The 406,421-nt window shown below is 63.9% G+C and carries 377 protein-coding genes and 14 pseudogenes; 238 read left to right on the top strand and 153 right to left on the bottom strand.

The annotated features are described in order from the left end of the window. The 3 genes from AB3X86_RS17840 to AB3X86_RS17830 all read left to right on the top strand — a co-directional run. The coding region (locus AB3X86_RS17840) for an ATP-grasp domain-containing protein (RefSeq protein ID WP_368596982.1) at positions 1-277 on the top strand (277 nt) is incomplete at its 5' end. Continuing rightward, positions 274-1,383: a hydantoinase/oxoprolinase family protein gene (locus AB3X86_RS17835; protein ID WP_368596981.1), complete on the top strand. Its 1,110-nt coding sequence runs from the start codon at positions 274-276 to the stop codon at positions 1,381-1,383. The genes AB3X86_RS17840 and AB3X86_RS17835, both read left to right, overlap by 4 nt. 162 nt (positions 1,384-1,545) lie before the next feature. Continuing rightward, on the top strand, positions 1,546-2,136 hold the full coding sequence (locus AB3X86_RS17830) for an aspartate kinase (RefSeq protein WP_368596980.1): 591 nt from the start codon (positions 1,546-1,548) through the stop codon (positions 2,134-2,136). A 7-nt stretch (positions 2,137-2,143) separates the two neighbouring features. On the opposite strand, the gene AB3X86_RS17825 is transcribed toward AB3X86_RS17830, so the two are convergent. The 3 genes from AB3X86_RS17825 to pqqA all read right to left on the bottom strand — a co-directional run bounded on the left by AB3X86_RS17825 (position 2,144) and on the right by pqqA (position 3,789). After that, entirely contained in the window at positions 2,144-2,887 is a 744-nt protein-coding gene (locus AB3X86_RS17825) for a (5-formylfuran-3-yl)methyl phosphate synthase (protein ID WP_368596979.1), read from the bottom strand. Positions 2,888-2,928: 41 nt separating this feature from the next. Beyond that, positions 2,929-3,528: a DUF447 domain-containing protein gene (locus AB3X86_RS17820; protein WP_368596978.1), complete on the bottom strand. Its 600-nt coding sequence runs from the start codon at positions 3,526-3,528 to the stop codon at positions 2,929-2,931. Positions 3,529-3,633: 105 nt separating this feature from the next. Then, positions 3,634-3,789 (bottom strand): pyrroloquinoline quinone precursor peptide PqqA, encoded by a 156-nt coding sequence (gene pqqA, locus AB3X86_RS17815; RefSeq protein WP_368596977.1) that lies wholly within the window; start codon positions 3,787-3,789, stop codon positions 3,634-3,636. Between pqqA and AB3X86_RS17810 the strand changes: the two genes are divergently transcribed. From AB3X86_RS17810 to rpe, 9 genes and pseudogenes are all read left to right on the top strand, one after another. After that, entirely contained in the window at positions 3,788-4,060 is a 273-nt protein-coding gene (locus AB3X86_RS17810) for a hypothetical protein (RefSeq protein WP_368596976.1), read from the top strand. The two genes, pqqA and AB3X86_RS17810, sit on opposite strands and share 2 nt — an antisense overlap. Before the next feature lie 148 nt (positions 4,061-4,208). Further along, a complete protein-coding gene (locus AB3X86_RS17805; protein WP_368596975.1) occupies positions 4,209-5,708 on the top strand; it encodes a form I ribulose bisphosphate carboxylase large subunit in 1,500 nt (499 codons plus the stop codon). Positions 5,709-5,825: 117 nt separating this feature from the next. Continuing rightward, positions 5,826-6,254 (top strand): ribulose bisphosphate carboxylase small subunit, encoded by a 429-nt coding sequence (locus AB3X86_RS17800; protein WP_368596974.1) that lies wholly within the window; start codon positions 5,826-5,828, stop codon positions 6,252-6,254. A 59-nt stretch (positions 6,255-6,313) separates the two neighbouring features. After that, positions 6,314-7,309 (top strand): CbbX protein, encoded by a 996-nt coding sequence (gene cbbX, locus AB3X86_RS17795; RefSeq protein ID WP_368596973.1) that lies wholly within the window; start codon positions 6,314-6,316, stop codon positions 7,307-7,309. A 27-nt stretch (positions 7,310-7,336) separates the two neighbouring features. After that, the gene (locus AB3X86_RS17790; RefSeq protein WP_368596972.1) at positions 7,337-8,440 is read left to right on the top strand and encodes a class 1 fructose-bisphosphatase; all 1,104 of its coding nucleotides are present in this window, start codon (positions 7,337-7,339) and stop codon (positions 8,438-8,440) included. Between the two features lie 41 nt (positions 8,441-8,481). Next, the gene (locus AB3X86_RS17785) at positions 8,482-9,354 is read left to right on the top strand and encodes a phosphoribulokinase (protein ID WP_368596971.1); all 873 of its coding nucleotides are present in this window, start codon (positions 8,482-8,484) and stop codon (positions 9,352-9,354) included. 57 nt (positions 9,355-9,411) lie between these two features. Then, positions 9,412-9,610 (top strand): annotated as a pseudogene (locus tag AB3X86_RS17780) (hypothetical protein); the annotation flags it as partial. Between the two features lie 79 nt (positions 9,611-9,689). Next, positions 9,690-10,727, top strand: a complete 1,038-nt coding sequence (fba, locus tag AB3X86_RS17775; RefSeq protein ID WP_368596970.1) for a class II fructose-bisphosphate aldolase — start codon at positions 9,690-9,692, stop codon at positions 10,725-10,727. A 22-nt stretch (positions 10,728-10,749) separates the two neighbouring features. Then, positions 10,750-11,457, top strand: coding sequence for a ribulose-phosphate 3-epimerase (rpe, locus tag AB3X86_RS17770; protein ID WP_368596969.1), 708 nt, complete (start codon positions 10,750-10,752; stop codon positions 11,455-11,457). Between the two features lie 13 nt (positions 11,458-11,470). Here rpe and AB3X86_RS17765 read toward each other — a convergent pair whose 3' ends face one another. Genes AB3X86_RS17765 through AB3X86_RS17755 form a run of 3 tightly spaced genes read right to left on the bottom strand, consistent with a single transcriptional unit; the run spans position 11,471 to position 15,512 of the window. Continuing rightward, positions 11,471-12,853 (bottom strand): DUF6513 domain-containing protein, encoded by a 1,383-nt coding sequence (locus tag AB3X86_RS17765; protein ID WP_368596968.1) that lies wholly within the window; start codon positions 12,851-12,853, stop codon positions 11,471-11,473. After that, positions 12,832-13,452 (bottom strand): flavoprotein, encoded by a 621-nt coding sequence (locus AB3X86_RS17760; RefSeq protein WP_176367497.1) that lies wholly within the window; start codon positions 13,450-13,452, stop codon positions 12,832-12,834. Before AB3X86_RS17760 ends, AB3X86_RS17765 begins: the two co-directional genes overlap by 22 nt. Continuing rightward, a complete protein-coding gene (locus AB3X86_RS17755; RefSeq protein WP_368596967.1) occupies positions 13,449-15,512 on the bottom strand; it encodes a sigma-54-dependent Fis family transcriptional regulator in 2,064 nt (687 codons plus the stop codon). Before AB3X86_RS17755 ends, AB3X86_RS17760 begins: the two co-directional genes overlap by 4 nt. 385 nt (positions 15,513-15,897) lie before the next feature. Between AB3X86_RS17755 and AB3X86_RS17750 the strand changes: the two genes are divergently transcribed. Beyond that, positions 15,898-16,404, top strand: coding sequence for a dihydroneopterin aldolase (locus AB3X86_RS17750; protein WP_368596966.1), 507 nt, complete (start codon positions 15,898-15,900; stop codon positions 16,402-16,404). Between the two features lie 47 nt (positions 16,405-16,451). Here the strand turns inward: AB3X86_RS17750 and AB3X86_RS17745 are convergent, their stop codons facing one another. The 9 genes from AB3X86_RS17745 to AB3X86_RS17705 form a co-directional block, all read right to left on the bottom strand. Then, positions 16,452-16,829 carry a hypothetical protein gene (locus AB3X86_RS17745; protein WP_176107507.1) on the bottom strand — a complete coding sequence of 126 codons (378 nt, stop codon included), beginning with the start codon at positions 16,827-16,829 and terminating at the stop codon, positions 16,452-16,454. Between the two features lie 137 nt (positions 16,830-16,966). Then, positions 16,967-17,476 (bottom strand): formaldehyde-activating enzyme, encoded by a 510-nt coding sequence (gene fae, locus AB3X86_RS17740; protein ID WP_176107508.1) that lies wholly within the window; start codon positions 17,474-17,476, stop codon positions 16,967-16,969. Positions 17,477-17,662: 186 nt separating this feature from the next. After that, on the bottom strand, positions 17,663-18,565 hold the full coding sequence (locus AB3X86_RS17735) for a triphosphoribosyl-dephospho-CoA synthase (protein ID WP_368596965.1): 903 nt from the start codon (positions 18,563-18,565) through the stop codon (positions 17,663-17,665). A gap of 5 nt (positions 18,566-18,570) precedes the next feature. Then, positions 18,571-19,569 carry a RimK family alpha-L-glutamate ligase gene (locus AB3X86_RS17730; RefSeq protein ID WP_368596964.1) on the bottom strand — a complete coding sequence of 333 codons (999 nt, stop codon included), beginning with the start codon at positions 19,567-19,569 and terminating at the stop codon, positions 18,571-18,573. After that, complete coding sequence (mch, locus tag AB3X86_RS17725; RefSeq protein WP_368596963.1) at positions 19,566-20,591, bottom strand: methenyltetrahydromethanopterin cyclohydrolase; 1,026 nt, start codon at positions 20,589-20,591, stop codon at positions 19,566-19,568. The genes AB3X86_RS17730 and mch overlap by 4 nt, the downstream gene beginning before the upstream one ends. Beyond that, the gene (locus tag AB3X86_RS17720) at positions 20,569-21,789 is read right to left on the bottom strand and encodes an ATP-grasp domain-containing protein (protein WP_368596962.1); all 1,221 of its coding nucleotides are present in this window, start codon (positions 21,787-21,789) and stop codon (positions 20,569-20,571) included. Before AB3X86_RS17720 ends, mch begins: the two co-directional genes overlap by 23 nt. An 11-nt stretch (positions 21,790-21,800) precedes the next feature. Then, entirely contained in the window at positions 21,801-22,727 is a 927-nt protein-coding gene (locus AB3X86_RS17715) for an NAD(P)-dependent methylenetetrahydromethanopterin dehydrogenase (protein ID WP_368596961.1), read from the bottom strand. A gap of 82 nt (positions 22,728-22,809) precedes the next feature. After that, on the bottom strand, positions 22,810-23,835 hold the full coding sequence (locus AB3X86_RS17710; RefSeq protein ID WP_368596960.1) for a beta-ribofuranosylaminobenzene 5'-phosphate synthase family protein: 1,026 nt from the start codon (positions 23,833-23,835) through the stop codon (positions 22,810-22,812). Between the two features lie 283 nt (positions 23,836-24,118). Then, complete coding sequence (locus AB3X86_RS17705; RefSeq protein WP_176107517.1) at positions 24,119-24,517, bottom strand: 4a-hydroxytetrahydrobiopterin dehydratase; 399 nt, start codon at positions 24,515-24,517, stop codon at positions 24,119-24,121. Between the two features lie 417 nt (positions 24,518-24,934). Between AB3X86_RS17705 and AB3X86_RS17700 the strand changes: the two genes are divergently transcribed. The 12 genes from AB3X86_RS17700 (at position 24,935) to AB3X86_RS17645 (ending at position 36,567) form a co-directional block, all read left to right on the top strand. Continuing rightward, a complete protein-coding gene (locus tag AB3X86_RS17700; protein WP_176107519.1) occupies positions 24,935-26,752 on the top strand; it encodes a methanol/ethanol family PQQ-dependent dehydrogenase in 1,818 nt (605 codons plus the stop codon). Positions 26,753-26,919: 167 nt separating this feature from the next. Continuing rightward, positions 26,920-27,339, top strand: coding sequence for a c-type cytochrome (locus AB3X86_RS17695; RefSeq protein ID WP_013091077.1), 420 nt, complete (start codon positions 26,920-26,922; stop codon positions 27,337-27,339). A gap of 31 nt (positions 27,340-27,370) precedes the next feature. Then, the gene (locus AB3X86_RS17690; protein ID WP_368596959.1) at positions 27,371-28,282 is read left to right on the top strand and encodes a substrate-binding domain-containing protein; all 912 of its coding nucleotides are present in this window, start codon (positions 27,371-27,373) and stop codon (positions 28,280-28,282) included. Continuing rightward, positions 28,279-29,055, top strand: coding sequence for a hypothetical protein (locus AB3X86_RS17685; RefSeq protein WP_368596958.1), 777 nt, complete (start codon positions 28,279-28,281; stop codon positions 29,053-29,055). The genes AB3X86_RS17690 and AB3X86_RS17685 overlap by 4 nt, the downstream gene beginning before the upstream one ends. A 7-nt stretch (positions 29,056-29,062) precedes the next feature. Beyond that, positions 29,063-30,067, top strand: coding sequence for a LysR family transcriptional regulator (locus tag AB3X86_RS17680; protein ID WP_368596957.1), 1,005 nt, complete (start codon positions 29,063-29,065; stop codon positions 30,065-30,067). A gap of 265 nt (positions 30,068-30,332) precedes the next feature. Then, positions 30,333-31,355, top strand: a complete 1,023-nt coding sequence (locus AB3X86_RS17675; RefSeq protein WP_368596956.1) for an AAA family ATPase — start codon at positions 30,333-30,335, stop codon at positions 31,353-31,355. 19 nt (positions 31,356-31,374) lie between these two features. Next, positions 31,375-32,274 (top strand): DUF58 domain-containing protein, encoded by a 900-nt coding sequence (locus tag AB3X86_RS17670; RefSeq protein ID WP_368596955.1) that lies wholly within the window; start codon positions 31,375-31,377, stop codon positions 32,272-32,274. Continuing rightward, complete coding sequence (locus tag AB3X86_RS17665; protein WP_368596954.1) at positions 32,271-33,197, top strand: calcium incorporation protein MxaA; 927 nt, start codon at positions 32,271-32,273, stop codon at positions 33,195-33,197. Before AB3X86_RS17670 ends, AB3X86_RS17665 begins: the two co-directional genes overlap by 4 nt. Continuing rightward, on the top strand, positions 33,194-34,180 hold the full coding sequence (locus tag AB3X86_RS17660; protein ID WP_176379688.1) for a vWA domain-containing protein: 987 nt from the start codon (positions 33,194-33,196) through the stop codon (positions 34,178-34,180). Before AB3X86_RS17665 ends, AB3X86_RS17660 begins: the two co-directional genes overlap by 4 nt. After that, positions 34,177-34,722, top strand: a complete 546-nt coding sequence (locus AB3X86_RS17655; protein ID WP_368596953.1) for a tetratricopeptide repeat protein — start codon at positions 34,177-34,179, stop codon at positions 34,720-34,722. The genes AB3X86_RS17660 and AB3X86_RS17655 overlap by 4 nt, the downstream gene beginning before the upstream one ends. Then, positions 34,719-35,714, top strand: a complete 996-nt coding sequence (locus AB3X86_RS17650) for an MxaL protein (protein WP_368596952.1) — start codon at positions 34,719-34,721, stop codon at positions 35,712-35,714. The genes AB3X86_RS17655 and AB3X86_RS17650 overlap by 4 nt, the downstream gene beginning before the upstream one ends. Positions 35,715-36,036: 322 nt before the next feature. Beyond that, positions 36,037-36,567, top strand: a complete 531-nt coding sequence (locus tag AB3X86_RS17645; RefSeq protein ID WP_368596951.1) for a hypothetical protein — start codon at positions 36,037-36,039, stop codon at positions 36,565-36,567. Positions 36,568-36,599: 32 nt separating this feature from the next. Here AB3X86_RS17645 and AB3X86_RS17640 read toward each other — a convergent pair whose 3' ends face one another. After that, positions 36,600-37,574: a GlxA family transcriptional regulator gene (locus AB3X86_RS17640; protein ID WP_368596950.1), complete on the bottom strand. Its 975-nt coding sequence runs from the start codon at positions 37,572-37,574 to the stop codon at positions 36,600-36,602. A 645-nt stretch (positions 37,575-38,219) separates the two neighbouring features. On the opposite strand from AB3X86_RS17640, the gene AB3X86_RS17635 reads away from it, so the two are divergent. The 9 genes and pseudogenes from AB3X86_RS17635 to AB3X86_RS17595 all read left to right on the top strand — a co-directional run bounded on the left by AB3X86_RS17635 (position 38,220) and on the right by AB3X86_RS17595 (position 43,705). Further along, positions 38,220-38,657: a hypothetical protein gene (locus tag AB3X86_RS17635; protein WP_368596949.1), complete on the top strand. Its 438-nt coding sequence runs from the start codon at positions 38,220-38,222 to the stop codon at positions 38,655-38,657. Next, the gene (locus AB3X86_RS17630; RefSeq protein WP_368596948.1) at positions 38,644-39,045 is read left to right on the top strand and encodes a hypothetical protein; all 402 of its coding nucleotides are present in this window, start codon (positions 38,644-38,646) and stop codon (positions 39,043-39,045) included. The genes AB3X86_RS17635 and AB3X86_RS17630 overlap by 14 nt, the downstream gene beginning before the upstream one ends. Then, complete coding sequence (locus AB3X86_RS17625) at positions 38,985-39,407, top strand: M35 family metallo-endopeptidase (RefSeq protein WP_368596994.1); 423 nt, start codon at positions 38,985-38,987, stop codon at positions 39,405-39,407. Before AB3X86_RS17630 ends, AB3X86_RS17625 begins: the two co-directional genes overlap by 61 nt. Before the next feature lie 4 nt (positions 39,408-39,411). Further along, a complete protein-coding gene (locus AB3X86_RS17620; RefSeq protein WP_368596947.1) occupies positions 39,412-39,882 on the top strand; it encodes a hypothetical protein in 471 nt (156 codons plus the stop codon). Positions 39,883-40,712: 830 nt separating this feature from the next. Then, entirely contained in the window at positions 40,713-40,964 is a 252-nt protein-coding gene (locus tag AB3X86_RS17615; protein WP_368596946.1) for a hypothetical protein, read from the top strand. 74 nt (positions 40,965-41,038) lie between these two features. Then, positions 41,039-41,271 (top strand): annotated as a pseudogene (locus AB3X86_RS17610) (hypothetical protein); the annotation flags it as partial. A gap of 190 nt (positions 41,272-41,461) precedes the next feature. Next, entirely contained in the window at positions 41,462-42,049 is a 588-nt protein-coding gene (locus tag AB3X86_RS17605; RefSeq protein WP_368596945.1) for a hypothetical protein, read from the top strand. A 429-nt stretch (positions 42,050-42,478) separates the two neighbouring features. Then, positions 42,479-43,156 carry a DJ-1/PfpI family protein gene (locus AB3X86_RS17600; protein WP_368596944.1) on the top strand — a complete coding sequence of 226 codons (678 nt, stop codon included), beginning with the start codon at positions 42,479-42,481 and terminating at the stop codon, positions 43,154-43,156. A 108-nt stretch (positions 43,157-43,264) separates the two neighbouring features. Then, positions 43,265-43,705, top strand: a complete 441-nt coding sequence (locus AB3X86_RS17595) for a zinc-finger-containing protein (RefSeq protein WP_176107534.1) — start codon at positions 43,265-43,267, stop codon at positions 43,703-43,705. A 20-nt stretch (positions 43,706-43,725) separates the two neighbouring features. On the opposite strand, the gene AB3X86_RS17590 is transcribed toward AB3X86_RS17595, so the two are convergent. Genes AB3X86_RS17590 through AB3X86_RS17580 form a run of 3 tightly spaced genes read right to left on the bottom strand, consistent with a single transcriptional unit; the run spans position 43,726 to position 46,425 of the window. Next, positions 43,726-44,463 (bottom strand): ABC transporter ATP-binding protein, encoded by a 738-nt coding sequence (locus AB3X86_RS17590; protein ID WP_368596943.1) that lies wholly within the window; start codon positions 44,461-44,463, stop codon positions 43,726-43,728. Beyond that, a complete protein-coding gene (locus tag AB3X86_RS17585) occupies positions 44,460-45,326 on the bottom strand; it encodes an ABC transporter permease (protein WP_368596942.1) in 867 nt (288 codons plus the stop codon). Before AB3X86_RS17585 ends, AB3X86_RS17590 begins: the two co-directional genes overlap by 4 nt. Before the next feature lie 28 nt (positions 45,327-45,354). Then, positions 45,355-46,425, bottom strand: a complete 1,071-nt coding sequence (locus AB3X86_RS17580) for an aliphatic sulfonate ABC transporter substrate-binding protein (RefSeq protein ID WP_368596941.1) — start codon at positions 46,423-46,425, stop codon at positions 45,355-45,357. A 234-nt stretch (positions 46,426-46,659) separates the two neighbouring features. On the opposite strand from AB3X86_RS17580, the gene tauA reads away from it, so the two are divergent. The 24 genes and pseudogenes from tauA (at position 46,660) to AB3X86_RS17460 (ending at position 69,562) form a co-directional block, all read left to right on the top strand. Further along, a complete protein-coding gene (gene tauA / locus AB3X86_RS17575) occupies positions 46,660-47,709 on the top strand; it encodes a taurine ABC transporter substrate-binding protein (protein WP_368596940.1) in 1,050 nt (349 codons plus the stop codon). Then, entirely contained in the window at positions 47,706-48,485 is a 780-nt protein-coding gene (locus AB3X86_RS17570; protein ID WP_368596939.1) for a taurine ABC transporter ATP-binding protein, read from the top strand. Before tauA ends, AB3X86_RS17570 begins: the two co-directional genes overlap by 4 nt. Beyond that, entirely contained in the window at positions 48,485-49,369 is an 885-nt protein-coding gene (locus AB3X86_RS17565; RefSeq protein WP_368596938.1) for an ABC transporter permease subunit, read from the top strand. Before AB3X86_RS17570 ends, AB3X86_RS17565 begins: the two co-directional genes overlap by 1 nt. A 148-nt stretch (positions 49,370-49,517) precedes the next feature. Beyond that, positions 49,518-50,336, top strand: coding sequence for an ABC transporter substrate-binding protein (locus AB3X86_RS17560; RefSeq protein ID WP_184226865.1), 819 nt, complete (start codon positions 49,518-49,520; stop codon positions 50,334-50,336). A gap of 89 nt (positions 50,337-50,425) precedes the next feature. Continuing rightward, positions 50,426-51,154: an amino acid ABC transporter permease gene (locus AB3X86_RS17555; RefSeq protein ID WP_368596937.1), complete on the top strand. Its 729-nt coding sequence runs from the start codon at positions 50,426-50,428 to the stop codon at positions 51,152-51,154. Then, the gene (locus AB3X86_RS17550) at positions 51,154-51,891 is read left to right on the top strand and encodes an amino acid ABC transporter permease (RefSeq protein WP_368596936.1); all 738 of its coding nucleotides are present in this window, start codon (positions 51,154-51,156) and stop codon (positions 51,889-51,891) included. Before AB3X86_RS17555 ends, AB3X86_RS17550 begins: the two co-directional genes overlap by 1 nt. A gap of 40 nt (positions 51,892-51,931) precedes the next feature. After that, a complete protein-coding gene (locus tag AB3X86_RS17545) occupies positions 51,932-52,951 on the top strand; it encodes a succinylglutamate desuccinylase/aspartoacylase family protein (protein ID WP_368596935.1) in 1,020 nt (339 codons plus the stop codon). A 289-nt stretch (positions 52,952-53,240) separates the two neighbouring features. Then, a complete protein-coding gene (locus tag AB3X86_RS17540) occupies positions 53,241-53,555 on the top strand; it encodes a DUF4148 domain-containing protein (protein ID WP_368596934.1) in 315 nt (104 codons plus the stop codon). Positions 53,556-54,193: 638 nt separating this feature from the next. After that, positions 54,194-54,712 carry a DUF2778 domain-containing protein gene (locus tag AB3X86_RS17535; protein ID WP_368596993.1) on the top strand — a complete coding sequence of 173 codons (519 nt, stop codon included), beginning with the start codon at positions 54,194-54,196 and terminating at the stop codon, positions 54,710-54,712. Next, positions 54,693-54,947: a hypothetical protein gene (locus AB3X86_RS17530; RefSeq protein ID WP_368596933.1), complete on the top strand. Its 255-nt coding sequence runs from the start codon at positions 54,693-54,695 to the stop codon at positions 54,945-54,947. Before AB3X86_RS17535 ends, AB3X86_RS17530 begins: the two co-directional genes overlap by 20 nt. A 661-nt stretch (positions 54,948-55,608) precedes the next feature. Then, entirely contained in the window at positions 55,609-56,160 is a 552-nt protein-coding gene (locus AB3X86_RS17525; RefSeq protein ID WP_368596932.1) for a GNAT family N-acetyltransferase, read from the top strand. Positions 56,161-56,242: 82 nt separating this feature from the next. Further along, positions 56,243-57,130: an ABC transporter substrate-binding protein gene (locus AB3X86_RS17520; RefSeq protein ID WP_368596992.1), complete on the top strand. Its 888-nt coding sequence runs from the start codon at positions 56,243-56,245 to the stop codon at positions 57,128-57,130. 43 nt (positions 57,131-57,173) lie between these two features. Then, positions 57,174-58,175, top strand: a complete 1,002-nt coding sequence (locus tag AB3X86_RS17515) for an MsnO8 family LLM class oxidoreductase (protein ID WP_368596931.1) — start codon at positions 57,174-57,176, stop codon at positions 58,173-58,175. Positions 58,176-58,213: 38 nt separating this feature from the next. Next, positions 58,214-59,575: an LLM class flavin-dependent oxidoreductase gene (locus AB3X86_RS17510; RefSeq protein ID WP_368596930.1), complete on the top strand. Its 1,362-nt coding sequence runs from the start codon at positions 58,214-58,216 to the stop codon at positions 59,573-59,575. 19 nt (positions 59,576-59,594) lie between these two features. After that, a pseudogene (locus AB3X86_RS17505) lies at positions 59,595-61,396 on the top strand (amino acid ABC transporter permease/ATP-binding protein). A 20-nt stretch (positions 61,397-61,416) separates the two neighbouring features. Further along, entirely contained in the window at positions 61,417-62,370 is a 954-nt protein-coding gene (locus tag AB3X86_RS17500) for an ABC transporter substrate-binding protein (protein WP_368596929.1), read from the top strand. 152 nt (positions 62,371-62,522) lie between these two features. Further along, complete coding sequence (locus AB3X86_RS17495) at positions 62,523-63,419, top strand: TauD/TfdA dioxygenase family protein (protein WP_368596928.1); 897 nt, start codon at positions 62,523-62,525, stop codon at positions 63,417-63,419. A 54-nt stretch (positions 63,420-63,473) separates the two neighbouring features. After that, positions 63,474-64,517: an ABC transporter substrate-binding protein gene (locus tag AB3X86_RS17490; protein ID WP_368596927.1), complete on the top strand. Its 1,044-nt coding sequence runs from the start codon at positions 63,474-63,476 to the stop codon at positions 64,515-64,517. Between the two features lie 85 nt (positions 64,518-64,602). Beyond that, positions 64,603-65,433 (top strand): ABC transporter ATP-binding protein, encoded by an 831-nt coding sequence (locus AB3X86_RS17485; RefSeq protein ID WP_368596926.1) that lies wholly within the window; start codon positions 64,603-64,605, stop codon positions 65,431-65,433. Next, positions 65,430-66,308 carry an ABC transporter permease gene (locus AB3X86_RS17480; protein ID WP_368596925.1) on the top strand — a complete coding sequence of 293 codons (879 nt, stop codon included), beginning with the start codon at positions 65,430-65,432 and terminating at the stop codon, positions 66,306-66,308. Before AB3X86_RS17485 ends, AB3X86_RS17480 begins: the two co-directional genes overlap by 4 nt. Before the next feature lie 216 nt (positions 66,309-66,524). Further along, complete coding sequence (locus AB3X86_RS17475; protein WP_368596924.1) at positions 66,525-67,931, top strand: selenium-binding protein SBP56-related protein; 1,407 nt, start codon at positions 66,525-66,527, stop codon at positions 67,929-67,931. After that, positions 67,928-68,611 (top strand): hypothetical protein, encoded by a 684-nt coding sequence (locus AB3X86_RS17470; RefSeq protein ID WP_368596923.1) that lies wholly within the window; start codon positions 67,928-67,930, stop codon positions 68,609-68,611. Before AB3X86_RS17475 ends, AB3X86_RS17470 begins: the two co-directional genes overlap by 4 nt. 108 nt (positions 68,612-68,719) lie before the next feature. Then, a complete protein-coding gene (locus AB3X86_RS17465) occupies positions 68,720-68,872 on the top strand; it encodes a DUF6496 domain-containing protein (protein ID WP_018437257.1) in 153 nt (50 codons plus the stop codon). 27 nt (positions 68,873-68,899) lie between these two features. Further along, the gene (locus AB3X86_RS17460; protein ID WP_176107561.1) at positions 68,900-69,562 is read left to right on the top strand and encodes a UdgX family uracil-DNA binding protein; all 663 of its coding nucleotides are present in this window, start codon (positions 68,900-68,902) and stop codon (positions 69,560-69,562) included. Here the strand turns inward: AB3X86_RS17460 and AB3X86_RS17455 are convergent. Further along, positions 69,554-70,492 (bottom strand): DUF72 domain-containing protein, encoded by a 939-nt coding sequence (locus tag AB3X86_RS17455; RefSeq protein WP_368596922.1) that lies wholly within the window; start codon positions 70,490-70,492, stop codon positions 69,554-69,556. The genes AB3X86_RS17460 and AB3X86_RS17455 overlap by 9 nt on opposite strands. Then, positions 70,489-70,722 carry a DUF2795 domain-containing protein gene (locus AB3X86_RS17450; protein ID WP_176107563.1) on the bottom strand — a complete coding sequence of 78 codons (234 nt, stop codon included), beginning with the start codon at positions 70,720-70,722 and terminating at the stop codon, positions 70,489-70,491. The genes AB3X86_RS17455 and AB3X86_RS17450 overlap by 4 nt, the downstream gene beginning before the upstream one ends. A 156-nt stretch (positions 70,723-70,878) precedes the next feature. On the opposite strand from AB3X86_RS17450, the gene AB3X86_RS17445 reads away from it, so the two are divergent. Further along, complete coding sequence (locus AB3X86_RS17445; RefSeq protein WP_368596921.1) at positions 70,879-71,817, top strand: NADP-dependent oxidoreductase; 939 nt, start codon at positions 70,879-70,881, stop codon at positions 71,815-71,817. Between the two features lie 28 nt (positions 71,818-71,845). On the opposite strand, the gene AB3X86_RS17440 is transcribed toward AB3X86_RS17445, so the two are convergent. Beyond that, on the bottom strand, positions 71,846-72,346 hold the full coding sequence (locus tag AB3X86_RS17440) for a MarR family winged helix-turn-helix transcriptional regulator (protein WP_176107565.1): 501 nt from the start codon (positions 72,344-72,346) through the stop codon (positions 71,846-71,848). A gap of 187 nt (positions 72,347-72,533) precedes the next feature. On the opposite strand from AB3X86_RS17440, the gene AB3X86_RS17435 reads away from it, so the two are divergent. Both AB3X86_RS17435 and AB3X86_RS17430 read left to right on the top strand, forming a co-directional pair. Beyond that, the gene (locus tag AB3X86_RS17435; protein WP_368596920.1) at positions 72,534-73,634 is read left to right on the top strand and encodes a Rieske 2Fe-2S domain-containing protein; all 1,101 of its coding nucleotides are present in this window, start codon (positions 72,534-72,536) and stop codon (positions 73,632-73,634) included. Continuing rightward, entirely contained in the window at positions 73,631-74,596 is a 966-nt protein-coding gene (locus AB3X86_RS17430; protein WP_368596919.1) for a 2Fe-2S iron-sulfur cluster-binding protein, read from the top strand. Before AB3X86_RS17435 ends, AB3X86_RS17430 begins: the two co-directional genes overlap by 4 nt. Before the next feature lie 38 nt (positions 74,597-74,634). On the opposite strand, the gene AB3X86_RS17425 is transcribed toward AB3X86_RS17430, so the two are convergent. The 3 genes from AB3X86_RS17425 to AB3X86_RS17415 all read right to left on the bottom strand — a co-directional run bounded on the left by AB3X86_RS17425 (position 74,635) and on the right by AB3X86_RS17415 (position 77,872). Continuing rightward, positions 74,635-77,091 (bottom strand): penicillin acylase family protein, encoded by a 2,457-nt coding sequence (locus AB3X86_RS17425; RefSeq protein ID WP_368596918.1) that lies wholly within the window; start codon positions 77,089-77,091, stop codon positions 74,635-74,637. A 176-nt stretch (positions 77,092-77,267) separates the two neighbouring features. After that, positions 77,268-77,543 (bottom strand): hypothetical protein, encoded by a 276-nt coding sequence (locus tag AB3X86_RS17420; protein WP_368596917.1) that lies wholly within the window; start codon positions 77,541-77,543, stop codon positions 77,268-77,270. Then, the gene (locus AB3X86_RS17415) at positions 77,540-77,872 is read right to left on the bottom strand and encodes a tlde1 domain-containing protein (protein WP_368596916.1); all 333 of its coding nucleotides are present in this window, start codon (positions 77,870-77,872) and stop codon (positions 77,540-77,542) included. The genes AB3X86_RS17420 and AB3X86_RS17415 overlap by 4 nt, the downstream gene beginning before the upstream one ends. A gap of 298 nt (positions 77,873-78,170) precedes the next feature. On the opposite strand from AB3X86_RS17415, the gene coxB reads away from it, so the two are divergent. The 5 genes from coxB to AB3X86_RS17390 are packed head-to-tail and all read left to right on the top strand — an operon-like array spanning position 78,171 to position 83,600. Next, a complete protein-coding gene (gene coxB, locus AB3X86_RS17410) occupies positions 78,171-79,160 on the top strand; it encodes a cytochrome c oxidase subunit II (RefSeq protein ID WP_368596991.1) in 990 nt (329 codons plus the stop codon). A gap of 28 nt (positions 79,161-79,188) precedes the next feature. Further along, positions 79,189-81,186 (top strand): cytochrome c oxidase subunit I, encoded by a 1,998-nt coding sequence (gene ctaD, locus AB3X86_RS17405; protein WP_368596915.1) that lies wholly within the window; start codon positions 79,189-79,191, stop codon positions 81,184-81,186. A 1-nt stretch (position 81,187) separates the two neighbouring features. Next, positions 81,188-81,829 carry a heme-copper oxidase subunit III gene (locus tag AB3X86_RS17400; protein ID WP_368596914.1) on the top strand — a complete coding sequence of 214 codons (642 nt, stop codon included), beginning with the start codon at positions 81,188-81,190 and terminating at the stop codon, positions 81,827-81,829. After that, entirely contained in the window at positions 81,826-82,242 is a 417-nt protein-coding gene (locus tag AB3X86_RS17395) for a hypothetical protein (RefSeq protein WP_368596913.1), read from the top strand. Before AB3X86_RS17400 ends, AB3X86_RS17395 begins: the two co-directional genes overlap by 4 nt. Continuing rightward, a complete protein-coding gene (locus tag AB3X86_RS17390) occupies positions 82,242-83,600 on the top strand; it encodes a cytochrome c (RefSeq protein WP_368596912.1) in 1,359 nt (452 codons plus the stop codon). The genes AB3X86_RS17395 and AB3X86_RS17390 overlap by 1 nt, the downstream gene beginning before the upstream one ends. 16 nt (positions 83,601-83,616) lie before the next feature. On the opposite strand, the gene AB3X86_RS17385 is transcribed toward AB3X86_RS17390, so the two are convergent. Together AB3X86_RS17385 and AB3X86_RS17380 are read right to left on the bottom strand one after the other, a co-directional pair. Next, positions 83,617-84,090: a Fis family transcriptional regulator gene (locus AB3X86_RS17385; protein ID WP_368596911.1), complete on the bottom strand. Its 474-nt coding sequence runs from the start codon at positions 84,088-84,090 to the stop codon at positions 83,617-83,619. Positions 84,091-84,198: 108 nt separating this feature from the next. Further along, complete coding sequence (locus tag AB3X86_RS17380; RefSeq protein WP_176107575.1) at positions 84,199-84,939, bottom strand: 3-ketoacyl-ACP reductase; 741 nt, start codon at positions 84,937-84,939, stop codon at positions 84,199-84,201. A 379-nt stretch (positions 84,940-85,318) separates the two neighbouring features. Between AB3X86_RS17380 and AB3X86_RS17375 the strand changes: the two genes are divergently transcribed. After that, positions 85,319-87,010, top strand: coding sequence for a Na/Pi cotransporter family protein (locus AB3X86_RS17375; RefSeq protein ID WP_368596910.1), 1,692 nt, complete (start codon positions 85,319-85,321; stop codon positions 87,008-87,010). Between the two features lie 300 nt (positions 87,011-87,310). Here the strand turns inward: AB3X86_RS17375 and AB3X86_RS17370 are convergent, their stop codons facing one another. From AB3X86_RS17370 to AB3X86_RS17355, 4 genes are all read right to left on the bottom strand, one after another. Next, positions 87,311-87,730, bottom strand: coding sequence for a hypothetical protein (locus AB3X86_RS17370; RefSeq protein WP_368596909.1), 420 nt, complete (start codon positions 87,728-87,730; stop codon positions 87,311-87,313). 82 nt (positions 87,731-87,812) lie between these two features. Beyond that, positions 87,813-88,214 carry a DUF3597 domain-containing protein gene (locus tag AB3X86_RS17365; protein WP_176379642.1) on the bottom strand — a complete coding sequence of 134 codons (402 nt, stop codon included), beginning with the start codon at positions 88,212-88,214 and terminating at the stop codon, positions 87,813-87,815. A 114-nt stretch (positions 88,215-88,328) separates the two neighbouring features. Then, a complete protein-coding gene (locus AB3X86_RS17360) occupies positions 88,329-88,619 on the bottom strand; it encodes a hypothetical protein (protein ID WP_368596908.1) in 291 nt (96 codons plus the stop codon). A gap of 20 nt (positions 88,620-88,639) precedes the next feature. Then, the gene (locus AB3X86_RS17355) at positions 88,640-89,734 is read right to left on the bottom strand and encodes a porin (RefSeq protein ID WP_368596907.1); all 1,095 of its coding nucleotides are present in this window, start codon (positions 89,732-89,734) and stop codon (positions 88,640-88,642) included. Between the two features lie 1,014 nt (positions 89,735-90,748). On the opposite strand from AB3X86_RS17355, the gene AB3X86_RS17350 reads away from it, so the two are divergent. From AB3X86_RS17350 to AB3X86_RS17330, 5 genes are all read left to right on the top strand, one after another. Continuing rightward, positions 90,749-92,515 carry a tannase/feruloyl esterase family alpha/beta hydrolase gene (locus AB3X86_RS17350; RefSeq protein WP_368596906.1) on the top strand — a complete coding sequence of 589 codons (1,767 nt, stop codon included), beginning with the start codon at positions 90,749-90,751 and terminating at the stop codon, positions 92,513-92,515. Positions 92,516-93,051: 536 nt separating this feature from the next. Next, positions 93,052-94,407, top strand: coding sequence for an MFS transporter (locus tag AB3X86_RS17345; RefSeq protein ID WP_368596905.1), 1,356 nt, complete (start codon positions 93,052-93,054; stop codon positions 94,405-94,407). A 71-nt stretch (positions 94,408-94,478) separates the two neighbouring features. Beyond that, the gene (locus tag AB3X86_RS17340; protein WP_368596904.1) at positions 94,479-95,504 is read left to right on the top strand and encodes an amidohydrolase family protein; all 1,026 of its coding nucleotides are present in this window, start codon (positions 94,479-94,481) and stop codon (positions 95,502-95,504) included. Positions 95,505-95,506: 2 nt separating this feature from the next. Continuing rightward, entirely contained in the window at positions 95,507-96,190 is a 684-nt protein-coding gene (gene ligK, locus AB3X86_RS17335; RefSeq protein ID WP_176120638.1) for a 4-carboxy-4-hydroxy-2-oxoadipate aldolase/oxaloacetate decarboxylase, read from the top strand. A 5-nt stretch (positions 96,191-96,195) separates the two neighbouring features. Then, positions 96,196-96,912 carry a substrate-binding domain-containing protein gene (locus AB3X86_RS17330; RefSeq protein ID WP_368596903.1) on the top strand — a complete coding sequence of 239 codons (717 nt, stop codon included), beginning with the start codon at positions 96,196-96,198 and terminating at the stop codon, positions 96,910-96,912. A 65-nt stretch (positions 96,913-96,977) separates the two neighbouring features. Here AB3X86_RS17330 and AB3X86_RS17325 read toward each other — a convergent pair whose 3' ends face one another. Together AB3X86_RS17325 and AB3X86_RS17320 are read right to left on the bottom strand one after the other, a co-directional pair. Further along, a complete protein-coding gene (locus tag AB3X86_RS17325) occupies positions 96,978-97,994 on the bottom strand; it encodes an ATP-grasp fold amidoligase family protein (RefSeq protein ID WP_368596902.1) in 1,017 nt (338 codons plus the stop codon). Between the two features lie 60 nt (positions 97,995-98,054). After that, positions 98,055-98,987, bottom strand: a complete 933-nt coding sequence (locus AB3X86_RS17320) for a GlxA family transcriptional regulator (protein ID WP_368596901.1) — start codon at positions 98,985-98,987, stop codon at positions 98,055-98,057. Positions 98,988-99,796: 809 nt separating this feature from the next. Between AB3X86_RS17320 and AB3X86_RS17315 the strand changes: the two genes are divergently transcribed. The 6 genes from AB3X86_RS17315 to AB3X86_RS17290 all read left to right on the top strand — a co-directional run bounded on the left by AB3X86_RS17315 (position 99,797) and on the right by AB3X86_RS17290 (position 108,424). Further along, positions 99,797-102,118 carry a polysaccharide biosynthesis tyrosine autokinase gene (locus AB3X86_RS17315; RefSeq protein WP_176379634.1) on the top strand — a complete coding sequence of 774 codons (2,322 nt, stop codon included), beginning with the start codon at positions 99,797-99,799 and terminating at the stop codon, positions 102,116-102,118. Positions 102,119-102,177: 59 nt separating this feature from the next. After that, on the top strand, positions 102,178-103,293 hold the full coding sequence (locus AB3X86_RS17310; RefSeq protein ID WP_368596900.1) for a glycosyltransferase family 4 protein: 1,116 nt from the start codon (positions 102,178-102,180) through the stop codon (positions 103,291-103,293). Between the two features lie 7 nt (positions 103,294-103,300). Beyond that, complete coding sequence (locus tag AB3X86_RS17305; RefSeq protein ID WP_368596899.1) at positions 103,301-104,770, top strand: hypothetical protein; 1,470 nt, start codon at positions 103,301-103,303, stop codon at positions 104,768-104,770. A 69-nt stretch (positions 104,771-104,839) separates the two neighbouring features. Continuing rightward, entirely contained in the window at positions 104,840-105,850 is a 1,011-nt protein-coding gene (locus AB3X86_RS17300; protein WP_368596898.1) for a glycosyltransferase family 2 protein, read from the top strand. A 15-nt stretch (positions 105,851-105,865) separates the two neighbouring features. After that, entirely contained in the window at positions 105,866-107,182 is a 1,317-nt protein-coding gene (locus AB3X86_RS17295) for a lipopolysaccharide biosynthesis protein (protein WP_368596897.1), read from the top strand. 51 nt (positions 107,183-107,233) lie between these two features. Further along, complete coding sequence (locus AB3X86_RS17290; protein ID WP_368596896.1) at positions 107,234-108,424, top strand: glycosyltransferase family 4 protein; 1,191 nt, start codon at positions 107,234-107,236, stop codon at positions 108,422-108,424. Here the strand turns inward: AB3X86_RS17290 and AB3X86_RS17285 are convergent. Further along, on the bottom strand, positions 108,400-109,707 hold the full coding sequence (locus tag AB3X86_RS17285; RefSeq protein ID WP_368596895.1) for an O-antigen ligase family protein: 1,308 nt from the start codon (positions 109,705-109,707) through the stop codon (positions 108,400-108,402). The two genes, AB3X86_RS17290 and AB3X86_RS17285, sit on opposite strands and share 25 nt — an antisense overlap. Before the next feature lie 680 nt (positions 109,708-110,387). Between AB3X86_RS17285 and AB3X86_RS17280 the strand changes: the two genes are divergently transcribed. From AB3X86_RS17280 to AB3X86_RS17265, 4 genes are read left to right on the top strand one after another with little or no spacing between them, the layout of a single operon-like run. Next, positions 110,388-111,863 carry a mannose-1-phosphate guanylyltransferase/mannose-6-phosphate isomerase gene (locus AB3X86_RS17280; RefSeq protein WP_368596990.1) on the top strand — a complete coding sequence of 492 codons (1,476 nt, stop codon included), beginning with the start codon at positions 110,388-110,390 and terminating at the stop codon, positions 111,861-111,863. Between the two features lie 41 nt (positions 111,864-111,904). Further along, positions 111,905-113,287 (top strand): undecaprenyl-phosphate glucose phosphotransferase, encoded by a 1,383-nt coding sequence (locus AB3X86_RS17275; protein WP_368596894.1) that lies wholly within the window; start codon positions 111,905-111,907, stop codon positions 113,285-113,287. Between the two features lie 2 nt (positions 113,288-113,289). Beyond that, the gene (locus AB3X86_RS17270; RefSeq protein ID WP_368596893.1) at positions 113,290-114,375 is read left to right on the top strand and encodes a sugar-transfer associated ATP-grasp domain-containing protein; all 1,086 of its coding nucleotides are present in this window, start codon (positions 113,290-113,292) and stop codon (positions 114,373-114,375) included. A gap of 35 nt (positions 114,376-114,410) precedes the next feature. Further along, complete coding sequence (locus AB3X86_RS17265) at positions 114,411-114,746, top strand: hypothetical protein (RefSeq protein WP_368596892.1); 336 nt, start codon at positions 114,411-114,413, stop codon at positions 114,744-114,746. A 22-nt stretch (positions 114,747-114,768) separates the two neighbouring features. On the opposite strand, the gene AB3X86_RS17260 is transcribed toward AB3X86_RS17265, so the two are convergent. The 5 genes and pseudogenes from AB3X86_RS17260 to AB3X86_RS17240 all read right to left on the bottom strand — a co-directional run bounded on the left by AB3X86_RS17260 (position 114,769) and on the right by AB3X86_RS17240 (position 117,603). Beyond that, positions 114,769-115,182: a hypothetical protein gene (locus tag AB3X86_RS17260; RefSeq protein ID WP_368596891.1), complete on the bottom strand. Its 414-nt coding sequence runs from the start codon at positions 115,180-115,182 to the stop codon at positions 114,769-114,771. Between the two features lie 59 nt (positions 115,183-115,241). After that, positions 115,242-115,500: pseudogene (locus AB3X86_RS17255) on the bottom strand (RraA family protein); the annotation flags it as partial. A gap of 150 nt (positions 115,501-115,650) precedes the next feature. Continuing rightward, the gene (locus AB3X86_RS17250) at positions 115,651-115,971 is read right to left on the bottom strand and encodes a hypothetical protein (protein WP_368596890.1); all 321 of its coding nucleotides are present in this window, start codon (positions 115,969-115,971) and stop codon (positions 115,651-115,653) included. 34 nt (positions 115,972-116,005) lie between these two features. Beyond that, positions 116,006-116,491, bottom strand: coding sequence for a glycoside hydrolase family 73 protein (locus AB3X86_RS17245; protein WP_368596889.1), 486 nt, complete (start codon positions 116,489-116,491; stop codon positions 116,006-116,008). 176 nt (positions 116,492-116,667) lie between these two features. After that, positions 116,668-117,603: a LysR family transcriptional regulator gene (locus AB3X86_RS17240; RefSeq protein WP_368596888.1), complete on the bottom strand. Its 936-nt coding sequence runs from the start codon at positions 117,601-117,603 to the stop codon at positions 116,668-116,670. Positions 117,604-117,738: 135 nt separating this feature from the next. Between AB3X86_RS17240 and AB3X86_RS17235 the strand changes: the two genes are divergently transcribed. Both AB3X86_RS17235 and AB3X86_RS17230 read left to right on the top strand, forming a co-directional pair. Then, positions 117,739-119,082 carry an MFS transporter gene (locus tag AB3X86_RS17235; protein ID WP_368596887.1) on the top strand — a complete coding sequence of 448 codons (1,344 nt, stop codon included), beginning with the start codon at positions 117,739-117,741 and terminating at the stop codon, positions 119,080-119,082. A gap of 31 nt (positions 119,083-119,113) precedes the next feature. Next, complete coding sequence (locus AB3X86_RS17230) at positions 119,114-120,289, top strand: L-rhamnonate dehydratase (protein WP_368596886.1); 1,176 nt, start codon at positions 119,114-119,116, stop codon at positions 120,287-120,289. A gap of 63 nt (positions 120,290-120,352) precedes the next feature. Here AB3X86_RS17230 and AB3X86_RS17225 read toward each other — a convergent pair whose 3' ends face one another. Next, positions 120,353-121,369 (bottom strand): LacI family DNA-binding transcriptional regulator, encoded by a 1,017-nt coding sequence (locus AB3X86_RS17225; protein ID WP_368596885.1) that lies wholly within the window; start codon positions 121,367-121,369, stop codon positions 120,353-120,355. A gap of 204 nt (positions 121,370-121,573) precedes the next feature. Between AB3X86_RS17225 and AB3X86_RS17220 the strand changes: the two genes are divergently transcribed. The 6 genes and pseudogenes from AB3X86_RS17220 to AB3X86_RS17195 all read left to right on the top strand — a co-directional run. Then, positions 121,574-122,713 (top strand): ABC transporter ATP-binding protein, encoded by a 1,140-nt coding sequence (locus AB3X86_RS17220; RefSeq protein WP_368596884.1) that lies wholly within the window; start codon positions 121,574-121,576, stop codon positions 122,711-122,713. A gap of 77 nt (positions 122,714-122,790) precedes the next feature. Next, entirely contained in the window at positions 122,791-124,044 is a 1,254-nt protein-coding gene (locus tag AB3X86_RS17215; protein WP_368596883.1) for an ABC transporter substrate-binding protein, read from the top strand. A 102-nt stretch (positions 124,045-124,146) separates the two neighbouring features. Beyond that, entirely contained in the window at positions 124,147-125,052 is a 906-nt protein-coding gene (locus AB3X86_RS17210; protein ID WP_368596882.1) for a carbohydrate ABC transporter permease, read from the top strand. Positions 125,053-125,079: 27 nt separating this feature from the next. Next, on the top strand, positions 125,080-125,931 hold the full coding sequence (locus AB3X86_RS17205) for a carbohydrate ABC transporter permease (RefSeq protein ID WP_368596881.1): 852 nt from the start codon (positions 125,080-125,082) through the stop codon (positions 125,929-125,931). Positions 125,932-125,991: 60 nt separating this feature from the next. Next, entirely contained in the window at positions 125,992-127,956 is a 1,965-nt protein-coding gene (locus AB3X86_RS17200) for a beta-galactosidase (protein WP_368596880.1), read from the top strand. A gap of 40 nt (positions 127,957-127,996) precedes the next feature. Next, positions 127,997-128,229, top strand: a pseudogene (locus tag AB3X86_RS17195) (glycosyl hydrolase 53 family protein); the annotation flags it as partial. A gap of 24 nt (positions 128,230-128,253) precedes the next feature. On the opposite strand, the gene AB3X86_RS17190 reads toward AB3X86_RS17195, so the two are convergent. The 3 genes from AB3X86_RS17190 to AB3X86_RS17180 all read right to left on the bottom strand — a co-directional run bounded on the left by AB3X86_RS17190 (position 128,254) and on the right by AB3X86_RS17180 (position 130,042). Then, positions 128,254-128,586, bottom strand: a complete 333-nt coding sequence (locus AB3X86_RS17190; protein ID WP_368596879.1) for a hypothetical protein — start codon at positions 128,584-128,586, stop codon at positions 128,254-128,256. A gap of 164 nt (positions 128,587-128,750) precedes the next feature. Further along, entirely contained in the window at positions 128,751-128,885 is a 135-nt protein-coding gene (locus AB3X86_RS17185) for a hypothetical protein (protein WP_368596878.1), read from the bottom strand. An 809-nt stretch (positions 128,886-129,694) separates the two neighbouring features. Beyond that, positions 129,695-130,042, bottom strand: coding sequence for a hypothetical protein (locus tag AB3X86_RS17180; RefSeq protein WP_368596995.1), 348 nt, complete (start codon positions 130,040-130,042; stop codon positions 129,695-129,697). Between the two features lie 40 nt (positions 130,043-130,082). Here AB3X86_RS17180 and AB3X86_RS17175 point away from each other — a divergent pair. Both AB3X86_RS17175 and AB3X86_RS17170 read left to right on the top strand, forming a co-directional pair. Further along, positions 130,083-130,219 (top strand): annotated as a pseudogene (locus AB3X86_RS17175) (integrase); the annotation flags it as partial. A 180-nt stretch (positions 130,220-130,399) separates the two neighbouring features. Further along, a complete protein-coding gene (locus AB3X86_RS17170) occupies positions 130,400-130,855 on the top strand; it encodes a RidA family protein (RefSeq protein WP_368596877.1) in 456 nt (151 codons plus the stop codon). 502 nt (positions 130,856-131,357) lie between these two features. On the opposite strand, the gene AB3X86_RS17165 is transcribed toward AB3X86_RS17170, so the two are convergent. Beyond that, positions 131,358-131,735 (bottom strand): Lrp/AsnC family transcriptional regulator, encoded by a 378-nt coding sequence (locus AB3X86_RS17165; protein ID WP_368596876.1) that lies wholly within the window; start codon positions 131,733-131,735, stop codon positions 131,358-131,360. A 90-nt stretch (positions 131,736-131,825) separates the two neighbouring features. Between AB3X86_RS17165 and AB3X86_RS17160 the strand changes: the two are divergent. Both AB3X86_RS17160 and AB3X86_RS17155 read left to right on the top strand, forming a co-directional pair. Beyond that, positions 131,826-132,056, top strand: a pseudogene (locus AB3X86_RS17160) (LysE family translocator); the annotation flags it as partial. 58 nt (positions 132,057-132,114) lie between these two features. Continuing rightward, positions 132,115-132,474, top strand: a complete 360-nt coding sequence (locus AB3X86_RS17155) for a LysE family transporter (protein WP_368596875.1) — start codon at positions 132,115-132,117, stop codon at positions 132,472-132,474. 120 nt (positions 132,475-132,594) lie between these two features. On the opposite strand, the gene AB3X86_RS17150 is transcribed toward AB3X86_RS17155, so the two are convergent. The 3 genes from AB3X86_RS17150 to AB3X86_RS17140 form a co-directional block, all read right to left on the bottom strand. Next, positions 132,595-133,953: an MFS transporter gene (locus AB3X86_RS17150; protein WP_368596874.1), complete on the bottom strand. Its 1,359-nt coding sequence runs from the start codon at positions 133,951-133,953 to the stop codon at positions 132,595-132,597. A 371-nt stretch (positions 133,954-134,324) separates the two neighbouring features. Then, on the bottom strand, positions 134,325-135,311 hold the full coding sequence (locus tag AB3X86_RS17145) for a succinylglutamate desuccinylase/aspartoacylase family protein (protein WP_368596873.1): 987 nt from the start codon (positions 135,309-135,311) through the stop codon (positions 134,325-134,327). A 168-nt stretch (positions 135,312-135,479) separates the two neighbouring features. Beyond that, positions 135,480-135,602: a hypothetical protein gene (locus AB3X86_RS17140; protein WP_368596872.1), complete on the bottom strand. Its 123-nt coding sequence runs from the start codon at positions 135,600-135,602 to the stop codon at positions 135,480-135,482. A gap of 6 nt (positions 135,603-135,608) precedes the next feature. Here AB3X86_RS17140 and AB3X86_RS17135 point away from each other — a divergent pair, with 6 nt between their 5' ends. Then, positions 135,609-135,875 carry a hypothetical protein gene (locus tag AB3X86_RS17135; protein WP_368596871.1) on the top strand — a complete coding sequence of 89 codons (267 nt, stop codon included), beginning with the start codon at positions 135,609-135,611 and terminating at the stop codon, positions 135,873-135,875. Between the two features lie 36 nt (positions 135,876-135,911). Here AB3X86_RS17135 and AB3X86_RS17130 read toward each other — a convergent pair whose 3' ends face one another. Further along, positions 135,912-136,994 carry a tartrate dehydrogenase gene (locus AB3X86_RS17130; protein WP_368596870.1) on the bottom strand — a complete coding sequence of 361 codons (1,083 nt, stop codon included), beginning with the start codon at positions 136,992-136,994 and terminating at the stop codon, positions 135,912-135,914. Positions 136,995-137,237: 243 nt separating this feature from the next. Here AB3X86_RS17130 and AB3X86_RS17125 point away from each other — a divergent pair, with 243 nt between their 5' ends. The 6 genes from AB3X86_RS17125 (at position 137,238) to AB3X86_RS17100 (ending at position 140,667) form a co-directional block, all read left to right on the top strand. Then, positions 137,238-138,008, top strand: a complete 771-nt coding sequence (locus AB3X86_RS17125; RefSeq protein WP_368596869.1) for a hypothetical protein — start codon at positions 137,238-137,240, stop codon at positions 138,006-138,008. Next, positions 138,005-138,487 carry a hypothetical protein gene (locus tag AB3X86_RS17120; protein WP_368596868.1) on the top strand — a complete coding sequence of 161 codons (483 nt, stop codon included), beginning with the start codon at positions 138,005-138,007 and terminating at the stop codon, positions 138,485-138,487. The genes AB3X86_RS17125 and AB3X86_RS17120 overlap by 4 nt, the downstream gene beginning before the upstream one ends. Positions 138,488-138,630: 143 nt before the next feature. Next, positions 138,631-138,906, top strand: coding sequence for a hypothetical protein (locus AB3X86_RS17115; RefSeq protein WP_368596867.1), 276 nt, complete (start codon positions 138,631-138,633; stop codon positions 138,904-138,906). A 221-nt stretch (positions 138,907-139,127) separates the two neighbouring features. After that, positions 139,128-139,481 (top strand): hypothetical protein, encoded by a 354-nt coding sequence (locus tag AB3X86_RS17110; RefSeq protein WP_368596866.1) that lies wholly within the window; start codon positions 139,128-139,130, stop codon positions 139,479-139,481. Positions 139,482-139,675: 194 nt separating this feature from the next. After that, positions 139,676-140,242, top strand: coding sequence for a lysozyme (locus AB3X86_RS17105; RefSeq protein ID WP_368596865.1), 567 nt, complete (start codon positions 139,676-139,678; stop codon positions 140,240-140,242). Beyond that, on the top strand, positions 140,239-140,667 hold the full coding sequence (locus AB3X86_RS17100) for a hypothetical protein (protein WP_368596864.1): 429 nt from the start codon (positions 140,239-140,241) through the stop codon (positions 140,665-140,667). Before AB3X86_RS17105 ends, AB3X86_RS17100 begins: the two co-directional genes overlap by 4 nt. A 33-nt stretch (positions 140,668-140,700) precedes the next feature. Here the strand turns inward: AB3X86_RS17100 and prpR are convergent, their stop codons facing one another. Then, positions 140,701-142,659, bottom strand: a complete 1,959-nt coding sequence (prpR, locus tag AB3X86_RS17095; protein ID WP_368596863.1) for a propionate catabolism operon regulatory protein PrpR — start codon at positions 142,657-142,659, stop codon at positions 140,701-140,703. A 244-nt stretch (positions 142,660-142,903) separates the two neighbouring features. On the opposite strand from prpR, the gene prpC reads away from it, so the two are divergent. The 4 genes from prpC (at position 142,904) to AB3X86_RS17075 (ending at position 149,492) form a co-directional block, all read left to right on the top strand. Continuing rightward, positions 142,904-144,073, top strand: coding sequence for a 2-methylcitrate synthase (gene prpC, locus AB3X86_RS17090; protein WP_368596862.1), 1,170 nt, complete (start codon positions 142,904-142,906; stop codon positions 144,071-144,073). Between the two features lie 183 nt (positions 144,074-144,256). Beyond that, positions 144,257-146,854, top strand: coding sequence for a Fe/S-dependent 2-methylisocitrate dehydratase AcnD (gene acnD / locus AB3X86_RS17085; protein ID WP_368596861.1), 2,598 nt, complete (start codon positions 144,257-144,259; stop codon positions 146,852-146,854). Between the two features lie 109 nt (positions 146,855-146,963). Beyond that, the gene (gene prpF / locus AB3X86_RS17080; protein ID WP_368596860.1) at positions 146,964-148,160 is read left to right on the top strand and encodes a 2-methylaconitate cis-trans isomerase PrpF; all 1,197 of its coding nucleotides are present in this window, start codon (positions 146,964-146,966) and stop codon (positions 148,158-148,160) included. 90 nt (positions 148,161-148,250) lie between these two features. Beyond that, positions 148,251-149,492, top strand: a complete 1,242-nt coding sequence (locus tag AB3X86_RS17075; protein WP_368596859.1) for an MFS transporter — start codon at positions 148,251-148,253, stop codon at positions 149,490-149,492. A 13-nt stretch (positions 149,493-149,505) separates the two neighbouring features. Here the strand turns inward: AB3X86_RS17075 and AB3X86_RS17070 are convergent, their stop codons facing one another. Beyond that, a complete protein-coding gene (locus AB3X86_RS17070) occupies positions 149,506-149,901 on the bottom strand; it encodes a DUF305 domain-containing protein (protein WP_368596858.1) in 396 nt (131 codons plus the stop codon). 190 nt (positions 149,902-150,091) lie between these two features. On the opposite strand from AB3X86_RS17070, the gene AB3X86_RS17065 reads away from it, so the two are divergent. After that, positions 150,092-150,406 (top strand): antibiotic biosynthesis monooxygenase, encoded by a 315-nt coding sequence (locus AB3X86_RS17065; protein ID WP_368596857.1) that lies wholly within the window; start codon positions 150,092-150,094, stop codon positions 150,404-150,406. Positions 150,407-150,478: 72 nt separating this feature from the next. Further along, positions 150,479-151,486 (top strand): NAD(P)-dependent alcohol dehydrogenase, encoded by a 1,008-nt coding sequence (locus AB3X86_RS17060; RefSeq protein WP_368596856.1) that lies wholly within the window; start codon positions 150,479-150,481, stop codon positions 151,484-151,486. Positions 151,487-151,536: 50 nt separating this feature from the next. Here the strand turns inward: AB3X86_RS17060 and AB3X86_RS17055 are convergent, their stop codons facing one another. Together AB3X86_RS17055 and AB3X86_RS17050 are read right to left on the bottom strand one after the other, a co-directional pair. After that, positions 151,537-152,160, bottom strand: a complete 624-nt coding sequence (locus AB3X86_RS17055) for an ATP-binding cassette domain-containing protein (RefSeq protein WP_368596855.1) — start codon at positions 152,158-152,160, stop codon at positions 151,537-151,539. A gap of 106 nt (positions 152,161-152,266) precedes the next feature. Beyond that, on the bottom strand, positions 152,267-153,115 hold the full coding sequence (locus tag AB3X86_RS17050; protein ID WP_368596854.1) for a shikimate dehydrogenase: 849 nt from the start codon (positions 153,113-153,115) through the stop codon (positions 152,267-152,269). A 102-nt stretch (positions 153,116-153,217) separates the two neighbouring features. Between AB3X86_RS17050 and AB3X86_RS17045 the strand changes: the two are divergent. The 6 genes and pseudogenes from AB3X86_RS17045 to AB3X86_RS17020 all read left to right on the top strand — a co-directional run. Further along, positions 153,218-155,450 (top strand): annotated as a pseudogene (locus AB3X86_RS17045) (FAD-dependent oxidoreductase); the annotation flags it as partial. Continuing rightward, on the top strand, positions 155,450-156,061 hold the full coding sequence (locus tag AB3X86_RS17040) for an NIPSNAP family protein (RefSeq protein WP_368596853.1): 612 nt from the start codon (positions 155,450-155,452) through the stop codon (positions 156,059-156,061). The pseudogene AB3X86_RS17045 and the gene AB3X86_RS17040, both read left to right, overlap by 1 nt. 15 nt (positions 156,062-156,076) lie before the next feature. Next, positions 156,077-156,928, top strand: a complete 852-nt coding sequence (locus AB3X86_RS17035) for a sugar phosphate isomerase/epimerase family protein (protein WP_368596852.1) — start codon at positions 156,077-156,079, stop codon at positions 156,926-156,928. A 130-nt stretch (positions 156,929-157,058) separates the two neighbouring features. Beyond that, positions 157,059-157,913 (top strand): IclR family transcriptional regulator, encoded by an 855-nt coding sequence (locus tag AB3X86_RS17030; protein WP_368596851.1) that lies wholly within the window; start codon positions 157,059-157,061, stop codon positions 157,911-157,913. 296 nt (positions 157,914-158,209) lie between these two features. Then, positions 158,210-158,452, top strand: coding sequence for a hypothetical protein (locus tag AB3X86_RS17025; RefSeq protein ID WP_368596850.1), 243 nt, complete (start codon positions 158,210-158,212; stop codon positions 158,450-158,452). 681 nt (positions 158,453-159,133) lie between these two features. Beyond that, positions 159,134-161,032 carry an ATP-dependent metallopeptidase FtsH/Yme1/Tma family protein gene (locus tag AB3X86_RS17020; RefSeq protein WP_368596849.1) on the top strand — a complete coding sequence of 633 codons (1,899 nt, stop codon included), beginning with the start codon at positions 159,134-159,136 and terminating at the stop codon, positions 161,030-161,032. A 16-nt stretch (positions 161,033-161,048) separates the two neighbouring features. Here AB3X86_RS17020 and AB3X86_RS17015 read toward each other — a convergent pair whose 3' ends face one another. Together AB3X86_RS17015 and AB3X86_RS17010 are read right to left on the bottom strand one after the other, a co-directional pair. Further along, entirely contained in the window at positions 161,049-161,309 is a 261-nt protein-coding gene (locus AB3X86_RS17015; RefSeq protein WP_368596848.1) for a hypothetical protein, read from the bottom strand. An 85-nt stretch (positions 161,310-161,394) separates the two neighbouring features. Further along, positions 161,395-162,543 carry an acyltransferase family protein gene (locus AB3X86_RS17010; protein WP_368596847.1) on the bottom strand — a complete coding sequence of 383 codons (1,149 nt, stop codon included), beginning with the start codon at positions 162,541-162,543 and terminating at the stop codon, positions 161,395-161,397. A gap of 327 nt (positions 162,544-162,870) precedes the next feature. Between AB3X86_RS17010 and AB3X86_RS17005 the strand changes: the two genes are divergently transcribed. Together AB3X86_RS17005 and AB3X86_RS17000 are read left to right on the top strand one after the other, a co-directional pair. Then, entirely contained in the window at positions 162,871-163,986 is a 1,116-nt protein-coding gene (locus AB3X86_RS17005) for an OpgC domain-containing protein (RefSeq protein ID WP_368596846.1), read from the top strand. Then, positions 163,983-165,677 (top strand): tannase/feruloyl esterase family alpha/beta hydrolase, encoded by a 1,695-nt coding sequence (locus tag AB3X86_RS17000; RefSeq protein ID WP_368596845.1) that lies wholly within the window; start codon positions 163,983-163,985, stop codon positions 165,675-165,677. The genes AB3X86_RS17005 and AB3X86_RS17000 overlap by 4 nt, the downstream gene beginning before the upstream one ends. Before the next feature lie 101 nt (positions 165,678-165,778). On the opposite strand, the gene AB3X86_RS16995 is transcribed toward AB3X86_RS17000, so the two are convergent. After that, entirely contained in the window at positions 165,779-166,195 is a 417-nt protein-coding gene (locus AB3X86_RS16995) for a hypothetical protein (protein ID WP_368596844.1), read from the bottom strand. A gap of 71 nt (positions 166,196-166,266) precedes the next feature. On the opposite strand from AB3X86_RS16995, the gene AB3X86_RS16990 reads away from it, so the two are divergent. The 4 genes from AB3X86_RS16990 (at position 166,267) to AB3X86_RS16975 (ending at position 170,381) form a co-directional block, all read left to right on the top strand. Next, positions 166,267-166,551 (top strand): hypothetical protein, encoded by a 285-nt coding sequence (locus AB3X86_RS16990; protein WP_368596843.1) that lies wholly within the window; start codon positions 166,267-166,269, stop codon positions 166,549-166,551. Beyond that, complete coding sequence (locus tag AB3X86_RS16985; RefSeq protein ID WP_368596842.1) at positions 166,548-168,476, top strand: response regulator; 1,929 nt, start codon at positions 166,548-166,550, stop codon at positions 168,474-168,476. The genes AB3X86_RS16990 and AB3X86_RS16985 overlap by 4 nt, the downstream gene beginning before the upstream one ends. A gap of 220 nt (positions 168,477-168,696) precedes the next feature. Beyond that, complete coding sequence (locus AB3X86_RS16980) at positions 168,697-169,623, top strand: ABC transporter ATP-binding protein (protein WP_018437181.1); 927 nt, start codon at positions 168,697-168,699, stop codon at positions 169,621-169,623. Beyond that, the gene (locus AB3X86_RS16975) at positions 169,620-170,381 is read left to right on the top strand and encodes an ABC transporter permease (RefSeq protein WP_176107643.1); all 762 of its coding nucleotides are present in this window, start codon (positions 169,620-169,622) and stop codon (positions 170,379-170,381) included. Before AB3X86_RS16980 ends, AB3X86_RS16975 begins: the two co-directional genes overlap by 4 nt. A 64-nt stretch (positions 170,382-170,445) precedes the next feature. Here AB3X86_RS16975 and AB3X86_RS16970 read toward each other — a convergent pair whose 3' ends face one another. Next, positions 170,446-171,447, bottom strand: coding sequence for a LuxR family transcriptional regulator (locus AB3X86_RS16970; protein ID WP_176120697.1), 1,002 nt, complete (start codon positions 171,445-171,447; stop codon positions 170,446-170,448). Positions 171,448-171,629: 182 nt separating this feature from the next. Here AB3X86_RS16970 and AB3X86_RS16965 point away from each other — a divergent pair, with 182 nt between their 5' ends. From AB3X86_RS16965 to AB3X86_RS16955, 3 genes are all read left to right on the top strand, one after another. Then, positions 171,630-172,541, top strand: a complete 912-nt coding sequence (locus tag AB3X86_RS16965; protein WP_368596841.1) for a helix-turn-helix domain-containing protein — start codon at positions 171,630-171,632, stop codon at positions 172,539-172,541. Positions 172,542-172,821: 280 nt separating this feature from the next. Then, positions 172,822-173,247, top strand: coding sequence for a DUF3830 family protein (locus tag AB3X86_RS16960; protein ID WP_368596840.1), 426 nt, complete (start codon positions 172,822-172,824; stop codon positions 173,245-173,247). 121 nt (positions 173,248-173,368) lie between these two features. Then, entirely contained in the window at positions 173,369-174,403 is a 1,035-nt protein-coding gene (locus AB3X86_RS16955) for an SGNH/GDSL hydrolase family protein (protein WP_368596839.1), read from the top strand. Between the two features lie 75 nt (positions 174,404-174,478). Here AB3X86_RS16955 and AB3X86_RS16950 read toward each other — a convergent pair whose 3' ends face one another. From AB3X86_RS16950 to AB3X86_RS16940, 3 genes and pseudogenes are all read right to left on the bottom strand, one after another. Next, positions 174,479-174,607 (bottom strand): hypothetical protein, encoded by a 129-nt coding sequence (locus AB3X86_RS16950; RefSeq protein WP_018437177.1) that lies wholly within the window; start codon positions 174,605-174,607, stop codon positions 174,479-174,481. 10 nt (positions 174,608-174,617) lie between these two features. Then, entirely contained in the window at positions 174,618-176,021 is a 1,404-nt protein-coding gene (locus AB3X86_RS16945; RefSeq protein WP_368596838.1) for an OFA family MFS transporter, read from the bottom strand. Between the two features lie 413 nt (positions 176,022-176,434). Continuing rightward, positions 176,435-177,303 (bottom strand): annotated as a pseudogene (locus AB3X86_RS16940) (MFS transporter); the annotation flags it as partial. Between the two features lie 167 nt (positions 177,304-177,470). Here AB3X86_RS16940 and AB3X86_RS16935 point away from each other — a divergent pair. The 6 genes from AB3X86_RS16935 to AB3X86_RS16910 all read left to right on the top strand — a co-directional run bounded on the left by AB3X86_RS16935 (position 177,471) and on the right by AB3X86_RS16910 (position 183,530). Continuing rightward, positions 177,471-177,689 carry a hypothetical protein gene (locus tag AB3X86_RS16935; RefSeq protein WP_368596837.1) on the top strand — a complete coding sequence of 73 codons (219 nt, stop codon included), beginning with the start codon at positions 177,471-177,473 and terminating at the stop codon, positions 177,687-177,689. Then, the gene (locus AB3X86_RS16930) at positions 177,667-178,386 is read left to right on the top strand and encodes a GntR family transcriptional regulator (RefSeq protein WP_368596836.1); all 720 of its coding nucleotides are present in this window, start codon (positions 177,667-177,669) and stop codon (positions 178,384-178,386) included. The genes AB3X86_RS16935 and AB3X86_RS16930 overlap by 23 nt, the downstream gene beginning before the upstream one ends. Positions 178,387-178,772: 386 nt before the next feature. Continuing rightward, positions 178,773-180,536, top strand: a complete 1,764-nt coding sequence (locus AB3X86_RS16925) for a thiamine pyrophosphate-binding protein (protein WP_368596835.1) — start codon at positions 178,773-178,775, stop codon at positions 180,534-180,536. Between the two features lie 24 nt (positions 180,537-180,560). Continuing rightward, complete coding sequence (gene frc, locus AB3X86_RS16920; protein ID WP_176368373.1) at positions 180,561-181,808, top strand: formyl-CoA transferase; 1,248 nt, start codon at positions 180,561-180,563, stop codon at positions 181,806-181,808. Between the two features lie 9 nt (positions 181,809-181,817). Continuing rightward, complete coding sequence (locus tag AB3X86_RS16915) at positions 181,818-182,633, top strand: fumarylacetoacetate hydrolase family protein (RefSeq protein ID WP_368596834.1); 816 nt, start codon at positions 181,818-181,820, stop codon at positions 182,631-182,633. A 54-nt stretch (positions 182,634-182,687) separates the two neighbouring features. Next, positions 182,688-183,530, top strand: coding sequence for an NAD(P)(+) transhydrogenase (Re/Si-specific) subunit beta (locus tag AB3X86_RS16910; RefSeq protein ID WP_368596833.1), 843 nt, complete (start codon positions 182,688-182,690; stop codon positions 183,528-183,530). 90 nt (positions 183,531-183,620) lie between these two features. On the opposite strand, the gene AB3X86_RS16905 is transcribed toward AB3X86_RS16910, so the two are convergent. Next, positions 183,621-183,941, bottom strand: a complete 321-nt coding sequence (locus AB3X86_RS16905; RefSeq protein WP_368596832.1) for a hypothetical protein — start codon at positions 183,939-183,941, stop codon at positions 183,621-183,623. 96 nt (positions 183,942-184,037) lie between these two features. Beyond that, entirely contained in the window at positions 184,038-184,985 is a 948-nt protein-coding gene (locus AB3X86_RS16900) for a LysR family transcriptional regulator (RefSeq protein ID WP_368596831.1), read from the bottom strand. A gap of 376 nt (positions 184,986-185,361) precedes the next feature. On the opposite strand from AB3X86_RS16900, the gene oxlT reads away from it, so the two are divergent. Genes oxlT through AB3X86_RS16885 form a run of 3 tightly spaced genes read left to right on the top strand, consistent with a single transcriptional unit; the run spans position 185,362 to position 189,166 of the window. After that, a complete protein-coding gene (gene oxlT / locus AB3X86_RS16895) occupies positions 185,362-186,711 on the top strand; it encodes an oxalate/formate MFS antiporter (RefSeq protein ID WP_368596830.1) in 1,350 nt (449 codons plus the stop codon). Positions 186,712-186,741: 30 nt separating this feature from the next. Continuing rightward, on the top strand, positions 186,742-187,746 hold the full coding sequence (locus AB3X86_RS16890; protein ID WP_368596829.1) for a LysR family transcriptional regulator: 1,005 nt from the start codon (positions 186,742-186,744) through the stop codon (positions 187,744-187,746). Then, the gene (locus AB3X86_RS16885) at positions 187,715-189,166 is read left to right on the top strand and encodes an aldehyde dehydrogenase family protein (protein WP_368596989.1); all 1,452 of its coding nucleotides are present in this window, start codon (positions 187,715-187,717) and stop codon (positions 189,164-189,166) included. The genes AB3X86_RS16890 and AB3X86_RS16885 overlap by 32 nt, the downstream gene beginning before the upstream one ends. Before the next feature lie 77 nt (positions 189,167-189,243). Here AB3X86_RS16885 and AB3X86_RS16880 read toward each other — a convergent pair whose 3' ends face one another. From AB3X86_RS16880 to AB3X86_RS16865, 4 genes are all read right to left on the bottom strand, one after another. Continuing rightward, positions 189,244-190,221 (bottom strand): 2-dehydropantoate 2-reductase, encoded by a 978-nt coding sequence (locus AB3X86_RS16880; RefSeq protein WP_176107661.1) that lies wholly within the window; start codon positions 190,219-190,221, stop codon positions 189,244-189,246. 156 nt (positions 190,222-190,377) lie between these two features. Next, positions 190,378-190,998: a LysE family translocator gene (locus tag AB3X86_RS16875; RefSeq protein ID WP_368596828.1), complete on the bottom strand. Its 621-nt coding sequence runs from the start codon at positions 190,996-190,998 to the stop codon at positions 190,378-190,380. A 108-nt stretch (positions 190,999-191,106) separates the two neighbouring features. Continuing rightward, positions 191,107-191,688 (bottom strand): hypothetical protein, encoded by a 582-nt coding sequence (locus AB3X86_RS16870; RefSeq protein ID WP_368596827.1) that lies wholly within the window; start codon positions 191,686-191,688, stop codon positions 191,107-191,109. A gap of 177 nt (positions 191,689-191,865) precedes the next feature. Then, the gene (locus tag AB3X86_RS16865; protein ID WP_368596826.1) at positions 191,866-192,507 is read right to left on the bottom strand and encodes a YigZ family protein; all 642 of its coding nucleotides are present in this window, start codon (positions 192,505-192,507) and stop codon (positions 191,866-191,868) included. A 114-nt stretch (positions 192,508-192,621) separates the two neighbouring features. On the opposite strand from AB3X86_RS16865, the gene AB3X86_RS16860 reads away from it, so the two are divergent. Continuing rightward, a complete protein-coding gene (locus tag AB3X86_RS16860) occupies positions 192,622-193,248 on the top strand; it encodes a LysE family translocator (protein ID WP_368596825.1) in 627 nt (208 codons plus the stop codon). Between the two features lie 41 nt (positions 193,249-193,289). After that, the gene (locus AB3X86_RS16855; protein WP_368596824.1) at positions 193,290-193,919 is read left to right on the top strand and encodes a 2-hydroxychromene-2-carboxylate isomerase; all 630 of its coding nucleotides are present in this window, start codon (positions 193,290-193,292) and stop codon (positions 193,917-193,919) included. Positions 193,920-193,935: 16 nt separating this feature from the next. Here the strand turns inward: AB3X86_RS16855 and AB3X86_RS16850 are convergent, their stop codons facing one another. Then, positions 193,936-194,190: a DUF2866 domain-containing protein gene (locus tag AB3X86_RS16850; protein ID WP_368596823.1), complete on the bottom strand. Its 255-nt coding sequence runs from the start codon at positions 194,188-194,190 to the stop codon at positions 193,936-193,938. A 345-nt stretch (positions 194,191-194,535) separates the two neighbouring features. Between AB3X86_RS16850 and AB3X86_RS16845 the strand changes: the two genes are divergently transcribed. Beyond that, positions 194,536-195,651: a diguanylate cyclase gene (locus AB3X86_RS16845; protein ID WP_368596822.1), complete on the top strand. Its 1,116-nt coding sequence runs from the start codon at positions 194,536-194,538 to the stop codon at positions 195,649-195,651. Between the two features lie 33 nt (positions 195,652-195,684). Here the strand turns inward: AB3X86_RS16845 and AB3X86_RS16840 are convergent, their stop codons facing one another. Next, on the bottom strand, positions 195,685-197,424 hold the full coding sequence (locus tag AB3X86_RS16840) for a peptidoglycan D,D-transpeptidase FtsI family protein (RefSeq protein ID WP_368596821.1): 1,740 nt from the start codon (positions 197,422-197,424) through the stop codon (positions 195,685-195,687). Between the two features lie 323 nt (positions 197,425-197,747). Beyond that, complete coding sequence (locus AB3X86_RS16835) at positions 197,748-199,289, bottom strand: methyl-accepting chemotaxis protein (protein ID WP_368596820.1); 1,542 nt, start codon at positions 199,287-199,289, stop codon at positions 197,748-197,750. Positions 199,290-199,842: 553 nt separating this feature from the next. Here AB3X86_RS16835 and aepX point away from each other — a divergent pair. From aepX to AB3X86_RS16820, 3 genes are read left to right on the top strand one after another with little or no spacing between them, the layout of a single operon-like run. Beyond that, the gene (gene aepX, locus AB3X86_RS16830) at positions 199,843-201,570 is read left to right on the top strand and encodes a phosphoenolpyruvate mutase (protein ID WP_368596819.1); all 1,728 of its coding nucleotides are present in this window, start codon (positions 199,843-199,845) and stop codon (positions 201,568-201,570) included. Next, on the top strand, positions 201,567-202,742 hold the full coding sequence (gene aepY / locus AB3X86_RS16825; RefSeq protein WP_368596818.1) for a phosphonopyruvate decarboxylase: 1,176 nt from the start codon (positions 201,567-201,569) through the stop codon (positions 202,740-202,742). Before aepX ends, aepY begins: the two co-directional genes overlap by 4 nt. A gap of 23 nt (positions 202,743-202,765) precedes the next feature. Next, positions 202,766-203,833 carry a 2-aminoethylphosphonate aminotransferase gene (locus AB3X86_RS16820; RefSeq protein WP_368596817.1) on the top strand — a complete coding sequence of 356 codons (1,068 nt, stop codon included), beginning with the start codon at positions 202,766-202,768 and terminating at the stop codon, positions 203,831-203,833. Positions 203,834-203,856: 23 nt separating this feature from the next. Here AB3X86_RS16820 and AB3X86_RS16815 read toward each other — a convergent pair whose 3' ends face one another. The 7 genes and pseudogenes from AB3X86_RS16815 to AB3X86_RS16785 form a co-directional block, all read right to left on the bottom strand. Beyond that, the gene (locus tag AB3X86_RS16815) at positions 203,857-204,009 is read right to left on the bottom strand and encodes a hypothetical protein (RefSeq protein ID WP_008921009.1); all 153 of its coding nucleotides are present in this window, start codon (positions 204,007-204,009) and stop codon (positions 203,857-203,859) included. 128 nt (positions 204,010-204,137) lie between these two features. Continuing rightward, entirely contained in the window at positions 204,138-204,845 is a 708-nt protein-coding gene (locus AB3X86_RS16810) for a PIG-L family deacetylase (RefSeq protein ID WP_176120719.1), read from the bottom strand. Between the two features lie 367 nt (positions 204,846-205,212). Continuing rightward, on the bottom strand, positions 205,213-205,800 hold the full coding sequence (locus tag AB3X86_RS16805) for an NTP transferase domain-containing protein (RefSeq protein WP_176120720.1): 588 nt from the start codon (positions 205,798-205,800) through the stop codon (positions 205,213-205,215). Positions 205,801-205,938: 138 nt separating this feature from the next. Then, complete coding sequence (locus tag AB3X86_RS16800; protein WP_368596816.1) at positions 205,939-208,152, bottom strand: xanthine dehydrogenase family protein molybdopterin-binding subunit; 2,214 nt, start codon at positions 208,150-208,152, stop codon at positions 205,939-205,941. Continuing rightward, positions 208,149-209,150, bottom strand: coding sequence for a xanthine dehydrogenase family protein subunit M (locus tag AB3X86_RS16795; RefSeq protein WP_368596815.1), 1,002 nt, complete (start codon positions 209,148-209,150; stop codon positions 208,149-208,151). The genes AB3X86_RS16800 and AB3X86_RS16795 overlap by 4 nt, the downstream gene beginning before the upstream one ends. Before the next feature lie 11 nt (positions 209,151-209,161). Beyond that, positions 209,162-209,878, bottom strand: a complete 717-nt coding sequence (locus AB3X86_RS16790; protein ID WP_368596814.1) for a (2Fe-2S)-binding protein — start codon at positions 209,876-209,878, stop codon at positions 209,162-209,164. Positions 209,879-210,144: 266 nt separating this feature from the next. Then, a pseudogene (locus tag AB3X86_RS16785) lies at positions 210,145-210,438 on the bottom strand (NADH-quinone oxidoreductase subunit B family protein); the annotation flags it as partial. Here AB3X86_RS16785 and AB3X86_RS16780 point away from each other — a divergent pair. Then, positions 210,439-210,756: pseudogene (locus AB3X86_RS16780) on the top strand (YoaK family protein); the annotation flags it as partial. 108 nt (positions 210,757-210,864) lie between these two features. After that, entirely contained in the window at positions 210,865-211,050 is a 186-nt protein-coding gene (locus AB3X86_RS16775; protein ID WP_013091246.1) for a CopG family transcriptional regulator, read from the top strand. Between the two features lie 25 nt (positions 211,051-211,075). Here the strand turns inward: AB3X86_RS16775 and AB3X86_RS16770 are convergent, their stop codons facing one another. Together AB3X86_RS16770 and AB3X86_RS16765 are read right to left on the bottom strand one after the other, a co-directional pair. Continuing rightward, positions 211,076-211,912 (bottom strand): spermidine synthase, encoded by an 837-nt coding sequence (locus AB3X86_RS16770; protein ID WP_368596813.1) that lies wholly within the window; start codon positions 211,910-211,912, stop codon positions 211,076-211,078. 89 nt (positions 211,913-212,001) lie between these two features. Beyond that, positions 212,002-212,346 (bottom strand): zinc ribbon domain-containing protein YjdM, encoded by a 345-nt coding sequence (locus AB3X86_RS16765; RefSeq protein ID WP_368596812.1) that lies wholly within the window; start codon positions 212,344-212,346, stop codon positions 212,002-212,004. A 301-nt stretch (positions 212,347-212,647) separates the two neighbouring features. Between AB3X86_RS16765 and xth the strand changes: the two genes are divergently transcribed. Next, on the top strand, positions 212,648-213,457 hold the full coding sequence (gene xth, locus AB3X86_RS16760; protein WP_176107688.1) for an exodeoxyribonuclease III: 810 nt from the start codon (positions 212,648-212,650) through the stop codon (positions 213,455-213,457). A 96-nt stretch (positions 213,458-213,553) separates the two neighbouring features. Here the strand turns inward: xth and AB3X86_RS16755 are convergent, their stop codons facing one another. Together AB3X86_RS16755 and AB3X86_RS16750 are read right to left on the bottom strand one after the other, a co-directional pair. Next, positions 213,554-213,820 (bottom strand): CsbD family protein, encoded by a 267-nt coding sequence (locus AB3X86_RS16755; protein WP_176107689.1) that lies wholly within the window; start codon positions 213,818-213,820, stop codon positions 213,554-213,556. A gap of 181 nt (positions 213,821-214,001) precedes the next feature. Then, positions 214,002-214,685, bottom strand: coding sequence for a Pr6Pr family membrane protein (locus AB3X86_RS16750; protein ID WP_368596811.1), 684 nt, complete (start codon positions 214,683-214,685; stop codon positions 214,002-214,004). Positions 214,686-214,927: 242 nt separating this feature from the next. On the opposite strand from AB3X86_RS16750, the pseudogene AB3X86_RS16745 reads away from it, so the two are divergent. Next, positions 214,928-215,748: pseudogene (locus AB3X86_RS16745) on the top strand (DUF2252 family protein). Between the two features lie 35 nt (positions 215,749-215,783). Here the strand turns inward: AB3X86_RS16745 and AB3X86_RS16740 are convergent. After that, on the bottom strand, positions 215,784-216,617 hold the full coding sequence (locus AB3X86_RS16740) for a polysaccharide deacetylase family protein (protein ID WP_368596810.1): 834 nt from the start codon (positions 216,615-216,617) through the stop codon (positions 215,784-215,786). A gap of 275 nt (positions 216,618-216,892) precedes the next feature. Here AB3X86_RS16740 and AB3X86_RS16735 point away from each other — a divergent pair, with 275 nt between their 5' ends. The 7 genes from AB3X86_RS16735 to AB3X86_RS16705 all read left to right on the top strand — a co-directional run bounded on the left by AB3X86_RS16735 (position 216,893) and on the right by AB3X86_RS16705 (position 222,535). After that, positions 216,893-217,657, top strand: a complete 765-nt coding sequence (locus AB3X86_RS16735; RefSeq protein ID WP_368596809.1) for an SDR family oxidoreductase — start codon at positions 216,893-216,895, stop codon at positions 217,655-217,657. Between the two features lie 93 nt (positions 217,658-217,750). Further along, positions 217,751-218,026: an oxidoreductase-like domain-containing protein gene (locus AB3X86_RS16730; RefSeq protein ID WP_368596808.1), complete on the top strand. Its 276-nt coding sequence runs from the start codon at positions 217,751-217,753 to the stop codon at positions 218,024-218,026. A gap of 29 nt (positions 218,027-218,055) precedes the next feature. Further along, positions 218,056-218,925, top strand: a complete 870-nt coding sequence (locus tag AB3X86_RS16725) for an NAD-dependent protein deacetylase (RefSeq protein ID WP_368596807.1) — start codon at positions 218,056-218,058, stop codon at positions 218,923-218,925. A gap of 46 nt (positions 218,926-218,971) precedes the next feature. Next, a complete protein-coding gene (locus AB3X86_RS16720; protein ID WP_368596806.1) occupies positions 218,972-219,589 on the top strand; it encodes a pyridoxamine 5'-phosphate oxidase family protein in 618 nt (205 codons plus the stop codon). Between the two features lie 33 nt (positions 219,590-219,622). Further along, complete coding sequence (locus AB3X86_RS16715) at positions 219,623-220,231, top strand: DUF938 domain-containing protein (protein ID WP_368596805.1); 609 nt, start codon at positions 219,623-219,625, stop codon at positions 220,229-220,231. A 285-nt stretch (positions 220,232-220,516) separates the two neighbouring features. Continuing rightward, complete coding sequence (gene gndA, locus AB3X86_RS16710; protein WP_368596804.1) at positions 220,517-221,926, top strand: NADP-dependent phosphogluconate dehydrogenase; 1,410 nt, start codon at positions 220,517-220,519, stop codon at positions 221,924-221,926. A gap of 273 nt (positions 221,927-222,199) precedes the next feature. After that, positions 222,200-222,535, top strand: coding sequence for a DUF4148 domain-containing protein (locus AB3X86_RS16705; RefSeq protein WP_368596803.1), 336 nt, complete (start codon positions 222,200-222,202; stop codon positions 222,533-222,535). Between the two features lie 155 nt (positions 222,536-222,690). Here AB3X86_RS16705 and AB3X86_RS16700 read toward each other — a convergent pair whose 3' ends face one another. After that, positions 222,691-223,011 (bottom strand): hypothetical protein, encoded by a 321-nt coding sequence (locus AB3X86_RS16700; RefSeq protein WP_013091261.1) that lies wholly within the window; start codon positions 223,009-223,011, stop codon positions 222,691-222,693. Between the two features lie 229 nt (positions 223,012-223,240). Between AB3X86_RS16700 and AB3X86_RS16695 the strand changes: the two genes are divergently transcribed. The 3 genes from AB3X86_RS16695 (at position 223,241) to ltaE (ending at position 225,722) form a co-directional block, all read left to right on the top strand. Then, positions 223,241-223,552, top strand: a complete 312-nt coding sequence (locus tag AB3X86_RS16695; protein ID WP_176120746.1) for a cupin domain-containing protein — start codon at positions 223,241-223,243, stop codon at positions 223,550-223,552. A 164-nt stretch (positions 223,553-223,716) separates the two neighbouring features. Continuing rightward, positions 223,717-224,511 carry a peptidoglycan DD-metalloendopeptidase family protein gene (locus AB3X86_RS16690; protein ID WP_368596802.1) on the top strand — a complete coding sequence of 265 codons (795 nt, stop codon included), beginning with the start codon at positions 223,717-223,719 and terminating at the stop codon, positions 224,509-224,511. Between the two features lie 203 nt (positions 224,512-224,714). Next, positions 224,715-225,722 (top strand): low-specificity L-threonine aldolase, encoded by a 1,008-nt coding sequence (gene ltaE, locus AB3X86_RS16685; protein ID WP_368596801.1) that lies wholly within the window; start codon positions 224,715-224,717, stop codon positions 225,720-225,722. A gap of 142 nt (positions 225,723-225,864) precedes the next feature. Here the strand turns inward: ltaE and AB3X86_RS16680 are convergent, their stop codons facing one another. Then, positions 225,865-227,235, bottom strand: coding sequence for an MFS transporter (locus tag AB3X86_RS16680; protein WP_368596988.1), 1,371 nt, complete (start codon positions 227,233-227,235; stop codon positions 225,865-225,867). A 674-nt stretch (positions 227,236-227,909) separates the two neighbouring features. On the opposite strand from AB3X86_RS16680, the gene AB3X86_RS16675 reads away from it, so the two are divergent. Next, the gene (locus AB3X86_RS16675) at positions 227,910-230,363 is read left to right on the top strand and encodes a glycogen/starch/alpha-glucan phosphorylase (RefSeq protein WP_368596800.1); all 2,454 of its coding nucleotides are present in this window, start codon (positions 227,910-227,912) and stop codon (positions 230,361-230,363) included. 72 nt (positions 230,364-230,435) lie between these two features. Here AB3X86_RS16675 and AB3X86_RS16670 read toward each other — a convergent pair whose 3' ends face one another. The 7 genes from AB3X86_RS16670 to AB3X86_RS16640 form a co-directional block, all read right to left on the bottom strand. Further along, a complete protein-coding gene (locus tag AB3X86_RS16670) occupies positions 230,436-230,825 on the bottom strand; it encodes a DUF6232 family protein (RefSeq protein ID WP_176384238.1) in 390 nt (129 codons plus the stop codon). A gap of 603 nt (positions 230,826-231,428) precedes the next feature. Beyond that, the gene (locus tag AB3X86_RS16665; RefSeq protein ID WP_176120751.1) at positions 231,429-231,650 is read right to left on the bottom strand and encodes a dodecin family protein; all 222 of its coding nucleotides are present in this window, start codon (positions 231,648-231,650) and stop codon (positions 231,429-231,431) included. 136 nt (positions 231,651-231,786) lie between these two features. Then, positions 231,787-232,554, bottom strand: coding sequence for an inositol monophosphatase family protein (locus AB3X86_RS16660; protein ID WP_368596799.1), 768 nt, complete (start codon positions 232,552-232,554; stop codon positions 231,787-231,789). A gap of 172 nt (positions 232,555-232,726) precedes the next feature. After that, positions 232,727-232,987: a hypothetical protein gene (locus tag AB3X86_RS16655; RefSeq protein ID WP_368596798.1), complete on the bottom strand. Its 261-nt coding sequence runs from the start codon at positions 232,985-232,987 to the stop codon at positions 232,727-232,729. Between the two features lie 134 nt (positions 232,988-233,121). Then, entirely contained in the window at positions 233,122-233,994 is an 873-nt protein-coding gene (locus AB3X86_RS16650) for a formate/nitrite transporter family protein (protein WP_368596797.1), read from the bottom strand. 143 nt (positions 233,995-234,137) lie between these two features. Then, positions 234,138-234,647 carry a ferritin-like domain-containing protein gene (locus tag AB3X86_RS16645; protein ID WP_368596796.1) on the bottom strand — a complete coding sequence of 170 codons (510 nt, stop codon included), beginning with the start codon at positions 234,645-234,647 and terminating at the stop codon, positions 234,138-234,140. Positions 234,648-234,679: 32 nt separating this feature from the next. After that, positions 234,680-235,564, bottom strand: a complete 885-nt coding sequence (locus AB3X86_RS16640; protein ID WP_152854153.1) for a manganese catalase family protein — start codon at positions 235,562-235,564, stop codon at positions 234,680-234,682. Between the two features lie 557 nt (positions 235,565-236,121). Between AB3X86_RS16640 and gltS the strand changes: the two genes are divergently transcribed. The 9 genes from gltS (at position 236,122) to phaC (ending at position 245,932) form a co-directional block, all read left to right on the top strand. Further along, a complete protein-coding gene (gltS, locus tag AB3X86_RS16635; protein WP_176120754.1) occupies positions 236,122-237,324 on the top strand; it encodes a sodium/glutamate symporter in 1,203 nt (400 codons plus the stop codon). Positions 237,325-237,339: 15 nt separating this feature from the next. Beyond that, positions 237,340-238,200: a class I SAM-dependent methyltransferase gene (locus AB3X86_RS16630; RefSeq protein ID WP_368596795.1), complete on the top strand. Its 861-nt coding sequence runs from the start codon at positions 237,340-237,342 to the stop codon at positions 238,198-238,200. 83 nt (positions 238,201-238,283) lie between these two features. Then, the gene (locus AB3X86_RS16625; RefSeq protein WP_176107707.1) at positions 238,284-238,748 is read left to right on the top strand and encodes a hypothetical protein; all 465 of its coding nucleotides are present in this window, start codon (positions 238,284-238,286) and stop codon (positions 238,746-238,748) included. A gap of 123 nt (positions 238,749-238,871) precedes the next feature. After that, positions 238,872-239,876 carry an AraC family transcriptional regulator gene (locus tag AB3X86_RS16620; RefSeq protein ID WP_368596794.1) on the top strand — a complete coding sequence of 335 codons (1,005 nt, stop codon included), beginning with the start codon at positions 238,872-238,874 and terminating at the stop codon, positions 239,874-239,876. 212 nt (positions 239,877-240,088) lie between these two features. Further along, positions 240,089-241,891, top strand: a complete 1,803-nt coding sequence (locus AB3X86_RS16615) for an acyl-CoA dehydrogenase (RefSeq protein ID WP_368596793.1) — start codon at positions 240,089-240,091, stop codon at positions 241,889-241,891. 69 nt (positions 241,892-241,960) lie between these two features. Continuing rightward, positions 241,961-242,710 carry an electron transfer flavoprotein subunit beta/FixA family protein gene (locus AB3X86_RS16610; protein ID WP_176120758.1) on the top strand — a complete coding sequence of 250 codons (750 nt, stop codon included), beginning with the start codon at positions 241,961-241,963 and terminating at the stop codon, positions 242,708-242,710. 22 nt (positions 242,711-242,732) lie between these two features. Continuing rightward, positions 242,733-243,680: an electron transfer flavoprotein subunit alpha/FixB family protein gene (locus AB3X86_RS16605; RefSeq protein WP_368596987.1), complete on the top strand. Its 948-nt coding sequence runs from the start codon at positions 242,733-242,735 to the stop codon at positions 243,678-243,680. A gap of 24 nt (positions 243,681-243,704) precedes the next feature. Continuing rightward, complete coding sequence (locus AB3X86_RS16600) at positions 243,705-244,175, top strand: MaoC family dehydratase (protein WP_176120759.1); 471 nt, start codon at positions 243,705-243,707, stop codon at positions 244,173-244,175. A 14-nt stretch (positions 244,176-244,189) separates the two neighbouring features. Further along, the gene (gene phaC / locus AB3X86_RS16595) at positions 244,190-245,932 is read left to right on the top strand and encodes a class I poly(R)-hydroxyalkanoic acid synthase (protein ID WP_368596792.1); all 1,743 of its coding nucleotides are present in this window, start codon (positions 244,190-244,192) and stop codon (positions 245,930-245,932) included. A gap of 73 nt (positions 245,933-246,005) precedes the next feature. Here the strand turns inward: phaC and AB3X86_RS16590 are convergent, their stop codons facing one another. Beyond that, entirely contained in the window at positions 246,006-247,007 is a 1,002-nt protein-coding gene (locus AB3X86_RS16590) for an AraC family transcriptional regulator (protein WP_368589330.1), read from the bottom strand. A gap of 241 nt (positions 247,008-247,248) precedes the next feature. Here AB3X86_RS16590 and AB3X86_RS16585 point away from each other — a divergent pair, with 241 nt between their 5' ends. The 9 genes from AB3X86_RS16585 (at position 247,249) to AB3X86_RS16545 (ending at position 256,028) form a co-directional block, all read left to right on the top strand. Continuing rightward, positions 247,249-248,304, top strand: a complete 1,056-nt coding sequence (locus AB3X86_RS16585) for a 3-keto-5-aminohexanoate cleavage protein (RefSeq protein ID WP_368596791.1) — start codon at positions 247,249-247,251, stop codon at positions 248,302-248,304. Positions 248,305-248,459: 155 nt separating this feature from the next. Next, entirely contained in the window at positions 248,460-249,782 is a 1,323-nt protein-coding gene (locus AB3X86_RS16580; RefSeq protein WP_368596790.1) for an MFS transporter, read from the top strand. A gap of 106 nt (positions 249,783-249,888) precedes the next feature. Beyond that, the gene (locus AB3X86_RS16575; RefSeq protein ID WP_368596789.1) at positions 249,889-250,869 is read left to right on the top strand and encodes a quinone oxidoreductase; all 981 of its coding nucleotides are present in this window, start codon (positions 249,889-249,891) and stop codon (positions 250,867-250,869) included. A gap of 10 nt (positions 250,870-250,879) precedes the next feature. Next, the gene (locus AB3X86_RS16570) at positions 250,880-251,728 is read left to right on the top strand and encodes a TauD/TfdA family dioxygenase (RefSeq protein ID WP_176366635.1); all 849 of its coding nucleotides are present in this window, start codon (positions 250,880-250,882) and stop codon (positions 251,726-251,728) included. Between the two features lie 18 nt (positions 251,729-251,746). Further along, positions 251,747-252,313, top strand: a complete 567-nt coding sequence (locus AB3X86_RS16565; RefSeq protein WP_368596788.1) for an RBBP9/YdeN family alpha/beta hydrolase — start codon at positions 251,747-251,749, stop codon at positions 252,311-252,313. A 32-nt stretch (positions 252,314-252,345) separates the two neighbouring features. Then, positions 252,346-252,723: a Rieske (2Fe-2S) protein gene (locus tag AB3X86_RS16560; protein ID WP_368596787.1), complete on the top strand. Its 378-nt coding sequence runs from the start codon at positions 252,346-252,348 to the stop codon at positions 252,721-252,723. Beyond that, positions 252,711-254,336 carry a 3-(methylthio)propionyl-CoA ligase gene (locus AB3X86_RS16555; RefSeq protein WP_368596786.1) on the top strand — a complete coding sequence of 542 codons (1,626 nt, stop codon included), beginning with the start codon at positions 252,711-252,713 and terminating at the stop codon, positions 254,334-254,336. Before AB3X86_RS16560 ends, AB3X86_RS16555 begins: the two co-directional genes overlap by 13 nt. A gap of 138 nt (positions 254,337-254,474) precedes the next feature. Further along, positions 254,475-255,620, top strand: coding sequence for a porin (locus AB3X86_RS16550; RefSeq protein WP_176120767.1), 1,146 nt, complete (start codon positions 254,475-254,477; stop codon positions 255,618-255,620). 30 nt (positions 255,621-255,650) lie between these two features. After that, positions 255,651-256,028 carry a BON domain-containing protein gene (locus AB3X86_RS16545; protein ID WP_368596785.1) on the top strand — a complete coding sequence of 126 codons (378 nt, stop codon included), beginning with the start codon at positions 255,651-255,653 and terminating at the stop codon, positions 256,026-256,028. A 55-nt stretch (positions 256,029-256,083) separates the two neighbouring features. Here the strand turns inward: AB3X86_RS16545 and AB3X86_RS16540 are convergent, their stop codons facing one another. After that, positions 256,084-256,527, bottom strand: coding sequence for a VOC family protein (locus tag AB3X86_RS16540; RefSeq protein WP_368596784.1), 444 nt, complete (start codon positions 256,525-256,527; stop codon positions 256,084-256,086). A 241-nt stretch (positions 256,528-256,768) separates the two neighbouring features. Here AB3X86_RS16540 and AB3X86_RS16535 point away from each other — a divergent pair, with 241 nt between their 5' ends. From AB3X86_RS16535 to AB3X86_RS16520, 4 genes are all read left to right on the top strand, one after another. After that, positions 256,769-257,560 carry a DUF899 domain-containing protein gene (locus tag AB3X86_RS16535; RefSeq protein WP_176120770.1) on the top strand — a complete coding sequence of 264 codons (792 nt, stop codon included), beginning with the start codon at positions 256,769-256,771 and terminating at the stop codon, positions 257,558-257,560. Between the two features lie 142 nt (positions 257,561-257,702). Then, entirely contained in the window at positions 257,703-258,557 is an 855-nt protein-coding gene (locus AB3X86_RS16530) for a lysostaphin resistance A-like protein (RefSeq protein ID WP_368596783.1), read from the top strand. Between the two features lie 121 nt (positions 258,558-258,678). Beyond that, entirely contained in the window at positions 258,679-259,104 is a 426-nt protein-coding gene (locus AB3X86_RS16525; protein WP_368596782.1) for a DUF1801 domain-containing protein, read from the top strand. A 226-nt stretch (positions 259,105-259,330) separates the two neighbouring features. Beyond that, positions 259,331-261,064: an IlvD/Edd family dehydratase gene (locus AB3X86_RS16520; RefSeq protein WP_368596781.1), complete on the top strand. Its 1,734-nt coding sequence runs from the start codon at positions 259,331-259,333 to the stop codon at positions 261,062-261,064. 87 nt (positions 261,065-261,151) lie between these two features. Here the strand turns inward: AB3X86_RS16520 and AB3X86_RS16515 are convergent, their stop codons facing one another. The 5 genes from AB3X86_RS16515 to AB3X86_RS16495 form a co-directional block, all read right to left on the bottom strand. Next, the gene (locus AB3X86_RS16515; protein WP_368596780.1) at positions 261,152-262,204 is read right to left on the bottom strand and encodes a serine hydrolase domain-containing protein; all 1,053 of its coding nucleotides are present in this window, start codon (positions 262,202-262,204) and stop codon (positions 261,152-261,154) included. Positions 262,205-262,246: 42 nt separating this feature from the next. Then, the gene (locus tag AB3X86_RS16510) at positions 262,247-263,539 is read right to left on the bottom strand and encodes an MFS transporter (RefSeq protein ID WP_368596779.1); all 1,293 of its coding nucleotides are present in this window, start codon (positions 263,537-263,539) and stop codon (positions 262,247-262,249) included. A gap of 271 nt (positions 263,540-263,810) precedes the next feature. Further along, positions 263,811-264,992, bottom strand: coding sequence for a porin (locus tag AB3X86_RS16505; protein ID WP_368596986.1), 1,182 nt, complete (start codon positions 264,990-264,992; stop codon positions 263,811-263,813). A 331-nt stretch (positions 264,993-265,323) separates the two neighbouring features. After that, complete coding sequence (locus AB3X86_RS16500; protein ID WP_368596778.1) at positions 265,324-266,439, bottom strand: succinylglutamate desuccinylase/aspartoacylase family protein; 1,116 nt, start codon at positions 266,437-266,439, stop codon at positions 265,324-265,326. Positions 266,440-266,705: 266 nt separating this feature from the next. Further along, a complete protein-coding gene (locus tag AB3X86_RS16495) occupies positions 266,706-267,488 on the bottom strand; it encodes an ABC transporter substrate-binding protein (RefSeq protein WP_176381064.1) in 783 nt (260 codons plus the stop codon). Between the two features lie 652 nt (positions 267,489-268,140). Between AB3X86_RS16495 and AB3X86_RS16490 the strand changes: the two genes are divergently transcribed. Beyond that, positions 268,141-269,370 carry an extracellular solute-binding protein gene (locus AB3X86_RS16490; RefSeq protein WP_368596777.1) on the top strand — a complete coding sequence of 410 codons (1,230 nt, stop codon included), beginning with the start codon at positions 268,141-268,143 and terminating at the stop codon, positions 269,368-269,370. Further along, positions 269,370-271,208, top strand: coding sequence for a diguanylate cyclase (locus AB3X86_RS16485; RefSeq protein ID WP_368596776.1), 1,839 nt, complete (start codon positions 269,370-269,372; stop codon positions 271,206-271,208). Before AB3X86_RS16490 ends, AB3X86_RS16485 begins: the two co-directional genes overlap by 1 nt. Before the next feature lie 63 nt (positions 271,209-271,271). Here AB3X86_RS16485 and AB3X86_RS16480 read toward each other — a convergent pair whose 3' ends face one another. Genes AB3X86_RS16480 through phnG form a run of 7 tightly spaced genes read right to left on the bottom strand, consistent with a single transcriptional unit; the run spans position 271,272 to position 277,176 of the window. Beyond that, complete coding sequence (locus AB3X86_RS16480) at positions 271,272-272,405, bottom strand: alpha-D-ribose 1-methylphosphonate 5-triphosphate diphosphatase (protein ID WP_368596775.1); 1,134 nt, start codon at positions 272,403-272,405, stop codon at positions 271,272-271,274. Between the two features lie 36 nt (positions 272,406-272,441). Continuing rightward, the gene (gene phnL / locus AB3X86_RS16475; RefSeq protein ID WP_368596774.1) at positions 272,442-273,218 is read right to left on the bottom strand and encodes a phosphonate C-P lyase system protein PhnL; all 777 of its coding nucleotides are present in this window, start codon (positions 273,216-273,218) and stop codon (positions 272,442-272,444) included. A gap of 8 nt (positions 273,219-273,226) precedes the next feature. Further along, positions 273,227-273,997, bottom strand: coding sequence for a phosphonate C-P lyase system protein PhnK (gene phnK, locus AB3X86_RS16470; protein WP_368596773.1), 771 nt, complete (start codon positions 273,995-273,997; stop codon positions 273,227-273,229). Beyond that, the gene (locus tag AB3X86_RS16465) at positions 273,994-274,926 is read right to left on the bottom strand and encodes an alpha-D-ribose 1-methylphosphonate 5-phosphate C-P-lyase PhnJ (protein WP_368596772.1); all 933 of its coding nucleotides are present in this window, start codon (positions 274,924-274,926) and stop codon (positions 273,994-273,996) included. Before AB3X86_RS16465 ends, phnK begins: the two co-directional genes overlap by 4 nt. Beyond that, entirely contained in the window at positions 274,923-276,059 is a 1,137-nt protein-coding gene (locus AB3X86_RS16460; RefSeq protein WP_368596771.1) for a carbon-phosphorus lyase complex subunit PhnI, read from the bottom strand. The genes AB3X86_RS16465 and AB3X86_RS16460 overlap by 4 nt, the downstream gene beginning before the upstream one ends. Continuing rightward, positions 276,059-276,670, bottom strand: coding sequence for a phosphonate C-P lyase system protein PhnH (gene phnH, locus AB3X86_RS16455; RefSeq protein ID WP_368596770.1), 612 nt, complete (start codon positions 276,668-276,670; stop codon positions 276,059-276,061). Before phnH ends, AB3X86_RS16460 begins: the two co-directional genes overlap by 1 nt. Continuing rightward, a complete protein-coding gene (phnG, locus tag AB3X86_RS16450; protein ID WP_368596769.1) occupies positions 276,670-277,176 on the bottom strand; it encodes a phosphonate C-P lyase system protein PhnG in 507 nt (168 codons plus the stop codon). Before phnG ends, phnH begins: the two co-directional genes overlap by 1 nt. Positions 277,177-277,356: 180 nt before the next feature. On the opposite strand from phnG, the gene phnF reads away from it, so the two are divergent. Genes phnF through phnN form a run of 3 tightly spaced genes read left to right on the top strand, consistent with a single transcriptional unit; the run spans position 277,357 to position 279,424 of the window. Next, a complete protein-coding gene (gene phnF, locus AB3X86_RS16445) occupies positions 277,357-278,115 on the top strand; it encodes a phosphonate metabolism transcriptional regulator PhnF (protein ID WP_176107743.1) in 759 nt (252 codons plus the stop codon). Further along, positions 278,112-278,876: a DUF1045 domain-containing protein gene (locus AB3X86_RS16440; protein WP_368596768.1), complete on the top strand. Its 765-nt coding sequence runs from the start codon at positions 278,112-278,114 to the stop codon at positions 278,874-278,876. Before phnF ends, AB3X86_RS16440 begins: the two co-directional genes overlap by 4 nt. Further along, positions 278,873-279,424 carry a phosphonate metabolism protein/1,5-bisphosphokinase (PRPP-forming) PhnN gene (gene phnN / locus AB3X86_RS16435; RefSeq protein ID WP_368596767.1) on the top strand — a complete coding sequence of 184 codons (552 nt, stop codon included), beginning with the start codon at positions 278,873-278,875 and terminating at the stop codon, positions 279,422-279,424. The genes AB3X86_RS16440 and phnN overlap by 4 nt, the downstream gene beginning before the upstream one ends. Before the next feature lie 15 nt (positions 279,425-279,439). On the opposite strand, the gene AB3X86_RS16430 is transcribed toward phnN, so the two are convergent. Next, complete coding sequence (locus tag AB3X86_RS16430; RefSeq protein ID WP_368596766.1) at positions 279,440-280,348, bottom strand: LysR family transcriptional regulator; 909 nt, start codon at positions 280,346-280,348, stop codon at positions 279,440-279,442. Positions 280,349-280,459: 111 nt separating this feature from the next. Between AB3X86_RS16430 and AB3X86_RS16425 the strand changes: the two genes are divergently transcribed. Beyond that, positions 280,460-281,650 carry a M20 aminoacylase family protein gene (locus AB3X86_RS16425; RefSeq protein WP_368596765.1) on the top strand — a complete coding sequence of 397 codons (1,191 nt, stop codon included), beginning with the start codon at positions 280,460-280,462 and terminating at the stop codon, positions 281,648-281,650. 61 nt (positions 281,651-281,711) lie between these two features. Here the strand turns inward: AB3X86_RS16425 and AB3X86_RS16420 are convergent, their stop codons facing one another. Then, positions 281,712-282,536 carry an IclR family transcriptional regulator gene (locus AB3X86_RS16420; protein WP_368596764.1) on the bottom strand — a complete coding sequence of 275 codons (825 nt, stop codon included), beginning with the start codon at positions 282,534-282,536 and terminating at the stop codon, positions 281,712-281,714. Between the two features lie 254 nt (positions 282,537-282,790). Here AB3X86_RS16420 and AB3X86_RS16415 point away from each other — a divergent pair, with 254 nt between their 5' ends. From AB3X86_RS16415 to AB3X86_RS16370, 10 genes are all read left to right on the top strand, one after another. After that, the gene (locus AB3X86_RS16415) at positions 282,791-283,495 is read left to right on the top strand and encodes a FadR/GntR family transcriptional regulator (RefSeq protein WP_368596763.1); all 705 of its coding nucleotides are present in this window, start codon (positions 282,791-282,793) and stop codon (positions 283,493-283,495) included. A 72-nt stretch (positions 283,496-283,567) separates the two neighbouring features. Next, entirely contained in the window at positions 283,568-284,458 is an 891-nt protein-coding gene (gene ltnD / locus AB3X86_RS16410) for an L-threonate dehydrogenase (RefSeq protein ID WP_176124675.1), read from the top strand. 15 nt (positions 284,459-284,473) lie between these two features. After that, positions 284,474-285,787, top strand: coding sequence for a 3-oxo-tetronate kinase (gene otnK, locus AB3X86_RS16405; protein ID WP_368596762.1), 1,314 nt, complete (start codon positions 284,474-284,476; stop codon positions 285,785-285,787). After that, positions 285,784-286,446, top strand: coding sequence for an aldolase (locus AB3X86_RS16400; RefSeq protein WP_176124678.1), 663 nt, complete (start codon positions 285,784-285,786; stop codon positions 286,444-286,446). The genes otnK and AB3X86_RS16400 overlap by 4 nt, the downstream gene beginning before the upstream one ends. Positions 286,447-286,507: 61 nt before the next feature. Beyond that, the gene (otnI, locus tag AB3X86_RS16395; RefSeq protein WP_368596761.1) at positions 286,508-287,305 is read left to right on the top strand and encodes a 2-oxo-tetronate isomerase; all 798 of its coding nucleotides are present in this window, start codon (positions 286,508-286,510) and stop codon (positions 287,303-287,305) included. 33 nt (positions 287,306-287,338) lie between these two features. Then, positions 287,339-288,319, top strand: a complete 981-nt coding sequence (denD, locus tag AB3X86_RS16390; RefSeq protein ID WP_368596760.1) for a D-erythronate dehydrogenase — start codon at positions 287,339-287,341, stop codon at positions 288,317-288,319. Between the two features lie 368 nt (positions 288,320-288,687). Then, positions 288,688-289,890, top strand: coding sequence for a 3-oxoadipyl-CoA thiolase (pcaF, locus tag AB3X86_RS16385; RefSeq protein ID WP_368596759.1), 1,203 nt, complete (start codon positions 288,688-288,690; stop codon positions 289,888-289,890). 255 nt (positions 289,891-290,145) lie between these two features. Then, entirely contained in the window at positions 290,146-290,724 is a 579-nt protein-coding gene (locus AB3X86_RS16380; protein WP_368596758.1) for a hypothetical protein, read from the top strand. Between the two features lie 272 nt (positions 290,725-290,996). Next, positions 290,997-291,947, top strand: a complete 951-nt coding sequence (locus AB3X86_RS16375) for a hypothetical protein (RefSeq protein WP_368596985.1) — start codon at positions 290,997-290,999, stop codon at positions 291,945-291,947. Between the two features lie 2 nt (positions 291,948-291,949). Continuing rightward, positions 291,950-292,243 carry a hypothetical protein gene (locus AB3X86_RS16370; protein ID WP_368596984.1) on the top strand — a complete coding sequence of 98 codons (294 nt, stop codon included), beginning with the start codon at positions 291,950-291,952 and terminating at the stop codon, positions 292,241-292,243. On the opposite strand, the gene AB3X86_RS16365 is transcribed toward AB3X86_RS16370, so the two are convergent. Beyond that, the gene (locus tag AB3X86_RS16365) at positions 292,235-292,732 is read right to left on the bottom strand and encodes a GNAT family N-acetyltransferase (protein ID WP_368596757.1); all 498 of its coding nucleotides are present in this window, start codon (positions 292,730-292,732) and stop codon (positions 292,235-292,237) included. The two genes, AB3X86_RS16370 and AB3X86_RS16365, sit on opposite strands and share 9 nt — an antisense overlap. A 13-nt stretch (positions 292,733-292,745) precedes the next feature. After that, on the bottom strand, positions 292,746-293,954 hold the full coding sequence (locus AB3X86_RS16360) for a sensor histidine kinase (RefSeq protein ID WP_368596756.1): 1,209 nt from the start codon (positions 293,952-293,954) through the stop codon (positions 292,746-292,748). A gap of 217 nt (positions 293,955-294,171) precedes the next feature. On the opposite strand from AB3X86_RS16360, the gene AB3X86_RS16355 reads away from it, so the two are divergent. Then, positions 294,172-294,534 (top strand): PleD family two-component system response regulator, encoded by a 363-nt coding sequence (locus AB3X86_RS16355; RefSeq protein WP_368596755.1) that lies wholly within the window; start codon positions 294,172-294,174, stop codon positions 294,532-294,534. Between the two features lie 39 nt (positions 294,535-294,573). Here AB3X86_RS16355 and AB3X86_RS16350 read toward each other — a convergent pair whose 3' ends face one another. After that, positions 294,574-295,500, bottom strand: coding sequence for a LysR family transcriptional regulator (locus tag AB3X86_RS16350; RefSeq protein ID WP_368596754.1), 927 nt, complete (start codon positions 295,498-295,500; stop codon positions 294,574-294,576). Positions 295,501-295,607: 107 nt separating this feature from the next. On the opposite strand from AB3X86_RS16350, the gene AB3X86_RS16345 reads away from it, so the two are divergent. Next, positions 295,608-296,483, top strand: coding sequence for an aldo/keto reductase family oxidoreductase (locus AB3X86_RS16345; protein ID WP_368596753.1), 876 nt, complete (start codon positions 295,608-295,610; stop codon positions 296,481-296,483). Positions 296,484-296,577: 94 nt separating this feature from the next. On the opposite strand, the pseudogene AB3X86_RS16340 reads toward AB3X86_RS16345, so the two are convergent. Together AB3X86_RS16340 and AB3X86_RS16335 are read right to left on the bottom strand one after the other, a co-directional pair. Beyond that, positions 296,578-297,282 (bottom strand): annotated as a pseudogene (locus AB3X86_RS16340) (LysR substrate-binding domain-containing protein); the annotation flags it as partial. Between the two features lie 60 nt (positions 297,283-297,342). Next, positions 297,343-298,251, bottom strand: coding sequence for a LysR family transcriptional regulator (locus tag AB3X86_RS16335; RefSeq protein ID WP_368596752.1), 909 nt, complete (start codon positions 298,249-298,251; stop codon positions 297,343-297,345). A gap of 70 nt (positions 298,252-298,321) precedes the next feature. Between AB3X86_RS16335 and AB3X86_RS16330 the strand changes: the two genes are divergently transcribed. Next, positions 298,322-299,146 (top strand): NAD(P)H-dependent oxidoreductase, encoded by an 825-nt coding sequence (locus AB3X86_RS16330; RefSeq protein WP_368596751.1) that lies wholly within the window; start codon positions 298,322-298,324, stop codon positions 299,144-299,146. Between the two features lie 155 nt (positions 299,147-299,301). Then, the gene (locus AB3X86_RS16325; RefSeq protein WP_368596750.1) at positions 299,302-300,162 is read left to right on the top strand and encodes an alpha/beta hydrolase; all 861 of its coding nucleotides are present in this window, start codon (positions 299,302-299,304) and stop codon (positions 300,160-300,162) included. Between the two features lie 22 nt (positions 300,163-300,184). Here the strand turns inward: AB3X86_RS16325 and AB3X86_RS16320 are convergent, their stop codons facing one another. After that, complete coding sequence (locus tag AB3X86_RS16320) at positions 300,185-301,477, bottom strand: aspartate carbamoyltransferase (RefSeq protein ID WP_368596749.1); 1,293 nt, start codon at positions 301,475-301,477, stop codon at positions 300,185-300,187. Between the two features lie 436 nt (positions 301,478-301,913). Here AB3X86_RS16320 and dapA point away from each other — a divergent pair, with 436 nt between their 5' ends. Then, positions 301,914-302,822 carry a 4-hydroxy-tetrahydrodipicolinate synthase gene (gene dapA / locus AB3X86_RS16315; protein WP_368596748.1) on the top strand — a complete coding sequence of 303 codons (909 nt, stop codon included), beginning with the start codon at positions 301,914-301,916 and terminating at the stop codon, positions 302,820-302,822. Here the strand turns inward: dapA and AB3X86_RS16310 are convergent. Both AB3X86_RS16310 and AB3X86_RS16305 read right to left on the bottom strand, forming a co-directional pair. Further along, positions 302,815-304,899 carry a putative bifunctional diguanylate cyclase/phosphodiesterase gene (locus tag AB3X86_RS16310; protein WP_368596747.1) on the bottom strand — a complete coding sequence of 695 codons (2,085 nt, stop codon included), beginning with the start codon at positions 304,897-304,899 and terminating at the stop codon, positions 302,815-302,817. The genes dapA and AB3X86_RS16310 overlap by 8 nt on opposite strands. Before the next feature lie 152 nt (positions 304,900-305,051). After that, complete coding sequence (locus AB3X86_RS16305) at positions 305,052-305,507, bottom strand: rhodanese-like domain-containing protein (protein ID WP_368596746.1); 456 nt, start codon at positions 305,505-305,507, stop codon at positions 305,052-305,054. A gap of 108 nt (positions 305,508-305,615) precedes the next feature. Between AB3X86_RS16305 and ftrA the strand changes: the two genes are divergently transcribed. Further along, entirely contained in the window at positions 305,616-306,575 is a 960-nt protein-coding gene (ftrA, locus tag AB3X86_RS16300; RefSeq protein ID WP_368596745.1) for a transcriptional regulator FtrA, read from the top strand. A gap of 158 nt (positions 306,576-306,733) precedes the next feature. Next, the gene (locus AB3X86_RS16295) at positions 306,734-307,951 is read left to right on the top strand and encodes a DUF2252 domain-containing protein (RefSeq protein WP_368596744.1); all 1,218 of its coding nucleotides are present in this window, start codon (positions 306,734-306,736) and stop codon (positions 307,949-307,951) included. Between the two features lie 186 nt (positions 307,952-308,137). Here AB3X86_RS16295 and AB3X86_RS16290 read toward each other — a convergent pair whose 3' ends face one another. Genes AB3X86_RS16290 through AB3X86_RS16280 form a run of 3 tightly spaced genes read right to left on the bottom strand, consistent with a single transcriptional unit; the run spans position 308,138 to position 311,645 of the window. Next, positions 308,138-309,616 carry a DASS family sodium-coupled anion symporter gene (locus AB3X86_RS16290; RefSeq protein ID WP_368596743.1) on the bottom strand — a complete coding sequence of 493 codons (1,479 nt, stop codon included), beginning with the start codon at positions 309,614-309,616 and terminating at the stop codon, positions 308,138-308,140. A 52-nt stretch (positions 309,617-309,668) separates the two neighbouring features. Then, complete coding sequence (locus AB3X86_RS16285; RefSeq protein WP_176107777.1) at positions 309,669-310,616, bottom strand: lactate dehydrogenase; 948 nt, start codon at positions 310,614-310,616, stop codon at positions 309,669-309,671. Positions 310,617-310,676: 60 nt separating this feature from the next. Further along, positions 310,677-311,645, bottom strand: coding sequence for a helix-turn-helix domain-containing protein (locus AB3X86_RS16280; RefSeq protein ID WP_368596742.1), 969 nt, complete (start codon positions 311,643-311,645; stop codon positions 310,677-310,679). Positions 311,646-311,740: 95 nt separating this feature from the next. Between AB3X86_RS16280 and AB3X86_RS16275 the strand changes: the two genes are divergently transcribed. Both AB3X86_RS16275 and AB3X86_RS16270 read left to right on the top strand, forming a co-directional pair. Continuing rightward, complete coding sequence (locus tag AB3X86_RS16275; RefSeq protein WP_368596741.1) at positions 311,741-312,985, top strand: DUF1479 domain-containing protein; 1,245 nt, start codon at positions 311,741-311,743, stop codon at positions 312,983-312,985. An 82-nt stretch (positions 312,986-313,067) separates the two neighbouring features. Next, complete coding sequence (locus AB3X86_RS16270; RefSeq protein ID WP_368596740.1) at positions 313,068-313,223, top strand: hypothetical protein; 156 nt, start codon at positions 313,068-313,070, stop codon at positions 313,221-313,223. Between the two features lie 120 nt (positions 313,224-313,343). Here the strand turns inward: AB3X86_RS16270 and AB3X86_RS16265 are convergent, their stop codons facing one another. After that, positions 313,344-313,730: an ester cyclase gene (locus AB3X86_RS16265; RefSeq protein WP_368596739.1), complete on the bottom strand. Its 387-nt coding sequence runs from the start codon at positions 313,728-313,730 to the stop codon at positions 313,344-313,346. Between the two features lie 276 nt (positions 313,731-314,006). Between AB3X86_RS16265 and AB3X86_RS16260 the strand changes: the two genes are divergently transcribed. The 20 genes and pseudogenes from AB3X86_RS16260 to AB3X86_RS16165 all read left to right on the top strand — a co-directional run bounded on the left by AB3X86_RS16260 (position 314,007) and on the right by AB3X86_RS16165 (position 336,868). Further along, the gene (locus AB3X86_RS16260; protein ID WP_368596738.1) at positions 314,007-315,425 is read left to right on the top strand and encodes a GH1 family beta-glucosidase; all 1,419 of its coding nucleotides are present in this window, start codon (positions 314,007-314,009) and stop codon (positions 315,423-315,425) included. 94 nt (positions 315,426-315,519) lie between these two features. Further along, positions 315,520-316,758 carry an ABC transporter substrate-binding protein gene (locus tag AB3X86_RS16255; RefSeq protein ID WP_176124735.1) on the top strand — a complete coding sequence of 413 codons (1,239 nt, stop codon included), beginning with the start codon at positions 315,520-315,522 and terminating at the stop codon, positions 316,756-316,758. Positions 316,759-316,766: 8 nt separating this feature from the next. Continuing rightward, the gene (locus AB3X86_RS16250; RefSeq protein WP_368596737.1) at positions 316,767-317,723 is read left to right on the top strand and encodes a carbohydrate ABC transporter permease; all 957 of its coding nucleotides are present in this window, start codon (positions 316,767-316,769) and stop codon (positions 317,721-317,723) included. After that, positions 317,720-318,637 (top strand): carbohydrate ABC transporter permease, encoded by a 918-nt coding sequence (locus AB3X86_RS16245; RefSeq protein ID WP_176107785.1) that lies wholly within the window; start codon positions 317,720-317,722, stop codon positions 318,635-318,637. The genes AB3X86_RS16250 and AB3X86_RS16245 overlap by 4 nt, the downstream gene beginning before the upstream one ends. A gap of 3 nt (positions 318,638-318,640) precedes the next feature. Beyond that, positions 318,641-319,801: an ABC transporter ATP-binding protein gene (locus AB3X86_RS16240; protein WP_368596736.1), complete on the top strand. Its 1,161-nt coding sequence runs from the start codon at positions 318,641-318,643 to the stop codon at positions 319,799-319,801. Between the two features lie 45 nt (positions 319,802-319,846). Continuing rightward, on the top strand, positions 319,847-320,899 hold the full coding sequence (locus AB3X86_RS16235) for a substrate-binding domain-containing protein (RefSeq protein WP_368596735.1): 1,053 nt from the start codon (positions 319,847-319,849) through the stop codon (positions 320,897-320,899). 658 nt (positions 320,900-321,557) lie between these two features. Next, complete coding sequence (locus AB3X86_RS16230) at positions 321,558-323,270, top strand: SulP family inorganic anion transporter (protein ID WP_368596734.1); 1,713 nt, start codon at positions 321,558-321,560, stop codon at positions 323,268-323,270. A gap of 131 nt (positions 323,271-323,401) precedes the next feature. Beyond that, positions 323,402-324,094: pseudogene (locus tag AB3X86_RS16225) on the top strand (phosphatase PAP2 family protein). A gap of 141 nt (positions 324,095-324,235) precedes the next feature. Beyond that, entirely contained in the window at positions 324,236-325,834 is a 1,599-nt protein-coding gene (locus AB3X86_RS16220; protein WP_368596733.1) for a methyl-accepting chemotaxis protein, read from the top strand. 118 nt (positions 325,835-325,952) lie between these two features. After that, entirely contained in the window at positions 325,953-326,117 is a 165-nt protein-coding gene (locus tag AB3X86_RS16215) for an FmdB family zinc ribbon protein (protein WP_018433560.1), read from the top strand. A 665-nt stretch (positions 326,118-326,782) separates the two neighbouring features. Continuing rightward, positions 326,783-327,220, top strand: coding sequence for a hypothetical protein (locus tag AB3X86_RS16210; RefSeq protein ID WP_176381016.1), 438 nt, complete (start codon positions 326,783-326,785; stop codon positions 327,218-327,220). A 240-nt stretch (positions 327,221-327,460) separates the two neighbouring features. Further along, positions 327,461-328,732: an MFS transporter gene (locus tag AB3X86_RS16205; protein WP_368596732.1), complete on the top strand. Its 1,272-nt coding sequence runs from the start codon at positions 327,461-327,463 to the stop codon at positions 328,730-328,732. Positions 328,733-328,784: 52 nt separating this feature from the next. Continuing rightward, on the top strand, positions 328,785-329,951 hold the full coding sequence (locus AB3X86_RS16200) for a radical SAM protein (protein ID WP_368596731.1): 1,167 nt from the start codon (positions 328,785-328,787) through the stop codon (positions 329,949-329,951). Next, positions 329,842-330,183 carry an alpha/beta fold hydrolase gene (locus AB3X86_RS16195; protein WP_368596730.1) on the top strand — a complete coding sequence of 114 codons (342 nt, stop codon included), beginning with the start codon at positions 329,842-329,844 and terminating at the stop codon, positions 330,181-330,183. Before AB3X86_RS16200 ends, AB3X86_RS16195 begins: the two co-directional genes overlap by 110 nt. A 24-nt stretch (positions 330,184-330,207) precedes the next feature. Beyond that, positions 330,208-331,119: an alpha/beta fold hydrolase gene (locus AB3X86_RS16190; protein WP_368596729.1), complete on the top strand. Its 912-nt coding sequence runs from the start codon at positions 330,208-330,210 to the stop codon at positions 331,117-331,119. A 196-nt stretch (positions 331,120-331,315) separates the two neighbouring features. Beyond that, the gene (locus AB3X86_RS16185) at positions 331,316-331,519 is read left to right on the top strand and encodes a hypothetical protein (protein WP_013091358.1); all 204 of its coding nucleotides are present in this window, start codon (positions 331,316-331,318) and stop codon (positions 331,517-331,519) included. A 94-nt stretch (positions 331,520-331,613) separates the two neighbouring features. Then, on the top strand, positions 331,614-333,119 hold the full coding sequence (glnA, locus tag AB3X86_RS16180) for a type I glutamate--ammonia ligase (protein ID WP_368596728.1): 1,506 nt from the start codon (positions 331,614-331,616) through the stop codon (positions 333,117-333,119). Between the two features lie 180 nt (positions 333,120-333,299). Continuing rightward, entirely contained in the window at positions 333,300-333,938 is a 639-nt protein-coding gene (locus AB3X86_RS16175; RefSeq protein ID WP_368596727.1) for a 2Fe-2S iron-sulfur cluster-binding protein, read from the top strand. 15 nt (positions 333,939-333,953) lie between these two features. Continuing rightward, positions 333,954-335,603: an FAD-binding protein gene (locus AB3X86_RS16170; RefSeq protein ID WP_368596726.1), complete on the top strand. Its 1,650-nt coding sequence runs from the start codon at positions 333,954-333,956 to the stop codon at positions 335,601-335,603. Between the two features lie 20 nt (positions 335,604-335,623). After that, positions 335,624-336,868, top strand: coding sequence for an NADH-quinone oxidoreductase subunit F (locus AB3X86_RS16165; protein ID WP_368596725.1), 1,245 nt, complete (start codon positions 335,624-335,626; stop codon positions 336,866-336,868). Positions 336,869-336,955: 87 nt separating this feature from the next. Here the strand turns inward: AB3X86_RS16165 and AB3X86_RS16160 are convergent, their stop codons facing one another. Continuing rightward, entirely contained in the window at positions 336,956-337,594 is a 639-nt protein-coding gene (locus AB3X86_RS16160; RefSeq protein WP_368596724.1) for a LysE family translocator, read from the bottom strand. Between the two features lie 187 nt (positions 337,595-337,781). After that, on the bottom strand, positions 337,782-338,657 hold the full coding sequence (locus AB3X86_RS16155) for a LysR family transcriptional regulator (protein WP_368596723.1): 876 nt from the start codon (positions 338,655-338,657) through the stop codon (positions 337,782-337,784). A gap of 159 nt (positions 338,658-338,816) precedes the next feature. Between AB3X86_RS16155 and AB3X86_RS16150 the strand changes: the two genes are divergently transcribed. From AB3X86_RS16150 to AB3X86_RS16125, 6 genes are all read left to right on the top strand, one after another. Next, positions 338,817-339,251, top strand: coding sequence for a VOC family protein (locus tag AB3X86_RS16150; RefSeq protein WP_176107805.1), 435 nt, complete (start codon positions 338,817-338,819; stop codon positions 339,249-339,251). A gap of 418 nt (positions 339,252-339,669) precedes the next feature. Beyond that, a complete protein-coding gene (locus AB3X86_RS16145; RefSeq protein WP_368596722.1) occupies positions 339,670-342,948 on the top strand; it encodes an efflux RND transporter permease subunit in 3,279 nt (1,092 codons plus the stop codon). Positions 342,949-342,971: 23 nt separating this feature from the next. Beyond that, positions 342,972-344,198, top strand: a complete 1,227-nt coding sequence (locus AB3X86_RS16140) for an efflux RND transporter periplasmic adaptor subunit (RefSeq protein WP_368596721.1) — start codon at positions 342,972-342,974, stop codon at positions 344,196-344,198. Then, entirely contained in the window at positions 344,198-345,763 is a 1,566-nt protein-coding gene (locus AB3X86_RS16135) for an efflux transporter outer membrane subunit (protein ID WP_368596720.1), read from the top strand. Before AB3X86_RS16140 ends, AB3X86_RS16135 begins: the two co-directional genes overlap by 1 nt. A gap of 168 nt (positions 345,764-345,931) precedes the next feature. Continuing rightward, on the top strand, positions 345,932-346,618 hold the full coding sequence (locus tag AB3X86_RS16130; protein WP_013091374.1) for a heavy metal response regulator transcription factor: 687 nt from the start codon (positions 345,932-345,934) through the stop codon (positions 346,616-346,618). Beyond that, complete coding sequence (locus AB3X86_RS16125) at positions 346,615-348,105, top strand: heavy metal sensor histidine kinase (protein ID WP_368596719.1); 1,491 nt, start codon at positions 346,615-346,617, stop codon at positions 348,103-348,105. The genes AB3X86_RS16130 and AB3X86_RS16125 overlap by 4 nt, the downstream gene beginning before the upstream one ends. Here AB3X86_RS16125 and dinB read toward each other — a convergent pair. Continuing rightward, positions 348,072-349,238, bottom strand: a complete 1,167-nt coding sequence (gene dinB / locus AB3X86_RS16120) for a DNA polymerase IV (protein WP_368596718.1) — start codon at positions 349,236-349,238, stop codon at positions 348,072-348,074. The genes AB3X86_RS16125 and dinB overlap by 34 nt on opposite strands. A 278-nt stretch (positions 349,239-349,516) precedes the next feature. On the opposite strand from dinB, the gene AB3X86_RS16115 reads away from it, so the two are divergent. Beyond that, positions 349,517-351,097, top strand: a complete 1,581-nt coding sequence (locus AB3X86_RS16115) for an EAL domain-containing protein (protein ID WP_368596717.1) — start codon at positions 349,517-349,519, stop codon at positions 351,095-351,097. Between the two features lie 31 nt (positions 351,098-351,128). Here AB3X86_RS16115 and AB3X86_RS16110 read toward each other — a convergent pair whose 3' ends face one another. From AB3X86_RS16110 to AB3X86_RS16100, 3 genes are all read right to left on the bottom strand, one after another. Further along, the gene (locus AB3X86_RS16110; RefSeq protein WP_176107812.1) at positions 351,129-351,710 is read right to left on the bottom strand and encodes a YceI family protein; all 582 of its coding nucleotides are present in this window, start codon (positions 351,708-351,710) and stop codon (positions 351,129-351,131) included. 48 nt (positions 351,711-351,758) lie between these two features. Then, positions 351,759-352,334, bottom strand: a complete 576-nt coding sequence (locus tag AB3X86_RS16105; RefSeq protein WP_176124806.1) for a YceI family protein — start codon at positions 352,332-352,334, stop codon at positions 351,759-351,761. Positions 352,335-352,449: 115 nt separating this feature from the next. Continuing rightward, the gene (locus AB3X86_RS16100) at positions 352,450-353,013 is read right to left on the bottom strand and encodes a cytochrome b (RefSeq protein ID WP_176124808.1); all 564 of its coding nucleotides are present in this window, start codon (positions 353,011-353,013) and stop codon (positions 352,450-352,452) included. Between the two features lie 262 nt (positions 353,014-353,275). Here AB3X86_RS16100 and AB3X86_RS16095 point away from each other — a divergent pair, with 262 nt between their 5' ends. Further along, positions 353,276-354,526, top strand: coding sequence for an arsenic transporter (locus tag AB3X86_RS16095; protein WP_368596716.1), 1,251 nt, complete (start codon positions 353,276-353,278; stop codon positions 354,524-354,526). On the opposite strand, the gene AB3X86_RS16090 is transcribed toward AB3X86_RS16095, so the two are convergent. Beyond that, on the bottom strand, positions 354,515-354,958 hold the full coding sequence (locus AB3X86_RS16090) for a hypothetical protein (protein WP_368596715.1): 444 nt from the start codon (positions 354,956-354,958) through the stop codon (positions 354,515-354,517). The genes AB3X86_RS16095 and AB3X86_RS16090 overlap by 12 nt on opposite strands. 149 nt (positions 354,959-355,107) lie before the next feature. Next, positions 355,108-355,446: a hypothetical protein gene (locus AB3X86_RS16085; RefSeq protein ID WP_368596714.1), complete on the bottom strand. Its 339-nt coding sequence runs from the start codon at positions 355,444-355,446 to the stop codon at positions 355,108-355,110. A 247-nt stretch (positions 355,447-355,693) separates the two neighbouring features. On the opposite strand from AB3X86_RS16085, the gene AB3X86_RS16080 reads away from it, so the two are divergent. The 3 genes from AB3X86_RS16080 to AB3X86_RS16070 are packed head-to-tail and all read left to right on the top strand — an operon-like array spanning position 355,694 to position 358,095. Then, positions 355,694-355,987, top strand: a complete 294-nt coding sequence (locus tag AB3X86_RS16080) for an EF-hand domain-containing protein (RefSeq protein WP_176107818.1) — start codon at positions 355,694-355,696, stop codon at positions 355,985-355,987. Between the two features lie 27 nt (positions 355,988-356,014). Beyond that, a complete protein-coding gene (locus AB3X86_RS16075) occupies positions 356,015-356,728 on the top strand; it encodes a response regulator (RefSeq protein WP_368596713.1) in 714 nt (237 codons plus the stop codon). Then, the gene (locus AB3X86_RS16070; RefSeq protein ID WP_368596712.1) at positions 356,725-358,095 is read left to right on the top strand and encodes an ATP-binding protein; all 1,371 of its coding nucleotides are present in this window, start codon (positions 356,725-356,727) and stop codon (positions 358,093-358,095) included. Before AB3X86_RS16075 ends, AB3X86_RS16070 begins: the two co-directional genes overlap by 4 nt. A 36-nt stretch (positions 358,096-358,131) precedes the next feature. Here AB3X86_RS16070 and AB3X86_RS16065 read toward each other — a convergent pair whose 3' ends face one another. The 9 genes from AB3X86_RS16065 to bcsD all read right to left on the bottom strand — a co-directional run bounded on the left by AB3X86_RS16065 (position 358,132) and on the right by bcsD (position 374,529). After that, positions 358,132-358,398: a hypothetical protein gene (locus AB3X86_RS16065; protein ID WP_176107821.1), complete on the bottom strand. Its 267-nt coding sequence runs from the start codon at positions 358,396-358,398 to the stop codon at positions 358,132-358,134. A gap of 264 nt (positions 358,399-358,662) precedes the next feature. After that, entirely contained in the window at positions 358,663-361,323 is a 2,661-nt protein-coding gene (locus AB3X86_RS16060) for a response regulator (RefSeq protein WP_368596711.1), read from the bottom strand. A gap of 320 nt (positions 361,324-361,643) precedes the next feature. Beyond that, positions 361,644-366,299 (bottom strand): cellulose synthase subunit BcsC-related outer membrane protein, encoded by a 4,656-nt coding sequence (locus AB3X86_RS16055; protein ID WP_368596710.1) that lies wholly within the window; start codon positions 366,297-366,299, stop codon positions 361,644-361,646. Then, positions 366,290-367,477, bottom strand: a complete 1,188-nt coding sequence (gene bcsZ, locus AB3X86_RS16050; RefSeq protein ID WP_368596983.1) for a cellulose synthase complex periplasmic endoglucanase BcsZ — start codon at positions 367,475-367,477, stop codon at positions 366,290-366,292. The genes AB3X86_RS16055 and bcsZ overlap by 10 nt, the downstream gene beginning before the upstream one ends. A gap of 19 nt (positions 367,478-367,496) precedes the next feature. Continuing rightward, positions 367,497-370,037 (bottom strand): cellulose biosynthesis cyclic di-GMP-binding regulatory protein BcsB, encoded by a 2,541-nt coding sequence (bcsB, locus tag AB3X86_RS16045; protein WP_368596709.1) that lies wholly within the window; start codon positions 370,035-370,037, stop codon positions 367,497-367,499. Positions 370,038-370,040: 3 nt separating this feature from the next. After that, a complete protein-coding gene (bcsA, locus tag AB3X86_RS16040; protein WP_368596708.1) occupies positions 370,041-372,248 on the bottom strand; it encodes a UDP-forming cellulose synthase catalytic subunit in 2,208 nt (735 codons plus the stop codon). Then, positions 372,245-373,033, bottom strand: coding sequence for a cellulose biosynthesis protein BcsQ (bcsQ, locus tag AB3X86_RS16035; RefSeq protein WP_368596707.1), 789 nt, complete (start codon positions 373,031-373,033; stop codon positions 372,245-372,247). Before bcsQ ends, bcsA begins: the two co-directional genes overlap by 4 nt. Then, a complete protein-coding gene (gene bcsP / locus AB3X86_RS16030; RefSeq protein WP_368596706.1) occupies positions 373,030-373,902 on the bottom strand; it encodes a cellulose biosynthesis protein BcsP in 873 nt (290 codons plus the stop codon). Before bcsP ends, bcsQ begins: the two co-directional genes overlap by 4 nt. Before the next feature lie 171 nt (positions 373,903-374,073). Further along, positions 374,074-374,529 carry a cellulose biosynthesis protein BcsD gene (gene bcsD / locus AB3X86_RS16025; RefSeq protein ID WP_368596705.1) on the bottom strand — a complete coding sequence of 152 codons (456 nt, stop codon included), beginning with the start codon at positions 374,527-374,529 and terminating at the stop codon, positions 374,074-374,076. Between the two features lie 414 nt (positions 374,530-374,943). Here bcsD and AB3X86_RS16020 point away from each other — a divergent pair, with 414 nt between their 5' ends. Further along, positions 374,944-377,259: an EAL domain-containing protein gene (locus AB3X86_RS16020; protein ID WP_368596704.1), complete on the top strand. Its 2,316-nt coding sequence runs from the start codon at positions 374,944-374,946 to the stop codon at positions 377,257-377,259. 58 nt (positions 377,260-377,317) lie between these two features. Here AB3X86_RS16020 and hpaI read toward each other — a convergent pair whose 3' ends face one another. The 7 genes from hpaI to AB3X86_RS15985 are packed head-to-tail and all read right to left on the bottom strand — an operon-like array spanning position 377,318 to position 383,281. Then, complete coding sequence (gene hpaI, locus AB3X86_RS16015) at positions 377,318-378,121, bottom strand: 4-hydroxy-2-oxoheptanedioate aldolase (RefSeq protein WP_368596703.1); 804 nt, start codon at positions 378,119-378,121, stop codon at positions 377,318-377,320. A gap of 10 nt (positions 378,122-378,131) precedes the next feature. Further along, a complete protein-coding gene (gene hpaH, locus AB3X86_RS16010; protein WP_368596702.1) occupies positions 378,132-378,935 on the bottom strand; it encodes a 2-oxo-hept-4-ene-1,7-dioate hydratase in 804 nt (267 codons plus the stop codon). Between the two features lie 6 nt (positions 378,936-378,941). Further along, entirely contained in the window at positions 378,942-379,340 is a 399-nt protein-coding gene (locus AB3X86_RS16005; RefSeq protein ID WP_368596701.1) for a 5-carboxymethyl-2-hydroxymuconate Delta-isomerase, read from the bottom strand. A gap of 19 nt (positions 379,341-379,359) precedes the next feature. Beyond that, the gene (hpaD, locus tag AB3X86_RS16000; RefSeq protein WP_013091402.1) at positions 379,360-380,223 is read right to left on the bottom strand and encodes a 3,4-dihydroxyphenylacetate 2,3-dioxygenase; all 864 of its coding nucleotides are present in this window, start codon (positions 380,221-380,223) and stop codon (positions 379,360-379,362) included. Positions 380,224-380,254: 31 nt separating this feature from the next. Next, entirely contained in the window at positions 380,255-381,712 is a 1,458-nt protein-coding gene (hpaE, locus tag AB3X86_RS15995; RefSeq protein ID WP_368596700.1) for a 5-carboxymethyl-2-hydroxymuconate semialdehyde dehydrogenase, read from the bottom strand. A 40-nt stretch (positions 381,713-381,752) separates the two neighbouring features. Continuing rightward, positions 381,753-382,511, bottom strand: coding sequence for a fumarylacetoacetate hydrolase family protein (locus tag AB3X86_RS15990; protein WP_368596699.1), 759 nt, complete (start codon positions 382,509-382,511; stop codon positions 381,753-381,755). Then, positions 382,508-383,281: a fumarylacetoacetate hydrolase family protein gene (locus tag AB3X86_RS15985; RefSeq protein ID WP_368596698.1), complete on the bottom strand. Its 774-nt coding sequence runs from the start codon at positions 383,279-383,281 to the stop codon at positions 382,508-382,510. The genes AB3X86_RS15990 and AB3X86_RS15985 overlap by 4 nt, the downstream gene beginning before the upstream one ends. A gap of 201 nt (positions 383,282-383,482) precedes the next feature. Here AB3X86_RS15985 and hpaR point away from each other — a divergent pair, with 201 nt between their 5' ends. Continuing rightward, positions 383,483-383,890: a homoprotocatechuate degradation operon regulator HpaR gene (gene hpaR / locus AB3X86_RS15980; protein WP_368596697.1), complete on the top strand. Its 408-nt coding sequence runs from the start codon at positions 383,483-383,485 to the stop codon at positions 383,888-383,890. A 9-nt stretch (positions 383,891-383,899) separates the two neighbouring features. Here the strand turns inward: hpaR and AB3X86_RS15975 are convergent, their stop codons facing one another. The 3 genes from AB3X86_RS15975 to AB3X86_RS15965 all read right to left on the bottom strand — a co-directional run bounded on the left by AB3X86_RS15975 (position 383,900) and on the right by AB3X86_RS15965 (position 386,762). Continuing rightward, complete coding sequence (locus tag AB3X86_RS15975; RefSeq protein WP_368596696.1) at positions 383,900-385,048, bottom strand: DSD1 family PLP-dependent enzyme; 1,149 nt, start codon at positions 385,046-385,048, stop codon at positions 383,900-383,902. 34 nt (positions 385,049-385,082) lie between these two features. Beyond that, positions 385,083-385,757: an HAD-IA family hydrolase gene (locus AB3X86_RS15970; RefSeq protein WP_368596695.1), complete on the bottom strand. Its 675-nt coding sequence runs from the start codon at positions 385,755-385,757 to the stop codon at positions 385,083-385,085. A 99-nt stretch (positions 385,758-385,856) separates the two neighbouring features. Next, positions 385,857-386,762, bottom strand: a complete 906-nt coding sequence (locus tag AB3X86_RS15965) for a LysR family transcriptional regulator (protein ID WP_368596694.1) — start codon at positions 386,760-386,762, stop codon at positions 385,857-385,859. A gap of 117 nt (positions 386,763-386,879) precedes the next feature. Between AB3X86_RS15965 and AB3X86_RS15960 the strand changes: the two genes are divergently transcribed. Further along, a complete protein-coding gene (locus AB3X86_RS15960; RefSeq protein ID WP_368596693.1) occupies positions 386,880-387,959 on the top strand; it encodes a hypothetical protein in 1,080 nt (359 codons plus the stop codon). Here AB3X86_RS15960 and aroQ read toward each other — a convergent pair. Genes aroQ through AB3X86_RS15945 form a run of 3 tightly spaced genes read right to left on the bottom strand, consistent with a single transcriptional unit; the run spans position 387,956 to position 390,970 of the window. After that, complete coding sequence (gene aroQ / locus AB3X86_RS15955; RefSeq protein ID WP_013091411.1) at positions 387,956-388,393, bottom strand: type II 3-dehydroquinate dehydratase; 438 nt, start codon at positions 388,391-388,393, stop codon at positions 387,956-387,958. The genes AB3X86_RS15960 and aroQ overlap by 4 nt on opposite strands. A gap of 52 nt (positions 388,394-388,445) precedes the next feature. Further along, positions 388,446-389,516: a Gfo/Idh/MocA family protein gene (locus AB3X86_RS15950; protein ID WP_368596692.1), complete on the bottom strand. Its 1,071-nt coding sequence runs from the start codon at positions 389,514-389,516 to the stop codon at positions 388,446-388,448. A gap of 50 nt (positions 389,517-389,566) precedes the next feature. Continuing rightward, a complete protein-coding gene (locus AB3X86_RS15945; protein WP_018433499.1) occupies positions 389,567-390,970 on the bottom strand; it encodes an MFS transporter in 1,404 nt (467 codons plus the stop codon). A 282-nt stretch (positions 390,971-391,252) separates the two neighbouring features. Between AB3X86_RS15945 and AB3X86_RS15940 the strand changes: the two genes are divergently transcribed. After that, a complete protein-coding gene (locus AB3X86_RS15940; protein WP_368596691.1) occupies positions 391,253-392,209 on the top strand; it encodes a LysR family transcriptional regulator in 957 nt (318 codons plus the stop codon). A gap of 39 nt (positions 392,210-392,248) precedes the next feature. On the opposite strand, the gene AB3X86_RS15935 is transcribed toward AB3X86_RS15940, so the two are convergent. The 4 genes from AB3X86_RS15935 to AB3X86_RS15920 form a co-directional block, all read right to left on the bottom strand. Continuing rightward, positions 392,249-393,598 (bottom strand): MFS transporter, encoded by a 1,350-nt coding sequence (locus AB3X86_RS15935; RefSeq protein ID WP_368596690.1) that lies wholly within the window; start codon positions 393,596-393,598, stop codon positions 392,249-392,251. 61 nt (positions 393,599-393,659) lie between these two features. Beyond that, a complete protein-coding gene (locus tag AB3X86_RS15930) occupies positions 393,660-394,226 on the bottom strand; it encodes an isochorismatase family protein (RefSeq protein ID WP_368596689.1) in 567 nt (188 codons plus the stop codon). Positions 394,227-394,249: 23 nt separating this feature from the next. Further along, on the bottom strand, positions 394,250-394,702 hold the full coding sequence (locus AB3X86_RS15925; protein WP_176380971.1) for a MarR family winged helix-turn-helix transcriptional regulator: 453 nt from the start codon (positions 394,700-394,702) through the stop codon (positions 394,250-394,252). 121 nt (positions 394,703-394,823) lie between these two features. Then, on the bottom strand, positions 394,824-395,471 hold the full coding sequence (locus AB3X86_RS15920; RefSeq protein ID WP_368596688.1) for a VTT domain-containing protein: 648 nt from the start codon (positions 395,469-395,471) through the stop codon (positions 394,824-394,826). 151 nt (positions 395,472-395,622) lie between these two features. On the opposite strand from AB3X86_RS15920, the gene AB3X86_RS15915 reads away from it, so the two are divergent. After that, on the top strand, positions 395,623-396,150 hold the full coding sequence (locus tag AB3X86_RS15915) for a GNAT family N-acetyltransferase (RefSeq protein ID WP_368596687.1): 528 nt from the start codon (positions 395,623-395,625) through the stop codon (positions 396,148-396,150). Positions 396,151-396,243: 93 nt separating this feature from the next. Here the strand turns inward: AB3X86_RS15915 and AB3X86_RS15910 are convergent, their stop codons facing one another. Beyond that, on the bottom strand, positions 396,244-397,302 hold the full coding sequence (locus AB3X86_RS15910) for an alkene reductase (RefSeq protein ID WP_368596686.1): 1,059 nt from the start codon (positions 397,300-397,302) through the stop codon (positions 396,244-396,246). Positions 397,303-397,385: 83 nt separating this feature from the next. Then, entirely contained in the window at positions 397,386-397,688 is a 303-nt protein-coding gene (locus AB3X86_RS15905; protein WP_176107853.1) for a helix-turn-helix transcriptional regulator, read from the bottom strand. Positions 397,689-398,092: 404 nt separating this feature from the next. Between AB3X86_RS15905 and AB3X86_RS15900 the strand changes: the two genes are divergently transcribed. The 3 genes from AB3X86_RS15900 to AB3X86_RS15890 all read left to right on the top strand — a co-directional run. Continuing rightward, positions 398,093-398,701 (top strand): hypothetical protein, encoded by a 609-nt coding sequence (locus AB3X86_RS15900; protein ID WP_368596685.1) that lies wholly within the window; start codon positions 398,093-398,095, stop codon positions 398,699-398,701. 189 nt (positions 398,702-398,890) lie between these two features. Further along, positions 398,891-399,592: a DUF2968 domain-containing protein gene (locus tag AB3X86_RS15895; RefSeq protein ID WP_368596684.1), complete on the top strand. Its 702-nt coding sequence runs from the start codon at positions 398,891-398,893 to the stop codon at positions 399,590-399,592. A gap of 4,562 nt (positions 399,593-404,154) precedes the next feature. Next, the coding region (locus tag AB3X86_RS15890; protein ID WP_368596683.1) for an ESPR-type extended signal peptide-containing protein at positions 404,155-406,421 on the top strand (2,267 nt) is incomplete at its 3' end.

Below are 406,421 nucleotides of genomic sequence, written 5' to 3'. Positions count from 1 at the left end.
GCTCAGCGACATGGGCCGCGCGCTCGACACGCTCGCGCATCGCGTCGCGCGGGCCATCCCGGGTTTGCGCGGCTTCGTCGGCATCGATGTCGTGTGGCATCCGCAACGCGGGCCGGTCGTGATCGAGGTGAATCCGCGTCTGACGGTCGCTTATGCGGGGCTGTCGGCGGTGCGCGGCAGCGGCCTGACGCGCGCGCTGCTGGCCGCGCACGGCGTGCGACTCGAGCGCTGCCGGGCGGCGCGCGCCAATCCGCTCACATTCGAGGTGCGTCCTTGAGCCCCGCCCGTTCGAACCCGGCGGTGCGGTTCGGCTGGGACGTCGGCGGTGCGCACGTGAAGGTGTCGCTGATCGACGGCAGCGACGCCGTGCTCGACGTCGTGCAATGGCCGTGTCCGCTGTGGCAGGGGCTCGACCATCTGCAACGGACGATCGACCTCGTCTTCGAGCGCTGGCCGCAGGCCCGCACCGAAGCCGCGCAGCATGCGGTGACGATGACCGGCGAGATGGTCGACCTGTTCGCGGATCGCGCCGAAGGCGTGCGCGCGATCGTGGCCGCGCTCGCGCAGCGGCTCGGTTCGTCACTGCGTTTCTACGCCGGCGACGCCGGCTGGCTCGCTGCCGACGACTGCGCGGCCGGCTGGCGCCAGGTCGCGTCGGCGAACTGGCTCGCGACCGCGAGCTGGGTCGCTACCCGCATGCCGAACGCGCTGCTGATCGACATCGGCAGCACCACTACCGACATCATTCCGATCGTCGACGGCCGGGTCGTCGCGCGTGGCGCGACCGATGCGGACCGGCTCGCGAGCGGCGAACTCGTGTATCACGGCGTCGTACGCACGCCGTTGTGCGGCGTCGCGCATCGGATCGAATTCGGCGGCGCCACGCTGAACGTGATGAACGAATGGTTTGCGACCACCGCCGACGTCTACCGGCTGACGGGCGAACTGGACCCGCTGCACGACGTGCAGCCGAGCGCCGACCAGGGACCGAAAACCCAGGCGGCGAGCCGCGCGCGGCTCGCGCGCATGATCGGGCACGACGCGCACGACGCGTCGGACCTCGAATGGCTGCAGTTTGCGCGGCGCTGGCGGGCGCTGCAGGTGCGCGAAATCGGCGCAAACCTGATGCGCGTGGTCGCCGCGCAGCCGGCGCTCGCGGCCGCGCCGCTGGTGGGCGCGGGCTGCGGCCGCTTCCTCGTCGCCGCCTTGGCGCGCGACGAAGCGCGCGGCTATATCGACTTCGGCGCGTTGGCGGGCGTGCCCGATGCCAGCGCGGCGTGGGCGGCGACCTGCGCGCCGAGCGTGGCGGTCGCGCTGCTCGCGGCGCGCGAACCGGCAGCGCAGCGGCGAAGCGCGCGTGGCGAGGCAGCGCGAGCGGCATGAGCTGACCGGCGCGGCGCCGCCCGAAGACGGGGCGCCAGCGCACGAGTAGCGCAAAGAGGGACAGTGGGGACGATTGGGCGAGCGGGACAAGTTCGGTGATGAACGAGGTTGCGAAACGACGCGACCCAGCCGGGCACTCAACTGGACGCGAGGACAACAGTCATGTGGGTGGTCAAGATCGGAGGCAGCCTGAGTCACGACCCGGCACTGCGCCACTGGCTCAGCGAGCTATGCGAAGTCGGCGGCGGACGCGTGGTGATCGTGCCCGGCGGCGGCGATTTCGCGGACAAGGTGCGCCAGTACCAGGGCGAATGGAACTTCGACGATCTGGCCGCGCACAACATGTGTCTGCTCGCGATGACGCAATACGCGCTGCTGATGCAAGGTGTGTCGCCCGAACTGGTGATCGCGTCGAGCGAGGCGAAGATTCGCCGCACGTTGCGCGACGGCCACGTCGCCGTGTGGGTGCCGACCGCGCTGATGCGCGACACGCCCGACGCGATGAGCAACTGGGACACGACCTCCGACAGCCTTGCCGCGTGGCTTTCGACGATGCTCAACGCCGAGCGGCTGATCGTCGTCAAATCCTGTCCGATCGCCGCCGACGATCCGCTCGAAACGCTGGCCGCGTCGGGGGTGGTCGACCGCAAGTTCGTCGACTACGTGACGGATGCGAACTATGTGGTCGAACTGCTCGACAAAAGCAACGTCGCGCTGATGCGCGACCGTTTGCTGAACATTCCGGTGATGTGAGCGGTGGCTATAGCCGCGTCGCGCTCGTCGGGCCCGGCAGCGGCGCACCGCCATCGACGCGGATTTCGCCAGCCGGCCGATGCAACGCGCTCGCCCATTGCGCGACGCGCTCGGGATCGAGCCGCGAGCGGCGCCCGTCGGCGCACAGCGCGGTGCGAAAACCGGCCACGTCGGGCGCCAGCGCACGGATCTGCGGCAGTTGCGCCCAGCCGAGCGCACCGGCGATGCCCACCATCGCGCCGCGCTGACGCGCGAGCCGCAACCAGCGTGCGAGCGAGTCGACATCGACGTGATCGAACAGCGTGCCGCCGTCCTTGCTCGCGGTATCGAACATCAGGCCGGCAAAGCCGAGCGCCGCGGTGTGGCTGACGAGGTCGTCGTCCATGCCGCCGTCGCACAGCAGCACCGGCACGACAGTGGCCGGCAGATTCGCGAGCTGCTCGATGCAGCGGCGCGCGGCTGGTCCGCGCGCGACCCCGACCTTCACATAGTCGACGCCGGCGTCGCTGACGTCGATCACGCGCGCGGCGATCTCGTCGAACGCATCGGCCGGCACGTCGCCGATCGCCGCGCTGATCGGCTTGACCGGATAGCGCGCCCGCAGCTGTCGCGCGATGTTCGTAATGGCGCCGACCGACAGGCCGCCGAGCGCGCCGTCGTTCGGTTCTTTCAGGTCGATCAGCTCGGCGCCGGCGCGTGCGGCATCGAATGCTTCCTCATCCGAGCGGACGCTCGCAAGCAATGCGGTCATCGGGATTCTCCGCGGCAAACGGGTTGAGGGTCTAACAGACCCTAATGATGGGCGGAAGCGGCGGCGTGATTGGCCGCCCCTTCCAGATTCGCGCGGTATCGCGCGACCGCGGCGACGAGCCAGCCCCATGCGGTGCGCTCGTTGTCGCCGGCGGTTTTGTCGATCGCGATCTGCAGATAGGCCATTTCGCGATCGACCTTGTCGGCCGGCAGCATGAAAAGCCGGCTTACCAGAATCGCGCCTTCCACGACCGCCGACTGCGCGCGATTGAAGCCCGCGAACGGCGCGTGGTTTTCGCGGTGCACGCATTTCATCACCAGTACCGGGCGCTCTTTGTCGTCTTGCAGTTCGTCTAGTTCGAGTTCGGCGTGGGCCAGCGATTCGGCCAGCCGCACGCTGGCGACACGGCTTGCGGCCACGGTCGGCCAATCGGTCGCGCAGTGCGTGACGCAGCCCGCGAAGATGCGCACGTCGGTCGTGAAATTCAGCACGGCCGCGCGCGTCGCGACGATGTTCTCGAGCGTAACCGACGGTCGGAAAGGCGCAAGGATGATGCGCTCACCCTCGTAGCGCGCGCCCATCGGCGCGATATGAGGACGGCCATCGCACGCTGCCGTGGTGACGATCGTTTCGTGGATCATGGTTGGGAACGTTTGTCCCGACAGCGCCGGAAGGCCGGCCGTCAGCAGAGGTCAATCACAAACGGGAACCGCAAAGGGGCCGCGGCGTGCGGCCCGGTTGCGGGCTTAACGCGTAGCGACATACATCACGATTTCAAAACCGAGGCGTACGTCGGTGTAGCTCGGAGTCGTCCATTGCATACGTGCTTCCTCCTTCGGTTGAAACTGCGGTTGGAACTGCGGTTCGAACTGCTCTGAGCCGCCGGCCCGGCGAATTTTCATGCCCGATCTCGACGGCAGCCGGCATCACGCAATCTCCATGCCCGTGCGTGTGCCGGCCGGCCAGGCGGGCGCGCATTCGAGGGCTAATACAGCCCTCGGCGAATTGCGCCACGCCATGGCGCTCGCGCGGCTTGCCAGACGCAAGCGTCCGCGCGGTGTGCCGGAAACGAAGCAAAGTGTTCCATCGCGATTGGCCAATCCGATTGCGCTGTCACCCGTGCCCGTCTCCCACACTAGCCGATTCTGCTCCCATTGCCGTTTCATGGCGTGAAAAAGAAACTAACGATGTGATAGCGATAATCGATCCATTAAGTCTGCCAAATAAAATCGTGAATTCCCCTTGGGCGGGTCCGTGCCTACAGTGCAACTCAAGCGCTTCGTTCTTCCGGCAGTGCGCTTGCCACCTTCGAGGACACGTCATGAACGATTTCAGTCAACCGCCGATCCAGCCCGGACATCAAGCGCGCGATCCGCACAATCCGCGCGAGCGGTACGCGGCAGGCGTGATGAAATACCGCGAGATGGGTTACTGGCAACCGGACTACGAACCGAAAGAGACCGACGTGATCGCGCTCTTTCGCATCACGCCGCAACCCGGTGTCGAACCCGAGGAAGCGGCGGCCGCGGTGGCCGGAGAATCGTCGACCGCGACGTGGACGGTGGTGTGGACCGACCGCCTGACCGCGTGCGACATGTATCGCGCGAAGGCGTATCGCGTCGAACCGGTACCGGTGTCGCGCGCCGACGAGCCGCAGTACTTCGCGTACATCGCGTATGAACTCGATCTGTTCGAAGAGGGCTCGGTCGCGAACCTGACCGCGTCGATCATCGGCAACGTGTTCGGCTTCAAGCCGCTGAAGGCGTTGCGGCTCGAAGACATGCGCATCCCCGTCGCCTATCTGAAGACGTTTCAGGGACCGCCGACCGGCATCGTCGTCGAGCGTGAACGGCTCGACAAGTATGGACGGCCGCTGCTCGGCGCCACGGTCAAGCCGAAGCTCGGGCTGTCGGGCAAGAACTATGGGCGGGTGGTCTACGAGGGTCTGCGCGGCGGCCTCGATTTCCTGAAGGACGACGAGAACATCAACTCGCAGGCGTTCATGCATTGGCGCGACCGCTTCCTGTTTTCGATGGAGGCGGTGAACCGCGCGCAGGCGGAAACCGGCGAGGTCAAAGGGCACTACCTGAACGTGACGGCCGGCTCGATGGAGGACATGTACGAGCGCGCCGAATTCGCGAAGGAGCTCGGCTCGTGCATCGTGATGATCGATCTGGTGATCGGCTGGACCGCGATCCAGTCGATGTCGCGCTGGGCCCGAAAGCACGACATGATCCTGCATCTGCATCGCGCGGGGCACAGCACCTACACGCGGCAACGCAATCACGGCATCTCGTTTCGCGTGATCGCCAAATGGCTGCGCATGGCGGGCGTCGATCATGCGCATGCGGGCACCGCGGTCGGCAAGCTCGAAGGCGATCCGCTGTCGGTGCAGGGCTACTACAACGTGTGCCGCGACGCGCACAACGCGGTGGACCTGTCGCGCGGCCTCTTCTTCGATCAACCGTGGGCCGGCTTGCGCAAGGTGATGCCGGTCGCCTCGGGCGGGATTCATGCGGGGCAGATGCATCAACTGCTCGACCTGTTCGGCGACGACGCGATCCTGCAGTTCGGCGGCGGCACGATCGGCCATCCGGCCGGCATCCAGGCCGGCGCGACTGCGAACCGCGTCGCGCTCGAAGCGATGGTCAAGGCCCGCAACGAGGGCCGCGACATTCTGCGCGAAGGGCCCGACGTGCTCGAAGCCGCCGCGCGCTGGTGCACGCCGCTCAAGCAGGCGCTCGATACGTGGCGCGACGTCACTTTCAACTACGCGTCGACCGATACGCCCGATTTCGCCGCTACGCCGACTGCGGCTTAAGAGAGCCGAGCTTTACCCGCCAGCGCTTCACGAGCGCATCCGCAACGTGGTGCCACGGCACCGCGCGGGGCACCGTTGACGCCGCCCTGAACGCGACATCCATCAACGAGGTTCGTCATGCGTATTACTCAAGGAACGTTTTCTTTTCTGCCCGAGCTGACCGACGAGGAAATCGGCCTGCAGATCGACTACGCGCTGCGCCAGGGCTGGGCCTGTTCGGTCGAATTCACCGACGACCCGCATCCGCGCAACACGTACTGGGAAATGTGGGGCCTGCCGATGTTCGACCTGCACGACGCGGCAGGCGTCTTGCAGGAGGTCCGGGCCTGTCGCGAGGCGCGGCCGCAGCACTACATCAAGGTCAGCGCATTCGATTCGGAGCGCACCTTCGAGACGATGCGCCTGTCGTTCATCGTCAACCGGCCGGACGTGGAGCCGGGCTTCCGTCTGTCGCGCCAGGACGCGCAGGGGCGCACGCAGCGCTACAGCATGACGGGCTATGCGACCGACCGGCCGGCGGGCGAGCGCTACGGTGCAACGGGCTGAGCCGCTGATCGGGCACGAGGGTGCAAGACAGGCACACGACAAACCCGCAAGGAGGAGCAATGATTGACGCCGCCATCGTGGACGCACTGCCCGCGTCCACCGCGCACAGCGACGACGCCACGTCCCACATCGACCTCGCGGCGCTGTACCGCGACTCGGGCATCGGCGAGGTGCTCGGCGAACTCGAACGCGATCTGGTCGGGCTCGCGCCGGTGAAGACGCGCATTCGCGAAGTCGCCGCGCATCTGCTGGTCGAACGCGCGCGGGCTTCGCTGGGTCTCGCGGGCGGCGCGCCGACCTTGCATATGTGCTTCTCCGGCAACCCCGGCACCGGCAAGACGACGGTCGCGCTGCGCATGGCCGAGGTGCTGCACCGGCTCGGCTACATCCGCCGCAATCATCTGGTGTCGGTCACGCGCGACGATCTGGTCGGCCAGTACATCGGTCACACCGCGCCGAAAACGCGCGACGTGCTGAAGCGCGCGATGGGCGGCGTGCTGTTCATCGACGAAGCGTACTACCTGTATCGCCCGGAGAACGAGCGCGACTACGGGCAGGAAGCGATCGAAATCCTGCTGCAGACGATGGAGAACCAGCGCAGCGACCTGGTCGTGATTCTGGCCGGCTACGCGTCGCGGATGGAAGTGTTCTTCGAGAGCAATCCGGGTTTCCGCTCGCGCATTGCGCATCACATCACGTTTCCCGATTACGAGGAAACCGAACTGCTCGAAATCGCCGAGCGGATGCTCGACACCATGCATTACCGCTTCGATGCCGCGTCGCGCCGCGCCTTCGCCGACTATCTGGCGCGCCGCATCCGGCAACCGAATTTCGCCAACGCGCGCTCGGTGCGCAATGCGCTCGACCGCGCGCGGCTGCGCCAGGCGAACCGCCTGTTCGCGAGCGCGTTGCAGGGCGGCGAGCCGATCGATGCCGCCGCGCTGACGCTGATCGACGCCGCCGACGTGCGCGCGAGCCGCGTATTCGACGAGCCAATGCAGCCGTCCTCGCCACCGCCTTCCACCGCGCGCGCCGTCACGGAGCCGCCGGGCTGAATCACGACACCATCGAAGGAGAACGCCATGCAGGACGGACGCACGACACTTTCGAAGTTCCTGATCGACACGCTCGATCGCCCGCCGTGTACGGACGACACGCGGGACACGGCGGGACTCTCCGCGCTGCTCATCGACGTAGCGGCCGCCATCAAATCGATCTCGGCGATGCTGACCAAGGGAGCGCTAGGCGGCAACTACGGTTCCGCGCAAACGCTCAACACGCATGGCGAGGAGCAGAAGAAGCTCGACGTCTCCACCAACGAGATTTTCGTGCAGCAATGCGAGTGGGACGGCTTGCTGGCCGCGATGGTGTCGGAGGAAATGGAGCACGTGTACCCGATTCCTCCGGAGTATCCGCGTGGCGAGTATCTGCTTGCGTTCGATCCGCTCGACGGCTCGTCGAATATCGACATCAACGGCGTAGTCGGCTCGATCTTCTCGGTGCTGCGCACGCGCGACCCGGCGGAGGATGCAAGCAGCGAAGCCGCGTTCCTGCGGCCGGGCTGCGAACAGGTGGCGGCCGGCTATGCCGTGTATGGACCCTCGACGATGCTGGTGCTGTCGGTCGGCAACGGCACGCATGGCTTCACGCTGGAGCGCGACATCGGCAACTTCGTGCTCACGCATTCGAACATCCGGATTCCGGAAGAGACCGGCGAGTTCGCGATCAACGCATCGAACGAGCGCTTCTGGGAACCGCCCGTGCGCCGCTACGTGCAGGAGTGCAAGGACGGCCGCAGCGGCTGCCGCGCGCGCGACTTCAACATGCGCTGGATCGCGTCGATGGTCGCGGAAGTGCATCGCATCCTGATGCGAGGCGGGGTGTTCATGTATCCGCGCGACTCGAAAACTCCGGCGATGGAAGGGCGCCTGCGCGTGCTCTACGAAGCGAACCCGATGAGCTTTCTGGTCGAGCAGGCGGGCGGCCTCGCGATCACCGGCCGCGAGCGCATTCTCGAGCTCGCGCCGCGCGCGCTGCATGGCCGCGTGCCGGTGATTCTCGGCTCGAAGAACGAGGTCGAGCGCATTGCGCGCTATCACGGCGAATACGACCGCGGCGAGGACAAGCCGTTCTCGTCGCCGCTGTTCGGCACGCGCTCGCTGTTCCTGCCGGATTTCACGGCGTGATCGGCGACTGAGCGCAAACACAGTCATCCGGAGACAAGCGCATGTCAGTCAAACATCCGATCATCGCGGTGACCGGCTCGAGCGGCGCGGGAACCACCACCGTCATGAAGAGTTTCACGCATATCTTCAGACGCGAGCACATCAATGCGCAGATCGTCGAAGGCGACGCGTTCCATCGCTACGACCGCAACGGCATGCGCGCGGCGATGCAGGAGCGCGAACGCGACGGCGTGCCGAATTTCAGCCACTTCGGGCCGGAAGCGAATCTGCTCGAAGAACTCGAAACGCTGTTCACGCGCTACGGCGAAAACGGCAGCGGGCAGTTTCGCCACTACGTGCACGACACGGCCGAAGCGCAGTTGTACAAGCAGGACGGCGGCACCTTCACGCCGTGGGAGAGCGTCGCGGCCAATACCGATCTGATGTTCTACGAAGGGCTGCATGGCGCGGCGGTGACCGACAAGGTCAACATCGCGCGGCATGCGGATCTGCTGATCGGCGTCGTGCCGATCATCAACCTCGAATGGATCCAGAAGCTGCACCGCGATCAGACGATGCGCGGCTACACGCACGAAGCGGTGGTGGACACGATCCTGCGGCGCATGCCCGACTACGTGAACTACATCTGCCCGCAGTTTTCGCGCACGCATGTGAACTTCCAGCGCGTGCCGACCGTGGACACGTCGAATCCGTTCACCGCCCGCGAGATTCCTCAGCCGGACGAGAGCTTCGTGGTGATCCGCTTCGCGCGGCCGAAGGGCATCGACTTCCAGTATCTGCTGACGATGCTGCACGACTCGTTCATGTCGCGCCCGAACGTGATCGTCGTGCCGGGCGGCAAGATGGGACTCGCGATGCAGCTGATCTTCACGCCGATGATCCTGCAACTGATCGATCGACGCTCGCGCGCCTGACGTTTTTTCGAAGCGCACCCGACGCATGCCGACGTTCATTTCGCAAGGAGAATTTCGATGAGTGCAGTCGCGCAACCGCTTGACGCACCCGCCACGCGCCCGATGGCCGACGCGCTGCGCATGCTCGCGATCGATGCGGTGGAAGCCGCGAAGTCGGGATACCCCGGCATGCCGCTCGGCATGGGCCGAGATCGCGGTGGCATTGTGGGACCGGCATCTGAAGCACAACCCGCGCAATCCCGCGTGGGCCGACCGGGCGAAGCGCGGCGCGTCGCGGACGGTGCGCGTTGAGCACACCGCTCGACAGGATTTCATTTCATATCGAGGAGCACGCAATGGCCTTCATCACCCTGCGGCAACTGCTGGATCACGCGGCCGAACACGACTACGGCGTGCCCGCGTTCAACGTCAACAACATGGAGCAGATTCACGCGATCATGCGCGCGGCCGAGGCGACCGATAGCCCGGTGATCCTGCAGGCGTCGGCCGGCGCCCGCAAGTACGCGGGCGAACCGTATCTGCGCCATCTGGTGCTCGCCGCGCTCGAGGCGCACCCGGACATTCCGCTCGTGCTGCATCAGGATCACGGCGCGAGCCCGGCGGTGTGCCAGCAGGCGATCCGCTCGGGCTTCACCTCGGTGATGATGGACGGCTCGCTATTGCCCGACCAGAAAACGCCGGCCGCGTATGACTACAACGTCGAGGTGAGCCGCCGCGTGGTGGACGCCGCGCATGCGGTCGGCGTGTCGGTGGAGGGTGAGCTGGGCTGTCTCGGCTCGCTCGAAACGGGCACCGCGGGTGAAGAGGACGGCGTCGGCGCAGAAGGCAAGCTGACGCGCGAGCACTTGCTGACCGACCCCGACGAAGCGCGGCGCTTTGTCGATGCGACCGGCGTCGATGCACTCGCAATCGCGATCGGCACTTCGCACGGCGCGTACAAGTTCAGCCGCGAGCCGACCGGCGACATCCTCGCGATCGACCGGATCGCCTCGATTCATTCGCGGATTCCGGACACGCATCTGGTGATGCACGGTTCGTCGTCGGTGCCGCAGGAATGGCTCGCGGTGATCCGCGAGTACGGCGGCGAGATTCCGATCACCTACGGCGTGCCCGTCGACGAAATCCGCCGCGGCATCGCGCACGGCGTGCGCAAGGTCAATATCGACACCGACATCCGTCTCGCGATGAGCGGCGCGATGCGCAAGTCGCTCGCCAATGCGCGCTCGGAATTCGATCCGCGCGCGGCCCTGAAGGCGGCCACCGCCGCGGCTAGCGCGATCTGCATCGAGCGTTTCGAAGCGTTCGGTTGCGCGGGGCAGGCGGCGCGCATCAAGCCGCTGCCGCTCGACACGATGGCGAGCCGCTATCACTGAGGCCACTGGTACGGAGAACGCAATGCGCGAATTCCTGATTGCTCCGTCGCTGCTGTCGGCGGATTTTGCCCGCCTCGCCGACGAAATTCGCGACGTGACGGCGGCCGGCGCGGACTGGATTCATCTGGACGTGATGGACAACCACTATGTGCCGAACCTGACCGTAGGGCCGCTCGTGTGCTCGGCGATCCGGCCGTACACGTCGCTGCCTTTCGACGTGCATCTGATGACCACGCCCGTCGATCCGCTGGTATCGGCGTTTGCCGAGGCCGGCGCGAACCTGATCAGCTTTCATCCGGAGGCGACGCTGCACGTGCATCGGACCATCGAACTGATCCGCTCGCACGGTACGCGCGCCGGGCTCGCGCTGAATCCGGCGACGCCGCTCACGGTGCTCGATCATGTGCTGGAGATGCTCGACGTCGTGCTGGTGATGTCGGTGAATCCGGGCTTCGGCGGCCAGGCGTTCATTGCCGAAACGCTCGATAAGCTGCGGCTGCTGCGCGAGCGCGTCGATACGACGATGCAGCGCACCGGCCGGCCGTTGCTGATCGAAGTGGACGGCGGCGTGAAGGCATCGAACATCGCGCGTGTCGCCACGGCGGGCGCCGATGTGTTCGTCGCGGGATCGGCCGTGTTCGGCGCGAGCGATCGCGCGCAGGCGATTCGCGGCATGCGCGGCGAACTGGCTACCGTCGACGAACCCGCGAGCGTAGCGGCCATGCAGTGACAGCGCGGCGGGTTCAGCGCTTTTTCATCGTCTCGCCCGGCCCGCACCAGACGCTGAGATCTTCTTCCGGCCGGTCGATCGCGCAGCCCCAGTCGAGCGGCTGGTCCTGATCGAAGCGCTTGCCGAGCCGCCACGCGATTTCCGCGCGGGCAAGCTGCACGCCCATATAGAACGCGTGGCCGCCGTCGGTTTCGAGGTTCAGCTGCGGGTACAGCGCGAACGGATCGTCGCCGCGTCGGTGGCCGTCGCGGTTGTACACGTGAATGCCGTCGGCGCTGATCTGCACGCGGAAATTCGGATCACGCACGGCGCGCGCGAATTCGTCGATTTCTTCGGCGCTGTACGGAAACGGCCGTTTCGCGTGGACCGTCGCGAGTTCGCTGCTGATGCCCTTCGGCAGCACTTGCGCATCGCGCGCGGCATGCATCACACGGCGCGCGATATCGGCTTCGCGCAGCGCGCGCCGCGCATGCAGACTCACCGAAGTCGTCAGCACCGCGCCAACGCGTAATTCCGCCGCCATGCCGAGCAGCACCGCATTGATGCCGCTCGTGTCGGCCTCGGTCAACTCGGTCACGTTGCCGATGCCCATCATGATCGCGATGTCGGGATAGCGCTCGCGCAGACGCACGTAGCGTGCGATCGACGTGGCCAACCCGAACGGAATCGGATCGAGAATCGGATCGGCGAGAAACGCGCGGCCGCGCGCGGAGAGCGCGTCGATCGCGGCGTCGAGCGAAGCGGAATCAGCGGGTTCGCGCGCGACGAGGATCGGCGTCGACGGCACTTCGTCGGCGATCCACAGCGTATCGACGTTCAGGCTCATCAGATAGTCGGCGCCCGCGCGGCCGCCGCGCAGCAGTTCGTCGTTGCGCATCGAATCGACGCTGACGCGATAGCCTTCGGCCTTCAGGCGCCGCACCGCGTCTTCGAGATGCGGAAACGGCGTGTCCGGCAGACAGCCGATGTCGATCACGTCCGCGCCCTGGGCCGTATACTCGCGCGCCCTTGCCGCGATGCCGTCGAGGTCGAGCCGCGGCGCATCGACGATCTCCGCGAAAATCTCCGTGTCGTAGCGGCTCAGGTCGAACGGCTTCGCCTTGTGGCCGAAAAACTGCGGCAAGTCCTTGACCTCCTCGGGGCCGCGTTCGAACGGCACGCCGTAGTGCGCGCTCAGCGTGTCGAGATCGCCGCGGCAGCGGCCCGGCACGATCACGCGCTGCGCGGCAAGCGGCGTGGGCACGCGGCGCTGGATCATGTCGGCGGTCATCAACGCGGCAACCTGCAGGCCGATTTCGCGCACCTCCCAACTGAACGGCGCCGGCGCCATGCCGTCGAGCACGCGCCGCAGGCTCGGTTCGGCAAGCCGGCCGGTCAGGAAGAGGATGTGGTCCATGCGAGATCGAGGGTCGCGAGGCGTTGGGCGAGTGCCGCTTCGAGTTCGTCGAGCGAGCGCGCGAGCGTCGTGTATTCGAAACGTGCCAGACGCTCGACGTTGTCGAGCTCGATCGCCCGTGGCCGCAGTTCGACCCATTCGTCCGGGCTATGCGTGATCACGCTCGGTTCGGTGTCGCATGCAAAGACGATGCCGGGGATGCATTGCTTGCCGGCCTGCGCGTACATGTTGGTCGGCAGCGTATCGGAGATGCCGTAAGCGCATTTGGCGACCGTGTTGCTGGTGGCCGGCGCGATCACGACCGTGTGATAGACGCCGTGATACAGCATGCCAACCGGCACGCCGCTCGCGCTGTTGTCGCGCAGCACGCGGAACTGTTCGCGCAGCTTGTCGAGCGGCCAGCCGTACAGCGGCAGCACTTCCTCGGCCGCCGCGGACAGAAACAGATCGACGCGCGGCAAGCGCCGCGCGAGCGCGATCGATTCTTCGAGCATGTGACCGGAGCCGGTCACGCACCACGCGAAGCGCGCATCCGGCTTGAAGTCGGTGAGATCGCGGGCGGCCTTGGGCGCTGACTCGTTGGGGGACGACTGGGTCATGCGTCTAGATCGAGCGGCATGCCGTCCGGCGGCGAGCCTTCGTGCGACAGCCGGATATGCAGCCGGCGCATCTTGCGGTACAGCGTGTTACGGCTGATGCCGAGCGCCTTCGCGACGTTGCTGACGTTCCAGCGATGCTCGTCGAGCAGCGACAGCACCGTCTCGCGCTCGTTCAGCTGGATCGCGTTCAGCGAAGAAATGTCCGCTTCGTCGGCGAGCTGCCCGTCCATGTCCGCGTTTGCGAGGCGCAGCGCGGTCGGCAGATCGACCGCCGACGTGCGTTGCGTGACCTCGGGCGGCAGATGCTCGCAGCTGATCGGCTCGCCGTCGGACAGCGCAATGGCCATCTGCAACACGTGACGCAGCTGACGGATGTTGCCGGGCCACGCGTAGGTGAGCAGCGCGTGTTCGGCTTGCGGCGTCAGATCGGGCGGATCGTCGGTTTCGCTGGCGAGCAGATGATGGATCAGCGGCAGCTTGTCGACGCGCTCGCGCAGCGCCGGCAGATTCAGCTCGACGCCCTTGAGCCGGTAGTACAGGTCCTCGCGGAACTGGCCGCTCTGCACGAGTTCCATCAGATTGCGGTGGCTCGCGCTGATCAGCTGGAAATTGACCTTGACGGTGGTCTCGGCGCCGAGCGGCGTGACCTCGTGTTCCTCGATCACGCGCAGCAGGCGCGCCTGCAGCACGAGCGGCATGTCGCCGATCTCGTCGAGGAACAGCGTGCCGCCGTTGGCCTGCACGATCTTGCCGCGCCGACCTTCGCGCTGCGCGCCGGTAAATGCACCGGCGCGATAGCCGAACAGCTCGCTCTCGATCAGGTTCTCCGGCAGCGACGCGCAATTCACCGGCACGAACGGACCGTCGGCGTGCGGGCTGATGCTGTGCAGCGCCTGCGCGAAGACTTCCTTGCCGGTGCCGGTCTGGCCGCGCAGGACGATCGGAATCTTGCGCTGGATCACGCGCGCGGCCAGCTGGATCTGCGAGGCCATGCGCGGGTCGCCGAATTCGAGGTGCGCGATCTCGTCGAGCTTCGGCACCGGCGCGTGCTTGTCGTGCTTCTCGTGTTTTTCCGGGGCGCTGCTGCGGATCGCGGAGTCGGTGACGATCACCCGCGTCACGCGCCCGCTGCCGTTCTGCGGCGTCTGCGCGACGAGGAAAAAACGGTTCGTCGCATTCGCGCTGTAGACGGTGACCGGATGGAACGAGCCGCGAATGCTGCGCGCGATCATGTCTTCGAGCGACGCGTTGAACGCTTCCTCGATACGCCGGCCGCGCAGCTCGGCGAGCGAGCGGAAGCCGAGCTGGAACAGCGCGCTGCGGTTCGCGGCGAGCACCGTGCTGTCGTCGCCGACCGCGAGCTTGCCGCCGTGCAGCGTGCCGACGAATTCCGGGCGGCTGTGGAAATGAATCATGTTGGCGTGCCGGTAGCGCGCATCGAGCAGACGGTTTTCGATCATCTGCCGCGACATGCCGACCAGTACCAGCGAGTGCTGCTGCAGCAGCTTCGAGCGGCTGGTGACGTCGAGCACGCCGGCGATTTCGCCGCCGTCGTCGAAGATCGGCGCGGCCGAGCACGTGAGCGACGTATAGCGCGGATAGAAATGCTCGTGCTGACAGACGGCGATGCAGTCGCGCTCCGCGAGACAGGTGCCCATGCCGTTGGTGCCGGCTTCGCGTTCGCTCCACAGCGCGCCGACGCGAAAGCCGTCGACGGCGACCGCCTCGGCGAACGGCACGGACGACACCTGATGCACGATCACGCCGCCGGAATCGACGAGCACGACCGCGAGCTCGGGGTCGGCGAGCTGCTGATAGAGCGTCGTCATCTCGAGCTTCGAACACGCTATCAGATCGCCGAGCGCCTCACGGCGCGCGCTGAGTTCGTATTCGGTGAGCACCGGCGGCGGCACGAAACGCGCGGGGTCCAGCTGGAATTCGTTGATGCAGCGCGTCCACGACTGAGCCACGGGTTCGCTTGTCGGGCGCGTGGTCAACTGATGGTTGACCACGTTCAGAACTTCCCGGACGTGCGTACTGCTGTCAGCGAGCAACGACATGGGATTCGTCTCCGTTGCGTCATTTCGCAAGCGTGCCTGCATTGCACGCTGCGAATGCCGCTTTATCAAGCCTGTCTGCCCTTGGTGCGGCGGGTTCTGGGTCCGCCTGCTCCCTCGCGACCGGCCCTGCTACGAGGCGGGTATTTAAAACTGTACGCTCGATGCAAGACAGGTTCAACAGAAAGTGACTGTGGGTTTACCTCACCGTGCCCGGAATTTGCTTTTCTCGATGCGCGATGCGTTAAACGTTTTGCAGGTTGCATGCCTGTCGCAGCTTCGACACAGAGTGTGCCGCGCGTCGCTCAGTTCTGTTGTTCTACTGTTGCATCGTTCGCTCTTCATCATAGGCTGTTCAATCTTGGGCCGCGCCGCGGCGGAGACCATCATGGATCGTATCGATACTGTTCGCCTTGCCGCATTTTCCAGCCTCGGCGCGAATCCCGGCTCGCAAGCCGGCGCGTTGCCCGAGCGTCTCGACATCGTGTTCATCGAGAACTTCATCGGCCAGACGGTCATCGGTATCGACAGCAGCGAGTTGCATGTTGCGCAACCGGTGCGCGTGAATCTGGCGATCGGCGTGCCCGCGATCCGCGCGTGCGCGACGGACCGGATCGAAGATACGGTCAACTATGCGGCCGTGCGCGAGGCGCTGCTGGAGCTATTCGCGTCGCATCGCGTGCGGCTGCTGGAGGCGCTCGCCGAGACGATCGCGCAACTGTTGATTGCCGACTTCGGCGCGCACTGGGTGCGGGTGTCGCTCGCAAAGCCTGCCAAGTTCGCCGACCTCGCGGCCGTCGGCGTGCAGATCGAGCGGCGTCGCGGCGATGGCCCGGCGGCCGCCGTGGGTCTCGCGTGTTACGCGTCGCTCGGCAAGGGGCTGGTGCCGAATTGACGGGGAGAGCGGGGCGCGCCCGACGCCCGGCGCGCCTCCAACCGTCGTCATTTCGCCACGGTCGACGTTTTCTGCGGACCGAGTCCGCACGCCTGATACGCGCTCGTTTGCAGCGCGCGGAATTTCCTGGTTTGAGCCTTGGCGTGATCGACGCGGAATTCCGCGCCGCCTTCGCCGCCGAGCGTCGCGTACTTCGAGAAGGTCGACTGGTCGACGAATTCGTCGTACGGCAACGACGCGGCCATCTTGTCGATTACGCACGAGCACTTGTAGACGTTCGCGAAATCGTGGCCGTTATCGTCCATGCAGCTGAGCACGTATTCGACGCGGCCCTCGGTCGGATAGTTGTAGCCGCCCGCCCACGCGAGCGGCGCGGCGAGCATGAGCGAGGAAAAGGCGAGAAGCGCGCGACATCTATTAGTCATTGAATGCCTCTGCGAGAGCATTGAACCCGCTTCGCGAACCGCTGCGCGAGGGCCATGCCTTGCGGCCGCGAGGCGACAGGGTGGGCGAGGAGGCGGGGCCGCGAGCGGCGCCGCGTCTCCTGCGCTGGCATGCACCGTCAGTTCGGCGCGAACGGATGCGCGACGGTGCCCTTCTTGGATACTACTTCAGCCGCGCTCGGCTCGCCGCTGACCGCGCGCTTGATGGCCTCGCGCGTCGCCTGATAGTTGAACTGCTGGATCTTCTTGTCGTCCTCCGCCTGCCAGTGGATGAAGACGCCGACGCAGAGGAACAGATCGTCGGCTTCTTCCTGCGGGATCGTGCCGTCCTCGACGCTGTCGGCCACCGCTAGCGCGACCGCGTGCTGCGCCGGGCCGAACATCTGCACGGCCTGCTTGGCGCCTTTGATCGTCACCTTGTTGAACAGGATCGTATTGGGCTTCGTGATGAGATTCGGCGCGACGACGGCGAGCAGCGACGTGAAGCCGTCCTTGTTGTTGGTGAGCGCGTTGCAGAACGCGGTTTCCGCAGCCGAACCTCGCGGTCCGATCAGCAAGTCGATATGCGCGACCTCGTTGCCGTCGCCGACTAGCGACTCCCCGATCATGACGCGGTTGATCTTGGCCATTCTGTTCCTCCAATGAGTAGGTATGGACCTGCTGACGAGGCGCCGCCCGCGATCGTGTCCGGATTCAGCATCGCGAGAGCGGTGCGGGATTGCACGGCGGTACTAACTAACAGGTTCCGTGCCAGTTCTGGCACCCGGCATGCTGATGCGCCAGTTCGGCGCGTGTTCAGTGCAGACGATTCAGGGTTAACCGCGCCCTTCGATGCAGCGCGCAACGAACAGCGTGGCCACCGCGAGGTCCGCGCTGGTGCCGGGATTGATCGCGCGGGCCTTCAATTCGGCATCCCAGGCATCGAGTTGCGGATCGCTTGCCGAGCGGCGCGCGGCGGGCCGCGTTTGGCGCCAGCGCGCGTGCTGTTCGCGTGCCACGAGCGTGACACTCTGCGCCAGCGCGAGGCCGTGCTTGCGCACAATGTGAGAGTCGGGCCAGCCGGCGAGGAACGCGAGAAACACATTGAGCATCGCGATTTCGCCTGGATCGACGGGCGCGGGTTCGGACGCTGGCGTCGAGGCTTCGAAGCAGGCGGTGAGGCCAGTGTCGAACAGGTCCGCGAAACCGTTCGCGTACTGCCGCGCGATGCTGTCGCGCTCGCTGGCGAGCCGCATCGCGTCGCGCAGGCCGATCGTCGGCGCTGCGTGGACCGATTGCTCGGGCGCGTCGCCGAGGCCGCCGGGATTGGCGAGCGCGATCGCACGATAGGCGAGCCGCGCATCTTCGACGTCGAGCCGGCTCAGCACGTCGCCGACGGCCGCGCGCCACGCTGGCGCCGTCAGCGGCCGTTCGCCGGTTTCGTCGAGGGCCGCGGCGAGCGGCGCGATCAGCAGCACGATGCCGAGATTCGTATTGCAGCCGACGGCCGCGCGCGTCCGTGTGACCGCGTCGAGAATGCGCTGTCCGACGCGAGCGCCGCGCGCGAACAGCGCGTCGCGCGATGCGTGCGCGCTGGCGAGGAACTGCGCCGCGTTCATGCCGTGGCCGGGACTTTGGGCGCTGACGTTGCCGGGTTTCGGCGTGGTGACGTCGAGCGCGCAGGCTTCGAGGAAGGCTGCGCGCGCATGCTCGACGGAGATTGCATGACGGATGGGCATGACGCTCAAGCCCGGCGCTGCGGAGACTGCACGGGCAACCCGGCGCTAGCGGCTCGCTCGGCTTGCTCGTTCGCGCGGCGCTGCGCGGCGAGCTTGCGATCGAGCAGATCGTCGACCAACGCCGCCGCGACATCGAGCGGCACGACCGACTGCAAACCGCGCCACGCGGCCACGCCGTTGACTTCGAGCACGAGCGGCAGCGCGGCGTCGTCGGGATTCGGGATCAGGTCCACGCCCGCGTAGTCGAGCCCGAGCGCGGCGGTGGCGCGCACGGCGGTCTGCGCGAGCGGGACCGTCAGCTCGTCGGCCTCGCAGCGCGCGCCTTGCGCGACGTTGTGAATCCAGCCCTTGCCGCCGCTGCGCCGCATCGCCGCGACCGCCTTGCCGCCGATCACGAGCACCCGCCAGTCGAAACCGGGCCGGGCGCCGGCAACGAAGCGCTGCAGATAAGCGACCTGCCGATAACGCGCGAGCGACGGCAGCGGCGCGAGCAGCCCGCCGCGCGCGCCGAGCCGTTTGAGCCCGTGGCCTTGCGAGCCGAACAGCGGCTTGAGCACGACCTGGCGGCCGGCGGCCGCTTCGCGCATCAGGACGCGTTGCGCGAACGCGGCGGACTCGCCGGCCCAGGTGGCCGGTGTCGGCACGCCGGCGCGATGCAGCAGGAAGCTCGTCATCGATTTGTCGACGCTGCGCTCGATCGCGCGGGCGTCGTTGTAGACCGGTACGCCCGACTCGCGCAGCGCGTGCAGGATGCCCAGGCGCAGCGTCACCTGCTCGAAAGTGCCGCCGGCGATGCCGCGCACGAACACCGCATCCGGCAGCGTGCGGCCGAAGCCCGGGATCACGAGGCCGTGCGGCAGCCACGTGGTGTCGATGCGGCAATCCGCGAGATCGACGCAACGCGCTTCGGCGCCGCGCGCGCGGAACGCTTTCTTCAGCCGGCCGGTGTGCCAGCCGGTTTCGTCGCTCATGATCGCGATGCGCAGGCCCGCTGTGATCATCATCGCGCGACGGGCTCGCCGCCCCACTGTTGGCGCAGCAGGCCGCCGTCGAGCTGGCCGCCATGATAGGTCGCGCCGCTTTCGAGGCTGCTGACCCATACCTCGGCGGGCGCGAACAGCGCGGGGTCGATCTGATAGAAGTCGAAGTTGACGGCCGTGAACACGTCCGCGAACGGCCGGCCGTGGTCGCGCGAATGGGCGGACGGCAGCGTGTCGGCGAGACGTCGCGCGATCTCGTCGTGCCGGACCGTCAGATGCACGCGGCCGCCGTACAGGATCGCGTCGTTGGTGCGGCCCATCGCCTGAATGCCGTCGGGCGCGGGCGGCGGCAGCGGCGCCGAGCCCGTGCCGGCGACGATCTCGTCGAGCGGCACGCCGAGCACGTGCACCTTGTGCAGCGCCACTTCGACGACGCGGGCCACGACCTGTACCGTTCCCGCGACAGAGTGTGTCGGCGTGACGATCAGCGTCAGATGTTCGGGCGTGAGGCCGCAGTCGTGCAGCACCTTGTCGATCACGACCTGCGGCGGCAGGCGGTCCACTTCGAGCACCAGCGCGCCGCGTTCGTGGCGGTCGCGATAGCCGAGCTCGTCGAAGAGCGGCTCCTTGACCGCGAGCGCGCGCGCGGGCCCCGAGCCGAGCGAAAAGAACTTCTTGCCGCCGGTCTGCTCCCTGGTCGCCGACAGGCTCCAGCCCGCGTACTGGCTGCCGAGGCAGGCGAGCACCGGCGCCGAGGTGCTGACCTCGAGCATCGTCGGCCACAGCGGCGCGGCGTCGAAGTTCGCGCGTACCGCGACGCTGCCGAGACCGCCCATGCAGATGCGCGCGATCAGCACGCCGGCGTCGAGGCTGCCGCGTGCGTCGACGCCGGCGTCGGCGATCATGGTGCCGGCGGGCGTGCGAGTGAGCGCGACGCCGAGATGTGCCGCCTGATCGACGAGCCGGGCGACGAGGCGCTCTGACAGCGCATTCACGCTCGGCGGCGCGGTGGGCGGGGATGTCTCAATGGGCGTGGAAGCAGGCATGGTCGGGCTCATCGCAGGTTTCGATTCGTTGGACGACGCGTTCGTGCTGCGCATCGAGCGCGGTGCGCACCGCGTCCGTCGACGCCGCTCGCACGAGCAGCGTGCAGACCGGCTGCCCGACGTCGATGCGGGTGCCCGGCATCGGCACGTCGCGGCATTGCGGATCGCGCAGGCAGGCGTCGGAGAACGCCGCGGAGACGTTGAACGGCCGCTGCGCGAACAGCACCCGCTGGCCGGCGCGCCAGCGCGGCGCGCGGGCGAGCGCGAGGCTCGCGGCCGACGGCGCGCGGCCGTGGCGGCACGCGTCGAGGTGGCAGGCGAGCAGGCCGGCTGGCCACGCATCGGGCGACGCGGTTTCGTAGAGCGCCATCGTCGACGAAGGGCGCGGGTTGATTTCGAGCACGTCGAACGAGGTGCCGTCCGACAGAAAATCGCAGCTGTTGATGCCGACGAGGCCGGTGCTTGCGCATAGCGCGTCGAGCGCTTGCTGCACCTGCGCGACGAAGGCTGGCGGCAAGTCGATCGGCCCGATCGAGCCCGCATGCACGAAGCGCAGATCGCCGATCGCGCAGGTGAGCTGCTCGGCGAAACCGATCAGATGCGCGCGGCCGTGCGCGCCGATGAACAGCGCCGACAGCGAGCGGCCTTGGCCCATGCGCTGGAAGTAGCCGTGCGCGGAGGCGCTCGTCAAGTCGATAGAGTCGGCGGGCTGGATATGCGTGCCGCCACAGCCATCCGCCTGCTTGAATAGCCAGCCCTCGGCTGTCGCCGGCCGCTCGAACGACACAGCCGGATGCCCGATGCGCAACGCGTCGAGCAGCGCGAAAAAACGCCGCGGCTCGCGTACGGCCGCGATCGCCTCGGCATCGTTGCCGAGAAAGCGCGGCAAGCCGGGCTCACGGCACAAGTCAGGCATCAAAGGTTCGAGCCCGCTGCCGCCGATCCAGCCAAGCAATCCTGGCAACCGCGCGACGCGCGCAAGCGCATCGACGAGCCGCGCCCGGTCGATCCCGAGCGCGCCATCACCGCCGCCGATGTCGAACCACAGTTCGGCGGCCTCGCGCGTGTCGCGGTCGCCGAAGATATCGAGCGCGGCGACATGCAGGCCGGCGCGCGCCGCAGACTGCGCGAGCAGGCGCGCGGACTGCCCGACGACCGCGACGATGGGCGCATGCATGAGCGGCCGGTGCGGCTTCATGACGGCCGCTCTCAGCCGAGACCGGCCGCGACCGCGCGGGCCTCGTCGTAGGCTTCCGGGAAGCCCAGGTACACCGGCTTGCCGCCCGTGCGCATGCGCATGAACAGGCGATGCTCGACCTGGTACTTGACGTTGCCGATCGCCAGCGCGCCGATGCCGACCGCGCCCGCGTTCGGCACGCCGTCGATCGGTTTGCCATCGTTCATCACGTTCACGCCGGCGATGCCTTCGGGCGGCACCGCGTTGACGTCGGCGGCGACGAGCAGGCGTTTTGCATGCGCGAGGTCGTCGCGGCCGACCACCTGCACGCCCGCGACAGCAGTGGCAATCGCGATTTCCGCTTCGGCGAGGGCGCCGCGCAGCTCGTCGGACGTCGTGGTGCCGATGCCGTTGGTGACGATGCCGAAGCGCTCGTTTAGTTCGGCCGACGCGGCGAGTGCGCGACTGCGGTCGGTGTGGCTCGCGATCGTCACGTCGGCGCCGCGCGACGCGGCGATCGCCGCCGCGATGCGCCCGACCGCGCCGGCTCCGCCGAGAATCAGCACGCGCTTGCCGCCGAGTTCCATGCCGTGTTGCTTGCCCAGATGCCGCTCGACCAGCGCGACGAGCGCGGCCGCGGTCGTGTACGAACCGCTCGGATCGGCGAACACGGAGACCTCGAACGGCGGGACCATCGCGCGGCGTGCGCCGTCGAGCATGGCGACGGCCTGCATCACGTCGCGTCCGCCGATGAAGATGCCGGTGCGTGACACCCCCTTCGGGCCGCGCGAGAAGATCGCGTCCTGCGTCAGGTTCGCGACCATGCCGGCTTCGACGTTGCAATACGGCACGATGACCTGGTAGCCGGCGTCGGCGGCCATATTGACGTCGAACGGACTCATCTGCGGCGTGGCCGTGAACATGTGCAGGATGTAGGGCCTTTCAATGGTTTCTGACATGGCAGGGGCTCGTTGTAGTGGCAGTCTCGGGAAGGCGCGTGGCGGCGCGTCAGGCGAGCGGCGGCCTGAGCGGGGCCGCGCATCATGCGGCGTCGATGTGCGGCGCGCGCACCTCGGCGCCGCTGATCGCCGCGCCGCTATTGCGGCCCGCGACGACGCTGCATTCGATATGCGGCAGCGCGCTCGCGACGGCGCGCGCGGTTGCGAGCGCGCGCTCGGCCTCGCGCGCGTTCGCGAGCACCGCGAAGCCCGTCGGGCCCCACGAGGTCTGGCCGATGCCGGCGGTGCGCTCGGCGGCGACCGCGCGCAGCACGCGCTCGACGTCAGGACTGGCGAACACGCCGCCTTGCGCGCTCGCGAAGTATTCGCCGATGGTCTGCTGCAGTTCGGTGAGGCCGTGCGCGAACGGCGCGAAGTTATGTTCGGCGGCGCCGGGCAGGATCTGCATCAGCACCAGATGGCACAAATGCGCGGCGAGCCGCTGCGGAAACGGTGCGAGCGATGCGAGCGCGCTGCGTTCCTCGGCGCCGTGCAAGCCCTCGCGGCTGTTGTCGCTGACGAGCAGCACGCGCCACGGCTGCGGAAACGGCTGGCGCGACAGCAGCGGCGGCATGCTCTGGCGCAGATCGCCGGGCGGGCCGCCATCGAGCAGCAGGCCGCCGCACTCGAAGCCGAGTATGCCGATGCCCGAGCGCGCGCCGCGCCCGAGCAGACTGGCGAGCTCGGCGCTCGTCGCCGGCTGGCCGACGAGCCGCGTGAACGCGGTGCCCACGGCGAGCGCCAGTTGGGTGCCGGAACCGAGGCCAGTATGGGCGCGTGGCGCCTCCAGCACGTCGATCGCGAGGATCGCCGGCCCGTAGGCGGCCTGCAGCCGCGCGAGACTCAGCGCGATCCGCTCGCGCTCGGCCTCGCTCGCCACCCCGCCGATCTGCTCGCGCTCGGCGAGCCGCGCCTGGATCCGCGTGCCGTGCGTATCGATGACGAGCCCCAGGCTGCCGAACGCGCGCCCGAGCGACGCGTTCGGATCGAGAAAGCCCAGATGCAGCCGGGCGGGCGCATCGATCGTGATGGGGGCGCGTGGCGGCAGGCGGCGGAGCTGAAGCGGCATCTCGAGTGTCCTCAGGTGTCCTTGCGAGTGCGCGAAACCGGGTTCGGCCGCGGGGTGTGCGCAACGCGTCGTATCGCGTCGCGGGTTCCAGCGACAGTGCGCTCGGCGACGTCAAGCGAAAGCCGTACCAGGCGCGCGCAACGGCCACCGCAGCGGATCCGGCCCACGGGAACCTCTGAACGGGCGCGCCACCCGCCACCCGGTTTCGCCGCTGCATGGACGCTGTGTGACGCCGAAGGCGCACTGTGTCACGCGCTGTTTCATCCGGCGGCAGGCGCGCGCGTCAACTGCCTTGCGCGGTTTTCGGCGCGTCGTACTTGATATAGCGGAAGCGCTGATCGTCGGACGGCGTGCCTTCTAACGGGCCCTCCTCGTGGCCGGGCTGCCAGTGGACCACCGATTCGATCTTCGTCGCGAGCGCGAAGTCCTTGTCGGTGATGCCCTTGGCGGTGTGCGTTTTGAGCTTCACGATCACGAACGCATACGAGACCGTCAGATCGGGGTGATGCCACGCGGCTTCCGCGAGGTGCCCGACGGCGTTGACCACCATCAGCGTTCCCTTCCAGCCCTCGGTGCGGTATTTGCGCCGCAGCCAGCCATCTTCCAGATACCAGTGCTGCAGCGGACCGACGAGGCGTTGCTGGATCTCTTCGTCGGTATAGACATGCTCGGTGTTTGCCATGGCGGTTAGCTCCTCGAATGCGCGAATCGTTCGCCGAACGAAGCTTCGTTGCAGTGACAGGCCCGTGCTGCGGCGCATGATTCGCAAAGGACACGATTCGTATCACGCAAGTGACACAGTATGTGCCGCATCGCGTGACGCAACCCCTTCAGCTTACCGCCGTGCAAGCATCGGCGTGCAACGTCCGAGTGCCGCGACAGGTCGCGCGTGCCGGGTCGGCGGGCCGCCGCACGCAAGAGCGGCAGCGTTGCCGCTATTCCGGCATGGAATATGCGTCGGCCGTTCATGCGTCGCGAAGCCCGGCATCGAATCGGGATAGCGCGTTAATCGTTACCTGCAATCGAGAAGGCGCGCACGATGCGATGAGGTAGCGTGGGTCATTCGTGAGTTGAACAGCAGGACAATTCTGGAGGAGACATGAACTTACGCACTGTAGTTCTTGGGCTCGCGATCCTCGCATCCGCAGCCTTTAGCTCTCTGGCTGCGCAGGCCGATTCGCAGCTCGACGGACTGATGAAAAACCCTTCCAACTGGGCGGCCCAGGCGGGCGATTATGCGAATCACCGCTACAGCCCGCTCAAACAGATCAACGAGAACAACGTCGGCAAACTGCAGGTCGCATGGACCATGTCGACCGGCGTGCTACGCGGCCATGAAGGCGCGCCGCTCGTGATCGGCGACACGATGTATATCCACTCCCCGTTTCCGAACAAAGTTATTGCAGTCAACCTGAAGGATCAGACGTTCCTCTGGCAGTATCAGCCGAAGCAGGATGAACAGGTCGTCTCCGTGATGTGCTGCGACACCGTCAATCGCGGTCTCGCATATGGCGACGGCAAGATCTTCCTGCAGCAGGCCGACACCAAGCTCGTCGCGCTGAATGCAAAGACGGGCGAGGTGGTGTGGACCGCGCAGAACGGCAATCCGAAAGCTGGTGAAACCAACACCAACGCGCCGCACGTATTCGGCGACAAGGTGCTGACCGGCATTTCGGGCGGCGAGTTCGGCGTGCGCGGGCGTCTGATCGCGTACGACATCAAGACCGGCAAACCGGTCTGGACTGCGTACAGCACGGGCCCCGACAACGAAATGCTGCTCGACCCGGAAAAGACGATGACGTACTCGAACGGCCAGATGGTGCCGGTGGGCGCGGATTCGTCGGTGAAGTCCTGGAAGGGCGATCAGTGGAAGCTCGGCGGCGGCACCACGTGGGGCTGGTATGCGTGGGACCCGAAACTCAACCTTGTTTACTACGGTACCGGCAATCCGGGCACATGGAACCCGACGCAACGTCCGGGCGACAACAAATGGTCGATGTCGATCTTCGCGCGCGACCTGAATACCGGCACGGCCAAATGGGTCTACCAGATGACGCCCCACGACGAATGGGACTATGACGGCGTCAACGAAATGATCCTGTCCGACCTGACGATCAACGGCAAGAAGGTGCCCGCGATCGTGCACTTCGACCGTAACGGCTTCGGCTACACGCTGAACCGCGAAACCGGACAACTGCTGGTCGCGCAGAAGTACGACCCGGCGGTGAACTGGGCCGATCGTGTCGATCTGCAAAGCGGCCTGCCGATTCGCAACGCAGCGTACTCGACGCAGGCGGCCGGGTCCGACCACAACGTGAAGGGCATCTGCCCGGCGGCACTCGGTTCGAAGGATCAGCAACCGGCGGCGTTCGATCCGAAGACGAGTTTGTTCCTCGTGCCGACCAACCACGTCTGTATGGATTATGAGCCGTTCGATGTCGACTACGTGTCGGGGCAGCCGTATGTCGGCGCCACGCTGTCGATGTATCCGGGCCCGAACGAGGGCAACGCGATGGGCAACTTCATCGCATGGGATGCGAGCAAGGGCAAGATCATCTACTCGAAGCCGGAGCGGTTCTCGGTGTGGTCGGGTGTGCTGGCGACCGGCGGCGGCATCGCGTTCTACGGCACGCTGGAAGGCTACCTGAAGGCGGTTCGCATCTCGGACGGCAAGGAACTGTGGCGCTTCAAGACGCCGTCGGGAATCATCGGCAACGTCTTCACGTATGAGTATCAGGGCAAACAGTACGTCGGCGTGTACTCAGGCATCGGCGGCTGGGCCGGCATTGGCATGGCGGCGGGTCTCGAGAAGCCGACCGAAGGTCTGGGCGCGGTCGGCGGCTATAAGGATCTCGCGAAGTACACCGCGCTCGGCGGCACGCTGTTCGTGTTCGCTATTCCTAACGAAAAGAGCTGAACGAACGGCTGAAATGAAAGGCTGAACCAGGGGGCGGCTTGAACAGGCACGGCCGCCCCGGCAGCCTCGCGCAAAGCATTGAATTACCCCCACCAAATCGGGCCCGTTGGCGGATGCGTCGCTGAAACGCATCGGGGCGCGGCTTTTTCCCAGATGGAGACATGTGCATGAAAGGCCGATCTATCCTGTTGCTCACCGCGTTGCCCGTAGCACTCGTCATGCTGCCCGTCGGATACGCGCAGAACAATCCTTCGATTGCGCAGGTCGCGTACAAGGTAGTCGACGGTAACAAGGTCGACAGTAATACGCTGCAGGGCTGGAAGACGTGGCGCGCGCTCGCTTGCGAACGCTGTCACGGCGCGCAGCAGCAGGGCATGGTCGGGCCGTCGCTGATCGACGCGTTCAAGACGCTGGACAAGAACGAATTTCATCGCACCGTGTTCGGCGGCCGGGTAGATAAGGGTATGCCCGATTTCAGCGCGAGCCAGATGATGCAGAAGAACTGGGAAAATCTCTATGCGTATCTGAAAGGACGCTCCGATGGACAGATCAAGCCGGGCGATCTGCATGCCATCGACTCGAATTAACGCCGCGCCGTCATTCTTCCGGAGGCTCACGATGCGTGATAAGAGAAGCATGTCCGTGCATGTCAGCGTGATTGCGGCCGCGTTATGTGGGGCGGCGCTCGCGAGCGCCGCGGTCCGGGCGGATGGCCCCGCGCTGCCGAACAACGACGGCGCGGACGGCGTGCTCAGGGTATGCGCGGACCCGAACAACATGCCGTTGTCGAACGACAAGGGCGAGGGCTATGAGAACCGCATCGCGGCCCAGATGGCGAGCGACTTCGGCTACAAACTCGAATACACGTATTTTCCGCAGCGCATGGGCTTCGTGCGCCACACGTTGCGCGAGAAGGCGGAGGGCAGCGACCGCTATCGCTGCGACCTGATCATCGGCGTGCCGAAGGGCTATGACATGACGTCGACGACGCAGCCCTATCTACGCTCGACCTACGCGATGGTGCTGCCGAACCGCCCCGAATTCGCGAGCATCAAAACGCCCGACGACCTGCTGAAACTGCCGCCCGATCAGCTGCACAAGCTGCGTTTCGGGATCTTTTCGCAAACTCCGGCGGTGGACTGGCTGCTCGCCCACAACCTGATCGACCAGGCGGTGTCGTACCAGGTGCAAAGCGGCGATCCGGGCGTGTACCCTGGCCAGATGATCGAACACGATCTGCACGAGGGCAACGTCGACGTGGTGTTCCTGTGGGGGCCGATCGCCGGCTACTTCGCCAAGCGCGCCGGTGATTCGGTCAGGCTCGTGCCGTTCCCGCCGCAGCCCGGCATCCGCTTCGACTACACGATTTCGATGGGTGTGCGCTACGGCGAGAAAGACTGGAAGGACAAGGTGGATCAATGGATCGGCGCGAATCACGACAAGATCGACAGCATCCTCGCGACCTACCAGGTGCCGATGCTCAAACCGGTCGACGCGCCGGCGGGCAAGCCCGGCGACGCATCGCAATGACGCGCGCGCGCGGCGCCTGGCTGCGCGCGGCACGCGCTGCGCTGATGGGGACGCTGTGCGTGCTGTGCCTCGCGCCGGCCGCAAGCCGTGCGGCAAGCCCGGCGAGCGCCGCGTCGGCGCCGGGCGGCGACGATATCACGCCGGCGGAGCGGCTGATTTTTCTGACCGATCATCTGCACGGCGTCGCCGCGCAGACCGAGCTCGACTACGCGCTGATCGATTCCGAGCAGCCGTCGCGCAGCACCGATGTCGTCAAGGTGCTGGTGGTCAGCGAGAACAACGCGAAGGGCGACGCACAGGTGACCGACCATACCGGCAGCGTGAACCTGCCGATCGGCGGCCTGCAGTGCAATCCGGCGATCATTTATTTCCTCGAACGCGACATCGCGGAGATGCAGGGTCTCACCGGCGGGCAGCGCCGCTATTTCCAGCAGCGTTTGCGTCTCGCGCTCGCCGCGGGGCCGCAGATCGAGAGCGTGCCGGGAGAGCTCGGCGGCAAGCCGGTCAGCGCGCGGCGCATCGTCGTGCAGCCTTATCTGAACGATCCGAACGGGGCGCGCTTCGCGCAATACACGGGCAAGCGCTACACGTTCGTGCTCGCCGACGGGGTGCCGGGCCAGGTCCTGCAGATTCGCACCGACGTGCCGGGCCCCAACAACGACTTTGCGCATCCGGCGCATTCGGAGTCGTTGAGTTTTCAATCCGCACTGAACAAGTTGCCATCGGGCAAGGTGCCGGCCAAGCCGTCGAATGCGCCGCGGGCGAGCCGTTGAGTCCTCCATGCAGAACGCGGGCTTCGCGACGAACCGGGTCAAGCTGAACTTCGTTCGCACGCTGACCCTGCGGCAGTTGCAGATCTTCGTCGTCGCGAGCCGCTATACGAGTTTCGCGCGCGCGGCCGAGGAGCTGCATCTGACGCAGCCGGCCGTGTCGATGCAGATTCATCAGCTCGAGGAGGCGGTCGGCCTGCGGCTGTTCGAGCGCGTCGCGCGCAAGCTCACGCTGACCGAAGCGGGCGAGGTGCTGACCCGTCACGCGAGCCGCATTCTCGGCGAAATCAAGGACACCGAAGACGCGATGATGTCGCTGAAGCAGGCCGACAGCGGCTCGATCAACGTCGGCATCGTCAGTTCGGCGACCTACTTCGCGCCGAAACTGCTGGCGATGTACTCGCATCTGTACCCGAAGGTCGACGTGCATTTCTCGGTCGGCAATCGCGACGCGCTGCTGCGCATGTTGCAGGACAACGCGATCGATCTCGCGATCATGGGCCGCCCGCCGCCCGAACTCGATACGACGGCCGAGCCGCTCGCGAGCCATCCTCAGGTGGTGATCGCGCCGGTGCAACATCCGCTGTGCGGCGCGCGCCGCTTCGATCTGCAGGAGTTGAGCAACGACACCTTTTTGCTGCGCGAGCCGGGCTCAGGGACGCGCATGGCCGCCGAGGCGATGTTCCGTCAGCATCTGTTCACTCCCGCGAAAACCGTCACGCTCGGCAGCAACGAAACGATCAAGCAGGCGGTGATGGCGGGCATGGGCGTGAGCCTGATCTCGCTGCATACGCTGCAGCTGGAGTTGCGCACCGGCGAGATCGCGCTGCTCGACGTGAACGGCACGCCGATCGTACGAACGTGGCAGATCGTGCATCTGCGCACCAAGCAGCTTTCGCCGACCAGCGTGATGTTCCGGCAGTTCCTGCTCGAACATGCGGCGGTGCATCTGGAGCAGGAATATGCGCAGTTCGCGGGGGTGTTTGCGAAACGGCAGGTCGGGGCGCAGCGGTAGCGCGATGCGTGCGTTGCGTGCGGTGCGGCGCGAGCGCGCTCGTCGGCTTGCTGATTAACGGTGCGTGATAGGCGGCATCGATGGCACAGTCTGTACCCGTCTGTCGTGACAGGCTGCCAACTTTTCGCATTCGATTTAACTCTTGCGTCCCGCGCGTGGATCGGCATAAACCATGCTTGAACGGAAGGCTGGCGAGTCTTGAAGCGCGTCGACGTTCGGGCGTCGCGCAAATAAACGCCAGCCACCACGGAAGGGGATCGCAGCGATGGTTTCTGGCGAGCAGCTTCAGGACTGGCGTTCTCACGCCCAGCAGATCGAAAACGAAGTGGCGAGAGTCGTCGTCGGTCAGCAGCAAACGCTGAGGCTCATCAACGTCGCGCTGTTCGCACGCGGCCACGTGCTGCTCGAAGGCGGCGTCGGGGTCGGCAAGACGACCGTGTTGCGGGCGTTCGCGCGTGTGGTCGGCGGCGATTTCGAGCGCGTCGAAGGCACGATCGATCTGATGCCGGGCGACCTCGTCTATCACACCTATGTCGACGCCGACGGCAAGCCGCGCATCGAGCCCGGCCCGTTGCTGCGCCACGGCGAGCAGCTGACCACCTTCTTCTTCAACGAGATCAATCGCGCGCGCCCGCAGGTGCAATCGCTGCTGCTGCGCGCGATGGCCGAGCGTTCCGTGTGGGCGTTCGGCCGCGAGCATCGCTTTCCGCACATGACCGTGTACGCCGACCGCAACAAGGTCGAGAAGGAAGAGACCTTCGAGCTCGCGTCGGCGGCGCGCGACCGTTTCCTGTTCGAGCTGAACATGCCGACCCCGACCGACGAGGAGGCGCGGCGCAGCCTCGTGTTCGACACGAGGTTCCATGACGTCGACGGCCTGCTCGCGCAACTGACGCCGTCGATCGTGCCGTGGGAACAGTTGAACCGGATCGGCGCGGCGATCCAGCAGGGCGTGCAGGCGAGCGAGACGATCGAGCGCTACGTGCACGACATCTGGCAGGCGACGGAATCGCCGGCGCGCTTCGGCATCGCGCTCGACGGCGTCGACATGGAGCAGCTGATTCTCGCGGGCGCGAGTCCGCGCGGCATGAGCGCACTGGTGCGGGCCGCGCGCGTGGTCGCGTGGCTCGCGGGACGCACGCATCTGCTGCCGGAGGACATCCACGAGGTGCTGCTGCCGGCGCTGGGTCATCGCGTGTTCTTCACGCCGATCTACGAGCTGCGCCGCCAGGAGCTGGCCGAGGCGCTGATCGCGCGGATCGTCGCGAACGTCGCCGTGCCTCGCTGAACGCCGGCGCGCTTACACGATGAACGGCATCGCTGAATTCCACTATCGTCTGCCGATGCGCGCGGCCGGTGCGCGGCCCGGCTCGCATCCGGGCTCGAGTTTCGGCTCGGGCCAGCAGTTCGCGATGCACGGCCGGCTGTTCGACTATCCGGACCCGCGCCGGCTCGATCTGCGCGCGAGCTTGCGCGCGGCGCGCGACGACTGGCTCGTGCGCGTGCATTTGCAGCGCGTCGCGGTTTCCGTGTTCGTGATCGTCGACGTGTCGGCGTCGATGCAATTCGGCACCCATAAAACGAAGCTGCAGGTCGTCGCTGATTTTGTCGAAGCGCTCGGCCATAGCGCGTTCCGGGTCGGCGACCGGCTCGGCATGCTGGCCTTCGATAGCGGCGAACGCGACGATCTGTTCATGCCGGCGCGCACCGGACGGGGCACCGGCTCGCTGCTCGCGAGCATGCTGCGCGAAGGCGTCGCTGATATCGCTGATCGTCAGGCGAATGGTCACGCCGAACGTCACGCTGAACGCGGGGCCGTCGAAGGATTGCGGCGTTGCGCGATCCGTATCGCCGGACGCCAGGCGCTGGTGTTCGTGGTGTCCGATTTCCACTGGCCGCTCGCGCGACTGTCGCCGGTGCTCGACATGCTGGTGCATGCGTGCGTGGTGCCGATGGTCGTTTGGGACGCGGCCGAGACCACGCCGCCGCAGCACGCGTCGCTGCTGGCCGTCAACGATGCGGAGTCCGGCGAGGAGCGTCGCGTGTGGCTCTCGCGCGGTGTGCGCGAGCGCTGGCGCGAAGGCGTCGCGCGACGTCGCGACGAACTCGCCGCAGTGTTCGGCGCACGCGGCATCCAGCCGTTCTTTGTCGAGGGCGCGTTCGATCCGGAAGCGATGTCGCGCTACTTTCTGGAGCTGACGGTATGAGCGCGCGCGGGGTGCGCGGCGGCTGCGCGCGTCGGGCGGCGCTGCGCGTGCTGATCGCGTCGCTATGCGGCGGCGGCGCCAGCGCGATGGCCAGTGCCGCCGAGGTGGCCGCGCTCGTTCAGGAGCCGCGCGCGTTCGGCTATGTGCTCGGCGATGTGCTGACGCAGCGCGTGCTGCTGGAGGCCAACGGTCGCGACCTCGGTGCAGTCACGCCGCCTTCGGTCGGACGCACGGGCGTGTGGCTCGAACGCCGGCCCGTGACGCTAGAAACCGATGCGAACGGCCGCAAGTGGATGGTGATCGGCTATCAGGTCGTCAATGCGCCGCAGACGCTCACGCAGATCACGTTGCCCGCGTTGACTCTGACGTCGGCGGCGGGCACGCAGTTGCAGGTCGCCGAATGGCCGGCGAGCATCGGACCGCTGACGCCGCAAACCGCGTTCGCCGCCGGGGACTTGCAGCCGCTGCGGCCCGACCGGCAGGCGCCGATGCTGGGCACGGCCGGCTGGCGCCGGCAGATCGCGTGGGCGCTCGGCCTGTTGCTCGCGACGCTGCTCGTGTGGGCGAGCTGGTGGTGGGCGCGCAATCGGCGCGAGGCGGCGCGGCTGCCGTTCGCGCGGGCGTGGCGGCAGATGCAACGGCTGCCGGAGGCGCCCGCCGCTTCGTCGAACGATGCGTGGGTCTGCCTGCATCGCGCGCTGAACGAAACCGCCGGCCAAGTCGTGCATGCGGCTTCGCTATCCGCGTTGCTGGCGCGTGCGCCGTATCTGCAACCGCTGCGCACGCAGCTCGAACGTTTCTATCTGGCCTCGGCCGAGCGCTTTTTCGGGCCGGCGCCGCATGCCGTCGAGAATGCCGGCGAGCTTTCGCTGCACGCGCTGTGCCGTGCGTTGTATCGAGCGGAGAGGCGCCATCAGCGATGACCATGAGCTTCGATTTCGCCCTTCCGTGGATGCTGGTGCTGCTGCCGCTCGCCGCGCTGCCGCTGCTGCGGCGGCGCAGCGACACGCTGGTGTTTTCGAGCGTCGCATGGCTGCCCGCTGACGACCTCGGGCGCGTGGCGGGCTGGCTCGTCCGCGGCGGCGCGGCGCTGGCGATCGCGGCGATCGTCGTCGGGCTGGCGGGGCCGGGGCGCTCGCAGTTGCAGGTGCTGCGCACCGGCAGCGGCGCACAGATCCTGATTCTGATGGACCGCAGCCAGAGCATGGACGAGCCGATAGGCAGCAAGGGCGTCGAGGCGCCGCGCGGCGACTCCAAGAACCACGTGGCGCGCGCGGCGCTGACGCGCTTCGTCGAGCAGCGGCCGAACGACCGCCTCGCGTTCATGATGTTCGGCACCAACCCGGTGCTGGCGATGCCGTTCACCTACAACCATCGCGTGATCGAGGCCGCGGTCGCGGCCACGGCGATTGGCCGCGGCATGCCGGACACCGAGCTCGATCGCGGCATGCTGGCGGCGATCGCGCAGTTCGACGAGCGCTTGTCGTCGGGCCGCCGCGCGATCGTGCTCGTCTCCGATGGCGGCGCGTTGCTCGACGAAACGATGCGACGGCGCATCGAGGAGGGACTGCGACGCAACCGGATCGCGCTGTACTTCATCTACCTGCGCAGCAGCGTCTTCAGTCCCGATCTGAACGCGACGCAGCCCGCCAGCGGAAGCTCGGCCGAAGCGCAGCTGCATCGCTTCTTTCTGACGCTTAAGACGCCTTACAGGCTGTTTCAGGCCGAAGACCCGAAGGCGATGATGGCGGCGATCGCGGAGATCAACCGGCAGCAGAACGCAACGACGACGTTCGTCGAACATCTGCCTCGCCAGGATCTGAGTCCGTACTGTTTCGCGCTCGCGCTGTTCTGTGCGGCGCTGCTGGTGCTGTTGCACCAGTTGCAGGTCAGGAGCTGGGCATGAAGCGCGCGCTGATCCACACGCTGTTCGGCACCGTGGCGATCTGTTGCGCCGCGTGGGCCGGGTATGGCTTCGTTCGTCTGCAGCACGCGGAGCGGGTCAATCAGGCCATCGTCGCGACGAACGCCGCCGCGCGTGACCAGCAAGCCGGCGGCGACGCGCGCGAGGTTCAGCTGGCCCGGGCGATAGCGCTATCGAAAGCGGGCTCCTACGACGCGGCGGCGCGGCTCTATAACGGTCTGCTCGCCGAGGGCAGCCCGCCTGATGAAGTCGGCCGCGCGGCGCTGTTCGATCTCGGCAATCTATACCTGCGCGAAGGCAGCGGCGACGACGCGCAGACGGTCAGGTCTCTGGCGATGATCGGCGAGGCCAAGGCGCGCTACCGGCTCGCGCTGCGCGCGGCGCCCGACGATTGGGACGCGCGCTACAACCTCGAGCGCGCGCTGTGGCTCGCGCCGGAAACGCCGTCCGCGCTCGCCGGACCCGATGTGAAAGAGCAGCACAACGTCACAGTGCGCGACGCGCGCAGCCAGGACCTGCCATGAGCGGCGTTCGGCGCGAGCGTGGCTTCGCAAAATGGCGTCATGCGTTGACGCCGCTCGCGCTCGTCGCGTTGATCGCGGCGGTCGCGATGCCGGACGTGACATTGCCGCGCAACACGTTTAGCTACATCGTCACCTTCGACATCACCCAAAGCATGGACGTCGAGGATGTGGTGCTCGGCGGCGCCCCGGTCAGCCGGCTCAAGTTCGCGCAGGCCGCGATGCGCGACGCGCTCGAGCGTTTGCCGTGCGGCTCGAAGGTCGGCTGGAGCGTGTTCACCGGGCAGCGGGTGTTGCTGCTGATGGCGCCGGTCGAAGTCTGCGGCAACTACGACGCACTGCTGGTGTCGCTCGACGGCATCGACGGGCGCATGCGCTGGACCAACTGGAGCCGCATTGCCGAAGGCGGTGTGTATTCGGCCGTGCGCGTCGCGAAGGATGTCGGCGGCGGCGCGGCCATCGCGTTCGTCACCGATGGGCAGGAGGCGCCGCCGCTGTTGGCGTCACGCCCGCTGATGGAAGGCATCAATGCGGCGCGGATCAGGGGCTGGCTGATCGGCGTCGGCGGCGACCAGCCCGCGGCCATTCCGAAGACCGATGAGAACGGCAACCGGATCGGCGTGTGGCAGGCGGACGACGTGATCCAGGTGCCGCCCACGCCCGGCTCCGGGGTGGCGGCGCAATCGCACGAGGAGTTGTCCGAATTGCGCGGTGAGTACCTCGCTTCGCTGGCTCGGCAGACCGGCCTCGACTACCGGCATCTGCTGAACGTGACGTCGTTCGGCGATGCGCTGCTCGAAGCGCGCTTCGCCCGCCGCGAACCCGTGCCGACCGATCTGCGCTGGTGTCCCGCGCTGCTCGCGTTGCTGCTGCTCGTCGCGCGCTTCATGCCCGACGCCGTTCTCGCATGGCCGCGCGCCTGGCGAAAGCGCTTTCAAACGATCGCTTTGCGCATCGCGCCGGCATTCAATGGCCGGCCAACACGCGCCGACTGACTACCGCGAGCGCGACCGTTGACGCTGCAACGGTTGAAGATGCAGGTATCCGATCTGACCGCGCAGTTGCCTGGGAAACCTCGCAAGAGTTGCCGGGGATCGTTCGATTCGCGACGCTTGGGCCAGAAGCTTTTGCCGGTCTTCGCCACACTTGCGAGATACCTCACACATTGACCTACCGGTACGCAAATCACTGACTACAATGTCTGAATGCAAGCGACGCTGCGAGGCGCGCGGTTCGAGTGACGCGCCGTGTCATGTGACGTTTCAATTCCTTCATGGAGGCATGCCGATGACGTGCCAAAGCGAGAGGATTGTCGGAGTGGTACTCGTCTTGATGAGCGGCTACGCGTTTGCGGGAGGCCCCTTCGGCGATGTGCCGCAAGCGATGATGGTCGCCAACATCGTCGCGTCGCCCGTCGAAGTCGTGCCGCCCATTCCCGAGCCTCGGCGCTACTTCGAGCAGCAGCGTTATGCGATGGAGTATCAGGGGGATCGGGGCAAGCCGTTCTACGCGCAAATGGAAAATTACTATAGCGTGGACCTTGCGCGCGATGCCCAGCTCGGCACCGCGAAGGCTTTGGTGTCGTCCGGACCGGAGTTCGCACCGGTGTCCGAACCGGGCGCGAATGCCGCCGCGCAGAGTGCTTCGAATGCTCTACGTATGGGTCCATCTACCGCACCGCAAATATCCATCGTTCAGATGAACAGTTCAGTGTTGTCGATTGGCCAGTCACCGCAGCGACGCTTGTCCTTGACGGTCGACAACTGGGTGTTCTCCGGCACCGCGCGCGTCGCGATTCTGCATTCTCACGATACGGGCGCGACGCTGATCGTCAAACGCCGCTACTGAGTGATGTCGAGCGGCTGCGCCGCCCGCGCATGTCACGTCGACGAAAAGCGCTCGCGATACACCTGCGGCGCCACGCGCAGCTGACGCACGAAGCTGCAGCGCATCGTTTCCTCGCTGCCGAATCCGCATCGCGCCGCGATCCGTTTGATCGACAAGGATATTTCGCTCAGCAAGCGTTGTGCCGCTTCGATGCGTAGCTGCTCGACCGCGCGCGCGGGCGTGCGGCCCGTTTGCGCCTTGTAGTGGCGCATGAAGCTGCGCTCGCTCATATGCAGCCGTTGCGCGAGCGCGGGCACTGACAGGTCGGCTGCAAGGTGCGACGTCATCCATGCGTGCAATTCGCCGAAACGGTCGTCGGCATGTTGCATCGACAGCGTCGCGCTGAATTGCGACTGACCACCCGGGCGCTTCAGAAACACGACGAGTTCGCGCGCGACGTCGAGCGCCAACGCGCGCCCGTGATCGTCTTCGAGCATCGCTAGCGCGAGGTCGATGCCGGCGGTGACGCCCGCCGAGGTCCAGATATCGCCGTCGCGAATGAAGATCGGATCGGCTTCGACTTGCAGTTGCGGATAGGCCTGCGCGAGTTCGTCGCAACGCGCCCAATGCGTGGCGACGCGCCGGCCGTCGAGCAGGCCCGCCTCGGCGAGCAGGAACGCGCCCGAGCAGACCGACGCGACGCGTCTGCAATGCGGCGCGTGGCGCTGCGTCCAGCGGATCAGGCGTTGATCGGCCGACGCCTCGCGAACGCCCCGGCCGCCGGGGACGATCAGTGTATCGAGCGGCGTCTTCAGCGAGCGCAGTGATGCGGCAAGCACCGCGAGTCCCGACGACGATGTGACGGGCCCGGCTTCGGCTGCCACGACGCGGGGTGCGTAGAGCTTGCCGAGCCCGCGCTGCGCGACGAGTTCATTGGCGGACGCAAATACCTGCAGCGGACCGCTGATGTCGAGCAGTTGCATGTTGGGGAAGGCGAGCAGCACGATGGAGCGGGGAGCGCTGGACATGTGGGAACGGGGTGGCAGAAACCAAGGGGACAAAAGAAATCTTGCCAAAGACTACGCGTATAGAATCGATCCGTCCAGCTCGAAGAAATGGCAGACGACGTAGTTCGATTTCTTCTTCGATAAGTTATCCGGCCTCGCACTTTAACTTATCTAATCAGACGGTATTACCAGCGTTGTACAGGTCGGTTAATCTTCGACAACTGGCTTGCCGATGTCGCTGGAAGTCCTGCGTCTGATCGCAATCGACAACGACCCACGGGGCGGGAGTCGCAAGGTCTAGTAACCGTTGCGATCAGGAACTGTTCGCGGTGCTTGCGCTCGACGCAAGGGGCTACGCCAGCGCCAACTGTCACCGGAAGACGCGGCAGCGATTCTCGCTGACGCTATGGAAGGCGCAAACGCGAAACTGGCGGCTATGGGTGCTTCATGGAGGCAACACTAACCAGTTTCGATCCCTGACGATAAGGCGGCTCAGTGCCGCCTTTTTTTGTCCCGCGCCAGCAGGAATATGCAATAGAAATCGAGATGTCCGAAACAATCGTAAATAGTTGTCAAAACGGGCTTATCCTGAATTAACGCGGTTGACCGTGGTCCGTTTCGATGGTTAATTCCCGAGGTATCGCCTGAAAACTCTTGAGGAGTGTAATGGAGCTACTGAAACAGCAAAGCAGTGGAACGGATTGGACAGTCGAGGAAGAAGGCGACCTTTGCCGTATCACCTATTCGATCTACTCAAACTTCCCGCCGATGCCGCACGCTCAGGCCCTGAACGCCGAAACCGGCGAGTTCTTTCCGTTTGACAGGGTCAGTAAGATGAAATCCGGCTACGCGATGGCCGAAGCGCTGGGTTACGCATGGGCGTGCAATTGTCGCGGGCGTGCCCCCAAACGGTTCAATGAGCAGTTCGAGCTAAGAGACTCCACTGGCAAGCGACAGGCGGGGGTGCGTTACAGGATTCGCGTCGGTTCGAGGGGCATCGCGAAAGGTATCACCGATTCCCAAGGGCGGACCCAGCGTGTTTCGACAGATAACGCAAACCAGATTTCCATCGAGTTGCCGGGCAATAGCAATGGACTCAGATAAGTCTTCTATCTCTGGTGAACACATGACAAATGAATTTCTGACCAAGAATAGCCAATACTTCAAGACCGACGAGAATGAAGAATGGACGGAGGTCGGCACAGCCATTACCAATATCACTCCTGGGTCAATATCCAATGTCGTAATCAATACGACGCCTATCTGTCCAAATATGAGCAATAAAGAATTTAGAGGGTTAATAATGCGCTTACGAGATGCAGCGTTAACTCTCATAAATGAGCGCATTGCAGATGTTGCACGTTGGGATATGTCAGCACAGGATCGTGCAAAATTCTGGTTTGGCCGGAGCGATCAATATATCCGCGATAGATTGAATATTGGTCTGCCAAGGCTTGCAGCCGCGATGCAGAACTGCAACCTGAGAAAATAATTCGTTGGGACGAACAGAAGGTTGTACAGCTTTCCTGTGCGATAGTTCCCGATAGGGGCACGAACGATGCTGCTGTATGCAAGCCCGATTCGAAAAGGCGATATATTGCAATTTATCCCCATTTTTGCACGCTGCCACCCGTTGCAGTCTCAACAAATTGCCAATTAAAGGTAATCATCGATGAGTGCACGCACTATGTCGATACATTCGATTCAGACGATGTGATGTATGGTTTTGGTCCGGGCGTCGGTTACTGGGCTCAGAACGATCCTGAGGGGGCTTGCAGGAACGCAGATAGCATCGCATGTTACATCGCGCACTTCGATACGCAAATCGAGTTCAATCAAAAGAAGATCTGGTGATCCCATGAAGAAATTCGCTTTCGCCGTCCTTTCGGCTTTTTGGTTCGCAGCTTCTCAGCAGGCGGCTGCATGTACTATTTCGGAAGATTTGACAGAAAGTGTTCCACTTAACTATCAAGGAATTCCTAATTCCTATCGTCTTAAAATGGTGGACTTGGTATCAAATGCGCGCCGGTGGCCCGATGTCGAAATTCAAGCTCAAATCGTCACAAACGCTTACGTCGGCGAAAAGAACGCAGAAGAATTAGCAAAGTCGAGGGGTCAACAGCTAAAAGAATTTCTAATTCAACTTGGAGTGAAGTCGCAACATATATATGTCGACACCCATCTGGAAGGGGCGCCCTATCCGCAAGACAACAGCGGATTCAATGGATACCTACAGCTAAGCGTTGGTCTCATGCCGCTTTGCAAGGGCGGCTGCGAACGACTATGCGACGATCCGCGCATAACGCCGACGAGCAAGGCCGTCAAATAGAAATTCGCCCCCGCTTCGGCGGGCGTTTTAACTTCGGCGCGTCGGCGCAGCAGATCGCGCGCAGTTGTTTTTTGTCAAGGCGAGCAGCACGACGAAGCGCTGGACATAGCCAAGCGTTAAGGCTTGAGGTGGCCCATTGAATAGGAGGTGAATATGTTTGATCGACTCGTGGCGGATGGGGACCGCACTTCCACGGCGGCGTTACGTCGCTCGATGAGGCTGACTGCGCGCTCGCGGAGTTACGACTAGAGGATCGTCGTTGACGGCGAACGTATGGCATATTGCAAGCAGGGTTGCCAAGGCTTCTTCAAGTTATGCAGAATTTAAAGCCAGAAAATATCATTCGCTGGGACAAGCAAAAAGATCGTAACATCGCTTGCACCATCTTTCCAGATAACGGCGCAACCGATGCTTCGGTCTGTAAGCCCGACTCGGCAAGACGCATCATTGCGATATACCCACATTTTTGCACTTCGTCACGTTCGCAACTGTGGCACGGTTGCCAAGTCTTGACGCTGATTCACGAATCCACCCATTTCACTGATGTGTTCGATTCAACCGATGATATGTACGGTGTCACCATTGGACTAAGAACATTTTGTGCTAAAGAATTTTCACTTCCTGAGAGTCTGCTATCTCCTGGCGTTCTACCTTGTTTCCACCGCAGGTAGCGCAAATGCCTGCACCATTTCAGAGGATATGACAAGTAGCTTGCCTCTCAATTCGACGGAAATTTCAAATATGATCGTCTTAAGATTGCGAACTTGGTGCTTGCTGCGAGGCGATGGCCGAACGTCGAAATTAGAGGAATTGTCTACGCGGGCGGGTATGTGAAGGAGAGCAGCCCGAAGGATATGGCAGAAAAGCGAGCAGCGATCCTTAAAAGCTATCTGGTTCAACTTGGCATAAAGGAAGGAAATATCTGGGTTGATACGAGAGTCATCAAGGAGCCCGATATTGATGACAAAGGCAACGCGACGCTCGATCAGATATCAGTAACGCTTGCCCCCATATGTGAAGGCGGGTGCGAACGACTATGTGACGATCCGCGCGTGACACCGACTACAAAGATTATCAAGTAGAGAACTACCTCCGCTTCGGCGGGGCTTTCATTTGGGCAGCGTGTCGTGTCTCCTGAACAATCATGAGGAGTCCAATGGAGAAAATGAATCAGCAAAGCAGTGGGATGGATTGGACAGTCGAGGAAGAATGCGACCTTTGCCGTATCACCTATTCGATCTACTCAAACTTCCCGCCGATGCCTCACGCTCAGGCCCTGAACGCCGAAACCGGCGAGTTCTTTCCGTTTGACAGGGTTCGTAAGATGAAATCCGGCTACGCCATGGCCGAAGCCCTGGTTACGCATGGGCGTGCGAATGTCGCGGACGCTCACAAACCCCGCCGCAAAACCTGGATAATGCGCAAGCGTTCGAGTACACACCGCATGCAAAAAATGGTGACGTGGTAGAACTGGCGGGCAGCCAGGGAACGCCACGCAACAATCAGGCGCAAAATTGACAGACCGATGATGTCGCCAGAATCTTGCGCTTAACTCCGGGTCAATCCCGGCAGCTCCACGATGAAATTTCAGGGCAAGGCCTCGGCTTCCATGAAATCATGGAGCGGGCAAAAGACATGTTCAACCTGTGGTAACGCACGCCGCATAGGAAGGGATGATTCGATGATTGATACTCGAAGCGAAATTGAGCGGCGTCTGTCAGTGCTACGAGGCTTGGAACTGAGCGGATTGAACCATGCCGCTGATATGCTGACGCTGAGCTTTGGTCCGTTGCGGCAAGTTACTAACTTTAAAGGGACGGTGAAATATGTGGGTGCGTGGGCGCTCCACATCCAATGTGTGTGGCGACTTGAGAAAGTGGGCTGCGTCGTGGCAACAGAGGATGATCTTCGCGGACCGGATGAGAAAGCGCACGCGAGCACCCATCGTCTCCAGGGGGTCTTGCTTGCGAATGGCCTTGCAGCAGTTGAGGCAGTGACAGCGGACGAGGCCGGCGGCGTGAAGCTCTCGCTGTCGCGCGGTTTTTGCCTTACGGTCATACCAGACGGGAGAGTGGACGAGGAAGACTGGCGTTTCTTCGCGCCCGGCGTGGATGCAGCGCACTTGGTGATCAAAGGTGGCACAGTCGCTCCGGAATCGTTTGACTGACACGAAATGCTTTCCATGCTCGGCAACCTTGTCGCAACCTTTGTCCGCGACTGCCACCGGTTAACGGATCAGGACTGCCGTTAGCTCCATGTGTCGACCGTCGTTCTGCGAAAAGGCGTAGGCGCTGCGGCAAGGGCATCCGTAGCCTTATCGCTTCGGTCGAAAATGGGAAAGGCTTCCGTTAAGCGGCGCTCAGGACGGATCGAGGCTTACTGGGGCCAGCTAGTCAAGCGTAGATATATATATGCGTTGCTTTTCGGCAGGCGAGCAGCACGATAGAACGCGGAGCGCTGAACATGCGACAAGACGTGGCAGAAATCAAGGGAACAATGGCAGTCTTGCCAAACACTACGCGCATAGAATCGATCCGTCCAGCTGGAAGAAATGACAGATGGCGCGTTTCGATTTCTCCTTCGACAAGGTATCCCCATGAGCCTCCAAATCGGTTTTCTGGTGTTTCCGAAAGTACAGCAACTCGATCTGACCGGCCCGCATGACGTGCTCGCATCGGTGCCGGGCGCCACGATGCATCTGCTCTGGAAGACGCGGGAGCCGGTGGTGTCGAGCAACGGCCTCGTGCTGACGCCGAGCGTGACCTTCGAAAACTGCCCGCCGCTCGACGTGATCTGTGTGCCGGGCGGAAGCGGCGTGACCGCGCTGTTGCAAGACGAGCAGACGATCGACTTCGTTCGTCGGCAGGCCGCGAGCGCGCGCTATGTGACGTCGGTCTGCACCGGCGCGTTGCTGCTGGGTGCGGCCGGTCTGCTGCGCGGGCGGCGCGCGACGACTCACTGGGCGTTTCACTCGTTGCTGGAACCGCTCGGCGCGATTCCGACGCATGCGCGTGTGGTCCGCGACGGCAATCTGATTACCGGCGGCGGCGTGACGGCGGGCATCGATTTCGGGCTGACCGTGGCTGCCGAACTGGCGGGCGTCGAAGAGGCGCAGGCGATCCAGCTCGAACTCGAATACGCGCCAGCGCCGCCGTTCGACGCGGGCGATCCGGCGATGGCGCCGCAAGCGGTGGTGGAGCTGGTTCGGCAGAGGTCGGCGGAAGGACTGGCGGCGCGGCGTCGCGTCGTGATGGAGATCGCAGAGAGAAGCTAGGTCTTGCTTGCGGGTGCGGGCCTTCCATTAAACTGTGAGGCTCCACCCGTTTTCCGCCAGTCGGATCGATGCGATGAAGTACCGCGAATTCTCCCGGGGGCACTCCCCATGCGTGTAGGCAAGCCCGTCAAGGCACTGCCGCAGCCGTCATGCGACTACTGCGGCAACCGCGCTTTGCTCGCGCGTTACGGCGACGAGTCCTACCCGTATCGCAGCGATCAAGGCCCGCTGTGGATCTGCACCGCCTGTCAGGCGTGGATCGGCGTGTATTCGCGCAGCAAACACAACCTGCCGCTCGGCCGCCTCGCCGACGCGACGTTGCGCGAGTCGAAGAGCAAGCTGCACGACGCGCTCGAACCGCTCGTCGCCGCGAAGGTGCGCCGCGATGGCGTGAACGCATTCGAAGCCCGCGCGAAAGCGATCCGGTGGGTCGCGACCGAGCTTGGCTTCGATCCGGTTCCTGCGAGCATCCACGCGTTCACGCCCGAGCAGTGCGAACAGGCGCTGCATTATGTCGAGGCTTTTGTCGAAGCCCGGCGTACCAGATAGCGCGATTTTCCGCAGCCCCGCTACATCTCCAGCAAAACCTCGCGCAGCGCATTCAACGACGCATCGCGCGGATTCCTCGGCCGCTGTAGCGCAATCGGCAGTTCGCGCGCGATGCGGCTCGGGCTGCCAACGCCCGCCGGGGACAACAGCAGCACGCGATCGGACAGACTCAGTGCTTCGTCGAGATCGTGCGTGACGAGCAGCACCGTTGTGCCGCGCGCGTGTTTCAACGCCAGCAGCAACTGCTGCAGTCGCGCGCGCGTGATCGCATCGACGGCGCTGAACGGTTCATCGAGCAGCAGCAGTTCCGGCTCGTTGAACAGACCTCGCGCGAGCGCGACGCGCTGCGCCATGCCGCCGGATAGTTGCTTGGGCAGCGCGTCGCGCACGCCAGCGAGACCGACCTCGGCGAGCAGCGCATCGACGCGCGGATCGTCTCCCGCGTGCGGCCCCGCGGCAAACGCGATGTTGTCGGCCACGCTGAGCCACGGCAGCAGGCGCGGTTCCTGAAAGATCATGCCGACGCGCGGCGACGGCGCGAGCAAGGGCACGCCGTCGATCAGCACGGCACCCGTGGCTGCGCGATCGAGTCCCGCCACCGCGCGCAGCAGTGTGCTTTTACCGCAGCCGCTAGGACCGACCAGACTGACGATCTCGCCGCGCGACAGCGCGAACGATACCTTCTCGAACACATTGCGCTCGCCAAAGCGCCGCGTCAGTCCACGTACTTCGAGTAACGAAGCAGGTGCCCGATTCATCGCGCGGCCTCCGACACCCGGTGCGCATCGCGCCACGACAGCGCGCGTACCTCGATCGCTTTCAGCATGCCGTCGCTCAGTTTGCCGAGCAGCGCGAGCAACAGGATCGCGCCGAACACCAGATCCGGGCGGCCGGTTTCGCGGCCATCGCTGAGCAGATAGCCGAGCCCGCGCGTCGCCGCGATCAGTTCGGCGGCCACCATGAACATCCACGCGAGGCTGAGCCCCGTGCGCAGTCCGGTGAAAATCTGCGGCATCGACGCGGGCAGCAGTATGCGCGTGAACAGCGCGCGCCGGCTCAGCCGGTTCAACTCGCCGAATTCGATCAGCTTCCGTTCGACGCCGCGAATGCCCGCCACCACGCTCAACTGCACTGGGAAAAACGCGCCGATCGCGATCAGCGTGATCTTCGGCGCTTCGTCGATGCCCATCCATAGCAGCAGGATCGGCACCCACGCAAGCGACGGAATCGCGCGCAAGGCCTGAAACGCGGGGTCGAGCAAGGCATCGACGCGCCGGCTGAGGCCCATCGCCGCGCCGATCAGCAGCGCGAGCACGGCGCCGATCGCAAAGCCGCCGTACACGCGGATCACGCTCGCGCCGATATGGCGCGCGAGCCGCGCCGCGCCGAGATCCCATAGCGTCTGCGCAATCGCGCTGGGCGCGGGGACCAGATGCATCGGCAGGATCGACGCGCGCACCAGCAGCTCGATGACAGCCAGGAACACGACCGGCAGCGCGAGACCGGCATAGCGCCACAGTCGTAGCGGGTCGATCGCGCGCGGCGGTTGCGCGAGTTCGCTACACGACGGACAGGACGAATCCCTCCGTGCGAGCGTGAAAAAGTTCTTCGCGGTGCTCATCGGCAGGCTCGGGTCTGGTGCGTGTGCTTCATTTGGAGCCGTTGCTCGCCGTCGCAATCACCGGCTGCGCGACTTTAGGGTCGACCAGTGCATCGATGATCGCGTTCAGATCGGTGCCGCCCTTCACGAGTTGCTCGTCGACCAGGATCGGCGCAGCGGCTTTGAGCGCGGCAATCTGCCGGGGGCCAGGCTGAGGCTGGCTGAAGTCGTTGCGGCTCAACTGCAGTTTCGCGACCGGCAGCGAAACCTTGGATTCCTCCGCGACGATCCTGGCGGTGTCATCAGGGTGAGCGGCGATCCAGACGCGGGCTTTTTCATAGACCTTCAGCACGCGCGCGAGCGCGTCCTGATGGTCGCGGATGAAGTCTTCGCGCGCATTCAGGAAGCCCCAGGTGTTGAAGTCGACGTTGCGATACAGCAGCCGCGCGCCATCGTCGATCTGCGCGGCCGCCATGTGCGGATCGAGCCCGGCCCACGCGTCCACCTGGCCATTGGCGAGCGCGGTGCGGCCATCGGGATGCTGCAGGTTGACGATCTCGACGTCGTCGCGCGACAGCCCCGCCGTATGCAGCGCGCGCAACGTGAACAGGAACGGATCGGTGCCCTTGGTGGCCGCGATCTTCTTGCCCTTCAGATCGGCGACGGTTTTGATCGGCGAGTCCTTGCGCACGACGAGGGCGGTCCACTCGGGCCGCGAATAGATGTACACCGCGCGAATCGGATTGCCGTTCGCCTTGCCGAGCACGGCGGCGAGGCCCGCCGTCGAGCCGATGTCGATCGCGCCGCTGTTCAGATATTCGAGCGCGCGGTTGCTGCCGAGGCTCAGCACCCACTTCACTTGCGTGTGGTCGGCGGCGAACTCCTGTTCGAGCCAGCCGTTGCGCTTGATCACGAGGCTTTCCGGCGAATAGTACGCATAGTCGAGTTTCAGCTCGTCGAGCGGCGTGGCGTGGGCGGTGTGGGCTGCGCCGAAGACGCCGAGTGCGAGCGCGGCCGCGGCGGTCTTCAGCCAACCGCGTCGGCTGCGGTTGCGCTCGCCGACGGTCGCGATTGCGTTGCGCGCTGTCGTGAAGAATGAAAATCCCCGGGCCGGTGTCATCGATTGTCCTTATGGTCGCGTGTGGTGGTCGCCCCAATGTAACCAGGACGGTGGCGCGAGCGAACCAACAAATGCTCAGAATCAAAGCAGTTTTGGCGCTATGGCGGATAGTCGCGACGCAAAAGCAATGCTGCGTTCCAGTGATTAGCTATGCATGATTCGTTGGAACCGCGCCGGTCGAAAGTGCCTATAGTCGGAACCTTCTTCGTATCCAGACCAACCCGAAGGCTTCCGATGAATCACTCTCTCCGTCAGCTGCGGCGTGCGTTGCTCGCCGCTGCCTTCGTCGCGGCGTCGGCCGGCATTGCCGCGATTTCGCCGTTCGCTTCATCCGCGCACGCGCAAAGCCGAGAAGTCGTGATCGGCTATCAGGACATGGTCGTGCCGTGGCGTTACGCGCAAGCCACCGGCGCCGTGGAAAAAGCGACCGGCTACAAGGTCACGTATCGCAAGCTCGGCAGCGGCGCGGATGTGGTGCGCGCACTGGCGTCAGGCTCGATCCAGCTTGGCGAGGCGGGATCGAGCCCGATCGCGGCGGGCCTGTCGCAAGGCGTCGACCTGTCGCTGTTCTGGATTCTCGACAACATCAACGACGCGGAAGCGCTGGTCGCGCGCGACGGTTCGGGCGTGACGAAGATCGCTGACCTGAAGGGCAAGACGATCGGCGTGCCGTATGTGTCGACGTCGCATTTTCATGCGCTGGTCGCGTTGCAGCAGGCGGGTGTCGATCCGTCGTCGGTGAAGATCCTGAACCTGCGTCCGCCAGAGGTCGCCGCCGCCTGGCAGCGCGGCAATATCGATGCGACCTACATCTGGGACCCCGTGCTCGCGAAGGTCAAGCAGAACGGCAAGGTGCTGATCACGTCGGGCGAAGTCGCGAAGGGAAGCGGCAAGGCAACCTTCGACGGCTTTGTCGCGTCGCGGCAGTTCGAGCGCGACAACGCGGCCTTCATGGCGGGTCTCGTCAAGGTGCTCGCCGATACGGACGCGCTGTACCGCGATCACAAGGCCGACTGGACCGCGGCTTCGCAGCAGGTGCAGGCGGTTGCGCAGGAGTCGGGCGCGGCACCGGCCGACGTGCCCGCGAGCCTCGCGCTGTACGCGTTCCCGAGCGCCGCGGAGCAGGCGTCGCCGACCTGGCTCGGCGGCGGCAAGCAGTCGGGCGCGGCGCAATCGCTCGCGGCCACGGCGGCGTTCCTGAAGACGCAGGGCACGATCCAGAACGTGTTGCCCGATTACTCGGCGGCCGTGAATCCGCGCTTCGCGCAGCAGGCCGCGCGATGAGCATGCTCGACATCCGCGGACTGCGCGTGACCTACGCCGGTGCGAGCGAGCCCGCGCTCGCGGGTGTCGATCTGCGCATCGAGCGAGGCGAGTTCGTGGTCGCGCTCGGGGCATCGGGTTGCGGCAAAACCACGTTGCTGAACTGCATCGCCGGCTTCGTCGATCCGAGCGAAGGCGAGGTGCGGCTCAACGGCACGCCCATCGACGGACCCGGTGCCGAGCGCGGCGTCGTGTTCCAGAAGCATGCGCTGATGCCATGGCTCGACGTGCTCGACAACGTCGCGCTCGGTTTGCGGTTTCGCGGCATCGCGCGTGCGCAACGACACGAGATCGCGCGGCATACCTTGGCGCTCGTCGGGCTCGAACGGCATGCGAACGCGAAGATCCATGCACTGTCGGGCGGCATGCAGCAGCGCGTGGGTATTGCGCGCGCGTTGGCGAGCGATCCGCAGATATTGCTGATGGACGAGCCGATGGGTGCGCTCGATGCGTTGACGCGCGAGACGGTGCAGGAACTCGTGCTCGACGTGTGGACGCGCACGCACAAGACCGTGTTCTTCATCACGCACAGCGTCGAGGAAGCGCTGTTTCTCGCGACGCGTCTGGTACTGATGACACCGGGGCCCGGACGCGTCGCCGAAGTCCACGCACTGCCATTCGCGCGCGAATATCTGGCGACTCGCGATGCACGCGCGGTCAAGTCGTCGCCGGCTTTCATCGAGTGGCGCGAGCGCCTGACGCGGCGGCTGCACGATACATTGCGTGAGGCCGCCTGATGAGCGTGATCGATTCGTCGCAACAACACGCGCCGACACGTCCGGACACAGCGCGCAACTCGACCCGGCTACGCCGCGCGGCGCACGGCCGCAGACCTTATCGCGGCATGCCGGGTGAAGGCCCGACCGCGTGGCTCAGTGTGATCTGCGTCGCGGTGTTTGCGCTGCTGTGGCGGACCGCGACGCATCTGCACTGGATACCACCGCTGTTCCTACCCGCACCGGACGCGGTCTGGCATGCGTTCGTCGATGCATGGCACGGCCGCATTCAGGGCGGCTTGCCGTTGTCCGAGCATCTGCTGTGGAGCGCGATCCGCGTGTTCGGCGCGTTCGCGCTCGCGAGCATCACCGCGATACCGGTCGGCATTCTGATGGGCGTGAGCCGCGTCGCGCGTGGACTGCTCGATCCGCCGTTGGAGTTCTACCGGCCGCTGCCGCCGCTCGCGTATCTGCCGCTCGTCGTGATCTGGTTCGGCATCGATGAGACTGCGAAGATCGTCGTGATCTGGCTCGCGTGTTTCGCGCCGATCGCGATGGCCGCGCGTGCCGGCGTGCGCAGCGCGAGCGTCGAGCAGATCAACGCGGCGTGGTCGCTGGGCGCGAATTTCCGCCAGGTGGTATTGCACGTGGTGTTGCCTGCGGCGTTGCCCGAAATCCTGACCGGCCTGCGCATCGCGATCGGCTTCGGCTGGACCACGCTGGTCGCGGCCGAAATGGTCGCCGCCACTGCCGGGCTCGGTCAGATGGTGCTCAACGCGTCGAGCTTCCTGCGCACCGACGTGGTCGTGATGGGGATCGTGCTGATCGGCCTGATCGCGTGGCTGTTCGAACTCGGCATGCGCGCGCTCGAACGCAGGCTGGTGCCGTGGAAAGGCAAGCAATAGGCACCTGCCGCATATCTGAATCGCCGCTTAGCTCGTGACGATTAGTTGGTTCGCCATTGCGATGCGCGTTGTTAGAGTCTGTGCGTCGTTGTCGTGAGGAAGTCGTGAATCACGTCGTACATAAAACATCCAATACCAAGGCCTAACCATGAAAATCAAATTCGTTGGCGCAGCAGTGATGGGGTTGCTGCTCGCGATTTCCGGCGCAGCGCACGCCGATCGTCTCGACGACATCAAGAAGGCGGGCGTGCTGCGCGTCGCCACCTTCGACAGCAACGCTCCTTTCGGTTTCGTCGATCCGAAGACCAATCAGATCGTCGGGCTCGACGTCGACTATGCGCGCGCGGTCGCGAACAAGCTCGGCGTGAAGCTCGAAATCCAGCCGACCAATCCGGCGAACCGCATCGCGTTCCTGAAGTCAGGCAAGGTCGACCTCGTGTTCGCGAACTTCACGATTACCGACGAGCGCAAGAAGGAAGTCGATTTCAGCACGCCGTACTTCGCCTCGGGTACGCAGTTCATCGCGAAGAAGGGCGTACTGACGTCGCCGCAGCAGGTGAACGGCCTGCGCGTGGGTGCCGACAAGGGCACGACCAACGAACAGCAGGTGCGCGCGCAATTCCCCAATGCGACGATCGTCGCCTACGACGACACGCCGTTCGCATTCGCCGCGCTGCGCGCCGGCAACGTGCAGGCGATCACGCAGGACGGCCCGAAGCTCGTCGCGCTGCTCGCGAACGTGCCCGACAAGGCGAACTACGAGATCCCGCCGTTCACGATCTCGAACGACTATGAAGGTGTCGGCGTGCCGAAGGGCGAGACGCGTCTGTTGAACGTCGTCGACGATACGCTGAAGGGCCTCGAAGCGGACGGCAGCGCCGCGAAGATCTACGACCACTGGTTCGGACCGCAGAGCCGCGCGCCGTTGCCGCGTCTGTTCAAGATCGGCGATCCGCAGAAGAGCTGATCCGACGGAAGTTTTGGAGCCGGCCTGCCGTGTGAAAGCGGCGGGCCGCTTTTCATTGCGCAACGAAAGCGCTGGAGTAGAAGAGCAGAATGAACGGCTGGCTGGAACCGAAGTACCTCGGGTGGCTCGCGCATGGCTTTCTGATGACGCTGATGTTGTCGGCCTGCGCGGGCGCGGCGGCGACGTTCGCCGGTTTCGGGCTCGCGCTCGCGCGTAATGCGCGCAACGGCATGCTCGCGCGCGCGGCCGCGCTATACATACTGGCGTTTCGCAACTCGCCGTTGCTCGTGCAATTGCTGTTCTGGTATTTCGGGGCTGCGACGCTGTTGCCGCAGCCGTGGATGGAATGGCTCAATGCGTCGCACACGGTCTCGCTATTTGGCTGGACGATTGCGTGGCCGTCGTTCGAATTCGTCGCGGGCTGGGTCGGGCTTACGTGCTATACGACCGCGTTTGTCGGCGAGGAATTTCGCGCGGGTATGCGCGGCGTCAAGGCCGCGCAGCATCAGGCCGCCGCGGCGCTGGGCCTTACGCCGCTCGCGGCGTTCCGTTACGTGATCCTGCCGCAGGCGATCCGGATCTCGACGCCACCTCTTGCTGGGCAGTACATGAACCTCGTGAAGAACTCGTCGCTTGCGATGACGATCGGGCTCGCGGAACTGTCGTACGTATCGCGGCAGGTCGATACGGAAACCTTCAAGACGTTTCAGGCATTCGGCGCGGCGACGGTGCTCTATATCGCGATCATCGCGGTTATCGAAGCGGTGTTGCTGGTGTGGAAACGTGGCGCCCTGCGGCTCTGGCAAGGAGGACATTGATGAGCGCGCTCGAATGGCTGCCGTCGCTGCGCTATCTGCTGCTCGGCACGTTCCCCGATGGGCCGCTCGGTGGCGCGGCGCTGACGGTCGTGATGTCGATCGTCTCGGCGTTGCTGTCGGCTTTGGTCGGTCTCGCCGGCGGCATTGCATTGTCGCTGACGCGCGGCGCCGCGCATCTGGCGCTCACTGCCCTGGTCGGCTTCTTTCGCGCGATCCCGGTGCTGATGCTGATCTTCTGGACCTTCTTCCTGATGCCAATGCTGCTGCACATCGACGTGCCCGGCCTCGCCACCGTGGTTTGCGGGCTCGCGCTGATCGGCGGCGCGTATCTGTCGCATTCGGTGCAGGCAGGCATCGCCGCGGTCGGCGCGGGGCAGGCGCTAGCGGCCGCGTCGCTCGGCATGACGCGCTGGCAGGCGCTGCGGTACGTGCAACTGCCGCAGGCGATACGGATCATGATGCCGTCGTTCGTCAATCAGTGGGTCACGCTGATCAAGGACACGTCGCTCGCTTATATCGTTGGCGTGCCCGAGTTTACGTTTCTCGCCAATCAGGTCAATAATCGGCTGATGGTGTATCCGGTGCAGATCTTTCTGTTCGTCGGCGTCGTTTATCTGCTGCTGTGTTCGACGCTGCAGTACGGTGCGACGTGGCTGCTGAAGCGCCGCTTTCGTTCGGGCCATGCGGCGGCGAACGGCGAAACGAAGATCAAATGGCAGTTTCCGTTTGGCGTCTAGCTGCAACGGCTAGAAGGCCGTTACTTGCGCGAGCGAAGCAATGAGTTCAACCGTTACGCCGAGCAATCCGATTCGCAGTGAACTCGATCTGGATGCTCAGGGCAAGCATGCGGGCTATCTGCGGCTGCCGCATTCCGTGCATCGGTCCGCGTATGGCTGGCTGCCGATTCCGATCGCTTCGATACGCAATGGCACGGGTCCGGTCGTGCTGATCATGGCCGGCAATCATGGCGACGAGTACGAAGGACAGATCCTCGTGTCGACGCTGATCCGCGAAATCGACGCGGCACAGGTTGCCGGTCAACTGATCCTGTTGCCGCAAGCGAATGCGCCAGCGGCCGAGGCGGGCCTTCGCACGTCACCGCTCGACGACGGCAATCTCAACCGCACGTTTCCGGGCGATCCGCAAGGTTCTCCGACGCAGGTGATCGCGCATTACATCGAGCATGTTCTGCTCGCGCGCGCGGACTATCTGATCGATCTTCATTCCGGCGGCAGCTCGCTGCTTTATCGCGGCAACAACATGCTCGCGATCGATCCGCGCGACGACGCAGAGAATGAGCGGCTGCAGCGCACATTACGCGCTTTCGGGTTGCCGAACGCGTTTTTGCATGCGGAGAACCCGGTGCATGCGGCGACTGCCGCGCGCCGGCAAGGGGCGCTGTCGATCACGGCTGAGCTGGGCGGTGACGGGACAGTCGATGCCGCGCTGCTTCGCGAAGCGCGCCACGGCCTGCTGCACTTTCTCGGCGCGATCGGCGCATTGAGCGGTCCGCTCGTGCCCGATGCGCCGCCTGCCGACACGCGCTTCCTGCGCGTCGCTGGCGCGCGTCACTATGTGTACGCCTACGACAACGGTCTGTTCGAGCCGCTGGTTGAACTCGGCGAGCGGGTGGTCGCAGGGCAGCCCGCGGCGCGCATTCATTTCCCGGACACGCCGCTCAAAGAGCCGGTGACCTGTCATTTCGCGAGCGATGGCGAAGTCGTATGCAAGCGGGTGCCCGCGCTTGTCAGGCGAGGGGATTGCCTATTTCATCTCGCTGAGGAAGTGGTCCGCTGAAGCGGGTGGGGGCGCATTTGGATCGCTTGACGCTGTCTCGACCGACGTCCGCGAGACGCCGGCACCTGCCAGCGCGGCACGCGCTTGGCGTTCGTGCGATAGCCAGTTGCCCTCACTAAGGCCGCTTCGCGTCGCCGGAAGGGCATTCGCGCGAAGATGCCAGCATTCTGCTGCCAATTGGAACAATGCCTTCGAATACTAGGGGTTAACCCTCGGACGGAAGGCTCCTAGACTTTCGCTGTCGGTGCAGACACGTTGTCGCACCGCTAACAAAAGTCGATGGAGCATCATGAAGTCCCTCATCCAAGCCGTTGCAGTTGCCGTTGCAGTCGTAGTGCCGGTTGCCTCGTTCGCCCAGTCGAATGGCCCGATTACCCGCGCCCAGGTGCGCGCGGAACTTGTTCAGCTTCAGAAGGCGGGTTATCGCGGTGGTGATGGCGATCAAGCGCACTATCCAGACGCGATCCAAGCCGCAGAAGCGAAGGTCGCCGCGCAGCAAGTTGCAACAAACGGTGGTTACGGCGGTGCCGCAAGTGGTTCGTCGGACGAAGGTCGCCCGGCGGTTTCGAAGGCTGACTGGAACGCGATGTACAACCACCCGTAACTTCACGGTGTTGAGCGCCTGGGCGGATGTGCGCATGTGCGCGATTCCGGATTTCGCACGGCACTTCCGCGCTCTGCGTCGTCGGAGTCGGGTTTAACGTCTGTATTCCGCGATGATTGGCGCTCACACACGCTAAAGAAACGGCGGCAACGGGTCCTTGCATTTACTGTCTCACGCGATACCACTGCGATAGCTTCATGATCGCCGCATAAGACAGCGCCGCCACGATCAGTTCAATCGTCTGCCTCCAGACCTTCGCAATTGCTCCCCAGAGCTTCACGATTTTCCTGCGACGAACCTTTATTCGCCCAGGAGAGTTGACGACCATCACCCACGCCCCGGGCTTATCGGAGTTGTCTGAAACCTGCACTCGGCACATACACCTAGTATTGAACTGTCGCCTCGCGGTATGTCGTTCCCGCTGAGGTGGCGGTTCTGTTGGCTCTTTCTATCTGAGATGCAAATGTTTTGCGCGCCCCTGTGGCGCGTCTTTTTTTGCCCCGGCGAAAGCAGCGGCCAATCCGGAATCGACCTGTATCGCGCCAGCGGCACGCGCGCTTACGGTGAGGGTTCACCAACGGGAGGAACCTATGTAGCACGCAATGACCTACATCCAGCGCAATCAGGAGGCGCGACACATGGCCTATCATGGCAAGTTTTTGGTGAATAACGAGCATTTCTCACCGCTAACAATTTTCGGTCTGGGCACGTTCAACGCGTATTCAGGCAACAACCAGTATCGCAATCGGGGCGGCTGTACGGCGGTGCCCTCTAACGGTCCGATTCCTGCAGGTAAATACTGGATCGTCGCACGCCCTACCGGCGGCGTACGCTCCAAGGCCTTATCGCGGTTACTAGATGAATGGAATTTCTATAAGGGGAATCCGACCGATCACGCTGAGTGGTTCGCGCTGTATCGGGACGATGGGAGGATTGATGATTGGACGTCGGTCAACGGCGTTAAGCGAGGGCAGTTCCGGTTGCATCCGGCAGGTGGTCGGGGTGTTTCGCTAGGCTGCATTACCCTGCCGAGCCGTGTTGACTTCCTGAGAATCCGCTCGGGGTTGCTGCACACGAAAACAATCCGCGCCGGTAACTCCGGGCTTGACGCATACGGAACTATTGAGGTCGCAACGCATGGCAACACTTGCCCGTAAGGTGTTAAAAATCGCGCTGTTTATCGGATTGTTTCTGATTTCAGTTCGTTATATCCCGCTATCGAATGAGTGGTCAGCAAGCGAAGCCCGTGCGTGGTGGCGCGCTTCGGATTGGCTCGGTGTCGGCGATCCCGATGATCTGTATTTCGTGTTCTGGGTGACGATCGAACTGATCGTGGCGGCGCTGGCCTATCTGGCAATTATCAAGATATGGCGGTGGTATCGCACGAATTAGATGAAGCTACTTCACGGAAGCTTCTTTACCCCAAACCAAAAAAAAAGCCCCTCCGAAGAGGGGACGATGAACCGCTTGCAATGCGTGCCTTTCTACTGGCTCAAAGCGCCATCAATGTTCCTCACAACGAAACTTGAGGGGATCCCCGTGAACCTTGCCGTCACCCCAGCTTGATCGATGTCGGGTCGCCGGTCAGATAACCGACCGCCGAGCCGAAGCGGTTCCGGTAGTTCGCACGTACGAGCGGATCGAGCGTGGCGCCTGAATCAGCTCATGCGAAATGCGGCCTAGGCAGTAATGCTTCTTTACCGTACCCGTGCCATCAGGGTGCACGGTCACTTCCGGCCTTGTTGTGGGGTGCACCAGGGACTCAGGATCGGGATGACCATGGCGCGCCGGATTGACGCGTTACTTTATGGAATGACCATGAAAAGTATTTGACAGCAGCGTGTAATATTTCCGGCAAGCTGTTGCCACCGTGTTCCGACCGGAGCATCTCGGCGTGACATGGGCGTTGCACTACGCAATTGCAGCGCGTTTGCCGCAATCGCAGCCAATCGCGAGACCAGATAAAGATAGAGAAATTGCTTGGTTAGCGGCAACGCGGTTGCACGCTATCGTATGAGCTCCTGACTATCCGACGACCTCGTGTCGATCGTTCATGAGCACTCTCGTCGTTGACACCACGCCACTCGATCCCCGCGCGCAACCGCTGCTCGACGCGCTGCTGCACGAATACGCGACCCGCTACGAAGATTATCGAAAGGACGGCGGCGCGGCCGCCGTGCAGGAGATGGCGCGCTATCCGGCCGACCTGTTCGCACCGCCGCACGGCGCGTTCATTCTGCTGATTCGCGACGGCGAGACGATCGGCGGCGGCGCGTTCAAGCGCTACGACGCGCGTACCGCGGAACTCAAACGCATCTGGACGCGCGACGATCTGCGCCGCCAGGGACTCGCGCGACAGGTCGTGCGGGAACTGGAAGCGCGTGCGCTCGCGCAGGGCTACTCGCGCATCTATCTGACTACCGGTTTCAAGCAGCCCGAAGCATGGGCGCTTTACGAACGCACCGGCTACACGAAGTTGTTCGATACCGCGTTGCCTCCCGAAGTGCACGTGCATCTTCGCTTCGGCAAGAACCTGCTCGCGCCGCAACGCATCGACACGCTCGACGACCTGCGCGCGAAACACGCCGATCTGGTTGTCCGCTAAACACCGCACTCCTATCTCCTCACACTTCGACGGATATCTCATGAAAACAGGCCTGCAGTTGTCGTCGCTCGTATTGGCGGCCATGTTCTATGTCAGCGGCAACGCGTTCGCCGCGACGGGCTTCGATCTGAGTCCCGCCCAGCACGGCCGCGTGCGTGCCGAACAGGATGCAGCCGCGACAAAGGCGGTGCCGGCGAACTTCCCGTTCGTCGCGAAAGACGAACTGACCGTCGGCATCGTCGTCGCGCATCCGCCGATCAGCACCTATGCCACCGATGCGAAGACCGTGGTCGGCTTCGATCCCGATCTCGCGCAACTCGTCGCGGACAGCCTCGGCCGCAAGCTCAATGTCGTGATCCTCGCGTGGCCGGACTGGCCCCTCGCGCTCGCTTCCGGCAAGGTCGACGCGGTGATTTCGAACGTGACCGTGACCGAGGAGCGCAAGGCCAAGTTCGACTTCTCGACCTACCGGCGCGACGAGCTCGGCTTCTTCGTGAAGACCGACAGCCCGATCAGATCGATCCGCGAACCCAAGGATGTCGCGGGCCTGCGCGTGATTACCGACGCCGGCACGAACCAGGAAAAGATCCTGCTCGAATGGGACAAGCAGAACGTCGCGCATGGATTGAAGCCGATCCAGGTGCAGTACTACGACGACGATGCGGTCAAATCGGTGGCGCTGCAATCGGGGCGTGCCGATGCGATCTTCAGCGTCAACGCGGCGCTGCTGTACGACTCGGCCACGCATGGCAAGACGCGCCAGGTGGGCACCGTCAGCGGCGGTTGGCCGCGTACCGCCGAAGTCGCGGTAACGACGCGCCGCGGCAGCGGTCTCGCTGCACCGGTAACGATCGCGCTGAACGATCTGATCGGCAAAGGCCAGTATCGCGCGGTGCTCGAGCGCTGGAATCTCGGCTCCGAAGCGATCGACAAGGCCGCGACCAATCCGCCGGGCTTGCCGAAATCCTGAGTGCGTCAGCGCTTTTTCTCTTTCTTCGTCGATCTCTCATCCCATGACCTTTTCGCTATCGCTGCTGGATAAAAGCCCGATTGCCGCGGGTGCGAGCGCGGCCGAAGCGTTGCGCTTCACGGTGTCGCTCGCGAAGCGCGCCGAAGCGCTCGGGTTCAAGCGCTTCTGGATCGCCGAGCATCACGGCGCGCCCAACCTCGCGAGTTCGGCGCCGGAGATCGTCGTCTCGCATGTGCTCGCACATACGTCGCGGATTCGCGTCGGCTCGGGCGGTGTGATGTTGCAGCACTACAGCCCATTCAAGGTCGCGGAGACCTTCAGGCTGCTCGCGGCGCTCGCCCCCGGGCGCGTCGATCTCGGCATCGGCAAAGCGCCCGGCGGACTGCCGCAGACCACCCGCGCGCTGCAATGGCTGCACGACAAGAAGAGCAAGCCCGGCTTCAACTCGCAGCTCGCGCAACTCGATGCGTTTCTCGGCGCCGGCGTCGAACCGGACCATGCGCTCGCCGGCGCGCTCGCGTTTCCGACTCCGCCGACGCTGCCTGAGCGCATTCTGCTCGGAGGCAGTCCGGATAGCGCGGCGCTCGCGGCAAAGCAGGGCTGGCAGTTCTGCTACGCCGGACACTTCAACGGCGACGAGGCGAACATCGAGCGCACCGTGCAGACGTACCGCGATGCGAGCGGCCGTGCGCCGTTGCTCGCACTGTACGCGGTCGCCGCGGCGACGCGCGACGAAGCCGAGCGGCTCACCGGGCCGCTGCGCATCTTCAGGCTGCAACTGGCCAGCGGCCAAAGCCTGAATCTGGCGACGGCCGAAGCCGCGGAAGAATACGCGCGCCAGGCGGGCGCGAGCGGCTACACGATCGAAGAGCGCCATCCGCACGTCGTCAAGGGCACGGCCGACGATGTCCGCGACCAGCTCGACGCATTGAGCCGCCGCTACGGCATCGACGAATTCGTCATCGATTCGCCGTTGCAACACTATCCGGCGCGCCTGCGCTCGGTCGAACTGCTCGGCAGCACGATCGAGCCGGCCTACGCGTGATCTCTCCAACGAACACTCAACGATTGGCGGACTATCCGATGAGCCATCGCAAACTCAACTTCGGCATCATGCTGCAGGGCGCCGGCAGCCATATGAATTCGTGGAAGCATCCGGCCGGCCCCGCGGACGCGAGCGTGAACCTGAACTTCTTCGTCGATACGGTGCGCAAGGCCGAGGCATACGGCATCGCGTTCGCGTTCGTCGCCGATGGTCTGTACATCAACGAGAAATCGATTCCGCACTTTCTGAACCGCTTCGAACCGATCTCGATCCTGTCGGCGCTCGCGACGGTCACGTCGAAGATCGGGCTTGCGGGCACCGTATCGACGTCGTATAGCGATCCGTTCACCGTCGCGCGCCAGTTCGCGTCGCTCGATCTGATCAGCGGCGGGCGCGCGGGCTGGAACGTCGTCACGACGCCGCTCGAAGGCACCGCGAAGAACTACGGCGGCTCGCATCCCGAGCATGCGCTGCGCTATGAGATCGCCGACGAATACCTGAGCGTCGCACAAGGCCTGTGGGATAGCTGGGACGACGACGCGTTCGTGCGCGACCGCGAGCGCGGCGTGTTCTTCGAACGCGACCGGCTGCACACGCTCGATCACGAGGGCAAGTTCTTCCAGGTGGCGGGGCCGCTCAATATTCAGCGCTCGGCGCAGGGTCAGCCGGTGATTTTCCAGGCGGGCTCGTCGGATGCCGGCATCGCGCTCGCCGGCAAATACGCGGACGCGGTGTTCACGCATTCGGTGTCGATCGAAGAAACGCGCGCGTTCGCGCAGCGCGTGAAAGACAGCGCGGTCGAACATGGCAGAAGCCGCGACGACGTAAAGATCTTCCCCGGCATCAGCCCGATCGTCGGCGCGACACACGGGGAAGCGGAAGCGAAATACCGCGCGATTCGCGAGCTATTGACGATCGACGAAGCGCTCGCGTATCTCGGCCGTTATTTCGATCACCACGACTTCACGCAGTATCCGCTCGACCAACCGTTCCCCGAGCTAGGAGAGATCGGCCGCAACAGTTTCCGTTCGACCACCGACCGCATCAAGGCCGAAGCGCGCAGCAAGGGCTCGACATTGCGCGAGGTCGCGCTCGAAGTCGCCACGCCGCGCACGCATTTTCTCGGCACGCCCGCGCAGATCGCGGACGAATTGATCCGCTGGCTCGACGCCGGCGCAGCCGACGGTTTCATCCTCGGCTTCGCGGTGCAGGCGCAGGGCCTGGACGATTTCGTGCGCTACGTGGTCCCCGAGCTCGAACGACGCGGGCGCTATGAGCGCACGTTGACGGGATCGACGCTGCGCGATCATCTCGGCTTGCCGCGCAAGGCGAGCCGCTATGCGGCGGCGGCGGGGTCGGCAAACCCGGCCGACACGGCCAACGCGGCTGCCGTGGCCTGAAAGCGCGGAGCAGACGACGATGAACGACACCGCTGAACTCGCGAATCCGCAACTCGCCGCCGCGCACGCCGACACGTTGCGCGAGCGCGCCGACTATCGCATCGTGCCCGCGAAAAACCGCGCACGCCTCGCCGGCACCGTGGCGGCCGTGGCGCTGATCGGCATCGTGCTCGAATCGGTCTTGGGCAATCCGCGCTGGGGCTGGAATGTCTTCGCGCAATGGTTTCTGTCCGAGCCGGTATTGTCCGGGCTCGGCCGCACGCTGCTGTTGACCGCGCTCGGCGCGGTGTTCGGCTTCGCGCTCGGCATTCCGATCGCGCTCGCGCGCGTATCGCGTTCGCCGCTGCTTGCGGGCTGCGCGTGGGCGTTCGTGTGGCTGTTCCGCTCGATTCCGCTGATCGTGCTGCTGTTGATCCTGAACAATCTCGGCTATCTGTACGAGACGGTACATCTAGGCGTGCCGTTCACGAGCCTCGTCTTTCTCGATGTGCCGACCACCGAGCTGATCAGCCCGTTTCTCGCCGCGGTGCTCGGCCTGACGCTCAATCACGCGGCGTTTTCGGCGGAAGTGATTCGCGGCGGCATTCAGTCGGTCGACCACGGTCAGCTCGAAGCGGCCGCCGCGCTCGGCTTGCCGCGCGAGCGCCAGGCCCGGCGCATCGTGCTGCCGCAGGCGATGCGCGCGATCCTGCCCACCGCGTTCAACGATCTGATCGCGCTCGCGAAGGGCTCGTCGATGGTCTATGTGCTCGCGATGCCGGAGTTGTTCTACACCGTGCAGATCATCTATCGACGCAATCTCGAAGTGATTCCGCTGCTGATGGTCGCGACGGTCTGGTATCTGATCATTCTGACCGTGTTGTCGGCGATACAGGTTTATGTGGAGCGGTATTTCTCGCGCGGCGTCAAGCGTAGCGCGGTGCCGTCCGCTTTCGGCGCGCTGCTGAAAAGCGTGGGTATTGCGCGCGGTGGCGGCGTTGCGCCCGCCGAGCCGCGTGGAGAAGCAAAAGACAATGCACGTGCAGGCGCCTGCCTGGATCAACGCTGGGCCGATCAACGCGACGGCGCGCGTATCGCGATCCAGCAGGTATCGAAGAGTTTCGGCACGCTGAAGGTGCTCGACAACGTGTCGCTGACGATGCGCCCCGGCAGTGTCACCGTGATTCTCGGCCAATCGGGCTCGGGCAAATCGACACTGCTGCGCACGATCAATCATCTGGAGCGCGTGGACGGTGGACTGATCGACATCGACGGCGAGCTGATCGGCTATCGACGCGATGGCGATACGTTGTATGAGCTCAAGGAGACGAGATCCTGCGACGCCGCGTCGAGGTCGGCATGGTGTTTCAGAGCTTCAATCTGTTCCCGCATCTGACCGTACTGGAAAACATCATCGAGGCGCCTGTCGCGTTGGGTCGTCTGTCGCGCGCGGAGGCGGAGAGTCTTGCGCTGAGTCTGCTCGCGCGTGTCGGTCTCGAAGCGAAGGCGCATGCGTGGCCGCGTCAGTTGTCGGGCGGGCAGCAGCAGCGCGTGGCGATTGCGCGCGCGCTGGCGCTGAAACCGAAGGTGCTGCTGTTCGACGAGCCGACTTCGGCGCTCGATCCCGAACTCGTCAACGAGGTGCTCGACGTGATCAAGGCGCTCGCGCGTTCCGGCGCGACGATGGTGATCGTCACGCACGAGATCGGCTTTGCGCGCGAAGTGGCCGACACGATCGTGTTCATGGATCGCGGACGCGTGATCGAGTCGGGCCCGCCTGCGCAAGTATTGAACGAACCGCGCCATGCGCGCACGCGCGAGTTTCTGTCGCGCGTCCTGTGATTGCAGACTGATCCCTATCAATGACCAATCGACGTCAATTCATTCTGGCCGGTACGGCGCTCGGCGCGCTGCTCGTGCGCAATGCGCTCGACGTAGCACATGCGGCGCAGGCGCCGCACGGCACGGTGGATCTGAGCCCCGAGCAGCTAGGGCGCGTTCGCGTGCCGAAGAATCCGGCAGCGATCGCGACTATCGGCAACCACTACCGATTTGCGAACGACGGCAACTTCACGGTCGCGATTTCGCCGCACCTGCCGCCGACTGCGACCTATGCGACCGATGCGCGTACCGTCGTCGGTTCCGATGCTGACTACGCGCAACTGATCGCCGATTCGCTCGGATTAAAGCTGAACCTCGTGCCGATCGCATGGGCCGACTGGCCGCTCGGCCTCACCTCGGGCAAGTACGACGCGGTGATCTCGAACGTCGGCGTCACCGAGCAGCGCAAGGAGAAGTTCGATTTCACGACGTACCGGCAAGGACTGCACGGCTTCTACGTGAAAACCGCGAGTCCGATCAGGAAGATCGCTCAGCCGCCGGATATTGCGGGCCTCCGCCTTATTACGACCTCGGGCACGAACCAGGAAAAGATCATCCTCGAATGGAACCGGCAGAACGTCGCGAAGGGTTTGAAGCCGGTCGAGTTCCAGTACTTCGACGATGACGCCGCGAGCCGCATTGCGTTGCTATCGGGCCGCGCCGACGTCGTATTCAATCCGAACGCGCCGCTTGCGTACGATGCGGCCACTACCGGCGCGATCCGTGAGGTGGGTACGCTGAACGCCGGCTGGCCGGCGCGCGCGGATGTGGCGATCGCCACCCGCAAGGGCAGCGGCTTGATGGATGCGCTGACGGTCGCGACGAACGGACTGATCGCGAATGGCGCCTATCGGCGCTCGCTCGCGCACTGGGGCATCGAGTCGGAAGCGTTGGCGCGCTCCGAAAGCAATCCACCGGGTCTGCCGAAGTTCTGATGCGCCGAAAGACATTGCAGCATCGGGTTTATCACTCCAGCAGATAACCGTATCGGATTTGCTTCGTTGGCATCGCGCGCGCGGGCCGGTACATTCGTCGCACTGACCGCGCCTTTAGGCGCCCGCTGAATAGTTTCGACGAAGAGACGCCTGTGACGACTACCGCCGCTGCTTTTACCGCTCCCGCTAGTGCGACGCAATCCTTCGAGATTCGCGCGTTCGATGCGCCGCTCGGCGCCGAAGTGCTCGGCCTCGATCTCGGCCAGCCGCTCGGCGACGACGATTTCGCGCGCATCCACCGCGCGCATCTGGACCACCACGTTCTCGTGTTTCGCGACCAGCGCATCACGCCGGAGCAGCAGATCGCGTTCAGCCGCCGCTTTGGCCCGCTGCAGATTCACGTGCTGCATCAGTTTGGCCTCGCAGGTTATCCCGAGGTGCTGGTCGTATCGAACGTGATCGAGAACGGCAAGCCGATCGGCCTCGGCGACGCCGGCCACTACTGGCACTCCGACCTGTCGTACAAGGAAAAGCCGAGCCTCGGCTCGCTGCTGCACGCGCAGGAGTTGCCGGCCGAAGGCGGCGATACGCTGTTCGCGAACATGCACCTGGCGTGGGATACGTTGCCCGCGCATCTGCGCAGCGCGGTGGAAGGACGCAGCGCGGAGCACACGTACCTGGCCAAATACGCGGAGTTGCAGAAGCGCAGCCCGTGGCGGCCGAATCTGTCCGCCGAGCAGATCGCGCAGGTGAAGCCGGTCGTGCATCCGATCGTGCGTACGCATCCGGAGACCGGGCGCAAGGCGCTGTTCGTCAGCGAGCACTTCACGACGCGCGTGATCGGCTTGCCGGAAGACGAGAGCCGCGCGTTGCTCGACGAGCTGTTCGCGCACAGCGTGCGGCCCGAGCATCTGTACCGGCATCGATGGGCCGAGCACGACATGGTGTTCTGGGACAACCGCTCGTTGATGCACCTCGCCGGCGGCACGCCCGACCATCTGCGCCGCAAGCTCTATCGCACGACGATCGAGGGCGACGTGCCACGCTGAGCGACGCTTTCCATCACAACGACACCATCACACCGCACGCCGACTGGAGTTTCAATGCTGAGCCGATTTCACCCGACCGCCGCACGGCCGCCGTTTGTCCGCCGTTTGACGGCACTGCTGCTGAGTCTGTCGATGGGCGCCGTCGTCAGCGCTCCCGCGCATGCCGAGGGCGAGATTCGCGTGGCCGAGCAGTTCGGCATCGTGTATCTGCTGCTGAACGTGGCGCGCGATCAGCATTTCATCGAAAGCGAAGGACGCAAGCAGGGCCTCGACATCAAGGTCGATTGGGTCAAGCTGTCGGGCGGCGCGGCGGTCAACGATGCGTTGCTGTCGGGCGCGGTCGATATCGCCGGCGCGGGCGTCGGCCCGCTGCTGACGATCTGGGATCGCACGCACGGCAAGCAGAACGTGAAGGGCGTCGCGTCGCTCGGCAATCTGCCGTACTACCTGGTCAGCAACAATCCCGACGTGAAGACGATCGCTGACTTCACGCAGAAGGACCGCATCGCGCTGCCGGCGGTCAACGTGTCGGTGCAATCGCGCGTGCTGCAATACGCGGCGGCGAAACGCTGGGGCGACAAGGAATACAGCCGGCTCGACAAGTACACGCAGGCGTTGCCGCATCCGGACGCGGCCGCGGCGATCATCGCGGGTGGCACTGAAATCACCGGGCATTTCGGCAATCCGCCGTTCCAGGAGCAGGAACTGGCCGGCAATCCGAAGGCGCATATCGTGCTCAATTCGTACGATGTACTCGGCGGCCCGAGCTCGGCGACGGTCCTCTATGCAACCGAAAAATTCCGCCATGACAATCCGAAGACGTATCGCGCGTTCGTCGATGCGCTCGCCGATGCGGCGAAGTACATCAACGCGAATCCGCAGGGCGCGGCCGATATCTATATCCGCACCAATCAGTCGAAGATCGATCGCGACCTGCTCGTGAAAGTCATCACGAACCCGCAGGTGCAGTTCAAGATCGTGCCGCAGAACACCTTCGGGCTCGCGCAGTTCATGTATCGCGTCGGCGCGATCAGGAACGAGCCGTCGTCGTGGAAGGACTATTTCTTCGACGATCCGGCGACGGCGGCGGGGAGCTGAGCATGACGTTGAGCGTTTTCGTGGCGCTGCGCGGTACGCGGCAACACTCGCCGGTCGATCCGGTTCACTCGCAGGGAGCGCTTTGATGGTGGCCAATCCCACGCTTCTGTTTCCCGACGACGCCGCACGGAAAGCCGCGGCAACCAGCGGCAAACTGCTCGCGGTCGAGAACGTCAACCTCGAGTACCGCACACGCGAGCGGATCGTGCGCGCGACGCACGACGTCAGCTTCGACGTCTACGGCGGCGACCGCTTCGTGCTGCTCGGGCCGTCCGGTTGCGGCAAGTCGACGCTGCTGAAGGCGGTGGCCGGTTTCATCGAGCCGAGCGCGGGCAGCATTTCGCTCGAAGGTCAGCGGGTGCGCGGACCGGGCGCCGATCGCATCGTCGTGTTTCAGGAGTTCGACCAGTTGCCGCCGTGGAAGACGGTCGTGCAGAACGTCGCGTTTCCGCTCCGAGTCGCGAAGAAACTGTCGAAGGCCGAAGCTCGTGAACGCGCGCTGCATTACCTCGACAAGGTCGGACTCGCGGCGTTCGCGCACGCGTATCCGCACACGTTGTCGGGCGGCATGAAACAGCGCGTCGCGATCGCGCGTGCGCTCGCGATGCAGCCGCGCGTGCTGCTGATGGACGAACCGTTCGCCGCGCTCGACGCGCTGACGCGGCGCAAGATGCAGGAAGAACTGCTGCGGCTATGGGAAGAGGTGAACTTCACGCTGCTGTTCGTCACGCATTCGATCGAAGAGGCGCTGGTGGTCGGCAACCGGATTCTGCTGCTGTCGCCGCATCCGGGCCGCGTGCGCGCGGAACTGAACAGCCATCAATATTCGCAGGACAGCTTCGGCCGCGCCGATTTTCAGCGCAGCGTCGCGCGGATTCATCACCTGCTGTTCGAACAGACGGAGACAGTGCAATGAGTACCCCTGTCACGTTGCTGCCGCCCGTGCGCGACGAATACGAACGTCCGCTCGAAGCGCCCGGCGACCTCGCGATCGAAGCGCCGTTGCCAGCGACGAGCCGGATCTTCGCGCACGGCTGGCTGCGCAAGACACTGATCGCACTCGTGCTGATCGCCGCGTGGGAAATCGCCGCGCGCGTGATCAACAACGATCTGCTGCTGCCGACCTTCGGCGCTACCTTGACCGCGTTCGTGCAAGGCGTGTGGTCCGGCGAACTGCTCGCGAAGACGGCGGTATCGATGTCCGTGCTGCTGCGCGGCTATCTGCTCGGCGCCGCGTTTGCGTTCGTGCTGACATCGCTCGCGGTGTCGACGCGCGTGGGCCGCGATCTGCTTTCGATGCTGACCGCGATGTTCAACCCGCTGCCGTCCATCGCGTTGCTGCCGCTCGCGTTGCTGTGGTTCGGGCTAGGCACCGGCAGCCTGCTGTTCGTGCTCGTGCATGCGGTGCTGTGGCCGCTCGCGCTCAATACCTATTCGGGCTTTCAGTCGGTGCCCGCGACGCTGAGAATGACCGGACGCAATTACGGTCTGACGGGCCTGCGTCACGTGTTGCTGATCCTCGTGCCGGCGGCGCTGCCGTCGATCCTGGCCGGCCTGCGCGTGGGCTGGGCGTTTGCATGGCGCACGCTGATCGCCGCGGAACTCGTGTTCGGCGCGAGTTCGGGCAGCGGCGGGCTGGGCTGGTACATCTTTCAGAATCGCAACGAGCTGTATACGGATCGCGTTTTCGCGGGGCTCGCGGCCGTGATCGTGATCGGTCTGCTGGTCGAGCATCTCGTGTTCGATACGCTCGAACACGTGACCGTGAGGCGCTGGGGCGTGCAGCAGTAACGCGTTGCGTCGGCTCGAATCCGGCTTCGCGGCGTCGGCGCGAGCGCTTGCGGCGCGGTGCGTTTAGCTGTCGGATCGCATCCTGCGTTCGGGTGCAAATATCCGGTTGCGTCCGTCGCTGTCGTGAACTACAAATGTAAGGCTACGCGCTGGCTCGATTTTTGGCGGGCCGGGCTTCCGTTCAGAACCGTTCAGAACGACAGGGAGAGTGCCGTCATGGGAATGCGCCCCGATCCTACCTTTCATGCATCGCCGAAGCTCGCGATGGATGCGCCGGCGGAAGAATACGCGTACACGGTGCTGCTAAGTCCGGATTCCTCACAGCCCGACGCGCTCGCCGTGATCGACGTGAAGCCCGGTTCGCCGACCTATGGCCAGGTGGTCCACACGGTGCCGGTGCCGAACAAGGGCGACGAATTTCATCACTTCGGCTGGAACGCGTGTTCGTCCGCGTTGTCGCCATTGACGGGCCACGCATTTCTCGAGCGACGCTATCTGATCATTCCGGGCATGCGCTCGTCGCGCATCTATATCGTCGATACGAAGCCGCATCCGACCCAGGCGAAGATTCACAAGATCATCGAGCCAGAGGAAATCTTCCGCAAGACCGGCTATTCGCGTCCGCACACCGTGCATTGCGGACCGGAGGGCATTTACGTGAGCACGCTCGGCGGTGGCGGCAAGGACGGCACCGACGGGCCGCCGGGAATCTTCATCATGGATTGCCAAACGTTCGAGGTGTTGGGACGCTGGGAAATCGAGCGCGGCGCGCAGGAAAAGCACTACGACTTCTGGTGGAATCTGCCGCGCGATTACATGGTGTCGACCGAATGGGCGCTGCCGCCGCAATTCGAAAACGGCATCGTGCCTGAAGACCTGCTTTCGAATAAATACGGCCACCGCGTGCACTTCTGGGATCTGCGCGCAAGGCGCAACGTGCAGACGCTCGATCTCGGCGCGAACCATCAGATGGCGCTCGAAGTGCGGCCCGCGCACGATCCGAGCCGCGAATACGGATTTATCGGCGTCGTCGTCGATACCACGAATCTGGAAGGGTCGATCTGGACCTGGTGGCGCGAAGGCGGCCACTTCCACATCGAAAAGACCGCGACCATTCCGCCGGAGCCCGCGCACGCCGACGAGTTGCCGCCGTTGCTGCAAGGTTTCGGCGCGGTGCCGCCGCTCGTCACCGATATCGATCTTTCGATCGACGACAAATTCCTCTACGTCTCGTGCTGGGGCACCGGCGAGATGCGCCAATACGACGTGACCGAACCGCGCAAGCCGAAATTGACGGGCTCGGTGCGCATTGGCGGCATCGAACGCTGTACGCCGCATCCGAACGGCAAGGCTTTCGCCGGCGGTCCGCAGATGGTCGAGATCAGTCGCGATGGCAAGCGCGTCTACTGGACCAACTCGCTCTATTCGACGTGGGACGACCAGTTCTACCCGGACGGTGTGCCCGGCGTGCAAGTGATGGCGCATGCCGATCCGAATGGCGGTCTCAAACTCGCCGAAGATTACTTCGTCGAATTTCCCGCTGGCTATCGCGCGCACCAGATCCGTCTCGAAGGCGGCGACTGTTCTACGGATTCTTTCTGCTATCCGTCGGTGGGCGTTTGAGCGGCTCCGTGTCGCCGCAAGCGGCACTGTGGCTCGCCGTCGTCGCGAGCGGCGTGTACCACGGGCTCAATCCGGCAATGGGGTGGCCGCTCGCGGTGTCGAACGCGCTGATGCAGCGGCGCTCGCAAGCGCTGGTCGTCGCGCTTCTTTACCTCGCGGCCGGGCACGCGCTCGCGATACTGCTGATGATGCTGCCGTTCGCGATGCTAGTGAGCTTGCTTGCGTGGCATCGTCAGATGCAGATCGGCGCGAGTTTGCTGGTGATCGGCTTCGGTCTGGTGTTGCTGATGCGCCGCCGTCATCCGCGCGTGCTGGCGAGAATTCCGCCGTCTCGGCTCGCGCTATGGTCGTTCGCGGTGGCGATCGCGCACGGGGCCGGCTTGATGCTGGTGCCGATCTATCTCGGTCTGTGCCGCGCCGACGCGATGGACAGCGCGCACCAAGCCGCCCAAGCGCTGATCGAAACGAGTCTGCGCATGGCGCTGTCGGTCTCCGCGGTGCATGCAGCGACGATGACGATGGCCGGCGGCGTGCTCGCGTGGCTCGTTTATCGCTACCTCGGGCTCAGGTTCGTGTCGCGCAGCTGGTTCAATCTCGATGCGGTGTGGGCATCGAGTCTGATTCTGGTGGGGGGCGTGTCGCTGGCGTTGAATGCGTCGGCAACGGGTGTTTCCGGGTGACTTTCGACGAACTCGCGGGCACAGCGTATGCTGCGCAGTTTCGGTGCAGGAACGCCATTCCGTGCGGGTCCTGATTTTTCCTTTCGTCATCTACACCCGGAGAAGATCATGCCGCTGAAGAAAGGTACATCGAAAGAGACCGTGTCGCACAACATCAAGACCGAGTCGAAGCATGGCAAGCCGCACAAGCAGGCTGTCGCGATCGCATTGAACCAGGCGCGCAAGTCGGGCGCGAAGATTCCGAAGAAGAGCGAGAAATAAGCTGCTTCGGCACGCGCGGTCGTACCCATGACCGACAAACCGCAGAAAAAGCGCGCGCATGGCGACGCGCAATCGGAGCCAGCGGATGTCGAACCCGATCAGCATCCGGCAAAGCTCGGCGATTGCCGTCGCTGCGCGCTCTGGCGCAACGCGACTCAGGCCGTGCCCGGCGAGGGGCAGCGGCATGCGTCGATCGTGCTGGTCGGCGAGCAGCCCGGCGATATGGAAGACCTGCAGGGCAAGCCCTTCGTCGGGCCGGCCGGGGCGTTGCTCGACCGAGCGCTCGAAGAAGCCGGCGTCAAGCGTAACGACGTATACGTGACGAACGCGGTCAAGCATTTCAAGTGGATTGCTCGCGGCAAGCGTCGTTTGCATAAAACGCCCGCTCAGCGCGAAGTCGAAGCATGCAGCTACTGGCTCGAACAGGAACTCGACATGCCGGATGTGCGCGTGGTCGTCGCACTCGGGGCGACCGCGTTGAAAGCGGTTGTCGACGATCCGCACGCGCGTTTGCAGGACGCATTCGACAAAACGCTCGAACGCGGCGAGAAGCGTGTGGTCGCGACGTACCATCCGTCGTATGCACTGCGCGCGCCGGACCCTGAAACCCGTCGCGAGGTGTACGAGCGCATCGTCGCGGCGCTGCGTACCGCGCAGAAGCTGGCCCACGGCGGCAAGCGATCAGGGTAATGCTGGCGCTGGCGTCGCTTGGATTCCGAGGTCTTTCATCAATCGTTGCGCGTCGAACGGCGCCCGTGCTTTTACGTCATTGTCGAAGTAGCAGTAGACCTCTCGCGTGGCTCGGCGACGCGGCGCGAGTTGCGGCGCGATCAATCGCGCGTCGGCCGGTTGTGAGCCGCCGCGCCATGCATCGATTCGCTCGGCCCATCGTTGCAAAGCTTCGTCCCCATATGAACCCGAGTATTTGGCTTCGCTGCCGTGCAGGCGGATATAGACGAAGTCCGCCGTCAGATCTTCGGCGACGGGCCACGGTTCGGTGGAATCGGAAACGACGAGCCCGACGCCGTATTGCCGCAGCAAGGCCACGAACGCCGGATCGACGAAGCTCGCGTGGCGCACTTCGACCGCGTGACGCAACACTCGCTTGCGATCGATGTCGACGTAGGGCGTCTTGACCCGCTTATCGTGTTGACTGGCGAGCGCCGATGCGCTCGCGGTGTCGGGCGGCAACTCGTGCAGAAAGCGCTCCATTGCGTCGGGCTCGAATCGGAACGACGGCGGAAATTGCCACAGGATCGGACCGAGCTTTTCGTTCAACGCGAGCAGGCCCTGCGCGAAGAAGTTCGCGATGCCGACGCGCGCGCTCGCATCGCGAAACCGCAGCATATGCGTCAGATAGCGCGCGCCTTTGATGCCGAACACGAAGCCGTCAGGCGTTTGCGCATACCAGCGCTGCCAGCTATCGAGCGATTGGAGGCTGTAATGCGTGCCGTTGATTTCTATCGTGCCGAATCGCGCCGACGCGTACTGCAATTCCGCTGCATGTTTCAGATCCTCGGGGTAAAAGCTGCCGCGCCAACCTTGATAGCGCCAGCCGGAAATGCCGATGCGCGCATCACCGGCCTTCTTCGTTCGCGCGTCGAGTGTGGCGTGCGTCATTGAATACGCGCGATTTCCTTCGCGACCGAGGCCGGGCTGTCGAAATTGTGATCGGGCAGACGGTCGACCAGATCGACGATGTCGGTATTCGCGTGATTCTTGCGCGCCTGCGCGACCAGCTTTTCGCGCGTGGTCGGGTAATTCACGCCACTGAGTGCCTTTTCGATGTCAGCGGGATTCGGCTGGCCGGGATGACGATGATCCTGGGAATGAGCGGGGTGCTGTGACATGGTTCCTCCTTGAATGAGTACATCACGACTGCGCGCCTACCGTTACTTGTCGCATATGTCGTGCCGCGGCTCGGGGGCTCGTTGAGGAACGCGGCTTGCGGTCAGCCGGAAAACGCAGCGCCGCTGACACACGACCTTTCAAGGAGAAGGCTCATCATGAGCACGATGCTCGCTTATCGCATTCACAGCTTCGGCGGTCCCGAGGTGTTCAAGGCCGAGGAGATCGAGATCCCCGAGCCAGGCGCCGGCCAGGTGCTGGTGCGCGTGCGCGCGGCCGGCGTCAATCCGGTCGACCTGAAAACACGCGCGGGCCAGTACCCGTTGATCCGCGAAGAACAGCTGCCCTATACGCTGGGGCGCGATTTTTCCGGTGTGGTCGAACGGGTCGGCGAGGGCGCCGCGCAATGGCGCGCGGGCGAGCAGGTGTATGGCTTCGTTGGCCAGGGGCAGGGTGCGTACGCGGAATTCGTCGTCGTGCCCGCGAGTGCGCTAGCGCATGCGCCCGAAAAACTGGACGCGGGGACCGCGGGCGCCGTGCCGCTCGCCGCGTTGACCGCGTGGCAGGGCCTGTTCGAGCACGGCTGCCTCGAAGCGGGCTGCCGGGTGCTGATTCATGCGGGCGCGGGCGGCGTTGGACATTTCGCCGTGCAGTTCGCGAGGCAGAAGGGCGCGCAAGTGTACGCGACGGCGTCCGGCGACGGCATCGAGTTCGTGCGCTCGCTCGGCGCGAATCGCGTGATCGACTATCACGCGCAGCGTTTCGAAGACGTCGCGCGAGATATGGACCTCGTGTTCGATCTGGTCGGCGGCGATACGCAGCGCCGCTCGTGGTCGGCGGTCGCGACCGGCGGCGCGCTGATCTCGACGCTCAACGAGCCGTCGCAGACCGAGGCCTCGAGCCATGGCGCGCGGGCCGCGCGTTATACCGCGCGGCCCGACGGGCGGCAATTGACTGAGATCGCGTCGTTGATCAATAACGGCAGCGTGCGTGTCGTGGTCGCCGAACGGTTTTCGTTCGATGCCACGGCCAGGGCGCTCGAACGGCTCGCGAAAGGGCACGTGCGCGGCAAGATCGTGGTGGACATCGCGCCGTAGCACGGACCGCGCGCAGGATGCCAGCGGGCTAGTCCGGAGTCGCGTCGTCGCTCGCACTGCGCAGCGGCGCGCGGCTCTGGTCGTTATTCAGATGCACGAACTTTCTCAATAGCCTCAATAACTCTCGCGCATCCTCGTCGCCCATGCCGTCGAGCAGGCCGTGATTGAGCGCGTTGACGCCGGGGATCAATTCATCGAGCAACTGCTCTCCTGCCGGCGTCAGCAACAGACGACGCTGGCGGCGCGGCAGAACTTCGCGCACGATCCAGCCTTTCGCTTCGAGCCGCACCGCGATATCGGCGGTGGTGGACGTGTCGAGACCGACTCGCTGCGCGAGCGTGACCTGATCGAGTCCGGGCAATTCCTGCAGCATTCTGAGCACCGCATATTGCACGGGCGTCACCTCGCGCCCGATCAGATCATGAAACATGGACACGGAAATCTGATGCGCGCGTCGGATCAGATGGCCGGGCTGGTCGTACAGATCGATGCTGATCGCGGAAGTGCTGGTGTCGGTTGAAGTGACCATATTAGTTCTGAAGACTTGGTGCCTTTTCGTCGCGAATGGAAATGGCAAATTGATCTTCGTGTTACCTGTTTGAAAGTTCGTGTAGGGGAAAACCTTCATTTAATCATTAAAGGCACATTGAGTACACTGAATCTCATTGAGTGAGCTGAATGAAGTGCGCGAACTAACAACAAGGAGTGAGACTGATATGTTTCCCAAGAACGCGTGGTACGTCGCATGCATGCCCGATGAAGTCGCGGATAAGCCGCTCGGCCGGCAGATCTGCGGTGAGCCGATGGTTTTCTATCGCAACGCGGAAGGTGCCGTGGTCGCGCTCGAAGACTTCTGTCCGCATCGCGGCGCGCCGCTGTCGCTCGGTTTCGTGCGCGACGGCACGCTCGTGTGCGGCTATCACGGCCTCGAAATGGGCTGTCAGGGCAAGCCGACCGGCATGCCGGGCCAACGCGTCAACGGCTTTCCGTCGATTCGCCATTATCCGGTGATCGAGCGCTACGGCTTCGTCTGGGTGTGGCCCGGCGATGCGACGCAGGCCGATGCCGCCAAACTGCATCATCTGGAATGGGCCGAGAGTGCCGAATGGGCATATGGCGGTGGTCTTTATCACATCCGCTGCGATTACCGGCTGATGATCGACAACCTGATGGATCTGACGCACGAGACCTATGTGCACGCGAACAGCATCGGGCAAAAGGAAATCGACGAAGCCGCGCCGAAAACCGTGGCCGAAGGCGATACCGTGCGCACGAGCCGTTTCATGGAAAACGTCGCGGCGCCGCCGTTCTGGAAGATGGCGTTGCGCGGCAATGGTCTCGCCGACGACGTGCCCGTCGACCGTTGGCAGATCTGCCACTTCACGCCGCCGAGCCACGTGCTGATCGAGGTGGGGGTCGCGCATGCCGGGCATGGCGGCTATCACGCGCCCGCTGACAAGAAGGCGTCGTCGATCGTGGTGGATTTCATCACGCCTGAAACCGAAACATCGATCTGGTATTTCTGGGGCATGGCGCGCAATTTCCGTCCCGACGATGCCGCGCTGACCGCCAGCATCCGCGAAGGACAGGGCAAGATCTTCAGCGAAGATCTGGAGATGCTCGAACGTCAGCAGCAGAACCTGCTGCGCTGGCCCGAGCGCAATCTGCTGAAACTCAATATCGATGCGGGCGGTGTGATGTCGCGTCGCGTGATCGATCGGCTCGTCGCGCAGGAACGCGCGGAGACCGGCGCGCCGCAGGCGGGCGCGCCCCGGGTTGAAGCGACGCGCGTCATTCCGGTGCGGACGGCGACATGAATCATCCCGTGCTGAATGTGGTGGTCGCGCGTCGGCGCGACGAAGCGCCCGGTATCGCCAGCTTCGAACTCGCGAGCGAAAGCGGTCAGGCGTTGCCCGCTTTCGACGCCGGCTCGCACGTCGACGTGCATTTGCCCAACGGCCTCGTGCGTCAGTACTCGTTGTGCAACGATCCGCGCGAAACGCATCGCTATCTGATCGCTGTGCTGCGCGACGAAGCGGGACGCGGCGGATCGAAAGCGGTGCACGATTTGCTTCGCGAGGGCGATCGCCTGCAGATCGGCGCGCCGCGCAATCATTTCGCGCTCGCTGACGATGCGGCACATCATCTGCTGCTCGCGGGCGGCATCGGTGTCACGCCGATTCTTTGCATGGCCGAGCGGCTTGCCGCCACGGGCGCTTCGTTCGACATGCACTATTGCACGCGCTCGAAGGAACGCACGGCGTTCGTCGAGCGTCTTGCACAGGCTGGCTTCGCAAAGTCAGTCCAGCTTCATCACGATGACCATCCGGGCGGCTCGACGTTCGATATCGAACAGACGCTAAGCGATGCACCGCCCGGCACGCATCTGTATGTGTGCGGTCCACGCGGCTTCATGGACTTCGTGCTCGAGACCGCGCGCGCCAAGGGCTGGCCGGAAAACAGGCTGCACTACGAGTTTTTCGGCGCGGCCGCGAATCAGCCGGCGACGGGCGGCAGCTTCCAGGTGCGCATCGCGAGCAGCGGCGCGACGATCGACGTGCCGCCCGAATGCACGGTGGTTCAGGCGCTGGCCGCTCATGGCGTCGAAGTGATCACGTCGTGCGAGATGGGTGTGTGCGGTACCTGTCTGACGCGGGTGCTGTCTGGCGAGCCGGATCACCAGGATTCCTATCTGACCGACGAGGAACGCGCGGCAAACGATCAGTTCCTGCCGTGCTGCTCGCGCGCCAAATCGCCGCTGCTGGTGCTCGATCTGTGATCTTCTGCGGACGACGGGCGGGTCGCCCGTCATACCGCTTATTGCCCTTTCCCCTCAGAGTCCGACGAACTAACCGTGCGCACATTCAACGCCGGGTCGTGCGCAATCGCTTCTTCGGAGAACGGAAAAATCGTCCAGCGCTGGGCCGCGTAATCGCGCGTGCCGTCGGCATAGTGCGGCGACGCCGGATCGTCGGATTCAGACGGTGCGAGCAGCGTGCGGGCGGTCGCCTGATCGCCCGAGAACCACACGATCTGCAGATACGTGTCGCCCATCGGCTTGACGTTCATCGAATAGCCGCTCGCGTCGAATGGATGCGCGGCACACGCGGAGGTGAAATAGCCACCGGCGTCGCAACCGCCGAATAGCGGAATGCGCTCGTCATTGCGTTGCACGTAGAGGGCGGCGCTACGCGGGGCATCAATCGCGATGCCAGCGCGTTGCAGTGCCGCGAGCGCGTCATTCAGCGCGGCGGCGAGCTTCGCCGGTTCGGCGGCGATGCCCGCGGGCGTGGTCAACGGCTTCGCGGGATCGAACGGCACCGCGTATAGCTGCGCGAGCGGAATCGTCAGCAGACGTCGCCACAGTTCGTCCCACAAGGTTGCACCCGCTGTGCCAGCCGCGGCCGTATCGTCCCATGCGGCCAGTACTTTGCACGCCGCGCGCTGTTGCTCCGGGTTCGGGTCGGCCGGCAGGGCTGCGAGCGCGCTGCTGTTGCACAGACGGTCGAGCACGGGCTGCTTGAACAGCAACGCCGACATCGAGCGACTGTCGAGCGCCGCGCGGCCGAGTGCATCGGCGGAAACGCCATGCGGGTCGTTCTGCAATTGCGCGGCGATCGTATGGCCGAGCCGGGTGCGCAGCGTCTGCGGCGTGTCGGTCGCGCCGATGATCTTCGCGTAGCCCGTCATCGGTGCGGCCGGGTTGGTGAGCCAGTAGCTGTCGTTGAAGTTGCCGACATAGTCGCGCCGAAGCAGCGACGGCATCCGCGCGACCGGCAACGCACGGTGCTGTACCGCGCCAGGCTCGTCGCGCCAGTCGCAGTCGCTGCGCGAACCGTCGAGGACCGGCACGCCGGGCATGATCTGCGCCAGTGCCCGGCCGACCGGCGGCGTGCAACGTTGCGCCAACTCGTCGGGCACGTCCGGGATCGCGCCGATGTCCGCGTACCACACGCGCGGATCGTCGCGGCCGATCGCGAGCGTGTTGACCCACGGCACCGCCGCGTTCTTCTTCTGGATGCGGATGAAATCGTCGAGCGAGGCCGCCTGATTCCATTCGAGGAAGTTTTCGAACGTGCGGAAATTGTCGGTATTGATATCGCGCAGCGCGAAGGCCTGCTGCGCATTCCACGCTAGCGCGGGCGACATCGCGCCGAGGTTGACGAGCGGTCCGAAGCGCGAGCGATACAGCGTGCGCGACACGGTATGCAGCGAACCGTCGGCGGCGCGCACTTCGACGTTCACGCGCGTCGGCGTCATTGCTTCGCTGTTGCCGTCGATCTGGTACCGGGTCGGCGCGCCAGCTTCGAGCGTCAGCTTGAACAGGCCGAAGCGCTTCGCGGTGGACACGGTATGCGTCCACGCGACGTTGTCGTTGAAGCCGATCACGATCAGCGGCACGCCTAGAAACGACACGCCGCTGACGTTCAGCTTACCGGGAATAGTGAGTTGAGCCTGGTAGAAGCGATCGGGGCCGGTCCAGAACCAGTGCGGATTGCCGAGCAGCAGCGCGCTGCCGGTGTGCGTCGCGTCCGCGCCGAACGCGAGGGCGTTGCTGCCGATGCCAGTATGGCCGCCGAAGTCGGCGAGCGGTGCAGCGACGGCGGCGTCACCCTGCAACCCGCTTTGCGGCGGGTTCGGCATCGCCTGTGGCGGTTGCGCGGTCGCTATCGCATTGATGAAGCGGGCCTCGCCACCGGCCAGATTCGCCGCGATCTGACGCCGGTAGACGTCCGCGTTGCTGATCTTGCCGAGCCACGGCGCCGTGCGGCAGGCCGCATGCGCGCCCGGAAAATCGCCATGCGCGAGATCGACGACGTAGCGGTTATAGCCGGCGACGAAGCCGTCGATCAGCGCGCGCATGTCGTCGGTCTGGCTTTTGCGGTAGCGCGCGACGGTCGCATCGTCGACGATGAAACGGAAGAAGAAATCCGAGTCGAGGTTGTCGGGCTGGCCGAACGTCGCGCCTAACGCGGGGCGCGCGTCGGCGCCGAAGAAGCGCGAACGTTCGCCGCGATAGGTGACGAAGCTTTCGGTCATTGTGCACAGATTGTCCTGGGCCTGCGCGTAGCCGTACCCGTAGCCGAGGCTGCCCCAGTCGTCGGCTTTGATGTGCGGAATGCCGAGCGCGGTGCGGCGGATATCGGCGCGATAGGGGCCGGTATGCGCGACGTTGTCGGTGTCCTGACTCGCGCAGCCTTGCAGAGCGGCGGCGAGGGGCAGAGCGACCAGCAGGCCGGCGAGGCGGCGGAGCCGCGAGACGTTCGAACGCATGGCTTTTTCGGTCGGGCGGACGTTGATTGGTGATGCGCGTGGCACTCTCGCGAGCTTAGCGGGTAGTTGACGGTGGGTCACCGTGGTGAAGCCCAAAAACGACAAAGCCCGCTGGTCGGCGGGCTTCGGGTGCAACGCTTAATGCGGAGGCAGCGATTATTTCCACCGTGAGATGGCTAGTCGTCAAGCTTTCGCTGACCACGCTTCTTGCTTCGCCACACAAGCAGAATTGCTGCGGCGAAACCTAGCACGATTGCGGCCGACGACATGAGGAAGGCGAGGTCGGATTCCTGATATGCCGTCTTGACCCCGTACATACGGACCGCCAATTTCCATATCGGATTCGAAAAGTTCAAGGGCGCTTCTGGATTCATCATCCACCACAGCGCATTGGCAAAGATTGCGAGCAGTAAGGCGAAACCGACCGCGAGACAAATTAGGACTTTTTTCATCTCACAATCACCTCACCGTACGCTTTAAGTTCCGATCCAGGCACTGATGCTTTTGGCGTGTTGGTAAATATCGAACGAATATGATGCCAGTCTGCGAGTCGGTCGATAGTTATGCAGCCCTCGCTCCTCCCCAATCGACCCTTCGGATGCAATCGGAACTGGCCACGAATAATGCCGTCGCATAAGACTTTATCGTCGTCGATATTAGCGTCGATAGCGTAGAGCGCGAACCATTCGCTTTTGTTATTGCCATTCAGGTTAAGACGATCTTTCCATGGGCGCCAATCCGAAATTCGCTCATTGGCTTGCCATTCAATTCGAACGTGCATTGAAACACCTGTCCTCCAGATTGTCCGATAACAGTGAACTCGTAAATAATTGAGTTATGCAGAGCGGCATTCTAAAGGCGATTTTTTTTGAGAAGGAAACTATTAAACAAAATTATTCACGGCAACAGCTCGGCGCACGCGGCCTGATTTTTGCTGACCTGCTTGGGCGTCGTCTCGTTCGCAGGGGACGACGCGTGTTGAAAGCTCATTACTAGCGGGGTGCCCAGTGGCAGCAGCGCAAGCATCCGGAACGTCAGGACGGCGCATCAGGCGGGGCAGCGTCCCGTCGTTAGCGGCGCTGGCTAGCGCGTCCGCAAACTCCGCGCACGCCAACCCGGTGGCACCGCTGAACTACTTCCTGCACGCGGCAGGCCCGGCGGCTCGTCCGACGCTTTACCTCGGCTGGGTTTTCACCGCGATCGTGACCCTGGTCACGCTGATCGTCGCCGGTCTGTTGATTGGCGCGATGGTCCGCAAGCGTCCCGCGGCGCGACCGGATGCGCTGAGCGCCGAGCCCGGTGGCATCCGCTGGGTGTTCATCGGTACCGCGCTGTCGTCGGTCGTGCTGCTGGCGATGCTGGTCTATGCCCTGATCACGCTCGAATCGGTGGCGTCGCCCGCGTCGTATCCGCAATTGACGATCACCGTGACCGCTTACGACTGGTGGTGGAAGGCCGATTACAGCGACGATCCGAACCCGGCCCGCAACTTCAGTACCGCGAACGAGATTCACATCCCGGTCGGTGAACCCGTGAAGATCCAGCTCAAAAGCGCGGATGTGGTGCACGCGTTCTGGGTACCGCAACTCGCGGGCAAGACGCAGACGATTCCGGGACAAACCAACGAGCAGTGGATTCAGGCGGACCGTCCCGGCATTTATCGTGGGCAGTGCTCGCAGTTCTGCGGCGCGCAGCACGCGCATATGGCGTTCGAAGTGATCGCGCAGGACGCCGCCGCCTTCAACGCGTGGCGCGACGCGCAGGGACGCGCGGCCAGCGTGCCAACGGGCGACGCTGCGGTCGCGGCCGGCCAGCATCTGTTCAAAGAGCGCTGCGCAGGCTGCCACGCGATTCGCGGCACCAAGGCCACCGGCGTGCAGGCCCCCGATCTGACGCATCTCGGCTCGCGCCGGATGATCGCGGCAGGCGCGCTCAGCAACACGCCCGACCATCTGCTCGACTGGATCGAGCACGCGCAGCGAATCAAACCCGACGGATTGATGCCCAGTATCGCGCTGACCACCAGCGAGGCCGCCGCGATGTCGGCGTATTTGGCGACGCTGCATTGAAGCGCATCGCACTCGAGGAGCCCGTTCAATGTCCGATCAACCCGCTTCCGCTTCGCTGCCCGCACTGACCCGCACGCCGCGGCGCGGCCGCGTCGAGCCCGGCAGCGAGCAGGAACAGCGGCTGCGCGAAATCTGGGAGTCGCGGCCCGGCTGGCGCGGCTGGTTCTCGACGGTCGATCACAAGACCATCGGCCTGCGCTACCTGGTGACCGCATTCGTCTTCCTGCTGATGGGCGGCGTCGAAGCGCTGATCTTGCGCGTTCAACTGGCGCGTCCCAACGCAACGGTGCTCACGCCCGAACAGTACAACCAGCTGTTCACGATGCACGGACTGACGATGATCTTTCTGTACGCGCTGCCCGTTCTGTCCGGCTTTTCGAACTATATCTGGCCGCTCGTGCTCGGCGCGCGCGATATGGCCTTTCCGCGCCTGAACGCACTGTCGTATTGGGTGTTCCTGTTCGCCGGCATCTTCCTGTATGCGAGTTTTCCGACCGGCCAGGCCCCCGACGCAGGCTGGTTCAACTACGTGCCGCTGTCCGGGCTCGAATACAGCAACGGCCCGAACATCGACGTGTATGCGCTCGGCATGGTGCTGCTCGGCATCTCGACGACGGTCGGCTCGATGAACTTCGTCGTCACGCTGCTGAGGATGCGCGCGCCGGGCATGTCGCTCGATCGCGTGCCGGTGCTCGTGTGGGGCACGCTGACCGCGTCGGGCGGCAATCTGTTGGCAGTGCCTTCGGTGAGCCTCGCGTTTCTGATGCTGTGGATGGACCGCCGCATCGGCACGCATTTCTTCGACGTGCTCAATGGCGGGCGTCCGTTGCTATGGCAGCACCTGTTCTGGATCTTCGCGCACCCGTGGGTCTACGTGGTCGTATTGCCGGCGATGGGCATCGTGTCGGATGCGCTGCCGGTCTTTTGCCGCCGGCCGCTGGTCGGCTATGGGCCGGTCGCGTTGGCGACGGTCGCGACGATGGTGCTCGGCTTTGCCGTGTGGATTCACCATATGTTCGCGACCGGCATCCCCGCGCTCGCGCTGTCGTTCTTCGGCTCCGCCAGCATGGTCATCGCGGTGCCGAGCGCGGTCGCGACGTTCGCGTGGGTCGCGACGATCTGGACCGGCCGCCCCGTGTATCGCGTGCCGTTCCTGTTTTTCGCGGGCTTCGTGCTGCTGTTCGTGATCGGCGGCGTGTCAGGCGTGATGACGGCCGCGGTGCCGTTCGACTGGCAACTCACCGACACCTACTTCGTCGTCGCGCATCTGCACTACGTGCTGCTCGGCATCAACGTGTTTCCGGTGATCGGCGGCATCTACTTCTGGTTTCCGAAGTTCACCGGCAGGATGACGAACGAGCGTCTCGGCAAGCTCGCGTTCTGGGTGCTGTTCATCGGCTTCAACGTCGCTTTCTTTCCGATGCATATCGCGGGACTGCTCGGCATGCCGCGCCGCATGTACACGTATCCCGCCGACATGGGCTGGAATACGGTGAACCTCGTCACGTCGCTCGGTTCGTTCCTGTTTGCGGCCGGCGTGCTGCTGTTTCTGATCGATATCGCGGTGAGCCTGAAGCGCGGCAAGCTCGCCGGCAACAATCCGTGGGATGCGCCGACGCTCGAATGGTCGGTCAGCTCGCCGCCGCCGCCGTACAACTTCGCGGTGGTGCCGACGCTCGCGAGCCGGCATCCATTGTGGGAAGGACGCGTCGAAGAGCCGGGGGAGGCGGTTCAAGCGCGCTCGCAACTCGACGAAGGCTATCTGCTCGCGCAAGGTCGCGAAGCGTTGGGCACGACCGCACTGGAGGCGAGTCCCGACGTGATCCTGAAGATGCCCGAAGATTCATACGCGCCGTTCTGGCTCGCGGTCTTCGCCGCGCTACTGTTCGCGGGGCTCGCGTTGACCGCGTGGGTTTTCGTGGGCGCGATGCTGGCCGGTTGCGCGGTGTCGATCATCACGTGGCTGTGGCCCGAGCGCGCGCTGATCCAGCGCGAGCCGGTCGCGGTCGAGGACGCGGGAGGCTGACGTGAGCGATGCACTGAATTTCGATCGCGCGTCGAGCGAACCGGAACAGACCGCGCGAGCATTGCCGGTTGGCAGCGCGGGCGAGCGGTCGAGCGGCTGGTGGGGCTGCTTCACGCTGATCGCGACCGAAGGCGCGCTGTTCGGCTATCTGATCTTCTCGTATCTGTATCTGGCGTCGCAGAGCCAGCAGCATTGGCCGCCCGAGGGCTTGCCGGAGCTCGGGCTCGGCGGCGCGAATACGGTCATTCTGCTGTCGAGCAGCGTGTTCGTCTGGTTCTGCGAGCGCTGCGTGCGCCGGCGGCGGTTGCGGCTGGGGGTCGCGTCGATGGCGGTGGGCATCGTGCTGGGCTGCATCTTCATGGGCATTCAGTTGCGCGAATGGCACAACCACCCCTATGGCCTGACCTCGCATCAGTATGGCTCGCTGTACTTCACGATTACCGGCTTTCACATGGCGCACGTGCTGGTCGGCATCGTCGTGCTGACGCTGCTGGCGATCTGGACCGCGCTCGGCTATTTCGACGACAAGCGCTGCGCGGCGCTGTCGATCGGCGGGCTGTATTGGCACTTCGTCGATGTCGTGTGGCTGTTCATTTTCAGCACGCTGTATCTGACGCCGTATCTGTTCCGGGAGTGGTCATGATGACGGTGCCCCGAGACTCGCACATCTCGATGCGCTACGTGCTGATCGGTCTGCTCGCGGCGCCGTTCGCGTGGCTGTTGCAGATGATGCTCGCGGAAACGCTCGCCGCGCAGGCCTGCTATCCACACGACCATCCGCTCGGCGCGCCGCTCGTGTCGTGGATGCGTCCGGCGATCGTCGCGCTCGGCACGGTGTGTCTGCTCGCGGGCGCGTTCGGCACGTGGGTCGCATGGCGCAATCTGCGCCGCGTCGCGCCGCTGAAACTCGGTGCGCTGAACGGCGAGCGTCGCACGCGCGCCGAACTCGACTGGTTTCTGACGCACGTCGCGGTGATGACCAGCATGCTATTTCTGTTCGCATTGATCGCAACGGATGTCGCGGTCGCGATCGTGTCGCCGTGCAGGTGGTGGTGATGAAGCGCGACGTTCTCGACACGGTCAGATACGGCATCGTGGCCGCGTGCGCGCTGACGATAGCAGCGGTGGCAAACGCCGCCAGCGCGGCCGACGCGACTGCAAACGCCGCCAGCCCCTCGACCGACGCCGCGCAGATCGCCCGCGGCGCATATCTCGCCAAAGCCGCCGATTGCGCCGGTTGCCACACCGCCGCCCCGCGCGTCCCGCATCCGGGCGCGGCGCCTGAAGCTACGCCGCCGTTTGCCGGCGGGCTCGGCATGGGGTCGCCGTTCGGCACGATCTATACGTCGAATATCACGCCGGACCCGCAATACGGCATCGGCCGTTATAGCTATGACGACTTCGCGCGCGCGTTGCGCGAGGGCATCGCGCCCGGGGGCAAGCGGCTTTATCCGGCGATGCCGTACCCGTCGTTCGCGAAGATCACCGACGACGACATGCACGCGCTCTACGCCTACTTCATGCACGGCGTGCAACCGGTCGCGGTGCCGGCCCCGCAAACGCGCTTGCCGTTTCCATTCAATCAGCGCTGGGTGTTGATGTTCTGGGATTGGGTGTTCGCACCGAAAGGCCAGTTCAAGGCCGATGCGAAACATGACGCGCAGTGGAATCGCGGTGCGTATCTGGTGCAATCGCTTGGCCATTGCGGCGCCTGCCACACGCCGCGTGGACCTGCCTACGAAGAGCGCGGCTACGACGAGTCGGCATCGGCCTATCTGACGGGTGGCACCAACGACCACTGGTTTGCGCCGAACCTGAGCGCCGACCCAGGCTCGGGGCTCGGCCGAAGTTCCGCGGCCGACATCGTCGACTTCCTGCGACACGGTCACGGCGGCGGACTCGTCACGTTCGGCAGCATGGTGCAGGTCGTCGAAGACAGCACGCAGTACCTGAACGACGACGATCTCGCGGCGATCGCCGCGTATCTGAAGAGCCTGCCGTCGCACGCGCCGAGCGGCAATTTCAACGCACGCTCCAGCGCCGCGCAGCAAACCGTGCAGGCGCTGAAAACCGGCGATGTGGAAAGACCCGGCGCGGGCATCTATGCGTCGTATTGCGCGCGCTGTCATCAGATGGACGGGGCCGGGGTGCCGCATAAATACCCGCGCCTCGCGGGCAACCCCGCGGTGCTGTCGGCATCGAGCGCGTCACTGGTGCGGTTGCTGGTCGAGGGCGGCGGCAGTCCGCATACCGAGTCGGGACCGGAGTCGCACAAGATGCCGTCTTTCGCCGGCAAGCTCACGGACACGGAAATGGCCCGTGTGCTCACCTTTGTTCGAACCACATGGGGAAATGCGGCCGGACCGGTCACGCGAAACGATGTATCTGATGTGCGCGGCGCATTGCACAAGTAAATGCCAATACGCGTCGTTATGCGGTGTTCCCGCTGTCGACGTCACCGTGGCCATTGGCGGCGCTGAACAGGGTCTTCAGCTTCGCGTTGACCGCGATCAACTCTCCCACTGGCGTCACCGCGAGTTGCTGATCGAAGAGCGTGAGGACCTGACCGAGCAGCGCGTAGGCGTCGTGATCGACCACACAGATGCCGGTTTGGAGTCCCGCCTGGCGGCAGCGCAGAATCACGCCCTCCGCGTCGCGAAACAGCTCGGGTACGGCCGAACCATAGCCGCGCTGATTCAGCAGCATCGCCATGTAAATGGCCTGCGCCATGCTGCCGACGTGATATTGATTGGCGACGCCGCTGCGTAATGCTTCGAGCGTCATGTGATAGTCGAGCGAGATTTCGCCTGCTTTGGCAGGCACGATCGGGCGCAGCATCGCCTTCGGGCGGGTGCGCGGCGACTTCGCGGGTGCGGCGCGAGTAGGGCTCGCTTTTCTGGTCATATGCTCACTGAGGCGGCCGGCTTGCGCCGGGCCGCTAAACCATCACGGAACCTGACAACGTCGATAACGGAACACGGCTGCGCCGCGTCACACGCGGCGCCGTTCCCGTTAGCCCATATGCAGACCGCCGTTCAGCGAGAAATCCGCTCCGGTCGCAAAGCCCGCTTCATCCGACGCGATCCACGCGACGATCGACGCAATCTCTTCCGGCGTACCGAGACGCCGTACCGGAATCGTCGCGACGATTTTTTCCAGCACCTCCGGACGGATGGCCTTGACCATGTCGGTGCCGATATAGCCGGGCGACACGGTGTTGACCGTCACGTTCTTGGTGGCCACTTCCTGCGCGAGCGCCATCGTGAAGCCGTGAATGCCGGCCTTGGCGGTGGAGTAGTTGGTCTGCCCGAATTGGCCTTTCTGGCCGTTGACCGACGAGATGTTGATGATGCGCCCAAAGCCCCGGCCGACCATGCTCTCGATGACCTGTTTGGTCACGTTGAACAGACTCGTGAGATTGGTGTCGATCACCGCTTGCCAGTCTTCGTAGGTCATCTTGCGGAACATGCCGTCGCGCGTGATGCCCGCGTTGTTGACGAGCACGTCGACTTCGCCCACTTCCGTCCTGACCTTCTCGAACGCTTTGGCGGTGGACTCCCAATCCGCGACGTTACCTTCCGAGGCGATGAAGTTAAAGCCGAGCGCTTTCTGATCTTCCAGCCATCGGGCTTTGCGCGTCGAGTTCGGTCCGCAGCCCGCAATGACGGTGTAGTTCTCTTTGTGCAAGCGCTGGCAGATGGCGGTTCCGATGCCACCCATGCCGCCGGTTACGTATGCAACACGATTTGCCATAAGTCCTCCTTCTTGTTTGGGGGTGAGTTGAGCAAGTTTGATTGGAGGATGGACCTATTATTGGCAGCGGCAAACGGCCGGGACGATGGGCATTTTCACCTACGGGTTAACTGCCAAATCGGATGCCGGAATCGTTGTTTGACGAGGCAATGAATTATCTTGATTGACGGTTGAATGCTTTGCGAACTCCGCGGTCCCGATGCCGCCGGCCGCTTTCCTGTCCTTGCCTGCGCGCCGTCTTCCTCATACCCTTAGCGTTAGCCTTAAGTAGCTGCCCCGGACACAGCGCGGCAGACCGCCGGCACGGATCGTCGATCCCGGGAGCGAAGCCGTCCCTTGCTCCCGCATCTATTTGTGTGATCATCAGAGGCACATCAGGATGGCTGATTATCTTGCTGACATCGATCCCGACAAGTTGAACATCCTTGGGATCTTCGGGCTGTTGATCGGCGGCCTCGCGCTGTTTCTTCTCGGGCTGGAGTTCTTGACCGGCGGGCTTAAGGCGATCGCGGGCTCGAAGTTGCAGTCGTTGATCGGCGTGCTGACCGCGAACCGGTTTCGCGGCGTGTTGGCGGGTGCCATCGTGACCGCGTTGCTGAACTCATCGACCATCACGACGGTGCTGATGGTCGGCTTCGTGTCCGCCGGGCTGATGACACTTGCCCAGTCGGTGCCGATGATCATGGGCGCGAACATCGGCTCGACCATCACCGCGCAGATCATCGCCTTCGACGTTTCGCGTCTGACGCCCTACATGCTCTCGATCGGCTTCGTGCTGCACGCGTTTGCTCCGCGCGAACTGCTGCGGCAGATCGGCCGCGTCGTGATGGGGCTAGGCCTGCTGTTCATGGGCATCCAACTGATGGGCGAGTCCACGCATCCATTGCGCACGTACCAGCCGTTCATCGACGCGATGCAGGACATGCGCAATCCGCTCGTCGGGGTCATCGTGGGGGCGGTCTTCACCGCGATCGTGCAAAGCTCGGCGGCGACGCTCGCGGTCGTAATTGCGCTGAGCGGGCAGGGCCTGATGCCCCTCGACGCCGCCATCACGCTGATTCTCGGCGCGAATGTCGGCACCTGCGGCACGGCCTTACTGGCATCGATCGGCAAGCCACCGGAAGCGGTGCAGGTGGGCGTCGTGCATCTGGTGTTCAATGTGCTCGGCGTCGGGATCGCGCTCTTCCTGATTCCTCAGATGGCGGAATTCGTGCGCTGGATATCGCCGTCGCATCCGGACCTGCAGGGCCTCGAGCGCCTCGCGGCCGAGGCGCCGCGCCAGGTAGCCAATGTGCATACTTTGTTCAGCGTCGCAAATACGCTGCTGCTGATCTGGTTTACCGGTCCCATCGCGCGGTTCGCGCAACTGATCGTGCCGCAGCGCGCGAAGCCCGCCAAACCCGCGGGCGATCCGCAGTATCTCGACGAGTCGGTATTGACGGTGCCGGCGCTTGGATTGCAGCGCGTGCGCATCGAGCTGACCCGGCTCGGCATGCAGGTGCTCGAAGTCGTGCAACGCGGCTCCCAGATGGTGTCGACGGGCACGATGGAAGAGATCAATCAGATGCTTGATAAGGACAAGGAGAGCGATCGGCTCTCCTTCGAGATTCTTCAATATATCGGCCGCCTGTCGAAGGGAGAACACTCGGAGGAGGAAGGTCAGCAGATGGTCGGCTATACGCAGGTCACGAGCCACCTCGAAAGCATCAGCGGCATTGTCGGCACGACGCTGCTGAGCGTCGCGCAGCAGCGAATGACGCAGCAGATCGACCTGTTGCGCCTGCGCGATGCGGCGACCACGCAGTTTTCCGCGGCGGTGATCCGCAATCTCGAGCAGGCGATCCGCACGATCGAGGCGCCCGACCCGGCGGAAGTCGCGAAGGTCATCGACGCGAAAGCCGGCATCGAGAAACTCGCCGCGACCGCGCGTCAGGTCGTGCTCGCGAAGCTTCAGTTGGCCGACAAGACGGACGTCGTCACGTTCCGGCTGGCGATGGATCTGATCGAGCAGGGCCGGCAGATCGCGCAGTTTGCGCGGGCCATTGCGAAAAACGTGGCGGCGCTTCAATAGATTCAATGGCGATCGATATATTCGTGCGGAACTGATCGCCAGCACACGTAGGTGCGGGTTGCATGACGGTTAAACTTGTGGCGTGTCATCCTCGTGACACGCTTTCAAAGAGAGTGGGATTGCCCGCCTTTGCTGTGCGGGCTTTTTTCTTGTCGCGCGGGTTGTGGTATCAGTAGTGCAGCTTGCAACGCCTGTAACGATTTAACACACGCCGCGTCCATTATTTGATAGCCTTTGTCGCAGCAGAGCATTGAACTCAAGGAGGGATTCACCATGATAAGGTGGCTTGCTAACTGGGCTTCACAACATGCTCCTACTCCCGAGAAACAGGCCGAACGTGCGCTGAACAACTTGCGCATGGAACTGTTTCAGGCCGAACAGCTTGTGCTCGACGCACAGCTGCGTGCCGATTACTATCGGGCTCGCCTGACCTTCCTCGAAGAAGTTACGAGAAAGGGAATCGAACAGGTATCGGACGAACGCAAGGCTCCTCTGGAGCCTCCCCAGCCACTCCGGCCGGGACTCAAGCTCACCGCGGCGCAATAGCCGCGTATATTCCATCGCAATCTGTTCGGTCAGCCGCGTTTGAATACGTGGGCTGACGGCAATCGTGCTGTCCAGGGCGCGTGCAATGCGCGTTTTTTGCCAGCCGATTGCGCGAGCATTGTTTGCCGCGCCGAGAAGGTCCGAGTTGCCCGGTTCAGTGATTCGACCGGGCAACTTCGTTTGAGCGATTGATTTTTACTGCGGGACTTCCACTGCGCTGCGCTTCGCTTTCTGCGAGACGCCTGCTTTGTCGTGCCTAGCTTGCCAGATCGGGCGGCAGCTTGCCGCCGTTTGCAGCGAGCGCCTGCATCACCTGCTTGTGCAGCCAGATGTTCATGCTCGCTGAGTCGTTCATATCCCCGCTGTACTTCAATTCCTGCGCAAGCTGCTTGCGGTGTTCGAGACTGCTGTCGACGCCGAGCGCCTTCATCGTGTCGACAATCGACGTTCGCCAGTTCAACGTCTGTCCGCTTTCGCTGACGAGTTGATCCATCACGGCGGCCACGTCGACGTCGGTCAGCGGTGCGGGTGCGGCGGGCGCGTTGGGCGTCGCGGCTTGCGCGGCGGCCGGGTCGGGGGTGGCTTCCGTCGCGGGGGGAGGTTGGTCCGGCTTCGCTTTGCCGAACAGCTTGTGCACGATGTCACCAAAAATACTCATTTCCGAAATCTCCGCGGTTGAATGACGAATGCGAGTGGGGGCGCTCGCGGGACATGCCCCCGATATGCTACGCGTCTAGCACGGCAAAAAACGTAATATTTTGTCAGCCCGTCGTCATTCGGCGTGCTCACGGTCGAACTGCCATACCGCTGGGAAGCCCATCAACTTGCACATTTCGGAGAATGGGTACATGGTATTTTCCACGTGCCTGGTGCCGCGCTGCGCCTTGATCTGGCCGTAGACATCCTGCAGCGCTTTCGCGACCGCCAGAAAGCCCGATGCCGGATAAATCGCAATCGAAAAACCGAGCTTCTGCAATTCAGCCGGCGTCAGTTGCGGCGTGCGCCCGCCTTCGTCGATGTTCACGAGCAGCGGCGTATCGAACGTGCGTGCGATCGTCTCCAACTCTTCGACGGTTTCCGGTGTCAGAAGTGCGTATGCAAGCCGACCCGTGCGATAGCCTGGGTCTGGCCGCTCGATGCGCCGTCCGCGCTATTCATGCCGTTGATCTGCGCGAAGCCGCCGGAGCTTGCGCGCTGATACAGACCCATCACGTAGACGCTCGTGCGCTTTGACAGCGAGTAGTCGACGATCGCCGCGATCTGGTGCGCGTGATTGTTGTCGACGACCGAATTGCCCTTCATGTACATATACGACGCGCCAGTGGCGAGTGCCGATGTGAACTGGTACTGCACCCCGACCGAGCCTTCATAGACCGAGCCGCCGTTCGCCGAGTTGTGCACGGTCGTGAACAGCGCGTTGGTGAACCATGAGCCGAATCCGTAGTGCGCGCCGAGCCCCCAGTTGCGCACGCTGACCTGCGGGGAACCGGCCGTGTAGTACTTTACGTTCGTGTAGGCGGCGTTGGCGCCGAAGGAATTCGCCGCGTAGTTGAGCGCGAAGCTGGTCGAATTGCCCGCGCCGATAGAGCCCGCCACGTTGCCGAAGCCATACATCGCGCCCGCGCTGAATCCACCGAACACTGGCGACACGTATCTGACCGAGTTATTGAGGCTGACGCCGGCCATGCGATCCCAGTCGAACGCGCCGGTCGGATTCTGCGGCAGAGCGAGTTTCTGGAACGGACCCGCGCGGAATGAGTAGAAGTGGCCGGAGACGTTGGCAGGATCGTTGCCGCCTGCGAATAGTGAGTCCGTCATGAAGTCATACTGATTACCGAGCGTGAACTTGCCGAGGCGATCGTCGACGAGCCCCACGTACGAAAGACGGCTGAACAGGCTCGAATTGGGCATGAATTGCCCGTTGTTCAGCTGGTACTGGTTCACGAGCTCGAAGATGGCCTTGGTGCCGCCACCGAGATCTTCTGTGCCTCTCATGCCCCACAGGTTCGGTCCATTGACGCCGTCATCCATCTTCACGTTGTGTTTGCCACCCTGGTTATTCACATACGTAACGCCGGTATCCATGAGGCCGAATAGCGTGACGCTGCTTTGCGCGTGTGCTGCCGTCGACATCAAGGCACCCGCGAAAATGGCGAGCGCGATCTGCGTCTTCTTCATTGAAATGATCTCGTTTTGATATTTCGTCATGCCAAGCGAAGTCATATGGCTATGGCCGTATTGGTGAAGGGGAGGTGTGAACGGCGCTCAATATAGTCGGCGCGATGTTGCGGAGGAAGTAGCGCAGCCGGACCGAAAAATGCAGCTGATTGAAATGCGGGCTCTCCGACATCGCGGGGTTTACGCGAACTCGCGAGGCGGCGCTCTGACTGTCTCATTTCCGACTATGCGTGATAGCTCATTGAAAAATAAAAGATTTGCGTTTGCGTCGCGGCAACGTGATGTTTGCTCGTCGTAAAGCAGGAGAATGGAAGGTGTAAGAAGCGCAAATGTCACGACAACGCGTCAATAAACAAAACAGAAAGCTCTTCGCGTTGATTCGCAACGCGAGTGGAGATGGCGTTGGGTTCATGCCACAACCTGGCAATAGCCGAGATTGACGTCTTGTTCTTCTCTATGAGATCACGCGCGCGGAGGCTGTCGTTGTCGTTGCATCGCATAGAAGCAGTACTTTTCTGCTTTCTCGCGTCATCACTTCGCGGAAGTCGTTGGCGACTCATAGTGCTACCGACTACCGATTCCAATTTGTTTCTTTTCGCATCTAAACAAATTATTGCGTGCGACCGTAGGAGATAGCGGCACACGGTCGAATCGGTTTGCGGCGCCGCCTGTCATTCCTTGTGCCATCGGTTCGAGCGCGGTGTCGAGCGTCATCGAGTTGGACGTGCGAGCGCATCGGAGAGCCGCCGATATCGCTGATCCTTGTGGTTAACCCGCGATTTCCTGTCATTCACCGTCTGGCTAACGTCGCGTCAAAATCCGGCGAGCCTGTGCGAGCGCACCGCCGCGACCAGAAGAACGAAGACGTTTCTAAAAGCCGAAGTAATAAAAGAGGAGATTTGAATCGATGAAGGTGAAGAAGACATGCGTCACGCATCGTGAATGCGTGATGCGCACCGCGAGCACATGCGCGGGCCCAATAGTGGACCGTGACAACCACGCAGGAGAACAAGTATGAGAACACTGCAACCCCTGAAGTTGCTGTCGCGCATCAAGGCGCGCGGCGTTTCACTGCTGACGTTCGTCGGCGTTTGCGCGACGGCCGCGATCGTCGCCGCATGCGGCGGCGGTAGCGGTGGCGGCACGCTCACGTACACGCCATTGGCAGCCGTGCAACCGGTCGTCGATTGCTCGAAGCTCGCTTCAATCGATATCACCGACATCGGCGGCGCCGGTAGTACGATTACCTCGGCGACCGTGACCAACGCAACGGTCAACGGCGCGACGGTCGCGTTCTGTACGGTGAAGGGCACGCTCGCTCCGTCGAACACGTTCGAAGTCGCTCTGCCGGTCAGCACATGGACGCAGCGCTTCGCGGAACTCGGTTGCGGCGGTCTGTGCGGCAACCTGAGCGACCCGACCCGGCAAAGCTCGTTCAGCTTCTCCTACCAGTGCCCGCTCGTGCAGCAGGGCGGCTTTGTGACGGCGGCGACCGACATGGGTCACTCGGGCCAGGATTCGAGCTGGACCACGGACCCGCAAAAGCAGGCTGACTTCGCGTATCGCGGTCAGCACATCACGACGCTCGCCGCGAAAAAACTGATCAAGGCTTACTACGGACAGACGCAGAAGTATTCGTACTTCATCGGCTGCTCGGACGGCGGCCGCGAAGCGCTGATGGCCGCGCAACGTTACCCGACCGACTACGACGGTATCGTCGCGGGCGCGCCGGCTGCGCACTTCCAGATCCAGAACTCGCTGTATCACGGCTGGAGCGTGAAGTCGCAAAGCACGACCGGCACCAGCGCCGGCAATGCGATTCTGTATGCCGACAAGGCGACGCTGCTGCACAAAGCTGTCGCGGCGGCGTGCGGCGGCGGCAGCGGCGCGGCCGATGGCCTGATCGCCGATCCGCGTACCTGCCATTTCGATCCCGCGACGATCCAGTGCGCGAGCGGCGCGACGAGCACCAGCAACTGCCTGACCGCGGCTGAAGTCACGACAGCGAAGGCCATTTACAGCGGTCCGACCGATGCGACGACCGGCGAGTACATGCTCGCGGGTTCGCCGCAGTACGGTTCGGAAGCGAACTGGGTTGGCGTCGAAGTGCCGACGTCGAACTCGACGGATGCACCGGTTTCCGTGACGAAGCTGTTCAGCTATTCGATCGTGACGGGCGCGTACAACCTGATCTTCACGGGCTCGCCGACGATGCCGACCATCGACACCTTCGGCTACCAGGACGCCAGCTTCTACCCGACTTATCTGAAGGCGAACCATCCGTTCATCGACGCGACGAGCCCGGACCTGTCCGCGTTCAACGCTGCCGGCGGCAAGCTGATCCTGTGGCACGGCTGGGCGGATCAGCACATCTCGCCGCTGTTTACGATCCAGTACTACGAGGCGATGCAGAACACGATGGGCACGTCGAGCGTCGACCAGTTCGCGCGGCTGTATCTGGTGCCGGGCGTCGGCCACTGCGGTGGCGGCGAAGGCAACCCGAATATCGACCTCGTGTCGAAGATCACCAACTGGGTCGAAGAATCCAAGGTGCCGACTTCGGTGATGACGTATCAGACCGATTCGTCGAACAACGTAACGGCTTCGCGTCCGGTCTATCCGTACCCGGCGGTCGCGAAGTACACCGGTTCGGGCGACTGGCACGACGGCGCGAACTACACGCAAGGCGCACCGCTCTACACGGCAGCCTCGCGTACGTGGGCGGGTTCGAGCTTCTACACGCCTTATACGCCGGCGACGCGCGGTGTCGCGGCGCCCTGAACCGGGTCTCGCACAGAGCGCTAACTGAGTACGAGCCGGTCCGCGAGGCCGGCTCATTCCGAAGCTGCATGGCCGTGGCATGGTCATCCGCTTTTTCTTTTGAGCCCTTTTGTCGTGGGGCAAATCCGCTGCCAGCGCGGCGCATTCACGTCGATCGCAAAAGCGGGGCGTCGCGCTGCCGTTCTATGCGAGTTCGTTCCCGCGTCATCTGTTTTGTTTATCAGTTGGCGTACCAACTGGCGTTCGGCAAGGCCGCTTCGAAGGGCGGTGGGCCTAGGTCGAACGCCGGTCCGGTGCCGCTTTGCGCGAATCGGACAGACTTCGACGATGCTATGCGGAACGCTGAAAGTGCGGATACTCGCTTCGACCATATGGTTAACCCGCGCTTTGGCCCGCGAAGGACGAAACGTACCGTCACGCCAGTTGTTTGAGTAGGGCGTGCAGGGGCCCCATCGCCACGATGGTTACGACGCACTTTGCGAAGCAACCCGCGTCGAGCGCGCGATGAGGCCATTGAAGGAGACAGGAGAGTTTTGATGAGTACTACCAGCGGTAACAGAATTGATATCAAGAAGTTCATCGATGAACGGCCGATCTCGCCCTACCAGTGGCTGCTGGTAGTGCTGTGTTTTCTGATCGTGACCGCCGATGGCATGGACGTCGCGATCATGGGTTTCGTCGCACCGTCCATCATTCATGATTGGGGTATTTCGCGTCCCGAATTCGGTCTCGTGATGAGTGCGGCGCCGATCGGTCTCGTGATTGGCGCATTGTTCGCGGGTCCGGCATCGGACCGCATCGGCCGCAAGTGGGTGCTGATTACGTCGGTGTTTCTGTTCGGCGTGTTTACGATCGCGACTGCGTTCACGCAATCGTCGTTTTCGATGGCGGCGCTGCGTCTGTTGAGCGGTGTCGGCCTCGGCGCGGCGATGCCGAACTCGACGACGCTGCTGTCCGAGTACGCACCGCAACGCAAGCGCGCGCTGCTGATCACCGTGATGTTCACGGGCTTCAATCTCGGCTCGGCATTGATCGGCTTCGCGGCCGGCTGGCTGATTCCGGTTCACGGCTGGCGCTCGGTGCTGATTTTCGGCGGCGCGCTGCCGCTCGTGCTGATCCCGTTCCAGATCTGGCTGCTGCCCGAGTCGGCCCGTTTGCTCGCGGTGCGCGGCGCGCCTGCGCAGCGTATCGGCAAGGTGCTCGGCCGGGTGTGCGGCGTGCGTTTCACCGGCAATGAAGTGTTCGTGTCGAACGAACCGCCGCTGCCGACGCGCAAGCCGATCGGCGTGCTGTTCTCGCAAGGCTATGGCTCGATGACGATCGCGCTGTGGGTCACGTATTTCATGGGCCTGCTCGTGATTTATCTGCTGACCGGCTGGCTGCCGACGCTGATGAAGGATGCGGGTCTGTCGGTCACCACCGCGGCCAACATCACGGCGATGTTCCAGATCGGCGGCACGATCGGCGCGGTGCTGGTCGGCTGGGTCATGGACAAGGCGCGTCCGGCGCCGGTCATCAGCGCCGCGTATATCGGCGGCGCAGTGTGCGTGCTCGGGCTCGGCTACATCGGCGCGATGTCGTCGTCGCTCGCATTGCTGGTGTTTGCCGCGGGCTTCTGCATGAGCGGCGCGCAAACCGGTCTGAACGCATTTGCGCCCGGCCGCTACCCGACCGTTGCGCGTGCGACCGGTGTGAGCTGGATGCTCGGCATGGGCCGCTTCGGCAGCATCTTCGGCTCGGCGATCGGCGGCGCGCTGCTCGGCTTCGGCTGGCAGTTCGGCGCGATCCTCGCCATGCTTGCGATCCCCGCTACGCTCGCCGCGATCGCCATCCTGGTGAGCCAGCGCGCGGGCGGCACCGGTACGGCTGCGCAGCCGAATACCGCGCATTGACGCACGCAGGTACGTGGCGCGCGTGCGGTTCGCGCGCGCCGCTGGTTAAATTCATCTACTGAGGAATCACGGTGATCATCGACATTCACGGCCACTACACCACCGCGCCCAAAGCGTTGGAGGCGTGGCGTAACCGCCAGATCGCAGGCATCAAGAGTCCGTCCGAGATGCCGGCGGTGTCGGAATTGCAGATCAGCGACGACGAGCTGCGCGAGTCGATCGAAAACAACCAGTTGAAACTGATGCGTGAGCGTGGCCTCGATCTGACGATCTTCAGTCCGCGTGCGAGCTTCATGGCGCATCACATCGGTGACTTCGAAGTCTCCAGCACGTGGGCCGCGATCTGCAATGAACTGTGCTTTCGCGTGAGCCAGCTGTTTCCCGAGAACTTCGTGCCGGCCGCGATGCTGCCGCAAAGTCCGGGTGTCGATCCGGCCACCTGTATTCCTGAACTCGTCAAATGCGTCGAGCAGTACGGCAATGTCGCGATCAACCTGAATCCCGATCCATCGGGCGGCCACTGGACCAGCCCGCCGCTGTCGGACCGCTCGTGGTACCCGATCTACGAGAAGATGGTCGAGTACGACATTCCCGCGATGATTCACGTAAGCACGAGCTGCAATGCGTGCTTCCACACCACCGGTTCGCACTACCTGAATGCGGATACCACCGCGTTCATGCAGTGCCTGACCTCGGACCTGTTCCGTGATTTCCCGACGCTGCGGTTCGTAATTCCGCACGGCGGCGGCGCGGTGCCGTATCACTGGGGTCGTTTCCGCGGCCTCGCGCAGGAAATGAAGAAGCCGTTGCTGAAGGACCATCTGCTGAACAACGTGTTTTTCGACACCTGTGTCTATCATCAGCCGGGCATCGATCTGCTCACGCGCGTGATTCCCGTGGACAACATCCTGTTCGCGAGCGAGATGATCGGCGCGGTGCGCGGCATCGATCCGGAAACCGGCCACTATTTCGATGACACGAAGCGCTACGTTGAAGCCGCGGATATGAATCCGGAGCAGCGCTACAAGATCTACGAAGGCAACGCGCGGCGCGTCTATCCGCGTCTCGATGCCTTGCTGAAAACGAAGGGGCTGTAATCATGTATGAAATCGGAGTCGTGTATCGCAACATCCAGCGCGCGGATGCGGACGTGGCCGCGAAACTCGGCGCGCTCGGTTCGGCCACCGTGCATGAAGCCATGGGCCGCACGGGCTTGCTCCAGCCGTATATGCGTCCGATCTATACCGGCGCGCGCGCGAGCGGCACGGCCGTCACGGTGCTGCTGCAACCGGGCGACAACTGGATGCTGCACGTCGCGGCCGAACAGATCCGGCCGGGCGACGTCGTCGTCGCAGGGGTCACCGCGGAGAGCACCGACGGCTACTTCGGCGATCTGCTTGCAACCAGCTTCCAGGCGCGCGGCGCGCATGCGCTGATCATCGACGCCGGTGTGCGCGACGTCGGCGTGCTGACCGAAATGAACTTCCCGGTCTGGAGCAAGGCGATTTCCGCGAAGGGCACGGTCAAGGCGACGCTCGGCTCGGTGAACATTCCGGTCGTGTGTGCGGGCGCACTGGTCACGCCGGGCGACGTCGTCGTTGCCGATGACGACGGCGTGGTCGTGGTGCCGGCGGCCGCCGCGCAAGCGGTGCTCGACAAGGCCGCGGCGCGCGAGGCGAACGAAGCCGAGAAGCGCGCGAAACTCGCCTCCGGTGTGCTGGGTCTCGATATGTACAACATGCGCGGGCCGCTCGAGCAGGCTGGACTGCGTTACAAGGACTGACACGCGTGGTCGCAGAGATCAATGGTCAAGCCGTGCGCGCGCCGATCACCGGCATTTCGTCGATGGCCACGCGCCAGGTGCTCGCCGAACTCGCCGCGTCGTACGAGCGGCGCACCGGTCAGGGCGTCACGATCGAATCGGTCGGCGGCGTCGATGCGGCGCGCCGGGTCGAGGATGACGAAGTCTTCGATATCGTCGTGCTCGCAGCAGACGCGATCGAGCGGCTCATGGTGACGGGTTGCGTCGAAGCGGCGAGCCGCGTTGGGCTCGCGCGCTCGGGCATCGCGGTCGCGGTCGCGGCCGGAGCGACACACCCGGACATCGCGACCGAAGCGGCGCTGCGCGACGCGATTCTCGGTGCGCGCAGCATCGGTTACTCGACGGGGCCGAGCGGCACGCATCTGCTGAAGCTGTTCGAACGCTGGGGCATTGCCGGGCAGATCGCTTCGCGTATCGTGAAGGCGCCGCCGGGTGTGCCGGTCGGCACGCTCGTCGCGCGCGGAGAAGTCGCGCTCGGCTTTCAGCAGATGAGCGAATTGATTCACGTGCCCGGTATCGACGTGCTCGGCGAGCTTCCTGCCGCCATCCAGTCCACCACGACTTTCACCGCCGCGATCTGCACGGCGGCGCGCCACCGCGAAGCGGCGCAGGCGTTGCTGACGTTTCTGGTCTCGCGCGAGGCCGACGGCGCAAAGCTGCAAAACGGCATGTCGCCGGCTTGATGGGGGAGCGGCGCGCGCCGCCCCGGCTCGATGGTGGAATCCAAACGCCGCGAATGAAAGCGGATTCAAGCCATCAGCTTGCCCCACTCGTAATCGATACTGTCCGGCGTGAAGGGCAGCACGCCTGCACCGGGCGTAAATGTCAGTTCACCGAAATAAACGCGGTCGTCCGGCGCGTACAGGTCCACTCGCACATAGTCGAAGTCTTCGCACAGACGGACCGCGATATCGAGCACGGCATCCAGATTCGGCGGGCGCGGACCTGGTGCCCCACTGCGCTTGTAGTCGCCGATTGCGATATCGAGGTGATTCCAGTCGACGTCGTACACGTCGCCGTGCGTAGCGGTGCCGAACCGGTCGGAGATCACGAGGATATAGATTATCGGCCCCCCAGGCCGACCGCCGAAGCAGTGCATCTTGAGATCCGCCGGAATCTGGCCGCGCTGATCGAGCAGCAGCTTCTCGAAGAAGACGCGAGGCTCGATCGACCGATAGTGCCGCTCGCGCCCAACGTAATAGAATTCGGTGCGCAACCACTGGTCGGCAAGCTTCTGCAGCTTGTCGAACGAGGTCTCCGATTTGTTTCTCACCACTTCGACGAAGCTGCTGCCGTGATTGGCTTTCATTACGAAAGCATCGGGCAGCGCGTCGAACACTTCGGGCGTGAATACATCGGGCGCTGCGATCAGCGGTATCAAATGCTTGTCACCGATCTTCCGGGCAATATAGTTCCGCACCAGCAGCTTGTCGGTCAGCTCGATATAGCGAGGATCAGGGTGAAGATTGCGCTGCAGGATCTTCTCATTGAACGTCACTGGACGAATCAGATTAGGATAACGGCCAGTGCGTTTGTGATGTAACAGGCTTAGGAAAAGGGCATCCGGCAATAAGGTTTTCGCCGCTTCCTTGATCTTTCTCACGGTAGATGGCGCTTGCTTCTGCGCGAAATGCGCGCCTGCGCGCAGGCCCGGCCGCTCGCAGGACGCAGCCACGGCACTGTCAACGGATTGTAGGGCGGCCACGTTTTCCGGCGCGACGGCCACGTCCTCCGCGGCCAGTTCGGCGGTTTTGATGATCGTCATGTTCTTATCCCTTTTGCGGTCGAGCCGACGAGTCGTGCTCGGAGTAACAGGGAATTGAAATCAAAGCGTCAGCGGCGCTTGCCGCAACATCTCGGTCGCGGCACTCCAGCTTTCCTCCGGTGTCAGCCAGCGTTCTTCCGCGTCCACATGCTGTTGCGCGCGGAATTGCGTCGGCGACATGCCATAGCGCTCCTTGAATAGCCGCCCGAGCCGATTACCGTCGCCCATTCCGCAGCGACGCGCGATCTTATCGACCGGCAAATCGGTGTTCTTCAGCATCGAGCGAACGATCTCGAAGCGTGTGCGCAGCAGATATTCGAGTGGCGTCATGCCGAACTCGCATTTGAAACGGCGCTGAAAATTGCGCTTGCTCATTGCCACCGACTCGGCCGCCTGGGCAACCGAAATAGCCTTGCTGTAGTTCTCCTTGATCCAGCGCGCCGATTCGCGAATCTTCTCGGTCGTCGTCGTGATATTGACGTCGTCGAGCTCCGAACGGCTCCTCTCGGCGTAGCCGGTTTGCAGGATGCGGCCGATTTTGCGGGCCGTGTCGGTATTGATGTCGCGTTCGATCTGCGCGAGCGCGAGATCGGTCGGCGTCACATTGCTTTGCGTGCGCGCGGCATCACCGCTGTCGTCGAACAGAAAAATCGGCACGATCGATTGCAGCGGATCGTTGCAGACGACGGCGAGATTCGCACCCTGTTGCATGCCGAAAGATGCGATCGATCCTTGCAGTGAGATCCACGACAGAAACCGATCGTTGGATTCCGCCACTTCGCTGACGTCGCGGCAGGCCACGAAGAACGCGTGGAAATCCGCGAGGCAATAACGTTCGAGGCCTTGCGTCCAGATCGATATGCCCGAAGAACTGGTCACCAGACCACCGCCATCGGATACCACGGTAAACCGGTATGGCGCCTCTTCGCCAGCCGTTCTCTTGAACTCATTGGCAAGCCGGAACGCGTCGCCGATCGCGCCGGTACTTGCCATCGAACAATCCTGAAAGACGAATAGACCAATGTGCTTCATCACGCCAGCTTCTCCAGACAGGAAAATCTACGCATTGAGATTAGCGCATCGAATTCTGTCGGACGAGCTTGGCCGGCATGCGCGGGTGTTTTGGCGTAATCGTCAAGATTCGAGAAATTCTTACCTCACTATTCGCTAAATTGCGTGCTACTAATTAACGTTGGGCGGAATTTTTTTCCAGCACGATTAGCGCGATTTTTGCAGGCGACAAGCCAAGGCATCGGCGGAATGCGCCGAGCAGCGTGGATTCGGCACGATTTGCGGGATATCAACGGCATTCTTTGCACGCGAACCGCCCATTTGGCGTTCTGTCGCGATGTTCGGCGGCTATCGTATAACTCTGTTACAGCAATTGCAGATCGCAACAAGGCTTTCCAGCATCTGTTTCATTTGTAAAAGGCTCCGCATTATCGGCCAATAGCACCTTACTTTGGGCCGCCGGCGAATGCCCCGATCCTTTGCGGACTATGCTTCACCGCAACATCGAGAGAGAAATTGTCAATCGCGGATTACGTGAATGGCGGGTACCGCATTCGCTGATTCGTGAGAAGAACAATCGGCAATGCCGCGGTGGATAAGCAATAGGTGTGTAGCCTTCCGTGGTTCGAGAGGTCCCGAACACGGCTCCCCGACCTAACCCGACACAGCACGTCGCTTCGCCGTGCTGCCAGCCAATCCAGGGTCTATCCGGCCGGCGGCATAAATAGCGACGTGGCGACGCAAAGCGATCGTCGATCGCTTTGTTTCATCAACCTGCAAGGATCAGACCGGTGGATTACTATCCGCAAAACTCGCTCTATCCCGCTGTTGATACCGAGCGCAGACAACTCAGTGCCAGCGGGATGCTTACGCTAATGCGTGACCACATCTGGGAGATCGTGGTGACGACGGTCGTCGTCCTCACGCTCGCGGTCGCGTATCTTCTGATTGCCACCCCCATCTATTCCGCTGACGTAATCGTTCGTGTGGACCCGCCCGAGCCGAATGCGCTCGGACTTGCGTTGCAAAACCAGGAACTGTTGCCGCCTCCGACGCCGTCGTCGGTAACGGAAATGGCGGTGATGGAAAGCCGGTCGGTGTTGCAGCCGGTGATCGACCAGTTCCGTTTCGACATTTCGGTAAAACCGCACAAGCTTCCGGTGCTCGGCGACATCGCCGAAAAATTTGCTACACCGGGACAGCCTTCGGCGCCGTGGCTCGGCCTGAAATCGTATGCATGGGGCGGTGAGCGCGTGCAGATCGCGGCGCTCGACGTGCCGCGCGAACTCGAGGAAGAGAAGCTGACCTTGACCGCGCTCGACAATGGCGGGTTCGAATTGCATGGCCCGTCCGGCGAGTTGCTGGCGAGTGGCACGGTCGGCATGCCGGTCAAGCAGAACGGCGTGTCGATGCTCGTGAAGGAACTCGCTGCGCGGCCCGGCACGAAATTCGAAGTGATCCGCTGGAATGAACTCGATGCGATCAAGCGCTTCGAGAGTCTGATCAAGATCGGCGACAAGGTGAAAGACTCGGGGTTGCTGCAAATCCAGTACCGCGACAAGAGTCCGGACAAAGCCGCTGCCGTCGCCAATGCATTGGGGCAGCAATACCTCGCCTCCGCGGTGGCGAGCCGACAATCGAACGACACGCAGACGCTCGCGTTCATTAACGGCGAACTCCCGCGTCTACTCGCCGATCTGCGAAAAGCCGAGGAAGCGCTGAAGAGCTTCCGCTCGAACTCGCAATCGATGCAGCCGACCAACGAGGCGCAAGCCTATTTGCAGGGCGGCCTCGATCTCGACAAGCAGATCGCGACGTTGCAATTGCAGCGCACGCAAATGCTCGAGCGCTATACGCCGCAGAGCCGCTGGGTGCAGAACATCGACGAGCAACTGGCGCAATTGAAAGAAGCGAAAGCGAAATTCTCCGACCATTTCAACGGCATGCCGGCGTCGGAGCGCGAGAGCGTCGATCTGATCCGCGCGCAGAAGGTGGCTGAAACGGTGTATCTCGGCATGGTCCAGAAGGCTGAGCAATTGCAGGTGCGCCGCGCCAGCACGACGGGCGGTGCGCATATTCTCGATCCGGCGATGAGACCGCATATGCCGGTCATGCCGCAGCCGATTCTCGTGCTCGGCGGCGGATTGGTGCTCGGTCTCGTGTCCGGCGTCGTGTTGGTCTTCATGCGCCGCCACGTGATGATCGGCGTGACCGACCCGCGCTACGTCGAGCGCCAGATGAGCGTGCCGGTGTTTGGCGAGATTCTGTTCAGCCATCAGCAAGTGCTGCTCGATCGCGATGCGACCGCAGGCCGAAAATCTCTGCCGCCAGCGACCGGGCGTGCCCATCCGCCGCTGCAGAAGAGTCTGCACGAGATTCAGCTCGATAAGGGCATTCCGAACAGGATTCTCGCCGCGCGCTTTCCACACGACGCGTCGGTCGAAGCGCTGCGCAGCGTACGTACCGCCGTCACGCGCGATCTCGCGCATGCACGCAACAACATCGTCATGGTCATCGGCCCCACGCCGTCCGCCGGCAAGAGCTTCGTCGCCGCAAATCTGGCGATCCTGCACGCGGAAGTCGGTCAGCGTGTGGTGCTGATCGATGCCGATATGCGGCGTGGCCATCTCGCCTCGCTGTTCAACGAGAGCAATCGTGGAGGCCTATCCGAAGTGCTGTCCGAACGCTTGCCGCTGCGCAATGCGTTGCGCTCCACCCGCATCGACGGATTGACGTTCCTGTCGTGCGGCGTGCGCCCGGAGAATCCCGCCGCGCTGCTGATGAAGCCGCGCCTGAAGGATGTTCTTGAGCGGCTGTCGAGCCAGTTCGATCTGGTGATCATCGATACGCCGCCTTTCCTCGCGGTCACCGACGCCTCGATCGTCGCGAACGAGGCGGGCGCATCCCTGCTCGTGCTGCGCTCTGGTATGCAGAGCGAGGAGGAGATCGCCGACACGATCAGAAAGGTGGAACGCGCGGAAGGGCGCATCGCGGGCGCGGTGTTCAACGGCATACCGCTGCGTCGAAGCACGAAGAATTACGGCTACGAAACGAACTATGCCAGCGATTTCGGCGAAAACGACGCCGGGCAGCAAGCGCCGCGAGGCGCCTGAGCGTGTGGGGACCTCAACGCGGTAATGCGCGTTCGCGATGGCGTAAAACGGAGAACCAGATGGCCTTTGCAATCAACGGAAAGTTTACTTCGCAGTCCATCACGGGGGTTCAACGCGTGGCGTATGAGCTGACGAGGGCCATGCAGATGCGTGCCGCGCCCGGTGACGAACCGGAATTGTTCGTGCCACAAAATGCAGTCGAGCCCGGGGCGCTGCTCAGACCGCAGCGGCGCTTTCCGTGGCTGCGTGGCACGTTGTGGGAGCAGATCACGCTGCCGATCGCTGCTCGCGGGATCACGCTGCTCAGTCTGTGCAATACGAATCCGCTGTTCAAGCACAGTCAGGTCGTGATGGTTCACGACATGGCCGTCTTCGACGTGCCGCAAGGCTTTTCGAGGAAATTCCGGCTCTGGTATCGCATCGTCTTCACGCTATTGCCGCGCACGCATCCGATCGTTCTGACGGTGTCGACGTATTCGAAAATGCGGATCTGCCATCACCTGAAGATCGACGAATCGCGTGTGAAAGTGGTGGCGCCCGGCGCGGATCATCTCGACCGGATCGTGGCCGACCCGTCGGTGCTGCAACGGCTCGAATTGAACAAGGACGCGTATTGCGTGATCGTCGGCAGTCTCGACCCGCGCAAGAATCTGCGCGGCGTGCTGGACGCAATCGCGCGGCTCGGGCATCTGCGCGACGTGAAATTCGTCATCGTGGGAAAACAGTATCCGCGCATCTTCAGCAGTGCGGGCGTCGAGCATCCGCTGCAGTCGCGGCAGGTGGTGTGGGCCGGATTCGTGTCCGACGAGGAGCTGAAGGGGCTCTACGAGAACGCTGGATGCCTCGTGTTTCCGTCGTTGTACGAAGGCTTCGGCCTGCCGCCACTGGAAGCGATGTATTGCGGCTGTCCGGTGATCGCGTCGGCGCGTACGTCGATACCGGAAGCGTGCGGGAATGCCGCGATGTACTGCGACGCGGCCTCCGCGGACGACATCGCCGCAAAGATCGAGCAGATGATGAGCGACGCCGATCTGCGCCAGCAATACCGCAGCGCTGGGCTGCTGCATGCGCGCGAGTTTCGCTGGGAGCGCGCGGCGCAACAGGTGCTTGAAATCCTCGATGTAAAGACCGGCGAGCGGCTGCCTGAACTGGCACCGCGCGCGTCAGCGAGCTAGGCGATGGATGGCGACGAACATGGATCGCATGAAGACCCGTGCTGGCAGAAGACGTGCGTTGCGCACACTCGCCGCGTTGGCGGCGGGCGCGGCCGCGCCATTGTCGGATATCAGGCCCGCTCTCGCGTTGGTACAGGACCCTGCGCACGCGCGCGCGCGCGGCCGCATGATGAGCGATCTGATCGGCGTGAACGGCTGGGCCGGATCGGTTGCCGACATCGAGATGTGGCGAGCGATGGGCATCAGCTGGGGTCGCGACTCGGTCGGCCCGGGCCAACCTGATCGGCGCGGCGAGCCGATGCGCATCGACAAAACCAGCTCGGCGTACGATGTCGACCTGCCGTCCAGACTGTTGCGAAATGAACGCAATGGAATCGGTTCGCTGCTGATGCTCGGCTTTACGCCGAGATGGAATGCGAGCGTGCCGGGCGAAAACAATTCGGCACCCGTCGACGTGGATGCATGGAAGCAGTACGTCGACGCGGTGGTCCGCAAGTATTCGGCGCCGCCTTATAACCTGCGCTATTTCCAGATCTGGAACGAGGCGGCTGGAAAATTGTCCGGCGGCTTGCAGCAGTCGGTGTTCTGGCGCGGCCCAGGGTTCAGCAAGGACGAAAAACGCTCGAAACCGTATGAACGCGCGATGCAGGATTACGTCGAGCGGGTTCATATTCCGGCCGCCCGCATCATTCGCAGTTATCACGCGTACGTGGTGTATGGCGGCTGGCCCGACCAGGGCGGCCTCGATAACTTCTACCGCTGGCTCGAATACCGCAGTCCGGAATTGAAAGAGCGCATGCTCGATTGGGTCGACTACATAGACACGCACTATTTGCCGGTCGCCGACATGGAACCGCTGTACCAGAGGTACGTGAAGAACGGTCCCGCGCGCGGCATCTGGCAAACCGAGATCGGCAACGAGTACATCAAAGACCCGCACTATTTGCCGCGCTATTTCTTCGACTTCGCGGTGTGGGCGCTCGGCAGGAATTGGGACGATCCGAACAAGTACGTCTCGATGATCTATCACTGGGAGGGCTATGAACCCTATCGTCTCACGCACCCCGGTCCGCCTGAACGAACCTACAACGTTTCCGGTCGAAGCTTGGTCGTGTTGCGACAAACCGTGGGTGGGCATCTGGCGAGTTTTTCGAAGCCGCTGCAATGCGGTCCGGGTGTTGCTGCAAATGCTTTGGTTTCCGGCAACGACCTGGTGATGCAGGTGAGCAGCAGCGCGGGCTGGCAGAACATTTCCATCGGCGGGCTGCAGGCGCTGCGCTCGCATGCGATAAAGGCCGATTTCATCGACGCGGTGAGTGGCGAGGCGAGCGCACCGGACAATGTTGCATTGAGTTGGGACAACGATTTGATGAACGTGCGATTCAAGGTACCCGACAAGGTGAATGGTGCTGGCAACAATCCGCCCAAACATCTGGCTTATCTGGTGGTTCGGAGTGCGGCGCAGGCAGTGGCATAGCGAGAATTCGCGAACTTTACGGCCGCCGGGAGCCGGCGGACCGAACCTGATGGATAGCGTTGACACATCATGAAACAGGTCACCATTGCGATTTGCAATTACAACTACGAGCACTATCTGGCGGCGGCGATCGACTCGGCGCTCGCGCAGGACTATCCGGCGACCACGGTCATGATCGTCGATGATGGATCGACCGACGGGTCACGCGCGATCATCGAAGGCTACGGCGACCGCGTCGTGTCGGTGTGCAAGAAAAATGGCGGACAGGTGTCCGCCTACAACTATGCAATCGCGTCGCTCACCACCGAGTTTGTGATCTTTCTCGATTCGGATGACGTGCTGTACCCATCCGCAGTCACTGAGGTCATGCGCTTTTTCCAGAACGGCGAGTGGGCGAAGGTGCAATTCCGCCTCGACGTGATGGACAGCAATGGAGAGTCGACGGGTGCCTACGTGCCGAATAGCGAGCCGCCCCCCGACTGCAGCGGTCTGCTGCGCGGGGGTTGGCTCTATCCGTCGCCGCCCGCGTCTGGCAACGCTTACCGGGTGAGTGCGCTCAAGCAGATCTTCCCCGTCCCCGAAGAGGGCGTGAATCGCTATGGCGCGGACTTTTACGCGATCTATGGCGTCGCGCTGACCGGACCGATCGCGACCTTGTCGAAGTCGCTAGGCGGCTACCGTGTGCATAACGCGGGCAGTGAAACGGTGTCGTTCGCAAACTCGGAACAACTGACGAAAGCGCCGCGCGCGTTCAACATGCGCTGGGCCATTCTGCGCAATATTGCAAAAGACCGCCTCGACATTGAATTACCGGCCACATTTCTCGACTTTTCGCACGAGAAAGCGACATTCTGCTCTTCCGTTTATCGCGCGACGTTTTTCAGGCGTTGGCACTGGATGCTACGCGATTCGCGCAGCTATCTGCACACGATCATTGCAAATCCGTTCTGGAGCCTGAAGAAGAAGCTCGGCACCCTCGTACTGTCGAGCCTGTGTCTCGTGCCGTACTCGCCGCTGTCGGATTTCGCGGTGCGTTATATCGCGAACCCGCTTGCGCGCCGTCGCGTCGCAGGACGCTAGGCGAAGGAGGACGGCATGGATAGACGAACGAGCACCAACCTGATCGTATTTGTGTACGCCGGCTATTTCATGAGGTACGTGTACCTCATGATCGTGGTGCCGTTCTATGGCAGGGTGCTTGGCGTGGCCGAATACGGGCGGGTACTCGCGTCGATGTCGCTGATGAACGTGATATGGATGTTCGTCGGCTTCGGCTTCACCTTCGTCGGCATGCGCGAGGTGGCGAAAGCGCAGTCGACCCAGGAATGCAATGCGATCTATTCGCTGCATGTCAGCGCGCGGCTGGCACTCGCCGTGATTGGCGCGGGCATAGGCATCGTTGCGACGTTCTGCTCACCGTTGTTGGCGGAGCAGCCTCTGATCGGCATGCTCGCAACCCTGCTAGGGATCGTGTCGGCGTGCAATCTCGGCTGGCTGTTTCAGGGGCGGCAGCAGATTCGCACGCCGATCATGATCGAAGTGTTCGGCTTCGCGCTGAGTCTCGTGCTGGTGCTGGCGCTCGTCAAAGGACCGAACGACGCCGTATGGGTGTTGGCGAGTCTGCTGATCGCGGGCGTCGCGTCGCTGGTCATTGCGTATGGTCTAACGACGTGGCAACTCGGTTGGCCGCGTCTGGCGTTTTCCGGCGTCCTGCCGCTCGTGCGCAGGTCGACGATGCTGTTCTGCTTTTCGTCCGGCTCCGTCGTGCTGACGGCATCGTCGACGTATTTGCTGACCTTGTTCTCGACGCCCGCGGAGGTCGGCTATTTCGGCGCGGCCGAACGTTTCGCGACGATCGGTCTGAGCCTGATGGCCCCCGCGGCGCAAGTCTTTATTCCGACGATAACCCGGCAACTCGCGCAGGACGACAAGGCGGGCGCGCATGTAACGACGCGGCGCGGCGCCTTGTTGCTGCTCGGCTATGGCGTGCTCGTGCTGTGCGGCGCATTGACGCTTTCGCCTTTCGTGTTGCCGCTGATTCTCGGCGCCGCGTTCGAGCCGAGTGTGCACGTATTGCAGGTATTTGCATGGATGTTCCCGTTCGCGGCCTTCAATGAGTTCGTCGCGTTCTATGTATTCGTACCGCGCAGGATAGACCGGGTACTCGCGATTGCGGGCGTCGCCTCAGCGCTGGTCAATCTCGCGGCGGCGCTCGTTCTCGCGCCGCGTTTCGGCGCGATCGGCATGGCCTCTGCTCGGGTGATCGGCGAAGCAGCGCTCTCGGTCACGCTGCTCAGCGTGCTGATTCGCCTCGAGCTGGTCGGGCTGTTGCCCGGCGCCGAGCGGGCGCTCGCGCGGGTGCGGGTGGTGTGTGGGCTTCGTACGCAGGCGGGCGGCGCAAAAGACGATTGAAGTGGCGCGTGGGTGTGCGGGAGTTTGAGTGGATTGTCACAGGAGGTCGAAGTGAAAGTCGCTATTGTTCACGATTGGCTGGTAGTGTCCGGCGGCGCCGAGAAAGTATTGAAGAACATCATCGAGTGCTTCCCGGATGCGGACGTCTTTTCGATTGTCGATTTTCTCGAAGACCGCGATTGCGTGAAGGGGAAGTCCGTCAATACGTCCTTCATCCAGAAGATGCCATTTGCGCGAAGACGATACCGCGCCTATTTGCCGTTGATGCCGATTGCTATCGAGCAGGTGGATCTGTCCGGCTACGATCTCGTCATTTCGAGCTCCCACGCGGTTGCCAAAGGCGTGTTGACCGGGCCGAACCAGGTGCACATCAGCTACATTCATTCGCCGATCCGCTATGCGTGGGATCTGCAACATCAGTACCTGCGCGAATCCCATCTCGACAGGGGACTGCGCTCCGCGTTGGCGCGAGTGCTGCTTCATTACATTCGCGGCTGGGATTCGCGTTCTGCGAACGGCGTCGATCATCTCGTTGCTAATTCCCAGTTCATTGCACGGCGAATCAGAAAGGCCTATCAGCGTGAAGCGACCGTGATCTATCCGCCTGTCGATCTGGCGAATATGTCCATTGGTACGGAGAAAGAGGATTTCTACGTGACGGCGTCGCGGATGGTGCCTTATAAGCGTATTGATCTGATCGTTCAGGCCTTTTCGCAAACGCCCGAGCGCAAGCTGGTCGTGATCGGCGACGGTCCCGATATGAAGAAAATCAAAGCGGTGGCCGGCGACAACGTCAAGATTCTCGGGCATCAGCCGTCCGACGTGCTGGTCGATCATTTGCGGCGCGCGCGTGCATTCGTGTTCGCGGCGGAAGAGGATTTCGGCATCTCCGTGGTCGAAGCGCAGGCATGCGGTACACCGGTGATTGCCTTCGGCCGCGGCGGCGCGCTTGAATCGGTGGTGGGATTGCCGCTCGAGCGGCCCACCGGGGTCTTCTTCGGCGAGCAAAGCACCGCGTCCTTGCTCGAAGCCGTTACCCGTTTCGAGAGCAACGCCGCCTTATTCGATGCACGTGTGTGCCGCAAGAATGCCGAGCGTTTTTCGTCTGAGAACTTCAAGAAGGCGCTGATGGGCTTCGTCGATGCCCGGCTCCCCTATGCGTGCGTCGAGCAGTTCCTTCCCTATGCGCCGAGTCAGTCGCTGCCGGCCCAAGAACGTCATCTTGCCGACGTTGCGCCGTGAGTCGGGCGCCGGGGCACGGGCTGTGTAGCTCGCGCACCCACGACGCCCGCCTTGCGCGCACCGCGCGGGCCGGGCCTGAATGCAGTGGCCGCCAGCGGACGCGCGGCTAGCAGCAGCGAGATTACAAGAGAAAGAATCAATACATTCGACGGCGTGACCAGCCGATGTTCGGTTGCCGACATCACCAGCAGGCATACCGACGAAATCTCGACGAAGCGGAACGCCGCGAAGTGGCGGCCCCCCTCGACCAACGCGGAATACGCCGCCCCCTGCTTGCTCCATTCCACCAGTTTCCAGAAGAACGCGAGGATCAGCGTCAAGCCCACGACGCCGAGCTCGGCGAGGATATTCAGGTACGAGTTGTGAGCGTGCGAGTCGCTGTGCTCGATCACGATGTCGGACGGTACCGCGAACAGATGGAAGTACGAGGTGAGGCTGCCGATATGGTCGTCGAACGAGCCGAAGCCGAGACCGACGAGCGGGCTTTGCACGAAATACGCGAGCGCTCGTGGCCATAGCCACTCGTAGCGGATGTTGAGGTTGTTGACTTTTGCGTCGTTGGCGTGAATCGCGAACGTATAGCCCATGTAGTCGACGTTCGGCTGCGTATGGTAGATCGCGATGGCGGCCGAGGCGATCAGCAGCACGGCGATCAGCGTACCGAGAATCCAGCGCTTGCGGCCAAAGTACAGGTAGGGCAGAACGGCCACCGCGCCGAGCAGCGAGCCGCGGCTGTAGGTCGAAAACAGCATCAGCACGGTGCAGAAGAGCAGCGCGATTATCAGCTTGCTGCGCTTTTGCAGGTAGCACGCCACACCCAGACAGAACAGCATCGCCAGGAAGCCGCCGGCCGCGTTACGGGCAATGAAATAGCTGCCGAAGGTGTCGTTAGGGTGGATTAAGATGCTGAACAGCCCGTTCGTGGCGATGTAGTACGCGTACATCGGCAGATTGATGACGACTGCGAAGATGAACAACGAACGCAGCACCTTATTCAGATCCCAGCGGTGCGCATACACGCAGCCGGCAAAAATGGGCAGATAGGAGATGAAGAAATTGCCGTCGCGCCGATAGAAGTCGAATTCGAGGAACGACTGCGGATCATAGAGCAGCGTCGAGATGATCGCGAGCACCGTGAAAGCGGTGAGCGGCGTGATGAACGCGGGATAAGTGCGGCCGTAAAAGCGCCATGCCAGCAATACCAGCGGGACGAAGCCTATCGCACTGATGGGCACGAAGTTCGTGACCGTCATGAAAAGTGCGAGTAGCGAAAGATAGGCCATTGCAACTCCAGAAAAACGGATGGCGCGCCGGTTGGGGTTGTGCCCATGCGCTGGATGATGGCGAGATTGGGAACAGCGAAAGACTTACAGTGTGGCCGTGCGGGATCACACAGCTGTTTGTCTTTGACAGGAATGCCACGGGACGTTCATTAAACGGTAGCACGTGTCGCTGCTTATTTCCATCGTGCGCACTGCAATAGAAGTGCAAGCTCGTTCGCAAGCTTGCGAAATCCGGTCCCCGAGCGCCGCCAAAACTTCCGCGCTTCGCGCCAGATGCCCTGTGTCGCAAGGCGCTCTCACTATGATGAATTCATCGGGGCACGGCGTCGACCAGATCCGATGTACGTCGTTGCCACATTCGTTCTTTCGTTTTCAAATCGTTTTCCGGTCGTCGTTGTCGAGCAGACCACTGCGATTCGGCCAGTCAGTTTCTGTACTTCCAGCTCGCGCCGGATTTGCCGTCGGCGCGTGCCTGTATCACTGTGAACTGAACTACTGGTTTGGTCCGTTTGACGCGGACGCCCTGTCGATAAATCACATCAGACGGTATTTGCGTGGATCGCGGCACACCGCGTTGTTCGGTGTCGTCCAGGAAGACGCGTTCCCGAGCCGGTTTCAATGCGAAGGAGTTTGCGATGGGTAAGGTTACCGCGGCAGCAGCCGCAGCGGATGTCGAAACGATGCGACAGGACGCCGCCGAGTCGGAATTCCCGACGCTCGTGCAGGTGATTCTCGCCGGTGGTTCCGGCACCCGGTTGTGGCCGGTGTCGCGCGAACAGTTTCCCAAGCAACTGATCGACGTGATCGGTAAGCAGACTTTGCTGCAAGCGACCATGGGACGCATGGCGGGCTTCGATGCCGCATGGAACGTCGCGGCCGATCCGGTGATCGTCTGCGGCACCGAGCATTATTTCGCCACTTACGAACAGGCGCGCGAGATCGGCGTGAACGCGCGGATCGTGGTCGAGCCCGCGCGTCGCGATACGGCGCCGGCACTGACGCTTGCCGCGCTGACGGCATCCACGGAAGACGAAGACGCGATCCTCGTCGCGATGCCAGCCGACCATGCGATCGCGAATCTGGAAGCGCTGCATCACTCGCTCGACATCGCCGCAACGCATGCGCGCAACGGCGCGATCGTCACGCTAGGCGTGCCGCCCGAGCGGGCCGATACGGGCTTCGGTTATATCCGGCTCGGCGATGCATTGCCCGACGGCGCGCGTCGCATCGAGCGCTTCGTGGAGAAGCCCGCGGCGGAACTCGCGGCCCAGTACGTCGCGTCGGGCAATTACTGGTGGAATAGCGGCATCTTCGTCGTGCGGGCGTCGGTGTGGCTTTCGGTCATCCAGCAGTTTCAGCCGGACATGCACACGGCCTGCATTCAGGCGTATCGCGACGCGAAGAAGACTGAAGAATGCATCATGCCGGACGCCGACGGGTTTCTCGGTTCGCCGTCCGACTCGATCGACTATGCGGTGATGGAACAGCTGGGCAAACCTGAGTCGGCGTTTTCGGGCGTGGTGGTGCCGCTCGAAGCGGGGTGGTCCGATCTCGGCTCGTGGGATGCCGTGTGGCAAGCGATGGAGAAGGACGAGTGCGGTAACGCGGCCAGCGGCCGCGTGCTGTTCGAAGGGGCCACCGCGACCTACGCACGCTCGCAAGGAGGCAGGCTTCTCGCTTGCGTCGGCACCGACAACATGATCGTGATCGAAACCGACGACGCGGTGCTCGTCGCGGATCGCTCGCATGTGCAGGACATCAAGGGACTCGTGTCGCGGATCAGGGCCGAGAAGTCACCGGAAGCCGATGCTCACAGAAAAGTCCGTCGCCCGTGGGGTTTCTATGACTCGATCGATCATGGCGAGCGCTTTCAGGTGAAGCGCATCGTCGTGATGCCGGGCGGCCGTCTGTCGTTGCAGATGCATCATCATCGCGCCGAGCATTGGGTGGTGGTGTGCGGCACCGCGCTCGTCACGCGTGGAGAAGAGCAGTTTCTCCTCGGCGAAAACGAATCGACCTACATCCCGCTAGGTGTTCGCCATCGGCTCGAAAATCCGGGCCGCGTACCGCTGCAGATCATCGAAGTACAGTCCGGCACTTATCTCGGCGAAGACGACATCGTGCGTTTCGACGACAAGTACGGGCGTTGTGGCTGATGCGACGAAGTCGACCTGATACGTCCTATGAGGGGGCTGTGATGCGATTGCTGACTGGTCTGCTGGCGAGAGCGTTCGACGTCGCGATGATCGTGGCTGGGGCCTTCGCGGCCTCACAGGTGCGCTTCGACGGCGGCTCGCAACGGAGCTTCTATTTCGCGTTCGTCGCTTTTGCCGCGGCGTTTGCTCTCGCGGTCTTTCCGGCGCTCGGCGTATACCAGTCCTGGCGGGGCCGCTCGAAAAGAGTGCTGGCGAGCCAGGTGGCGCTCGGCTGGCTCGTCGTGCAGGCGTGCGCGATGGCGCTGATGTTCTCGCTGCACCGGATCGACATCGTGTCGCGGCTCTGGTTCGTGTACTGGACCGGCATTTCGGGCGCCGCGATGATGTCCGGCCGGCTGGTCACGCATGCGCTGCTCGGCCGCATGCGCCATGCGGGGATGAACTTGCAGCAGGTCGCGGTGGCGGCGTGCGGCGATCATTGCGACGAGATCATTCGCAAGATCGAGACCTCGCCCGCTGCCGGCTTTCGCGCGAATGCGTTGTATAACCTGCACCCCGACTGTTGCGTGCCGCCGCACCCGTCAGTGCAGGTGTTCGAAGAACAGTCCGCGTTCGCTCGCTACGTGCGCGAGCAGCAGATCGGCGAAGTGTGGCTGGCACTGCCGCTCTCCGAGGAGCGCGCGATTCTCAAGCTGGTGGCGGAGTTTCGCAACGACCTGATCAATGTGCGCTTCATGCCCGACGTGCGCTCGCTCGCGCTGTTCGAAGGCAGCATGACCGAGTTGCTCGGCTTGCCGACGATCAATCTCGCCGCGTCGCCGCTGCCGCCCAACGCGTTGGTGCAGAAAGACCTGTTCGACCGTCTGTTCGCGCTCGTCGCTTTGATCGCGATCTCGCCGATCCTGCTGGGCTGCGCGATAGCGGTCAAACTGAGTTCGCGCGGGCCGGTGTTCTTCAAGCAGCGCCGAAAAGGCGCCGACGGCCGAGTATTTACGATCTACAAGTTCCGCACGATGCGCTTGCACGAGCAGAAGCCGGGCATTCTCGAACAGGCGACGCGCGACGATCCACGCATCACCAGCGTCGGTGCGTTCCTGCGCCGCACGAGTCTCGACGAACTGCCGCAGTTCTTCAACGTGCTGCGCGGCGATATGTCGGTGGTAGGGCCGCGTCCGCATGCGCTCGAACATGACGATCTCTATCAGAACATAGTGTCGGGCTATATTCAACGTTATCGGATCAAACCCGGCATTACCGGTTGGGCGCAGATCAACGGATATCGCGGCGAGACCGATCGCCTCGAAAAAATGGAAGGCCGTGTTGCACACGATCTGTACTACCTGCGCAACTGGTCATTCTGGCTCGACATGAAGATCATTCTGGCCACGATTTTCAAGGGGCTTCATCATCCAAACGCGTACTAAGCATGATGCTATCCGGAGTTGAAAACGTAGTGAGACGATCAGCAAAGCGGGTCTCGCTTTACCGCTTTCACCACGATCACGGCATGCAGGCGAGAAGAATATTGGAGCGACTGGAAAGCAGATATGGCAAGGCCGACCCGAACAACCTGCGGCTCGCGGACGCCTATGCGCGGGACGTGTTCGGCGACCCGGTCTACGCGCCCTGGCTGCGCGTTTATACCGCGTTTTGTGGCACATTCAAGGAAGGCTGGATTCCGGACAACTACTATGGGATCGTCGTCGTGCCGCATCTGAAAGGCTGGTACGGCAAGATTTCGAGCCTTAAGCCGATTTCACGGCTGATCTTCGACGGCGACGAATTGCCGGACCTGGCGTACTTTGCCAACGGGCTGTTCTTTACGGACAAAAGCGTCGTGGTACCCGAGCGCGACCTGAAGGACGTCGTGTTCGAGCATACCGAGCGCGTCGCCTTCAAGCTCGACGGTTCCGGACAGGGCAATGGTGTCTACTTCTTCGACCGTGCCAACTTCGACCCCGCGGTCATCAGGTCGCTCGGCAATGGCGTGATTCAGACTTTCATCGACCAGCACAGTTTGTTCACTGCGTTTGCTTCGAAACCGGTGGCGACGTTGCGCTTCACGACCGTGGTGGACGACGCCGGCCGCATTTCCGTTCGAGCCTGCTACTTGCGCCTCGGCAGAGCCGAAGATACGCATGTGCTGGCGAATCGCGAAATATGCGTGTCGGTCAATCTCGAGACGGGCGAACTGTGCGACTTTGGGTATATGAGCGACTGGGGCGCGGTGGACGCGCATCCGGACTCGGGCGTGCACTTTGCGGGCGTGAAGATTCCGTGTTTCGACAAATGCATGGCGACCGTGCTGCGCCTGCACAGGAAGATTCCGTTTGCGCGCTGCATCGGCTGGGATCTCACGGTCGACGCGAACGACCAGGTCAAGTTGATGGAGTGGAACGGCAAGCACAACGACGTCAAATTCAGCGAGGCGACGCAAGGCCCGTGCTTCGCGGATCTGAACTGGGAACGGCTCAGGGCCGAACCTGACTTTGGACGGCTGCCACCGGTCTGACCGGGCAGGACAATAAACGCAGCGGGAGACGCGACGTGAGCGAACAGTTATGGTGCGTCCACATCGAAGGGCTGAACGACTTCATCGCCGTCGATTCGGAGGAATCGGCGCGGCACGAGGCGTCGGAGATCAATGCGTATATCGATCGCGCCGACAGAAGCTCGCGTGCCGCGCGTTTGCGCGCGGTGGTGGTCGAATGGCCGTTCAGCGCCGACGGTCACGCCAGAGCGCTCGATACCGACTGGCACGATCTGCAGCGTATGCCGCATAGACAGCAGGCTGCGGCGCGCCCCGACAGCGTGCTGTCGAATCTCGCGCGGCGCGTCAAGGAACTGCTGGGTGTCGCACGCGCGGACAGGGACGATGCCTGAAGCGCGGCGATGGCAAACCGCGTTATGCGGGCAGCGGCACGTCCTCGATCAGATCCGCATTCACCGCGCGAATCCTGCGGTCGACAAAGTAACCGCCGCCTTCGACGTAGCGCAAGTACAGTCGCCCGCACGTCGAGCATTGCCATACGCCGCAGCGGTTGTACGGGAAATAGCGCGGCGCGATCGGCGCATCGGCCGACCAGTAGCTCGTTTTATTGGGCAGATATTCGCTGAAGGTCGGCTCGGGATCGTCTTCCGGCATCAGCGTGCCGATCTCCTCCAACAAGGTTTCGTCGAGTGAAAGCGGTTGCGATTGCCAGCCGTCGAGGGGAGTGCGCGTGCATTCGCAAGGCGCGGCGGCGCGTTGTTGTTCCAGGCGCCGCTGCGCCGCGCGCGCGAGCTCGAGAAGGGTTGCAGTGTTCAGGTAGTGCGCCATGTGGCTAGTAGCAAGGGGTTCATGAGCCGTTCATCATCCGGTCGCGCTGCGTCGCGAATCGCACCGTCGGTCACGAGCAGGTCGCCGGGGCGGCAGAATTCGAACGCGCGATGAATCGCGAGATTGTCGCCGGGGCGTGTATGGATCGTCAATGTGGTGCCAGCCAACGGCTTGGGCCGATGATACGGCCGCAAGCCGATCGCGCCGCTTGCGCTCGCGATGTTGCCGCTGAGCAGCGACACTGCGAGCTCGCGCAACGCTTCAAGCGTGGCTGGGCGGCGCTTGCGGCGCGCATGGAAATTCACGCGTTGCATTGATCCTGCTCTTTCTCAGGGTCTCGATGCTCGTCAGCTAACTGCTGCGATCCGCTCCGCGACGCAGCTGGAGTTCAGTTTCTCCGCGAGAATGACGAAGCACTGTGATGAGACACGGTGCGCTCCCGCCAACGCAGTGATGGCGGGAGCGGTGTTACGGTTTGCGCGGAAGCGGTGCGAAATGTTCGCCGTCATGTCGGTTGGTGAGGACATAGCCATCTCGCTTGCGTATCTTCAGAAAGAAGAGCACTGGCGCCGTATTCGGATCGCCACCGCATTCGAGCGTATGGTTCTCGTGAACCCCGACGATGAAATAGTTCTTCTCATCCGAGACGTCGAATAGCAGGCATTGGGTTCGGTTGGAGGAGAGGTGATGCGTTTGGGTGACTTTCGCTGCCCGCTCCGCGGCCTGATCCGCGGTGGAGATCGCTTGCGCCGATGCCGCTGCATGCGCGCTGGCGAGCAGCAAGGCCAAGGTCACCATTCTTGCCCGCATGGTTTTTGCTGGTTCACCGAACGTCATATTGATCAAGTTTGCGTGATTGAATGATACTGATCAATTTAGCGCCGTACTGAGGGTCCGTCGCGTAATGGTTGCGGGCTATTTCAGTAGCGAATCCAATGCTGTCAACATGCAGGAAAGCGGAGCGGAAGCGGGTGTTGTGTTTGAGCATGGCGGCGTAGTCGTCCGCGGCCTCGTCATAACTACTATAGGCCCTGAAGGTGCCCGTGGTTGCGACGGATACGCCGTTTACGGTTTCGTGCGTACCGAACGTTGTACTTTGTCCATTTGGTGAGCGGCCTTTGATACCGAAGTATGCATTGCCGCTGACGGTCCTCCCCCAGTTACTTTCCAGCGCGGATTGTGCAAGGACTACACCTGCTGGTATTCCGTATTTGCGCTGTATATTCTGCGCGGTGGAAAGGTGGTCATGAATGAAGTTGGAAACATAGGTATCGCCTACGTTCGCGTTGTTCCGACGGTGTTTGGGCACATATGGCTCCTGAATCCCCACAACGGGAACCCCGAAGCTAACGTGATACTTGACAGTTGGCTATGGGCGAAGGATGAAAGTGACAACCCGCAGTGATCGCTGTATCCAAGCCGGCTCCCTCCCCCGAATCTGGCGGGCCTGGAATGCGAGCGGCGAATTGCGTTTCACAGAAGCCCTCACCCCGCGCGAATCGAATCGATGACCAGTTGCATCGCCGGCGTGACGCGCCGGTTTCTGCGCAGAATTAGCCCATATGGTGCGAGCCGGCCGCGCAACGGCGTCGCGACCGCGGCGATCGCATCGAGCGCGACGTAGTACTGCGCGACCGAACTCGGCAGCACGGCGAGCATATCCGAATCCCGCAGCAACGAAAGCGTGGTCAGGATCGACGACGTCTCGACTGTGCTGACCGGCGGCGCGACGCGCGACTCGCGAAACGTTTGATCGATGACCTGGCGCATCGGGCTCGGATGCGGCTGGATGATCCACGGATAGCGTGCAAGGTCCGCCAGCTTGGGCCGCGTGCCCGTTTGTTTGCCAGTTTTCACGGCTGGATGATCGGGCCGCACGACGATCGACAGCGCCTCTTCCGCCAACGTCTCGAAGCTCAGGTCGAGTGCCGGAAAACCATCGGGAATCCGACCGATCACTATATCGAGCTGATCCTGTTGCAGCGACTGCACGAGCACGTCGCTGGTGTCGATCGTGACCGCCATCTGCAGGCGCGGATGCGCCTCCTTCAGCTTGACGATCGTGTGCGTCAGCAGTTCGGGCGACGGCGCCATCACCGCGCCGATGCGTACCTTGCCGATATCGCCGGCCTCGATGCCGGCCAACTCCTCGCGCAGCTCGTCGAGATCCTCGAACACGACACGCGCATAGCGCATCACGGCCTCGCCGAAGATCGTCGGCTCCATGCCGCGCGCATGTCGCACGAATAGGGATACGCCGAGCGTGTCTTCGAGTTCCTGCAAGGCCTTGGTCGCTGCGGGCTGGGTCATCGCGAGATCGTCCGCGGCGCGCCGCAGCGATTCGGTTTCCGACAGCGCGACCATCAGTTGCAGATGACGTAGGCGCAGACGCTTGCGGATGGTAGAGGCGGGCGGGATCATGAGCGATAACTTTAAGGAATCGGCCGATACGAATTATTCAGTGGTCAGTTATCGGATAGTTTCGCACACTAGCGCTTATGCAGAACGGCGATCGCGACGCCGTTCGCGTTGACAAGAGCAAACTGGAGACGACGCATGACGATGACCGCGAGCCCCGCGCTCGACAGCGCGATTACCAAAGCGCGCAGGAGGCTGCTGCCTCTTCTGATCCTGATGTACATACTGGCGTTCATCGACCGCGCGAACGTCGGCTTCGCGAAGAACGTGCTACAGGCCGACACCGGCTTGAGCGACGCGGCGTTCGCGTTCGGCGCCGGCATTTTCTTCGTCGGCTATGCGGTGTTCGAAGTGCCGAGCAATCTGCTGATGTACCGCTTCGGAGCGCGCGTCTGGATGAGCCGCATCATGGTCACGTGGGGCATCGTGTCCGCGTGCACCGCCATCGTCGACAGCGCCACGAGCTTCTATGTGCTGCGCACGCTGCTCGGCATCGCCGAAGCCGGTTTCTTCCCCGGCATCATCCTGTTCCTGTCGAACTGGTTTCCCGCGAAAACGCGCTCGCAGACGATGGGCATGTTCTATTTCGGCTTCCCGCTCGCGCTGTTGCTCGGCAGCCCGATATCGGGTCTGCTGCTCGATGCGGGCAATCCGTTTGGCATGCATCCGTGGCAGTGGCTCTTTGTCGTCGAAGGGCTGGCGGCGTCGGTGGTAGGGGTCGTCGCATACTTCTATCTGACCGACCGGCCCGTCGAGGCGCGCTGGCTCGATGCCGATGAGCGTGATGCGCTCGATCACGCATTGCGCCAGGAAGACCGCCAGAAGCTCGCGCATGGTCCGGCTTCGGTGCTGGCGGCGCTGCGCGATTCGCGCGTGCTGTTCTGCGGCCTGATCTACTTCGCGGTGCAGATGAGCGTGTACGGTGTCGTGTTCTATCTGCCGACGCGCATCGCCGGGCTCGCGAGCGGTGGCCATGTCGGCGTCGAGGTCGGACTGCTGACGGCGATTCCGTGGATCGCCGCGATCATCGGCACGTTCTGTGTGACGCGCTACGCCGACCGTCACGGTCATCACCGTATCTGGGCCGCGGCGATGCTAGCGCTCGCGGCGTTCGGCATTGCCGCTTCGGCGATGACGTCGTCGGTGACGCTGGCGATTGCCGCGTTCTGTTTCGCCGCAATCGGTTTCGTCTGCGTGCAGCCGCTGTTCTGGACGCTACCCACCGGTTACCTGGGCGGCGCCGCGGCCGCGGGCGGCATCGCGTTGATCAATTCGATCGGCAATCTCGGCGGCTTCGTCGCACCGAACCTGAAGGGGCTAGCCGAGCGCGCGATCGGCTCGTCGCAGGCGGGGATGTTCTCGCTCGCGGTGGTCGGCCTGATCGGCGCATTGCTGCTGCTGACGTTCCGCTTCACGTCCGCTTCCACCTCCAGTTCCATCTCTCATCGCAATAGCCCGCTCGGCGAACGCACGGGCCACTGACTCACCGACTCTCAGAAGGAAATCGTCGAACATGAAGATCAAGCATATCCGTACACGTGTTTTCGAGTGGAAAGGCAAAGTCGTCCCGCCGCAAGCGCATTTCTGCACGAACGCTGTCGATATTCTGTACGAGCGCGGCGACGCGATGGGTTCATTCCGCTTTCACGGCTGGCTCGTCGTCGAAGTCGAATGCGACGACGGCACGGTGGGCATCGGCAATTGCGCGCTCGCGCCGCGCATCGCGAAGCAGATCATCGACGAATACCTTGCGCCGATCGCGATCGGCGAAGATCCGTTCGACAACGAGTACATCTGGCAGAAGATGTATCGCCGCACGCTCGCCTGGGGCCGCAAAGGCATCGGCATGGCGGCGATCTCCGCGATCGATATCGCGCTGTGGGACATCATGGGCAAGGCCGTGAAAAAGCCGGTGTTCAAGCTGCTCGGCGGCCGTACGAAAGAAAAGATCTGGTGTTACGCGTCGAAGCTCTACAACAACGACGACCGCGATGCGTTCCTCGGCGAAGCACAAGGCTACCTGGACAGCGGCTTCACCGCGATGAAGATGCGCTTCGGCTACGGCCCGAAAGACGGCCCGAAAGGCATGGCGAAAAACATCGAACAGGTGCGTCTGTTGCGTGAACTGGCCGGCGACGAAGTCGACATCATGCTCGAATGCTATATGGGCTGGACGCTCGAATACGCGCGCAGAATGCTGCCGCGCCTCGCCCAATTCAATCCGCGCTGGATCGAGGAGCCGGTGATCGGCGACGACGTCGAAGGCTATCAGGAGCTGAAGAAGATGAACCTGATGCCGGTGTCGGGCGGCGAGCACGAGTTCACGAGCTACGGCTTCAAGGATCTGCTCGAACGCCGCGCGATCGACGTGATCCAGTACGACACGAATCGCGTGGGCGGCATCACGGCGGCGCGCAAGATCAATGCGATGGCCGAAGCGTGGTCGGTGCCGGTTATCCCTCACGCGGGGCAGATGCACAACTATCACCTGACGATGTCGAGCACCGCGAGTCCGATGTCGGAGTTCTTCCCTGTGTTCGACGTCGAAGTGGGCAACGAATTGTTCTACTACATCTTCGAAGGCGAGCCGCAACCCGAAAATGGCTATTTGCAACTGTCGGACGACGTGCCGGGCCTGGGCATCCAGTTGAGCGACAAGTATCTTGCCGATTTCAACATCGTCGAATGAATCGACAGACCCGAGGAAAGTATCGTCACGCTGATGGCGATGGAGCGAGCTAGCTAAGGCGCGTTAGCGTTTCCTGCGCGGCCCGGTCGAAGCACGCACCACCAGCTCGGGCGGCGGCCCGAGCACCATCGACGGCTGCCGCTCCGGCGTCTGGATCAAACGGATCAGACTCTGGATCGACAACTCCGCGACAGCCGCGGTTTGAATCGCGACCGTGGTCAGCGCCGGATGCACCTGATGCGCGAGCTGAATGTCGGTGATGCCGATCACCGACACGTCGCCGGGAACCGAACGGCCGAGCGTGATCAACGCCTGGATCGCGCCGATCGCGAGCAGGTCGTTGGTCGCGAAGATCGCGCTCAGTTGCGGGCGGTTCGCCATCAGCTCCATGCAGGCGGCGAAGCCGGCGTCGATCGAGTCGCGAATTTGCAGCACCGCGGCGGCGTCGGCTTCGATGCCGGCCGAGCGCATCGCCGCCCGAAAACCGTTCGAGCGCGCGTCCTGCAAACCGCCGCAGCCGTCGCCGATCAGCAAGCCGATCTCGCGATGGCCGAGTCCGAGCAGATGCCGCGCGGCCAATTCGCCCGCGCGCGCGAAGTCGACCGCGATGCACGGCAGCGCGGGCGGCGACTCTGGGTGTTCCCACATCGCAAGCAGAATCGGCGCGCTATGTGTCGCCGATGCGCACAGGTCGTTGATCGTGATGTCCGTGTTCATCACGAGCACGCCGTCGGCGAGCGTGCCGGCGATCTGATTCAGATACGCGCGGCCGATTTCGGCGTCGTCGTCGGTATTGCAGACCATCAGGAAATGGCCGGTCTTGCGCGCCGCGCGCTCGGCGGCGAGCACGAACTCCGGATAGAACGGGTTCGAGATGTTCGACAGCATCAGTGCGAGCGTCGACGACCGGCCTTCGGCGAGCGCTCGCGCATTCAGGTTCGGCCGATAGCCGAGCTCGGCGATCGCCTGCAGCACGCGCTCAGCCGTTTCAGGGCGGACTTTCTCGCGATTGCGCAGCACGTTGGAGACGGTGGCGGCGGTAACCTGCGCGCGTTTCGCGACTTCGGACAACGTGACCATGTTGGGTAATCCCAGATTTAGGGAGGTCAATTCAAATGTTGCAAACGACCCGCGAGATTGCTAACTTTCTCAAAAACGTAACGGAGACATCTGCCATGACTTTTTCCGCCGAACTCGAATTTAAGCGATTAAATGCCGCCCGCACAAGGCCTGGGCATTTTATTTCGGCGAAAATTTAAGCGATTAAATGGAGGCGGAGACAGCATGGCGACGATTCGTTTGAGCGATGTGCAAAAGGCCTACGGCGACCATCCGCCGGTGATCCGGCGCCTGAATCTGGAGATTGCGCAGCATGAGTTCTGCGTGTTCCTGGGCCCGTCGGGTTGCGGCAAGTCAACCTTACTACGGATGATCGCTGGTCTCGAGGACCTCAGCGAAGGCGAGCTGCATATCGGCGGGCGACTCGTCAACGACGTGCCGGCCGCCGAGCGCGGCGTCGCGATGGTGTTCCAAAGCTATGCGCTGTTTCCGCACATGACCGTGTTCGACAACATGGCGTTCGGATTGAAGCTCGCGAAGCAGCCGAAGGACGTGATCGAGCGCAAGGTGCGCGAAGCCGCGCGGATTCTGCAACTGGACAGCCTGCTCGACCGGCATCCGAAAGCACTGTCGGGCGGCCAGCGGCAGCGCGTCGCGATCGGCCGCGCGATCGTGCGCGAGCCGGGCGTTTTTCTGTTCGACGAGCCGCTGTCGAATCTCGATGCCGCGCTGCGCGGTCAGACGCGCGTCGAGATCGCGCGTCTGCATCAGAGGTTCGCGCACGCGAGCGTGGTGTACGTCACGCACGATCAGATCGAAGCGATGACGCTCGCCGATCGCATCGTGCTGCTGCATGCGGGCGCGGATGCCGAGCGCTTCGGCAGCATCGCGCAGAGCGGTGCGCCGCTCGAGCTGTATCACCAGCCGAAGTCGCGCTTCGTCGCGGGCTTTATCGGCTCGCCGCGCATGAACTTCATCGATGCAGCGGTCGAATCGATCGAGCCGGGCCGCGTGACGGTGGCGCTGGCGGCGGGCGCGCAAAAGCTCGTCGCGGACGTCGATGGAGAACGGCTGCAACGCGGCCAGCGCGTCACGCTCGGCGTGCGCCCGGAGCATCTGCGGCTCGACGGCGATGAACAGTTCATTCAGTGCGCGACCGTGTTGTCGGAACGGCTCGGCGAGCACAGCTACATCCACGCGGACCATGCGGGCGGCACGCTGATCGCGAAGGCGTCCGCCGATACGCCGCTCGGCGCGGGCGAACGCATCCGCGTTCACGTGCCGCCCGCTGCTTGCCATCTGTTCGACGAACAGGGGCTCGCGCTGCGGCGTAGCACGTTCGAACCGGAACGCGCGGCCGCCTGACCGAATTCCGCCATAGAGCGGGTTACATCGCCGGCCACGCTGCGTAGCCGGTCAACAAGGTAGACAAGGAGACACAGATGATTGCTCTTCGCCTTCGCCGTCTTGCCCAGGTGTCGATCGCCGCCGCCGTGGTAGCCGGCGCGCTCGGCAGTGCCGTGGTCGACGCGGCTACGCTGAACGTCAACGTATCGGCGCGCGGTAATCAGCGCTCGACCTGGCAGGACGCATTCGATCAGTTCAAGAAAGCCAATCCCGACATCGACCTGAAAATCACCTACGTGACCGAGGAAGCGTACAAGGTGCAGATGGGCGGCTGGCTCGCGACCGATCCGCCCGATGTCGTGTCGTGGCACGACGGCGAGCGGATGGCCTATTACGCGCAACGTGGTCTGCTCGAAGATCTGAGCTCGGACTGGGCGAAGAACGGCTGGTCGCAGCAGTATGCGTCGGTCAAGGACGCATCGACGTACAAGGGCAAGCAGTATGCGGCGCCGCTCGGCTATGACGCGTACGGCTTCTTCTATCGCAAGGATCTGTTCGAGAAGGCCGGCATCAAGAGCGAGCCGAAAACGTGGGACGAACTGCTCGAAGCCAACAAGAAGTTGAAGGCGATCGGTGTCGCGCCGATCGCGGTGGCCGCACGTGATAGCTGGACGCTGGCCGCGTGGTTCGACTATCTGGATCTGCGCATCAACGGCAACGAGTTCCATCAGAAGCTGATGGCCGGCGAAATTCCGTACACCGATCCGCGCGTGAAGAAGGTCTACACGACGTGGAAGACGCTGCTCGACAACAAAGACTTCATCGACAACGCGCTGTCGTACGACGTCGATTCGATCGGCCCGATCCTGAACAACGGCAAGGCCGCGATGATGCTGATGGGCACGTTCTTCTCAGCGAGCTTCCCGCCGTCGATCAAGGATCAGATCGGCTTCTTCCGCTTTCCGGTGATCGACGCAAACGTGCCGATGGCAGAAGACGGTCCCGTCAACGTGCTGCTGATTCCGGCGAAGGCAAAGAATAAGGCCGACGCGCGCAAGCTGCTCGCGTTCATGGAGACGCCGAAGATCAACGCGGAACTCGCAAAGGGCTGGGGACAGTTGCCGTCGAACAGCCACGCCGCTCCGCCTGAAGATGCGATTTCGAAGGTCGGCTTCCAGACGCTCGCGAACACGAAGGGCGGCATCGCGCAGTTCTACGATCGCGACATGCAGAAGGAAATGGCCGACGAAGGCATGAAGGTCATGCAGCAGTTCTACAGCGATCCGTCGCAACTCGACAGCGTGCTCGCTCATCTCGAAGCGACCCGCAAGCGCATCTACCAGAAGTAAGTCCCACGGCGCCGGCCGCGTGAGTGCGGCCGGCTTGCGGGTCCCGCTTCTGGGTCCTGCTTCCGGATCAACTCCGCCTTCGATTTCCGACGAGGCCGTTCCATGTCTCATACCGCAGCGCGCCGCCTGCCCGCGGCGTGGCACCGTCGCGTCTCGACGACGCGCCGTCATCAGCATCGCGCCGCGTTTTTCTTTCTGCTGCCCGGCTGTGCGTTGTTCACGCTGTGCGTGATCTATCCGATCATCAGCAGTATTTCGCTGAGCTTTTACAACTGGGACGGCATGACGCCGAAGACCTTCGCGGGTCTCGCCAATTACGTCGAGCTGTTCCAGTCCGATACGTTCTACACGGCGCTGAAGAACAACCTGATCTGGCTAGCGCTGTTTCTGCTCGCGCCGCCTCTCGGTCTGCTGTTCGCGCTGTATCTGAACCAGCACGTGCGCGGCATGCGCGTCGTGAAATCGCTGTTTTTCGCGCCGTTCGTGCTGTCGGGCGTCGTAGTTGGCCTTGTGTTCAGCTGGTTCTACGATCCGACGTTCGGGCTGCTGCGCTTGATCGTCGGTCGCGGCATTCCGGTGCTCGGCGATCCGCACACGGTCACGTTCGGCATCATCTTCGCCGCGCTGTGGCCGCAGGCACCGTTCTGCATGATCCTGTATCTGACCGGACTCACCGGCATCAATCCCGAGGTGGTCGAGGCGGCGCGCATGGAAGGCGCGAAAGGGCTGCGACTGCTGTGGCACGTGATCCTGCCGCAACTGCGGCCCGCCACCTTCATGGCGGTGGTGCTGACCGTGATCGGCGCACTGCGCAGCTTCGATCTGATCGCGGTGATGAGCGGCGGCGGTCCGTTCGACAGTTCCACCGTGCTCGCCTATTTCATGTACGACGAGGCGATCAAGTATTACCGCGAAGGCTATTCCGCCGCGATCGCGGTCGTGCTGTTCGCGATCATGCTCGTCTATATCGTGTTCCATCTGCGCCGCATGCTGCGCGAGGAACGCTGATTCTCTGAACGTCAGGAGTACCAGCTCATGTATCCGCTTCCCGTCGAACGCTGGAAACCGCTGAATCGCACGCTTTACAAGGCCTCGCTGCCGCTTGCGCTGTTTATCTGGCTGCTGCCGATGCTCGCCGTTTTGCTGACCTCGATCCGTTCGACGGACGAGTTATCGCAGGGCGACTACTGGACGTGGCCGAAGCACTTCGCGCTGCTGGAGAACTATGGCACCGCGCTCACGCAAACGCCGATGCTGCATTACTTCGCCAATAGCGTGCTGATCACGGTGCCGTCGGTGATCGGCGCGATCGTGCTCGCGTCGATGGCGGGTTTCGCGTTGGCGACGTATCGCTTTCCGGGCAACACGGCCGTGCTGTTGGCGTTCGTCGCCGGCAATTTCGTGCCGATCCAGATCCTGATGATTCCAGTGCGCGACATGGCGCTGAAGTTCGGCCTGTTCAACACCGTGTGGGCGCTGGTGATCTTTCACGTGTCGTTCCAGAGCGGCTTTTGCACCTTGTTTCTGCGCAATTTCATCAAGCAGCTGCCGTTCGAAATGATCGAGGCCGCGCGCGTCGAAGGGGCGAGCGAGTGGACGATCTATCTGCGCATCGTGCTGCCTTTGATCCGCCCCGCGCTCGCCGCGCTGGCGATCCTCGTGTTCACGTTCGTGTGGAACGACTACTTCTGGGCGCTGTGTCTCACGCAAGGCGACGACGCCGCGCCGATCACAGTCGGCGTCGCCGCGCTGAAAGGGCAATGGACGACCGCGTGGAACCTGGTCGCGGCGGGCTCGGTGCTGGCCGCATTGCCTTCGGTGCTGATGTTTTTCGGGATGCAAAGGCATTTCGTCGCCGGACTCACGTTCGGCGCGAGCAAGGGCTAACCGGCGCCTGAAACACGATTGAAACGACGGCTCGACGTCACCTCACCACGAGACTTTCACATGCAACTTGGTGTCTGCTACTACCCGGAACAATGGCCGCGCGCGATGTGGGCCGACGACGCGCAACGTATGGTCGAACTCGGCATCACGCATGCGCGGATCGCTGAATTCGCGTGGAGCCGCATGGAGCCGCGCGCCGGCGAATACGACTGGCAATGGCTCGACGAAGCCGTCGACACGCTGGCCAAAGCGGGCCTGAAACTCGTGCTCGGCACGCCGACCGCTTCGCCGCCGAAATGGCTCGTCGACGCGCATCCGGACGTGCTGCCGGTGCGCGCGGACGGCACGCGCTGGAATTTCGGCTCGCGGCGTCACTACGATATTTCGAGCGACACGTACCGGCGCGAATGCGTACGGATCGTCACCGCTATGGCGCAGCGCTACGGACGGCATCCGTCGATCGTCGCGTGGCAGACCGATAACGAACTCGGCTGCCACGACACGGTGCCGAGCTATTCGACCGCGGCTTTGCAGCGCTTTCACGCGTGGCTGCAACGGCGCTATGCAACGATCGGCGCGTTGAACGACGCGTGGGGCAACGTGTTCTGGAGCATGGAGTACCCGTCGTTCGACGCGATCGGTCTGCCGACGCTGACACCTACCGACGCCAATCCGATCCATCTGCTCGACTTCCGCCGCTTCATGTCCGACGAGGTCGCGAGCTTCCATCGCGAGCAGATCGACGCGTTGCGCGAGCATGCGCCGAACGCGGATCTGCTGCACAACTTCATGGGCTTTTTCACGACCTTCGATCACTATCGCTTCGCCGCCGACAACGCGATCGACATCGCCGCATGGGATAGCTATCCGATCGCGCGCACCGAATCGATCGCATTGCCGGAGGAGCAGAAGGCGCGCTTCGCGCGTACCGGACATCCCGACGTGTCCGCGTTCGATCACGACCGCTACCGCGGCATTGGCGGCGGGCGCTTCTGGGTGATGGAGCAGCAGGCCGGTCCGGTGAACTGGGCGTCGTGGAATCCGGTGCCGGCGTCGGGCATGGTGCGGCTGTGGGCTTACGAGGCGTTCGCGCATGGCGCGGAGCTGGTGTCGTATTTCCGTTGGCGCCAGTGCCCATATGCGCAGGAGCAGATGCATTCCGGGCTCAACCTGCCGAACAACGAACTGTCGCCGGGCGGTCTCGAGGTGCAACGGGCCGCGCGTGAAATCGCGGGCAGTACGGCGCTGTCGACGCTCGCCGCGCCCGCACGAGCGGCCACCGCGCTGGTATTCGACTACGAGACGCAGTGGATGTTCGAAATCCAGCGTCACGGCAACGGCTTCGACTATCAGACGCTCGCTTTCGACTACTACGAGTCGCTGCGCGAACTCGGGCTCGATGTCGATATCGTGTCGGGCCGGGCGGATCTTTCAGGCTACCAGCTAGTCGTGGTGCCGAGTCTCGCGGTGGTCGACGCCGCACTCGTCCAGCAGATCGCGAGTTCGAACGCGCAATGGGTGTTCGGCCCGCGCAGCGGCTCGAAAACCGACGCGTTCGCGATTCCGGGCAATCTGCCGCCCGGCGCATTGCAGCGCGTGCTGCCGATCCAGGTGCTCGAAGTGGAAACACTGCGCTCGACGCTCGCGCCCGCGCTGTCGCTCGACGGCACGACGGGTCGCGCGCTGCACTGGCGCGAGCATGTGCGCGCCAATGGCGAGACACGCATTGCCGCGCGCTTCGACGATGCGTGGCCCGCGCTGCTGATGCACGGCAACGTGCGCTACGTGGCCGGCTGGCTGTCGCATGAACTGCATCGCACGGTGTTGCGGCAGGCGGCGCGCGACGCGGGACTCGATACGCAGCTGCTCGCCGACGGACTGCGGCTGCGCCGCCGTGGCGGCCTGACCTTCGCATTCAATTTCGGCGCGCAACCGGTGCAGGTGCCGGCGCCGCGCCATGCGACGTTCGTGCTCGGCGAGCCGCGTCTGAATACCTGCGACGTTTGCGTGTGGAAAGACGCGTGACGTGGTGCGGATGTCACGTCATGTCAGAGAGTCAGCCAGGTTCGACAGCATGACGCAGCGCGGCGTCACGTTCGACGTGATCGGCCTGTCGTACTACCCGCAGTGGCAGGGCTCGTTCAGCGACCTGCAGGCGTGTTCTGGTGGGAGCCGGAGTGGATTCCGACGCCGAACGTCGGCTGGAAAGTCGGCGTCGGCGATCAGTGGGACAACAACACGCTGTTCGATTTCCACGGCAATGCGTTGTCGTCGCTGGAGGCGTTCCGGCGGCGTTAGCGCATCGCAGGCGACACACCGGCATTACTGTGCCGGCGCTGCCTGCCCCTTGTGCTGGTTCACGCACTCCGACGTGATCGCCATGCTCGCCTGATCGGGCGTCATGTGGGGCGCGTCGGGGCGGTAGATCTTTTCGATGATCGCATCGACGGCCGCGCGGTCGGACGGGTCCTTGTAGTAGCGGGCGGCCTGGTCGAGCGCCTGAGCTTTGGTCTTCTTGTGGGCGCGCCACGACGCGACCTGGCCGGCGATATCGCCGAGCGCGAAACATTGATTGCTGACGGTCTGCGCAACGGCCTGGGTGGCCGGCTGCGCGACGCACAGCGCGACGAGCGCGGATACGACAACGCGTTTCATTACCGGAATCCTGAGATGAGACGGCGGCGGCGCGGAAGCGGCGGTGGTCGCCGCGCCGGGCCGCGCGCGAAAAATTGTTGCGTAGTGTATCGGGAAGTGGGCTGGGGCGCTTTTTGCCGCGATGGATCACAACGCCGCAGGCGAACGGGCGTGACGTCGTTGCGTCACAACGGCAGCGGCCGATCCTCGAAAATGCTCTTCATGACCAGCGTCGACGACAGTCGCAGCACGCAGGGCAGCGTCAACAGATAGCGGTCGTCAAGCACCTGGAACGCCTTCAGATCGCGGGTGACACCCAACAGCCTGAGTGCGGCCTTTTCTGGTCGACCGTGGACGACTCTGATGCGTCATTCAAAGCCCCGCTTTAGGTGGCAGGAACGGAGCCAGAAGCTGCCACTAGTCCCGCCGGTCCGGCTTTCGACAACCAGCCGGAAGTCGCGTGGTAATCAACTGCGGTGCGATGTCGCCGAGTACCCAGCCATGAAGGCTGTTGTGGGACAATCGAAGCCGTCTATTACCGCTAATCCAGAGCGCGAACGCTATGGATTCGTCATACATCAATCTGACTGCCCCCATCGTCGCTAGCCAGTCAACACTGTGGTTCTCTGCATACGGCTTCGGATGGGGATACTGCGCCTTCGAACTCAGACCGGAGGTTGTTTGCGAATGCGTCGGAGCGGCAGACGACAGCCAGAAGCAGTTGCTGCTCGCGTTTCAGTTGGCAAAGCAAAGGCTAGTGGGCAGTTGCGGAACGCAAAATGCCTCCATCTAATGGAGAGCGTATCGAGATTACTGGCCAGGAACTTTAATGCGCGCCGCAGCAGTGCGCATGCTCGGCCGGTTCAGTCTAACCAACGGTCTTTCGCCCTTTAAGCTGGACTGACCGAACTTGGCCGACCCCGGTCCGACGTAGACCGGCGGGCGTGGTCGGCCATAGATCGGCTGCGTCGGGCAGTAGGCGACCCAAAGCGGGCGGACGTGCATTCGAAAAGCAGACCCTCAACGCCTAAGTTAACCGGGCTGGCCGTAGGCCAGTCCGGGTTGAACGCAATGTTAGGCCAAACGCTTGCGAAAGTCCGACAGGCTTCTAGGAATTCCCCTTGGTTGTTTAAAAATAGCCATAATATTCGGTTAGTTCGATGATCTTATCATCCTTGAATTTGAAGAATGATATGGCGAAAAACGGTTTTCCCACATCACCAGTTATTACCGAAATCCAAGACCCGTCCGCCAATTCATCTATTCTCTCGATATTATACTTGCCAACCAGAAGATCTTTGTATCCTAAACAGCTTGTCGCCATCTTCTCGAGCGGCACATCCACCAGACCATTGGCGGGACGATATTTATAGATCGCGTTGGGCGCAAAATTCTGCAAGATTTTTATGCGGTTTTGGGTAGTCACAGCTATATACATGTCTTCCCAGTATTTTTCGATCAGATTAACAATATCCATCTCCTTCTCCTTAGGTAGGACAACTCAGCGGGATTGCTTTATTCGCACGGTTCAGGAATTGTTGGGACATAGCGATGTAACCACTACCATGATTTATACCACGTACTGAAAATTGCGGCCGGAACCACACCAAGCCCGTTGGACACGCTTACTCTGACTGATCACGTAGTTTCGTGAGCCTTGATTCGCGCGTCGGATGTCCGTTTTCAGCAATAATCACAAATGACTGCTTTTGGCCGCACCCCGTCTGATGCTACCTGCATAAACGCGTACTTTCGCCTCGGCGTTCACGCGGTCCGCACCCACTAGGATGATGGATAATTCGGCGATACGACTAGTCGGTCAGGGAGCGTCGCTATGGCTACTGCAATCAATCCTCCGAGCGTATGGTCACCCTTCGGAGCGTTCTCGATGGCTGTTGTTCAAGGCGACGGCCAGGTAGTCCATCTGAAAGGTCAGGTTTCGCTTGATGTCCACGGACAAGTAGTCGGGCGTGGCGACATTCGGGCGCAAGTGCGAAAAACACTTGAAAACATCCGTGACGTGCTGGGCTCGATCGGCGGGACCATGTCGGACATCATTTCGCTGGTTCACTACGCAACCGACATAGAAGCGTTTATGGGAACAAGTGATATTCGAGCGGAATTTTTCGCCGATCCATATCCCGTTACTACAACGGTCGAGATCCAACGGCTTTATCATCGTGACCTGATGATCGAAATAACCGCAGTCGCAGAGATTCCGCGTCGCAGGTTTCGCCTGCCCGACGCGTATGCGGCGATTGTCGACGATTCACGAGACACTAATCAGTGACCGGTTGTGGCCGAACTTTGACCGATATGCCTTTAATGACAGAAATTTGCGGCCGACCAGCGGAGCACGACAAGATATACGACAAGGGCAGCTAACAGTACCCACGCGAGACCGCGCGACATTCTCGGTTGCGATGCGGTCCCCCTGTTGGCAAAGAAGTAAAAGTATTGAAATATCGTTCCCAGCAAGGCGAACGCTGTAGCGAAAGCGTACACAACCAATACAATGCCGATGCTAGATCCAAGCAATGCGTTTACCGGTAAGTTGTCGCAAGTGCCTAGAAACACCCCCGCGAGCAGGGCCATGCTGAACAGGGTAGAAACAACTAAAGATATTTGCTTTTTCAACGTGCCCCCGTTTAATTTAACTTGAGGCTCATTGTCGACAATCGAAGCCATGGTGTCGAGCGGCCGGTTGTGGCCGATTTCAGCCGGATGCTGTCGGTGCGTGGAAACAATCGGGGACCCTTAGGGCGTTGAGCCAAAGGTCTGAAAGCCAAGCGTCACAGCGCTTCGGACCACTCCGCCAGAAATTTATTTTTAGTGTCGTTCGTCACGACGTGCAGCATGTAATCCGGATCGCCAAACAGGCGCTCCGCCCGGGTGATCTCCGGGATGTCCGACAGCGCGCGTTCGAAAGACTCGATGTTTTGGCTACTGCCTTCCCGTAACGTCGCGAACACGATTGCCGAGAAGTTCAAACCGATCGTTGCCGGATCGATAACCGCGCGATAGCCGCTGATGACCCGGGCTTTCTCCAAAGCCCGCAGGCGCCGCTGGCACGGCGACAGACTCAGACCGATCCGCTCACTGAGTTCAGTGACGGTGAGTCGTCCATCTTGCTGCAATTCAGCAAGAATCTTGCGGTCAATTTCGTCCATATGAAAAATTCTAGCGCAGAGCGCTTTGTAGCGGCAAGAAAGAGGGAGCACCTTCGACAGCCAAAGCCGTAACATTCCCCCCGTTCAAATATGCTCGTCGGGGAGAAGAAGGCTGTGGAAGTGAGCTTGTTGACGGCCTTTTGGCTCGTGTCCTTTTCGTTGGTGCTGGTACCCGGCGCGGACTGGGCGTACGCGATCTCGGCTGGATTGCGCGAGCGGGCGATTGCGCCCGCCATCGCCGGCATGTTGTCCGGCTATCTGGCGATCACCGTGGTGGTGGCGGCCGGTGTCGGCGCGCTGGTCGCCAAGGCGCCAGCGGTGCTGGCCGTGTTGACGTTCGTCGCGGCGGGCTATCTGCTGTGGGTCGGCGGCAATATTCTTGCTCGCCCCCCCGGTGCCGACGGTAGCGGCCGAGCGCGCACCGGGCGCGGCGTTGGACTGGTCCATCCGCGGCTTCGCGGTGAGCGGCCTCAATCCGAAAGCGCTGCTGCTGTTTCTCGCGCTGCTGCCGCAATTCACGCGTGCGACCGACGCGTGGTCGATTCCGGTGCAGATCGGCGCGTTGGGCCTGCTGCACATGGCCAATTGCGCGGTGGTTTATTCGGTCGTCGGACTCGGCTCGAAGGCGGTTTTGCGCACGCGTCCGAGCGTCGCGCGCAGGGTTAGCCAGGTTTCGGGCGCGGCGATGGTTCTGATTGCCGTGCTGCTGTGTTGCGAGCAGCTCCTTGCGTTCAAATAGGCGCGAGATTCCATGCGTTCAGCCAAATAAAAAGCCGCCCTGCGAATCGCAGGGCGGCTTCTGGGTCACCACTCGATCGAACCGTTACCGGTCCGCTAGCGGACACATTTCATTGCACGCTCAATGGCCGAACGATTGCGTCTTCGACGCACCCGCTTCCGACGCATGCGGGCGCGCCGCCTGCTTGATCAGCAGCGCGACGCACGACAGCGCACCCGCGGCCGCGATCGTCGTGAAGATGCCGCCGAACGAGAAGTGGCGGCGCGTTAGCTCGGCCACGAGGAACGAGCCCGCGATGCCGCCGAAGCGGCCGACGCCGAGCATCCACGCGACGCCCGTGCCGCGGCCCGCGGTCGGGTAGAACGCGGCGGCGAGCGCCGGCATCGACGATTGCGCGGTGTTCATCAGCACGCCGGCGATGAACACGATCAGCACGAGCGCGCCGACGTTGCCGGCCGCCTGACCGATGAAGTACACGCTAATGGCGGTCAGCGCATAGCAGACCGCGATGACGCGGTTCGCGTTGAAGCGATCCATCAGCACGCCGGCCAGCACCGCGCCGACGCCGCCGAGCGGGAACAGCGCGGAGATCAGCGTCGCGCGTTGCGGCGTGAGGCCGGCGTCCTTCAGCAGGATCGGCATCCAGTTGATCGACGCGTAGAAGATCACGAGGCCCATGAAGTACGCGAGCCACAGCATCACCGAGCCGACGATGTACGAACGCGACAGCACGACGCCGAGACCCTTGCCGCCGGTTTGCGGCGCGGTTTCGGTCATCGTGAAGCCGACGGCCTGCACCGCGTCGCCGGAAATGCGAGCAAGCGCCGCGCGAATCCGGTCGGCCGGCTTGTTGTTCGCGACCATGTAGCGGACCGACTCCGGCATCTTGGCGAGCAGCAGCACCAACAGAAGCAGCGGTGTGACGCCGCCGAGGATCAGCACGCTGCGCCAGCCCAGATGCGGAATCATCCACGCGGCGAGGAAACCGCCGAACGCGGCGCCGAGCGGGAAGCCGCAGAACATCAGGTTGATCACGGTGGCGCGGCGGTTGTCCGGACAGTATTCGCCCATCATCGTGACCGCGTTCGGCATCGCGGCGCCGAGGCCGACGCCGGTGATGAAGCGCAGCACGGTCAGCTGGTCGATGCTGGTCGAGAACGCCGACGCGAGACAGGCAAGGCCGAACAGCAGCACCGAGCCGACCAGCATCGAGCGACGCCCGAGGCGGTCGGACAGCGGGCCCGAGCCGAGCGCGCCACACGCGAGGCCGAACAGCGCGGCGCTCAGCACCGGCGCGAGCGCGGGCTTCGCGATGCCCCATTCGGTGACCAGCGAAGGCGCGATGAAGCCGATCGCAGCAGTGTCAAAACCGTCCAGCAGGACGATGACGAAGCACATGAAAAAGATCAGCCACTGGAACGGCGAAAACGGATGCTCGTTAATGAAGGTTTGAACGTTCACAGCGGGGCTGCGGTTCATGATGGTCTCCTGACAGCGAAAGGCCCGACACGACGAGCGATTCTTCTCAAACTGTACGCCGTCTGGCAACGGCGCACGATGCCTGCAGCGGCCGAATTGGCCATGCATCGGCAATGAATCATACCCGGACGGATCGGCTTGACGGAATCGCGCCGGGCGAGGAATGTTGTTCGTACACAGAACGGTGATTCTCTATGCGAACGCGCGCCACTGTAAGGAATGAAATCAATCCGGTCAACGGGGGAATACCCGAGTTTTCGCGCTGTCGATGCGTGGCAGGGCGGCGCGCTGCAAACGCGCGGAGAAAGGGCCAGGCGCGCCAAGCTCAGCGCGCCGAAACAAGCGGCAAACGGCTTTGAGACACCCGCGGGTCAGCTCGTCACCGCGGGATGAGCCACAGTCCGCTCGATTCGTCCCAGCCGCACCACGGTCACACCGGGGCGCAACTGCCGCAGCGACGGCATCACGAGCATGCAGTTGTCGTAGGGGGTGCGCACCTCTTCGCCGTTGGACCAGCCGATCACGGCGCCTGCTTTGGCGAAAACCTCGAGGCCGGTGTACGCCGCCGCGAAGCTGAAGTCCATGCTGGTCGCGACGACCGGCTGTGTCACGCGCACGATGCTCTGCTCGGGCGGCAACGGCGCGAGCCACCCCGGCGGCAGATCCGTCTCGTCCACCACGCCGGCCAGCAACAGGAAACGCGCGGTCGTGTCGCGTGCGACCGCCACCGCACTGCGCTCCCAATGCTGGCCGCATTCGATCAGCAGCGCGTTCTTCGGGCTCGCGGCATCGCCGAACCCTTCGTAGTCGCGCATGCGGCGGCCTTCGGGATGCCCTTCGTCGCAGATCACCGTGGCGGGCGTACCGAGCCGCACCGCGAGGTCGATGCCTTTTTGCAGCGGTCCCGCGACGATCAGCGGCTTGCACCGTTCGTGCATCGAATGCAGGTCGAGCAGCGCGTCGACCGTGCCGATCACCGGGCGCATCGCACGCGCGCGCTTCAGTTCGCTCGACGTGCGCGACGTGTCGTCGAGCACCGCCGCCGTCCACACGCGGTTCAAGTCCTGATCGACGAAGCGCGCGGCGTCCGGATTCGCGGGATCGAAACGCCGGTACGCGGCGACGTTCGCGAACGACAGCGTGAGCCGCCCGCGTCGCGGCCGCAGCGCGCGGCGCAGCAACTCATCGACGACGATCGCGCCGCACACTTCGTTGCCATGTGTGAGCGCGTTGATCATCACGTGCGGGCCGGGCACGCCCGAATCGAACGTGTGAACGTATGCGATGCCCGACGACGACTGCTCGTGCTGCGCAATATCGGGGAATTCGACTTCGATCGGATAGGCTTCTCGGCTCATGGCGGCGTCCCTGGTGAATGGCATGGGTAATCTTTCCGTAAGACGTCGCTATGTTCGGCGCCTTGCGCAAAAGACAGTAAATGTTCTTCCGATATGTGCTCACCGTATCCCGCGACATCGACAAAATCGTGAACAGATGCCAACGAGGTGTGGATACGATGCGCACTTTCAGCGTGCGCGTTCGCGCATCGCCCAATACCGGTTGCCGAGAAAGCCCGCGAGCACGTAGACGGGAATGCCGCACAGTTGCGCGAGGTAGGGCGCGTGCGTGAAATGCAACACTGAAACCATCGGCTCGTGTTTCTGCTCGCGATGGCGGTAGGCGTCGGCTTCGTGCTGTTCAAACAGAAGACCTTCGTCCGCAAGGCCCTCGCGCTCGCGCCGTTCGGCGTAGACGTATTCAAACGGGGCTTCGACTTGCAGCGGGTGCTGTCGCTGCCCGTCTACGTGTGGGGCTTGAACAAAAGCGCGGCCGTGTATTTGCCGCTCGTCGCGCTGATTCGCGGCGCCCTGGTGACGCACAATGGCGAATGGTCGCTCTGCGAGCGGCACAACTGTCGATGACGGCGCATCTGCGCGCTGCGCCGTCTTTGCTTCATATCACGCGAGTTTCGCAGCAATCGCCTTGCCGACTTCGCTGGTGCTTGCGTTGCCGCCGAGGTCGCCTGTGTGCGGACCCTCCTTCAGCGTCGCCTCGATCGCTTTCAGGATCGCGTCGTGCGCCTCGCGTTCCTTGCCGCTCGAATGACCGAGGAAGTCGAGCATCATCGCGGCCGACCAGATCATCGCGATCGGATTCGCGATGTGCTTGCCGGCGATGTCGGGTGCCGACCCGTGCACCGGCTCGAACAGCGACGGAAACTTGCGGTCCGGATTCAGGTTGCCCGATGGCGCGAGGCCCATCGTACCCGTGCACGCGGGGCCGAGATCGGACAGGATGTCGCCGAACAGATTGGTCGCGACGACCACGTCGAAACGGTCCGGGTTCAGCACGAAGCGCGCGCACAGGATGTCGATGTGCTGCTTGTCCCACGTGACGTCCGGATACTGCGCGGCGATGCCGGCCGCGCATTTGTCCCACCACGGCATGCTGATCGCGATGCCGTTGCTTTTCGTCGCGACCGTGATTTTCTTGCGCGCGCGGCGCTGCGCGAGATCGAACGCGAACTTCAGCACGCGCTCGCTGCCGCGCCGTGTGAACACCGACTCCTGCAGCACGAACTCGCGCTCGGTGCCTTCGAACATCACGCCGCCCACCGACGAATACTCGCCCTCGGTGTTCTCGCGCACGATCCAGAAGTCGATGTCGCCGGCCTTGCGTCCCGCGAGCGGCGACGGCACGCCTGCGAATAGGCGCGCCGGACGCAGATTCACGTACTGGTCGAACTCTCGGCGAAACTTCAGCAGCGACCCCCACAGCGAGATGTGATCGGGCACGGTGTCGGGCCAACCGACCGCGCCGAACAGGATCGCATCGGCCGATTGAAGTTGCGCTTTCCAATCGTCCGGCATCATCTTGCCGTGCTTCGCGTAGTAGTCGCAGCTCGCCCACTCGATGTGCTGATACTCGAGTTCGATACCGAAGCGTTGCGTCGCGACCTCGAGTACGCGCAGCGCTTCGGGCATCACCTCGACGCCGATGCCGTCGCCGGGGATGACGGCAATCCGGTATTTGTTCGACATGCTGGTCTCCTCCTTGGGGAATGGGTTAGGGATTCGGTGACGGATATTTTATTCGTGGCGCGTTCGTTCGTGCGGTTTGTCATTCCGGCGGAGGCGGGGATGGATGTGCATATTGATCCGATGACTTGAGAATCTGCGCGACGAGGAAGGCGCGGCACGCATCTCATGCGAGGCTGAACGAGGGGTTTTTTGGGATGGGGTCTTGTTGCACAATCGGGCCTCCTTCATTGGCTGTGAGGCACGATGACTTCACTTTCCCTCGGTTCTTTCCATGAGGTCCGTGAAAGGCGGCACGGACATTTCTTCTCGATCAGTCTTTACAGATCGTTCAACCTTCACATCGAATCTAACTGGTTGTTTGACGTTGACCGGTGGTTCCATTTTGCATTTCCGGCGAGCGTACCCCGCGAGTCGCACGATGACATCGTGCAGGGCATGGAGGAAGCGCGCGCAGAGTGGCTGCGATATAGCCCATCCATGCTGCTGTCGCACCAGTCGTACGAGTTGCGCGATATGCTCGGCCGGAGTCACAACCGCTTTCATATGTACAGGATGAAAGACGATGAGGTTGCCAAAGCCCTGTACAACGAGGTGAAGGGCGGTAGTCTGATCTTTGTCCCTGAGCGGGACGAGATGCGCAAGTGCGTGCAGGCTATACGGGAGCAGCGGGAGAAGGCTTCGCGGCCAGCCCCAGCCCGCCCGCAACCGGCTAGCACGGAAATGGCAAGCTTGCTGTATGGCAAGAACCCGCGCGCGCCGCAGAATCTCAGCAATGCCCAGCCGTTCGACTATCAGCCCGACATGCCGGATGGCGACGCTATGCAGCTCGCCGGCGCCGATGGTCGGCCCGGTAACAATCAGGCACAGAACAAGCAATTTAAGGCGGTAGTCAAGGCACTTGGACTGAACAAGGATCAGGCACGCCGCCTTCATTACGATATCCAGGAAGATGACCTTGAATATCACGGCATGATGGAGCGCGCCCTAGACTTGTTTGGAGGCAAATCGGAATGATCGATACAAAAGAGCAGGTAGCACGTCACCTTTCCATTTTGATCGGGCTTGACGTTAGCGGAGTGGCGCACGCGACTGACATGCTTACGTTACAGTTCGGGCCGCTTCGGGAGGTAAGAACAAGCAGAGGCACCATCAAGCGTCTGGGCGATTGGGCGCTACATATTCAGTGTGACTGGCGCATCGAGCAAGGAAGCGCGATCGTTGCGTCTTACTCGGACTTTGCAGCAGCAGAAGAGAGTACGAGAAGAACAACACAACGCATCCGCGATCTCCTTGTGACTCAAGGCCCAATAGCTGTTTTGGATATCGAGGCGGGCGAGGGCGGTGATGCCGTCATTTTGCTGACGAGAGGTATGCGTCTAGTAATTCTTGCGGATGCGATACCAGACGATGAAGACTGGCGCCTATTCCCGTCGAATCCCGATGCTAAGCATTTTGTGATCGAAGGCGGCAAGGTCGATCCCTCGTCCTTATAGTGACTCGGCGGCGAGCGGCAGCAGGTCGTTCGGCGGCTCGCGCGTCGGTGGTAGCGCGATGCCAAGGATAGTCGTAGCCCGTACTGCATCTCGCTTTGCAAAACGCAGGCATTTCAGAACTATCAATAGTGCAGAGGTTATTGATGGCTACTCATCCGCCGTATTCCGTGGTTTTAACCTATACAGAGGACTGTCAACGGCTCACAGTGCAAACCGTTGACCCCGTCAGGCTAGCTCCTCTGCTGGCCGGGAACATCGAAATGCCGATCCTTCTCGATGAGTACGATTTCAAACTCGACGACGAATTTGCGCGCAGGCTCGGCGTTGCAATACTCAACGTGATTGCGCTTGGCCAGCCTGACATCAAGCAGTACATGTCGGTTACGCAAGAGCCGATCGACAAGCCTTCACAGACGTAGCCTGCCGCCAACGGACTCACGCGCTGTGCGAGAAACGGGCAGTCGCGGACTATCAAACCTGCTGCTGCGCGTCCGGTGCGCGCGTCAGGAACGATCAGCTCACGGCCCGAGCCGTGCCGGGCACGTAGCCAACGTGTATTTCAGCGGAGGGACTGAAATAGCAGTGGAGTTTGACTTCGTGAACGTTGAATCATTGTGATGCCTTTTTGCCGCAACGAAAAATGATAGACAGGCTCAAGGACTTCGGCCATTTCCACGACTGGTATATCAAAGCTCTCGTGGTTCCGGATAGGCATAAGCTAATTGTTATGTTGGAGGATGAAGGAAAGCGAGCAACGGCAACTTTTAGCGGAACAAGTCGCTGCACCGTTGAACATTTCAGCGTGGCCAATAACATTGTCTTTGAGATAAGGATTCTCACGCCGGGGGACACGAATTACGATCTCGCGCGCACCATGCTTTCTAAAAGCGAGCGATTTTCGAAGACACCCGGGTCGCAAGTAGCACTAGTCCTCGCAACTGCCGGCGCTGAGCTGGCTGTGGAATTCGAGACGCTCGAGATCGACGCTGGGTAGGCGATTCGTGCGATGCCAACGCAAGGCGTCAAAAAGCGCAATGCGTGATGCATCAAGGAGGCCGCATGATGGTCGGGCAGCCGATTGTGCGAGAGATGAAGCCACGATAGGCGACGGCCCAAAATGAAGTGCGTCGCGCCTCAAACACGGAAAGCAGTGATAGATTCTCCTTCCTCTTGCGGGCGGAGAGCACATTGTCCACCGCGCTCACTTGGGCATTCGTTTTTCAGGGAGATGACCTGGCAGCAGATATGCCGCGCGCAAACGACGCAATGAAGATTAGCCCAGAAGGTTACGCTGCACTGAAGGTCAACGAGGGCGTGGTCATGCGCTATTACAACGATGCGCCCATCAACGGAAACTGCACATGGGGCGTGGGAACACTGGCGCACTTCGGACCCTGCACACCTGCAGAGTTGCAGCGCGCGGTCTTACCTGAGCAGGTGAACGCTATCTTGACGGCGCGCGTTCACGACGCCGAGCGGCTCGTTAGGGCCACGGTCACAGAGTACGCACTGACTCAAGCGCAGTTCGACGCGGCAGTCTCTTTCGCATACAACTCGACGAATCGGAATACACGAGAGGCGTTGGACCCTGCAAATCGGGGCGATATGGAAGCGGTTGCGCAGCATATGTCTCTCAATGTAGTGGTAACCCCACGCGATCGGCGGGGGCGCCCGATTGGCTCGCCGCGCAGGAGCCAGGGACTTGCGAATCGACGAGTGCGGGAATCGGCGCCCTTCAGGAAGCAGCGGCCGTGACGCTCAAACCACTGTGCTTGGCGTTAGCAATTTGCCTGGCTGCCACCATCTGCTTCGCGGCCGGGCCCACGACCACCCCGTCATCATTCAACGGAAAATGGACCGTTACCGATGTGGTCGGATACAGCGACGTTTCCGGTGGCATACCCGAGGCAAAAAGACTGCTCGGCAAGGTGCTGAGCATATCGACCGATCAGATCGAATTCGCCGGCGAGCGCTGTCGTCCGCACGGCGGTTTCAGTGTCCGCACCGTCGATACCGCGCCGAAGCTCAAGGACTATTACGGTATCAACCTCGACGATACGGGCTTGCCCCAGAAGACCCTACTGCTGGACAGCGACAATTGCGCGGCCGTATTCCGCATGGACGCGCATCACGTCGTATTCGGCTGGAACGGCGTGATCGTGCGGGCAGTGCAGCCGTAGCTCCGGCGCACCGTTGACAACCACGCCCCACACCTACCGCGCCCCATTCAACTTGCGCCACAATGTCGTCTTGCTGATACCCAACGCGGCGCAAGCCGCATCGCGATCGCCTTCATGAGCCGCGAGCACAGCGCGGATTTCATCGGCCTCGACATGACGGCTGCGCTCGCGCAGCGTCAACGCCGACGGCTTCGCGCGCGCGATGGGCTCGACGATTTCCGGCGCGATCACGCGCAGCATGTCGCGCGTGACGAGCGCCGCGCCGGCATCCGTGCCCGCGTCGCTATCGGCGAGTTCAACCACGATCCGCTCGATCACGTTCTGCAACTCGCGCACATTACCCGGCCACGCATAGCGCCGCAGCGCCGCGCCCAACCCTTCGAGCATGCGCGCGGCGGTCTGCGCGTCGGGCACGCGCGCGGCCAGCCTCGGCTCGCGCGCGGCCGCCTGGCGCAACAGTTCGGCGGCGAGCGGCAGCAAGTCGTTCGGCCGCTCGCGCAGCGGCGGTAGCGCGATGCTGAGGATGTTGAGCCGGTAGTACAGATCGGCGCGGAAACTGCCGGCCGCGACGGCGTCGGTCAGCGCGCGATGCGTCGCCGCGACCACGCGGATATCGACGCGCATCGGCTCCGTCGATCCGAGCCGCACCACCTCGCGCTCCTGCAACACGCGCAACAGGCGGCTCTGCAACGGCAACGGCATCTCGCCGATCTCGTCGAGAAACAGCGTGCCGCGATGCGCGACCTCGATCAGCCCCGCCTTGCCGCCCCGGCGCGCGCCGGTGAACGCACCTTCCTCGTAGCCGAACAGCTCGCTTTCGAGCAGCGCCTCCGGAAACGCGCCGCAATTGATCGCGACGAACGCGAAGTCGCGCCGCGCGCTCAACTGATGCATGCTCTGCGCGACCATCTCTTTGCCGGTGCCGCTCTCGCCGAGAATCAGCACGGTCGCGTCCGACCGCGCATAACGCGCGACCAGCGCGCGCACCCGTTCGATCGATTCCGACGCGCCGACGATATCGTCGAGCCGATAGCGCGCGGTGAACTGCTGCACACGTTGCCGCGCGCGCAACGTGCGATCGAGCCGCTCGACCGCGCGCGATTCCTGAAACGTCAGCACGGTGCCCGGCGCCGCGCCGCTGCTCGCGAGCGGTCCGCGATGCACGACATAGCTCGCGCCGCGTACCGTGCAGAAGCTGTCGCCCTCCGCGTCGGGCAGACTGCCCGCGAGGTCGGGCGCAAGTTCGAGCAACGCGCGGCCGACGGCCTTCGCGGCATCGATGCCGAGCACGCTCGCGAGACGCTGGTTCATCAGTTCGACGCGGCCTTGCGCATCGAGCGCGACCACGCCGTCGCGCAGATGCTGCAGCAACGTGTCGAGCCGCTGACGTCGCACGGTTTCGCGGCGCGTCGCCTGCGCGACTTCGAGCGCGGTGTCGAAGCCGGCCCGCACCGACGCGCGCGAGTACAGAAATACCGCGTCCATGCCCGCGTTGGCGGCGAGATCGGTGACCATGCCCGGGCCGACCACCACGTCGATGCCGCGATCGCTGAGATCGAGCACGACGCTCTCGGCGTCCTGCGCGGACTGATACGACGCGAACGTGACGTCGAGCGCGTACGCGGCGGTGAAACGGCGGACTTCGTCGGGGGTGTCGCCGTGCGTGACGAGCGCGACGCGCGCGCCTTCGCGACGCGCGCGGGCGAGCGCATGCATCACGTCGTAGCCGGTCGGGCTGATGCGCACCACCGGCACCGACACGCGCGTCTTCAGATACGCGCCATTCGAGCCGCCCGCTAGCACGACGTCGGGCCGCGCGGCGCCCGCGCCTTCGATTTCGCGCACCGCGTCTTCGAACGCGTGCGACACGATGCGAACGTCCGCGCGATCCACGTATTCGCCGGCGATGTCGAAGAACAGATCGCGCAGGCGGCTGATGCTCAGCGCCCAGACGCGCGGACGCTGCGGCGGTTCGTAAAGAGAGGTGCTCAAGGTGGGCGGCTCGCGACGGCGGGTTGGTTCGGAGGCTCCATTATGCGAGCATTCGTTCCCAATTTGAAATTCGCAGTTTCATTAATGAAATCGAGTGTGTGGCGAGCCCGCGTGATTGGTTCGGCACAGTTGCGTCAAATCAGGCACTTAGCAGACGGCATGCGGGCTGGCCCGTTCCTTGCGTTCTAGGCAGCCCAGTCAACGCAATGCGCCAAATTCCAATCCTTTCCCGGAGACAATCCAAATGAGCGAAGCAGACAACAGCACGCCGAACACAGGCGCTTTCAAGCCGAAAAAATCCGTCGCGCTGTCGGGCGTGACCGCGGGCAACACCGCGCTGTGCACGGTCGGCAAGACCGGCAACGATCTGCACTATCGCGGCTACGACATTCTCGACATCGCCGAGGCGTGCGAATTCGAAGAGATCGCTTACCTGCTGGTCCACGGCAAGCTGCCCACGCAGGCCGAACTGACCGCCTACAAGACGAAGCTGAAGTCGATGCGCGGCCTGCCCGCCAACGTGAAGGCCGCGCTCGAATGGATTCCGGCCGCCGCGCATCCGATGGACGTGATGCGCACCGGCGTGTCGGTGCTCGGCACGGTGCTGCCGGAGAAGGACGATCACAACCTGCCCGGCGCGCGCGACATCGCCGACAAGCTGATGGCCTCGCTCGGCTCGATGCTGCTGTACTGGTATCACTACTCGCACAACGGCAAGCGCATCGAGGTCGAAACCGACGACGATTCGATCGGCGGCCATTTCCTGCATCTGCTGCATGGCGTCGAGCCGTCGAAGGCGTGGGTCGATGCGATGCACGTGTCGCTGAACCTGTACGCGGAGCACGAGTTCAATGCGTCGACGTTCACGGGCCGCGTGATCGCGGGCACGGGCTCGGACATGTATTCGGCGATCACCGGCGCGATCGGCGCGCTGCGAGGCCCGAAGCACGGCGGCGCCAACGAAGCCGCGTTCGACATCCAGTCGCGCTACCAGACGCCCGACGAAGCCGAAGCCGACATCCGCCGCCGCGTCGAGAACAAGGAAGTCGTGATCGGCTTCGGCCATCCGGTGTACACGATCTCGGACCCGCGCAACAAGGTCATCAAGGAAGTCGCGAAGAAGCTGTCGAAGGACGCGGGCAACATGAAGCTGTTCTCGATCGCCGAGCGCCTCGAATCGGTGATGTGGGAAGCGAAGAAGATGTTCGCGAACCTCGACTGGTTCAGCGCGGTGTCTTATCACATGATGGGCGTGCCGACCGCGATGTTCACGCCGCTGTTCGTGATCTCGCGTACGGCCGGCTGGAGTGCGCACATCATCGAGCAGCGCATCGACAACAAGATCATCCGGCCGAGCGCGAACTACACCGGTCCGGACGACCTGCCGTTCGTGCCGCTGGCGAAGCGCGTTTGACGTGAGCCCGGAGCGGCACGCATCGCGCGGCCGCTCCGCTGGAAGCATCGAGCAATCGCAAATCAGCAACCCGTCAGCAGCGAGCTAAACTACCTGCACTGCCCGTCCGGCCGCGCGAGCGACGCGCTCCCGGAGGCCGCCGGCACACCGTCCGGCGGCCGATAACCGTCCTGTCCCTACGTCATGAATACTGCCAACCGCAAACGCCTTCCGGGCACCGAACTCGACTTCTTCGATACGCGTGCCGCGGTCGACGCGATCGAACCCGGCGCCTACGACAAGCTGCCCTACACGTCGCGCGTGCTCGCCGAAAACCTGGTGCGCCGCTGCGATCCGGTGACGCTGACCGCTTCGCTGAAACAGATCATCGAGCGCAAACGCGAGCTCGATTTTCCGTGGTTCCCGGCGCGGGTCGTGTGCCACGACATTCTGGGCCAGACCGCGCTCGTCGATCTGGCGGGTCTGCGCGATGCGATCGCCGCGCAAGGCGGTGATCCGTCGCTCGTGAATCCGGTGGTGCCGACGCAGCTGGTCGTCGATCACTCGCTCGCCGTTGAGTGCGGCGGTTTCGATCCGGACGCGTTCGCGAAGAATCGCACGATCGAAGATCGCCGCAACGAAGACCGCTTCCACTTCATCAACTGGACCAAGCGCGCGTTCCGCAACGTCGATGTGATTCCGCCCGGCAACGGCATCCTGCATCAGATCAACCTCGAACGGATGAGCCCGGTCGTGCAGGTGAAGGACGGCGTCGCGTTTCCCGACACGCTGGTCGGCACCGACTCGCATACGCCGATGGTCGATGCGCTCGGCGTGATCGCGATCGGCGTCGGCGGCCTCGAAGCGGAGAGCGTGATGCTCGGCCGTGCGTCGTACATGCGGCTGCCCGATATCGTCGGCGTGGAGCTGAGCGGCAAGCCGGGCGAGGGCATCACCGCGACCGACGTGGTGCTTTCGTTGACCGAATTCCTGCGCAAGCAGAAGGTGGTCGGCGCGTACCTGGAGTTCTATGGCGAAGGCGCGGCGAACCTGACGCTGGGCGATCGCGCGACGATCGCGAACATGGCGCCCGAGTTCGGCGCGACCGCCGCGATGTTCTACATCGACGAGCAGACCATTCGCTATCTGAAGCTGACCGGCCGCGACGACGAACTCGTCGAACTCGTCGAAACGTACGCGAAACACACCGGCTTGTGGGCCGATACGCTGAAGCACGCCGAGTACGAGCGCGTGCTGAAGTTCGATCTGTCGACCGTGGTGCGCACGCTCGCGGGGCCGTCGAATCCGCATCGCCGCTTGCCGGTGTCGGAGCTGGCCGCGCGCGGCGTCAGCGGCAAGGTCGAGAACGAGCCCGGTCTGATGCCGGACGGCGCGGTGATCATCGCCGCGATCACCAGCTGCACCAACACGAACAATCCGCGCAACATGATCGCCGCGGGCCTCGTCGCGCGCAATGCGAACCGGCGCGGACTCGTGCGCAAGCCGTGGGTCAAGAGTTCGCTCGCGCCGGGCTCGAAGGCGGTCACGCTGTATCTGGAAGAGGCAGGGCTGCTGCCGGAACTCGAACAACTCGGCTTCGGCGTGGTCGCGTATGCGTGCACGTCGTGCAACGGCATGTCCGGCGCGTTGGACCCGGTGATCCAGAAGGAAGTGATCGAGCGCGACCTGTATGCGACCGCCGTGCTGTCGGGCAACCGCAACTTCGACGGCCGCATCCATCCGTATGCGAAGCAGGCGTTTCTCGCGTCGCCGCCGCTGGTGGTCGCTTATGCGATCGCGGGCACGATCCGCTTCGACATCGAAAAGGACGTGCTCGGCGTCGATGCCCACGGTCATGCGGTCACGCTGAAAGATCTGTGGCCGTCGGATGCGGAAATCGATGCGATCGTCGCGGCGAGCGTGAAGCCGGAGCAGTTCCGCAAGGTGTATGAACCGATGTTCGCGCTGTCCGCCGACACCGGCGCGAAGGCCGACCCGCTGTACGACTGGCGCGCGCAAAGCACCTATATTCGCCGTCCGCCGTACTGGGAAGGCGCGCTCGCCGGCGAGCGCACGCTCAAGGGCATGCGCGCGTTGGCCGTGCTCGGCGACAACATCACGACGGACCACCTGTCGCCGTCGAACGCGATTCTGCCCGACAGCGCGGCCGGCGAGTACCTGACGAAGATGGGCCTGCCCGAAGAGGACTTCAACTCGTATGCGACGCACCGCGGCGATCACCTGACCGCGCAGCGCGCGACCTTCGCGAACCCGACGCTGAAGAACGAGATGGTGATCGAGAACGGCCAGGTGAAGGCCGGTTCGCTCGCGCGCATCGAGCCCGAGGGCAGGGTCACGCGCATGTGGGAAGCGATCGAAACGTATATGGAGCGCAAGCAGCCGCTGATCGTGATCGCGGGCGCAGACTACGGCCAAGGTTCGTCGCGCGACTGGGCCGCGAAGGGCGTGCGGCTGGCGGGCACCGAAGCGATCGTCGCGGAAGGCTTCGAGCGGATTCACCGCACGAACCTCGTCGGCATGGGCGTGTTGCCGCTCGAATTCAAGCCGGGTGTGAATCGCTTGACGCTCGGCATCGACGGCACCGAGACGTTCGACGTGATCGGCGAGCGCAAGCCGCGCGCCGATCTGACGCTGGTGATTCATCGCCGCAGCGGCGAGCGCGTCGAAGTGCCGGTGACGTGCCGGCTCGATACGGCCGAAGAAGTGTCGATCTACGAAGCCGGCGGCGTGCTGCAGCGTTTCGCGCAGGACTTTCTCGAGTCGACCCGAGCGGCGGCTTGATGAATTGACGTGCGTTTTGCACTGAACGTCACAGCAGAAGAGGGCGATGCGGCTCGATACGCCGCATCGCCCTTCCTCATCGAAGAACAGGTCACATCAGGACACTTTCATGCACTCACCACAGATCCGGATTCCGGCCACCTACATGCGCGGCGGCACCAGCAAGGGCGTGTTTTTCCGTCTGCAGGATCTGCCCGAGGCCGCGCAACGGCCGGGCGCCGCGCGCGACGCGCTGCTGATGCGCGTGATCGGCAGTCCCGATCCGTACGGCAAGCAGATCGACGGCATGGGCGGCGCGACGTCGAGCACGAGCAAGACCGTGATCATCTCGCGCAGCAGCCGGCCCGATCACGACGTCGACTATCTGTTCGGTCAGGTGTCGATCGACAAGGCGTTCGTCGACTGGAGTGGCAATTGCGGCAACCTTTCGGCCGCGGTGGGACCGTTCGCGATCAGCGCGGGCCTCGTCGATGCGAGCCGCGTGCCGCGTGACGGCGTCGCGATCGTGCGGATCTGGCAGGCCAATATCGGCAAGACGATCATCGCGCATGTGCCGATGACCGATGGCGCGGTGCAGGAAACCGGTGACTTCGAGCTCGACGGCGTGACCTTCCCGGCCGCCGAAGTGCCGCTCGAATTCATCGACCCGGCCGCCGACGAAGAAGGCGCGGGCGGCGCGATGTTCCCGACCGGCAACCTCGTCGACGACCTGGAAGTGCCCGGCGTCGGCACGCTGAAGGCGACGATGATCAACGCGGGCATCCCGACGATTTTCGTCGACGCCGAGTCGATCGGCTACAAGGGCACCGAGTTGCAGGACGCGATCAATAGCGACGCGAAGGCGCTCGCGATGTTCGAGACGATTCGCGCGCACGGTGCGCTGCGCATGGGCCTCATCAAGAATCTCGACGAGATCGCGACGCGCCAGCACACGCCGAAGATCGCGTTCGTCGCGAAGCCGGTCGACTACGTGGCGTCGAGCGGCAAGCCGGTGCGCGCGGGCGACGTCGATCTGCTGGTGCGCGCGATGTCGATGGGCAAGCTGCATCACGCGATGATGGGCACGGCGGCGGTCGCGATCGGCACTGCGGCGGCGATCGCCGGCACGCTCGTCAATCAGGCGGCGGGCGGCGGCGAGCGCGAGTCGGTGCGCTTCGGGCATCCGTCGGGCACGTTGCGCGTCGGCGCGCAGGCGAGCCTGAACGACGGCGAGTGGGTCGTCACGAAGGCGATGATGAGCCGCAGCGCGCGCGTGTTGATGGAGGGTTGGGTGCGGGTGCCGCAGCCGTCGCATCCGCCGCTGTGAACCGACGCGTCATCTACAATGGCCGCTCGAGACGGCCGCTCCCATAACGACTCCCAGCGGCCGGCTCAGACCCGACGCAGAGGAGGCACGATGCAGAACAGGCTGGACGCCGACGCAACGAATTCCGCCGGCGCGGCGCGCGATAACGCGCGTGCAAAACGCGCGGTGCTCGTGATCGCGATTGCCCAATTGCTCGGCACTTCGTTGTGGTTCAGCGCGAACGGCGCGATGCGCGATCTGCAGATCGCGTGGCAATTGAGCGCGTCCGGTATCGGCTGGCTGACGAATGCGGTGCAGGCCGGCTTTATCGTCGGGACCTTGCTGTCGGCGACTACCGGACTTGCGGATCGCCTGTCGGCGAGCAAGGTGTTCGCCGTCTGCGGCGTGCTCGGCGCGACCCTGAATGCGCTATTCGCGCTGTGCAGCAGCGGGCTCGCGTCGGCGCTCGTGTTTCGCTTCGGCGTGGGCGTCGCGCTCGCGGGCATCTATCCGCTCGGCATGAAACTGCTCGTGACGTGGGACCCGCGCCGCGCCGCGCAGACCCTCGCGTTGCTCGTCGCGATGCTGACGCTCGGCACGGCGTCGGTGCATGCGATTCGTGCGTTGCTGTCGGGCGTACCGTGGCAAACCGTGGTGCTCACCTCGTCGGGGCTCGCGGTGATCGGCGCGCTGCTGGTGTTCGTGCTCGGCGAGGGACCGCACGCGCGGCGCGCGGGCAACCGGCGCTTCGGTCTGTCGGCGGGCGTCGGACAGGTCGTGCGCATCAGCGAGTTTCGCTCGGCCGCGCTCGGCTACTTCGGTCACATGTGGGAGTTGTACGCGTTCTGGACGCTGACGCCGCTGCTCGTGCAGCGCGCGTTCGCGAGCGGCGCGCCGGCGGCACCGGGCACCGTCGCGTTGTGGTCGTTCCTGATCATCGCGATCGGCGCGCTCGGCTGCCTGTTCGGCGGCAGACTCAGCCAGGCGGTCGGCAGCGCGCGCACCGCCGCGCTTGCACTATCGATATCGGGCGCGCTGTGCGCGATTTATCCGCTGACCACCGGGCTCGGCACCGCCGCGCAGCTTGCGTTGCTACTCGTGTGGGGCATCAGCGTGATCGCCGATTCGCCGCAGTTTTCTGCGCTGTCCGTGAAGGCCTGTCCCGCCGACAAGATCGGCGGCGCGCTGACGCTGCAGAACAGCTTCGGCTTTTTCCTGTCCGCATGCTCGATCCTGTGGTCGACGAGCGTGTTTCACGCGCTCGACGTGCGCGTCGCGTGGCTGCTGCTGCCGGGGCCGATCATCGGTCTGATCGCGATGTCGCCGCTGCTGCGCAAGCACCCACGCTGGTGACGCTCGCGGCGCGTTACTTGCCGCCGTACTTTTCCTGCCAGCGCCGCATGAACGCGATCTCGTCATGCTGCGCCTTGATGATGTTGCGCGCGAGTTTCTTGATCTCGGGGTCCTTGCCGTATTTCAACTCCGCCTGAGCCATCTCGATCGCGCCCTGGTGATGCGGAATCATGTGCGCGACGAAATCCCGATCCGCGTCGCCGGTGTATTCGGGGGCGCTCATGTCATGCATCATGCGTTCATCGGCGGCCTTGAAGGCTTGCGTCGATGCGCCCGCGTCCGCATGTGCCGAATCCTGCATATTCATGCCGGGCATGCCCTGATGTTGCGCGTGAGCGGGCAGAGCCGCCGCCGCGAATGCCAAACCGCCGAACACACAGAGAGCGCGCACCGCGCGAAGGTTTTTCATGTTCGATTTCCGTTGTTGAAGAGAGTGGCGACGTGATCCGCGCGATTCTAACGGTCACGTCGGACATCGTGGGGCTTCCCACCGCGGTAAGGTCAAGCGAAGGCAAAGCAATGCACGCCTATAATGAAATGCTACCGGATCACCAATCCAGCATCATTGGCAGCATCACTCACTTGACGAGGCTGACCGTATGTACATCGCGATGAACCGCTTCAAAGTGGCGCCGGGCTCCGAGGACGCCTTCGAGCATCTGTGGACCATGCGCGACACCCATCTGAAAGAGGTGCCGGGCTTCGTGGAATTCCATTTGCTGAAGGGACCGCGCAAGGACGATCACGTGCTCTATTCGAGCCATACGATCTGGCGCGACCACGCGTCGTTCGAGGCATGGACCAGGTCCGACGCGTTTCGCGCCGCGCATCGCAGTGCCGGTAACGAAAGCCGCGTACTGTATCTCGGCCACCCGGAATTCGAAGGCTTCGAGGTCATCCAGACCGTCAAATAGCGCAGCGCTCGCGCGGACATGGCGCATGCGCGTCCGACACCTATCACGCATCACTCATCGAGGAACGAAAACATGAAAGCCGTCAGAATCGGTTCGCCCGCCACCGTCGATAGCCTGCAAGTCGTCGATCTGCCCGATCCCGGTCAGCCCGGGGCCGGGCAGATTCGCGTGCGCATTCGCGCAAGCTCATTGAACTACCACGACTACGGCGTCGTCAGCGGCAATCTGCCGGCCGAAGCGGGCCGCATTCCGATGGCCGATGGCGCGGGCGTCGTCGAAGCGGTCGGTGCGGGCGTGCGCGAGTTCAAGCCCGGCGATCATGTCGTGTCGTGCTTCTTCCCGCACTGGGAAAACGGCTCGCCCGCAGTCGGCGATTTTTCGACCACCCCTGGCGACGGCATCGACGGTTACGCGCGCGAAGCCGTCGTGCTGCCGAGCCGCTACTTCACGCACGCGCCGGCCGGCTATAGCCACGCCGAAGCGGCGACGCTGACCACGGCGGGGCTGACCGCGTGGCGTGCGCTGGTCGTCGATGGTCAGTTGAAGGCGGGCAGCAGCGTGCTGGTGCTCGGCACCGGCGGGGTGTCGATCTTTGGCTTGCAGATGGCGAAGGCGATGGGAGCGTCGGTGATCGCGACGTCGTCGTCGAATGCGAAGCTCGCGAAGCTGCGCGAACTCGGTGCCGACCATACGATCAACTATCGCGACAATCCCGAGTGGGGCAAAGAGGTGCGTCACATCACCAACGGGCGCGGCGTCGATCACGTGATCGAAGTGGGCGGTCCAGGCACGCTGCCGCAGTCGATCACCGCATGCCGCATCGGCGGGCATATCGCATTGATCGGCGTGCTGACAGGCCGCTCGGGTCCGGTGCCGACCGCGCATCTGATGGCGCGGCAACAGCGTCTGCAAGGGCTGATCGTCGGCAGCCGGCAGGATCAGATCGACATGGTGCGCGCGCTGGAGACGACCGGCATCAAGCCGGTGATCGACAGCACGTTCGAGCTGGACAAGCTCGCCGACGCGTTCCGGCACGAGGCATCGGGTGCGCACTTCGGCAAGATTTGCGTGGCGATCTGAGGATGGAATGCTCGCGCGCGGCCCGGCATGGCGCGCGCGACCGTTCTAGCTCAAGAGTGCCTCGCGAGGTCCGCGAAACAGATTCGCGTCGCCTTGCAGGCCTGCGTGAACCCTTCGTCGTAACTCGTGAAAAACACCGTGCGCGTCGTGCCGAGCGATCTGAACAGCTCCGCGAGCACCGTGCGCGCGGACGCGTCGAGTCCGCCGGCAGGTTCGTCGGCGATCAGTACGCGGGTGTCGCCGAGCGCGGCCGCCGTCAGAAACACTTTTTTGCGGCTGCCATACGACATCTGCTCGAAGCGTTTGTCCAGATGCGGCGCGAGGCCGAAGCGTTCGGCGAGCGCGAGCACGTCGTCGGTCAGCACGGTGTGTCGCGCCGACGCGATCTGCCGCAGATAATCGCGGCCGGTCTGATCGGGCCAGCTCATGCTGTCTTCCGGCAAATACGTGAGCAGCGCTTGCGCGGCAGGCGGCGCGGTACGCAGCGAATGGCCGCCGATCCATACGTCGCCGCTATCGGCTTCGAGCGCGCCGGCGAGGATCGCGAGCAACGTCGATTTGCCGCTGCCGGATTCATCGTTTAACGCGACGCAGCCGGACGTCGTGTCGAAGTGCAGTCCTTCGAACAGGACTCGGTCGCTGTAGCGCTTGCTGAGGTTGTCGAATCGAAGCATGGGTTGGCGCGCAAAGGGCGATGTGAACGCGGCGCAGGATTGCGCCGCATTTCGTGCGGGTAATTTCGCGCCAGTGTAGCAGCGTGCACCTGCTTCTTTTGCGCCGTTACGCAGACGGCGACGTCTCCAGCAAAAACTCCACCATCCGATCGCATACGCGTTCGAACATCTGTGTGCCCGTCATGGTCGGGCAGCCGCGCGCGCGTGCCGCTTCGATCAGCGGCGTGAGCGGCGGCTTCGTGACGACATCGCCGACGAAAGTCGTGGCCGGCAAGCGCGCGACGTCGATCGGTAACGGATCGCCCGCGCGCATGCCGAGCGGCGACGCGTTGACGACCACGTCGTACCTGGTCAATTCCAGTTCGGCCGCCGCGCCACGCGCCGTGCCGCGGCCGAGCGCGTTGAGCCGCGCGGTCAGCGAGCCGGTGCGTTCGACGTCGTTGTCGCGCACGTCGAGCGAGCCGACGCCGCTCTGAATCAGCGCATGGCCGATCGCCGAGCCCGCGCCGCCCGCGCCGACCAGCAGCGCGCGTTCGCCCCGCAACTCGCACCCCGCGGCGACGAGCGCCGCGACGAAGCCGGTGCCGTCGAACATGCCGCCATGCCAGCCGCCGTCGGCGTTGCGGCGCAGCGTGTTGACCGCGCCGAGAAACGCGGCTTCTTCGGCGAGCGTCGCGCAATAGCTGGCGGCGCTGAATTTGTGCGGCACCGTGATGATCACGCCGTCGACGTTGCGCATCGGCGCGATGCCCGCGAAAAACGCGGGCAGATCGGCGGGCGCGACGTGCGCGGGCACCACCAGCGCATCCCGGCCGGCCGAACGCAACGCGGCGGTCACACCGGACGGCGAACGCACCTGCGCAATCGGATCGCCGACGATGAAATACACCCGCGTCGCGCCGCTCAGACCCGCGTCGAGCGACGCCGCGAACGAAGAGTTTCCAGCCTGCTGCATAGTCGAATCTCTTGAGATGGGTGCCCGTTCGCATCGTGCCCGATGCGGGGGGCGATGTGTTGCTGTTGTCGAGTGGGTTCAGAAAACTTTGCGTTTTCTCAGTATCACCTGTTCGGCATCGCGATGCAGGAAGCACATCGCAAGACCCCATCGGTGCCTGCCTACCTCGTCACCGACGCGGACGGCCTTTGCAAATACGGTCTCGGCATGGTGCGGCCGGGCGGCAAGGGCCTCGCGCCGTTTCTCGCGGACGGCTATCTGACGCAAGCCGCGACGCTCGACGAACTCGCTGCCAAGCTCCGCATCGACGCGGCCGGTCTCGCCGACAGCGTCGCGCGGATCAACGACTACGCGAAAACCGGCGTCGACCCGGAATTCCAGCGCGGCACGACCGACTATCAGCGCGCCAACGGCGACGCGAACTGGCCCGGCCCAAATCCGTGCCTCGGCCCGATCGTGCGCGCGCCGTTTTACGCGGTGCGGCTCTATCCCGGCGATATCGGCGCCGCGACCGGCCTCGTCGGCGACGACAACGCTCGCGTGCTGAATCGCGACGATCAGCCGATCGGCGGCCTGTACGCATGCGGCAACGACATGCAATCGGTGATGGGCGGTGTCTACCCGGCACCCGGCACCACGCAAGGTCTGCGCGTGATGGTGGCCGAGAAGGCCGACGTGTTCGGCGGCACGAGCGCATGGTCGGGCGGCTGGATGTGGATTCCGCGCAATCCGCTCGCGACGCGCGCGGGCATCGTCGAAGAGTCCGAAGCATCGCGCACCTATCTGCGCAACGAACTGGGCGCCCACTACGACCCCGACAAGGTCGACGCGCTGCTCGATCGTGGTCCGGAAATGATCGAGTTTTTCGAGCGCGAGACGGCGGTGCGTTTTATCGACGGCAATCGTATTCCCGACTTTCATACGACGCCAGGTGCAATGACAGGTGGCCGATCTGTCTGCGCGATGCCGTTCGATGGCCGCGAGCTCGGTTCGCTGATCGAGCGCTTGCGTCCCGCGCTCGACGTGGTGACGCTGAAGGGCATGGCGATCGCGTCGGGCCAGGACCTCGCGCATTTCTTCAATGCGACGCGCTCGCCGCGTTCGGCCGTGCATGTGCTGCGCCGGCTCGCCGCGTTCGCGAGCGACAAGTTGCGCTATGGCCGCTCGATGCATCTGGTCGACGGCAATGCACTGGTCGCGCGTCTGCTGAAATCGGCGCATGACCGCGCGGTCGATTTGCGTACCAACGCGAAAGCGGTTGCTTTGCTGCGCGAAGGCGGCGCCGCGAATGCGCGCATCACTGGAGCGCGCGTCGAGATCGACGGTGTCGCTCACGAGGTGCGCGCCGCGCGCGGCGTCGTGCTCGCATGCGGTGGTTATCCGCATGACGTCGCGCGGCGCGCAAACCTTCGCTTATACGCCGTCGGGTCGCGAGCACTGGTCCGCCGCACCACTGACCAATACCGGCGACGGCATTCGTCTCGGCGAAGCGGTCGGCGCGCATTTCGACGCGTCGCTGGAAACGCCGGCGGCGTGGGCACCGGTGTCGCTGGTGCCGCGCAAGAGCGGCGAGGCCGTCGCGTTTCCGCATCTGATCGAGCGCGCGAAGCCGGGCGTGATCGCGGTCACGCGCGCGGGTCGGCGCTTCGTCAACGAGGCGTCGTCGTATCACGACTTCATCAATGCGCTGATCGGCACGACGCCGAAGGGCGAGGAAGTCTGCGCATGGCTGATCTGCGATCACCGCTTCCAGCGCCGTTACGGGCTCGGTTTTTCGAAGCCGTTGCCGTTCCCGACCGCGCCCGATCGCCGTTCCGGTTATCTGCGGCGCGCGCACAGCCTTGCCGAACTCGCAAGCCAGTGCGGCATCGACCCGCAGGGACTTCAAACGACGGTCGCCGCCTACAACAGCTACGCGAAAGACGGCTTCGATCCGCAGTTTCACAAAGGCTCGACGCCATACAACCGCGTGCAGGGCGATGTACGCCACCAGCCGAACCCCTGCAACGCGCCGCTCGAACGCGGTCCGTTCTATGCGGTGAAGCTGCTGCCCGGCAGCCTCGGCACGTTCGCCGGTCTCGCGACAGATGCCGCCGCGCGCGTGCTCGACGACGCAGGCCAGCCGCTGCCGGGTCTGTACGCGGTCGGCAACGACAGCGCGAGCATGATGGGCGGCTGCTATCCAAGCGGCGGCATCACGCTCGGACCCGCGATGACTTTCGGGTATCTGGCGGGGCTGTCGCTCGCCGGCGCGGCGCAGGCCGATGGTACGGCCCGTGCCGCGCGCACCGAACCCACTCCGAATTCCTCCATCCCGTCACAAGGACGCATCTGATGACTCTCTACGACCTCGTTACGCTCACCGTCAAGATCGACGCCAACGCACAGGTGTTCGAAAACATCCAGGCCCACGGCGACGCACCGGGCTCGAAGCTGCTCGGCTGCTGGTACTCCGATATCGGCACGCTCGGGCAGGTGCTGGTGCTGCGCGGCTTCGATTCCGAAGCGTCGCTGATCGCCGGGCGCAAGCGTATGCTGCTCGAAGGCGATCCGTTCGGCTGCGGCGAATTCATCACCGACGTGAAGATCGACAGCTATGCGCTGTTCCCCTTTCTGCCGCCGATCGAGCCGGCCGTGCACGGCGGTATCTACGAGATGCGCGTGTACGGCACCAAGCTCGCGAGCTTGCAGCGCACGATCGACGCATGGGAAAAGGCGGTGCCCGAGCGAGCGCGGCGCTCGCCGCTCGTCGGCGCGATGTATGCGCTCGACGGCGCCGTGCCGCGCTTCCTGAACATCTGGCCGTACGCGAGCGTCGACGAGCGTTCGCGGATTCGCGCCGAAGCGGTGAAGGACGGCATCTGGCCGCCGAAGGGCGGCCCGGCCCATCTGACGACGATGGAGTCGACGATCTGCGTGCCGGCGCCGTTCTCGCCGCTGCGCTGAACTCGAGGAAACGACATGACCCCGCCCAACTCGCGCGAGCTGTCGCTGTCGGCGTTGACCGTGCTCGAACTGAGCCCGCCGCAGATGGTCGAGTGCGCCGCGCAGGCCGGCTACGACTGCGTCGGCCTGCGCCTCGTGCCCGCCACCGATCACGAAGTGCGCCACGACATCATTAGCCCAGGCGCATTGAAGCGCGAAACGCTCGCGCGCGTGCGCGACACCGGCGTCAAGGTGCTCGACGTCGAAATTCTGCGCCTGAAGCCCGACACCGACGTAAACGCATTTCTGCCGATGCTCGACACCGCCGCCGAACTCGGCGCACGCTACGTGCTGGTCGCGGGCAACGATCCCGACGAAGCGCGCACCGCCGAGCGGCTTGCACGATTGTGCGAACTGGCCGAACCGCGCGGCCTCGCGCCGTCGCTCGAACCGATGCCGTGGACCGACGTGAAGGACGTCACGCAAGGTGCGCGCATCGTGAAGGCGGCCGCGCGACCCAATACCGGGCTGATCGTCGATCCGATTCACTTCGATCGCGCGGGGACGCCGACGGATACGTTGCGCGCGTTGCCGCGCGAGTACTTCGGCTACGTGCAGTTCTGCGACGCGCCGGCCGAACGGCCAGCCGATCTCGACACGTTGCTGCATCAGGCACGTTGCGAGCGCATGATTCCGGGCGAGGGCGGCCTCGATCTCGCCGGCATTCTGCGCGCGCTGCCCGACGATCTGCCGATCAGCCTCGAAGTGCCGATGCAGCAATGGGCGAAAACCGCCTCCGCGCTCGAACGCGCACGCAGGCTGCGCGAGGCGACACTCGCTCTGCTCGAACGGACTTATACGGCGACGCCGTCATCCATCACGTCATGATGTAACCGCAAACCGCAGTTCACCCCCGGCTGGTCCCTTCACGAAAGCCGGAACCGACGCCCGCCGCGCCCTTGAATTCCAATGTGGAATCATGTTCTCATGTGGAATTCGAATCGAATGAGAGTGGATCATGGCAGGGAATCTCGAGCGGGCGCTGGCCATCATCGAATTGCTGGCGAAGCAGGGCGGCAGCATGCAGCTGGCCGCGATCGCCGACACGCTGAACATCCCGCGCAGCGGCACGCATCGGCTGCTCGCGGAGCTGAGCGACGAAGGCTACGTGCGTCAGGATGAGCACGGCGAGTACGTGCTTGCGCTGAAGCTGGTGTCGCTCGGGCTGATGTGGCTGTCCACGGCCGGCGTGCTCGATATTTCGCAGCCCGTGCTGGATCGGCTCGCGAGCGCGTCGGGCGAACTGGCGCGTCTGGGCGTGATCGAGGACGATCACATCACGTTCGTCGGCAAGGCGCAGGGCGCGCGCTCCGGGCTGCGCTACGACCCGGACATGGGCAGCAGTCCGCCGCTGCATTGCACCGCGAGCGGCCAGGCGTGGCTCGCGACCATGAGCGACGAGGAAGCGCTCGAACTCGTGTCGCGCCAGGGCGGCATCGGCAAGGCGGGCCCGCGCGGGCCGAAGGCGCCGAAGACGATCCAGCAGTTTCTGCAGGACCTGGCCAGCGCGCGCAAGCGCGGCTACGGCATCGCGAGCGAAACCTACGAGGCGGGCATGACGTCGATGGCGGCCGCGATCCGCCATCCGGTGACCGGGCTCGTGGTCGGCACCGTCAGCCTCGCGGGGCCGACGAGCCGCCTGCCGGACGCGCGGCTGAAAGAACTTGCTCCGGCGCTGCTTGAAGCCGCGTCGGACATGAGCGCGGCCACCCTCAGCTCGCCGTATTTCAAGCGCACGCCGCGCGTCGCGCGGCCAGTGGCGGTCGTGCGGCCGGTCGAGCCGAAGCGCAAGGGCCGGCCGCGCGCGGCCTGAGCGCTGCCCATCCGAATCCATTCGCGAGTTCCACGATCTGAAGCAGCGGGCAGCGCACCAGTTCGTCCGCCGCTTCGCCAAGCCGGGCAATCCCGTGCGTCGAGCCGTTTGCGCATGCAAATACGGCCATACCAGTCGGCATTTTCTGACGCAAGCGCCCAATTTTGAGACGCACGGTCAAGCCGTGCCCCAAAACTGCGCTAACGTCACACGCGTAGATTGCAGATTGCTTTCGGTTTGAGCCATCGATGCGGCGAGGTCATCGGGCCAACAGGCAGGACGCGGCGGGAGCGAAGATGAGCCTTACGAGCAGGCAAACAGCCGCGCAACGCGGCGGGCGGCTACCGGCGAGGTTCGCGGATAGCCATTTGCAGCATCTCGAGAGTGTGCTCGGCTACGCGACACGCAAGCGCGCGACGCCATCCGGTGAACTCGACCACGTCTATTGGGAGCGGCGCATCCGCGCGCTCGAGGATACGCATCATCTTGTCGAGAGCCAGCGCTCGCGCATTGCGAAGCTGCGCGACATGTTGCGCTAGCAGGCGCAGGCCAGCGTCGCGCGGCGCACGGCGGCCTGAGATGTCGGGGTGGTCCGCGAGGACCGAAGTAGTGCAGTGGAGGAGAGTACCGTCGACGCCGCTCGGCGCCGACGTCAAAAAAGCAGAACCTGAGAGAAAAGCGGCGATGACGCGAACGGGCCCGCAGAGGCCCGTCGCGCATCCGCCCGATATGGCCGCCGGATTCCAAAATCCTGACTTAATCGCGCGCTGTTTTTTCAGATCAATTATGTCTTCCTTAAAACCGCACTTTTCCCAGTAATTCTGACTGATTTTAATTGGGGTGCGGTTAGATATAGACATTGAAAACACGCGCCGCTTTTTACACTGATAAACTGTGCGCCGGAGCCAATGCGGCGATGCCTTTCGCGCCCTCGCCGCATTCCCATTCCGGCGTGCCGAGGGCCGGATAGACGGTACAAATAGGCCTTTTCCGCGAATTTGACAGACGCGTAACCTGGGCATACTGCCTTCGGCAACCGCGGCTCACCGGGACGCACTTCTTGTCGTCCTTCCGGATTGTCCTTTAAGCCACGCGCCCGTGCGGCGCTTCGCCTCAGCCGATTTTCCGCAGACTCCACCTTTGCGCTTTCGACAGGTAATTTTGACAGACAGCTTGAATTCAGTAAGGGCTTGTACAAGTCCTCATTTTGGAAATGACTCATGAAGCCGGGAAATAATTCGCTTGCGAAAAAACGCGCACGCAAAATTGCGTTGGTGGCTGTGGCGGTGCTGATCGCGCTGCTGGTCGGTTGGGGCGGCTGGTATTTCCAGCATCGCGCCGTGCCGCAGGCCCCGGCGCTGAACGGCATTGCGAGCCAGATGCGTCATGATGCATCCGCGTGGACGTATCAGGAGAAAGACGCGTCGACGATGCTGCGCGACATTCACGATGCGAACGTCGCGGCGATCGGCGTGAGTCCCAACGCGATTCTGGTGTCGCTGCGCGACGGCTCGAAGTACTTCGTCACCGATCACAACGCCACCTTCTCGCACGCGCTGCTGCTGGGCGAGCGCTCCGACGCCGCCGCGTATCAGCTCGTGTGGCTGCCCGACGTCGACATCCACAGCGATGGCGCGCGCTGGACGCAACTGTTCGAGCAGTTGCGCGACGTGCTGAGCGTATTGCTGCCGCTCGCGCTGATCGGCGGCATGGCTTGGTTCATGCGGCGCGAGATGAAGGGCGGCGCGACGCTGCTCAGCGAAACGCCGACGCTGCGATTCGACGACGTGATCGGCGCAAACGAAGCGAAGGCCGCGCTCGCCGATATCCGTGGTTACCTGTCCGATCCGAAGCAGTTCTCGTCGCTGGGCGTGCGCGCGCCGTGCGGCATCCTAATGGTCGGTGCGCCCGGCGTCGGCAAGACGCGGCTCGCTCAGGCGCTGGCCGGCGAATGCGGCGCGAACTTCATTTCGATCACCGGCAGCTATTTCAGCGCGAAGTACTACGGCGTCGGCATCCAGAAGGTGCGGCACCTGTTCGAACTCGCGCGCAAGAACGCGCCGACGGTCATCTTCATCGACGAAGCGGACGGTCTCGCGAAACGCACCGATACCGGCGGTGGCCCGGTCGAAGCCGAAAGCAACCGGATCATCAACCAGCTGCTCGCGGAGATGGACGGCTTCGAATCGAACGAGGGCGTGATCGTGGTGGCCGCGACCAACCATCCCGACAATCTCGACGAAGCGTTGCGCCGCCCCGGCCGTTTCGATCGCACGGTGCAGGTGCGTCTGCCAGACCGCGAAGACCGCGCGAAGATTTTCCGTTTCTACGCGCAGCGGCTGAAGTCGAAAGCGGCGGATATCGACTACGACCAGCTCGCGCGTTTGACGACTGGACTGTCGCCGGCCACCGTCGCGATGGTCGTGAATCAGGCGGGGCTGATCGCGCGCAAGGCGGGCGATAACGAAATCGCCGCGAAGCACTTCATGGAAGCGATCAAGATCGCGCGCATCGGCGACGTGAGCGGCGCCGAGCGCGCGCTCACCGAGGACGAGCGCAAGCGCATCGCGGTGCATGAGGCGGGTCACGGTCTGGTCGCCGCGCTGCTGGGCACCGGCGTGCTCGAGGAAGTGACGATCCTGCCGCGCGGCGGCGCGCTCGGCGTCGCGCTGATCACGAAAGCGCAGGACAAGCACCTGTACCGCGAAACGGAGATCCGCAACGAAATCCAGGTGCTGCTCGGCGGACGCAACGCGGAGATTCTGATGTTCTCCGAAGCATCGAGCGGCGCCGCATCGGACTTGCAGGAGGCCTCGCGTATCAGCCTCGACATGGTGTCGAAGTTCGGCTTCAACAGCGACGGCGATCTGTTCAGTCTCGCGGCGCTGCCGTCGCAGTACGCGGGCCTGCAAATGAAGAGCGCAATCGAGCATGCGAACGTGCTGCTCAAGGAGCTCAACGAACTTTGCTACGGGCTGTTGCACGCGTACGAGCCGGTACTGCGCGACATTTCAGAGCAGTTGCTCGAGCATGAGACCGTGCCCGGCGATACCGTCTATCGGCTCATTGCCGAGCACAAGAGCACGTTGAAGATCGTGCATGAGCCCGCGGCGGCTTGACGGTCGCTTCGAAGCGCTACGCGAAGTGGGACGGTCCCGGATCGGGCACGCCCGGCGGCGCATCGGTATCACCTGACGGGTCGCCGCCCCCTGGGCCGGATTTGTTCGGGTCGGGATCGGGGGTCTCGCCTTTTTTCGGCAGAGGCTGGTCGAGGCCCGGTTCGACCGGAGTGGGGAGTGCATCGCCGATGGGCTTCGAGACCTCGGCGGGTGGACTGCCGGGATCGTCGTCCGCCGGGCGATCAGGCTCGCTCGGGGAGTTCGCGGTGTTCGACACGATCCTCTCCAGTTGCTGAAGATAAGCCCTCGGACAGCAATGCGCGTGCCACGGTCCGTGGCGGATGTTTGAAGCAGGCGCGCTTCTATCGTTTGGCCGGTTCGGTCCCGCGCAGTGCCTCAGGTGAGGGGCGGCCGGATGGTGAGGCCGAATGATGGCGTGATCCGCGTAGGCGCAAAATCGGCGCCTCGATCAGCCGCCACGAGAGCAACGCGATGCCTAGCGAAATCGCAAACGATGCGACGATGCCAAGCATATGTGCCCACATCGGCACGGTGCCGCCGAACAACGCTTCGGCGTGACGGTTGCGCGTCAGATCGGGGATCAGGTTGTGATACAGATAAAAGCCGTAACTGATGCGCCCAAGACCGGCGAGCCAACGCGTCTGCAGCAGACCCATCACGGCAGCATTTCGGCAACACGCAATCGAAGCCACTAGCGCCGCGATACCGATCCCGTACATTGCGCTGATCGCGGTAAGCAGCAACGGATCGTCGAGCGTGCTCCATCGCGGTTCGGCCGCGCACAAACCGATCACGACGAGACTCAGCGCGAACAGCGTCAGGCCATGACCGAGCCAGGCACGCACGCGGCCGCGATCGTCCGCGATCACCAAGCCACCGATACCACCTAACGCGAGCAGCCAGACATTGTTCAACGGGTGCGTATAGATCGTGATCTCATCCCAATGCGCGGCACGCATCGCGAACAACCCAGCAAGGCCGAGCGCCACGATCGCCCAACATGCCGCTCGATGTCGCCGCGCGGCAAGCAGCAGCAAAAGCGGCGCAACCACGAGATAGAACTGCTCCTCGATCGCGAGGCTCCACAAGTGCGAATAGCGGCCCGGCCAGTAGCGCAGCACCGAGCCGATCCAGAAGTTGGACAGATACGCAAAGTGAAACGGCATGCCGCTCGCGAGTTCCGGATTCGCGAGGCCGAATGCCATCAACCCGCACATCACGACGAGCATCAGGTAATAGATCGGAAAGATGCGCACCGTACGACGAAACAGAAAGCGTGCGAGTTCGACGCCGAAACGGCTGTCGCCCGATTCGATGCGCGCGCGTTGCGACGACAGGATGCCGATGATCAGAAAGCCGCTCAGCGCGAAGAAGATCCACACGCCGAGATGCCCGATCTCGCCGATGCCGCCGAATAGACGATGCTGCAGAAACACCATGAGCACGGCGATCGCGCGCAGCCCATCGAATCCGGCAATTCTGTTTTTCATAAACCTCTATTCGCAAAACGGCTGAAAAGCACGAAAACATCGTACGGGGAAAAAATGCGAAAAAAATCGCAGCGCGCGTTCGATGATTTTTTTCGAGGCTTGCGTTCGCCCATCAATGCGGCGTCCCTGTTTCGTGCATCAAAAGCCGCAAAACTTTCCGCGCGTTCGTAAAGACGCACCGAGTATTACCAGTCGCCAACGACTCGATTTCAGATAGGTGATGCGGGGAACGAATTAACCTTTTGCAGTTCGCACGGCATTGGCCGCTGACGCGTGGCCATTCACGTTCTTGCGTGCCGTCGGCGCGCGCATTCTTCGAGAAGACGAATGGAAACATCTGGCCGTGGTCGTGGACGATCGGTCGAAGTCGATTTCTTTCGCGGTATCGTGCTGATCGTCATCGTGCTCGATCACATTCCCGGCAGCACGCTATCGCACCTGATGCTGCACGCGTACGCGTTGTGCGATTCAGCCGAAGTGTTCGTGTTTCTCGGCGGCTATGCATCGGCGGCCGCATATACGGCGGTGCTTGCGCATCGCGGCGAACACGCGGCGCAGCTGCGTTTCGTCAAACGCTGCTGGGAAATCTATCGCGCGTATCTATTGACGGCGATGCTGATGCTCGTGTCCGGCGCGGTTCTCGCGCGGCTCGATCTGAATCGGGCGATGGTAGAAATGACCGGCTGGCCACCTTTTGCGTTGCAGCCGTGGCGTGAGGCATTCGATATCGCGCTGTTACGACGGCAGCCGTATCTGTCGAGCGTGCTGCCGATGTATGTGCTGTTCGCGCTATGTGTGCCGGTGATGGTACCGCTCGCGCGCCGCTCGGTATCGCTTGCGCTTGCCGTGAGCCTCGCGCTGTGGGCCGTCGCGCGGCCGCTTGCCGCGTTATTCAGCATTGACGATGTCGCCGGCTGGGCTTTTAATCCATTTGCGTGGCAACTGATGTTCGTGCTCGGCATGCTGTGTCGTATGCAGCCGATCAGCGAACGTTTTCATGCGAGCTGCGCCGCCCGGTGGCTCACGCGCGTCGCGGTCGTTGCGGTGCTTGCCTTCGCGATCGTCAAACTTTTCGTGCTGACGCAGCCTTTGCCCGGCACGCACAAACAGAATCTTTCAGTGGAACGTGTGATCAATTTCATCGTCATCGCCTGGCTCGCCGCCCAGTTCGTGCGGACGGGCAGCATCGCGTGGCTCGCGAGGCGGCTGCCCGTCGTGGTGACGGTCGGGCGCGCCGGGCTCGTGTGCTTCGTCACCGGCACGCTGGTGTCGTTGATGATCGACACGGCGACACCGCACATCTTTCATGGTTTTCGCGCGGTGCTGGTCGGGCTCGGCGGCGACCTCGCGGCGATCGGCGCGCTGCTGATGATCGCGCGCGGGTGGAGCGGCTGGAAGGGGCAGCAGCCGCGCGCGCACGCGAAAGGCGCGGGTTGCGGATGACACGACGCGAGCGCCGTGGGCGCGTCACGACTACGATGCGCACCACGCGCAAGCTCGTTGGACTCGCAACTGTGATCAGCGTCGTGGTGCTCACGTGGCTTGCGATACATCGCACGGCCGCGCAGGCCAAAGAAACACCGTTCGCGATGCACTGCGCGGAGTTCGCGGGCGCGGTGCTGTCGCCCGAACTGATCGCGATGCCAACGGCCGGCGCGCTGATCGAAAGTGCGGCGATGATCGGCGCGACCGCGCAGGGCAATCAGCAAGGCGGCGAGTATTGCCGCATCACGGGCCGCATCAAGGCACTGAATCCGACCACACCCGACATCCGCTTCGATCTGAATCTGCCGCGCCGCTGGAATGGCCGCGCGTTGCAGATCGGCGGTGGCGGGTACAACGGCGTGGTCGTCAGCGGCATTGGCGTGATGCCGTTCTCGCCGGATCGCGCGCCGCTCGCGCGAGGCTATGCGACGTTCGGCGACGACTCGGGGCATGTCGGCGATTCGTCGCTCGCGCAGTTCGGTCTCGTCGATGAAGCGGTGACCAACTTCGGCTACGCGCATCTGAAGAAAACCCACGACGTCGCGCTCGCGCTGATCGCGAATGCGTACGGCAGGCCGCCGCAGCGTATGTACTTTGCCGGCGGTTCGACGGGTGGCCGCGAAGGCTACACGGTGATGCAGCGCTTTCCCGACGACTACGACGGCGTGATCGCCAATTCGCCCGCGCTGAATTTTTCCGGCGTGCGGCTGCTCGGCGTGAAGCTCGGCCACGCCGAATATGGCACGCCGGGTGGCTTCGTGCCAGCGGCGCTGCTCGAAGCCGTCCATCAACGCACGCTCGAGGTCTGCGACCGGCTCGACGGCACGGAGGACGGCATCGTCAGTGATGTCGAAGCGTGCCGCGCGCACCAGGCGCAGATTATCGATTCGCTGCGCTGCGCGCTGCACCCTTCATCGCACGATGCGTGTCTGACCGACGCGCAATTGGCCACCTTGCTGGTGATGCAAGATGGGCTGTCGCTGCCGTATCGGCTCGCGTGGGGCGTGAGCGGCTATCGCGGCTACAACGTGTTCCAGGGCACGCAACTGACCGGCGCGCTCGGGCTCGCGCATCAACCGCGGCGTCAGCCGGTGCCGACGTTCGGTGCGAACGGTTATCTGTTCGCGCAAGGCGACGGCTATCTGCGCTACTTCGTCACGCGCGATGCGCAGTTCGATTCGTTGACGTTCGATCCGCAACGGCCCGGCAAATATCGCTCGCAACTGATCGCGCTGTCGGCCACGATCGGCTCGATGAACCCAGACCTGTCGCGCTATATCGCGCGCGGCGGCAAGCTGATCACGCTGCAAGGCCTCGCCGACGAAGTGATCAGCCCGAACCAGACGATCGCGTATCACGACGCGCTGGTCGCGCGTTTCGGCAAGGACGAGGTCGATCGTTTCATGCGGCTCTACATGGTGCCGGGGTTCCAGCATGGCAACGGCGTGTTCATTCCCTCGGTCGATCTGCTCGGCGCGCTCGACGCGTGGGTCACGCGCGGCGTCGCACCCGAAACGCTGACGGCCACCGATCTCGCCGCGGCGACGAATGGACGTTCGCGGCCGCTGTGCCGCTATCCCGGGTTTCCGCGTTATATCGGCAAAGGCAGTGTAAATCTGGCGAGTAGTTTTGTCTGTGCGCAGCCCTGAGGTATGAGTCGTCGCCGCGCCTGTGTGGACGGGCGGGCCGCACAAAAAAAACGGCGACGCGGCAACTCGATGCCGCGTCGCCCGCTGAACCTCAACGGCCGTTACTGCCCGTTCTGCATCCTGCCGTTGTTCATGTCGTTGTTCATGCCGCCTGTCGAACCACCTGTCGCCGGGCTATTCGGGCTGGCGCCGGTACCGGTGCCCATCCCGCCGCCGGTGCCGGTCACACCCGGCGAACCATAGCCGGAGCCGGTGTTGCCCGGCGTGCGGACCGAGCCCGGGCCAACGCCCGGAGTGGCCGTACCGCCCGCGCCGCCCGTCGTGCCGCCACCGGCGCCGATGCCGGTGCCACCCGCGCCACCGCCACCGCCGCTCGTGCCGCCGGCAGCACCGCCGCCCGCGCCTCCTGCACTACCGCCGGCGCCCGCGCCGCCAGCACCGCCCGCCTGCGCGTATATGCCACCCGACAACGCCATCACGAGCGCGGAAGCAAAGATCGTCCTGGTCATGCGTTTCATGATTTACCTCCACGAAAAGGGTTGGTGTCATGTGAACCTCGCAAGGGGTGTGCCTCGGGGTTCATCGGCCGATGATCGACGAGACCGCCGCGATGGCGCGCGTGCTCGACGCTGAAGCGGTGAGCCCGGCGAGCGAACTCGCGAGCAACACGCCGACGTATGGCCGCGGCGGCGACGTCTACTCCTGCACGGTGCAACGCAATGGCCGCATCGGTCCGCGGCTCGCCTTCATCGAACGGGGTCCGGGAATTGCTGATCTTCAGGAGGCGTTGACCGACGGTTTCACGAGCCGCAACGGATTGGGCGTGGGTCTGGGCGGCGCGCGGGCATTCTCCTACGGACACGCCTTTTCATGACCGATGCGAACGCGAATCTGATCCTCAACGTCGACGACAACGAAGGCGCTCGTTACGCGAAAACGCGCATCCTGTCGCGCGCGGGCTTCATCGTGATCGAGGCCGGCAATGGCGCGCAAGCGATCGAGCGCGCGCGCATTTCGCAGCCAGACCTCGTGCTGCTCGACGTCAATCTGCCCGATCTGAACGGCTTCGAAGTGTGCCGCCGCATCAAGGCCGCGCCCGAGACCTCGGGCGTGCTCGTGATCCACACGTCGGCGGCGGTGCAGAGCATGGACCGGGTGCGCGGCCTCGAAGGCGGCGCGGACAGCTATTTGACCGAGCCGGTCGAGCCGGCCGAACTGATCGCGCAGGTGCGCGCGCTGCTGCGCGTGCGCCGCGCGGAGGGCGCGTTGCGCGAGAGCGAAGAACGCTTCCGGCAGATGGCCGAGAACATCGACGACGTGTTCTGGATGCTCGACCCATCGAGCGCGCAACTGCTGTATGTGAGCCCCGCGTATCGACGTCTGTGGGGCGATGCGGCGCACGAGCCGACGCCGAGCGGGCGCCACTGGGCCAACCACATTCATCCGCAGGACGAGGCCGCGGTCGAGGCCGCGTATCACGCACTCGCGACCGGTGTCGCGTACGAGATCGAATACCGGATCGTGCGGCCCGACGGCGAGACGCGCTGGGCCGTCGAGCGCGGCTTTCCGGTGCGCGACGCGCGCGGGCGCATCTACCGGCTCGCCGGCATCGTCAACGATATTTCGGATCGCAAGGCCAACGAGATGGCGTTGCGCGACGCCGATCGCCGCAAGGACGAGTTCCTCGCGATGCTCGCGCACGAGCTGCGCAATCCGCTCGCGCCGATCCGCAACGCGATCGAACTGCTCGACCCGAGCCGTGCGCCGTCGCAGCAAAGCTTCGAGGCGATGCGCGCGGTGATCGGGCGCCAGGTCAAGCATCTGAGCCGGCTCGTCGACGATCTGCTGGACGTCGCGCGCATCACGCAGGGCAAGATTACGCTGCGCCACGAGATCGTCGAGCTGGCCGCCGCGCTCGAGGCGGCGATCGAAACCGTGCGGCCCGCGTTGAATCGCAAGGGCCATACGCTCACCACCGATCTGCCCGGCGAGCCGCTGTTCGTCGTCGGCGACGGCGTGCGGATCGCGCAGGTGCTCGGCAATGTCCTGTCGAACGCGGCGAAGTACACGCCGCAGCGCGGCGACATCCGCATCGAAGTCCGCGAAGCGGGCGATGACGTGCTGATCAGCGTACGCGACAACGGCGTGGGCATCGGCGCCGAAACGCTCCCCCACATCTTCGATCTGTTCGTGCAATCGGAAATCTCGATCGAACGCTCCGAAGGCGGCCTCGGCATCGGCCTGCCGCTCGCGCGTACGCTGGTCGAGTTGCACGGCGGCCGGATCGAGGCGTTCTCGGCGGGATTGGGGCGCGGCAGCAAGTTCGTCGTGCGTTTGCCGCTGACGCGGCTTGCCGACGCCGCGCAAGCGTCGACGGCGGCGCCCGAAGCCGTGCCGGATCACGGCGGCGAGGCGCTACGCGTGCTGCTCGTCGACGACAGCGTCGATGCGGCGCTCGCGTTATCGCTGGTGCTGCAGGCGGACGGGTACGAGGTGCGCGTCGCGCATGAAGCCAACACCGCGCTCGCACTGGCCGCGCACTTCCAGCCGCAGATCGTGCTGCTCGACCTCGGCTTGCCCGGCATGGACGGCTTCGAGCTCGCGCAGGAGATGCGCCGCCGTCCGGCCACCGCGAGCGCGCTGCTGATCGCGGTGACCGGCTATGGCCAAGCCACCGACCGGCAGCGCTCGCACGAGGCCGGCTTCAATCATCATCTGGTGAAGCCGGTGTCGGTCGAGGAAATTCAGAGGGTGATCGCAAGCCGCTTTCCGGGCGCGCAACACAGCACGTCGGCGTAAAGGGCTGCCAGCGCGCGTCGCGCGCGCCCGGATGGCTGCGCCGGGCCTCGGTCTGCATCCGAACCCATCAGTAAGCCGAACTATCTCGCGCCGCGGCGAACCCGCGGCCGCGTGGTTCCGTGCTCTGCAGGCTTTCCCACTTTCCATTACATTGCGGATGCGGCGCGTCCGTTCACGCCGGTTTCCCTCATTCAACAGCGGTGTCGCCATTATCGAGTCCATGCAGCCTATCGTTTCGGTCACGAATCTGTCGAAAACCTATGCCAGCGGTTTTCGGGCACTGAAGAACATCAATCTGGCAATCCACCGTGGAGAAATCTTCGCGCTGCTCGGGCCGAACGGCGCGGGCAAGACCACGCTGATCAGCATCGTCTGCGGTATCGTCAACGCGAGCGAAGGCAGCGTGACGGTGGACGGTCACGACATCGGCGCCAACTATCGTGCGGCCCGCTCGCTGATCGGCCTCGTGCCGCAGGAGCTGACCACCGACGCGTTCGAAACCGTCTGGGCCACCGTGTCGTTCAGCCGCGGCCTGTTCGGCAAGCCGAAGAACCCCGCTTACATCGAGAAAGTGCTGCGCGACCTGTCGCTCTGGGAGAAGCGCAACAACAAGATCATCACGCTGTCGGGCGGCATGAAGCGGCGCGTGCTGATCGCCAAGGCGCTGTCGCACGAGCCGCGCGTGCTGTTTCTCGACGAACCGACCGCCGGCGTCGACGTCGAGCTGCGGCGCGACATGTGGAAGCTCGTGCGCTCGCTCGCGGCGAGCGGCGTGACGATCATCCTGACCACGCATTACATCGACGAAGCCGAAGAGATGGCCGATCGCATCGGCGTGATCAATGCGGGCGAGATCATGCTGGTCGAAGAGAAGACTGAGCTGATGCGCAAGCTCGGCACCAAGCAGTTGACGCTGCAACTGGAGTACCCGCTCGACGATGTGCCGGCTGCGCTCGCCGGCTACGGGCTGGCGGTCGCGAACGGCGGCAACGAGCTGATCTATACCTATGAAGGCGAGGGCGGCCGCACCGACATCATCGCGCTGCTGAAGTCGCTCGACGATGCCGGTATCCGCTTCAAGGACCTGCACACCACGCAGAGTTCGCTCGAAGACATTTTCGTCAGCCTGCTGCGGGGGAACCCATGAACATCTACGCAATGCGCGCGATCTACAAGTTCGAAATGGCGCGCACGTGGCGCACGCTGATGCAAAGCATCATCGCGCCGGTCATTTCCACTTCGCTGTACTTCGTCGTGTTCGGCTCGGCGATCGGGTCGCGCATCAAGGAAGTGGAGGGCATTAGCTATGGCGCGTTCATCGTGCCGGGGCTGATCATGCTGTCGCTGCTGTCGCAAAGCATCGCGAACGCGTCGTTCGGGATTTACTTTCCGCGTTTCACCGGCACGATCTACGAGCTGCTGTCGGCGCCCGTATCGTATCTGGAGATCGTCGTCAGCTATGTGGGCGCGGCGGCCACCAAGTCGATCCTGCTCGGACTCATCATTCTCGCGACCGCCGCGCTGTTCGTGCCGTTGCAGATCATGCATCCGTTCTGGATGGTGCTGTTTCTGGTGCTGACGGCGGTCACGTTCAGTCTGCTCGGCTTCATCATCGGCATCTGGGCGGACAGCTTCGAGAAGCTGCAACTGGTGCCGCTGTTGATCGTCACGCCACTCACGTTCTTAGGCGGCGCCTTTTATTCGGTGGACATGCTGCCGCCGTTCTGGCATGCCGTCACGCTGTTCAATCCGATCGTCTATCTGGTCAGCGGGTTTCGCTGGAGTTTCTTCGAGTTGGGCGACGTGGGCGTCGGCCTGAGTCTCGGCATGACGCTGCTGTTTCTCGCGGTGTTCCTCGTGATCGTCGGCTGGATCTTCAGGACCGGCTATCGATTGAAAAGTTGATAGACGAGAGGGCGCGACGGCGAAAAGCCGTCGCGCCCTCTTCATCGATACGCGGGGACGCCGACTACGACAGATACGCCTGCGCGACATTGATCAACTGCACGCGGTTGCGCACGTTGAACAACTGCCGCAAGCGCCGCAGATGATAGTCGACGTTATGCGGCGACAGGCCGAGGAAATACGCGATCTCCTTGTCCCGCTGCCCCTGCACGACCGCCTTCAGCACCGCATGCTGCAGCTTGCTCAGCGCGATGCGCTGCTGCTGCGCGGGCGCGATGCCGATCACGCTTTTCGCGTGCGTCCAGATGAACTCGTGAATCGAGTGCGCGAACATCAGCGTTTCCGCGACGATCGATTCGGTCATCCAGCGCGGGTTGCCGATCGCCGAGTTGAAGCACAGGATCGCGCTCAGCTCCGGCTCCGGCAGCGGCATCTGCGTGAGAATGCCGCTCTTGCGCCCGGCGGCTTCCAGCATGTCGATCAAAGCGCCGAGCCGCTCGCTGCGCAACTGCGCGCGCGGCAGATCGGCGCGCAGATCGGCGGTATTCCACAGAAACGGCATGCCGGTCGGCGACGCGTGCGCGACGCGCGGATCGAGCTCGAAATAGCGCTCGCGGAAATAGCGCGTGAGCCATGCCTGCGACTCGTAACTCGTCAATACGAACATCGTCTTGTGATGCGACGACGTGCGCGTGGCGGTATAGCTGAACGAGTCGAAGCCCAGCTGCCTGATGCGCTGGCGCACGAACTCCATGCGGTCCTGCGCGCTGCCGAACCGTCCGAGCGGACTGATCAGCGGGGCGGCGCGGCGCGCCGCGGGCGACGGCGTGCCGATCTCCTCCTCGGTAAACAGAGTCAGAAAGCCACTGCGCCCCGCGCCATTCACGGTACGGGGAGACATCTTCACTGCTTCAGCCGCGTGGGCTGATTTCGCGGCGTGCCGCGCGCCGGCCGGATAAGCCGGTTGGGCGGATGCCGCTCTCGGGTGTGCTGCCGACGCGTGCCCGGCTTCGCCTTGCGGCGAGCCGTTCAGCCATTGCGGCAGCGTATCGCATTCATGTTCCATGAAACGGTAGCTCCGGCGTTCTAAACGCGTGAAATACGACAACCTCAATGATTAGCGATTTCGTGAAATGTCGGTAGCCGGTTCCTTGCTATCATTTTTGTGATCTTGCGCTGACAGTGGACCGGCAGTACGGGTACGGCGGCGCTTCTCCTTCCATATGGCACCTCCTTCGAAGGGATGTGATGGCACGAATTCCCAAGCTCACGACGACGCTCGCCTACGACCGCTATATGGCCGGCCAGCGACTCGTGTCGAGCGTGGATCGCGAGTGGCGGCATCTGGTGCTGCGCTCGTATCTCGAACCGGTGCGGCAAGACCTGCTCGAAGCGCCCGGTTTGCGCGACTTCACGCTGATGACGCTCGCGAGCGGCGCCGAGCATCTCGAACGCAACCTCGGCGGAGCTTGGGAAAGCGCCGATATGCGCGTGAACGACCTGTGGTTCGTGCCGCCCACGCCGATCTCGTGGCGCTGGCATTCGATCAGCGACGAGCCGTTGTCTACCTTGCACGTGCACATCGAGCGCGCTTTAATCGACAGCGTCGCGCAACAGATGGGGCTCGACGCGTCGCGTGAACTGTCGCTCGGCGAAGCGATGCGCTTCAACGATCCGCTGATCGCCGCGATGCTCGCCGCACTGCATCGCGCCGCCCGCGATCCCGCCGATTCGCGTCTGTATGTCGATACGCTGGTTCACGCGCTCGCCGCGCACCTGCTGCAGCACTATTCGAGCGGCAACGGCGCGCGCCGCGGCAGCGCGACGAGGCCCGAACGGCTGGTGCCGCGCCGCATCCGCCGGGTGACCGACTACATCCGCGCCAATCTCGCCGAAGATCTGGCGATCGCCGAACTGGCCGAGCAGGCCGGCCTAAGCAGTTTTCATTTTGCGCGGGTGTTTCGCCGCGAGACCGGGGAGACGCCACACCAGTTCGTCACGCGCTTACGGCTCGAGGAAGCGGCGAGGCTGCTGCGCGCCACGGATCGAACCGTGCTGCAAATCGCGCTCGAAGTCGGCTTCGAGAATGCCGGTCACTTCTCCGTGCAATTCAAGCGTGGCTATGGCGCGACGCCGCTCGCCTACCGGCTGCGCGGTTGAGATGGACGAGCCGCAACGGCTTGTTTTTTTCTCCAGTCGGAATCACGCACATGCGCAGTGTGCGTTGCATTGCGCGGCTTGCAAACTACGAACATTCGTGGCGGCGCGCGCTGCAAACTGGTATCGCACGTCGCGCAAGGCTTTGCGGCTCGGCGCGCCACCCGCGTTCGTATCTGGTCTAACTGGACTGACCGCGACGCGGACAAGTGTACCTGTCGAAACCTTGCATCGGACGACAGAATCGAAGCGCCTTTCAATCTCATACACTGGATAACGCGCCATGACCCGACTCAAGATGACCGCCTGCGGCCACACCTTCATCGCCGAAACGCATCCCGATGCGCCGCAGACCGTGGCCGCGTTCCTGAAGCTGCTGCCTTACCGGCAGAAACTGATCCACGTGCGCTGGAGCGGCGAGGGCTGCTGGGTGCCGCTCGGCGAATTCAAGCTCGAGAACGACGGGGTCGCGGTCGGCTTCGAGAATCACACGAGCCATCCGTCGGTCGGCGACATCCTGTTTTATCCGGGCGGCTATAGCGAGACCGAGATCATCCTCGCCTATGGCTCGTGCTGCTTCGCGAGCAAGATGGGGCAACTCGCGGGCAATCATTTTCTGACGATCGTCGAAGGCAGGGAGAAACTGCGCGAACTCGGCACGAAGGTGCTGTGGGAGGGTGCGCAGGAGGTGGTGTTCGAGAGGCTTTGAGCGGGCCGCACTTCCTTGCTGGGCATACGCGATGCTTCGTTGAAGAGCCGCATGCGGTCGGGTACCGGCCGCGCACGTCAGGCACGCGGCACCGTCTGGCCCGCCCGGCGAGGAGGAGCAAATGCGAGGCATAAATGACAAGGTCCGCGCTGTAGTTTTTGCCATGTCGATCGTGCTGCTGTCGGCTTGCGGCGGGGGCGGCAGCGGCAGCGGCGGGTCGAGTAACGGCGGCGGCACGGCGACCGAGCCGGCCGGCGGCGTCAAGCTGCAGGTGGTGTCGTTCGGCGACAGCCTGTCGGACGTCGGGACCTATGCGCCGCTCGCGAGTGCGGTGGGCGGCGGGCGTTTCACGACCAACCCCGGCCAGGTATGGGCCCAGAACGTCGCGCAATACTACGGCGATACGCTGAGCGCCGCATTCACGATCGATCTCACGCACAGGCTGAGTGCGCAGAGCGGCCTCGGTTATGCGGAAGGCGGCTCGACCGTGGCGACACCGGCGAACCAGTACGACTACCTGAGCGACGTCATCGGCAACATCGAAATGCCTGTCAATCAGCAACTGTCCAGCTATCTGGGCGCTCACGGCAGCTTCAACGCCAATCAGCTCGTGCTCGTGTGGGTGGGCTCGAACGATGTGCTGCGCGCCGGCAACCTGCCCGCCGCTGCGCCGGTCGTGCAGGCGGCGGCCACCACGCTCGCCCAGCTCGTCGGGCAGATCGTGCAGAACGGCGGCGTGCATGTGGTGGTGATCAATGTGCCGAATATCGGGCTGTCGCCGAAGGGGCTCGCTTCGGCCGATGGTGGCGCGAACCTCACGCAGTTGTCGCAGCTATTCAACGCTACGTTGAATAGCGCGCTGCAAACCGATGGGCTGCAATCGAAGGTGATCGAGATCGATTCGTACACGTGGACGAATCAGGTGATCGGAAACTTTCAGGCGAACGGCTTTACCGTGTCGAATACGGGGCAGGCCTGCGACCCGAAGAAAACGCCCGATGAGACTTCGCTGCTATGCTCGCCGGCGACCTATGTGAGCGCCAATGCGGATAAGACTTACATGTTCGCCGATGATCTGCATCCGACCACGCATATGCACGCATTGTTTGCGCAGTTCGTCGAGCAGCAGATCGCGCATAGCGGGTTGGGGCGGTGAGAGGTGCACCGCGGCGTGGCCTCTTTTCGGCACCCCGTCCTTCAACCAGGCCGGGGTGCGCACCACATCACATCCTTACTTGAACAACTTCGTCGCCTGCGTCAGCGTATTGATCACTCCCCACGCAAGCGGAATCATCACATACAGCCAGAACACCGCGAGCATCACCTTGTTGGTCGGATGTACGGTTTGAACGGTCGACATATGGATCTCCTCACGCGCCCTTGGCGACTTGAGCATCGGTCATGTGGTGCTTCTCATCCACACGCTTGACCAGCAGGTTGCAGATAAAGCCGATCACGAGCAGCACGGCCATGATGTGTACGGTCATCGTGTACGCGTCCGCTTTCGCTACGCCGTTCGCGACTTCATACGCGCGGATGTAGTTGACGAGCACCGGACCCGCGACGCCGGCCGCGGCCCACGCGGTCAACAGACGTCCATGAATGCCGCCGACGAACGTCGTGCCGAACATGTCGGCGAGATAGGCCGGCACCGTTGCGAAGCCGCCGCCGTACATCGACAGGATGATGCAGTACGTCAGCACGAACAGCGCGATCTGTCCGTTCGCGGCGAAGCTCGGCACGAGGTAGTAGAGCACTGCGCCGAGCGCGAAAAAGATGTAGTAGGTGTTCTTGCGGCCGATCCAGTCCGACGCCGACGCCCACACGAAACGCCCACCCATGTTGAACAGCGACAGGAGCCCGACGAAGCCGGCCGCCGCGGCAGCCGTCACCGTGTTCTTGAAGCTCTCCTGGATCATCACCGAGGCCTGGCCGAGAATGCCGATGCCAGCCGTCACGTTCAGGAACAGCACGAGCCAGATCAGATAGAACTGCGGTGTCTTCAGCGCCTGGTCGATATGCACGTGATTGCTCGTGATCAGCCGGTGCTGCGTCGCTGCGGGCGGTGTCCAGCCGGCCGGCTTCCAGTCGGCCGGCGGCACGCGGATCGCGAGCGCGCCGATCGTCATCGAGATGAAATAGACGACGCCGAGCACGATGAAGGTCTCCGCGACGCCGATGCTCGTCGCGCTTTGAAAGTGCTTCATCAGCGAGACCGACAACGGCGCCGCGATCATCGCGCCGCCGCCGAAGCCCATGATCGCCATGCCGGTCGCCATGCCGCGGCGGTCCGGAAACCAGCGGATCAGCGTCGACACCGGCGACACATAACCGAGCCCCAGCCCGATCCCGCCGATCACGCCGTAGCCGAGATACAGCAGCACGATCTGATGCAGGTACACGCCGAGCGCGGACACGAGGAAGCCGCCGCCGAAACAGCATGCGGCCGTGAACATCGTGCGGCGCGGACCGACGTGTTCGAGCCATTTGCCGGCGAACGCCGCCGACAAACCGAGGAACACGATCGCAAGCGAAAAGATCCAGCCGAGCGCGGTCAGCGACCAGTCATCGGGCGCGGACTGCGTGATGCCGATCACCTTGGTCAGTGGTCCGTTGAAGACCGAGAACGCGTATGCCTGGCCGATGCACAGATGCACGGCAAGAGCGGCGGGAGGCACCATCCAGCGCGAGAAACCGGGCTGCGCGATGGTGGCCTGTTTCGAAAAGAACGGGGCTGAACCTTGTTGGCTGCCCGGCTCGCTGACGCTACTCATAAGTGGGTCTCCTTACAGTTGTTCTGTTTATCGGCGTTTCGTGCAATTACCTGAGGCGGCGGAGTGTAACTTGCGGAGGCGGTCCCGTCATCGCTATATGTACTTTTATTTCATATGACCGGTCCAACACACCCGAAAATCATGCCTGGTCGACAATAGGACGTGGACGATGGCTTCGCAATATGAAGCGCGCGGACATAAGGTGCGATCCTGGTCAAACACGACGACTCTTCACGCGATTCTGCAAATCGTGGGACGCGCCGAACGGGTCGCCCCGAACTTCCGACTAGAGGCACTATGCAAAGTGCGCGATAAGCGAGCCGCGCAGGTCGCCCGGCACAAAAAAGAAACGGGCCGGCGCGGCTTCTTTGCCACGTCGGCCCGTCGTGTATCGGCGGCGAGTTTCGCCGGTATCAATCGACCCTGCGGCCGGTCTTCATGTGCGCTCCAACGAGTACCGAAATCAGACAGCCGATCGCCAGATATGCGGCCACTGGATGCCACGAGCCGCCCGCGAAGCTGACCAGCGCGACCGCGATGAACGGCGTGAAGCCGCCGCCGACCACGCTCGCCACCTGATAGCCGACACCCGCGCCGCTATAGCGGTACTCGGTGCCGAACAGCTCGGTGAACATCGGCTGCTGCACGCTGACGACCATATCGTGCGCGATGTTGGCAAGCATCACCGCGAACACGACGATCCATACGGTCGAGCGCGCTTCGAGCGCGAGGAAGAACGGCACCGCGCTGAACACGCCGACCAGCGCGCCGATCATATAGATGCGACGGCGCCCGAAGCGATCCGCGAGCCACGCGGGCACGGAATCGTCACACAGCTGAGCGCGCCGACGACGAAGCCGATCGTCAGGAAGAATTCGCGCGGCATGTGCAGGTTCGTGGTCGAGTAGCTGAGCGCGAACGCGGTGACGATGTACATCGTGAACAGCTCGGCGAGCCGCAGCGCGATGATCAGCAGAAAGGCCTTCGGATGGCGCAGCAGCGCTTCGACGATCGGCAGGCGCACGCGGCGCTCGCCATGCTGGCCGACTTTCTCGACGAACTCCTGCGACTCCTCCATGCTCGAGCGGATCCACAACGCGATCAGCACCAACACGACGCTGAACAGCAACGGCAGACGCCAGCCCCAGCTGAGGAACGCCGCGTTGTCCATCGAGCGGCTGATCAGCGCGACGAGACCCGTCGACAGCACGAGCCCGACGCCGTAGCCGACCTGCGCGCCGCTGCTGTAGAAGGCCTTCTTTTTCTCGGGCCAAGCGAGAATGAGCCCATCGCGGGCAATGATGTGGGCGAGCCACGGAGCCCTATGGCGTGCTAACGTGAGCCATCTTAAAAACAACAAATGTTGATATACTACATACCGAATATTGAAAAATGCGGCGTTGCAGCATATGATTGAGGAATCATCTTTCTCAATCTTCGGAGTTGCACGTGGAATTCGTACCTCTCGCGCTGTTCGCCGTCGCTGTCGTAGGGTTGGGCTGTGCCGCCACCGTTTTGCTGACCGACTGGATTCCCGACTCGATCGAAGCGCGTGCATCGCAGCATGGCCGCTTCGTGGGGCTCGGCGAGCAGCGCGGCAAAGCGGCGGCGCCGAATCGCGCGCGTGTTCAAGCAGAGGCGATGAATGTCGTCAGAACTTCCAACTGAAACAGTGGCCACCCCGTTGACCCTGTCGTTGCAGCCCATCGGCGCGAGCGCGAGCCTGCGCGATCAGGCATATGCGATGCTGCGTCAGGCGATCGCCGACGCGGATATCTACCAGAATCGCGAAGAAATCCGTCTCGACGAGCGGGTGCTCAGCGAATCGCTCGGCGTGAGCCGCACTCCGGTGCGCGAGGCGATGACACTGCTCGAGCAGGAGGGCTTTCTGCGCATGGTGCCGCGGCGCGGCATCTACATCGTGCGCAAGAGCAAGCGCGAAATCGTCGAGATGATCCAGATGTGGGCCGCGCTCGAAAGCATGGCCGCGCGCCTTGCCACGCTGCATGCGACCGACGAGGAAATCGGCCGCCTGCGTCATATGTTCGACAATTTCCGCGACACGACGCCGGCCGCGCATATCGCCGAGTATTCGGACGCGAACATCGCGTTTCACCAGGCGATCGTCGAGTTGTCGAAGTCGCAGATCATTCTCGACACCATCAAAAACATCTTCATCCACGTGCGCGCGATCCGGCGCATGACCATCTCGCAGAGCGACCGGGCCGCGCGCTCGATCGTCGATCATCTGCGCATCATCGAGGCGCTGGAGAAGCGTGATACCGAACTGGCCGAGCGGCTCACGCGTCAGCATTCGCTCGATCTCGCGGCGTTCGTCGAAGCCAATTGCGATTTTCTCGATTGATGGCGGCGTAAACGCCTGATTGCCTCCTGATGTCGAAAGCCCGCGGTGTGCAAGCACCGCGGGCTTTTTGCGTTCGCGCGCTTCGAGCGAGCACCCGCTGCGGGATAAACTGTGCTTGACGGTCGTAAAAATATGGTATGTGATATATCAACAACGACAGCCGCCATTCACGACTCAGTGTTTTCCCTTGAAACAACCGCCGCAAAGTCTTGCAGATTCAGCGCAAAGCTACGGCTGGCAAGCTTGAGCAGCACGAACCTCGCGCCGTTTCTGTCTCGAAATTTGGCTTGAACCAATGTGATATATCACATACGGTATCTTCCAAGCCGTGAGACGTCGGTGCAGCCGGACGAACCGTTGCACATCCGATAGATGAGGAGATGACCATGTCCGCAGTTGTTTCATCCCTGAGTCCGGCCACGGCCACCACGACCGCCGACGACACGCTCAAGCAGAAGACCCGCGACGCGGGCATCGTGTCGGGCGGCCATCTGGTTGCGAAGGCGCTGAAAAACGAGGGGATCGACACGATCTTCACACTGTGCGGCGGCCACATCATCGATATCTACGACGGCTGCGTCGACGAAGGCATCCGCATCATCGACGTGCGCCACGAGCAGGTCGCCGCGCACGCAGCCGACGGCTACGCGCGCCAGACCGGCAAGCTCGGCTGCGTGGTGACCACCGCCGGCCCCGGTTGCACGAACGCGGTAACCGGCATCGCCACCGCGTTCCGCTCGGAAAGCCCGATCCTGCACATCGGCGGGCAGGGCGCGCTGACCCAGCACAAGATGGGCTCGCTGCAGGACCTGCCGCACGTCGACATCATGGCGCCGATCACGAAGTTCGCCGCGAGCGTATCGAGCACCGAGCGCGTCGCCGACATGATCTCGATGGCCGCTCGCGAATGCTTCAACGGCGCGCCCGGTCCCGCCTACCTGGAAATTCCGCGCGACGTGCTCGACCGCGAAGTCGACGCGACGCGCGCGATCGTGCCGCGGCCGGGCCGCTATCGCGCGTCGACGAAATCGATCGGAGACCCGCGCGACATCGAAAAACTCGCCGATATCCTCGTCAACGCCCAACGCCCCGCGATCCTGTACGGTCAGCAGGTGTGGACCGCGCGCGGTCACGAGGAAGCGATCGCGCTGCTGCGCGGCATCGAGATTCCCGGCTACTTCAACGGTGCGAGCCGCGGACTGCTGCCGCCCGGCGATCCGCATCACTTCGATCGCACGCGTTCGCAGGCGTTTGCGAATGCCGACGTGCTGATCGTGGTCGGCACGCCGTTCGATTTCCGCATGGGCTACGGCCGACGCATCAGCAAGGAATTGACGCTGGTGCAGATCGATATGGACTACCGAACCGTCGGCAAGAATCGCGATATCGATCTGGGCCTCGTCGGCGATCCGGGCGCGATTCTCGCTGCCGTGCTGCAAGCCGCGAGCGGTCGTATCAAGGACGATAGGCGTCAGGCGCGCCGCAAATGGATGGCGCAGCTGCGCGACGCCGAAGCGACCGCGACCGAAAAACTGCTGCCGCTGTTCCGCTCGAATAGCACGCCGATTCATCCCTACCGCGTCGCGTACGAACTCAACGAATTCCTGTCCGACGACACCATCTATATCGGCGACGGCGGCGACGTCGTGACGATCTCCGCGCAAGCGGTGCGGCCGCGCCGACCGGGGCAGTGGATGGACCCCGGCGCGCTCGGCTCGCTCGGCGTCGGCACCGGCTTCGCGCTCGCGGCGAAGCTCGCGCATCCGCACAAGGAAGTGCTCTGCTATTACGGCGACGGCTCGTTCGGCATGACCGCGTTCGACATGGAAACCGCGAATCGCTTCGGCGCGCCGTATCTTGCGGTGGTCGGCAACAACTCGGCGATGAACCAGATCCGCTACGGCCAGCTTGCGAAATATGGCGACGAACGCGGCAACGTCGGCAATCTGCTCGGCGACGTGCCGTTCAGCAGATTCGCCGAAATGCTCGGCGGCTATGGCGAGGAAGTGCGCGATCCCGCGCAGATCGCGAGCGCGCTACAGCGTGCGCGCGAAGCGATTCATCGCACCGGCCGCTCGGCGGTGGTCAACATCTGGGTCGACCCGCGTGAATACGCACCGGGCACGAAGAACCAGACCATGTACAAATAACCTTCATCGTTCAGGAGACACGACATGGCCAAGGCACTCGACGGTGTGCGCATCCTCGATTTCACGCATGTGCAATCGGGGCCGACCTGCACGCAATTGCTCGCATGGTTCGGCGCGGACGTGATCAAGGTGGAACGGGCAGGCGCGGGCGACATCACGCGCGAGCAACTTCGTGATATTCCCGACGTGGATAGCCTGTACTTCACGATGCTCAATCACAACAAGCGCTCGGTCACGATCGACACCAAGCATCCGGAAGGCAAGCAGGTGCTCGAAGCGCTGATCCAGAAATGCGACGTACTGGTCGAAAACTTCGCACCGGGCGCACTCGACCGGATGGGCTTCACGTGGGAGCGGATTCAGGAATTGAATCCGCGCATGATCGTCGCATCGGTGAAGGGCTTCGGTCCCGGTCCGTACGAGGACTGCAAAGTCTATGAGAACGTCGCGCAATGCGCGGGCGGCGCGGCGTCGACCACCGGCTTCGACGACGGCCCGCCGGTCGTGACCGGCGCGCAGATCGGCGATAGCGGCACGGGGCTGCATCTCGCGCTCGGCATCGTCACCGCGCTCTATCAACGCACGCATACCGGACGCGGCCAGCGCGTGCTCGCCGCGATGCAGGACGGCGTGCTCAATCTGTGCCGCGTCAAACTGCGCGATCAGCAGCGGCTCGACCGCACCGGCGTGTTGAAAGAGTATCCGCAATATCCGAACGGCACGTTCGGCGACGCGGTGCCGCGCGCGGGCAATGCGTCGGGCGGCGGGCAGCCGGGCTGGATTCTGAAGTGCAAGGGGTGGGAGACGGACCCCAACGCATATATCTACTTCATCACGCAGGCGCCCGTGTGGGCGAAGATCTGCAACGTGATCGGCAAGGAAGAGTGGGCCACGGACCCCGACTACGCGACAGCGCCTGCGCGCCTGCCGCGACTGAAGGAGATCTTCGCCGAAATCGAACGCTGGACGATGACGAAGACCAAGTTCGAGGCGATGCAGATCCTGAACAAATACGACATTCCGTGCGGGCCGATCCTGTCGATGAAGGAAATTGCCGAGGAGCCGTCGCTGCGCAAAACCGGCACGATCGTCGAAGTCGATCATCCGCAGCGCGGCAAGTATCTGACCGTCGGCAATCCGATCAAGCTGTCCGACAGCCCGACCGACGTCAAACGCTCGCCGCTGCTTGGCGAACATACCGATGAAGTGATGGCCGAGCTCGGTTATTCGGCCGAGCAGATCATGGCGCTGCGCACGGCTGGCGCGATCTAGGAGCGAGGCATGCAGACGTGGATGCGGTTCATGTCGGGCGACGGCGGCATCGTGTTCGGTCGTGTCGAAGGCGCCTACCTGCACGAGTACGAAAGTCTCGCGCAGCCGGTGCCGACCGGCGCGGTTCTGTCGCTGCGCGCACTGACGCCGCTGGCGCCGTGCGCGCCGGGCAAGATCGTCGCACTGTGGAACAACTATCACGCGCTCGCGGCGAAGCTCGACAAACCCGTGCCTACCCATCCGCTGTTTCTGATGAAGCCGGCGGCGTCGGTAATCGGCACGGGCGACCCGATCCGCCGGCCACGGCATTACGCGGGCAAGATCGTCTACGAGGGCGAGCTCGGTATCGTGATCGGCCAGCGTTGCCGCGATCTGGATGTGCAGCAGGCGGAGGCGGCGATTTTCGGCTTCACGCTCGTCAACGACGTCACCGCCGCCGATCTGCTCAACGAGAATCCGCATTTTCCGCAGTGGTGCCGCGCGAAAAGCTTCGATACTTTCTGTTGTCTGGGTCCGGCCATCGTCTCCGGTTTCGACTGGCGGGCCGCGCGTCTGTTGACGACGCTCGACGGCGTCGAGCGTCAGAACTATCCGCTCGCCGATATGGTCTTTTCGCCGGCCGAGCAGGTGAGTCTGATTTCACAGGATCTGACGCTCGAACCCGGCGACGTGATCGCGTGCGGCACTTCGGTGGGCGTGGGTTCGATCAAGGACGGTGCAACGGTGTCGATCACGATCGATGGGATCGGCACGCTGAGCAATACCTTGAGCGCGGCGCCGCGCGACGAGCCACGGCGATTGGGCGATACCGCGAACGCCGGTTGACGCGGGCAGGGACCTCGGGCTCTTGCCTTTTCATCGCATCACGGAGGATCACGCATGCCCCAAGCCTGTGGGAGTGTCGTGTTGACGGACCTGTTGCTGCTGCTTGCGGTGGCCGTCGCGATGGCGTTGGTCGCCGTACTGACGGTGGCAGTGACCGCGCTCACGCGACCACAGTTCGGCGGGCGGGCGCATCGGCACGCATGCGTGCGCGAACGAGATCCAACACACAGGGCCCGGATGCTTGCATTGCTCGGCAGCGGCATTGGTTTGGCGGTCGCGTCGATAGGCTTGATGGGTTACCTGCTGGCCGCGGTGCGCGAGAACACCGAACGCATCGAACTATTTTCAGCCGTATTGATCGGCGCGCTGATCTTCGCGACCTGTGCGATCGCGTTCTGCAAACTGCGCGGCGTATTGCAACTCGAGGCGGCCGCGCTGCCGGGCCATCGCGTCGTCAATCTGTTTGCGCTGCTGTTATGCGGCTGGCTCGGTTACAGCTTCGTCACCGAACAGGTACAGCCATTCGGACTCGCGGCATTGCTCGCCACGGGCGCGCTGGCGGTGGCGATGGGCGTGCATCTGATGCTGAGCCGCGAGTACCCGGCCGATCCCGCTCACGCGGCGCATCACGACGGTTGCGCTGCGCGCATGCATGCGATCGCCGCGCGCAGCGAGGGCCTGGCGATCGGCAAGCCGGGCCTGCTCGCGAACCTCGAGTGGCATGGTGGAAAAGAGCAGACGTGGGCGCTTCGCGATGTCGCGCCGGCGATGATGCGCTTGAGCGCCTGGGCAGATCGTCGGAATGCGCGTGACGGTAGACGAAGCAATGGGCGCCAGCGCGACGGCTCACGCAAATGTACGCACAAGCGGCCGGTTCATTTCACTACTCGCCGCTAATCGACGATGCAAACGCCCCTGACAAACCTGATTGCCAATAGCGAAGACGGCGGGATGATGATCCCGCCGCCCGAGTCTTGTTCAATGCTTCTAGTCACCAACTGCCGCGGCGAATTCGCTGTAGTACTGCGTCTTCCTTTGCAGAATGAGTTGCGCGAGAAAGTCGGCATCGTACGCGCGATGCAGATGGCCGTGATAGCGCTCGATATAAGCGGTGATTCGCGCCAACTCGCCATTGAACTCTTTCAGCATGTCGAGTGTCGCGCGGTCCCAGCGAAACCGCAGCCCGAGATCGCTGAACGCGGCATTGTAGGCGCTCAGATGCGCATCGTCGGGATGGTCCTGGTGATCCGCCGCCGCTGTGCGAGCGTTGCGCGTACTAATACGGGATTCAACCGGAGTGTGGTTCATGATCGGCCTCCTCGGCTCGCAAGTGAGAGAACTCGCTTGCAGCATAGAAGTGGCGATCGATTTGCAATAGTTAAAGTTTTATTGGCTTACCATAGCTTAAGGCTTATGCACGCTCAGTTCCTTCACGCGCGTGATCTTTTCGATCAGATTGGCGCCCTCCTCCATCAGGAAGCGTTTGAAGGCGACGGCGACCGGCGGCAGACGTTTGTTCTTCCGATGCACGACGTACCAATTGAGCATGACCGGAAAGCTCTCGACGTCGAGCACGACCAGATGACCCAATTGCAATTCGAGGCTGATCGTATGGGCGGACAGAAACGCGATGCCCATTCCGGCAATGACCGCCTGCTTGATCGTCTCGGTGCTCTTGATCTCCATCGCGATCTTCAGATTGGACAGTCGGCCGGCAAAACCCTCTTCCATCGAATTCCATGTATCGGAGCCGCGTTCGCGCACGATGAACGCTTCGTTCGCGAGTTGACTGAAGCGGATATTGCGCTTGTGCGCAAGCGGATGAGTGGGCGCCGCGACGATCACATACGGATGCGGCGCGAACGGTTCATTGGTCGCTTCGGTTTCGTGCGGCGGACGCACCATCACCGCGAGGTCGGTCTGATTGGTCGCCAGTTGATGCAGCAGTTCTTCGCGGTTGTGCACCGCGAGATTCAGATCGACGCCCGAATAGCGACGCGTGAATTCGGCGAGAAGGCGCGGAAAGAAACAGTCGCCGGCGCTGATCACGGCGACATTCAGCTTGCCGCCGGAGACGCCCTTCAACTGGCTCATCGCTTCGTCGACTTCATGGAACTGCTGCATGATCGCGCGGCTGTAGTGGAGCATTTCGGTGCCGGCCGGCGTCAGATAGATCTTTTTGCCGAGTTGCTCGAACAGAGGCAGCCCCGCATGTTCTTCGAGTTGCCGGACCTGGGTGGAAACGGCAGGCTGGGTCAGATGCAATTCTTCCGCGGCGCGCGAAAAACTCAGGTGGCGCGCCACCGTTTCAAAGACCTTCAGTTGCCGCAGAGTTGCATTGCGCATCGTCATGGTCGATGTATAAGGAAACGTGAATCGACATAATAACAAACTTTAATTATGAGTAATTCAGCGATGACCCTAGCATGAAACCCATAACAAGCCGAATAGCCACTGCAATACGCGGGTTAACGCATAGATATGTGGGGCGGCGGACTCAATAGCGGGGAATAAGCTGCAATGCTTACCGGCACGAAGCGTGGTTCTGGTCGGAATAAAGCAAGAACTATCATCGAAACACGGGTTCGGGGGATTTGCGGAAATGCATGAAAGCATCGACTTCGAGATTTCCCGAATAGCGAAGTTCTCGGGCCATAACGATAAGGCGGGACGCATCCAGCGCGGCGCGTAAGCCGGCTGCACTAAATAGATAGTGGAGACAAGGCTCATGGACAATATCACCCAGCAATCGACGACGGGTGTGTCATGGCGTAACCGATGGTCGCAATTGGTCATCGGCATGATATGCATGGCGCTGGTGGCGAATCTGCAATATGCGTGGACGTTGTTCGTGGCTCCGATGCATGCGCGGCATAACTGGAGCGAGGCGTCGATCCAGCTCGCGTTCTCGATCTTCATTCTGACCGAGACGTGGCTCGTGCCGTTCGAGGGCTGGCTCGTCGATCGATTCGGGCCGCGCCCCGTGGTGGCAGGCGGCGCGCTATGCGCGGGTTTGTCGTGGATTCTTAATTCGTATGCGACGACGCTCGGCATGTTGTATTTCGCCGCGGTGATTGGCGGGATAGGTGCGGGCGGCGTGTACGGAACATGTGTCGGCAATGCGCTCAAATGGTTTCCTGACCGGCGCGGTCTCGCCGCGGGTTTGACGGCCGCGGGCTTTGGCGCGGGTGCGGCGCTGACCGTGATACCGATTGCAAACATGATTACGCGCCGCGGCTATGAAGAGACGTTTCTGTTCTTCGGCATCGTGCAAGGCGTCAGCATTCTGCTGCTCGCGATGCTTCTGACGCGGCCGATCTTGCGTCAGGCAGGGGTACGCAAGAGTCGCTTCGCGGTGTCGAAAGTCGATTTCACGTCGCGCCAGATGATCAAAACGCCAGTGTTCTGGGTGATCTACGCGTCCTTCGTCGCGGTCGCGGCGGGTGGTTTGATGGCGACCGCACAGATCGGCCCGATCGCGAAAGACTGGGGCATCGCGCGCATCCCGATGTCGGTCTTCGGCGCGACGTTGCCGCTGCTGACTCTCACGCTGTCGATCGACAATATCTTCAACGGCTTGACGCGTCCGCTGTGCGGCTTCATCTCCGACAAGATCGGCCGTGAAAACACGATGTTCGTGATCTTCATCGGTGAGGGGCTCGCGTTGCTCGGCATGATGCAGTTCGGCAGCAATCCGTATGCGTTCATGGTCTTTGCCGCGCTGATCTTCCTGTTCTGGGGCGAGATCTTCTCGATCTTCCCGGCGACTTGCGCGGATACGTTCGGCAGCAAGTACGCGGCCGCCAATGCAGGCACGTTGTACACCGCAAAGGGTACGGCCTCGTTGCTGGTGCCGATCGCGTCGGTACTCGCGGCGACGGGCGGCTGGAACCTCGTCTTCATCGTTTCCGCCGTCATCACGATCGCAGCCGGTATTTCCGCGAAGTTCATCCTCGAGCCGATGCGCACGCGTTGGATCCAATCGCATGATGAACCTCAGGGCGCGCTGGCCGTCGCGGGCCATGGCAATGGCAATGCGTCGAGAATGAGTCACTGGCCGGAACAGTCCGGCGAATAACGTGAGCGTTGCGCGCCCGGTACCGACGCCATGAATGTTTCGTTGCAGCAGCTCAAGGTATTCGTCGCGGTCGCGCGCGAGCGCAGTTTCACGCGCGCGGCGCGCGAGTTCGATCTGACGCAGTCGGCCATCAGCCGTTGTGTGCGTGAACTGGAAGACGCAGTTGAATTGAAGCTATTCGATCGCACGACACGCCAGGTCGAACTGACGAATGCGGGCGCGAGTCTCGAGAGAAGAATCGGCCGGCTGCTCGACGAAATCGAATTGACGCTGCTCGAAGAGCGCGCTGCTTACGACGGACACACGGGCGTCGTGTTATTCGCGAGTAATCCGGTGTTGTCATCGGGCTGGGTGCCGCGGGCTTTGGCGCAGTGCGCGTCGGTTCATCCCGAACTGGTCGTGTCGGTCAAGGATCAGCCTCAATGCAGCGTACTGGCCAGTGTCGAGCAGGGTGAAGTGGATTTCGGCGCCGTCTGCGTGACCGCACCCGTCGATAGTCCTCTCTTACATGCTCAGGTACTTTTCACTACGCCACTGCATGCGGTGCTTCCATCCGTACATTCGCTAGCCCAGAACGACAGCATCGAATGGCACGCGTTGCGCGGATGTCCGCTGATCACGCTGAATGCCGATACCGGCGTGCGCGCCGCGCTCGACCCCGTACTCGCGGCGAACGAATTGAAGCGCCGGCCGATGCAGGAACTCGGACACGTCGCGGCGGTAGCGCGCATGGTCGAATTGGGACTCGGTGTCGGCGTATTGCCTGTCGATGCGCATTGGCCTTCGCCGGGCGCTTCGTTGGTGAGTCGTCCGCTGGTTCCCGAAGCGACATTGACGACGGTACTCGTGCACCGCAGAAACCGCTCGCTTCGCCCCAATGCGGCTGCTGCGTGGGCGCAGTTCGTCGCATCGACGACCGGTCATGCGGAGGAAGTGCCTGCCGTGGCATTCGACCGATGCGCCGCCAGTCAGCCACATAACGTCCTACTCAAGGAGCTTCATGATGGATATCCAGTCCGACCTCAGGCAACATGATCTGTTGATCGACGGCAAGCGCATGCCGCCAGGCACCGGCGAATATTCCGTCGATATCAACCCCGCGACCGAAGATCCGATCGCGCTGGTCGCGCAAGGCAGCGCCGCCGACGTCGATGCCGCGGTGCGCGCGGCGCGCAGCGCTTTGAAGGTATGGAATTCGATTCGCGCCGCCGAACGCGGTCGTATCCTGCAACGGCTCGCGGGCCTGATGCGCGAGAACATGGAAGAACTGACCGCGCTCGAAAGTCTCGACTGCGGCAAGCCGATTGCCGCGGTGATGCGTCAGGACGTGCCCGCCGCGATCGATACCGTCGAATACTACGCAGGCTGGTGCGACAAGATCAACGGCCAGGTGGTGCCGACGCGTCCCGATGCATTGACCTATACGCTGCGCGAACCGGTCGGCGTGGTCGCTGCAATCGTGCCGTGGAATTTTCCGCTGATGATCGGCATGTGGAAGATCGCGCCCGCGCTCGCATGCGGTTGCACGCTGATCGTCAAGCCTGCCGAGATCACGCCGCTCACCGCGTTGCGCATCGGCGAGCTGGCGCTCGAAGCGGGCGTGCCGCCGGGCGTGCTCAATATCGTCACCGGCAAGGGTAGTGTGGTGGGCGACGCGCTGGTGTCGCATCCCGGTATCGACAAGGTCACGTTCACCGGTTCGCCTTCGGTCGGACGAGGCATCCTGCAGGGCGCGGCGGGCAACTTCAAACGCGTGACGCTGGAGCTCGGCGGCAAGTCGGCCAACGTGATCTTTGCCGACGCGAATCTCGACAATGCGGTGCGCGCCGCGGCGTCGGGCGTGTTCTTCAATACGGGGCAAGTGTGCTCCGCTGGGTCGCGGATACTCGCGCATCGTGACGTGTATGACGAAGTGGTCGAGCGTCTGGCTATGCGCGCGAAGTCGATCAAGGTCGGCGATCCGTCGCTGCGCGAAACGTCGATGGGACCGCTGATTTCGGCCGCGCAGATGAAAACCGTATTGAGCTATGTCGACACAGGCCGCTCGGAAGGCGCGTCGCTCGTGACGGGTGGCGCGCGCGTCGGCAATCGCGGCTTTTTCGTCGAGCCCACCGTGTTCGCGAATGTCGAGCACGAGATGCGCATTTCGCAGGAAGAAATTTTCGGGCCCGTGGCAAGCGTGATTCGGTTCGATGACGAAGCGGACGCGGTCCGCATCGCCAATGGCACATCGTATAGTCTCGCGGCCGGCGTCTGGAGCGCTGACCTGAGCCGCGTGCATCGCGTGGCGCGCGACCTGAAGGCGGGCACGGTGTGGATCAATACTTACGGCTATACGGATGTGCGTTTGCCGTGGGGTGGTGCTGGCGATTCGGGCTTCGGTCGCGAGCACGGCGATGTCGCGATCGAGAATTTCACTGAACCGAAAGCGGTGTGGGTGGCGATCGATCAATAGCGGCGAATGTGAAAAAGGATCGGATGCATGGCATCCGATCCTTTCGGTCGTGGTGCAAGACGAAAAGGAGTATCTGGTCAATTACCCTGTAAAGCCATCTTCTCGCGCAATTTGATCAGTGCGAGTACGACGTCGATGGTGGGTGTCGGTTCGGCAACGAGTCGGCCCATTTCCTGCACGACGGTCAGCAAAGGATCGATTTCCATCGGCCTGCGGTTCTCGAGATCGACGAGCGTCGACGTCTTGTGCGCACCGACCGCGCCGGCGCCATCAATACGCCTTTCCACGTCCACACGAAAGTGCACGCCGAACTGTTCCGCGATTCGCTTCGCTTCGAGCATCATCGTGCGTGAAACCGCCCGCGTGCCCGGGTCGCTCGTGAGGACATCGAGCGTTGCATGCGTCAATGCGCTGATCGGGTTGAAGCACAGATTGCCCCACAGCTTGAGCCAGATCTCGTCGCGAATGTTGTCGCGAATCGGCGCTTCGAAGCCGGCTGCCTGCATGATCTCGTGCAATTGCTGAATGCGCGGGGTGCGTTCGCCACTCGGTTCGCCGATCGGAAACTTCTTGCCGTACACGTGTTTGATTACCCCCGGTTCGACGATTTCCGCCGCTGGATAGAGTACGCAGCCAATCGCGCGCTCGGGGCCGAGCTTGGTCCACTGCGAACCGTCGGGGTCGACGCTTGCAAGCCGAGTCCCGGCAAAGCGTCCGCCATGCTGATAGAAGTACCAATACGGAATGCCGTTGACGCCGGTAACGATCGCCGTGTGCTTGCCGAGCAGTGGCTGCATCGAATCGACCACGCCGGGCAGCGAATGCGCCTTCAGCGTGACGATGACGACGTCCTGAACGCCGAGTTCGCTTGGGTCTGAAGTACAGCGCACCGGCGCGCTGAATGTTTCGCCATCCATGATGAGACGCGCGCCGTGCTCACGCATGGCCGCCAGATGCGGGCCGCGTGCAATGAAGCTGACGTCCGCGCCGGCGCGCGCCAATTGCACGCCCATTAAACCGCCAATCGCTCCCGCTCCGAAGATGCAGATCTTCATGATGTCGCTCCGTGACGATGAAAAAGCCGTTCGCCCAACGCCGCATTGCATCACTTCGCGGCCGGTTACGGTTCGAGCATAAGGTGGAGCAACGAAAGCTGATAGTTAAACTTTCTCCGCCGATGTATTAGCGATTCGTTATGAAAAGGCCTCACCTCAGGCACGCCGAACCAGCAGAAAACTCACGCCGATCGCCGCGAGAAAGCCGCCGCAGCAGCGATTGAACCAGCGGCGGATCTTCGCGCGCATCAGCCACTTGCCGAGATACATGCCGGCCCACGAATACAGGGCGATCGCGACCCATTCGAGTACCAGGAAGCTCGCGCCGAGCGCGGCGAATTGCGGCAGTATCGGTTGCGCGACGTCGACGAATTGCGGCAGAAACGCGGTAAAAACCAGAATCGCCTTCGGATTGCCGGCCGCGACGAAGAACTCGTTCCGCGCAATGCGCGTGAGCGCGGCTTCCTGGGGTTGCGATGTATCGATGGCGGGCGCGTCGCTGCGCCACAGCTGGAACGCGAGCCAGATCAGATAAGCGGCGCCCGCGAGTTTGATCGTCAGAAAGATCCACTCGGACGCATGCAGCACGACGGCGAGACCGGTCGCGGCGAGCGCCAGCATCATCGCGAACGCGAGCAGCCGGCCGCTGCCGCCGACGAATGCCTTGATGAAGCCATGCCGTGCGGCGACGTTGATCGAAAGCAGGTTATTGGGCCCGGGTGCGAGGTTGATGGCAAAGCAGGCGGGCAAGAAGAATAGCCAGGCGGTAAGGGACATGACGGCTGCATTCCGAACGGGAGATCACGATGCATCGCGCGGAGGATCGCGCGCGATGCGTTACCGTGATTGTAGCGAAACCGCGCCGCGCTTTCGCCGGCCGCGTGTTCAGTTCACCGCCTTGATAAAGCCAGGGTCGCCGATCAATGTATCGACGCTGAGCTTGACCGTGTCTTCGATCGCGATCGTGTTGCCGGTGAATTTCGGCGACTTCTGCTTCACGGTGCGCGTGGTCGTGTACATGACTTTCTGGGTCGCCGCATCGACGACCACGTAGTGCATCTTCAGCGTCCACAGCGCCGGCGAGCGCTTATCGTCCACCGTGAAGGCTTCGATGCTGCCGCTGAGCACGCGCTTGTTGTCGTCGATACGGAAACCGGCCACTCGCAGGCTGTTCGCGACGCCATTGCGCACGACCAGGCTGACCTCGTCCTTCAAGACGAGCCCGGTCATCCCGGTGTTTTCGATGCGGTTCGGGGAGACATGACCGTCGCGCGCGGGCAGATACGCGAAGTCGCTTGCAGGGGCGACGCTGAGCGAGCCCGTGCCGTGGGTCTTCGGGTGCGTCGCGCTGGCGCTGCTGTTCAGGCCGAACCATGACCACGAGCACGCGGACAACAGCGTGGGCAGCAGCACGGCGCCGCAGCCCTTGAGCACGACCGATCTCAACGGCGAACGCGCAGCAGCCATGCGGGAGAAAGCGGCGGTCGAAGTCAGAGGAGTTGCCCTTTTAAGTGGAGTCAGCCCGGTGAAGAACAGCATGGTAGCAGCGAACCTTGCGTCTGGCTGGCTAGCCCGGCCATCATAACGGGCCGCAATAGCGATGGAGATCGGGACAACGCCCGAAGGGCGTTCGACCGCAGCCGCTCAGAAAAAACCCGCCTTTCCCTGCGTGATATCGGTCAACGTTGTCTTGGCGCCGTCGAGCGCATTGGCGGGCACGCGCATCGTCATCTTCACCAGCATGCCGTAGGCGCTGTCCACCAGTGCATAGCCTTCGGCGTCCATCCAACGACGGACTTTGGCTTCGTCGGCATAACTGACTTCGACGCCCAGCGAAACCTGGGCAATCCTCTCGACGCGCGGCGCGTCGAGCAGCGCGGACGCGATCGCATCGGTGTACGCACGCACCAGACCGCCCGCGCCGAGCTTCACACCCCCGTAATAGCGCACGACGGCCGCGAGCACGCCATCCAGATCGTGATGCCGCAGCACTTCGAGAATCGGCCGACCGGCGGTGCCCGACGGTTCGCCGTCGTCGGACATGCCGGATTGGCCGCCCGCGAGCAGCGCCCAGCACACATGCGTCGCGGCCGGATGTTCGTCGCGCAGACGCTGCAATTCGGCCATCGCGGCATCGCGATCGGCGACCGGGAGCGCATACGCGATGAAGCGGCTCTTGCGAATCTCGAGTTCCGCGCTCAGCGGCGCGGGCAGGGTATAGGTCGGCAAGGCGGAAACGTCGGTGGATGAAAGAAAGCACGCGGTACGCGCCGCGATGTCCGACATGGTAACGGATCGTCCACGCGAGCGAGGCGCCGAGGGCAGGGTCGCGGGTTCGACTACAATGGTCCGCTGAACGCGCGCCTATCATTTCGATGCTGCGCATCGCAAGGAGACGACATGCTCGACCTATCCACGTTGGGGACTTTCGTTGCCGTCGTGCTCGGGCTCTTTCTGATCCCTGGCCCGGCCGTGCTGCTGGTTTTGACGCGCACCATGCACGGTGGACGCAAGGCCGGCATTCTGACCGGTCTCGGCATCGCAGCCGGCGATTTCGTGCACACGCTGGGCGCCGCGGTTGGCCTCTCCGCACTGCTGACGACGTCCGCGCTCGCGTTCAATGCGGTGAAATTCGTCGGTGCCGCGTATCTCGTCTATCTGGGCATTCGCGCGTTGCGCGAAAAGCAGGCGAGTGCGCATCTGCCGGTCGTCGCGCCGGTGTCGGGTTCGAAGGCGTTCTTGCAGGCGATTCCCGCCGAAGTGCTGAACCCGAAGACCGCGCTGTTTTTCCTCGCGTTTCTGCCGCAATTCGTACGGCCCGAGCATGGCTCGACGTTCCTGCAGTTCGCGACGCTCGGGCTGATTTTCGTTGCAATGAGCGCGCTTTACACGACGCTGATCGTCCTGACGATGCGGCCATTGGGCAAACTCGTGAAGCGTTTGACGTGGTTGACGCGCTGGCAGAACAAGCTCATCGGCGTACTGTTCATTTCGCTCGGCCTGCGCGTGGCGGTGCAAACACGTTGAGTGTCGATGCGCGACTGGCACGCGCGATTCAGGAGACCGCGATGAATGAAGGCTCAAGCTCGACGGCGCGCGCGATCGAGTTCTGGTTCGACTTCGGCAGCAACTACAGCTATCTGAGCATGATGCGGGTCGAAGCGTTGGCGGCCGCGCGCAACGTGACGATCGTCTGGCGGCCGTTTCTGCTCGGCCCGGTATTTCGCCAGCTTGGGTTCGAGAACTCGCCCTTCGTATTGCAGAAAGAAAAAGGCGCATACGTGTGGAAAGACATGGAGCGTCAATGCCGCAAATACGGCCTTGCGCTCACGCGTCCCAGCACGTTTCCGCGCGCGGCGCTTCTTGCGATGCGCATCGCGCTGCTGGGTGCGAACGAGCCGTGGATCGGCGCTTGGTGCCGCCAGATCATGCAGTTGAATTTCGTCGACGACCGCGACATCGGCTCGATCGAGGTCGTCAGCGAAGCGCTCGACTCGCTTGGCTTACCCGTGCAGAGCGTGATCGACGCCGCGCAAAGCGACGCGAACAAGCTCCGTTTGCGCGAGCAGACCGAACGGGCCATCAGCAAGGGCATCTTCGGTGCGCCGACGTTTTTTGTCGGCGGCGAGATGTTCTGGGGAAACGACAGGCTGGAGGACGCGTTGGACTACTGCAACACGATCGCGGCGCGCCAATGAACGTTGACCGGAGCGCTCAATCAGCTTGCTGACAGAAGCGTCGGCCCGGTACATGAGAGACCACGGCCTGGGCGATTTCGAGTGGAGTACTTTCGGCGGGAACGACGCGGCGGCTCGATGCGGGCTCGTGCTTCATCGTCCATTCGACGAGCCGGTATGAACGGCCCCAAGGCTGTTGCAGCGGATCGGAGACCTTGCAGGAATGAATCTGGCGAGTCCATTGATGGCCGGGCATCGCACGCAGGTGTTCGACTACCATCTCTTCAACCATGATTTACCTCCTTCTTCTTGTGCGCGGGACCATGCTCGGCCGCGTTTTCGGCACCCTTCAAGAAAAAACGCCGCCGATGTTCTGGCGGCTCAACAGGGGATGAAGTACATACTTGCAGCGAACAATTAAGCGAAACTTAAGAACCGCAATCATTACGCAAACGGATCTCGCAGCGTGTAAGCGAGTGCAAGCGAATGCAAGCGAGCGGTGACAACGGTGGGCGCGCACGCTCGCATGCCGGCCGACGCGTCGCGAGCCTGCCCCTCAAGACCCCGGCGGATCGGCCGTTATCAGTAGAGTTGGGGCGTCGACCCCGTTCGCCTTCAGGGCCGCCTTGCCGATACCGTGACGAAACCCGCCCAAACGCCGCTTTCCGAGCGTCTTCGCTCGCTCGTCGACACCGTGCAGCACAACGAGCGCACGTTGCGGCGCTTCCAGAACGTCGAATTGCGTTTGATCGGAGCGCAGGATTTCGCGTCGTTTCTCGATACCTTGTTCAGCCATCTGCCGCGCGAGTTCGCTCTTTCGAACGTGGCGCTGTGGCTCGACGACCGCGCGCCGATGCTGCTCGAACTGCTCGAGCCGGGCAACCTGCAAGCGCTCGGTCATGCGCAGCTGAAGACCTCGCGCGAGGGTGGTCTCATCGCGCGGTCTTTGTGCGAGCACGATCGGCCGTGGCTCGGCCGCCCTGGCGAGCTCGACGGCGACGCGCGCCGCGCGTTCTTCGGCGCCGTGCCGGCCCAAGTGCCGGCCAGCGCGATCCTGCTGCCGCTCGCCGCGGGCAAGAACGTCAGCGGCTATCTATGCCTCGGCAGCGACGAACCCGCGCGCTTCGGCGCGGGCATGGCCACCGACATTCTGGAGCGCTTCGCAAGCATCGTCACCGCGAGTCTCGACAACGTCGCGCATCGCGAGCGGCTCAAGCAACTCGGCATGACCGATGCGCTGACCGGCCTCGCGAATCGCCGCTATTTCGACGAGCGGCTGCGCGAGGAGTTGATGCGCGCGGCCCGTTATCGCGCGCCGGTCGCGTGTCTGTTCATCGATATCGACGGTTTCAAACGCATCAACGATAGCCACGGCCATCAGATCGGCGACCGCGCGCTCGCGGCGGTGGCGGCCTGCGTGCGACAGCAGGTGCGGCTTGGCGACACCGTCGCGCGCTATGGCGGCGAGGAGTTCGCCGCGCTGCTGCAAGGCGATCGCAGCGACGCGCTGACCGTCGCCGAGCGCGTGCGGCTGGCAGTCGAGAATCTCGACGTGCGCGACGTGCACGGCGAGCGCATCGCGTTGTCGGTGTCGATCGGCGTGGCCGCGCGCGTGGTCGCGGGCAGCCCGGCCGACGCGATGTCGCTAGGTCAGGCGATGATGGACGAGGCCGATCGCGCGATGTATCAGGCCAAGCGCAACGGCCGCAATCGCATCGAGGCGCACGCCGATGCGCTCGATGAGCAGGGCTGATCGAGCGGCGCCAACACCAACACAAACTGCGCGTCACACCCCGGCCGCATCCGGCGGCACCCCGAGCAGCTGCAATGCGCCGCCCATCACGCCGCTGAACACCGGTCCGGCGACCGTACCGCCATAGAACGCCTTGCCGGCCGGGTCGTCGATCATCACGGCGACGATCAGGTGCGGATCGCTCATCGGCGCCATACCGACGAATAGCGCGCGGTAGCGATTCGGCGCGTAGCCCGCGCCGATCTGCTTGCGCGCGGTGCCGGTCTTGCCGCCGACGCGATAACCCGCCACGCTCGCGGCGCGTCCGGTGCCGCCATCGCCCGTTGCCATTTCGAGCATGTTGCGGATCGCGCGCGCGGTGCCGGGCGTCGTGACCGGTTGGCTGCGAGCGGCGAACGGCGTCGGCTCGTCCGCATCGCGCGGCTCGCGCAGCAGGCTCACGCGCCGCAGCGTGCCGTCGCCGGCATAGGCGGTGTAGACCTGCGCGATTTGCAGCAGCGATACCGACAGCCCGTAGCCATACGCCATCGTGGCCTGCTCGATCGGGCGCCAGCGGCGATATGGCCGCAGCTTGCCGGCGGCCACGCCGGGGAAGGGCAGCTCGGGCTTCATTCCGAGCCCGTATTGCTGGTACTTGGTCCAGATCGTTTCGGCCGGCAGGTTCAGCGCGAGTTTCGCGAGCGCGATATTGCTCGACTTCTGCACCGCCTCGGCGACCGTCATCGCGCCGTGATTCGACGTGTCGTGAATCACGGCCGGGCCGATCCGATACCAGCCTGGCGCGGTATCGATGATGCTTTGCGGCCGCACCTTGCCTTCGTCGATCGATAGCGCGACGACGAGCGGCTTGATCGTCGAGCCCGGCTCGAACGTGTCGATCACCGCGCGGTTGCGCAGTTGCCGGCCGGACAGGTGCGTGCGGTCGTTCGGATCGAAGCTCGGGTAGTTGGCGAGCGCGAGGATCTCGCCGTTGCGCGCATCGAGCACGACCACGCTGCCCGCTTCGGCGCGGTGCTGCGCGATCGCGGCTTTGAGTTGCGTGTACGCGAGTTGCTGGATGCGCCGGTCGATCGTCAGCTGGATCGTCGCGCCGTTGCGCGCGGGCACGAGCGGCCGCGTCTCCGAGATCACGCGGCCGAGCCGGTCGCGAATCACCTCGCGCTGGCCCGGCACACCTTGCAGCTTCGCGTTGGCGGCGAGTTCGACGCCTTCCTGGCCGTTGTCCTCGATGTCGGTAAAGCCGACCACGTGCGCGGCCGACTCGCCCTCGGGATAAAAGCGTTTGGTGTCGGCGACCTGCGTGATGCCGGCGAGCCCGAGTCGGGACAGATGCTCGGCGGTGTCGGCATCGAGCTGGCGCTTGAGCAGCACGAAGCTGCGCTCGCCGTTCAGACGCCTGCGCAGTTCCGCGGGCGGCAGATCGAGCAGCCTGGCGAGCGGCGCGAACGCGCTTTCGTCGACGAGCTTCGGCGTGGCCCAGATTTCGTACGTCGCGAGACTGACCGCGAGCATCGAACCATTGCGATCGACGATCCGGCCGCGCGTCGCGTCGAGTTCGAGCAGGCGCTGATAGCGCTTCTGCCCCTGGTCGACGTAGAAGTCCTGATTCACGACCTGCACCCAGAACGCACGGGCGGCGAGCGTCGCGAACGCGGCGAACACGAGCAGCACGATGAACTTCGAGCGCCACGCGGGCAGCCGCGCATCGAGCAGCGGGTTCTTCGCGGCTAACGCATAGGGATCGGGCGACGGAGGTTTTTTCTGGCGGATCATGGCGGCGGGCAGCGGACGTTACGTACCTTCGATTGAACAGGGCCGCCAAAACCACGTGGCCTGGCGGCAAGGACTTTCGCTGGGCCGAGTGTAAATAAAACGTAATTAAAATGCGAGGGATGTGAAAGACGAAGTGTTTCTCTTCGAGCAACCGCTAGCCGAGCCGAAGCTCAAAAACGAACAGCCGCGCGGACTTGCAAAATCCGCGCGGCTGATTCGTTCGATTGATGCGTCGACTCCGACGCGGCGTGTTGATGAGGCGCTCCCTGTCTGTGGAGCGCCTTCTTTTTATGCGCGCCCGTCGCGGGCGCGGCGCAGAAGCGTCAAGCCGGCAACGCGAAACTCGCAATCGCGTCGCGCAACACGCCGACCTGGTCCTTCAGCGAATGCGCGGCAGCCGCGGCCTCTTCGACCAGTGCCGCGTTCTGCTGCGTGACCTGGTCCATCTCGCCGACCGCGCGATTGACCTGCTCGATGCCCGCGCTCTGCTCGCGCGACGCGTGGCTGATCTCTTCGAGAATTTCATTGACGCGCCGCACCGACTGCACGATCTCGCCCATCGTCGCGCCCGCGTTGGCGACCAGCGACGCGCCGGTCTCGACGGTATCGGTCGAGGTTTCGATCAGCGCCTTGATCTCCTTGGCGGCCGTCGCCGAGCGCTGCGCGAGGCTGCGCACTTCGGCCGCGACCACCGCGAAGCCGCGGCCCTGTTCGCCGGCGCGAGCCGCTTCGACGGCCGCGTTCAGCGCGAGGATATTGGTCTGGAACGCAATGCCGTCGATCACGCCGATGATGTCGCCGATCTGGCGCGAGCTCGCGGTAATCTCGCCCATCGTGCGCACCACGTCGTCGACGACGCGGCTGCCGCGCGTCGCGACGTTCGCGGCGTCGCTCGCGAGTTGCGCGGCGTGGCTCGCGCTGTCCGCGTTCTGCTTCACGTTGACCGTCATCTGATCCATGCTCGACGCGGTTTGCACGAGCGCCGCCGCCTGCTCCTCGGTGCGCTGCGACAGGTCGGTGTTGCCCGCCGCGATTTCGTTCGCGCCGACGTTGATGTTCTCGGTGCCCTGGCGCACGCGCGAGACCGTGTCGACGAGTCCCGCCTGCATCGTGCGCAGCGCATGCAGCAGGCTGCTGTTGTCGTGCGGCGCGATCGGCACCGGCGTCGCGAGATTGCCTTGCGCCATCAGCCGCGCATGCTTGACCGCCGCTTCGAGTTCGCCGCCGAGCGAGCGGCGGATGCTGCGCAGCACGATGAGCATCACGACCGTGGAGAGCGCGCCGAGTGCGACCGTGATCGCCAGCCAGCGCAACAGGTTGCGGTAGAACGCGCTTTGCACGTCGTCCATATACATGCCGGTCACGAGGTACCAATCCCATGGCGCGAAGTGCATCGAGTAGCTGGTCTTCGCAACGGGCTGTTCGCTGCCCGGTTTGGCCCACAGATAGTCGACGAAGCCGCCGCCGTCGTGATTGCCTGCGTTGACGATATCGACGAACAGGTGATTGCCGGCCGGATCGGCGAACTGTGCGAGGTTCTTGCCGATCAGTTCGGGCTTGAACGGATGCATCAGCATGACCGGCTGAGAGTCGTTGATGGACAGGTAGCCGTCCTTGCCGTAGCGCATCGCGCCGAGCGTCGCCAGCGCCTGTTTTTTCGCTTCGTCCTCGGACAGCGCATGCTGCTGCGCGAGCGCGTAGTAATGGGCGGTGACGTGGTTGGCCTCTTCGATCAGCGAGCGCAATTGCTCGCGTCGGTCCGAGATCATCGACGCGCGGTTCTGCCACGCGCCGAACGCGCCGATCAGGATCAGGCCAACCCACAGCACGGCGATCATCGACGTCAGTTTTCGGTTCAGAGTCATAGCGAGGGGAATGGGATTTCTGGCCTTAGGGTCTAGTGGTTTGCGGTCGGATGCCGCTCGCTGTGTTAACGGCGGGAAATCGTGTTGGTCGAGGCAGGGGAAACCCGCTGTTTTGCATCGCCATTCATCTGATTAATAAGTGGATTTTATAAGCGTTTTTCGTGGTGCCCGTGCGCGCTCAATTTGAAAAAGACAATTGCGCAATATCCGGAAATCTGAATTAACTGGCGTTTTTCGGTAAAGCGAAGCGATTGAAAAATGCGCACGAAAAATCGACATAAAACGGGCAGCACGAAGTGCCGGACAACCTGCCGAGCCAAATCCAGCAAGGCTCGCTTCAACATTCCACAAAACGCCAATCCAATGCAAAAATCCCATTAAATGACGGCGCATGCAAAAAATGACACATTTTTCCACTTAAGAGCAACCACGAAAAATCGCTGCGGCATTCCAAAAGACTCGCCATAAAAAATTCCGCTATAGTCGCCCTTTTTCCGATTGCCAGCCGGGCGTAGAAGAACGTCAATCCGCCCGCCACCAGGAGTCCCGAAGAATGAATGCACGCGAACCCGCTTTCGTCTCCCAGTCCCGCAGTGCGCGACTGCGCCAGATGCTCGTCAGCAGTGAACTCGAATTCATGATGGAGGCGCATAACGGGCTGTCCGCGCGCATCGTTCGCGAAGCCGGGTTCAAGGCGATCTGGGGCTCGGGCCTCGCGATCTCCGCGCAGTTCGGCGTGCGCGACAACAACGAGGCGAGCTGGACGCAGGTGGTCGATACGCTGGAATTCATGGCCGACGCGAGCGATCTGCCGATCCTGCTCGACGGCGATACCGGCTACGGCAACTTCAACAACGTGCGCCGCCTCGTGCGCAAGCTCGAACAGCGCGGCATCGCCGGCGTGTGCATCGAGGACAAGCAGTTTCCGAAGACCAACAGCTTCATCAATGGCGAGGCGCAGCCGCTTGCCGATATCGACGAATTCTGCGGCAAGATCAAGGCCGGCAAGGACTCGCAGAACGACGAGCATTTCTCGATCGTCGCGCGCGTCGAGGCGCTGATCGCGGGCTGGGGCATGGACGAAGCGCTGCGCCGCGCGGAAGCGTATCGACGGGCCGGCGCCGATGCGATCCTGATTCACAGCAAGCTGTCCCGCCCCGACGAGATCCTCGAATTCGCGCGCAAATGGGCCGGCCGCGCGCCGCTCGTGATCGTGCCGACCAAGTACTACAGCACGCCGACCGAGGTGTTCCGCGAAGCGGGCATCAGCACCGTGATCTGGGCGAACCATCTGATCCGCGCGGCGACCTCGGCGATGCAGGCGGTCGCGAAGGAAATCCATGCGAGCGAGACGCTCGTCAATGTCGAGGACAGCATCGCGGCGGTCAACGAAATCTTCCGTTTGCAGGACGCCGACGAATATTCGGAGGCCGAAGACCGCTATCTGTCGGGCGGCCGCGCGGCCGGCTCGGCCGTCGTGCTCGCCGCGAGCCGCGGCAAGGGCCTTGAAGCGTTGACCGGCGAGCGTCCGAAGGTGATGCTGCCGATCGCCGGCAAACCGCTGCTGCGCTGGCTCGTCGATGCGTTCAAGAAGCAGGGCGTCAACGACATCACCGTGGTCGGCGGCTATCGCGCCGACGCGATCGATACCGCGGGCATTCGCCTCGTCGTCAACGAGCAGCACGCGCAGACCGGCGAGCTCGCGTCGCTCGCATGCGCACTCGATAAACTGAGCGGCGACACCGTCATTTCGTACGGCGACCTGCTGTTTCGCAGCTACATCCTGCGCGATCTGGTGGAAAGCGAGGCCGCCTTCAGCGTGGTCGTCGATTCGTCGCTGACCGATACGGAGAACGCGAGCGTGCGCGATTTCGCGTGGTGCTCGGCCGCCGACGATCGCGGTCTGTTCGGCAACAAGGTCGTGCTGCGGCATGTCGCGAGCGAGCGGGAGCAGTCGTCGGCGGCGAGCGCCGCGCAACTGCCGCATGGCCGCTGGGTGGGGCTGCTGAACGTGCGCGGCGCGGGCCTTCAACGCCTGCAAGCGGTGATGCGCGGGTTGCGGACGCGCGACGATTTCGCGTCGCTCGACATGCCCGCGCTGCTGAACGCAATGATCGAAGCGGGCGAGTCGATCGAGGTGCAATACGTGCACGGCCACTGGCGCGGCGTCAACGATCTCGACGATTTCCGCCGCGCGGGCGACTTCGCGCACGCGCAGGCTCCGTTCGCGACGGCCGTCGGCGGCGCAACGGCGCACGATGCACACGGAGGCGCGCAATGATCGAAGCAGCACAGTTCGTCGAGGCGGCGCGCGAGCGCGGTTTCGACTGGTATGCGGGCGTGCCGTGCTCGTATCTGACGCCGTTCATCAACTACGTGCTGCAGGACGAATCGCTGCACTACGTGTCGGCGGCCAACGAGGGCGACGCGGTCGCGCTGATCGCGGGCGTCACGCTTGGCGCGAAGAACGGCCGGCGCGGCATCACGATGATGCAGAACTCCGGGCTCGGCAATGCGGTCAGCCCGCTGACCTCGCTGACCTGGACTTTCCGCCTGCCGCAACTGCTGATCGTCACGTGGCGCGGCCAGCCGGGGGTTGCCGACGAGCCGCAACACGCACTGATGGGCCCGATCACGCCGGCGATCCTCGACACAATGGAAATTCCGTGGGAGACGTTCCCGACGGAGGCCGCCGCGATCGGACCGGCGCTCGATCGCGCGATCGCGCATATGGACGCCACAGGCCGTCCGTACGCGCTCGTGATGCAGAAGGGCAGCGTCGCACCGTATGAGCTGAAGGACGGCGGCGCGCCCGCGCGGCGGGCGCCGGTCGAGCCTCGTGCGCAGTTCCGCGCGCAGTTCGGCGATATCGCAGCGAACGAACTCGCAACGCGCCACGACGCGCTGCAAAAGGTCATCGCGCATACGCCGCTCGACTCGACGGTGGTGCTCGCGTCGACCGGTTTTTGCGGCCGCGAACTCTATGCGATCGACGATCGCGCGAACCAGCTATACATGGTCGGATCGATGGGCTGCGTGACGCCGTTCGCGCTCGGCCTCGCGCTCGCGCGCCCGGACCTGCGTGTGGTCGCGCTCGACGGCGACGGCGCCGCGCTGATGCGCATGGGCGTGTTCGCGACGCTCGGCGCGTACGGTCCGTCGAACCTCACGCACGTACTGCTCGATAACGGTGCGCACGATTCGACCGGCGGCCAGGCGACAGTGTCGCCGCAAGTGTCGTTCGCGGGTGTCGCGGCCGCGTGCGGTTACGCGTCGGCGGTCGAGAGCGACGATCCGGCAGTCATCGACGAACTGTTCGCGGCGCCGCCGCTCGACGGGCCGCGCTTCGCACGCCTGACGATCCGCCGCGGCACGCCCGACGGCCTGCCGCGCCCGACCATTACGCCGCCCGATGTGAAGACGCGCCTGATGCGCCACATCGGCGCGATCTGAACCCTATGCCAACAGGAGCGCTAATGCTGCTGCTCAATCCCGGCCCGGTGACGCTCACCGAACGTGTCCGCAACAGCCTGTTGCAGACGGACTTGTGCCATCGCGAGAGCGAATTTTTCGACCTGCAGGAAGAGGCGCGCACGCGTCTCGTCGACGTGTACGGGCTCGATCCGAACGAATGGCAGGCAGTGCTGATGACCGGTTCCGGAACGGCCGCCGTCGAAAGCATGACGGCCGCGCTGGTGCCGCAAAACGGCAAGCTGCTCGTCGTCGAAAACGGCGTGTATGGCGAGCGCATCGCGCAGATCGCCGCGCAGTACGGCATCGCGCACGAAGCGCTGAAGCACGACTGGATGGCCGCGCCCGATCTCGCGAAGATCGCCGAACGGCTCGACGCCGACAAGTCGTTCACGCACGTCGCGGTGATTCATCACGAAACGACCACGGGCCGTCTGAACGACATCGCGGCGCTCGGCGCATTGTGCCGCGAGCGCGGCCAGCGTCTGCTGGTGGACGGTGTCAGCAGCTTCGGCGCCGAAGCGATCGATTTCTCGGACGCGAGCCTCGACGCGCTCGCGGCGACCGCCAACAAGTGCCTGCATGGCGTGCCGGGCGCGTCGTTCGTACTGGTGCGGCGCGCGGCGCTCGCACGCGCGGCGAGCCGCACGTACTACCTCGATCTCGCGCGGCTCGCGCGTTTGCAGGATCAGCGCAACACGCCGTTTACGCCGTCGGTGCACGCGTACTACGCGCTGGTCGAGGCGCTGCGTGAACTCGCCGACGAAGGCGGCTGGCGCGCGCGTCATGCGCGCTATGCGGCGCTTGCCGAGCAGGTGCGCGCGGGCCTGGCCGCGCGCGGCATCGGCAGTGTGTTGCCGGCTGGGGTGTCGTCGGTGGTGTTGCGCGCCTACCGCTTGCCCAACGGTATCGGGTATCCGCAACTGCACGACGCGCTGAAGGCGCGCGGCTTCGTGATCTATGCGGGGCAGGGCGGGCTGTCGGCGGAGCTGTTCCGCATCTCGACGATGGGCAACATTCACGCGGCCGATATCGACCGCCTGCTGCAGGGCTTCAGCGACTTGACAGGCTGACGCTGCGTCGAGCGCGGCTGCCTTTACACGGGGTCCTTGTCCGGCGGCCCGTCAGGCCGCTGCGGCTCCTCGACATGATGCCCCGGCGACGGCGGCACCAGCGGGTCGGCTTCCGGGTCGCGGTTCGGATCGGCGTTCGGGTCGGGAATCGGGCTGGTGTGCATGTCGTAGCTCATTGCGTCACCCTTGCGGTTGAAATGCGCGGGTCCGGCGGGGCGGTTGTTACCGTCGATGCCCGCCGCCGCGTCGGTTATCTGTCTTCAAGCGTAGGCGCTCGCCGCGCTTCCTGCTCACTCCTTTTTTGCTATTTTCTCGCGCGTTTGCGGCCGACGCTGAGCTGCCAGTAGCGCTCGGTCGCGAACACGTCTTCGTAATTGCCAGGGCCGAACGCCCGCAACTGGCTCGCGTACGCGTTGACCGCTTCGCGTTTCAGATGCGCGCGGCGCTGCATGTCGATCGTGTGGCCCGCGCTCGGCGTTGCCGGCGTCGCGACGATGCCGCGCTGCGCGAGATCGGCGAGCCGCGCCTGCACCGCGCCCGGCGTGAGCCGGTGAATCGCTTCCTCGTAACCGAACCAGTCCAGATGCGTGAGGCGCGGCAGGATTTCGCAGCACGCTTCGAATACCCGCGCATGGTCCTCATGATGCAGGCCGAGCGGCATCAGCAGCGTGTTGGCGGTCGTGCGGTAAATCGTTTCCTCCAGCGCCGCCGCCATCTGGCTGATAGACGGCGAGTCGGCGTACTGGCTGTCGCGAAACGGCATGCGTAGCGGAATCGCATCGAGTACTTCGAGCGCGCGGTTGTCTTCGACCGTGCGTTCGCGGACCGCTTCATGAGCGTTCGCGAAGCCCGCTTTCTGGTCCCACTCCGTATGCATGTCGTGTTCGGGCGGCGCGGCGAACACGGTGCAGACGGCAGCGTCGGGATGGGCGGCGAGCAAGGCGCCGCAACTGAACACGGCGTCGTCGAAATGGGGCGAGACGATAAAAAGGCGTGGACTGGTTTCGCTCATGGGCTTGCGTCTGGGGGTTCGAGGCGGGGCGGATGAGGCGTCGAGGCCGTCGGTCGTCAAGGCGCCGCATGTAAAAAAACATGGCGTCACCTCAGCTTAGGCGTAATCGGCACGGCTTGCGCGCGAAACTTGCGACGCGCAAATCGCGTGCCTGGAAGGCCGCGGATCGAGCGCTCAATCTGTCTATCCAGCGACGGTCGCGGCTTTTCGGCTCGTCGAGCGTCGCTGTCGTGGCCCTGGGAGCGCACGTGTTTTGTGTAGTTGGCGAATTCTCCGAACACTGTCCGCCAGATCAGCGAAAGCAGTACGCAGTTGAGATCGAAACGCGTCAGCCGCCAGTCGCGGCAAGGCTGAGATTGGCCGCCTGCTAGAGCGTGCGCAAATCATCCGGCGTATCCACGTCGCGCAGAATGCCGGGATCGTCGACGTCGATGCGCGTCAGCGCCCGTGACTTGAGCAGCGCCTTCGCGCCGGTGTCGCCGTCCAGCGCGAGCAGCGCGTCGCGGCACTCGCTGCCGAAGCCGACCGGATGGCCGCGCTGGCCGTCGTAGAACGGCGCGACGAGCGGCGCTCCGTTGTCGAGTGCGCGGGCTACCGCTTCGATCGTCGGAATTGCGATGCGCGGCATATCGGCGAGCGCGACGATCCAGCCTTCGGCGTCGTCGCACGCTTCGATGCCGGCGGCGAGGCTCGCGCCCATGCCGCGCTCGGCGTTGGCCGCGAACACGACATCACAGCCGGCATCGTTCAGCACGCGGGCGAGCGCATCGGAGCCCGGCCGCACCACGGCGAGCACCCGCGTGACGACCTGCAGCAGCCGATGCGCGGCTTCATGCGCGACCAAGGTGCCGTCGGGCATGCGTGCGAGCAGTTTGTTGTGCAGCCCGCGCGGATCGAAGCGCGAGCCGGAACCGGCGGCGAGCAACACGCCAGTGGCGAGCGAGGCATAGGCCATCGGCGGATACCGGTAGAGAGGAGTGCCCCGATTGTGCGATGCAACGGGGCGGGAGGCAAGCGCGGCAGGACAAGCCCGATGCCAGCCGCCCGCCGCTCCGGCTTTCGCTGTTGCATCGTTTCCGTCGCTGCCGCCGGTTCAGGTCCGCACCACCTTGTCCAGCGTGATCGGCAGATCGCGCACCCGCACGCCGGTCGCGTTGTACACCGCGTTCGCGATCGCGGCCACCACGGCCGTGATGCCGATCTCGCCGATCCCGCGCACGCCGAGCGAGTTGATGTACGGATCGGGCCGGTCGATGAACGCAATGTCGATCGTGCCGATATCGGCGTTCACCGGCACGTGATACTCGGCGAGGTTCGCGTTGGTGAAGCGTCCGAAGCGCTCATCGAGCGTGCTTTCTTCCTGCATCGCCGCGCCGATGCCCCACACGATGCCGCCCATCATCTGGCTGCGCGCAGTCTTCTGATTCAGCACGCGGCCGACGTCGTACACCGCGACCACGCGCGGCACGCGGATCGTGCCCAACTCGGCATCGACGTGGACTTCGACGAACACCGCGCCGAACGAGTGAAACGAGTACTTCTGCTTCTCGTCGCCTGGCTTCACGGTGGCGGTCGCCTCGATCGGCTTGCCGCCCGCGCGCGCGATGATCGCCGCGGCCGGATCACGCTTGTCGGGTTGCGAGCGGCTCACGACCCAGCCGCTTGCGACGGTGACGTCGTCGAGCGGCAAGCCATGCACGGGCGAGGCCGCATCGGCGAGCGCCAGCGCGATCAGCTGGCTGCGCGCCTGGCTCGCCGCGTCGCGCACCGCGGGCGACACGCTGGCCGCCGACTGCGAGCCGCCCGACACCGGCGCGCGCGGCAGCGACGAATCACCGAGCGCGAAGTGGATCTGCTCGGGCGTGAAGCCGAGCGCATCGGCGGCGACCTGGGTCATCACCGTGTAGGTGCCGGTGCCGATGTCCTGCGTGCCCGAGGCGACCACCGCGGTGCCGTCCGGCCGAATCTGCGCGAGCGCCGACGCCTCGCTGCGGTTGGCCGGATAGGTCGCAGTCGCCATGCCCATGCCGATCAGCGTGTTGCCGTTGCGCATCGAACGCGGCGTTTGCGAGCGGCGCGACCAGCCGAATTTCTCGGCGCCGATCTGATAGCACTCGCGCAGCGACTTGCCGGACCACGGCTTGTGCTCCTGCGGATCGCTGTCCGCGTAGTTCTTCAGGCGCAGCGCGAGCGGGTCCATCTCCAGCGCGACCGCGAGTTCGTCCATCGCCGATTCGAGCGCGAACGAGCCGGTGGTCTCGCCCGGCGCGCGCATGAAGGTCGGCGTGCCGACATTGAGCTGCACGAGCCGGTGCGTCGTCACCTGGTTGGGGACCGCGTACAGCATGCGCGTGACCATGCAGCAGGTCTCGGTCCAGTCTTCGATCATCGACGTGTTCGAGATGCTGTCGTGGCGCATCGCGGTCAGCGTGCCGTCATGCCGCGCGGCGATCACGAAGTGCTGCTCGGTGCGCGGCCGCGCGCCGACCGGGCCGAACATCTGCGGCCGTTCGAGCGCGAGCCGCACGGGCCGCCCGGTTTGCCGCGCGGCCATCGCGCACAGCGACACGTGCGACCACGACGAGCCCTTGCAGCCGAAGCCGCCGCCGATCAGCGGCGAAATCACGCGCACGTCGGACACGGGGATCGCGAACGTCTTCGCGAGCACCTGCGCGGTGCCGCTCACGCCCTGGGTCGAGTCGTAGACCGTCAACTGCGGGCCGTCCCAGTGCGCCATCGTCGCGTGCGGCTCCATCGGGTTGTGATGCTCGATCGGCGTCGTGTAGGTGGCCTCGATATGCACGTCGCCGCTTTGCACGCCGTCTTCGAAGCTGCCGCGCTGCGTATCGGTCTGCCGGCCCTGCGGCTTGTCCGGCGCATGCGCGTGCGCTTTAGCCTGCTCGAAGTCGAGCGCCGCGGTGCCCGGCTGATAGACGATGCGCAGCTGGCGCGCGGCATCGGTCGCATGTTCGAGCGTATCGGCGATGACTACCGCGACCGGCTCGTTGCTGTAGTGCACCCGGTTGTCTTGCAGAAGCGACAGGTGCCTGCCGGCCGGAGGCGAGAACGCGGACTTGCCTCCGTTCGGCAGACGCGGCGCGTTCTGGTAGGTCATCACGAGCAGCACGCCGGGCACGGCCTCGGCGCGACTCGCATCGATCGACGAAATCGTGCCGGCTGGGATCGTGCTCGTCACGAGCACCCCATGCGCGAGGCGCGCCCCGGGGAATTCGGCTGCATAACGCGCGTCGCCGGTCACCTTGAGCAGACCGTCGACGCGATCGAGCGGTTGTCCGATCAGATTCATGCGACACCTCCCGCATTGCCGGCGGCCTGGTTGACCGCGCGGACGATCGCGCGTTGCGCGAGCTGGACCTTGAAGGCGTTGTCGTGACGCGGCTGCGCGCCGCTCAACGCGGCCGCGGCGGCGTTCTTCAGCGTGGCCTGGCTGAGCGGCTGGCCGCTCAGCATGTGCTCGGCCACGTTCGCGCGCCACGGTTTGTGCGCGACGCCGCCGAGCGCGATGCGCGCGCTCTGCACGCGCTCGCCGTCCATCTGCAACGCGGCCGCGACCGATACGAGCGCGAATGCATAGCTCGCGCGGTCACGCACCTTCAGATAGTGCGAATGCGCGCTGAACAGCGGCGGCGGCAGATCCACTGCGGTGATCAGCTCGCCGGGCTGCAACGTGGTATCGACGTCGGGCCGGTCGCCCGGCAGGCGATGGAAGTCGGCGAACGCGATCGTGCGCTCGCCGCCGGGGCCGCTCACGCGCACCAGCGCATCGAGCGCGGCCAGCGCGACGCTCATGTCCGACGGGTTGACCGCGATGCATTGCGGGCTCGCGCCGAGGATCGCGTGTCCGCGGTTATGGCCGTCGAGCGCCGCGCAGCCGCTGCCGGGCAGGCGCTTGTTGCAATGCGTGAAAGCGGTGTCGTAGAAGTAGCCGCAGCGGGTGCGTTGCAGCAGATTGCCGCCGACCGTCGCCATGTTGCGCAACTGCGGCGACGCGCCCGCGAGCAGCGCTTGCGACAGCAGCGGGTACTGCTCGCGCACCAGCGCGTGATTGGCCGCGTCGCTATTGCGCACCAGCGCGCCGATGCGCAGGCCGCCGCCGGGCAGCGTCGTCACCGAGTCGAGGCCGCCGATGTGTGTGATGTCGATGAGCCGCACCGGCCGCGCGACGCCGCCCTTCATCAGATCGAGCAGATTCGTGCCGCCGCCGATGAACACCGCGCCGGGCTGTTGCGCGGCGCGTACCGCGCTGGCGACGTCGCCAGCGCGTTCGTAGGAGATCGCATCCATGTCGGTCTCCGTCAGGCTTGCTCGTGCGCGGCGCGCACCGCGGCGACGATATTCACGTACGCGCCGCAGCGGCAGATGTTGCCGCTCATGCGTTCGCGGATTTCGTCGTCGGTGAGCGCGGCGGGACGCGAGCGCACGTCGGCGGTCACGGTGCTCGCCGTGCCGCTGCGGAATTCGCCGAGCAGGGCGGTCGCCGAGCACAACTGCCCGGGCGTACAGTAGCCGCACTGGAACGCATCGTGTTCGATGAACGCGGCCTGCACAGGACTCAATGTGCCGTTGCTCGCGAGTCCTTCGACGGTCGTGATGTTCTCGCCTTCATGCATGACCGCGAGCGTTAGGCACGAGTTGATGCGGCGGCCGTCGGCGAGCACCGTGCAGGCGCCGCATTGACCACGGTCGCAGCCTTTCTTCGTGCCCATCAGACCGGCGTATTCGCGCAACGCGTCGAGCAGCGTCACGCGCGGTTCGAGCTGTAGCGCGTATGCGCGGCCGTTGACGGTCAATGTAACAGGGCGCGGCGGCACCACGGGGTTGCTTTGCGGCGCGGGTGCGGCGGGTGCCTGCGCTTGCGCGCGCAGATGCGGCGCCGCGCCGATCGTCGCGGCGGCCGCCGCCGATTGCAGGAAGCGGCGGCGTGACGGTTGGGAAGGTGTGGTGGTTTGCTCGGCGGCCGACTCTGAAGCGGAGGTGTCCCCGCAATGCTGACATTCTGTAGGCGTGGTCATGAGGATCTGTTGACTCCATTGAAAGGTCAATGCAGGCTGACGACGCGTCGATGTCCAACGCATCGCGTTGACACAAAACCATTGAGCAGCAATTTAAGTGCCGTTGCAGGTGCAGCTACAACGGTATTAAAGACTCGCTGCAAACACAAAGCCGATCCGCGCAATAAAGGCAGGCCAATATGCGCAATGATCAGGATGGAGCCCGTGTGGAGTCGCGCAAAACGGGCAAGGTTGCACGTTTTGCACTGGGGAAAACGACCTGCGGCTCAACGCGCCCGGCAGGCTGTGAGGATGCCTCGCAGCAAATCGATCGGCGGCGGCGGACATCCGGGGATCGTCACGTCGACCGGCAAGATCGACGAAACCGGGCCGCACACCGCGTAACTATTGGCAAAAATGCCGCCCGTGCATGCGCACTCGCCGGCGGCAACGACGAGTTTCGGAGCGGGGGTCGCGTCGTACGCGGCGAGCAGGGCCGCGCGCATATTCAGCGTCACCGGCCCGGTCACGAGCAGCAGGTCCGCATGCCGCGGACTCGCGACGAATTTGATGCCAAGCCCTCGGGTGCGGAGATCCGGACCACACACATGACCGGCATCGTCACGGACCTCGGTATCGAGTTGGGTAAGCTTTTTTACTGGAATCGGTCGGCGCTCGTCGACGACGAGCACGCGGTCATCGCAAACCGCGCGAAGCTGAGGATCCACGGCACGATGCTCGCGTCGTTTTTCGTGGGCGGCCTGATCGGCGCAATCGGTTTCAAGCATGTGGGCTACGTGTCGACCGTGCCGCTCGCTGGCGCACTCGTCACGCTGGCGATCGTGCCGGTCGTCGATGATCTGTTGACCTGTCTCTGCCGGTTCGAGCGCAGGCATTGAGCTCACGCGAGGACGGGGGAATGCTGGCGTGAAATGCCGGTTCTGGTCGTGCCGCCGAAAGCAAATGCATTATAATTTGGTTAACATATTTGCCGACTCGTCCTCGCAATGGAAACGAAAACCGCACGCCTGACCGTCCTGATCGACCCCGCCAAGAAAGAGGCATTCGAAATGCTCTGCTCGGCGCAGGATCTGACGCCGTCACAAGTCGTCCGCCAACTGATCCGCGAGTATCTCGAGCGTCACGGCGTGACCTACAAGACCAAAAGCCCGCTTGCCAAGCGCGGACGCTGACACCCGGGCTGACGCCTCGCGCCGGTCAACCGCCGATTTCCCAGTGCCCCTGTCCTTGCTCACGCCAGATCAGCCGCTTCGGATCGAGGCGCTCTCCTTCTTTCAGGCGGCGCGCAGTGACGGACAGTTTGAGTTCGTCTGCAAAGGCAAACGAGAGGGCACGCTCGAATAGCACTTGTCTGGGCGGCAAACGATGTCCGCTTTTCCAGGCAATCGTGACGAAGTTGCTGTCGTCGCCGCACCGAACGAGCGCATAGCAAACGCCAAATGCGGATCTCAGCCACTCGAGGTGCTGCGGTATGGCCGGATCATCGTCCGTGAAGTTGATGACGAGGACGCCCGTCTCGGTTAGTCGCTCGCGACAGGCGGCGAAGAACGCGAGGTTCGCACAGCGGCTCGCGATCCCTTCCGCGACGAACGCATCGAGCAGGATCACGTCCGTGCGGATGTCATCCTGCATCAGGTAGTCCGCGCCGTCCGCGCAAACCACCTTGAACCGCGCGTCGTCCGCCGGAATCCTGAATACGTCACGCAGCGCGATCACCTCGGGGCTGATCTCGACCGCTTCGATCGCGACCTCGGGCAGATGCCGATAGCAATATTTCGCCAGCGAACCCCCACCTAGTCCGATCATGCAGATGTGTTTGGGCGCGGGCTGCAGCAACAGAAATCCCATCATCGCGCGGGTATAGCCGAGCGTGAGCTTCTCCGGGTTGCTGAGCGACATGAAGCTCTGAGTGGAGAAGTGATCGAAGTGTAGCGACACCGCGTGCTGCGTCTCCAGCACGAACGGTTGCCCATCACTGATTGGCGTGGACATGAATTTGACGAACGCGTCGTACGAGGTTCGATCCTCAGCCATTCTCGGTATGCTCGGGTAGCCAACCAGTCGATTGAATCATGCAGTGCGAACCGCGCTTCGGAGCGGGGCCGCCAACGGCGAACGGCCCGTCAGACCTTCTTCAGAAAGCAGGCCTTGAGCATGAAGCTGCCGGCGTCGGTCTTGCAGTCGATTTCGTGATCGCCGCCGACGATCCGGATGCTCTTCACCTTGGAACCCATCTTCAGCGTGATCGGCGAACCCTTGACGCGCAAATCCTTGATCAGCACGACCGAATCCCCGTCGGCCAGCACGTTGCCGTTCGCATCCTTGACGACGCTACCGGCGGGTTCATCGTTCGCATCGGCGCGAGCGTTTGCCGACCATTCGTGACCGCAGTCCGCACACACGTACAGCGTGCCGTCAGGGTAGGTGTTTTCCATCGCGCATTGCGGGCAGGCGGGGGCAGCGTTCATTGCAGCTTCCATTGAAACGACTTGAAGACAGTCAGTAAAAAACAGGCGGGCAACCCGCCTCGCCAGAGTCGGCATCGTGCCGGCGGCTCATGGGCGCGCAAAATTATAATGCAATACACATCGCCTTATCTTCCAATTAGCATCTGCTTTCGGCGCCATTCATCAGACTTGCGGGTAGCTTCGCTGCGGATGTCGACAGCTTCGAGCTGGATGGAAAGTTGCGGGTGATAATTTTGGAGCGGGCCAACCGGGCCACAATGGGGTCGGTGCTCGCGGTGCCACAGGCGACGGAGGGACGATCATGGCGAAGCTGCGCATTGCGACGTTCAACATCAACGGAATCCGCTCGCGCCAGGCGGCGCTTTTTCAATGGCTCGAGCGCGAGGCGCCGGACGTCGTGTGTCTGCAGGAACTGAAGGCGGTGGATAGCGCGTTTCCCGTCGACGCCTTGCGCGAAGCCGGTTATGGCGCCGTCTGGCAAGGCCAGAGCGCATGGAATGGCGTGGCGATTCTGGCCAAAGGCGAAGCGCCGCTCGAGCGGCGGCGCGGTCTGCCCGGTTTCGAAGACGACACGCATAGCCGCTACATCGAGGCCGCGGTCGGCGGCGTGCTGATCGTGTGTCTGTACCTGCCGAACGGCAATCCGCAGCCGGGCCCGAAGTTCGACTACAAGCTCGCGTGGTTCGATCATCTGATCGCGCATGCGGCGCAGCTCTACGAGAGCGGCCACCCGGTCGTGATCGCCGGGGACTTCAACGTCGTGCCGACCGACGAAGACATCTACAACCCGCGCTCGTGGCTAAAGGATGCGCTGTTGCAGCCGGAGAGCCGCGAGCGCTATCGAAAGCTGCTCGCGCAAGGCTGGACCGATGCGCTGCGCACGCATTTCGGCGACGAACGTGTGTACACGTTCTGGGATTATTTCCGCCGTCATTGGGACACGAATTCGGGGTTGCGCATCGATCATCTGCTGCTGAGCGCCGATCTCGCGCCGCGTCTGCGAGACGCGGGCGTCGACCGCTGGGTGCGCGGCGAACCGCATGCGAGCGATCATGCGCCCGCGTGGATCGAACTGGAGATGGGCGCCGGCCGCAAGAAGAAGAGCGGCTAGTAAAGCAGCGGGCGAACCGCTTGCCGCGGATCGCCCGCTTTGGTCCGACTGCTTCGCACTATCGTTCGGCGCCTACGATCCGGCGCCGCGCCTGCATCAGTCGTAGTCGCGACCGCCGCGCGACCACAGCGCGCCCATCACGAACCCGGCGAGTGCGACGACGGCCAGCGTCGTGAACGGGCTTTCGGCCGTCGTGTCGCGCAAGAGGCTCGTCGTGTTCGCGCATAACTGCTGCGCCTTGCCGCTCAATTCGCGCGCCTTGCCCGCCACCTGCGCGCTGGTGTCGCCGACTGCGTCGCCGACCGCGCTTTGCACCTTACCGGCGACTTCCTTTACCGCGCCTGCCGCTGAATTCGTGTCCATATGCATCGCTCCTGTTGTCATATTTACGTGCGGGCGCGCTGCAATTGCAACGCGCCCGCACAAGGGCGCCGCGCAAGCCGCGCCGGTGCGGCGTCAGCCTGCGTCAGTGACGAAAGGGGTGCAAGAAATGCGCCTGGAAACGCGGCGCTATGCATCCGGCCGGATGGAATGTGCTGGACCATCATCGTCGGCGCCTGGAATTGATGCCGACGAACACGGCCAGCAGCATTAGAAAACCGCCGAACAGCAGCGCGGAATTGACCAGCACCTGGCGCAGCCCGAGCGATTCGACGTCGATGAAGGGATACGGATAGAAATCCGACAGGCTGCCGCGCCAGAACGTGATGCCGAGATAGGCGAGCGGATAGACGAGCCATAGCAGGCAGTGACGCAAGCGCAGATGGAAGCGCGGCACGAACAGCACCCAGTAGAGCGCGGCGAGCAATGGCAGCGCGCTGTGCAGCGACTCATTGAGCATGCGCCGGTAGGGCGACAGCGGCCAAAGTCCGCGCAACAGCACGTTGTACGCGATGCCGACGAACACCATGTACGCGACCACCGCGGTCACGACGGTCGGCTGCCGGAAAAAGCGCACGAGTGGCGAGCGGTGCTTCCACAGCGCGACGCAGGTGAAGCAGAAGGCGCTGGCGAGCACCGTTAGATTGGTGAGGTAGCTGCTCATGCGCGCGAGCGCGTCGAACACGGTGAGACCGCGCGCGAGCGTGCGATCGATGGTCAGGTCGGCTTGCGCGAGGATCGCCATCCACGCGATCAGCGCAATCACCGCCGCCAACGTCAGCGACGACACACTGGGCGTATGCAGCGGCAGCTCGGGCTCGCGCTGCGGAACGAGGGTAGGGCGCATGCGCTCGATTCTACGCGCGGTGCGCGCTCGCTCGCATGTGCTTTCTCGCGCATGCGAGCCGGCGGTTGCGAAAATACTACGGGGTACTACGCAGGTCGGATTGCTGACGACGAACGCGCTTAACCGTGTTGTGTTCCGACCCGTTATGATCGCGACTGCCGCCTCGCTATTAACGGCGCCACGCGCGGCAAGCAGTCTCTATCGTCGCCGGTTGAAGAATCGCAAAGAAGCGGAGAGAAAGCATGAGAGCCAGCACCATTGCCGAACGGGAAGCGCGCGGCCGCGCCGCACGCGAGCATTCGAAACGCTCGAGCCATCGAGCGGTCGGCGAGTTGCACCGCGATCCGATCGAGCTGCTGAAACGAAGCAGCGCGGAGCGCGCCGAGAATCTGGTGCCGCTGCGCTATGGGCGCATGGCAGCCTCGCCGCTTGCGTTTCTTCGCGGCAGTGCGATTCTGCAAGCGCACGATCTGAGCAAGGTGCACGACAGCGGTCTTAGCCTGCCGATCTGCGGCGACGGCCATCTGATGAATTTCGGCGGCTTCGCGACACCCGAGCGGCAACTGGTCTTCGACCTGAACGATTTCGATGAAGTCTCGATCGGCCCGTTCGAATGGGACCTGAAACGCCTGTGCGCGAGCCTCGTCGTGGCCGCGCGGCAGATGCGCCTGAGCCGCGGCACTGCCGAGAGTCTCGTGATGACCGCGGTCGGCACGTATCGCGATCGCGTCGCGCAATACGCGCAGTTCGGCGCGCTCGATCTGTGGTACGACCGCATCACGTTCGACCGCATGGCCGAGATCGCACTGACGCCCGAGCGCCGGCGCGCGGTGCGGCGTGCCATGGAATCATGGCGCGCGCGCATGCGAAGGCGAGCGGGCAGGCGATCGAGATCAGCGCGTACATCGGCCGCGGCGATCAGTTCGCCGAAGCGCTGAGCGGCTACGCGAGTGCCTACGCGGATCAGGTCGAGCGCGACTACGAGGTGTTCATCAAAGCGTGTCGCGCCGGCAAGCTCGAAGCGCGTACCGATGAGGAGATGGCGGCGGAATTTCGCGTGTAGCGCTGTTCGCGCCGAGTGTCACTTCACGCGTGTCGTCACGCATCGACGCGCGCTTCGCGCAGCGTGACGAACCGCAGATGCCGCTCGCGCGCTGCTTCGATCACGCTCGGCAGCACCGCGAGAATCAGCGGCTGGCCTTCGATCGTCTGCGCGGCGTTGCCATCGTGCAGCAACAGGATGTCGCGCGCGGCGAGGCCATCGAGCAGCCGCCGAGCGACCACGTGCGGGTTGCGCTCGCGCGTATCGTAGCCGCGCCGTGTCCACGCGGCGAGACGCAGATCGAGCTTGCGCAGCACCGGCTCCAGAAAGAGGTTGCGCAGTCCGGCGGGCGCACGGAAGAACATCGGCCGCGCGCCGCTGACGGATTCGAGCGTGCGTTGCGCCGCGGCGATCTCGCGCGTCAACGCGTGCGGAAACGTGACCGAAAACGTATGCACGTGCACCTGCGAATGATTTTCGAGCGCATGTCCACGCGCGACGATCTCACGCGCGAGCTGCGGATAGCGCTCGACCTTCGAGCCGATGCAGAAGAACGTCGCCCGCACGTCGAACGCGTCGAGCAGATCGAGCACTTTCGGCGTGACGACGGGATCGGGGCCGTCGTCGATGGTCAGCGCGATCGCATCCGCGTTGCGCGGGCTCGCGGGCAGTCGGGTCCAGTTCGGTCCGAGCAGCGTCGTGCGCGGCAACAGTCCGGTGATCGTAAACAGCGCGTGATTCGCGATGATCGAGGCGAGCCACCATGGCCACGCGGCTGGTGCAACAGCCACGCCGATCAGCACGATCACGTGCCAGCCGATCGTGCCGTTCAGCAGTGCGGAGTTGCGGCTACGCGGCCAGCGGCGCGACGGGTTCGGGCATTCATTCATCGAAACGTGCTTCCAGTACGCCTTCGTCCGTCCAGGGAAGGCTGTGAATCTTGCGCGCGATGCGCAACCGCGAACGATACCACTGTTGCGCGCGTCGACGTGCCGCGCTCGGCGGCCACGTACCCGGCGAAAGCGCGCTGAAAGACTCCCGCGGTTTGCGATCGCCGATTCGCTGTTGTATGGTGCGGAGCGAAAAGCGGCGCGCGTGTCGATGGCGATCGGACCGATTGCCGGAAAACGCGCGCGTCGCGACCCAATACGACAGGAGATGCGCGATGTGGCAAACAGGAAACGGCAAAGTGGCGCTGGTGACAGGCGCGGGCAGCGGCATCGGCCGCGCGTGCGCGCTGACGCTTGCGAAGCACGGCTATAGCGTGGTGCTCGCCGGACGCCGCCAGGCCGCGCTCGATGCGGTCGCGCAGGAAGCGCAAGCGCAGCACGGCGAAGCGCTCGCGGTGTCGTGCGACGTGACCGACGCCGACAGCGTCGCCGCGCTATTCGACACGATCCGCGCGCGCTTCGGCCGGCTCGACGTGCTGTTCAACAACGCGGGACGCAACGGCTCGCCCGTCGATCTCGACGAAGTGAGCATCGACGAATGGCGCTCGATCGTCGACACCAACCTGAACGGCGTATTCCTGTGCACGCGCGCGGCGTTCGGGCTGATGAAGACGCAAAACCCGCGCGGTGGCCGCATCATCAACAACGGCTCGATTTCCGCGCACGCGCCGCGTCCGAACAGCGCCGCCTACACGGCGACCAAACACGCGATCACCGGGCTCACGAAAGCGGTGTCGCTCGACGGCCGCAAATACGACATCGTGTGCGGGCAGATCGACATCGGCAACGCGGGAACCGAGATGGCCGCGCGGATGGCGCGCGGCGTGCCGCAAGCGAACGGCGAAATCGCGGTCGAGCCGCTGATGGACGTGCAGCATGTCGCCGACGCGGTGCTGCATATGGTGAGCCTGCCGCTGTCGGCGAACGTGCAGTTCATGACGATCATGGCGAGCAAGATGCCGTTCGTCGGGCGCGGCTGAGCGGCGCGCAGCACCGTCTCGCAAGCGGGAGCGGCGCGCGCGGGTTCAACTTATACTGGGCGCTCCGCCGTCTCTCCAGGCAAACCAAGCGCCGTGCCACGCGCCAAACCCAGCGACGACCCGCCGCCGCAGCCGCCCGTGCGGCCCGATCTCGACGACTGCTGTCACAGCGGCTGCACGCAGTGCGTGTTCGATCTCTACGACGAAGCGCTGGAGCGCTACGAGATCGCGCTGGCCGCATGGCAGAAGCGGCAGGCGCAGAAAGCGCGGCCAGCGCGGCGGCTGGACACGCAGGGCGCGAAGTCGAAGCCGCACGCGGACGCGCGTCGCTCGACAGCCCGGCGCGGAAAACCGAACCCACACCGCTGATGCGCGCAAGCAACTCCACGTCCCCCGTCATGACCGACCTTCAGCTCACGCCGACCGAATCCCTCGCCGACCCGCACACGCTCGACGATCTGCATCGCTTCGTGCAGCGTCATCCGCGCCTGTTCGTGCTGACCGGCGCCGGCATCAGCACCGACTCCGGCATTCCCGGCTATCGCGACGACAACGGCGCATGGAAGCGCTCGCCGCCGATCACGCTGCAGGAGTTCCTCGGCACGCTGGCGATGCGTCAGCGCTACTGGGCGCGCAGCATGGTCGGCTGGCCGCTGGTCGCGCGCGCGCAACCGAATGCCGCGCATGTCGCGCTTGCGCGGCTCGAAGCGGTCGGTCACGTGCCGACGCTGGTCACGCAGAACGTCGACGGCTTGCATCAGCGCGCGGGCAGCCGCGACGTGATCGAGCTGCATGGCGGCATCGACGGCGTCAGTTGTCTCGACTGCGGCATGCAGCATTCGCGCGCGGCGATCCAGCAGACGCTCGAAGCCGATAACCCCGCGCTGCTCGACGTCACGGCCGAAGCCGCCGCCGATGGCGACGCGCATCTCGAGTGGCACGATCTCGGCGGTTTTCGCGTGCCGGCATGCTCGAATTGCGGCGGGCTGCTGAAGCCATCGGTGGTGTTCTTCGGCGAGAACGTGCCGAAGGCGCGGGTCGTTGCGGCGTCGCATGCGCTCGATGCGGCCGACGCGGTGCTGGTGGCCGGCTCGTCGCTGATGGTGTATTCCGGCTACCGCTTCTGCGTGTGGGCGCAGCGCCAGGGCAAGCCGATCGCGGCGATCAATCTTGGCCGCACCCGCGCCGATCCGCTGTTGTCGCTGAAGGTGGCCGCGCCGTGCGGCGACACCTTGAGCGCGCTCGCCGGGTTGCTGGCGGGCGCTTGAAAACGAGTACCTTCCGCGAACCACAATTAAAACCCGAGGAAACCGCATGCTGACGACGATCGAACAACTCGAAGCCCTCTACGCACAGCCAGCCGAGCGCTCTCTGCGCAAAGAGATCCCCTATGTCAACGACGACTACCGCGCGTTCATCGCGGCCGCGCCGTTCGCTGTGCTCGCGACGAGCGGCCCCGCCGGTCTCGACTGCTCGCCGCGCGGCGATGCGCCGGGCTTCGTGCGGGTCGTCGACGCTCGCACGCTCGCGCTGCCGGACCGCCCCGGCAACAACCGGCTCGACAGCTTGCGCAACGTCATCGGCGATCCGCGCGTCGCGCTGCTGTTCGTGATCCCCGGTGTCGGCGAGACCTTGCGCGTGAACGGCCGCGGCCGAATCTCGAACGACGCGGCGCTGCTGGACAGTTTCGCCGTCGACGGTAAACTGCCGCGCACCGTGCTGCTGATCGACGTCGAGGCCGTGTACTTTCATTGCTCGAAGGCGATCGTGCGCTCGCGGCTGTGGGACTCGGCGCGTCACATCGAGCGCTCGCAACTGCCGAGCACGGGCGAGATCCTGCAACACATCTTCGCCGCGAACGATGGCGAAAAATTCGACGCGGCCGCCTACGATCGCGAGCTTCCCGAACGCGTGCGCGCCACGCTGTACTAACGTAAGTCGCAAAACCGAAACGCAAGGCCGACCATGACCGATGCCCGGCAACATTCGCCATCCGCCGAACGCAATCGCGAACCGATCCTCGCCGTGCTGCGCGATGCGCTGCCGGCGCGCGGCCGCGTGCTCGAAATCGCGAGCGGCACCGGTGAGCACGCGATCTGGTTCGCCGGCGCGCTGCCCGGTCTCGACTGGCAGCCGAGCGACGCAGACGAAGAAGCACGCGAGTCGATTGCCGCATGGACCGCGCACGCGGGGCTCGCGAACGTGCGCGCGCCGCTCGCGCTCGACGTGCATCAGCCGGACTGGGGCGTCGATGCGCTCGACGCGGTGGTCTGCATCAACATGATCCACATCTCGCCGTGGAGCGCGGCGCAGGCACTCATCGACGGCGCGGGGCGGCGGCTCGTCGACGGCGGCGTGCTCTATCTATATGGTCCTTACCGGCGCGGCGGCGCGCATACCGCACCGAGCAACGAAGCGTTCGAGCAGTGGCTGAAGAGTCGCAATCCCGAATGGGGAGTGCGCGATATGGAAGCGGTCGTTGCGCTCGGCGACGCGGCGGGACTCACGTGCGAACGGGTGGTCGCGATGCCCGCGAACAACTTCAGTCTGGTGTTCAGGAAGCGGGCGGGGTAGCGGGAAGATCGACGGGTCGTGCATTCGTTCGTGTCGTCCGCCAAACCTCAGTCCGATTCCAGGCCGAACCCTCCGCGCAAGCGCCGACGCGCGCACAATACCTGTCTACCCGGCGTTACGCGCAAGTTGGAGCACGGCAGGAGCACCGCAGCAGCACGAGCAACCGGCGTGCTTGCCCGCCATCAAGCGGCAGGCGCGCATTTCTTTTATCCTTTCACCCTCGACGCCGCGCCGGTGTTTTTGCAGCGCGGCGCCACGACATTTATTGGACTCTGGAGAATTCAAATGAGCAAACAGGCAATCGGCGTGGTGGGGCTGGCGGTGATGGGCCGCAATCTGGCGCTCAACATCGAGAGCCGCGGCCACGCGGTGTCGGTCTACAACCGTAGCCGCGCGAAAACCGACGAACTCATCGCCGAATTTCCGGACCGCAAACTGGTGCCGGCTTTCACGCTGGAAGAGTTCGTCGACTCGCTCGAAAAGCCGCGCCGCATTCTGATGATGGTCAAGGCCGGCGAGCCGACCGACGCAACCATTGCCTCGCTTAAGCCGCTGCTCGAAAAAGGCGACATCCTGATCGATGGCGGCAACACGCCCTTCACCGACACGATCCGCCGCAACCAGGAACTCGCGAAGGCCGGTCTGCATTTCATCGGCACCGGCGTGTCGGGCGGCGAGGAAGGCGCGCTGAAAGGCCCATCGATCATGCCGGGCGGCCAGCGCGATGCGTACGACCTCGTCGCGCCGATCCTCACCGAGATCGCCGCGAAGGCGCCCGACGGCGAGCCCTGCGTCGCGTACATGGGACCGGACGGCGCGGGCCACTTCGTGAAAATGGTGCACAACGGCATCGAGTACGGCGACATGCAGTTGATCGCCGAGAGTTATGCGGTGTTGAAGCAGGTCGTCGGCTTGTCGAACGAGGAACTCGGCAAGGTCTATACCGAGTGGAACCAGGGCGAGCTCGACAGCTATCTGATCGAAATCACCTCGAAGATCTTCAGCAAGAAGGACGACGAAACCGGCAAGGACCTCGTCGACGTGATTCTCGACCGTGCCGCGCAGAAGGGCACTGGCAAGTGGACCAGCCAGAACGCGCTCGACCTCGGCGCGCCGCTGCCGCTGATCACCGAGGCGGTGTTCGCGCGCGTGCTGTCGTCGCTGAAGACGCAGCGCGTGGCCGCGAGCAAGGTGCTCGAAGGGCCGCGGGCCAAGCCGCTCGAAGGCGCGAAAGAGGCGTTCATCGAATCGGTGCGCCGCGCGCTGTACTTCAGCAAGGTGATCTCGTACGCGCAGGGCTTCGCGCAGTTGCGCGCAGCGTCGGAAGAGTACAAGTGGGATCTCGACTACGGCACGATCGCGAAGATCTTCCGGGCGGGCTGCATCATCCGCGCGCGCTTCCTGCAGAAAATCACCGACGCCTACACGAAGGACAAGGCGCTCGCGAACCTGCTGCTCGATCCGTACTTCCGCGACATCGCGAAGAACTACCAGCCGGCGTTGCGCGAAGTCGTGGTGGCCGCGGTCAATGCGGGCGTGCCGGTACCGGCGTTCGCGTCGGCGATCGCGTATTTCGACGCTTACCGCTCGGAGCGTCTGCCCGCGAACCTCGTGCAGGCGCAGCGCGACTTCTTCGGCGCGCATACGTTCGAACGCATCGATAAGCCAGGCAGCTTCCACGCACAGTGGAGCTAAGCGGTTGAAAAAACGGCCCGGCGCGCGATGGTGACAGCGCGCCGGGCCATTGTTCCGTTTGGATCGGCAAGCAGGCGGCGCATTATTGCCAAATATATCGATGGTTAGCTGTAATCATAAGCAAATGCGAAATGATTATTGCGCTAGTAGGAATAGAGTTTCGCGGGTTTAAGGGTTTACCCTAGATCGTGACGCCTCTAAACTTGTTCTCAATCGCTGAGGGAAATGCAGAAACCCCGAAGCGCACCACAACAAGTCCTTTGGAGGTCAATCATGAAGACCCTGATTTCCGCAGTTGCAGTCGCCGCCGCCCTCGTTGTTCCGGTCGCTTCGTTCGCTCAAGCCAGCCAGCCGGTGACGCGCGCTCAGGTTCGCGCTCAACTGATCCAACTCGAACAGGCCGGCTACAACCCGTCCGCCAACGACGTCAACTACCCGGCCGACATCCAGGCAGCGCAAGCACGCGTCGATGCGCAGCGCGGCACGGCCGTCGCAGCCAACCCCGCGGACACCAGCGGCTACGGCGCTCCGGCTGCCGGCACGTCGCAAGCAGGCCACGCCGTCATTCCGGCGAAGGCCAACCGTAACTCGGTGTACTTCGGCAGCTGATCGCAGTAGAAGTGCGCAGGTGTAGTGTGTAGTCGTGGTCCGTTGTAGACGCCGCTTCGTGGAATAGCGCGAGCGCGGCGGGCAAGAAAAAACGCCATCCAGTTCGAGCGGATGGCGTTTTGTCGTTTACGGCGCCGTGCTGCGGCGGGTTGGCGTCAATGCAGGGTTCGCTGCCGCCGGCCGATGTCATCGAACAGCGCGCGGCTCGGCTCCAGCGCGAGAAGCCACGATTCGTCGTAGCCGCTCAGATTGTCGAGCGCCTCGCGCAGACGCTCGATCGCCACCGCGGGCAGCTCGACGCTCGCCTCGACCCCGCTCGACAGCCTCGCGACGCTCGCTAGTTGCACGAGCGCATCGGCGGCCTCGGCGACGTCGGCGGCGAAAATCAGGTGGGTGTTCAGCAGCTCGACGAGGCCGGCAGACGCCGCCACATCGTCGACGTTGAGTTGCACGGCCAGAAAGGTGGCTTTGTTCATCCTCATTCCTCCCAGAATCCCAACGTTGTCGTGAACTGCTCCGCGCGGCTTGACTGAGTATAGGCGATGGCCGATTGCCCGCAACAATCGGACGAATCGGCCGTGGCGGCTTGCTCGCCGAGACGCGCGGGCCATGCGACCTATAATAGGGCCAGCCGCGCAAGCGCCGTCGCCGTGGGCGGACGGCGCCGCCCGCGGGGTTTGCGCGCTTGCCAATTGCTCATCGACCATGAAGATCATCCGCAGCAAAAGCTTTACCGCGCCGCGTGCCTGGGGTGCGCTCGACATCGCGAACATGAACGGCATCACCACGCGTCTGCATTGGACCGACCAGCCGTACAAGTGGCACGTGAACGACGGCGAGGAAGTGTTCGCCGTGCTCGACGGGCGCGTCGAGATGCGCTATCGCGAAGACGGCGTCGAACGTTCGACGGTGCTCGAAACCGGCGACGTGTTCTACGCGACGGTCGGCACCGAGCATGTTGCGCATCCGCTCGGCGCGGCACGGGTGCTGGTCGTCGAAACGCAAGGAAGCGTCTGAAGAACACGGCAGTTTGACGGCGCGCGCCAGCGCGGCGCGCGTGTGGGGCTCGCGCATAATATCCAGGCGGCAACAGACAGCCGCGACCTTGCGCAAGCGTGGCGGCATGGCAATTGCAGCGGCGTCGATTGAATCGGAACGAGACACACGTCGAGGAAAATCAGATGACACAACAATGGCAACCGACGGCCATCCGCCCGCTGATCGCGGCGGCGCTCGGCGTGGCGATCGCCGGCTGCACGACGATGCCGTGGGAAAGCACGCCGTTCTACAACAACGCGCCGTCGAGCGCGACCAGTCTCGCGACCGTCCCGGTGCCCGCCGGCTTCTACCGCGTCAATCCGGGCGACACGCTGGCCGGCATCGCCTCGGCATATGGACGCAAGCCGCAGGAAATCGCGGCCTGGAACGGCTTGCCGGTCAACGCGGCGGTCGCGCCCGGTCAGGTGCTGCGCGTTTCTCCGCCGATGGCCTCGGGCAGCGTGGTCACGCCGCCCGTTGCAGTGACGCCGGCTGCGCCGGGCGCGACGGCGAACGTGCCGCCGGGCGCCGTCCCCGGTGCGGCGGCCCCCGCGGCCGGGCCCCAGCAGGGCGTGCTGCAATGGCCGTTGCGCGGGCCGATCCTGCGCGCGTTCGCGCCGGGCAAATACAACGGCATCGTGATCGGCGGGCAACCCGGCGATCCGGTCAAGGCCGCGGCGACCGGCCGCGTGGTCTACGCAGGCACCGGCATCGAAGCCTACGGCCCGCTCATCATCATCAAGCACAACGACTCGCTGATCACCGCGTACGGCCAGAACAGCCAATTGCTCGTCAAGGAAGGCGACGCGGTCGCGCAAGGGCAGACGATCGGCGAGGTCGGGGTCGATAGCCGCGGTGCCGCGTCGATCCAGTTCGAAGTGCGCCAGAACGGCCAGCCGGTCGATCCGCTGCAGTGGCTGCCCAAGCCGGGCGGCTGAGCGGCCGCGTCGCGTCTATTGATTCAGTGTCTATCGACTCCTCGCAGTCGGATCGGCGCGCCTTGCGGGGACGCGCCGATTTTCAGCGTCGCCTGAATTGAATACACTGTATGGCTCGTTTGCCGGCGCGTACGCGTTCCTCCCGGAGCGCACGCGCGGCCGGCTGCCGTAGGTTGTCATCCATGGACGCACAGGGACACACAATGATCGATTTGCGCAGCGATACCGTTACCCGCCCGACTCCGCCGATGCTCGCGGCGATGTCGGCGGCCGAAGTCGGCGACGACGTCTGGGGCGACGACCCCACCGTACTGCGTCTGCAGGCCACGCTGGCCGAGCGCACCGGCAAGGAAGCGGGGCTGTTCTTCCCGAGCGGCACGCAAAGCAACCTCGCCGCGTTGATGGCGCACTGCGCGCGCGGCGACGAATACATCGTCGGCCAGCTTGCGCACACCTACAAATACGAGGGCGGTGGCGCGGCCGTGCTCGGCAGCATCCAGCCGCAGCCGCTCGAAAACGCCGCCGACGGCTCGATCCCGCTCGACAAGATCGCCGCCGCGATCAAGCCGATCGACGATCACTTCGCGCGCACGCGGCTCGTCGCGCTGGAAAACACGATCGGCGGCAAGGTGCTGCCGGCTCAGTACGTCGCCGACGCGACGCAGCTCGCGCGCGAGCGCGGCCTCGCGACCCACCTCGACGGCGCGCGCGTGTTCAACGCGGCGGTCGCGTCGGGCAAGCCAGTCGCGGCGCTCGCCGAGCCGTTCGATTCGGTGTCGATCTGCTTTTCGAAGGGACTGGGCGCGCCGGTCGGCTCGGTGCTGGTCGGCAGCCGCGCGCTGATCGACGTCGCGCATCGCTGGCGCAAGGTGCTCGGCGGCGGCATGCGCCAGGCTGGGGTGCTCGCGGCCGCCTGCCTGTATGCGCTCGATCACAACGTCGAGCGTCTTGCCGACGATCACGCGAACGCCGCGCATCTGGCGGCGGGACTGGAGACCATCGAGCAGGTGAAGGTGCAGTCGCTCGCAACGAACATGGTGTTCGCGCAGTTTCCGCAGCAGCATTGCGCGCCGCTCGAGGCATGGCTCAAGGAGCGTGGCATCCTCACGCAGATGCTGTATGCATCGCGCTTCGTCACGCACATGGATGTGTCGCGCGACGATATCGACACGTTCATTGGCGCGGTGAAGGGGTATTTCGCGGCACGTTGATCGCGCTGCATTGGTCGGAAGCGAGGCGGCTCGCGTAGTTGCCGCCTCGTCTTCCCGCACCGGCTTCAAATCATGCGCGGTTCGTTCGAGCCGCGCTTCCTGCAAGCTTTATCCTCGTCTCACGCGCCGTCCGGCGCACATCTCACTTGACCGCCGCCTTCGCCTGCACGCCCGCGCGATGCGATGGCGCGAAGAGCCGCAAGCCGCTCGCGAGGCTCGCCGCGCCGGCAAAGAAAGCGCCGAGGCCGAGCGCGAGCGTCGGCCCATGCTGGCGTCCGGCGATGCCGAAGCACAGCGCGACCAGCGCGGCACCGGTCGCCTGGCCGATTAGCCGCGCGGTCGCGACGATGCCGCTGGCGCCGCCGCTGCGCTCGGGCGGCGCGCTCGCCATCAGCGCCTTCAGGTTCGGCGACTGGAAAAAGCCGAAGCCCGCGCCGCAGATCGCCATGCGGATGCCGATGTCGAGCACGTGCGGATGGGCGGGCAGCATCGCCAGCGAGGCCATCCCCGCCGACAGCACCGCGAGCCCGACCGCGCCGAGCAGCCCCGGCGGATAGCGGTCCGACAGGCCGCCCGCGAGCGGCGCGGCAAGCGCGACCACGACGGGCCACGGCGTCATCAGGAAGCCGGTTTCGACCTGGCTGCGCAGCAGCACGTCCTCGAAATAGAACGGCAGCGACACGAATGCGAGGCTCTGCGCGGCGAACGAGCAGACGGCCGTCACCGCCGACAGCGCGAACACCGGCCGCTTGAACAGATCGACGGGCAGCATCGGAGCGGAGTGACCCGCCTCGCGGCGAATCAGCAGCAGCCCGAACACGACGGCGAGCGCCGCGGCGCTGAGCACGATCTGCATCGACGCGCGTTGCGCCGCCTCGCCGAGCGCGAAGATCAGCGCGGCGAACGTGACCACGTTGAACAGCGCCGCCAGCGGATCGAACTGATGCCGGCCCTGCGCGGTATGCGGCAGCGCCGGCATCGCAAAGCTCAGCGCGAGGACGCCGAGCGGCACGTTGACCGCGAACAGCCACGGCCACGTTGCGACCGACAGAATCAGCGACGCCACCGTCGGCCCGACCGCGAACGACACGCCGACGATCAGCGCATTGGTGCCGAGCCCGCGACCGAGCCGATGCGGCGGGTACAGAAAGCGGATCAGCGCGGTGTTGACGCTCATGATCGCGCTGGCGCCCAGGCCCTGCACGATGCGCGCGGCGGCGAGCAGCGGCAGCGTCGGCGCCAGAGCGCAGCCGAGCGAACTCAGCGTGAAAAGCGCAATGCCGCCGATATAGATACGCCGATGCCCGACGATATCGCCGAGGGCGGCGAGCGGCAGCAGCGTCGCGACCATCGCGAGCTGATACGCGTTGATGATCCAGACCGACGCGGCCGGCGCCGCGTGCAGGTCGCCGGCGATCGCGGGCAGCGCGGTGTTGGCGATCGCGGTATCGAGCGTGGCGAGCGCGACGGCGAGCATGATCGCGGCCATCGCGCGGCGATTGGCGGCCGACATCGGGCCGTCGGCGGGAAGTGCCGGCGTGGAGACGCCGACGGTAGAGCTGAACTTATCGGACAAGGCGTGGCTCGTCGGGTTGGGCATGCCGCTGTCGGCCGCTTCCAGAGAGGCGGCGCGCGCACGGCGGATTCGTTGTGGGCGAGGTGGCGCGCTGTCCGGACCACGGCGGATGAGCGTGGCGGCTGGTGCGGCGGCGCAACGTCGCGATTGTTGCAGAGACGGCACGATCGTGCAGGGAGGCGGGCAGGCGGGCGAAGAAGAAGCGCTGGGATCTGACAGTAACGCAACTAACCGTCAACCGCGCCCGACATCTCCAAATCGGCCAAGGCCCCAGATCGAATCCCACACGCGTACGGTCGAACCGTCCGGCAGAACGGGGGGCCCGATGCGATCACACAGTTAGGGAATTCGCGGCTTCATTCGCCCGTCATGCATCGAAAAAATAATCGATGTGCGGTTTTGCACTGCATCCGTGCATCGGCCGCGCGCCATTGCACTGCAACTGGCGAGTTCACTGGGCACGGCATATGCGTCATCGTCCGCTTGCGCAGCGATGTGCGAGATCCCCAAAATGTCCTACTCTGTTTTTTTAACCGTTCCGACAGGCACGCGCCTCCCGTCCGTCTTCCGTGCGGTTCGCGTCTGCCATGTCGAACTTCCCGGAGGCTTCGATGACGACCGTCGATCTGGAATTCGACCAGCTCCACAGTACCGTCGACGCGCTACGGCGCTCAATTTCGAATCGCATGATGTACGGCGTCGGCAAGGACGCCATCACCGCTCACCCGCACGATTGGCTGCATGCGGCCGCGCTGGCCGTGCGCGACCGGCTCGTCGCGCGCTGGATGAAGACCACGCGCCTGCAATACGAGCAGGACGTGAAGCGGGTCTACTACCTGTCGATGGAGTTTCTGATCGGCAGGACCTTTACCAACGCGCTGCTCGCGCTCGGCATTCACGATCAGATGAAGGAGGCGCTCGCGAGCCTCGGCGTCGACATGGACGCGCTGATCGATATCGAACCCGACGCCGCGCTCGGCAACGGCGGCCTCGGCCGGCTCGCCGCGTGCTTTCTCGACTCGATGGCGACGCTCGGCATTCCGGGCTTCGGCTACGGCATCCGTTACCAGTACGGCATGTTCCGTCAGGAAATCGTCAACGGCGAGCAGGTCGAGGCGCCCGACTACTGGCTGCGCGCCGGTAACCCCTGGGAATTTCCTCGGCCCGAAATCAAGTACATGGTGCACTTCGGCGGCCGTACCGTGCAGCGCGGCGAGAAGACCGAATGGATCGACACCGAGCACGTGAACGCGACCGCGTACGACACCGTGATCCCCGGCTACGCGACCGACGCGACCAACACACTGCGCCTGTGGTCCGCGCGCGCGACCGAGGAGCTCGACCTGGGCGCATTCAATCGCGGCGACTACCGCAACGCGGTCGACACCAAGAACATGTCGGAGAACGTGTCGCGGCTGCTCTATCCGGACGACTCGACGCCTGCCGGCCGCGAGTTGCGGCTGCGCCAGGAGTACTTCTTCGTATCGGCGACAATGCAGGATCTGATCCGCCGCTATCAGCGCACGCACAGCACGTTCGGACGCTTCTCGGAGAAGGTCGCGGTGCATCTGAACGACACGCACCCGGTGCTCGCGATTCCCGAGCTGATGCGCCTGCTCGTCGACGTGCATAACCTGCCGTGGGACAAGGCGTGGAAACACGTGACGCAGATCTTCTCGTACACGAATCACACGCTGATGCCCGAGGCGCTCGAAACATGGGATGTCGAAATGCTGTCGCGCCTGCTGCCGCGCCATCTCGAGATCATCTTCGAAATCAATGCGCAGTTTCTGAAGCATGTCAGCGAACAGTCGGGTCACGACGTCGATATGATCCGCCGCATTTCGCTCGTCGACGAATACGGGCAGCGGCGCGTGCGCATGGCGTATCTGGCGATCGTCGCGAGCCACAAGGTCAACGGCGTGTCGAAGCTGCATTCGCAGCTGATGACGCGCGACATCTTCTCCGACTTCGCGCGCCTCTATCCCGACCGCTTCACCAACGTGACCAACGGCATCACGCCGCGCCGCTGGCTCGCGCAGGCGAGTCCGTCGCTGTCGTCGCTGATCGACGCGCGCATCGGTACGCATTGGCGCAGCAATCTGTTCGAGCTCGAGCAACTGCGCAATCTGCGCAAGGACGACGAGTTCGTCGACGCGTTCCGTGAGGCCAAACGACAGGCCAAGCTGCGGCTCGTGCACCGGCTCGCGCAGCACACCAAGCTGCACTTCGATCCGAACGCGCTGTTCGATCTGCAGGTCAAGCGCATTCACGAATACAAGCGCCAGTTGCTCAACGTGCTGCACGTGATCGTGCGCTACAACGAGATTCGCGCGAATCCGGAGCGCGACTGGGTGCCGCGCGTCGTCCTCTTCGCGGGCAAGGCCGCGTCCGCGTACCGGATGGCCAAGACGATCATCAAGCTGATCGGCGACGTTAGCGAGAAGGTCAATCACGATCCGCTGATCGACAACAGGCTGAAGGTCGTGTTCGTGCCGAACTACGGCGTGAGTGTGGCTGAGCTGATCATTCCGGCGGCCGATCTGTCGGAGCAGATCTCGATGGCCGGCACCGAGGCATCGGGCACCGGCAACATGAAGCTGGCGCTCAATGGCGCATTGACGATCGGCACGATGGACGGCGCGAACATCGAAATCTGCGACGCGGTGGGGCGCGAGAACATCTTCATCTTTGGCCACAGCGCCGACGAGGTGGACGATCTGCGCGCAAGCGGCTATCGGCCGCGGCGGATTTACGAGGAAAACGAAGCATTACGCACCGCGCTCGATCAGATTCGCACGGGCTTCTTCTCGCCGGACGATCCGCTGCGCTTCTCCGATATCTTTCACACGCTGGTCGATTGGGGCGATCACTATATGGTGCTCGCCGATTTCGATGCGTTCGCGAAGGCGCAGAACGCAGTGGATGCGCGTTTCGTCGACAAGCACGCGTGGGCCGAAAGCGCGATCGAGAACGTCGCGGGGATGGGGCTGTTCTCGTCGGATCGCACGATCGGCGAGTATGCGCGCAATATCTGGCGCGTGAATCCGCTCAGTCTGGACTGAGCCGGAGAAGCCGTGCGGCGCTGGCGTCGATCAGTCGCTCACGGCTCTTTCATGTTCGATCGACGCGCCGCGTCATGTTTTCGGCGCGGCGGCCGCGGCCTTCGCCCGATGCACGGCCTCGCCGACGCGTTCGACGAACTCGCGATCCGTGCTCATCAGCGCCTCGCGCTCACCGTCGGCCGTCTTGACCATCAACCGATGCGTGACGTCCTGACTCGCCCAGGTCAGCCAGCCGACCACGACCAGCATCGCCCCGGATACGAGTCCCGAAGCCGAATGCAGCACACCGCCGACGATCGCGCCGATCAGCCCCGCCGCCGAGATCACGAGCGGCACGACCTTGTTCTTCTGCACGGTCACGACCCGCACGTCGACGATATCGCGCAGCGGGAAGACCTGACCCGCGGCCGAGAGGGCGTTGCGCGTGACCGACACGCCGCGATCGTTGAATGGGATTTCCATCGTTTCAATGCAAGGGTGGTGAAGCGCGCAGCGTAGCAGACTTCGTTCAAATTTTTAAAGTTAGGGAGTTTTTCGTTCTCTCTCAGGCCCGTGCTGCAAGGGGTGATTTTGGGGACAAAAAAACGAGTTAGGCGATTTTCTGATTAAAAACCCGGTTTGGAGAGAGCGCGACGGGAGAATATGCGTTGAAATGATCTACGGCGTCGATGCGCGGCGCTCGGTAATGACAGAATTCCATCTGAGCGTCTTTATTTGAGGGGCTCCGGCCTGAAGGCATTAGTCGGGAATCGCGAGCGGGAATGCTCCACGCTAGCGATTAGCAATCCGGAGTCGCGAGTACTGCAGGAGAGGAAGGTCAACTGATTGCGGCCATGTCGTTCATCGCTGGATTGCTCGCCGTCTTAGTTGTCTGCTATGTGCATTATCAGAACCCCAGATTTACAAAGGGCGGGTTAACCGTGTCCTGGCCAATCTTGCGGTGTTTGGCGTGGGCTGCAGTTTCGGCTTCATTTGTGCGCGGTTTTTTAGCAGCCCGGCGCGCCACGTTCGAGTTCGTCAGGTCTTGCGATCAGTTCGTTGAGCAACAGGATCTTTGCCGAGCTCTCAAGTCTCGTATTTGAACGACACGGATACCCGGGTCCGATATTCAACCACCTTGCCGTTGTCGATCTTCATGTCGAGCTTACAGACTTCGGCGATTCGCAAATCACGAAGCGAGTTAGCAGCAGTTTCTACAGCATTTTTCGCAGCCTCCTCCCAGGAAGTCGGACTCGTGCCGACAATTTCTGTAACCTTGTAGACGCTGGACTGTGTGCTTGCGGCCATGATCTCTCTCCAGGATGGAATGGGCGATTTTTACGTCGCGCAACCCGCGTGCCTGTCTCGCTAATCCGTGTGCAGATGTCCGACGTGGACACCTTGCATCTGACCTGATATCCGTTGAGTAGCGCCGGTGATGCGATTACGGTGTTCCGAGGACTCTAAGCGCCTCGGTGTGCAACCCGGGAGTCGCAGCCGCGACGACCGTACCATCGAAACGTTCAGTGATTGGATGACCCGACCAGGTAGTAACGATGCCACCCGCGCCCCGAACGACAGGCACTAGCGCCATCACATCGTAAATTTCCAGGTCTGCTTCCACAACGAGGTCAATGTAACCCGAGGCTAACAAGGCGTAACCGTAACAGTCGGTTCCGAACCGGGAGATTGCGACAGAACCCGACAGCGTTGAAAAGGCCCGTGACGCTTCACCGATAAATATCTGTGGGTCGGTTGTGCAGAGTCGGGCATCGCGCAATCGCGTGCATGAACTGACTTTGCACGGAGTGCCATTGAGAACAGTGCTATTGCCGTAGCCTATCCAGCGCTCACGCAGTGCTGGGACTTCAATCAGGCCGTAGGCAGGAAGTCGACTTTCGAGTACCGCGACGAGCGTCCCGAACAGCGGAAGACCCGATACGAAGCTCTTCGTGCCGTCGATGGGGTCGATCACCCAGGTTGTTCCGTCTCCAGTCTCGCCGCCTTCCTCTTCGCCCACGAGGTGGTGCGATGGATGCCGCGACAGGATGAGTTCACGAAGCCGTCGTTCTATCTCGCGGTCCGCGATTGTGACGGGAGTCGCGTCGGACTTCGTTGTAACGTCGAACCTCGTTCTGAAGTGCTTCAACGCGAGGATTCGCGCTTCGTCGCCGAGCGAGTCCAGAAACCTGCAGGTATCCGTTGGTGTCATGTTGCTACCTCCTGATGCCGTCAGTGGTTCCGCACCGTTGCAACCCGCTGTACCGGTCCGGCGGGCAAGTCCTGAGTGTCCCCTCGTGGCGCCGACCCTGCCACGGGAAAGCGGAACGTTGGCTGTCGCACAAACGGTCCCACTCACGAAGGAGCTGTGCCTCGCCTTGTCGTCACTGCTTCATCTCGCCGGTCGCGTTAGAGCCGGACGCGCCTTGGGGCGACATGCCACTTTCGCGTTTTTGCATCAATGTGCCACTCGCCGGCTTGCTGGTACCGGCGTCCGCGGCACGGCTCATGCTCTGCCCAGCGGTACCCGGCTGGGCGCTGTGCGCATCCGGCTTCGGCTGCACGCTGCCGGTATTGGTTTGCGCAAACGCGTAAGCGCTGGCAATCAATGCAATTACGCTCACTCCTGCCGCTATCAGCTTCATGACGATCTCCAGTTTGGGAAGCGCTCCGGAACTACATACCCATCCGCGTAGCACGGCTCGTGCCGTCAAGGAGCATCGTTGGCGTGGCCTGGATCATGTCGGCTCGGGTCGTGATGCGCCGCGCGTGGCCGAGATCAGCCGTCGCGGCCTGTCATCTCGGGCGCGATCGACGCATGGTTCAGCAGCCCGACGAGCGCGACGCCACCCACCACGTTACCTAGCAGCGTCGGCGCGAAAAATCGCAGTAGATAGTCCTGCACGGCGGCATGGCTGCGCAGCACCGCGTACGCCGCTTCCACTGAGCCAGCAATCACGTGCGCCAGATCACACACTGCAACAACATACGTGAGGACCGCGACGATCAGCACGGCGGCGGATCTCGCGCTCGGCAGCAGCCAGACCATCAGCGCGATTAGCCAGCCCGCGAGAACCGCCTTCATGGTCGTGGAAGCAAAGGTCGAGCCGTACGGGGCTTGCGACAACTGATCGAGAACCGGCGCAAGCTTCTGCCCGAACGACGTCGGCAGCGTAAGGATTCCGGCGAAGATCCATGTTCCGGCCAGATTCGCGGCCAGTACGATCACCCATAGCCGCAGCGCGATAGCGGCAACCGGCAGACTGCGCCTCGTCAGGACCGGCAGCAGCACGGTCAACGTGCTTTCGGTGAATAGTTGCTGGCGCCCGAGCACGACGATGATGAAGCCGACGCAATAGCCTGCGGCGCCAGTCAGCGAGATGCCGCCGTGACCGGAAGACGACGTCTTGCTTTCGAGCACCGCCTGGGTCAGAAACGAAAAACCCATTGATAGCCCGGCCGCCAACGCGGACCACAGCAACGCGAGCGGCTTTCGGCCAAGCGCCGTCTCGCCTTCCTCCCGGATGATTTCGTGAATCACCAGCGCGCGAGGTGAACTGTGCGCGGAAGCCTGGTCGCGCTCCTCGTCATCGAGATGGGGCGACGCATGTCCTGCCGGGTGATCGTCGTTTGTTCGGGGCTGGCTTGACATTCGCAATGCTCCGGGTTGTTTATCGCGATCGCCTTGCCGATAACGCTGTCGGCGAAGCCACTCCGCTGTCCGATGAGGATCGCGTCGCAAAGGCCAAAGTGCTTACCTGGCGACGCGATTCCGCGTCTCGAATCCCATCTGTGTCACCTTTTCGCCTCGTCGCGGTCCGCAGCAGAGCGGCCAAGGAATTGTGTGACGGTCTCCGACAGGTGCTCAAGCAGCCACTTCGCCATTTCGACTTCCTGCGGCAGAATCTGCTCGCAAACCTGACGGGTCTCGATGTCGCCCGCGGCGTTGGCTGCCGCGATTAGCGTCGTGTAGGCGGCAATTTCGACATGCTCGAATACGTACCCGGCCATGCCGCCTTTGATCACTTCATCGCTGACCGCCATGCCGCCAGCCCCCTGCATGAAAGCCGACATGCGCGCCGTCAGATCCTTCATGCCCGAAGGGCTCGAACCGAGCCGGTCGAGGCACGACTCGAGCAGCTTCTGCTGCGAGAGCGTTTCCTCGATATGCCTGTCGATGCGTTCCCTGAGAAGCGGATAGTGGTCGAGGCGCTTCGACTGCGCCTTCAACATTGTTTCCGCCTGCTTTTCCATCGCGTAGGCGTCGCGCAGCCAGTCGACGACATGTTCCTGTGGTGTAGTCATGTCATATTCTCCAAAGAAGTTTTCGCGGTTTATCACGCGGTGTCGTCGGTAGGCGCAACTTCGCTACCTAACTCAGCACCGGTCGTCGGATCGCTCGACGGGTCGGAGCGCAGACGCGTGGCCATCGCGGTAACCGCGGTTTCCTGTTGCGCTTCGAGGCCCACCGACGCACTGCCGTCGCCACCATCCACCGCGGGTTCACCGGTCCGTATCGTGAGACCGGTGCCGCTGTTCCACGGTGTGTTGATTACTGCTCCGTCGTGCGACATCTTGTAGTAGACGCTCGCGAATTCCTGTCTCGGCGGCAGCTTGCCCGGCGGGAAACTCGGCGTGATCGCATACAGCGCCTTCTCGAACGACTTCTGATGCGCGACTTCGCGGGTCATCAGAAAGCCGAGCGCCTCGCGCACGCCGGCATCGTCGGTGACGTTGATCAGCCGTTCATAGATGATCTTCGCGCGCGCTTCGGCCGCGATGTTCGAGCGCAGGTCCGCGGTCGGCTCGCCGATCGTGTCGATGTACGCGGCACTCCACGGTACGCCGCCGGAGTTCGTCAGCGGCGGCCCGCCGCCGTATAGCACCTGCGTAAGGTGACTGTCGTTGCCCGCGCCGTTGAGCTTGCGATACAGCTCGGCTTGCTGCTCGACCGCTTCGGCGAGTTCCCCCTTCGCGCCGCGATTCAACATCGCGACGATCGAGCCGATGATCTCGAGATGGCTCAGCTCTTCGGTGGCGATGTCGAACAGCATGTCCTTGCGCCCGGGGTCTTCTTCCGCAACGGCCTGCGTGAAGTAGCGCATCGCGGCGGCCAGTTCGCCTTGCGGACCGCCGAACTGCTCCAGCATCAGATTCGCGAGCCCGGGATTGGTCGTGCCGACGCGAACCGTGTATTGCAGCCGTTTGTTGTGCATGAACATCCGGACCTCCATTGGAGTTGGTACTGTGGGTCTTCCCTCCGCCGTGCCACGCATGCGGAGCGCCGTCGCGGCTGGACGGCGCGAATCTGTCTGCGCATGCCGCGTTCCTGCCCGCCTGACACGAGTTGCCAGGGCTTGCCCAAAGCAGGCGGGAAGCGTTGCAACAGGCTAGAGGTCTGCACACCAACGTTGCGCGCACGTGCGAGCAGGCGCCTGCAGGAGGCGGTTCACGAAGAGGACCATCGCATTGCGGGATTGCCGACCGCGTCCGTGTGTAGGGGGGTTACTCGCAGTGCCGATCGGCACTTATGCCATGCACGCAGCCGGCGGAGCCCTGTACGCGGGTGTTCTGGAGGTTTTGCCACGCTCGGTTCCCGGTGCCAAAACCCACTCTCAGACCTCGCCGGATCCGGGAGCGTAGATAGCGCGGATAGAGGTTCGGTTCATTTCTCCGTTGTGGCGCGACGTCATCGGCCGATTGCATTGCGTCAAGGAAAATCATACTTAGCCTGGACGGATTGGCTAAGATGTCGCAGGTTCGCGCTCGGAGGCCATTCATGACTGTCGGCGTATATGCCACGCTGGTCGCGACGTCGCTCGTGCTGCTCCTCGGCGAAAAGCTCGTGCAATGGATCGGCGTGCTGCGAACCTATTCGATTCCGGCGCCGGTGGCAGGCGGGCTCATCGTCGCGATCTGCGTGCTGATCACACGCATCACCACGCAAGTGCAGGTCAGGTTCGATTCGACGCTGCAGGCGCCGCTGATGCTCGCGTTCTTCTCGACGATCGGCCTGAATGCGCATCTGTCGAATCTGAAGGCGGGCGGGCCGGTGTTGATCCGCTTTCTCGCGCTGGTCAGCGGGCTGCTGATCCTGCAGAACGTGATCGGCATCCTGCTAGCGTTCGCGCTCGGCGTCGATCCGCTGCTCGGTATTCTCGGCGGCTCCGTCACGATGTCGGGCGGGCACGGCACCGGCGCCGCGTGGAGCCAGGTCTTCACCGAACGTCACGGGCTGGAGTCGGCGACCGAAATCGCAATCGGCTGTGCGACCTTTGGCCTCGTGATGGGCGGCGTGCTCGGCGGTCCGGTCGCGCGTCTGCTGATGCGGCGGATCAGCGCCGACGAATTGCTGCGCGTCCAGCAGCTAGCGGACGAAACGCTGGTCTTCGAAGAACCGAAGGCGGAGCAGGCCACCACGCCCGCCGCGATAATCACGACGCTCGCGCTGATCTCGATCTGCCTCGCGGGTGGCGAAGTGTTTGCCGACTGGATCGCAGACACCGTGTTCGAATTGCCGACGTTCGTCTGCACGCTGTTCATCGGCGTGATCCTGAACAACGTGCTCGCGCTCATGCGTGTGCGGATCGACCAGCACGCGGTCGCGCTGGTCGGCAACGTCGCGCTCGCGCTCTTTCTCGCGATGGCGCTAATGCGACTCGACCTATGGGAGCTTGCCGCGCTCGCGTTGCCGATCATCTCGATCCTCGCGGCGCAGACGCTGCTGATGGCGCTCTATGCGATCTTCATCACGTTTCCCGCGATGGGCCGCAACTACGACGCGGTCGTGTTGTGCGCGGCGCAATGCGGGCTCGGACTTGGCGCGACGCCGACCGCGATCGCGAACATGCAGGCGATCACGAACCGCTTCGGCCATTCCCATATCGCGTTCCTGATCGTGCCGATGACGGGCGCTTTTTTCATGGACATCGTCAACGCGATCGTGATCAAACTGTTTCTCACGCTGCCGTTTTTCCATTGAGCCCAGGCGAATATCATGAGCAACCAACCACACATCGCACCCGACAGCACCGCCGCGCGCGTTGCGCTATGGCGTGCGCTGCACGTGCAGGCCGACGCGCCGCCGCACGTGCTCGAAGACGAAGTCGGCTTGCAATTGCTGGCTCCCGCCGAGGATTGGCGCAGCCGCGGCGACATGGACCCGCGGTTCACGCGGCCGTTTCGTGCGTCGATCGTCGCGCGCGCACGCTTTATCGAGGATCTGGTCGTCGAGCAGGCCGGCCGCGGTGTGGATCAATACGTGATCCTGGGCGCCGGTCTCGACAGCTTCGCGCAACGCCGGCCCGACATCGCGTCGCGGCTCACCGTGTTCGAGGTCGATCCGCCGAGACCGCAAACGTGGAAGCGTGAGCGGCTCAGCGAATTGGGTTACGGCCTGCCGGACTGGCTGCGTTTCGTGCCGGTCGACTTCGAAGCGGGCGATAGCTGGCGGCAGCGTCTCGTCGCCGAAGGCTTCGACGAAAGCAGACCGGCCGTCGTCGTGTCGACCGGTGTCAGCATGTATCTGACCACAGAGGCGAATGCGGCGACGCTGCGTGAAGTGGCCGGGCTCGCGCGCGGCTCGACGTTCGCGATGACGTTCCTGTTGCCGCTGGAGATGGCGGACCCGGACGTGCGCCCCGGACTCGAAATGGCGGAGAAGGGCGCGCGTGCGAGCGGTACACCTTTCATCAGCTTCTTCATGCCGCAGCAGATGATCGCCATGGCGCGCGAAGCGGGCTTTGACGACGCGCGGCATGTGTCCGCGGCCGATCTGACGCAGCGCTACTTCGCGGCTCGCACGGATGGACTGCGCCCGCCGGCCAATGCGGAGGAACTGCTGGTGGCGAATACTTAGCGGCCGTTGCGGTGGATTGAATGCGCGATCGCGGTCCTCACGCGGCTATAATCGCGCTCGAACATGGCCTTCGAAGTCTACTCATGAAAAAGATCGCAGCCTTCGCACTCGTCGCATGCGCACTCGCCGCCTGCTCGTCGTCCCCGGAAAAACAGGCGCAGCGCGCCCAGCAGGAAATCCTTCATAGCGAGCCGAACCTCCGCGCCGCACAACGCGACGCGGTGATCGACTGCACGCCGGCGAATTGCGATGCCGCGTGGGCGGCGACGAAACGCTATATCGAGCAGCATTCCGACACGCACGTGATCCGCGCGGACGCGGTCGCGATCGATACCGACGTGCCCGACGATTCGGGCAAGGCCGCTTTCTCAGCGACCCGCGCGAACAAGAGCACGGGCGGCGCGACGTTGTCGCTGTTTGCGCAGTGCCGCGGCATGTATGGGCCCGATAGCGCGAAGGGCGACGACTATGACGAGTGCGCCGAGAAGATCCTGAAGACTCAGAACGGCTACGTGCCGTATCTGCGCTCGCACGCATCGGCGCAATAGGCGAGCCGCTACCGGAAAGCGCGGGCCCGCAAACCCGGCACTCGTGCAGCGATTCGCCGAACCCTCGCCACGATGCGGCGGGAGGCGCTATGCTGATGCGTCTTCGCCTCGCGGAACCCCGTCATGCAAGCTCCTGGCGCCACCGTACCGATCTCGCTCGTCAATGGGTTCCTCGGCAGCGTTGGGACGCGGCCGGATATCGTCGACCGGCACCTGTCCGGCGCGAACATCCCGCGCGCGCTGCTGGACCGGCCTGGCGCGCGCGTCACCGAGGAACAGTTCTCGACGCTCTACCGCTCGCTCGCGATCGAACTCGACGATGAGATGCCCGGCATTTTCTCGCGCCCGCTGCGCAGCGGCGCGCTCAAGTTTCTGTGTCTGAGCCTGCTGGATGCGCCGAATCTCGAAACCGCGATGCATCGGTTCGGCCAGTTCTTCCATCTGGTGCTCGACGACTTCCGTTTCGAGTCGCGCCGCGGCGACCTCGTTGCGACGCTGGCCTTGCATCCGGGAGGCACGGGAGCGCAACCGAGCATGCTGGGCCAGGAGCTGATGCTGAAGCTCGCGCATGGGATCGCGTCCTGGCTCATCGGCCAGCGCATTGCGTTGCTCCAGGTGCAGTTCGCCTTTCCTCGTCCGGCTCACGCGCTCGAGTATCTCTATCTGTTTCCCGGACCGGCGAAGTTCGACTGCAATCAGACCTCGATGCAGTTCAGCAGTAGCTATTTCGATCTGCCCGTGCGCCAGCGCAAGGCGAACCTGCGCAGGTTTCTCGCTCGTGCGCCGGAAGACTGGATCTTCGTGTCGTTCAACGAGCAGCTGTTCAGTCATCGCGTGCGGGAACATCTCGCGTCACGGCTGCCCGACATCCCGTCTATCGAAGAGGCGGCGGAAGGCCTGCACTGTTCGGTCAGAACGCTCTGCCGTCATCTTGCCGCCGAGGGCACGGCGTTCCAGGTGCTCAAGGACGAACTGCGCCGCGACATCGCGATCCAGCGCCTGACCGGCACGCACGAGCCCATCGCCATCATCGCCGGGGACGTCGGCTTCGGCGACCCCACCGCATTCCACCGAGCGTTCCGTCACTGGACCGGCAGCACCCCGGCGGCCTATCGCCGGGGTGGCTGATCTCGTCATATCAAAGCGTCGGTAACCCCTGCCGACGCAGCTCCCACGGGGCGCTTACTTCCTCCGACGTGGCCAGAGATGTCAATAGATCGTCCGGTTTGGACAACCGGGCAGGGCCTCTCCGACGCTACGATTCAGCCATACGTTACCCCGGCCGCATCGGTGCCAGACGGGTGACTTTCCCTACGGACTATCTGATCGGAAGAATGGTAATGAGCTACGTCGCGCCTCTCAAAGACATGCTGTTTGCAATCACGGAACTGGCCGGAATCGACCAACTGGCGGGCTTGCCCGGCGGCGAGGACGCGAGCGCCGATACCGCTCGCGCGGTGCTCGAAGAGGCCGCGCGCCTGCACGAAGGCGTGCTCGCGCCGCTGAACGTCGACGGCGACCGCAACCCGAGCACCTGGAAGGACGGCGTGGTGAGCGCCACGGCCGGTTTCAAGGACGCGTTTCGTCAATTCGCCGAAGGCGGCTGGCAGGGTTTGCAACATCCGTCTGAATACGGCGGTCAGGACTTGCCCAAGCTGCTGTCGACGCCCTGCATCGAAATGCTCAACGCCGCCAACCTGTCGCTGGGACTGTGCCCGCTCTTGACCGACGGCGCCATCGAAGCGCTGCTGACGGCGGGTAGCGAAGAACTGAAGCAGCGCTACGTGCCGAAGATGATTTCCGGCGAGTGGACCGGCACGATGAACCTGACCGAGCCGCAGGCGGGCTCCGACCTGTCGCTGGTGCGCACCCGCGCCGAGCCGCAGGGCGACGGCTCGTACCGGATCTTCGGCACGAAGATTTTCATCACATGGGGCGAGCACGATATGACGGAAAACATCGTGCATCTGGTGCTCGCACGTACGCCGAACGCACCGGAAGGTGTGAAAGGCATTTCGCTGTTCGTCGTGCCGAAGTTCCTCGTCAACGAAGACGGCTCGCTCGGCGAGCGCAACGACGTGCATTGCGTGTCGATCGAACACAAGCTCGGCATCAAGGCGAGCCCGACGGCAGTGCTGCAGTTCGGCGATCACGGCGGCGCGATCGGGCAGCTTGTCGGCGAGGAGAACCGCGGTCTGGAGTACATGTTCATCATGATGAATGCCGCGCGCTTCGCGGTGGGCGTGCAAGGCGTGGCGATTTCGGATCGCGCGTACCAGCAGGCCGTCGCGTATGCGAAGGAGCGCGTGCAGAGCCGTCCCGTGGATGGCTCCGCGAAGCAGTCGGTCGCGATCATCCAGCACCCGGACGTGCGCCGCATGCTGTCGACGATGCGCGCACTGACCGAAGGCGCACGCGCGCTGGCCTATGTGTCGGCGTCGCACTGCGATCTCGCGCATCGTCATCCGGACGGCGCGACGCGTGCGAATCATCAGGCGATCTATGAATACCTGGTGCCGATCGTGAAGGGCTGGAGCACGGAGATGTCGCTCGAGGCGACGAGTCTCGGTGTGCAGGTGCATGGCGGCATGGGCTTCATCGAGGAAACCGGCGCCGCGCAGTACTACCGTGACGCGCGCATTCTGCCGATCTACGAAGGCACGACGGCGATCCAGGCGAACGACCTCGTCGGCCGCAAGACGATGCGCGACAACGGCGAGGTGGCCGGCGTGCTGCTCGCGCAGATCGATGCGACGCTGGCCGCGGTGCAAGGGCACCCCTCGTATGGTACGAGCGCGGCTTTCCAGGCGATGCACCGTCATCTGTCCGCCGGCCGCAACGCGTTGCACAGCGCGGTGCGCTACGTGGTCGAGAACGTCAAGCGCGATCCGAATGCGGTGTTCGCGGGCAGTGTCTCTTATCTGCTGCTCGCGGGCATCGTGCTCGCGGGTTGGCAAGTCGCGCGCTCGCTCGTGCTCGCCGCCGACAAGCGCGATGAAGACCCGGGCTTTTACGACGCGAAGATCGCGACCGCGCACACCTACGCGACGCAGATACTGCCCCGTGCGATCGCGCTCGAAGCGACGATCCGCGGCGCTCGCGATGGCGAAGGCGCGCTGGCGCTGCGCGAAGACCAGTTCTGATCGATCAACGGACGTAATGTCATTCAAAACGATAGGGCCCGGCCCTATCGGTGTGGAAAGGAGGGAGTTGTGAGAGTTCTCGTAGCAGTCAAACGAGTGGTCGACTACAACGTGAAGGTCCGCGCGAAGTCGGACGGTACGGGCGTCGACATCGCCAACGTGAAAATGTCGATGAATCCGTTCGACGAAATCGCGGTTGAAGAAGCCGTGCGGCTGAAGGAAGCGGGTGTCGCGACCGAAGTGATCGCCGTGTCGGCCGGTGTGACGCAGTCGCAGGAAACGCTGCGCACCGCGCTCGCGATCGGCGCGGACCGCGCGATCCTGATCGAATCGAACGAAGACCTGCAGCCGCTGGCCGTTGCAAAGCTGCTCAAGGCACTGGTCGACAAGGAGCAGCCTTCGCTCGTCATTCTGGGCAAGCAGGCCATCGACGACGATTCGAACCAGACCGGCCAGATGCTCGCCGCGCTGGCGAACCTGCCGCAGGCGACGTTCGCGTCGAAAGTGGTCGTGGCGGATGGCAAGGCGACGGTATCGCGTGAAGTGGATGGCGGCGCGGAAACGCTGTCGCTGACGCTGCCGGCCGTGGTCACGACCGATCTGCGCCTGAACGAGCCGCGCTACGTGACGCTGCCGAACATCATGAAGGCCAAGAAAAAGCCACTGGAAACGGTGAAGCCCGAAGACCTCGGCGTCGATGTCACGCCGCGTCTGAAGACGCTGAAGGTCGCCGAGCCTCCGAAGCGCTCCGCCGGTGTGAAGGTGCCGGACGTGAAGACGCTGGTCGAGAAGCTGAAGACCGAAGCCAAGGTGCTGTGAGGAGACGCAAGAAATGACGAATCTGGTTAACCTGGTAGTAGCAGAACACGATAACGCGTCGATCAAGGCCGCGACGCTGAATACGATCGCAGCGGCACAGAAGATCGGCGGTGAGATTCACGTGCTGGTCGCGGGTCACAACGCGCAGGCCGCGGCCGATGCCGCAGCGAAGATCGCCGGCGTCGCCAAGGTACTGCTGGCCGACGCGCCGCAACTCGAAGCGGGTCTCGCGGAAAACGTCGAAGCGACGGTGCTGACGCTTGTGCAAGATGCGGCCAGGAACTACACGCATATCCTCGCGCCAGCTACCGCGTACGGCAAGAATATCGCGCCGCGTATCGCCGCGAAGCTCGACGTCGCGCAGATCAGCGACATCACCGCGGTGGACAGCGCCGACACGTTCGAGCGTCCGATCTACGCGGGCAACGCCATTGCGATCGTGCAATCGGCTGATCCGATCAAAGTTATCACGGTGCGCTCGACCGGTTTCGACGCGGTTGCAGCCGAAGGCGGCAGCGCAGCGGTCGAAAAGATCGAAGCCGCAGCCGACGCAGGCATCTCGCAATTCGTGAGCCGCGAAGTGACGAAGCTCGATCGTCCGGAACTGACGAGCGCGAAGATCATCGTGTCCGGTGGCCGGGGCCTCGGCAATGGCGAGAACTACACGAAGGTGCTGGAACCGCTGGCCGACAAGCTCGGTGCGGCGCTGGGCGCATCGCGCGCAGCCGTCGACGCGGGCTTCGTGCCGAACGACTATCAGGTCGGCCAGACCGGCAAGATCGTCGCGCCGCAACTGTACGTCGCGGTCGGCATCTCGGGTGCGATCCAGCATCTGGCCGGCATGAAGGACTCGAAGGTCATCGTCGCGATCAACAAGGACGAAGAAGCGCCGATCTTCAGCGTGGCTGACTACGGCCTCGTCGGCGATCTGTTCACCATCGTGCCGGAACTCGAGCAGGCGCTCGGCTAACCGCCCCCAGCAAGCGGAATAATCATGAACGAGCTTAACGGATACGATTTCGAAGACCTGCAACCGGGTATGAGTGCCCGGTTCGCCAAGACCATCACGGAGGCGGACATTCTGTTCTTCGCGAGCGCGTCGGGAGACATGAACGCGGTTCACATCAACGAGCAGTTTGCGCAAACCACACCCTTCAAGGGGCGCATCGCTCACGGCATGCTGACTGCCAGCATCATCTCCGCGGCGCTCGCGGGGCAACTGCCCGGCCCGGGCACGATCTACCTCGGTCAGAACCTGCGCTTCAAGGCGCCGGTCCGGCCCGGCGACACCGTGCAGGCCGAAGTGACCGTCAAGGAACTGATCCACGACAAGCGCCGCGTGGTGCTGTCCACCGTTTGCACGGTCGGCGGCAAGGTGGTGGTCGAAGGCGACGCCACGGTGATGCCGACAAGCTGCCGCGACCGTGTCGTCGAGGACGCGGCTTGCGCCGTCAGCGACGCATGATAGCGAGCCCCGCCATGAGAATGCCATTCAGCATGCCACAAGAGTTTTCTACGGGCTGGGTCAAGGCCGGCTTCGATTTCTGGCGGTTTTCGCCGCTCAACGATGAATTCGATGCGTCGGTGCATGACACCGACGGCTCGGACTTCGATTCCGACGGGCCGTTCGCGCGAAGCTCCGTGACCCACACGAGCGCCCACTACCTGCAACAGCAGGCTCAACTGTGGAGCGATGCCGTCGCCGGATTGATCGGCGGGCGCACGGAGTTGAAGGCGGTCGCCGAGCCAGAGCAGGGAGACCGGCGCTTTCACGCCGACGACTGGTCCAGCAACGGCTGGTACAGCCTTCTGAAACAGAGCTATCTGATCAACGCCAGGGCGCTCGCGGACTTCGTCGAGGCAAGCGCGCTCGACGAAAAGGGCAAGCACAAGCTGCGCTTTTTCATGCGCCAGTTCATCGACTTCGCCAGCCCCGCGAATTTCCTCGCGACGAATCCCGAGGTCCTCCGGGAGGCAGTGGAATCGGGCGGCTCGAGCCTGCTGTCGGGCGTCACGCATCTGCTCGACGATCTGGGCAGCGGCTCGATTTCGATCACCGACCGAAGCGCGTTCGAAGTGGGCCGTAGCGTCGCCACGTCCAGTGGCGCGGTGGTTTATGAAAACGATCTGTTTCAGCTGATCCAGTACGATCCGCTGACTTCGAAGGTCGCCGCGCGGCCGCTCGTGATCGTTCCGCCGTGCATCAACAAGTTCTACATTCTGGATCTGCAGCCCGAGAATTCGTTTGTGCGCTTCGCCTGCGAGCAGGGCCTGACGGTGTTCGTCGTGTCGTGGCGCAACCCGCAGCAGGACATGGCGCAGACCACGTGGGACGCCTACCTCGAGGACGGCGTGATGCAGGCGCTCAAGGTGGCGCGTGAGATTAGCCGGGCCGACCAGGTCAATGCATTGGGCTGGTGCGTGGGCGGCACGATGCTGTCGTCGGCGCTGGCGGTCATGCGTGCGAACGGCGACGACCCGGTGGCGAGCCTGACACTATTGACGGCACTGCTCGACTTCACCGATCCGGGCGATCTCGGCGTGTTCATCGACGAGCAGGGCGTGGCGATGCGCGAGCATACGATCGGCCGCGGAGGCCTTTACCCGGGCCGCGAACTCGGCTTCGTATTTCAGGCGCTGCGTGCCAACGATCTGATCTGGCCGTACGTCGTGAACAACTACCTGAAAGGCAAAACCCCAACCGCGTTCGATCTGCTGTACTGGAACGCGGACACGACCAATCTGCCCGGTCCGATGTACAGCTTCTATCTGCGCAACATGTACCTCGAAAACAGTCTGCGCGTGCCGAACAAACTGACGTTCTGCAACACGCCGGTGGATCTCGGCAACGTCGATGTCCCAAGCTATCTGATGGCGGCCGAGGAAGATCACATCGTGCCGTGGCGATCCGCCTATCAGTCGACGCAGCTACTGGGTGGTCGAACCGAGTTCGTGCTCGGGGCGAGCGGCCATATCGCGGGTGTGATCAATCCGGCGTCGAAGAACAAGCGCAGCTACCGGACCAACGATACCTGCAACGAGAACGCCGACGAGTGGCTCGCGACGTCGGTTCAGCAGCGCGGCAGCTGGTGGAATCACTGGATCGAATGGGTCAAGCAGCATTCCGGAGAGCAGGTCGAAGCGCGCACCAAGCTCGGCAATAGGAAGTACAAGGCTATCGAGAGCGCACCGGGCCGCTACGTGAAGCTTCGCGCCGCATGAGCGGACGGTGATAGCGTGTGGGGCAACGACGGAGTGTGATGTTCAGTGCATCGCACTCCGTTTTTTTTCGTCGTCATTTCGCATGGCTCGCGCGCCAGTCGCGCGGCGTCATGTGGAAGCGCGACACGAACCAGTTCGTGAACGATCCCTGTTGCGCGTAGCCGAGCAGCGCCGAGACCCGTCCGATCGGGTAGGTGGGATTGCTCATGTAGCGCACCGCGAGTTCGCCGCGGACTTCCTCGACCTGATCGGAAAAGCTGGTGCCGGCCGAACTCAGCTGCCGTTGCATGGTGCGCACGCTCAGATGCAAATAACGTGCAACCAGCTCGGCGTTCGCCTGCTCGAGCGGCAGCAGCAGGTAGATCGCCTTGCGCACTTCCAGCGCGGCCGATTCCGCTGCGCTCGCGTTCTTGGGCGAGGCGAGGCTTTCCGCATAGCGCACGAGTTCAGGATCGGCCAGCGGATTCGGGTAGTCGAGATCGGCGCTCGCGCAGACGAAGCCGTTGAAGTCGCTGCCGAACTGCAGCGGACAACCGAAGAAGCGCCGATGAAACGTCAGGTCCGCGGGCGCGGCGTGTGTGAAATGGAGCTCTCGCGGTTTCCAGAACTTGCCGAGCAGAGCGCTGGAGTGCCGCGCGAGGACGCCGAGTGCCAGTTCGATCGCCTGCTTCGTCGGGGTACCCGGTTCGACGACGAGTTCCTCCCGAATGGTGACCGTTTTATCCGCGTCCTCGACGTACACCGCCAGCGCTTCGTTGAGCAGATGACGGTATTCGGCCGCGGCCAGCAACACTTCGCGCAGCGTGCGCTTGTGCGCGAGCAGGACATTGATCACGCCGCTGCCGAAGGTCTGCCGCGTTTCCGCCATTTGCAGCGCGAGGGTCGGGCACGACGCCTTCTCGGCCGTCATTTCGAGCAGCCGGCAACAGGCGGTGGCCGATACGCGATCGTCCGGATTCGCGAGCGCGCCGGCATCGATGCCGGCCTGTTTCGCGAGTTCGACCGGGTTCAGTCCAAGCCGTCGCGCCACCTCGAAATAACCGCTCATGGCTACCGACGTCACCATCGTTTCCATCGTAGTTTCTCCGGACGATTCAAACGCTGAGTCTTTTTCTGGTCATTAAACGCTTGCTTCGCGCAATTATTGGTGTTAACGCGCAGTGGCACGAATCGCTAAAAGGATGGCGTCCAATCATAAAAGTGTAGCGCTTGATTCCCGTATCGTGTGCACATGTCGTTCGATGTGTTCCAGCGAATTTTCATGCGACCTCGCGATAGCGGAACACCGTCACTCACAACTGGATGGAGGCAATCAAATGCAATTTCTCGACGATTCGCTGCACCCCGAGAATCAGGACAAGGTAGTCATCACCACTGCCCCTTACGGCCCGGAATGGATGCCCGCGGACTTCCCGGAAGACATCCCCGTGACGATGGACCAGCAGATCCAGAAAGCCGTCGATTGCTACAACGCCGGCGCCACGGTACTGCACCTGCACGTGCGCGAACTGGACGGCAAGGGCTCGAAGCGCCTGTCGAAGTTCAATGAGCTGATCGCGGGTGTGCGCGCCGCTGTGCCCGACATGATCATTCAGGTCGGCGGCTCGATCTCGTTCGCGCCGGAAGACGACGGACAGGCCGCGAAGTGGCTGTCCGACGATACGCGCCATATGCTGGCCGAGCTCGATCCGAAGCCCGATCAGGTGACGGTCGCGATCAATACCACGCAGATGAACATCATGGAGTTGCTCTATCCCGAGTATCTGGCGGGCACCTCGCTTTCCCACCCCGCGTTCATGGCCGCCTACAGCGAAATGACGGTTCCGGCCGGTCCCGCATGGGTCGAGGAGCATCTGCGCCGCCTGCAGGCTTCGGGCATCCAGCCGCACTTTCAGCTCACCGGCATTCACGCGCTCGAAACGCTCGAGCGCCTCGTGCGCAAGGGCGTCTACAAGGGCCCGCTGAACCTGACGTGGATCGGCATCGGTGGCGGCTTCGACGGCCCGAACCCGTTCAACTTCTTCAACTTCGTGCATCGCGCGCCGGATGGCTGCACGCTCACCGCCGAGTCGCTGCTGAAGAACGTGCTGCCGTTCAACATGATGGCGATGTCGATGGGCCTGCATCCGCGCTGCGGCATCGAGGACACGATCATCGATCAGCACGGTAAGCGCTTCACGTCGGTGCAGCAGATCGAGCAGTGCGTGCGCGTCGCGCGCGAACTGGGCCGCGAAATCGCCACTGGTAAAGAAGCCCGCGAGATCTATCGTATTGGTGTGCAGTACGAGACGGTCGAAGAAACGCTCAGCGCCAACGGGATGGCGCCGAACCGCCAGGCCGGCGTCAGGAACCTGCCGCTTCGCGCGGCGTGAATGCCAGAAGTCCGGGCCGACGCGTTGGCCGAGGCCGGGCTTCATGGGTAACGCTCCCGCTGCATCGCGGGAGCAGATAGCTGAATCCATAACAGGTCGTTGGCCCCAGGCGGGCAAGGCGGCCGCCACGGAGTCAGCGTGGAAGGAGACTAAACATGCTCGTTCAGCATGCAGCGCCCACGGCGGGCGAAGTTTCGGCAGCTCAGACGGATGTGCGCGCTTATGCGTGGGTGGTGTTCGCGTTGACGGTCGGATTGCTGCTTTCCGACTATATGTCGCGGCAGGTGTTGAATGCCGTGTTTCCGCCGCTCAAAGCGGCATGGGATTTGTCCGACGCGCAGCTGGGTTCGCTCAGCAGCGTGGTCGCGCTGATGGTCGGTGTGCTCACGTTCCCGCTGTCGGTGCTGGCCGACCGCTGGGGCCGCGTGAAGAGCATCGTGCTGATGGCGGCGATGTGGAGTCTCGCGACGGTGGGCTGCGCGATCTCGGCCAACTATGGGCAGTTGCTGCTGGCGCGGGCCTTCGTCGGGATCGGCGAAGCGGCTTATGGCAGTGTCGGTATCGCAGTTGTGCTGAGCATCTTCCCGGTGCGGCTGCGCTCCACGCTGACCGGCACCTTCATGGCGGGCGGCGCGTTCGGCTCGGTGCTGGGCATGGCGCTCGGCGGCGCGGTGGCGGCTCACCTCGGCTGGCGCTCGGCATTCGGCGCGATGGCCGCGATGGGGATCGTGCTGGTCGTGATCTACCGCCTCGTCGTCACCGAAAAGCGTCTTGCGCCGCTGCAGCCGGCGAGCGTGACGAAGCAGACGCAAGCGCGCGGCATGCGCATGAGCCTGCGCGAGCTGATGAAGGGCTTGTTTTCGACGAAGTCCGTGGTGTGCGCCTATGTGGGCAGCGGTCTGCATCTGATGGTTCCCGCCGCTGTGTGGGCGTGGATGCCGAGCTTCCTGAATCGCTACTACGGCATGGCCACCGGCAAGGCTGCGATGTGCGCGGCGGTATTCGTGCTGGTGACCGGGGTGGGCATGGTGGTGTGCGGAAATCTCGCCGACCGGCTCAGCAAGAACGTGCGGCAACGCAAGTGGAGTGCCGCGATCGCCTACTGCCTCGCCTGTTTCGTCCTGCTCGCGATCGGCTTCCACATGACGGCGGGGCCGTGGCAATTGGTCGTGATCGGCGTCGGCATGTTCTTCTGCGCCGGTGCGAGCGGCCCGTCGGGTGCGATGGTGGCGAACCTGACGCCGCCGACCATTCACGCCTCGGCGTTTGCGACGCTGACGCTCGCGAACAACCTGCTGGGCCTCGCGCCGGCGGCTGTTCTGACGGGAATCATCGCCGACCGGATCGGTCTGTCGGGCGCGTTGCAACTGGTGCCGTTCGCACCGCTCGTCGCAGCCGCCGCATTCATGATCGGCAAACGGAACTACTCCGGCGATCTCGATCGGCTCGACACGCTGCGCGAGCAAGCCGCACGCTGACATCGGATGGTGCCGCGCGGACGGCGCGGACAACAGAACCTGTAAGGCGCCTCGGGCGCAACGAACTCTGCGAAGTGCAGATCAAGTAAAGAATTGGAGAGTCAACATGGCAAAGGCAGTGCGCTTTCATGAAACCGGTGGTCCCGAGGTCCTGCGCTACGAGGACGTCGAAGTGGGCAACCCGGGTCCCGGTCAGGTTCGTCTGCGCCATCAGGCCGTGGGACTCAATTTCGCCGACACCTACTTCCGCAGTGGCCTGTATCCGGTGCCGCTGCCCGCCGGGATGGGCGTGGAGGCCGCGGGCGTGGTCGAGGCCGTTGGCCCCGATGTCACGAACGTCGCGGTGGGTGACCGTGTGACCTATACGGGCTTCATCAACACGCTCGGCGCGTACAGCACGGAACGCCTGATTCCGGCCGCGCCGCTGATCCGGCTGCCCGATGCGATCGACTGCGAAACGGCTGCCGGCATGACCATGCGCGGCCTGACCGCCGCGTACCTGATGCGCCGCATTCACGACTTCAAGGTCGGCGACACGATCCTTCTGCATGCCGCCGCCGGCGGTGTCGGCCTGATCGTTTCGCAGTGGGCGAAGCTGCTGGGTCTCACCGTGATCGGCACGGTTTCGAGCGAGGCCAAGGGCGAGGTGGCCCGTGCGCACGGCTGCGATCACATCATCAACTACAGCCGCGAAGATGTCGCGAAGCGCGTACGCGAACTGACCGATGGCGTCGGCGTGAATGTCGTGTTCGACAGCGTCGGCAAGGACACCTTCGAGGCTTCGCTCGACTCGCTGAAGCGTCGCGGTCTGCTGGTTTGTGTCGGCACGGCCTCCGGCCCGATCCCGCCGTTCAATCCGCAGTTGCTGGCAATGAAAGGCTCGCTGTATCTGACCCGCCCGGCTCTGGCTGACTACATCGCCGATCCGGCTGAGAAGGACGAGCTTGCCCGGGACATCTTCGAGCTCATCGCATCGGGCCGCATCAAGATCGAGTTGAATCAGCGCTATGCGCTCGAGGACGCGGCGCAAGCGCATCGTGATCTGGAATCGCGCAAGACGACGGGTTCGTCGGTCTTCATTATCTGAGGAGCTAGCCATGCGAGTCGAACAACTGACGTACTCGATCGGCGCCGAGCTGACCGGGGTGAATCTTGCCCACGCCATCTACGACGATGGCCTGTTTGCCCAGATCCGCTCCGCGCTGCTGAAGCATCGGGTGCTGTTCCTGCGCGACCAGGACATCACGCGCGCCGAACACGTGGCGTTCGCGCGCCGCTTCGGCGAACTGGAAGACCATCCGGTCGCGGGCAGCGATCCGGAAAATCCGGGCCTCGTGCGTATCTACAAGACCCCGGACCAGCCCAACGACCGTTACGAAAACGCTTGGCATGCCGATGCCACGTGGCGCGAAAAGCCGCAGTTCGGAGCGGTGCTGCGTTGCGTGGAATGTCCGCCCGTCGGCGGCGACACGATGTGGGCGAACATGGTCCTCGCCTACGAAAATCTGCCGGCGTACGTGAAGGCGCAGATCGCGGACCTGCGCGCGCGCCACAGCATCGAGGCGAGCTTCGGTGCCGCGATGCCGATCGAAAAGCGTCTGGCGCTGAAGGCGCAGTTTCCGGACGCGGAGCATCCGGTCGTGCGCACGCATCCGGAAACGGAAGAGAAGGTGTTGTTCGTGAGCGCTTTCACGAGCCATTTCACGAACTTTCATACGCCGGAGCGGGTGCGCTTCGGTCAGGACGCGAATCCCGGCGCGGGCGATCTGCTGCGCTATCTGATCAGCCAGGCGTACATCCCCGAGTACCAGGTGCGCTGGCGCTGGCAGAAGAACAGTATCGCGATCTGGGACAACCGCAGCACGCAGCACTATGCGGTGATGGATTACCCGCCGTGTCATCGCAAGATGGAACGCGCCGGCATCATCGGCGACAAGCCGTACTGAACCAGCAAGTAGCTTCCCATGAATTACGAATTGAAGCCGACCATTCTGATGGTCCCGGGTTTGCGCGACCACGTCGCCGAGCATTGGCAAACCCTGTTGCAGCAACGGCTGCCGAAAGCGCTGTCGGTGCCGCCGCTCGAACACGACAAGCTCAGTTGCGCGGCACGGGTTGCGGCGCTCGATGCCGCGCTCGCGAGAATCGACGGTCCGGTCATTCTGGTCGCGCATAGCGCGGGCGTGATGATCACCGTGCATTGGGCGGCGCAACACAAGCGCGAGATTCACGGCGCGCTGCTCGCGGCGCTCGCGGACCTCGAGACGCCGATGCCGGCGGGCTATCCGGAGCTGGATACGCTCCAGCAGAACGGCTGGCTGCCGATTCCGCGCAAGCGTCTGCCGTTTCCGAGCATCGTCGGCGCGAGCCGCAACGATCCGCTCGCACGGTTCGAGCGGGTGCAGGACATGGCGCAGGACTGGGGCAGCCGCCTCGTCGATCTCGGCGAAGTCGGGCACCTCAATCCCGCTTCGGGCTTTGGCGAATGGCCGATGGCGGAGACATTGATTCGCCGCCTGGTGCTGATGTGACGCGGCTAGCGTCGGATCAGCAGGAGCCTGAAATGTCGCGTCGGATCGTGGTGGGGGTCGCCGGCGAACTCGCGCCGGGCCAGCGCAAGCTGGCCTTCATCGATGGCCGCAGCATCGTGCTGTTCAACATCGCAGGTACGCTTCACGCCATCGACAACACCTGTCCGCACAACGGGGCCGCGCTTTCCAGCGGCCAGCTGGAAGGTTGCATGTTGCGCTGTCCGGCGCACGGTCTGCGCTTCGACGTGCGCACGGGCTGCATGGCGGGAACAGGCGGATTGAGTGTGACGACCTTCCCGGTCGAAATAGTGAATTCAAAGGTGGTGGTGAGTCTCGACGAGCCGAATGCGACGCCCACGCATGAGCGAGACGCCACAACCCATCAGGAGACGGAAAGATGCAAGGCTTGATGATGCAGCAGTCGCTGCTGGTGTCGGCGCTGCTCACGCACGCGGAGCGCCATCACGGCGAACAGGAAATCGTGTCGCGACGCGTGGAAGGAGACGTCCATCGTTATTCGTATCGGCACCTCGCGCAGCGCGCGCGCCGCATGGCCAACGCGCTGACAACGCTCGGCGTCGGCCAGGGCGAGCGCGTCGCGACGCTCGCGTGGAACGGCTATCGCCACATGGAGCTGTATTTCGCGGTATCGGGGTCCGGGTCCGTGCTGCATACGCTGAACCCGCGACTGCACGTCGACCAGCTCGAATACATCATCGAGCATGCGCAAGATCGTGTGGTGTTCTTCGACCTGACGTTTCTGCCGCTGATCGAGAGCGTCGCGCCCCGGGTGAAGAGCCCGAAGGTATTCGTGGCGTTGACCGATCGCGCGCACATGCCGCAAGCGAACGAGCTGGACGGCATGCTGATGTGCTACGAAGATCTGCTGGAGCTGCACGACGACGTCTTCGAATGGCCGCTGCTCGACGAAAACAGCGCGTCGTCGCTGTGCTACACGTCGGGCACCACCGGCAATCCGAAGGGCGTGCTGTACAGCCATCGCTCTACCGTGCTGCACACCTACGCGGCGGCGCTGCCCGATGCGCTGAACTGTTCCGCGCGCGACGTGATTCTGCCGGTCGTACCGATGTTCCATGTGAACGCGTGGGGACTGCCCTACATCGCCTGCATGGTCGGCGCGAAGCTGGTGTTTCCGGGGCCCGCGCTCGACGGCAAGTCGCTCTATGAACTGATCGAGACGGAACACGTGACGCTGTCGGCCGGTGTGCCGACCGTGTGGCAGGGACTGCTCACGCATGTCGATGCGATGGGCGGCACCTTCTCGTCGATGCGGCGCACGGTGATCGGCGGCGCGCCGTGTCCAACCGCGATGACCGAGGCGTTCCAGAAGCGCCATCGGGTCGAGGTGCTGCACGCGTGGGGCATGACCGAATTGAGCCCGATCGGCACGGTCTGCAGCTTCAAGGCGCATCAGCAGTCGCTGCCGATGGACGAGCAATACCGGGTGCAGGCGAAGCAGGGACGTGCGCTGTTCGGCATCGACATGCGGATCGTCGGCTCGCACGGCAATGAATTGCCGTGGGACGGCGAGAGCGCTGGCGATCTGCAGGTGCGCGGCCACTGGGTCACGCAACAGTACTTCGGCGCCGACGTCGAGTCGCCGCTGTGCGACGGCTGGTTTCCGACCGGCGACATCGCGACCATCGACAGGCACGGCTTCATGCAGATCACCGATCGCAGCAAGGACGTGATCAAGTCGGGCGGCGAATGGATCAGTTCGGCGGCCATCGAAAACGTCGCGTATCTGCATCCGGAAGTCTCGACTGCAGTGTGTATCGCCGCGCGGCATCCGAAGTGGGACGAACGGCCGCTGCTGCTGGTCGTGAAAAAGCCGGGCAGCGAGCTGGCCGGCGACGAACTGCTGTCCTTCTTCAACGGCCGGGTCGCGCGCTGGTGGACCCCCGATGCCGTGGTATTCGTCGACACGGTGCCTATCGGCGCAACCGGCAAGGTGCTGAAGAACCAGTTACGCGATCAGTACGGGAACTACTACCTGCCCTGACGGACGGCTTGCGCAGCGACACAGTTCGATTCACGCAACAACGCGGCCGGGTACGCCCGGCGCACACAAAATCACCAATCGATTGAAGCGACCGCAGCATGGGCTTTGGCGCCACCGCCGGTACGCGAAGGAGACACAATGAAGTTAAAGACAAGCAGCGCTATCGTGTTGGCCATTTTCGCCACCGCAGCTCATGCCCAGTCGTCAGTGACGCTCTATGGCGTGATCGATACGGGTTTCCTGTATCAGAGCACTTCGGCGGCCACCTTCCTGCCGCACGCGCCGAACACGGGCAAGATTTATCAGCTGAAGGACGGCGGTATCTATGCGAGCTTCTGGGGTTTGAAAGGTAGCGAAGACATCGGCGGCGGCTACAAGGTCAATTTCAAGCTGCAGGGCGTATTCAACTCCACGAACGGCAAGTTCGGCCTGTCCGATACGCCGGGCACCACCGCGATCTTCAACCAGTTCGCGACGATCGGCGTGTCCGGACCCTTCGGTACCTTCGACGCCGGCCGGCAGATCATTCCGATGATCTACGCGATGGCGGAAACCGACGTGCGCGGCGCGCAGTATTTCGGCAGTATTCTGACCGCGTGGCTGGGCATCAATCAGGCGGCCGGCTGGCCGGGTACGAGCACGAACGCGCCGATCGGCGCGCTGTACGACAGCAACGCGCTCGTCTATAACTCGCCGAAATTCCACGGCGCGTCACTTGCGCTCGAGTACGCACCGGGCGGCGTCGCCGGTCATTTCCAGGGCGGCACGCGCGAGTCGGCCGTGGCCAGGTATTCGAACTACGGTTTGAATCTGTCCGCGGTGTATTACAACGGCCACGATACCAACCCGTTCCCGATCACGTACCCGGCGGCACCCGCCATCCCTGCGACCGGGCTGGCGAACAACCGTTTCTACTATTTCGGTGCGATGTACACGATCGCCGGATTTTCGGTGTCGGCCTCGTATGGCGCCGGCAAGAACCCGGCGCATAGCAACACCGCGGACTTCGAAATGATTTCGGGGGGCCTTGGCTACCAGTTCAATCCGCGTTTCAAGGTCACGTCCGGGTACTACTACCTGAAAGACAAGAACAACTCGGCGAACCATTCGAGCGAATTCGCGGTGGGTGCGGAATACAACCTGTCCCAGCGCACCAAGGCTTACGCGCAGGTGGGTTATGTGGCCAACAAGGGGACCATGAACCAGACCATCATCTATGGCGCGCCGGTTGCGCCCGGCGTGTCCACCACGGCGGCCATGGTCGGCATCCGCCATAACTTCTGATTACGTCACCTATAACAACTGGAGTATTCGATGAAAAGCATTCAGGCACGCGCGCTGGCGATTGCCGCATTGATTCTGGCCGCGTCGAGCAGCGCATGGTCGCAGTCGGGTCAGTCGTCCAGCGCAGCTTCGGGCGCGCCCGCGATGTCGAGTAGCGCAGCCGCTCCCGCCAGCCCGAGGCAAGCGAATCGCGCGCTGCGTCGGCAGGTGTATGCGGCGATCGGCAAGCACAAGGAGATCAGCGCCGGCAATATCAGCGTCGTCGCAAAAGGCGGCGCGGTGACGCTGAGCGGCACGGTCACCGACGCTTCGCAGATCAATCAGGTCGCGGAGATCGCGAAGGGCGTTCCGGGGGTGACTTCGGTGACCAACAAGCTCACCGTGCAAAAGCCGTTCGGCGGGCAGTAAAGAGAGCTCACGCATCGGGGGAATCAAAGCGCGAGGAGCTCACTACAATAACCCACTAGCTGTCGAACAGCGCCGTGTAACGGCGCTGCATCTCTTCAGGCGTGAGCGCTTCGATCTGCGCGCCGAGCTGCCATTCGTGTCCGAACGGATCGCGCACGGTCCCCGAGCGCTCGCCATAAAAATGATCGGTTAGCGGGAGGACCACGGTTGCGCCCGCTTTGACCGCTTGTTCGAATAGCTGGTCGACGTCGTCGCAGTGGATATGCAGCAGCACGCCCGGCCGGCTGTCGCCGCTCGGGCCGAGCATGTCGTGCTCGGGATATTCGTCGGACAGCATCACGATCGCGGGACCGATCTTCACTTCGGCATGACCGATGCGGCCGCCTGGCTCGGTCAGGCGAAACTGTTCGATGCCGCCGAATGCCTGTGCGTAGAACTCAATCGCCTGCGCGGCATTGCGCACTCGCAGATAGGGGTAGACCTCATGGATCGCGCTCATCGTCACCTCCAGGTGGTGGGCGAATGATTCGTGGGACGTCATGGTCGTTGCGGCAGATTACATTAGAAATCGACAGCCGGGTTTGGCCCACCGTGAATCCGGAATCGCGTCACATTTGTCACTCCCATCACTCGATGACCGGCGGCGTAAACTGAACCTTCATCAACAGCGAGCGATGCAAGGCGAACGAATCGCCTTCCGACCCGAACGCACAGGACATCGCTCTAACCCGGAGGTTGCGATGACGACGAACAAGTCACCTGAGAAGAGTGGGAAAGATGGACAGCCTGCGATGAAGACACCGCCGGTCGTGTCGCGGCAAGAGTGGGAGGCCGCGCGCGAGCAGTTGCTCGTCAAGGAGAAAGCCTTGACACGTGCCCGCGACGCGCTGGCCGCCGAGCGGCGTCGGATGCCATGGCTTGCCGTGGAAAAAGCGTATGCGTTCGACGGGCCGCAAGGCAGAGTGAGCCTGCTCGATCTCTTCGAAGGCCGCCGTCAGCTGGTCATCTATCGCGCCTTTTTCGAGCCCGGCGTGCACGGATGGCCAGAGCACGCGTGCATTGGCTGTTCGCTGGGGGCCGATCAGGTCTCCCACCTTGCGCATTTGCACGCTCGCGACACGACCCTCGTGTACGCGTCCCGCGCACCGCAAGCCGATATCGCGCGGCTGAAGGCCCGGATGGGCTGGGAGATGATTCCCTGGTACACGATCACCGACAGCTTCGACGCCGACTTCGGCGTGGACGAATGGCACGGCCACAACGCGTTCATCCGGGACGGCGAGCGTGTGTTCCGAACGTACTTCATTAACGGGCGTGGCGACGAGGCGATGGGCACTGTCTGGAGCTACCTCGACATGACGGCGCTCGGGCGGCAGGAGACGTGGGAGGATTCGCCGGAGGGCTACCCACAGAGCCGGCCGTACAAGTGGTGGAACTGGCACGACACTTACGTCCCCGGCGCGGCTCCCGATCCGAAGTGGGTCGAGGTGTCGGATGCCGGCGAGGCCGCATTTCGGAAGCACGACGAGTAGCGCCTGACGAATCGTCGCTCGGAGAAACGACGTTCGCCAACGTACGGGACGGCCGTTCTCGCGGTCCAGCGGTATTTGAATGCTAGAGTCACGCTCGCACGCAAAGACAGCAATCACTGCAAGCCTGACTTCGAACCTATCTATGTTCGCACTACCGTGGATCGCGATTTTTCTCGCCGCGCCGGCGACGTGGGCCAGCACGTTTCGCTGGCTGGGCGTCGGCCTGCTCGTGATCGGATACGGCACGGCGTTGTCGACCGGGCAGCTCGGCCCTTTCGCGAGCGTCGCCATTGCGTTGCTTGGCGTGGCCGCGTACGCGGTGTCGCCGGCTCGCCAGCGTTACGTTCGATACGCTGGTCATCTGCTGTTCGTCGCGCTCGCGATCGGGCTCAGCCTGCATTGGCTACCCGGCTTTCATAACCCACGCGTGATCGGCCCCGTGCATCTCACGCCGGATGCCGTGCCCTTCACGATGTACCTCAATTTCGACAAGCCGCTGATCGGCTTCTGGCTGCTGCTCGCCTTGCCGTGGATTCGGCCGCCGCACGCGCTGCGCACGTGGTTAGTCGCCGGCGTCGCCGGTTGGCTGATCACGGTCGCGGCCTGCATGGCCGTTGCGTTGTCGCTGGGGATCGTCGGATGGGCGCCGAAGCGGCCCGCCGACAGCGTGCTGTGGTTGGTGAACAATCTCTTTCTCGTCACGCTTACCGAAGAGGCGTTGTTTCGCGGCTATCTGCAAGGCGGTTTGACGCGACTGTTCGCGCGCTGGAAAAGGGCAGACCTGCTCGCGCTATGCGTGGCGGCCGCGCTGTTCGGCCTCGCACATGGCGCGGGCGGATGGCAGTGGATCGTGCTCGGAAGTGTGGCGGGCATCGGCTATGGGCTGGCGTATCGCTTCGGCGGCTTATCTGCGGCGGTGCTCGCACATTTCGGGCTGAACGTGGTCCACTTTTTCTTCTTCACGTATCCGATGCTGCAGCTCGCGGGCAAGCTCTGAAACGACGTGGATCGGCCGTGCGCTGGCCGCGAATCCAGGCGAAGATTACCAATGACTGGATCGTTGCGGCATCCCGACGGTTCAACCTCTACGTTTCTCCGCTTACGAGGGCCACACGCCGATGAACGCATCCGAACGTATCGACGAACTGATCGCAGGACTCACCGACTGGCGCGGCGCGACCTTCGCTCGCATCCGTCAATGCGTGCTGGCGGCGGACCCGGCGATCGTCGAGGAATTCAAGTGGATGGGTAGTCCGGTCTGGTCGCGCGACGGCATGATCGCGGTCGCCAACGCGCACAAGGGTAAGGTCAAGCTGACCTTCGCGCACGGGGCGGGCCTGGCCGACCCGCACGGTTTGTTCAACGCGGGCTTCGAAGGCAACGCGCGGCGCGCGATCGACTTCTTCGAGCGCGACGAGGTCGACGAGCGCGCACTGAAAGCGCTGATCCGCGCCGCGATCGACTATAACCAGAGTCATCTGAAGAAGAATGCGCGCGGCGCAGTACCGAAAGCAAGCCGTAAGCCGACGCCCGGCGACGCCTGAAGCCGGCACGGTCTGCTCGCTGGCCCCGCCGCGCCGCCAGAGCCAGCGGATTGATACCAGAACTGATATGGATATCGCCCAAAATATAATTGGAAAGATATCACCCCGCTCCGTACACTTCACCATCCCTGGACATTGAGCGGCAAGCCATGCGCCGTGGCGCCGGGTGGGCCGCTTCAGTCAAATATGCCGGTGAGGGTCCCGGCGCATGCATCAAGGACCTAGCATGTCGGAAAAAAAGCGGAAATTGCGCTCGGCCGAATGGTTCGGCACGGCTGACAAGAACGGCTTCATGTATCGAAGCTGGATGAAGAATCAGGGCATCCCGGATCATGAGTTCGACGGGCGCCCTGTGATCGGTATTTGCAACACGTGGTCCGAGCTGACACCGTGCAACGCGCACTTTCGCAAGCTCGCCGAGCATGTGAAGCGCGGCATCTACGAAGCGGGCGGCTTCCCGGTCGAGTTCCCGGTGTTCTCGAACGGCGAATCGAATCTGCGTCCGACCGCGATGCTCACGCGCAATCTCGCGGCGATGGACGTCGAGGAAGCGATCCGCGGCAATCCGATCGACGCGGTGGTGCTGCTGACCGGCTGCGACAAGACGACCCCCGCGCTCCTGATGGGCGCGGCGAGCTGCGACGTGCCGGCGATCGTCGTGACCGGCGGCCCGATGCTGAACGGCAAGCTCGACGGCAAGAACATCGGCTCGGGCACCGCGGTGTGGCAGCTGCACGAATCGCTGAAAGCCGGCGAGATCGATCTGCATCAGTTTCTGTCGGCCGAGGCGGGCATGTCGCGCTCGGCGGGCACCTGCAACACGATGGGCACCGCGTCGACGATGGCCTGCATGGCCGAGGCGCTCGGCACGTCGCTGCCGCACAACGCGGCGATTCCCGCGGTCGACTCGCGCCGCTACGTGCTCGCGCATATGTCGGGCATCCGCATCGTCGAGATGGCGCTCGAAGACCTGAAGCTGTCGAAGATCCTCACGCGCGAGGCGTTCACCAACGCGATTCGCGTCAATGCGGCAATCGGCGGCTCGACCAATGCGGTGATTCATCTGAAGGCGATCGCGGGGCGCATCGGTGTCGATCTCGAACTCGACGACTGGGTGCGCATCGGCCGCGACACGCCGACGATCGTCGACCTGATGCCGTCGGGCCGTTTCCTGATGGAAGAGTTTTATTACGCGGGCGGTCTGCCGGCCGTGCTGCGCCGGCTCGGCGAAGCGAAGCTGCTGCCGCATCCGGAGGCGTTGACGGTCAACGGCAAGACGCTGTGGGACAACGTGAAGGATGCGCCCAACACCAACGACGAAGTGATCCGTCCGCTCGACAAGCCGCTCGTCGCCGATGGCGGCATTCGCGTGCTGCGCGGCAATCTCGCGCCGCGCGGCGCGGTGCTGAAGCCGTCGGCGGCGACGCCCGAGTTGCTCAAGCATCGCGGGCGCGCGGTCGTGTTCGAGAACTTCGAGCACTACAAGTCGCGCATCGTCGACGAAACGCTCGAGGTCGATGCGAACTCGGTGCTGGTGATGAAGAACTGCGGGCCGAAGGGTTATCCGGGCATGGCCGAAGTCGGCAACATGGGCCTGCCGCCGAAGCTGCTGAAGCAGGGCGTGAAGGACATGGTGCGGATTTCCGATGCGCGCATGAGCGGCACCGCGTACGGTACCGTGGTGCTGCACGTGACGCCGGAAGCGGCGGCCGGCGGCCCGCTCGCCGCGGTGCAGGACGGCGACTGGATCGAGCTCGACTGTGACGCGGGCACGCTGCACCTCGATATCAGCGACGCGGAGCTCGAGCGCCGTCTCGCGAAGCATGTGCCGCCCGAGCCGCCGGAAGGTGGCGGCTACCGGCGCCTGTATATCGATCACGTGTTGCAGGCCGATGAGGGCTGCGACCTCGACTTCCTCGTTGGGTGTCGAGGCTCCGCGGTGCCGCGGCATTCGCACTGACGCGCCGTTGCAACGATAACGGCTCGAACCATGACCATGCGGGCGATGCATTCGTGCATCGCCCGCATTTTTTTTGACTGGTGGCTATCAGCCGAGGTTATCGACCGCATCGAGCACAAGCCCGAAGAACTCGTTGGCCGCGGCCGGATTCAGCCAGCGCACGACCACCGTCATGCGCCGCTCCGGTTCGACCCACGTGAACGAACTTCCCGCGCCAATGCCGAAGTAGCTCGACTCCGGCACGTTCGGGAACACCTTGCGCCCGGTGTTGAGCCACACGAGGTAGCCATAGAACGGCGCGATCGCGCACGGCGTACGCATGCGCGCGATCCATTCGGACGACAGCACGCGCTGGCCGTTCGCGACGCCGTCATCGAGCAGCATCTGCGCAACCTTCAACTGATCGTTCGCGCTCACCGACATGCCGCCGCCCCAGTGCGTGCCGCCCGGCACCGGCTGCATGCGTCGCCCGTCGATTTCGACCCACGCGTCGTCGTAGCCGACCCATTGCCAGTTTTCGCTCGCACCGGTTGGCCGCATGATCGCTTCGCGAAACACCTCGGGCAGCGGCTGACGGAACAGATGCAGCAGTGCGAGCGAGAACTGGTTGATGCGGACGTCGTTGTATTCCCAGTAGCTGCCCGGCCGTTGCAGCGGACGCGGGTCGCCTTTCCTGCCATCGGGCGGCGCGGCGAAATTGACCGCGCGGTAGTGATCCGCCTGATCCGACAAACCGAAGTACGTGCCGCGCCATTCGCTGGTTTGCTGCAGCAGATGCGCCCAGCCGATCGGCGCGTTGTGTTCGTCGTCGAAGCCGATGTTGGGCACGCGCACGCGCACCGGCTCATCGACGTCGGGCAACAGGCCGCGATCGTGCGCGACGCCGGCGAGCAGCGCGAGGTACATCTTTGCGACGCTGAAGGTCAAATCCGCGCGATCCGGCTCGCCCCAGCTCGTCAGCACGCGTCCGTCGACGGCGATCGCCCCCGATACCGGCCCGCGATCATGCACGGGACCGAGCAGCTTGTTCCACGGCGGCGGGTCGTTCACGTGCACACCCCACGCGCCACCCACGTGGCGGTCCCAAAGCGATTCATGATCCACCGCGAACTGCACGGCGTGTTGCAAACGGTCTTGCATGGAAAAGTTCCTGTCGGTTCGACGAAGCTCGCTAGGCAAGACTCAGCGTGCGTGCAGTCGCACGCGTGACCACATCACGGTGAAAAGGCTGAGCACGGCCGCGAGCATCAGATAGAGGCCGGGTGCGAGGTTATTGCCGGTTGCCGCGATCAGCGCGGCGACCGCGAGCGGCGTGAAGCCGCCGAACACGGTGGTGCCGATGTTGTAGCCGAACGCCATGCCGGTCGTTCGCGTGCGGGTCGGGAACAGCTCGGACATCATGGCCGGAATCGGCGCGAAGTAGCTCGCCTTCAGCATCGCGACCCACGTGACCGCGGCCAGCAACGAGCCGAGCGACGGATGCGCGTTCATCAGCATGAAGGCCGGATAGACGGTCGCGAAGAACAGCGCACCGGCGCAGAGCATGATGCGCACACGGCCCACCTTGTCGGACAGATGACCGACGATCGGCGTGAGCACCATCATGATCAGACCGGCCGCGAGCGTCGCGATGAAGCCCGACGACGGCGCGAGCCCGAGTTGCCGCGCCGCGTAGGTCGGCATGTAGAGCAGCATGTAGTTGGCCGTGGTGGTCAGCACGAGCGCGCCGATCGACACGAGCACCTGTTCCTTTTGCGTCGCGAGCAGTTCTCGCACCGGCGCGGCGGATTTCTCCGCGCGCTCGAATTCCGGCGTTTCGTCGATGCGGCGGCGAATATACAGCCCGACCGGACCGATCAGCAGGCCGAACAGGAATGGAATGCGCCAGCCCCAGCCTTCGAGTTGCGCGGTGCTCAGCGTGCTTGTCAACACCGCGCCGAACAGCGACGCGAGCAGCGTGCTCGCGCCCTGGCTCGAGAACTGCCAGCTCGCCATGAAGCCCTTGCGCTCGGGCGCATGTTCGATCAGAAACGCGGTCGAGCTGCCGAACTCGCCGCCCGCCGAGAAGCCCTGCAACAGCCGCGACGCGAATACGCCGATCGGCGCGAGCACGCCGATCGCCGCATACGACGGCATCAGCGCGATCATGCCGGTGCCGAGCGTCATCATTGCAATCGATAGCGTCAGCGATGCCTTGCGGCCTTTGCGGTCGCTGAACGAGCCGAGTGCGAGCGCGCCGATCGGTCGTGCGAGATACGACAGCGCGAAGGTGCCGAGCGTAAGCAGCAGTGACACAGTGCGGTCGTGCACCGGAAAAAACGTACGCGACAGCACGGCCGCGAAGTAGCCGTACACGACCAGATCGTAGAACTCCAGCGCGTTGCCGATAGAGGTCGCGAGAATTAGCCGCGATACGCTCGAGCGCGAGGTGTGCCGCGCGAGCGCGTCGGCGGTGGTGGCGGAGTCCATGCTCATGTCGAAGTCCTCGGGCGGCATTGGGAGTTGCGCCGGCAGGGTCGCGTGAGCGGCGCGGGCGCGGGATCGAAGCGTGTGACCCGATGTTGGGGTGGCCGATATTTATAGACAATTACAATATTTGGCAGATATCGTTGCCGAAAAGGCAAAGCGAAATCGTGATGACCTGGATCGACAACACCGCGCTGCAAAAGAAAAGCGCCCCGTAGGGCGCTTTTCATGGATTCAGCCAGGCAGGGAACACGAGTGTTCCCCACCGCTAATCGTCTGCTTAGAACTTGTGACGCATACCGACGCGGAACGCGAGCTGGTTGTCGGCGCCGACGCCCGACGTGTTGAAGTAGCTCGTGCTCGAACCGATCTGTGCCTGCAGGTCGCCAGTTGCGGCGTTGTGGCCCGATGCGATCTGATAGATGCCCAGCACGTAGACGTCCGTGCGCTTCGACAGCGCGTAGTCGCCGCTCAGGTTAACCTGGTTCCAGTGACCGACATTCGCGCCGCTCAGGTGCATGTACGTGTAGCCCGCGCCTGCCGTGATCGCCGGCGTGACCGCGTACTTCGCGCCCGCTTCGTAGGCTGCGAACGTGGTCGAGCCACCCGAGATCGGTGCGAGGCGCGTGTTCGTGTACAGGGCCCACAGCGTCGCCGGGCCGAATGCGTAGCGGCCGCCAACGCCGAACGAGCGCAGATCCTGGATCTGGCCGGTGCCGAGCGTCGGGAAGCTTACGTTAGCCAGTGAAGTCGAGAAGGCCGGCGATGCCTGGCCCGGGTAACGGATGTCCGTGTACGCTGCGCCGATACCGAACGGGCCGTTCGCATAGTTCGCGCCGAAGCTGTAAGCGCGCGACGAACCCGCAACCGGTGCAGCCGACGTGCCCGTACCCGGCGTGCCGGCAAAGCCGCCTGCCGTGTTCGAGAAGCCGTACATCGCGCCGAAGGTCAGGCCCGAGAAGTTCGCGCTGCTGAACTTGACCGAGTTGTTGATACGGCTCGAGGTGAGCTGGTCGACGTCGTTGATGTGGTAAGCGTAGTTGCCCGCGACGGTCAGGCCGCCGGTCGAGTAGTTAGAGCCGAGGTAGTCGGTCGAGAATGAGTACTGGCGGCCGAACGTCAGCGAGCCGATGTCGTTCTGCGACACACCGACATAGGCCTGGCGACCGAACATCGCGCCGCCTTGGCCGGCGGTGCCGTTACCGCTGTTGAAGCCGTTTTCCAACACGAACAGCGCCTTCAGGCCGTTGCCGAGGTCTTCCGTGCCACGCAGACCCCAACGGCTGCCTTGCGCGACGCCGTCGTCATACTTCGTCAGGCTGCTATGGCCGGTGGACGTTTTCGAGTTGTTCACGTAGCTGATACCCGCATCGATCAAGCCGTACAGCGTGACGCTGCTTTGTGCGTGAGCGGCGGAGGCGAAGACGGCAAGCGTAGCGGCGGTCAGGATTTTCTTGTTCAACATACTTCTCCGAGTTAGCGAATTTTGGCGATCGCGACGCGCTGCTCTGCGGCAACGTCGCGCGATGGCCGGCAATTTAAGGGAACGCTGAGTAAGGTCTGTGACAGGAAAAAATTTTTTCCATGGTGTCGTGTCGGCGCGACACTTTGCGTGGGCACCGGGGGCGGGTGTGTCGGTGGCGGGGCGGGTCGATCGACCTTGGAGCGAAGCGGGGCGTGTGACAGCGGATCGCCCGCCAGGCGGCGGGCGATCGGTTACTTCGGCTGCTGCATGAAAATACAGTTACATATGGCCGGCTGCGACGGCATCGCCGGTCGCAGCGGCGTTGGCGTCAGTTGCTCAGCAACGAGCCGCTGCGGAACGGCGTCGCGCCGGCGATGCGCGCGAACTCGAGGCCGGCCGTCGCGAAACGCGCCAGATGCCGCGCGTACAGCAGGCCGGCCACGGTGTTCTTGATCGTGACGACGCGGTCCGTCAACGGATCGACGATGTCGGCGATTTCCCGGCCCACGTCGACCCACGTGCCGACCTCGCAGCGATACACGAGCACGCCGCTGATCGGCGCGACGAGCGGCTCGGCGCCCGCGAGCGGCGTCGCCGCGAATTCGAGCGGCGGCAGCGGCGCCGGTTCGCCGTCGACCACGCCGCGCAGGGTCAGATACTCGATGATCGCCTGTGCGTCTTTTTCCGCGTACTCGTACGACACGTCGCGCTGGCCGCGCAGTTCGATCGTGACCGAGATGCCGCCGTTCGGGATCGGGAAGCGCTCGCCGAAACGGCCGCGCAGATCCGACCAGCAGAAGCTGTGGATCTCGTCGAACGGATTGCCGACCGAGTTCAGCGCGAGCAGCGACGCCTTCGCGTCGATGTAGCGCGCTAGCGGTTCGACTTCCGGCCACAAGTCCGGATTGGTATACAGGTGCATCGCGGCTTCCCAGTCGCAATGCAGGTCGAGCACGACGTCGGCGTCGTACGAGAGTTTTTGCAGCGCGAGGCGTTGCGAGCCGAGTTCGGTGGTCGGCTTCTGCTCGTCGAGCGCTTCGCGCATCGCCGCGCGAATGGCGGCGCGGTTCTCATCTATGTCGCCGGTCAGACGCGACTCGATGGTCGGCAGCACGAGTTCCGCGAGGTCGTAGAAGTTGCGGTTGAAGTTCTGCGCGCTGCCGGTTTCGAAGCGCCCGAGCATCTGGCCGAGCAGATGCTGGTTCAGGCCGATCGGATTCGGCACCGGCACCACCACGACTTCTCCGCGCAGCTTGCCCGCGGCCTCGAGCGCGGCCAGCTTGCGGCGCAGCGACCACGACACCAGCATGCCGGGCAGCTCGTCCGCGTGCAGCGACGACTGGATATAGATTTTCTGTCCGCCGCCGGGACCGTAGTGGAAACTCGTCAGTTCACGGGCGGTGCCAAGCGACGGGGCAATCAGCGGATGGGTCTGGGTTTGCATGGTTTTGACTTCGCAGCCCGTTCGTAGCGGCCGCGCTAGGTTGTTGATTGCAAGGGGAAAGGTGCGCGCCGGCTGCGCGCGAGGTCCGCGTGCGCGGACTGCGGCCACCTGTCTCCCGGCGACCGCGCGTTGCACGATCTTAGCCGATATGCCCCACGATGTGGCTTCATGTGGCTGGATGTGGAGCCGCAAAACAAAACGGGCTCCGCATCGCGGAGCCCGTTTCGGACAAGCTGCCGGCGCGCCGTGCGGCGCGCGTGGGCGATTTAGCTGCCGTACACGTCGAAGTCGAAGTACTTCTTCTCGATCTTCTTGTAGGTGCCGTCCTTGATCATGTCGGCGATCGCCTTGTCGACCTTCGCCTTCAGATCGGTATCTTCCTTGCGCATGCCGATGCCGGCGCCGCTGCCGAGGATCTTCGGATCGTTGAGGTCCTGGCCGACGAACGCGAAGCCCTTGCCGCGCGGCGTCTTCAGGAAGCCCTGGTCAGCCTGCACTGCGTCCTGCAGCGCTGCGTCCAGACGGCCCGAGATCAGGTCGGCGTAGACCTGGTCCTGGTTCTGATACGGCACGACTTTCGCGCCAGCCGGTTCCCAGTACGTCTTCGCGTAGGTTTCCTGGATCGTGCCCTGTTCGACGCCCACCGTCTTGCCCTTCAGCGATTCAGCGGTCGGCAGGATGCCCGAGCCCTGCTTCGCGACGAGGCGCGTCGGCGTGTTGAACAGCTTCGACGAGAAGGCGATCTGTTCGGCGCGTTGCGGCGTCATCGACATCGACGACAGCACGCCGTCGAACTTCTTCGCCTTCAGTGCCGGGATCATGCCGTCGAAGTCGTTTTCCACCCACACGCACTTCGCACCGACGCGCTTGCAGATTTCGTTGCCGAGGTCGATATCGAAGCCAACGAGCTTGCCGTCTGCGCCTTTCGACTCGAACGGGGGATAGCTGGCATCAACGCCAAAACGGATCGTCGACCAATCTTTAGCGTGTGCGCCAATGGAGACGGTGGCAATCAAGGCAACCGTCAAAGCCGCTAGCAGTTTTTTCACTATTTTTACTCCTCGGTGTAGTTCAATTTCGCCCTCGACGGTTGTGCCGCCTCGGGACGCCCGGCGCGACTCGCAAACGGGCTTCTGGTCAGGATGCAAGCCGGGGTGGCCTGCAACGCGCGCCAAGCTTATCAGTTCAAAAATATTGGGAAGCTAGTAAAACACCGGATGGCGCAGGAGGAGGCCCTCTAGAGCGACGCGTGCGCCCAAGCCGATGGGACCGGATCGTACACTGTTGGTGGTGTTTGCGTAACACGGGTGTAATGCACGAGGGGTAATACGGTGAGCCGGCGAGCGTGATCGACCGGAATATACGGCGGCATTCTTTGCGAATTCGCCGAAAAGCGGTTCGAAACGCGGGTTTGAAACGTGGATATCGTTAAAGCTCGTGGCCGAATTTGCCGTTATTTAACAGCGGCCTCGAGACCATTGGCTTACACGGTATTACCAGCGCCGATATTTTTGCGCAGCGGTTTCGAACCTGTGCGAAAACCACGGCTTTTGGCGCTATCATCGATGCTCCATGCGTAGGACGCCGACCGCCCGCGCAGGCGCGGATCGCACTGAAGCAAATCGTCGGACAGCCGTCAAGATTCAAATGCCGCGCATTTGCGCTGGATCAAAAGACCTTTCTGCTCAACGGTGTTTATTCATGCGCACGATGTCGTTCATGGCGGATCAAACAGGCTCTTGTAAACAGACTTTTAAGCGACAAATCGCGAGCGTCGGCGCGCGGGTTCGCGCGGCATTATTGCAGCGCCGTTTTTTTATCGGCTTTTTGTCGCGAACTACATCGGGATTTATATCGATTGGCGTATCGGGATTTTGGTGCGACGTTTTGCCCCGCGCGTTGCGCGTTCTGACAGGCGCACTGCTGTGCGCGAGTTTCGCCGTGGCCACGCCAGCCGCGGCTGCCGACAAGGTGCTGCACGTACTCGCATGGCCCGGCTACGCGGACCCGGATGTCGTCAAGGCGTTCGAAGCGCGCTACGGCGCGAAGGTCGAGGTTACGCTGGTCGATTCCGACGAGGCGCTGTGGGCGCAGATGCATAGCAAGGGCGAGCCGCCTTTCGACGTACTCGCCGCCAACACCGCCGAAATTCGCCGTTATGCGCAGGCTAATCTGCTTGCGCCGCTCGATCTCGCGAGTCTGCCCAATACGAAGAAGCAGTTGCCGCGTTTCCAGGCGCTCGGCTCGATCGGCGGCCTGACGTCGGCGGGCAAGGTCTACGCGATTCCGTTCACCTATTCGTCGATGGGCCTGATCTACGATCGCAAGCAGATTCCGGTGGCGCCGCATTCGATGCTCGAACTGTGGAACCCGCGCTATCGGGGCAAGGTGCTCGACTTCAATAGCGCGCAGCACAACTTCTCGTTCACCGCGCTCGCGCTCGGCTATCCGCATCCGTTTCAACTCGACCCCGCGCAGATGCGCACGATCGCGCACAAGCTCGTCGAGCTGCGCCGCAATCTGCTGACCTACTACACGCTGCCCGAGGAGGCGACCGCGTTCTTCATCCAGCACAAGGTCGCACTGATGTTCGGCAATTACGGCACGCAGCAGGTGCAGTTGCTGCGGCGCGCGGGCGCCGACGTTGGCTATGTGATTCCGGACGAAGGCGCGCTCGCGTGGCTCGACTGCTGGTCGATGACGCGCGCGGCGAGCGACCAGCCGCTCGCGCTCGCGTGGATCAACTACATGCTCGAGCCGAGCGTGAGCGCGCTGCTGACACAGCGCCAGGGGCTCGCGAATACGCTGACCGAGCCGGCCGAAGGCAACCCCAACGCGCACATCGTCTGGATCGGTCCGGTCGAGGATATCGACCGCCGCGAGCAATTGTGGACGCGCATCGTGTCGGGCGACCGTTCGGAGCGCTTCTGATGCTGCATCGCGGCCTGACCTTCAAGCTATCCGTGCTGCTCGCGTGCATCGGCGTGCTGGCGTCGGGCGCGACCGGCTATTACGCGTATCGCGCGAATCGCACGATGCTGGTCAACGAAGCGGAGCGCAGCCTGCAGACTTCGACGGAGCTGCTCGGCCAGCGCATCGCCGTATCGATCGACGACGTCGCGGCAGACGCGCTGGTGCTGGCGACGATGCCGTCATCGGTGAGCGTCACACAGACCGACGACGGCATCGGCCCGAACCTCGGCCGCGAGCGGCTCGCGCAGGTGTATTCGAGCTTCATGCTGCACCACCCCGAGTATCTGCAGGTGCGGCTGATCACGCGGCAGCATCACGGGCTGGAGCTGATCCGTTTCGATCGCGACAGCGACGGCCTCGTGCGTGTACAGGGTGACGATCTGCAGGAAAAAGCTCAGTTTCCCTACGTATTCGAAACGCTCGCGTTTTCGCCGGGACGCATCTACACCTCGCCGATTTCGATCAATCACGAATACGGCACGCATGCGGCGCAAGGCAGGCCGACGCTGCGTCTCGGCACGCCGATCGCGGATGCGCGCGGCACGGTGGTCGGCGTCGTCGTGCTCGACGTCGATCTGGCCGGCATGCTGCGGCGTTTGCAGAGCGATCTGCCGAGCGACTACCAGGTCTATCTGGCGAACGAGTGGGGCGACTTCCTGGTTCATCCCGACGCGTCGAAGACCTTCGGTTTCGACCGCGGCCGGCGCGTGCTGATGCAGGACAGCTTCCCGGTCACGAAGCAGCTGTTCGAGCAGCGGCGCAGCGAAGTGCTCGTCAACGGTCTCGCGCGGCCCTATGAGGCGCACGGGCGGGTGCTCGCGTTCGTGCGGCGGCCGTTCGGCGATTCGGAAGGCAATCGCTTCATCGTGCTCGGTCTCGCGAAGCCGCTCGAGGACGTGTTGAGCGGCGCGCATCAGCTCGGCACGCGGATCATTCGCATGGTGCTGGTGTTCAGCGCTTTGTCGGTACTGCTGGCAATTCTGTTCGCGCGAGCGCTGACCAAGCCGCTGCATCAGCTCGCGCATGCGGCGACGCATCTGTTCGCCGAGCACGCGATGCACACCTTGCCGCTCAAACGCACCGACGAAATCGGCGTGCTCGCGCGCTGCTTCGAGCGTTTGCGCCGCGAAATCCGCGCGCAGATGGATGCGCTGCACAGCAAGCAGAGCGAGCTCGTGCATCTGGCCTCGCACGACGTGCTGACCGGCTTGCCGAACCGCATGCTGTTCATGCAGAAGCTCGAGAACGCGATCGAGGAGGCAAGCTTCCGCCGCGAAGGCCTCGCGGTGCTGTTCGTCGATCTCGACCGCTTCAAGCAGATCAACGATCAGTTCGGTCACTCCGTTGGCGACAAGGTGCTGGTCGCGGTCGCGCGCCGTCTGAAGGATGTGCTGTGCGCCGGGGACGTGGTCGCGCGGCTCGGCGGCGACGAATTCATCGTGCTGATCGAAGGGCAGCGCGCGGCCGAGGTCACGCCCGAAATCGCCGAGCGCATCATGGATGCGCTGAACGAAATGCTGAGCGTCGACGGCAATAGCATGACGGTCGGCGCGAGCATCGGCATCAGCGAGTTTCCGCACGACAGCGGCAATGCCGAGGAACTGCTGCTGAACGCCGATGCGGCGATGTATGCGGCGAAATCGGGTGGCCGCTGCGCGTATCTGCGCTATCAGGATCTGCTCGCCATGCGGCTCCACGAACAGGCCGAGCAGGCGCGGCTTGCCCACGAGCAACTCGCCCAGGCGCACGCCGCGCGCGATGCGACCGAGGGGCGCGAGGAGGAGCCCACCGCGTGACACGGTGTTGTCCGCGCCGTTGAGCTGTCGAGCTGAGACGCAGACGCGCCTTCGGTTCCCCACTCAAACAATCCGCACCCCGCCGCGATAAGTCGCGCGCGGCACTGGCAGCTTGTCGAGCATCGTCACGCGTACGAGATCCGCGCACAAGCCCGGCTCGATCGCGCCGCGGTCCGTGAGACCGGCGGTGCGCGCCGGTTCGGCCGAGACCGTTGCCATCGCGTGCGGCAGCGACCAGCCCGCTTTTTCGACGAGATCGAACACCGCGGTCAGCAAGCTCGACGGCACGTAATCCGACGACAGAATATCGAGCAGACCCGCGCGCGCGAGTTCGAGCGCCGACACGTTGCCCGAATGCGAGCCGCCGCGCACGATGTTCGGCGCGCCCATGATCGTTGCGATGCCGTGCTCGCGCGCGGCTTGCGCGGCGATGCGCGTGGTTGGAAATTCGGCCAGCACGATGCCCTCGGCCTTCGCCTGTTCGACGTGCTCGATCAACGTGTCGTCGTGACTCGCGACCGGAATGCCGAGCCGCCGGCACCGCGCGACGATCTCGCGGCGATGCTCATCCGCGTAACGCTCCTGTTCGACCGCGAGTTCGGCGAGTGTGCTCGCAACACGCTCGTCGCTCATCTTGCCGTTGCGCTCCTGGAAGCGGCGCCATTGCTCGCGATCGTGCCATTGGCGCTGTCCCGGCGTATGGTCCATCACCGACGCGAGCCGCAACAGCGGATGCGCGCACAGCGAATCGAATACTTCGAGCACGTCGGCGGTCGCAATCTCGCAGCGCAGATGCAGAAAGTGCTCGGCGCGCAGCAGCCGACGCGTGGACAGCCGCAACAGCGATTCGGCGCATTGCGTTTGCACGTGGCGGTTACGCAGCCCAACGCTCGAGCGCGAGCCGATCGCGAGCGCGTCGAACACCGTCGTGATGCCGGCGGCGGCGACCTGCGCGTCGTGGATCACGAAAGCCGCGTCGGTATTCCATTCGACGCCGGGACGCGGCACGAGGTGCTTCTCGAGATTGTCCGTATGCAGTTCGATCAGACCGGGCAGCAGATAATCGCCGTCCCAGTCTTCGGCGTTGCGCGCCGAACTCGCGCCGCGTTCGACGTCGCGAATCACGCCGTCTTCCACGCGCACGGTGCCAATGAATTCTTCGTCTCGCGTCACGATGCGAGCGTTACTGATCAACATCGACTTGCTCCGTAGTCAGTCGGGACTGGTGTCAATTTAATGCCGCAGCGGCGGCCGCAGTTCCAGGCGGCGCGTCGCGACCTTGTTGCGAGTCTCTTCGTCGTGAAAGATACCAACGATCGCCGCGCCGCGCTCGCGCGCCTCGACGATCAGATCGGCCACAACGTCGCGGTTTCCGGCATCGAGCGAAGCGGTCGGTTCGTCGAGCAGCAACAGCGGATGTTCGGCGATCAAACCTCGCGCGATGTTCACGCGCTGCTGCTCGCCACCCGAAAACGTCGCGGGCGCGAGCGACCACAGACGTTCCGGCACGTTGAGCCGCGCGAGCAATTCAGCGGCGCGCGCGTTTGCTTCGAGTTCTGCGACGCCGTGCAGCATGAGCGGCTCGGCGACGAGCGCGAGCGTCGGCACGCGCGGAATCACGCGCAAAAACTGGCTCACATAGCCGACCACGCTACGTCGCAGACGCAGCACGTCACGCGGTTCGGCACCGGTGATCGTGACGGGCCTGCCCTGATTGCTGGTGTCGCGAATCGCGATCGAGCCGGTGCTCGCCAGATAGTTGCCGTACAGACAGCGCAGCAATGTGCTTTTGCCCGCGCCCGACGGCCCGACCAGCACCACGCATTCACCGCGCTCGACTTCGAGCGATACGTTCGCGAGCGCGTCGATTCGCACACCGCCCTGGCCGTGCAGCGTGAAAGTCTTGCCGATGCCGGTGGCGCGCAGCATCAGCGCCGCGTTGTCGGCGAAAGCGCGCTCGCCGTGACGTGCCGCGCTGCCCGCGTCAATTACTACCTCAGTGGATTGCATTGTGAGCCTCAAACCGGCAGAACCGAGGAAACCAGCGTTTGCGTATAAGGGTGCTGCGGATCGTCGAGCACCTGATCGGTCAGACCCGCTTCGACGACTTCGCCTGCCTGCATCACCATCAGCCTATGTGCGAGCAGACGCGCGACGCCGATATCGTGCGTGACGATCAGCACCGACAGATGCAGCGTCGACGTCAGCGTGCGCAGCAGATCGAGCAGACGCGCCTGCACGGACACGTCGAGACCGGCGGTCGGTTCGTCCATGAACACCAGACGCGGACCGGTGACGAGATTGCGCGCAATCTGCAGACGTTGCTGCATACCGCCCGAAAACGCCGCGGGGAATTCGTCGATGCGCGCTGGGTCGAGTTCGACGCGCTCCATCCATTGCGTGGCCGTGCGGCGAATCTCGCCGTAGTGTCGCGCGCCGACAGCCATCAATGGCTCGCCGATGTTGGCGCCGGCCGAGACGCCGCTGCGCAGGCCGTCGCGCGGATTCTGCTGCACGAAGCCCCATTCGGTGCGCATCAGCAGACGTCGGCGCGGCTCCGACAGCGCGCGCAGATCGAGCAGGTCGCCGTGCGATGCGGTGTAGTGCAACGAGCCGCTATCGGCCTCGGTCTTCAGCGCCAGCGTGTTGAGCAGCGTGGTCTTGCCCGAGCCCGATTCGCCGACGATGCACAGCACCTCGCCCGGATACAGATCGAAGCTCACGTTGCGGCATCCGTTGCTGCCGCCGTATTGTTTGGTGAGCGCGCGGGCGCTCAGAAGCGGCGTCATGCGGATTCTCCTTCGCGCGTGGTCTGGGGCAGCGGTGCTTGCGGTTCGATGTCGCCGTCGCCGCGCCGCTCGTGACAGTAGTCGCTATCCGAGCACACGAACATGCGCGTGCCGGCGTCGTCGACGATCATCTCGTCGAGAAAGCTTTCCTTCGATCCGCACAACGCGCACGCGTGCTGCCACTTCTGCACCTCGAACGGATGATCGTCGAAGTCGAGACTGCGCACCGGCGTATAAGGCGGAATCGCGTGAATGCGGCGCTCGCGGCCCGCGCCGAACAGTTGCAGCGCGGCGTTCATATGCATCTTCGGATTGTCGAACTTCGGGATCGGCGACGGCGATGTCAGATAGCGATGATTGACGATCACCGGGTAGTCGTACGTGGTTGCGATGCTGCCGTGGTGCACGATGTCCTCGTACAGCTTCACGCTGATCAGCCCGTAATCGGCGAGCGCATGCAGCTTCTTGCATTCGGCGACGCGCGGTTCGAGCCGGAACAGCGGCTCGGGCATCGGCACCTGGTAGACGAGGATCTGGCGTTCGGTTAGCGGCGTTTCCGGAATCCGGTGCCGCGTCTGGATGATCGTCGCCTCGCTGGTGTGCCGGGTGGTCGCCACACCCGTGGTGCGCGCGAAGAAGCGGCGAATGTTGACGGCGTTGGTGGTTTCGTCGGAACCCTGATCGATGACCTTCAGCGTGTCCGTCTTGCCGATGATCGCGGCGGTAACCTGGATGCCGCCGGTGCCCCAGCCATACGGCAGAGGCATTTCTCGTGATGCGAACGGCACCTGGTAGCCCGGCACGGCGACTGCCTTCAGCAACGCGCGGCGCAGCATGCGTTTGGTCTGCTCGTCGAGATACGCGAAGTTATAGCCGTGCGCGGCGCTGTCGTATGAGGTGTTTGCAACAGCGGTGTCGGGCGCGTTCATGCTGCTTGCTCCTTGTCGGTGGCGTGGCCTGATTCATCGTTGCCGTGATGCTGCGCGCGCAAGCGCCGCACCAGTTCCAGCTCCGCCTGGAAGTCGACGTAGTGCGGCAGCTTCAGGTGCTGCACGAAGCCCGACGCCTCGACGTTATCGCTATGCGACAGCATGAATTCGATGTCCTGCGTCGGCGACGAGAGCGTCTCGCCGAGTTCTTCGGCACGAAGCGCGCGATCGACCAGCGCCATCGCCATCGCCTTGCGCTCCGAGTGGCCGAACGCGAGACCGTAGCCCTGCGTGAAGGTCGGCGGCACCGCGCTGCTGCCCGCGAACTGGTTGATCATCTGGCATTCGGTGATGTCGATATCGCCGATGTCGACCGCTTCGCCGAGTTCGTCGAGGTCCATTTCGACCGCGATCGTACCGAAACGGATCTCGCCCGCGAACGGATGCGAGTGCGCGTAGCCGCGTTGTGTCGCATAGCCCATTGCGAGCAGAAAGCCTTCGTCGCCGCGCGCGAGGTTCTGCAGACGCGTCGCGCGGCTCGCTGGAAACGCGAGCGGTTCGCGCGACAGATCGCCGGGTTCCGCGCCATCGGGTGTCGGGCGTTCCTGTTCGATCAGGCCTTCCTTGTCGAGCAGCGACACGACGCGCGGCATCGCTTCCGGCGCGGGCGGTTCTTGCGAAACCGGCGCCTTGCCTTGCGTCACGTGCTGCCGCGCGTCGTCGCCATCGGCGAGCAACGCGAAATCGAGCAGGCGCTGCGTGTAGTCGTAGGTCGCGCCGAGCAACTGGCCACCGGGCAAGTCCTTGAAGGTCGCCGAGATGCGCCGCTCGACCCGCATCGATTCGGTATCGATGGCGCGCGTATAGCCGAAGCGCGGCAACGTGGTGCGATATGCGCGCAGCAGGAAGATCGCTTCGACCAGATCGCCGGCCGCCTGCTTGATTGCGAGCGCGGCAAGCTCCTCGTCGTAGACCGAGCCTTCGGTCATCACGCGCGCGACCGCGAGCCGCAACTGCTCGCGAATCTGCGCGACGCTCAGTTCGGCGATCTGCGTATCGCCGCGGCGCGCTTTGTCGAGCAGGCGCCACGACGCTTCGATCGCGCGTTCTCCACCTTTGACGGCAACGTACATCAGTTCACCTTCGCTTCGGTTGTGCGCGGCAGGCCGATCACGCGCGGGCCGCAAACCAGATAACAGTCGATGCCGCACGGAAACAGCGGCGCGAGCATCGCGCGCTCTTGCCAGAACCGTGGGGGAAGACCAACCGGCGAAATCGTTTGGGTCTCCAGAATGCCAGGGCCCCTCAGCGTGACCGGTGCGCCGCCCGTCAGCGCGTCGACGCGGATCAGCAGCGTGGCCGATTGCTCGGGCGACTCGGCGCTGCCGGGTGCGAAGCTTTCGAGCGACGGCAACGCGTCGGCGTCGTGCAGATAGACGAATGCGGCGTCGCCGGGCGCATCGACGAGCGGCGCGCCGGTGTGAAAACGCAACGCCGACGCGAGCGCGGTATCAGGCTGCGCGAGCCAAACCGGAGTCGCGTAGTCGCAGAGCGTCAGCAGCGCAGCGAATGCAGCGGGTTCGACCGGCGTGTTGCGCAACTCGGGCAGCACGTCACGAATCACCCCGATCGTGCCGGGGCGCGACAACGCGTCGAGCAGCGTGCGAAACACGGCCTGGGTAGCGTGGACCGGGTCCACGAAACCCGGCGTCAGCGTGGACAACGCAATCGGTGAATGCTCCATCAGTCGCCTCGCACCATCGTGAAGAATTCGACGCGCGTCGCCGCGGCGTCCTGCTGCTGTTGCGCGCGCCGTGCCTTCTGTTGCGCAGCGAACGGCTCGATCAATTGACGATGCAGGCTGTCGCGATGCTCAGGCATCTGCAGCAAGGCATCGGCGAGCGCGGCAAGTTCGGCGCGCCGGCGGTCGCGTCCCAAGTGGCAGGCCACGCCGACGGTGGCCTCGGCGTCGCCGCTGGTATGAAGGCGCAGCGTGGCGCGTGTGACCGTCGCTTCGCCGAGATTGAACGGATCGCCGCTGCCGCCGATGCGCCCGCGCACCATCGCGAGGCCGATTTCAGGGGGGCGCAGCCAGTCGTAGGCGGGGGCAGGTTGGCCTTGCAGCGCGCGCTGCAGCGCGGCTTCTAGGTCGGCGCGCGGCGTGCGGGCCAGCACGGCCATCCAGGCGCGCCGCGCCGCCGAAGACACGGCGGGCAACGGCGCAGAGGGCGGAACGGAACTCGGGCTCATCGGATTTCCTGTCGATCCAGCGAGTGGACATTGGAGCATCTATTCATCTAAACGTCTAGACGTTTACAGGCGTGGTTGTCTGGACTGTCGTGCGCGGCGGACGTTTCATATTTCCATCACGGCTTGCGCACTACAATGCACGTCATGGCGATCATTTGAACCGAAGGGAATGACAGCACCATGACATCGAACGACAGCGCGGCGCCGGCCACGATGCTCGAACGCGGCGCGGGCGTGGCCGTCTGGAGACAGATCGAACAGATTCTCGCCGCCGAGATCGCGGCAAGCGGGTTTGGGGAAGAAGGGCGGTTGCCGAGCGAGGGCGAGCTGGCGAAGCGCTTCGACGTCAACCGTCACACGGTGCGTCGCGCGATGCTCGGCCTCGCAGCGCTCGGCCTCGTCAGTGTGGAGCAGGGGCGCGGCACGTTCGTGCAGCCCGGCGCGATCGACTATTCGATCGGCCGCCGTACGCGTTTCACCGAGAACCTGCGTCAACAACATCACTCGCCAGGCGGCACGATGCTGTCGGGCGCGCGCGTGAAAGCCGAGCCCAGCGTCGCGAAGGCGTTGGGTCTGCGCGCGGGCGCGGCGGTCTATCGGATCGAATCGCTGAACGAGTCCGACGGCGTGCCGCTTACGTTCGCGCGCAGCTGGTATCCGGCCGCGCGTTTTCCGGAGCTGCCGGAGGTCGTGCAACGCCTCGGCGGCACGACGAAGGCGCTGGCCGAATTCGGCGTGGACGATTATCTGCGCAAGTGGAGCCGCATCGGCAGCGTGCTGCCCGAGCCGGAGGTCGCGCGGCGGCTCAACATCAACCGTCAGCAGCCGGTGCTGTGGGTCGAGAACGTCGACGTCGATTTGCAAGGCACGCCGGTCAAATACGGCTTCACGCATTTTGCGGCCGACCGTGTGCAACTGCTCGTGGAGCATGACCTGTGAGCGGCCCCGCATGGAGTGCCGAAGCGCGCTTTGCGCTGTACTACGCGCCGTCATGTGAATCGGCGTGGTGGCAGGCGGGTTCGACATGGCTCGGCCGCGATGCGCAAAGCGGCGAACGCTGCGCGCAGCCGCAGCCGCCTGGCCTGACACGCCCGCTCGCCGCGTTGACCGACTCGCCGCGCCGCTATGGCTGGCATGGCACGCTAGTCGCCCCGTTCCGGCTCGGCGCCGGTGTCACGCAGCACGACGTGCTCGCGGCTGCGCGGGCGTGGGCGCTAGGGCGGCAGCCGTTCGCGTTGCCGGTGGAAGCGGCCACGTTGGGCGACTTCGTCGCATTGCGACCGGCCGATGCAGATGGCGAGACGCGCATTCGCGAGCTTGCGTCGAACGCGCTGGAGTTGCTAGACGGGCTGCGCGCGCGGCCGTCTGCGGCCGATCTCGAGCGCCGGCTCGCCGCACCGCTCACCGAACGCCAACGTGCGTTGCTGCTGCAATGGGGCTATCCGTACGTGTTCGACGAGTTCCGTTTTCATATGACGCTGTCCAGTTCGCTCGCCGATCCCGACGAGCGCGCGACGCTGCTCGCATGGTGGCGTGAGCGGACGCCCGCGCTGGGGCCGCTCGCGGTCGATCAGGCCGCGTTGTTCGTCGAGCCGGCGGCGGGCGAGCCGTTCGTGCTGTGGCAGCCACTGCCGTTCAGCGACGGCGCGAGACACGGCGATCGCAAGGACGAGCAGCAAGACGAGGTGAGCAGCCAATGAACGGGCGTTTGATCTATGTGATGGGGCCGTCGGGCGCGGGCAAGGATTCGCTGCTGCAATTCGCGCGCATGCGGCTCGCCGGCGAGCCGGTCGTGTTCGCGCATCGTTACATCACGCGGCCGAGCGGCAATGGGGAAGTGCATGTCGCACTGAGCGTCGAGGAGTTCGCCGCGCGCTCGGTGCTGGGCCTATTCGCGCTGGAATGGTCGAGCCATTCGCTGCGCTATGGCATCGGCATCGAACTCGATGCGTGGCTCGCGCGTGGCTGCACGGTGGTCGTCAATGGCTCGCGGCAGTACCTGCAGCATGCGCTCGCGCGCTATCCACGCGCGGAAGTGGTGCACGTGAGCGCCGCGCCGCATATTCTTGAAGCGCGGCTCGACGCGCGGGCGCGCGAATCGTCGGAGCAGGTCGCGGCGCGGCTCGCGCGGCGCGCGCCGTTTGCGTTGCCGGCCGGCGTGCGCTGCACGACGATCGACAACTCCGGCACGCTCGAAGAAGCGGGGCACGAGTTGATCACAGTGCTCAAGGAGCGGGTGAGCGCGTAACGCAGTCACGCGGCCTTATTGCACGGCCGCCATCCGTTCCCGCGTGACCTGCCGCAAACACGCGACGAACTGCTGTACCGCCGGCGTCGGCAGCAGATCGCGTCGCGAGATGATGCTCAGATCGTAGTTCGGCAGCGCGTCTTCGATCTGCGCGACGCGAATGCCGAGCGGCGCGACCCGCTGCGCGAGCGGCCGCGTGAAGCAGCTGATCACGTCGGTCTGCGATACGAGCCCGAGCGTCACCGCAAACGACGACGGCGCGCGCAGCAGCCGCTTCGGCAGCGGCAGACCATGCCCGCTGAACATCGCCATCATCACGCTGTGCGGGAAGTGATCGGCGCCGACCGTGACGATCCACTCGGCGTCGAGCAGCTCGGACAGACGCGTGACGTTCGCGAGCGGATGCCCGGAGCGCATCGTGACGACGAACTGCGTCGAGTACAGCGGCACCTGCACCAGATCGTTATCCAGTGCCTGAACGTGATGGATTGCCGCGAGATCGAGTGTGCCATTGCGCAGACGCGCGAGCGCATCGGGCACCGTCACTTCCTCCAGATGCAGACTCACGAGCGGCATCTTCTCGCGAAAGCTCGACACCGCATGCGGCAGCACCGTCAGCGCGAGCGATGGCATCGTGCCGACGCTGACCTTGCCGGCCAGTTCTCCTTTCACCTGCTCGACGGCCTCGACGGTGCGGCGCATGTCGCCCAGCAACTGCTCGGCGCGCGGCAACAGCGCGAGCCCGCACGCGGTCAGCTCGATGCCGCGCACGCTGCGCACCATCAGTTCCGCATTGAGCGCGCTTTCCAGCTCGCGAATCGTATGCGTGACGGCCGGCTGCGTGACGCCGAGCTCGCGCGCGGCGGCGCGCAGGCTGCGGTGATGCGCAGCGGCGACGAAGGCCTGCAACTGCTGCAGTTTCATCAGGGTAACCCCGTATATAAGAGCCGTTAATCAGGGCGAAAAAAATAGCATCTTATTCGAACGAAACGGCATGGATATAGTGCGAGGCTACTCACTGGAGCGATGCAAACGATGAACCAGACCCCGCGTTTGACCGAAGTGTCCGATCTGGAACCCGCCGCCGCGAGCCTGCGCGAGATTCGCCATCACATTCATCACCATCCTGAACTCGCGTACGAGGAAGTGCGGACCGCGGCGCTTGTCGCGGAAAAACTCGAACAGTGGGGCTGGCAGGTCACACGCGGGGTCGGCAAGACCGGCGTGGTCGGCACAATGAAGGTAGGCGACGGCAAGCGCAGCATCGGCATTCGCGCGGACATGGACGCGCTGCCGATCATCGAACAGACCGGCCTGCCGTACGCGAGCGGCACCCACGGCAAGATGCACGCGTGCGGCCACGATGGTCACACGACGATCCTGCTCGGCGCCGCGCAACGTCTCGCGGCAACGCGTAATTTCTCGGGCACCGTGCATCTGTACTTCCAGCCGGCCGAGGAAAGCGGCATCGACAGCGGCGCCTTGAAGATGATCAACGACGGCCTGTTCGAGCGCTTCCCGTGCGACGCCGTGTTCGGCCTGCACAATCATCCTGGCGCGGAGCCGGGCACACTGCTGTTCCGCAAGGGGCCGTTCATGTCGGCGGGGGACAAGGCGACCATCACGATCGAAGGCGTCGGCGGCCATGCGGCGCGTCCGCATCTGACCGTCGATCCGGTCGTGGTCGCCGCGAGCATCGTGATGGCGCTGCAGACGATCGTCGCGCGCAACGTCGATCCGTCGCAGCCGGCCGTGGTGACGGTGGGCTCGATGCACGCGGGCACCGCGAACAACGTGATTTCGAGCAGCGCGCGGCTCGAACTGAGCGTGCGCTCATTCAGCCCCGAGGTGCGTGAGTTGCTGAAAAAGCGCATCACCGAGCTGGCCGAGTCGCAGGCGGCGAGCTATGGCGGCAAGGCGCGCGTCGAGTACGTCGAAGGTTATCCGGTCGTCATCAATACGGACGCCGAAACGGATTTCGCGGTGCAGGTCGCGCGCGAGCTGGTCGGCGACGACAAGGTAGTCGAGCAGACCGACATCCTGATGGGCAGCGAGGACTTCGCGTTCATGCTGCAGAAGCGGCCGGGCACGTTTCTGCGCATCGGCAACGGCGTCGGCGAGGACGGCTGCATGGTGCACAACCCGCACTACGACTTCAACGACCGCAGTCTGCCGATCGGCGCGGCGTTCTGGGCGCGGCTGGTGGAGCGCTATCTCGCGCAGTGAGCGACAAGCGCAAATGCCGGGGCTCGCAGCAAACGCGCGCGTTCCCCGATAGCCGCGTGCGTCAGCCGCGCCGCGCGACCATCTCCGAGACCGTCTGCGCGGCTTGCTGCAGCGGTCCCAGAAACGCCTTCACCATCTGTTTGGCCGAATTGCGCTGCGCGTTGCCGCTGATGTTCATCGCGGCGATCACGCGGCCTTGGCGATTGCGAATCGGCGCGGATAGCGAAATCAAACCGCCTTCGAGTTCCTGATCGACGATCGCCCACCCCTGGCGACGCACTTGCTCGATCACCTTCTTCAGTTCTTCCTTGTCGGTGACGGTGCGCGGCGTGTGCGCGTAGAGCGGCGACGAGTTCAGCGTCGCGTCGAGCGTTTCCTCGTCGAGCGAGGCGAGCAGCACGCGGCCCATCGACGTGCAGTACGCAGGCAGGCGGCTGCCGATCGACAGATTGATCGTCATGATCTTGTGAGTCGGCACGCGCAGCACGTAGACGATCTCGGTGCGATCGAGCACCGCCGCCGAGCAGCTTTCGTGCACCTGCGCTGACAGGCTTTCCATCACCGGTTCGGCGAGGTTCCAGAACGGCATCGAGGTCAGGTACGCGAAGCCGAGGTCGAGAATCTTCGGCGTCAGACGAAACAGGCGTCCCTCGGCTTCCACGTAGCCCAGCGTTTGCAGCGTCAGCAGAATCCGGCGCGCGCCGGCGCGCGTGAGGCCGGTCGCCGCGGCGACGTCGGTGAGCGTCTGTTCGGGGCGCGTCGCGTCGAATGCGCGGATGACCGCGAGGCCGCGCGCAAACGACTGCACGTACGAGTCGCCGGGTTTCTCCGGGGCGGGTTCGACGTTGGCGGGTGCGACGGAAGACGGCGGCAGGGCTTTGCTCATGGACCTTGATCGTGGTTGCAAAAGAGTGCGCGCGCAAGGCAAGCGAGGCGCCTTCGTTTCGATGCGGCGCTGCGTTTTGCGTTGCGGCGCAAAGGCGAGACGATAGCTTAAGCCTTCTATTTCGCCAAATAGCGCCGATTTTGTGCAAAAAATCCAGGGTTTGCGTGGATGCGATTCGCGTCTCAAAATTTGTATGATGACCCGATAACCTGTCCAGTTCGCGGCACCCGACCCGACCCACCCCACCCATCCGCATGTTCGACAAGATTCCCTCGCGCGCTTTGAGCGACACCGTCGCGCAGCAACTGCTGAAGCAGATCGACAAAGGCACCTTCGCGCACGGCGCCAAGCTGCCGACCGAAGCCGTGCTCGCGGAACAGTTCGGCGTGAGCCGCACGGTGATTCGCGAGGCGTTGTCGCGGCTAAAGAACGAGGGGGTGGTCGAACCGCGCCAGGGCAGTGGCGTGTTCGTCGCCGGGCACGGCACGATCCGCCCGCTGCGGATCGACTACGCGGAAGCCGTCGAGCCGGGCTCGGTCGTGCAGATCCTCGCGCTGCGCCGCGCGATCGAGGCGGAGGTCGCGTCCGAAGCCGCGATGCGTCGCAGCGATGCCGACATGGCCGCGATCGACGCCGCGCTCGGTCAGATCGAGCGCGCGGTCGCCAATGGCGAAGACGGCGTCGCCGAAGACGTCGCGTTTCATCGCGCGATCGCGGCTGCGACGGGCAATCCGTATTTCCTGAAGACGCTGACGTTCCTCAATCAGTATCTCGAAGCGGGCACGGTCGTCACGCGCCGCAACGAGGCGCTGCGCGAGGACTTCTCGCGGCAGGTGCGCGAGGAGCACGCGGCGATCGCCGCGGCGATTCGCGCCGGCGATCCGATGGCGGCGCGCAATGCCGCGCAGACGCATCTGTACAACGCGGCACGGCGGCTTGCCGAGGCGGGCATCGCCTGACGCGCGGAAGGCGCGCGGCGATCCCGCTGCGCGCGAACGCACCAATTCAGCACCAATCCATAGAGGTCACGCATGTCGAGAAATGTCGGTGTCATCGGTCTGGGAGCGATGGGGCTTGGCGTCGCGCGTTCGCTATTGCGCGCGGGCTTCAAGGTCCACGCGTGCGACTTGCGGCGCGACGTGTTGCAGGCGTTCGTCGCTGAAGGCGGCGTCGGCTGTGCGACGCCCGCGGAGCTCGGCGCGCAGTGCGAGGTCGTGATTACGCTGGTCGTCAATGCCGCGCAAACCGAGGCCGTGCTGTTCGGTGAGCACGGCGCGCTCACGGCGATGAAGCCGGGCGGCGTCGTGATCGCGAGTGCCACGGTCGCGCCGGAATTCGCCAGCGATCTCGGCAAGCGCGTCGAGGCGGCCGGTCTGCAGATGCTCGATGCGCCGGTGTCGGGCGGCGCGGCGCGCGCCGCGTCGGGCCAGATGACGATGATGACGTCCGGTCCCGCAGCCGCTTACGCCGCATGCGAGGACGTGCTCGCCGCGATCGCCGGCAACGTGTATCGGCTTGGCGCCGCGCATGGCGCGGGCTCGAAGGTGAAGATCATCAACCAGCTGCTGGCCGGCGTGCATATCGCGGTGGCCGCCGAGGCAATGGCGCTCGGCTTGCGCGAAGGCGTCGATCCGGACGCGCTATACGACGTGATCACGCACAGCGCGGGCAATTCGTGGATGTTCGAGAACCGCGTTCCGCATATTCTCGCGGGCGACTACACGCCGCTGTCGGCGGTCGATATCTTCGTGAAGGACCTGGGCCTCGTGCTCGATACCGCGCGTCGCACGAAGTTTCCGCTGCCGCTGTCGGCGGCCGCGCATCAGATGTTCATGATGGCGTCGACGGCGGGCCACGGCGGAGAGGACGACTCGGCGGTCGTGAAGATTTTTCCCGGCATCGAATTGCCGGCAAAGCGATAAGCGAGGACAGTGCTCATGACGGCTCGAACGAAACCCGCGCTGCTCGGCTGCATCGCCGACGACTTCACCGGCGCCACCGATCTCGCCAACATGCTCGTGCGCGGCGGCATGCGCACGGTGCAGACGATCGGCGTGCCCACCTCCAACGAAGCGCTGGACGCCGACGCACTCGTCGTCGCGCTGAAGTCGCGCACGATCCCCGCCGCCGACGCGGTCGCGCAATCGCTCGCCGCGCTCCCCTGGCTGCGCGCGCAGGGGTGCCGGCAATTCTTCTTCAAGTACTGCTCGACCTTCGATTCGACCGATGCGGGCAACATCGGCCCCGTGACCGATGCGTTGCTGAACGCGCTGTCCGCCGAGTTCGCCGAGCGCGCATCGTTCACGATCGCGTGTCCCGCGTTTCCCGAGAACGGCCGCACGATTTTCCGCGGCCATCTGTTCGTCGGCGATGCGCTGCTCGATGAGTCGGGCATGGAGAACCATCCGCTGACGCCGATGCGCGACGCGAATCTCGTGCGCGTGCTGCAGCGGCAAACGCAGTCGAAGGTCGGGCTCGTGCGTTACGACCGGGTCGCGCAAGGCGACACGGCCGTGCGCGCCGCATTCGAAGCGCTGCGGGCCGACGGTGTGCGCATCGCGATTGCCGATGCGGTGTCCGACGCCGATCTGCACACGCTCGGCGCGGCCTGCGCGGACCTCGCGCTGATCACCGGCGGCTCCGGCGTCGCGCTCGGCTTGCCGGCCAACTTCCGGCGCGCGGGCCTGCTCGGCGAGCAAACCCATGCCGCGCAATTGCCGCGCGTAGAAGGTTTGTCGGCGGTGCTCGCGGGCAGTGCGTCGAAAGCGACCAACGCGCAGGTCGCCGCCTGGTGCGCGACGCGGCCCGCGTTCCGCATCGATCCGCTCGCGGCGGCGCGCGGCGAGGACGTCGTCGGCGAAGCGCTCGAGTTCGCGCAACAGCGCTTCGTGCACGCCGAGCCGGTGCTGATCTATGCGACTGCATCGCCCGACGAAGTGCAGGCGGTGCAGCGAGAACTCGGCGTCAACGAGGCCGGGCAGCTGGTCGAGAAGACGTTGGCATCGATCGCGCGCGGCCTGCGCGAGCGCGGCGTGCGCAAGTTCGTCGTCGCGGGCGGGGAGACCTCGGGCGCGGTCGTGCAGGCGCTCGACGTGCGCATGCTGCGCATCGGCGCGCAGATCGATCCGGGCGTGCCGGCCACCGCGACGACCGAAGCGGAACCGCTCGCACTCGCGCTGAAGTCCGGCAATTTCGGCGCTACGGACTTCTTCGACAAGGCGCTGCGTCATCTCGACGGAGCCGCGCAATGAGCGGCGCACCGGCACTTCAGGTCTCCGCCGAAGCGCGCGTGCGCGAGGAAATCTGCGCGGTCGGCGCGAGTCTGTATCAGCGCGGCTATACGGTCGGCAGCGCCGGCAACATCAGCGCGCGGCTCGACGATGGCTGGCTGATCACACCGACCGACGCCTGTCTCGGCCGCCTCGATCCCGCCGATATCGCGAAGGTCGACGCAAACGGCCACGCGATGTCGGGCGGCAAGCCGTCGAAGACGCTCGCGCTGCATCGCGGTATCTATGCGCGCAACGGCGAGGCGCGCGGCATCATCCATACCCATTCGACGCATCTGGTCGCATTGACGCTCGCGGGCGTATGGAGCGAAGCGGACGTGTTGCCGCCGATCACGCCGTACTACGTGATGAAAGTGGGCCACGTACCGTTGATTCGCTATCAACGCCCGGGCGACCCGCAAGTGGCCGCGCGGATCGCCGCGCTGGCCGACCGCGTACGGGCGGTGCTGCTCGAACGTCTGGGGCCGGTGGTGTGGGAGCGCTCGGTCGCGCACGCGTCGTATGCGCTCGAAGAACTCGAGGAGACCGCGCGCTTGTGGCTGATGACGAATCCGCGGCCCGCGCCGCTCGACGCCGCCGCGATCGAAGAACTCCGTGCCGCGTTCGGCGCGCGCTGGTAGCAGCGCGCATTGCCGATGTACGCCACGCACCGTATCGCACTGTCTTGAAGGAGCTGTCGCCATGCCTCGCTTCGCCGCCAATCTGTCGATGATGTACAACGAGCACGCGTTCCTCGATCGCTTCGCCGCCGCCGCGCGCGACGGTTTCAACGCGGTCGAATACCTGTTTCCCTACGAATTCCGCGCGGGCGAGCTGAAGTCGCGGCTCGACGCGCACGGCCTTACGCAGGCGCTCTTCAATGCGCCTCCGGGCGACTGGAGCGGCGGCGAGCGCGGACTTGCGTCGCTGCCGGGGCGCGAGGACGAGTTCCGCCGCAGCATCGATACGGCACTCGAGTACGCGCGCGTGCTCGGCAATCGCAAGCTGCATGTGATGGCGGGGCTGATCGCCGGCGCTCAGGCGGGCGAAACGCAGCGCAAAACACAGCGCGACGTGTATTTGAACAACCTCGCCTATGCGGCGCGGGCCGCGCAAGCGGAACAGATCACGGTCGTCATCGAACCGATCAATACGCGCGACATGCCCGGCTATTTCCTCAATCGACAGGACGACGCGCAAGCGATCTGCGCCGAAGTCGGCGCGCCGAATCTGAAGGTGCAGTTCGATTGCTATCACTGCCAGATCGTCGAGGGCGATCTCGCGATGAAGCTCAAGCGCGATATGGCCGGCATCGGTCACATCCAGGTTGCGGGTGTGCCCGAGCGGCACGAGCCCGACATCGGCGAGCTGAACTACCCGTACCTGTTCGATCTGATCGATGCGCTCGGCTACGACGGCTACATCGGCTGCGAATACCGGCCGCGCGCGGGGACCTCGCCGGGGCTTGGCTGGCTGAAGCCTTATCTCGCCCGGCGCTGACTCTCTCCGACAACCACTGACGGACCCGTAACCATGAAAGTACTGATCACCGGCGGCGCCGGTTTTCTCGGCCAGCGTCTCGCGCGCGAACTGCTCGCACGCGGCGAGTTGAAAGATGCGCACGGCACACCGCGAGCGATTACCGGGCTGGTGCTGCTCGACGTCGTGCGCGCTCATGATTTCGGCGATGCGCGCGTGCGTGCCGATGTCGGCGATATCGCGGAGCGCAGCGTGCTCGAGCGCGTGATCGACGATCAGACCTCGGCGATCTTTCATCTCGCTGCGATCGTCAGCGGGCAGGCCGAGGCGGACTTCGATCTCGGCATGCGCATCAATCTCGATGCGTCGCGGCTGCTGCTCGAAGTCTGCCGCCAGCGCGGGCACCAGCCGCGCGTCGTGTTCACCAGTTCGGTCGCGGTCTACGGTGGCGATCTGCCCACGGTCGTACAGGACGACACCGCGCTGAATCCGCAGTCGTCGTATGGCGTGCAGAAGGCAATCGCCGAGCTGCTGCTCAACGATTATTCGCGGCGCGGCTTCGTCGACGGCCGCGTGCTGCGGCTGCCGACCATCAGCGTGCGGCCGGGGCGGCCGAATGCGGCGGCGTCGTCGTTCGCGAGCGGCATCATTCGCGAGCCGTTGAATGGCGAGGAGGCCGTGTGCCCGGTCGCCGGTTCGACGCGGCTGTGGCTGCTGTCGCCGCGCAAGGCGATCGACAGCCTGATTGCCGGCCTCGAACTCGATGGCGCTGCGCTTGGCAAGCAGCGCGTGCTGAATCTGCCGGGCCTGTCGGTCAGCGTCGACGAAATGATCGCGGCACTGCGCGAGGTCGCGGGCGACGCGGTCGCGAGCCGCATCGTGCGGCAGCCGGACGAGCGCATCGAGAAGATCGTCGGCAGCTGGCCCGGCGCGTGGGATACATCGCGCGCCGAACGGCTCGGGCTTGTCGCCGAGCACAACTTCGCGGATGTGATTCGCGGCTACATCGCCGATGAAGGAATCGAAGTTCGCTGAAATTCACCCCTCCGCGTATTCCCTGGTGTCGTTTGGCACGGCTGCGGCCGTGCTTGACACGCTTTCGCGCCGGCGCCTATCATCGAGCCTGTTTTGTTCGATATATGACCTTGTGTTCGTATATAGAACATAAGGGCGGGCAAGGAAGGCGCAACAGCCGCATCGGTCGTCACTCCCAAGCCCACCTTTTACGATCCTGCGCTAAGCTGCCTTGACGTATCGGCCGCCACACCGCTGCCGTTTTGCAGCTTCCCGCGCGCGGCCGTCGGTCCCCGGGCCGATGCCTCGGGGCATCGAACCGGCGTCATCGGTGCAAGGCCGGCCGCGGCGCGGCGCAGCGCACGCAGCATCTCAACTGGAGACATCCCATGACCGAAGCATTCCTGTGCGACGCGATTCGCACCCCCATTGGCCGCTATGCGGGTTCGCTGTCATCGGTGCGCGCCGACGACCTGGGCGCGGTGCCGCTCAAGGCGCTGATGGAGCGCAACAAGAACGTCGACTGGACCGCGATCGACGACGTGATCTACGGCTGCGCGAACCAGGCCGGTGACGACAACCGTAACGTCGCGCGCATGTCGCTGCTGCTCGCGGGTCTGCCGAAGGACGTGCCGGGCTCGACGGTCAACCGTCTGTGCGGCTCGGGCATGGATGCGATCGGCATCGCCGCGCGCGCGATCAAGTCGGGCGAAGCCGCGCTGATGATCGCCGGCGGCGTCGAAAGCATGAGCCGCGCGCCGTTCGTGATGCCCAAGGCAACTAGCGCGTTCTCGCGTCAGAACGAGGTCTACGACACGACGATCGGCTGGCGTTTCGTGAACCCGCTGATGAAGAAGCTGTACGGCGTCGACTCGATGCCGGAAACCGGCGAAAACGTCGCGACCGACTACAATATCAGCCGCGCCGACCAGGACGCGTTCGCGCTGCGCAGCCAGCAGAAGGCCGCGCGCGCGCAACGCGATGGCACGCTCGCGCAGGAAATCGTCGGCGTGACGATCGCGCAGAAGAAGGGCGATCCGATCACGGTCACGCAGGACGAGCATCCGCGCGAAACGAGCCTCGAAGCGCTCGCGAAGCTGAAGGGCGTCGTGCGTCCGGACGGCACGGTTACGGCCGGTAACGCATCGGGCGTGAACGACGGCGCGGCCGCGTTGCTGCTCGCCAACGAAGAAACCGCGAAGCGCTTCGGCCTGACGCCGCGCGCCCGCGTGCTCGGCGTGGCGACGGCGGGCGTGGAGCCGCGCGTAATGGGCATCGGCCCGGCGCCGGCCACGCAGAAGCTGCTCGCGCGTCTGGGCATGAAGATCGACCAGTTCGACGTGATCGAGCTGAACGAAGCGTTCGCCTCGCAAGGCATCGCCGTGCTGCGCGCGCTGGGCGTCGCCGACGACGATCCCCGCGTGAACCCGAACGGCGGCGCGATCGCGCTCGGCCACCCGCTCGGCATGAGCGGCGCGCGTCTGGTGACGACCGCGACGTATCAGCTGCAACGCACGCAGGGCCGCTTCGCGCTGTGCACGATGTGTATCGGCGTCGGCCAGGGTATTGCGATCGCGATCGAGCGCGTGTGATGCACGTGTAGCGCGACGAACATCGCAAGCGGTTTGCGACCGTTCATGTAACAGCCCCATCGTTCCCGCGATGGGGCTGTTTGCTTTTGCGCGCTGCCTCGCGCGTACAATCGTTCGCGTCGTATCGTTTGCAGTAGTTGTCCTGAGGATGTGGAGTTCATGGCGGCGGGCACGATCACTGCGTAGCGCGAAGTCATACGCGGCGCTCATCGTGACCGTCACGCGGGATCGAAACCCCTGTCGAGGAGAACGCGAATGAAGACAACGACGATAGGCGCAGCGTTGATGCTGGCGGCCGCGGCCACAATCCAGCCGACGCGCGCGCAGAACGACATGGCGAGCGCGGCCCAGGCGGTGCTCAGCGCGGCGCAGCCGGTGCATATGACGGCCGAGATCGTCGGCATCGATGCCGGCAACCGCGCGCTGACGCTGAAGGGCTCGGGCGGCAACGTCGCGATCGTGCTCGTCAGTCAGCAGGTCGCTGGTTTCGATCAACTGAAGATCGGCGATCGCGTCGACGTGCTCTACAAGAATGCGCTGCTCACAAAGGCGGAAAAGGTCAGCGGCGCGGGCAAGGGGATTCGCGAGCGAGCCGACAAGCAGAGCTATGCGCCGGCATCGGGCGGTTACGAATCGGCTCGACAAACCGAGGTGCTCGCGACCGTACTGAAGATCGATCATAAACAGGGCCTCGTGACGCTGCGCGGCGCCTATCAGACACAGACGTTCCAGGCCGCGCCCAACGTCGACCTGAGCGACGTGAAGGTCGGCGATACCTTGCATGCGGTGTTCGTTTCGGCCGCCGCCGTGCAGGTGACGCCAGTGGGCCAGTGAGCGGCCGGGATCGCGGCCAATTCCAGCGGCCGGGAATGTTTCGCAAACTATGTCGAAATATGTCGCGCCGTCCGACGAACGCCCGCAAAGCCTTGCCTGGCGGGCCTGAGTCGCGGTGAAACAGCGCGACATATCTTCCCTGATGATTTCCACGGTGTGTCCTTCTATAGTCCGTTCGTCGCCACGCTGCAATCACGCAAGTGGCCCGAATCCAGCAAGGACATATCGTGAAGAATCGTTCATTCGCAGGTTCCGAGAAGCTCTGCGGCAGCATGGCGCGACGCGCGCTGCGCAAGGCGGTGTTCGGCGCCGCCGCCACTGTGTTCGCGCTTGGCAGCGCATCGGCGTTCGCGTGGTCGGGTCATGGCACCGCATACACGTCGCGCGGCGTCTATAACGGCGCGCACTACGGCTCGTGCGGCGGCGGTAGCTGTTCGCATGCGGGTAGCGTGGCTGGCCCCTATGGCGGCTTTGCGAGCAACACCGGCACGGTCACGCGCACGGCGCCCGGCCAGTTCTCCAACTCGGGTACCGCAACGGGCCGCTACGGCAACACGGTGCAGCACTCGGGCGACACCAACTGCGCAGGCGGTACCTGCTCGCACACCGGCACGATGACTGGCCCCGACGGCAAAACGGCGACGACGTCCGGCGACGTGACGCGCACCGCGCCGGGCCAGTATTCGTCGTCGGGCTCGATCACCGGGTCGAACGGCAATACGGTCAATCATTCGGCGTCGGCCAATTGCGCGGGTTCGACTTGCGCGCGCTCGGGCACGGTGACGGGGCCGGACAACAACAGCGTCTACCACTCCGGCACCGCGACGCGGGTCGCGCCCGGCGTCGTGACGACATCGACGAGCGTGACCGGCACGCAGGGTCACACGGTGACGTCGAGCGGTACAGTGGTCACAGGCGGCGTGGTGGTCGCGGGCGGTGCCACGACGACGACCGGCACGACCGTGGTCGTCGCGCCGAAGCCGGTGGTGGTCGCGCCGCCGCCCCCGCCGCCGGTCGTCGTGCCCGCGCCGGTCGTGTACGTGCCGCCGAAGCCAGTCGTGGTGACGCCACTGCCGGCCTATGTGCCGCCGCCGCCGGTGGTGTACGTGCCGCCGCCGGCCGTCTATGTCGCGCCGCGTCCCGTGTACGTCGCGCCGCGGGCGGCGGTGTGGGTGCCGGGCCATTGGGTCGGGCGCGTGTGGGTGCCGGCGCATTGGGCTTGACGATGGACGCGCTCCGCAAAACGGCTGCCATTGCGACGACCGTCGTGGCGGCCTTGTTGGCAATCCACGCAGTCATCGACACCAGCGACGCCAACGACGACCGTCGCGCGAATCCCGCCGCCAGCGTGACGAGAGACTGTTCCGCGCGCTACGCCGCGTTGCTCGATCTGGCCGAACTCGCGCGGCGTGACGGCAAATCGTCCGAGGTGGTCGTGCGTGGATTGAGACAGCAGAACGGCGCGATGAGCGAGTGCCTACCTGCAGGCTGGGTCAGGCCTGCACCGCGATTACATTGAACGCGGCCGCGTCAGATCGCATTCCAGAAAAATCGCGCCGGGGATCGGATTGAACACGTAAGCGTCGATCGGCTCGAAGCCCAGCGATGCATAGAGCCCGAGTGCCGCTTGCATAGTGGGCAGCGTGTCGAGACGCATGCGGCGATAGCCCGCTTCTTTCGCGGCCGCCAGGATACACGTGGCGAGTTGCCGCCCCACATGCAGACCGCGTCCCGCCGGACGCACATACAGGCGCTTCATTTCGCAGATCGTGTCGTCGATTGGACGCATCGCGACACAGCCGACGATTTCGCCAGGATCGTCGCCCGTGCCGTTGCTCGCGAGCAGCACGCGGCCGCGTGGCGCTGCGAATTTGCCCGGCAGGCTGGCGAGTTCGTCGTCGAATTGCTGGAAGCAGAGATCGAAGCCGAGACTCTCCGCGTACTCGCGGAAGACGGCCCGTACAGCCTCGATCTGCTCGGGGAAGCGGGCAGTATGCAGATGGATCATGCGATGGGTCGGGTCATTGAACATGGAGCGGAAATCGGATCTCGAACGTGGTCCCCACGCCCTCGCGCGACGCAAACTCGATCTGTCCATCGAGCACGCGGCATAGCTCCTTGACGATCGCGAGCCCGAGACCCGCGCCCGGGACTTCCTCGCTGGCCGCGCGCTCGAACTCGTCGAATACGCGCTCCGCATCGGCGGGCGCAATGCCGACGCCGGTGTCGGACACGCGAATCGTCCAGTGTTCGGGGCCATGCATCGCGAAGCGGAATTCGACTTGCCCCGACTTCGTGTACTTGATCGCGTTGGACAACAGATTGACCGCGATCTGCTTGAGCTTCAGCCGATTCGACGTGACGACCGTCAGCGCCGCGTCGAACTCGCCGCGCAGCGCGAGTCCTTTCGCGTCGACCGACGGCTGCGTGGAAGCGATGAGTTCGTCGAAAAGTTCACGTAAATCGACGTCTTCGAACACGAGCGTCGCCGTGTCGCCGAGTACGACCGAGTACTCGACCATCTGGTCGACCAGTTGCTTCATGTCGGCGGCCTGACGGTTCGCGAGTGTCAGCGCGGCATCGGCTTGCGACGGCGCGCGCTCGATCAGTTGCAGCGCGACCGAAAACGCGTTGAGGAAATTGCGCAGATCGTGCGCAACGCTGCGCGTGATCTGCATGCGTGAGTCATACAGATCGCCGACCAGCCGTTGCTTGAGCGTCAATTCGTCATTCGCGCGTTCGAGCCGGCTTGTGTATTCGTCGATCTTGCGATCGCGCTCGCCGACCACTTCCTTGATCGACGCATACCTGACCACGCTGAACGCTTCGGCGAGCAGACGCCGCGCGCGGCTCTCGTGACGGCGCGTGCACGTCCGGTCGCGTTCGACGAATTCTTCGAGCGCTTCGACGAGCACCTGCTGAAAGAGGTCCAATTCGCGCACCAGCTCTTCGATCCGGTAGCCTTGCTGCCAACGGACATAGCCGTGCTTCTTCGCGTCGCGCTCGATCGATGTTTCGGCGCATTCGAGATCTTGCGCATCGAGCGCCATGCACAGCTGGTCGAGGATTTCCGGCAAATGGTCGGCCAGCTGTTGATAGGTGAGCTTGTCCGCTTCGACGAGATCGGCGTCGATGGCGACGGCATCCATCCATTGCCGCGTCAGACGGCCCCGTTCCGCACGGATGAAGTTGGCGAAGTTGCGCAGCGGGCTCACGCGTCTGTCGGTCATGATGGATAGCGGAATGGAGTTTCTACAACATACAAACACGCGAACAGTTCCGAACGCCTCGATTTGGCGCGGGCACCCCATGCCTGTTTGCGCAGGCAATCGGCCAGGCATCCGATGCGCGCCGGCGACCCGGGTCATTATCCGCGCAATTGCCGCGCGTGGAACACCTCTTGCGAGACTCTGAGCAGACAAAAGAAGCAAGTTTCGTCAGCAAACCATGATGTATTCGATATTGCTGGTGGACGACGAACCGGAAATTCTGGCCGCATGGCGGCTGATTCTGGAAAGCGAAGGGTATGAGGTGAGTTGCGCGAGCAACGGCGCCGAAGCGCTCGCTTGTGTCGTCGCTCACGTTCCCGACCTGATCGTTACGGACTGGATGATGCCGGTCATGGACGGCGCGGAGTTGTGCCGCCGTTTGAAATCGATGCCGCTATCCGTCAACGTACCGATTCTGGTCCATACCGCGGTGCCGCCGTCGGACAGCGAAGCGCAGTACTGCAGCGCATGTTTGCTGAAGCCGATCGGCGCGGATCTCTTTCTGACCACGATCGCGCAACTCTGCGCGCCACGGTGTTGATACGGCACGATTCGGCGCGATTGCCGTAATGTGAGCAAGTCAAGCGCGTGCCACGTGGTCGTTCAGCATATCTGCTGAGTCGGCCTTCAGGAAATCGACGAACGCGCGCAGCGGCGCGGGCACATGACGATGGCCCGGATAGTACAGGAAGGGCCCTGAAAACCGCTGCCACCACGGTTCGAGAATCGCTTCGAGCGCGCCGCTGTCCAGATGCGGGCGCAGCATGTCTTCGAACAGGTGAATGATGCCGAGACCCGCGACCGCGCCGCTGACCGCGAGGTCGATCGCGGCGCCAGGCCGCACCAGCAGCGGTCCGGTCGGATTCAATTGCAGCAGTTCGCCATTGCGCTCGAAGTACCAGGTCGGCATCGCGCCGCTCGCGAACTGGCCGCGCAGACAGGCATGCGCGAGCAGTTCGCTGGGATGCTCCGGACGGCCGTGCGCGTCGAGATACGCAGGCGACGCGGCGGTCGCGAAGCGCTGCACGCGTGCGCCGATCGGCACCGCGATCATGTCCTGTTCGAGGCGCTCGTCGTAGCGAATGCCCGCATCGCAACCGATCGACAGCACATCGACGAAACCATCCTCCACGACGACCTCGACGCGAATGTCCGGGTACTGCTTCAAAAAGCGCGCGAGCACGTCGGGCAGCACGATGCGCGCGACGCTCGACGGCACGTTGAGCTTCAGCGTGCCGGTCGGCTTGTCGCGAAAGCCGTTCAGCACATCGAGCGCCGCTTCCATTTCGCCGAACAGCGGCGTCAGCTTCTCGATCAGACGCAGCCCGGCTTCGGTCGGCGCTACGCTGCGCGTGGTGCGGTTCAACAGGCGCAGCCCGAGTTTCGTTTCCAGACGCCGCACCGCGACGCTCAGACTCGACGCCGACACGCCGCTCACGCGCGCCGCGTCGCGAAAGCCGCCCGCGCGGCAAACCGCCACGAAGGCGGCCAGATCATTCAGTTCCATGACGATTGATTGTGCAGAATTTTGAACAACCCGTACAAGTTAGACCCGTTTATTCAACAACGCAATTCCGGCGATACTGCCGCTCATCACTTCACAAGGAGATCGTGATGCCGAACTTCAGCTCCATCGACACCTTCGTGCTAGCCGGCCGCGCGGTGCGGCGCATGGGCTATGGCGCGATGCAGCTGGCCGGCCCCGGCGTGTTCGGGCCGCCGAAAGACCGCGCCGCGGCGCTCGCGGTGCTGCGCGAGGCGGTCGCGTCGGGCGTCGACCACATCGATACCAGCGATTTTTACGGGCCGCACGTGGCCAACCAGGTGATCCGCGAGGCGCTGCACCCGTACCCGCGCGATCTGACGATCGTCACGAAGGTCGGCGCGGTGCGCGACAGCGCCGGTGCCTGGCTGCCGGCGCAGGAGCCCGCCGATCTCGAGCGCGGGGTGCACGACAATCTTCTCAACCTCGGTCTCGATGCGCTCGACGTGGTCAACATGCGCGTGATGGGCAACGTGCACGAGCCGAGCGAGGGCTCGATCGAAAAGCAGGTCACGGCGCTCGCCGAACTGCAGCAGCGCGGGCTCGTGCGTCATATCGGCCTGAGCAACGTGACGGCCGCGCAGATTGCCGAAGCGCAGCGCATCACGAAGGTCGTGTGCGTGCAGAACCATTACAACCTCGTGCATCGCGACGACGATGCATTGATCGATGCGCTCGCGCAGCAGGGCATTGCCTACGTGCCGTTTTTTCCGCTGGGTGGCTTTACGCCGATTCAATCGTCGGAGCTGTCGGAGCTTGCGCGCAAGCTCGAGGCGACACCGATGCAGGTCGCGCTTGCCTGGCTACTGCATCGGGCGCCTAACATTCTGCTGATTCCGGGCACGTCTTCGGTGGCACATCTGCGCGAAAACCTGCAGTCGGCGCAATTGAAGCTCAGCGACGAGGTGCTCGATCAACTGGATGCGATCGGCGCTGAAAAGGGCTGAAGGTCGGCTTTGCACGATGTGCTGTTTGCAACGGGCGACGGCGGTCGGGATCTGCCGTCGCCCGCCCGAATTGCGTTGACGGTACGGCGGCGCCCTACGGCCGATACCGCAGCGCGTCGATCAACACCACGAGCGCTCTCGACGATTGCCGGCGGCTCGGGTAATACAGGTGATAGCCCTGAAACGTCGGGCACCAATCCTTGAGGACCTGCTTTAGTTGCCCAGCGGCGACATACGGCCGCGCCAGATCTTCCGGCACATAAGCGAGGCCGCCTCCGGCGAGCGCTGCGCTCAGCATCTGTCCGGTGCCATTGAACACGAGCTGACCTTCGACGCGCACCTTCAGTTCGTGTCCATCCTTCTCGAACTCCCACGCGAACAGACCGCCGTAAGTCGGCAGGCGCAGATTGATGCAGTTGTGTTCGGTCAGGTCCTGTGGTTTTCGCGGGCGCTTGTGCTTCGCGAAGTAGCCGGGCGCGCCGACCACCGCCATGCGCAGGTCCGGCGCGATGCGCACCGCGATCATGTCTTTCGCGACCTGATCGCCGAGACGGATGCCGACGTCGTAGCGTTGCGCGACGATATCGGTCAGCCCGAAATCGATGACGACTTCCACCTTGATGTCTGGGTACTCCGGCAGCAGTTGCGCGAGCTTCGGCTGCAGGATCGTGTTCGCCGCATGCTCGTCGGTCGTGATGCGGATCGTGCCCGCGGGTTTGTCGCGCGGCTCGCCCAGCGCGGCGAGTTCTTCCTCGATCTCAATGAAGCGCGGAGCGACGCTGTTCAACAGTCGCTCGCCGTCAAAGGGCGGCGCGTATCGTGAAGCGCGCGCCGGACGCACGGAGCGATTGCACGCCGTTCAAACCGACGCCGCAATAAACTCCCGCAACCATTGATGCGCGGGATCGCGATGCACACGCTCATGCCAGAGCATCGCCATCTCGTAGCCCGGCACCTCGACCGGCGGCTCGACCATCCGCAACGTGTCCGAGCCGCGCACGAGACGCGCGGGCAGCATCCCCACGAGATCGGTGCTCGCGAGCACCGACTGCATGAACAGAAAGTGCGGCACCGACAGCACGACCTTGCGCGCGAGCCCCAGCTTTGCGAGCGTCTCGTCGGTGACGCCGAAAAAGCCGCCGCCATCGGGCGACACGATCACGTGTTCGAGCTTGCAGAACTGCGCCAGAGTGGGCCGGCGCTTCAGCTTCGGATGACCCGCGCGGCCAACCAGCACGTAGCGCTCGGCAAACAGCACGCGACGGCGCAAGCCTTCGGGCGCGCCTTCGCTGGTATGAAAGCCGATATCGATGTCGCCCTGTTCGGCCTGGCGAGCGAGCCGCGGCGGCACCGCCTCGACGATCGCGAGACGCGTGCCGGGTGCCGCCGCGCGCAAGCCCGCCAGCATCGGCAGGATGATCGTCGACTCCGCGTAGTCCGTTGCGGCGATGCGCCAGGTTTGCGTCGCCGCGGCCGGATCGAACGGGCTGGTTGGCGCGACCGCGCGCTGCAGTGTTTCGAGCGCTTCGCGTAGCGGCTCGCGCAGTGCCTGCGCTTTCGCGGTGGGCCGCATGCCGCGCGGTCCGGGCAATAGCAGCGGATCGCCGAATACGTCGCGCAGTTTCGCCAGATGCACGCTGACCGAAGGCTGCGAGAAGTTCAGCCGTTCGGCGGCGCGAGTCACGTTGTGCTCTTCGAGCAGCATATCGAGCGTGACCAACAGGTTCAGGTCGAGTCTTCTGAGATTAACCACGGCAATACCTGGCATATTCCGAATTCATTTCCAATATACCTCGGCAATGGCTATCGTGACTGTTTTCAGCCACGAAGGTTTCGTCATGAACGTTCTTATCATCTATGCGCATCCCGAACCGAAATCGTTGAACGGTTCGCTGAAGGACTTCGCAGTCCGTCATCTCGAGCGGGCCGGCCATACGGTGCAGGTGTCCGATCTGTACGCGATGAACTGGAAAGCATCGCTCGATGCACACGACACCATCGAGCGTCATAGCGCCGAGCGCTTCTTCGCGTCGCTCGAATCGAAGCATGCGTTCGAGAACGGCTTGCAGCGCGAGGACATCGCGCGCGAGCAGGACAAACTGAAGTGGGCCGATGCGGTGATCCTGCAGTTTCCGCTGTGGTGGTTCTCGATGCCGGCGATCATGAAGGGCTGGGTGGAGCGCGTCTATGCGTACGGTCTCGCGTACGGCGTCGGCGAACATTCCGATGCGCGCTGGGGCGAGCGTTACGGCGAGGGCCGTTTCGCGGGCAAGCGCGCGATGCTGGTCGTCACGACGGGCGGGTGGGAGTCGCACTACAGCGCGCGCGGCATCAACGGTCCGATCGACGACGTGCTGTTCCCGATCCAGCACGGCGTGCTGTATTACCCGGGCTTCGACGTATTGCCGCCGTTCGTCGTCTATCGCACGAGCCGTGTCGACGACGCGAAGTATGCCGAGGTCAGCGCGGCGCTCGGGCGACGGCTCGACACGCTGTGGACGAGCGCGCCGATCGCGTTCCGGCCGCAGAACGGCGGTGCGTATGAGATTCCGGCGCTCACATTGCGGGACGATCTGGCGCCGGGGCAGGTCGGGTTTGCCGTGCACGTCGAAGATGTCGGCGCGGCGAGCGCAACGCAAGCGAACGAAGCGGCGGAAGCCTGACTGGATCGTATGTTTCGCTGAAATTTGGTTGTAAGTCGCCATTGCTAGAGTCGTCGGCGTACACAGGCCGAAGCATGCCAGGACGGCTTTATTCTGGATGCCTGACGAAGGTAAGCAGCCGGAGCGTAGCTGAAACGAGCGAAGGGCGACCCACCATGAATCCAGTTCGTAGGTTCTGGCTCATTTTGATGCTGATCGCATCGCCGGCGTGGGCGTTCCAGTCGCGCGTCGTCACGATCCCGAGCGCGGCGATGCATCGTACGTTCGACGCCACCGTCGTGCTGCCCGATCAGTACGCGCGCGGCAACCAGGCCGCGCGCTTTCCGGTCGTCTATGTTCTGCACGGCTCAGGCGGCGATTACACGGACTGGACCGCGAATTCGCATATCGGCAAGCTCGCCGATCGCTATCACGTGATCCTCGTGATGCCCGACGGCGGCCGCGATAGCTGGTACATCGATAGTCCCGTCGATCCGCGCAGTCGCTATGAAACCTACGTGGGCACCGAAGTGGTGGGCTATATCGACAGCCATTTCCGCACGATCGCCACGAGGCAGGCGCGCGCGATCACAGGCTTGAGCATGGGTGGATTCGGCGCGCTACGCATCGCGCTCGACATGCCCGATGCGTTCGGCGCGGCGGGCAGCATCAGCGGTGCGGTGGACCCGCGCAGCAGCGAGGACGAGCCCGGCATCGCACGGGTGTTCGGCGACCCGTCCGAACATGCGGACTTCTGGGATAGCGAAGCGATCGTCGCCAATGCGGAGGAATTCGGCCGCGACCATATCGCACTGACGATCGATTGCGGCGCGAACGACTCGCTCGTGCAGTCGAACCGTCTGCTGCACGAGCGGCTCGTCGAACTCGGCGTGCCGCACGATTACGCCGAGCGGCCCGGCGGCCATACATGGAAGTACTGGTCGAACGCGGTCAAATACCAGGTGCTGTTCTTTGCCGGCACGTTCAGGCAGGCGGCCCGCGAAATGCGTGACGCGCGCGCCGCGGCCGCGGCTTGAGCGGCCCACGCGGCTGTCCGCGTCAGTCGATTCCGTGAAATACCGCGTCGTCCGGTCCCAGGTAGACGGGCGGGCGCCACGTGGCATCGCGCATCGAATGCTGGACCTGTTTGTCGACGCCGAGCAGTACCGCGAAAATCGCCATCCGCACTGGAATGCCGTTGTCGGTCTGCCGGAAAATCGCGAGCCGTGAATCGTGATTGAGGTCGGTGCTCAGATCGTTCGCGCCGGGCCGGCTGTCGCGCGGCAGCGGGTGCATGATCAGCGTGTCGGCGCCGCACACGCTATCGACGAGCGCCTGGTTGATCTGGAAGTCGGGCGTGTAGCCTTCGAACGATTCGTCGGCGAAGCGCTCCTTCTGGATGCGCGTCGCATACACGACGTCGGCGCCGCGCAGACCGGTGCGCAGGTCATGCGTCTGTTCGATCACGTGACCATTGCGCGAAATCTGCTCGACGATATAGCCTGGCATTTCGAGCGTCGGCGGCGAAATCAGCGTGAACTTGATGCCGCGATACAGCGCCAGCAGCTTCACGAGCGAATGCACGGTACGTCCGTACTTGAGGTCGCCGACCAGCGCGATGTGCGCGCCGTCGACGATCTTGCCCAGGCGCGAGAACTCACGCTGGATCGTGTACAGATCGAGCAGCGCCTGGCTCGGATGCTCGCCGGGACCGTCGCCGCCGTTGATCACCGGCACGTTGGTCGCGCGCGCGAATTCGGCGACCGAGCCTTGCTCCGGGTGGCGGATCACCAGCGCGTCGACATAGCCGCTCATCACGCGGCTCGTGTCGTAGATCGATTCGCCCTTCGCCATCGACGAAAACGTGAAGCCGGTCGTGTCGCACACCGAGCCGCCGAGCCGGCAGAACGCCGCGCCGAAGCTCACGCGGGTACGGGTGCTCGCCTCGAAGAACAGATTGCCGAGCACCGCGCCTTCGAGCACGCGCGAGATTTTGCGGCGCCGCGCGATCGGCTGCATGATGTCGGCGACGCGAAAGAGCGCCTCGACCGAGTCGCGCGAAAACTGATCGACCGACAGCAACTGCGGCTTCCCCTCGAACAGCATCTGGCTTGCAAGCGATTGCGAGTCTACGCTTTGCGTATATCCTTCGCCAGGCTCCGTATTGGCGACGATCTCCGACACGAAGCGCTCGACGATTTCCGGCATCGCCCGCGATTCCTGCGAGTCGTCCGGCAGCAGCCACGTATCCAGCGCCCGGCGCGACACGCCGATGCGGTTAGCGAACGTATCGCGCGTCATGTTCAGGCGACGCATCGCATCGCGTAGGAAGGCTTGTTGCGGAACGCTCATGAGGGCACCTGTCGCAAGTGTGGGGTCGGCGGGAGTCAGACAGCAAAACGCGTTGATGTACGCGGTGCGTATATTAGTTTCCGGCGCGTAGATGTCAAGCGTTTTCCTGCGGGAGCTCCTTCGTGAGGCGCCGAAGGCCCCGCCGCGCGGGTTTCGCGGTTACACTGCGGCTCATGCACTCCGGCCCTATGTTCCCGCTCCGTTCGTCGACCTTCGCCCGCGCCGCCCTGGCGAGCGCGGCGGTTGCACGCGCGAACGGTGTCTCGCGTAACGTCGGCGCCAAAGCCAAAAAACAGCCGCTCATCTGACCGGAGCGCGCAGTTCCGTCGTCAGATGTGCGACGGAACGACCGGTCGACCACCCGCCTGCGGCTTTCTCCTGTTCTCCCTCGCACCGCTGACCCGGATTCGATACGGTCGTCTTCGAGGTAGAAAACATGTCTGATTTCTCGGGTATCTGGATTCCGCTGATTACGCCGTTCGCCGACGGCGCCGTCGATCACGCCGCGTTGCGCGCGCTGGTGCGCCGCTATGCGGACGCCGGCGTGGCTGGGCTCGTCGCGCTCGGCACGACCGGCGAGCCCGCCACGCTCGACGCCGCCGAACAGGACGCCGTGCTCGCGACGATTCTCGACGCCGCGCAGGCCGCCGCCAATGCCGCCGACGCCACCGACGCGCAGCGGCGTCCGTTGCCGGTGCTGGTCGGCGTCTCCGGCAATCACACGACGAGCATGCTCGCACGGATCGAGCAGTTGAATCCGTTGCCGATTGCCGGCGTGCTGATCGCCGCGCCGTATTACACGCGGCCCGCGCAGGCCGGCATCGTCGCGCATTTCAGCGCGCTAGCCGACGCGAGCGCGCATCCGGTCGTGCTCTACGACATTCCGCAGCGCACCGGCGTGCGGCTGGAACTCGACACGCTATTGACGCTCGCTGCGCATCCGCGAATTCAGGCGATCAAGGATTGCGCCGGTTCGCTCGACACGACGCTCGCGCTGATTCGCGACGGCCGTCTGCAGGTGCTCGCGGGCAACGACCTCGAGGTCTTCTCGACGGTGTGCGCGGGTGGCAGTGGAGCGATCGCGGCGTCCGCGCATTGGCGGCCCGAGCGTTTCGTCGCGCTGTACCGCGCGTTGACCGAGGGCAGGCTCGACGAAGGACGGCGCATTTTTCACGCGCTCGTGCCGCAGATCCAGCTCGCGTTCGCGGAACCGAATCCCGCGCCGATGAAGGCGCTGCTCGCGGCGACGGGGTGGGTGCGCAATGAATTGCGCTTGCCGATGACGCGCGCGAGCGCGGCGTTGATCGAACGGCTCGCGGCGTTGGGAGAGACGCTGCCTAGATAGCCACTCCGCTCGCGCCCATCGTTCTGCTGCGTAGCATGGCGCCGAAGTCGTCGGCGCTGACTGGCTTGCCGAGCAGGTAGCCTTGCATTTCGTCGCACATCATCGAGCGCAGCTTGTCGAGCTGCGATTGAGTCTCGACGCCCTCGGCGACCACGTCCATTTCGAGTGAGTGCGCGAGCGCGATGATCGCCGACACGATCGCGCTGCCCGCCGCGCCGTTCGCGTCGAGACCGTGGGTGAAGAAGCGGTCGATCTTCAGCTGCTTCACCTGAAAGCGCTGCAGATAGGCGAGGCTCGAATAACCGGTGCCGAAGTCGTCGATCGAGATGTCGAAGCCGCTCGCCTGAAACGCGCGGATCACTTCGACGGTGCGCGCGGCGTCCTGCATCGCGACGGTCTCGGTGATCTCGAACATGATCTGCTCGCAGGCGACACCCTCGTTCCTGACGATCTCCTGGATCGTCTCGACGAGGTCCGGCTGCAGCAACTGACGCGGCGACAGATTGATCGCCACCTTCATCGCCGGCAGGCCCTGTTCGATCCAGCCGCGAATGCGCCGGCAGGTCTCGCGCACGACCCAGTAGCCGATCTGCACGATCTGCCCGGAGCGCTCGGCGACCGGGATGAATTCGGCCGGCGTAAGCGCCCCCAGTTCCGGATCATGCAGGCGGATCAGCGCCTCGGCGCCCGCGAGCGCGTCGCCGCCGCGCTGAAACTTCGGCTGGAACAGCAGCGAAAAACGCTCGTTCGCGAAGGCGTCGTGCAGCACTTGCTGGATCTGCAGCGTGCGCGTGGCGGCCTCGTTCATGCTGCGCTCGAAGAAGCGGTAGGTGCCGCGGCCGGCGCGCTTCGCTTCGTACATCGCGGCGTCCGCGTGCTGGAGCAGCGTCTCGACGCTCTCGCCATCGCGCGGATAGAGCGCAATGCCGATGCTCGGCATCACCTGCAGCGGTTGTTCGTCGCTCCACGTGCCCTGGCGCATCCGCTCGAGCACGCCGTCGGCGAGCGCGGCCGCGTCCTCGCCGCAGGTAAGATGTTCCGCGAGCACGACGAACTCGTCGCCGCCGAGCCGCGCGACGGTGTCGCTCGAACGCACGCATTGCTGCAGACGTTGCGCGAAGGCGGACAGCACCGCGTCGCCGGCCGAGTGACCGAGCGAATCGTTGATCGTCTTGAAGCCGTCGAGATCCATGAACAGCACCGCGAACGACGAGCGCTGGCGGCGCGCGACGCTAATCGCGCGCTCGATCCGCTCGGTCAGCGTCGCGCGGTTCGGCAGGCCCGTCAGCACGTCCAGCGTCGCGAGCCGCACGATCTGGCCGTTCAGCTTCGACACCGCGCCGAGCAGGAAGGTGGTGCGCACGTCGAAGCGCGACAGCATCAGCGTGACGATCAGCACCGCGAACGTGAGCAGGATCACCGCGGTGGCGAGCCATTGCGCGTCCATATCGTTGGCCGCGCCGCAGATCGCACCGGGCGCGAAATCCGCGGCGCCCATCGCCGTATAGTGCATGCCGCTGATCGCGACGCCCATCACCAGCGCCGCGGCCAGACGTTTGCGCGCGATATGACGCTCGTGTTCATTGCTGAGCGCGCGCGCCATCCACAGCGCGGCGCTCGATGCGCCGATCGCGATCGCGATCGAGGCCGCGAACCATACAGGCTGATAGTGGATCGCGGGCGCCATGCGCAGCGCCGCCATTCCGGTGTAGTGCATGCCGGCGATACCGATTCCCATCACCACGCCGCCCGCCAGCAGCCGGGCCGGCGTCAGGCGTTGCTGGGTCGTCAGGAAGAGCGCCAGATACGAAGCGCCGATCGCGAGAGCCAGCGAACAGGCGGTCATCGCGATGTCGTAGCCGAGCGGGATCGGCAGCGAGAACGCGAGCATCGCGACGAAGTGCATCGACCAGATGCCGACGCCGAGCGCGAACGCGCCGCCGAGCCGCCAGGCATGCCGCCGGCGCGCCGAGGCGAGCAGGAAGATGCGGCCCGTCAGATCGAGCGCGGTGTACGACGCGAGCGTCGCGACCGCGAACGAAATCGCCACGAGCCATAAATTGTAAGAACTCTGCATGTTGGGTCCGCCGCGCGAGGAATGCGGCTTGACATCTTATCGGCACTCTTAGCATTTTGTTTAACTTATTTGCGCCTTTCCAACAGGGGCCAAAACGGGCTCGCGGACGAAGGCGGAGCCGCACTGGAAGGCTTGTCCGAGGGCGGGCCGCGCTATGCGGCGGAGCGCGGGTCGGACGACGGACCGGCGTCCTGACGGCTCAGCGCGAAACCCTCGTCGAGCCAGCCGGTGACCCCGCCCGCCATCAGCTTGACGGGCCGGCCAAGCCGGGCGAGCCGCAGTGCGCCGCGCGCCGCGCCGTTGCAGTGCGGGCCCGCGCAGTAGGTGACGAACAGCGTGTCCGGCGAATAGGCTGCGAGCTTCGACGCGATGATCTTGCGGTGCGGCAGATTCAGCGCGCCTGGCACGTGGCCCTGCGCGAACAGCGCGGGACTGCGCACGTCGAGCAGCACGAAGCCGGGCGCGCCGCTCGCGAGCGCGGCGTGGACGTCGGCGCAATCGGTTTCGAAGCGCAGCGACGCGTCGAAGTGCGCGATCGCGGCGGCGCTGTCGGCGGCGGGAATCGCGGTGACGGCGTTCGGGGCGCTGGTGAGATTGTCGTGAGTCATGGCAAGGAACGAGGAGTTGATCGGGTGGTCTGGTGGCCGAGTCGATTGTGACGAGCGGCGGGTCAGCCGGTAAGTGGCGTGATCGTCAATCTTCGGTAACATCTCGCCATGCACAATCATCTCGTCGTCGCGCTGGCCTACGACCGGCTTTGCACCTTCGAATTCGGCTGCGTGACAGAACTGTTCGCGCTCGAGCGTCCCGAGCTCGGCGTGCCGTGGTATCGCTTCGCGGTCTGCGCGGGCGAGCCCGGTCCGATCCGCGCGGCGGGCGGCATCACGCTGGCCGCGCCGTACACGCTGAAGCTACTCTCGAACGCCGACACGATCGTGATTCCGGGCTGGCGCGATGCCGACGAAGTGCCGCCGGCCGCGCTGCTGCGCAGGCTGCGCGCGGCCTACGAGCGCGGCGCGCGGCTCTGCTCGATCTGCTCGGGCGTGTTCGTGCTCGCGGCGGCCGGCGTGCTCGACGGCAAGACCGTGACCACCCACTGGCGCTACGCGGACAAGTTGCAGCAGCGCTATCCGCAACTGCGCGTGCGGGCCGACGCTCTGTATGTCGATGAAGGGCAGGTGATCACGTCGGCGGGATCGGCGGCCGGGCTCGACATGCTGCTGCATCTGGTGCGGCGCGATCATGGCAGCGCGGTCGCGAACCGGGTCGCGCAGCGGCTCGTGGTGCCGCCGCACCGCGAGGGTGGCCAGGCGCAGTTCGTGCCGCGTCCGATGCAGCACGACGAAAGCGGACGGATCGCGAAGCTGATGGACTGGCTGCGCGGCCATGCGGCCGAGCCGCATACGCTGAGCTCGCTGGCCACGCGGGCGGCAATGAGCCCGCGCACGCTGCAACGGCAGTTCCGCGACGCGACCGGCATGGCGCCTTATGAATGGCTCGTCAGGGAGCGCGTCGCGCTTGCGCGGGAGTTGCTCGAAGCGGCGACGCCGCTGCCGATGGCGCGCGTCGCCGAGCTGGCGGGGTTCGGCTCGGAGGAGTCGTTACGGCGGCATTTTCGGCGGATCGCGTTGACGAGTCCCGGGGCGTATCGGCGCAGGTTTGGTGGAGAGGGGTGAGCGCGCGCGGAGTTCGTCGTGACCGCGATCAACGATGCTCAACGCGCCGGGTTCGCTGCATGCGCACCGAACCCGGCATTGAATTTGCGGCACGCGCCGATGTCACAGCAGCACGCACGCAGCTCACACCGAGCTTGCTCAATTCAACGGAACCCGCTATGTCCGACATCGCAAAGATCATCGCCAGCTTCAACGCCGGGCGCGACCCCGAACGGCTCGCGATGAAATACAAAGCCATGCGCGGCTCGCCGTTCGTGTTTCTGCGCGGCACCTGTCATCTGTTCTATCAGCGACTGCCGCGCGCGAGCGTGCTCGACGACGCGCCGCACGTGTGGATCTGCGGCGACATGCACCTCGAAAATTTCGGCAGCTATAAGGGCGACAATCGCCTCGTTTACTTCGATAACAACGACTTCGATGAAGCCTGTCTCGCACCGGCTCCGTACGAACTGGTGCGTCTGTTGACGAGCGTGCTGGTCGGCGCGGCCGACCTGAAGCTGAGCCGCGCGGAAGCGCTCGCGCTGTGCCACACCGCGCTCGATGCCTACAGCGCCGCGTTCGCATACGGCAAGTCGCGCTGGATCGAAGCGGAGACCGCGGTCGGCATGGTGCGCGATCTGTTCGTCGCGCTCGCGAGCCGCACGCGCGCCGCGCATCTGGACCGGCGCACGGTGCTCAAGGGCAAGACGCGCATGCTTAAGGTCGACGGCAAGAAAGCGCTGCCGGTCAGCGATGAGCGGCGCGCGGCGGTCGTGCAGTTCATGCAGCGGTTCGCGGCGACGGAGCCGAATCCCGACTTCTACCGCACGCTCGATGTCGCGCGACGCATCGCGGGCACGGGCAGCCTCGGTGTCGATCGCTACGTGATTCTGGTCGAGGGCAAGGGCTCGCCCGATGGCAACTACCTGATCGATCTGAAAGAGGCGCTGTCATCGTCGGTCAGTGCTCACGTGAAGGCAACGCAGCCGAAGTGGCAGACCGAGGCGCAGCGTGTCGTCGAGGTGCAGCGGCGCAATCAGGCGGTCTCGCAGGCCTTTTTGCACGCGGTCGAATTCAATCAGCGCTCCTATGTGCTGCGCGGTTTGCAGCCATCGGAAGATCGCGTCGCCCTTGCCGACTGGGACGGCAAGCTGCCGCGGCTCGAAGCGGTGATCAACAGCATGGCCGAGTTGAGCGCGTGGGCGCATCTGCGCAGCGGAGGACGGCAGAAGTCGGCGATCGCCGATGATCTGATCGCGTATGGCAGTCGGCGCGATTGGCAACTGCCGTTGATCGATCTCGCCACGCAGTGCGAGGCGCAGGTCGCGGCGGATTGGAAGGCTTATTGCGAGGCTTATGACCGGGGGAGTTTCGAGGCGAGCGGCGCGGGCCAGTAGATGATCTTCGTCTCGCCAGCCTGCGAGAGCGTTAGCGCCGCTGACGGCGTCGCGGTGATCGGCGCCGCTCGATGACGAGCTGGGAAGTTGCGCGAATCACGCCCGTCCGCGATTGACGAAGCGGGAAGCGCAGCAGGATCACGTGCGCGCGGGCCGTACGGTCCGCGCGTCGAAAGTCGCGTTGTCTCATACGTGCCCCAGCACCTTCCACCAAAGCGGCCCAACCACCAGCCAGGCCACCATGTAAAACAGGCTCATCAAAAAGCCCGCCTTCCACCATTCACCCTGGGTCACGTAGCCCGCGCCGAACATGACCGGACCGGAGCCGATGCCATATTGCGTCAGGCAACCGTTCACGTTGCTGAGAATGCCGAGCGAGACCGCGGCGACGAAGGGCGGGACGCCGGCGGCGACCATCAGCGCCATCGAAAGTGGAAACAGCGCGCTGATATGCGCGGTGGCGCTGGCGAAAAAGTAGTGAATGTAAACATAGATCACCGCCACCAGCATATAGACGGCCAGCATCGGAAAGCCCGCGAGGTGCTGGCCGAATTCCTTGCCGAACCAGGCCACCATCCCATATTCGTTGAGCTTGGAGGCCAGCATGATGAGCAGGCCGATCCAGATCATCGTGTCCCAGGCGGACTTCTCGTTCAGCGCGTCCTGCCAGGTCAGCACGCCGCTGATGAACAGCAACGACACGCCGATCGCCGCCGCGAGCGTCGCGCCGATGCCGAGATCGTCGCCAAACACCCACAGCACCAGCAAGCCGACGAAGATGCACGCCATGATGATTTCTTTGACCGAGATGGAGCCCATCGTCGCGAGCTCCCGTTGCGCGAGGTCGGTCGCATCGGGGGTGCGTCTGACATGCGGCGGGGCGATCCAGAGCATCGCGATCGGAATCACGGCGAGGCACAGCAGACCAGGGATCGACGCCGCCAGCGCCCAGTCGAGCCAGCTGATCGACACGCCCTGGTCGGCGGCCAGCTTGACCGCGAGCGGGTTGCCCGCCATCGCCGTGATGAACATACCCGCCGTGATGATGTTCGCGTGAAAGGCGCAGAGGATCAGATAGCGTCCCACCTTCGCGCGTGACTCCGGATCGTCGGCGTGGCTGCCCAGCACTTCGGAAATCGCTCGCGTGATAGGCAACATCACGCCGCCCGCGCGCGCGGTGATGCTCGGCATCGCGGGGGAGATCACGAGTTCGGTCAGCACGAGCCCGTAGCCGAGCCCCGTCGTGCGCTTTCCCAGCAATCGCATGAACAGGAGCGCGATCCGGCGGCCAAGGCCGGTCTTGATCACGCCGCGTGAAATGAAAAACGCGAGCATCACGAGCCAGACGAGGTCGGTGCCGGTGGATCGGGTGACGTCGGCGAACGTCAGAACGCCGACCAGCACACCGATGGTCGAGCCGATGATGGCCACCACCGACATCGGCAGCGGGGCGGTCATGATGCCCGCAATGGTCGCGACGAACACGGCGAACATATGCCAGGCCTTCGGCTGCAGGCCGGCGGGCGCGGGCAGAAACCACAGCACGAGGCCGACCGCGACCGGCACCAGATATTTCCAGATGCCCGCCGGCAGTCCGACCGAGGGCTTCGGCGTGGCGGGCGGGGAGCTGGTGGGCTGTGAAACCTTGGCAGGTGTGGGAGCCATGATGGACCTCGTGCCGGCGTTGCTGGGCCTTTTCGGAGTGCGCGAGAAAGCGTCACCGCTCGTGAAGCACGCTTTGCGTCGCCTCCTTGACGATGCGCGCGCTTCCCAGCAAGGCCTCGCGCTCGATAGGGTCAAGTTCAGGATAGGCGATCAGGCGCGCGCCCGCGCCATTGACGACCATCGGCAGCGACACGCACACGTCCGGTACGCCTTCCACTTCGGGCTGGACGATGCCGACCGTCAGGATCAGATCCATGTCGTGCACGATGGCCTCGCAGATCCTGCCTATCGCGCTGGCGATGCCGTAATGGGTGGCGCCTTTGCCTTCCTTGATGAGCTTGGCCGCCTCGTGGACGGAGCGCAGGATCAGATCCCTGCTGGCGGGGCCCAGCTCCTTGCCGTTCCTCGTCAGGAAGGTTTCGAGGGGCATGCCGCAGACGGTCGCGGCCGACCACTGGATCACCGCCGATTCGCCATGCTCGCCGAGCACATAGGCGTGGATCGCGGAGGCCACCACGCCGAGCCGTTCGGACAACAGGGAGCGCAGCCGCCCAGTGTCGAGCGAGGTGCCGGTGCTGATGACGCGCTCGCGCTCGCCACGCAGCTGGTCGTACACGGCGCCGGTCAGCACGTCGCACGGGTTGGTTGCGATCAGGTAGATGGCCTCGGGTGCGAGCGGCGCAATGCGCCCGACGATTTCGGTCGCGATCTCCGCATTGGTTCTGGCAAGGTGCAGGCGCGTCTCGCCGGGTTTGACGCCGGCGCCGGCCGTGATCACGACGATGTCGGCGTCGCGCGCGTCTTCGTAGTCCCCTGCGCGGAACCGGCTGTGCCCCCAGAATGCCGCGGCATGGGCGAGATCCAGAGCCTGCCCTTCAGCGCGCACCCGCGCGACGTCGATGATGACGACTTTCGCGCTCGGAATGGCCAACGCCACGAACAGGGCTGCCGATCCCCCAACCAGCCCCGCGCCGACTATAACGATCTTGGCCTGCCGCATCGCGAACCTCGTCAAGTTCGGGTTTCACCCCGAAGCATAGTCGCACGCGCGCGTTTGTCATCAATCAGACCTTAGTCCTACGCGGCGGCGCGCGTTTTTTCGTCTCTGAAGAGAAGGCGAACGCTCGGTCAGTTGCGGCGACATCGGTTGCCCGGCACGCCGCGCGTCTGCGAACTGGTGCCTGAATTCAACCGGTGTCATGGCCTTGGCGGCTTTGAATTGCCGGTTGAAATTCGCCACGTTTGCAAACCCGGAGCGCGTCGCAATGACGGAAATCGGCGCTTGCGTGTCCGTCAACATCCGGCACGCATGGCCGATTCGCACACGCGTCACGTAGCGCCCGACGCTCTCGCCAAGATGCTGCGTGAAATGCCGCGTCAAAGAGCGCTCGGACAGCCCCGACGCCTTGGCAAGCGCGGAAAGCCGCAGCGGACGCGCGAACTGTGTCTCGATCAATGCGAGCGCGCGATTGAGCTGATCGGATTCGTGGCCAGTGGCGGCGCCGGTCCGCGCAGCGAATGCGCTTGGGGATGCGAGCGGCGTGGCGGGAAGCGTCGACAGCAGATCCAGCACGTCGAGCGCCGCCTGCAAGCGTTCGCGCGGTTTGTCGGACAGCAGGCGGTCCAGGTGCTCGCGCATGCGCGCGCCGGCACCCTCTTCGAACGCGAGGCCGCAGGCCGCTCTGCGCAACAGGTCGCAGAGGCTGTTGTATTCGGGGCAGACATCGGCGAGTCGCCGCAGCCACGCGCCGTCGAACCAGACGACGATCGCGACCTGCGGGTGCGCCGCGTCGATCGAGCGGTTCGAGGCCCAGGTGTGCGGCAGATTCGGCGGCACCAGCACCAGATCGTCTGCGCCGTAGGTCGCGACCGAGTCGCCGATGTACCGCTTGCCCTGACTGTTCATCGTCAGCGTCAGCTCGTACTCGGGATGGTGGTGCCATTCGAAAGGGATGCGGGGCAGCCGGCGGTGATAAACCCTGACCGAACAGTCCCGGCCAAAATCCACATGTTCGAAAGCGGCTTTCATGTCCGAAATCGTCAAATCATTGACCGGATAGTATCACGCGCGCACTGCTCGTTCGCGTACGCTTCAAGCATCAGAAACCCCATGGAGACGATGCAATGGCCTTGCAAATCGACGACGTGCCGGCAGCCATCCGTCAAGCGAAGCGCGAACTGCGCGCAATGCTGCCGAACTACCGTGAAGTGTTCGCCGACGTCGCAGCGGCGATGACGAAGGAGGCCGAGCGAATCGCAACGCTGCGTGAGCGCGGCGAGCCGGTGATTCCGGAAATCCAGTTCGCCGACATCGTGGCGAACCGCGTCACCGACGAGCAGATCGCGCTCGTCAAAGCTCGCGGCGCCTGCGTGATCCGCAGGGTGTTCGACCGGTCGCTCGTCGCGCAATGGGATCAGGACATCGCGGAATACGTCGAGCGCAACGACCTCGACGCCAAGCTGCTGAATCGCGCGGAAGACAAGTACTTCGGTCAGCTCGCTTCGCGCAAGCCGCAAATCTACGGTGTGTACTGGTCGAAGCCGCAGGTGCTCGCACGTCAATCGATCGAACTCACGCAGGCCCGCGTGTTCCTGAACCGGCTGTGGCGCACCGAGAGCGAAGGGCGCGTGCATTTCGATCCGAACCATGTGCCGGTGTATGCGGACCGCCTGCGTCGCCGGCCGCCCGGATCGGAATCGCTCGGATTGTCGGCCCATTGCGACGGCGGTTCGGTCGAGCGCTGGATCGAGCCGAATTTCCGCAACGTCTATCGCCATGTGTTCTCTGGTCACTGGCGCGACTACGATCCGTTCGATGCCGCGTGGCGCACCGAAGTCGAGGAGATCGCTTCGCCGGCCGTCTGTTCGATGTTCCGCACGTTCCAGGGCTGGACCGCGCTGACGCCGCAAGGTCCCGGCGACGGCACGCTGCAATTGGTGCCGATGGCGAACTCGATGGTCTACATCCTGTTGCGCGCGCTTCAGGATGATGTCGCCGAAGACGATCTGTGCGGAGCGATGCCGGGTCGCGCGCTGTCGATCAAGTCCGAGTATCACGCGCCGCTGTTTCATGCGCTGTCGTCGATTCCGTTGATGCAGGCGGGCGACACCGTGTTCTGGCATAGCGACGTCATTCACGCGGTCGAGGACGCGCATCGCGGCCACGGTTATAGCAACGTGATGTATATCGCTTCGCTGCCGGCCTGCGCGAAAAACGATGCGTACCTGAAGCGGCAACTGCCGAGCTTTCTCGAAGGCAGGAGCCCGCCGGATTTTCCGGCCGATAACTTCGAAGTCGATTTCGTCGGCCGCGCGACGGCGCACGATCTCACTGAGCTTGGCCGTGCGCAGATGGGCTTCGATTCGTGAGCGGAAAGGACACGGCTGCCTCTGGACCGGGAGCGGAACTTGCTGCCATTTCAGCATGGCAACGACCCAAGGAGGACCTGCCATGGCCACCACACCGAACAAGGAGGAAAACCCGATCCGGCCGGATCAGTCCGACGTCGTGCAGACGGATCTGCCCGACATCGGTCCATCGCAGGACCCGGACGCGCCGCCGCTCGATCCCGACATCGACCCCGATCGCGAAGAGGACAAGCCGTAGACGAGCGCATTCGCTCGATAAATAAAATAGATCTGCCGCTGGGCGGTTCAGTGCAGCGTCAATCGTGGCGACGGGCTGATGCCACAGCGCAGCGCGTGAGCGCGGCGTGTCCCTGCGCCGCTACAACTGACTCTCGATCGCAGCTTTGTCGATGACCGACCAGACTTGCTGGATCTTGCCGTCACCGAACTCGTAGAAGACGTTCTCGCAGAACTCGACGCGTTTGCCTTGCACGGGAAGCCCGAGAAACATGCCGATGGGCGTGCAGTCGAAATGCAATCGGCTTGCGATATGCGGCGGCTCGCAAACCAGCATCTGAATCTCGAAGTGCAGGTCCGCAATTTCGCGGAAATCTCTTTCCAGCATCTCGCGATAGCCCGGCAGACCGATTCGTTGTCCGTTGTACTTCACGTCTTCGCCAACGAAGTCCCGCAGCTTTGACCAGTCCTGCGTGTTCAGACAGGCGATATAGCCGCGATAGAGTTTCGACAGATTGAATTCGCTCATCGCAATCGTCTTCCATGCCTAAGTAGATAAGCAGATTGTCGGCGATCTGGGATTTAGCGTTGAATGGCGGCATCCCTCGATGCACCCCGCATACCCTCGCACGGATGCGAGAAACCCTCTCCAGACAAACCCGGATTGCTGCTCCGATTTCGCCACTGTTATCGTTCACTCGACAGTGTGGAAGCGCTTCCACTTAAGTGTTCACCGTAAGTTCGAACGAGAGCGCATCGAGTTCCGCCACACCCGGTTCAACGACCTCATCGCAGGAGAGAATCCGTGGTAAACAACGCATCCGCAGTCGTCGACGCCGAACATCCAAGCGCTCACGGCGACCCGCATTCCGATCCATTCACACCGCCCGCCGATTCGTCGCTATGGCGCCAGGACTTCCTGCTCGGCGCGGCCACCGCGTCGTATCAGATCGAAGGCGCGGTCAATGAAGACGGCCGCCTGCCGTCGATCTGGGACACGTTCTCGGCCACACCGGGCAAGGTGCTCGCGGGCGATACCGGCGCCGTCGCATGCGATCACTATCATCGCTGGGAACAGGACGTCGATCTGCTCGCGGGCCTCGGCCTCGAAGCGTACCGGCTGTCGACCGCATGGCCGCGTGTGATGGACGAAAACGGCGCGCCGAACCACAAGGGGCTCGACTTCTACAAGCGCCTGCTCGGACGGCTCAAAGAGAAGAACATCACGACTTTCGTCACGCTGTATCACTGGGATCTGCCTCAGCATCTCGAAGATCGCGGCGGCTGGCTCAATCGCGAAACCGCGTACCGTTTCGTCGATTACGCGGATCTGATGAGCCGCGAACTGCACGGCTTCGTCGATGCGTGGGCGACGCTCAACGAACCGTGGTGTTCGGCGTATCTCGGCTACGGCAACGGTCATCACGCACCGGGACTCTCGAACCTGCGTTTCGCCGCGCAGGCCATGCATCATCTGCTGCTCGCGCACGGTCTCGCGATTCCGGTGCTGCGCGCGAACGATCCGCGTTCGCACAAGGGCATCGTCGCGAACGTCGGGCGCGGCACGCCGAATAGCGACAGCGCCGCCGACCGTCGCGCGGCCGAACTGTTCGAAGTTCAGCACAACGCGTGGATTCTCGATCCGCTGTTCAAGGGCGAGTATCCGCAAGACCTGTTCGAGCTGTGGCCGGGCAGCGAGCCGCTGGTGCTCGAAGGTGATATGCACACGATCAATACGCCGCTCGATTTCCTCGGCATCAACTATTATTTCCGCACCAACGTGGCGAGCGACGGCGGTCATGGATTCAAGGACGTGCCGCTTGCAGATGTCGAGCGTACGCAGATGGGATGGGAGGTTTACCCTGACGGTCTTCGCGATCTGCTGACCGGCTTCAAGGACACCTATGCCAATCTGCCGCCGATCTACATCACCGAGAACGGCATGGCATCGGACGACAAGGTCATCGACGGCCGCGTCGAGGACACGCAGCGCATCTCGTTCCTGAAGCGCCATCTCGCCGCGGTCGATCAGGCGATCAAGGCGGGCGTCGACGTGCGCGGCTATTTCCTGTGGTCGCTGATGGACAACTTCGAGTGGGCTTTCGGCTATGAGCGGCGCTTCGGCATCGTGCACGTCGACTACCAGACGCAGAAGCGCACGATTAAACGCAGCGCGGAGCTGGTGTCGAAATTCCTCGAAGATCGCAAGGCGCAGGCGCAATAAACACAATCAAAACGACGCAGCAACGATGTAAAACCGGGTGGAGCTGGTTGGTATTTCGACTTGACACACGGGCGCGGAGCCTGGAGGAGACGGAATGAACAGCAACAGAATGGTCTTGCGAGGCGTAGTTGCGGCACTGGCGCTGTATGGCGTCGTCGCGCACGCGGAGCCGCTCAAGGCTAACGTGATTCACTGGTGGACCTCGGGCGGCGAGTCGGCCGCAATTCGTCAGTTTGCCGTCGCGTACGACAAGGCCGGCGGCCAATGGGTCGACAACGCGGTCGCCGGCGGGGACCAGGCGCGCGCCACCGCGATCAACCGCATCGTCGGCGGCGATCCACCCACCGCCGCACAGTTCAATACGTCGAAGCAGTTCCACGATCTGATCGATCAGGGACTCCTGAATAACGTCGACGACGTCGCCGCGAAAGAAAACTGGAACGGCATTTTTCCGCAATCGATTCTCGATAGCATCCGCGTGAAGGGCCATTTCTACGCGGCGCCGGTCGATATCCATATGCCGGCGTGGTTCTTCTACTCGAAGCCGGTGTTCCAGAAAGCGGGCATTACGAGCGAGCCCAAAAGCTACGACGAATTCATCGCCGATCTCGGCAAGCTGAAGAGCGCGGGCGTGATTCCGCTCGCGTTCGGCGGTCAGCCGTGGCAGGAGAAGATCACGTTCGACGCGGTGCTCGCCGATGTGGGCGGCCCGGACCTGTATATGAAGGTCTATCGCGATCACGATCAGAACGCGGTGAACTCCGAGGCGTTCAAGAAGGTGCTCGTGTCGTTCAAGAAGCTGCACGATTACGTCGACCCGGGCTCGCCTGGCCGCAATTGGAACGACGCGACCGCGCTCGTGACTTCGGGCAAGGCCGGCGTTCAGATCATGGGCGACTGGGCGAAGGGCGAGTTCCTCGCGGCGAATCAGACTGCGGGCAAGGACTTCGGCTGCTTCCCGGGCTTCGGTCCGCGTTCGCCGTACCTGGTTGCGGGCGACGTGTTCGTGTTCCCGAAGACCGACAGCGCGTCGGCTATCAAAGCGCAGAATCTGCTCGCCACGGTAATGACCTCGCCGTCCGCGCAGGTTGCGTTCAGTGCGAAGAAGGGCTCGATTCCGATTCGGGGTGACGTGGATGAAAGCAGCCTCGACATCTGCGCGAAGGAGGGCATCGCGATCATGAAGGACAAGTCGCGCCAGTTGCCGAACCCGGAAATGCTGCTGTCGCCCGATACGCAAGGTGCGCTGACTGACGTCGTGACGAACTTCTGGAACAAGAACGAGTCCGTCGACGACGCGCAGAAGGCGTTCGCCAGCGCACTGAAGGGCTAGGCCTCGCCATGCACGCGCTCAAGCTGCCAGCCGAGGGTTCGAACCCACTGGGCAAGTCGCAACCCAGGCCGCGAAACAAGCAGCTGAACCGGCGGTTTTCGATCGCGGTCTGGCTGGCCTTGCTGCCGATGCTCCTGACCGTCGTGTTCACGTATCTGGGCACGATGGTCTGGACCGCGCGCGTGTCGCTCAGCAATTCGCACACGTTTCCGTCGAACGACTTCGCGGGCCTCACGCAGTACGTACGGCTGTTCCACAACGACCGCTGGCTGATGTCGCTGCAGAACATCGTGATCTATGGCGCGTGCTTCATCGTCGCGTGCATGGTGATCGGTTTGCTGCTGGCGATCTTCATCGATCAACGGGTGGTCGCGGAAGGCGCGTTGCGCACGGTGTTTCTGTATCCGTACGCGATGTCGTTCGTCGCGACCGGGCTCGTGTGGCAGTGGATTCTGAATCCCTCGCTCGGTGCGCAGCAGGTGCTGCGCAACCTCGGCTTCCCGCATGCGCGCTTCGACTGGATCGTCGATCAGGACTGGGTCATCTACACGATCGTGATCGCGACCGTCTGGCAGGCTTCGGGCCTCGTGATGGCGCTGCTGCTCGCGGGCCTGCGCGGCATCGACGAAGAGCTGTGGAAAGCCGCGCGCATCGACGGCATTCCACGCTGGCGCGTGTATGCGAGCATCGTGGTGCCGATGCTCGGACCGTCGATCTCGACCGCGTTCGTGCTGCTGTTCGTGATGGTCGTGAAGCTGTACGACGCTGTCGTCGCGATGACCCAGGGCGGCCCCGGCACCGCGAGCGAAGTGCCGGCCAAATTCATCATGGACTATCTGTTCGGACGCGCGAATATCGGTCTTGCGTCGGCAGCATCGATCGTGCTGCTCGCGACGGTGCTCGCGGTTCTCGCGCCGTTCTTTTATGCACGCAGCCGTGCGGCGCTGCGCGGGGAGAGAGAATGAACACGCTCGATTCCACGCTCAAAGGCGGCCTGCCGCAGCGCGCGCGCACGCGGCCTCGCCGTTCGGTGTTCTCGCCGGCGCGCCTAGGCATCTACGCGTTCCTGCTCACCGCGGCGGTGTTCTTTCTGTTGCCGCTCTACGTGATGCTGGTCACGTCGGTCAAACCGATGAGCGAGATCCGCCTCGGCAATCTGCTTGGGTTTCCGATGCATTTCACGCTCGACGCGTGGGTTGCCGCATGGCAGTCGGCCTGTACCGGGCTCGATTGCAACGGCATTCGCGTCGGCTTCTGGAACTCGGTGCGCATCGTCGCGCCGAGTACGGTGCTGTCGATCATGGTCGGCGCGGTGAACGGCTACGCGCTGTCGTTCTGGCGGCCGCGCGGCGCGGGCCTGCTGTTCGGCGTGCTGCTGGTCGGCGCGTTCATTCCGGTGCAGGTGATGATCTATCCGCTCGTGCGGGTGCTCGCGAGCGTGCATCTGTTCAGCTCGCTGCCCGGCATCGTGCTGATTCACACGATGTTCGGCATGCCGGTGATGACGCTGCTGTTCCGCAACTACTACGCGTCGATTCCGCAGGAGCTGTTCAAGGCCGCGCGCATCGACGGCGGCAGTTTCTGGCGCATCTTCTTTCAGCTGATGCTGCCGATGTCGACGCCGATCATCGTCGTCGCGCTGATCATGCAGGTCACGAACATCTGGAACGACTACATTCTGGGCCTCGTGTTCGCCGGCACAAAGAATCTGCCGATGACGGTGCAACTGAACAACATCATCAACACGACGACCGGTGAGCGGCTCTACAACGTCAATATGGCGGCGACCATTCTGACGTCGATGGTGCCGCTCGCGGTTTATTTCATCTCGGGCCGCTGGTTCGTGCGCGGCATTGCGTCGGGCGCCGTCAAGGGGTAAGGCATGACAGACATGGCTAATACGATCGACGCGGCCGCCGTGCCGGGTGCAAGCGCGGGCGCCGCGTCCGACGCCGCGGCGCTCACGCATCCCGCCAATGTGGCGGTCCGCAATCTGACGATTCGGCTCGGCGCGAACACCGTGATCGAGAACCTCGATCTCGACGTGCTCGCCGGCGAGTTCGTCGTGCTGCTGGGGCCGTCGGGCTGCGGCAAGTCCACGCTGCTGCACAGCATCGCCGGATTGATCGACGCGAGCGACGGCAGCATCGAGATCGCCGGCGAGGACATGACGTGGGCCGATCCGAAAGATCGCCGCATCGCGCTGGTGTTCCAGTCGTACGCGCTCTATCCGACCATGAGCGTCGAGCGCAACCTGTCGTTCGCGCTGCGCATCAACGGCACGCCGAAGGCGGAAATCGCAAGGCGCGTCGCACGCGCGTCGGAGATGCTGCAACTGGGGCCGCTGCTCAAGCGCAAGCCGTCGCAGCTGTCGGGCGGACAGCGGCAGCGCGTCGCGATCGGCCGCGCGATCGTGCGCGAAGCCGATGTGTTCCTGTTCGACGAACCGCTGTCGAACCTCGACGCGAAGCTGCGCACCGAGCTGCGCCGTGAGCTGAAGCAACTGCACCACAGCCTCGGCGCGACGATGATCTACGTGACGCACGACCAGGTCGAGGCGATGACGCTCGCGACACGGATGGCCGTGATGCGCGGCGGCGTGATCCAGCAGTTCGGCACGCCGGCCGAGGTCTATGCGCGGCCGAACAACCTGTTCGTCGCGACCTTCCTCGGCTCGCCGGCGATGAATCTGCTGAAGGGCACGCTCGAAACGCGCGACGGCGTGCTCCACTTCTGCTCCGGAAATGCGCGGATCGACGTGTCGGCATACGAGTTCGCGCAGGCACCCGCGCACGGTGTGCCGTGCGTACTCGGTGTGCGCGCCGAAGACGTGCATATCACGGCAGGCGGCAGCGAGCGCGGAAAAGTTTCGCTGATGGAGCCGATGGGCAACCACCGCGTGATCTGGCTCGACTATCATGGCGAACAGATCGCGTCGATCGATCAGACAAAAGCGCCGATTGCGGAGGATGACACCGTGGCGTTCTCGTTCGACGCCGCGCATGTCTCGCTATTCGACGAAGCGAGCGGCGCGCGCTTATAACGCCGCGCCGCGTCACGCGCGAAGCGGCTCGTCGAGACAGGTTTGATGGAGAACCGCGTGGCAACACTCAAGGACGTCGCGCAACTGGCCGGCGTGGGCATGTCGACCGCTTCACGAGCGATTTCCGGCAAGGGACCGATTTCCGCCGATGCCGCGGCGCGCGTGAAGGCGGCGATCGAGGCGCTGAACTTCCGCCCGTCGTCGATCGGCCGGGCAATGGCGACGCAGCAGCTAGGCATCATCGGCATCTTCGTGCCGACCTTCTTTGGTCCGTACTACGGCACGATCCTGAAGCAGACCGACACCGAGTTGCGCGCGGTCGGCCGGCATGTCGTGGTCGCGACCGGTTGCGGCGAGGTGTCGCCGCGCGAGCAGGCAATCGAGGCAGTGCGCTTTCTAATCGGCCGCGATTGCGATGGCGTGGTCGTGATCAGCCACGATCTGCACGACGAAGACCTGATCATGCTGCATGGCATGCATCCGAAGATGGTGTTCCTGAATCGCGCGTTCGAGCAGTTGCCGGAAGCGTCGTTCAGCGCGGATCATCGGCGCGGCGGCGAACTCGCGGCGCGCACGCTGCTCGATCACGGGCATCGCGACATCGCGGTGATTTCTGGGCCCGCTACGGCGTCGGACAACGTGATGCGGATCGACGGCTTTTTCGCCGAACTCGCGCGAGCAGGCATTGCGCGCGACGACGTCCTGCTGATCGAATCCGACTTCTCGCCCGAAGGCGGCTACGCGGCCGCGCAGAAGCTGCTCGAGACGCAGCGGAGCGTGACCGGCCTGTTCTGCGCGAACGACACGATGGCTGTCGCCGTGCTCGCGCGTTTTCACCAGGCGGGCATTTCGGTGCCGAACGACATTTCCGTGATCAGCTACGACGACGACTACTCGGCCGCGTACGCGGCGCCCGGGCTCACGTCGGTGCATATTCCGACCGGAGAGCTGACGCAAAATGCGGTGCGCTGGCTGATCAACCAGTGTTACGGCACCACGTGGGAGATCTTCCGCGAGTTTCCGGTCAGCGTGACGATGCGCGAATCGGTCGGGCCAGCGCCGATACAGAAGAAACATACGCGTGGCGCAACCCGGTAGAAGGATTTGCCTAATCGTGGCGGTGTGATGTGTGGCGCGCGGACGCGCGCCGTCCCGGCTGTGTTATGCCGGCGCCGTTTCGAACTTGCGAACTAAACCGGGACGCGGCTACCAGCTATACGCGGCGAGGCTTTTCTCAGGTCCGACGGATTTTCTTCGAGTTTTTTGACGCGAGCCGTCGCGCGCTTATTCGCGTTTTCACTTACGGATGTGACGGTTTTTTAAAGGTCCTCGTAATTCTTCGCAAGACTGCTTTGCGTTTTCCCTCATTAAACTTGCGTCAAATTTCTTTAAACTCGGCTGTAACAAGTTGTTACGGGGTGAGTGTGATGCTGGCCATCTTTCTGATCGCCTGTCCGATCGGCATCGCTGCGCTGTTTAGCTTTGCGCGCCATGTGGATCCGCAGACCGGACGTTTCAAACGGTAGATTTTCTTCACGCGTTCTTTCCGCGGCCGTGCCGTGCAGATTTTCGCATTGCGATTAGCATTCGTTGGTTCGTCGTCAATTTGAAAGGGGGCAACCGTTTGCGCCCTTTCGCTTTGCTTTCCCGTTTTCGTTTTCGTCAATAGCCCGTTTTACCTTTCAGCAAGTCTTGCCTTGGCGTGCGGGTTCGCGGCACGATGCGCGATTACCTTCGTTTTGGGTCGGCATCGCATATGCGAGATTCTCTGCAGAAAATGGCGGCACGTGTGAGCGTGCTGAAGGGCGTTTTTCCTTTGAGCCGGATCGCGGCGGCGCGTGATGCGCTGGCCGGTGTGCAGCTTGCGTCGATGGATATACCGCAGGTGCTCGGCTATGCGCGCATTGCCGGCATGCCGGCCGTCACCGGGCTTTATACGGTATTCCTGCCGCTCGTCGCGTTCGCGTTTTTCGGCGCGTCGCGGCATCTGGTCGTCGCTGCCGATTCGGCCACGGCGACGATCTTCGCGAGCCGTCTGGAGACGATGGCAGCCGCGTCGAGCGCCGAATACGCGGCGCTCGCGGCGATGGTCGCGCTGCTGACGGCCGGATTGCTGCTCGTCGCGCGCATCTTCAAGCTCGGTTTTCTCGCCGACTTCCTGTCGCGCACCGTGCTGCTGGGCTTTCTCGCCGGCGTCGGCGTGCAGGTCGGCATCGCGATGCTCGGAGACATGCTCGGCGTGCCCGGACATGCGACGCGCAGTGTGGACCAACTGCTGCTCGTCGTGAGCAAGGCCACGCAGATCAATCGGCCGACGCTGGCGATCTCGCTCTTCGTGGTGGCTGCGATTCTCGTCTGCAAGCGTTTCTGGCCGCGCCTGCCGGTGCCGTTGATCGCGGTCGTCGGAGGCATTGCCGCGAGCGACCTGTTCGGATTCGCCGCGCACGGCATTTCGATTCTCGGTCCGGTGGAGGGCGGCTTGCCGCCGCTGCGGGTTCCGTCGGTGACGTGGCAGCAGACGCTCGATCTCGTGCCGGTCGCGGCGTCGTGCTTCGTGATGATCGTCGCGCAAAGCGCCGCCGCGAGCCGGGTGTTCGCCGAGCGCTATCACGAGGTGGTCGATACCAACGCGGACCTGCTCGGCATCGCGGCCGCCAACGCGGCGGCGGCGTTTTCCGGCGCGTTCGTCGTCAACGGCAGCCCGACGCAGACCGCGATGGCCGATCGAGCCGGCACACGCAGCCAATTCGCGCAGCTCGTGTTCGCTGCGGTCGTGGTGATCGTGCTGCTGTTTTTCAGCCGCTATCTGCAGTATTTGCCCCACTGCATTCTCGCGAGCATCGTGTTTACGATCGCGGTCGGCCTGATCAACGTGCAGTCGCTCTTTTCGATTCGCCGCGAAAGTCCCGGCGAATTCGCGCTAGCGTTGTTCACGGCGGCGGCGGTCGTGCTGATCGGCGTCGAGCACGGCATTCTGGTCGCTGTCGCGTTGTCGTTGCTGCGTCACGTGCGACACAGCTACCGCCCGCACACGATGATGCTCGCGCCCAACGGCGACGGCTTGTGGGTGCCGGTGCCGGCGGTGCCCGGCATCGAGACCGCGCCGGGGCTGATCGTCTATCGCTTCGGCGCCGACCTGTTCTACGCGAACGATCATTTTTTCGTCGACGACGCGCGCCGCCTGATCGAGCACGCACCGAACGCCGTGCGCTGGTTCGTCGTCGATGCGAGCGCGATTACGGATGTCGATTATTCGGCAGCGCGCTCGGTGGGCGAGTTGTGCTCGGCGCTCAAGCGCGATCGGATCGAAGTGGTCTTTGCGCGCGTGAATCGTTATTTGCGCTCGGACATGGATCGGCATGGCATCACGCCGATCGTCGAGGAGCGCTGCATTTTCAGCACGCTGCATGAGGCGCTGAGCATGGCGGGGGTGGAGAAGCCGCATGAGCAGGTGAAGGGGGCGCCATAACGGGGCGGGCGCGTGCGGTATCGGAACGAGCAAAAAGTTGGTGGCAGACGTTGTCTGCGCCTCATTTCTTGTCGCCTGGCTGGATTAGGCTGATGTTTCGCTGCGGTTAGCAGATATTATTAAAAAAAAACATGAACAGCTTCGACTCGAGCATCGAAACATATCTGTCCAGCATACGCTTCGGTCATTTCACGACTCAATCGATACAAGCCATCGCCGACCTGTACTCCTTTAAAGGCTTGGTATTGATTCCCGTGCTTTGGTGGATCTGGTTTCAACGAGACGAACGCGCCGAATGACGGCGCGAAATCGTGCTCGCGACGCTTCTCAGCGGTGTCGTGGCGCTCTTCGTCGGAAGGCTGCTGGCGCACTGGTTGCCATTTAGAGTGCGTCCCATCTATAACCCCGAACTTCATCTGCAGTTCGCAAGCGGCTCGACCAAGGCTGCGCAGTTGTCGGATTGGAGTTCGTTCCCGAGCGATCACGCGATGCTATGGATGGCTATCGCCACCGGCATCTTCCTCGTGTGGCGGGGCATCGGCGTGCTGGCGCTTCTCTATACCGCGCTGTTCATTTGCCTTCCGCGCGCCTATCTCGGCTTTCACTATCCGACCGATTTGCTGGTGGGCGCCGCGCTGGGAATCGGGATCACGTTGATCCTGACGCGCGATGCGATTCGCAAGCGCTACGCGACCCCGGTGCTGCGATGGATCGAACGCTATCGGGGACCTTCGGCAATACTCGCCTTCCTTCTGTGCCTTCAACTCGTCACGCAGTTCGAAGAGTTGCGTGCTCTGGCGTGCGGCGTGTTCAAGCATCTATGACCCGCCCGGCGCCTCACTTTCAGTGATCTGAGATTAGCGAGCACCCTCTATTGCCATCTCATGCAATATTCTGTCTAATGAAATCAGAATAAAACGTCCGATTCATTCGAATCGCTGACACAGTCGACGGGGGTTCACTTCATGTACTCTCTGCTGCCGCTCAAGGCCCAGGTGTGTCGTCACGCGCGAACGCTCGCCGGGTATTTTCCAGCTCCATTTACACGCGACGAATCAAGCGGTGTCGACATCCTCGGTGTGATGACGCCGAGGCTGCTGAACGGGACGACGCTGCTGAACCTCAACTATGGCGAAGTTGACCGCTTCACCGACAAAACCCGCGCGACGGGCACCTTGTTCGTCGCGATAGGCGACGACTTCGTGCGCGTCGCCACTTCGGTCAAAAGGCAAACCGGCGAGCGGGCCGTGGGCACGGTACTCGACCGCTCGCACCCCGGCTATCGGATGCTGCGCAGCGGGCAGCCCTACACCGGTTACGCGACTCTATTCGGCAAGCAATACATGACACGGTACGAGCCGATCCGGGACAGTTCCGGTGACGTAATCGGCGCGCTATACGTCGGCCTCGATGTCAGCGAGGTGTGGAACCTGTCGATCGGAGCCAGGCTCGCGCTGCTGACCCTCGCCGCGAATACCGTACTCCTGCTGGGCTATGGTCGGCTGCTGCAGGCAGTGATCATCCCGGACCAGGCGAGCCCCGTGGGGGCGTCGCCGCCTTTCCTGCCAACCGCGGTGATCGGCTTCGGGCTGCTCGGCGCGCTGCTGGTCAGCGCGCTGGTCTTCGTGACGACCCGGCGCGGCCTCGGCATGCAACTGCTCGAAGCGAAGGCCGCCGCGGAAAAATTGGCGGCCGGCGACCTGACCGCGCAAGTGCATGTCAGCCGGCGCGACGAACTGGGCCAGTTGATGCAGGCGATGAACGGCATCAGTGTCGGCCTCGCCTCGGTAGTCGGCAACGTGCGACGCGCGTCCGATATGATCGCGCTGGGCGCGCGCGAGATTGCCGCCGGCAACGCGGAGCTGTCGTCCCGCACCGAGGCGCAGGCCGGCTCGCTCGAGCAAACCGCTTCGACGATGGAGCAATTGACTGCGATGGTCCGCGCCAATGCCGAACGCGCTTCGCATGCCAACCAGCACATCGCGTCGGCCTCCGATCTCGCGGTCAAAGGCGGCACCGTGGTGGGCCATGTGGTCACCACCATGTCGCTGATCCGCGGCAGTTCACACAAGATCGTCGACATCATCAGCATGATCGATTCGATCGCCTTTCAAACCAATATCCTGGCTTTGAACGCGGCCGTCGAGGCGGCGCGCGCAGGCGACCAGGGGCGCGGCTTTGCGGTCGTCGCCGCCGAAGTGCGCAGCCTGGCCCAACGCAGCGCGACGGCCGCCAAGGAAATCAAGGCGCTGATCACCGACTCGGTCGGCAACGTCAACGCAGGCGGAGAACTGGTCGACCAGGCTGGCCGGGACATGACCGAAATCGTTACGGCGGTCGATAGTGTGGTCACCTTGATGGGTGAGATCACCCACGCGAGCAACGAGCAAAGTACCGGCATCGGCGAAATCAATCGCGCGATCGGACACATGGACGAGATGACCCAGCAAAACGTTGCTCTGGTGGAGCAGGTGGCAGCCGCGGCGGCCAGCATGCAGGAACAGGCGTCCACGTTGGAGGATGCCGTGCAGGTTTTTCGGCTGGTAGGTGACGGGCCAAACTGATCATCGCGGTCAGTGCCGCAATCAGCGCCCGCACTTTCCTGCACTAGAATGGGTTATTGCCGACGTCGTAAACGCATCTGGTCGGCACGACGTGCAGGATTCTCGTTGGAGGAATGCCATGCCGACTTACCGGTACAGGTGCGAGAAGTGCGGTGAGATGTTCGAACATGCCGAGCATCTTGCTGAACATGAAAACGCTCATCCCGCTTGCCCGAAGTGCGGAAGCGAGAAGGTCCAGCACATACCCACGCCATTTGTGCCGAAAACGTCCCGAAAAAGCTGAAATCTGTCTTCGCGGTTCTCAGGGACGTTCGAACGTCGGTTCTCGCCTAACGACGGATCTTCGCTCGCCGATTCTCGCCGTCGCCTCGTGGAGATTGGGGGACCTGGCTGGGAGCGTACAAATCTGGCAACAGGCTGCGATGTAAGCGTGCGCAAGTATCGTGCCGCCGATCGCATGGAAGCCCGTAGCGGCCGCCCGGCAGAACTTGCTATGAATTGATCCCAGGCTTTGCAGCCACCAGTATCTGCTTACCGCCCAAGCCGCACGACCGTGGTGGCTGACCCAGAGCCGGAAAGCGGGAGCAGTGCTTCAAATCCGACGAACCGTTGAAATAACCCTCGAATTGCCGAGGGCAGAAAAGAGTTCTGCACGAAAGCCCAACGGACGAAAAGAAATTACTTTCCCACCCCGGCCTTCTGCAGGGGGCTGGGCCGACGTATGCTGGAAATCCAGGTGACTCGACTCTAATACTCGCCATGGATACGCGAGATGCGTTCGATATATCGCTAAGCGAAGTCGATTCGGCGTTCGAGGCCTTGGAACTAGTCCGTGCCACCTCGGGCGAGGATTCACTCGCTTACACCGAGGCGTGCGAGCGGTATCGCATTACGATTCTCAGGTGGAAGTCAATTTACGCGTTGCTGGCTGCCAATGGAGCGCGAACCATGATGCCAAACGTTGGTAAGGGACGGCGCCTGCTCGTCCTCCGCAGAGGACATGAGCCGATTGCCGAATCCATCTTCGTGATCGCCCGGGTGCGAGGCTTCGTTTCCACGCTTGAGACGTGCGCTGATGCGGTACGGGGGCAAATCGTGAGCGACGCGCAACTGACGGTGCTTGACGGCGACTGCCATCTTGCATCGAAGTTAAAAGCGATCGAGTTGATCAACAGGCACTGCCCGCAATGCCGCGTCGCGGTTCTGTCCAGTACGCTGTCTCCTTTCGCAGAGTGGCCGGGTGTCGATGCGGTCATCGACCGTGGCGCATCGCCAATGCAGATGCTCGAGTGTTTCTGCCAACTGATTGATTCTTCCCGGCTCGACGACAGCGCTGTTCTTGCGCCCCCCCCCCCGATATTGGCCTATGGTCGGCATGATTCATAGCGCGCTTGGCAAGCACGGATTCAGTCAGGCGTTTCGTGTGGTCCGCTGCGATCAGCGGGTCCAGTATTAGGCATCGGCTTCGCGATTTCGGCAGCGACGAAGTGACCACTTCGACTGGACCATGGCAATCGAAAAGCGCTCGCGATAATCTGCAGCGTGCGCGCCGGACAGACCGGGAAATTCCGCCGAACAAGTTCGGGAAGTCATGTTTGTTGCTGTCACGAGGGAGTTCATTTCACGATGCCTGACCAAACCGGTAGCGAAGCTCTCACGATTTCAAATCAAACCGCTAGTGAATCCGCATTGCGTCAAGTTGCAACGTCGAGGCTGTTTCGCGGCTCGACGCTCGCCATGTTTCTGTCGGGACTCGGCACGTCAGCGGCCGCGCCACAGATCGTTCTTTTCCTGGTGAAGGAACTCGGCGCCTCGCTGCCGTTGGCCGGACTCTATTACTTGACGAGCCTTGCAGCTCCGGTGGCGGGGTATTTCGTCGGCCGGTACTCGGATCGCACCGGTAATCGCCTCGGTCTTTTCCGCCTGTGTGCTGCCACGGGATTTGCAGGCTGGGCGGGGCTTGCCCTCGCTACTTCGGTCTGGATGCCGTTCTTCATTGCCGTTGCTTTGCTGGCCGTGTCCGGTGCGACCGCGTCGCAGATTTTCGCGGCTGTTCACGATGAACTGAGCCGCAATCCCGACGACGCAAACGAGCGTGTCGTTGCCATCATTCGCATGGCGCTTACCGGCGGCTGGATCGTCGGTCCTGTGTTGGGAGCGTGGGCGGCGGCGGCCTATGGCTTGCGCCCCATGCTGTGGATGACCGCCATCTGCATGCTTCTTCAGATCGCACCTCTCGGAACGCTGAACCCCGTCGCAAAGCTGAAGACTGAGTCGGCGAGCGAGCCCGTGCATCACCATGCCAGCCTGCGAGCCATGCTTCCTCTGCTGGCGTTCACTGGACTCTTCGTGCTGGTCTACGCTGGGGAGCCGGTGAAGTACGGATTCCTGCTGATCTATATGGAAGAGCACCTGAAGCTGAGTCCGGCCGTACGGGGAGCGGTCATCGGTGTGCAGCCCTTCGTCGAGCTACTCATCATGCCCTTCAGCATCGGACTGGGCCGCCGGGTCGGCAACGTGTGGTTGATGTGCATCGCGGCCACCTTGGGAGTGTTTGCCAACCTTTGCTTTGCGCTGTGGCCGTCCGCAACGGGCATGTTCGCCGGACAGGTTCTGATGGGGGGTGTATGGGGCATCTTTATGGTGCTGGGCATCCTCGTTGCTCAACGCCTGCTTCCCAGCGCGGTGGCGACCGCATCGGCGATTTTCATGAGCTCGACGGCTCTCGCGTCGGCGCTAGGCGGGGTCGCCGGCGGTCTCGGGGTAAAAATGCTGGGCCTGCCGAATGTGTTCCTGCTGCCAGCGCTGTTCGCTGGTATTGCCGTGATCGGACTCGCATTGACGGCACGCACCGAACCCGACGGCAGGCGTAACAATGCATCACGCTCAGCAGGTTGAGCGTATTCTATGAAGCCTCGTGACGAATTCGTCGGCAGGCCGTGAGGGTCCCATGGATACGACAGAGCGAATCATCAAGTGGCGCGATCTGCGGCATGTAGACGGCGCCGTCAGCGAACCGCGCAACCCGCTGCCCGCGGTGTGCGACGTATCGGTGACGAACGTTTGCAACGCCGCATGCGACTTCTGCGGGTTCTCTCGCGAGAAGAATCTGGCGGGGCCACGTCGCTATCTCGATCCCGAGGAATTCGCGCGCGCACTGCCGATCCTGCGCCGGCGCCGGATTCGTTACATGACGCTGCAAGGCGGCGAGCCGCTGGTTCATCCCCAGATCGCATCGCTGGTGGCTTCGGCCACCAGGGCCGGCATTCAGTGCGGTGTGATTACCAACGGCTGGTTTCTGCCGCGCCACATCAAGCAACTAGCGGAGGCCGGCCTCAAGCGTCTGCTGATTTCCATCGATAGCGCGGACATGCGCGAGCATGAGCGCAATCGCGGCCTGCGCGGTCTCGAGGCCCGCATCCGAGAGGGCATCACTCAGGCCCATCGCTTCGGCATCGAGGTGTGCGCATCGATTACGGTGAGCCGTCTGGTCAATTACGAATTGCTTCCCGAGACGCTCGAGCGGCTTGGCTTCGATGCGGTGGTTTTTTCCTATCCGCGGCGCGAGGCGTTTGGATCGACATCGCTCGTGTACGACGAAGACTCGAAACTCGTCGACCTGAATACCGACGAACTACTCGAAGCGTTGAGCGCGATCGCCCGCCTGAAGAAGCACTTCCGGGTGATGGACCCGAGCGCCGCGCTGGACGAGGTCGCGCGCTTCGTGCGCGGTGAGCCGCAACTGGTTCCATGTATTGGTGGCAGCAAGTACTTTTATATCGACTGGAACCTCGATGTCTGGCGTTGCGAGGCGTGGCCCGAGCCGATGGGCTCCGTGTTCGACCTCGACCGTCTGCCCGATCAACGGGAGCCCTGCAATGCCTGCATGATGGGATGCTACCGGCATGCCAGCATTCTGATGCACGGCGCGATCGCCGTGACCGATTCGGTGTACGCGCTGGGCCGGGGGCAGCTTCGCGCTGCTGTCAGCTTGTTGTTCCGGCGCAGTGTCGCGTATTCGCTGTGGGCGCTTTCGGTCGAGGAATTACCTCGAGCGTCGCTTATGTCGTTCGCAAGACGGACTGGCGGACGCCGTTTCACGCCGCAAAGTGGATAGGGCTCGCCCATTCGAACGCTGGTCCGCGTTACTCGAGCGGCCGCTGCTGTTTATCTATGGCGGCCGCGACGCTCTCGTCGACACGCCCGCGACGCTGACCCGCGCGAGCGCGCTGAATCCACGCATCCAGAGCAAGGTGTTCGCCGACGCGGGTCACGCGTCGTTCATCGAGGAACCCGATCGTTTCAATCGCGATCTGACCGAGTTCGTCAGTTCCGTGTCCGGGAAATGACGCGCGCTTTCATGAGGACGAGTCATGGCACCCGAAATCGAAAGAGTTGCTGCGGAGGACTTCTTTGCTGGCTTTGCGAGGCTCGACATCGAAACTGACGACGTCGCGTTTCGAGGCGTCATCGGCGGAACCGGATCGCCGGTGCTGCTGCTGCACGGCTATCCGCAGACCCACGTTGCATGGCGATTGATTGCTCCGACGCTCGCGAAATCTCACACCCTCGTCGTGCCCGACCTGCCGGGATACGGTGCCAGCCGGAGCCGCAACGATCAGCGGCGCTGGACCAAACGCCGTATGGCCAGTGCGCTCGTCTCGTTGATGGCGCGGCTCGGGCACGAACGATTCGCCGTAGTCGGGCACGATCGAGGCGCTCGCGCCGGATACCGGCTTGCGCTCGACCACCCTCGGCGCGTCACTGCTTATGCATCGCTGTGCGTCGTGCCCACGCTCGATGCTTTCGCGACTGTCGATCAGACCTTTGCGCTCGACGCCTGGCACTGGTTTTTTCTGGCGCAGCCCGCGGACCTTCCAGAGCGAATGCTGGCGGCCGATCCTGACGCTTTCATCGACGCCGCGCTTGCGAAGATGGCCGGAGGACTCGAGCGAATCGATCCTCGGGCGCTCGATGCCTATCGAGCCGCATTCCGGAATCCCGGCGTGCGGCACGCGATTTGCGAAGACTATCGTGCCGCTGCTTCAGAGGATCTGGAACACGACGCGAGCGACGCAGCGGCGGGCCGAAAGCTTGCCTGTCCGGTGCTGGTGCTGTGGAGCGAGAAAGAGCAGAGGGCGAGCAAGGCTTCACCCACAGACACCTGGTCCAGGTGGGCAGAAAACGTGACCGGCAGGGGCCTGCCCGGTGGCCATCTGCTGCCCGAGGATGCGCCGAACGAGGTGTTGAACTCCCTGCAAGATTTCCTGATCGATCGGCTTTAGCTGGCTGCTGGCACCGCGCTTTTGCGGCCGGACCCACCGGCTGTGCTCGTCATCGGAAGCGAGAAAACCGTCAAAGGACCGATTCGATTGCCTAAGATCAAGTTACGCGCTCCGCGAGGAATGCACCGCGGCTCGCGAGCGTCTCAATCGTCGCGCAGCCGTTTCCCGCGCGCGACTTTTCCACAAGGAGGTCACGATGAAATCAGACGACAAGGGCGACGTGCGCGCTTTCGTGCAAACGGCGGAGCAGGGTGGCGAGCATGTCTGGGTAATCACGCTGGTCGACTTCGCGGCCCGTGAGGTCAGACGCTCGCTCGTTTCGGACGAGACATATGCGACCGCCGCCGCTGCCAGAGATGCGGGGCAGGCCCATTTGAAGGGCTTGGAGCAAGACCGCTAGGCCCACTCACCGCCGCCTTGTTTTCGCCCACGGAAGTACTAACGTTGGACTATAAGTAAACCGGCGGTAACGGGGGCGCAAGAGGGCAAAGCTCATGGCCAGTACGCAAGGAAGCACCGGATCGCCGTTTGCGGCGTCCGTCGAAGCGGGCAGCTATCGCGTCACGCGACCGCAGAACGCAAGCGATGTGATCGACCTGCTGCAAAAGCGCGATATTCAGATCGTCGACCTGAAATTCACCGATCTGCCCGGCCTCTGGCAGCATTTCTCGATCACGCTCCCCGAAGTTCACGACGACCTGTTCAGCGCCGGCATCGGTTTCGACGGTTCATCGATCCGCGGCTTTCAGGAGATCCACGAATCGGACATGCTGCTGCGGCCCGACCCGGCAACCGCCTTCGTGGACCCGGCTTGCGGCACGCCGACGCTGTCGATCATTTGCGACGTGGTCGATCCAGTGCTGCGACAGCCCTATTCGCGCGATCCGCGCTACGTGGCGAAAAAGGCGGAGAACTATCTGCGCCAGACGGGCATCGCGACGACGTGTTATTTCGGGCCGGAGCTCGAATTCTTCATCTTCGACTCGATCCGCTTCGGCCAGGATCAGCACTGCGGCTATTACTACGTCGAGTCGGCCGAGGGCGACTGGACCACCGGCCGCGACGAGGGCGCCTACGGCGGCGGCAACCTCGGCTACAAGCAGCACTATAAGGAGGGCTATTTCCCGGTGCCTCCTCATGACACGCTGCAGGAGATCCGCTCGGAAATCGCGCTGACGCTGCAGCAGGCCGGCGTGCAGATCGAAGTGCATCACCATGAAGTCGCGACCGCCGGACAGAACGAGATCGACATGCGCTTTGCAACGCTGGCCCGCATGGCCGACAACGTGATGATCTACAAGTACATCTGCAAGAACGTCGCGCGTCGGCACGGCAAGGTTGCAACCTTCATGCCGAAGCCGCTGTTCGCCGACAACGCGAGCGGCATGCATTGTCACCAGAGCCTGTGGAAAGACGAGCAGAACCTCTTCTACGACGCGGGCGGCTGGGCGCTGACTTCCGACATGTGCCGCTGGTACATCGGCGGATTGCTCCAGCACGCGCCCGCGCTGATGGCCTTTTGCGCGCCGACGACCAATTCGTACAAGCGCCTCGTGCCGGGATACGAGGCGCCCGTCAATCTGGCGATGTCGCAGCGTAACCGCTCGGCCGCGGCGCGCATTCCGATGTATTCGGATTCGCCGAACGCGCGGCGCGTCGAGTTCCGCTGTCCGGACCCGTCGGCCAATGCGTACCTGGCTTTCGCGGCGATGCTGATGGCCGGCCTCGACGGCATCGAAAACAAGACCGATCCTGGCGAGCCGCTCGATCGCAACATCTATGATCTGCCGCCCGAAGAAGCGCGCAACATACGGCAGGTGCCGGGTTCCCTCGAAGCGGCGCTGGCGGCGCTCGAAACCGACAACACGTTCCTGCGCAAAGGCGATGTCTTTACCGACGACGTGATTCAGACATGGATCGACTACAAGCGCAGCCGCGAGATCGACACGATCAAATTGCGCCCGCATCCATGGGAGTTTTATTTGTACTTCGATATCTAGAAGACAGGCCTCAAACCTCAAAGCAGGATCGGCGCGCAAATCAGTAGAAATACCGCAGCCTTGCAGACAGTTTTCGTGCCATGCCCCATTCTCATAACCGTCCTTGTGCTAAGGTTTATATGACCTTTTTTGCGCGTTCGCCAGTGAAGTGCTCACGGCATGCAAGGAGAGGACGAGGCCATGGTTCGCGTGAGTATCGAAGGGCGCGAGATTCAGGCGCCTGGCAATTGCTCGATTCTGCAGGCCATGGGGCATGCGGGGCAGACTCTCGTCGAGGGTGTCGGCTGCATGTCCCAGGGCGTGTGCGGCTCGTGCCGTGTGATGGTGCGGCGTAGCGGCGAGCAGGAAGTCACAACCGCGCTCGCCTGCGAGACCCTCGTCGAAGAGGGCATGCAGGTCGCCTTCCTCGATTACTTCACCGAGTCGGAACGTCACCTATATCGAATCGAAGAGATCAGCGACAGCTGGCAGGCGCTCAGCAAGATCGCCGAGATCTTCCCCGAAGCGGCGCATTGCCGTCATTGCAGCGGCTGCGATCGCGCCTGTCCGAAGGGGCTGGATGTGCAGCGCGGCGTGAACCTGGCGGTCGAGGGCAATCTGCCCGCATCGAGCCAGGTGTTCGACGAATGCGTGATGTGCAACCTGTGCACGCTCGCATGCCCCGAGCATATCCGGCCCAACCATCTGGGTGTGTTCGTGCGCCGGTTGATCGCGTCGCTTTCGCTGCGTCCGGCCAATCTGATGCGACGGCTGCGGCAGATCGAGAGCGGCGAGCTGAAGATCGACTTCGATGCGCCTGGCGCTCAACCGCCGCGCTGAGCGGAGCGAATCGTCATGTCCGCCGGCATACCCTACGAAACCGCGCGGCAGCGCTACCGCCCCGGGATGGCGGCCCCGCTCCGCGGCGACGACGTTCCGGTCGATGAACTGCTGAAGGCTTATCACCCCGATCATGGGCCGCATGCGCGGGTCGCGCTGAGTGTCGGGGTTAATCGCGGCGAGCCGTGTCAGCCCGATCTCGCGCGGCATCTGCAGGCCAACGCGCTGATCGACGATGTCGATATCGCCGGCGCGCAGTTGATGACGACCGACGTGCTGGTAATCGGCGGCGGTGGTGGCGGCTGCGCGGCGGCGCTCACGGCGGCGAAGCAGGGCGCGCGCGTGATGCTCGCCACCAAGCTGCGTCTTGGCGACAGCAACACCGTGATGGCCGAAGGCGGAATTCAGGCGGCCATCGGCGAGGACGACAGTCCCCAACTGCACTTCGAGGACACGCTTCGCGCCGGACACTTCTGCGGCGAGCCCGAACTCGTGGCCCAGATGGTGATGGACGGTCCCGACGTGATTCGCTGGCTGATCCAGCTCGGCATGACGTTCGATCTGGAAGAGGACCAGCCGATCGGCGGCAATCTGCTGCGCAAGAAAGCCGGGGGCGCGTCGGCGGCGCGCATTCTGTCGTATCGCGACTATACGGGCCTCGAAATGATGCGCGTGCTGCGCGAGGCGGTGGACCTCGACCCGGGCATCGAGTTGTGGAACCGCTGCCCTCTGGTAGAGCTGCTGTCCGACGAGCACGGCGGCTGTGCCGGCGCGGTGATCTACAACCTTGAATGGCGTAGCTTCGTGCTGGTGCGTGCGCGCGCGGTGATCCTCGCCACCGGCGGCGCGGGGCGACTGCACCTGAATTCGTTTCCGACCTCGAACCACTACGGCGCCACCGCCGACGGCCTCGTGCTCGCCTATCGGATCGGCGCGCGCCTGCGCGAGCTCGACTCGTTCCAGTACCATCCGACCGGCATCGCCTACCCGCACCATCTGGCGGGCGGCCTGATTTCCGAGGCGGCGCGCTCCGCGGGAGCGAGACTTCTGAACGGCGCGGGCGAACGTTTCGTCGACGAACTCGAGCCGCGCGACGTGGTCGCGTCGGCGATCCTGCGCGAGTGCGCACAGAGTCGCGGGATCGAGCGCGACGGCCAGCTCGGGGTGTTCCTCGATACGCCGACACTCGAAATCGAGCACCCGGGCATTCTGGCCAAACGCCTCATCACGCTTCGCCATCTTGCAGACAAGTGCGGCATCGATGCGGCGCAGGAGCCCTTCCTCGTTTATCCCACGCTCCACTACCAGAACGGCGGCGTCGCGATCGACAAAAATGGCGCCACCAACGTCCCCGGCCTTTTCTGCGTCGGCGAGATGACGGGCGGCATCCACGGCCGCAACCGTCTGATGGGCAACGCGCTGCTCGACATTCTGAGCATCGGCCGCCGTGCCGGCGCGAAGGCCGCGCAATCGAGGGAGTGGGTGATGACGAACCGCGCCGGAATCGGTCATGTGCACGCGTGGCAGAGAGAGCTGACGCTGGCGGGACTGCCGCTTCACGTGAAGGCGCCGCAGCTCTTTCCCGCCTATGCCCATTTCGATCTGCGAGTCGATGCGGGATTGCGCGCGAGCGCGCGGGGTCGCGTGATCGGCGGCATCCGGTGACGGGAACCACGGAGCACGCGATGCAAACGCTGAATCAGTGCTTGATGAGGGACGATTTCCGTGTCGGCGCCGACCTCGATGCATGGTTCGCGCGCGGCGGCGGCGAGGGACTCGCCCAAGCGCTCGACGACCCGGAGGCGATCATCGCCGAGCTCGCCCGGGCCGACTTGCGTGGCATGGGCGGCGCTGGCTTCCCCACGCATCGAAAATGGGCGCCGGTTGCGGCCGCCCCTGACGGCGACAAGTACGTCGTTTGCAATGGCAACGAAGACGAACCGGGCACCTTCAAGGATCGCTTTCTGCTCGAACACACGCCGCATCAGGTGATCGAGGGCGCGCTGATCGCCGCGGTGGCGACGCGGGCCAACCATGTCGTCTTGTACGTGAATCCCCATCAGACGGGCTCGCTCGCCGCGACTCGCGAGGCGGTCAAGCAGTGGTCGGGGCACGCGCAATTGGCCGCTGTCGAGCGTTGGATCGGCGCACCCGTGTCGCTTGGCGTCGTGCCTAGTTCGGGGTTGTACATCGGCGGAGAGGAAACGGCGGTGGTCGCGCGCGTCGAAGGCGGCTTTCCGTTTCCTCGGCGCAAACCGCCTTTCCCGGCCGAGCAGGGCGTGCACGGCGCGCCGACCATCGTCAACAACGTCGAGACGCTGGCCCACGTGCCCGGGATTCTGCGTCACGGCGCGCAGTGGTATCGCGACCTCGGAGCGGGGAGCGCGGCCGGAACCAAGCTCTATTCTCTTTCCGGCGACGTGCTGCGTCCCGGCCTGTACGAACTGCCGATGGGCACGAGCCTTGAGACGCTGGTGTTCCAGCACGGCGGCGGCATGCTGCAGGGCAAGGAGTTCAAGGCGGTCTTCACGGGCGGCCCATCGAACACGCTGCTGGCGAAGCGCGATCTCGACGTGGCACTGGACTTCGACTCGGTGCGTCAACGCCGTTCGCGTCTGGGGACGGGCGCGATGATCGTAGTGTCGGAAGGCACCAGCATCGTGCGCAAGGTCGCGGACTACGTGAGCTTCTTCGCCCAGGGTTCGTGCGGGCAGTGCCCGCCTTGCAAGGGCGGAACGTTTCAGATGATGCGGCTTCTGAACCGGCTCGACACGGGCCGCGGCGTGCGTGCCGATCTGGATGCACTGGAGAATCTGTGCCGCGTTCTTCCCGGCAGCGGGCGTTGCGGTTTGATCGATGGCGCGGTGACGGTGGTGGAGAGTTCCATCGATCAGTTCCGCGCGGAATATGAAGCGCTGTTGATGGCGTAGCGGCAGGGCGGCGGATATTACGCTCATCAATAGCCGGTTTTGAATCGGAGATAGAGCCGCTTTTGCAGCGGCGAGCGCGGGGCCACGCTAGATCTTCGACGTCAGCAACTTGATCCCGGCAATCCCGAACATCACCGCGAGCGAGCCATCGAGCCAGCGCCGGATCGCCGTATAAACGCGCCGCGCGGATGCCGTCGAAAACAGCATCGCGTAGCTGCTGAACACCGTCGCGCCGATCACCATGCAGCCCAGCACGACCGGCATCACGTGCGCGGCGCCGTGTACCGGCGACATCGCGAGCGACACGATCGACAGCCACACGAGCACCGCTTTCGGGTTCGTCAGATGCAGCAAAAGGCCACGCAGATAGAGCCGCCCGAGCGGTTCGTCGACGCGCGCCGCGCTCGCGTCCGGCTTGCCGGCGCTCAACGCCGAGCGCGCGGACCTGAAGCCGAGCCACAGCAGATACAGCCCGCCCGCGATCCGGATCGCCACGAGGCATTCCGAGTAGGTGGCGAGCAGCGCCGACAGCCCGAGCGACGCGAGCAGCGCCCATGAGAACGAGCCCGATACCACCCCGAGCGCGAACACCAGCGCCGCGCGCCGGCCCGCGCTCATCGCGAGCGACATGATCGCGAGATTGCTCGGACCAGGACTCGCGGTACCGACGAAATAGGCGCTGTAGGCGATCAGGACATCGGCGGTGAGCACAGGGCTGGCGATCATGGCGGGCAAATGTAAGGGCGGGGTGCGTGTTCGGCAATGCGATGCAACGCACCACACGGCCGCTTGAATGAAGCAACGATTCTGCGCGCCGTCGCGCGCCGCTCACAGATACAGTTGCGCGTACATATGGCAGCACACTCGATTCGAAGCCGAATCGAACCTGCGTCGAACTCGGCGCGCCAAGCGCTCAACCGTGCGCCGCGCTCGCAATACACTCCGCCAACGCATCGGCGACAACCGGCCGGCTATGCCGCGGCCGCAGCAGGAGTCCGATCTCACGCTCGAAAGTCGCATCGCCGAGTTCGAGTGCGACGACGCTCGCCGGCCATTTGCCGAGACCGGCCGTGTTCGGAATCAGCGCGACACCCATGCCGCGCGCGACCAGTTGCACGATCGCCTGCAATTCGTCGAGTTCGACCGCATCGCGCACGCCAACGCGCGCGCGCCGCAGAAAACGATCGACGAGCCGGCCGCCGAACGACGCGCGGTCGTAGCGGATGAACGGCTCGCTGCGCAGCAGTTCGCGCCACGAGCGGCCGCCGCGCGCGAGCTTTTTCGGCGCGAGCAGCACGAACGGTTCGGCGACCAGCGTGCGCCATTCGAGCTCCGACGGCAGCGCGAACGGCGGTTTGATGATGACGGCCAGATCGAGTTCGCCCGCGTCGACTTGGCCGAGCAGCCCCAGCGACACGCCCGGCACCACGCGAATCCGCCAGCCGGGACGGTCGACGCGAAAGCGCGCGAGCGCGTCGGCCAGAAGCGCCACCTGCGCGGACGCGATCGCGCCGACCCGCAGCATGCCGCTTTCGGCGGCGGCGCCGCTGCGCTCGGAGAGCCGCGCGTAGAGCGTCATCATTTCCTCGGCGAGCGCGAGCGTTTCGCGGCCCGCCTCGTTGAGCGTCGCCGAGCGGCCGGTGCGGTCGAACAGCGGGAAGCCGAGTTCCTGCTCGAGCCGCTGCATCTGCGCGCTGACCGCCGATTGCGTGAGCCCGATGCGCGCGCCCGCACCGGAAAACGTGCCGTACTGGCTGACGGCGATGAAGGTTTTCAACTCGCTGAGCATGGTCGATCAATCGATTTTGATGATGGTCAGGTCAAATATATATCGTTTCTCAACATTTTTATTCATGGTTAGACTTTGCTTCACCTGAGCCGATTGCCGGTCGTGCCGATCGTGACAGCCGTAACTCATCCTCACACCCACCCAGCGAGTCTTACCATCATGAGCGTTGCCGAAACCGCTTTGCCGCCGTTCCATCTGGCGTTTCCTGTTCATAGCCTTGCCGCCGCGCGTGAGTTTTACGGCGAATTGCTCGGCTGCCCGGAAGGGCGCAGTTCGGACGCATGGGTCGATTTCAATTTCTACGGCCATCAGATCGTCGCGCATCTGGCGCCGGATGAAGTCGGTCACCGTCATACCAGTGCGGTGGATGGCGACGCGGTGCCGGTGCGCCACTTCGGCGCGGTGCTGTCGATGGAGCAATGGCAGGCCGCCGCGGATAAACTGCAGAAGGCCGGCGTCGAATTCATCATCGAACCGCATGTGCGCTTCAAGGGCGAGGTCGGCGAGCAGGCGACGATGTTCTTCCTCGATCCGTCGGGCAATGCGCTCGAGTTCAAGGCGTTCGCCGATATGTCGTCACTGTTCGCCAAATAAGCGTCGCTGGCGTTGACGCCGGCACACGGATAGCTGCAAATGAGAAGGCCGGTCGACCATTCAGGTTGACCGGCCTTTTTCGTTTTTCGTTGAAGGGGAATGACCGCGCGAAGCAAAAGCGACTCGTGTTGCGAATAAAACTGAAAGCATGTTTCACAATATTTCCAACGAAAGCCGTGCTGTGAATCAGCAAACGTTCCATTAACTGCGCGTAAATTTATTCAACAAACGTTTGCCTGGCGCCTAATTCGCTGCAAATCCGGCGATTGTTTTTCGCCTTCAAAAATGGCGCATTTGCTTTCAACTTGCTTCCTGACAATTTCGCCATTCTCGCGCCATGCAGGCGTTGGTGCTACCGATCTAGCATAAGCGGAGATTCAATCCCTCCCTCCACCAGCATTTTCTCTGGCCCGTTTCAATGTGGATCGTCAACGTAGCGCTTAAGCGGCCATACACGTTCATCGTGATGGCGATTCTGATCGTGCTGGCGACGCCCTTCGTGCTGTTCACCACGCCCGTCGACGTGCTGCCGGAAATCAACATTCCGGTCGTCAGCATCATCTGGACGTACACCGGGCTGTCGGCCGAGGACATGGCCACCCGCATCACGTCGGTCAACGAGCGGAGTCTGACCACGACGGTCAACGACATCGAACATATCGAATCGCAGTCGCTGCCCGGCATCGCGATCCTGAAGGTGTTTCTGCAGCCGAACGCGAACATCCAGACGGCCATCGCGCAGACGGTCGCCGTCGAGCAGGCGCAGTTGAAGCAGATGCCGCCGGGCGCCACCGCGCCGCTCGTCATCAGCTACTCGGCTTCCAGTATTCCGGTGATCCAACTCGGTCTGTCGAGTCCGAAGCTCTCGGAGCAGGACCTGAACGACACCGCGCTGAACTTCCTGCGTCCGCAACTCGTGACGATTCCGGGCGCGGCCGTGCCGTACCCGTATGGCGGCAAATCGCGGCTGATCTCGGTCGACCTCGATACGCGCGCGATGCTGGCCAAGGGCCTGACGCCGGCCGATGTGGTCAACGCGTTCAACGCGCAAAACCTGATTCTGCCCACCGGCACGGCCAAGATCGGGCCGAAGGAATACACGATCGACATGAACGGTTCGCCGCCGACGCTGGAAGGCCTCAACGATATTCCGGTGCGTACCGTCAACGGCGCGACGACCTATCTGCGTGAAGTCGCGCATGTGCGCGACGGCTACTCGCCCCAGACCAACATCGTGCGGCAGAACGGCCATCGCGGCGTGCTAATGTCGGTGCTGAAGAACGGCAACGCGTCGACGCTGTCGATCGTCGATACGTTGAAAGGCCTGTTACCGGCCGCGCGCGCCGCGCTGCCGCCGGATCTGCAGATCACCGCGCTGTTCGACCAGTCGGTGTTCGTGAAGGCGGCGGTGCAGGGCGTGGTGCGCGAGGCGCTGGTCGCGGCCGCGCTGACCGCCGCGATGATCCTGCTGTTCCTCGGCAATTGGCGCAGCACCTGCATCATCGCGATCTCGATTCCGCTGTCCATCCTGTCGTCGCTGATCGTGCTGCACGCGCTCGGGCAGACCATCAACATCATGACGCTCGGCGGCCTCGCGCTCGCGGTCGGCATCCTGGTGGACGACGCGACCGTGACGATCGAGAACATCGAGCGGCACCTGCACATGGGCACCAATCTGCACGACGCGATTCTCGACGGCGCCGGCGAAATCGCGGTGCCGGCGCTGGTGTCGACGCTGTGTATCTGTATCGTGTTCGTGCCGATGTTCTTCCTGACCGGCGTCGCGCGCTATCTGTTCGTGCCGCTCGCGGAAGCGGTGGTGTTCGCGATGCTCGCGTCGTACATCCTGTCGCGTACGCTGGTGCCGACGCTCGCGATGCTGCTGATGGGCCACGCGCACAAGCCGAAGGCGGGCGCGACGCCGGGTCTGTTCATGCGTCTGTATCACCGCTTCGACGCCGGCTTCGAGCGCATGCGCGCGGCCTACATCATGATCCTGAGCAGCCTGCTCGTACGCCGCAGGATGTTCGGCACGCTGTTCCTCGGTTTCTGCGTGCTGTCGATGGGCCTGTTCTTTGCGCTCGGCGAAGACTTCTTCCCGAGCGTCGATGCGGGCGACATCCGTCTGCACATGCGCGCGCCGACCGGCACGCGGATCGAGGAAACCGCGCGGCTCGCCGACGAGGTCGAGAAGGTGATCCGCGAAGTCGTGCCGCAGAAGGAGTTGGGCACGATTCTCGACAACCTCGGCGTGCCGTATAGCGGCATCAACCTGTCGTATAGCAATGCGGGCACGATGGGCACGCTCGACGGCGAGATCCAGATCGCGCTGAACGAAGGCCACGAGCCGTCGCAGATTTACATGGACAAGCTGCGCACGATCCTGCCGCAGCGTTTCCCGGGCGTCGAGTTCTTCTTTCAGCCCGCCGATATCGTCACGCAGATCCTGAACTTCGGCCTGCCCGCCGCGGTGGACGTGCAGATTGCCGGCGCGAATCAGCAGGGCAACCTCGATGTCGCGCGCAAGCTGCTAAAGCAGGTGCGCCTGATTCCCGGCACCGTCGACACGCATATCCAGCAAAAGCTCGACGAACCGGTACTCGGTCTGAACATGGACCGTACCCGCCTGCAACAACTGAACCTGACCGCGAACGACGTCGCGCAGAACGTGCTCGTTTCGCTATCGGGCAGCTCGCAGACGTCGCCGGGCTTCTGGGTCAACAACAGGAACGGCGTCGAATACAGGGTCCAGGTGCAAACGCCGCAGTACCAGGTGTCGTCGATCGACGAGCTGCTGCGCACCCCGGTGTCGGCCACGATGAACGGGCCGACGCAACTGCTCGGCAACCTCGTGCAGGTGTCGCCGAAGAGCCAGTTCGCGGAAGTCACGCATTACAACATCCGGCCGGTGATCGATCTCTTTGTGAGCGTTGAAAAGCGCGATCTGGGCAGCGTGGCGAATCAGGTCGACAGGATCGTCAACGAGGTGCGCGGTACGCTGCCGCGCGGCAGCACGATCACCGTGCGCGGCCAGGTAAAAACCATGCGCAGTTCGTTCTTTGGGCTCGGCATCGGCGTCGCGATGGCGATCGTGCTCGTTTATCTGCTGATCGTCGTGAACTTCCAGTCGTGGGTCGATCCGCTGATCATCGTCAGCGCGTTGCCGGCGGCGCTCGCGGGCATCATGTGGATGCTGTTCCTGACCGGCACCCACTTGAGCGTGCCGGCGCTGACCGGCGCGATCATGACGATGGGCGTCGCGACCGCGAACAGTATTCTGATGGTCGCGTTCGCGCGCCAGCGGCTCTCGGCCGGCGCGCCGCCGCTCACGGCCGCGCTCGAAGCCGGCGCGAGCCGGATCCGTCCGGTGTTGATGACCGCGTTCGCGATGATCATCGGCATGATTCCGATGGCGCTCGGTCTCGGCGAGGGCGCCGAGCAGAATGCGCCGCTCGGCCGCGCGGTGATCGGCGGCTTGCTGTTCGCGACCGTATCGACGCTGTTTTTCGTGCCGCTCGTGTTCGCGGGCATTCACTCGTGGCTCACGCGCCGTCATCGCAACGGCGGCGGCGACAACGGAGGCGATGGCGGCGGCAACGGCAGCAATGGCGGTGGAACAGGCGGTGATGGCGGTCGAAGCAGCGGCCGTAGCGACAGCCCCGCGCCGGAACCCAGCAGTGCGGCGACGCCCGCGTAAAAGTTAAACGATGGTTGACTGAGATGACCGAAAAAACTCATGCATCGCTAGCGATCCCCACGCGGGAAACCGAACAGGGGGAACACCTGCTGCCGCCGCGCCAACGCGAATGGAAGCGCGCGAAGATCGCGATCCTGATCGTGTTCGTGCTGCTCGCAATCGGCACGCTGCGCACGGTGATCGCGAACGTGATGCAAAACCGCGAAGTCACGGCGACCGCGCAGCAGAACGCCACGCAGTACGTGAACGTCGTCACGCCACAGCAGACCGACGGCGGCGGCAACACGCTGCTGCCGGGCACGTTGCGCGGCTATGTCGAATCGCCGATCTATGCGCGCGCGACCGGCTATCTGCTGCACCGGTACGTCGATATCGGCGCCCGCGTGAAGCAGGGGCAATTGCTCGCCGAGCTCGATACGCCGGAAATCGACCAGGAACTCGCGCAGGCGCTGGCGCAGCGTCAGCAGATCAATTCGAGCCTCGCGCTCGCGAAGAGCTCGCTGGAGCGCTGGCAGCAGCTTCGTCAGCGCGATGCGGTGTCGCAACAGGAACTCGACGAACGGCAAAGCACCTACACGCAGGACCTCGCGAATCTGGCCGCTGCCGATGCGAACGTCAAGCGTCTGCAGCAGCTCGAATCGTTCAAGCGGATCGTCGCGCCGTTTGCCGGCGTGGTCACGCAGCGCAACGTCGACGTCGGCGATCTGATCGACGCAGGCAGCGGCACGAGCCGGGCCCTGTTTGCGCTTGCGCAGTCGGACCCGTTGCGCGTCTATGTGCAGTTGCCGCAGGCCTACGCGCAGAACGTCGCGGTCGGGCAGAAGGTCGTGGTCACGCAGGCCGAGCTGCCGGGCCAGCAGTTCAACGGCACGATCACGCATATGTCCGGCGCGATCGACGTGCCCACGCGTTCGTTGCAGATCGAAGTGACGCTGCCGAATCCCGACGCCAGGCTGCGCCCCGGCGCCTACGTGCAGGTCGAGGTGCCGGCCGCCGCGCACGAGCGCCTGACGGTGCCGGGCAACGCATTGCTGTTTCGCGCGGAGGGTCCGCGCCTCGCGGTCGTCGATGCGAAGGGCAACGTGAGCCTGCACAAGGTCGTGATCGCGGTGGACCTCGGACAGCAGCTCGAAATCGAAAGCGGTATCTCGCCGACCGATCGCATCATCATCAATCCGAGCGACTCGATTGCCGACGGCGATCACGTTCAGGTGCAGCCGCTGCCGAAGAACGGCAAGGAGGCGTCTTGATGTTCGCGGCTTCCCGCCGGGCGCGCCCACGCTGCACCGCGTTCACCGCGCTGGGCGCTTGCGCCGGCGCGGCCTTGCTCGCCGCCTGCACGGTGGGTCCCGACTATCGGCGTCCGCAAGCCGAGGTGCCCCCCGAATGGCACACCGATTCGTTCTGGCGCGTCGCCGCGCCGTCGCATGCGCCGATTGCGCCGGACTGGTGGACGGGCTTCGCCGACCCGACGCTCGCGACGCTCGAAACCCAGGCGCTCGCGCAGAACCAGACGCTCGCCGCGGCGAGCGCGCACTATGAGCAGGCCAAGGCGACACTCGCGAACACCAGCGCGCAGCGCGTGCCGGAAGTCAATTTCTCGGCCCAGGCCTCGCGCTTTCGCATTTCGCACGACCGGCCGCTGACCAACTACGCGACGCCGACTCAATCGACGGTACAGAACAACATCCAGCTCGGACCGACGCTCAGCTACGACACCGATCTGTTCGGCCGCATCCGTCGTGAGGTGGAGGGCGCGCAGGCATCGGCTGAACAGTCGGCGGACGACCTCGCGAACGCGCGCCTCGTGCTGAGCACCGACCTCGCCACCGACTACTTCTCGCTGCGCGAGCTCGACAACGAGATCGACGTGCTGAACCAGTCGGTGAAGCTGCAGCAGAAGGCGCTCGATTACGTGAACACCGAGCACGATCTCGGTTCAGTATCGGGCCTCGACGTGCTGCAGCAGAAATCGCAACTCGATGCGACGCGCGTGCAGGCGCAACTGCTGCTCAATCAGCGCGCGCAATTCGAGCATGCGATCGCCGCGCTGGTCGGGGTGCCGGCGCCGCAGTTCGCGATCGAGCCGAAGGTGCTCGACATCAAGCCGCCGACGGTGCCGCTCGGCGTGCCGAGCGACGTGCTGCAGCGGCGGCCCGACGTCGCATCGGCGGAACGCGCGATGGCGGCCGCCAACGCGCAGATCGGCGTGGCCAAGGCCGCGTTCTTCCCGAGCCTGACGCTGACGCCGGGCATCGGCTGGGAGAGCACCGAGTTCGCCAACCTGCTGAGCGCGCCCACGCTGATGTGGACGCTCGGCGCGGCGGTCGGCCAGGTGATCTTCGACGGCGGGCGGCGCGCGGCCAACGTCAAGTTCGCCAGCGAGGGCTACAGGGCGACCGAGGCGAATTATCGGCAGACGGTGCTAAGCGCGTTCCAGCAGGTGCAGGACGGCATCACCGGACTGTCGGTGCTCGATGGCGCGGCGAAGCAGTCGCGCGAGGCGGTCGAGGATGCGCAGCGGCTGCTGTCGCTCGCGAACGATCGTTATTCGGGCGGGCTCGTCGCGTATCTGAACGTGATCGACGCGCAGGAGTCGCTGCTGACGAGCGAGCGCACGGATGTGCAGATTCATGGGCAGCAGTTGACGCTGTCGGTGGCGCTGGTGAAGGCGCTCGGCGGCGGTTGGGATGGCGGCGCGCAAGGCAGTGCGTTGGCCGCGAATGACGCACATACGAGCAACGCTGCGGCGATGCCGCAGCAAGCGCCTGCCGGCGGCGCGCAGCAGAAAGACACGCCGGCTCCTGCGCGCTGAATCGAGGGCGTTCGTATAATGCAAGGTTGACAGCCACGACATGGCCGACCGCCACAAGTGGCATGGGGCAGGAGTAAGCGCTAAAGCGCTAACTCCTGCCGACCGCCGCAAGCGGCATGGGACCGGAGTAAGCGCTAAAGCGCTAACTCCGGCCGACAGGGGACACGGATGAAATTGCTGATTGTTGAAGACGAGCACAAGGTGGTGGACTACCTGCGCTCCGGTTTGACAGAGCAGGGCTGGGTCGTCGACGTCGCGCTCGACGGCGAAGAGGGCACGCACCTGGCCACCGAATTCGATTACGACGTGATCGTCCTCGACGTTATGCTGCCCAAGCGCGACGGCTTCAGCGTGCTGAAGGCGCTGCGCATGCGCAAGTCGACGCCGGTCATCATGCTGACCGCACGCGATCACGTGAACGACCGCGTGCGCGGCCTGCGCGAAGGCGCCGACGACTACCTGACCAAACCGTTCTCGTTCCTCGAACTCGTCGAGCGTCTGCATGCGCTCGCGCGCCGCACGCGTTCGCAGGAGTCCACGCTGATTTCGGTCGGCGATCTGTTCGTCGATCTGATCGGCCGCCGCGCGACCCGCGACGGCGTGCGCCTCGACCTGACCGCGAAAGAGTTCCAACTGCTCAGCGTGCTCGCGCGCCGCCAGGGCGACATTCTGTCGAAGACCGCGATCACCGAGCTCGTATGGGACGTCAATTTCGACAGCCACACGAACGTCGTCGAAACCGCGATCAAGCGGCTGCGCGCGAAACTCGACGGCCCATTCCCGTCGAAGCTGCTGCACACGGTGCGTGGCATGGGCTACGTGCTCGAAGTGCGCGAAGAGGCCGAGTCATCATGAACCGCTCGATTGCCCGCCGCCTTGCGTCGATGTTCGCGCTGGTGGCGCTGTTCGTGTTTACGCTCGTCGGCAGCGGGCTTTTTCTGGTGCTGCGCTCGCAGCTCGAACATCATCTGCGCGAGTCGCTCGACGATCGCACGCAAATCGCGCGCATCATCGTCTCTCACGCGGTGACGCCAGAAAAATGGCGGATGGCCCGCGAAAAACTCACCGACATGACGCCGCACGACCGCAGCACCATGTACTCGGTGACGAGCGCGGAGCCGAACTTCCACTTCGGCACGCCGGTGCAGGGAACCGTCACGAAGAGCTGGCCCGGCGGCTACGCGCGCATCGCGCCGGAGGGCGGCGGCCCCGACATGCTGACCTCGACGGTGATCTTGCCGGCCAATGGCGCGCGGCCTGCGGTGCAGTTGCAGGTCGCGGCGAGCTATTCGCCGAACCTGCGCACGATGCGCGTGTTCGGCTCGGCACTCGCGGCGCTGTCCGCGCTCGGCAGTCTCGCGGTGCTGCTGCTCAGCTACTCGGTCACGCGCATCGGCCTCGCACCGCTCACGCGTCTGACGCGCGACGCATCCGCGGTCAGCCCGAACAACCGCTCGCAGCGGCTCAATACCGCGTCCTTGCCGCTCGAACTGAACGATCTCGCCAACTCGTTCAATGGTGCGCTCGAACGGCTCGACGGCGCCTACGGCCGCCTCGAATCGTTCAACGCGGACGTCGCGCATGAACTCCGCACGCCGGTCACGATCCTGATCGGCCAGACGGAGGTCGCGCTGACGCGCAACCGCTCGGTCGACGATCTGCGTCACACGCTGCAATCGAACCTCGAAGAATTCGAGCGGATGCGCGCGATCATCAACGACATGCTGTTCCTCGCGCGTGCCGACCAGGGCGAACGCGCGACGGGGTTGATCGAGGTGTCGCTCGCGGCCGAAGTCGCGCATACGCTGGAATTTCTGGAGATTCCGCTCGAAGAGGCGCGCGTGCATGCGAAGTTGCAGGGCGATGCGTTCGCGCGGGTGAACCGCTCGCTGTTCGGCCGCGCGTGCACGAACCTGCTGATGAACGCGATCCAGCACTGCGAGCCGGGCGCGACGATCAGCGTGACGATCGCGCGCGGGGAAGGTGCGATGCGCGACCAGGTGCGCGTCGCGGTGGCGAATCCGGGCGAGCCGATCGCGCCGGACGTCCTCGAACATCTGTTCGACCGTTTCTATCGCGCGGAGGTCTCGCGTACCAATAGCCGCGAAAACCACGGGCTCGGACTCGCGATCGTGAAGGCGATCGCCGAGATGCATCGCGGCACCGTATCCGCGCACAGCGCGAACGGCATCAACACGTTTTCGTTTTCGATGGCGGCGTCGGTGATGTCCACTTCGGGCGATATACCGGCCGCGCGTGCGAGCGCGAATGCCAATGCGAATGCGGCCGGCGTCGCCGCCGATACATCCTATTCGTCGCTCGCGAAAGGCAAGTCGGCCTGAACCGGCAGGCGCGGCTTCAGCGCCTGTCCGCTGGCCGAGCTCAGCGTGCTGATGCGCACGCCCAATAGCCGCAGCTTGCGGTTCAACTGCACGCGTCGCAAACATTCGGTCGCCGCGCGGCGGATTTTGGTCGCGTCGGCGGTCGGTTCGTCGAGCGTCAGGTCGCGCGTGACGGTACGGAAATCGTCGTAACGCAGCTTGATGCCGATCGTGCGGCCCACGTAGCCCTTGCGCACGAGATCGTCGGCGACCCGCACGCACAGCCCCGTAAACGCGCTAGATAACGCCGGCCGATCGTGACGCGGATGCAGATCGCGTTCGAAGGTGGTCTCGCGGCTGATCGACTTCGGCTCCGATTCGACCACCACCGGCCGCTCGTCGTGACCCTGCGCAACTTCCATCAGCCACGCGGAATAGCTGCGCCCGAAATTGTCCTGCAACAGCCCGGCGTCGGCGGCGGCCAGATCGCCGACCGTCGCGAGGCCGAGCGCGCTCAGCTTCTCCGCCGCCTTCGGGCCGATGCCGTTGACCTTGCGCACCGGCAGCGGCCATACGCGCAGCGGTATGTCGGCTGGCGTGAGGATCGTCAGGCCGTCGGGCTTGTCGAGTTCGGAGCCGATCTTCGCGAGCAGCTTGTTCGGCGCGACGCAGATCGAACACGTGAGACCGGTGGCCTGATGAACGGCATCCTTGATGCGCCGCCCGATATCGGCCGGTTCGCCCGGCAGCTCGGTCAGGTCGATATAGATCTCGTCGATGCCGCGATCCTCGATGCGGTCCGTGAACGTCCTGACGGCCGCCTTGAAGAGGCGCGAGTAATGGCGATACGAATCGAAGTCGGTCGGCAGCAGGATCGCGTCGGGCGCGAGCGCGGCGGCCTTCATCATGCCCATCGCCGAAAACACGCCGAGCGCGCGCGCCTCGTACGTTGAGGTGGTGACCACGCCGCGGCCCGCGTAATCGCGCAGCTTCGCGAAGCGCCTGCTGCCGTCTTCGAGCAGTTGCGGCGCGCTGTTGCGGCCGCCGCCGATCACCACCGCGCGGCCGCGCAGTTCCGGATAGCGCAGCAGTTCGACGGACGCGTAAAACGCGTCCATATCGAGGTGCGCGATGCGGCGGGATGGCGAATTCATGGAAATTGAAGCGGGCGATGGGAATGAACGAAAGCGGTGACGGCGCGCGTCGCGACGCCGGTAGGCCGTAATGGTACCTTGCCGGGCGCGCCACCGGTCAGGGTTGCCGCGGCTGGCCGCATGCGTGGCATTCAACGCAATGTTGAAAAAGCGGCTCCAGTAACTATTCTTCACACTGAAATCCGCAGGTTGCGTGGCGGGTCCAGGCGGGGGCCGCAACCGCTGCAGCCGAATTCGCCGCGACCGTCCACCACCGGGCTCGACAGATGATCAAGCGCATGTCGCTGATTTCGGCGTATATCGCACTCGGCTGCGCCGCAACGGTGCTGCCGGTCCTGATCAGCATCTATATCGCGAACGAAGACGTCGCCCGCCGCGAGCAGCGAGATCTGAGCCTTTACGCGGAGAAGGCCATGATGCGCACGGAACTGGTCACATATCAGGGCTTTGCCGCGATCGCGGACCTGCAGGCCGAGCACGCCGAGCCGTGCTCGCCGGAATACCTGAAACGGGCTGCCCACGTGATCTTCAACTACCGCTACGTGCGGGACGCGGGCGCGTACGGCGACGGGCGCTATCTTTGCTCGCCTCTTCTGGGCGACGTTCGGACCCACGATGTCGAACTGCCGCCGCCGCGCTGGCGCAGCAACGACGGCTACCTGGTCTGGTTTCAGCAAAAGAATCCGCTCAGCGACTTGCGCGAGGATATCCAGATCGGGCGCAACGGCGAATACGTGTCGATCGATCCCCAGTCATATGTCGATGTGATGGATCCAGCGGGAAGGGCGATCGCTACGATCAACACGGAGATAAATTCGATCGTTGCACTGTCGACCGGCGCGGACCCCGACGAGATGCTGCATGCATGGAAGCAGGCGGGGCGCGTCGATAGCGATGAATGGAACTACGCGGTGGCACGCTCGGAGACGCGCGCCCTCGGTGTCGTCGTCAAAGGCCGGCGCACCAGCCTGCTCAGGGACTGGCCCGGGCTGCTGGCGACGTGGCTATCGTTCGGCGTCGCGATGGGCGCCGCGTTCGGCTGGTTCGCGTTCAAACGGATCTCGCGGCAGGTGTCGTTCCAGGCCTCGCTCGAATGGGCGATCTCCCACAAAACCATCGACGTCGTCTATCAACCGATCGTGAATCTCGCGACCAGCGAATGCGTCGGCGTCGAAGCGCTGGCCAGATGGAATCTGAACGGACGCGATATCTCGCCGAATATCTTCATCGCATTGGCCGAGCAGCATGGCCTGATCCAGTCGTTGACCGACTTTGTGTTCGATCAAGCGCTGCAAGATCTGGCAGAGCTATTGCGTTCGCGGCCGTCGTTCTACGTGTCGGTCAACGTCAGCGGCGAGGATCTGCGCACGCCGCGCTTTCTGAACCTGATCAACGCGAGGCTCGCCGGAACCGGTCTGCGTCCCGCGCAGATCAGGATCGAAGCGACGGAGCGCAGTTTTCTGAACGCCGATGTGACCCGGCAGACGATCGCGGCCTTCAGAAGCGCCGGCCACCCGGTCTATATCGACGATTTCGGCACCGGCTATTCGAGCCTCGCCTATTTGCAAACCTTCATGATCGACGTGCTGAAGATCGACAAATCGTTCGTGGACACGATCGCCCAGGACGCGGCGTCGAGCATCGTCGCGCCGCATATCATCGAGATGGCGCACGAATTGGGGGTGGAAATCGTCGCGGAGGGGATCGAGCGCAGCGAGCAGGTCGAGTATCTGGTGCGCCGGGGTGTTCAGTACGGGCAGGGGTGGCTGTTCGCGAAGGCGATGCGGCGCGAGGAACTGCTCGCGTGGCTCGAGGCGCGCCGCGCGTCGCATGCGCCGGCGCAGCCCGCGATCCAGTAGTTCAGCGCCCGGCCGGCCGGGCGCGATGCGCTTACTGCTTGATGCCTTCGGCCTGGATATGCAGCGTGGTCTTCATGTTGAAGCCGTACGCCTTGCCGAAGTCGATGCCGAAATCGTCGCGATTGAACGTCGCGACCGATTCCGTGCCGCACACTTCGCGCTTGAGCATCGGGTGCTGGATGCACTTGAACGATTCGATCTTCAGGTTGACCGGCTTGGTCACGCCGTGCAGCGTCAGCGTGCCGATCACTTCGACCGGCTTGTCGCCGTCGAAGCGGATCTGCGTGCCCTTGTAGGTCGCGGTCGGGAACTTCGCGGTGTCGAAGAACTTGTCGCCGACCAGTTCCTCGTTGAGCTTGTCGTTGCCGATGCCGACCGAGCTCAGATCGATCGTCGCCTCGACCGTGCCGGTCTTCGCCGCGCGATCGAGCACGACGGTGCCGTTGGCTTTCTGGAACTTGCCGCGCCAGATCGACAGGCCGCCGAAGTGGTCGGTCTCGAAGCTCGGCGATGTGTGCGTCGGATCGAGCAGATAGGTCTCGGCGGCAGCCATCGCGTTGAACGAGCATGCGGCGGCGAGCGCGCCGGCGGCGAGCAGGAAGGATTTCTTCAAGTTGGACTCCAGGGGTCTAAAGGTAATGCAGTGCTGCTGTGTTGAACGTTATTTGTTTGCCGCGACCAGATGAAATTTGATGACGACTTCGTCGGCGACCACCGACGTGTCTTTCCATTCGCCGGTGCCGACGTCGAACTGCGTGCGCTTGATCGGCAGCGAGCCGTCGAAGGTTTGCGTGGCGCCCTGGCTCGCGATCACGACCGGCACGACGACCGTTTGCGATTTGCCCTTGATCGTCAGCTTGCCGGTCACCTTGTACTGGTTGCCGCCGGCCGGCGCGATCGAGCTCGACACGAAGGTCGCGCTCGGGAAGGCGCCGCTGTCGAACCATTCCTTGCCTTGCGCCTGCTTGTTGTAGTCGTCCGCGCCGAGGTCGTAGCTCGCGGTGTCGATCGACACGTTCGCGCTGCCCGCGGCCGGCTTCGCCGGATCGAAGTTCAGCTGCGCGGAGAACTTCCTGAACTTGCCGTCGACGGGCACGTTCATCTGTTTGGTCGTCGCGATGACGCTGCTTTTCGCGAGGTCGACGTCGGCGTGCGCGAGGTTCGCGCCGATGAGCGCAAGCGCCGCGAAAGAAGCGAGCGCCGCGCGATGAGCGGAGAGATAAAAGGGTGTCTTCATGATGGTACGCATCCTATCCGAGCTTCGCGGCGTGATTGCACACCGCGAGGAATTTGATTGCCAACCAGTCGTAACCAATCGACAGGCGTTGTGCCTTCTTCAAGCTGTCATGTCGTTATGCATGGGTCTTCAGAAACGGCACCATGCGCGCGAGCAGGCCGTCACGATCGACGAACTGATGCTTGAGCGCCGCGAGCACGTGCATCAGCACCAGTGCGAGCAGCGTGTAATTGAGCAGCACGTGCACGGTGCGCAGCGTGGCCTTCAGCGCCTGATCGGGACCGATGATGGTCGGCAGCGGCACGACGCCCAGATACACGACCTGAATGCCGGCCGCCGAGCTGTAGAAGTAGCCGGACAGCGGAATCGCGAGCATCAGCAGATACAGCAGGCCGTGCACCAGATGCGCGGCGGCCTTCTGCCATGCGGGCGTTGCGGCATCGAGCGCGGGCGCGCGGTGCGTCGCGCGCCACAGCACGCGCAGCAGCGCGAGCGCGAACACGGTCACGCCGATCCATTTGTGCCACGAGAAGTACTTGAGCTTCGTCGGCGTGAAGCCTGGGATATCCGTCATGATCCAGCCGATGTAGAAGCCGCAGATCATCAGCGCGGCGATCAGCCAGTGCAGCGCGATTGCGGCGCCGTGGTAGCGCGTGGGAGCGGAAGCCTGTGTTTGCATCGTTTTCTATCCGTTGCTCGCGATAAGCCGCGTGGGAATGCGGATAGTAGGGAGGCCAATGGAAACTGAATAGGGGGTGCGCGGGAACAGATTGTTTCTTCGTTGACGTTAATTGTGTTGAAAGGCATGCGCGTGACGAGGCACGCCGACTGCCGTGGACCGGTCGCTGCGGCAACCGCTGTGGTAACTTGTTGCCCCGAACAACAAGGTTGCGCGCGCTTTGCGCAGCCACCGACATAACCCATTATCCGGGCTTCAAGCTGTGAGTTCCGTTTTTCTTTCCTGGGGCATTGCCGCGGCCGCCACCGCCGGTGTGATCACACGGCCGTTCAAATGGCCCGAAGCCGTGTGGGCCGTCGCGGGCGCGGTGCTGCTCGTCGTGCTCGGCCTGTTGCCCTTGCACCTGGCGATCGAAGCGATCGGCAAGGGCACCGACGTCTATCTGTTCCTGATCGGCATGATGCTGCTATCCGAAGTCGGCCGCCGCGAAGGGCTGTTCGACTGGGTCGCGGTGCTCGCGGTCAATCATGCGCGCAGTTCGCCGCGCAAGCTGTTCGTGCTCGTGTATCTGTTCGGCGTGGTGATCACCGCGTTTCTTTCCAACGACGCCACCGCCGTCGTGCTGACGCCCGCCGTGTTTGCGGCGGCGAAGAAAGCGAAGACGCCGCCGCTGCCGCTGCTGTTCGTCTGCGCGTTCGTCGCCAATGCGGCGAGCTTCGTGCTGCCGATTTCGAATCCGGCCAACATCGTGCTGTACGGCAATCACACGCCGCCGCTGGGACCGTGGATGCTGCGCTTCGCGCTGCCGTCGGTGCTGTCGATCGGCGCGACCTTCGTGATGCTGCGCTGGACGCAACGCGACGCGCTGGCGGGCGTCTGCGAGGCGAATCTCGACGCGGTCGAGCTGTCGGCAAGCGGCAAGGTCGCACTCGCGGGCATCGCGGTGACGGCCGGCGCGCTGCTCACAGTCTCCGCGTACGACATCCAGCTCGGCATGCCTACCGCGATCCTCGGCACGCTGACCGCGCTCGTCGTGCTGATCAAGGAACGCAAATCACCGCTGCCGATGATCCGCGAAATTTCGTGGAATGTGTTGCCGCTCGTCGCCGGGCTGTTCGTGCTGGTCGAGATGCTCGATCACACCGGCGTGATCAGCACGTTCGCGGGTGCCTTGCGGCGCGCGACCGAGCACAACGAAATGGAAGCGGCCGCGTGGGCCGGCACGAGCATCGCGGCGCTCAGCAATCTGATCAACAACCTGCCGTCCGGACTGATCGCGAGTTCGACCGTGATGCAGGCGCAGAGCCCCGAGCGCGTGATCGACGCGTTCCTGATCGGCGTCGACCTGGGGCCGAACCTGTCGATCAGCGGCTCGCTCGCGACCATCCTGTGGCTCAACGCGATTCGCCGCGAAGGCGAAGACGTCGGCTTCATGAAATTCCTGAAGGTCGGTGTGCTGGTGATGGTGCCCGCGCTCATGCTGGCGCTTGGGGCACGGATTCTAACGGGCTGAACGGACGGCTGACCGGTCCTTCCTCGGGCTTGCGCGGGACCCGCGGCGTGCGGCGCCGGCGAGCTGGTCCAGTTGCGCGCCGACCGAGCGCAGCCTCGCTTCGAGGTGAGCGACGCGCTGACGTTGCGCGGGCACCATCGAAGATCGGTTCAACGCATGCAGCCGGCGATGCCAGTACGACAGCGGAAAACGGTCGCGCGCTGAAAGTGCATTGAAAACGACTTCGAGGTGGGCAATTTCCCTGTCGATATCTTGGTAACTCATCACAAAGGTCCAGGAAAGATGTGGGGATAGGGGCGCGCAAACCTGAAAGGGACAGCAAGCTCCGTTCCATCCCGCCTTTATGTAGTCAAATTCAGCCGTGACGGCGCAAAGCGCCACATGGGAGCGCGGCTGGCGCGCTGCGCGATGGTAAGAAGCGGCAAAGTCCATGCAAGCTTTACTGGCGGCGATCCACCTTTCAACCAGACAACGGGAATTCACCAGGCGTGCGCGCCAGGCGCGTGTCCTATGCTGAGTCAACGGCGCGGCCCCGCCGTGTGCGATCGAAAACCGGCCGCGCGAGGGTCCGGAACGCGCTTTCAATGCGGCACGGTCACCAGCGGTTGCCCATAGCTGACGGTCGGCGCGGGCACCACCGCATAGTTGGGCGCGGGCGGCAAGACCGCGGCGGCGGTGGCGGAAGAGTTCGCCGGCTGTACGGGCGGCGCCGCGACGATGGTCGCGGCCGCCACCGGAACGGCGACAGGCGGCGCCGACACGTACACGGGATTGATCAGCACCGGGTAGTAGACCGGCCGTGGCGGCGGCGCGTAGACCACGGCGGCGGGCAGATACACGACGACTCTCGCGTAGGCAGCGGAAGAACAGGCGAGACCGATGGCGGTGAAAGTCGAAGCACAGGCGAGACGGATACTCATTTGGGACTCCTGATGCGTGAAAGCCGACGGACGGCAGACGGAACGATACGCAGCAGGTCCGCGAAGCGAAACCGCAAACTCATTTCATTCGATGTCACGCGGCACCGGCACTGGGCGCCGTGACATGATTCGACATGATTCTTGAATTGCGGTCGCGCGGCGTCTGACCAAGAATTCGGCCTGTCATCGAAACGGATCGCGGCACCCAGCCAGGCGACGGTCGATGTTCCAACCGAAGGAGTCAGTCATGAAGAAGTTGCTCGCCACCGTGCTGCTGTGCTGCGCGTCCACCGTCACGTTCGCTCAGGCCGCCGCGCCGCAAGGTATCAGCCAGCAGCGCATGGAGCGGATGGAGCAGCAGTTGCAGACGCGCTTTTCAACCGCGAACACCACGCACGACGGCAAGCTGACCCGTGACCAGGCGGCGGCCGGCATGCCGATGCTCGCGCGTCATTTCGATGAGATCGACACGCAGAAGGCCGGCTACATCACGCTGCCGCAGATCGAGGCGTTCATGCAGGAACGCGGCGCCGCACACTGAGCGGCTCGGACATCGAGGAGCTTTCGGATGGAACGCCCCGCCAGGATCATCGTGCTCGACGACGAAGCCGAGTTGCGCAACATGCTGCTGCGCTTCCTGCGCGGCCACGGTTTCGACGTGCGCGCGGCCGAGGACGGCAAGCGTTTGAACCGCTACCTGGAGCGCGAGCCGTTCGATCTGCTGATACTCGATCTGATGATCGGCGAAGAGGACGGCCTCGAGATTTGCGCGAAGCTGCGCGCGCAGGGGCAGACGTTGCCGATCCTGATGCTGACCGCGAAGGGCGATCCGCTCGATCGCGTGACCGGCCTCGAAACCGGCGCCGACGACTACCTCGCGAAGCCGTTCCTGCCGCGCGAGCTGGTGGCGCGAATCAATGCGCTGCTGCGCCGCCAGAAGATGGCCGCCGGCGACGTCACGGTGACCTCGCAGCGCGTGCGTTTCGGCAACTTCACGCTCGACGTCGGCAAGCAGGAGCTATCGCGCGGGGGCGAGCCGCTCGAGATTCATTCCGCGCAGATGCTGCTGCTGGTCGCGCTCGCGTCGTCGCCGAATCGCGCGGTGAGCCGCGACAACCTGCTCGCGCGTGCGCGAGGGCGCGACCACGATGCGCTCGATCGCAGCATCGACGTGCAGGTGCTGCGGCTGCGGCAGATCGTCGAGGACGATCCGTCGAAGCCGCGTTTCATTCGTACCGTCTGGGGCGTCGGCTATATGCTCGTCGCCGATGTCGAATCATGATGCGCTCGCTGTCGCGCAGGCTGCTGCCGCGCACGCTGCTCGCGCGCAACATTGCGCTATTGATCGCGCTCGTGATGCTGAGCCAGATCTGCTCGATCGTCGTGCTGCTGCATTACGTGCAGCGGCCACGGGTCGAGCGCGCGGCGGCCGTGTTCGCGACCTACGTGACGACGCTCGACAACCTGCTCGCGGCCACTCCGCCCGCCTCGCGCGCGGCGCTGAGCGCACGACTCGACGCGCGCGAGCAATTGCCCCCTGAAGCGACCGACACGCCGCCGCACGATCTGTTGCACGCGTATCGCACCTATCAGCGCGGCGTGTTCATCGACAGCCTGCAAAAGCATTTGCCCGCCGATATGCCCGCGCGCTGGCAGAGCGAGGGCGCACAGCGGCTGTGGATTCGCATGCATGGGTCGCTTGCCGGCGCCGGCAACGCGGCGGGCTTGGCGAGCGCGCCATACTGGATTGCGCTGCCGGTTCCCGAGGACGCGCAGGGCAGCGGCCTCGAAGTGGCGATCTTCCTGTCGTTGGGTCTCGGCGTGCTTGCCGCGCTCGCCGGCTACGCGATCCAGCTGCATCTGAACGAACCCTTGCACGAGCTCACGCAAGCGGCGCGCCGCGTAAGCGCCGGCGATCTGCCCGCACCGCTGCCGACCGACGGCCCCGCCGAAATCGCCGCCGTGGGCAGCGCATTCAATCAGATGACGCGCGCGTTACAGGACGCCGAAGCGACGCGTGCGTTGATGCTCGCGGGCATCTCGCACGACATCCGCACGCCGTTGACGAAGCTGCGCCTGTCGATGGCGATGGCGATGCCGCAGGGGGCCGACAGCAGCTTCGTGATCACCGCCGAATCGTATCTGGACCAGATCGAGACGATCCTGCAGCAGTTCATGGACTACGCGGGCAGCGGCGAGCGCGAGGAAGCGCAGCCCGGCGATCTGAACGCGCTGATCGAACGGCTCGCGGGCGACTTCGCTGGGCTCGGGCACGAGTTCGAACTTTCGTTGGGCAGTTTGCCGGCCGTTCCATATCGGCCGATCAGCATGATGCGGCTGCTGATGAACCTGATGCAAAACGCGATCGTCTACGGCAGCAGCGGGCTTGCGGTGCGCACGTGGGCGACGCAGGAAGCGGTGACGGTCGCGGTCTGCGATCGCGGCAAAGGTTTGACGGCGCAGGAGCTGGAAAAGCTGAAGGCGCCGTTCCAGCGTGGCCGCAATGCGCGTGCGCACAGCGGCGGCACGGGGCTGGGTCTGTCGATCGTCGAGCGGATCGCACGGCTGCACGGCGGCGGCCTGCAGTTTCATCCGCGCGAAGGGGGCGGCCTTGAAGTGTGGGTCGTATTGCCGGTCAAGGCGGCATAACCGCGAAATGGGAGCAGGGCGCGGTGTTGTTGCCGCTCACTCGCGATCGAGCCACGCGTCGAGCCCGACTCGAAACGCGACGCCCGCGATCACCGGCACGGTCAGCATCAGGATGATGCCGAAGTTCGGGATCTCGTCGCCGTACATGATCGGGTTGTACAGCACGACGCCCGACACGATCGCGAACATCACCACGCCAATGGCGACCATCAGGAGATTGCGCACGGACAGGGACAGCGTCTTGCGCTTCGGCTTGTCGTTCGTGTCGTGAGCGCCGGGTGCTTCGTCGTGTTGGGCAGGCATGATGGTTCTCGTGGCAAAAGACGCGGCATCGGAAGCGGCCGCGGTGGACACCGCGCCCGGCATCATACCCGCGCGCGCACGGCTGATGCGGTTGTCCGCGCCGTTGCGGGTACTCATCCTTACCAACAATATATGCCATTCCAGTCTGCGATTTCAGGCGTCGGCTTGCGACCTCGCGGGAAGCGCCATTGCAGCCACGTGATGTAGCACGTCTGAAGCATCATGAAGACACCTACGCCACGGCGGCAGAGTTCGGTGTTTGGACTAGGACGCCGCTTCAGTGTGATCGAGCCATTGCGCGAACTCTTGCCGCAACAGCGCGATATCGAGCGGCTTGCCGAGGAGCCGCGCACCCGGAATCGCCGCCCCGATCTCCGCGCTGCGACCGTAGCCCGACACCAGCAGCACGCGGATTGCGGGCTGCACTTGCCGCACGGCGCGCGCGAGTTCATCGCCGGACATACCGGGCAGCGTGAGGTCGGTCAACAGCACGTCGTAGTGTTGCGTGTTCGCGAGCGGCAGCGCTGCTTCCGCGCTCGCGACAGCGGTGCACGCGAGACCTAGCGCGCCGAGCAGTTCGCCAAGCGCCTCGCGCGATTCGGTGTCGTCCTCGACGAACAGCACGCGTGCGGCTTCCTGGGCCGCGCGCGGCTGGGCCGCCTTTTGCGGCCTTTTCTTCGGCTCTTTTTTCGACGTTTTCTGCGGCGCCTTCGTCGCGCCATACGTGTCGACGGTTTCGTACGCCGCGGGCGGAACACATGCGGCGATACGCGCTTCTCGCATCTCGGCCGCGCGGTCCGCGCGGGTGGCGCCCGCACGTAGAACGTGACGCACCATACGGGCGAGGTCGTCGCGCCGGTATGGCTTCGACAGCAGCGTGATGCCCGCGTCGAGCTTGCCGTGGTGGACGATTTCGTCGCGCGTATAGCCCGATGTGAACAGCGTGGGCAGCGGCGGCGTGCGCGCGGCCGCGCGTTGCGCGAGCTCGACGCTCTTCAGCTTGCCGGGCATCACGACGTCGGTGAACAACAGATCGATCGGCACGTCGCTGTCGATGAACTCGAGCGCCGCGTCGCCATTCGACGCGGTCAGCACCTTGTAGCCGAGCTGCGCGAGCATTTCGACCGCCGTCAGCCGCACGTCGGCATCGTCCTCGACGACGAGTATCGTTTCGCCGCCGCCGACCGACGCCGCGGTGCCGTCGACGGTCTCCGGCGTCTCCGCCTCGCAGCAGCGCGGAAAGAACAGCGACACGGTCGTGCCGCGTCCCACTTCGCTTTCGATCGACACCTGTCCGCCGCTTTGTCGCGCGAAGCCGAACACCATGGACAGGCCAAGGCCGGTGCCGTGGCCGTCGGGCTTGGTCGTGAAGAACGGTTCGAACACATGTTGTAGCACTTCGGGCGGCATCCCCGAACCGGTGTCGGCAACCGAGAACTCCACGTATTCGCCGGGCGACAGGTCGGGTTTGCCGCGGCAGAACGCGGCGTCGAGCGTGCGGTTGGTCGCGCGCACGGTGAGCACGCCGTCGGTGCGCATCGCGTCGCGTGCATTGATCGCGAGATTGAGCAGCGCGTTTTCGAGCTGATTGCGATCGACCTGCACGTTCCACAGATCGTCGCTGAGCACCGTGTCGATCCGCACCGTTTCGCCGAGCGCGCGGTGCAGCATCTCGCTCATGCCGGTCAGCAGGCGGCGTGGATTCAGCACGGTCGGCGACAGCGGCTGACGCCGCGCGAACGCGAGCAGATGCGCGGCGAGCTTCGCGCCGCGTCTGACGGCATCGGTTGCGGCGGATAGACGCCGCTGGGTGACCGGGTTGTCGTCGGCGTCAGCGGCGAGCATCTGCAGATTGCCGTTGATCACCTGCAGCACGTTGTTGAAGTCGTGCGCGACGCCGCCCGTCAGGCCGCCGATCGCTTCCATCTTCTGCGCCTGGCGCAGCTGCTCCTCGGCGAGCGCGCGCGCCGCGATCGAATCGGCGACGCGCTGTTCGAGTGTTTCGGTCAGCTGAAGAAGCTGCTGTTCGGCGATCTTGCGCTCGTGAATGTCGATCAGCACGCCCGGAAAGCGCGTTGGTTCGCCGTGTTCGTCGAACTGGCAGCGGCCGTTCGCCTGCACCCACATATAGCCGCCGCCGGGACGCCGGATCCGGTACTCGGCGCGAAACGGCTCGCCGCTGCGGATCGCTTCGGCGGTCAGGCGGTCGTTGAGCTCCTGGTCGTCGGGATGGATGATCTGCGTGGCCGCATCGCGCGCGACGCCTTTCGACGCTGTATCGCGCCCAAATGAAAAGGTGCGCGCGAAGCGTTCGTCGCCGGTAACCTCGCCCGTGCGCACGTCGAGCACCCAGGTGCCGAGCACCGCGCCGGTGTTCAGTGCAAGTTGCAGGCGCTCGTTGGTCTCGTGCAGTTCGGTTTCGGCTTGCTGGCGCAGGCGCTCGGTGAGCACGCGCCCGGTGGTTTCGACGACCATCGAGAGCACACCGGCCGGCGCGCCGCTATCGCCCGCGACCGGGCTGTAGTACAGGTCCATCCACACATCTTCCGGCTTGCCGTCACGCAGCAGCACGAGCGCCTTGTCGCGATACGACAGCGTGCCGCCGGCGAGACAGGTGGCCATTACGTGACGATTGAAGTCGGCGACTTCGGGCCAGCCGTCTTCGACCGGACGGCCGAGCAGATAGGGATGCCGGCCGCCCGCGAAGACCGCATAGGCGTCGTTGTAGATCATGTAGCCGGGCTCGTCCCACAACAGCACGAGCGGCATCGGCGACGCGAGCATCGTCAGGACCGTCGAGGTCAGACTGCGCTGCCAGTTTTCGATCGCGCCGAGGCTGGTCGCGCGCCAGTCGAATTCGCTGATGCGTCGCGCCATCTCGCCGCGCCAGCCGGCGCAGCCGTAGTCTTGTGCCGGAAAAGGCATGCAGCGCTCCACCTGAATTCACGTCGAAAATGATCGGCTCGGGACCGAAGCTTCGCAGGCTTCGCGCAGCCTCGCGAGCTGCAATTATTGTAGGGCACATCGCCGTACCGTTGATGCTTCGCGGACGCTATTCGGGGTTTTGCCGGGTAAGCAGCCATGTCCGAAAACGTACCGATTCGGCACGCCGTTCGATGCACGGGCAACATTTACCGCGAAGTGCGTTTGCTGCACAGCGAAAGCGGAAGAAGCGCCCGCATTTCCGGCGTGGATCGATACGCGCCGTACGCGCTATGCGAGGAGATGCGAATGAAACTGAGGCGTCAGTTGGACAACGACAGATACTGCGAAGTCAACGGCACTGGCGGGAACGGCTGCAAACCGGTCTGCTTGTTGAAGCTATAGCGCACGTACACGGCCGCAAGCCACTCGCGATACTCATAAGCGTTGCCGAACGACGCGGTCGCGCCGACCGCGAGCTGCGGCGCGAGCTGATATTCGCCGACGCCGCTGATCGAATACGACACACCGGTCTTGCTCTGCCCCGGGTAGACGGCGCTCAGACCGTTGCCGAGGGATTGCGCGGCGGCGGCCGCGTCGCCCTGGCGCGACGAGCCGTCGTTCAGCGGGAAGTAGTTCGACGCGTCCTCGCGGTAATGCTGCACGCCGATCGAGCCTTTCACGTCGTACGTAAACAGGCCTGCGCGGCCCGACCATTCGACCGGCAGATTCAGGATCACGTACTGCTGCGGACTGAAGTAGCCGCCCTGGCCGTACGTGAAGAACGACAGATTGCGGTTGTAGCCCATGATCGTCGTATTCACGCCGACCGTCAGCGTCTGGTCGGCGTCTTTCAGCAGACGCGTGTAGACGCCGCCGCCGCCCTTGACCGCGTTGTTGCTCGGCACATTGGCGCCCATGTAGTGCTGATACGACGCGCTCACGTACAGGCCGCTCGTGTCGTCGTCCCACGTGAGGCTGGCGCGCGCGCCGGTCGATGTGACGCCGCCCCATTCGAGGCCGGCGGTCGCATCGCGCGCGCCCGCGTACGACAGCAGGCTGTCCGTCACCGCGCGCCGCGCGACCGCGATCGAGTACGACACCTTGTCGGTGATGCCGCCGTTGTATTGCGCGCCGCCGACGATGTTGGTCTCGCGGAAGCCGATCGGCGTCACGCCGATATCGCCGCTGATGCTGCGGCTGTCGTAGCCGACCGACAGGCCCACACCGCTCGCAGTCTGGCTGCCGTAGTTGTTGGTGCCGTTTTGCGCGGCGTTCTTTGACGAGTCGGTCGAAAGCCCCGCGCCGAAGCGCGCGAGCGTCGAGGTGCTGTTCGATGCGGTGCCGGCGTCGAGCGTGACCGGGGTCGCGCTCGCGACCACGTGGCCGTTGCCCGCCTTGATGCGCCCCTGGATCGGCGCCTCGATGTCGGTGAGCGACGACAGGCCGTCCTCGCCGACGCGATTGCGGAAGATCAGGCCGCCCGACACGGTGCTCGACTGCTCGCGATTGATCTGCGCGAGCTCTTCGGCGACGCCGAGCGTCTGCGCGTTCGCGGCGTTCGGCTGCGGGTTGTTCTGTGTGTTGCCGCCGGGCGGGTAGTATGGCTGCGCGTAGCCGGCCGGCGGTTGCGGAATGTACGGCTGCTGCGCGTAGTAGCCCTGATTCGGGTATGGCGGCTGCGGTTGATAGGGCTGCTGTTGTGGGTACGGCTGGTACGGCTGATATGGCTGATACGGCTGCGCGTAGCCCTGCTGCTGCGGATACGGCGGCGGTTGCTGCGCGTAGACCGGCGCGGGTTGGCTCGTTTTCGCGGTGCTCTTCTTCGTGTTCTTCTTTGCGCTGGTGCGTGTCGATCCGTACGGCAGCGGCGTCGTCGATGCGGCGTTGGCCTGCGCTTCGCGCGCGGCCGGCGACATCGGCCAAGGTGTGGCCGCATAGCCGTCCTGCGCGCCGTAGGGCCGCTGCGGATACGCCGGCTGCTGCGCATAAGGCTGCGGCTGCGGATAACCCGCGTTGTACTGCTGCTGCGGCATCGGCTGCATGGGCGCTGGGCCTTGCCCCGGATAAGGCTGCAATGGCGCGCCCGACTGGCTCGAGCCGTAGGCTTCCTGGCCGTAGCCGCCGACTTCGGCGGCGGAGCGGGGCGCTCCATACGGGGCAGCAACGGGTGCGGGCGGCGCGGCAGGCGCGTTATAAGGCGCCGCGGCGGGCGCCGTATAAGGCGCGACATACGGCGCGGGCGGAGGGGGCGGCGGATAGTTCGGCACGGTCTGCGTCGGCGAGGAAGACTGCGTATTCAGGAACGGAAGCGCGGGACGCGCGGCTTGGTCGGCGTCGCTCGAAGTCGCGATCGCCGTCTTGCCTTCGAAGGGATTGGTGCCCGGCAGCGGCGTCGCGCCGATCTGGCTCATCGCCGCTTCCCAGCCGCGCGGCACGTTGCCGCCTGCGGTACGGGGCGCGTTCGCGACCAGCGGCGTATTGGCCGTGACCAGCGAGCGTTGCAGATAGGTCGACGCGAGCGACAGCTTGCCCTGGGCGCGATACATGCGGCCCACGGTCGCGAGCACGCCCGGATCGTTCGGTGCGAGGGCAAGCGCCTGGTTCGCGAGCGTTTCGGCGTAGCTGAACTGCTTCGAGCCGGCCGCGGCCGAGATCGCCGCCTGCAGCAGGCTCAGGTCGTCGGGGCGGCGTTGCAGCGCGACGCGGAAGCTCGTGAGCGCGTTGCGGTCGTCGCCCGCGCTCGCGTACATGCGGCCGAGCGCGGCCTGCAGGTCGGGGTTGTCGGGCATCGCGGCGAGCCACGGCGCGATCACCTCGTAGGCGCTCGCGAGATCGCCGCGCAGACGGACTGCGTCAGCCTGCCGGATGACGATGCCGAGATTCAGGTTGTCGAAGTCGGTGCGCTGCTGCGGCGTCAGTTGCATGCTCTGCAACTGGCGCATCACGTTGCCGAGCTCGATCTGCTGGTTGGCCGCGGACAGAATGCCCGCGTATTGCAGCAGCAGATCGGTGTTGCCCGGCGCCGCACTCATCGCGGCGCGCACGAGACTCAGCGCACGGCTCGGATCGCCGGCCTGCTGGTACGCGCCGGCGATCACGCCGATCAGCTCGGGGTTGTTGCCGGCCACCGGCTCGGCGGCGCGCAAGGTTGCGATGGCCTGCTGCGTCTGGCCGTTCTTCGCCATGCGCGTCGCGAGATCGGCCTGCTGATGCACCCACAGCCGATGCTGCAGCGTCGTCATCGCGTCGGTGCGCTGCGCGGGCGCAATGCGGTCGAGCTGCGCGAGACCGGTCGACCAGTCCTGAGTTTCCGCCGACAGCAGCGCGCTCGCGTACAGCGCATCGGTCATGTCCGGATGGGTGGCGAGCAGGCCGTCCATCATGCTGCGCGCATTCGCGACCGCGCCCTGGCGCACGTAGATGCGCGCGAGGTCGAGCCGCAGCCACGGATCGTCGGGCTTGTTCAGCAGCGCGTCCTCGAACAGGCTGCGCGCGGTGCCGAGATCGCCGCGCGCTTCGGCCGCGCGCGCCTGCGCCGCCTGCGCGTCGCCGCGCAAACGGTCGATGCCGCCGACCTTCGCCTGTTGCTCCGCGTTCAACGCATTGGCGAACCGCAGCGCCTCGTCGGCGCGACCCTGCGCGGCGAGCGCGCCGACGAGGCCGCGAATCGCGTCCGGGTTGTCGGCCTGGCGGCGCAGCGCCATCCGGTACGCCTGCTCGGCGCCGGCCGGGTCGCCGGTCTGAAGTAGCATTTCGCCGAGCTGCACCTGCGCGGTCACGTCGGACGGATTCAGCGCGATCGCGCGCTCGAACAATGCCTTCGCCTTCGCAAACTCGCCGTTGCTGCGCGCGCCGATCGCTTCGCTCGTGTAGGTCCAGTAAGTAGCGCTGTCGAGCGCGGTTTTCCAGCGCGCCGGATTGGGGCCGCGCGAGGCGCGCTCCAGGTAGTTGCGCGCGTCGGCGAAATGCTCCTGCTTTAACGCGGCGATGCCCATGCCGCCAAGCGCGTCGGTATCGTTAGGACTGTTTGCGAGCACCGACGAGAACCTGGCGCGCGCGGTCACGATATCGTCGCGCTCGAGCGCGGCGAAGCCCTCGGCGATCACGCGGCCGCGCGCGTCGGCGGCGGCGTTTTGCTGCGCGCGGGCGCGCGCCGCGGCGTCCTGCTGCACCATCGATTCGTAGCGCGCCTTCACCGCGGCATCTTCACCGGCGGTCTGGAAAAACGACTCGTACAGCGCGGCGTCGGAGGGACGCGCATCGAGCCACAGCAGCGCCTGGCGCCAGCTCTTTTTCGCCGCCGCGCCGACCGAGGTGTCGCCCGCGAGCTTCTGCAGCCGCGCGATACCGTCGCGCCGCGTGACGTCGCGATAGGTCAGATGCTGCGCGTACGCGAGTGCGAAGCGCGGGTCGTTCGGGTTGTCGTGCGCGAGCTGTTCGAGGCCCCGGCGCGCTTCGTCCCAGCCCTGCGGCGTCGCCGACAGCGCCTGGTAGTACTCGAGTTGCAACTGCGGCGTGGCGGGCTTGCCGGTCAGCGCGCGCTGATACTCCTGCACCGCGCTCGCGCTCTGACCGGCTTGCGCGAGCCGGCGCGCTTCGTTGATCGTCTGATCGCGCGGGCTGGTCAGGCCCAGCCGGCGGCCGAGCTCATCGAGATTCGGATAGTTCGGCGCGGCCGCCTTCAGCCGCGCGAGGTACTGCTGCGCGCCGGCGCCGTCCTTGCGGTCGGCCAGCACCATGCCCATGCCGAACAGCGCGTCGGGCTGCTTCGGATCGATGCTGAGCACCTTCTGCCAGGCCTGCTCGGCGAGATCGCCGCGCTGATGCGACTGCCAGTACTTGCCCTGATCGATCAGCACGGTGAGCGGATCTGGGGTCGCCTGCGCGAGCGCATCGGGCGCGGTCGCGGCCGCGCAGAGCACCGCGCCGACGGACAGCGCGATGCGCAGCGACGCGGCCAGAGCGTTCAATCGCATGCGGCCCTCCACGCGGGCACGAGACTGCCGACTTCATCGAAGCGGAAGCGGCCATCGATGAACCCCGTGCCGAACAGACCCAGCACGCGATCGTAGTAGACCGGTTCGCGGCCCGGCACGCTCGCGTCGAGCGCGGCGAGCCGCGTGCGCGCGAGGCCGAGGCCGTGCTCGTCGCCCAGCGTCTCGAAGTACGGCGCGAGCGCGCCCCAGTAGCTGAGCGGGCCTTCGCCGCTCGACACGCCAGTGGTTGACGACACCTTCTCCGGCGGGAAGCCGTTCTGCGCGACCTTCGCGCGCATGCCGCCGAGCGCGCCGAGCCACGGCTTCGCGAGCGGATCGGCGGGCGACGCGAGGCCGGCCCACAGATAGACGCGGATCGCGTCGTAACTGCCGACGTCGCCATTCTTCGGATCGACGACGAACCGGCCGTTCTGCCACGCCGCCCAGTCGGGCGCGAAGCCTTGCGGCGACACGGTTTTGACGAACTGGTAGGCGTTATCGGCGAGCTTGGCCCACGGGCCGTCCGGCACCTCGTGCGCGAGCGCGCGCAGCACCGGCAGCGGCAGATAGCTCGGGTTCAGACGCGTGACGCTGCCGTTCCTGAAACCCTGCGCGCCCGGCAGCAGCATCGGCCCGAGGCCGGACAGATTCGCGACTTCGTCGTGCGCGATGCGCTCGGCCAGCGCCTGACCGAGCTGCGTGTAGGCGGGGTTGTGCCACAGACGGCCCGCCTGCAACAGATCGTAGGCGATCCAGAGGTCGGAATCCGATGCCGAATTCGGATCGAGCACACCGTATGAGCCGTCCGGCTTTTTGCCCCATTGCCACGCGGGCAGCCGCAGATTCTGCGGGTCGAACTGGTCGCCCGCGAGATTCGCGCGGGTCCAGCCGAGCAGCTTGTCGAAGCTCGCGCGGTCGTTGGCGACCAGCGCGAAAAAGAGCGCGTAGGACTGGCCTTCCGAGGTGGTCTGCTGGGTCGGCGTCGAGTAGTCGATCACGCGGCCGTCGGCCTGCACGAAGCGTTGCACGAAGGTTCGCCAGGCGCTCCAGTCGCCGCAGGCGGCGCCGTTCTGCGCGGCCTGAGCGGGGCCGCTCGAAGCCGCAAGACTCGCCGACGCCGCGATGCCGATCCCGAGCGCGAGCGCAAAAGAGCTTCTTCTGTCGATCCGAAACCGCATACGAGTCATATCCGTTCCATCAGTCCTTCAGTCGACGCGCGGCAAGCGCGCGCAGCGTCCGGTAGCACAGGCCCGCGATGATCAGCGCGGCGAGCACGCCGCCGAACAACAGCAACAGCGGATGCGACGACAGCGCCCAGCGCAGATACTCCTGCGGCGACAAATGGCCGACATAGTATGCGGAGCCGTTCGACGTGATGGTGACGTCGCGGCCATGGATCACGGCCATCGCGCCTTGAATCTTCGGCAGCACGTCGGCGTCGAGCAGCGCGGCGGACAGGTCGGCGTCCGACGGACCAGCCGCGCTGATCAGCGCAACCGCGCTGCGGCCGCTCTGCAGCGGCGACTCGAAGCCGGTCAAGAGCGCCGCGCCGTTCGAGCTGACCATCGTCAGATCGGCGCGCGCCGGTGTGCGCTCGACGCCGCGCTCGCCGTGCCACCAGTCGCGCAGCTTGAACACGAGGTCGGTGAGCTGGAACGTGTGCGCGTCGCCGTTACTGGAGAACGGCATCGACTTCGACCAGCGCTGCAGCAGCGGCTGCTTGCCGGGCGCGCCGAACACCAGCAGGTCCTTGTCGGCGAAGTGGTCGACCTCGGCCGCATGGGTGACGGTCACACCGGCGACCGGAAAGCCGGTCGATTCGCCCATCCGGCCCATCGTCAGCAGATACAGGCTGTAGTCGCTCGCGTCCGGGTCGTCCGGCAGCACGACGGCGGTTTCGGAGAGATCCGCCATCCGCGTGAACGGGAAGCCGCTGTTGGCGAACGCGGCCAGGTCGGGCAGTGCCATGTAGTGCGGGAACGACGACAGATCGATCGTCGAGTTCGGATCGATCGCGCCGACCACGTTCTGCAGCAGGCGGCCCGTGCATTCGCCGGTGTTCGGGATGTCGTAGTAGAAGTGCAGGCGCAGCTGTGTGCGCGGCGTCATCAAGAGCGGCGGGATGCGGATGTTGCGGCGCGCGTCGGCGGTGCCGTCGGGCATGATCAGGTTGAAGTAGCGGCTCAGCTCGAACACCGACGTAGAGCGCGCCGGAATCGGCAGCGCCTGCACGAAGCCGTTGTTCACGCTGATGTTCAGCGACGAGCGGTCGCGCCTGGGTCGCACCGTGTAGCGGTAGCGCAGAGCGATCGGCGCGCCGCGCGTGTGCCACATGAACAGATCGGGCGCCACACGCATGTTGATGCGCACCGCGTCGGCGTCGTAGCCGAACACGGTCAGGTCCTTCGGATCGGCGAGTTCGCCGAAGCGCACCGCGCGGTCGGTCGCCAGCCAGTTCGGCGCGTCGTACGGCACGCGCGGCGTGATCGCGTTCAGCGACGTGATCGTCGCGCTCGCGCCGGACAGCGTGCTATGGCCGATGCCGAGCGACTTCGCGGCGGTCTTCAGCTCGGCCTCGTCGCGGCCGAGCACGAGCAGCAGCTTGCCGCGCGCGTTCGCATCGCGCTCGACCACCGCGATGGTCGGCCCGGTGATCTCGGGAATCGTCACGCCGGCCGGATGCTGGTCGCTGGTCGCGAACACGACCGCGTTGCCTGACAGCGGCGGGTTGTCGAGCTGGGTCGGAAACAGCGCGCCGCGATAGCCGGCGAGCGAGCCGAACCATGACGCGACGATGCCGGCCGCTTCGAGCGCGCCGTTGCCGGGTTTCTGCGCGAACACGAACGGCAGTTCGAGGCGGCGCACGTCGCGGCGGTCGAAGAACGGCTGCGGCAGCGCGGCCAGTTCAGCCTTCGTCGCGAGCGACGAGTAGGTCAGGTCGAGCGAGCTCGCGTTGCTGATCGTCGCCCACAGCGACGAGTTCGCGGGGTCTTCGCAGGCGGTCGTGTAATGGCCGATCAGTTGCAGGTTCAGGTGGTTGAACTCGGTGATGAAGCGCGGATCGATCGTGATGTCGCGCGCGACCAGCATGCCGGCCTGCTCGTGCGGCAGCGGCAGTGTCGCGGCGACCTCGCCGTTGATCAGCACCTTCAGTTGCGACAGGTTCGCCAGCAGCGCGGGGGAGTAGCTGTAGATCAGATGCAGCGTCGCGCCGGTCACGACCTCGTCGCCGCGCACCGAGAACGCGATGCCGTTCTGGCCGTCGACGCCGCGCAGTTGCAGCGGGTCGAGCGCGCCGAAGTCGGCGAACGTCAGCGTCTGACGGCGGCCTCCAGGCACCAGCGTGCCGGGCTCGGCGGTGGTCGGCGTGCGCATGCCGAGCGCCTTTACCGACGATGCCGCGAGCGCGGGCGTCGGCGTGGCGAGCTGGTCCTGGGCGATCGCGCTCGGATCGAACGGTACCGCCGCGCTCGGCGCGGGCACGTTGCCGACACCGGTCGCGACTTGCGGGGTTTGCGCCGCTGCGGCGGCTTCCGGCGCAGCAGCCGGCGCGGCCGCTTCAGCGAGCGGCACGAACGACGCCAGCGCGGTCTGCAGTGCAAGCCAGCAGGCGACGCCGCGCATGCTTCGCCGCGAGTGTCGCGAGCCGTGGAGGGCGAATAGACGCGATTGGGGTTCCGTGCTGTTGCGCCCGTGAGCCGGGTGTTCGGTCTTGTCGTTCGGCATCCGGTAGCCCATAGATCAGTCTTTCGTTTTTAGCTTCTTGACGTCCGTGGGACGGCTTTTGATCGAACTGCGCAAGTCGTCGTACAGATGCTCGAACAGACCTGCGATGCCGCGCACGCCGACCCTCAGCACATGCGACAGGCCGCGCAGCGGCGTGTCCGTCTCGCGTCCCTCGGCCCAGCCGGTCCACGCGTCCGCGCGGGCGAAGGTGGTCTTCACGAACTCGTACTCCTGTTCGGGCGACAACGACGAAAAGCGCAGGCCCACGCGGCCCGGCCCGGTAAAACTGACGGTGGCGGGAAACGCGTACTCTTCGTCGCCGCGGAATAGCGACACGGTCACGGGCTCCTGCATCGGCACTTCGATCATGCTGGGCAGCGCGACACCGACACCGCCTTCCGAGTAGTCGATCGTTTCGCATGCGAGCGTGCGGCCGGTCGAGAACTTCAGCATCACCGGCATCTTCATCGCGACGCGGGGCACCGCGCGGATCTGGCGACGCTCGCTCGCGGCGGCCACGCTCGCGCCGAGGATCAGCATGTTGTAGCTGGTCCACGCGAGATTGAGCAGCGTGGTCTCGACGATGCTGCGCACGTGCCAGTTCAGATAGATGTGCACGAGACCCGCGAGGAAGCCGAGCAGGTTCAGGAGCAGCAGGAACAGATACGGCCGCGAGATCGACCAGTCGAAGTAGCTCTTCTCGATCACGCCGCCCTTGGCCGTCACGTTGAACTTGCCGAGCTTCGGATTGATCAGCGCGAGCAGCGTCGGCGCGGTGATGTACGACGCGAGCACCGACTCGTACACCTCGGCCCAGAACGAATGGCGGAACATCCGCTGCATCCGCGAGTTCGTGATGCTCGCGTGCATCATGTGCGGCAGCGCGTAGATCGCGATCGTGCCGGCCGCCGCTTCGATCACATGCGCGCCGAAGAACAGGTACGACAGCGGCGCGGTCAGGAACACGAGACGCGGCACGCCGTAGAAGAAGTGCATCATCGCGTTCAGATAACAGAGCCGCTGGCCGATCTTCAGCCCCTTGCCGGTGAGCGGATTGTCGATCCGGAAGATCTGCGTCATGCCGCGCGCCCAGCGGATGCGCTGGCCGATGTGACCCGACAGGCTTTCGGTCGCGAGGCCGGCGGCCTGCGGAATCGCCAGATACGCGGTGGTGTAGCCGAGGCGGTGCAGCTTCAATGCGGTGTGCGCGTCTTCGGTCACGGTTTCCACCGCGATGCCGCCGATCTCTTCGACCATGCTCCGGCGCAACAGCGCGCACGAGCCGCAGAAGAACGTCGCGTTCCACAGATCGTTGCCGTCCTGCACGAGGCCGTAGAACAGCTCGCCTTCGTTCGGCACCTTGCGGAAGGTGCCGAGGTTGCGCTCGAACGGGTCGGGGGAGAAGAAGTGGTGCGGCGTTTGCAGCATCGACAGCAGCTTGTCGCGCAGGAACCAGCCGAGGCCGATCTGCAGGAACGAGCGGGTCGGGATGTGATCGCAGTCGAAGATCGCGAGGTACTCGCCGCTCGTGATCTTCATCGCCTCGTTGATGTTGCCGGCCTTCGCGTGACGGTTGTGCGTGCGGATCGTCCAGTTCACGCCGACTTCCTCGCAGAACGCCTTGAACTCGGGGCGGCGGCCGTCGTCGAGCACGTGGATCGACATCTTGTCGGCCGGGTAGTCGAGCGCGAGCGCCGCATAGACGGTCGGCTTCACGACGGCGAGCGGCTCGTTGTAGGTCGGGATGAACACGTCGACGGTCGGCCATTCGTCGCGATTGGCGGGCAGCGGCATCGGCTTGCGCTTGAGCGGCCACGCGGTCTGGAAGTAGCCGAGCATCAGCACGAGCGTCGCGTAAACTTCGGCGGAGACGAGCAGCAAACCCCAGGCGGCGTCGAGCGGCTGCTCCCAGCCGGTCGTTTCGGTCAGACGCCAGTACATGTAGCGGCCCGACGCGACGATCGACAGCATGATCATCACCATCGTCGCGTAGCGGCCGGGCAGACGGCGAAACATCAGCGCGAGCACGAAGCACAGCGTCGCGAAGGTCAGCTGCTGATAGAACTCAAGCGGCACCGTGAACACGAAGTACAGCATGTACAGCGCGAGCAGCGTGACGAGCCCGGTGACGATGCGGCTGTTCCAGAAGTTCGCTTCGATGAAGCGTTCGAACCGCGAAGGCTCGCCGCCCTCGGGTTCGCGGGAGGAGGCTGGGCTGCTCATGCGACGTTCCTTGGCTGGGCGGCGATCGCGTCGAGCGCCGCCATGAGCCACGCGCCGCACGCGCGCAAATCGGCGGCGGCCTGGCTCAGTGGATCGTAGTGGATCAGCGTCGTGTCGCAGGCGAGCGCTTCGCTGACGCCTTCATCGAGATGAATCACGCCGGGGAACACCTTGCCGGCGAGCATCTGGCGCAACACCTTCAGCACGTCCTTGTTCAGCTGGCGCGACTGGTCGATCTGGTTGACCACGTAGCCGACGCCGCCGAAGTCCGCGCGCGGCGCCGCGTAGGTTTCGATCAGCCGCTCCATGTGCGGGATCGCCGCGTACGACGCGGCGTCGGCGAGCACGATGTTCAGCGCGAAGGTGGCCGCGCTCAGCGCGGTTCGCACGTAGACCGACGAGCCGGGCGGCGTGTCGATGATGACGATGTCGGACGCATCGAGCCGCAGGTTCTGCAGCGACTGCGCGAGCCATTGCGGATGCTGGTCGATATGCGCCTCGAGGCGGCGGCGATCATCTTCCAGCAGCGCGCCATAGGGCAGCACCGTCACGCCGTCGATGCCGTCGAACATCACCGTTTGCCACGGATTGCCGGAGAGCGTTGCGCGCGACACGCCGTCGATGCTGTCGAGCGGCACGCCGAAGTGCAGACGCAAGGCGTTCTGCGGATCGAGATCGAGCGCGATCACGCGCCGGCCGCTGTTGGCGAGCACGGAGGCGAGATTGGCGGCGAGGGTGGTCTTGCCGACCCCGCCTTTGGCGGATACCACGGCAATGACTTTCATGGCCGACGCGAACCGTTGGTGAGCCAGGACGGGAAGCCGCCGCGCGCGGGACCGCCGGATGGCTGGGCGCCTTGCACGGGCGTGCCGCGCAGACGGTCGAAGAGCGAGCTCAGCGACGTGGTTTGGGGCGCGGGCACGGCAGCTTGCGGCGGTGCGGATGGGTTCTGCGCGGCAAACATCTTGCCGAGGATCGACGGGGGTTGGTCCGCTTGCGCGGGCGGGACAGCGTAGGTAGGTAGCGTGGCCTGTAACGGTTGCATCGGCGCTGCCGGTGCGGCGCTGACGCTGACGCTGGGTGCGACCCATGCGGGCGCGGTCGGTGGAACCAAAGCTTGCGACGCTGCCAGAGCCGGTGCCGAGATCGGCGGGATAGGCGCGATAGGCGCGATAGGCGCGATAGGCGCGGGTGGGGCAGCAGCCGGCACGCCCGGCGCGGCAGCGATGCCTGATGAAGCGACGCCCGCCGCCGCGCGCGCGGCGGCCTCGTCGGGTTCATCAGGGGTACTGAAGCGCGACGCGCCACTCGGCGCCGCAGCCTGCGCGGGAGTCGCCGGCACCGGTGGAATGTCACGCCGGTGAGGGCGCGTGAACAGCGGCGCCTTCGCGCGCGTCACCGATGCCATGTCTTTCGGCGTCGTGTCTTCATGGACGGCGACGGGCCGCGGCGCCACGCTCGCCGGCGGCTGCTGTTTCGGGTCGCGAAGCTGGCCGATCGCCGGAATGGCCGGCTGCGTCAGTTCGAGCGTGACGAGCAGCGGCCAACGGGTGCGCGCGGCGCGCGCGTCGTTTTCGCGACCGATCTCCTGGTACGCGTTGGCGTCGCCGCCGAATTGCTCGAACAGTTTTTCGATGTCGCTCGATGAACTCATGATGCCGTCGTCTGGTACATACCGTGCATTGCCCCGAGCCGATGTCTCGGAGCGCTGTTTTATTTGAACTGCCTTTCCTGCTTCCACGCGTCGGCTGTATCGACGTCGCACATTTTTTGCATTACCGCACTGTCTTGAACCTGGTATGTCGTTCCGCAGAGCCGCTGATGCTCAGGCGGGATGACGGCCGAGGCGGAATTCGAGCGAGCTGTCCTCGCGGAATGCGCTCGTCTGCACGACCGACAAACCCTGCGCGCCCAACGCGCTGAACCACGTCTGATAGGCGCCTTCGAGAAACGCCGGCGTCCAGGCGAGCGCCGAATCGCCGAAGGCCGGCAGCGGCGCGCAATAGTGAATGATGCGCAGCGACTCCGCCTCATCGGCGAGTGCGACATAACCCCAATCCATCTGATCCCAGTGAGCGTTCAACACCTGCTCGAGCTCGGCCGTCGATGAGCAGGCGGGCAGTGGATGCGCGAGCGCGAAACGATTGCCGACGCGATGCATCAGCTGACGCAATTCGTCGCGGCCGATTTGCGCTTCGAACTCGCTCGCCAGTGCGCTAAGCATGCCGCGCCACTGCGGTGAGATCTGGCGTTCGAGCAGATATTCGAGGATTGGGACCATGTTTTTCGGAAGTGGTCGGTGCCCGTTGCGCATTCGCAAACGTTTGCCCAATTGAGCAGCGGAGTCGTTCGGCAATCGCGCGCCGCGCTATTTACGTCATTTCTACCGGAATGTCTAGCGTGTCCGCCACACTCGTCAGAAGTCTACTTAAGACAGTGACTTTTAGCCAATTTCCATTGATGCGCATTCGAGACACATGAATTACGTAATTTTTACGGATTCAAACTAAATTGAAACGTTGGCCTTCGCTTCATGCAAAAAGGCTTGCGCAACATAGAAATCATGCATTCGGCGAGTGGTAATTCGCGCGTCGCAATTTATACGTCGTCTATCTCACGTTAGCCATAAATGTTTATCGAACGTTTGCCGATAACCATTGGCGGAGTGACCGGAAACCCAGCCTGATCAGCCTTTATGTCTGCCATCTCAACGCAGCACCTGTCCCAGCCGAGTATGCGTGAGCGCTTTCACCGGCGCTCGCTCGAGCATCAGCGGCCGCTTGCCCTCGTGAAGCTGGGCGTCACGGTGCTGGCGTTCCTGTCGATGGTGGCGGCGCGCGAACTGGTCGGCGCACCGGCCGCGCCGCTCGGGTACCGGCTACTGTGCGCGTTCGTGCTTGCGCTGCTGGTACTGGCCATCCCATCCACGAAATCGACGGCTCTGTTCGGCGCAATCTGTGTCGCGTACGAGCTGGTGCTGATCGGCGGGCTCGTGCTGAATGCGCAAGGCCTGGCACAGCCGTTGCCGTGGCTCTTGCCGGCGTTCGTCGTGATACCGATCTGCGCGGCGCCGATATGGCTCACGCCCGTGCATTTCGCGACCGGCAGCGCGCTGTTCTACGCGGTGGCCATCGCGCTGCTGCGTGGCAAAACTCATGCGCCCGAGGTCAACGTGGCCGTGTGGACGTGGGTCATCGCGATCGGCGCGCCGACGACGGCGGTGTTCCATTTCGCCTTCTACCATTTCCGGCGCAATCACTTTCTGCTCGAAAGCCAGCTCGCCCAGCTCGCCGCAACCGATTCGCTGACCGGCCTGCAAAACCGCCGCTCGTTCGTCAAGCACGCGGAGGGACGACTCGAGACGCTGGCACCGGGCGCGCAGATCAGCGCGATCTTCCTCGACATCGACAGCTTCAAGTCGCTCAACGACCGCTTCGGCCATGCGGTCGGCGACCATGCGCTGTTTCAGGTCGCGCAGGTGCTGAAGGGCGCGGTCGCGCTTTACCACAGCGTGAGCCGCATCGGCGGCGAAGAGTTCGCGCTGCTGATCGACGCCGACCTCACCGGCGCGCTGCAATTCGCCGAGCGGCTGCGCCTCGACATCTCCGCGATCGAACGGCCGGACGGCAATCTCACCGCGAGCTTCGGCGTGGCCGAGCACCGGCGCGGCGAAAGCTTCATGGTGCTGCTCGATCGCGCGGACGAAGCGTTGCTGCGGGCGAAGCAGACGGGCCGCAACCGTGTCTGCGCGGAGCGCGCGCTACCGTTCGACGCGCTGCAGCCGCCGTTCGACGACGTGCTTGCGCCGCGTTACCGCTGGGAAGACTTCTATCTGATCTCGCACTTCCAGCCGCTCTACAGCCTGTCGCATCAGAAGCAGGTCGGTTTCGAGGCGCTGCTGCGCGGCGAGCACGACGACGGCACGCTGGTGCCGCCGGTCGTGATGTTCGCGCCGAAGCCGTCGAGCGACGAAGGCGCGCTCGACCGCGTGAGCCACGCGGTGCATCTCGGCAACGCGCGCCGCGCGCTGCCCGGCGATGCGTGGCTGTTCCTGAACATCCTGCCGTCCACCTTCGTCGCCGACGGCTATGCCGACCAGTTGACGAAGATCGTGCGCGCCGCGGGGCTCGAACCCGAGCGCGTGATTCTGGAGATCCTCGAATCGCATGGCGGCAGCGTCGACGAGATGTCGCGCGCGGCGGCGCGCTATCGCCAGCACGGATTCCTGATCGCCGTCGACGACTTCGGCGCGGGCCAGTCGAACCTCGACCGGCTGCTGCGGATTCGGCCGGACATCGTGAAGCTCGACGGCGAGCTGATTCGCGCGACCACGCACGGCACGCAGCAGCCGATCCTGCCGAAGCTCGTGTCGCTGCTGCATCAGGCGGGGATGCTGGTGGTCGTCGAAGGTGTCGAGACGACCGACGAGCTGATTCTCGCGGTCGAGTCGAATGTCGATTTCGCGCAGGGCTATCTGCTCGGGCGGCCCGCTGTCGAGATCGCGCCGCCCGAGTCGGTGCATCGCCAGATCGACGATGCATTCGACGTGATCGCGCAGGGCCGCGCGCATCAGCATGCGTTGTTCGAATCCGAGCTGGAGCCGTACCGGCTCGAACTGCGGCGCGCGGCCGACGGCTTGCGCGCCGGCGTCACGATGGACGACGCGTTCGCGCTCGTCGCGACCTTCAAGCGTTGCATCAGCTGCTTCCTTCTCGACCATACCGGCCGCCAGATCGGTCACGAGGTGCGCGGGCCGGCATGGTGCAAGGACGCCGCGTCGCTGCAGCCGGTCGCGAATCCGCGCGATGCGCGCTGGGATCATCGGCCGTACTTCCGCAATGCGGTGCTGCTGCCCGGCGAGGCGATCACCAGTAATCCGTATCTGTCGCTCGCGAGCGGGCGGCCGTGCATCGCGGTGACACTCGCCGTGCAATTGGCGAACGGGCGCTGTGTGATGGGGGTCGAGCTGGATTGGTCGGCGCGAGGCTTGCCCTGGCCGGCGGGGGAGTAGGGGAAGGCCGCGTCCGCGGATGGGAGGGCGGCCCGCGGCTTTTGCGTCCGGTTTTGCGCTAATACCCGCCTTTGACCTGCGGTGCCATCGCCGCCGTGTTTTTGTACGACGCGGCGAGGTCCGCGGCTGCGCGACTCAGCAAGCCGGTGTCCGTGCCGACCGCGACGAAGCTCGCGCCCGCTGCCAGATATTCGGCCGCCAGCGCGGGATCGGGTGCGAGCACGCCCGCGGCCTTGCCAGCGCCGCGCACGGTCTCGATGCCGCGGCGAATCGCGTCGCGCACGCGCGCATCGCCCGGTTTGCCGAGCAATCCCATCGACGCGCTCAGATCCGACGGCCCGAAAAACACGCCATCGACGCCATCCACACGCGCGATCTCCGCGAGACTGTCGAGGCTCTGCACGGTTTCCGCCTGCACGATCACGCAGAGTTCGTCGGCGGCGGTGTTCAGATAGTCGGGCACACGATTCCAGCGCGACGCGCGCGCGAGCGCGCTGCCGACGCCGCGAATGCCCAGCGGCGGATAGCGCGTGGCCGCGACCGCATCGAGCGCCTGCGCGGCCGTGTCGATCATCGGCAGCAGCAGCGTTTGCGCGCCGATGTCGAGCAACTGCTTGATCAGCGCGGCGTCGCTCTTCACCGGCCGCACGACCGGATGCGACGGATACGCGGCGACCGCCTGCAACTGCGACAGCGTGCTGCGTACGTCGTTCGGCGCGTGCTCGTTGTCGATCAGCAGCCAGTCGAAACCGGCGGTGGCGAGCAGTTCGGTCACATAGGCGTCGGCGAGCGCGGCCCACAAGCCGAACTGCGGCTTGCCGTCAGCGAGTGCGCGTTTGAAGGGGTTGGTCGGCAAGGACATGTCGTTGCTCTCAGATGAAGTTCAAACCGATGCCGCCCAGCGGGCCATAGTCGATGTGGAACGTGTCGCCCGCGCGGGCCGGAATCGGGCTCGTGAATGAGCCGCTCAGGATGACGTCGACCGCGTTCAGTGATTCGTCGTACGGAGCAATCTTGTTGGCGAGCCACGCGACGCCGGTGGCCGGATGGTTGAGCACCGCCGCCGCGAGCCCGCTTTCCTCGACCGCGCCGTTCTTGTACAGCAGCGCGCCGACCCAGCGCAGGTCGACGTCGAGCGGACGCACGGGCCTGCCGCCGAGCACGACGCCCGCGTTCGCGGCGAAGTCGGAGATCGTGTCGTACACCTTGCGCGGCGCGCGCGTTTCGCGATCGAACTGCTCGATGCGGGCGTCGATGATTTCAATGGCCGGCGTTACATAGGCGGTCGCGTCGAGCACATCGAACAGCGTGACGCCTGGCCCCTTCAACGGTTTGTTCAGCACGAACGCGAGTTCCACTTCGACGCGCGGCGCGATGAAACGATCCGCGCGAATGTCCTGGCCGCTGTCGATGAACATGCTGTCGAGGAGCGGCGCGTAGTCGGGTTCGTCGATCTGCGACGAGCGCTGCATCGCGCGCGACGTCAGGCCGATCTTCCTGCCCTTGATGACATGGCCTTCGGCGAGTTTCAGCTTGACCCACTCGCGTTGAATCGCGTAGCCGTCCTGTACGGTCATCTGCGGATACTGCGCGGAAAAATGGCGCAGCTGCGTGCGGGTCTTTTCCGCGTGATCGAGTTGTGCGGCGAGGTCGCGAAGGGTTTGTTCGTCTAGCATGATGTGTTAGCCCCGGAGCCGCGCATGCAGATTGTTGTGTTTCCAGGTGCCCGCTTCGCTGAACTCGTTGATTTCGAGCGACAACGCGAGCCCCTGCCTTTCGAACTCAGCGGCGAAGCACTGCTTGATCAGCGCGAACAGCGCGTCGCCGGTCGCCTTCTTGACGGCCTCCGAGCGACCCGCGCCGATCTTCAGGTTCGCGTGCAGGAACGCGGCGTCGGGACGCCCATCGGCGATGCAGTACTGTTCGCAGCGCAGCGCGCGCACGCGAATGCCGCCGAGCGGATAGACGCGCTCGCCGTTGTCGCGCTGCGCGTCGAGGCACTGCGCGAGGTCTTTGCAGAGTTCGCCGAGCCGTTGAGCATCCGCGAGGTTGGCGCTGTATTCGAGTGTCAAGTGAGGCATGGCGATTTCCTCGCGAGAGTCAGACGGGTAGCGGTGTGACCGGGAAAATCGCGTTGATCTGACCGGTGCCCGAACTGCCGAAATAAGGCGTGATGACTTCGACCTTGCCGTCGTAACGATCCCAGCCGAGCGCACCGAGCAGCATCGCGGTATCGTGCATGCCGCCTTCGCCCCAGCATTTCTCGTTGTAGAGCGGCAGCATGTCGCAGAAGGTCTTCCAGTCGCCGGCTTCCCACATGCGCACCACGCTGCGATCCATCTGTTCGAGGAACGGGCTCCAGACTTTGTGCAAGAACTGATCGGCGGTGCCGTTGTTCGCGAAGTGATGCGACAGCGAGCCGCTCGCGAGAATAGCCACGGTACCGTCGTAGCGTTCTTCGATGGCCTTGCGCACCGCGAGGCCGAAGCGCGCGCTGGTTGCGAGGTCGTGCCACATGCACCAGCCCGCAACCGACACCGTCTTGAAGTGCTGATCGCCGTTCATATAGCGCATCGGCACCAGCGTGCCGTATTCGAGTTCGAGCGTGGTCTCGCTGTGCGCGCGGCTTTTCACGCCCATTTCGTTGGCGACTTCCGCGATCAGCTCACCGAGCCCGACATTGCCCGGGTACGCGTACGGCATGTTCCTGATGAAATGCGGCAGCTCGTTGCTCGTGTACACGCCTTCGAATTTCGGCGCGCAATTGATGTGGTATTCGCTATTCACGAGCCAGTGCACGTCGAATACGACGATCGTATCGACGCCGAGTTCGCGACAGCGTCGGCCGATTTCGTGGTGTCCGTCGATCGCGGCCTGACGGCAACCCTTGTGCGGACCGTCCAGTTCGGATAAGTACAGCGACGGCACATGTGTGACTTTTGCTGCCAGCGCGAGTTTGCCCATCGCGGTCTCCCAGATTTTTTCGAGGTCGCGGTTAGACGCCCCAGCGCGGAATATGATGCGAGCCGAGCGACACACAGACGTTCTTCGGTTCGAGGAATACTTCATAGCTCCACGTGCCGCCTTCGCGGCCCACGCCGGACGCTTTCGTGCCGCCGAACGGCTGACGCAGATCGCGCACGTTCTGGCTGTTCACGAAGCACATCCCAGCTTCGACGGCGGCCGCCACGCGCAACGCGCGGCCCGTGTTCTCGGTCCAGATATAGCTCGACAGACCATACGAAATATCGTTGGCGAGACGGATCGCCTCGGCTTCATCGTCGAACGGAATCAGGCATGCGACCGGTCCGAAGATCTCTTCCTGCGCGATGCGCATGCGGTTGTCGACGTCGACGAACACGGTCGGCGTGACGAAGTTGCCGTGACGCAAGGCGTCGGGCAACTCGGGCGTATCGAGGCCGCCGCACGCGAGCGTCGCGCCTTCCTTCGGGCCGAGTTCGATATAGCTGCGTACCTTCGCGAGATGCCCCTGGCTGATCATCGGGCCGACGATCGTGCTGTCCGCGAGCGGGTCGCCCACCGTCAGACGCTTCGCGCGCTCGATGAAGCGCTCGGCGAAGCGCGCGTAAATGGAGCGCTGCACGAGAATGCGCGAGCCCGCGGTGCAGCGCTCGCCATTGTTCGAGAAGATCATGAACACCGCGGCATCGAGCGCGCGTTCGAAGTCGGCATCGTCGAAGATCACGAACGGCGACTTGCCGCCGAGCTCCATCGAGAACTTCTTCAGACCCGCGGCTTGCACGATGCGATTGCCGGTCGCGGTCGATCCGGTGAACGACACCGCGTGCACGTCGCGATGCGCGACGAGCGGTTCGCCCGCTTCCTTGCCGTAGCCGTGCACGACGTTCAGCACGCCCGCCGGAATGCCCGCTTCGAGCGCGAGCTTGCCGAGCATCGACGCGGTCAGCGGCGACAGCTCGCTCATCTTCAGCACGGCGGTGTTGCCGAACGCGAGGCAGGGCGCGACCTTCCAGGTTGCCGTCATGAACGGCACGTTCCACGGCGAGATCAGCGCGCACACCCCGACCGGATGAAACAGCGTGTAGTTCAGATGCGAGTCGGTCGGGTACGTGTGGCCGTCGACGCGCGTGCACATCTCGGCGAAATAGCTGAAGTTGTCGGCCGCGCGCGGCACCAGTTGCTTGCGCGTCTGCGAGATCGTCTGACCGGTGTCCTTCGTTTCGGTCTCCGAGATTTCCGGTACGTGCTTCGTGATCAGCTCGCCGAGTCTGCGGATCAGCTTCGCGCGTTCCGCGGCGGGTTTCGCGGCCCAGACGGGGAACGCGCTTTTGGCCGCTTGCACGGCTGCATCGACTTCTTTCGCGCCGCCGCGCGCGACTTCGGCGAGCACTTCCTGCGTGGCTGGATTGACGGTTTCGAAGTAGTCGCTCGAGGTGCACATTTCGCCGTTGATCAGATGGTCGATCGGCATTGCCTTGTCCTTTTGCTGTTCGCTGGGTTTTTGCTGTCCATCAGGCGCGGCCGAAGTCCGCGTCCGATGCGATCGTGTTGACCAGGCGGCCGAGGCCGTCGATCTCGCAGACGACTTCATCGCCCGCGTTGACGTTGACGATGCCTTCGGGCGTGCCGGTCAGGATCACGTCGCCGGGCGCGAGCGTCATGAAGCCGCTCAGGTATTCGATCAGCGCGGGGATGTCGGTGACGAGATCGCGCGTATTGCCGCACTGCTGACACGTGCCGTTGACGAAGGTGCGCAGCTCGAGCTGCGTGACGTCGGCGATGTCGGCGGCGTCGACGAACCAGGGGCCGAGCACCGTGCCGCCGTCGCGATTCTTCACGCGCAGATTCGGGCGATAGTAGTTTTCGAGGTAGTCGCGAATCGCGTAGTCGTTCGCGATCATGTAGCCGGCCACGTGCTGCATCGCGTCTTTACGCGCGACGTTTTGCGCGGTTCGCCCGATCACGACCGCGAGCTCGCACTCGTAGTGCATGAACGTGACGTCGGCGGGGCGGCGCGTAACGCCGCGATGGCCGAGTACCGTGCCCGGTCCCTTCAAAAATACCAGCGGCTCTTCCTGCTTGCTGAACTGCAATTCCTTCGCGTGCTCCGCGTAGTTCAGGCCGAGCGCGAAGATGGTGCCGACTTCGATCGGCGCGAGCCAGACCACTTCGTCCTCGCGACACACGCGGCCGTCGGCGAGACTGACACCCTGCGCGTGCGGATACGCTTCGTGAATCGCTCCCGCATAGGCAACGCGGCCGAGCATCATGATTGTTCTCCGTGGTGTTGAGCGACGCCCACGAACGAGACGGTCAAGGGCGGCAGCGTACCGATCGACAGCGTGGCGGTATCGCCGACATGCGCGACCGGCGAGCCGTGCCGCACGCCGAGCGTGAGCACGTCGCCCGCGTTCAGCGTCATGAAGTCGGTGACGTCGGCGAGCAATTGCGCGACGTTGCGCACCGACGATGCGGTGCTCGCCATAAACGGTTCGCCACCGTTCAGCGAGACGGCGATGTCGAGCCGATCCGGCGCGGGGACATGGCGTGCGGCGACGAGCGCGGGTCCGATCACGCAGAAGCCGTCGCGTGCGCGCAGGCGTACGTTCGGGCGATACACGTTGGTATGCGGCACGCTCAGATCGCCGACCAGCGTATAGCCAGCGATATAGTCCGCCGCGCGCTCGACGCCGACGCGCGTCGCGGTGCGGCCGATCACGATGCCGAGCGACGCGCCGACCTCGACGCCGAGCGCGTCATCCGGCACGACCACGCGCGCCCGATGCCCGGCCAGCGTATTGCGCGGCTTCAGATACAGAATCGGCGCTTTCGGCGGCGCCTTGTACGGTGCCGCATGCACTGCGTCGCCCAGCGAGTTCAAGGCGGCGCGATCGTTAAGCAGGACTCCATACACGGCGCCGCTGACCGGCGCGCGACACGCGACGCCGCGCGCGAGCAACGCGGCCGCGGTGTGCGCGTCCACGTCGCGAGGCAGCGCGTCGCCTTCGGGATGCAGTAGATGATCGGCAAGGGCAAACATAAGTGCGCAGCCTCGTGACGAAAGTTCGGCGAGAGTTCGGCGAAAACACTAAGATGTTAGTAGTATCCGGCTTGATATGATTGACGGTCAATAGGCTGTCGGTTGATCGCGGGTTTTCCCGTAAGCTTCGACAGCTTTTCTTTCCGATTCCTTGCCAACATGTCCGCTGCGTCCACCCGAGTTTTGCACCGCAATCTGCCGATGCTGTTATTACGCGCTCGCGAAAAAATGATGGAGCGTTTTCGTCCGCTGATCACCGCGCACGGACTCACCGAACAGCAATGGCGAGTGATTCGCGCGCTCAACGAGCACGGCCCGATGGAGCCGCGCCAGATCTCCGACATCTGCACGATTTCGAGCCCGAGCATGGCTGGCGTGCTCGCGCGCATGGAGAGCATGGAGCTCGTGACGAAGGAACGTTTCGCGGAGGATCAGCGACGCGTACTCGTGTCGCTGACCGATACGAGCGTCGAACTGGTGCGGGTGATTTCGAAGGATCTCGAGGCGCACTATCGCGAACTCGAGCGTAAGGTGGGACCGGAGATCGTCGAGCGCGTGTATCGCGCGGTCGACGATTTGCTGGCGGGGTTGTCGGAAGAGGATGAGTGACGCGGCGGCTTACCAGCCGTAAAACCTCTGCCACGCGACGCTGCTGCCGTCCGGTGCGACCGCGTGATATTCGGGAAACTGTGCGCCGGTCGCGCATGCGTGGTTCGGCAGGATGCGCAGTTTCATACCGATCGGAAAGCGCTGCGCGATGTCGTCGCTCTGTGCATCGGCGTGCGGATCGACCTGAGCCGCCGCAAGAATCCCGTGCTCCTGGTTGGCGCCGCTCACGACATAGCCCGGCAGCAACGTGCCATTGAGCAAACACGGCTGCCCATAGCCGAAATCGTGCGACTGCCGCGAGGTGCCGCGATCGCGGCTTAGCGCCATCCAGCCCGCGTCGAGAATCGCCCAGCCTTTGTCTTCCTGATGACCGATCACGGTCGTGAGTACGCTGAGCGCGATGTCGTCGAGCGTGCAAACGCCCACGTTGTGCATGACCAGATCGAACAGCACGTAGACGCCGGCCCGCACCTCGGTGACGCCTTCGAGATTGCGTGCGGCGAGCGCGGTCGGCGTCGAACCGACGCTGACCGCCGGACACGCGATGCCCGCTTCGCGCAGCCGCTCGGCGGCGCGGACGCAGCCGGCGCGTTCCTGCTCCGCGAGCGCGGCGAGCGCTTCAGGCGTACTCAACTCATAGCTCGAACCCGCATGGGTCATCACGCCGCCGACTTTCACACCGTTCTCGTGCAGAATCCGCCCGACGTCGAGCAGCGTTTGCTGTTCAGGCTGGATTCCGGAGCGATGGCCGTCCGTATCGACCTCGATCCAGACCTCGAACGTTTCGCCGTGCTGGTCGCCGAAACCGGCAATCGCCGCGGCGGCGGTCGGGTTGTCGACCACCAGCTTCAGATCGCAGCCCTGACGACGCAGCGCGAGCGCGCGCGGCAGCTTCGACGGAACCATGCTGACGGCGTACAGGATGTCGTCGACGCCGGCCGCGAAGAACGCTTCCGCTTCCTTCAGCGTCGATACCGTGATGCCGCGCGCGCCGGCGGCGATCTGCGCACGCACGACGTCGATGCACTTGGTGGTCTTCACATGCGGCCGGAACGCGACGCCGAGCGCATTCATCCGCCCTTGCATCCGCGCGATGTTCTTCTGCATCCGCGCGACGTCGATCAACGCGGCCGGGGTTTCGATCTGTTCGAGTTTCATGTTTGCACCTGAGGAACGAGGTGAGGTTCCAGGGTCAATGACGACGATCGCGGCCAAAGCTTGCGAGCCACGGCACGAGCCCGTCGAGCGATGCCGCTTCGACCTCGGGCGCTTGCGCACCCGCAACGAGCGGCAGGCCGACCTGGTTGTGCCAGTAGGTCCGCAGACCCACCGCCGCGGTGCCGAACATGTCGTAGCTCGACCCGGCGACGAAGGCTGCGCGCCGCGGTTCGACGCCGAGCCTGTCGAGCGCGAGGCGGTACGGGAGCGGGTCCGGCTTGTAGACGCCGGCTTGCTCGGCGGTCACGATCGCGTCCCACCGCGCAGGCAACAGCGCGGCCGCCTGCAAGCCGAGCCGCGTCGAGCAGTTGGTGACGACCGCGAGCTTGCAGTGCGGCGCGAGCGCCCGCAATGCATCGAGCGCGCCAGGCCACGGCTTCAGGTTCGGCCAGTCCGCTTCGAGCGCGTTCGCGGCCGCCTCGGACAAACCGACTTGCGAGGCGGCCTCCCGTACCAGTTGTTCGTAGGGAACGTAGCGACCGCAGCCGTACGTCAGCCGCAGATAGGCGGCACGCCATGCGCGACCCGGTTCGTCCGAGCCTGCCGCGCGGTTCCACGAGGTCCACGAGTCGAGCAGGGCGGTGAGCAGGTCGAACAGGACCGCGTCGGGGTAGACGGGGGTGTCGGTGGAGTGGGCGGCGGCAGTCATGATTGCATGTGGGCCGGCTGTTGAGGATGAGTCGATTATAGGTTTTCGACAGGACGTCAGCGTTCAGATGAGGTGACTCTTAGATTCAGACCAGCTGAATTATCGCCGCCACGGTGGCAGCGGCCTGAAGCGGCTTTGCAGATACTGCATGAAATGGCGCGTGCGCGCCGGCAGCCCCGTGCGCTGATGCGTGAGGGCGATCACGTTCGCATCCGGCGCTTTCCAGCCCGGCAGCAGACGCACGAGTTTGCCCTTCGCAAGGTCGTCTGCGACGTCCCATTCGGAGCGCAGAATCACGCCGCGTCCCTCGCAGGCCCATTGGCGGATCACGTCACCGTCGTTGCAGCTCAGATGCGCGGACACGCGCACGCTGCGGCGCGTGCGGCCCTTGCTGAACTGCCACAGCGACACGTCCTCGTTGTTTTCGCGCAGCACGATGCAGGGCAGCCGGCTCAACGCTTCCGGCGATTCGGCTTGGCCGATTCGCTTGACGAGCGCGGGCGCCGCGCAGACGAAACGCGCGTTCGGCGCGATCGTATAGCCGATCAGGTTCGACAGCGGCAGCTCGCCGATATGCACGACGATATCGAAGCGATCGGGCGTTTCGGTCAACGGCCGGTCGGACAGCGTCAGCGCGACGTCGATATCGGGGTTCTGGTGCTGGAACTCGCCGATCAGCGGCGCCAGATGGCGTCGTCCGAAACCGAGCGGCGCATTGATCTTCAGCGTGCCGACGAGGCCGCCGCGGCGAGTTTGCAGATCGTCGAACAACGCGTCGAACTGCGCGATCAGCTCGGCGCCGCGCTCGCACAGCAGCAGGCCTTCATCGGTGAATTGCAGGCGGCGCGCGCTGCGGTTCACGAGCTGCGCGCCGAGCTTCTTTTCGAGTTGCTGCAGACGCTGCGTGACCGCCGACGGCGACAGCGCGAGCCGCCGCGCGGCGGCGATCAGGCTGCCGCTCGCGCGCAGTGTGAGCAGGAAGCGGATATCGGCCGAATCGTTCATGAGGGGAGGTGGGTGCAATGGCGGAGCGTGGAATCTCGCAGCATAATGCGTCCCGATCGATCACAGGGTAAAGTGGCGCTTCCGGTCTATCGATTCAATCATTGGAAGAGAAGTCCCATGTCGTTGCCTCATGAGTCGTCCGCGAACGACGCAGCGCCCAATACTCCGCTGAAACAGGCAGTTTTTCTGCATACCGGCTGGCGCAGCGCGGGCACGTGGGTGTGGTCGCGGCTGCGCGAGCTCCAAGGCGCGGCCGGTTTCTACGAGCCGCTCAGCAACGTGCTCGCCGATCTCAAGCTCGCCGACGTGCCCGCCTCGCGGCCGACCTTGACCTCGGGGCACCCGCCGCTCGCCGCACCATACTTCGACGAATACCGGCCGTTTTTGCGCAAAGACGCGCGCGGCGTCGCGGGTTACGACCGGCGCTTCAGCATCGATCGCTTTACGCGCGAGCCCGATGCGACGTTCCCGTCACTACAGGCCTATCTGCACGCGCTGAGCGCACACACGATCGGGCAGGGGCGCGTGCCCGTGTTCAAGTTTTGCCGCACCGGCGGTCGTCTGCCGTGGCTGAAGCGCGCGTTTGCCGAGGCGCTGCACGTGGGTGTGCTGCGCAATCCCGCGTCGCAGTTCGCGTCGGGTTGGCTGCTGCGGCAGCAATGGAGCAATGCGTTTTTTGTCGCCGCGCCGTTTCGCGTGCTCGGTCTGAATCAGATCGATCCGCTGGTGAGCGAGGCGATCGGCGCGTGCGGCGTGCGCCTGCCGCCACTGCCGCCGATGCCCGATGACGCGTATGCGCTCGCGTGCGAGCAGTTCGCGCGCACGGTGGACAGCGACAACGCGTATCGCGCGTTCATTGCGTTGTGGATTCTCTGCGCGCTGCGCATGGGTGAGGGCGTCGATCTGCTGATCGATATGGAGCGGCTCGGCGAGTCGCGCGGCTACGCGACCAGTCTGAGCGCCGCGTTCGACGCGCAATGCGGCTTGGCACCCGACTTCACGAGCGCGCGCGATCTGGTCGTTGAAACGCGGCGCAGCGCGGCGCGCATGACGGGCATCGACGGCGGCGCGTTGCGCGCCGTGCACTCCGCCGCGCTGAAATTCCTGAAGGCGCAGCCGGGTATCGACCCGGCCTTCGTCGAGGTGGTTCGCCACAAAATGGTGCTGGCCAACGAGCTGACCGAAACGTGGCGCTAGCCCGCCGCCGACACCGCCGCGCGCAGCCCGAGCAGATAGCTGTCCACGCCGAAGCCGCAAATCTGCCCTTTGACGATCTCCGCGAACACCGACTGATGCCGGAACGCTTCGCGCGCGTGAATGTTCGACATGTGGATCTCGACCACCGGGACGGTCAGGATCGCGAGCGCGTCGCGAATGCCATAGCTGTAGTGCGTCCACGCGCCGGCATTGATCAGCACGCCGTCGGCGTTGTCGGTGAACGCCTGGTGAATGCGCTCGCACATCGCCGCTTCGCTATTGGTCTGAAAGCTGTCGACTCGCACGCCGAGCTCGTCGCCGAGCGCGCGCAGCCGTGCGTCGATTTCTTCGAGCGTGATGGTGCCGTATTGCGCGGGATCGCGCTTGCCGAACATGTTGTGGTTGATGCCGTGCAGCATCACGAATGTTTTCATATAGCCATCCTGAGTGATCAACTGAGTAGTATCGACGCAACTTCAGCTTGTTTTAGTGGACCGCCGCCGCGACGGCGCGGGTCGTATCGACGACCGCGCCGGTCTTGGCCGCTTCGACGATCGCCTCGGTGATACGCAGATTCTGCAAACCGTCCTGCGCGCTCACGAGCGGCGGCTCCTTGCCGTGAATCACGCGCACGAAATGCTCGAGCTGCAGCTTTAGCGGATCGTCGCGCGTCATGTCGGCGACGCTGACGTCGAACGGCTTCCACCACGAGCGGTCCGCGGCTTTGGTGTAGGTCTTCAGGCGCATCGTCGGTACCGCGAGCGAGCCGAAGGTGCCCGCGATCACGTAGCAATCTTCGTCCGGATACGACGGATAGGCCTTGTTCTCTTGTGATGTTTGCTCCCAGCTGCGCGCACTCGCGGCGGTATCGGACAGCATGAAGCTGCCGAGCGCGCCGTTCGCGAAGCGCAGGTTGATCGCGACCGTATCCTCGACCGGAAAGCCGCGCGTGGCATGCGACGAGAAGGCCTGCACGGCGACGATGTCGCCGCACAGCATGCGCAGGTTGTGCACCTCGTGAATCATGTTCAGCAGGATCGGACCGCCGCCGGGCTGGCGCCGCCAGTCGGCGTCGGCGAAGTACTCGTCGGGTTTGAAGAACACCGCGCTGCCCATCACCGCGACGAGCTTGCCGAGCCGTCCCTCGTCGATCAGCTGCCGCGCGCGCGCCATGATCGGACTGTGCGCGCGATGATGACCGATCAGCAGCGGCACGCCGCTGCGCTCGGCGTCGGCGGCGAGCGTTTCCGCTTGGTCGACGCTCGGCGCGATCGGCTTTTCGAGCAGCGTCGGCACGCGCGCCGCGAGGCAACGCGACGCGTGTTCGACGTGCAGCTGGTTCGGCGTTGCGAGAATCACGCCGTCGGGGCGATCGCGTTCAAGCAGCTCGTCGAGCGTGCGGAACAGCGGCACGCCCGCCTCGGCCGCGAGCGCGGAGGCCGCGGGCGACGGATCGACGATCGCCGACAGCGTGCACGCGTCGCTTTGCTGCGCGACCGCCATATGAGCGCGGCCGATGTAGCCCGCGCCGGCGACGGCGATCCGGGTGCTGGTCATGAGCGGGTTCCCTGAAAGTACTGATTAGACGCGCTAACCGGCAAGCGGGCTCAAGCAACGGCCTTTTTCCCTGCGGCCATGCTTTGCGCGCGCAGCGCGTCGTAGCTGAGCTTGTCCATCGGCACGACGTTCTTTTCGCCGAGGTCGCTAAGCCGCACACGGAAGTTCTCGCGCGCGCTCCATGCGGAAATCGCGCAGACGATCGTGATGCCGAACGTGATCGCGCCGATCGTGAGCGGCACGTTGTGCGATCCCGGCGGCGCGACGTAGGCGAACAGGGCCGGCAGCAGAGCGGTGATCGTCGTGCCGATGTTCTGGCCGATCGCCATCGCGGAGACGCGTGAACGCGTCGGGAACAGTTCCGGGTAGAAGCTCGGGAAGATCGCGTTATAGCCTTGATAGATGACGCCCCACATCAGGATCGACATCACCATCGCGAGCGGCACGTTGTGGATGCTGATCGCGTACAGATACGCGAAAGAAAGCAGCCCGGCGCCGAGCGCGCCGACGATGATCGGCAGACGCCGGCCGATCCGGTCGGACAGATTGCCCACATACGGAATCACCAGCACCGCGACGATATTGCCGATGACCGGAATCCACAGATACAGGCTCTTCGAAAAGCCGATCCCGTACGACGGCTGCACCGCGTAGGCCGCGCCGAAAATCGTCGCGACGACCGGGATCACGTTCATCAGCGAGCACAGCACGACGCGCAGCATGTCGCGCCAGTTGTACTTGAACGCTTCGACGATCGGCGAGCGCGGCACGCCGCCGCTCGCGCCTTCCTTCTCGAACGCGGGCGTTTCGTGGACTTCGCGGCGGATGATGTAGCCGGCGATCAGCACGATCGCGCTGAGCAGGAACGGAATGCGCCAGCCCCACGAGTTGAACGAGGCGTCGTCCATGTAATAGGCGAGCGGCAGGAATACCGCGGCGGCGAGAATCTGCCCGGCCTGCACGCCTTGCAGCGTGAAGCTCGCGTAATAGCCGCGTCGTCCGAATGGCGCGTGCTCGAGGATCATCGAGCTGGCGCCCGAGATTTCACCAGCGACCGCGAAGCCTTGGATCAGCCGCAGCACGACGAGCAGCACCGGCGCAAGAAAGCCGATCTGGTGATAGGTCGGCAGCAAACCGACCGCCATCGTCGATAGGCCCATCAGGAACATGCAGAGCAGCAGTACGTTCTTGCGGCCGTGTGTATCGCCCCAGTGCCCGAGCACGATTGCGCCGATCGGCCGCGCGACGTAGCCGACGCCGTAGGTTGCGAGCGATGCGACGATCGCGATCTTGGGGTTGCCGGAAGGGAAGAACAGTTGAGGAAAGATGAGCGCGGCGGCCTGCGCATAGATGAAGAAGTCGTAGTACTCGAGTGCCGAGCCGATCCAGCCGCTGGCGGTTGCCTTGCGCGCCTGCGAGCTATGCCCGCTACTTGCCGATGCGTTCGTTTGCATGTCGTCTCCTGAATGGGAAATGTTTTTGTCAGCTTCTACGGCTGAATCATTGGCGCTTTTAAACGGGCACCGCGCAAGCCAGGATTTTCCTGATCTCGTTGCCGCGGTGCAGCACAACGGCATGGTCGACGCATGTCATACGCCGCCGCGGCGCACTGCGGGTTAACCATGTCTCAGTGCGCGGGGCATTGCATTCAGACCGGCATTCAAACGACCGGCCCTTGCCCCACCAATCCGTTGGAGCTAGGGTAATAGCGTTATGCGCCGACACAATGCGTCCAGATGCAAAATCAGCATGCGCTCACAGCCACGAATGAATCCTTCCTGCGCGATCTGCAGCTGTTCTGTCATATCGCGCGGCGCGGCAGTTTTGTCGCGGCCTCGACGGAGATGGGGCTGTCGCCGTCGCATGTGAGCAAGCGCATCGCAATGCTCGAAGCCGGTCTCGGCGTGAAGCTGTTTCAGCGCACCACGCGCCGCGTCAGCGTAACGAGCGACGGCGAAGCCGCGCTGCAATGGGCGCAAAAAATTCTCGATGACGTGCAGGGCATGGCCGACGCGTTCGCCGATCGCCGCACCGAGCTGAGCGGCCTGTTGCGCATCAGCACGAGTTTGCGGCTGGGCCGCAAGCACGTGTCGCCGATTCTCGCGATGCTGCGCGAGCGTCACCCGAACCTCGAAGTCTGGCTCGAACTGCTGGATCGGCGCGCGGATGTGGTGGGCGAGAACTTCGATATCGACGTGCGCGTGGGCGAAGTGCAGGAGCCGCATCTGATCGCGCACAAGATGGTGGAGAGCGCGCGCATTCTGTGCGCGTCACCGGCTTATCTCGAGCAGCACGGCGCGCCGGTCGAACTCAACGATCTGACCGGCCACGATTGCCTGCTGTTTCGCGGCCGCGACGACCGCTTCGGGGTCTGGCGTCTCAGTGGGCCGCACGGCGAAAAGAGCGTGAAGGTGACGGGCACGGTCGCGTCGAACCTGAGCGACATCGTCGTGCAGTGGGCGAAGCAGGGCTACGGGATCGTGATGGTGTCGGTCTGGGACGTGGCCGAGAGCCTGCGCGCGGGCGAACTGGTGCGCGTGCTGCCCGACTATCAGCAAGCCGCCGATGTGTGGGCGGTGACGGCCGAGCGCTTGTCGTCGTCGGCGCGGATTCAGGTGTGCATCGAGTTTCTCAGGGAGCAGTTGACACGCGGACCGTATGCACTGGTGACGCGCGGCGTGGGCGGACTCTGAACTGCGCCTGCCTGGGTCCGGCGCTCACTGCTTGCGTGTTTACACGCTCGAAGCCGTATCCTCTTCCGCCGCGTCGAGCTCGCTGCGCTGAAGCGTCGTGATGGAGTCGGGAAACACCGTCGCGGCTGTGACGGGCCGCGGGTCTTCGATGCTGTAACGCAGGCGCCAGCCTTCACGATAGAAGCGCAACTGCCGGTAGCGCATCAGATAGACAAGACCGACGAGCGCCGCGCCGAAGCCCGATGCCGCGCCGACGCCGAGCGCCCAGCGCGGGCCGAAACGGTCAGCGACCCAGCCGACCACCGGCGCGCCGAGCGGGGTGGTGCCGAGCGCGATTGCGAGCAGGATGGCGATCACGCGGCCGCGCATCGCGGGCTCGGTGGTCAGTTGCACGAGGCTATTGGTCGAGGTGGTGAAGGTCTGCGTCGACACGCCGATCACGACCAGCACGATGCCGAACAGCACATAGTTGGGCATCAGCGCGGCTGTCGTGCAGCCGATGCCGAATATCGCGCCCGCGCCGAGCAGCAGCCCGATGGTGGGCCGCGCGCGGCGCGCGGCGAGCAGTGCGCCGGTGACCGAGCCGATCGCCATCGTCGAACTGAGCAGGCCGTACTCGCTGGCGCCGGCACGGAAAGCGGTGACGGACATCGTCGAGATGAAGATCGGGAAGTTCAGGCCGAAGGTGCCGATCAGGAACAGCATCAGAAGCGCCGCCTTCAGATCGGGACGGGTCCACACATATTTGAAGCCTTCGACGAAGCTGCCGCGCGAGCGCACATTGCGCGGCTTGATATGCAACTGGTCGAGCCGCAGCATGCGCAGCGCGCCGAGCACCGCGACGAACGACAGCGCATTGATCAGAAACACCCAGCCGCTGCCCACCGACGCGATCAGCAGACCCGCGACCGCCGGGCCGAGCATACGCGCGGCGTTGAACGACGTGGAGTTCAGCCCGACCGCGTTGGCGAGATCGCGCTCGCCGACGAGGTCGGATACGAAGGTCTGGCGCGCGGGGGAATCGAACGCGGTCACGCAGCCGAGCAACCCCGCGAACACGTAGACCTGCCAAAGCTGCACGAGCCCCGTGACCGTGAGCAGACCGAGCGCCAGTGCCAGCGTGCCCATCGCCGTCTGCGTCGCGAACAGCAGCTTGCGGCGATCGAAGTGATCGGCCGCGTAGCCGGTGAGCGGCAGCAACAGCATCTGCGGGCCGAATTGCAGCGACATCACGATGCCCACCGCCGTCGCGTTGTGATGCGTGAGCTCGGTGAGCACGAGCCAGTCCTGCGCCGTGCGCTGCATCCACGTGCCGATGTTCGAGACTAGCGCGCCGCTCGCCCAGACACGATAGTTGAATATGCGCAGCGAACGGAACGTGGTGCTCACGGCAGGGGTGTCCTCAACGCGGGGTGGACTGCATGGGTAGTGACTCGCTGCAATTCGGGCTTTAAGCACGCGAGCGTTCGAGCAGATCGAGCACTTCCTGCGTCGTGCCGGTTTCGCCGAGGCGCGGGAAGATGCGCGTGATGCTGTTGGTGTGCGCGTCGGCGTTCAGATCGGTCATCGCGTCGACGACGAGCGTGACGTTCAGGCCGGCCTCGCTCGCGAAACGCGCGGTCGATTCGACGCCGATGCTGGTCGCGATACCGACGAGCACCACTTGCGTGACGCCTTGCTGTTGCAGATACGAGGCCAGATCGGTGTTCGTGAAGGCGCCCCACGTGCGCTTCGTGACCAGATGGTCCGACGGCTGCTGCTTCAGTTCGGGCAGCAGATCGGCGAAACCGGCCGGGAAGTCGGCGGAGTGGCGACCCTGCTCGGTGCGGCCCGGTGCGCCGGCGGTGACGTTCACGAGCACGACCGGCAGGCCGTGGCGGCGGAACGCGTCGAGCAGCGTAACCGAGCGTTCGACGATCTCGCCGGCCGGATGGGGCGCGGTGGGCAACGCGACGACGCCGCGCTGCAGATCGACGACGATCAGTGCGGTTTTGGCATCGAGAGTGGTGAGTGCCATGAAGTGCTCCTGCGATTGACGAGTTACAGATCGACGAGGCGTTTCAGCAGATCGACGCCCGTCGCGAGCTGTTGCTGTTCGGCTTGCGTGAAGCGCGTTTGAATCGTGCGATACAGCCAGTCTTCGCGCGCTGCGCGGCTCGCCTTGACCTTCTTGCGAAAGGACGGAGTCAGCGATAGAACCGTCTGCCGTCCATCGTTGGGATCGGGCGCGCCGTTGACGAGCCCCGCGGCTTTCAATGCCGCGAGCGTTTCTCCCATCGACTGCGGACGCATGCCGTGCGCGCGCGCGAGCGCGGTGACCGTGGCCGGGCCTTCGCGTTCCAGCAAATTCAGCACCTGCACCTGCGACGGCGTGAAGTCGCCGACATGCGACTCCTCGCGCAGACGCCGGCGTAGCTTGCCCACCAGCACGCGCAGGTCTTCGGCCAGCGTATGCAGTTCTTCCGGCGTAACGGGGAGAGGGGACTTGCTCATGCGATGAGCTCGCGCGATGACATGATGTGAAGGTATCCTGCTAAGGCTACCTTCGTATTTCGCTCGGGTCAAGATTTGATGTGACGGGACGCCGTACGCGAGGGCGGCGCGACGATTGCGCTCAACGCGCCCGCATCCGCCGGTTGAAAAAGCGCCATGCCGCGGCGCCGGCCAGCATCGCACCGCCGAGCGCGAGGCCCAGCAACACCAGCGAACTCAGATGCTCGCGCACCACCGGCACGTTGCCGAACAGATAGCCGGCCGCGATCAGCGACACGATCCACAGCGCCGCGCCGGCGGTGACGAACGTGACGAAGCGCGAGAACATCATTTGCGACACGCCCGCGGCGAACGGCGCGAACGTGCGCACCACGGCGATGTAAGGTGACAGCAGGAAGGTCAGGCGGCCGCGCGCTTCGCTGAACGCGTGGGCGCGGCTCAGCGCATTGCGGTTGAGCCAGTAGTAATTGCGGGTGTAGACCTTGTCGCCGACCGCGCGGCCGATCGCATACCCGACGATGCTGCCGGCCACCGTCGCGACGAACAGCACGGGCGCGATGATCCACACGTTCAATGCACCGGTGGCCGCGAGCGCGCCGCAGATGAATATCAGCGGATCGCCGGGCAGAAAGAACAGCGGCAGAAAAGCGTATTCGACGAATACGACGACGAACAGCAGTGCGTAGATTGCCGTGCCGAATTGCACGGTCAGCGTACTCAGGTGCTGGTCGAGGTGCAGCGCGATCTGCAGCACATTCATCAGGTTCATGTTGGCCTGAGCCTCAGGTGGCGTTCGGATCTGATGAGTGTAGTCCCGCGAGCGTAGGTGCAGGGCGCCTACGCGAATTTATGTCGTTTGACGCTTGTCGGTGTTGCCGCACCGATGTCAAACTCGGGTGATCTTCATCAGATGCAACGCCATGTCGCACGACCCCGCCATCACTTTCCGTTATGCCGCGCCGCACGAAGCGGAAACGATTCGCGCCATCGAATTCGAAGCGGGCTTGCGTTTCCTCGGCGTCGGCATGACCGGAATCGCCGACGCACCGCCGATGGCGCGCGAGGTCGTCGAGCGCAAGATCGAAGCGCGCGAGATCATCGTCGCGCTAGATCAGCAGGAGATTTGCGTAGGCTTCTTGATGTTCGAGCCGCAGCCGACGCGCATCTACGTTCAGGAGCTCGATGTACTGACCTCGCACGCGGGCAGACGCATCGGCGCGGCATTGATCGAAGAGGTCGCGCGAATCGCGCGCGCGCGGAAATTGACGCAACTCGTGCTGTCGACGTATCGCGACGTGCCGTGGAACGCGCCGTACTACCGGCGGCTCGGCTTTCGCGACCTCGCCACAGCTGAACTCGACGCGGCGTTGCTCGCGCGGCGCGACGCGCATATCGCACGCGGGCTCGATGAGTCGAAACGGGTGTTCATGCGGCGCGATCTGGCCTAGCGCGCAAAAAAAGCGGCGGGCGTGGCTGAAATTCAGTCACGACCGCCGCTTTGCCATTTCATACAGCGGACATCAGCCCGCTGTCACGATCGATTACACCGCTTCCAGCGCCGGGTAATCGGTGTAGCCGACTTCACCACGCGCATAGAACGTCGCCGGAACCGGCTTGTTCAGCGGCGCATCTTCAGCGAAGCGGCGCACCAGATCCGGATTCGCGATGTAAAGCTGACCCCAGGCCACCGCATCCGCTTCACCGGCGTCGAGCACCTGCTGCGCGGTTTCCTTCGTGAACTTTTCGTTCACGATGTACGGGCCGCCGAACGCTTCCTTCAGCTGCGGGCCGAGGCGGTCGTCGCCGAGCGCTTCACGCGCCGCGATAAACGCGATCTTGCGCTTGCCGAGTTCGCGCGCGACATAGCCGAACGTTGCTGCCGGATCGGAGTCGCCCATCGTATGCGCGTCGCGGCGCGGTGCGAGATGCACGCCGACGCGGTGTGCGCCCCACACGCTGATGCACGCGTCGGTGACTTCGAGCAGCAGACGCGCGCGGTTTTCGATCGGGCCGCCGTAGGCATCGGTGCGCTTGTTGGTGCTGTCCTGCAGGAACTGGTCGAGCAGATAGCCGTTCGCGCCGTGCACTTCTACGCCGTCGAAGCCTGCGGCCTTGGCGTTTTCTGCGCCCTTGCGGAATGCTTCGACGACACCGGCGATTTCATCGGGCTCGAGCGCGCGCGGCGTCACGAACGGACGCTCGGGACGCACGAGGCTCACGTGACCGCCGGCCGCGATCGCGCTCGGCGCGACCGGTAGCTCGCCGTTCAGGAACACCGGGTCCGAAATACGGCCGACGTGCCACAACTGCAGGAAGATCTTGCCGCCCGCGTCGTGCACGGCCTGCGTGATGAGTCTCCAGCCTTCGACCTGTTCCTGCGACCAGATGCCCGGCGTGTCCGCGTAGCCGACGCCCTGCGGCGTGACCGACGTCGCTTCGCTGAGGATCAGGCCGGCGCTCGCGCGTTCGGCGTAGTAGCGCGCCATCAGCGCGTTCGGCACGCGGATTTCCTCGGCGCGCTGACGCGTGAGCGGCGCCATGATGATGCGGTTCGGCAATGTGATATCGCCAATTTGCAGCGGATCGAAAAGAGTCGGCATGAGAGTTCACCTTTGGCGGCGGGCAGGGCCCGAGCCTCGTAAAACTGCGTGAAAAAGGAAACGCGGCGATGCGAGATCGGCGCTCAGAGCGTGGTGTTCATGTATTCGAGGAACGCCTGAATGACGGGCTCGTTGCGTTTGAAAAACACCCATTGACCGACCCGTTTCGACGTAACGAGCCCCGCACGCTGCAACGCGGCGAGGTGCGCCGACACGGTGGACTGCGACAGGCCGCAGCGCGCGTCGATCTTGCCCGCGCACACGCCGTGGTCGAGCGGCAGCTCCTGATCGGCGAAATGCGCTTGCGGCTCGCGCAGCCAGCCGAGAATCTCCCGGCGGACCGGGTTGGCCAGCGCTTTGTGGATCGCGTCGAAATCGGGCGTCATGTGGATGGTTTCAGGGGGTTCGATAAGCGGCACGCGGTATCACGTGCACGACATGCATCGCTACGGAACGAATCATATATCGGACCTTCACGATATGGGTGAAAGCACTACTCTGAATGGGGCGATACGTTTCGACAAGCCAAAAAAGTTGAAACTTCGCGAAAAGCGAAGTTATTCGGCCAAATTGCGGCGAACGCGCTCGTTTCGCTTCGCATTGAAATAGGGCGAAACTCCTTTTGACGCAATCGCCCTCGCTCTCTCCGATTATCTCAATAATCGGATTTGGCCGATATTCTCGGCTAACGGTAGTCCATAACCTAGCGCTTATTCTTACTGGGGCGTGTCGTGCGAAAGGATTACATTTTGTCAGTGAGGTTTTCGGTGCGTTTGAAGCAATGTGATTCATGCCTACGGCCCTGTTTATTCCGACTTTGAGGTTTTGGAACGATGCGGTTGCCGTATCTACGGAATACGTGCGCAATTGCTCGTACATCAAAAAGAGTCATTTCGTGCATTCCCACTTCAACTCCCCGGCGTCCGCCGTGTTGCTGTTCGGCATGGTTGCCTTGCTGGGTGCATCGGCCTGGGTGGCGGTAACGGAGATGGTCGGTCGCGCGAACGCATCCGGCGCAATGCAACCGAGCCCGGCTTTGGACATGGCTGTGTTGGCTCCGAAAAAGTTGGTTAGCAAGATCGCCAATAATCAGTTGTCCGACGCTGCATTGCTTGTCATGCCGGAGTCCTACAGTGGTTCATCCGCAGGGCGGATCGAAGACACTCTGCGCGATATCTCGGAGCGCGCCGGCGTGCCGATCGAAACACGGGAGCAAACCAAGAGCATTTATGCCTCTCGGCTTGACCTTACCGCTCCGCGCAGAAGGGCGAAATTTTTCATTTTCTCTACGCGCTCGACGAGGCAACCATACAGCGTAAGGCTGTTCGGCATCGAAGTGATACATATAATTCGGGAAGGACAATTGAAGGTCGACTTTGTCCACCACCGCTTCGCCTAACAATTCGTTGATGACATATCGAATCCCTAAGCAATATTCGGAGCTGATGGAGCGTTTGGTATCGCGATAAGACCATCGAAAGCCGCACAAAATTTGCAGATTTCGTAACACGTTCCGACCGAAGCCCGTGACGTTGTTTCCAATATGACATTCATTGTTGAGAATTAGACTCACATAGGAGAACTTGCGATGAGGTACTCTTTTTTCCTGCGGTTGACTGCTTTGCTTGCCCTTGCGTCGTCGTCCCTGCATGTGGGGCTGGCCTTGGCGCAGGAGCGCGAGGCTCCAGTCGTCGGCACGCGACCCGCGATGAGCGCGCTGACAGCGCAACCGGCCACACCCGCATCTGGAGCATCATCTGGCGCAGCGGCCGACAGCGACGTGCAAGGCTATGTCGCCGAACTGATCCAGATGATTCACGACGCGAAGCTGACGGAGTTGCGGACGACGTACAACGGTAGTTACGGCGCAACGCTCTTCTTCTATCCCCAGGAAATGACATACTACGTTGCGTTGTTTCAGGATCGCCACTTCTGGCGTGTTATCAAGTCGCAGGACGAGGCACGTGCCGAAGCAATCTATGCAGGCTTCGTGCAGCAGACTGCGCAGTTAGCAGAAGTCGAGATTCGTCGCACGCAATTGGAAGCGCAAAACGCGTTTCTCAATCGAGGGCTCGCGCAGTCAGCGGACCGCGCGCGGCGTCTGCAGGCCGATCTGGATGTTGCCCGCACGCAGCAGGCGCAGGTCGACGATCGTCAGCGTCGAATGCAGGCCGAGGCAACTGTACTGCGCGCGGAAAAGGTGCAAGCGCAGGCGCAATTGCGCGAACTGCAACGTCAGGTCGATACACTGCAAAGGCAGAATGAAGCCGGTTTGCCGGGCGCAAAATAGATCCGCAGCAATCTTGCGAGCCCGCGCTCGATGGCTTCCTCCTCATGCTTGCTTCCGGGTGTCTGGGTGATTCGTGTACTGTATCGAGCGAGTGTTAGTCAGCGCACTCGAAGTGGGAACGGTCGAAAGTTGTGTAGCGGCTTAACGTCTATTGTCTCGGTCTCGATATGAAACATAGTCATGCAGATAGAAACGAGCCGTCAATGAGAGATGGTTTTTTCCTTGCAATTTCGAATACATAGGCGGGTTCGAAGAACTGTCTCTCTATGACTTCCGGATCCTTGATGCTCTTGCTCATTGCGAATAGTGGTCGAGCCATGCACAAGGTCAATCCGCAAAGCGACGATCGATTAGGAGATCATCTTGCGGAGGGCGAGGTGGTAGAGCTCGTTGAGAGTGGTGTCGTGCAACCGTATCGACGATACCGTTGATTTGCAGCGACTTCATATGTAGCCGCGTGCTCACAGTCGTTTCGCCTAACCCAATGCTCGTCAACGCGGGTTTGCCATCCGCGTGCAGATCTCCCCATCACCTTTCGGTGTCCCGGTACGGTTGCCCGGATGAAGTTCTCAACCTGACCAAATCATTGGGCGGTGTGATTCTCTGGACCCGATACAACGAACACGAGGTATTTAGGACGTTTCTTATTATTTTGCTGAGTGTTTTGAGAAGATGCCTGATCCTTCGTCAGCGTTAATAGGTCTAGGATCTATCTACGGTGCAGATTAAGGATGCGAGTGGCGATAGAGCATGCGCTAGTACTTGCAACCGACCAGTGTCAGGTCTGTCCAATCAAACCGAGGTGTGGGCTCTTCTTGCCGAGTGGTCTTATGCAGTTCGTTGTCCCGCGTGCACGAGATTCTGGGCAGGGTGAATCCATAGAGGATATCCGCACAGGCAGGGGCGTCGTGAGGTGATACCCGGAATCGATGGATGCGTAAAAACTCCAGCTACGGCTTACCACTAACACATTCGTTCCAAAAACGCACTTTGAATCATCAAATATAGCGCGCATTGCTAGGCATTTGAGACCACATTAGTGGATGGGTCTCGCGAAACACCGTTTCGACACACCCCCATGCGCTCATGAAATTTTGCCGTGAGGCGTTGCGAGAAAACCGATGTTGACGATTCCCCTTACTGCAGTCGAGGGCACGATGGCGTTGCCAAGTTCACGACCGTTTGCAAGCCTGCCCGCTTCTTTTGGACACGAATGGATGCCACTGCCTTCTCGCTTTAGTTTGCGTCCTGAGGTCATCGGATTCTATGGCGCGTTGTCACGAACGTTCTGTCTAAGTGCCGTAGCAATCAGATCGATGTGCCGGTGGGAGCAGCTGTGCCCTGAATCGAGCGCGCGCATCCATGCCGATGTTGACTTACCAGCGGACTTGGTCACTCCCGCGGCAAGTGCACCGAAACCAGCGTCCGGATGCATCGAGGCGCGGCACGGACAGCCCCGTTTAATACGCCGACGTGTAATCGCAGAGAGCGTAGTTGCAACGGGCGGAATAGTGCTCGTGGCATGGATTGCGCTGAGGGCCATGTCGGTTCCTCCCGCGCAGACCGTTGCAAGGGGTGATGTCACCCCTTTGGTGACTGTACCGTCGGCTCGCAGTTCGGCGCAAACGGAGGCGTGGATGCCGGTGAAAGGAAGCTCAGCCGCCCTTTCGCGCAACTACGGAAACGAAGCCGCGAGCAGGAATATAAGTTCCGCTAGAGAATCGGCATCTCAGCGTATTGGTGCAGTTGCCGTTCGTCGGGGTAACGGCGGTGTGGCTCGCCCGGCAGTTCGCCCCGTTGCGACATCAGCAGCAGGGCATCATTCACCGTCCTCGACGAAATGGGCCGCGGTCGATCACTATGCATCCGCCGCAACCGGGGTACGCCTGCTCCCAAGCGACGGCGTGCCGATTTCGTCATGGGCGGTGCGAGCGGACGACTCTGGCTGGATGGATAAAATGCAACATCGTCGTATCACGGATGTGCCTGGACGATTCGCCGGGTAAGCATAGGTCATTGAGTTGATGATGTAGACAACTCAATCCTCGTGCGCTGCGCGTCGGCAATGGAAACGAGAAGAAGATCATGAGATGTACGGTTCGGTCCACGACAAGCTCATTGTTGAGGCGAATACAAGTGCTGTCATGTCGCCGCGGAAGTAGTCGGCAACTTTTCGCAATCAGGTGGCGCCTTCACTCGCAGAAGCATTGAATTCGATCGGCAATGAAGGCGTTCTGTCTGTGACTGGCGACGAGCCGGCCGGCGTCATCCGCCACTGAATGGAGGCGAGCGCGTTGTCAGATGGAGCCGGGATACAACGTGGTGCGTAGCCCCTCTCGCATTGACGTTCCAATCAAATAACGTCCGAAAACCGATCGGACCAGCGAGGCTCACTTATCCATGGCGTAACGACGCGCTCTTTGTCCGAGGCCTCGGTTAAGACACCGCCCTATTGAAAGACGGCTAATAGGAATCGGCCCATTTCGTTTCTACATATTTTAAGACGTGCCCTGTTTTTGCTGTTGGATTGAATCCGTAAAATTCTGGTTGATGTCATCGCTTCACGCTCGGATGGGCCAGCGGCGCAGCGAACGTATGTTTGGGATGCAATCTAACGCCTTCTCTGACATACGAATGGGAACATCGCGAACTGGCGAAATTGAGTCAGCGAAATCGCCGATTGTCTACATCTGAGCACAGAGACAATCGAATCGCGGAAAAAATGCGTAGACCTACAAACTTGGCACCTATGGGATGGCGACTTGGTGCGCAAGGGAATAGAAAAAAGATTCTGTGCGGAACCTGTGTCTTACTGCGGCGCGTCTAATCGGGACGATGCATGAATTTCCCGATTTTTAGTGAGAATTAAAGGAAAATTCATTTTTACGTGGCCCGTGATTCAAGTTTTTATAGATGATCGAATGTTATAAACCTCCGTTGGGTTCGATGAAGTTGCAATTTTTGCAACCGGGGAAAACCACGAGTGAGAAAAAGTGATGAAACAAGACAGATTCGCAAGCATAAGAGAATTGCTAATCAGGTTCGCGAAACTTTCCCGGCGTCAGCAGAGTGATTTTCTGTCGACCGTAACCGATTTCATGTTCGAGTCGCCAAAATCAAAAAAGCAGATGCTTCTTGAATGGGAAAGACAGTCCATCTGCCGGGACTCGCGATTGGTCGGAAAAAACGGAGATTAGCAAACGCTGTTCGCGGTTGTGCTCGATACAGTCGGGCCAAAGGCAGGTGCGCCGATGTGGTTCGTCAAGCGAAATGTGCTGACCCCGGGGCCGAATAGAGCCAGCGCGCAGCACGGCGAATAGGACGTTGCAGCCTTGCCGTGCCGGCGCGAGGGGGGCGTTGCTTTGGCGCTGGGCCGGAGCGATCTTGCTGCCGTAACACGTTCGATAGACAGATCTCGCAAGACCGCGAAGGCGCACAGGAGCAAGGCGCCCTTGGGTATTCTTGCTGCCTCGTCTAGACAGACGCCGCCGATCGAAGAGCCTGAGTCTTAGGTAACTGGCGCGAAGTCAGCATAGTCGGCCATCGTCAATTCGTCTCGCTCACCAGCAGCGATGGGTAGCGCACGCCGGGTCTCGCGCCGCTAAGGGCTGGGCCCGCTGCGAAATCGGCAAAGCATATGTACTGTCGAACACGCCCCCAGAGCTTTTCCTTTTACGCGTCGCGTTGCGCACAGCAATCCTGACCCGGTGCGCGGGTCCTTCAAGGCGATCGTTCTCAACCGTCTACCGCGGATCTCGGCGCGCGGCAAGTTCAGATCAACCGGTAGCTCACACAATAGAACGCCGACAGCGACGAAGATGTCCGCCGCACGCCCTGAAAGTTGCCGCCTCCATTTCGCGATCTGGTTCTGACGCACATCAAGCTGCTACGCCCGCTCGACCAGTGTCTGCTCCCCTTTGACCGTTTCGATTCGAATGCCGCAAGCGCGTTCGTCGGGTCTTCTTTGTCATCTTCCAGGTCTTGATGCCGACGTTGTCTCGGGGGGGCACAGCTGGGGAATTCCATCTATCGAGCTCTCCGAATTGTTGGTGGAAATTTTTGTGCCTTTTTAATTAATTTTCCATTGCGGGAAAGTATCGAGATCAGCGGGTGAGTAATTTATCGACAGAGATCTCGTTGCGGCTTTGTCCTATGTTCAATTTGGCGACTTTAGGACGATGCTGATTATATTTGCTGCACAAGAAAAATAAGATCATCTGTAATTTCGGCGGGGAGCAAATCGGTTTCTTTCCTGCGTCATTGATAATTTTTTTGATGATTTCGGTATGTCAATTTCACATTTGCGCGCATCGATCCTGTGATGCAGGTCTGAATAGCGCTCTGCGCTTATCGGAAAGTCGATTCGTAAATGCGTGACAAATTGCAGTGCTGAAGGAAATTAACTTTTTTATCGTGGTGGTCAAAGGTGCGGACGGTGAACGAAGACGGCGCCGTCTTGGCGCCGAACTAAAACGCGAGCGGCACGACGGTCAACAACATGGGTGACGCGGTCGCCACATAGCCGCATACATGAATCTATTTTTTTGAACTGGAGAATATTGATGAACAAGTCGTACAGGAGTATTTGGTGCGAGAAGACCGGCACTTTCGTTGCCGCGGCCGAGACCAGCCGTGCAAAAGGCAAGAAGCCTTCGTCGGGCGTCGTCGCCACCGCGATCGCGTCCGCTGTGGGCGTGGCCGCATTCATGGCGCCGCAGATGGCGCTGGCGTTGACCCATGGCTCGAGCCTGGTCCTGTGTAACCAGTCTGCAAACTCAGCGGGGGGCTATAGTTGGGGGCCGGGCGGCACAAGCAAGCAAGTCGGTTGTGGTCCTGGCTCTAATCCCTTCGGTGATGGCACCCAGTCTTTCCAGCTCGGCAATGCCGGTAACGACAGCGGCGCCGCCAACGGTGAAGCGCAGACCGCCTATGTCGCAGGATTCTCCGATGGCACCCTGGTGCTGGGTGGGACCAACGGCGTCCACGTGCGTAGCGAAATGGATCTGGACAATAACAAAATAACGAATCTCCGCCAAGGCGCAGTGTCGGCGACCAGTAAGGACGCGATAAATGGGTCGCAGCTGTACGCGACGAACCAGTCGATCGCCGACCTGGATGACCGCGTGACGAACGTGTACGAGAAGGGCACGAAGTACTTCCACGCGAACTCGACGGGTACGGATTCGTCGGCGCTGGGCAAGGACTCGGTGGCAATCGGTATGGGTGCGGTGTCGAACAACGCGAACGACGTGGCGCTGGGCGCGGGCTCGATGACGTCGGCTGCGGTGAGTCAGAGCGGCACGTCCATCCGCGGTACGAACTACTTCTTTGCCGGTTCGAATCCGACTGGCACGGTGAGCGTGGGCAGCGTGGGCAAGGAGCGCACGATCACGAACGTGGCCGCGGGTCGCCTGAGCGCGACGAGCACCGATGCGGTCAATGGTTCTCAACTGTATGCGACCAACCAGGCCATTGAGCAGCTCAGCCAAAATGGCGCCGGCGGCGGGACGGATGCGCTGGCGGTGCATTACGACAATGCCGCGAAGGGCACGGTCACGCTGGGTGGTGACAGCAATGGCACGAAGATCAAGAACGTGGCCGCAGGTGACCTGTCGTCGACGAGCAAGGACGCGGTGAATGGTTCGCAGCTGTACGCGACGAACCTGCAGGTGGGGCAGAACACCACGTCGATCACCAACCTGAACGAGAAGGGCACGAAGTACTTCCACGCGAACTCGACGGGAGCGGATTCGTCGGCGACGGGTCCGGACGCGGTGGCGATCGGGGTGGGCACGGTGTCGGCAGGCTACTACGCCACGGCGGTTGGTCCTTACGCTAAGGCGTCAGAATTGGATGCCACGGCGCTTGGTCCTTGGGCTAACGCGCTTGGATCCAAGTCCACGGCGATTGGTTTTAACACGAATGCGACAGGCGCCGCCGCCGTGGCGCTTGGTGATACGGCAGGCGCGACAGGTGAGTTCTCACTGGCGCTGGGTGCGCGCGCCGCTGCAACGCAGGCGAATTCGGTAGCGCTGGGCGCAGACTCGACGACGTCGGCTGCGGTGAGTCCGAGCGGCACGTCCATCCGCGGCACGAACTACTTCTTTGCCGGTTCGAATCCGACTGGCACGGTGAGCGTGGGCAGCGCGGGCAAGGAGCGCACGATCACGAACGTGGCCGCGGGTCGCCTGAGCGCGACGAGCACCGATGCGGTCAATGGTTCTCAACTGTATGCGACCAACCAGGCCATTGAGCAGATCAGCCAAAATGGCGCCGGCGGCGGGACGGATGCGCTGGCGGTGCATTACGACGATGCCGCGAAGGGCACGATCACGCTGGGTGGTGACAACAATGGCACGAAGATCAAGAACGTGGCCGCAGGTGACCTGTCGCCGACGAGCAAGGACGCGGTGAATGGTTCCCAGCTGTACGCGACGAACCTGCAGGTGGGGCAGAACACCACGTCGATCACCAACCTGAACGAGAAGGGCACGAAGTACTTCCACGCGAATTCGACGGGTACGGATTCTTCGGCGACGGGTCAGGATGCGGTGGCGATCGGTATGGCCGCGGAGTCGGCAGGCGGCTACGCCACGGCGGTTGGTTCTTTCGCTAAGGCGTCAGAATTGGATGCCACGGCGCTTGGTCCTTGGGCTAACGCGCTTGGATCCAAGTCCACGGCGATTGGTTTTAACACGAATGCGACAGGCGCCGCCGCCGTGGCGCTTGGTGATACGGCAGGCGCGACAGGTGAGTTCTCACTGGCGCTGGGTGCGCGCGCCGCTGCAACGCAGGCGAATTCGGTAGCGCTGGGCGCAGACTCGACGAC

This window comes from Paraburkholderia sp. BR14374, from assembly GCF_040948685.1.
GTDB lineage: Bacteria > Pseudomonadota > Gammaproteobacteria > Burkholderiales > Burkholderiaceae > Paraburkholderia > Paraburkholderia youngii.
The sequence above is the reverse complement of the archived record's forward strand: the minus strand, read 5'-3'. Positions and strand labels throughout refer to the sequence as shown.

What these genes read in the sequence shown, in the direction of transcription:
- AB3X86_RS16705 (WP_368596803.1), top strand. Translation starts at nt 222,200, where the DNA reads ATGAAGACCCTGATTTCCGCAGTTGCAGTCGCCGCCGCCCTCGTTGTT.
- AB3X86_RS16070 (WP_368596712.1), top strand. Translation starts at nt 356,725, where the DNA reads ATGATGCGCTCGCTGTCGCGCAGGCTGCTGCCGCGCACGCTGCTCGCG.
- rpe (WP_368596969.1), top strand. Translation starts at nt 10,750, where the DNA reads ATGCGCGAATTCCTGATTGCTCCGTCGCTGCTGTCGGCGGATTTTGCC.
- AB3X86_RS17655 (WP_368596953.1), top strand. Translation starts at nt 34,177, where the DNA reads ATGAAGCGCGCGCTGATCCACACGCTGTTCGGCACCGTGGCGATCTGT.
- AB3X86_RS16490 (WP_368596777.1), top strand. Translation starts at nt 268,141, where the DNA reads ATGCGCACGATGTCGTTCATGGCGGATCAAACAGGCTCTTGTAAACAG.
- AB3X86_RS17805 (WP_368596975.1), top strand. Translation starts at nt 4,209, where the DNA reads ATGAACGATTTCAGTCAACCGCCGATCCAGCCCGGACATCAAGCGCGC.
- AB3X86_RS17760 (WP_176367497.1), bottom strand. Translation starts at nt 13,452, where the DNA reads ATGACCCAGTCGTCCCCCAACGAGTCAGCGCCCAAGGCCGCCCGCGAT.
- AB3X86_RS17800 (WP_368596974.1), top strand. Translation starts at nt 5,826, where the DNA reads ATGCGTATTACTCAAGGAACGTTTTCTTTTCTGCCCGAGCTGACCGAC.
- AB3X86_RS16820 (WP_368596817.1), top strand. Translation starts at nt 202,766, where the DNA reads ATGCTGCTGCTCAATCCCGGCCCGGTGACGCTCACCGAACGTGTCCGC.
- AB3X86_RS16800 (WP_368596816.1), bottom strand. Translation starts at nt 208,152, where the DNA reads ATGAATCTGATCGGACAACCGCTCGATCGCGTCGACGGTCTGCTCAAG.
- AB3X86_RS17180 (WP_368596995.1), bottom strand. Translation starts at nt 130,042, where the DNA reads ATGGATATTGTTAATCTGATCGAAAAATACTGGGAAGACATGTATATA.
- AB3X86_RS15920 (WP_368596688.1), bottom strand. Translation starts at nt 395,471, where the DNA reads ATGAACCTGATGAATGTGCTGCAGATCGCGCTGCACCTCGACCAGCAC.
- AB3X86_RS16715 (WP_368596805.1), top strand. Translation starts at nt 219,623, where the DNA reads ATGACCGATGCCCGGCAACATTCGCCATCCGCCGAACGCAATCGCGAA.
- AB3X86_RS15930 (WP_368596689.1), bottom strand. Translation starts at nt 394,226, where the DNA reads ATGGCACTCACCACTCTCGATGCCAAAACCGCACTGATCGTCGTCGAT.
- AB3X86_RS16625 (WP_176107707.1), top strand. Translation starts at nt 238,284, where the DNA reads ATGAAAAAGATCGCAGCCTTCGCACTCGTCGCATGCGCACTCGCCGCC.
- AB3X86_RS17005 (WP_368596846.1), top strand. Translation starts at nt 162,871, where the DNA reads ATGGAAACATCTGGCCGTGGTCGTGGACGATCGGTCGAAGTCGATTTC.
- AB3X86_RS16350 (WP_368596754.1), bottom strand. Translation starts at nt 295,500, where the DNA reads ATGGAACTGAATGATCTGGCCGCCTTCGTGGCGGTTTGCCGCGCGGGC.
- AB3X86_RS17450 (WP_176107563.1), bottom strand. Translation starts at nt 70,722, where the DNA reads ATGTCACAGCACCCCGCTCATTCCCAGGATCATCGTCATCCCGGCCAG.
- AB3X86_RS17230 (WP_368596886.1), top strand. Translation starts at nt 119,114, where the DNA reads ATGAAGATCAAGCATATCCGTACACGTGTTTTCGAGTGGAAAGGCAAA.
- AB3X86_RS17110 (WP_368596866.1), top strand. Translation starts at nt 139,128, where the DNA reads ATGATAGACAGGCTCAAGGACTTCGGCCATTTCCACGACTGGTATATC.
- AB3X86_RS16695 (WP_176120746.1), top strand. Translation starts at nt 223,241, where the DNA reads ATGAAGATCATCCGCAGCAAAAGCTTTACCGCGCCGCGTGCCTGGGGT.
- AB3X86_RS16245 (WP_176107785.1), top strand. Translation starts at nt 317,720, where the DNA reads ATGAACACGCTCGATTCCACGCTCAAAGGCGGCCTGCCGCAGCGCGCG.
- AB3X86_RS16535 (WP_176120770.1), top strand. Translation starts at nt 256,769, where the DNA reads ATGACGACGAACAAGTCACCTGAGAAGAGTGGGAAAGATGGACAGCCT.
- AB3X86_RS16770 (WP_368596813.1), bottom strand. Translation starts at nt 211,912, where the DNA reads ATGGCTGAGGATCGAACCTCGTACGACGCGTTCGTCAAATTCATGTCC.
- AB3X86_RS17560 (WP_184226865.1), top strand. Translation starts at nt 49,518, where the DNA reads ATGAAAATCAAATTCGTTGGCGCAGCAGTGATGGGGTTGCTGCTCGCG.
- AB3X86_RS16865 (WP_368596826.1), bottom strand. Translation starts at nt 192,507, where the DNA reads ATGTCGGACATCGCGGCGCGTACCGCGTGCTTTCTTTCATCCACCGAC.
- bcsD (WP_368596705.1), bottom strand. Translation starts at nt 374,529, where the DNA reads ATGGTCCCAATCCTCGAATATCTGCTCGAACGCCAGATCTCACCGCAG.
- AB3X86_RS17525 (WP_368596932.1), top strand. Translation starts at nt 55,609, where the DNA reads ATGAGCACTCTCGTCGTTGACACCACGCCACTCGATCCCCGCGCGCAA.
- AB3X86_RS16930 (WP_368596836.1), top strand. Translation starts at nt 177,667, where the DNA reads ATGTCGTCAGAACTTCCAACTGAAACAGTGGCCACCCCGTTGACCCTG.
- AB3X86_RS16900 (WP_368596831.1), bottom strand. Translation starts at nt 184,985, where the DNA reads ATGACGATGCGCAATGCAACTCTGCGGCAACTGAAGGTCTTTGAAACG.
- AB3X86_RS16415 (WP_368596763.1), top strand. Translation starts at nt 282,791, where the DNA reads ATGTTCGACAAGATTCCCTCGCGCGCTTTGAGCGACACCGTCGCGCAG.
- AB3X86_RS16550 (WP_176120767.1), top strand. Translation starts at nt 254,475, where the DNA reads ATGAAGTTAAAGACAAGCAGCGCTATCGTGTTGGCCATTTTCGCCACC.
- gltS (WP_176120754.1), top strand. Translation starts at nt 236,122, where the DNA reads ATGACTGTCGGCGTATATGCCACGCTGGTCGCGACGTCGCTCGTGCTG.
- AB3X86_RS17720 (WP_368596962.1), bottom strand. Translation starts at nt 21,789, where the DNA reads ATGAAGCCGCACCGGCCGCTCATGCATGCGCCCATCGTCGCGGTCGTC.
- AB3X86_RS17755 (WP_368596967.1), bottom strand. Translation starts at nt 15,512, where the DNA reads ATGTCGTTGCTCGCTGACAGCAGTACGCACGTCCGGGAAGTTCTGAAC.
- AB3X86_RS17260 (WP_368596891.1), bottom strand. Translation starts at nt 115,182, where the DNA reads ATGGCGCACTACCTGAACACTGCAACCCTTCTCGAGCTCGCGCGCGCG.
- AB3X86_RS16815 (WP_008921009.1), bottom strand. Translation starts at nt 204,009, where the DNA reads ATGAGCTACGACATGCACACCAGCCCGATTCCCGACCCGAACGCCGAT.
- AB3X86_RS17670 (WP_368596955.1), top strand. Translation starts at nt 31,375, where the DNA reads ATGAACGGCATCGCTGAATTCCACTATCGTCTGCCGATGCGCGCGGCC.
- AB3X86_RS17555 (WP_368596937.1), top strand. Translation starts at nt 50,426, where the DNA reads ATGAACGGCTGGCTGGAACCGAAGTACCTCGGGTGGCTCGCGCATGGC.
- hpaH (WP_368596702.1), bottom strand. Translation starts at nt 378,935, where the DNA reads ATGCTAGACGAACAAACCCTTCGCGACCTCGCCGCACAACTCGATCAC.
- AB3X86_RS16145 (WP_368596722.1), top strand. Translation starts at nt 339,670, where the DNA reads ATGTGGATCGTCAACGTAGCGCTTAAGCGGCCATACACGTTCATCGTG.
- phnN (WP_368596767.1), top strand. Translation starts at nt 278,873, where the DNA reads ATGAACGGGCGTTTGATCTATGTGATGGGGCCGTCGGGCGCGGGCAAG.
- mch (WP_368596963.1), bottom strand. Translation starts at nt 20,591, where the DNA reads ATGCCTGCTTCCACGCCCATTGAGACATCCCCGCCCACCGCGCCGCCG.
- AB3X86_RS16235 (WP_368596735.1), top strand. Translation starts at nt 319,847, where the DNA reads ATGGAGAACCGCGTGGCAACACTCAAGGACGTCGCGCAACTGGCCGGC.
- AB3X86_RS16335 (WP_368596752.1), bottom strand. Translation starts at nt 298,251, where the DNA reads ATGCCAGGTATTGCCGTGGTTAATCTCAGAAGACTCGACCTGAACCTG.
- AB3X86_RS16325 (WP_368596750.1), top strand. Translation starts at nt 299,302, where the DNA reads ATGAATCCAGTTCGTAGGTTCTGGCTCATTTTGATGCTGATCGCATCG.
- AB3X86_RS16100 (WP_176124808.1), bottom strand. Translation starts at nt 353,013, where the DNA reads ATGCAAACACAGGCTTCCGCTCCCACGCGCTACCACGGCGCCGCAATC.
- AB3X86_RS16985 (WP_368596842.1), top strand. Translation starts at nt 166,548, where the DNA reads ATGACCGATGCGAACGCGAATCTGATCCTCAACGTCGACGACAACGAA.
- phnH (WP_368596770.1), bottom strand. Translation starts at nt 276,670, where the DNA reads ATGGAGCATTCACCGATTGCGTTGTCCACGCTGACGCCGGGTTTCGTG.
- AB3X86_RS16005 (WP_368596701.1), bottom strand. Translation starts at nt 379,340, where the DNA reads ATGCCTCACTTGACACTCGAATACAGCGCCAACCTCGCGGATGCTCAA.
- AB3X86_RS16955 (WP_368596839.1), top strand. Translation starts at nt 173,369, where the DNA reads ATGCGAGGCATAAATGACAAGGTCCGCGCTGTAGTTTTTGCCATGTCG.
- AB3X86_RS15925 (WP_176380971.1), bottom strand. Translation starts at nt 394,702, where the DNA reads ATGAGCAAGTCCCCTCTCCCCGTTACGCCGGAAGAACTGCATACGCTG.
- AB3X86_RS17125 (WP_368596869.1), top strand. Translation starts at nt 137,238, where the DNA reads ATGACTTCACTTTCCCTCGGTTCTTTCCATGAGGTCCGTGAAAGGCGG.
- AB3X86_RS16380 (WP_368596758.1), top strand. Translation starts at nt 290,146, where the DNA reads ATGAAGACAACGACGATAGGCGCAGCGTTGATGCTGGCGGCCGCGGCC.
- AB3X86_RS16065 (WP_176107821.1), bottom strand. Translation starts at nt 358,398, where the DNA reads ATGCCTGCCCAACACGACGAAGCACCCGGCGCTCACGACACGAACGAC.
- AB3X86_RS17280 (WP_368596990.1), top strand. Translation starts at nt 110,388, where the DNA reads ATGCGACAGGACGCCGCCGAGTCGGAATTCCCGACGCTCGTGCAGGTG.
- AB3X86_RS17455 (WP_368596922.1), bottom strand. Translation starts at nt 70,492, where the DNA reads ATGACGCACGCCACACTCGACGCGCGAACGAAGAAGGCCGGTGATGCG.
- AB3X86_RS17490 (WP_368596927.1), top strand. Translation starts at nt 63,474, where the DNA reads ATGCTGAGCCGATTTCACCCGACCGCCGCACGGCCGCCGTTTGTCCGC.
- AB3X86_RS16465 (WP_368596772.1), bottom strand. Translation starts at nt 274,926, where the DNA reads ATGAACGCGCCCGACACCGCTGTTGCAAACACCTCATACGACAGCGCC.
- AB3X86_RS16545 (WP_368596785.1), top strand. Translation starts at nt 255,651, where the DNA reads ATGAAAAGCATTCAGGCACGCGCGCTGGCGATTGCCGCATTGATTCTG.
- AB3X86_RS15965 (WP_368596694.1), bottom strand. Translation starts at nt 386,762, where the DNA reads ATGAACGATTCGGCCGATATCCGCTTCCTGCTCACACTGCGCGCGAGC.
- AB3X86_RS15990 (WP_368596699.1), bottom strand. Translation starts at nt 382,511, where the DNA reads ATGATGCTCGGCCGCGTTGCCTATGCGGGAGCGATTCACGAAGCGTAT.
- AB3X86_RS16990 (WP_368596843.1), top strand. Translation starts at nt 166,267, where the DNA reads ATGATCGACGAGACCGCCGCGATGGCGCGCGTGCTCGACGCTGAAGCG.
- AB3X86_RS16185 (WP_013091358.1), top strand. Translation starts at nt 331,316, where the DNA reads ATGAAATCAGACGACAAGGGCGACGTGCGCGCTTTCGTGCAAACGGCG.
- AB3X86_RS16700 (WP_013091261.1), bottom strand. Translation starts at nt 223,011, where the DNA reads ATGAACAAAGCCACCTTTCTGGCCGTGCAACTCAACGTCGACGATGTG.
- AB3X86_RS16500 (WP_368596778.1), bottom strand. Translation starts at nt 266,439, where the DNA reads ATGCAAACCCAGACCCATCCGCTGATTGCCCCGTCGCTTGGCACCGCC.
- AB3X86_RS17440 (WP_176107565.1), bottom strand. Translation starts at nt 72,346, where the DNA reads ATGGTCACTTCAACCGACACCAGCACTTCCGCGATCAGCATCGATCTG.
- AB3X86_RS17000 (WP_368596845.1), top strand. Translation starts at nt 163,983, where the DNA reads ATGACACGACGCGAGCGCCGTGGGCGCGTCACGACTACGATGCGCACC.
- phnG (WP_368596769.1), bottom strand. Translation starts at nt 277,176, where the DNA reads ATGAGCCCGAGTTCCGTTCCGCCCTCTGCGCCGTTGCCCGCCGTGTCT.
- AB3X86_RS16810 (WP_176120719.1), bottom strand. Translation starts at nt 204,845, where the DNA reads ATGAGCGAAACCAGTCCACGCCTTTTTATCGTCTCGCCCCATTTCGAC.
- AB3X86_RS16650 (WP_368596797.1), bottom strand. Translation starts at nt 233,994, where the DNA reads ATGTCAAGCCAGCCCCGAACAAACGACGATCACCCGGCAGGACATGCG.
- AB3X86_RS16485 (WP_368596776.1), top strand. Translation starts at nt 269,370, where the DNA reads ATGCTGCATCGCGGCCTGACCTTCAAGCTATCCGTGCTGCTCGCGTGC.
- AB3X86_RS17115 (WP_368596867.1), top strand. Translation starts at nt 138,631, where the DNA reads ATGGCTACTCATCCGCCGTATTCCGTGGTTTTAACCTATACAGAGGAC.
- AB3X86_RS17035 (WP_368596852.1), top strand. Translation starts at nt 156,077, where the DNA reads ATGACCCCGCCCAACTCGCGCGAGCTGTCGCTGTCGGCGTTGACCGTG.
- AB3X86_RS16290 (WP_368596743.1), bottom strand. Translation starts at nt 309,616, where the DNA reads ATGGCTCCCACACCTGCCAAGGTTTCACAGCCCACCAGCTCCCCGCCC.
- AB3X86_RS15905 (WP_176107853.1), bottom strand. Translation starts at nt 397,688, where the DNA reads ATGACGCCCGATTTCGACGCGATCCACAAAGCGCTGGCCAACCCGGTC.
- AB3X86_RS16250 (WP_368596737.1), top strand. Translation starts at nt 316,767, where the DNA reads ATGCACGCGCTCAAGCTGCCAGCCGAGGGTTCGAACCCACTGGGCAAG.
- AB3X86_RS16870 (WP_368596827.1), bottom strand. Translation starts at nt 191,688, where the DNA reads ATGGCTGCTGCGCGTTCGCCGTTGAGATCGGTCGTGCTCAAGGGCTGC.
- ligK (WP_176120638.1), top strand. Translation starts at nt 95,507, where the DNA reads ATGTATGAAATCGGAGTCGTGTATCGCAACATCCAGCGCGCGGATGCG.
- AB3X86_RS17790 (WP_368596972.1), top strand. Translation starts at nt 7,337, where the DNA reads ATGCAGGACGGACGCACGACACTTTCGAAGTTCCTGATCGACACGCTC.
- AB3X86_RS16890 (WP_368596829.1), top strand. Translation starts at nt 186,742, where the DNA reads ATGAATGTTTCGTTGCAGCAGCTCAAGGTATTCGTCGCGGTCGCGCGC.
- AB3X86_RS17785 (WP_368596971.1), top strand. Translation starts at nt 8,482, where the DNA reads ATGTCAGTCAAACATCCGATCATCGCGGTGACCGGCTCGAGCGGCGCG.
- AB3X86_RS16160 (WP_368596724.1), bottom strand. Translation starts at nt 337,594, where the DNA reads ATGATCGCCAGCCCTGTGCTCACCGCCGATGTCCTGATCGCCTACAGC.
- AB3X86_RS17310 (WP_368596900.1), top strand. Translation starts at nt 102,178, where the DNA reads ATGGCCTTTGCAATCAACGGAAAGTTTACTTCGCAGTCCATCACGGGG.
- AB3X86_RS16530 (WP_368596783.1), top strand. Translation starts at nt 257,703, where the DNA reads ATGTTCGCACTACCGTGGATCGCGATTTTTCTCGCCGCGCCGGCGACG.
- AB3X86_RS17540 (WP_368596934.1), top strand. Translation starts at nt 53,241, where the DNA reads ATGAAGTCCCTCATCCAAGCCGTTGCAGTTGCCGTTGCAGTCGTAGTG.
- AB3X86_RS16795 (WP_368596815.1), bottom strand. Translation starts at nt 209,150, where the DNA reads ATGGATGCGATCTCCTACGAACGCGCTGGCGACGTCGCCAGCGCGGTA.
- AB3X86_RS17305 (WP_368596899.1), top strand. Translation starts at nt 103,301, where the DNA reads ATGGCGACGAACATGGATCGCATGAAGACCCGTGCTGGCAGAAGACGT.
- AB3X86_RS16675 (WP_368596800.1), top strand. Translation starts at nt 227,910, where the DNA reads ATGACGACCGTCGATCTGGAATTCGACCAGCTCCACAGTACCGTCGAC.
- AB3X86_RS16880 (WP_176107661.1), bottom strand. Translation starts at nt 190,221, where the DNA reads ATGAAGATCTGCATCTTCGGAGCGGGAGCGATTGGCGGTTTAATGGGC.
- AB3X86_RS16430 (WP_368596766.1), bottom strand. Translation starts at nt 280,348, where the DNA reads ATGAAACTGCAGCAGTTGCAGGCCTTCGTCGCCGCTGCGCATCACCGC.
- prpC (WP_368596862.1), top strand. Translation starts at nt 142,904, where the DNA reads ATGAGCGAAGCAGACAACAGCACGCCGAACACAGGCGCTTTCAAGCCG.
- AB3X86_RS15970 (WP_368596695.1), bottom strand. Translation starts at nt 385,757, where the DNA reads ATGACTGCCGCCGCCCACTCCACCGACACCCCCGTCTACCCCGACGCG.
- AB3X86_RS17590 (WP_368596943.1), bottom strand. Translation starts at nt 44,463, where the DNA reads ATGAATCGGGCACCTGCTTCGTTACTCGAAGTACGTGGACTGACGCGG.
- AB3X86_RS16670 (WP_176384238.1), bottom strand. Translation starts at nt 230,825, where the DNA reads ATGGAAATCCCATTCAACGATCGCGGCGTGTCGGTCACGCGCAACGCC.
- AB3X86_RS16510 (WP_368596779.1), bottom strand. Translation starts at nt 263,539, where the DNA reads ATGAGCATGGACTCCGCCACCACCGCCGACGCGCTCGCGCGGCACACC.
- AB3X86_RS17700 (WP_176107519.1), top strand. Translation starts at nt 24,935, where the DNA reads ATGAACTTACGCACTGTAGTTCTTGGGCTCGCGATCCTCGCATCCGCA.
- AB3X86_RS16240 (WP_368596736.1), top strand. Translation starts at nt 318,641, where the DNA reads ATGACAGACATGGCTAATACGATCGACGCGGCCGCCGTGCCGGGTGCA.
- AB3X86_RS16860 (WP_368596825.1), top strand. Translation starts at nt 192,622, where the DNA reads ATGCTCGACCTATCCACGTTGGGGACTTTCGTTGCCGTCGTGCTCGGG.
- AB3X86_RS17475 (WP_368596924.1), top strand. Translation starts at nt 66,525, where the DNA reads ATGGGAATGCGCCCCGATCCTACCTTTCATGCATCGCCGAAGCTCGCG.
- AB3X86_RS16115 (WP_368596717.1), top strand. Translation starts at nt 349,517, where the DNA reads ATGTCGCTGATTTCGGCGTATATCGCACTCGGCTGCGCCGCAACGGTG.
- AB3X86_RS16275 (WP_368596741.1), top strand. Translation starts at nt 311,741, where the DNA reads ATGGCCTTGCAAATCGACGACGTGCCGGCAGCCATCCGTCAAGCGAAG.
- AB3X86_RS17365 (WP_176379642.1), bottom strand. Translation starts at nt 88,214, where the DNA reads ATGAGTATTTTTGGTGACATCGTGCACAAGCTGTTCGGCAAAGCGAAG.
- AB3X86_RS16365 (WP_368596757.1), bottom strand. Translation starts at nt 292,732, where the DNA reads ATGATCCATCTGCATACTGCCCGCTTCCCCGAGCAGATCGAGGCTGTA.
- AB3X86_RS17145 (WP_368596873.1), bottom strand. Translation starts at nt 135,311, where the DNA reads ATGAGCCGAGAAGCCTATCCGATCGAAGTCGAATTCCCCGATATTGCG.
- pcaF (WP_368596759.1), top strand. Translation starts at nt 288,688, where the DNA reads ATGACCGAAGCATTCCTGTGCGACGCGATTCGCACCCCCATTGGCCGC.
- AB3X86_RS17225 (WP_368596885.1), bottom strand. Translation starts at nt 121,369, where the DNA reads ATGGTCACGTTGTCCGAAGTCGCGAAACGCGCGCAGGTTACCGCCGCC.
- cbbX (WP_368596973.1), top strand. Translation starts at nt 6,314, where the DNA reads ATGATTGACGCCGCCATCGTGGACGCACTGCCCGCGTCCACCGCGCAC.
- AB3X86_RS16220 (WP_368596733.1), top strand. Translation starts at nt 324,236, where the DNA reads ATGTACTCTCTGCTGCCGCTCAAGGCCCAGGTGTGTCGTCACGCGCGA.
- AB3X86_RS16270 (WP_368596740.1), top strand. Translation starts at nt 313,068, where the DNA reads ATGGCCACCACACCGAACAAGGAGGAAAACCCGATCCGGCCGGATCAG.
- acnD (WP_368596861.1), top strand. Translation starts at nt 144,257, where the DNA reads ATGAATACTGCCAACCGCAAACGCCTTCCGGGCACCGAACTCGACTTC.
- AB3X86_RS17295 (WP_368596897.1), top strand. Translation starts at nt 105,866, where the DNA reads ATGGATAGACGAACGAGCACCAACCTGATCGTATTTGTGTACGCCGGC.
- AB3X86_RS17660 (WP_176379688.1), top strand. Translation starts at nt 33,194, where the DNA reads ATGACCATGAGCTTCGATTTCGCCCTTCCGTGGATGCTGGTGCTGCTG.
- AB3X86_RS16125 (WP_368596719.1), top strand. Translation starts at nt 346,615, where the DNA reads ATGAACCGCTCGATTGCCCGCCGCCTTGCGTCGATGTTCGCGCTGGTG.
- AB3X86_RS17550 (WP_368596936.1), top strand. Translation starts at nt 51,154, where the DNA reads ATGAGCGCGCTCGAATGGCTGCCGTCGCTGCGCTATCTGCTGCTCGGC.
- AB3X86_RS17465 (WP_018437257.1), top strand. Translation starts at nt 68,720, where the DNA reads ATGCCGCTGAAGAAAGGTACATCGAAAGAGACCGTGTCGCACAACATC.
- AB3X86_RS17350 (WP_368596906.1), top strand. Translation starts at nt 90,749, where the DNA reads ATGAGAACACTGCAACCCCTGAAGTTGCTGTCGCGCATCAAGGCGCGC.
- AB3X86_RS16165 (WP_368596725.1), top strand. Translation starts at nt 335,624, where the DNA reads ATGCAAACGCTGAATCAGTGCTTGATGAGGGACGATTTCCGTGTCGGC.
- AB3X86_RS16965 (WP_368596841.1), top strand. Translation starts at nt 171,630, where the DNA reads ATGGCACGAATTCCCAAGCTCACGACGACGCTCGCCTACGACCGCTAT.
- AB3X86_RS17420 (WP_368596917.1), bottom strand. Translation starts at nt 77,543, where the DNA reads ATGAAAAAAGTCCTAATTTGTCTCGCGGTCGGTTTCGCCTTACTGCTC.
- bcsB (WP_368596709.1), bottom strand. Translation starts at nt 370,037, where the DNA reads ATGGGCTACCGGATGCCGAACGACAAGACCGAACACCCGGCTCACGGG.
- fba (WP_368596970.1), top strand. Translation starts at nt 9,690, where the DNA reads ATGGCCTTCATCACCCTGCGGCAACTGCTGGATCACGCGGCCGAACAC.
- AB3X86_RS17690 (WP_368596959.1), top strand. Translation starts at nt 27,371, where the DNA reads ATGCGTGATAAGAGAAGCATGTCCGTGCATGTCAGCGTGATTGCGGCC.
- AB3X86_RS16420 (WP_368596764.1), bottom strand. Translation starts at nt 282,536, where the DNA reads ATGAGCAAAGCCCTGCCGCCGTCTTCCGTCGCACCCGCCAACGTCGAA.
- hpaD (WP_013091402.1), bottom strand. Translation starts at nt 380,223, where the DNA reads ATGGGCAAACTCGCGCTGGCAGCAAAAGTCACACATGTGCCGTCGCTG.
- otnK (WP_368596762.1), top strand. Translation starts at nt 284,474, where the DNA reads ATGACGGCTCGAACGAAACCCGCGCTGCTCGGCTGCATCGCCGACGAC.
- AB3X86_RS16155 (WP_368596723.1), bottom strand. Translation starts at nt 338,657, where the DNA reads ATGCTCAGCGAGTTGAAAACCTTCATCGCCGTCAGCCAGTACGGCACG.
- AB3X86_RS17695 (WP_013091077.1), top strand. Translation starts at nt 26,920, where the DNA reads ATGAAAGGCCGATCTATCCTGTTGCTCACCGCGTTGCCCGTAGCACTC.
- AB3X86_RS17165 (WP_368596876.1), bottom strand. Translation starts at nt 131,735, where the DNA reads ATGGACGAAATTGACCGCAAGATTCTTGCTGAATTGCAGCAAGATGGA.
- AB3X86_RS17825 (WP_368596979.1), bottom strand. Translation starts at nt 2,887, where the DNA reads ATGACCGCATTGCTTGCGAGCGTCCGCTCGGATGAGGAAGCATTCGAT.
- AB3X86_RS17735 (WP_368596965.1), bottom strand. Translation starts at nt 18,565, where the DNA reads ATGCCCATCCGTCATGCAATCTCCGTCGAGCATGCGCGCGCAGCCTTC.
- AB3X86_RS16515 (WP_368596780.1), bottom strand. Translation starts at nt 262,204, where the DNA reads ATGCAAGACCGTTTGCAACACGCCGTGCAGTTCGCGGTGGATCATGAA.
- hpaI (WP_368596703.1), bottom strand. Translation starts at nt 378,121, where the DNA reads ATGTCCTTGCCGACCAACCCCTTCAAACGCGCACTCGCTGACGGCAAG.
- AB3X86_RS16615 (WP_368596793.1), top strand. Translation starts at nt 240,089, where the DNA reads ATGAGCTACGTCGCGCCTCTCAAAGACATGCTGTTTGCAATCACGGAA.
- pqqA (WP_368596977.1), bottom strand. Translation starts at nt 3,789, where the DNA reads ATGAAAATTCGCCGGGCCGGCGGCTCAGAGCAGTTCGAACCGCAGTTC.
- AB3X86_RS16575 (WP_368596789.1), top strand. Translation starts at nt 249,889, where the DNA reads ATGGCAAAGGCAGTGCGCTTTCATGAAACCGGTGGTCCCGAGGTCCTG.
- AB3X86_RS17480 (WP_368596925.1), top strand. Translation starts at nt 65,430, where the DNA reads ATGAGTACCCCTGTCACGTTGCTGCCGCCCGTGCGCGACGAATACGAA.
- AB3X86_RS16945 (WP_368596838.1), bottom strand. Translation starts at nt 176,021, where the DNA reads ATGAGTAGCGTCAGCGAGCCGGGCAGCCAACAAGGTTCAGCCCCGTTC.
- AB3X86_RS16295 (WP_368596744.1), top strand. Translation starts at nt 306,734, where the DNA reads ATGTCCGACATCGCAAAGATCATCGCCAGCTTCAACGCCGGGCGCGAC.
- dapA (WP_368596748.1), top strand. Translation starts at nt 301,914, where the DNA reads ATGTCTGATTTCTCGGGTATCTGGATTCCGCTGATTACGCCGTTCGCC.
- AB3X86_RS17320 (WP_368596901.1), bottom strand. Translation starts at nt 98,987, where the DNA reads ATGGCAAGTACCGGCGCGATCGGCGACGCGTTCCGGCTTGCCAATGAG.
- AB3X86_RS16580 (WP_368596790.1), top strand. Translation starts at nt 248,460, where the DNA reads ATGCTCGTTCAGCATGCAGCGCCCACGGCGGGCGAAGTTTCGGCAGCT.
- AB3X86_RS17150 (WP_368596874.1), bottom strand. Translation starts at nt 133,953, where the DNA reads ATGAACCGCAGCCCCGCTGTGAACGTTCAAACCTTCATTAACGAGCAT.
- phnK (WP_368596773.1), bottom strand. Translation starts at nt 273,997, where the DNA reads ATGACGCCGCTTCTGAGCGCCCGCGCGCTCACCAAACAATACGGCGGC.
- aroQ (WP_013091411.1), bottom strand. Translation starts at nt 388,393, where the DNA reads ATGAAAACATTCGTGATGCTGCACGGCATCAACCACAACATGTTCGGC.
- AB3X86_RS17385 (WP_368596911.1), bottom strand. Translation starts at nt 84,090, where the DNA reads ATGACCAGAAAAGCGAGCCCTACTCGCGCCGCACCCGCGAAGTCGCCG.
- AB3X86_RS17300 (WP_368596898.1), top strand. Translation starts at nt 104,840, where the DNA reads ATGAAACAGGTCACCATTGCGATTTGCAATTACAACTACGAGCACTAT.
- AB3X86_RS16915 (WP_368596834.1), top strand. Translation starts at nt 181,818, where the DNA reads ATGCAGACGTGGATGCGGTTCATGTCGGGCGACGGCGGCATCGTGTTC.
- AB3X86_RS16135 (WP_368596720.1), top strand. Translation starts at nt 344,198, where the DNA reads ATGTTCGCGGCTTCCCGCCGGGCGCGCCCACGCTGCACCGCGTTCACC.
- aepX (WP_368596819.1), top strand. Translation starts at nt 199,843, where the DNA reads ATGAATGCACGCGAACCCGCTTTCGTCTCCCAGTCCCGCAGTGCGCGA.
- AB3X86_RS16665 (WP_176120751.1), bottom strand. Translation starts at nt 231,650, where the DNA reads ATGGCCGCAAGCACACAGTCCAGCGTCTACAAGGTTACAGAAATTGTC.
- AB3X86_RS16370 (WP_368596984.1), top strand. Translation starts at nt 291,950, where the DNA reads ATGGACGCGCTCCGCAAAACGGCTGCCATTGCGACGACCGTCGTGGCG.
- AB3X86_RS16585 (WP_368596791.1), top strand. Translation starts at nt 247,249, where the DNA reads ATGCAATTTCTCGACGATTCGCTGCACCCCGAGAATCAGGACAAGGTA.
- AB3X86_RS16790 (WP_368596814.1), bottom strand. Translation starts at nt 209,878, where the DNA reads ATGACCACGCCTACAGAATGTCAGCATTGCGGGGACACCTCCGCTTCA.
- AB3X86_RS16525 (WP_368596782.1), top strand. Translation starts at nt 258,679, where the DNA reads ATGAACGCATCCGAACGTATCGACGAACTGATCGCAGGACTCACCGAC.
- AB3X86_RS16690 (WP_368596802.1), top strand. Translation starts at nt 223,717, where the DNA reads ATGACACAACAATGGCAACCGACGGCCATCCGCCCGCTGATCGCGGCG.
- AB3X86_RS17715 (WP_368596961.1), bottom strand. Translation starts at nt 22,727, where the DNA reads ATGTCAGAAACCATTGAAAGGCCCTACATCCTGCACATGTTCACGGCC.
- phaC (WP_368596792.1), top strand. Translation starts at nt 244,190, where the DNA reads ATGAGAATGCCATTCAGCATGCCACAAGAGTTTTCTACGGGCTGGGTC.
- AB3X86_RS17425 (WP_368596918.1), bottom strand. Translation starts at nt 77,091, where the DNA reads ATGCGTTCGAACGTCTCGCGGCTCCGCCGCCTCGCCGGCCTGCTGGTC.
- AB3X86_RS17750 (WP_368596966.1), top strand. Translation starts at nt 15,898, where the DNA reads ATGGATCGTATCGATACTGTTCGCCTTGCCGCATTTTCCAGCCTCGGC.
- AB3X86_RS17380 (WP_176107575.1), bottom strand. Translation starts at nt 84,939, where the DNA reads ATGGCAAATCGTGTTGCATACGTAACCGGCGGCATGGGTGGCATCGGA.
- AB3X86_RS17545 (WP_368596935.1), top strand. Translation starts at nt 51,932, where the DNA reads ATGAGTTCAACCGTTACGCCGAGCAATCCGATTCGCAGTGAACTCGAT.
- AB3X86_RS17485 (WP_368596926.1), top strand. Translation starts at nt 64,603, where the DNA reads ATGGTGGCCAATCCCACGCTTCTGTTTCCCGACGACGCCGCACGGAAA.
- AB3X86_RS16080 (WP_176107818.1), top strand. Translation starts at nt 355,694, where the DNA reads ATGAAGAAGTTGCTCGCCACCGTGCTGCTGTGCTGCGCGTCCACCGTC.
- AB3X86_RS17765 (WP_368596968.1), bottom strand. Translation starts at nt 12,853, where the DNA reads ATGGACCACATCCTCTTCCTGACCGGCCGGCTTGCCGAACCGAGCCTG.
- oxlT (WP_368596830.1), top strand. Translation starts at nt 185,362, where the DNA reads ATGGACAATATCACCCAGCAATCGACGACGGGTGTGTCATGGCGTAAC.
- AB3X86_RS17325 (WP_368596902.1), bottom strand. Translation starts at nt 97,994, where the DNA reads ATGACGATCATCAAAACCGCCGAACTGGCCGCGGAGGACGTGGCCGTC.
- AB3X86_RS15900 (WP_368596685.1), top strand. Translation starts at nt 398,093, where the DNA reads ATGCCTACGGCCCTGTTTATTCCGACTTTGAGGTTTTGGAACGATGCG.
- denD (WP_368596760.1), top strand. Translation starts at nt 287,339, where the DNA reads ATGAAAGTACTGATCACCGGCGGCGCCGGTTTTCTCGGCCAGCGTCTC.
- ctaD (WP_368596915.1), top strand. Translation starts at nt 79,189, where the DNA reads ATGTCCGATCAACCCGCTTCCGCTTCGCTGCCCGCACTGACCCGCACG.
- tauA (WP_368596940.1), top strand. Translation starts at nt 46,660, where the DNA reads ATGAATCACTCTCTCCGTCAGCTGCGGCGTGCGTTGCTCGCCGCTGCC.
- AB3X86_RS16600 (WP_176120759.1), top strand. Translation starts at nt 243,705, where the DNA reads ATGAACGAGCTTAACGGATACGATTTCGAAGACCTGCAACCGGGTATG.
- AB3X86_RS17170 (WP_368596877.1), top strand. Translation starts at nt 130,400, where the DNA reads ATGGCTACTGCAATCAATCCTCCGAGCGTATGGTCACCCTTCGGAGCG.
- bcsZ (WP_368596983.1), bottom strand. Translation starts at nt 367,477, where the DNA reads ATGCGGTTTCGGATCGACAGAAGAAGCTCTTTTGCGCTCGCGCTCGGG.
- AB3X86_RS17460 (WP_176107561.1), top strand. Translation starts at nt 68,900, where the DNA reads ATGACCGACAAACCGCAGAAAAAGCGCGCGCATGGCGACGCGCAATCG.
- AB3X86_RS16425 (WP_368596765.1), top strand. Translation starts at nt 280,460, where the DNA reads ATGAACCAGACCCCGCGTTTGACCGAAGTGTCCGATCTGGAACCCGCC.
- AB3X86_RS16170 (WP_368596726.1), top strand. Translation starts at nt 333,954, where the DNA reads ATGTCCGCCGGCATACCCTACGAAACCGCGCGGCAGCGCTACCGCCCC.
- AB3X86_RS17570 (WP_368596939.1), top strand. Translation starts at nt 47,706, where the DNA reads ATGAGCATGCTCGACATCCGCGGACTGCGCGTGACCTACGCCGGTGCG.
- AB3X86_RS17500 (WP_368596929.1), top strand. Translation starts at nt 61,417, where the DNA reads ATGACCAATCGACGTCAATTCATTCTGGCCGGTACGGCGCTCGGCGCG.
- AB3X86_RS16205 (WP_368596732.1), top strand. Translation starts at nt 327,461, where the DNA reads ATGCCTGACCAAACCGGTAGCGAAGCTCTCACGATTTCAAATCAAACC.
- phnF (WP_176107743.1), top strand. Translation starts at nt 277,357, where the DNA reads ATGACATCGAACGACAGCGCGGCGCCGGCCACGATGCTCGAACGCGGC.
- AB3X86_RS17565 (WP_368596938.1), top strand. Translation starts at nt 48,485, where the DNA reads ATGAGCGTGATCGATTCGTCGCAACAACACGCGCCGACACGTCCGGAC.
- AB3X86_RS15985 (WP_368596698.1), bottom strand. Translation starts at nt 383,281, where the DNA reads ATGTTTGCCCTTGCCGATCATCTACTGCATCCCGAAGGCGACGCGCTG.
- AB3X86_RS16765 (WP_368596812.1), bottom strand. Translation starts at nt 212,346, where the DNA reads ATGAACGCTGCCCCCGCCTGCCCGCAATGCGCGATGGAAAACACCTAC.
- ltaE (WP_368596801.1), top strand. Translation starts at nt 224,715, where the DNA reads ATGATCGATTTGCGCAGCGATACCGTTACCCGCCCGACTCCGCCGATG.
- AB3X86_RS16215 (WP_018433560.1), top strand. Translation starts at nt 325,953, where the DNA reads ATGCCGACTTACCGGTACAGGTGCGAGAAGTGCGGTGAGATGTTCGAA.
- fae (WP_176107508.1), bottom strand. Translation starts at nt 17,476, where the DNA reads ATGGCCAAGATCAACCGCGTCATGATCGGGGAGTCGCTAGTCGGCGAC.
- AB3X86_RS17680 (WP_368596957.1), top strand. Translation starts at nt 29,063, where the DNA reads ATGCAGAACGCGGGCTTCGCGACGAACCGGGTCAAGCTGAACTTCGTT.
- ftrA (WP_368596745.1), top strand. Translation starts at nt 305,616, where the DNA reads ATGCACAATCATCTCGTCGTCGCGCTGGCCTACGACCGGCTTTGCACC.
- AB3X86_RS17595 (WP_176107534.1), top strand. Translation starts at nt 43,265, where the DNA reads ATGCGTGTAGGCAAGCCCGTCAAGGCACTGCCGCAGCCGTCATGCGAC.
- AB3X86_RS15895 (WP_368596684.1), top strand. Translation starts at nt 398,891, where the DNA reads ATGAGGTACTCTTTTTTCCTGCGGTTGACTGCTTTGCTTGCCCTTGCG.
- AB3X86_RS16540 (WP_368596784.1), bottom strand. Translation starts at nt 256,527, where the DNA reads ATGAGCGCGATCCATGAGGTCTACCCCTATCTGCGAGTGCGCAATGCC.
- AB3X86_RS15950 (WP_368596692.1), bottom strand. Translation starts at nt 389,516, where the DNA reads ATGACCAGCACCCGGATCGCCGTCGCCGGCGCGGGCTACATCGGCCGC.
- AB3X86_RS16640 (WP_152854153.1), bottom strand. Translation starts at nt 235,564, where the DNA reads ATGTTCATGCACAACAAACGGCTGCAATACACGGTTCGCGTCGGCACG.
- AB3X86_RS16885 (WP_368596989.1), top strand. Translation starts at nt 187,715, where the DNA reads ATGGATATCCAGTCCGACCTCAGGCAACATGATCTGTTGATCGACGGC.
- AB3X86_RS16840 (WP_368596821.1), bottom strand. Translation starts at nt 197,424, where the DNA reads ATGATCCGCCAGAAAAAACCTCCGTCGCCCGATCCCTATGCGTTAGCC.
- AB3X86_RS16975 (WP_176107643.1), top strand. Translation starts at nt 169,620, where the DNA reads ATGAACATCTACGCAATGCGCGCGATCTACAAGTTCGAAATGGCGCGC.
- AB3X86_RS16905 (WP_368596832.1), bottom strand. Translation starts at nt 183,941, where the DNA reads ATGAACCACACTCCGGTTGAATCCCGTATTAGTACGCGCAACGCTCGC.
- AB3X86_RS17830 (WP_368596980.1), top strand. Translation starts at nt 1,546, where the DNA reads ATGTGGGTGGTCAAGATCGGAGGCAGCCTGAGTCACGACCCGGCACTG.
- AB3X86_RS16460 (WP_368596771.1), bottom strand. Translation starts at nt 276,059, where the DNA reads ATGTACGTTGCCGTCAAAGGTGGAGAACGCGCGATCGAAGCGTCGTGG.
- AB3X86_RS17025 (WP_368596850.1), top strand. Translation starts at nt 158,210, where the DNA reads ATGAGCCTTACGAGCAGGCAAACAGCCGCGCAACGCGGCGGGCGGCTA.
- AB3X86_RS17580 (WP_368596941.1), bottom strand. Translation starts at nt 46,425, where the DNA reads ATGACACCGGCCCGGGGATTTTCATTCTTCACGACAGCGCGCAACGCA.
- AB3X86_RS16190 (WP_368596729.1), top strand. Translation starts at nt 330,208, where the DNA reads ATGGCACCCGAAATCGAAAGAGTTGCTGCGGAGGACTTCTTTGCTGGC.
- AB3X86_RS15945 (WP_018433499.1), bottom strand. Translation starts at nt 390,970, where the DNA reads ATGCAAACGAACGCATCGGCAAGTAGCGGGCATAGCTCGCAGGCGCGC.
- AB3X86_RS17685 (WP_368596958.1), top strand. Translation starts at nt 28,279, where the DNA reads ATGACGCGCGCGCGCGGCGCCTGGCTGCGCGCGGCACGCGCTGCGCTG.
- AB3X86_RS16345 (WP_368596753.1), top strand. Translation starts at nt 295,608, where the DNA reads ATGCCGAACTTCAGCTCCATCGACACCTTCGTGCTAGCCGGCCGCGCG.
- AB3X86_RS16255 (WP_176124735.1), top strand. Translation starts at nt 315,520, where the DNA reads ATGAACAGCAACAGAATGGTCTTGCGAGGCGTAGTTGCGGCACTGGCG.
- AB3X86_RS17730 (WP_368596964.1), bottom strand. Translation starts at nt 19,569, where the DNA reads ATGATGATCACAGCGGGCCTGCGCATCGCGATCATGAGCGACGAAACC.
- AB3X86_RS17275 (WP_368596894.1), top strand. Translation starts at nt 111,905, where the DNA reads ATGCGATTGCTGACTGGTCTGCTGGCGAGAGCGTTCGACGTCGCGATG.
- AB3X86_RS16720 (WP_368596806.1), top strand. Translation starts at nt 218,972, where the DNA reads ATGCTGACGACGATCGAACAACTCGAAGCCCTCTACGCACAGCCAGCC.
- AB3X86_RS17820 (WP_368596978.1), bottom strand. Translation starts at nt 3,528, where the DNA reads ATGATCCACGAAACGATCGTCACCACGGCAGCGTGCGATGGCCGTCCT.
- AB3X86_RS17430 (WP_368596919.1), top strand. Translation starts at nt 73,631, where the DNA reads ATGAATCATCCCGTGCTGAATGTGGTGGTCGCGCGTCGGCGCGACGAA.
- AB3X86_RS15940 (WP_368596691.1), top strand. Translation starts at nt 391,253, where the DNA reads ATGCAAAATCAGCATGCGCTCACAGCCACGAATGAATCCTTCCTGCGC.
- AB3X86_RS16280 (WP_368596742.1), bottom strand. Translation starts at nt 311,645, where the DNA reads ATGAAAGCCGCTTTCGAACATGTGGATTTTGGCCGGGACTGTTCGGTC.
- AB3X86_RS17200 (WP_368596880.1), top strand. Translation starts at nt 125,992, where the DNA reads ATGCAACTTGGTGTCTGCTACTACCCGGAACAATGGCCGCGCGCGATG.
- bcsP (WP_368596706.1), bottom strand. Translation starts at nt 373,902, where the DNA reads ATGAGTTCATCGAGCGACATCGAAAAACTGTTCGAGCAATTCGGCGGC.
- AB3X86_RS17745 (WP_176107507.1), bottom strand. Translation starts at nt 16,829, where the DNA reads ATGACTAATAGATGTCGCGCGCTTCTCGCCTTTTCCTCGCTCATGCTC.
- AB3X86_RS16755 (WP_176107689.1), bottom strand. Translation starts at nt 213,820, where the DNA reads ATGGACACGAATTCAGCGGCAGGCGCGGTAAAGGAAGTCGCCGGTAAG.
- AB3X86_RS16265 (WP_368596739.1), bottom strand. Translation starts at nt 313,730, where the DNA reads ATGAGCGAATTCAATCTGTCGAAACTCTATCGCGGCTATATCGCCTGT.
- AB3X86_RS16925 (WP_368596835.1), top strand. Translation starts at nt 178,773, where the DNA reads ATGTCCGCAGTTGTTTCATCCCTGAGTCCGGCCACGGCCACCACGACC.
- otnI (WP_368596761.1), top strand. Translation starts at nt 286,508, where the DNA reads ATGCCTCGCTTCGCCGCCAATCTGTCGATGATGTACAACGAGCACGCG.
- AB3X86_RS17520 (WP_368596992.1), top strand. Translation starts at nt 56,243, where the DNA reads ATGTTCTATGTCAGCGGCAACGCGTTCGCCGCGACGGGCTTCGATCTG.
- AB3X86_RS17445 (WP_368596921.1), top strand. Translation starts at nt 70,879, where the DNA reads ATGAGCACGATGCTCGCTTATCGCATTCACAGCTTCGGCGGTCCCGAG.
- frc (WP_176368373.1), top strand. Translation starts at nt 180,561, where the DNA reads ATGGCCAAGGCACTCGACGGTGTGCGCATCCTCGATTTCACGCATGTG.
- AB3X86_RS17585 (WP_368596942.1), bottom strand. Translation starts at nt 45,326, where the DNA reads ATGAGCACCGCGAAGAACTTTTTCACGCTCGCACGGAGGGATTCGTCC.
- AB3X86_RS16150 (WP_176107805.1), top strand. Translation starts at nt 338,817, where the DNA reads ATGAGCGTTGCCGAAACCGCTTTGCCGCCGTTCCATCTGGCGTTTCCT.
- AB3X86_RS16590 (WP_368589330.1), bottom strand. Translation starts at nt 247,007, where the DNA reads ATGGAAACGATGGTGACGTCGGTAGCCATGAGCGGTTATTTCGAGGTG.
- AB3X86_RS16620 (WP_368596794.1), top strand. Translation starts at nt 238,872, where the DNA reads ATGCAAGCTCCTGGCGCCACCGTACCGATCTCGCTCGTCAATGGGTTC.
- AB3X86_RS16960 (WP_368596840.1), top strand. Translation starts at nt 172,822, where the DNA reads ATGACCCGACTCAAGATGACCGCCTGCGGCCACACCTTCATCGCCGAA.
- AB3X86_RS17710 (WP_368596960.1), bottom strand. Translation starts at nt 23,835, where the DNA reads ATGCCGCTTCAGCTCCGCCGCCTGCCGCCACGCGCCCCCATCACGATC.
- AB3X86_RS15910 (WP_368596686.1), bottom strand. Translation starts at nt 397,302, where the DNA reads ATGCCGACTCTTTTCGATCCGCTGCAAATTGGCGATATCACATTGCCG.
- AB3X86_RS16200 (WP_368596731.1), top strand. Translation starts at nt 328,785, where the DNA reads ATGGATACGACAGAGCGAATCATCAAGTGGCGCGATCTGCGGCATGTA.
- AB3X86_RS17390 (WP_368596912.1), top strand. Translation starts at nt 82,242, where the DNA reads ATGAAGCGCGACGTTCTCGACACGGTCAGATACGGCATCGTGGCCGCG.
- AB3X86_RS16230 (WP_368596734.1), top strand. Translation starts at nt 321,558, where the DNA reads ATGCGAGATTCTCTGCAGAAAATGGCGGCACGTGTGAGCGTGCTGAAG.
- AB3X86_RS17140 (WP_368596872.1), bottom strand. Translation starts at nt 135,602, where the DNA reads ATGGTTTCAGTGTTGCATTTCACGCACGCGCCCTACCTCGCGCAACTG.
- AB3X86_RS16775 (WP_013091246.1), top strand. Translation starts at nt 210,865, where the DNA reads ATGGAAACGAAAACCGCACGCCTGACCGTCCTGATCGACCCCGCCAAG.
- AB3X86_RS17345 (WP_368596905.1), top strand. Translation starts at nt 93,052, where the DNA reads ATGAGTACTACCAGCGGTAACAGAATTGATATCAAGAAGTTCATCGAT.
- AB3X86_RS16655 (WP_368596798.1), bottom strand. Translation starts at nt 232,987, where the DNA reads ATGAAGCTGATAGCGGCAGGAGTGAGCGTAATTGCATTGATTGCCAGC.
- AB3X86_RS16480 (WP_368596775.1), bottom strand. Translation starts at nt 272,405, where the DNA reads ATGTTGATCAGTAACGCTCGCATCGTGACGCGAGACGAAGAATTCATT.
- AB3X86_RS16805 (WP_176120720.1), bottom strand. Translation starts at nt 205,800, where the DNA reads ATGGCCTATGCCTCGCTCGCCACTGGCGTGTTGCTCGCCGCCGGTTCC.
- bcsQ (WP_368596707.1), bottom strand. Translation starts at nt 373,033, where the DNA reads ATGAAAGTCATTGCCGTGGTATCCGCCAAAGGCGGGGTCGGCAAGACC.
- AB3X86_RS16570 (WP_176366635.1), top strand. Translation starts at nt 250,880, where the DNA reads ATGCGAGTCGAACAACTGACGTACTCGATCGGCGCCGAGCTGACCGGG.
- AB3X86_RS16725 (WP_368596807.1), top strand. Translation starts at nt 218,056, where the DNA reads ATGACCGACCTTCAGCTCACGCCGACCGAATCCCTCGCCGACCCGCAC.
- AB3X86_RS16835 (WP_368596820.1), bottom strand. Translation starts at nt 199,289, where the DNA reads ATGACTCTGAACCGAAAACTGACGTCGATGATCGCCGTGCTGTGGGTT.
- AB3X86_RS16310 (WP_368596747.1), bottom strand. Translation starts at nt 304,899, where the DNA reads ATGCAGAGTTCTTACAATTTATGGCTCGTGGCGATTTCGTTCGCGGTC.
- AB3X86_RS16750 (WP_368596811.1), bottom strand. Translation starts at nt 214,685, where the DNA reads ATGCGCCCTACCCTCGTTCCGCAGCGCGAGCCCGAGCTGCCGCTGCAT.
- AB3X86_RS16520 (WP_368596781.1), top strand. Translation starts at nt 259,331, where the DNA reads ATGTCGGAAAAAAAGCGGAAATTGCGCTCGGCCGAATGGTTCGGCACG.
- AB3X86_RS16735 (WP_368596809.1), top strand. Translation starts at nt 216,893, where the DNA reads ATGTGGCAAACAGGAAACGGCAAAGTGGCGCTGGTGACAGGCGCGGGC.
- AB3X86_RS17640 (WP_368596950.1), bottom strand. Translation starts at nt 37,574, where the DNA reads ATGTCCAGCGCTCCCCGCTCCATCGTGCTGCTCGCCTTCCCCAACATG.
- bcsA (WP_368596708.1), bottom strand. Translation starts at nt 372,248, where the DNA reads ATGAGCAGCCCAGCCTCCTCCCGCGAACCCGAGGGCGGCGAGCCTTCG.
- AB3X86_RS17235 (WP_368596887.1), top strand. Translation starts at nt 117,739, where the DNA reads ATGACGATGACCGCGAGCCCCGCGCTCGACAGCGCGATTACCAAAGCG.
- AB3X86_RS17355 (WP_368596907.1), bottom strand. Translation starts at nt 89,734, where the DNA reads ATGAAGAAGACGCAGATCGCGCTCGCCATTTTCGCGGGTGCCTTGATG.
- AB3X86_RS16285 (WP_176107777.1), bottom strand. Translation starts at nt 310,616, where the DNA reads ATGCGGCAGGCCAAGATCGTTATAGTCGGCGCGGGGCTGGTTGGGGGA.
- AB3X86_RS15975 (WP_368596696.1), bottom strand. Translation starts at nt 385,048, where the DNA reads ATGAAACTCGAACAGATCGAAACCCCGGCCGCGTTGATCGACGTCGCG.
- AB3X86_RS17515 (WP_368596931.1), top strand. Translation starts at nt 57,174, where the DNA reads ATGACCTTTTCGCTATCGCTGCTGGATAAAAGCCCGATTGCCGCGGGT.
- AB3X86_RS16075 (WP_368596713.1), top strand. Translation starts at nt 356,015, where the DNA reads ATGGAACGCCCCGCCAGGATCATCGTGCTCGACGACGAAGCCGAGTTG.
- AB3X86_RS16970 (WP_176120697.1), bottom strand. Translation starts at nt 171,447, where the DNA reads ATGGAACATGAATGCGATACGCTGCCGCAATGGCTGAACGGCTCGCCG.
- AB3X86_RS17240 (WP_368596888.1), bottom strand. Translation starts at nt 117,603, where the DNA reads ATGATCCCGCCCGCCTCTACCATCCGCAAGCGTCTGCGCCTACGTCAT.
- AB3X86_RS17075 (WP_368596859.1), top strand. Translation starts at nt 148,251, where the DNA reads ATGCAGAACAGGCTGGACGCCGACGCAACGAATTCCGCCGGCGCGGCG.
- AB3X86_RS17070 (WP_368596858.1), bottom strand. Translation starts at nt 149,901, where the DNA reads ATGAAAAACCTTCGCGCGGTGCGCGCTCTCTGTGTGTTCGGCGGTTTG.
- AB3X86_RS17050 (WP_368596854.1), bottom strand. Translation starts at nt 153,115, where the DNA reads ATGCAGCAGGCTGGAAACTCTTCGTTCGCGGCGTCGCTCGACGCGGGT.
- AB3X86_RS16630 (WP_368596795.1), top strand. Translation starts at nt 237,340, where the DNA reads ATGAGCAACCAACCACACATCGCACCCGACAGCACCGCCGCGCGCGTT.
- AB3X86_RS17650 (WP_368596952.1), top strand. Translation starts at nt 34,719, where the DNA reads ATGAGCGGCGTTCGGCGCGAGCGTGGCTTCGCAAAATGGCGTCATGCG.
- glnA (WP_368596728.1), top strand. Translation starts at nt 331,614, where the DNA reads ATGGCCAGTACGCAAGGAAGCACCGGATCGCCGTTTGCGGCGTCCGTC.
- AB3X86_RS17395 (WP_368596913.1), top strand. Translation starts at nt 81,826, where the DNA reads ATGATGACGGTGCCCCGAGACTCGCACATCTCGATGCGCTACGTGCTG.
- AB3X86_RS16375 (WP_368596985.1), top strand. Translation starts at nt 290,997, where the DNA reads ATGGCGCGACGCGCGCTGCGCAAGGCGGTGTTCGGCGCCGCCGCCACT.
- AB3X86_RS17665 (WP_368596954.1), top strand. Translation starts at nt 32,271, where the DNA reads ATGAGCGCGCGCGGGGTGCGCGGCGGCTGCGCGCGTCGGGCGGCGCTG.
- AB3X86_RS17065 (WP_368596857.1), top strand. Translation starts at nt 150,092, where the DNA reads ATGTACATCGCGATGAACCGCTTCAAAGTGGCGCCGGGCTCCGAGGAC.
- AB3X86_RS16875 (WP_368596828.1), bottom strand. Translation starts at nt 190,998, where the DNA reads ATGTCCCTTACCGCCTGGCTATTCTTCTTGCCCGCCTGCTTTGCCATC.
- AB3X86_RS16950 (WP_018437177.1), bottom strand. Translation starts at nt 174,607, where the DNA reads ATGTCGACCGTTCAAACCGTACATCCGACCAACAAGGTGATGCTCGCG.
- AB3X86_RS16305 (WP_368596746.1), bottom strand. Translation starts at nt 305,507, where the DNA reads ATGACTCACGACAATCTCACCAGCGCCCCGAACGCCGTCACCGCGATT.
- AB3X86_RS17285 (WP_368596895.1), bottom strand. Translation starts at nt 109,707, where the DNA reads ATGGCCTATCTTTCGCTACTCGCACTTTTCATGACGGTCACGAACTTC.
- AB3X86_RS17415 (WP_368596916.1), bottom strand. Translation starts at nt 77,872, where the DNA reads ATGCACGTTCGAATTGAATGGCAAGCCAATGAGCGAATTTCGGATTGG.
- AB3X86_RS17010 (WP_368596847.1), bottom strand. Translation starts at nt 162,543, where the DNA reads ATGAAAAACAGAATTGCCGGATTCGATGGGCTGCGCGCGATCGCCGTG.
- gndA (WP_368596804.1), top strand. Translation starts at nt 220,517, where the DNA reads ATGAGCAAACAGGCAATCGGCGTGGTGGGGCTGGCGGTGATGGGCCGC.
- AB3X86_RS17040 (WP_368596853.1), top strand. Translation starts at nt 155,450, where the DNA reads ATGACTCTCTACGACCTCGTTACGCTCACCGTCAAGATCGACGCCAAC.
- AB3X86_RS16855 (WP_368596824.1), top strand. Translation starts at nt 193,290, where the DNA reads ATGAATGAAGGCTCAAGCTCGACGGCGCGCGCGATCGAGTTCTGGTTC.
- AB3X86_RS16020 (WP_368596704.1), top strand. Translation starts at nt 374,944, where the DNA reads ATGTCTGCCATCTCAACGCAGCACCTGTCCCAGCCGAGTATGCGTGAG.
- AB3X86_RS17630 (WP_368596948.1), top strand. Translation starts at nt 38,644, where the DNA reads ATGGACTCAGATAAGTCTTCTATCTCTGGTGAACACATGACAAATGAA.
- AB3X86_RS17190 (WP_368596879.1), bottom strand. Translation starts at nt 128,586, where the DNA reads ATGAAACGCGTTGTCGTATCCGCGCTCGTCGCGCTGTGCGTCGCGCAG.
- AB3X86_RS17605 (WP_368596945.1), top strand. Translation starts at nt 41,462, where the DNA reads ATGAAATTTCAGGGCAAGGCCTCGGCTTCCATGAAATCATGGAGCGGG.
- AB3X86_RS17270 (WP_368596893.1), top strand. Translation starts at nt 113,290, where the DNA reads ATGATGCTATCCGGAGTTGAAAACGTAGTGAGACGATCAGCAAAGCGG.
- AB3X86_RS16105 (WP_176124806.1), bottom strand. Translation starts at nt 352,334, where the DNA reads ATGAAGACACCCTTTTATCTCTCCGCTCATCGCGCGGCGCTCGCTTCT.
- AB3X86_RS17705 (WP_176107517.1), bottom strand. Translation starts at nt 24,517, where the DNA reads ATGGCAAACACCGAGCATGTCTATACCGACGAAGAGATCCAGCAACGC.
- AB3X86_RS16555 (WP_368596786.1), top strand. Translation starts at nt 252,711, where the DNA reads ATGCAAGGCTTGATGATGCAGCAGTCGCTGCTGGTGTCGGCGCTGCTC.
- AB3X86_RS16210 (WP_176381016.1), top strand. Translation starts at nt 326,783, where the DNA reads ATGATGCCAAACGTTGGTAAGGGACGGCGCCTGCTCGTCCTCCGCAGA.
- AB3X86_RS17210 (WP_368596882.1), top strand. Translation starts at nt 124,147, where the DNA reads ATGTCTCATACCGCAGCGCGCCGCCTGCCCGCGGCGTGGCACCGTCGC.
- AB3X86_RS16740 (WP_368596810.1), bottom strand. Translation starts at nt 216,617, where the DNA reads ATGAATGAATGCCCGAACCCGTCGCGCCGCTGGCCGCGTAGCCGCAAC.
- AB3X86_RS16910 (WP_368596833.1), top strand. Translation starts at nt 182,688, where the DNA reads ATGCCCCAAGCCTGTGGGAGTGTCGTGTTGACGGACCTGTTGCTGCTG.
- AB3X86_RS16645 (WP_368596796.1), bottom strand. Translation starts at nt 234,647, where the DNA reads ATGACTACACCACAGGAACATGTCGTCGACTGGCTGCGCGACGCCTAC.
- AB3X86_RS17535 (WP_368596993.1), top strand. Translation starts at nt 54,194, where the DNA reads ATGGCCTATCATGGCAAGTTTTTGGTGAATAACGAGCATTTCTCACCG.
- AB3X86_RS17435 (WP_368596920.1), top strand. Translation starts at nt 72,534, where the DNA reads ATGTTTCCCAAGAACGCGTGGTACGTCGCATGCATGCCCGATGAAGTC.
- AB3X86_RS17120 (WP_368596868.1), top strand. Translation starts at nt 138,005, where the DNA reads ATGATCGATACAAAAGAGCAGGTAGCACGTCACCTTTCCATTTTGATC.
- AB3X86_RS16660 (WP_368596799.1), bottom strand. Translation starts at nt 232,554, where the DNA reads ATGACACCAACGGATACCTGCAGGTTTCTGGACTCGCTCGGCGACGAA.
- AB3X86_RS16560 (WP_368596787.1), top strand. Translation starts at nt 252,346, where the DNA reads ATGTCGCGTCGGATCGTGGTGGGGGTCGCCGGCGAACTCGCGCCGGGC.
- AB3X86_RS16680 (WP_368596988.1), bottom strand. Translation starts at nt 227,235, where the DNA reads ATGTCGGCCGCCAATCGCCGCGCGATGGCCGCGATCATGCTCGCCGTC.
- AB3X86_RS17055 (WP_368596855.1), bottom strand. Translation starts at nt 152,160, where the DNA reads ATGCTTCGATTCGACAACCTCAGCAAGCGCTACAGCGACCGAGTCCTG.
- AB3X86_RS16355 (WP_368596755.1), top strand. Translation starts at nt 294,172, where the DNA reads ATGATGTATTCGATATTGCTGGTGGACGACGAACCGGAAATTCTGGCC.
- AB3X86_RS16360 (WP_368596756.1), bottom strand. Translation starts at nt 293,954, where the DNA reads ATGACCGACAGACGCGTGAGCCCGCTGCGCAACTTCGCCAACTTCATC.
- AB3X86_RS17375 (WP_368596910.1), top strand. Translation starts at nt 85,319, where the DNA reads ATGGCTGATTATCTTGCTGACATCGATCCCGACAAGTTGAACATCCTT.
- AB3X86_RS16090 (WP_368596715.1), bottom strand. Translation starts at nt 354,958, where the DNA reads ATGGACTTTGCCGCTTCTTACCATCGCGCAGCGCGCCAGCCGCGCTCC.
- AB3X86_RS16320 (WP_368596749.1), bottom strand. Translation starts at nt 301,477, where the DNA reads ATGAGCGTTCCGCAACAAGCCTTCCTACGCGATGCGATGCGTCGCCTG.
- AB3X86_RS17530 (WP_368596933.1), top strand. Translation starts at nt 54,693, where the DNA reads ATGGCAACACTTGCCCGTAAGGTGTTAAAAATCGCGCTGTTTATCGGA.
- AB3X86_RS17205 (WP_368596881.1), top strand. Translation starts at nt 125,080, where the DNA reads ATGTATCCGCTTCCCGTCGAACGCTGGAAACCGCTGAATCGCACGCTT.
- phnL (WP_368596774.1), bottom strand. Translation starts at nt 273,218, where the DNA reads ATGCAATCCACTGAGGTAGTAATTGACGCGGGCAGCGCGGCACGTCAC.
- AB3X86_RS17620 (WP_368596947.1), top strand. Translation starts at nt 39,412, where the DNA reads ATGAAGAAATTCGCTTTCGCCGTCCTTTCGGCTTTTTGGTTCGCAGCT.
- AB3X86_RS16060 (WP_368596711.1), bottom strand. Translation starts at nt 361,323, where the DNA reads ATGCCTTTTCCGGCACAAGACTACGGCTGCGCCGGCTGGCGCGGCGAG.
- AB3X86_RS16980 (WP_018437181.1), top strand. Translation starts at nt 168,697, where the DNA reads ATGCAGCCTATCGTTTCGGTCACGAATCTGTCGAAAACCTATGCCAGC.
- AB3X86_RS17635 (WP_368596949.1), top strand. Translation starts at nt 38,220, where the DNA reads ATGGAGCTACTGAAACAGCAAAGCAGTGGAACGGATTGGACAGTCGAG.
- AB3X86_RS16400 (WP_176124678.1), top strand. Translation starts at nt 285,784, where the DNA reads ATGAGCGGCGCACCGGCACTTCAGGTCTCCGCCGAAGCGCGCGTGCGC.
- AB3X86_RS16565 (WP_368596788.1), top strand. Translation starts at nt 251,747, where the DNA reads ATGAATTACGAATTGAAGCCGACCATTCTGATGGTCCCGGGTTTGCGC.
- AB3X86_RS16085 (WP_368596714.1), bottom strand. Translation starts at nt 355,446, where the DNA reads ATGAGTATCCGTCTCGCCTGTGCTTCGACTTTCACCGCCATCGGTCTC.
- AB3X86_RS15960 (WP_368596693.1), top strand. Translation starts at nt 386,880, where the DNA reads ATGTCGTTGCCTCATGAGTCGTCCGCGAACGACGCAGCGCCCAATACT.
- AB3X86_RS17130 (WP_368596870.1), bottom strand. Translation starts at nt 136,994, where the DNA reads ATGTCGAACAAATACCGGATTGCCGTCATCCCCGGCGACGGCATCGGC.
- AB3X86_RS17220 (WP_368596884.1), top strand. Translation starts at nt 121,574, where the DNA reads ATGGCGACGATTCGTTTGAGCGATGTGCAAAAGGCCTACGGCGACCAT.
- dinB (WP_368596718.1), bottom strand. Translation starts at nt 349,238, where the DNA reads ATGAATTCGCCATCCCGCCGCATCGCGCACCTCGATATGGACGCGTTT.
- AB3X86_RS16330 (WP_368596751.1), top strand. Translation starts at nt 298,322, where the DNA reads ATGAACGTTCTTATCATCTATGCGCATCCCGAACCGAAATCGTTGAAC.
- AB3X86_RS16130 (WP_013091374.1), top strand. Translation starts at nt 345,932, where the DNA reads ATGAAATTGCTGATTGTTGAAGACGAGCACAAGGTGGTGGACTACCTG.
- AB3X86_RS16140 (WP_368596721.1), top strand. Translation starts at nt 342,972, where the DNA reads ATGACCGAAAAAACTCATGCATCGCTAGCGATCCCCACGCGGGAAACC.
- prpF (WP_368596860.1), top strand. Translation starts at nt 146,964, where the DNA reads ATGCACTCACCACAGATCCGGATTCCGGCCACCTACATGCGCGGCGGC.
- hpaE (WP_368596700.1), bottom strand. Translation starts at nt 381,712, where the DNA reads ATGCCGATCGACCATCTGATCAACGGCGAAATGTGCACCTCGAGCGAC.
- AB3X86_RS17510 (WP_368596930.1), top strand. Translation starts at nt 58,214, where the DNA reads ATGAGCCATCGCAAACTCAACTTCGGCATCATGCTGCAGGGCGCCGGC.
- AB3X86_RS17060 (WP_368596856.1), top strand. Translation starts at nt 150,479, where the DNA reads ATGAAAGCCGTCAGAATCGGTTCGCCCGCCACCGTCGATAGCCTGCAA.
- hpaR (WP_368596697.1), top strand. Translation starts at nt 383,483, where the DNA reads ATGCTGTTATTACGCGCTCGCGAAAAAATGATGGAGCGTTTTCGTCCG.
- AB3X86_RS17810 (WP_368596976.1), top strand. Translation starts at nt 3,788, where the DNA reads ATGCCCGATCTCGACGGCAGCCGGCATCACGCAATCTCCATGCCCGTG.
- AB3X86_RS17675 (WP_368596956.1), top strand. Translation starts at nt 30,333, where the DNA reads ATGGTTTCTGGCGAGCAGCTTCAGGACTGGCGTTCTCACGCCCAGCAG.
- AB3X86_RS17600 (WP_368596944.1), top strand. Translation starts at nt 42,479, where the DNA reads ATGAGCCTCCAAATCGGTTTTCTGGTGTTTCCGAAAGTACAGCAACTC.
- AB3X86_RS17030 (WP_368596851.1), top strand. Translation starts at nt 157,059, where the DNA reads ATGGCAGGGAATCTCGAGCGGGCGCTGGCCATCATCGAATTGCTGGCG.
- aepY (WP_368596818.1), top strand. Translation starts at nt 201,567, where the DNA reads ATGATCGAAGCAGCACAGTTCGTCGAGGCGGCGCGCGAGCGCGGTTTC.
- AB3X86_RS17020 (WP_368596849.1), top strand. Translation starts at nt 159,134, where the DNA reads ATGAAGCCGGGAAATAATTCGCTTGCGAAAAAACGCGCACGCAAAATT.
- ltnD (WP_176124675.1), top strand. Translation starts at nt 283,568, where the DNA reads ATGTCGAGAAATGTCGGTGTCATCGGTCTGGGAGCGATGGGGCTTGGC.
- AB3X86_RS16055 (WP_368596710.1), bottom strand. Translation starts at nt 366,299, where the DNA reads ATGCGATTGAACGCTCTGGCCGCGTCGCTGCGCATCGCGCTGTCCGTC.
- AB3X86_RS16850 (WP_368596823.1), bottom strand. Translation starts at nt 194,190, where the DNA reads ATGGTTGAAGAGATGGTAGTCGAACACCTGCGTGCGATGCCCGGCCAT.
- xth (WP_176107688.1), top strand. Translation starts at nt 212,648, where the DNA reads ATGGCGAAGCTGCGCATTGCGACGTTCAACATCAACGGAATCCGCTCG.
- AB3X86_RS17215 (WP_368596883.1), top strand. Translation starts at nt 122,791, where the DNA reads ATGATTGCTCTTCGCCTTCGCCGTCTTGCCCAGGTGTCGATCGCCGCC.
- AB3X86_RS15915 (WP_368596687.1), top strand. Translation starts at nt 395,623, where the DNA reads ATGTCGCACGACCCCGCCATCACTTTCCGTTATGCCGCGCCGCACGAA.
- AB3X86_RS16995 (WP_368596844.1), bottom strand. Translation starts at nt 166,195, where the DNA reads ATGAAACGCATGACCAGGACGATCTTTGCTTCCGCGCTCGTGATGGCG.
- AB3X86_RS16175 (WP_368596727.1), top strand. Translation starts at nt 333,300, where the DNA reads ATGGTTCGCGTGAGTATCGAAGGGCGCGAGATTCAGGCGCCTGGCAAT.